A 461373-nucleotide genomic window follows, 5' to 3' on the forward strand; every position below is an offset into this window, starting at 1 on the left:
TTGCATGTTGATTGTTGCCGACTCTGTTCAGAGTAGGCGGTCCCCGGCTGGCGGCCACCAGCCAGGGACCGGATGGACGGGACCGTTGTGCCCTTGGTTTGAGCCGCGGGAGAGCTTGGTCCGTTTGTCCGTGTCGCTGGTCCTGAACAGATGATGGGGAGCAAGTCCCGCATGCAAGGCAAGGTTGAGTCCACGAGCAGCGCAGCGGCAGTTTATGCCGGTATCGACGTGAGTAAAGACTGGCTGGATGTACATGTGCATCCTGGCGGTCAGAGTTGGCGGGTGGCCAACGACCAGGTTGGGTTGCGCCGGCTGCGACGGCACCTGGACGAGCTGGAGCTGCGGCCCGAGCGCGTGGTGCTGGAAGCCACCGGCAAGTATCACCGTCTGGCATTCCGGACGCTGAGTGCCTGGGGCTACGGGGTGGTAGTGGTCAACCCGCTGCGGGCGCGGCTGTTCGCCCAGGCGTGCGGGGTGCTGGCCAAGACCGATCGGATCGATGCGCGGCTGCTGGCAGTTATGGGCCACAGCCTTGCTCCCCAGCCCACTCTGCCGGCGCCCCTGCAGCTCGAGCAGTTGCAGGAACTCGTCAACGCCCACAGTGCCGCCCGCACCGAGGCGGTGGCGCTGGGCAACCGACTGGAGCAGTCAACGATCGCGTTCCTCAAGACCGAACTGAAGCGCCGCCTGACCAGCCTCAAGGGTCATGTGAAGCGCCTCGAGGCCAGGATCGAACAATTGATCAAGGCTGATCCCGGGCTGGCTGCTCGCTACACCATACTGCTGTCCATCCCCAGCATCGGCGCCAGTACCGCTGCCGCGCTACTGGCTGGGTTGAGCGAGTTGGGTCGGTGCACGGCTAAGGCCGTCACCCTGCTCGCGGGCCTGGCGCCCATTGCCGACGACAGCGGTCGAAGGCAGGGCCAACGCCATATCCGCGGTGGTCGCATGCCGGTGCGCAACGCCCTCTACATGGCCGCCCTCAGCGCCGCCCGCTACAACCCTGACCTCAAGACCGTCTACCAGCGCCTGCGCAACGCCGGTAAGCCGGCAAAGCTCGCCCTCACAGCGGTCATGCGAAAGCTCGTCGTGCTCGCAAACACCCTGCTCACGCAGAACCGCCTCTGGGCTCCAAACCAACCCTAAAACCGCTTGACCGCAAACACAGATGCTCTCCCGYTTRCGGGGGAGGGGGGACCACGCGAAAGCGTGGTGNAAGCTCGTCGTGCTCGCAAACACCCTGCTCACGCAGAACCGCCTCTGGGCTCCAAACCAACCCTAAAACCGCTTGACCGCAAACACAGATGCTCTCCCCTTGTGGGAGAAGGTGGCGCGCAGCGCCGGATGAGGGGTCCGTGCAACGAAGTGTAGCGCGCTCGGAGCGCAAGCGACGAGCGACCAGCACGCGGAGAGATACCCCTCATCCGCCCTTCGGGCACCTTCTCCCACAAGGGGAGAAGGCACTCACCGCAAAGCCAGTGCTAGTTGCGCTCTCTCACCAAGTCATTCGACTCGATATTGTGCGCCCCCAGCTGCGTCACGTCGGTCTCGCCCATCAGCCCCAGCGCGCTGTCGGCTTCGGCGCGGATAATGTCGATGACGCGGGTGACGCCGGCTTCGCCGGCGACGCCCAGGCCGTAGAGGGTGGGGCGGCCGATGAAGACGGCGCGGGCGCCGAGGGCCACGGCTTTCAGCATGTCGTGGCCGGAGCGGACGCCGCTATCGAGGTAGATCTCGCAGTTGTCGCCGACCGCGTCGACGATGCGCGGCAGCACACGGATGGTCGAGGGGGCGCCATCGAGCTGGCGGCCGCCATGGTTGGAAACGACGATGGCGTCGGCGCCATGGGCGACCGCGGCGCGGGCGTCGTCGGCGTGGAGGATGCCCTTCACCACCAGCGGCCCGCCGAAGCGGCGCTTGATCCAGCCGAGATCCTGCCAGTTGAGCGTCAGGTCGTCCTGCTGCGACATCCACTGCGTCAGCTCAGCGACACTATTGGCGCCGGGGACGTGGCCGGCGAAGTTGCCGAAACTGCGGCGCGGCGTGCCGAGCATGGCGAGCGACCAGGCCGGCTTCAGCGCCAGCTCGGCAAGGAATTTCGGGGTAAACTTCAAGGGCACGGTGAGCCCGTTGCGCACATCCTTGTGGCGCTGGCCATAGTGCTGGCAATCGACGGTGACGACGAGGGCAGCGCAGTTGGCGGCGCGGGCCCGGTCGATCAGCCGCTCGGTGAAGGCGCGGTCCTTCCGCACATAGAGCTGGAACCAGAACGGGCGATTGGTGGCGGCGGCGACGTCCTCGATCGAGCAGATCGAGACGGTGGAGAGGGTAAAGGGGATGCCGGCCTTTTCGGCGGCGCGGACGGCTTTGATCTCGCCATCGGCCACCTGCATGCCGGCGGCTCCGGTGGGGGCGAGGCCGAGCGGCAGCGACACCGGCTGGCCGAGCATGGTGGTCGCAAGGCTGCGGCGGGAAATGTCGCGGCCGACGCGCTGCTCGAGGCGGATCTTGCTGAAGTCGGAACTGTTCTCGCGGTAGCTCTGCTCGGTGTAAGCGCCCGAGTCGGCATACTGGAAGAACATTTTTGGGACGCGGCGCTCGGCCACGCGTTTGAAGTCGTCGACGGTCAACAACCGATCGAGACGCATGTTTTGTTACTCTCCCGAGACGAACCAGCGCATGTCGTAGCGATGCGTGCTGCGATCGAAGGCGAGGGTATGCGGATCGCAGCGCCAGCGCTCGACCTGGCCATCGGTGCGCGCCACCAGCCAGCAGAAATCCCAGCCGCCCGATGCATAGCGCAGCGGGATGGCCGGCTTGATGCGCACCGCCGGGTGGGTGCCGGTGATGAAGAGTTTCTGCTCGGTGTAGTAGTAGCAGGAGCCGCAGTGGATGAAGGCCTCGTGCTCAGGCGCGGTCTCCCCTGATGGCACCAGCCCGACGCCGAATTTGCTGATCGCCACCTTCACCGGCGAGCCGCGGAGGAACGCCTGGTTGAGCGCCTCGACCGAGCCGGAAACCGGCCGGCCCGTGTGATCGTGCGCCAGCACCTCGCGCCAGCGGTCGTTGACCATGAAGCGGTAGCTGTCGAAATCGTAGACGAAGTTGCTCGAGGGCGCGTTGGTGCCGGCGTCGAAACTGTCGAACTGGTGGTAGCGCGGCATGTCGGCCAGGTCGTCGAGCGGCGCCGGGCCGCGTTGCCCGGTGGGCGGCTGGCCATCGAGATAGGGCCGGGCGATCGCCTGGGTGCCGTCCTGGTTGTAGAGAAAGAACGACATCGAGGGACGCGGGCCAAAGCCCTCCGGCAGCTCCACCGGCATGCGCAGCGTCATGATGCCGGCGGCCCAGCGGTCGTCGAGCAGCCAGGTCTGGCGGAACTCGGCGACCTCCTCGATCAGCTCGTTGCTCGAAGATTTGGTGTCGATGTGTTCGTTGTGGCGGAACGCCGTGCCGATGCGGAGATCCGCACCGCGCCGAATGGCATCCACCAGGTCGGTGGTACTGCCGCTGCGGACCGAGCGGTCGCTGTTCAGCGTCAGCACCGTGCGAAGCGTTCCCCCCATCGCTTCGCTCCCTCAGACTGCGTCGAGGAAGGCGACGCCGCTGAGCTTCCGCTCGTCGCGGAGCCCACGGAACTCGGCCCTGAGTTTGTCATCGGCCGCCTGGTCGATGAAGCCGCCGAGGGGGCTGCGCGCATAGCCGGCGTCGCACCCCATCCAGGCCATGGCGCGTTTGATCGAGGGGATGCCGCCGCGGCTCAGTGAGAAGAAGATCACGGCGTTGCCGATCTCCTGCAGGCGCTTGGCCTCGGCGAGATTGCCGGCGGCGACCGCGTCGCGCAGCGCGATCCAGATCTCGGGCATCGAATTGTAGAACGAGCCGATAATGCCGTCGGCGCCGAAGCTCAGGCCCGACATCGCCATCTCGTCGGCGCCGGAATAGACGATGAAGTCCTGCCCGATCTCCTGTTTGATGCGGATGATGTCGTGATGCGTGGTGGCGGTGTACTTGACCCCGGCGACGCCATCGATCGACGACAGCCGCTTGATCATGTCGAAGCCGAGCGCCGCCATCGGCACGTTGTAGGCGATCATCGGCAGCTTGGTCGAACGGGTGATGTCGGCGTAGTAGCCGTGGATCTGGTCGGCGGAAAAGCCCCAGTAGATCGGCGGCACCGAGGAGATGGCGTCGACGCCGGCCCGTTCGGCGTGCTGCGCCAGGTCGATCGAGTGGAAGGTGCTGATGGCGCCGATATGGGCGATCACCGGGACGCGGCCACGGTTCTCTTCCATCGTCACTTCGACGACGCGCTTCCGCTCCTCGGGCGACATCAGGAAGGACTCGCCGGTCGAGCCGGTGATGTAGAGCCCCTCGACCTGGCGTTCGATCAGGAAGTTGACGACGGCGCGCAGGCGCTTTTCGTCGAGCTTCTCGTTCTCGTCGAACGGGGTCACCATCGCCGGAAGGACGCCGGTGATGGACTTGATGTCGAAGGCGGGCATTTGGGGCTCCGTGGGGGGCTGGCGCCGGGCGATCAGGCCACGGCTTCTTGGGCGTCGATGAGGTGGCAGGCGGCGTAGTGATCGTCACGGCCGTCGATGGAATAGCGCTTCAGCGTCGGCACGGTGGTCTTGCAGACATCCTGGCGGAAGCGGCAGCGCGGGTGGAACGGGCAGCCCGACGGCGGGTTGACCGGGCTCGGCACGTCGCCCTCGAGCACCACGCGATTGCTCTTCCGATCGAGGTCGGCGACCGGGATCGCCGAGAGCAGCGCCTGGGTGTAGGGGTGGAGCTTGCGCTCGAACAGATCCTCGGAGCGGCAGAGCTCGACGATCTTGCCCAGATACATCACCGCGACGCGGTCGCAGATGAACTCGGTAACGCTGAGATCGTGGGTGATGAAGACATAGGTGAGGTTGCGCTCGCGCTTCAGCCGCATCAGCAGCTCCAGCACCTGGGCGCGGATCGACACGTCGAGCGCGCTCACCGCCTCGTCGCAGACGATCAGCTCCGGATTGACGCTCAGCGCCCGGGCGATGCCGATGCGCTGGCGCTGCCCGCCGGAGAACTCGTGCGGGTAGCGATCCATATACTCGCGGCGCATGTTCACCGCCTCGAGCAGGTCGCCGATGATCTTGCGGCGCTCCTCGCGGGTCTTCACCCCGTATTTGGTCAGCGGGTCCTCGAGCGAGCCGAAGATGGTGAAAGCCGGATTGAGCGAGGAATGCGGATCCTGGAAGACGATCTGCAGGCGCTTGCGATAGGCGTAGAGCTCCTTGTCGCTGAGCTTGGTGAGATCGGCGCTCGCTTCGGCGCCGGAATAGGTGATCTCGCCTGCGGTGGCGCGCACCAGCTGCAGGATGGTTTTGCCGAGCGTGGTCTTGCCGCAGCCGCTCTCGCCGACGAGGCCGAGCACTTCGCCGCGATAGATATCGAGGTCGACGCCATCGACCGCCTTCACCTGCGCCACGGTGCGACGCAGCACCCCGGCCTTGACCGGGAAATGCGCCTTGACGCCCTTGAGGCTGAGGATGACGTCGCCCGGTTCGTGCGCTTCAGCTGCGGACGCCATTGGCGAACTCCTCGTGGCGCACGCACATGACGCGATGCGTGGGGGACAGGTGGGTTTCGGCCGGCAGGGCAGTCTCGCAGGCATCGAGCTTGTAAGCGCAGCGATCGGCGAACTGGCAGCCCTTGGGCCGGTTGAACGGATCGGGGGTCGAACCCGGGATGGCGCGGATATCCTGGTTCTTGCCGCGCCCCAGCACCGGCACGGAATCGAGCAGTGCGCGGGTATAGGGATGGCTGGGGCGGCGCAGCACCTCATCGACGGTGCCCGCTTCCACGATGTTGCCCATGTACATGACGGCGACATCGTCAGCCAGTTCGGCCACCACCCCCATGTCGTGGGTGATCAGCATGATGGCGGTGCCGTGCTCGCGCTTCAGCGTCGCCATCAGCTCGAAGATCTGCGCCTGGATGGTGACGTCGAGCGCCGTGGTCGGCTCGTCGGCGATCAGGATTTTCGGGTTGCAGGCCATGGCCATGGCGATCATGGCGCGCTGGCGCATGCCGCCCGAGAACTGGTGCGGGAACTGCTCGACCCGCCGCTCGGGCGCCGGAATGCCCATCGAGCGCAGCAGGTCGATGGCCTTGTCCATCAGCTGCCGGCCGCGCATGGCGGTGTGGTAGCGGAGGTTCTCGGCGATCTGGAAGCCGATGGTGAACACCGGGTTCAGCGCCGTCATCGGATCCTGGAAGATCATGGCGATCTCGGAACCGCGGATCGAACGCATGGCCTTGCCGTTGCGCTCCAGCGTATCGAGCCGGATATCGCCGCGCTCCGAGTGGTAGACGATCTCGCCTTGCTCGATGCGCGACAGCGTCGGCAACAGCTGCATGATAGCGGAGGCGGTGACCGACTTGCCGCAGCCGCTCTCGCCGACGATGCAGAGGGTCTTGCCCTTACGGATCTCGAACGAGACGCCGTTCACCGCCTTGTTGCAGCGCTTGTTGGTGTAAAAGAAGGTCTTCAGATCGCGCACGCTGAGCGCGACATCGTTGACCGGCAGCTGAGTGGTGGTGGTCATGCGGCTAGCCCTGCTGCGTCGGGTCGGTGGCGTCGCGGAGGCCGTCGCCGATGAAATTGACGCTCAGAACGAAGAGCGAAATCGTGGTGCCGACCGGCAGCCAGATCCACCAGTTGTTCTGCAAGACGCCGAGATCCTGCGCGACGTTGAGGATGTTGCCCCAGGTGGCGATATTCATCGGCACGCCCAGCCCGAGGAAGCTGAGGCCCGCCTCGGCGAGAATGAAAGCGGCGGTCGAGAGCGTGATGTTGACCATGATGGGCCCAAGCGCGTTAGGCAGGATGTGCTTGAAGCAGATCAGCGGCACACTGAGCCCGAAGCTCCGCAGCGCCTGCACATACTCTTCTTCGCGCAGCGACAGCATGCTGGCGCGGGCGAGGCGATAAATGCCGCACCAGCCGCCGACGATGAAGATGATCATGATGTTACTGAGCGACTGGCCGAGGATCGAGACCAGCATCAGCACCAGGATCAGCTCCGGGAAGGCCATGATGATCTCGGAGATGCGCATGCAGATGGCATCGAACCAGCCGCCGACATAGCCGGCATAGCAGCCGACGATCACCCCGATAATGGCCGAGACCACGGCGCTGCCGAGCCCGACAAGGATCGAGATGCGGCCGCCATAGAGCACCCGAGCAAACACATCGCGCCCGGTCTTGTCGGTGCCCAGCCAATGTTCCCAGGAGGGCGGCTGCAGCATGGCGCGCAGGTTAATCTTGGTCGGGTCCCACGGCGTCAGCAGCGGCGCAAAGATCGAGGCAAGAATGATGACGCTGAACACCACCAGCCCGACGACGGCGAGCCGGTTGCTGATGAACTTGCGCAGCAGCCGGCTGCCGGTCGGGTGCTTCAGACGGCCGGCCTCCTCGAGTTCGCGGATGCGGTCGAAGCGGCGGTCGAAACGGTTGCGACGGCGCGGAATATCGGCGAGGGCCATGGCTAGTTCCCCAACCGGACGCGTGGATCGATGATGGCGGTGAGGACGTCGATGACGACGCTGACCACCAGCACGGTGACCACCGAGATCAGTGCCACGGCCATCACCACCGGATAGTCCTGGTTACGCACCGAGAGGACGAACAGGCTGCCGACGCCCGGCCACTGGAACACCTGCTCGACGATCACCGAGCCGCCGATCAGCGCCGGCAGGCGGAAGCCGATCAGTACCACCACCGGGGTGAGCGCGACGCGAAAGCCGTGCAGCAGGTTGACCCGCCATTCCGGCAGGCCCTTGGAGCGGGCGGTCTTGATGAAATCCTTGTTGAGCGCGTCGAGCATGGCGGCGCGCGCATAGCGCATGACGCCGGCAGTCATCATGATCGACAGCACCAGTGACGGCATCACCAGATGCGGCAGGCGATCCCAGAAGGTGATGTATTGCGGCATCGAGCGGCCGCCGACCGGCAGCCAGCCGAGGTTCAGCGCAAACACGGTGATGGCGACGAGGCCGAAGAAGAACTCGGGGATGGAAACGCCAACCATCCCAACCACGGTCAGGGTGTTGTCGGTGGCCGAGCCGCGCCGGAGCGCGCTGATGATCCCAAGGATCGAGCCGAACACGGTCGACAGCACCAGCGCCACCGCGGCCAGCTCCAGCGTCGCCGGCAGGCGCCGCGCCAACAGGTCCGAGATCGGCACGCCACCGGTGAGGGTGTAGCCGAAATTGCCCTGCAACAGACCCCAGAGCCAGATGAAGTAGCGGACGAACAGCGGCTGGTTCAGGCCGAGTGCTTCGCGCAGCTCGGCGAGGCGTTCGGGATTGGCGCCCGACATCTGTTCGGGGCTCAGCATAAAGGAGACGGCGTCGCCGGGGGTCGCGTCGAGACCGAGATAGATCAGGAAGCTGATGGCGACAGCCATCGGGATCATGATCAGAACGCGCCTGATGACGTAGGCTAGCACGCGGCTGTTTCCTTACACGGCTGGGACGACGGGAGAGGGATGCCGCGGTCTGGCCGCGGCATCCGGAGCTAACGGGATCGGGCCTTACTTGTCGTAAGTGTTGATCCACATCATGCGGGTGTAGGGGATATCCATCGGCGTCAGCTTCATGTGCGGCATCGCTTCCAATGCCTTCACGTCGCTGGTCACCTTGGTGATGGCGAAGTCGATGCGGTTGGCCGCAGCGTTCTTGACCATGTTGACGTCGCCGTCGGCACTGGCAAAGGCCACCACCTGCTCGATCTTGGGCTTACCGAGGAAGTAGTCGTCGAACGGCAAGAGCGAGGCATAGTCACCGAAGGCGACGGTATCGACCTTGAACGGGCCGGAACCGACGGGCTTCTGCCAGAAGGCGTTCTGCTGCAGCACGGTCGGATCGGTGCCCTCGAAGTACTTCTTGGGCAGCGGCGCGAACTGGCTGAGCGAGATCAGGACGTTCGGGTCGAGCGTCGCGAACTTCAGCGTGATGGTGTTGCCTTCGGTCGAGATGCCCGAGATGTGCTCGGCCTTCTTCGCCACATAGTCGGCGGCGCCCTCGAGTGCGTTGAGGGTCTTGCCCACCACGCCATGCAGGTTCGGCACGAACAGAGCCGCCTCGAAACTCCAGGTGACGTCGTCGACGGTGATCGGCTCGCCATCGTGCCACTTGATGTTATCGCGCAGCGTCAGCGTCACGGTCTTGCCGTCATCGCTGATGGTATAGCTCTCGGCGAGGTCGCCGCCGGCAACGCCCGTCATGGTCGGGTTGGCGAACAGCAGCCGGTCGAAGACGAAGCGGTTGCCGACCCACAGGCCGAGATTGGCCCAGGGATGCTCGAAATAATCGACCGGGGCGCCGTTGGTGTAAAACACCTGCTTGCCGCTGGCGTCGGGTGTGACGGTCCAGTTCTGGATGTCCCAGTTGTAGTTGAACTGCTCGTTGCCGTAAGGGGCGCCGTTGCGGTTCAGCCGGTCGCTCTCCACCGTGAACAGCCGCTGGTAGTAGAGCGGCACGGTGTAGACGTTGTCGTTCATCAGCTTTTCGATGGCGAAGAAGGCTTCCTTCTGCTTCTCCGGATCGGTGCTGGCATTGGTCGCGGCAATGGCCGCGTCCATCTCGGGCGTGCCCGGGAACTGGTCGGAGCTGGCTTTGCCGGTGGCGTAGTCGTTGTAGTATTCCTGCATGACGATGGCGGCGCGGGCGCCATAGCCGAGATCCCAGGAGACCAGCGACTTGTCGGTCGGGTTCGGCGGGATGGCGCCGAGGGTCTTCGCCACGTCGCCGGTCAACAGGCGGGCGTTCATGTTGATGCCGACATCGGCGAAATAGGCCTGCAGCGCCTGCATCAGGTTGGCGGTGATCTGGTCATCGTAGTAGTAGACCATCTCGAGCGTGCGGTTCGAATCCCAGCCGGCTTCCTTCAGCAGCTCGCGTGCCTTGTCCGGGTTGTAATCGTAGGGGTTGAGCTCGGGGTTCTTGAACGGGCCATTGGGCAGCATGCCGACCGCCTTGATGGCGTTGCCATCGAAGATGGTGTCGATGATGGTCTGCATGTCGATGGCGTAGGCCAGGGCCTGGCGGACGCGGACGTCCGAAAGCGGGTTGTTGTTGGTGGCTTGCGCGGCTGCGGTGCCGATCGCCGAGGTCGACATGAGCAGCGCCATGCCAAGTGCCAGCAATTTCTTCATGTGAATGGGTTCCCTGTTTAACTCACGGATAGTGATCCACGCTTTCGTGGACCCCGACGGCGCCGGCCTTCCCTCTCATCCCTCCGAGTTGGAAACGGCCGCACGTGGTTCAGTGCCGACAGGCGATTCAGTGCCGCTAAGGGCCTGGCGCATGTAGGTGGCGTAGTTGCGCGACAGGTGAACGGTCAGCACCCTGACCGCCTCCGGCTCATCGCGGGCGACAAGAGCGGTGACGATGGCGCGATGCTCGTCATTGCTGCGCCGGTTATGGGTGGCGACATCGGCCGGCGCCTCGCGGCGGCGCATCAGGCGATCGACGAAGGCATCGTGCAGCGCAACGAAGATCGGGTTGCCCGGCACTTCGGCCAGCGTGCGATGAAAGCGCAAGTCCATCTCGCGGAACAGCGGGTAGTTGCCGATGGCGCGCTCACACGCCTCAATGGCCGCCAGCATTTTGCCCAGCTGCGCCTGCGTGGCGTATTGGGCGGCATAGCGCACCAGGCTCATTTCGAGAAAGAACCGAGCCTGCTCCAGATGGGCATTGCCCTCGCTGCCGCGAAAGAAGAAGCGCGCCGCCTCGGCGGCCCCGGCCATGGCCTGGGCCAGCGTCGGCGTCACGACGCGCGGACGAAAGCCCTTGCGCTGTTCGATCAGCTTCATGCCCTCGAGCATGGTGATGGCTTCGCGCACCACGGTGCGCCCGACAGCGAAGCGCTCGCAGAGATCGCGTTCCGACGGGATCATCTCTCCGGCCTTGATGACGCCGGAGTGGATGTCTTCGGCCAGCGCCTGCGCGATGTCGGCAGCTTCGGTCGCCATGTCGGTGGTTCCCCAGTCCTCTACGCCTTTAGGGAACCATGTGACGCTATATGGTGTCAAACTTTTATGTTTTGGTCGACCAAACTGCCATGCTCGCTGTGAACAAGTGGGCACCGACGGATGGTGGAAGCGGTTGACGGACGGGCGGAGCGGGGCGCGGCCAGCGCGCATCCGATCGACGATATCGCCCCGCTGAGTCACCAATTTCCCCCTGGTGGCCTGCATATGTCATTAACATAACAACATATCAGTTTGGGGTGGTCAAGCGACGGCTGCGACACCGGCGAATAGGTTCGCCAGACGGAACAAAGTCAGGATTTCCGGGGGTTTTTGGGGAACGGGCTTGGTCGCAGTCGGGCTGGGTGAAACCCACCCCACCGGCCGTCATCCCGGCGAACGCCGGGACCCAGTGCTCCGAAGGTTCCACCGGCGCGGACCCCGCCGACCTTGCCGTGACAGACCGGCACGGTTCATGCCTGCCCAAGCCTCCGAGCAGTGGGTCCCGGCGTTCGCCGGGATGACGGCCGGTGGGAGTGGCGAGATGGAGTAAGATACCTCTCGCCTTCTCCCCTTGTTGTGGGAGAAGGCAGCCGCTGCACGATTGGCGGTTTCGGCCGACTAAACGCTCAACTTGCCGATATCGTAGTTGTCAGCCGAACCCGTCGGCTGCCAGCCGATGACCTGTTTGGCGTGCGAGGTGTCGCGCCAGCGGCGCTTGTTCTCGGAGATGGCGTCGAAGATGTCGAAGCGGACGCTTTCGGGGGCATCGAGGCATTTGTCGACCATCTGCACCGCGTCGGCCTGCGAGAGGTAGCCGGGGTAATGGCGGATCAGTTCGGGCTGGTCGCTCGGCAGCACGGCGCCGAGCCGAATGCAGATCACCGACATGCCGTAGCGATCGGAGAACAGCCGGCCGGTATTCTCGCCGAACAGCTTGCCGACTCCATAGAAGCTGTCGGGGCGCGGCGGATCCGTGTAGTCGAGCAGCTTTTCGCCCGGCGGCAGGGCCTGCAGCTGGTTGGCGGCGAGCTTGCCGTAGGGCGAGCCCTCGTACCACTCATAGCCGCACATGGTGCTGCCGGTGCTCATGAACACCACCCGCTTCACCCCGGCCTCCTGAGCAGCGCGGAACATGTTGAGGGTGCCGCCGATGGTGTTCTGCATCACCTTGTCCCAGTCGTCGTATTCATGCGTCTCGGCGGCGAGGTGCAGCACCATGTCCATGCCCGCGGACGCCTTGCGGATGGCCACCGGGTCGGCGATCTCGGCCTGGGTGTGAACGATCCCCGGCACGACACGCCGGCTCAAGCCGCTGAACTCGTATTTGTCGGAGAGGTCGCGGATGACGAGGCCGCCAATCAGACCGCTGGCGCCGGTCACGAGGACCTTTGGTTTTGTACCCATTCGAATGCATCCCCCTGCATTGATCGGTTAAATATACCGTTAGCATGATAACATGCTTTTCTTGAAGTCAAGTGAGTCAAACAGCGCGTTCGACTGTGGTTCGTCTGGCGGAACGCCGCATCACGGATCATGGTGCGAGCTCAACGGCTTTCGACTTTTTGTGCAGCTGATGACCCTCAGCCGCGATTGACAGCATCAAATATGCCGTTAGCATAACAACATACTTGGTTATCGCGTGAGGGGGCGTCGTCGGTGAAGCGGGTGCTTATCGTGGGGAGCGGCGGCATCGGCCGGCGTCATCTCAAGGGCTACAGCCTGACCGGACGAGCCCAACTGGCGATCGTCGAACCGGACGCCGAGCGGCGCGATGAAGCCAAGGCGCTGTTCGGCATCACCGAGACCTATACCGATATCGGCGAAGCGAATCTCAAAAGTTTCGACCTGGCGGTGATCTGTGCGCCGGCCAACTTTCATGTGGCGCTGATGCGGCGCTGTGCCGAAGCCGGGCTCAACTTCCTCGTCGAAAAACCGCTCTCGGTGACCATGGACGAGGTCGACGAAACGCTGGCGCTGGTCAAATCGAAGAACCTGGTGGCGCGGGTCGGCTATGTGCGGCGGGTCGCCGACGAAGTGGTGACGCTGCGCCAGCAGATCCTCGACGGCAGGATCGGCACGCTGCGGCTCGCCTATCTCAACTCTTCGCAGGAGTTCCCAAAGTACCGGCCGGACTTCCAGCGCACCTATTACGCCCGGCCGGAAATGGGTGGCGGCGCCATCCTCGATGCGGCGAGCCACCTCTTCGACATGCTGATCTGGCTGATGGGTAAGCCCACCGATGTCAGCTGCCTCTATGACCGGCTGGTGCTCGAGGGCACCAATACCGAGGACACCTGCCTCGTTTCCATCCGCTTTCAGAGCGGCGCCATGGCGAACGTCACCATCAACCAGTTCCAGAAGCCCAATATCGCGCGCTTCGAGTTCATCGGCACCAAGGGCAACCTGATGCTCGAGCATTCGACGCTGCAATTCGCCGACGACGACAGCGGCAAATGGCAGGACGAGCGCGACTTCATGCAGGGGCTGGTGCCGACCGAAGCGCATCAGGCGCGCTTCCGCATGCAGGCCGACGCCATGCTCGATGCGATCGAGGGCAAGCCCTGCTGGCTGGCAACGCTCGACGACGCGCGTGACAACCTACGGGTGGCGCTGGCCGCCAAGCAATCCTGGCTCGAAAAGCGGATCGTGAGGCTCTGATGCGTGGTTTTGGTGGCAAGACCATTCTGATGGCTGGCGGCGCGGGCTACCTGGCGCTGCCGGTGAGCAAGCTCCTCGCCGCTGAGGGCGCCAATGTGGTGCTGGCCGATATCAACCCGGAGCGGCTGGCGGCAGCCGAGGCCGAGCTCAAGGGGCTCGGCGGCGGGGTGCTGGCATTGCCGCTCGACATCGGTGACGAGGACTCGATCCTCAAAGCGGTGCGCGGCGCGGCGCAGGAGTTCGGCGCGCTGCATGGGGTGGTGAACGCCACGTTCGGCTCAACCGGCAAGCGCTTCGAAGAGCTGACCGCAGCGGATTTCGACCGCACCAACCGGCTGAACCTCACCGGCAGCTTCCTCCTCGCCCGCGAGGCAGCCAGGCATATGGGCCCTGGCGGCGCGATGGTGTTCTATGCCTCGATGTATGGCGTGGTGGCGCCGAACCCGGCGAACTACCCGGGCGACATGGCGCCCAACCCGATCGAGTACGGCGCCGGCAAGGCCGGGATGATCCAGATGGTGCGCTACATGGCCGGCCATTTCGGCCCGGCCGGTATCCGCGTCAACGCTGTGGCGCCCGGCCCCTACCCGCACCAGGCGACGCAGGACAATGCCGAGTTCATGGGGAACCTGGCGCGCCAGACCATGCTGGGCCGGATCGGTCGGCAGGACGAGATGGCCGGGCCGACGGCGTTCCTGTTGAGCGATGGCGCGAGCTACATCACCGGGCACTGCCTCAATGTCGATGGCGGCTGGACCGCCTGGTAGGGAATTTATCGATGAGCGTTCTGCCGATCACCCGGGATGAAATCCGTCTCGCCATGCTGGGCATGGTGGAGGGCAACGGGCACCCCTATTCCTGGAGCATCATCATCAATGGCAGCTACGACGCCAAGGCGCTCGCGGCCTGCCCCTACCCGGTGATCAAGGACTATATCGCGAAGCAACCGGTGGGGACGCTCGGCATCCCCGGCGCCAAGGTCACGCATGTGTGGACGGACGACCCCGCCGATGCCGTGCAGGTGGCCGCGGTGGCGCATATTCCCAACATCGTAGGCCGAGCCGAGGACGTGATCGGCGAGGTCGATGCGGTGCTGGTCGCCACCGACAAGGGGTTCGAGCATGTCGAGCGGGCCCGGCCGTTCATCGAGGCCGGCATCCCAGTGTTCATCGACAAGCCGCTTTGCGACAACCGGCTCGATCTCGCGACGTTTTCGAAATGGGTGGCCGAGGGCAAGCCGCTGATCAGCTCGTCGGCGATGCGCTTCGCCAAGGAATACGCGCCCTACCACCGCGCCACGCACGCGCTCGGGCAGTTGCGCCATGTCAGCGCCACCATGGCTAAGTCGTGGGAAGCTTACGGCATCCATGCGCTGGAGACGGTCTACCCGATTACCGGACCAGGCTACGTGTCGGTGCAGAATATCGGCGACGCGAATTCCAACATCGTCCACCTGCGTCACCGCGACGGCATCGAGGTGCTGCTGCAGGTGACCAAGGATATGGGCGGCGGCTTCGGCATGGTGACGCTGGCCGGCACCGCCGCCGGGCTGCAGCTCAAGTTCACCGACACCTATCATGCGTTCCGCACCCAGCTCGTCGGCTTCGTCGATTACCTCCGCACCGGCAAGCCGCCGGTGCCGTGGGAGGAGACGCGCGAACTGATGCAACTGGTGATCGCCGGCATCGAAAGCCGCGAACAGGGCGGGCGCCGCGTTTTCCTCAGCGAGATGGACTGAACCATGCAGGTACTGGAAAGCTTCTCGCTCAAAGGCAAGGTCGCCGTGGTCACCGGCGGCGCCGGGCTCTATGGCCGGCAGATCGTCGCGGCCCTGGCTGAGGCCGGAGCGCAGACCTTTATCGCGGCACGCGATCTCGCAAAGCTCGAAGTGGTGGCGGCTGAAGAGCGGGCTCGCGGCTTCGACGTTACGGCGCTGCAGCTCGACCTGTCGTCGGACGCCTCGATCGAAGCGCTGCATCGCGAGGTGATCGCCCGGGCCGGCCGCTGTGACGTTTTGGTCAACAACGCGGTGACCCGCTCGGCACTCGATGGCTGGGCACATGATCTCGATGCGTTCGACAGGAGCCTCCGCGTCAACGCCTCGGCGCTGTTCAAGATCACCGAGCTGTTCGGCCGCAATATGCGGGCGCAGAAATCCGGCTCGATCATCAATATCGGCTCGATGATGGGCATGGTCGGGGTCGAGATGGCCAACTACGAGGGCACCGACATGACGCCCAACCCCTCGCCGATCTACCACTACGAAAAGGGCGGCATGCTCAACTTCACCCGCTGGGCAGCGAGCATCCTCGGCGCCGACAATGTGCGGGTGAACTGCCTGTCGCCGGGCGGCTTCTTCAACAACCAGCCGGCGCCGTTCGTCAAAGCCTATAGCGCCCGCACGCAGCTCGGCCGCATGGCCAACGATACCGATTTGAAAGGCGTCATCGTCTTTCTCGCCTCGGACGCCTCGGCCTATGTCACCGGCACCAACATCCCGATCGATGGCGGCTATACCGCCAAATAACCCCTCCGGAGGAGATCACCTTGTCCCAGACGCAGCCTTACGCCGCGACGCCCCCGACGCGCTTCCGCATGCGGCCGAGCCGCGTGCTGCGCACCATCCGCGAGGGCAAGGTGGCCCGGGTGCTGAAGCTCAACATCGCCGACGCCAAGATCGCCGAGATTTTCGCCGCGGCGCAGCCGGATGCGCTGTGGCTGTGCATGGAGCACACCTCGGCGACGTGGGAGCAGGTGGAAAACCAGATCCGCGCCGCCAAGCTCTATGACGTCGACACGCTGCTGCGCGTGTCGCGCGGCAGCTACAGCGACTATATCCGCGGCTATGAGATGGACGCGACCGGGCTGATCGTGCCGCACGTGATGAATGCCGATGACGCCCGCAAGGTGCGCGACATCACCAAGTTCGCGCCGCTCGGCAAGCGCGCCGTCGATGGCGGCAACAACGATGCGCAGTTCACCCGGGTCGGCTTTCTCGACTACCTCAAGACCGCCAACGAAGAGCGCTTCGCCTGCTACCAGATCGAGGATCCGGAAGCGATGGAGCACCTCGAGGCGATCGCCGAGATGGATGGGGTCGATTGCCTGTTCTTCGGCCCCGGCGACTATTCGGTGGCGAGCGGTATCCCGGGTGAGATCCAGCACGACGAGATCAAGGCGGTGCGCCGGCGCGTCGCCGAAGTGGCGCGCAAATACGGCAAGATCGCCGCGACGGTCACTAACCGCGAGCTGATCGGCGAGTATGTCGACATGGGGTACAACCTGCTGTCGGTCGGCGCCGACGTGATCGCGCTGGCGAACTATGCCGATGAGTCGATGGCGGCGTTTGATAAGGCGCTGGGGTAAGGCCTCGGCTGGTGCGCGCTGACTGAAGCGCCGGTGCGAGCTGACCCCCACCCCTGTCCCCTCCCCGCAAGGGGGAGGGAGACCCTCACACCGGCATCTCAGTTTGCGTCTCCCCAGAAACACTCTACGGGTGAAACGTCGCCGGCATGCTCATCACCTGCTTGCCGGGTTTGCGGTCTTCGAGGTTGGCGTAGATATCGGCCAGCACCTGCTGCATCCAGGCGGCGGAGTCGACGTTGAAGCTCGGGCCGTCATTGTCGAGCGAATAGCGATAGGCCTTGGTCGGCTTGGTCGCCTTGGCGGCGATCACCGGCACCCAGCTATGGTGCATGTAGCCGCAGACGATATCAGGCTTGTAGCTCTTCAATACCGCCTCGAGCTCGGCCGTGTCGTTCTGGCCGGTCTCCTGGTTCACCGAGATGACGCGCAGCTCCTGCTCGGTGGTGGTCGAGGCATTGGCCCGCCTGATGCTGGCGAGGCGCGAGGCCTGCTCGCTCGAGGTGATGGTGGTGTTGAGGTAGAGATACTTCAGCTTTTTGCCGTCGTTTTGCCGGAACATCTCCATGAAGGCCGGCTCGAAATCGATGCGATAGGCGTGGTAGGGCAGCTCCTCGATGACGAGGTCCATGATCGCCACCTGTGCCGAGGTTTCGGGCAACTTGTCGATCTCGGTTTCCGGGGTAATGCCGGCGAGCACCACCACATCGAGCGCGTCCCACACATGGGTAGGCATCGACTTGTGGGTGAAGCTGCCGAGGATGAACTCGTGGCCATCGGAGACCACGGCCTTTTCCAGCGCCACCACCAGCTTGGTGTAGAACTCGTTGTTGAAGATGCCGCCGCCGACGATGTCGCGGTTGTAGAAGAAGCCGATGCGATGATGCGCTTCGGTCCACGGCGTTTCGACGAGGAAGGAGCCCTTGCCCACCTGGCGACGGATGATCCCCTCGGCTTCGAGATCCTTCAGCGTCTTGATCACGGTGATCAGCGAGAATTCGCAGAACTTCACGATCTCGTTCTGCGACTCGATCTTGTCCCCGGCTTTGAGGCCGTTGGTTTTCCAGCGCCGGAACAGCATGTCTCTGAGCTGCAAGTGGCGTGGCGACAGGTCAATACTCAAGCCAGGTCTTCCCGTGACAGGTGATTGCCGAGGTTTGCTTCGGCGACATATAGCACCACGCCCGCCCTGGCGATCACAGAGGCGCTTTGCGGCGCCATGTTTCCCCTTGAATTCGCATGTTAGGTGGTTATCATGACAATATACTACGAGCATGGATTCTGCAAGTGAAGCAAAGATGGCGTAACGCCACGCTGGTGACCCCGGGCGGAGAAATCGGGCAGGATCTGTTGATCGAGAATGGCCGGTTCACCGGCATCGTCAGCCGGGACAGCGCGACCGGCGCCGACTGGCAGGATGTCGACGCCAGCGGCAAGCTGCTGTTCCCCGGCATTATCGACCTGTTGCAGCACGGCATGGACGTCTACCTCTACAACGACACCCTGCCCGGTTGCGTGTCGGACAACTCGACGCTGCTGCTGTCGCGCGGCGTGACCGGGTTCCTGCCGTCGATCAGCTGCCTGCCGCCCGAGAACATGGAACCGACGCTGACGCGCCTCGCGGCCGAGACCGAGAAGGCCACCGGCGCGCGCGCCATCGGCATCCACAGCGAAGGCCCGGTCTTCGCCTCGCCTGGCGCGCACAACCCGCGCAACCTGCAAAAGCCGAGCGTCGAACTGGCCGAGCGGATGCTGGCGGCCAGTAACGGCCGGCTGAAGGCGGTGACGCTGGCGCCGGAACTGCCGGGCGCCGAAGCCTTCATCAAGCGGCTGAAGCAGCATGGGGTCAGCATCCATCTCGGCCACAGCCAGGCTGTGCCTGATGACGTGGCGCGCTATGTGTCCTGGGGCATCGATGCGGTGACCCATATGTATAACGTGATGCGCCAGCCGGAGCCGGGCAATATGGGGCTGCACGTCCTGTCGCTCACCGACGCGCTGCTGGCCGAACCGGGCTTGGCGCTGGGGTTGATTTGCGACGGCATCCACGTCTCGCCCAAGCTGATGAAGATCCTGGCGCAACTGCCGGTCGACCGGGTGTTCCTCGAGACCGATGCCAACAAATATGCCGGCGCCGAGGACATGGAGTTCGAGTTCTACCCGGGGCAATGGGTACGAAGTGCTCGAGGCAAGGCGGTGGTCGATCGCAATGGCGGGCTCTGCGGCTCGTCGCTGACCCCGGACGAGGCGATGCGCAACTACGTGAGGCTGGTCGGGGCTGACCTCGTTCGCACCGCCCACGCCACCAGCCTCGTGCCGGCCAGGGTGCTGGGGATGGAAAAGGATATCGGCTCGATCGAGGTGGGTAAGCTCGCGGACTTCGCTGTGCTGGACCCCGCCACCCTCGAGATCCAAGCGACGGTGGTGGGCGGCGAGATGCTGTTCAGGCGCGCCGCCTAAGCGGGAACGCCCGCGGCTTCGGGGGGAGGCGCAAGTGCAGATCGTCGCATCAGGAATTCTGGGCAAGGCGGAGCCGGGGACGACCCGCGCCAACCTGACCTTTCCGTCGGTCACCGCGCTGGCGGACGGTTCGCTCTTGGCAACGCTCAGGGCCGGCGACGAGAAGGATTCGCCCAAGGAGCGGATCGCCGTCTATCGCTCTGCCGATAACGGGCTCAGCTGGTCGGCGCCGAGTTATCCGTTTGAGCCGCCCGCGGTGCGCGGCATCGGCGGGACGCTGAAGCTTTGCTACATCACCGAACTTGCCCCCAACCGACTGCTGGCCGCAGCGATGTGGGTCGATCGGACGACGTATCCTGGCAAGCCTTTGTTCAATGCCGAGACCGAGGGTTGCCTGCCGATGGTGATCCTCCTCGCCACTTCCAACGATAACGGCGCGAGCTGGACGGCCTGGCGCGAGGTGCCGATGCCCGAGGAGATTGGGCCCGCCAGCCTCACCAGCCCGCTGATGCGGCTTTCCGACGGGCGGCTGGCGATGAGCATCGAGACCAACAAGAGCTATCTCGATCGTTCGAAATGGCTGCAGCGGGCGGTGTTCTTCCATTCCGCCGACGAGGGCCGGAGCTGGAGCGGACCGGTGACGGTGGCCGAGGATCCGTCGGGCCGCATCTTCAACTGGGACCTTCGCTGTGCGGTGGCGCCGGATGGCCGGGTCGGCTCGTTCGCCTGGACCTATGACACCGAGACGGCGAGCTATCTCAATATCCACCGTCGCATCAGCACCGATGGGGGAATGAGCTGGAGTGCGGCCGAAGATCTCGGCTTTGCCGACCAGGCGGCGCGACCGGCAGTCCTCACCGATGGCCGGGTGGTGCTGGCCTGGGTCGATCGCTTCGGGTCGCAGTCGATCCGCGCACGGGTGGCCCAGAGCATCGATGCGCCGTTCGCGGCGGTGAGCGAGGTCGAGGTCTATGCGCATGCCAGGGCGCAGGCGGCGAGCAGCGATACTGGCGACATGCTGGCCAGCATGGATGTGTGGAGTTTTGGCCTGCCCTCGGCGACGGCCCTGCCGGATGGGGATGTGCTGGTGGTGTATTACGCGGGGGAACCCAAGGCGTTGGATGTGCGGTGGGCGAAGCTGCGGGTTTAGCTGCGTCGCTGAAGCGCTGGTGCGGGCTGACCCCCACCCCTGTCCCCTCCCCCTAAGAATGGGGAGGAGACGATAGCCTCGATGTCGGTGTGAGGGTCTCCCTCCCCCTGTTTTAGGGGGAGGGGACAGGGGTGGGGGTCAGCCCGCACCGGCCGCAGGAGCTACCCCGCCAACACCGGCCGCATGGCCAACGCCAGCAAGATCAGCAGCGCGCGGTGCGGTTGCTCGATGTCGCGGGTGCCGTCCATCAGCTTGAGCACGATGCCGGCTTCGGGGTGGCCGCTGCGCTCGATATAGGGGCGGAGGTCCTGCAGGGCGCGGAAGGCGGTGCCGGTGCTGCCCGAGCTCAGCGCCGCGGCGGCCTGCAGCAACAGGCGGGAGTGCTCCGCATTGGAGCGCTTGCGCAGGTCGTCGCTGAGGCGGCCGAACAGGCCCGGCAGGCGGTAGCCGAGGACCTTTTCCTCGTGCCGCCACTCGCGCGAAAAGCTCTCTTCCCAGTCGAGGATCTTGGCCAAGGCCAGGAGCACCACCTTGCTGCGCGGCTCGCCCACCATGCTCACTGCATCGCCGGCCAGTTCGCGATAGACCTGCAGCAGGCCATCGACGCTCTGGCTGTCGCGGAATTTGCCGAGTGCCGAGACCGCCGCCAGCCGGGCGTCGATCTCGGGATCCTCTGCCAGCATCTGGCGAATGCGCGGCAACTGCTTCACATCCCGGATGTCGCCGAGGGTGCGGGCGGCGCGGGCGCGGAGGAGCGGGTTGGGACTGTCGAGGAAGCGGGCGATGGCCTCGCCGCTTTGCGTCGCCTTGATACGGCCGAGCGAGTTGAGGGCCGCATATTGCAGCTCGACCAGCCCGTCATAGGCGAGCATGGATTCGAGCGCCCGCACCACCACGGGACTCGGCGGCAGGTGGCCGAGCGACTGGATCGCTTCATGCCGAACATCGAACGAGGGATCGCTCAACGCGGCGATCAGTTCCTCCTTCACCAGCGCGCTGCGAGTCTTGCCGAAGCCATAGGCGAGGTCGCGGCGGCGCTCCTCGGAGGTCAGCGCGCCATAGCGGTGGATGCCCCAGAGCGCGCTGAGCGGCCGGCCGCGGCCGAACTGGCCGAGGAAATCCCGCACCCCGGTCGCCCCCTCCTCCTTCAGCATGGCGAAGGTGATGGCGGAGACCACCACCATCACGGCGCTGAGCGCGAACAGGGTTTCGAAATTGCCCAGCGTCACGCCTGAGATGACGATGGTGTTGCTGGCGAGCAGCTCGAGCAGCCAGCCGGCAAGGAAGGCGGCGCCGCCGCCGATCAGGCCATCGGTCATATAGGCGAGCGTCATATAGCTCTCCTTTTTGGCCGGCGGCACGTAGTTGAGCATGTAGATGCCGCCCACCGAGATGGCGCTCTGGAACAGCATGCCGAAGACGAAGAAGATCAGCCCGACGATGAAAATCGTGCCGGGCGTATCCTTGGTGACGAACATCAGCCCGATCAGCATCGCCACCTGCAACGCCTGCAGCGTGACACGGATGGCGCGGGTGCCGTAGCGATCGACGAACCAGCCCGAGGCGACACTGCCGAGCGCCGCGCCCACCGGGATGAACGCCGCCATCAGGACGATCTGGCCCGAGGAGATGCCGAGCCGCTCGCGGAAGAACAACAGGATGAAGAGGTTGATGACGGTGTAGACGAGGAACTGCGTGCCCGAGGAGACGAGATAGAGCAGGAAATTGCCATCGCGCAGCGGCACCCGCATGGCGCGGATGGCATCGAAGCCGCGGGCTGAACCGGGGCGCGGCTTGCCGCCGCCGAGCCCGAACAGGGTCGACGCGGCGATGACGCCCAACAGCAACCCGATAGCGAAGACCGGAAAGAAGCGCTCGATGCCCTGCTGGCCATCAAGCCAGAGCTGCACCAGGACCGAACCCACCAGTGCCACCGGCAGGTAGGCGAGTGCGATGCCGCCGGTCAACCGGCCGCGGATGAAGCTTGGCATATACTCCTGCGACCACGGCCAGATCGCTGTTTCGGCGAGGGTACGGAAGATCGAAAAGCCCAGCATGGCCGCGAACAGCACCCAGAACACCATGTCCGGGTTGCCCTGGAACATCGGCGCCACGAGGATCAGCGACAGGCAGAGATAGCGGGTGAGCGAGGCATAACCCGCCACCCGGCGATGGCCGAAGGCCATGACGATGGGCAGGAACACCACCGCGATGACCTGGACGAACGGCATGATGCCGCCGATCAGCCCGATGCGGTCCTTGGGTACGCCCAGCTCGGCGGCGAACAGCGCCAAAGGCGAGGTGACGGTGCAGAGCAGCGCTGCGGCGGTGATGATGTTGAAGGCGTAGAGATAGGGGATGCGCCGGATCTTGTCGAAATCCGACTGCTCCTCATACTCGGCCGCAACTGCGCCGATGCTTTCCGCCCGCGACACGATACCTGTCCTCCCACCGACTCGCGCTGCTTCAGAGCGCGATCCGATAGCCCTTGATCACATACTGGCTCTGCTCGAAACTCCAGCAGGCGGCGTAGATTTCCCCGTTCTGCAAGCGCAGCAGCGAGGGCTGGCCGAACTTCAGGCTGCCGAACTGCTTCTTGATGTCGGCGGAGTCGCTGCCCATCGCAGCATCGGCGAAGAGGTTGAGCTCCTCCTCCACCTTGAAGCCGCCATTGAGGTCGACGCGACGGACGATCAACCCGACCGGCGCTTCGCGGTGCGAGTGGATGGTGAGCGCCTTGCCACCGCCGAGCGATAAGAGGTTCGAGGCCTGGCCGCGGATGTCGGTATCGATCACCGGCGCAAACGTCTCGCCGCCGTCGCTGGAGACCGCGACGTGGTTGGTGAGGTTAGCGCCCGCGGCATTGTCGTAAGCCCAGAAGATCACCGCGACGCGGCCGCCACCGAGATCGGCGATGCGGCTCTCCCAGGTCGAGACGTTGCCGGCCGGCGAACGATAGAACTCGGAGAGCTTGCGCCAGCTCTTGCCGTTGTCGTCGCTGGCGATGATCCAGCCGGCATGGCCATCCTTGCCGAGATGGAACGGCGCGGTGGCGGCGATGATGCGACCCGAGGCGAGCTGGATGGCGGGACCGGAGAGCTCGAGCGGCTGGCCTTCGATGTCGAAATAGGCCGGAACGCTCCAGCTGCGCCCACCATCGCTGGAGGTGCTGGTCTTGTTGCGCAGGGTCAGCAGCTTGAAGGTATCGGGGTCGACCACCGGGGTCAGCGGGGTCGGGCGGACGAACACATAGCCGGTGGCGAGCAGCGAACCATCAGCCAGCAAGAGCGGCTTGAAGCTCTCGGATTCTTCCGGGCGCACCTCATGATCGGTGAGCCGCACCGGGGCGGACCAGGTGCCGCCATTGTCGGCGCTGCGGCTCACATAGGCGCGGGCATCGGCGGCGTCGAAGGCCTGGCCGATGGTGAAGATGGCGACCAGTTCGCCATCGGCCAGCTGCACGATGCCCGGAAAGGTCGCCTGGCGGCTGACCAGCAGCGGGTCGGGGTTGGCGTAGATGGTGATCTCTTCTAGGCGCTGCATCGAAAGCTCCGGGTCAGGCGAAAGGGTTGGACCAGTGGCGATACTGGCCGGGGGTCTTGCCGCGCCGCTTCCTGAACGCCGCGGCGAGCGTGGCTGCATGGCCGTAGCCGACCTCGGCGGCGATGGTGGCCAGCGACTTGTCGGTCGAAACCAAGAGCTCCTCGCTGCGGGTGAGACGCAGTTCCCTGAGGTGCTCTCCCGCGGACGTATGCCGGGCCTTGCGATGCATGGCGCGCAACGCACTCTCGGAGATGCCGAGCAAGGCCGCCACGTCGGCGAGAGTGCGCATGCGATGGAGGTTCTGCCCGGCCTGGGTCCAGGCGATGGTCAGCCGGTCCTCGTCGGCAGTCGGGATGTCGGGTGCGCCGGTGAGTTCGAAGCCGTCGAGCAGGCTCAGCAGCAGGCGTTTGCGCCGCGGCAGCTCGTCGGGGCGGTTGCGGCGGGCGAGATGCATGGCGAGGCGGATGAGGTTCTGCAGGTGCAGCGCCTCGTCCGGGTTGGGCAGCGCATAGCCCGGCCCCACAGGCTTTTCGGGCATCGCGAAGTGGCAGATCGAGGCGGTGGCGAAGGCACCAAGTGTTGCACCCTGAAACTGGGTGCCCGGCAGGATCAGCACGCCTGATGGAGCCACCAGCTCGAGTTTGGCCTCGAGCTCTGGAAACGTAATGGCGACGCGCCCCTCGTGCACCCAGAACAGATCGTGGAACGGCCATTGCACGGGTCCGATCGGCATGCGGCGGTTGATCCGACCGAAGCGGTGGTCGCGCAGCTCGAGCTGATCGGTGTCACAGGACATGGCGCCTCGCCAGTGCTGGGTGACGGCGGCAATCGGATTTCCTAACGTGCTGCCGAACCTCGGCAATGACGGGACGCCGGCGTTGGCCTTTCATCAGGTAAGGCCGCATCGGCCCTGAGGAGAGGAGCCTAGGATGAGTGCTGCAATGAGCATTCCGCACAGCCAGCTGAAGGCAGATTTCGACCGGGACGGCTTCATCGCCTTCCGGCCATTGTTCGATGCCGCGCGCATGGCCGAGATCAACCGCGAGCTCGACCGGTTCCTGATCGAGTGCGTGCCGAAGATGTCGGAGACCGAGGTCTATTACGAGGACAAGGCCAACCGCTCGACGGTCAAGCAGATGATGTACCTCGAAAAGTACGACAGCTACTTCAAGACGCTGCTCTCGGACGGGGTGATCAAGGAGCTGGCCGAGACGGTGCTGGGCGAGGCGGCGGTCGCGCAGAACATGGAGTATTTCAACAAGCCGCCCGGCATCGGCAAGCAGACCCCGCCGCACCAGGACGGCTACTATTTCAAGATCGCGCCGCCCAAGGCGATCACCGGGTGGCTGGCGCTGGAGCCGGTCGACGACGAGAACGGGTGCCTGCAATATGTGCGTGGTTCGCATGCCTTCGAGGGCTGGCGTCCGCATGGGCGCTCCGAGATCCTCGGCTTCTCGCAGGGGATCACCGATTTCGGCACCGAGCACGATGTCGCCAATACCGCAGCGCAGCCGGGGCCGGCCGGGATGCTGTTGATGCACGACTGCAAGACGGTGCACTGGGCCAGCCCCAACCGATCGCCGACCCGCTCGCGCCGGGCGCTGGGCTTTGTGTATTTCGGGGTGAGCGCCAAGACCGACGAAGAAATGAAGCGGGCCTACCAGGCCAAGCTCGACGCCGAACTGAAGGCCGCCAACAAGATCTGACGGCTCGGCCGGATGGTGCGGCTCAAACCGTGCCATCCGCTCCGTCCTGCGCGCCTCGATCGCCAACCTCTGCCCGGTTGTACGCAACCGCCCCTCCGCACCGCATCGGTGCAGAGTATGTTACTATAATAACATGGTTAGATGGTCAAACGTGGTAGATCATGCTGGCCACCGCCAGCCGTCAGCCGAGGTGGCTTCCGTTATCCGGCGCGGCGACGGCGCTTGGCCGTCCTGTGCTCTCGATGTTGCCACCCACACGGAGCGGCACCTCCCCCTCGACGGGGGAGGTCGGGAGGCCCGCGCACCCCCTCCGAGCTGCGCTAGTTCGCTCTCGCTCACAAGCTTCGCTTGCCTCCCCCGTCGAGGGGGAGGTGGGCGCCGGTGCCAGGTGCGAGACTGAGCCAACTCCCACCCGAGCGCATCGTGAAATGCCGCACGCCTCACACGTCGAAGCCCGGCGCGAATTTGAGTTCGCCGCGCGGCGGCGGGCCGGACAGCACGAGCCGCTGCACGAAGCGGCGATCGAGATCGCCATAGGCCAATAGCCCGTCGCTCTCGAAGCCGACGCGTCCGTAGATATCGGGGTTGCCGATCAGCGCCACACCGGCAGCGCCCTGTTGGCGCAACAGCTCGAGCCCGCGAGCGATCAGCGCCTTGCCGATGCCCTGGCGTTGCCGGTCGGCCCGCACAGCAATCGGCCCGAGCCCGAACCAGCCGGCATGCACGCCATCGATGGTAACCGGCGAGAAGGCGATGTGCCCGACAATCAGGCCATTATCTTCTGCCACCAGCGACAGCGTCAGGTCGCCGGCGGCGCGCAGCGCCCGGATGATCGGCGCTTCGGTGCCGCTGCTGAACGGCATCGGCTCGAACGCCAAGCGGGTCAGCTCATGGATCGCCGTGTCGTCGGCAGGGCGTTCGTTCCGGATTTGCACGTTGGCCTCGATGGTTGAAGGGGAGCGATATTTCCCACTGCGCGCAAATCACGCAATCCCCATCCGTTCGGACGGGGTCCCTGCCCCATCCGGCCATGTTACGGATATAGGTCCACCGGTTCGCCGGGGGTTCATTGCTTGAAAGGACAATAAGTGAAGCTCGAATCCATCGCGCTCCATCATGGCTACAAGGCGGAGGAAACCACTAAAGCGGCGGCGGTCCCGATCTATCAGACCACGTCATACGTCTTCGACAACACCCAGCACGGCGCCGACCTGTTCAACCTGGCGGTGCCCGGCAACATCTATACCCGCATCATGAACCCGACGACGGCAGTGCTCGAACAGCGCGTCGCCGAGATGGAAGGCGGCATTGCCGGCCTTTGCGTCGCTTCGGGCATGGCCGCCATCACCTATTCGATCCAGGCGATTGCCGGCGTCGGCGATAACATCGTTTCGATCAGCCAGCTCTATGGCGGCACCTATAACCTGTTCATGCACTCGTTCCCGCGCCAGGGCATCGAGGTGCGGATGGCCGACCAGGCCGATTTCGAAGGGCTGGAAAAGCTCATCGACAGCAAAACCAAGGCAGTGTTCTGCGAGTCGATCGGCAATCCGGCCGGCAACATCGTCGATATCCAGCGGCTGGCAGAGATCGCGCATCGCCACGGTGTGCCAGTCATCGTCGATAACACGGTGGCGACGCCCTATCTCTGCAAGCCGTTCGAGTTCGGCGCCGACATCGTGGTGCACGCGCTCACCAAATATATCGGCGGGCACGGCAACTCGATCGGCGGCATCATCGTCGACTCGGGCAAGTTCGACTGGGTGAAGCACAAGGACCGCTTCGCGATCCTCAACGAGCCCGACCCGTCCTATCACGGCGTGGTCTATACCGAGGCGCTGGGGCCGGCGGCCTATATCGGGCGCTGCCGGGTGGTGCCGCTGCGCAATACCGGCGCGGCTTTGTCGCCGCACAACGCCTTTCTGTTCCTGCAAGGCCTCGAAACGCTCGGGCTTCGGATGGAGCGGCATTGCGAGAATGCCGAAAAGCTCGCCGCCTGGCTGAAGCAGCACCCCAAGATCAACTGGGTGAACTACGCCCAGCTGCCGGACAGCAAGTACAATGCGACGGCCAAGAAGATCACCAAGGGCAAGGCGTCGGGCATTATCAGCTTCGGCATCAAGGGCGGCGCCGTCGCCGGCGGCCAGTTCATCGACGCGCTGCAGATGATCCTTCGGCTGGTGAATATCGGCGATGCCAAGTCGCTGGCCTGTCATCCGGCATCGACCACACACCGCCAGCTCGGCCCCGAGGAACTGGCCAAGGCTGGTGTCTCGGAAGACCTGGTCCGCATCTCGGTCGGCATCGAGCACATCGACGACATCATCGCCGATGTCGAACAGGCGCTCGCAAAGGTCGCCTGAGCTAACTACATAGGTCGCCGGCGCGCACGATGCGCCGGCGGCTCCGAAAGGCCATGACGTGACTGCTCCCGAAGGCCCCCGCCTCCACCCGACCGGCCGCTTGATCCCAGCCGAGCTCGACGACGCCATGGTGACCGCGGTGGTCGAACAGTTTTATGGCCGGGCGCGGCGCGACGAGGTGATCGGGCCGGTGTTCAACCGGGTGATCCCCGAGGCCGAGTGGCCGGCGCATCTCAAAACCATCGCCGATTTCTGGAGCTCGATGCTGCTGGGCAGTGGCCGCTATTACGGCCGCCCGATGCCCAAGCACATTGCCATCCCCGAACTCTCCGACCGGCATTTCGCGCGCTGGCTGAAGCTGTTCCGCGAGACGGCGGAAGAACTCTGTCCGCCCGAGGTCGCGGCGCTGTTCGTCGAGCGGGCCGAGCGTATCGGCTACAACTTTCGACTGCGCATCGCGCAGTTCCGCGGCCAGGACCTCGAAGCGGTGAAACCGATCCGGGCCGGCGACGAGGCACCCGAACAGGCCTGACGCCCGCCGGCTTGTGCAAAAGCCCCGCGCCGTGGCGCGGGGCTCGATGGCTATGACCGATAACGGCTCAGGCGCCGAAGAAGGTCGAGGGCAGCATGCCGATCAGGGTGGCGAAGGAACGGACCACTTCGAGCGGCACGTTGGTGCCCGAGAGGCTGCCGGAGGCCTCCACCTTCATCGGGGTGGTGATCTTTTCGCCATCGACGGTGACGGTGACATTGTTGGAATTCTTCATGATGATCGAACCGGTGATGCCGTCGACCGAGGCGAACAGGTCGGCGTTCTCGTCGGTGGTGGCGAACAGCGCGTCGTCGCCGACCAGTTCGGTGGAGGGCAGCGTCAAGGTCAGGTCGTACTGGGTCTGGCCTTCGACACCGGGCGTATCGGTGAACGGCATGTTGCCCTTCAGCTCATAGACCTTGCCGTTGCAATCGGCCGACAGCGACATGAACCAGGAATAGGTCTGGTAGGCAAAGACCATGTTGCCAGACCAGGTGCAGCCCTTGTCGGACGGCAGGCCGGCCGAGGGGATGAACAAGCGGTTGAGATCGACAGTGTCGACGGCATTGTTGATCGGACCGGTATTGTCACCGGTGATTTTCTTCAGCACCGACTGGGTGAGCCCGGCCGCGCCGCTCGAGGAGAGCTCGGGCTTCAAGTTCAGCGAGCCGCCGAACTGCTTGGTGTCGGGCGCCACCTTGCCGACGGCGAGGTAGTTGATCGACAGCGTCCGCGCGTCGGTGCTGCCGTCGGCGGTGACGGTGTACTGGCCCAGATACTGGGTGCGCGGCAGTGCCTGCTTGTTGGACGGGTTGATGATCGAGCCATTGCCGCCGATGGCGCAGGCCTTGTCGTTGCGCACGATCAAGAGCTCAGTGCGGCCGGCAGTGCAATCGACGGTGATGTTGGTCACCACCTGGGCGTCGGAAAGCGTGACGGCGAAATGATCCTGCTTGGAGGTATCCTTCAGCGTCGGCATGTCGGCAATGGTGGCGAAGCTGACCACTGCCGGAGGCGGCGTCTGCGCGGCTGCGCCGGCGACGAGGCCAAGCAATGCGAAGCCGGCGAGTGCAATTCGTTTCATGGCAATTCTCCCTAGGATTCACCGGGGCTCGGAGCCGAGCGCGAAACCGGCGGAGCCCCAAGCCCGCCGCCCGCGTTGATCATCAACAAGTGCTCAGTAGCACTTGAATGCCCGATGAATGATGCAGTCAGCTGCCGCTTAGCTGGCGCTCAGAAGAACGGCAGCGGGCCTTCGCCCGAGTTGATCGGCACGTGATGAGTGACCACTCCGGGCTCCGCTCGCCAGTGGTGCAGCAGCAGCGCTGGTGGCTCGACGAACGAGGCGGGTTCGGCTCCGGGCGCGAGGCGCAGGGCGATGGCTGTGGTGGTGCTCGGGGCGATCTGCAGCAGGCTGCCGCCGAAGCGCAGCGACATGTGACGGTGAACGTGGCCGCAGAGCACACGTTCCACCGCCGGGTAGCGCGCGACAATGGCCGCCAGCCGCTCGCCGCCAAAGCAGCGATAGGCATCGATGAATCCGATGCCGGTTTCGATGGGCGGCTGGTGCAGCATGATCAGCGTCGGCCGCTCCGGTTCGGCCGCCAGCGCTGCCTCCAGCCACGCAGCTGTCGCCGCGTCGAAATCACCGTGATGCTGGCCCGGCACACTGATATCGAGGCCGATGACACGGACCGGCCCGTGACGGCCGACGGCAAAATGCAGCGGGCCGGTGGCGGGCAGGTAGCCCCGGTCGGCGAAGGCGGCGCGGAAAGCTTCGCGCTCGTCGTGATTGCCCGGGATGGCCAACACGGGCTGCCGGATGCCGGCGAGCAGGCGCCGGGCCAGCTGGTACTCCGCGGCTGCGGCGTGCTCGGTGACGTCGCCGGTCAGCAGCACCAGGTCGGGGGCGGGATCGAGCGTCGCCAGCCGCTCAATGGCAGCCTCGAACATGGCGTTGGAATCGACCAGCCCCTGATAGAGCGTGCCGGGGGCGCAGAGGTGCGGGTCGGAGAGCTGGGCGATCAGCACTGCCGGCTCAGACCTTCACGTAGTCGAACAGCACGCGGCGCAGTTCGGCTTCGTCTTCGGCTTTGAGCGCGGCATCGAGCGCCGTGAGGGCGGGCAACAGGTCGTTGGTCTGGCGGGCGCTCGGTGGCGAGCGGAGGATTTTCGGCTGCGCGGTGCGCAGCGCGTTGGCCGGATCGAAGAACAGCTCTTCGGCCAGCTTCTCGCCCGGCCGCGCGCCGGTCTCGCGGATGGCGATGTCACCGGTGGGGTTGTCGTCGGATTTCACCGACAGGCCGGCCAGCCGGATCATGTTCTCGGCGAGATCGCGGATGCGTACCGGCTCGCCCATCTCGAGCAGGAAGATGTCACCACCCTCGGCCATGGCGCCGGCCTGGACGATCAGCTCGGCCGCCTCGTGGATCGACATGAAGTAGCGGGTCATGCGGCTGTCGGTGAGGGTCACCGGGCCGCCGGCGGCGATCTGCTCGCGGAACAGCGGCACCACCGAGCCGTTGGAGCCGAGCACGTTGCCAAAACGCACCGAGCAGTAGCGCATACCGCTGCCCTTGCCGTAGTGGCGGACGATCAGTTCAGCCCAGCGCTTGGTCGCCCCCATGACGCTCGACGGCCGCACTGCCTTGTCGGACGAAATCAGGACAAAGCGCTGTACCCCCGCCGCGACCGCCGCTTCCACCAGGATGCGGGTGCCCAGAACATTGTTGCGCACGCCCTCCAGCGCGTTGGCCTCGACCAGTGGCACATGCTTGTGCGCTGCGGCATGGAAGATCACTTCGACGCCCTGCCCCTCGAGCGTGCGGCGGAGCAGCGCCGCGTCGGCGATCGAGCCGAGCACCGGGACGATCCCGACCTCAGCCAGGGTGCGCAGGTGCCGGTCGATCTCGTAGAGCGCGAACTCGTTGGCCTCGAGCAACACCAGCTTCCTGGGCGCGTGCTGGACGATGAGCCGGGTGAGCTCCGAGCCGATCGAGCCGCCAGCGCCGGTAACGAGGATCACCCGACCGCCAAGGATTTCGCCCATCAACTCGGGATCGGCGGGCACGGCGGAGCGGCCGAGCAGATCGTCGATATCGATCTCGCGCAGCTGGCTGATCAGGTACTTGCCGGAGACCAGGTCGGCAATCGCCGGCAGCGCGCGGATCTTGACGGGGTGGTGGCTGAGCTCGGTGACAATCTGGGCGCGTCGGGTGGCGTCGGCGGAGGGGATCGAGAGGATCACCTCGCTGACACCGCGGTTGCTGATCAGCTCACCGAGCCTGGTCGGCGGGTCGACGCGGATGCCGGCGACATCGCGACCCCAGAGGCTTTGATCATCGTCGACGAAGGCGACGACGGAGCTGGCGCGATGCGCACGCAGCGCTTCGGCAAGCTGCGTGCCGGCGGAACCGGCGCCATAAATCACCACCCCGCCGCCATGGCGGAGGTTGCGCTCAGGCAGCCAGAGCAGTGCCTTGGCGAGGAAGCGCGAGCCGGCGACAATGACGGTGCCGAAGATGAAGTAGAACAGCGGCACGGTGCGCGGGAAGGTCGCCAGCCGCGTCGCCTCGGCGAGAAACAGCGCGAACACCCAGAGCAGGGTTGCCAGCATCATCGCCTGGATGATGGTCCACAGCGCCCGCTCCGGCAGGTAGCGGATCACGGCGCGATACAGCCCCATCCGGATGAACACCGGCACGGCGAGGATCGGCGCCAGCAGCATCAGCAGGATGTGCGACATGGTGGGCGTGAAGGTGCCGCCCAGGCGGATAGCAAAGCTCAGCCACAGCACGCCGAGCAGCGCGAGCATGTCGAAGCCGATCAGAATGGCTTGCTTCCAGCGACGCGGCAGTCCGCTCAGTCCGTCGCGGACCTTGTTCAACGTCATAAAGTAATCCACCCGCCGCGAGCCGCGTGGCCTGCGGCCGCCCCGGGTTTTGTAACGATGCCGCCCGGTCTTTCCAACGCCTTTATGCTATGGCATCACAGCCCAAATCGCCGAACCAGGATTTCGACATGACGATCAGACTGCATCGGGGCGACCTGCCCGACCTCCAGCGCTATGGCCGGGAGGTGGCGATCGACACCGAAACCATGGGACTCGATCCGCGGCGTGACCGGCTCTGCGTGGTGCAGCTCTCCCCCGGTGACGGCAGCGCCGACGTGGTGCAGATCCCGCAGGATCTGAAGGACGCGCCGAACCTCACGAAGCTGCTGAGTGACCCCGGGGTCACCAAGATCTTCCACTATGCGCGCTTCGACATGGCCGTGCTGAAGCACCGCTTCGGTATCGTCACCGGCCCGGTTTACTGCACCAAGATCGCCAGTAAGCTGGTGCGCACCTACACCGATCGGCACGGCCTCAAGGACCTGGCGCGCGAGCTGTTGAACATCGACATGTCCAAGCAGCAGCAGAGCTCGGACTGGGGCGCCGAAAAGATCTCCGAAGCGCAGCTCGACTATGCCGCATCGGACGTCCTCTACCTCCACGACCTGAAGCGCCACCTCGATCGGATGCTCAGGCGCGAGGGCCGGACCGAACTGGCCCAGGCCTGCTTCGAGTTCCTCAAGCACCGGATCGACCTCGACCTGATGGGCTGGGACGAGACCGACATCTTCGCGCATAGCTGATGGCGTCGCTGGCCACCCCGATCGACGATCGCGCCGCGCTCTACGCGCGACTCAATCGTCGCAACCGGCTGGTCAGCCTGTTGCGCTGGCTGGTGCCAGCCAGCGGCGTGCTGGTGTTCGTGGTGCTCTTGGCGATGATCGTCATCGACAATCTGGGGCAGCGCTTCGGCTACTCCAATATCAGGATCGATCGGGACAACCTGGTGGTGGAAACGCCACGACTCACCTCCACCGGCGATGACGGCACGCTTTACGCGCTGTCGGCGCGGGCGGCGAAGGTGGCACCGACACAGAACGACCTGATCGACATGGAGGACGCAGTGTTCACCATGACCCCGCCGGAGGGCGCGGCGATGCAGGCGGAAGCGGCGGCAGCACAGTTCCAGACCAATGACCAGTTGCTGAACGTGCCGGGGATCGCCCATGTCACCAGTTCGGAGGGGCTCGATGGCACGCTCGAAGCGGTGTTCGCCGACCTGATGAACTGGAAGATGGTGGCGAGCGGCAACGTCGACATCACCATGCCCAGCGGCTCGCACATCGTCTCCGAGGGCATGACCTATGATCGCGAAACCGGTATCTACACCTTCAAGAACGCCAAGGTGACGCTGGTCTCGACCCCGGGGGAAACCGAATGAAGTTTTGTGCTGCCCTCGCTATTGCCTTGACCACCCTGTTGGCCATGGCGCTGCCGGCGGCCGCGGCCGAGCCGGTGAACGTCGCCGCCGACGATTTCACCATTGACCAGAACAACAACAACGCCACCTTCACCGGCAACGTCACGATCACCCGGACCGGATTGAAGCTCTGGGCCGACAAGGTGGTAGTGGTCTATGGCAGCGGTGGGCAAAGCGACATCGACGGCCTCACCGCCACCGGCAATGTGCGGATCAAGACCGACAGCCAGGACGCCACCGGGGCCAAGGCGACATTCGATCCGGACACCCTGATCCTGAGGCTCAGCGGCAATGTCACGGTGGTCAACGCGCAGGGCAAGCTGAACGGGCCGGAGCTGACCATCAACCTCAAGACCAACAGCTCGGTGTTCAAGGGCAATGCCGGAGGCCGGGTGACCGGCGTCTTCACCCCGCAATGAACGAAGCGGCAAAAGTGACGGCCAGGACCCCGGTCGACCAATCCGGCTGGCTGGTGGCGCACGGGCTCAACAAAAGCTTCGGCAAGCGGACGGTGGTCGAGAATGTCAGCCTCGCGGTGCGGCGCGGCGAGGCGGTTGGCCTGCTTGGGCCGAACGGCGCCGGCAAGACCACCGTCTTCACCATGATCATGGGGCTGGTGAAGCCGGACAAGGGCAAGATCCTGGTCGACGGGCGACCGATCACCAACCTGCCGCTGTTCCAGCGCGGGCGGCTCGGCATCGGCTACCTGCCGCAGGAGAGCTCGATCTTTCGCGGCCTCAGCGTCGAGGGCAACATCCTCGCGGTGCTCGAGGGGCACGTGCCAAGGAAAGCCGACCGGCTGGCGCGGCTCAATGAGCTGCTGACCGAATTCGGCATCGCCCATATCGCCAAGTCCAATGCGCTGGCGCTGTCGGGCGGCGAACGACGGCGCGTCGAAATCGCCCGGGCGGTCGCCACCGACCCCCTGTTCATGCTGCTCGACGAGCCGTTCGCCGGCGTCGACCCGATCGCGGTCAGCGAAGTCAAGATGCTGGTCAGGCACCTCACCCGCCGCGGCATCGGGGTGCTGATCACCGACCATTCGGTGCGCGAGACCCTGTCGCTGGTCGACCGCGCCTATGTGATCCACGAGGGCCATGTGATGATCCAGGGCAAGCCCGAGGTGATCGCCGCCGACCCCGAGGCGCGACGGGTGTATCTGGGCGATACGTTCGAGGTCTGACTGGTCAAGCGAGGTTTCGCCCGAAGAAGTCGATCAGGTGCTCGTGGTGTTCGTTCTCAGCGTCGCTACCCGGCAGGTGATCCTGGCCTTCGTACAGATGCACTTCCGGGTTGCGGCCGTGGCGATGCAGACGGTCGGCCAGACGCCGCGTCATCTCCACCGACCATACCCGGTCGGCGGTGCCGTGGCTGAGGAACAGCGGCCCGGGGTAGCGCTCGATCTCGATCGGCGTGGTCGGCAGCAGCCCGTCCGACGAGCCCTTCCAGCTCCAGGCACGGTGGCCCGGATCCCAAGGCTGCCAGCCGGGATCACCGGCGTCGCGCCATGAACGGCTGTCGAAGCTGCCGCAGATCACATCGGGCGGGCTGTGGGCGGCAATGGCGTCGGGCATGCCCCGGTCCCCGTCACGCGCCATCAGCGCGGCAAGCAGCAGGGCGTGCTCGGCACCGCGCGAGACGCCATAGAGGCCAAGCCTCGGCCCGGCCGGAGCGAAGCCGCGCAGCGCCGCCAGTGCCTCGACGGTGCGGTCGAGCGGCACATCGATGATGTTGCCGGCGTTCCAGGCGTTGCCACCCTTCGAGTAGCTGAAGGGGAAGGCAAGGAAGCCATGCGCGGCGAGGATCGCGGCGTTGCGGTGGCTCCAGCCCGACCACAGGCCCTCCGAACCGTGGAGCAGGAGGACAGTCGGAAATGGTCCTTCACCCGGCGGTCCATAGGTCGTGCCCCAATCCGGCAGCAGCCGTCTGACGATCTTGAGTGGCACCGGACTCTCCTTATGGCTCACCATCGACTACCGCCGGCTCGGATACAACCGGAAGGCAGGAAATGCGTTTGGCCACTCTTGGCACGGTTCTTGCTCTTACCTCGCCAATCATGCATGGATGGCGTTGGAAGCCTCTCTTACGTGGAAACACGCGCATGGCCTTGTCGCCACGGCTTGAGGTTCGTCAGAGCCAGGGCCTGACGCTCACGCCGCAACTCATGCAGTCGATCCGGCTGCTGCAACTCAGCCACCTCGAGCTCAACAGCTTCGTCGAGGCGGAGTTGCTGCGCAATCCGCTGCTCGAGCGCGAGGACGGGGCGGAACCGGCCGACGAGGCGGCGGAAGCGCCGGAGCGCCCGGCCGAACTGAACGCTGCCGAGGACACGGTCGACTATTCCGATCGCATCCAGTCGGCGGACTCGATCGCCAATGGCTACGATACCGAAGTCGAGAACGTCTTCCCCGACCAGTCGGCGCCGGAGCGGCTGACCGACTCGACACAGTGGAACGAGCGGAGCGGCGGTGACGGCGAGGCGGCCGATATCGACCAGTTCGTCGCCGCGCGACCGACGCTCTCCGACCACCTTGCCGCGCAGGCCGGGCTGATCACCGCCGATCCGGCGGAACGGCTGATCGCGCAGTTCCTGATCGACAGCCTCAGCGAGGCGGGCTACCTCGCGGTCGAGCTCGAAACCGTCGCCGAGCAGCTCGGCGCCCCCGTCGAAACCATCGAAGCGGTGCTGTTGAAGCTGCAGGGCTGCGACCCGGTTGGGGTGTTCGCCCGGGATGTGCGCGAGTGCCTGGCGCTGCAACTGCGCGAGAAGGACAGGCTCGATCCGCTGATGTTGCGGCTGCTCGACAATCTCGAGCTGGTGGCCCAGCACGACCTCGCCGCCCTCGCCCGCGCCGTGGGCGCCGATCGCGAGGATTTGCTCGACATGCTGGCCGAGCTGCGCCAGCTCGACCCCAGGCCTGGGCGCGCCTTCGAGGCGGGGCCGGTGGAATCGGTGGTGCCGGATGTGTTCGTGCGGCCGGGGCCCGGCGGCGAGTGGCAGATCGAGCTCAATGCCGACGTGCTGCCACGGGTGCTGGTCAACCGCACCTATTATGCCTCGGTGACCAAGAAGACCCGCGACACCACGGAAAAGAGCTTCCTGACCGATTGTCTCGCCACCGCCAACTGGCTGGCCAAAAGCCTCGACCAGCGGGCGCAGACCATCCTCAAGGTCACCGCCGAGATCGTCAAACAGCAGGACGGCTTTCTCGTCCACGGCATCACGCATCTGCGGCCAATGACGCTGAAGGCGGTCGCCGACGCCATCGAGATGCACGAGTCGACGGTAAGCCGGGTCACCTCGAACAAATACGTGTCGACGCCGCGCGGGCTGTTCGAGATGAAGTACTTTTTCACCACGGCGCTCGGCTCATCGACCGGCGAGGGCGACCATTCCGCTGAGGCAGTGCGCCACCGCATCAAGCAGATCATCGATGCCGAGCAGCCGGCCGATATCCTCTCCGACGACACCATCGCCGAGATGCTGCAGAAGGAACGCGGGATCGAAGTGGCGCGCCGTACCGTGGCGAAATACCGCGAGGGGATGAACATCCCCTCCTCGGTGATCCGGCGCCGCCAGAAGCGCGCTTTGGTCGCGGCGGGACGATAGCGCGTCGACACTGCCGCTGTCGACACCTCGCATTTGAACCCAATCGGGTTCCGCGCATTGCCCCTTGGGAGGGGTCGGTCTAGACTCCCCTCACCGGGGTGACCACATCTCATGGTGGCGGCCGCTCCGGCCGGCTACACGAGCATTTCACCGTTTGCTGAAGCGTTGAAATGCTCAGGCCTTTGATTTGGTCGCGCTTTCGAACCGGAAAAGTCTCAGAACTTTTCCTGAAAGCGCTCTAGCGAGAAAGAGGACCTCCATGACACTGCGCGTCTCAGGAAAGAACATGGATGTCGGCGATGCGCTGCGTATCAGGGCGCAGGGCCATTTCGACACGGTGGTGAAGAAGTACTTCGACGGCAACTACACCGGCCACCTCACCCTCGAACCGGAAGGCTCGGGGTTCAACGCCCAGTGCATGGTGCACCTCGATTCCGGCGCCGTGCTGCAGTCGAGTTCGTATGGCGGCGACGCGATGTCGGCCTACCAGGGCATGGCTGACACCATCGAGAAGCGCCTCAGGCGCTACAACCGCAAGCTCAAGGCGCACCGCCGCCATGCCAATGGCACTGACGAGGAGGCGCCATCCTACGTGCTCGCCGCGCCCAGCGAGGATGACGAGCTGCTGGAGGACTACTCGCCGCCGGTGATCGCCGAGGCGACCTCGAGCCTGAGGCAGATGTCTGTGGGCGAAGCGGTGATGCAGCTTGATTTGACCCAGGCGGAAGTGGTCGTATTCCGGCATGCTGGACATGGTGGCCTAAATGTGGTCTACCGCCGCGCCGACGGCAATATTGGCTGGATCGATCCGGCCCTCAGGCCGAACTAGGGCTCCGGAAAAGCTTGCTCTTTCCGCATCCACGATGGGAACTTCTTGATGGAATTGGCTGACATCCTCTCGGAGGAGTCCGTGATTGTTTGCTCTGAGATCAAGACCAAGCTGGACGTGCTGCACAGGCTCTCCGAGCGGGCCGCAGAGATCACCGGGCAGGACGCAGCGACCATCTTCGAAGCGGTGAACGATCGCGAACAGCTGGGCTCGACCGGGCTCGGCAATGGCATCGCCATTCCGCACGGCAAGTTTGCCGGGCTGGGGTCGGTGACCGCCCTGTTCGCCAAGCTGGAACAGCCGGTGGAGTTCGAGTCGGTCGACGACCAACCGGTCGACCTCGTCATGCTGCTGCTCGCGCCGATGGGCGCGGGCGCCGACCATCTCAAGGCACTGGCTCGGGTGGCGCGGATCCTGCGCACCGATTCAGTCGTCGCGCGGCTGCGTCGCGCCGACGATGCCGGCGAACTCTACGGCATCCTGACCCAGCCGCTGGAAGCTACGCGGGCGGCCTGAGTCCGGAGGGCTCCCCGCGCCCCCCTCCCCCTTGAGGCAGGCGACGCATATGGCCGAACCATTGTGCCCTCCAGGCCCCTCTCTGGCAAAATCTAAGGCTTAGCCAAACGGCTAAACCTAAGATTTTGCTTTCTCCCCCGCCAAGGGGGAGATGATCCGTGCCTTCCACTTGCGCCGGAGTATCAGTCGGGACTCTCCCCTTGGCGGGGGAGAAAGCGAAAACTTGGGCTTAGCGCAGCTAAGTCCTTAGTTTTCGGGAAGAGAGGGGGTGCGGGGAGCCACGGGGGTTTTGCAGCATCCCTCATCCGGCGCCTCCCATATGCGATTGCCCTGCCCACAAGGGGTAGGGAGCCCGCCCCGTCACATCAGCTTCACCGAGCACGCCTAGCGTCTCCGTGGTCGCGCCGCCTTAAGTGCGCCAGCCAGGCCGTTCAGGAGAATGTGATGTTTGCCAGATTGTCGCTGGCGGCAACGCTTGTTGTCGCCCTCAATTGTGTTGCCCCTGTCGTTGTTACGCTCAGCCTCGCCGCCGAGCCGGTGGCGATGACCTCGAGCGTGCTCGACAGCTTCGAGATTCCCGAGATCAACCAGGCGATCGGCGTCGACGCCGAGCATTTCTACGCCATCGACAACACCTCGATCGCCAAATACGCCAAGGGCAGCAAGCAGCCGGTGCTCAGCCGCGACTACGAGGATATCGGCGCCATCCATTTCGACAGCGCCACGGTGGTCGACGGCAAGGTCTATGTCGCCCATTCCAACTACCCGGTATGGCCAATGACCTCGTCGCTGGAGATTTTCGACGCGGCGACGCTCGACCACCTCGAGAGCCACAGCTTCGGCATTCAGATCGGCTCGTTTACCTGGGTGGATCGGGCGGCCGACGGCAGCTGGTGGGGCGGCTTTGCCAATTACAACCGGGTGTTCGACAAGAGCCCCGTCGCCTATGGCAACAAATACAATACGCAGGTGGTGCGCTTCACCCCGACTGGCAGGTGGCCGCGGCCTATGTGATTCCGGATGCAGTGGTGGAAAAGTTCGACGACATGTCGAACTCGGGCGGCTCGTGGGGGCCGGACGGTAACCTCTATCTCAGCGGTCACGACCCGGCCGAAGCCTATGTGATGCAACTGCTCAAGATCGGCTCGACGCTCAACTGGATCGGCACGGTGCCGCTCGCCATTGCCGGCCAGGGCATTGCCTGGGACCGCTCCGAGCCCGACGTGCTCTACGGCTTCGTGCGCAAAACCAAAATGGTGAGCGTCAACAAGGTCGACCTCGACAGCCTCGGCGACTAACGGGTTTGGGCGTGGGCGCGGGCTGCGCTCACGCCACCCCCGTTCAGTGCAGCGTGACGATGCCGAACGACTTGTCGCTCAGCCATTCCTCGACCGCTTCCTCGCTGTCGCCGACCATTAACGGCGAGCCGTCGGCCGAGACCACGATGTGGAAGTCGGAGTCCTCGTTGAATTCGCTGTCGGGCAGGATCGGACCCATGTCCGCGCCCTTGACGTGCTTGACGTAGACCACTGCATTGCCGCCGAGCGCCATGAACTGGGCCGGGGTCAGGTTCCGCAGGGGATTGTCGATGGGGTGTTCTCTGTTCTCTTGCACTTCATGTTCCCCTTTCTAGGCAGAACGGATCTCGATACGGCGGGCGATCTTTTCGGCTCTCGGACGAACAACTGCGAGCATCAGCATGCCGTTCCGTAACATCGCGTCTTTGACCACCATGCCGTCGGCGAGGAGGAAGTTTCGCTGGAACTGCCGCGCGGCGATGCCGCGATGCAGGTATTGCCGGCTGGCGTCGTCTTTCTGCCGGCCGCGGATCAGCAGCTGGTTATCCTCCACCGTCACCTCGAGGTCGGCCAGGCCGAACCCCGCGACGGCGATGGAAATCAGAAAGGTCTCCGCGCCCTCGTTATCGAGCGAACGCTCGATATTGTAAGGCGGATAGCCATCGGCGGCTTTGCTCAACCGATCGATGCGTTCCTCGAACGCGTCGAAGCCGAGCAGGAAGGGCGCCGAAAACATGGAGACGCGCGACATCCGTATCGTCCTTGTTCCAAGCAACGGTGTGGAGCGGCCCGAGTTTCAGTGGCGCCGTTCCATGCCCGTGATATGGGTCTGGGACCCTTCCCAATCAAGACCGCCGCCCCGGCGGGGAGCATGACTTTGACCGACAGCACGGTGGCGGTGGTGATCCCCGCCTACAAGGCCGAGAGCCTGATTGAACAGGCGGTTCGCAGCGTCCTCCAGCAGACCCATGCGGACTGGGAAGCCTGGATCGTCACCGATGACGGCGAGGACTACGAAGAGCTGCTCGGCCGTGCCGGTCTCGTCGACGAGCGCTTCCATTTCCTCAGCTCCGGCCGGGTCGGCGCCGGCGCGTCGCGGGCCCGCAACCTGGCGCTCGACCGCATCAGCGCCCCCTATGTGGCCATCCTCGATGCCGACGACCGGCTGAAACCGCGGAAGCTCGAGCTGGCCGTCGCGGCGCTGGCCGAGCACCCGATCGTTGCTTCGGCGCTCGAGGTGATGGATGACGGCTACACGCACCTGCGTTTCGTCGGCGATGGCGAGGATCGGGTGCTGACCCCCGGCGCCTACAAGTTCGTCAACCTGTCGATGGACTCGATGATCGTCTGGGACCGCCGGCGCTGCGACGCGCGCTACGATCTCGAACTCACCAACATGACCGACCTGGAGCTGCTGATGCAGCTCTGGCGCACCGCTGGAACCGTTCACCACCTCGGCACGCCACAGCACGACTACGTCAAGCTCTCGAGCTCGATGAGCAACGGCATCGGCGTCACCGAGAAGATGATCGCCTCGAAGAAAGCGCTGCTGCAACGACTGGAAACCGGCCACTACCGCTTCGCCGCCCCCGGCACGGCGGAAGGCCTGATCGCCTTTCTCGGCCTGTCGCTCGCCGCCGAAGCCGCCTACCCGATGGCGCTCGAGGAAAAGCCGGGGCTGCTGTTCGAGGATCACCTCGAACCGATGCTGCGGGCGTACGAACAGCGAGTGAAGCTGGACTAGAGCATTTCACCGTTTCTTTAAATCGATGAAATGCTCCAGGTCTTTGATTTGGCCGCGCTTTCGAGGAGGAAAAGTCTGCATGCCCCGCCTTCGCGGGACAGGCTTTTTTCCTGAAAGCGCTCTAGCGGCCAGTTGGTGCGGTGGCCCGGCGCCACAGCACGCCCAGCCGCGCCAGGTTCAGCCCGATATAGACGGCCAGGACGGCGCGGCGTGGCAGGTCGAGCCGGCTGTTCCACACCTCGCGCATGCCGGCCTGGCGCAGGGCGCGGCGCTGCGCGGGGCTGAAGGCCCAGTTCCGGCTGAGGCTGGTTTTCTGGAAGTATTTTCGACAGAGCGTTTCGGGCACGCGGACGAAATCGCCGAGCAGCGACAGATGCAGGAGCCAGGTCCAGTCGGCCGAGAACTCACCTTCGGCATTGGGTTTGATCCCACCGGCCCGTGCGAAGGCCCAGGAGCGGAACAGTCCGCGATTAGGCAGCCACCAGTCGGTCACGAGGCCGCCCATCACCAGGCCGCGCGCCAATGGTGTGTGGGCAGCGGCAAGGGCGTCGAACACCTTGATCTCGCCCGACCCATCCGGCTGGAACAGCTGCATATCGGTATAGGCCAGCACCGCGCCGGGGTTGTCGCGCAGCGCCGCGACGAGCTTTTCGACATAGCTCGGCTCGACCGCATCGTCGTGGAAGGCAAAGAACATCAGCTCGCCGGTGGCGTTGGCCATCAGGTCGTTGGCGTTGCGCAGCCAGCCAAGATTTTCGCTGCGCCGCAGGACGCGCACGTTGCCGCGGGTCGCCGCAAAGGCGGTGACGATGTCGAAGGTATTGTCGGTCGAGCAATCCTCGCCGATCAGGATCTCGAGGTTCGGCCAGGTCTGGGCGGCGAGACTATCCAGCGCCCGGGTGACGAAGGCGGCGGAGTTGTAGCAGGGGACCAGCGCGGTCACCTTCGGCTGCCAGGGCGCGACCGGCGGCAAGGATTGGTCCAGCACGGCCGCTAACCTCCCGAAATCTCGGCGGCCAGCTGCTCGGCCATCCACGGTGCAGTCGAGTACTTGCCAGTATCGACGGAATAGTAGCTGCCTTCGCGCTGCACGCCGAAACGGTCGCGCCGATGGATGCTCGCCGCGGGGTCGTCGACCGATCCCCTGGCCTGGGCGAAGACGAAACCGCCCCGGACCTTGATGTCCTCGGCCGCCTCGAAAACCGCCTCGGTCCCTGGGAGCAGGGTTCCCAGCCGAGCTCGCACGGCGTCGACAAATCGTTCCGTGGCCGCCGCGTCCAGCGCTTCGGGTCGCTCGAGGGTGATGCCGCTGCCCTGCCTGACCATGCCGACCGGGTACCAGGACATATAGAAGTCGCGTCCATTGTAGTTTTTGACGTCGCCAAAACCTCCGACGGTGATGAGGGCGCTTCGCAGCGCAACCGGTCGTTTGGTGCGAATGAAGAGGCAATAGCGGAAGCGGTGCGACCATCCCGGCTCGGGCGTGATGCCCGCAGTCAGGTCCACGGCCAGGCGACCTTCCCACAGGGCATTGACCACCACGTCGAACGGCTCCCGCGCCCCATCGTTGGTAGCCACCTGCCATTTCCCATCGACGCCGGCCACGGGCTTTGCCTCGGTGATCGTCGTCTCCAGCCGCAACGTGACGCGGGGTTGGCTGCGCAGCGCCGCGGCCAGGCTCCCGGCGACCCACTGCGTGTTGATCGAGCGTTCGGGAACTTCGTATCCGGCAACCACCTCGTCCGAGGTGCTGATCGCGCCCCATTCGGCCGGCGAGAGCTTCCGGCTCCGTGCCGCCGAGACATCGACCAGGTAGTTCCGCGCTCCCGGGTGCTCGTGCAGCAGGTCGTCGATCCGGCCGAAGGTCCGCTCCAGGGTGGCGGCGTCGACGACCGAGTTGCGATGTACGAGGTAGATGTCATCTCTGGAGGTAGTGTGCGGCCTGAGGTCGGCCTCCAGCAGCTTTGACAGCACGCGCCCGAAGCTGAGGCTGCCGGGGAGGATGTGCCGGGCCGTCCTGAGACTGTCATCTGCCCCATACAGATATCCCAGGTGGATCTTACCTTCGTTCCAGCGGCTGGCGCAGGCGACCGGCTCACTCTCCTTGTCGTACACGGTCACGTCGTGGCCACGGCGGGCGAGCAAAAGCGCCAGGCTGGAGCCGAGAATACCAGCCCCGAGTACGGCGATGCGTTTACGAGGCACTAGACGGGGTCCTCGGAGTAGTCGTCGGGATCGTAGGCGGTGTCGCACAGAACCAGCAGGCTCGCGCGCTCGCCCCGATAGGTCTGACTGGCCCAGACCGGCGGCTCGACAAGAACAGCACGGAGCCTGTCATCGAGGGTCAGCCGCTCGACGGTTCCACCATAGCGGAGCTCGACGTCGATGCTGCCGGACAGCCGCACCAACAGCTGTCGGCCCCGGTGATGTCCGTGGCCGCCCCGGAGGGCCCCATCCGGGGCCTCGACGATGAAGCTCCTGACCGCGGCAAAGCGATGCCGGTCGAACGCCAGGGCGGCGAGAGCGCCGCGCTCGTCGGCATGTATGCTGGGGATCAGTTCAACAACCTTGCCCCCAAGCCAGACCCGCTCCATGCCGCCCTACTTCAGCGCCGCCTCGACGTCGCGCAGGTACGGCACAGACGGCTGGGCGCCCGGCTTCAGCACCGCAAGACTGGCGGCCACGGCGGCGCGGCGCATGGCGGCTTCGAGGTCGAGGCCGCGATCCAGCCCTGCCGCCAGGTAGCCGCAGAAGGTGTCGCCGGCGCCGACGGTGTCGACCGGATCGACCTTCATTGCCGGAACGGCGAAGCTGCCGGTCGGGGTGGCGGCGCGGGCGCCGTCGGGGCCGAGGGTGACGATCACCGTCTGATTCTGCGATTTCGCCCAATCGGTCATCGCGGCATCGAGCCGGTCGACGCCGGCGCCGGTCAGCAGTTCAAACTCGGTTTCGTTGGCGATGACGATCGAGGCCTGTTCGGCCACCGCCTTGGTGGTCTTCAGGAACGGCGCGGTGTTGAGGATCGAGACGACGCCCTGGGCCTTGGCCAGCTCCAGCGCGCGCTCGGTGGCCGCCTGCGGAATCTCCTGCTGCAGCATCAGCACCGAGCCGATGCCCAGCCCCTCGAGCGCTGCATCGGCGTCAGCCCGCCCCATGGTGCCGTTGGCGCCGGGGAGGATGGCGATGACGTTCTCGCCGGCCTCATCGACGAAGATCATGGCGATGCCGGTGGCGCCTTCGACGACGCGCACGTGGGTGAGGTCCACACCGTCGGCGCGCAGCAGCTTCAGCGCTTCATCGGCGAAACTGTCGGTGCCGGCGGCAGCGAACATCCGGACCTCGGCTCCGGCGCGACGGGCGGCCAGCGCCTGGTTGGCGCCCTTGCCGCCGGCCGCCATCGAGAACTGGTCCCCGGGCACGGTCTCGCCGGGCTTGGGGATGCGGCTGACGGTGCCGATCAGGTCGAGATTGGTGGAGCCGAGGACAGTGATCAATTGAGGACCTTGGGGATGGTGTTCCAGTTGCGCATGGTAGCGACCGCGCCCTTCTCCAACTGCCGGTCGAACTTGTCCAGCCCCGGACCGTGCCGACCGTCGGACTGGCGGTAGCCGACGAGATAGATTTCGCGCGCCTCGGCCCGCACCACGTCGTAATTGTCGGGGATGCCGGTATAGCTCGCGCCCGCGGGCAACGGCTTGTCGAACAGCATGACGTAGCGGTGGAAGTTCCCCGCCTCCGGATAGGCCGCGAAGGGTTTTGCCGCCAGCATGGCCTCGATCTCGGGGCCCGAGCGCATCACCGCCTCGGAAAACCAGCCCCAGCGTTTTTCGATCGCCGCTTCCAATTCCGCCTTGGGGTCGTGCCCACACTCGAAGCGCACATTGCCGCTGGCGAGGATGGTCTTGATGCCCGTGTAGCCGAGCTCCGCGCAGAGCGCCTGCAGTTCCGCCATCTTCATCTGGCGCTTGCCGACATTGACGGCGCGCAGGAACGCCACCCAGACGGTCACTTCTGCTTGCCCTGCGGATGGATGGTCTCGCCGCGCTTCAGCATCTCGACAAAGCTCTCGATCTTCTTTTTCCGCCCGGCCTCGGTCTTCATGTTGTGGGTGCGGAAAGCAATGGCGAAGCGGTTCTGCTCGCTGAGCCGGCCGAGCATCTCTTTGGCCGCCGGTTCGGCGTCGATTGCCGCCTGGAGGTCATCGGGGATCTTCATGTCCTTGCCGGCGCCGTAGGCCTTGTCCCAGCGGCCGTCGGCCTTGGCGGCCTCGACATGCTTCATGCCGTGCTCGGTCATCCGGCCGGATTTGACCAGCCGCGCGACATTGTCGACGTTGATCTTGCTCCAGATGCTTTTCCGGCCGCGGCGGGTGTAGCGCTGCAGGAAGCTCTTGTCGTCAAAGCCCTTGCGCACCGCGTCGATCCAGCCCCAGCAGAGGATGGCGTCGATCGCCTCTTTGGCGGTGATCGAGGGCAGGCCAGAGCCGACCTTGTGGATCTTGATCCAGACTTCATCCCAGCTGTCGTGGTGCTGGCTGAGCCAATCGTAGAAGGCCTGCTCGTCCTTGAATTCGAGCACCTTGTCGGGGTCGACATAGACTGGCGCCATCAGTCGGACTCGCGTTCGATGATCTTTTGCAGCGCCAGTTCGAGCCGCTCATCATTGGGCAGCTGCAGACCGAAGGTGCCGGTGAGCAGCTCGCGCAGTTCGGCGGTCGAATTGATCAGCCGGCCCTCGCTCGGCGCGCCGACGGTGTGGATGTTGAGCTTCCTATTGAACAGGGCGACGCGCCGGGCCTTCTCGACCTTGGCGACCAGCAGGTTCTGGGTGAAGAACGGCGACGAGTCGGCTTCATCGTTCAGCCTGGCCAGCTCGTCCATGCTGCGTTCGGTGCGCTCGAAGCTGTAAAGCGCGTGCCACGCACCGGCGATCTCGATCTCCACCTGCCAGGTGCCGTCGGCTTCGAGCAGGCGGTAGGTGTCGAGCGGGGTGGCCTGGGGCGCGTCGGCGCGCAGCCGGAGCGGCGCTGTGGCGGTCTGGCCGCCGAAACCGACATCGGCGAGATAGGTGACACCGGCAACTTCGACTGTCAGCACCAGGTGGCGCAATGGCGGCTCCTCGCCCTCGGCGAGGCCCCACAGCACGCGGGCGCCGTGCATCTTCACCTCGAAGTCGAGCTCCTCGAGCATCGCCTTGAACAGGAGGTTGTGCTCGAAGCAATAGCCACCACGACGATCGAACAGCAGCTTCTGCTGCAGGTTGGCGAGGTCGAGCCGGACCGGCGCGCCCATCAGCGGATCGAGGTTTTCGTAAGGGATGGCCGCCGGATGCAGCTGATGCAATTGGCTCAGCGTCTCCAGCGAGGGAGCGATCGAGCCGGCAAAGCCGATACGCTCGAACCAGGCATCGATATTGGCCTTTGATGCCACGGACATCCCCACCGCTGATTCCGGGAGGGCCATAATGATGAGCGGAACGGGATTTGTCACCCTGTCCTGGAGCGCCCTGCCCGGACGGGTAGGTCGAGCACTTGAGATGCCCCGCTCACGGGGTTGTCCTCGCGAAAGTGCATGGGCGCTAAGTTATGGTCGCGCCCCACCCACCGGCGGTCATCCCTGCGAAAGCAGGGACCCATCTCACCGCCAGCACCAGCTGATAGTTGGGTCCCAGCTTTCGCTGGGATGACACCGAGTTTGGGGGACTTGCACAGCGTCGGTTCGCTTACTCGGTGGCCCAACGCGGCGCGTCGGGAGCAGACCGGTCGATCAGCCGGTGACGATCACCCGGGTGCCGGTGGAGACGCGGCTATAGAGATCGATGATATCCTGGTTGATCAGGCGGATGCAGCCCGACGAAACCGACTGCCCGATGGTGTAGGGCTCGAGCGTGCCATGCAGGCGGAAATGCGTGTCCTTGCCGTTGCGATAGAGATAGAGGGCGCGCGGGCCGAGCGGGTTCTTGAGCCCTGGCTCGAGGCCGGCGGCCACCGGACCGTAACGCTCGGGCTGGGTCTTGATCATGTTGGCGGTGGGGGTCCAGCGCGGCCACTCGGCCTTGCGGGCGATTACCGCCGAACCGCGGAAGTTGAGCCCCTCCTCACGCCCGACGCCGACGCCGTAGCGCATGGCGCGGCCACCTGGCTGCACCAGGTAGAGGAAGCGCTCGGAGGTGTTGACGACGATGGTGCCCGGCTTCTCGTTGCCGGCATAGTCGACTTCCTGGCGCCAGAACTGCTGCGGGATCTTGCGGATATCGATGCCAGGAACCGGGAACGGCTCGTCGGTCTTCATCGAATAGTAGCTGGCCCACGGCTCGTCGACCTGGATCACGTTGGTTCGCGCGGTGAGGTCGCGCTTGCCGGTGGAGGAACAGGCACTGAGCGCCAGGGCGGCGCCCCCGATCAGGAACAGGCGGCGGGTGGTCAAAACGGGTCTCGCAACAAGAGTGGCAATATCAGGGTGTCTACCAGCAAAAAGCGAGGTCACTTGTCGAGTGCATTGGGGTCACACTTCGCATCCAATGCCGATCACGGCGGCGTGTGTTCGGTTCCGCACTGGCCGAACACCTGCCGGATTGGTCTGATACCCTGCTTGACATTGCTGAACTGTCACATAAAGTGAAACCGGTTTCACTCGGCGGGAGGGCACGTGCGGCTCGATCTCACCATTCTCATTCCACATCTCGGCTTTCTGGCCGAGGGGGCGCTATTGACGCTCGAAGCCTGCGCCCTGGCGCTAGTGGGCAGCGTCATCCTCGGCATGCTGGTCGCCATCGCGCGCACCTCGTCGAGCAAGTGGATCAGCCGGCTGGCTTTCCTCTATGTCGACCTGTTCCGCAATATCCCGTTCATCGTGCAGCTGTTCTTCTTCTATTACGGCCTGCCCGAAATCGGCATTTACATCGACGCCTTCACCACCGGTGTGGTGGCGCTGTCGATCGCCGGCGGCGCCTATGCGTCGGACGCGATCCGCGCCGGCATCCTCGCCATCGATAACGGCATCCTCGAAGCAGCCGAGGTCAGCGGGCTTTCGAAGCGAGTCACCTTCACCCGCATCGTGCTGCCGATTGCGCTGCGGACCTCGGTGCGGCCGCTCGGCTCGGTGCTGATCAACATGATCCTCACCTCATCGATCCTCTCGACCATCACGCTCAACGAGCTGACCGGGCAGGCCAAGATCGTCGCCTCCGATACCTTCCGGCCGTTCGAAGTCTATGTCGTGCTGCTGGTGGTCTATGCGGCGCTGACCTACCTGGTGTCGCTGGGGATTACCCTCCTGCACCGCCGCCTCAACCGCGACCTCCAGGAACAGGTGAGCTGATGCGTTTCGCCGAGTTCACCCCCTACGATATCGTGCTGCTGCTGCAGGGCCTCGGGGTCACTGTGGGGCTGTTCCTCGTCACCTCGCTGATCGGGCTCGCGGTCGGCGTGCTGTGGGGCATCGTGCGGTTCTACCGCGTGCCGGTGCTGATGCAGCTCGTCACCTTCGTTTCCGAGATCCTGAAGAACTCGCCGGTGCTGGTGCAGCTGTTCCTGGTGTTCTTCGGCTTTCCGGCGTTCTTCCACGTCAACGTGACGCCGGTGCAGGCGGCGATCGTGACGCTCTCGGCCAATACCGCGGCCTTTGTCTACGTCATCGCGGTGTCGTCGATCGAATCGATCGGGCGCGACCAGGTCGAGGCGGCGCGGGTGTTCGGGCTCAGCCGCTGGCAGGTGCTGCGCCACGTGATCGCGCCGCAGGCCGCCGCCTTCTCGATCGGACCGCTGACGGCGCTCTTGGTCAACCAGCTGCAGGTCACCTCGCTGATCTCGGTGATCGGCGTGCTCGACCTCGCCAAGATCGGCGCCACGCTCAACTTGAGGACGCTGAAGCCGTTCATCGTGTGGACCGCGGTCGGCATCCTCTACTACCTCGCCGCCAAGGCGGTCGCCTCGCTGGGCGCCTGGGCCGAAAAACGTCTGCGGGCGCACAGCGCCTTCCGGGGCCTCTGAAGCATGCTGAAAGTCGAAAACGTCAAGAAGGCCTTTGGCCCGGTCACCGTGCTCGACGGGGTGAACCTCACGGTGAACCCCGGCGAAGTGGTGTCGATCCTTGGGTCATCCGGGTCGGGCAAGTCGACGCTGATCCGCTGCATCAACGGGCTCGAAAAGCTCAATGCCGGCAAGATCACCGTCGACGATTTCGATGTCAGTAAGCCCAAGGAACTGGCCGAGGCGCGGAAGCGCAGCGGCACGGTGTTCCAGCTGTTCAACCTCTACCCGCACATGACGGCGCTGCAGAACATCACGCTGGCGCCGATCGAGGTGCTGAAACGGCCCAAGGCAGAGGCCGAGGCCGAGGGCCGGGCGCTGCTCACCCAGGTGGGCCTCGGCGATCGGGCCGATGCCTATCCGGCGCAGCTCTCGGGCGGGCAGCGGCAGCGCGTCGGCATCTGCCGCGCCCTGGCGATGAAGCCGCGCTACCTCTTGCTCGACGAGGTCACCAGCGCGCTCGACCCCGAGATGACCTCGGAAGTGCTCGACATCCTCGCCAAGCTCGCCCGGGACGGCACCACCATGGTGTTCGTGACGCACGAAATCGAGTTCGCGCGGCAGATCTCGAACCGCATCGTCTTTCTCGAGAAGGGCGTGCTGCTGGTCGACCTGCCGACCGAAAAGTTCTTCGCCAGCGATGGCGGCCTCGCACAGCCGCGCGTCGCGCAGTTTCTCTCCAAGATGCGGAAAGACTGACCACCATGTTGTTCATCGCCAATGCGGAAGGCTGGCCCGGCATCCCGACGACCGTCGAGATGCTGCGCTCGGGCAGCGACAGCCTGACGGCCATGGTCGCCGGCATTTCGAAAGTCGAAGCCGAAACCAAGGTGCGCAGCGTCGGCCATGGCGGCTGGCCCAATATGCTGGGTGTGATGGAGTGCGATGCCGCGGTGATGGACGGCACGACGCGCGAAGTCGGCAGCGTCGGCGCAGTGCCCGACACCATCCCGGTAGCCCGGCTGGCCCACGAGGTGATGAAACAGCTGCCGCATGTCATGCTGACCGGCGCGGGCGCTCGCCGCTTCGCCACTGAAACCGGTTTCTCGGTCGATAATGTGCTGCTCGAGGATTCGAAGCGCGTGTGGTGGGAGCGGCTCGAACAGGAAATGACGCCGGAGCAGAAGGCGGCCTTCCCCAACACGCCACTGGCGCCGCTGCTCAAGACCATCACCGATCCGGAGCGGGTGCGCGATACCACGGTCTATCTCAGCGCCGACCCGGCGCGTGGCATCCATGCCGCGACCTCGACCTCGGGCTGGGCCTGGAAATATCCGGGCCGGCTCGGCGACAGCCCGATCCCCGGCGCCGGCTTTTATGCCGACAGCCGCTACGGGGCCGCGGCCTGTACCCATACCGGCGAGATGACGATGCGCTGCGCCACCAGCCGCACCATCGTCCTCGCCATGAAGCTCGGTTACTCGATCAGCGATGCGGTGAAGCTCGCGGTCGACGAGCTCAGCGAACTCACCGACGGGTTCCTTGGCGGGGTGGTGATCCACGCTGTCGACGCGAAGGGCAACCACGAAGTGTTCAATTTCAGGTGCCAGGGCGAGATCCGCTACTGGCTCTGGGACGACTCGATGCCGGAAGCAGAACTCCGCGCAGCGAAGACTATCTGACAAGGAGAGGAACCAACCCATGAAGCGTATTCTGACTGCTATCGCCGCGCTGGCGCTCGTCGCCACCACGGCCGTCCCGGCCTTTGCCGGCATGCTCGACGACATCCGTGGCCGCAATGTCGTGCGCATCGGCGTATCGCTCGGCGGCGAGCCGATCGGCTTCCGCGACGACCAGAACAACCCGGTCGGCTACGACGTCGACGTCGCCAACATGATCGCCACCAAGCTCGGCGTGCCGGTGGAATTCACCGACGTGTCGGGTGACGCCCGCATCTCGATGCTGGTCTCGGGCCAGCTCGATATCGTGGTCGCCAACACCTCGGCGACGCTCGAGCGCGCCAAGTCGGTGAACTTCACCATCCCCTATAACCGCGCGGGCCTGCGCGTCATCGTCCAGGCCGACTCGGGCATCACTTCGCTCGAAGGCCTCGCCGGCAAGAAGATCGTGGTCGGCCGCGGCACCACCGGCGAGACCTTCATCAAGACCGCCGTGCCGACCGCCGAGCTGGTTTATGTCGACCAGTTCGCGCCCGATGGCGTGCTGCAGTTGCAGCAGAAGCGCGTCGACGCGGCGATCGAAGACTCGTCGCTGCTCGACTACCTCGCCACCAAGAACCCGAGCCTCGTGACCCTTCCGGGTCTCTACTCGAACGACCCGATCGGCATTGCCGTCGCCAAGGGCGATCCGGAATTCGTGCGCTGGCTCGACATGTTCGTGTCCGACTACATCCAGTCGGGCGCCTACGCAGCGAACTACAAGAAGTGGTGGGGCGAGACTGCCAACCCGCCTGAGCTGATCGCGCTCTGGTAAGAACTGGCCGGGGCGGCGCTGTTCTCCCTTTGCCGCTGCTCCAGCCGAATGCCGGGCCGTCCCCCAAGGCGGCCCGGAACATTTTGTGGGGGTGGTGGTGGGCAACCGATATTTCCCCACCACCGGTGAGGATGGAGGTCTACTGCGAGCTTAGCTGGTCTTCCGCGGCACGAACCGCGTCGGGATCAGCACCGGTGGCTGGCCCGGCGTGAACGCCGTGGGGTCGGCGAGGAAGCGCACCATCTGGCGCACGTAGTCGGCCTTGTCGTAGCCGATGGACGAGATCGGGTAGGCATCAAAATCGGTCAGCGACAGGTTGTCGAAGCCGTAGAGCCGGAAACGGGTCGGACGGTTGCCGGGGAAATCCTCGCGGCAGACGTCCAGAATGCCCATCGCCATGGCGTCCGAGGTGCAGAACACGGCATCGGGGCAATCGAAGCCGACAACCGCGGGCGCTGCGGCGTGCCCGCTCTGATAGGAATAATCACCCTGGACGGTCTGGACGAGCTCGATGCCATGCTGACTGAAAGCGCTGAGATAGGACGCGATCCGCGCCTGTTCGACCAGCGAGGAGGCACGGCCGGTGACCAGCGCCGCGGTCTTTACCCCGTGCTGCGCCGCGTCGGCGACGGCCTGGTGGATGCCCATCGCCTCGTCGGGGATCACCGTCGGCGACAGCCGGTCGTGCCGGCCATTGAGCATTACCACGAGATCAGAGCGGAACATCTTCCGCACCGTCTCGGCATCTGCGAAATCAGAGAACACCAGCGCCGCGTCGACATGGTAGGCGACGCCCTGGCGCAGGAACTCCTCGACCTTGTCGACCGAGCCGACGCGGATCAGGATCACCTGCTTGCCGATCGCCTGGGTCTCGGCCAGCAGCCGATCGAACAGGTCGAGGTCCGAGAGGTCGTGGATGTGGTTGACCACCACGGCGATCAGATTGACCGTCTTGGTGGTGAGGCTCTGCGCCAAGAGGTTGACGCGATAGCCGAGCTCGGCCGCCGCCTGCAGCACCCGCTCGCGCTTTTCCGCCGAGACCGGCCGCTTTTCGGACGAGAGCGCGCGCGACGCCACGGCGCGGGACACCCCGGCGAGAGCCGCGACATCGTCGATGGTGGGGGTCGCCTGCTGCCGGGCCTGTTCAACCATTATCCGTCATCGCACCTTCCGCGCGGCCCGAGTCGGCCACGTTCGACGAACGTAGATGCCTGCTCGTTAGAAAGCACTCAACAGTGATGATTATCTGCTTCGATATTGGCGGCTCCGGGATCAAGGCGGCGCTGGCCAAAAACCCCGCCGAGCTGACGCCGCTGGGCCGGGTGACGACGCCGCTCGACGACTTCGGGGCGTTCGTCGCCGCCATCCGTGGCGTCGCCGAGGCGGCCGGCGCACCGGTGGACACGCCGATCGCCATCTCGATCACCGGGGTGGTCGACCCGGCCACCGACATCATCACCTGCGCCAATATCCCCTGCATCGATGGCCGCACGCTCTCGACCGACCTCGCAACGGAGCTCGGCCGGCCGGTATTCATTGCCAACGATGCCGACTGCTTCGCGCTGGCCGAAGCCATCGAGGGTGCCGGTCGCGGGCATCGCATCGTCTTCGGCGCCATCCTCGGCACCGGGGTGGGCGGCGGCATCGTCATCGATGGTCGCGTCGTCAATGGCGCTGGCGGCTTTGCCGGCGAGTGGGGGCACGGTCCCGTGGCCGCCACCTCGGCCGGCAACCCGCCGATCGGTATCCCGCGCATTGCCTGCGGCTGCGGCCAGGTGGGCTGCGTCGACACGATCGGCGCGGCGCGCGGCATGGAGCGGCTGCACAGGCACCTCCACGGTATGGAGCTGCCCAGCACGGCGATCGTCGAAGCGTGGCGGGCCGGCGACGCCAAGGCAGCCCGCACCATCGAGGTGCAGATCGACCTCGTCGCCGGACCTTTAGCACTGGTGGTCAATGTCATCGGCGCCAGCATCGTGCCGGTGGGCGGCGGGCTCGGCAAGGTGCCGGAGTTCATCGCGCTGCTCGACACCGCGGTGCGGCAGCGCATCCTGCGCCGGCTCAGCGAACCGCTGGTGGTGCCCTCGCGACTCACGCTAGAGCCCGGCCTCGTCGGGGCCGCTATCCTCGGTTTTACGGAGAACGCCGCGTGACCAGCCGCCTGCTTGAAGTCTGCGTCGCCGACCCGCAAAGCCTCGCTGCCGCCATTGCCGGCGGCGGCGACCGGATCGAACTCTGCTCGGGGCTCGAACTGGGCGGCCTCACCCCGTCGGCCGGCCTGATGCGGCTCGCCGCGACGGCGCCGATTCCGGTTTACGCCATCGTCCGGCCGCGCAGCGGTGATTTCGTCTGCGACGGCGCCGACCTCGACGCCATGCTCGGCGATATCGACGCTATCCGCGCCGCCGGCCTCGCCGGCGTGGTGCTGGGGGCGTCACGGCCGAATGGCGAACTCGATCTCAAGGTGCTGGCGCGCCTGCAGGAGCAGGCCGAGGGGCTCGGCTCGACCCTCCATCGGGCGATCGACCTGGTACCGGATTTCGCCGAGGCGACGGAAGCGGCGATCGCACTGAAGTTCGAGCGCATCCTCACTTCGGGCGGCGTGCACGTGGCGCTCGATGGGGTCGACAACATCGCCACGGCGCTGACCACGGCGCGTGGGCGGATCAAGATCATGGCCGGCTCGGGGCTGACGCCCGCCAATGTCGGCGCGCTGCTCGCTGCAGTGCCGGTCGACGAGGTGCACAGCTCGTGCGCCTCACCCGGCCCGGCCAGCAGCGCCCCGGCGGTGCGGCTCGGCTTTGCGGCGGAGACGCGCCGGCGCACCGACCCGGCCGTGGTGCGGGCGTTCAAGGCGGCGATGGCGGGGTAGGCTTGCAGCTTACCTAGGATCTGGTGCGGGCTGACCCCCACCCCTGTCCCCTCCCCCTAAGAATGGGGAGGGAGACCCTCACACGGATATCGAGGCTATCGTCTCCCTCCCCCTGTTTGAGGGGGAGGGGACAGGGGTGGGGGTCAGCCCGCACCGGCGGAAGCGTCACTCACCCGAACAGCAAAATCCCCCATAGCCCGATGGCGCCGACGAAGATGCGCCAGTAGGCGAACACGGCGAAGCCGTTCTTCGAAATGAAATCGAGCAAATAGCGCACCACGAAGAAGGCGGTGACGAAGGCGGCGGCGAAGCCGATGATCACCGCGGCGCCGAGTTCGGCGGTGATGAAGTCGCGGCTCTTGTAGAGATCGTAGGCGAACGCCCCGCCCATGATCGGCATGGCGATGAAGAAGGTGAACTCGGCCGCCGAGCGCTTGTCGGTGCCCAAGAGCAGCGCGCCGACAATGGTCGAGCCGGAGCGCGACACGCCGGGGATCAGCGCCAGCACCTGGAACAGCCCGATATAGAGGCAGAGCAGCGGCGGGTAGTTGTAGATATCTGTGTACTTCGGGGTGAGCTTCAACTGGTCGACATAGAGCAGGATGATGCCGCCGACGATCAGCGACACGCAGAACACCACCGGCGTTTCGTAGATCACCGTCTTGATGAAATCGTGCAGCAGCACGCCGGCGATCGCCGCCGGGAAGGAGGCGAGAATGACCCCGAGGATGAAGCGCAGAGCCCCGGGTTTCCTCGCGATCGCGTCCCTGGCGATGCTGAGCAGGCGCTGGAAATACACCACCAGGATGGCGAGGATGGCGCCCAGCTGGATCAGCACCTCGAACACCCGGCCCGGGCTGTTGAAGCCGAGAAAGTGCCCCGCGAGCAGGATGTGGGCGGTCGAGGAGACCGGTAGGAATTCGGTAAGGCCCTCGATAATCCCTAGGATCAGCGGCACAAAAAGACCTTGATCGGCGTTCATCTGATCCCCTAACTCATCCCACCGGAAGGGCGGCAAGCGTCGCATCTAGCGCGATTTGCCCGGGCCCGCCAAGGATCGGCAAGGATCGTTTCACCGCATGCCAAGGTTGCTGCAGCACAGGCTCGACCCCTCCTCCCGCCTCGCCCGTCTGATGTTCGCCGAATATGGCGTCGGCATCGACCTCGAGGACATCAAGCCCTGGCGGCGTGAGCCGGGGCTGCTCGAGATCAATCCGGCGGCGACGGTGCCGATCCTCGCCGAGGACGGCGAGCCGCCGGTGGTGGGAACGCTCGCGGTGATCCACGCCATCGAGGATCGATATGTGCCGGCCGCGGTCGCTGGGCTGTTCCCGTCGCACGCGGCGCTGCGCAACGAGATGTGGCGGCTGCTCGAATGGGTGCTGGTCAAGCTCAATGACGAAGTGACCCGCTATGTGCTCGAGGAAAAGATCGTCAAGCGCGACCAGCGCGGCATGACGCCCGAGCCAGGCGTGCTGCGCGTCGCCAAGGCGAACCTTGCCGAGCACCTGCACTATTTCAACTGGCTGTTCGCCACCCGGCACTGGATTGCCGGCGACACCATGACGCTCGCCGATTTCGCGCTCGCGGCGCACCTCTCCAGCCTCGACTACCTGGGCGACGTGCAGTGGGACACTTCGCCGGAAACCCGGCAATGGTACGCCCGGATCAAGTCCCGTCCGGCCTTCCGCACCCTGCTCAACGACCGCGTTGCCGGGATGCCGGCGGCAGCCGGATATGCGGATCTCGATTTCTGACGCGGCCGCTGGCTGTGCTACACCGCGCGGCGTGACAGACACAAAGCTCCTCGCTGAACTCCGCGACCGCGCCAAAGCCCTGGGCTTTGAGGCGTTCGGCGTGGCGCGGGCCGATGCGCGGCCGGACCTGCCGGAAAAGCTCGGCACCGCCCTCGCCCACGACTGGCATGGCGAGATGGCGTGGATGGCGGAGACCGCGGAGCGGCGCGGTTCGCCCGAGGCGCTGTGGCCCGAGGCCAGATCAGTGATCGTGGTCGGGATGAACTATGGGCCCGACAGCGACCCGATGGCCGACCTCGCGCATCGCTCCTTCGGCAATATCTCGGTCTATGCCCGCAATCGCGACTATCACGACATCATCAAGGGCAAGCTCAAGGAGCTGGCCGGGCTGTTGAACCGCCGCACCGGAGCCGAGGTGAAGGTGTTCGTCGATACGGCCCCGGTGATGGAAAAGCCGCTGGGCGAGGCCGCAGGCATCGGCTGGCAGGGCAAGCACACCGTGCTGGTCAGCCGCGAGTATGGCTCGTGGCTGTTCCTCGGCGCCATCTTCACTTCTGCCGAACTGCCGGCCAACGAAGCGCATGCCGAGAGCTGCGGCAATTGCCGGCGCTGCCTCGATGTCTGCCCCACCAACGCCTTTCCGGCGCCGTTCCAGCTCGATGCGCGGCGCTGCCTCAGCTACCTCAATATCGAGCATCCCGGCCCGATTCCGCTGGAATTCCGCGTGCCGATGGGCAACCGCATCTATGGCTGCGACGATTGCCTCGCCGTCTGCCCCTGGAACAAGTTCGCTTCGGAGACACACGAGCTGAAGCTGCGCGCCCGCGACGAGCTGAAATCCCCGGCGCTGAGCGACCTGGTGCAGCTCGACGATGCCGGCTTCCGCAGCCTGTTCGCCGGCTCGCCGATCAAACGCATCGGCCAGGCGCGGTTCCTGAGGAACGTGCTGATCGCGGTGGGCAATTCCGCTGACGAGACGCTGATCCCCTTGGCCGAAGCCCGGCTTGCCGATCCTGAGCCGCTGATCCGCGGCGCCGCGGTTTGGGCAGTGCGCCGGCTTGTGACGAAAGCGCGCGCGGATGCACTGGCGCTTGCGTTTTTGCCCGATGAAGGCGACATCAGCGTCCAGGCAGAGTGGAGCGCGGTCGTCCAGCCGGCGCGTGCAAACTAGAGTTCTATCTGAGATGCGCCTGTTCTTCTTCGGCATGGGTTATTCCTCGCGCGCCACCGCGCGCGCCCTGCACCTCCTGGCCGACCCGCAAATTCCCGTCGCCGGCACGACGCGCAGCGCCGAAGCCGCCGAATCGGAGGCCGATTCGGCCTACCGCATCCACGTGTTCGATGGCGAAGTGCCGGGCACGACGCTCAGCGAAGACCTCAGGGCAGCGACGCACGTGATCCTGTCGATCCCGCCCGACGAGCGCGGCGATCCGGCGCTGAACCTGCACCGCGCCGATCTCGATGCGGCGCCGAACCTCGAGTGGATCGGCTACTTCTCCACCGTCGGGGTGTATGGCGATTTCGGTGGCGAGTGGATCGATGAAGATGCGCCGACCCGGCCGCTGAACATCCGCTCGAAGCAGCGGGTCGAGGCCGAACAGGCCTGGAGGGATTATGCCAAACAGCGCGGCGTGCCGCTGTTCATCGTGCGGCTGGCCGGCATCTACGGCCCCGGCCGCTCGGCCTTCGACAAGCTGCGCGAGGGAACGGCACGCCGCATCGTCAAGCCGAACCAGGTGTTCAACCGCATCCACGTCGCCGATATCGGCCGGATCACGGCCCGCGCCGCGCTCAGCGATCTCGAGGGGACCTTCAACCTCGCCGATACCGAGCCAGCGCCGCCGCAGGATCTCGTCACCTACGCTGCCCACGTCATGGGGATCGCGCCGCCCGCCGAGGTGCCGTTCGAGACCGCCGAGATGACGCCGATGGCGCGGAGCTTTTACTCGGACAACAAGCGCGTCTCGTCGAAGAAAGTGCTGGCGGCGCTTGGCGCCGACCTGCTCTATCCGACCTATCGCGAAGGTCTCGACGCCATCTGGAAAGGCCGGCAATGAGCGCTCCAAAACCCGCCACCCCGCCGCAGCGCGTGGTGCTCGAGGGCCATTATGTGCGGCTCGAACCGATGAGCATGGCGCACGCGCCGGACCTGTTCGAAGCCTCGAACGTGCCCGATGGCGACGTTCGTTTCGCCTATCTCGGCGACTACGCACCGAAGGCGCAGGCCGATACCGAGGCGTTCATCCAGAGCGTCCTCGGCAAGGCCGACCCGATCCTCTTCGCCGTCATCGACAAATCGACCGGCAAGGCGGGTGGCCGCCAGGCGCTGATGCGCATCGTGCCGGAGCACGGCGTCATCGAGATCGGCTCGATCTACTGGGGCCCGGCCATTTCCCGCACGCCGCGCGCCACCGAGGCGCTGTATTTGTTCGCCCGCCACATCTTCGAGGATCTCGGCTATCGCCGCTTCGAGTGGAAATGCAACGATCGGAACGAACCGAGCAAACGCGCCGCGAGGCGCTTCGGCTTCAGCTATGAGGGCTTGTTCCGCCAGCACATGATCATGAAGGGCGAGAACCGCGATACCGCCTGGTTCTCGATGCTCGACGGCGAATGGCCGGCGAAAAAGGCCGGCTTCGAGCGCTGGCTTGATCCGAACAACTTCGATGGGGATGGGCGGCAGAAGACGCCGCTGCGGTTCGGCTGAACCAATATGGGCCGGTGGCTGTGGACCCCCACCCTTGATCCCTCCCCGCAAGGGGGAGGGAGACGCAGACTGAGATGCTAGTGTAGGGGTCTCCCTCCCCCTTGCGGGGAGGGGACAGGGGTGGGGGGGCAGCCCGCACCAGCGGACCAGTTCGATCCTAAAGCTCCAGCTCCAGCTGCTCGGGCGGCGCGGTGATCTCGCGCTCGACCGCGGCTTTCAGCAGCTCGAGATCCTCGGGGCGACTCAACCGATGGTCGCCATCGGGGATCAGGGTGAAGGTGACGGGGTCGGTGAGCAGGTGCTGCACCAGCCGCATGGCGTGCTCGCGCGGCACATCGGGGTCCTTGCCACCCTGGAGGATCGTCACCGGCGCCCCGACATCGATGCCGCGGCCGAACATCAGGTGATGCTGGTTGCCGTCCTCGATCAGCTTGGCCGTATAGGGATAGGGTTCGTCGGAATATTGCGAGGGCCGCTGCACCACGCCGTCGCGCTTCAGTGCTGCCAGTTGCGCCTTGCTCATCCGCTTGGTCATCAGCTCGGCCGTCGCATCCACGGCGGGAGCGATCAATACCAGCGCCTTCACCCGATCGCCCTCGCCCCGCCGGCGCAACTCGCGCGCCATCAGCAGCGCCAGCCAGCCGCCGAGCGAGGAGCCGACAATGACCTGCGGCCCAGAGGTGGTGGCGAACACCGCGAGCGATTCCTCGAGCCAGCGGCTCACCGTGCCACCAAGGAAATCGCCGCCCGACAGACCGTTGCCGGAGTGATCGAGGCGGGTGACGGCGAGGCCCTGCTCGGCGCCGAAGGCGTCGAGCGCCGAGGCCTTGGTGCCGCCCATGTCGGAACGGTAGCCGTTGAGCCAGAAAATGCCGGGGGACTTGCCGGGGCGGCGCAGCATGGCGATGCGGCGCGCCTCGGCCCCCTCGCCCACCTCGAGATACTCAACCGCAGGTTCCACGCGTCCCCGACTCCATTCTCGTGCTCGGCCTTTTGCCTCGCGTTAGCCTTCGCGGCAACAGTTTGTCATCAAACCGCGCTTGCATGCTGTTTCTTGTCTGTTCCGGTGTTGACTTATGGCCGACGCAGCACGATTTTAGCCGCGATCTCCCGCCGCTCCGGTAACAATCGAAGGATCGCCTCCCATTCGTCGTCCCATGAGACCCGTCGCGCCCCAGAAAGATGGGCCGCAATCTAACGAAGATATCTCCTCCCCCGATGTCCAGCTGATTGATGCCGAAGGCGCCAACCGTGGCGTCGTGCGGACGCGCGAGGCGTTGTCCGAGGCGCAGGAGCAGGGACTCGATCTCGTCATCATTTCCCCGAACTCGGTTCCGCCTGTTGCCAAGATGCTCGATCTCGGCCGCTTCAAATACGCTGCCCAGAAGAAGGCGGCCGAAGCGCGCAAGAAGCAGAAGGTGATCGAGGTCAAGGAAATCCAGCTGCGTCCGAACATCGACACGCACGATTACGAGACCAAGATGAAAGCGGTACACCGCTTCCTCGAGGACGGTGACCGGGTGAAGGTGACGATGCGCTTCCGCGGTCGCGAAATGGCGCACCAGGAACTGGGCATGCAGCTCTTGGTCAAGGTGCAGGCCGAGCTCGAAGCCAAGGCGAAGGTCGAATCCTCGCCGCGCTCCGAAGGCCGCCAGATGGTGATGGTGCTGGCGCCGAAATAAGGGCGACAGCAGTGTGAATTGAACAAGGGCGGCCCGCGGGTCGCCCTTTGTTTTTGGTGCAGTGCGGGCTGCCCCACCCCCTCCCAGCCTCCCCCATCAAGGGGGAGGTGAAGAGTCGAGCTTGTGGCTCGATCGTACCTGACACACCGGCCGGCACCTCCCCCTTAATGGGGGAGGCTGGGAGGCGGTGGGGCAGCAAACTACCGGCCCCGCCACCCCACCGCCCCAGCCAGCGCCACCAGCAGCCAGCCGATGATCCGCCCGCCACCACCGAGCGGCGCGGCCAGCGGGAACAGCGCGCCGCCGAGCAGCGCGCGTGCCGCGAGATCGCCGGCAAACAGCGCCAACCCGACTAGCAGCACGGCGCCTGCCGCCACCGCAACGCGGTTCACTGCCAGCAGGCTCAGCCCGATCAGTACCGGCGCGTGCAGCAGCAGGAAATTCGCGGCGATCCTAAGATTGTCGTCACCTGCATGGCTGGCCCGGGCCGCCGCGGCGACGCCGAGCGCGCCGCAGAGGCCGGCGGCCACCAGCAACAGGCGGGACGCGAGGGTGGGGTACGACATTGGATGCTCCAGGATCACGGCGTCCGGAGACGCTTCCTCGACATCGACGACGAACGCAAGCAGGGCGCCAGATGGCGCCCTGCTTTGTTTCGATCTCGGAGAAAGTGGCGGCTTACGCCGCCAGCTTCAGCCAGGTCGGGGCGATGGCAGTGCCCTGGCCGAGGCCGTAGCCGAAGCGGATGTTCAGCATGCCGACCGGCTCGACCAGGCGGGCGCCATCGAGGCCGCCGACCTTTTCGACCGCGAAGCCCGAGGCGGTGACCAGTTCGGCAACGGCATCGACCGCGGCCGCGTCATTGCCGGCGAGGAAGACCGGGACATTGGCGGTGGCGCTGGCCGGGGTATCGAACAGGCTGGCGAAGATGGTGTTGTAGCCCTTGACCACCTTGGCCGAGGGCGCGGCAGCCTGCAGCTCTTCGGCCGCCGACGTGGTGTGGCCGATGGCGAGGCCGGAGAAATCGGCCTTCACCGGGTTGGAGATGTCGACGACGATCTTGCCGTTGAGCGGCAGCTTGCCGGCGAGCTCAAGGGCCGCGCCATAGGGCAAGGCCAGGACGACGATGTCGGCGGCGAGCACAGCGCTCTTGTAGTCGGTCACGGTGGCGCCGACCGAGGCGGCGAACTCGGTGGCGGCGGCCGGGTTAGAGGCGCCGAGCACCAGCTCAGTCTTGCCCGCGAGACGCTTGGCGAGACCCTTGCCCATGTTGCCGAGGCCGAGAATTGCGGTGGTGGTCATTTTCGAAAGCTCCATCCTGCGATTGCGATGCCCCTATCTACGCGCCGACATGGAGGTATAGAATTGCCGCTGATTGCGCTTCACTATTGCGCTGGAGTATCGAATGGCCGAGATCACCAACCTCGAAACCTTCGTCACGGCGGTCAAAGCCGGCAGCTTTGCCGGGGCGGCGCGGCTGCTCGGCATCTCGCCGGCCATGGTCGGGCGCCGCATCCAGGCGTTGGAGGAGGAGCATGGGGCCCGGCTGATCGAGCGCACGACGCGGGCGCAGCGCCTGACCGAGCTGGGCGAGAGCTTCTTCGCCCAGGCGGAGACGGTGCTCGAGGCGGTGGCCGAACTCGACGATCTCACCCGCACCGAGCCCGGGAAACTCTCGGGCCGCATCCGCGCCACCGGACCGGCGACACTCGGCATCCACCGGCTCGCCGGCATCATCGCGCGGTTCTGCGAGGACAATCCCGCCGTGACGGTGGAGCTCAGCCTCAATGACCGCCGCGCCGACCTGATCGCCGAGGGTTTTGACGTCGCCATCCGGGTGGGCGAGTTGCAGGCCTCGACGATGATCGCGCGCCGGATCGGCACCTACCGCTTTCGCTGCGTCACCTCGCCGGCCTATGCCGACGCCTTCGGGTTGCCGGCGACCCCGGAGGAACTCAGACAGCACCGCTGCATCCTCAATCTCAACATGAGCCCGCGCAACCGCTGGCCGTTCATCGGCCCGGGCGGCGCCTCGGTCATCGCCGAGGTCGAGGGCGGGCTGCAGATCGACAATGGCGAGGCGCAGTTGGCGGCAGCACTGGAGGGCGCGGGCATCGTCTATCTGCCGGTCGATCTGGTCACCGAGCCGTTGCGCAGCGGCCAGCTCATCGAGGTGCTGCCGCACTGGCAGCGCATGACACTGCCTATCCACCTGGTCTATCCGTCGCGCCGCCTGGTGCCGCGCCGGTTGAGCGCCTTCATGGAAGCCATCGCCGGCGGCCTCAAAGACACGGCGGCCTGAGCCAATATTGTTCTCCTCGACAGATTAACTGTCTTCGGTAACCACATCAGCATCTACCCGGGCGGAATACTGGCCGGACCCATGGCATTATCGTAAAATGCGATCATGCAAGTGGCAGTCAGTACCGTGTCGGCGTCCGAATACCTTCGGGACATCCTCGATCGCGAGATGGTCACGCGTGAAGCGATGGCCGAACTGGTACGCGTTGAGAACAAGATCGCCGCGCTGTGCCACGCCTGGGGCAGCCGCGACATTGTCGACGTCACGCCGGGCGGCGGCTTCGAGAAGTCGATGGCCAATCGCAGCGGCATCAGTGTCGATTACGTGGTGTGGATCCACGCTCAATCGGATCGCCGCATCCCCGAACTTTACGAGTCGATGTTCTCGGCGTTCCGGCGTCTCGGCCTCGCGCCGGTCCGCCGCGACGTGACGCTGGCGCTCAACCTTGGCAACATGGTCGTCGACCTGCTGCCGGCCAAACGGCTGTCGATGATCTCGGACATCCACGAGATCTATTCGACCCGCCGGTCCGCAGCGATTACCACGAACCTGCATCAGCACGTGCTCGACAGCCACGACGCCGGCCGGCACGAGGAAGTGCGGATCCTGAAGCTCTGGCGCGACCAGAACGGGCTGGAGTTCCCGTCCTACTACCTGGAGCTCGCCACCCAGGCCGCGTTGCGCCGCCGCCCGGCGGGGGCGCTGGCCGACAATGTCTGGGCGGCGCTCGGCTTTTTCGAGCGCCTCCTGGTGCCGCGCGCCATGCTCGACCCGGCAAACGCCGCCAACATCGTCTCGGACGAGCTGACCGCGGCACAGAGGCGCTCCATTGCACTCGCCGCGGAGGCGGCGCGCAGTGGCCGGCCGTGGTCGGAGATCGTGCGGTGAACAGGCAGGCCGCAGCCCCACCCCACCCAGCTACGCTAGGCCGCTGACGCGGCCAGCTGCGCTACCCTCCCCATCAAGGGGAGGGAGACGATAGAACCGAAGCCGCAGTATGCCTCTCCCTCCCCCTTGTGGGGAGGGATCAAGGGTGGGGGTGGCCCCACGCTCAGGTTCCAGCAATCTCCCCTTAAGTCACAACACGCTATGATGGCCTCTCACCTCTGGGGGAGGAGGCCGTGTTCGACCACAAGGAAACCCTGTTTCACGTTGCGAGCCAACTGGCGCGCCGGCTCGCCAACCATCTGCGCGAGACCCTGGAGCCGTTCGGGCTGCATCCGGCACAGTTTACCGCGCTCAGCGAGATCGCCGAGCGCGAAGGCCTGACGCAGGCTGAGCTGGTCACCCGCCTCGAGCTCGAGCAGCCCGGCGTCGCCCGCACCCTCGGTGGCCTCGAAGCCGAGGGCTGGATCGAGAAGGCGTCGATCGGCAAGGGCCGGGCGCAGGGGCTCTATCTCAGCCCCAAGGCCAAGACCGTGCTGCCCGAAGCTGCGGCCGCCGCGGCACGCGCCGACCGGCAGGCGCTGGCGAGCCTTTCAAAGACCGAGGCCGCGCACCTGATCGATGGCCTCAGCGAGCTCGCCGCCGCCAACCGGGGCTAGCGCTCGGCCGCCAGTTGGGCCGCCGCCGGCTCGGCATCGGCAAAGGGCTTGGGCAGCAGCACCAAGACCGCCAGCGCCGCGAGCCAGATGGCGCCACGCAACTGCGCCTTGCTGGGCCTCGGAAACGGGCGGTTCGCCGGCTTGGGCGCAAACAGATCAGTCATTGAACGCTTCCCGGATCCCGCGCCTGCAGCGCGGCGCTTGCCGGGATCACGGCAGAGCGATATTACGTGCCGATGACAGCGGCGGCGCGCCCTCTTGCGTCTGTGCCGCTTTCCCCCTATACACCCGCCTTCTCGACGGGCCGCCCGGCCAAAAGGCATGCCGTGGCGATCCCGAATGCAGGCTCTAGCGAGCCGCCTCTAACCAGGACAGCAAAATGCCAAAGATGAAGACTAAATCGGGCGCCAAGAAGCGCTTCAAGATGACCGCGACCGGCCGCGTCAAGGCTGGCGTCGCGGGCAAGCGGCACCGTCTCCTTAGCCACGACGCCGACTACATCCGCTCGCATCGGGGGACCAAGATCCTCAAGAAGGGCGATGAAAGTCTGGTCAAGTGGTACATGCCGTATAACCGTTAAGGAGCGCCGATAGATGTCACGCGTTAAAAGAGGCGTTACCGCCCACGCCCGTCACAAGAAGGTTCTTAAGGCCGCTTCCGGTTTTTACGGTCGCCGCAAGAACACCATCCGTACTGCCAAGGCCGCCGTCGACAAGGCCGGCCAGTACGCCTACCGCGATCGCCGGGTCAAGAAGCGCAACTTCCGCGCCCTGTGGATCCAGCGCATCAACGCCGCGGTGCGCGACCACGGCCTGACCTACGGTCGATTTATCGACGGCCTCAGCAAGGCTGAGATTGCCGTCGACCGCAAGGTGCTCTCCGATCTCGCGATCACCGAGCCCGCAGCGTTCGCCGTGCTGGTTGAGCAGGCCAAGAAGGCTCTGGGGTATCTCGGCAAGATCGAGACGACCACCCACGAGCGTATTTCGGCCTAAGCGTCTAGCCCCGGAAAGCATGTCCCCGCGAAAGCGGGGATCCATTTCCGGATCAAGGCTAAGAGCCAGTAAGAATTCTCGCCTTTTCTGAGGCCCTAAGCTAAGCCTTGCGCCGCCCCGTAACCGGGGATGGCGCGGGGCTTTTGTTTTTGGTCTCGACGCCGCCCAGAACACGACGTCACCCCGGCGAAGGCCGGGGCCCATCCCGAGATCTCAAGATGGATACCGACCTTCGCCGCTATGACAGCGAGTGAGCGGCAACGAAGCGAACGATAAATGGAACACCACATGTCTCTCGACGCTCAGATCGCCACCCTTCGCGCCGAAATCGCCGCCGCCACTGCAGCCGCCAGCGATGAGGGCGCCATTGAAGCCGTGCGCGTCGCCGCGCTGGGCAAGAAAGGCTCGGTCTCGGCGCTGCTCGCGACGCTTGGCGGCATCGCCCCGGAAGAGCGCAAATCGGCCGGCGCCGCCATTAACGGGCTGAAGACCGACGTCACTGCGCTGATCGAAGCCCGCGCCGCGGAACTCGGCAAAGCGGCGCTCGACGCCCGCCTTGCATCGGAGCGGGTCGACGTGACCCTGCCGGTCCGCCCCTCGCCCACCGCCGAAGGCCGCGTCCATCCGGTCAGCCAGGTGATCGACGAGATCACCGCAATCTTCTCCGACATGGGCTTTTCGATCGCCGAAGGGCCCGACATCGAGACCGACTGGTACAACTTCACCGCGCTCAATTTCCCCGAGGGGCACCCGGCGCGCGAGATGCACGACACCTTCTTCATGGCGCCGTCGCCGGATGGGGTGAAGCGCGTGCTGCGCACCCACACCTCGCCGGTGCAGATCCGCACTATGCTGAAGGGCAACGAGAAGCCGGCGGCGCCGTACCTGACCCCGGCAATCGATCCGCCGATCCGCGTGGTGATGCCCGGCCGCACCTACCGGCACGACTCGGACCAGACGCACACGCCGATGTTCCACCAGGTCGAGGGCCTCGTCATCGACAAGAGCTCGCATATCGGCCAGCTGCGCTGGGTGCTGGAGGAGTTCCTCAAGGCCTTCTTCGAGGTCGACAACGTGACGCTCAGGTTCCGGCCGAGCTTCTTCCCGTTCACCGAGCCGTCGATGGAAGTCGATGTGCAGTGCGACCGCTCGGGCGCCGAGGTGAAGATCGGCGAAGGCAAGGATTGGCTCGAAATCCTCGGCTGCGGCATGGTGCACCCGAACGTCTTACGCAATTGCGGGCTCGATCCGGATGTCTACCAGGGCTTCGCCTGGGGCATGGGCATCGATCGCATCGCCATGCTCAAATACGGCATGAATGACCTGCGCGCCTTCTTCGATGCAGACAAGCGCTGGCTCGATCACTACGGCTTCCGGCCGCTCGACCTGCCGACGCTGTTCGGGGGGCTCAGCAGCTGATGTCTGCCAACCCCCCGGCATCGTTGCGCGAGCGTGTGGTGCGCATGCTGCACCGCGAGATCGATGCGATCCTCGCTCCCGCCGGCTATGTCCAGGCCGGCGGGCGCTGGAGCCGCACGACCGCGTTCGCCCGCACCTGGGTCGAAATCCAGCGCAGCAGCTCGGGCCTTGCCTGCTACCTCAATCTCGGCCGCTTGCAGCGCCTGCTCAACTGGGAGTGGGTACCGCCCGGCACCTACTTCTCGGGCTGGCGCATCGGCGATTTCGCCGACAGTACGGCCGAGCACAACAGCCTCGACGCACTAGCCTATGATCAACTCGATGGCGACAGCCCGCTGCGGGCCAAAGTCATGGCCTTGCTGAGCGAGCGCGCGCTGCCGTTTCTCAAGGCCAGTCACACGCCATTCGGCTACCGGATGCTACCGCCCCGGCTGGCCGCCCTACGGGAGGCCAGGCCATGACGTGGACAATGCGACTGCTGATCGCCCTCGCGGCGATGACATTCATCTCGTCTGCAATCGCAGAAGAGATGGTCGCCTGCACGCCGGAGCATTACTACAACTCGAGCGAGACCCCACCGCTGATCATCACCATCGACAAGGCGCGCGGCGCCGGGTCGCGGGTGACGCGCATCGACCTCGAGACCGGCGCCTATCGCGAACATTTCATCGGCTCGGACAACGACACCATCGAGGCCGGCAGCCTCAAGGTGATCAATCCGGGTTCGCTGCGCGAGCGCATCGATTTCGTGGCGCTCGACAGCAGCACCGGGTTTCTGCTGCGCATCAGCCTGATCGACCAGGACCTGCCATTCGTCCGCGTCGATACGGAAGGCACTGTCGCCTCGGGCCACTGCACCTATGTATCCGAGGTTCCGCGATGAGCCTCCGCCTGCTGAACTCTTCGCCCCTTCTGACTGTGTCTGCGCTCTGCGACCTCCACGCACTCGGAGTCATTCCCGCGAAAGCGGGAACCTCCGTTTGCGATGCGGGCAAAGAAAACAGAGGTCCCCGCTTTCGCGGGGATGACCCGGTGAAGGAGCGGCCATGCCCGTAGTTGTCCCTTCCCAATACACCGATGCCGTTCGCTTCTCGTTCGGCGACAACCCGGCGCTGGCCGATGAGTTGCTGGCCCTGGTGCTCGCCGGCGCCAAGACGGCTACCTGTGGCGCGGTTCGTGACTACGGCCCGGGCAAGGAAGCCATGCCTGAGGTCGGGCGCCGCGATGTGGTGCTCGATGGCGCCGGCAAGCCCGCCGCCGTGATCGAGACGGTCTCACTCGATGTCCGTCGCTTCGCCGATGTGCCCGAAGCCTTCGCGCTCTGCGAAGGCGAGGGTGACTTCGCCGCCTGGCGAGCGGGCCACGTGGCCTATTTCGAGCGCAATGGCGGCTGGTCGGAGGACCTCGAGCTGGTCTGCGAGCGCTTCAAGCTGGTCGAGGTACTGCCCCGATGAGCCTGCAACCGCCCATCGCGCCGGGTCAGTCGGAGCTTTGCACCTTCGTCGTCACCGACATCGAGTCCGACGGGCATAACCCGCTCGAATCCTCGATGCTGAGCTTTGCCTCGGTGGCGGTGGATATCTCGGGCACGGTGCTCGACGAGTTCGAGGCGGTGCTGACGCCGCGCACCGACAGGCAGCCCGACCCCAACACCATGGCGTGGTGGCAGACGCAACCCGAGGCATGGAAGCACGCCACCGCGAACCCGGAGGATCCGGCATCGGTAATGCCGCGCTATGCCGACTGGGTGGAGGGGCTCCCCGGCTTCCGCGTCTTCGCGGCGGCGCCGATGATCTTCGACGGGTTGTGGATGGATCATTACCTGTCGGTATTCGCCGGCACCCGGGTGATGGGTGGACCGTACAAGAGCCGGCAGATCTTCCGCGGCGGCGGCGTCTGCCTCTACACCATGGCCGGCACCTTACGCGGCGCCGAGTATACCAAGTGGGGCATGCAGCGCGTGCCACCGGCCTGGTACGGCCATATCGAACACACCCACCGCGCCATCGACGATGCGCGCGGCTTTGCCAACGTCCTCGCCAAACTTTTCGAGATCAGCGGGCAGCTGCCCAGGATCGAAGCGACCGAAAGCGTCTACAAATGAAGTTCACCCTCGACTGGCTGAAAGAACATCTCGACACCACCGCTTCGGCCGAGGAGATCGGCAAGGCGCTGACCATGGTCGGGCTCGAGGTCGAAGCGATCGTCGACCCCGCGGAAAAACTCAGGCCGTTCGTCGTCGCCCATGTGGTTGAAGCGAGGCCGCATCCGAACTCGGACCATCTCAACCTCTGCAAGGTCGATGCCGGCACCGGCACGCTGATCGATGTGGTGTGTGGCGCGCCGAACGCCCGCACCGGCATGAAGTCGGTGTTCGCCTTCCCCGACACCTATATCCCGGGCAAGGATTTCACCCTGAAGGCCGGCGTGGTGATCCGCGGCGAGCCGTCGAACGGCATGCTCTGCTCGGCCGCCGAGCTCGAGCTTTCGAACGACCATGACGGCATCATCGAGCTCCCCGCGGATGCCCCGATCGGCATGGCTTATGTCGATTACGCCAAGCTCGGCAACACGGTGATCGACATCTCGATCACCCCCAACCGCGGCGATGCTACCGGCGTCTACGGGGTGGCGCGCGACCTCGCGGCGTTCGGCATCGGCACGCTGAAGCCGACCGACATGTCGCCGGTGCCCTCGAAGGGCCCGAGCCCGATCCCGCCGCTGCCGCACCAGTTCGGTGCCGGCGAGCCCAAGGCGATCCGCAAGTTTGCCGGCCGCTACTTCAAGGGCATCAAGAACGGTCCGTCGCCCGATTGGCTGCAGCAGCGCCTGCGCGCCGTGGGCCTGAGGCCGATCAACGCGGTGGTCGATATCACTAACCTCGTGTCGCTGGGCTGGGGCCGGCCGCTGCACGCCTATGACGCCGACAAGATCGTCGGGCGGCCCGTGCTGCGCAACGCCAGGCCGGGCGAGGCATTCGACGCGCTCGACAACAAAGTCTATGCGCTCGACGAGACCATGACCGTCATTGCCGACGATTCCGGCCCGCTCTGCCTCGGTGGCGTGATGGGCGGCATCCGCTCGGGCACCACCGACGAAACGGTCAACGTGCTGATGGAATGCGCCAGCTGGGACCCCGATCTCATCGCGCAGACCGGCCGCAAGACCGGCATCGTCTCGGATGCCCGCTATCGGCTCGAGCGTTCAGTCGATCCGGCGCTGACCGAACCAGGTCTCGAGCTCGCCACCCGGCTGATGCTGGAGCTGGTGGGTGGCGAAGCGATGGAGCCGGTGATTTCGGGCGAGGACGTGTTTCCCAATACCGTGGTCGAGTTCCCGCTGTCGGAAGTCGAGCGCCTCACCGGCCTCGAGACTTCGGCCAGCGAGATCGAAGCCATTCTCGGCCGCCTCGGCTTCAAGCTCGAAGGCGCCGGTCTCACCCGCAAGGTGCATGTCCCGTCGTGGCGTCCTGATGTCACCATGAAAGCCGACCTCGCCGAGGAAGTGATGCGCATGGTGGGCGTCGACAACGTCCCCATCGATCCACTGCCGCGGCTCAACCATGTGGCGCCGCGCATGCTGACGACGCTGCAGAACCGCCGTCGCCTCGCTCGCCGTACGCTGGCGGCGCGCGGGCTCGACGAGGCGGTGACCTGGTCGTTCATCCCGGAAGCGGAAGCGCAGCGCTTCGGCGGCGGCGCGGCCGAACTGAAGCTCGCCAACCCGATCGCCTCCGAGCTCACCGACATGCGGCCCTCGCTGTTGCCGGGGCTGTTCGGCGCAGCACAGCGCAACACCAATCGCGGGCTGAGCGAACTCAAGCTGTTCGAAGTCGGCCAGGTGTTCCACTCGGTACAGCCGGAAGGCCAGCGCACCTATGCCTCGGGCCTCCGCCTGGGCGGTTCGCGTCACTGGCAATCGGCCAACGGCAAGGTCTCGGTGTTCGACGCCAAATCCGATATCGCGGCGCTGCTCGACGCCATGGGCCATGACATCGACAAGCTGCAGCTGGTGGCCGAACCCGCAGCCTGGAGCCATCCGGGGCGGGGCGGACGCATCCAGCTTGGCCCCAAGCTGACCATCGGCTGGTTCGGTGAAGTGCACCCGAGCGAGCTCGAAAAGTTCGACCTCACGGGCCCGGTGGCGGCATTCGAGCTCGATCTCGACGCGATCCCGGAACCACGCAAGAAGCCGACCCGCTCCAAGCCGGCGCTGAAGCTCAGCGACCTGATGCCGCTGAGCCGCGACTTCGCCTTCCTCGTCGACCGCTCGGTGCCGGCGGCGGCGATCCTGCGCGCCGCCAGGAACGCCGACAAAACGCTGATTACGGAAGTGTCGGTGTTCGATGTGTTCGAAGGCAAGGGCATCGCCGACGACAAGAAATCGGTCGGCATCGCCGTGACGCTGCAACCCAGCGACAAGACGCTGACCGACGAGGAGATCGAAAACGTGGCAACTGTGATCGTTGCCGCGGTCACCAAGGCGACCGGCGGCGTGTTGCGGGGCTGACGGAGAGCACATGCGGATCGGCGACAAGGTCGAGGCAATCAGCCGGGTAGCGCCGGAACTCCTGGCGATCACCGAGCTGCCACTGGCACCGGCGACGCCGCGTTTCGAGACGCTGCTGCGGCGCGCCGTGCTGGTCACCGCCATCGGCCTGTCGTCGATCCTGGGCTACCTCACCGCGCACGCGCTGTTCTTCCTGTTCGGCGCGGTATTCGTCTATTTCATCGTGACACAGCGGGCTGTCCGGCTGCGCTTCGAGCTGCCGGACAAACTGTTCATTGCCGCCTTTACCCTGCTGTTCGTCAGTGCGGTTGCGACGGCGAGGCAGCCGGCCGACCTGGTGCCGGTGCTGGGCTTTTCCACCATGCTGCTCTATGCACCGCTCGCGACGTTGTTCCGCCGCGCCGCGGGGGCCAGCAACTCCCGCAAGGTCGCCGATTTCGCGCTCTTCGGCACCGCCGCCGGGATGCTGCTGGCGGTGTTCTATACCTACGTGCTTGGCGCCGAACGCGCCGGCATGGGCTCGGCGATCACCGATCCGATCCGGCTCTCCAACACAGCACTGATCATCGGCTTTTTCGCCATGATCGGCGCCGCGGCTTCGTCGGGCCGGCAGCGCTTCATCTACCTGTTGGGCCCGCTGATGGCGCTGGTGGTGATCTTTGCTTCCGGCTCACGCGCGGCGCTGGTCGCCTTCCCGATCCTGCTGTTCGTCGGTGCGGTGCTGCTGGTGGAGCACAAGGCCAAGGCGTTGGCGATCAGCCTGTTGCTGCTTGTCGGCTTCGGCATTGTTGCCTATGTCGCCGACCTGGTGGGCGCCCGCTCGTCGTCCGCAATGTTCGACGCGCTGTCGATGCTAGCGGGCGGCGAAGACCCGGCAGATCTGGGCACTGATGTTCGCTTCATCCTCTATCGCGCCGGGGTGGCGGCGTATCTCGACGCGCCGATCTTCGGGCATGGCTGGGGCCAGCTGATGCAATCCATCGTGCCGCATCTTGCACCCGAAAACCTGGTGCACGCCCGCCTGCCGCATCTGCACGACGACGCGCTGAACTTTGGCGTCGCCGCCGGTGTGCTCGGCCTCGCGACCTATCTGGTGCTGCTGGTGCTGCCGATCGTGTCGTGCTTGTTCTCGCCGCGCGATAGCCAGTATCGAACCCGGCTTTATGGCTGCAGCCTGCTGGCGGTGAGCTATTTCGTGCTCGGGTTGCCCGACACGATGCTGAGCTTCCCCATGCACAACGCGCTCTACGTCGTGCTGACGGCGATGCTGCTGAACTACTGCCGGGACGAGCGGGCGTAAGACAAAGCCGATAGAGACGGCCCCCTCCCGGCCTCCCCCATAAAGGGGGAGGTGAAGAGTCGAGCTTTTGGCACCGTCGTGCCGGACGCACCGGCGGGACACCTCCCCCTTCATGGGGGAGGATGGGAGGGGGCCGTCTGTCTCAGTACGCCACTCAGCGCCCCGGCCGGCTGTCGATCAGGCCGCCTTTGGCGGCAGCGTCGATCGCCGCGATCTCCTCGGCCGAGAGCTCGAGGTTGTCGAGCACGCCGAGGCAATCCTTGAGCTGCTCGAGCGTGCGGATGCCGATCAGCGCCGAGGTCACTTCCCGTTTGCGCAGCACCCAGGCGAGCGCCAGCTGGACCATGGTTTGCTTGCGCGCCCGGGCAATCTCGCCGAGCTTGTCGACGGCCTCGAGGATGCGCGGCTCCAGCCGGTTGGCCGAGAGCGAGTAGTTTTCCGAGGCGCGGGTGCCGGAAAGGTCGCCCTTCAGGGTGTTGTACTTGCCCGACAGGATGCCCTGCTGCAGCGGAGAGAAGGCGATGATGCCGACGCCCAGCTCGTCGCAGGCGGCCATGGTGCCGTCTTCCTCGATCCAGCGGTTGAGGATCGAATAGTTGGGCTGGTGGATCAGGCAGGGCACGCCCATGTCCTTCAAAATCCGCACTGCCTCGCGGGTCTGCTTTTCCGGATACATCGAGATGCCGACATAGAGCGCCTTGCCCTGCCGATGCAGCTGCGCCAGCGCCCCCATCGTCTCCTCGAGCGGCGTCTCGGAGTCGTAGCGGTGCGAGTAGAAGATATCGAAATACTCGATCCCCATGCGCTTCAGGCTCTGATCGGCCGAGGCGAGGATGTACTTGCGCGAGCCGCGGTCGCCGTACGGCCCGTCCCACATGGTCCAGCCGGCCTTGGACGAAATGATCATCTCGTCGCGATAGGGGCGGAAATCGCGCGCCATCACGTCGCCGAACAGCTCTTCGGCGGCGCCCGGCGGGGGGCCGTAATTGTTGGCGAGGTCGAAATGGGTGACGCCCTTGTCGAAAGCGTAGCTCAGCATTTCGAAGGCGCTGGGATAGTCGCGAGTGCCACCGAAATTCTGCCACAGCCCCAGGCTGATCACCGGCAGCTTCAGCCCGGAACGCCCGGTGTAGCGATACTGCATGCCGCCGCCATAGCGAGCGTCGCTGGCCCGATAGGTCATTTCATTCCTCCGAATTTGCTTGATTGTCGCGCTTCCGAACCGGAAACTCGCGGGACACTTTTCCTGGAAACGCTCCGGCCGATTTGCTCGTTGCAGCCGCCGGATGCTACACCCGCCGCGATGTCCGAGCTTTTAGAAACCGCCGCCAATCTGTCCGAACGCCTGAACCGTTTCAAGGTGCTGGCGCTCTACAAGTTTGCGGATTTCAAAGATTGTGCTGCGCTGCAGCCGGAGCTGGCGCTGTTCTGCTGCGCCCGCGGGATCCGCGGCACCTTCATCCTGGCGCCGGAGGGGATCAACGGCACGGTTGCCGGCACGCCCACCGCGATCGACGAGCTGATGGCCTGGTTCGAGACGGCGCCGCTCTGGGCCGGCCGCCTCGCCGGCGCCGAGGCCAAATTCTCCAGCGCGACCGAAATGCCGTTCCTCAGGATGAAAGTACGGCTGAAGCCCGAAATCGTGACCCTGCGGGCGCCCGAAGCCGACCCCAGCAAGCTCGTCGGCAACTACGTCGAGGCACGCGACTGGAACCGGCTGATCAGCCGTAACGACGTGACGCTGATCGATACCCGGAACGATTATGAAGTGAAGCTCGGCAGCTTCGCCAATGCCCGCGATCCGGCGACGCAAAGCTTTACCGAGTTCAAGGATTACGTGGCGAAACTGGATCCGGCCCAGCATCCGAAAGTCGCGATGTTCTGCACCGGCGGCATCCGCTGCGAGAAGGCCTCGGCCTACATGCTGTCGCAGGGTTTTAAGGAAGTGTTCCACCTGAAGGGCGGCATCCTCAAGTACCTCGAGACGGTCCCCGAAGCCGAGAACCGCTTCAACGGCGAGTGCTTCGTGTTCGACGAGCGCGTTTCGGTGGTGCACGGGTTGGCTGAGGGAGAAGCGGTGCTGTGTCGCGGCTGCCGCAACCCGATGCGTCCGCACGAAGCCGTCGGCTCGCTGTGCCAGGAATGTGCCGAAACGGCCCCGGCTGGCGCCACTGAGCGCGAGCGGCAGATGGAACTGGCGCGGGCGCGGGGCGAGGCCCATCTGGGGGACGATGCGGCGGCAGCGGCGGCGCGGAACAAGGCGGCGAAGCTGGCGCGGCGGAAGCAGCGATCCGTCGACTGATAGAGACGGCCCCCTCCCATCCTCCCCCCTGAAGGGGGAGGTGCCGCATCCAGTGTTTGGCACGATCGAAGACCGAGCCTCGACTCTTCACCTCCCCCTTTATGGGGGAGGCCGGGAGGGGGCCGTCTGGTTCAGTCAGCATCGTATTGGTCAGCCTTGCTGACATATTTCTGTTGACATTCGCCGATGGCCGTTATCAGCATGTCCAATGCAAAGGCCTCATCCGGGGCCTCAGGGTGCAACCTCAATAAGCGTCGCCTATCATGGACCTCGACCAGATCAGAACCTTCGACCGGATTGCGCAGGATCTGAGCTTCACCAAAGCCGCGGCCAAGCTCAACGTCACGCAGGCGACAGTGTCGATGCGGATGCGGGCGCTCGAGGACCTGTTGGGCGTGCCGCTGTTCCATCGCGGCCGCAATATTGCGCTCACCGACCAGGGCATGACCTTCCTGCCCTACGCGCGCCGCATCCTGCAGGCGGCGCAGGAGGCGAAGGAAGCATTGCGCCGGGTGGAGCGCGGCCGGGTCTCCATCGGCTCGCTGCGTAGCCTCGTGTCGCCGCTGGTCACCGAGTCGCTGCTGCGCTTCCAGCAGAAATATCCGTCGGTCGACGTGGTGATCCACGAGGGCCGGCAGAGCCAGATCGCCGCCATGCTGCGCGAGCGCGATGTCGAACTCGGGATCCTCTGCTGGCCCAACCTCGATCCGCTGGTCACCGACCTGGTGCCGTTGTTGGTGCTGCGCGAGCGGGTGCCGATGGTGACGACGCCGCAGATCGCCGCCGAACTGGGGCTCGAGCCCAAGATCGAGGACGTGCTGAGGCGGGTGCCGCGGCTGATCTCGATCAACTGGTGGCAGGTCTACCCCGATGCGGCGCTGGCGCTGTTCCGGCGCGCACCGGTTTCGGTGGAGCTGCCCACCGGCCCGGCGCGGCGCATCGCCATTCGCGGCGAGGGCGTCGGCTTCTTCGTCTACTCGGCCGTCGCCGACGACATCGCCGCCGGCCGCCTCACCGAGATCACCCCGATCGATGTCGACCCGGTGCATCGCGACATTGCCATGGTGGTGCGCAACGCCGCGGTGCTCGACCGCGAGATGCTGCGCGACTTCGCCACCGAGATCGCCGAGGAGTGCCGGAAGAACGGCACCATCCTCGAAACGACGCTGCTGCCGCCAACGGCGGCGAACGCGGCTTAGTTCAGGGGTGCACAGCCAGGGGATTACTGCCCCACCCCACCCAGCTCCGCTAGGCCGCTGACGCGGCCAGCTGCGCTACCCTCCCCATCAAGGGGAGGGAGACTATGGAACCGAAGCTCGCAGTCAGGTCTCCCTCCCCCTTGTGGGGAGGGATCAAGGGTGGGGGTGGGCCAAGAGCACCGCCGGACGACGCTTGCCCCCATCGCACGGCTCGGCTTTAGTCCGGCGATGAACCAGCCACGCGATCTGCAGCGCGAATTCTACGAGATGCTGATGGAGAGCCAGCACTGGCTCCCCGAAACAATGCTCGAATACCAGCGCAGCCAACTGGCGCAGTTGCTGCGGCACGCCCGGGCCAATGTGCCGTTCTACGAGAGGCGCCTCGATCCGGTGTTCACCGCCAGCGGCGACATCGACTGGGACCGCTGGCACGAGATCCCGATCGTCAAGCGTAGCGACCTGTTCGAGCGGCGGCACGAAATGCTGGCGAAGCGGGTGCCCAAAGGGCACGGCGACGTCAGCACCATATCGAGCTCCGGGTCCACGGGCCTGCCGATTCAAGTCACCAGTAACCGACTCACCACAATCGCTGCCAACGCCAACCGCTGGCGCGCCCATCGCTGGCATGGTCTCGACTGGTCGCGAACCTATACCGCGCGCGACCGCCTCAATCCGGAGGCCGACTGGCCGCATGGCCAGCAGTTGGGGCCCTGGGGGCCGCCGGGAGATGCCGAAGCCGTGGCCGGCCGCTGGTTCCTGCTGTCTCGGCGCGCGACAGCTGAACAGACGCTGGAGTTTCTTGGCCGCACCGGCTCAAGCTACTTCTCCAGCGGTCCCAAGACGCTGCATGCCATGGGGCTCGAAGCTGAGCGCCTAGGTGTCGCCGTCAAGCTCGATTGGGTGATGACCCAGGGCGAGCCCGCCGAGGAGGAAGATCGCAGGGTCATCAAGCGGGCGTTTGGCGCAAATACCCTGGAGCATTACGGCTCCAAGGAAGGCGGACAGATCGCCGCGCCCTGTCCGGATGGCGGCGGAATGCACATCAACGCCGAAAGTATCCTGGTCGAGATCATCGACGCACAGGGCCGTCCCTGTCCGCCCGGCCAGCCTGGACGCGTGATCATCACACCCTTTGTCAGTACCGCGCAGCCGCTGATCCGCTATGACCAGGGCGATATTGCGCGACTGGGCGTTGCGTGTCGGTGTGGGCGCTGCCTGCCGGTGCTCGAGGCGATCGAGGGCCGCGCCATGGCGATGTTCACCCATCCCGACGGCCGGACGGTGGCGCGGCTGTTGACCGACGACGCAAGGGCCGCCCTCAACTGCAGCTTCTGGCAGATCGCCCAGGTGGGCCCGCTCGACTTCGAGGTGCGCTACGTGCTGCGCGACCAGGCGCGCGCAGCCGACGAGCCCGCTGCCGCAAGCATCTTTCGCAGCATCTATTTTTCCGACGCCCGAGTCCGGTTCGTTGTCCGCGACAGCATTCCGCTGACCCCCGCGGGGAAGCACATCGAGTACGTCAACGAGTGGACGACCCGATAGAACAGCTACATCAGGTCTCGAAACGACAGATCGCCGACTCATTGTCCCACCATCCGCCATCGAGCTCGCACTGCTCTTCCGGCGTGAGCTCCGGCTCCGCCGTGAGCAGATCCCCGGCCGCGCTGAACAGGTCCAGCGCGCGGTTCGGCGGGTCGTCCTGGCGGTGGCGGTCGATGAGGCTCTTGTCGGGGTCGCCGCCGAAGTAGCCCTTGATCCCGATCTTGGCGCTCCAGGCACCGGTATCATAAGCGCGGACTTCGCCGACGCCCGACAAGGGGAAGCCGAGGCTGCTGAACTGGTATTCGGTGGCGAGCTTGAGCGACTCGCGCCCGAGAATCGAGGCGGCGCCGAGGCTGAGGCGCCAGTCATCGGTCGGATACCAGGCCACATCGCCGATAGCGAAGAAGCCGTTCTCGTCGGGCATCGCGATGTCGTCATAGTCGATCGCCGCCCAGCCGGCCCAGCCCTCGAGGCTGATCCGGTCGAGATAGAGTTCCGCTTCGGGACCGATCGCGGCGAGCCGCGCGCCATCGGCGACAACCACGCCGGCGGTGACGCCGAGCAGATAGGACGAGGGGTCGCGGGTGAAAGCGTGCAGCGCCCCACCGAACGACCAGCTGTCATCGATATTGCCGATGGCGACGTCACCCTGGACGCCGAAGCGCTCGCCGATCGGCACCGATAGTGAGCCGGCGGCGCGGAAGGTGGCGCTCTCCGGATCGGTGATGCCGCCGAAATCCAGCTCCAGCTTGCCGTTGATCGCAGAAACCGCCGGCAGCACCAGATCGACATACTGGTCTTCGACCGGCTCCGGCGAGGTGAGGATCAGGTCGGCGGCAGATGCCGCAGAACCGAACGGAATCGAAAACACGCTGGCAAGCAGCGCTGCTTTAGTCACGCGCAAAACTGACATGGTCCGCCCTCAACAACTGGGCGAAAGACTTGCACCACAACAGAATTCTGGCAAGCCGAGTCCGCGGTTTATTGAGAGATTTGAACGACCCCGTTGCCGAATTGCTGCAACAGCTCAAGACGATGGCAGCCTATCCAACACTCCGCCGGGCGGCTAAAACGGGCGCGTTGCAAGGGATTCCACATGGCCGAACGGAGCTTCGATTTCATCATCTGCGGCGGCGGCTCGGCGGCGTCGGTGGCGGCGATGCGGCTGGTCAAGGAGTTCGGCTATTCGGTGCTGATCATCGAGCGCGGGCCGCGCTCGACCAACCGGATCATGGCGATGCCGGCCGGGTACATGAAGTACCTGGCGCAGGACACTTTCCTCGAAATGCACAAGACGGTGCCGCAGCCGCAACTGGGCGGCCGGGCGCCGATCGTGCCGGTGGCGAAGGCTTTGGGCGGCGGCAGCGCCGTCAACGCCATGGTCTATATGCGCGGCCAGAAGGAAGACTATGACGGCTGGGCCGCCGGGCTCGGCAATGCCGAAGAGTGGAGCTATGCGGATATGCTGGGGCATTTCCGCGGGCTCGAGCGCAACACCCGCTTCAATGACCAGTTCCACGGCATTTCGGGGAACCTGCGCGTCTCCGATCCCGGCCATATCTCCGATACCACCGAGGATTTCCTGCTCGCGGCGCAGGGGCTCGGCCACCGCTACAACCCCGATTTCAACGGCGAGCGGCAGAACGGGGTGGGCATCATGCAGCACACCTACGGGCAGTGGGGCCGCTACAAGGAACGCTCGGACGGCAAGAAGGCCTTCCTCGACCCGCTGCGGCGCGACCGGCGGCTGACCATCGTCACCGAGGCGCGGGTCGACCGGATCATCATCGAGAACGGCCGCGCCGTCGGCGTCGCCTATACCCGCGATGGCGATCCGCACGAGGCGCGGGCCGGGCGCGAAGTGCTGGTCGGCGCCGGCACCTACAATTCGGCCAAGCTGATGATGCTGAGCGGCATCGGCCCGGCCGACCATCTCGATGATTTCCAGATCCCGGTGATCGTCGACCTGCCCGGTGTCGGCTCGAATTTGCAGGACCACCACGAAGTCCCGGTGATCGCCACCACCAAGGGCAAGTCGGGCTATTTCGGCCAGGACAAGGGCTGGCCGATGTTCCGCAACGGCCTGCAATATCTGCTGTTCAACTCGGGCCCGGTGACCACCACCGGCATCGAGTCCTGCCTGTTCTACGATCCCGATGGCGGCGACCGGCCAACCATCCAGCTCTACTGCGCGCCGATCGTCTACCAGGATCGCGATGTGTCGAAGGCCAAACCCACCTGGGGCGTCACCTTCACCTCGTGTCTGTTGCGCCCCAAGGCGCGCGGCACAGTGCGGCTGCGTTCGGCCGACCCGGCGGCGCAGCCTTTGGTCGACTGCAACTTCTTCGGCGACCCGGAAGATCTGCGGCTCACCCTCGCTTCGATGCGGCATGCGCGCCGGCTGCTCGATACCGAACCGTTCCTATCGAAGATCAAAGAAGAGATCCTGCCGGGCAAGGATGTTACCGATCTCGCCGGCATGACCCGCTTTGCCCAGGAGACGGTGAAGACCAACTATCACCCGTCGGGCTCGCTGAAGATGGGGCGCGACGACGATCCGATGGCGGTAGTCGATGCGCGGCTCAGGGTGCGCGGCGTCGAGGGCCTGCGGGTCATCGACTGCTCGATCATTCCGGCCATTCCGTCGGCCAATACCAATGCCGCCGCCATGGCGATCGGGAGCAAGGCGGCGAGCCTGATCGCTGAGGATTATCGATGATCGAGACCGTCGAACTGCCGGAGATGCACGCCATCGGCGTGCTGGTCGAGGCGCACTGGAACGACTTGCCCAAAGCCATCCCGGCCGCCTGGACCCGGCTGTTCGAGACCGATACCGGCGCCAGCTCGTTTCTCGAGGTATCGATCTCACGCGACAACGGGATCTACCGCGAGCTGGTCGGCTACCTCGCGGCGAAGAAAACCGAGGTGCCCGACGGCATGGTGCGGATCGTCGTCCCGGCGCAGCGCTACCTCAGGATCATCCACGACGGCCCGCTGGTCGAGATCGCCGCCGGCTTCGAGAAGCTCTATGCGCATGCCGCCGTGGCGGGGCTGAAGGCCACCGACTACAAGCTCGATTTCGGCTACCTGCCCGGCCTGCCGGCCGGGCGGCACGAGCTGCACGTGGGGCTCGAACCGGAGCCGCTGCGCCTCGGCTGAAACGCTGTTCAGCCATCGTTCTCTTGTCCGCTGGCGGAAGCCGAGCGCTCCCCTCCCCCACGGGGCGCTACGCGTCCCCTAGGAGGGGAGGGGTTTGGGGTCGCATATGGGCGCTGACAGCAGTTGGATGGCCTTCTCCCCTTGTGGGAGAAGGTGGCCGAAGGCCGGATGAGGGGTCCGCGCAACGAAGTGTAGCGCGGTCGGAGCGAAAGCGACGAGCGACACCGTACGCGGAGAGAACCCCTCATCCGCCCTTCGGGCACCTTCTCCCACAAGGGGAGAAGGCACTCACACAACGGCCGGTGGCTTCCATATGCGATTGCCCTCAAGGGGGAGGGAGGCGAAAACCGAAAGATCCGGATGAGGGTGGAGCTTTCGCTGGGATGACATCGCGAGTGGTTCAGCTTATCGATGAAAACGACCTGGCAATCATCGCAGCACGTTCGAGGCACCAATGTACCAGCCACCAGCCTTCCGCGAGACCGACCTCGAAACGCAGCAGGCGTTCATCGCCGCGCACCCGCTCGGGCTGCTGATCTCGGCCGGCGAGGGGCTGCTGGCCAACCCGATTCCGTTCCTGCTCTACGCCGCGGAAGGCCCGCTGGGGACGCTGCGCTGCCACATGTCGCGGGCCAACCCGCAATGGAAAACGCTGGGCCAGAACCCTGACGTGCTGGTGGTGTTCCAGGGCACCGAGCACTACATCACGCCCAGCTGGTATCCGCAGAAGGCGGTCGACGGCAAAGTCGTGCCGACCTGGAACTATGCCATCGTCCAGGCCCGCGGCACGGCCCGGGTGATCGAGGATGCCGCGTGGCTGCATGCCAATGTCTCGGCGCTGACGGCGCAGCACGAAGGCAGCCGGCAGAAGCCATGGGCGGTATCGGACGCGCCGGACGCCTTCATCGCCAGCCAGCTCAAGGGCATTGTCGGCATCGAGATCGAGATCGCCACCATCGACGCCAAGTTCAAGGCCAGCCAGAACCGCCCGGAGCTTGACCGGGTCGGCGTGGCGCACGGTCTCGCGGCGGAAACCGACGCCGAAGCGCCAGCGATGCGCGAGTTGGTGAAGGCGCGCGGCGGCATCTAGCCTCGATCGTTCGCCGTTAGATTGCACAGTTTGTTCCACCCACTCGGGGTCGGGGGGTGGTGAGGACGGTGGCAACCCATCGGCGGCGGCATCTGGCCGCTCTTGCGGTTTCATGGCTGCGCCTCCATCTACGGCCGTTCGCAACGTGAGCCCTGCCTATGAGCCTTCCCGCGCGCCGTCGGGCGCTGATGCTGGTCAATCCCAATGCCCGGCGCGGTACCGAGAGCCTCGATCCGATTGTTAACCGGCTGGAAGCCGGCGGCATCGACGTCGCGATCGAGCGGTTCAGCTCGCCGGGTGAAGTGGCGGCCGACATCGTCAGGCGCCGGCACGAGGCCGACCTCGCCATCGTCTGCGGTGGCGACGGTACCATCAACGCGGCGGCCAACGGCGTGGTCGCGGCGGGGCTGCCAATGGGCATCCTGCCGATGGGCACGGCCAACGACCTGGCCCGCACCCTCGAGATCCCGACGCAGCTCGACCTCGCTGCCGACATCATCATCGCCGGCAACCAGCGCCGGGTCGACCTCGGCGACGTCAACGGCCACCCGTTCTTCAATGTCGCGACCATCGGGCTCGGCGCCGACCTCGCCATGGGGCTCAGCGCCGAGACCAAGCGGCGCTGGGGTCGGCTCGGCTATGCCATCGGCGCGCTCAAGGTGCTGATGCAGGCGCGGCCGTTCAGCGCCACCATCATCAACCGCGAAGGCACCTCGCACGTCAAAACCTACCAGATCGCGGTGGGCAATGGCCGGCACTATGGCGGCGGCACGGTGATCGAGCAGGATGCCAGCATCGAGGACGGTACGCTCGACCTCTACAGCCTCGAGATCGACAATGTCTGGAAGCTGGCGCTGATGCTCAGCGCCTTCCGTTCCGGCACGCATGGCGCCTGGGAAGAAGTGCGCACCGCCCGCTGCGTCGAGTTCGACATCCGCACCAGGAAGCCGCGCCCGGTCAATCTCGACGGCGACATCGTCACCCAGACCCCGGCACATTTCCGCATCCGCCCGGGTGCGATCACGGTGTTCGCACCGCCGGCGGGGGGCTGATTGCCCACCCGCTGACTTGGCAGTCGGGACGCCCTCTCCCGCTTGCGGGGGAGGGGGAACCGTCCGAAAGGACGGTGGGAGGGGGGAGCCGCAAACGCCGGCTCTGCCCCATCCGCTCACTGCCGGTGAGGGAAGCATGACCCACTTTCAACGCGTGGGGCTCCCCCCTCCCACCACGCTTTCGCGTGGTCCCCCCTCCCCCACAAGCGGGAGAGGAAGCGGGAGAGGGCGGCCGACTGAAGGTCCGGCGCGCTAGTCCACCGCCAGCCGTAGCAGCACCGCAAGGGCATCCCCTGTGGCCGTGGGTGAGGCGTAGCGGTGGGCGGCGTAGTAGCCGAGCAGCGCCAAATACAGCCCCTCGGCCCGGCGCTGCGCCACGTCCGGGGCGTGCCCCGCCAGCTGCAACTCATCGCGAAGATAGTCGACGCGGCGGGCATCGATCAGGCGGACGCGTGCCGCTGTCGCCTCGTCCTGCCCGGCCCAGGCGCGGATGGCGCCTTCGACTGCCGAAACCTCGGCGCCATGCACGTCGAACTGCACGGCTTCCTCGAGCACCGCATCGAGCCGCGCGGCCGGCGTCGGCAGGTGCGCCGCGGCGGCGATGACCTGCTCGGTGCCTTCGTCTTCCCACAGCGTCAGCAGCGCATCGAGCAGGTCGGCGCGATCGCGGAAGTGCCAGTAGAACGAGCCCTTCGAAGTCTTGAGCTGCCGCGCCAGCGCCTCGACCCGCACCCCGTCGACGCCCGTCGCGCCGAGCGCCACGGTGGCGGCGACGGTCCAATCCATGCGGCTGAGGCTCTCGGCTTTGCTCACGTCATTGATCTCCTGCCGCCAAATCTTCTGACCGCGACCTGCCGTCGCATCCATACGCTACCGTATGGACGGGCGTCGAGGATGCCGATACATACGGCACCGTATGGTCGCCTGCAATGCACTGGAGGGATCCAAGATGAGCGCACCTCAAACAGCCAAGGCCGAGGCCCGAGCGGGATGGCGCCTCGCCGTCTGCGGCATCCGCATCGAATGCGGCGCGCTGCGCCTCGCGGCCATCGTCATCGCGGCGCTGCCGCGCTCGAAAGCCTGAGGAGGTTCGGATGCTGAAATGGGCCGGATGGACGATGATCGGGATGAGCGTCTTGCACCTGATCGTGCTCGGCATGGACGCCATCGCGCTGCTGCCGGCATGGCTGTCGGGGCAGCTGTGGACGCTCGAACACTGGCAGCCGGTCATGACGCAAAGCCCCGACATGGCGGCCAATGGCGCGGTGTTCCACGCCACGCTCGGCAGCTTCGCGCTGCCGATGCTGGTGTTTGGCGCGCTGGTGCTGTGGATGGATCGGCGCGGCATCGTGCCGCCGGCCTTTGTCGGCTGGGGCATTGGCGCCTGGGCCTTGCTGGCCGGGCTGGTGATGGCGCCGAGCGGCTATCCGCTCGGGCTCATTCCGGCGGTGCTGCTGGTGCTGGCGGCGCGCTCCGGCGTGAGCAGTTCCGCCTCACGGCGGAGAGTGCTATGATCGCTGAGCCGGCGCCCTCGGCCCCGGCAACGATCACGGGAGGCCGCCTATGCAGGGTATCCGCCACGAAAACGTCGATCACGGACTCGAAACCCAGCACGAACTGCACTTGCTGCCATGGCCATTCCTGGTCGGGCTGTTCGCCGTGCTGGTGCTCGTGGTGTTCTTCGTCGTCGCCAACTGAGCGACGACCATAGCCGGCGGCCCGGGATGAGAGGCTGCCGCGGAATTGGGACGCTCCGCCGTTTCTGGAGGATGGCATGATGCGCGTCGGTTTGCCTTCTTCCCTTGTGGGAGAAGGTGGCGCGCAGCGCCGGATGAGGGGTCCGCGCAACGAAGTGTAGCGCGATCCGAGCGCAAGCGAGGAGCGTCCGAGTACGCGGAGAGATACCCCTCATCCGCCCTTCGGGCACCTTCTCCCACAAGGGGAGAAGGCACCACGTCTGCTGTCAGCGGCTCCCCACGTGCGATTGCATGCAGCCTAAGCGCTGCCAATAATTATCCCCGCGGCAAAGACCAGCGCCCCGCCGACCACCACCTGCAAGGCGGCGCGCCAGAACGGGGTCTGCATGTAGCGGTTCTGGATGAAGGCGATGGCCCAGAGCTCGATCACCACCACGGCGATGGCGACGCCGGTCGCGGTCCAGAAATGCGGGATCAGGTAGGGCATGGCATGGCCCAGGCCACCCAGCGTGGTCATGGCGCCGGTGACGACGCCGCGGGTGATGGGTGAGCCACGGCCGGTAAGCTTGCCGTCATCGGCGGCCGCTTCGGTAAAGCCCATCGAAATGCCGGCGCCCACGGCGGCGGCGAGGCCGACGAGGAAGGTCGACCAGGTATTGCCGGTGGCAAAGGCCGCGGCGAACACCGGCGCCAGTGTCGATACCGAGCCATCCATCAGCCCGGCGAGGCCGGGCTGCACATAGGTCAGAAGGAACTGCCGGTGCTCCTCGCTCTTTTCGGCGGCCCGCTCCTCGACGCCGAGCGCCTGCTCCTCGAGCTTGCCGGCGAGGTTGGCGTGCTCGCGCTCTTCCACGGCGAGATCGCCGAGCAGCTTCCGCACTTCGACATCCGTCGTTCGCCCGGCCGCCTCGGTGTAGAAACGCGACGCCGCCGCCTCCATCTCGAAGGCCAGCTGGCGTACCGCTTCGAGGCTCATGGTTTCCATCAGCCAGACGGGCTTGCGCTCAATGAAACCGCGCACATGCTCGCGCCGGATCGGCACGAGGCGCGAGCCGAACTTTTCCACATAGAGGTCGAGCAGCCGGCGCCGGTGCCCGTCTTCCTCGGCTGCCATGCCCTCGAACACTTTTGCCGTCGCCGGGTAGCGCGAGGCGAAGCGCTCGGCGATTTCGGCGTAGATGGCGCCATCCTCTTCTTCGGCGGCAACCGCCAGGGAGAGGATCTCGCGTTCGTCGAGCGAGAGAAAATCCCGCCGATGCGGGTGGAGAAGTCGTGCAAACATAGCGCTCTAGCCATTCAGTTTAGAATTATTCTAAGCATGAATAACGAGTCCGACAACCCCCGGTCATGCCTTTCGCTGATATCGAGCAAAGGCCGAACCTTGTTCGAGTGCGCATAGGCTCGCGCCGCCGGCACGCCTGCGGAGGCCGGCCAAAATCGATAATCGGAGGAAGACCCATGTTTTTGCGATTGAGCCTCGCCATCGGCCTCGTTGCGGCCACCACCCTTGGCGCCTCAGCTCAGAGCGCCACCGAGAGCTGGCGGCTGGGCGGGCTGAAAATGCCGGAATCGGTGATCTTCGACACAACCAACAACCGGCTGATCGTCACCAACATGGTGACCTTCGGGCCCGATGGCGGCGCCGACGGCTACCTCTCCATCGTCTCGCCCGACGGCAAGCTCGTCACCGAGCAGTGGACCACTGGTCTCACCGACCCCAAGGGCATGGCGATCGTCGGCGACAGCCTGTTCGTCGCCGACAGCAATGGGCTGGTCGAGATCAAGCTGAGCGACGGCTCGATCGTCACCACCCACGCGCTCGAGGGTGCGATGTTCCCCAATGACGTCACCAGCGACGGCGCCGATGTCTATGTCAGCGACCTGATGGGCTCGGCGATCTACAAGCTCGCCGGCGGCACAGTGGAGAAGTGGCTGGCCGACGAGCAGCTCGCCACCCCGAACGGGTTGTTCATCGACGGCAAGACGCTGATCGTCGGCTCGATGGGCACCGGCATGAAGCCCGACTTCACGTTCGACAGCAAAGGCGGGCTGCAGGCAGTGGACCTCGCCACCAAAGCCATCACGCCGCTGACGGGCGCCATGGAAACCGCCCTCACCGACGGCGTCGCCCGGCTCGGCGACAGCCTGGTGTTCGACGACAATCCGGCTGGTACCATCCTCAGCTATGCCGACGACAAGGTGACGACGCTGACCACGCTGGCGCCGGGAGCGGCGGACCTGTGGGTTGAGGGGAAGGTGGTCTATGTGCCGCTGACGCGGACCGGGGAACTGGTGGCGTTGACGGTGGAGTGAGGGCTCGCCCGGCGCAAGCGGCCCCACCCCACCCTTGATCCCTCCCCATCAAGGGGAGGGAGAGATGACTGATAGTCCGGCTGGCTCGATCGTCTCCCTCCCCCTTGTGGGGAGGGTAGCGGAGCTGGGCGAAGCCTGTAGCGAAGCTGGGTGGGGGAGGCCACGCGCGCCGCCCCCCTACCCCTCCCGCCGCTTCACCTGCGCCACATAGCCCTCGGCTGAATCCGGCACCTCGGCGCGCAGCCATTCGCGGAACAGGCGGACCTTTTTCGGCTCGCGGCGGCCTTCGGCGACGATCAGCCAGTAGCCGAGGTCGCTTTCGACCGAGGTGGCGAAGGGGCGGACCAGGCGCCCGTCGCTGACCGCGTCGGCCGCCATCATATCCACCGCCATCAGCACGCCCTGCTCCGAGATCGCGGCGTCGAAGGCCAGAGCCGGGTCGTCGTAGCGCGGGCCGGTGAGTTCGATCGGTTCGGCCCCGACGGCCGCGAACCACGGCTCCCAGGGCAGCATCGAGGAAGTGTCGCGGATCAGCGGCACACGGGCGAGATCGGCAGGCGTGTGCAGCAGTTTCGCCATCGACGGCGCCGCCACCGGGCTGTAGCGCGCCCCGCCGACCAGCTCGGCCTTCAGCCCCGGCCAGTTGCCGCGGCCGAAGCGGATGCCGAAATCGATGTCGGAGTGAACGAGATCGATCATCGTGCCGGTCACCACCAGCCGCACCTCGATTTCGGGGTGCAGCTTGTTGAACTTGGCGATGCGCCAGATCAGCCAGCGCGAGGCAAAGACGCTGCCGACGGTGAGGGTCAGCACCTTCTCGTCGCCCAGCTTGAGATTGCCCACCGCATCGGCCAGCGCGGTGAAACCGCTGGTCAGCTGCGGCAGGATCTGGCGCAAGGCGGCAGTCGGACGCAGGCCCTGCGGGGTGCGCTCGAACAGCTCGAGCCCCAGCCGCTCCTCGGCTCGCCGCAGATGCTGGCTGACGGCGCCCGGCGTCACCCCGAGTTCCTCGGCGGCCGGGGCAAGCGCGCCGCGGCGCGCCACGATCTCGATGGCGCGGATGGCATTGAGCGGAATGGGGAACGGGCTCGGCATATAGTTTTTCTATACCCCTCGCAAATTCTTGTCGATTGGCGCGCGTAGCCTCACAGCACATATTAGGCCGTACACCGCACCCAAGGAGGGCTTCAAAATGTACAACCTGTTCAGTGAACTGCGCCTCTGGCTGGCGCGACTGTTCGAGATCGACGGCGATGAGACGGGCGACGACCCGCTGAGCTGCATGAGCGCGCGTGAGCTGGCGGATTTGCCGGTGTATCACCCGCGGTTTGACGACTGCATCGGGGCTTAAGGGGGGCGCGAAAGCGCTGAAGCGCCGGCGCGGGCTGACCCCCACCCCTGTCCCCTCCCCGCAAGGGGGAGGGAGACCCTCACACCAGCATCTCAGTTTGCGTCTCCCTCCCCCTGGATCAAGGGTGGGGGTCAGCTCGCGCCGGCGACTGGGCATTTCCCACGCCGCCTAAGCCAGCACATCCGTGCGATACAGCGTCACCCGCAGCCCGCCATGCAGCACTGGGGCGCCATTCGGCAGGAACGGCAGTGCGGTGGCCCGGGCGAGGCCGAGTTCGGTGGTGATCAGGCCGACGCGCCAGCCGGAGAAGCGTTCGCGTAGTACGCTGCCGAGGCTGCGGTAGAGCGGGCCGAGCGAGGCGCTTTCGCCGATGCGGGTGCCGAAGGGCGGGTTGACGATCACGAGGCCGGGCGGCCCTGCCGGGCGCTCGAGTTCGCCGACCGGCAGTTGTCGGAATTCGGTCAGCCCGGTGACGCCGGCGCGCTCGGCATTGGCCTTGCTCATCTCGATGGCGCCGGCATCGCGGTCGCTGCCATAGAACCGCACCGTCGGTTCGCGGCGCGCTGTGGTGCGCAGCGCTTCCCACTTGGCGCGGTCGAAACTCGCCAGCTGCTCGAAGGCGAACGTCCGTGAGCGGCCCGCTTGCAATCCGGCGGCGATCTCCGCCGCTTCGATGACGAAGGTGCCCGAGCCGCACATCGGGTCGAGCACCGGCTCGTCGCCGGTGTAACCGCACTGGCTGAGGAACAGGGCCGCCATGGTCTCGCGCATCGGCGCGCGGTTCACCGCTTCCTTGTGGCCGCGCTTGTGCAGCAGCTCGCCGGAAGTGTCGACGCTGATGGTGACGAGATCGTCTTCGATCCGCGCCATGACGGTGAGCGGCGCCTTGTCGACGACAGTGGCGCCCAGTTCCTCGCGGATGGCGGTGGCGACGCGCTGCGCGGCCGCCCCGGCGTGGTAGATTTTCGATTTCCGGCAGCTGGCCTCGACCGCCACTGGCACATCGGGCCTGAGCAGCGCCGCCCAGGGGAGTTTGCGCGCCCGCTTGTCGAGCTGCGCCAGATGCATGGCGCGGAAGCTGGCGAAGCGGGCCAGCACGCGGCTGGCGCCGCGCAGCTCGAGATTGGCGCGCCAGACCTCGGGCCAATGGCCTGACATGGTGACGCCACCTTCCACCTGCCTGGGGTTCGAGAAACCCAAAGCTGCCGCTTCGGCGCGCAAGGCTGCCTCGAGCCCGGGAGTGGCCACGAGGAAAATCTCGAACGGCGCGTTCGGATCGAACTCACGCGGCTTGATATCAGGGAGGTGCGACATGCGGCTGCTGTAGTGCATTTCCGCCTGACAGGCCAGTTCATGGGGCGTTCAGCGGGTGCCGACTAGATCGGCCGCCCATGGCGCTTGGCGCCTTCCCTAGTTGGGAGAAGAAAGATGAAGATGAAAGACCTGTTCTCGAAGCTCCGTAACCGTTCGCCGAAGCCGACGACCCGCGACTGGTCCACCACCTGGACCCCGCGTGACTGGGCCGACCTGCCGACGCACCATCCGCGCCGCGAAGACGACGCGCTCTGAGCCAGCGATGAACGCCGCCGCTCCCATGGTGATCCGCCCGGCCCGGCTGGGTGATGCGCTGGCGATTGCTGCGCTGCACCACGTCGCCGTGCATCAGATGGCAGCGCCGTTCTATCCGCACGAGGTACTGGCGCACTGGAGCCCGGCGGTAACGCTGTCGAGCGCCGAGCGGCGCTATCGCGAGACCCAGGAAGATGGCGGGTTGACGCTGGTCGCTGAACAGCACGGCACACTGGTCGGCTTCGGCGTCGTGGTGCCGGAGGCCGGCGAGATCTCGGCCTGCTACGTGGCGCCGGAAGCAGCGCGCCGCGGCATCGGCCGCGCCCTGCTTGCCGCGATGGAAGCGGCGGTCAGCGCCCACGGCGTGCACGAACTCAACGTCCGCGCCTCGCTCAATGCCAAGAGCTTTTACTCCGCCTTCGGCTACCACGTCAGCGGCCGCGGCGAATACCGCTTCGAGGACGGCACCGTGATGGTGGTCGCCTTCATGCGCAAGGACAACTCGCCGATCGTTTGATCGCTACGGCAGCAGCAGCTGCCCCAGCGTGTGCTCGAGCCAGGCGGCGTACTGCTCCGGCGTAAAACCCTCGATCCGGGTCAGCATCAGAAACAGTTCGGGGCTGGCGAGGCGCCAGATCTGGGCCAGGGCCGCGGCCTCGCTCATGCCGTCGCGCAACGGCCCCTTGCCGGCCAGCGCCTTCGCCACCAGCGCCAGGTTCTCGCGTCGCCCGGCGTGGATCGCGTCATAGACCTTCGCCATTTCGGGGTCGGCTTCAGCCGCGACGCGCAGCACCGCCACGATCTCGGCCACCGACAGGAGCACCTGCACGATATCGCGGGCAAACAGCCTGAGCATCTCGGCCTGGTCGCGGGCAGCTGCCACGGCCCGCGGGCCGGCCTGTTCGACCAGCGGCGTCGCCGGATCGCCGCGCCGCACCGCACTCTGCACCACCCCGAGCAGCAGCGCGGATTTGTTGCCGAACACGGCGTAGACGCTCTCCGCCGATACCCCTGCGGCGCGGGCCACGGCGGCGATGGTCGTCCCCTGCCAGCCATTGGCAATGAACAGCCGGCGCGCCGCCGCGACAATGGCGCCACGCGTGTCGGCCGCCTGCTGCTGGCGCAGGCGGGACTGGTATTTCCGGCGGGGTTCGGGCTGCTCGGTCAATTCGCTATGCCATTACCATATTGACTACAGTGACACTGTATTGTAATTACAGCTCCAGCGTCGAGAGGAGCCCATATCCTATGCCTGGCCTCGGCTATCTATCCACCACCGGACAAGCGCTTTCCCTCCTGCTCGTCGGCCTCTTGGCCGGCAGCATGTATGGAATCTGGTTTGGCTACGACATTACCCGCTATTCGCCCACGAGCTTTGTCGAGGTGCATCAGGGCGCGGTGCGCGGCCTCAACACGCTGCTGCCGCTGATGGGGCTTGCCGCGATCGTCGTGGTGGTGGTGCTCGCCGTGCTGGCTCGGCAGCGGCCGACAGTGCTGATGCTCTATGGCGCCGCGGCGCTCGGCCTCGTCGCCGCCGGGCTGATCACCCGCTTGCTCAACCAGCCGATCAACGATGCGGTGATGGGCTGGTCCGCCGATGCCCTTCCGGCCGATTGGGAAACGCTGCGCAACAGCTGGTGGAGCTGGCATGCGGCGCGGCTCGGGGCCACCATCCTGGCGCTGCTGCTGCTGATCGCGGCAGTGTTCACCGACCGCAGCGCCTGACCCTATTCACACAACCGCGCCGTGCAGGTTTTGCCGTGGCAGCCGAGATCGACATGCAGGTGGTCGTGATGCTCGGCATTGGCCTCGGGGCCGAGCACGGTGGTGAAATGGGCGCAGGCGGAATCGTGAGCGAAGCGCAGCAGCCGCCCCTCGGGTGAGAGCGCATCGGCCCAGCCGCCCTCGACGGTGACGAAGCGGCCGTCTTCGAGCTTGAAGCCGACCACGTCGAGCGCATCGGCGAAGGCGTGGAAGCTGAGGTTGCCGGTGCTGCCATTGTTGACGTTGCGGCACATATAGGAGGTGCCGACCACCACTTCGGCGATCCGCGTATTGTCGCGCGCCAGCAGGTAGCTGTCGATCGATTCGATCCAGGCCGGCAGGGCCGAGGCGATGCCGCAATCGGTCTCGACGCCGCCCGCCACCGGCACCATCCGCCCATTGGCGAGGACACCGGTGACCGAAAGCGGCGATTGGGTGCCGCACTGCTTTTCCTCGATCGGCGGCAGCGCCTTGGCCTCGACCTTGCCGAGCAGCACGGCCGGACAGGCGGTCTGGTAGATGCGCGGCGGGGCCGTCGGTTCTGCCGGCTCGGCAACATGTTCGCCGGGCGGTAGCGGCGGGCCGATCGGGTCGGCCCTCGCCGGCGTTTCGCTGGACTTTCCGGGCGTCTCGGCCGGCTTATCGGGCGTTGCTGCCGGACGATGCCGGGGCAGTTTCACCGCCGGCTCGGACGACAGTTCCGCCGGGCGGGCCTTCGGCAGAGGCACGGTCGTGTCGCCTGCCTGTTGCGCCAGGGCGGCAAAGCTCATGCTGGCGAGAAGGCAGGCGAGGATAAACCGCATGCACCCCGAACGCGGCGACCCCGCATCAGGTTGCGCGGTCGATCCGGAGGGTGAAGCAGTTATTGGTGGCCGAGCGCATGTGGACGTAAGCGACGTCCGCACGCTCGAGGATCGCCTCCGCTGCTGCCTCGATGCCATCGTTCCCCACTACGATCCCGGTGCCGTAGACGATCCTGTCGTCGGCGCCGTAACCGCGCAAGATGCGACCGCTGGTGCCGCGCTGTTCGCGCTCCGGCAGGCCGGCTGCGGGTTCATAGGCCGGGCAGGCCTCGGCGTGCAGGAAGATCGGCCCGAGCTCGGCATAGGGCTGCGGCGCCGGGAACGGGCGATAGGCGAGAACGAGGTAGGGCTCGCCGGCCGCGACGTTCTCGAGGCAGTGCCGGCACGGCACCCCGTCGCCATCGGAGATGCGCCGCTCCGGCGCCTGGCCATTGGCGTCTGGGGCGCCGGCGCGGTAGGCGGCGGCAAGGTCGGAGGGCATTCCGGAATAATGCAGGGTCATGGCGGTCTCCTTTTGCTGGGGAGACATTTGCCGGAGGTGGTGGGGAGAAGCGACCCGGTTTTGGCGGGTTGGGCCACGCTAACTTGGCACGATTGCTCCACCAACTCGATGTCATCCCAGCGAAAGCTGGGACCCATTTCTCCGCTGGTGCGGGCTGCGAGTTGGGTCCCAGCTTTCGCTGGGATGACACCGGTGGGGAGGTGAGATGGAGGCCCGCCCTTTCCCCCGCCCCCTACTCCGGCCGCCGGAACTCCATGATCCAGTTGGTCTCCCAGCTGTCGCCGCCATCGTAGGAAAAGGCCTGGCTCCAGCGCGGGGTTTCGGTGTCGGTGCCGCTCCAGTCGAACAGCACTTTGACCGGCCGGTCGCCATCCATGTCGTCGCCGGCAAAGCTGCCGCGGGCGAATTCGAAGCGGCCGAACACCGGCGGCTCCAGCACGCCTTTCTCCGAGTTGATCCAGTAGATCGCCCACTCGTCGCGCTCGGGGTTGTAGATCCTGAGCGTCATGCCCTTGAAGCCTTTGGTCGGGAAGTCGCTCTCATCCACCGACACCATGCCGCCCAACAGCAGCTGCGCCGTCTCGTAGGAGGTGAACACGTCCCACTCGGCTGAGCCGACGCCGCGGGCCTTGAGCCGCCGGTTGGTGACCACCCAGTCGCCATGGTTGAACGCAAAGCCGCGCCGAGTCTCCGAATCCATCTCATCCCTCCAGTGACGCTGCCGACCGGCCGAATCCGGCACAGCCCAGCGCTCCGGAACCCGTGTAGCGCAGTTACCCTGCCAGCGCGTGTCAGGCTTTTATTCCCTCGCTAGCGCAGGCTGAACGGCGGGTAGACATCGGTGACGAGGAGGAACGCATAGGCCCAGACCCGGGTGGCCCAGCGGCCGACGCCGACGACGAAATCGAACATGCCGCGTGGGTAAGCGCCGGTGAACAGGATGGCGAACCAGGCGACGATCGTCACCAGCAGGGCGGCGATGCCGAGCACTGTCAGCACGACATAGTGCGGGACAGCCAGCAGCCATTTGACCAGCGGCAGCCAGCGGTTGAGCTCAGCCGCCTCGGGATAGGCGACCTCGAGGTGCACGGATTGCGCGTCGACCGTCGAGGGATACTTGTCGGTCAACAGGAACAGATAGGCACTGACCCGGGCACCGAAGCGCGCCAGCTCGACGCCGAAATCGAACCACCAGCGCGGGTAGCGCTGCCGGAACACCAGCATCAGCACGGTGGCAAGGAACAGCCCGGCGGTGATGCCGCCGCCCGCCGATTTCACCGCGTTGCCGGCTGCATCGTAATAATAGTAGCCGCCGGTATCGGAGAGGAGGCCCAGCACGATGAGGATCGGGATCGCCCAGATCAGGCGGAAGAAGGTGGTCAGCCGGTCCATCTGGCCCGGGTAATCGACATCGAAACGCGCTGCGTAGTCGCTGCTGTCTGCCATTTTCCGCCCCCTGCCCGCTCTGATCCAACCCCCGCGCCTCGCGGGGATCAGCGCGTGGCCGGGCTGTCCATCGCGCCGCGCCGGAAGCCTAGCACGCCCGGGCGCGGCGCGGTCACGTCATCGCAGCGCGGGCGTGACTACGCATCTGCTGCTGTTAACCCCCGATAAACCATCTTTGCCCCGTCACCCGGCTCTGGTATCAGCGGCCCATGTCCGTACCGCTCGACCATATTCGCAACTTCTCCATCGTCGCCCATATCGACCATGGCAAATCGACGCTCGCCGATCGGCTGATCCAGCTCACGGGCGGCCTCGAGCTGCGCGAGATGAAGGAGCAGGTGCTCGACTCGATGGATATCGAGCGCGAGCGTGGCATCACCATCAAGGCGCAGACCGTCCGGCTGACCTACAAGCACACCGATGGCGAGACCTATATCCTCAACCTGATCGACACGCCCGGCCATGTCGACTTCGCCTATGAAGTCAGCCGGTCGCTGGCCGCCGTCGAGGGCTCGCTGCTGGTCGTCGATGCCAGCCAGGGCGTCGAGGCGCAGACCCTCGCCAATGTCTACCACGCCATGGATGCCAACCATGAGCTGGTGACGGTGCTCAACAAGATCGACCTGCCCGCAGCGGACATTCCGCGCGTAAAACAGCAGATCGAGGACGTGATTGGCATCGATGCCTCGGACGCGGTGGAGATTTCCGCCAAGTCGGGCCTCAACATCGACAAGGTGCTGGAAGCCATCGTCGAGCGCCTGCCAGCGCCGAAGGGCGATATCAACGCGCCCTTGAAGGCGCTGCTGGTCGACAGCTGGTACGACACCTATCTCGGCGTCGTGGTGCTGATCCGCGTCATCGATGGCACGGTGAAGAAGGGCCAGAAGATCCGGATGATGAATGCCAACGCGGCTTACGAGCTCGACCGCGTCGGCGTGTTCACCCCGAAACTGGTCGATATCGGCGAACTCGGCCCCGGCGAGATCGGCTTTTTCACTGCCTCGATCAAGGAAGTGGCCGATACCAATGTCGGCGACACCATCACCGACGATCGCCGCCCCACCGCCAGCGCGTTCCCCGGCTTCCGCCCGGCGCAGCCGGTGGTGTTCTGCGGCTTGTTCCCGGTCGACGCCTCGGATTTCGAAGAGCTGCGCGCCGCCATGGGCAAGCTGCGGCTCAACGATGCCAGCTTCAGCTACGAGATGGAAACCTCGGCCGCGCTCGGCTTCGGCTTCCGCTGCGGCTTCCTCGGGCTGCTGCACCTCGAAATTATCCAGGAACGGCTGAGCCGCGAGTTCAACCTCGACCTGATCGCCACCGCGCCATCGGTGGTGTACGAGGTGCACCTCACCAATGGCGAGACGCTGATGCTGCACAACCCGGCCGACCTGCCGGACGTGGTGCGCATCGACCACATCAGCGAGCCGTGGATCAAGGCCACCATCCTCACCCCGGACGAGTATCTCGGCTCGATCCTGAAGCTCTGCCAGGATCGGCGCGGCATCCAGCGCAACATGACCTATGTCGGCAACCGCGCCATGGTCGAGTACGATCTCCCCCTGAACGAGGTCGTCTTTGATTTCTATGATCGGCTGAAGTCGATCTCGAAGGGCTATGCCAGCTTCGACTATACGCTCGCCGATTACCGCGAGGGCGACCTGGTGAAGCTGTCGATCCTGGTCAATGCCGAGCCGGTCGACGCGCTTTCGATGCTGGTGCACCGCAATGTCGCCGAAACGCGCGGCCGCATCATGTGCGAAAAGCTCAAGGACCTGATCCCGCCGCACCTGTTCGTGATCCCGATCCAGGCCGCCATCGGCGGCAAGATCATCGCCCGCGAAACCGTCCGCGCCATGCGCAAGGACGTGACGGCGAAGTGCTATGGCGGCGACGCGACCCGTAAGCGCAAGCTGCTCGAGAAGCAGAAGGCGGGCAAGAAAAAGATGCGCCAGTTCGGCAGCGTCGAGATCCCGCAGGAGGCGTTTATCAAGGCGCTGAAGATGGGGGATGAGTGAGCTGTGGCCTGCGGACGCTATGCAGCGTGACTGGTCAAAGCTCCAGCCGCCGATCTGACTACGAAATTCTTTGCAGAATGTAACCGGGAAATATTACCTCGCTGCAATCTATAGCGCTCGTAACCCTGCGAAGAGCCTCTAAATCCTCGCTGGTAGAGAATATGACCTGCTGGCCACGTCCCTTGGACTTTGAGGCTCTCTTGAGCAAATTCTCAAAGCTAACCTTCGATGACGATTGCTGGCGAGGCTCATCGAAGATCAACAAATCCGGATGGTTTGTACGGTGACCTTTGGCCAACTCCAGAAGACTTAGCTGATACGCCCATTTCAATCGGATCGCATCACTCGCGGACGTTTCGAACCCAATTTCGTAGCCCTCCTTCTCGGGGCGGTAGCTATCCTCGGAGACCGAAAGCTCGCTAGGAGAGAAGGTGCTAAACCCAAACTCGGCAGTCTGGCTTTGCAGCAGGTTCGTGAGAGTATCAAACTTCCTTCTGTCCTCTTTGGACAGCTTATCCTTGGGCATCTTGCTCTGCTCAACCAGAAGCCGGGCGTACTCCGCCTGCAAGCCGTCAAGACGCTGAACTGCGTCTTCGAATACGATCTGAATAGCCTCTAGCTCGCGCACCCTGGCCTCGGCTCGAATCCGTTCTTCGATGACGGCGGCTGATGGGTTTGAACCAGGCGCGACAAGCTCGGAGCGAAGGGTGCGCATTTGTGCGTACAAGTCGAGAAGCTCTCGACTGATGCCAGATAGGTTCTGGGCTCCATCCTCATCGGCTGCGACCTCTCGCTCCAGAATACCTTCGAACATCTTCTTCTGGGATCGGATGTACTCGATGTTATCGGCTATCGGCATCACAGCAGATAGTGCTTCCTGTGATAGCAAGGTGTCGACTAGCGCCTGTTCGCAGGTTGGACATCGGTCGGGCGTTAGCGTCGTCACCGCGCCCCCTGCGTATCGCTGTAACTTCTGAACGTCCAAGTTCTTCTGTAGGTCGTCACCCAGCGCGTCAACACGTCGTTGTAGTGACTGGATGTCCGCTGCCTTCAGCTGACGGTGCGCGTGAAGTGCAATTCGCTGAGAGTTTAGGAAGTCGACACGTGCGGTGATTTGTTCCAGTCGATCCGCGACTTTTTCGGCCTGCTCCTCTACTGCAGGTATCGCTGATGCAGCGAGATTGGCGGCCACAGCTCTGTAACGACTAGCAAGCTGTATGAGTGGAACCCACTCGGCACCCTCGGCGATCTCTACGAAGCCACCTGCTAGCGCTTCCTCGTTTGCGACGGGACGTTCGCTCAGCGCTGTCAAGCGGCCACCACTTCGCATAACGAAGCTTGCAAGGTCGTCTCGGATTGTTGTCCATGCCTTGGCATTGTCCGACAGAGCTTCTGTAAGACGCTCCCTCTGGAGTTCAAGACGATAGACGTCCAGGTCCATAATAAACTCGACCGCTCGCTTATGAACCTCTCGGATCCTCATGTAGGTTGGTATCGCCGCGGGGATGGCGGACCAGCCAAACTTTTGCTCGACCCAGAAAAGTGGGAAGACAGTCTCCACGTAGAGCTTCGTCTCGGGAGAATCGTAGCGCCTCACCTGCGGGAGCTTCCAATCCAAGAAGCCTTCCAAAAAGTGATGGAAGCCATCCTCTCGTTGCGCCGCCCCTCCATCAAGAACGAAGAAATTCTGACGGCGTAGACCCGTGGTACTATCCGAAAGAGCCGGGCCGAAGTCGACGGTGATCAGCCTAGGATCTGTTGCGGCCTTAACCGAGCGATGAACCGTGATTACCTGCCCAGCTCCGTTCTCGATCTCAAGTGAGACACCTGACTCCAAGACAGTTATCCGCCGATTGTCATCGGTCTCGAGATAACTAGTCATCGCGTGCGGCAGTGGTATTTCTCTACGCGGGCTCAGCATCTTCTCCAGCCCAAGCGCATACAGCATGCCTTGCATGCACGTTGATTTTCCTTTCGTATTGTCTGCCCAAAGCACCGTCAGACCGTCTGCAAAGGGCACGTCAGCGCCGTATGTCCCTTCGCCGGTCACCGCCCGAAGTCTGAGCTGACGAAAGTGCAGGGTCATATCAGGTCCTCCAAGCGCCAAACTCGTTTCATGAGCTCATCTGTCATTTTCGGCGCTACCTCGCGCAGAAATCGACGTTCCTCCTCGAGAAGGTCGGACGCCTTCTCAAGTTCGTGAGCAACGTCAACACCAGTCGCCGTTAGCGAAATCGACACGCCCCGTTCGATTTTCACCAACCCCAATGCGTGCGCAAAGCTCACCGCACGATTCAGATATGGCTCCACCCTTACGGAGACTTCGACCGGTCTGTATTTCCCCGACAGGAGACCCCGGACCTCCTCCCGTCCCTCCTCGATCCTTACCGCGTGAGCGAGAAATTGGAGCTTCTGGAAATTTGATTTCTTTCCACGGCTATTGAATAGCGCAAGAATCAACATTGCGATCCCCCACGACATCCTGAGATCTCCGGGTACTGGATCGGGTCGCGGGGTGTAGAGAAACTCGGCGCCGAGTATGGCTCGCTGGAGTGCTGTCGGGTCAGACATCAGGAAAGTCCAACGGGCAGCGCATTATCCACTCTGAGATCGCGCCGTATGCAATTTGCTCAGCATTCTCGTTCGACAACGTTGGCGCTACTTTGCGAAGTGTTTCGACCATCGTATCCAACTCGCTTCCCAGAATGACACCAGCTGGCGTGCCTGCCTGCGGCCCGACAAATCCTAACCGCTGAGCGCGACTATTGATCGCCGAAAGAATCCTATCATGAAGATCAGGGGATCCATTGCGCAACGCCTCTAACAGCGCGCTCCCCTGAAGGAAGAACCTCGTCGTATCTGCGACGACCTCTTCGATCTGAACCGAGGTCGCGCGCTTATTGAGCTTGTGGGTGGCATTAGCCAACAACTGAGTCGATCCGGCCTTCCATACAGTCAGCTCATCATCAGTGGGCATCGGCACCGAGAGGCTAACTCTCGCTATGTTGGACAGACCTGCGGCCACTGTTTCGTCAGGGAAATGGGACTGATCGTGTATCCCCACCTCAAACGCTGCATCGAGGGCAGGGCACCCTGCCTTTCTCATATCACCCGTCTTCTTGGAGCAATGAAGGTTGACCTCCTTGCTGTCATGCAAAGGCGCCAACAAGATCCAGCGCCTAATCGATGTTCCCATAAAAAGTTTCTGAATCTCATCCTGATATTTCACGACCTTTGCTAGATCAGTCGTGATTTTCTTCTTTTGCCTGAGCGCTCTCGTCGCGATGTCAATCGGCTCTTCGACGGCGTAACATTGATAGGCAACCGCATCGCTTGGACAGTAATAGTCCAGGCCAAAATCGCCCAGGTGAGACGCTGGTATCTTGTGGATGTTCAGAGCGCCGTGCCGATCTTGAAGCAGGCTCAGGCAAAATGTCTCCCAGTCGTCTGGATTCCAGATTTGGATAGCAACTGCCACCATGCGCCCCCACAATACGTGCCGAAACAACTATCTACACTGGTTTGTTCTTCCTTCAAGTACCGCTGGTCCGCGCGATGATGGCACAGAGTTGCCCCATGCACGCGCATGCACCCGGCCCCCGCCAGCCGCGTGCCGGCGGCGTAGACGAACAACGGTTACCTAGCGTTTTGCTGGAATGCCCCGGTGTGGAGGTCAAAGCCGCTCGGCATGGCTCAATCTTGCAAAGCTCTCGGCGATCGACTCAACGAGCCTTCCTCCCGATAGACTTACCCCACCGCCCCCAGCGCAATCTCCATTGCCGCTCGTGCCGTCGCCTCATCGCACACCAGCGCACTGCCCAGCCCGGAGCGGAGCACGGCGGCAATGGCGTGGGTCTTGTTGGCGCCGCCTGAGGCGAAGACCACGTTGGGGACTTTGCGCAAGGCTTCGAGCGGCAGGGCGATGGCGCGGCGGTTGATCGGGTGGTCGATGGGCTGGCCGGCGGTGTCGACGAACTGCGCCATCACATCGCCCACCGCGCCCGCCGCCACCAGCTCGTCGATGCTGACGTCGCGCGGCAGGCCATAGCGCATCAGCAGCGAGCGCTCGGTCATATCGCCGATGGTCAGGAGGATCAGGTCGTTGCGTCCGATGCGCTCGAACGCCTCCTGGAACACATCCTGGGTCATGATGGCGTCGTGCGATTGCGGGCTGCCGGCATAGATCGGGGCCGCGAGATAGGCGCAATCGGCGCCGAGGTGCCGCGCCAGATCGCCGGCGATGTCGAAGGTGTTGATCTCGATGCCGCGGGTCAGCCCGCCCATCACCGAGTTGACCAGCAGCTCGGGGCGCTTCAGCGACGGCATGTGCCGCACCGTTTCGCGCAGGGTCGTGCCCCAGCCGACGCCGACCCCGGTCATGGTGCCATCGGCCAGCAGCTGGCCGACATAATCGGCGGTCGCCTGCCCCAGCAGCACCGGCACCAGCGCCGGGTCCTCAGGGGTGGGAACGATGATGGCGCGTTTGAGCCCAAAAGCCTTGATCAGCTGCTGCTCGAGCTCGACGCATGAGGCGAGTTTGGAGTTGAGCGTGATGGTGACGAGGCCGGTGCGCCGCGCCTCGCTGATGATGCGGTTGACGCGCAGGCGGTTGGTGGAGAGCGCATCGGCGATCTCGCCCTGCGTCCGCCCTTCCATGAAATAGAGCCAGACGACGCGCACCTGCATCTGTTCGTCCGACATGCCCTGCGGCGCTGGTATTGCCACGCTGTTCTGCCCCGCCCTCAGGTTCGGCTCAGCATGGACATGACTCCCGGGTCGGCTGTCAATCGCATCTCCATGGCAGTGTCATACATTTGTAACAGACGCTTGACATTTGTAAACGGTGACCACTAGCCTTCGTCTCCTCGCCGCCATGAAGCGGGTCACGCCGGAGCAACCGGCCAAGGAAAGACGGCGAGGCTCGAGAGGAGAGAAAAATGACAGGCAACAAACGCGGCCATGGTGCCGTGATCGGCCGGCTGCTGGCCGGCGCTGCCGTGGCGGCGCTGATCCTGCAGGCGGGCGGGGCACTGGCGCAGGAACGCACCAAGATCGAATGGTGGCACGCGCTCGGTGGCCGGCTGGCCGAAATCGTCGACAAGCTGATCGTCGATTTCAACGCCAGCCAGGACAAGTACGAGCTGGTCGGCATCAACAAGGGCAATTACGAAGAGACCATGGCGGCGATGGTGGCCGCCTATCGCGTCGGCCAGCAGCCGACCCTGGTGCAGGCGGCCGAACGCGGCTTTCTCACCATGCTCAATTCCGGCGCCGTGGTGCCGGTGCCCGAGCTGATGCAGAACCAGGGCTATGACATCAAGTGGGATGACTTCGTCGCCCCGGTCGCCGGCTTCTTCCTCGTCGACGGCAAGCCCGCGGCGATGCCGTTCAACAGCTCGACGCCGATCTTCTGGTACAACGCCGACCACTTCAAGGCGGCCGGCTTCGACAAGCCCGGCGAGACCTGGCAGGAGATCGACACCCAGTTGCGCGCCATCAAGGAGAAGGGCGTGTCCGACTGCTCGATGGTGCTGGCCAACGATTTCTTCTGGAGCATGCTGGAGAACTACGCCGCCATCCAGGATCAGCCCTGGGGCACCAAGGCCAACGGTTTTGGCGGACTCGATACCGAGTTCATCTTCAACCAGAGCCCGATGGTGGTGGGCCAGCTCGAACGGCTGCAGAGCTGGATGAACGATGGGGTGCTGCAGCTCGCCGGACAGGGCCTCGCCCCCGACCAGCTGTTCACCTCGGGCCAGTGCTCGACTTTCGTGGCCTCGACCGCGGCGCATGCCGGCGTCGAGTCGACCGCCAAGTTCAACTGGAGCGCCACGTTCCTGCCGCACGAAGAAGGGGTCGAGCCCAAGAACAGCACCATCGGTGGCGGCGCCCTGTGGGTGATGAAGGGCGAGACGGATGCCGAATATGCCGGCGCCGCGGCGTTCCTCGATTTCGTCGCCTCGCCGGCCACCCAAGCCTGGTGGAGTAAGGAAACCGGCTATGTGCCGGTGACGATGACGGCCTATGAGGCGATCAAGGCGGATGGCTATTATGACGAGCACCCCACGCGGGAAATCGCCATCCTGCAGCTGAGCCGCGGCACGCCGACCGACAATTCGCGCGGCTTCCGCTTCGGCAACCACAACCAGTCGATGCAGCTGCTGGTCAAGGAAGTGCAGAGCGTGTGGACCGGCGAGAAGACGGCGCAGCAGGCGCTCGACGCGGCGGTCGAACAGGGCAACCAGATCCTCCGCCAGTATGAGAAGCTCCATGCCGGCGGCTGAGGGCAGCATCGAGATCGGGGGCGGCGCCAGCCGCCGCCCCCGGACCTCCGGTGGGCTGGCGCTCGGCCGGCTGTTCCCGCGCGCCTCAAGCGCCGGGCTGAAGACCGCGCATTTCAAGCAGCCGTGGCTGGCCGCTGGGCTGCTGACGCCGCAGCTGCTGATCCTCGTCTTCTTCTTTTTCATTCCGTCCTACAAGGCGCTGTCGCTGGCCTTCGTGCAGGTCGATCCGTTCGGCGGCATCCAGATCTTCGTCGGGCTCGACAATTTCCTCGCCCTGTTCGCCAGCGCCGATTACCGCGACAGCGCGGTGTTCACGCTGTGGTTTTCGGTGGTGCAGAACGTCCTGACGCTCGGGCTCGCGGGGCTGTTCGCCTTTGCCACCGACTATGTCATCCGCGGCCGCGGCCTCTATCGCAGCATTATCCTGATGCCCTATGCGATCGCGCCGGTAATCTCGGGGGTGATCTGGGCGTTCCTGTTCAACCCGGCGGTCGGGCCGATTGCCGAGATGCTGCAGGCGATCGGCATTCCGTGGGACCCGAACCGGCGGCCGTTCGATGCGCAGCTCCTGGTGATCATCGCCTCGGTCTGGAAGCATGTCTGCTACGACTACATCTTCCTCGTCGCCGCGCTGCTCGCGGTGCCCGCTTCGCTGCTCGAAGCGGCGACGCTCGACGGCGCCGGGCATATCCGCCGGTTCTTCGCCATCTCGGTGCCGCTGATCACCCCGACCATCTTCTTTCTCATCGTCATGAACTTCGTCTACGGGCTGTTCGAGACCTTTGGCGTGATCGACGCGATGACGCGGGGCGGGCCGGCCGGGGCGACCAACAGCCTCGTCTACAAGGTCTACCAGGATGGCTTCGTGCAGCTCGACCTCGGCTCGTCCGCCGCCCAGTCGGTGGTGCTGATGATCGTCGCCGTGGTGTTCACGGTGCTGCAGTTCCGCGCCCTCGAGCGCAAAGTCAATTACGGGGTGTAGCGATGGTAGGCCGTAGCCTGACGCTCTCGATCTTCTGCCATGCCGTGCTGCTGGTTGGCGCCGCGGCGGTCTGCCTGCCGCTCTATTTCGCCCTGGTGGCGGGCTCGCTGACGCTGCAGGAGGTGCAGCAGACGCCGTTCCCGCTGCTGCCGGGCGCGCACCTTGTCGACAACCTCGCCACCGCCTGGAACGAAGGCAATTTTTCGCGCGCCTTCCTCAATTCGATCATCGTGACGCTGGGGATCGTGGTGGGGAAGCTCGTGGTGTCGCTGCTCGCTGCCTTCGCCATCACCTATTTCCGCTTCCCGTTCCGGATGACGGCGTTCTGGCTGATCTTCGTGTCGCTGATGCTGCCGGTCGAAGTGCGGATCATCCCGACCTACGAGGCGGTGGCCGATGCCGGCGGGCCGCTGCGCTGGGTGGTCGGCACGATCGGGCTATCGGGGCTGGTCGAGAGCCTCACCGGCTACCGGCTCGAAGCGGCGCTGCAATGGAACCTCGTCAACTCCTATGCCGGGCTGATCCTGCCGCTGATCGCCTCGGCTTCCGCGACGTTCCTGTTCCGCCAGTTCTTTTTGACCGTGCCGGACGAACTGTGCGAAGCGGCCAAGCTCGACGGGGCGGGGCCGCTGCGCTTTTTCTGGCATGTGCTGCTGCCGCTCTCCCGCGCCAATATCGCGGCGCTCGGCATCATCCTCTTCCTGTTCGGCTGGAACCAGTACCTGTGGCCGCTGCTGTTCACCACCGGCCCGGAGATGCAGACCGCGATCCTGGGGCTGAAGGAGCTGGTTCCGGTCTCCGACGCGGCGCCGGCCTGGAACATCGCGATGAGCGCGGCTCTGTTCGTCATGCTGCCGCCGGCCCTGGTGATCCTCGTCATGCAGCGCTGGTTCACCCGCGGGTTGGTCGATGCGGGGAAGTGAGGTGTACCGGCGCGATCGTGTGCGGTGCGCGGATAGTACGGTGCGCACAGAGTACCCCCCACCCTGTCCCTCCCCCGCAAGGGGGAAGGAGACCAAAACACTGGCGTCGGTGGGAGGGTCTCCCTCCCCCTTGCGGGGAGGGGACAGGGGTGGGGGTCCGTTTCCCGCACCGGCTCGTCAATCCTCTGGGTCGCTCCGCGCTTTAGGCAGCGCGGCCCAACGCGGGCGCCGGCTTTTCACGTCTTCCCCTGAAGGAACTCTACGATGGTAATGATCATCGGCCACCGCGGTGGCCGGAACCTGTGGCCGGAGAACTCGCTCTCCGGCTTTCGAAAGCTCAAGGCAATGCCGGTCGAGGGCGTCGAGTTCGACGTGCACCTCACCACCGCTGGCGAGCTGCTGGTGATCCACGATCCGACGCTCGACCGCACCACCGACCACAGCGGCCCGGTCGCGGCGCTCCCGGCAGGAGAACACCGCAACGTCCGGCTCAAGGACAGTGACGGCGAGGCGATTCCGACACTCGAGGAGGTGCTCGAGATCTTCCGTGATGGCACGATGGAGCTGCATGTGGAGCTGAAGGCCGGCGTCGGACACGCCGCCTATCCGGGGCTCGAAGCGCAAGCTGCGGCATTGATCGACCGGTTCGGGCTGGCCGAGCGCAGCATCCTCACCAGCTTTCACGAGGAGATTCTGGTCGAGATCGGCCGGGTGGCGCCGCATATCCGCCGGCTCTCGTCGTTCGACCGCAACTCGGCCGAGCGGCTGGGGCTCAAGGCGGGGCTCAGCACCATGCTCGAGCTCTCGCACATCGTCGCGGTGGAAAAGAGCCTGCTGCTCGCCGAATGGGACGCCATCACGGCCCAAGTGCCGCTCGAGCGGCTGGGCGCCTGGGTGCCGAACGAAGAGGCGGACCTGAAGTTGTGGCTCGACAAGCCGATCCGCCAGATCACCACCGACCGCCCCGATCGGGCGGTCAGCATCCGGGGCGCAGAGGCGTGATGATTTCCGATTTGAGGCCACCCCGCGCGGCGGCCACGCTCGACCATATCGGGCTGGTGATTTTCGACTGCGACGGTGTGCTGATCGACAGCGAGCCGATCGCCAGCCGCACGCTGGCCGAAGCGCTGGCGGCGGCCGGGGTCGCCATCACGCCGCAGGAGGCGCATCGACGCTTTACCGGCAATTCCGAGCGGGATATCCGCGCCATGTGCGCGCGCGATTATTGGCTCGAGGATCTCGAGGGCCTGTTCAACGGCTGGCACCAACGGCTCTATGCCGAGTTTGCCACGACGCTCACCGCCATGCCGGGAATTGCCGAGGTGGTTGCGGCGCTCGAGCGGCCGAAATGCGTCGCCTCCAACAGCACGCTGGAGCGGCTGGGTGCGAGCCTGGGGCAGCTGCCGCTATGGCAGAGCTTTGCGCCGTTCGTGTTCAGCGCCGAACAGGTGAAGCGGCCGAAGCCGGCGCCCGACCTGCTGCTCTACTGCGCCAAAGAGCTCGCGGTGGATCCGGCGCACTGCGTCATGGTGGATGACAGCCCGCACGGCATCAGTTCGGCGGTCGCCGCCGGCATGGTGCCGATCGGCTTTGTCGACCCAGCCGATCCGCGACCGGGGCGACGCGCCCTGCTCAAGGCGGCGGGGGCCTTCAGTGTCGCCATGGGCGCCGAGGAACTGCCGGCGGCGCTTGCCGCCGCCGACGACGCACTGGCATCAAGGACGCAGCAATCGGGGAAAATGCAATGAGCGCCAACCTCAACGGAAAAGTCGCGGCGATCACCGGCGCCGCCTCGGGGATCGGGCTCGAATGCGCGCGGACGCTGCTTGCCGCCGGGGGGCGCGTCGTGCTGATCGACCGCGCCGCCGACAAGCTGCAGCAGCTCTGCGCAGAACTCGGGCCCAACGCCATGCCGCTGGTGATCGACCTCACCGAGCCCAAAAGCGTGGCGCAGATGCTGCCGGGAATCCTCGAGCAGACGGGACAGCTCGACATTTTCCACGCCAATGCCGGCGCCTATGTCGGGGGCGATTTCGCCAGTGGCGACCCGGACCAGTGGGACCGCATGCTCAACCTCAACATCAATGCGGTGTTCCGCTCGGTGCACGCGGTGCTGCCGCACATGATCGAGCGAAAGACCGGCGACATCATCGTCACCAGCTCAGTGGCCGGCGTGGTGCCGGTGGTCGGCGAGCCGATCTACACCGCCTCCAAGCACGCCATGCAGGCGTTCGTGCACACCCTGCGCCGGCAGGTGAAACAGCACGGCATCCGCGTCGGCGCCGTGCAGCCGGGGCCGGTGGTCACGGCGCTGCTGAGCGACTGGCCCAAGGAGAAGCTCGAGGCGGCATTGGCGGCCGGCGACCTGATGGAGCCGACCGAGGTGGCGGAAGCAGTGCTGTTCATGCTGACCCGATCGCGCAAGGTGACGATCCGCGACCTGGTCATCCTGCCGCAGAGCAATGATCTCTGAGATGGCGCAGCAGCATTTCATCGGCGTCGACGTGGGCACCGGCAGCGCCCGCGCCGGCGTGTTCGACGCAAACGGCCGGCAGCTCGGCGTCGGCAAGCATGACATCGCGTTGTTCCAGGAGGCCGGCGGCATCGCCGAGCAATCGAGCGAGGACATCTGGGCCGCGGTCTGCCGCAGTGTCCGCCAGGCAGTGAACGCCGCCGGCGTGGCGCCCGAGAGCATTGCCGGCATCGGCTTTGATGCGACCTGCTCGCTGGTGGTGCTGGGGGAAGGTGGCAGACCAGTCTCGGTCAGCGCCTCGGGTGAGCGCGAGCGCAATATCGTCGTCTGGATGGATCACCGGGCCCGCGAACAGGCGGCGCGGATCAACCGCGGCGGGCACGCAGTGCTGCGCTATGTCGGCGGTTCCATCTCGCCCGAGATGCAGACGCCGAAGCTGCTCTGGCTCAAGGAGCAGATGCCGAAGAGCTTCGAGAGCGCCTGGCAGTTCTTCGACCTGCCGGATTTCCTCAGCTGGCGCGCCACCGGCAGCCTCGCCCGCTCGATCTGCACCGTGACCTGCAAATGGACCTACCTCGCGCATCAGCAGCGCTGGGACGCCGAGTATTTCCGCGCCATCGGCCTCGGGGTGCTGGCCGATGAAGGCTTTGCCCGCATCGGCACCGAAATCGTCGCGGCAGGCACGCCGCTGGCGGGCGGGCTGCTGGCTGAAGCCGCCGCGGACCTCGGCCTCCCGCCGGGCGTGCCGGTGGCCGCGGGGCTGATCGATGCGCATGCCGGCGGGCTCGGCACGGTCGGCGCGACGGATGGCAGCGGCAGCGTCGAACGGCGCATGGCCTATGTGTTCGGCACCTCGGCCTGCACGATGACTTCGACGGCAGAGCCGGCCTTCGTCGATGGCGTCTGGGGGCCGTACTTCTCGGCCATGGTGCCGGGGTTCTGGCTCAGCGAAGGCGGCCAGTCGGCGGCCGGGGCGGCGATCGACCAATTGGTGCGCTTCCACCCCGCCGCGCCGGAGGCCGAGACGCGAGCCAAAGCCGAGGGCCTCGGGCTGGTCGCCTGGCTGAGCCGGGAGGCAGCGGAGCGGCTGCAGCAGTCCGACGTGCCGGCACTGGTCGGCGGCCTGCACGTGGTGCCCGAATTCCTCGGCAACCGCGCCCCGTTCGCCGATCCGGAGGCTCGGGCTGTTGTCGCCGGGCTCGGCATGGAGCGCGGATTGGACAGCCTCGTCGGGCTCTATGTCGCCGGCGTCGCAAGCCTCGGCTATGGCGTGCGGCAGATCCTTCATGCCTCGCGCCGCCAGGGCATCGCCATCGACGAGATCGTGGTCAGCGGTGGCGCGGCCCAATCGCCGCTGGTGCGGCAACTGCTCGCCGACGCGACCGGGGTCGGAGTGTCCGCACCCGAGGCGGAGGAGCCGGTGCTGCTGGGCTCGGCCATTCTGGGCGCAGTGGCGTCGGCCCGCTATGCCGACGCGGCAGCCGCCATGGCGGCCATGTCGCACATCGCCGAACGCTACCAGCCTTCGGCCGCGACGCGCGCCTGGCATGACAGGCGCTTTGCCGCATTCGAGACCCTGCAGGGCGCCGGCCGCCAGATCCGCTGAGGGCCGGTCGCTTCACTCAATGTCCGGGGTGCATCGCGTCGTTCAGGTACATGCAGGTCAGCATGGTGACACAGAAGGAGCGCGACACCCTCTACGTCGAGCAGCCCGGCGAGCAGGAGAAGGCCGCCGGCTGATGAGCCGGCGCACCACTCCCCGCGACTTTCATCGAGCGTTCACCTAAGCTCCACCAGTCTGCCGCCCCGAACCTGCCGGAATCTGCCGATGTCCACCCTCGCCGCCCTCGCCGTCTCGCTGCCCCTCGAAACGCTCAAGCCAGGTGAGCGGCTCACCACCGAAGGCAGCTATTCGGGGCGGCTCTACCTGCTCGAGGCCGGCCGGCTCACCGTGTCGCGCGACGGCGTCGATATCGCCCGTATCGACGAGCCCTGGGCGATCATCGGCGAGATGGCGGTGCTGCTCGCCACGCCGCACAGCGCCACCGTCACCGCCGAAACCACGGTGCGGGTCCGGGTGATCGAGGAAGCACTCGATGTGCTGTCACAGAACCCGGATTTCGCGCTGCACATCGCCACCCTCGCCTGCGCCCGCCTCAACGCCACCTCCGCCCTGCTCGTCGATCTCCGCCGCGGCGCCGAAGGCAAGAAGCAGGAACAAGCGCTGATGAGTAGGATCCTCACGGCGATGCTGGCGACGCCGAAGGTGACACCGCGCGCGGGCAAGTGGGCGGATCACGAGTAGGGAACCGACCTCAGGCTGTTCACGAACGCCGTGAAGCTCGAAGCGACAAAATGAAACTCTGCGGGTCGGGCCAGGAGATCTGCATACTCCACTGCGGTGGCCCGTCCGTCGTCAAATCTCAGCACGAACAGGTTTCCGGACGAATCCCACGCTATGGGCAATAGGGTGTCATCTGGGAACCGCGCCCGAACCTCCGGCAGTGCCCAACGAATATCAGAGGATTGGGGTTTGGCCCCCCATCCGAGTAAAACTTGAACGTCCACGATTCCGCCCGGGAAGTCGGGTATCGGCACGTAGCAGGGCTCAGGCCGACCGCCATTGTGGGACCGCAAGAACGCGCCGTAGTCGCCGGGAAGGGCATGTCCGAGTGCCCTTTCAAGCCGTTGTGCACCAGCGCCATCAAGCTCGGGGCCAGGGTCGAAGAAGGTCACCATTTGGCGCTAACCTTGGTATCGCCTACATGGCCAGTCTGATTGCACGGCGTTGTTACAGCAAGCTGCATCCCCTTCTCGTCCCCGGTCACGATCGTCCAGCGTCGTCAACTCTCGCTGTCCGGCTCCCTTGACTTACGTTCGGACTCTCCGCTAATACGCATTAGCAGCTAATACGCATTAGCAACGCGAGAGGCGTCGGGGAGGACGGCTTGGCCAAGGCAGGGCGGCTGACACAGCGGGATATTGCGCGCATTGCCGGGGTCAGCCAGGCGACGGTGTCGCTGGTGCTGAACGATGCCAAGGCGGCCGAAGGACGCATTCCGGACGAGACGCGCGAGCGGGTGCAGAAGGCGATCCGCGAGACCGGTTATGTCGCCGACCCGATCGCCCGCCGCATGGCCAAGGGGCTGAACCGCATCCTTGGGGTGTTCACCTACGAGCCGGCCTTCCCCAGCGCCCAGGCGGATTTCTTTGCGCCGTTCCTGTTCGGCATCGAGGAGACGGCGCAGACGCTGGGCTATGACCTGCTGCTGCTCACCGGCGCCCCCGCCAATCGCGGCAAGCGCAAGATTTTTGACGAGAACAACCGGCTGCGGCTGGCCGATGGCTGCGTCATCCTCGGACGCGAGTTCGACCGGGCCGAGCTGAAGCGGCTGGTGGCCGGGGACTATCCGTTCGTTGCCGTCGGCCGTCGTGATCCGATTGGCGGCCCGACCGGCGCGCCGGTGCCCTATGTCGGCGCCGATTATGTGGCGGCGACCGCCGAGATGGTGCGGCGGGCCAAGGCCAAGGGGCATACGCGGCTCGCCTATGTCGGACCGAGCAAGGGCGCTGAATCCTCGGTCGATCGCTGGGCCGGTTTTGCCTCCGCGATCGCCGAGGCGGAGCTGGTGCTGCATATTCCCGAGGTCGGCGGCAAGGCGCTGCCGATGCTCGAGGCGATCCGTGCGTCGGGCGCCAGCGTGGTGTTCTTCACCGAAATGGCCGACGCGGTGATCGTCGATGCCGCGGCGCGTTCGCAGAACCTCGCGGTACCGGGCGACCTCTCCATCGTCGTGCTCGGCAGCCACCTCCGCCCCATGCAGTCGGGCACCCGTTTCACCACTTTTTCGGTGCCGCGCGAAGAAATGGCGCGGCGCGCCACGCAGATGCTGTGCGAGCGGATCGAGGCCGGCTCGGCCGGCGAGCAGGTGGTGCTGCCATGCGAGCCCGTCGAGGGCGACACCCTCGGCGTCATCCACCCGAGCGACAAGGCGACGAGTTGACCGACTTTTCCCACATCGCGACCAACCAGACGGATTTGAAGTGAAAGAATATTCGGCAGATATCGCGATCATCGGTGGTGGCCTCGGCGGCGTGGCGGCGGCGCTCGGCGCGCTGCGCTCGGGCCGCAGCGTGGTGATAACGGAGGAGTTCGACTGGCTGGGCGGGCAGATGACCAGCCAGGCGGTGCCGCCGGACGAGCATAGCTGGGTCGAGCAGTTCGGCATCACCCGCTCCTATCGCGCGCTGCGCAACGGCATCCGGCAATATTATCGCGACCACTATCCGCTGACCGAGCAGAGCCGCGCCTGGGGCGACCTCAACCCCGGTGCCGGGTTCGTATCGCGGCTCTGCCATGAGCCGCGTGTCGGCCTCGCGGTGATGGAAGCGATGCTGATGCCGTATCGCGGCGGCGGTAAGCTGACCGTGCTGCAGCCCTACAAGCCGATCTCCGCCGAGGTCGATGGCGACCGGGTGCGGGCGGTGACACTGAGGCATCGCGACAGCGGCGAGAGCATCGTCGTCACCGGCAAGTACATCATCGAGGCCACCGAGCTCGGCGACCTCTTGCCGATGACCGGTACCGAATATGTCACCGGCTTCGAAAGCCAGCGCGACACCGGCGAGCCTTCCGCTCCGGCCGAGGCGCAGCCGACCAACTCGCAGGCGGTGTCGATCTGCTTTGCCATCGACCATGTCGACGGCAACCAGGTGGGCGACAAACCGCGCAACTACGACAAGTGGCGCGCCTATACCCCGAGCTTCTGGGGCGGGCCGCTGATCGGCTTCGTCGCGCCGCATCCGCGGACGCTCGAAACCACGGTGCGGAGCTTTACCCCCAACCCGGATGATGACCCGACCCTGGTCGATGCCGACCAGCGCAAGAACCCCGGCGACGGGAACCTCTGGACTTTCAGGCGCATCGCGGCGCGGCGCAACTTCGTACGCGGCGCTTACGCCTCCGACATCTGCCTCGTGAACTGGCCGATGCTCGACTATTTCGAGCAGCCGATCATCGACGTGCCCGAGGCGGTCTACAACGAGCGGATGCGCGATGCCGCCGACCTCGCCTATTCGGTGTTTTACTGGCTGCAGACCGAGGCGCCGCGCGAGGATGGCGGCCAGGGGTTCCCGGGCCTGCGGCTGCGCGGTGATATCACCGGCACCAACCATGGCCTCGCCATGGCGCCCTATATCCGCGAAAGCCGCCGCATCAAGGCGGTGACTACCATCGTCGAGCAGGATCTCTCCTACGATGTGCGCGGCGAGCGCGGCGCGGTGAACTATCGCGACAGCGTCGGCATCGGCATGTACCGCATTGACCTGCATCCCTCGACCGGCGGCGACAACTATATCGACGTGGCCTCGTGCCCGTTCGAGATCCCGCTCGGCGCGCTGCTGCCGGAGCGGACCACCAACCTGATCCCGGCCGGCAAGACCATCGGCACCACCCACATCACCAATGGCTGCTACCGGCTGCACCCGGTGGAGTGGAACATCGGCGAGGTCGCGGGCCTGCTTGCCGCCTACTGCCTCAACCAAGGCGTGACGCCGCACCAGGTGCAGGCCGACGACGCGCTGCTGAGCGACTTCCAGGCCCGGCTCTATGCCGAAGGCATCGAGACCCGCTGGCCCGACGTCAGGGGCTACTGACCGCCTGGGCGACCAGGTACGGGCCGCTTCAACCCGCGGGCATCCGGAAAGACAACGACCAGACCATCGACGACCAGAAGACGACGACAAAGGAGGAAACCATGAAACTGTTCGATCTGAGACTGGCGGCTCTCGCAGCCGGCATCGCACTCCCGCTGGCAGCAGTGCCGGCCATCGCCCAGGACATCCGTATGGCGATCTGGAGCGCCAACGAGGCGCACCTGGCGCTGTTCAACGAGATCGCCGCCGCCTACACGGCGCAGCACCCGGAGGTGAAGGTCAGCTTCGACTCGCTGCCCTTCGACGGCTACACCACGACGCTGACCACGCAGATCGCCGGCGGCAATGCGCCTGATCTCGCCTGGATCCTCGAGACCACGGCAGGCGATTTCGTCAGCTCGGGCGCACTGTCGCCGCTGAAGGCAACGTTCGAGGCGGCGGCCGACTATAACCTCGCCGACGTCACCGAGAGTGCGCTGTCGCTGTGGACCGCTGATGGCGAGATCTACGCCTATCCGTTCTCCACTTCGCCGTTCGGCATGTTCGTCAACAACGACGTGATCAAGGCCGCCGGTCAGCAAACGCCGGCCGAGCTGATCGCGGCTGGTGAATGGACCTGGGACAAGGCCGAGGCGATCAACACCGCCGTCGCCGCCGCCGGCAAGCAGGGGCTGATCGTCCGCGATTTCGACTACAAGGTGTGGGACAACCTCGCCTCGATCTGGAACGGCTGGGGCGCCTCGCCGTGGAGCGCCGACGGCAAGACCTGCACGTTTACCGAGCAGCCGATGGTCGATGCGATGAGCTTCATCCACAAGGCGATCTTCACCGACAAGGCAATCCCCGGCCCCGGCGTCACCGCCGATTTCTTCGCCGGCGACGCGGCAATGACCATCACGCAGATTTCCCGCGCCTCGCTCCTCCCCAAGGAGAACCCGTTCAGCTGGGACCTGGTGCCGTTGCCGTCGGGCCCGGCGGGTGAATATGCGGTGATCGGCCAGGCCGGCATCGGCGTCTTCGCCTCGGGCAAGAACCCGGCGGTTGCCGCCGACTTCCTCGCCTTCTTCTCCAACCCGGACAATGCCAGGAAGCTGGCAAAGTTCTTCCCGCCGCCGCGCTCGAGCCTGCTCAACGCCGAAGTGCTTGGCGCCGCCAACCCGCTGCTCTCAGCCGAGCAGATCGAGAACGTGGTGATCAAGGGCATTTCCACCGGCAAGGTGAAGCCCGGCCATGCGGGGTTTGCCGAAATCCAGCAGACGGCCCGCGCCGCGCTCGACGCGCTGTGGGTCGCCGATGCGGATGTGCCGGCGGTGCTGAAGTCGGTGTGCGACCGGATCCAGCCGATGCTGTGACGAATGGGTGGGGCCGCTACGTGTGGCCCCACCCTCATCCGGCCTTCGGCCACCTTCTCCCATCAAGGGAGAAGGCCTGACTGAAACATCTCGGCTCTCTCGCCTTCTCCCACTAGCGTTGCGCTCTGGCGCACGCCAACCGCTAAGGTGGGAGAAGGTGCCGGTGGCGGACGACGGCCAGGCCGTCGCCGCGAGCCGGATGAGGGGGAGCCAAATACACAGGACTCTCAATGCCCACTGCCGCCCTCACCGCTGACCGATCGCGCAAGCGGCCGTTCTGGACCATGGAGCGGCGCGACAGCCTCGCGGGCTACCTGTTCATCGCCCCGCAGCTCTGCGGTATCGTCTTGTTCGTCTTGATCCCGCTCGGGCTGGTAGTCTGGTACTCGCTGCATGAGTGGAACGTGCTGGCCGGGACATTCCGCTTCGTCGGCGATGCGAACTACAAGAAGCTCGCGGCCGACCCGGCGCTGCCGGAAGTGCTCGGCGCGACGGCGATCTTTTCGGCCGGGCTGGTGGTGTTCAACCTCTCCCTCGCGCTGCTGCTCGCCATCCTCGTGAACCAGAAGCTGAGGGGCATTACGGTGTTCCGCACCATCTTCTTTTCGCCGGTGGTGGTGTCGCTGGTTGCCTGGACCATCGTCTGGAACTTCCTGCTGCAGGCCAATGGCGGGATCAACGGGCTGTTGCAGGTGATCGGCATCGAAGGCCCCAACTGGCTGCGCTCACCACCCACCGCCATGGCCTCGGTGATCGTCGTGCAGGTGTTCAAGAATGTCGGGCTCAACATGGTGCTGTTTCTCGCGGCGCTGCAGGGGGTGCCGCGCGAGCTCTACGAGGCGGCGCGGGTCGATGGCGCCAGCCGCTGGACGCAGTTCCATGCGATCACCGTGCCGCTGATCTCGCCGACGATCCTGCTCACCATGATCATCACCATTGTGGGTTCGCTCCAGGTGTTCGCGCAGATCGCGGTGCTGACGCAGGGCGGGCCGGGGATGTCGACTACGGTGCTGGTCTACTACCTCTACCAGCAGGCCTTCCAGTTCCACCGCTTCGGCTATGGCGCCACCATCTCGATCCTCCTCTTCCTGATCGTCGCGGTGCTCACCTTCGCGCAGTGGCAGATGCGCAAACGGATCGTCTTCTATGAAAACTGAGCTCTCTCCCAACGACATCTCGCCGCGCGCCCGGGTCGCGCTCTATGGCCTGCTCTGTGTGCTCGCCATCCCCTTCGTCTTTCCGACCTGGTGGATGGTGACGAGCTCGGTGAAGCCGATCTCGGACATTTTCGCCTTTCCACCCGAGCTGATCCCGTCGCGCTTCGACTGGTCGACTTATGCGGAAGTGTTCAAGCTGCAGCCCTTCGCGCAGCAATACTGGAACTCCTGCTACATCGCGGCGATCGTCACCCTGGGGACGATGGCGGTCTCCTCGATGGCCGGCTATGCCTTCGCGCGGATCAAGTTCCCGGGCGCCAACCTGATCTTCATGGTGGTGCTGCTCGGGCTGTTGATCCCGTCGGAAGTCACCATCGTGCCGCTGTTCCAGATGTTCCTCAAATGGGGGCTGGTGAACACCCACTGGCCGCTGATCCTGGTGCCGATCTTCGGCGCACCCAGCGTCTTCGCCACCTTCGTGATGCGGCAGTTCTTCATCGCGCTGCCGGTGGAGCTCGAAGAGGCGGCGCGGGTCGATGGGCTGAGCCGCTTCGGCATCTTCTGGCAGATCGCCCTGCCCCTGGCGAAGCCGGCGCTGGCGGCGGTCGCCATCTTCACCTTCCTCCATTCGTGGAACCTCTATCTCGAGCCGATCGTCTTCCTCACCACCCCCGGCAATTTCACCCTGCCGCAGGCGCTGACCCAGTATGTCGACGTCTACCAGGGGCCGATGTGGAACACCCAGCTCGCCGCCGCGACGCTCACCGCCCTGCCGGTGCTAGCGGTGTTCATCTTCGCGCAGCGCCAGTTCATCGAGGGGCTTGCGCATACCGGACTCAAGGGTTGACCGATGCGCAAGCGCATCGGGAGCTGGCACACACTGGACTGAAGGGCTGAGACGATGATCGAAGCTGCAATGCGCGCCGGAGAGTTGCCGGTGCTGGTTTCCCTCGGCCGGCATGATCTCGACCTCGCCAAGGCGGCGGTCGATGCCGGGGTGTTCGGGCTGAAGTTCCACCTCAACGCCTATCACCGGGCCAGCGGCACCACGTTCGGCAGTTTCAGCGAGGAACGCGGGTTCATCGAAGCGCTGGCGAAACTGGGCAAACCCATGCTGGTGATGAGCGGGCAGGAAACCCAGCCGAGCCTTGATGAGCTCGAGGCGCTGGCCGATTACGGCGTCGAGGGCTGGAACATCTATCTGCAGCACGTGCAGCCGCATCTGCTGCAATCGCGGCTGAAGCCGATCCTGGCGCTCGACAGCGACAGCGGTGAGGCCGATATCGAGGCCATCCGCGCCATCCCCGGCGCCATGGTCGAAGCCTCGATCGGGCGCTTTGCCGAATATGGCCAGCCGCTGAATGAGGCCGACCTAGCGCGCTTTGCCGAGATCGTCACGATGGCGGGCCGCCCGGTGATTGCGCCGAGCCAGAAGAGATTCACCGCGGCGGATGCGCCGCGGCTGAAGGCAGCGGGAATCGGGGCTATTCTGGTTGGCGCCGTGGTGACCGGGCTGGAGCCGGAAGGGCTGCGGCGGGCAGTTGCGCCGATCGTCGAGGCGGCGCGGAGGGCGTAGAGTTTGCATGCGGCGGTGATCCGGTCACATTGACCTCACACCGTGCGCCCGCGCACGCCCCCGGAGACCTACGCATGGTTGACTATCGCTACCTTGGCCGCAGCGCCCTAAAGGTATCCCCGCTGTCGCTCGGCACGATGATGTTCGGCCAGCAGACCCCCGACCCGGAAGCCTTCCGGATCATCGACAAGGCGCGCGAGCAGGGGATCAATTTCATCGATACCGCCGACGTCTATGGCGACGGGGCGAGCGAGAAAGTCGTCGGGCAAGGCATCAGGGCCAATCGCGACCACTGGGTGCTGGCGACCAAGTTCGTCAACTCGGGCAAGAAGGGCCCGAACCTCGGCGGCTACTCGCGCAAATGGGTGATCGAAACGGTCGAGAATTCGCTGCAGCGGCTCGGCACCGACTATATCGACCTGATCTACTTCCACCGCGCGGTGTTCGATGCGCCGCTCGAGGAGCCGGTGCGCGCCATCGCCGACCTGATCCGGGCCGGGAAGCTCCGCTATTTCGGCGTCTCGAACTTCCGCGGCTGGCGCATCGCCGAGGTGGCGCACCTCGCCGACCAGCTCGGCATCGACCGCCCCATTGCCAGCCAGCCGCTCTACAACATCGTCAACCGCACGGCCGAAGCCGAGCAGTTGCCGGCTGCGCAGCACTACGGCCTCGGCGTCGTCTCCTATTCGCCGCTGGCGCGCGGCGTGCTCACCGGCAAGTACCAGCCCGGCCAGGAACCGGCGGCCGATACCCGCGCCGGGCGCGGCGACAAGCGTATTCTCGAAACCGAGTGGCGACCGGAATCGCTCGCCATCGCCCAGGAGATCGCAGCACATGCGCGGCGCAAGGGGATCGACGCCGCCGACTTCGCGCTGGCCTGGGTGCTCAACAACCGGCTGGTGAGCGCGGCAATCACCGGGCCGCGCACCGAAGCGCACTGGGACAGCTACATCCGCGCCCTCGACGTCAAGCTCGATGCCGAGGACGAGGCGCTGGTCGATCGACTGGTCACCCCGGGCCACGCCTCGACCCACGGCTTCACCGACCCGGGCCACCCGGTCGAGGGCCGCGTGCCGCGGTAGGCGGAGCACGGCAGGGCTGCTGGCTCGACGGCTGCGGGTGATCGTCAGCGAAGCCGATTGGACTTCGATTGGGCCCACCCACCGGCTGTCATCGAGTTTGGGGTGCTGCCTGGTGGCAAGTTCGCCGATCTGCAGTTTCGCTCACTTCGCAGTGGATCAGCTCGCCCGAGGCCCTCTCGCTACAACGCCGTCGCGGCCTGCAGCTTCAGGAAAAAGTCCCTGAGGATCGGGTCGCGGGGGACATGGGTGACGTAGCGCATCGGGTGGCGCGCGCGATCGGTGCTGTAGGTGATCTCGGTGGTGAGGATCGGCGTCGGCACCAGGACGCTCGGGGTCCAGTCCGCATCGAGCAGCCAGGCGACCGCCGCCATGTCCCAGATTTCCTTGGACCAGCCGAGGTGATCCTCAGAATACTCCTTGAACCGCATGGCGAGGAACTTGCCGATATCGCCGCAGGGTTCGACGTACCGCTCGATCTCGGCGACGGTGCTGTGCAGGTGCGAGGTGACGCCCATGCAGGGCACCAGCACCAGCGGCACGCCGCTGTCGAACAGCACCTGGGCGCCGCCGACATCCTGCTTCAGATTGAACTCGCGCTGGTGCGGCCAATCGAGCGCATGCCCGCCGAGCCAGACGACGACGGTGCGATCGATGATGTCGGGCGCCTTGAGCAGCGCCGAGGCGACGTTGCTGATGGCGCCGATGGCGATGACGTAGAGCGGATCATCGATCGAGCCGGCGCGGGCTCGGACAATCAGGTCGTCCACCGCCGCTGCCGGTCGGGCGACTTTGCCGGGGCCGACATAGTCGCTGACGCCGCGATAGACGAAACCCTCGGGCGAGATGTCGAGCCGCTGCAACAACTCCAGAATCTCGCCATGGCTCAATTCCATGCCATGGCCGGGACCATCGGAACGTGAATTGTGGAACGGGGCGGCATCGATCGCCTCGAGGCCGATCCGCTCAGGCGACAGCACTGCCTGGACCAGCGCATACTGGTCGTCGATCTCGTTGTAGGTGTCGGTATCGAGCACCGCCCGCAGCCGGCCGGCGCGCGGGGTCAACAGCATCAGCCGATCGGCATCGGACAGCGACACGTCATGCTCCTCGTTGATTGTCGGACGGCTCAGGCAGGGACGGCGTGAGCCTGGCTTTCGATCCAGCCATAGGTCTTTTCGAGCCCCGCCCGGAGCGGCATGCTGGGGCGCCAGCCGAGGCTGTGCTCGATGAAGCGGTTGTCGGAGGACCGGCCGCGCACCCCGGTGGGGCCGGAGATGTGGCGTTTCGACAGTCGCTTGCCGGCGATCGCCGCCACCATGTCCACCAGCTGGTTGATGCTGACCATCTCGTCCGAGCCGACATTCACCGGGCTCGTGACATCGGAGCGCGCCAGGCGGATGGAGCCCTCGAGACACTCATCGACATAGAGGAACGACCGGGTCTGCTCGCCGTCGCCCCAGACCTCGATCTCGTCGCCGTCGCGGGCCTCCGCCACCTTGCGGCAGATGGCGGCCGGCGCCTTCTCGCGCCCGCCGCGCCAGGCGCCTTCCGGCCCGAACACATTGTGAAAGCGGGCAATCCGCGCCAGCATGCCGTGGTTCCGCGCCTGGGCAAGATAGAGCCGCTCCGAGAACAGCTTTTCCCAACCGTACTCGCTGTCGGGGGCGGCGGGATAGGCCGAGTCCTCGCTGCAATCGGGGTGATCAGGATCGACCTGGTTGCGCGCCGGATAGATGCAGGCGGAAGAGGAATAGAACAGCCGGCCGGCGCGCGTGCGCTCGCAGGCGGCGACGACGTTGAGGTTGATCGCTGCCGAGTTGCGCATGATCTGCGCGTCGTTCTCGCCGGTGAAGATGTAGCCGGCGCCCCCCATATCGGCGGCCAGCTGGTAGACCTCGTCATAGCCCCGGTCGAACACCTCGGCACAGGCCAGCGGATCGCGGAGGTCGGCGATCATGAACCGATAGGCGGCCGAAGCCGAGAACTCGGACCGCTTGAGGTCGGCGCCGTGTACCTCATTGCCTTCGTTCGCCAGCCGGCGAACCAGATGAGCACCGATAAAGCCCCCAGCTCCCAGAACCAGTATCTTTCGCGTCACGATGTCCCCCGCATTGTGAAGATCGGTGCCATCAAGCCATCGATCCGACGGAAGGCGACTATATCGCAATCTGCGCCCGGGTGACGCCGATTGTCGTCTTCCTGATGGTCGACCAGTCGCTGCCAACTCATCGGGATGATCCGGGGACGCGCCCGATCGACAAAGGCCGCGGCAAAGCCGAACTCATCGAGCAGCGCCGCGAGCTCGGCGGTGCGACGCCCGCCCGCCGCCAGGGCCGACGGCGACACCTCGCAGAACAGCACCACGTCATGTGGGTAGCTGGTCAGCAACGTCCGCGCTCCCGTCAGCACATCGATCTCGCTGCCCTGTACGTCGAGCTTGACGATCAGCGGACGCTCGCGGCTCAGCCCGTCGTAGTCGTCGAGCCGCTGCAGCCGCACCAGCGTCGAGCCCGACCTCTCGATGCTCGGCAGCAAGCTGTTGTCGCCGCGGTTGACCGCGTTCAGATAGAGGCGCGCGTCACCATTTCTGTCCGAAAGGGCACAGCTATTGATGGTGACGTTTTCGAGGTGATTGGCGGAGACATTGGCCCGGAGCTTTGCGAGATGGGCGGGGTCGGGCTCGAAGCTGTGAACCTGTCCGCGTCCGCTGAGGGCGTGCGCCGCAACCAGGGTGAACCAGCCGATATTGGCGCCGATATCGATGAAGTCGGCCGGCTGGCCGAGCACCTGCAGCAGCAGCGCGGTGTTGCTGACTTCCCAGCTGCCCCAGTCCTCGATCACCCTTGAGACGAAGATATCGCCTCTGCCATGCGTTACCATCCGGAAGCGCGGCAGGCCGATCAGCTCGACCATGACCGGAGACGCTGCTCCCCGAAACAGTCTACTCATTGGCGTGGATGATCTCGAGGTCCGGCAGGCCCCAGCACTGGATCCCCATATCGGCCGCCATGGCGCCAAGCCCTTCGGTCTCGATCTCGCCCTTGCCCCAGACCGGGTGGCGGCTGCGGATGCGCGCACTGGCAACGCCATAGGGGTAAGACGGAAACACCAGGCCATCCCGGTGCAGGTCGGCCCGGACCAGCAGCATGGTGCCGCCCACCGCATCGAGGCGCATGGCGCCGCTGCCCCGGCGGTCCGACAGCGTCACGGTCCCTTCCGCTGCCCAGTTGTTCTCGTCAAAGGTCTTGCCGCCCGGTCGTTTCACGCAGTTGGGCACCACGATATCGAACCCGGTCGCCAGCAACCGGCGCAGCACGTCAGCCGGGTAGTCGATCACGTCGACATCGATCCACAGCACCCAATCCTCGTCATCGAGGGCCCGAAACAGCAGGTGATTGCGGGCCCGCGCCAGCACGGCGCGCCGCATCAGCTGGAAGGCGGGGGCCCAGCGCGGCACGCCATCGGGGATGTTGAAGCCGAAATCGCGCTGGAACAGCTCGGCCCTGCGAGTCCGCTGGCGCAGTCGTGGCAGCAGCGTCTCGGCGACGGCAAAGGTGCCGTCCTTGCTGTCGCCTTCCAGCAAGGCGACTGAAAGCCGGTCTTTAGGCCAATCCAGCTGCTCGACGAGTTCGGTGTAGCGCGGCAGGTGCCCGGCGGCCCCTTTGACTGGCGTGAGGATGAGAACTTTGGGAAGCATTCGATTCCAGCGCGGACATTATTGCCCCTTGCGGCGCGATAAAATCTAATGAACGCAGAAGGCGCAAGCGGCCGTCGACAGGTAATCCGTGCCAGTTGCAGGGGGACGTCATGACCGATCAAGCAGCAGCTGCGGAGCGCATCCGCCGTCTGGCCGCTGACATCAGAGCGTCGTCGCCGGCCCCGCTTCAGGGGCAGGGACGCGGCCTGGTGATCGTCGCGGGCGGCGCCCGGATCTTCACCAATGCCTATGTGCTGGTTCACATGCTGCGCCACGCGCTGAAATCCGAGCTGCCGGTGGAGCTCTGGTATTTCGGCCAGGCCGAGGTCTCTGCGGCGATGGCGGCGTTGATCGAACCCCTCGGCGTGCGGCTGGTCGACGCCAATCCGGTTATTGCCGCGACCGGGGCCAATATCCGGGACGGCTGGCAGCTCAAATCGTTTGCCTTGCTGCATAGCGGCTTTGCCGAAGCCTTGCTGCTCGATGCCGACCAGGTACCGGTTTCGGACCCGGCGGCCTGTTTCGACTGGCCTGAATATGTCGAGGCCGGTGCGGTGTTCTGGCCCGATATCGTCGATTTGAGGCGCGACAACGCCATATGGCCGCTGCTCGGGCTCGAAGCGCAACGCGCCGTATCGCTCGAGAGTGGGCAGGTGCTGGTCGATCGCCGGCGCCACGCAGCAGCGCTCTGGGCGGCGGTTCGGCTCAATGAGGCCGCCGCAGATCTCTATCGGCTCATCTATGGCGACAAGGATACTTACCTCCTCGCCTGGCAGATGCTGGGCGCGCCCTATGCGCTGGTGCCACATCGCCCCTATACCGACGAGTTCATGCTGGTGCAGCGGGACTTTTCCGGCAACGCCCTGTTCCAGCACCGGACCAATGCGAAATGGCAATATGGCGGTGAGCAGCGGAAGCTGTTCGGCTTCCAGCATGAGGCCGCCTGCCTCGCGGCGATGGCCGAGCTGGAGCGGCGCTGGAGTGGGCACGCGTTCACCGCTCCCGACCGCAGCCTCGGTGCGCGCGCAGTGGAACAGGAGCTGATCGCCGCAGGTGAGTTCGTGCTCGAATCCGCTGACGAGCCGGCGTTCACCATCCGGTTGGGAGAGCATGCCGAGGTCGGCAGCGGCCGCGCGGTCGACCGCCGGCACTGGTGGGTCGAGGATAGCGGAGGCAGCCACAAGCTCGTTCTCACCGGCAGTGGTCGGCCCGGCTATGTGCTTGAACGTGGCGACGATCGGATCTGGCGCGGGCAGCGCCACCGGGTGCCGATCGTCGACGTCAGCCTTTACGGCGTTGCCGGAGCGGAGCCTGCCGCCCTGCCCGCGCCGGGCCTCGTCGATGAGCTGCTGCGCGCCGGCGGCGCGTTCGGCGGCCCGGCCGGCGTGTCGCAACAGCTGGTGGATGCGCTCGGCCTCATCGCTGCGGTGCTGCCCGGGGTCAGGGAGCGGATCGCGACGCTCGCCGGATTGCAGACCGATCCGATTATCGCGAGCCGGTTGCTGGACCTGGCGGAGCGGGTCACACCACCGCCCCCGCTCAGCAGGGTCGATCGAACCCTGAAGTTCGAAACCGGCTATATCCGGGCCGAGATCCCGGAATGAGCGAGCGGCCGCGGGCCCTGCACATCACACCGATCATGCCGGCACGGTCGGGCAACGGCCTCGCCATGCGGCAGGGGATGTTTCTCGAAGCGCTGAGCCGGAGCTTCGAGACGCGTCTCGTCGTCCTGCCGGTGGTCGGGCGGGACGACGCTCCGGCCGCGTTGCCCGATGAGCTTGGCGTCCCCGCCACGGTCATTCCGGTCGCCGGGCGGCAGGATACCCACTTCAGCCTGCTGGCGCGCCTCGCCGATCAGGCGGCGCGCCTCTCGGCCTTCCGTAGTTACGGTCGTAGTTCGCTCGCCAGCCACCTGTCGTCGCCGGTCCTCGCGGAGCTGCGCGCCGCGGTCGGAGCGCAGCGCTATGACCTCGTTCACCTCGGGCGCTCCTATCTGGGCGACGCGCTTCAGGTGCTCGACGCCGCACGAGCGACCGTTGATCTCGATGAGGACGAGTGGACCTCCCACCGTGAGATCGCCGCAACTTTGGAGCCGGGCGATCCGGTCGGTTCGGCCTGGGCAGCGGCGGAGGCCGACGCCATGGCCGCACTCATCGGGCGGCAAGCCCCGCGCTTTGCTGCCCGGTTCATCTCGAGCCGGCTCGATGCAGCTCTGATCGAGCAACGCCACCCGACGACCGCCGGGCTCGAGGTCATCGAGAACGCGGTGAATGTGCCGGCCGAAACCCATCGGCGAGATGATGGCGCGACGCTGCTGTTTCTCGGCTCGTTCGGCTACGCACCGAACGTCGATGCGGCCAACTGGCTCGTTGAGGAGATCTGGCCTCTCATCCAACGCCATACGGCTCGTCCGCTGCGTCTGCTGATCGTAGGGCGCGATGCCGGCCGGGTTGCCCAGCTTGGGCAGCGGGATGGTGTCGCGGTTGAGCCCGATATCGAGGACGTCGCCGACGCCTATGGCCGAGCCACGGTGTTTCTTGCGCCGCTCCGCGCTGGCGCCGGCACGCGGCTGAAACTGCTGGAAGCCGCCGCGCACCGGGTGCCGCTGGTCGCAACCACCCTCGGCGCCAGGGGGCTGCCGTTCGAAAGCGGCAAGCACTTGCTGCTCGCCGACAGTGTCGCCGGGCTCGCCGAGGCGGCGCTCAACACCGTCGTCGATGCCCGCGCCAGCGCCACCCGGGTGGGGGCCGCATTATCACTCGTCCGAGCGCAGTATCAGCGGGCCGCCGTCATCGAACGGCTCGCTTGCCGCCTCTCGGAAATTGCAGCTACATGACCAGCCGGCCACAGGGAGACCAGATGCGATGACTGGGATCGCACCCGATACGAAGTTCAGTTCCGTCGATGGCATCGAGGTCAATCGCGTGCCGGATGGCGCCATGGTCTACCAGAACGAACGCGAGCGCGTGCACTTCCTCAATCCGACCGCGCTGATCGTGTTCGAACTGTGCGGCCTCAACAAGACGGCCGGCGAGATCGAGGCCTTCATCGCCGATGCGTTCGGCCTCGACGTGGCGCCGACCGAGGCAGTCAAGGAGTGCCTCACCTCGCTGCTCGATGAAGGACTGGTGGTTTGCGCCCCATCGTCTGCCGCACCCTGAGGCGAGAGTATCGGCTGCATCCCCCCTCCGACGAGGTCGCTTCGCTGTTGCGCTTCATCGAAGCGGCGCCAGAGTTGCCGGCTCTGCCGCTCGAGGTTCTCGATATTCCGGTGCGCTTCCGCGACGGTTTTCTGGTCGCCACCATGCCCTCAGGTGAACTGGTGGAGGGCACGCCGAACCATCTGGTCAGCGCCATGCACCGGATCGTGCTCGTCGACCTCATCGAGGGCGAGCGGCACACTCCCTTCATCCATGGCGCGACCGTCATGATCGGCAGTCGCCGCATCCTGCTGGTGGGGCACAAGGGCTCGGGCAAGAGTACGCTCGCGCTGCACCTGTCGCTGGCCGGCCATGACGTCGAGGGTGACGAGCATCTGGTGATCCGCGAGAGTGAGGTTGTCGCGCGCCCGCGAACCTTGCGAATCAAGGAGGGAAGCCTGAGGCTGGTGCCTGGCCTGCCGGAACACATCTGGGAGGCGCCATCCATTAACAACTGGGACGGTTCCGTTATCCGATCGATCAGTCCCACGATTGGCGGACGGCCATGGGTGATTCGCCCCGGTAACCTCGATGCCGTGGTGTTGCTCGTCGCCAATCACGGCGGCCGGTCTGTGGCCAGGCCGATCACCGGAAAGGACGCGTTCGGGCGCCTGATGACCGAGGTCTTGCTGCCACAGGGCGGCGTGGCCATTGCCGCGGGTCGCTTGCGGCGTATCGCGATGGAAGTGCCGGCTTACCAACTGTTGCTCGGAGACCTCGCGACAGCAGAATGGCACCTGTCCTCAATAGCATCCCAGTTGACGTAAGCCGCGTTGCAGCGCAACACTTCGTCACCGAGTAGATGATCAGGGGTTGCGATGTCTGAAAAGAGCGAGAGTGCGCGTCTCGAGCAGGCGCTCGAGACTGTTGACCAGGGTCGCCGCGACGCGCTGCGCAAGCTGGTGACCACTTCGGCGTTCGCCGTTCCCGTGGTGGTGTCGTTTGCTATCGACGGCCTGACGGTGAGCCCGGCGCTGGCCGCCATACCGAATTCGACCAGTTCGTGAACTCGAGGCCACGCGCTGGTCTCGGGATCAGCGCGTGCATGATCGTCAAGAACGAGCAGCCGTTTCTCGACGGCTGCTTGAAATCTTTGCAGGGGCTGGTGGACGAGATCGTGATCGTCGACACCGGCTCCACCGATGCCTCCATCGACATCGCCAGGGCGCATGGGGCCCGCATCCTCGAGTATGCGTGGCACGATGATTTTGCGGCCGCCCGCAACTTCGGCCTCGAGGCGGCCGGCTCGGAGTGGATCCTCTACATCGACGCGGACGAACGCCTGGTCGAAACCACGCGCGATGACCTGCGCGTCGGGCTCGATGCCCCCGACGCCTATGCCGCCCGGCTGCTGTTCCGGGTGAGCAGCAACAGCACGCTCTACCGCGAGTTCCGGTTGTTTCGGAACGATCCTCGGCTGCGGTTCAAGGGCGCCATGCACGAGACGATCCTGCCCGACCTGGCTGTTTTGCAGCGCGAAGAGGATGCACGCGTGGTCGATGCATCGGCCAGGCTGATCCACCTCGGCTATGACGGCGACATGATCGCCAAGTACCGCCGCAACCTGCCTTGGCTGCAGGCCTCGGTCGAGCGCGATCCCGATCGCAGCTACTACTGGAAAGACCTGGCCGACACGCTGGCGGGATTGGGACAGATCGGGGAGGCGATCGCGGCCGCTGAGGAGGGCCTCGCCCGTGCGAGAGCATCCGGGCAGGTCAGCCAGGTGATGGCTAGTGCGCTGATCTACACTCAGGCACGGCTGCGGGTGCAACGCGGCGAAGACGCGCGCGACCTGATCGATGCCGGACTGAACCTTCACCCGAAGAACTGGTCGCTGCTGTTCCTGCGATCCCGCGCCCGGATCAACGCCGGAGCTCTGGAAGCCGCCATCGGCGACCTCCGCCTGCTCCTGGCGCAGGACCCGGAAACAATCGTCGACGACGTCGCGCATGACCGGCGGATCTTCGGCGCCTATGCCCACGATCTGATGGGCGTTGCTCTGCTCCGCCTTGGAGATCGCGCCGAGGCCGCCGAAGCGTTTGCTCGCGCCGCCCGGGCTGCCCCGGGGGTTCAGGAATATCGCGTCAAGGCGATGGCGCTGGGCGGCGCCGCAGCGTTGGCATGAGCATCGGCCGCTTGACGAAGGTCAGCGGCATGGTCAGCCGCCAGTAGAACCGGCGCAGGGCGCTGTCGCCGCCGGCTGCCCGGCGCATCCGCTCGGCAGACGTGGCCGCGCGCAGTTCCGGCCCGATCCCCGGTGACGGCGCGTCCGGCGTCGCCCGGCACATGCTGGCCCACCACGCGATCGAATCCGTCGGCAGGTGCAGCGGCACCGCCACCGGCATGCCCAGCAAATCGCTTGCCGCCGCCGTCCAGAGCTCGAGGATCGCAAGCAGGCGCGGATGCCGCGCGGCGCGCTCGGCCAGTTGGCGTCGCCCGCCCTCGTCCATGTCGATGACCGCGGCGGCGAACTCGTAAAGCGCCTTGAGCTCGATGGTGGCGTGCTTCACGGCGCGGTGGCCGACATGGTGGTGGACGATGCCGTGCAGGACATGCAGATGGTCCGGCAGGACCATAGCGCCCGTATTGCCCGGCGAGGGGTCAATGGCTGCGGCCAGCAGCTCGGCAGAGGGAAGGAACTGCTCGACGCGCGAGGGGCCGCCGCGCCGGTGAATTTCGATCCAGCCGGGCATGTCGGCGCGGTACAGCTCGTGCAGATGATGATGGATCAGCCGGGGACGGGGCTCGCCGGCCGGACGATAGCCGAGCGCCAGGACGATCTGCTGGGCGCGCTGCGCCTCAGCCGGCGCGACCAGCAGGTCGAGGTCGCGCAGGTGCCGCCAGTCCGGCGCGCCGGTGACGATCGATCGGCCGCCTTTCAGCGCCAACGGGACGACATCCTCGCGCCGCAGGGCTGCGACGATCTCGTCAAGGCGCTGCCGCATGATGGCGCGACGCGCCAGGTGATCGGTCCAGCGTTGCTGCAGCGCCTTGGTAATGGTCTTGCGTCCATCAGGCAGGGTCAGCGGCGGCACCGGTGGCGCGAGACGGCGACGCATGACTGCCGTGATCAGCACCGAAGCAAGGCGCAGCTCGTCGGCATGGCCGAGCAGCTGCTCCCACCCTGCAGCCGCGATGCGGCCAGCCAGGGCTTGATCGCCCTCGGCGCCATCGAACCGCAGACAGGCGACGAGCAGCTCCTGCAGGTTGACGGGCGGGCGCTCCGTCATTGGAACTGTACCGGCGGTGACTGCCGGCCGCCAAGCCGGCGCAGCAGCCGCGTGGTGCGGGCCGAGAGTGCAGCTCGAAAACCGAAGGGCAGCGCCGCCCGCCCGCTCCGCCGTCCGGTACGGGCGGTATCGACGCGCTCGAGCAGGCGAAGCCAGCACGAGGTCGCCGAGGCCCGAAGCTTCTCCTCGATCCAATCGGGCAGCGGCCGCTGACGCCAGGCAAAATAGGCGGCGTACTCGGCCGGACTCTGCAGCAGGTGGCGCAAATAGTCTGCGAGGCCCTTGGGTCCCCCATAGGCCTCGGCGTCGATATAGGAATGCTCGGGGGCGAACTCGGCGGCGTTGGGGGCGCCGCGATAAACTGGCACGGTCCCAACCAGCAGCGGGTCGAACAGCTTCTCGGTCACATAGTCAGGCGACAACGAATTCTCGAGCGACAGGCAGAAATGATAGCGCGAGATCGTGTCCAGCTTGCTCTGCCGCCCCAGGTCCTCGGCCAGGGTGCGGTTGCGATAGACCCTGCCATAGGAGTCGACGGGGATCCGGCGCATCAGGGCGCCGGAGAAGGCGTTGCGGCCGCAGCCGTCAATGAGTGCTGACTGGAACAGCACGAGCGGCGCCGCCTCCGGCTTGGACGACTGCGGCATCTGCAGGGCGGCTCGCCACTGGGCCATCGGCGGAAGGTACGACGACCAGATATCGGCGGTCCGCTCGTAGGTGACGAGCAGGTCGAAATGGCGGAGAAAGGCCGGATCGACCATGCGCGGGTAGTTCACCGCGCTTTCCATCGACCAGAGCACCCAGAGCTGGCCGGGATATTTCGGCGTATCGTGCAGTTGCGTGGGGCGCCAGTCCGGGATGTGGAACACCACGGCATCGGCTTCCCTGAGCCGCGCCTGATCGGCGGTGAAGTGGTCCCGCAGCGCGTCGGGCACGCCTGCCAGCGGCACCGGGCCGCGAAAATACGGGGTTCGGAACAAGATAAGGGGGCCGGCCACGAAGCTGCTCCTCCTGAGGCGTGCCTGCTGAGGTAACGGGCAAAACGCCAGGCTGCAACCGGCCTCGCTTCCCGCGGGTGATCAGCGCGCCAGCTACCTGCGACTGAACTCGAGCATGCGGATCAGGCCCTGCATGTAACCGATGGCATGGGCGCGGCCGCGGTGGTTCCAGTCGCTGTCGCCATCCATCTTGGGCACGTGATCGTCGAGCAGGAAGCCGTCGAAACCGTTCTCGGCGAGCAGCGCGATCACCTCGGCCGGGTCGTAGTTGCCGTCGCCGATGAAGCACTCGGTAAAGTTCGGGACGGTCCCCTGCACATCGCGGAAGTGGATATAGGCGATGCGGCCCTTGGGGGCGAAGAACTCGATCATCTCGGTGACGTTCTGCTTGCCGCCGATCATTTCCGAGCAGCAGCCGAGGCAGAGATCGAGCGCCCAGCTCGGCGACTGGCCGAACAGCTCATAGGCCTTCTTGAAGTTGTCGGGCTTGTAGAACAGCCGCGCCACGCCGCCCAGCATCGGCACCGGCGGATCGTCGGGATGGAGCGCCAGCCGCAGCCCCTCTTCCTCCGCCACCGGCAGCACGGCGCGCATGAAGTAGCTGTAGTTACTCCACATCTGCGCTTCGGAAACGAAGGGGCCATCCTTGCCGAACAAAGGCATGCCCGAGAGCCTGCCGAGGCCGGTCGGCATGAAGCTGCGCAGCAGTTCCATGTTCTCGCTGTTGGCCTCGACGACCGCCATGTCGAACTTACGCGCCGTGGCGCCGCCGCGGGTCACCCCGACATAGTCGGTGGTCCAGACCGAGTTGGGCATGAAGTGCAGCCCCAGCACCGGGATGCCGGCGCGGGCCACGGCGCGGATCGTCGCCTGGTAGTTCTCGATTTGCTCGTCGCGGCCCTCGAGGCCCAGCATCGCCTTCATGTAGAACTGCGACGGCACGTTCTCGATCGCCTCGAAGGTCAGCCCGGCCTCGCGGACCTTGTCGGCCAGCTCGCGGACATCCTGTTCGGCCCATTTGCCGTCGCCGGGCAGCGCCGGGTTGTTCATCTGCAAGCCGGTGACACCGATCTGTTTGGCGAAGCGCAACCGCTCCTCGGTCAGGTCGTGAAACTGACCCACCGCCGCTCTGATACCCATTCTCTCTTTCTCCAAAATTCGGTCGACGTTCGCCGGCCGCCCCGCGAAAGGCGGAACGTTGAGTTGAAACAGTCATGGTCCGGTGCGCTTGGCGCCCCTCACCCCGACCCTCTCCCCAAAAGGGGCGAGGGGGCGTTGTGGCACTGCCGGTGCAAAGTGCGTCCCCTCGCCCCTTTGGGGAGAGGGCGGCGGATGAGGCCGGAGGCCTCACCGCGGGGTGAGGGGTAGCCAAGCGCGCGGATCGTTCAGGGGTGCCCGCCCACCGGATCAGTACTTGTCGTAAATCGCCTGGGTCGAGGCCTGGCCTTCGGCGATGGCCTTGTCGAAATCCCAACCGTCGACCACCACGCGCTGCGCCAGCTTGGGGATGATGAAGTTGGCCGACATGTCGGCATAGGCGGCGTTGAACACATCCGGATAAGCGGGTGGCGTGCCGGTCTTGGCCAGATCGAGCAGACCATTGAGGATGGTGTTGGAGCCGTCGAAAGCGGGGAGCTTTTCCTGGTCCTTCAGCACCGGCCCCCAGATGGCGTACTGGAAGTACTCGTTCATGAACTCGGAGTTGGCGAGGTGCTCGAGCAGCGATTTGCCCTCTTCGACCAGCGGGCTCTTGGCATTGATGACGCGGCTTTGCGGGCTGACCGGCGAGATGGTGCCGATCGGACCGGCTGGCAAAGCCGAGAAGCCGGTCTGCTCAAACAACTCAGGATCGTCCTTACGGGCCGCCACGGCCACCGAGCCGGTATTGGCGATGAAGCCGACCTGGCCCGAGAGGTAAGCCTGGTTGTCGCCCGAGCCATCCCAGACGGTGCTGCCCGGCGCGAACAGCCCCTTGTCCCAGGCGTCCTTCAGCCAGGTGAGCCAGAGGCGGGTCTCGGGGGAGTCGAGCATCACTTTCTTACCTGCATCGTCAGCGATGCGACCGCCGAAGGACTGCAGCACGCTGGTCTGGAGGTTCCCGTCACCGACATTGGAGAGTGCGAGGCCGAGGCCGGAAAGCGGCGGCTTGTTGATCGCCACAGCCTGGGTCACCAGTTCATCCCAGGTTTTGGGCGGCTCGGTGAAGCCGGCGGGCTCCAGCAGGTCCTTGCGCCGCATCAGCAGGTTGCCGCTGACACCGAACGGAATGGCGGTGCGGCCCCCGGCTACGGCGGTCATGTCGCTGGCCTTGGCCGGACCTTCGAACCAGCCACCATGGGCGTTGCCGATCCGCTCATAGACGTCGTCGACCTTGGCGAAGACATCCTGCCGCGACAGCAGCGTCAGGAGCTCGAGCCCGACATCGAAGACATCAGGGAGCGTGCCGGAGGCGATCGCGGCCGAGACCTTCTGGGTGATCTCGTTGACGTTGATCAAGACGACCTCGGTCTCGACATTGTTGGCCGCGCCCCAGGCGGTCACAGCGTCGATCAGCAGCTTGTGGGCGGTGTCGCTCAGCACCAGACCGCCCCAATAGGTCAGCTTCTTCGACTGCGCGATGGCCGGCATCGGGAATGCTCCGGCGGCCGCGAGGGCCACGCCGCCCGCCGCGCTTGCCAGCACCCGCCGGCGCGTCCAGCCGGCTCGGTTCAAGGTCTCATTCACTGCTTTTCCCTCCCACGTGAACGGTGCTGGCGGCGGCAGGCGAACGCTGTGCGCCAGCGCCGTCCACCCTCCTCTCCACCTCACCAAACTGGTATGACAGGTAACAGCATGATGGCATGACATCAAGTCTTGTGGGCTCATCCGTTTTGGTTATGCTGGCGGCCAACCAAGCTAAGGACACTCGATGAACGAAGGCGATTCCAGCCAAGGTCTCGGACTGGCGCCGATATCCCGCCCCAAGCTGTACGAGGTGGTGGCGGCTCGCCTCGAGGCGGCGATCCGCGATGGACGATTGAAGCCGGGGGACCGCCTGCCCTCGGAACGAGACCTGATGGAAACCTTCGAGACCGGCCGGCCCTCAGTGCGCGAGGCGTTTCTGTTCCTCGAGAAGAAGGGGCTGATCGAAACCGAGAACGGCCGGAGAGCCCGGGTGCGCAAGCCCGATGTCTTCAGCGTGCTGGAATCGCTCGACAGCGTCATTCACCTGTCGCTGCAGGACGGCGAGACGTTCAAGGACCTGTTCGCCGCCCGCTCATTCCTCGAGCAGGCAATGGCGCGCAACGCGGCAAAAAACATCACCGACGCACAGCTGGCGCTGCTGCGCGAGCGGCTCGATGGCAATGGCCGCGCTATCGGCGACCGGCACGAGTTCGTCCGCACCGACGCGCTGTTCCACCGCACCTTGTTCGAGGTCGCAGACAACCGGATCTTCGAGGCGGTGCACGATGCCTTTGCCGGCTGGGTCGAAGAACGGCGCTCGAAGCTGCAGCGAGAGTCGTTCACCGAACAGCACGCGCATCGCCAGCATACCGACATCTTCAACGCCATTGCTGCCCGCGACCCCGATGCGGCGGAGACGGCGATGCGCGACCATCTCAAGGGTTGGTGGGCGGCCTGGGTGACGCAGAAGGAACTGCCGCAGGACGCATATGTGGATCCGCCGACGACCTAGCGCAGCGGTCTGCGCCTCAAGGGGCAGGGCCTATCGCATATGATGGCGATGGGCACCTCTTGCCTTCTCCCCTTGTGGGAGAAGGTGCCCGAAGGGCGGATGAGGGGTCCGCGCAACGAAGTGTAGCGCGGCCGGAGCATAGCGACGGGCGACTGGGTACGCGGAGAGAACCCCTCATCCGGCCTTCGGCCACCTTCTCCCACAAGGGGAGAAGGCCATCCAACTACTGTCAGCGCTCGATAGCCCTGCCTCAGGGAGGAGCCTACCCTACGGCTCGCGGTGGCTGACCCAGGGCATCTGGGTGGCGAACTTGCCGCCCGAGACATCGATCATGGTGCCGGTGATGTAGGAGGCGAGGTCCGACGCGAGGAAACAGATGAGGTTGGCCACATCCTTGGGGCTGCCCCAGCGGCGGAGCGTCAGGGTGTCGAGCAGGCGGCTCTTTTCGGCATCGGTCCGGTCGGCGAAGCGGTTCATTGCCGTCGGGATCATGCCAGGGGCGTAGCAGTTGACGGTGATCTCGTGCGCCCCGAGCTCACCGGCCAGCACCCGGGTGAGGCCCTCGACGCCGGATTTCGAGGCGGCATAGGCGGCGCCGCCCACCGACGGGATGATGGCGGCGAAAGACGAGGCGTTGAGGATGCGGCCCGAGCGCTGACGCTTCATCACCGGGATCACCGCCTGGCACATCAGGAAGGTGCCCTTGAGGTTGACGTCGAGGTTGAGGTTCCAGGTCTCCTCGGAGAGCTCTTCGACCCGGGCGCCGCCGGCGACGCCGGCATTGTTGACGAGGATATCGATGCGGCCGAAGGCCTGCTCGACCGCCGCAACGGCGGCACGATTGTCCTCGGTCTTGCGCACATCGCAGAGCAGCTGCAGGCCGCGCCAGCCATTACGCTGCCACTCCTCGGCGACCTCATCGAGCAGCTCCTGGCGGATATCGGTGACGACGACGATGGCGCCCTCGCCGGCCAGGGTCTTGGCGATTTCGTTGCCGATGCCGCGGCCGGCGCCGGTGACGATGGCCACCTTGTTCTTGAGATCGATCAGCATGTTCAGATCACCGTGTTGGGAGGGGTTCGCCGGCGAGGCCGGCCTCGAGAGGTTGAAGCCGGAGCTCCGGCAGGCCGGGAGCGCTGAGGCGCAGCGAGGTGTTTTCGCCGGCACGGACGAAGACGATGGCCCGCCCGTCGAAGCTGCGCCGCTCGGGCACTGCGTATGGTGTGTTGTCGCTGAGGTCGCCGCTCTCGATGCCGAGCAGAACGCCGCCGTGCACCTCGACCGTCAGCGCCAGGTCGTTGCGCGCCACCCCGCCCTGCGCGTCGCGCAGCGTGCATTCGATCTGGATGATGCCGTCGCCCGGCAAGCCGGCGTCGCCGCACCGGCGGATGGCGTCATCCGGCGCCTGCCACACCACAGCGTCGATCCGCACAGCGTCGCCGCGTGGGCCGAATGTATCCTGCGCCACCAGACCGTTCCGGCGTGTCTCCAGCAGCAGCGACCCGTTCGATGGCAAGGCCGCGGCAACCCAATAGCCGTGCTCGTCGTCGCGGGTCAGCGCGACATCCACGCCCGCGCAGCTCAGCCGCGGTTCGCCGTTGGAGAAGCAGATAACCTCCACATCGCCACCGGCGATGTCGGCCCAGGACCGGGCGATCGGGTGCGACCAGAGGTTCTTCTTTTCATCGCCGCGCTGGCGCGTCGCGATATAGGCCACCGGCTCATCCGACCACCAGCTGCGCCGCAACTGGGCGCTGTGCTTGGCGAACCCGGCCAGCGTCAGCAGCCCGGCGCGCGAGCCGTGATGGGGCCAGCGATCGGTCTCGCCGAGGTAGTCGATGCCGGTCCACAGGTACTGGCCGGAAATGTAGTCGTTGTCGGTGACGGCGCGCCACTCGGCATAGCCGTGGCCGTTCTCGCTGCCGACGATCGGCTGGCTGGGGAATTTCTGGTGATCGGCCGGGTAGAGGTGTTCCTTGTAGTTGTAGCCGACGAGATCGAGCGGCTCGAGAAAGCCGGTGTAACGGGAGAGTTCGGGGAAGGCGGCGCCCACCGTCACCGGCCGGGTCGGATCCTTGGCTTTGACGATGGCAGCGAGGCGCCGCGAGATGGTGGCGAGGCGCCGCGCGTCGGGGCGGTTGGGGTCGTAGGCGCGTTGCTTGGCCGATTTGTTGGCGTCGTTGTTGCCGGTCATCGCCTCGAACATGGCACTGGCATAAGGGTCGTTGGGGTAGTCGATCTCGTTGCCGGTGCTCCAGGCGATGATCGAGGCGTGGTTGCGGTGCGCATCGATCATGTTGACGAGGTCGCGCTCGCCCCATTCATGGAAATCCTGGGCATAGCCCTGATGGCGCGGTGGGTAGACATTGTGCCCCTGCCACCACTTGTTCTTGGGGTTCTCCCATTCGTCGAAGGCTTCGTCGATGACGTAAAAGCCGAGCGCGTCGCAGAGGCGATAAAGCTCTGGCGCATGCGGATTGTGCGCCATGCGCACGCCATTGCAGCCCAGCTGCTTGAGGTTCAGCAGCCGGCGCAGCCACACCTCTGATGGCACCGCCGTGCCGAACGGTCCGGCATCCTCATGCAGGCACACGCCCTTCAGGGTGCGCGGCTCGCCATTGATGAAGAAGCCGCGCTTGGCATCGAATCGGAAGGTGCGGATGCCGACAGTCTCGTCGTAGACGGCGCGCTGATTTGCTCCCCAGCTGAGGGTAGTGGTGAGCCGATAGAGGTTCGGGCTGGTATCGGACCAGAGCTCAGGCTGCGGGACGGTAGCCGTGGCGACGATCTCGGCTGAGCCCCCGGCGGAGAGTTCCGCCGTGGCTTCGAAGATCTCGGTCCGGCCCGACGAGAGCGAGCGCAGCTCGTGTCGCAGCGCGACCGCCAGCGCTGCCGCGGTGTCGTTGACCAGCCGCTGGGTGACGCGGACCGAGGCTGCAGCGGCGTCGGCCGTCAGCGTCTCGAACACCGTGCCGTATTCGGCGACGCGCACCGCCTCATGCAGCTCGAGCGTCACGTGCCGGTTGATGCCCGAGCCGTTGTACCAGCGGCTGTCGGAGATATCGGTGTGCTCGACCCTGACGCTGATCACCAGGTCGTCGCTATTGGCGTAGGAGAGGATTTCGGTGAGATCGAACGAGAACTCGGCATAGCCCGAGGGACGGCCGCCGACATGGTAGCCGTTCACCCAGACCCGGGCGTTCTTGTAGACGCCGCCGAACTTGAGCCGCACGTGCTTGCCGGCGAGATCGCCGACCTCACGCAGCGAAACGTGCGCCCGATACCAGCCGATGCCGCCGGGGAGGTACCCGGTGCCGCTCGAATGGCCCTCGGCGAAATCCTCTGCGATGCTCCAGTCATGCGGCACGGTGACGGCGCGCCATGCGGCGTCGTCGAAGCCCTTGGCCCAGGCCTCCGGCGTGTCCGTGAGGCTGAAGGCCCACTGGCGGATATCGTAGCTATGCATGAGCCTTCGGCCCTTATCTATCAGGTGGATGCCGACGCAGCGGCAGCGATGTATTTGCTGAAGACGCCGGCAAACAGGCGTCCGTTGATGGTGGCGATGCCGGCAAAGCCGACGAAGAACCAGAACAGTCCGTAGCCGGTGAACTGCGGGTAGAAGATGGTGATGATCACCGAGAGGGCGATCAGCCCCAGCGCAGCGAGCCCGGTAAAGGGGTGCTTCCAGGAGAGGAGGCGCGCGTTGCGCAGCACGTCGCGGGTGCGGCCGTCGAAGCTGGCGAGATAGGGGAAGACGAACAGGGCGGCGGCGGCGAAGTTGAAGGCGAGCGCATACCAGACGGCGAGGAGGAGCAGCTCGGCCAGGGGTCCGAAGGTCAGGTTGGTGACGACGACATACCAGGCGGCCAAGACGCCAACCAAGGCCAGCAGCAGCAGCCAGATCACCGTGGCCTGGCGGAAGTTGCGCTGGAACGAGCGGAAATAGTCCGCGCTCACCGAGTTGCACTCCCCGGTTGCAAGCCGCATCGCGGTGAAGTTCAGCGCCGTCAGCGAGGCGCCGAGGGTGAAGAGCGGGATCGAGGTGGCGACGAACAGCAGGTTGAGGACGATCACATCGGCAACGAGGCTCAGGCCGCGCATCAACGCCGAGTCCTGCGAGAACAGAGTTGCCATGCTGGATCCTCCGGAGGGACCGGGCGGTGAAAACACCGCCCGGTCCGGTTCGACAATCAGAGGCCGCGGGCGGCTTTCCAGGCGTCCATGTCGGCCTGGATGGAAGCGCGGGCGTCCTCGTAGCCGACGTCCTTCAGCTTCTGGCGCATTTCGGCGACAGCAGCAGCCGGGTCTTCGAACTTGCCGTATTGCAGCTGCGGGATGTACTCCGACAGCACGCCGGCCATCGCCGCGAGGGTCGAGTCGATGTTCTGCTTGTTCACGATGAGCGTCGAGTACGGGTAGTCCTTGGCCCTCGCATCGAGCGCGGCGATGATCTCGGCCCGGTTCGGGGCCTGCGTGGTGCGCGGCAGCTCGAACTCGTCAGTACGGCCCCACCAGTAGTCGGTGCCCAGCGCCATGGTCGAGGAGTCGTAGCCCTCCGGATAGCCGAGCTTGCCATCAGCAGTGATGACGTAGTCGACATCCTTGATGCCGAAGTTGAACAGGTCGTAGATTTCCTTGTCGTTGCGGATCAGGTCATAGACCTGCAGCGCCTTTTCCGGGTGCTTCGAGTAGGCGCTCACGGCCATGGCGCCGTGGGTGAAGATGTCCTTGAAGAAGTTGCCGTTTTCCTGGCCCCAGTAGAAGAACTTGGGGTCGGAGCCGGGCTGCTTGGTATTCATGTTGTTGACGATGTCGTTGACGAAGGTCTGCGTGTGGTGCTGCTCGACGCCGGAGAGGCCGGCATAGAGCTCCTCACGCGTATCGCCATCGTAGTTCAGCGCATCTTCGCGCCACACACCGATATCGTTCCACTGCTTGGCGAGCTTTGCGGCTTCGACCAGGGCGTCGCCCTCCATGTACCAGGAGGTGACGGTGAAGGGGTTGGCCGCCGTGGTATGGAACGGGATGTAGTTGCCGGCGCTGATCCCCTGCAGGGTCTGGAAGTCGGTATGACCCTGGATGTAGCCGGTGAGCGCCGCCTCGTTGGCGCCCGCCACATCCCACGGATAGGCGTCGGGCTTATTGGCCTTCACCCACTCGAAGTACTTGGTGAAATCCTCGAACTTGGTGATCTCGCCGTTCTCGAAGCCGGCCTCCTTGGCCCAGTCGCCGCGGTAGAAGAAGCCGTGGTTGGTGTACTGGGTGTAGTTGTCCTCGGGGGCGAAATAGATCTTGCCGTCGGCGAGCTTGGTCAGATCCCAGTGGCCGTCGGCCTCGACCTGCGCCCAGGTCTTGGGCGCATTGGCCTGCAGCATTTCCGGCGAGAGCGGCAGGAAGGCGCCCTTCTCGGCGTTCTCCCAGGCGTAGAGCCAGTCGGTGGCCGTGGCGACGAGATCGACATTGTCGTCGCCCGACAGCAGCTGCACGTTGTACTGGGTCTGCCAGTCGGCCCATTCGATGTAGAACAGGTCGAGCTTGGCGTTGACCTTGGCGACCAGCAGCTCATTGAGCTTTTCGAGCATCGCCTCGAGGCGACCGTTGGTGGGCTTGTTGCCCATGGTCAGCATGGTGATCTCGGTCGGCGCATCCTGGGCGAACGCCCCTGCCGTCAGCGCCGGCATGCTGATGCCGATGGCCAGCAGCGCCGCCCCGACCCGCACGAAGTTCCTTCTCTTCATCTCAGACTCCTCCTCTGAATTTTTGACTTCTTCGACTTTCCCGCCGAGATTTCCCTCAACTCGAATGGCTTCGAGGGTGCGGCCGGTCATCGGCGCCGGCCGCGTAGTTGGTTGTTCGCCGCCGCTAGCCTTTCACCGCGCCGATGGTGATGCCGCTGACGAAGTATTTCTGCACGAACGGGTAGAGCAGCAGGATCGGGCCGGTCGCGACGATGGCGCTTGCCATCTTCAGCGTATTGCTCGGCAGCGCCGTGACGCTGACATTGGAGCCGGCCACGGAATTGCGCAGCGCGTTCGCCGTGTTGATGATGTTGTAGAGGTGGTATTGCAGCGGTTTGAACTCGACCGTGCTGCCCAGGTAGAGCGAGCTGAGGTACCACTCGTTCCAGTAGCCGAGCGCCAGGAACAGCCCGATCGTCGCCAGCGCCGGCTTCATCATCGGCAGGCAGAGCTGGGCGAAGATGCGGAAATCGCCGGCGCCGTCGACCTTGCCGGATTCGATGATCTCGTAGGGCACGGTGCGCATGAAGTTCTTCATCAGGATGATGAGCCACGGCGTCATCAGCAGCTGCAGGAACACCGCGAGGTAGTTGCCGCGCAGCCCCAGGTCGCGCGCCACCCACAGGAAGGTCGGGGCGAGGCCGGCCGAGAACAGCGTGGTGAAGTAGATGAGGAACGAGATGTGGTTGCGGAACGGAAAATCCTTCCGGTGCAGCGCGTAGCCGGTCATCGAAATGATGAACAGGCCAATCGCCGTGCCGAACACCGTCATCACGATGGTGACGACATAGGAGCCGATGATCTGCTTGGGCGCCTTGAAGATCCACTCGTAGGCGGCGAGCGAAAAGTCCTTGGGCAGGATGCCGAAGCCCGATTTCATGATCGCCGCTTCGCTCGACAGCGAGGCCGACAGCATCATGACGAAGGGCAAGAGGCAGAACAGCGCGAACAGCGTGATGGTGATGTAGGAAATCGAACGGATGACGACGTCGCTGCCATCGAGCTTGATGGCGCGGGGCTTGGCCGGCCCGAAGCCGACACCTTCCGTCTCGATTGGGCGTGCCAGCTCAGAAGAGTGCATAGTCTTTATTGATCCTGCGCACGATCCAGTTCGCCGTCATGACGAGGGCGAAGCCGAACAGCGACTGGTAAAGGCCGACTGCGGTGGAGGTGGTAAAGTTGTTCTGCGACAGCACCATCCGGTAGACCGAGGTCTCGATGATGTCGGTGGTCTGGAACAGCGCCGCATTGTTGCCGACGAGGTTCCAGAACAGCCCGAAATTGCCGTGCATGATGCCGCCCAGCGCGAACAGCACCAGGATGATGAAGGTCGGCTTGAGGCTCGGCAGGGTGACGAAACGGATGCGCTGCCAGGCCGAAGCGCCGTCCACCGTGGCCGCCTCGTAGAGGCTGCGGTCGATGCCCATGATGGCGGCGAAGTAGACGATCGAGCCGTAGCCGGTCGACTGCCACAGGTGCACCATGATGATGATCAGCGGCCAGGCGCCGGCGCTCGAGTAAATCTTTATCGGGTCGCCGCCGGTCTGCTTGATCAGCGCGTTGAGCGCGCCGGTGTCGTAGTTGAGGAGGTTGAAGGCGATAACCCCAACCAGCACCGAGGAGATGAAGAACGGCAGGAACATCGCGGCCTGGCTGAGCTTCTTGAACCAGGCCAGCCGCACCTCGTTGAGCATGATCGCAATGGCGATCTGCAGGATGTTGCCGAGCACGATGAAGGCGAGATTGTAGAGGATGGTGTTGCGCGTCAGCGTCCACAGCTGGCCGGATTTGATCAGGAACTCGAAGTTCTTGAAGCCGACGAACGGGCTGCCGAAAATCCCGTCGCGGTAGTTGAAATTGGTGAAGGCGATCCACGCGCCCGGCAGCGGCATGTAATTGAAGACGATGAAGAAAATGATCGCTGGGACGCACATCAGCAAGAGGACCTTGCTGTCCGCCAGCTGCCGCCAAATGGACTTAGGTCCCCGGGCCGTATCCGTTCCTGACATCTTCCCCCTCTCTGCCGTCAGCCGCGACGTCCCTCCAGACGCTGCCCCGATGAGCGGCCGACGGATCGGCTCTCATGTGGCTCGCAACCAACCGGGCCCGAGCTTTTTTGCTCTTGGTCGGCTCAGTGCAGTCGTGCGGGGTCTCCCTCCCGCCGGCATAGTGTTAGCCGGGGGATGCGCTCTGCGCAAGATTTTCAGTAAATATTTAGTTCGCGGTCTGCGGCGCCCGGATTCGGGTGCTGCCGCGCCAGCGAATGCTGGTCGCAAGGGTCACCCGCTTGGGCAGTTCGCGCCCGCCCATCCGCTCGAGCAGCAGCTCGACGGCGCCCTCGCCGATCTCCTCCGCGGGAAGGTGCACGGTGGTGAGCGGCGGGTTGAGGAACTGCGCCACCGAGATGTCGTTGAAGCTTGCCACGGCGATGTCGTCGGGGATGCTGAGACCCATTTCATGGATGGCGCGGTAGGCGCCGACGGCCATGTTGTCATTGGCGGTGATCAGCGCGTCGGGCCGGTCGGGCTGCGACAGGATCTGGCGGGTCAGCTTGTAGCCGCTGTCTTCGGTCTTGCCGTCGGTGAGGCAGATGCGCTCGTCGAACACCCCGGCTTCCTTGGCCCACTCGATATAGGCGCGGCAGCGCCGTTCGACCCGGGTCGGCGCCACCCCGTCATAGACATCGACCCAGCCGGCGAAGGCGATCCGCCGATAGCCGGCCTCGCGTAGCGACTGCAGGAGCTTGCGCGTCGCCAGCATCAGGTCCGCCTCGACCGAATCGATCTCGTCGGTCGGCGGGGCGAAATCGGCGAACACCAGGTTGCGGTTATGCCGCTTGAGCCAGGCGATCTCGTTCTCGTCGTGCCGGCCGATGGCGATGATCCCCGAGGCGCCGCGCAGCAGCGAGGCCTCGGGCAGGCTGTCGGTGTGGTAAACCTTGATGGTCTCGATCTTCAGCGCCTGGCAACGGCTCTCGATGCCGAGCCGCAACCCGACATAGTAGGGATCGACGAACTCCTGGTCGGGGCGCAGGTAGTGCACCAGGGCCACCTTGCCGAGCCCCTGCTGATAGGCGCGGTTGCGGGCCCGCGGCGTCTCATACTTCAGCGCCTCGGCGGTTTCGATGATCGCCTGCCGGGTCTTGGGCGTCACCGAAAGCGTCTGGTCGAAGTTGAGCACCCGCGACACCGTCGCGGACGAGACGCCCACTGCCTTGGCGATTTCCTTGATCGTGACCACGACGCTTTCCCCAACCGGGAGACCTGCTTAGGCAAGAAGGCAGGACCTATGCAAGCGGCAATCACACGTGTCTTGGCGTAGCGGCGATGAACGCGTCGAGTTCGGACCGCGTCCCGGCGCCTTCCATCGGCCCCCGAACCGTAACGTTGCGCGCCCCAGCCGCGGAGGCATAGGTGAGGGCCTGTTCGGGCCCCATCCCCAACCGGCGGCAGGCGACATAGGCACCACCGAAGCAATCGCCGGCGCCGGTGGCGTCGAGTTCGGTCACGGCGAATGCCGCGGCATCGATGCGGGATCCGTCGCGGCCGAACCAGCTGGCGCCGGCCGCCCCGCGCTTCAGCACGATCTCGCCGACGCCAAGCTCGAACAGGCGCCGGAGCGCTGCCGCTTCCCCGTCCACTCCGGCGGCGCGCTCGAGCTCGTCACCGCTGGGGAGGAGGAGATCGGCTTTGGCCACCAGCTCGGCGAATTGCCGCTCGATCGGCGCGCTCAGCTGCAACTCCTTGCGCAGATTGGGATCGACCGACAGCGTGCCGCCGCGCGCCTTGATGATCTCGACGGCGTGCGCAATGACCTCGCGAGCGCTCGGCATCGACAGCGCCGTGCCCATGACATGCAGGTGGCCGGCACGACGGACCAGCGCCTCGACCTTGTCGTCCCAGCCGAACCGCGACGCAGCGGAAGTGGCGATGTTGTAGACGAAATCCCTGGCGCCGCTGGCGCGGTAGCGCACAAAGGCGCTGCCGGTCGGGAACTGACGATCGATGGCGACCGCCGACACATCGACACCGTCGGCGCGCAGTCGATCGAGGTTGACCCGGCCAAAGTCGTCGTCACCGACCGCGCCGATCATCGCCGCGCTGCCGCCGAGGCGGCTGCACTGATCGATGAAGATCGCCGGCGCGCCGCTCGGATACGGCCCGACCAGCGGCTGCGGCGAACGGAACCCCTCGCCGGTGGTGGTTGCGACGATCTCGACCAGGATCTCACCGACGCAAATGGTCGGCCCCAGTTCGTCGGGGGACAAAACAGAGCTCGGCATTTCGACGGCGTCCCTGGCACATGCAAGTGGTGGCCAAGCGGTAGCACGTGTCCGCGCTGCAATGCACTCCGGCTTGTCCCCGCTAGCGCGGTGTGCGGCCCTTGCCGAGGTCGGACAGCGTCAGTTCGCGGCGGACGGCTTCGACGCCGAATAGTTCGGCATGCAAGCGATGCAGCGCCTCACCGAGGGCGCCCACCAAGGTGGCGCGGTCGGCCAGCGCGCTGGCCTCGACTTTCGGAGGCTCGCGCATCAGCCGCGGCAGCAGGCCGCGCACCCGTTCGACGATCTCGGGCCTGAGCCCGATGCTGCCGCCGAAGACGATCAGGTCGACATCGATCACCGCATGCACCGCGCCGATCGCCAACGCCAACAAGCGGGCGGTCTCGTCGATGGCGGCGACGGCGGCCGCCTCGCCCTGGCCATAGGCGGCGAGGATCTCGGTCACCGAGAAGCCGGCGGCACCGCCATAGCCCTCGTAGCGCCGCTGCAGCGCATCGACATTGGCCGCCGTCTCGAAGGTGCCCGAGGCGAAGCCGGAGGGATCGAACGGGTTGCCGCCGAGTGGCAGGTAGGCGATTTCGCCGGCCGCCCCGCGCCCGCCACGCAGCAGCTTGCCATCGGCGACGATGCCCATGCCGACGCCGCGCCCGACACCGAAATAGGCGAAGTTGCGCGCCCCGCGGGCGACGCCCTGCCACAGCTCGCCCAGCGCCGAGAGCTTGACGCCGTTCTCGATGGTCAGGGGCACGCCGATCTCGGAGCGCAGCTCCTCGACCACGTTGATGTCGCCGAGGTGCGGAATGGAGGGGGCGATGTCGATATGGCCGGTGACCGGGTCGACCACGCCGGGGCTGCCGACCACCACCAGCTTCACCCGATCGCGCGGCACCCCGAGCGTGTCGGTCAGTTCGCGATAGAGCACGCCGATCTGGCGCACCACATTGGTGCCACCACGCGGGTCGGTGGCGGCGGCGATCTCGCCCACCACCTCGCCGCGGATATTGGCCAGCGCGATCTGCGCGATCTCACCCTCGAGCCGGATGCCCAGCACATAGGCCGACCCGGCGGTGAGCTCGTAGGTCGGGGCGCTGCGGCCGAGCTTGCCCTGCATCTTGCCCGAGACTTCGAGCCAGCCGTCGCGCTCGAGCTCCAGCACCACCTGCGTGGTGGTCTGGCGCGACAGGCCGGTATGTTTCGCCAGCATGGCCCGCGAGGTCGGGCCATTGAGCAGGATCGTTTCCATGATGGCGCGAACCGACAGCTGCCGCGCCACCGGCGGCAGCTGCGCGGGACGAACCGGAGCCTGGTCGCTCTCCGCGCTCACGATACCGGTCAGCGCTCCAACCGCGCGAGGAGGCTCGAGGTGTCCCAGCGCTTGCCACCCATGGCCTGCACTTCGGCATAGAACTGATCGACCAGCGCGGTGAGCGGAAGCTTGGCGCCATTGGCGCGCCCTTCCTCGAGCACGATGCCCAGATCCTTGCGCATCCAGTCGACGGCGAAGCCGAAGTCGAACTTGCCGGCATTCATGGTTTTGTAGCGGTTTTCCATCTGCCAGGATTGGGCGGCGCCCTTCGAAATGACGTCGATCACCGCCTCGATATCCATGCCCGACTGCTTGCCGAAATGGATGGCCTCGGCCAGCCCCTGCACCACCCCGGCGATGCAGATCTGGTTCATCATCTTGGCGAGCTGGCCGGCGCCGGGATCACCCAGCAGCCGAGCCGCTTTGGCAAAGCTCATGATCACCGGCTGGGCGATCTCGAAGGTCGCCTGGTCGCCGCCAACCATTACGGTCAACTGGCCATTCTCGGCGCCGGCCTGCCCGCCCGAGACCGGCGCATCGAGGAAGCCGAAGCCCGCGGCGGTGGCCGCGGCATGGAGCTCGCGCGCAATGCCGGCCGATGCGGTGGTGTGGTCGACGAACACCGCACCGTTTGCCATCGCCTTGAAGGCGCCCTCGGCACCCAGTGTCACCTGACGCAGATCATCGTCATTGCCGACACAGGCGAAGACGATGTCCTGCCCTGCCGCCGCTTCTGCCGGCGTCTTCGCCAGCCGGCCGCCCTGCTCCGACACCCACTTTTCGGCCTTTGCCGTGGTGCGGTTGTAGACGGTGACCTCGTGCCCTTTGGCCTTCAGATGCCGGGCCATCGGGTAGCCCATGACGCCGAGCCCCAGGAAAGCTGCCTTGACCATTTTGTTCCTCTTTCTCTAGAGCGCTTTCAGGAAAAGTTGCAGACTTTTCCGGTTCGAAAGCGCGACAAAATCAATACCTTGGGCATTCAACGAAGCGTAGCGACGCCCAAGGAAGTTTCGGTGTAGCGGGCGCGCTGCTGCATGCGCGGGCGGCGCGGATCGGGATAGGGCACGGCAGAGATCAGTGCCTGCGTATACGGATGGCTGGGCGACGTACAGATGGTCTGCGCGTCGCCGACCTCGACCACCCGGCCGCGCCGCATCACCGCGACCCGGTCGCAGAAATAGCGGATCACGCCGATGTCGTGGCTGATGAAGATGAAGCTCAGCCCCAGCCGCTGCCTGAGTTCGATCAGCAGGTCGAGGATCTGGCTGCGGATCGACACGTCGAGCGCCGAGGTCGGCTCGTCGGCGATCAGTACCTTGGGGTCGAGCGCCAGCGCCCGTGCAATGCCGATGCGCTGGCGCTGGCCGCCGGAAAAGGCGTGCGGGTAGCGATCCATCATCTCGGCATCGAGCCCGACCAGCTCGAGCAGCTGGCTGACCCGGGCGTTGATCTCAGCGGCCGAACCGCGCCGGTTGATCAGCAACGGCTCGCCGACGATCTGGCGCACGGTCATGCGCGGGTTCAGCGAGGCGAACGGATCCTGGAAGATGAAGCGGATCTCGCTGTAGAGGTTGCGCAGCCCCGCCTTATCGAGCGTCCGCACCACAACCGGCGCCGCGCCGGGCGGCGAGTAAACCACCTCGCCATCGGTCGGCTCCACGGTGCGGAGGATCAGCCGCCCCAGGGTGGTCTTGCCCGAGCCGCTTTCCCCCACGATCCCCAGCGTTTCGCCCGCCGCGAGTTCGAGGCTGACGGCGTCAACGGCGCGCAGTGTACCCTTGGCCTTGCCGCCGAAGGCGCCGATGCCGAGCTGATAGGTCTTGCCCAGGTTGCGGAGCGAGAGGATCGGCGACGATACGACCGATAGCGCCGGGCGCGCTGCCGGCTGCTCGAGCTTCAGCGTCGCGGCGAGCAGTCGCTGCGTATAGGGATGGGTGGCGCCGTGGAAGACCTGGTCCACCGGCCCGGCCTCGACCACCTGCCCGCGATACATCACCGCCACGTCATCGACCGTCTCGGCCACCACGCCCATGTCGTGGGTGATGAGGAGCATCGCCATGCCGCGTTCGCGCTGGATGCGGCCGATCAGGTCGAGTACTTCGGCCTGGGTAGTCACATCGAGCGCCGTGGTCGGCTCGTCGGCGATCAGCACACGCGGGTTACAGGCCAGCGCCATGGCGATCATCGCCCGCTGCCGCATGCCGCCCGAGAACTCGTAGGCGTAGCGATCGATCGCCTGTTCGGGGTTGGGAATTTCCACCTGCCCGAGCAGCTCGATAGTGCGGGCCCGCGCCGCCTTGCGGTCGAGCTTTAAATGCAGCTCGAGCACCTCCATCACCTGCGCGCCGATGGTATGCACCGGCGACAGCGAGCTCATCGGCTCCTGGAAAATCATCGAGATATCGGCGCCGCGAATGGCGCGAATGGCTTCGCCGCGCCGCGGCAGTTGCGCGATGTCGATCTCGCCCAGCCGGATCGAACCGCTGGTGATCCGCCCGGGCGGATCGACCAGTTGCATCAGGGCGCGCGCGGTGACGGATTTGCCCGAGCCGCTTTCGCCGACGATGCCCAGCGTGCGGCCGGCGCGCAAATCGAAGCTGACGCCGTCGACGGCGCGGAAGCTGCCCTGACGCTGGGTGAAGTCGACGGTCAGATCTCGGACCGAAAGGACGATGTCGGGTTCAGCTGTCATAGGGATCCGCCGCGTCTCGAAGCCCATCGCCGAGGAAGTTGAAACTCAGCACTGCGATCATCACGAACAAAGCCGGCCAGAACAGCAGCCACGGGGCGCTGGTGATGGCGCGGAGGTTCTGCGCGTCCTGCAGCAGCACGCCCCAGCTTACCACCGGCGGCTTCAGCCCGACGCCGAGGAAGGACAGCGAGGTCTCGGCAATGATCATTGCCGGCACCGCCAGCGTCACCATGGCGAGGATGTGGCTGGTCATCGAGGGCAGCATCTGGCGGAAGATGATCCGCATCTCGCCTGCCCCGTCGAGCCGCGCCGCAGTGACGAAATCCTCGTTGCGCAGCGAGAAGAAGCGACCACGCACTTCGCGCGCCAGGGAGGTCCAGCCGAGCAGCGAGACGATGGCGGTGACGGTGAAATAGACCTCGATCGGCCCCCAGGTCAGCGGGATCGCCGCCGCCAGCCCCATCCACAAGGGGATGGTGGGCATGGCGCTGATCACCTCGATCAGCCGTTGGATGACGCTGTCGAGCCAGCCTCCGTAATAGCCGGAAATGCCGCCGAAAAAGACGCCGAGGACAAGCGAGATCACCACCCCGACCAGCCCGATCGACATCGAGATGCGGGTGCCGTGGATCAGCCGGCTCAGCACATCGCGGCCCAGCCGGTCGCTGCCGAAGAGGTACACTACCTCCTTGGGGTCGGTGGCGCCGATCAAGTGGATGTTGGCGTCGATCAGCCCGAACAGCCGATAGGGCTGGCCCTCGACGAACAGGCCGAGCGGAATGGTTTTGTCGGGGTTGGCGGTAAAGCTCCGGCGCATCGCTTCGGTATCGACGGTGATGTCATAGCCTGAAGCGTGGAAGTTGAAGGCCCAGCCACCATCGGCTGAGGGCGCGAACAGATTGATGCCCTGCGGTGGCGAGTAGGTATATTGCGGCCGGGTGGTCTCAGGGCTGTAGGGCGCGAGGAACTCGGCGAAGATGCCGGTGAGATAGAGCAGCACCACAATGACCAGCGATACCACCGCCAGCTTGTGGCGGCTGAAGCGCCAGGCCATCAGCCGCCACTGACTGGCGGTCGCGGCCGAGTTGCCCGCCCGCGCGATGATCGGCGGCGGCAGGGCCAAATCTTCTTCTGACATCACGCCGCTCATCGCTGGTACCTGACGCGCGGATCGAGCACGGCGAGGAGGATGTCGGAGAGCAGCATGCCGATCAGCGTCAACACGCTCATGATCAGGATGAAGGCGCCGGCGAGATACATGTCCTGGCTGACCAGGGCGCGCAGCAGCAGCGGGCCGGCCATCGGCAGGTTGAGGACGATCGCCGTGATGGTGACGCCCGAGATCAGCGAGGGCAGCACCCAGCCGATGGTCGAGACGAACGGATTGAGCGCGAGGCGCACCGGGTAGCGCATGATCAGGGTGAACTCGGAGAGGCCCTTGGCGCGGGCGGTGACGACATAGGGCTTACTGAGTTCATCGGAGAGATTGGCGCGCATCACCCGGATCAGCGCCGCAGTCGACGAGATGGCGATCACCACCACCGGGATCCACAAATGCTGCAGCAGGTCGATGAACTTGGCGAGGCTCCAGGGCGCCTGCTCGTATTCGGGCGAGAACAGCCCGCCGACATTGAGGCCGAACCAGGTGAAGCTGATGTACATCAGCCCCAGCGCCAGAATGAAGGTCGGCACGGCGAGCCCGACAAAGCCGAGGAAGGTGAAGACATAGTCGCCGATCGAGTAGCGGCGCACCGCCGAGTAGATGCCGATCGGAATGGCCAGCGCCCAGATCAACACCAGGCTCAGGGCCGAGACGAAAATCGTCACCCCCATGCGATCCCAGAGCAGCCGGCTCACCGGCTGGCCCCAGTCGAACGACCAGCCGAAATCGCCGCGGAAGATGATGTTGGAGATCCAGTTCCAGTACTGCACGTAGAACGGCTGATCGAGCCCGTAGAGCGCGGTCAGCCGGTCGATCGAGGCCTGGTCGAGCGACTGCCCGGAATCGGCGATCGCCGAGGTCAGCGAGGTCAGGAAATCACCCGGAGGCAGCTGGATGATCAGGAACGATACCAGCGACATGCCGAACAGCGTCGGGACCATGTAGAGCAGGCGCTTGAGGATATAGAGCAGCATGCCGTCAGGGCCCGAACTCGACGAGCACCACCTCGTTGGTGTGGATCTCGGCCAGATCGACATGCAGCCTGCCACCCTGGAGGCTGGTGGCCGGCACCTGCCCCGAAACCAGCAGCCGCGCCGTCGCCGTCGTAGCGCCAGACGGCAAAGCGACGGATACCGACTGGCCACGCAGCGGAATGGTTTCGCGGATCGGGCCCTTCATCATCATCGGGTTGGTGAGGTTCACGAGGTGCACCGAAATCTGGCCCGCGCCGTCGCGGGTGGCAATGTCGACGAGGCCGGGGCCAGCCGACTGCACGCGCGCCGGGTTACCCAGCGCCCAGCGGAAGGCGTTGTCGAGCAGCCGCGAATGATCGGCATTGGTCACTTCCCAGAAGATCTCGCCGATGTTCCAGGGGAAGTAGACCACCCGGCCCTTGCCGACCTGTCGGGCCAGCACCGCAGGTTCAAGGGCCGGCTCCCGCGCGTAAATTTCCTCCATCGGCAGGTCGGGGAAATGCGGCACGAAACGGAACGGCACTTCGGAGACGCCGTGAACATCGAGGGGAATGCGGCGGGTGCCGCCCATGATGCGCGAGGCGCCGTCGAAGCCGCGGAGGATCGGGTGATCGGCACCGTCGAGCGCGATGTAGGTGTTCTTGACCGGCCCTTCGGTCGGCCCGGCAACGCTGGCGCCGAACAGGCGGGAGAGTCCGAAATCCGGCCGCTGCACCCCGTGCTCGTCATAGAGCGAAGTCTCGAAGCTGGTGACCAGCGCACCGCCGCGTTCGACATAGCGGGTGAGCATGTCGCACTGCGCCTCGGAGAGGAACGCCGCGTTGGCGACGGCGATCAGCCGGTAGCCGTCGAGCGCCGCATCGGTCATCACCAGGTCGGAGAGCAGGTCGAACGGCATCCGGGCTTCGACCAGCGCGTGGTAGAAGCCGAGCTCGTGCCCCTCGGCATTGTCGCGGTCGTCCGAATGCCAGGTCCTGAGCGTGGTGCTGGGGTCGAGCAGGGCGATCTCGGCAGTCGGCGACAGCTTTGACAGCACCGGCTCGAGCTCGGCATGGAGGCGGTAGGTCTCGACGATCGGCGGCAGCCAGCGATTGTCGTGCACCTTGGCGTTGAACTTGGTGAACCAGGGCCTCAGCCCATGCGCCATGCCGTCGATCATCCACATGCGGATTTCCTCGGGCGACTGCACCGAGTCCTTCCAGCGCCACTTTTCCTCGACCGAGGTCGAGGTGACCAGCCCGATCGGCTTGTCGCCCATCACGCCGCGCATGCGCTTGCCGTCGCGGCCGGCCGACCAAATCGGCACCACGCCGGTGCGGCCCTGGTGGTCGACGAACAGGATCGGGCAATAGCGCTTCACCTCGTCGAGGGCGAAGTCGAGCATCGAGGAGTTGCCGATATTGGGAATGAAGCGGCCATGCGGACGCTCGGACGCGACGATGCCGTTCCAGTGCCCGACGAGTTCGGTGAGCACATCGCGCGACCAGCCCAGCCAGGCCTGCCAGGTCGGATCGAACGGGTCGCGCCGGCGCGGCAGCTCGCGCCCGGTCTTCAAGCGGAAATCGGTGCTGCAATGGGCGCAGTAGCAGACGCCGTGACCGGACCAGCGATTGGCGAAGATGGCGTCGATATCGTAGCCGGCGGCGATCTCGCGGATCACCTCGCTCATGAACTCGCGGTTATAGCCGCCCCAGGCGCAGGTGACGTAGGCCTCGGGAAACGACCAGTGTCTGCGGAGCTCGCCTTCGGCGGTCACCGAGATCCATTCGGGATGCGCTGCCGCCACGTCGGCATGCACGGCGTGCGGGTCGACGCGGGCGACGACATGCATGTTGCGCTGCCGCGCCCCGGCCACCAGGTCGCCAAACGGATCGCCGTCGCCGATGTAGCGGCTGACATAGTGCAGCGGGATCTTGCTCGGATAGTAGGCGACATAGCCGCCGGCCGAGAGGCAGGTGGCGTTCGACCGGGTCTCGTCGAACACGCCGAGCCAGAAATCGAGGTCGTAGCTCCCGGGGTCGTCCTCGACCAAAGTGAGCTGCGTCCAGCGCGTCGCGCCTTCATACCAGGTGGGTGACCTGAGGCCGCTCAGGGCCTCGGCTGTGCTGTTCATCGCTAATACCGCTGATGCGTCTGAGAAAAGGACCGGGGAGCTGTCAGGCGTCCCCGGTCAGAGGCCGGGAAGCCCTGGGGGGCTCCCCGGTCAGGCCGGGTCAGGCCTTGAAGTACTGCTCGGGATTGGTCGGCGCCGGAGTGGGGTAGCCGAAGGAGTTCGGCATCTTGTCGGGCACGTTGTGGAAGTCGTTGCGCACGATGCCGTAGGCGTCGTTGGGCACCTTGATGCCGATGCAGTAGAACTGGTCGGCGGCGATCTCGAGGATCTGCTTGAACGCCTCGACGCGCTTCAAATCGTCGACCGTGCTCTTCACCTCGTCATAGAGTTTGAGCGCTTCCTGCACCTGGGCCGGCGGCTCGACGGCATTGGCGGCGGTCTTGTCGTTGTACCAGATCTGCCAGCCCATGGCGTAGAAGGCGTTGCCGCTATAGGGCACGAAGTAGCGCGGATCGAGCATGGCCGCGAGGCCGATGCCGCCGCCGAAGCGGTTGGTGGTGGCGTCGTAATCCATGTTCTGGCGGATGCGCACTTCCCACAGCGAGCGGTCGATCAGCTTGAGCTGGCCGTCAATACCAACCGCCTTCAGCATCGGCATCATCAGTTGCATCATGTCGACCATTTCGAGCCGGTTCTGATCCTGCTCGACGATGATGGTGATGCGGCGGCCGGAGCTGTCGAGGCGATAGCCATCGGCATCCTTATTGGGCGTGGCCTTGTCGAGGAATTCATTGGCCTTGGCGAGATCGAACTCGGTGAATTGCTTCGCCAACCGCTCATTGTAGAGCGGATCGCCCTCGGCGATGGCCGGCTGCGAGGGCGAGCCGATGCCGACGAACACCGAGTCGATCAGCGCCTGCCGGTCGATGGCATGCGACAGCCCGATGCGGAAATCCTTGTTCGAATAGAGCTCTGCCTTGACCTTGTCCGGATGGGTCATGTTGAGGCAGATCGCCATCTCGTTGGGCTGAGTCGAGAGCGTCGTATAGAAGTCGTAGCCGCCACGTTCCTTGCCGTCGAACAGCACCGACTTGTTGGTCGGGGTGCCGATATACTGGTCGAGCAGGTCGATCTCGCCCTGCAGGCACTTGAGCAGCAGCACCTGGGCGTCGGCGACCAGCACGTAGTCGATGCTGTCGAGATAGGGCAGCTGGTTGCCGGCGGTATCGACCTTGAAATAGTAGGGGTTGCGTTCGGCAATGGCATGCTCGGTGCTCTCGCCCGGCGCCACCTTCATCTTCCATGGGTGGAGGACGGGGATTTCGCTGTTGGTGAAGAAGTCGTCCTCGAGCGCCGCGCCGGATTTCTTCTGGAACAGTTGCACCCAGCCCGACAGGCCCTGGTCGGTCGCGAGCTTGTCGGCGTCCGGATTGTACTTGGGCAGGAACTGGCTGAGGTAGTGCTTGGGGAAGCGGGTCGTCTGGTCGCTGTCGGCCCAGGCCAGCAGCAGCAGGAACAGGCCGTTCGAGCTCTTGAAGCTGACCGTGAAGGTGAGCGCGTCGACTTTGGTGAACACCGCCTTGTCCTCACCGACGATCAGGTGGTCCTGGTTGGTGACCTCGATGTCGGGGTTGGAGAACACGTCCTCGTACCAGAACATCACGTCGTCGGTGGTGTAGGGCTGGCCGTCGGACCACTTGTGGCCTTCGCGCAGCTTGAAGGTGAATTCGGTGGCGGCGTCGTTGGCGACGACGGATTCGGCGACGTTGGGGATCACCCCGGTCCATTCCGGGTTGTAGCGCATCAGCGGCTCATAGGCCTGGTAGCGGAACAGCATCGACAGCGAACCGCCGCCAACAATGGTCGAGCGCCAGGTGCCGCCGTACTTGCCCACTTCCCTGAGCGGCGTCACCACCATCGGGTTCTTGGGCAGGCGGTCAGCCAGCGGCGGGAGCGTCCCGGCATCGGCCAACGCCTTCAGCATCGGCGCCTCGCCGATCGCAGCGGCGAGCGCCGGGCCGAGGCCAGTCGCCGCAGCGGCGAGCGTCGCCAAGGACGACGTGACGAACAGTCTCCTGGATAGCTTGATCATCTCACATGTTCCCCTGATTGCTGCGCGTGGAGCCCCTTGCTCCCGCCGCGCACCAGCGTCCCGCCGGCCGCGATTGCCTCAACACCCCCGAGGCAATGCTGAGCTAAACGGTAGCGCCAAAGCCTACTTTGTCAAGGCCCATGACAAATGCACGACGAAAGTTGCATTCTGCTCGTCGATTCCGGCTTATCAGCTCGACCCACATGGGATTATGGTCATGGCCGCTGACAAACGTGACAGATGTGCACGCCCAACATTGCTGACAATCATCTATTTTGCGCTTGACCGGTTGGGGTGGGTGCCGCATCGTGGATAATGTCGACATTATGCAGGCTGGAGGGGTCGGTGGAGCAGGTGACGATCTTTCGCGAACCGGGGAAATTCGCCGGCTGGCCCGCCAATTACGGCATGTGGGCCTGGGGCGATGAACTGGTCGTCGGCTTCACTGTGTCGACCTTCAATGCCAATTCCGGCTTCCATGCCCGCGACCGCTCGCAACCCACCACAACCACCATGGCGCGCAGTCTCGACGGTGGCCGGACCTGGGCCTATGGCCCGTTTCCGGGCCGGCTGCCCGGCGGACGGGCGCTGTCGGCCGATGAGCACATGATTAGGGGGTTGAAGCTCGAAGAGGTGATGGACGGGCCGGAAGGGCCGACCGTGCTCACCGAGAAAATCGACTTCACCCATCCCGACTTCGCCTTCATGGCGGCGCGCACCGGGCTCGAGCCGGGCGTCCAGTCGTTCTTCTACTTCTCCTATGACCGGGCGAAGAGCTGGCAGGGCCCGTTCAAATGGCCGCAATTCGTCTGGGCCGGCGTCGCCGCCCGCACTGACTATGTGGTGGTCAACCAGGATCACCTGATCGTCTTTCTCACTGCCAACAAGTTCGACGGCGAGGAAGGCCGGGTGTTCGCGGCCGAAACGCTGGATGGCGGGCTGAGCTGGAAATTCCTCAGCTGGATCGGCGAGGAGCTCTGGGGCAAGGACCACGGCATCATGCCGGCAAGCCTGATGCTGAAGAACGGCGACATCCTCGTCGTGGTCCGTGCCGGGCACGGCCACGACTACACCATGGAAACCTACCGCTCGAGGGACCTCGGCCGCACCTGGGGGCCGATGCAGGTGGCGGCGGCGTTCAAGGACAATGCCAAGAACCACCTCGGCAACCCCGGCACGCTGAACCAACTGGCCGATGGCCGCGTGGTGATGACCTACGGCAACCGCGACGCCCCCTACAGCATCGACGCCAAGGTCTCATCCGACAATGGCGAGACCTGGGGCCCGACCATCGTGCTGCGCAGCGGCGGCGGCAGCCATGATCTCGGCTATCCGCGCACCGTCGCGGCGGCCGATGGCACCCTGGTCACCGCCTATTATTTCAACGAGGACGCCAGAACCGAGCGCTTCATCGGCGCCACGCGCTGGCGACCATGAGCCTCATCACCCACCCGGCGATCGACACCATGTCCCAACCGATAGAGCCGCTCCGCGGCTCGGCTTGTGCAGCGATTTTATTGCTGACAATATACCCTCAGCAGGGGTCCGCCTCTGGCTCTTTCGGGGACGCGCCGTGGAGCAGGTAACCGTCTACTCAGAACCGGGGCGCTTTGCGGGCTGGCCTGCCAATTACGGCATGTGGGCCTGGGGCGACGAGTTGGTCGTCGGCTTCGTCACCTGCCATTACGAGCGTGACGCCGAGTTCCACGCCCGCGACGAAAACTACCCGGCGCTGACCCATCAGGCCCGTTCGCTCGATGGCGGCCGCAGCTGGAAGGTGATCGGGTTCCCCGGCAAGACCCCCGGCGGCCGCGGCCTGTCGGCCGACGAGCACATGGCGGCGGGCCTGCGTGTCGGCGAGCTGCTCGACGGCCCCGAGGGGCCGAAGCCGCAAGCCGAAGCGGTGGATTTCACCCATCCTGACTTCGCCCTGATGTGCGCTCGCGATGGGCTGGAGCCCGGTTGCCGCAGTTTCTACTACCTGTCGCTCGACCGGGCGAAGAGCTGGCAGGGACCATTCGCCTTTCCGCAATTCGTCTGGGCCGGCGTCGCCGCCCGCACCGATTACCTGGTGCTGGGCAAGAGCCACCTGATCGTCTTTCTCACCGCCAACAAGGCCGATGGGGTCGAAGGCCGGGTGTTCGCGGCCGAGACTCGCGACGGTGGGATCAGCTGGAACTTTCTCAGCTGGATCGGCGAGGAACTGCCCGATCTCGACCACGGCATCATGCCGGCGAGCCTGCGCCTCAAGGACGGCACCATTCTCGTCGCCACCCGCGCCGGACACGGCCAGGACTATACCGTCGAGATCTACCGCTCCACCGACAACGGCAAGAGCTGGGACGGCCCGAGCATTGCCACCGCCTTCCGTGACCGGCATGCCAACCACCTCGGCAACCCGGCGACGCTGAACCTGCTGCCCGATGGCCGGATCGCCCTGACCTACGGCAATCGCGATGCGCCCTACACCATCGATGCGCGCATTTCGGACGATGGCGGCCGGAGCTGGAGTGCCGCCCGGCATTTGCGGCGCAACGGCGGCAACCACGACCTCGGCTATCCGCGCACCGTCGCCAATGCCGCCGGCGAGCTGGTCACCGCCTACTACTTCAACGAGGCGCTCGGCGAGCGCTTCATCGGCGCCACCATCTGGGCGCCCTGACGCGATTACGGGCCTGCCATGGGGCAGGCCGGAAAGGAGATCGGACCGCGCCATTGCCAGAACGGAGCCTGCCGCCGAGGGGGCGGTGAGGCTTTCCGGGACATGGCCAGCCCGAGGGGACTTCGGAAGAAGTCAGGAAAGGGGAAGCGTTATGACACTCAGCACAATCGGGGGATGGAGCCGGCGCCTTGTCGGCACCGCCACCCTCGCGACTTTGTTGCTTTCGACCACGGCCTTCGGGGCGGCCGCATTCCAACAGTCTCCCATGCTCGACGCGGCCGTTGCCGATGGCAGCCTGCCACCGATCGAGCAGCGCCTGCCGCCCGAGCCGCTGGTGGTCACGCCGGTCTCCGAGGTCGGCAGCTATGGCGGCACGGCGCGCGCCATGCGCTCATCGACCGAAGAGTTCGGCGACGCCACCTCAGTGGTGGGCATCGAGTCGCTGACCCGGCTCAACGCCGAAGACGGCGCGACGATCGAGCCGAACCTGGCGCAATCCTGGGAATGGTCGAACGACGACAAGACCCTCACGATGACGCTCCGCAAGGGCCTCAAATGGTCCGATGGCGAGCCCTTCACCACCGCCGATATTGCCTTCTGGTGGGATGACGTCATCAACAATGCCGAGCTGACCCCGACCATGCCGGGCGACTGGATGTCGGCCGGCGAGCCGATGACGGTGACGGTGGTCGACGAGCAGACCTTCAAGCTCGACTTCAAGGCGCCGAACCGGCTGATCGAGCTGTTGATTGCCCGCGACGGTTATCAGGGGCAGATCTTCCTGCCGGCGCATTTCCTGAAACCGTTCCACCCCAAATATGCCGATCCGGCCAAACTCGCCGAGATGGCCAAGGCTGCCGGCTACGCCACCTGGGCCGAGCTGTTCGCGCAGAAGGCGCTGAGCGACGACGTGTTCGGCGTCGCCAATTTCGACAGCCCGGTGATCCGCGCCTTCAAGCCGGCCTCCACCAATGGCAGCCACCTGATCCTCGAGCGCAACCCCTTCTATTTCAAGGTCGACACCGAAGGTAACCAGCTGCCCTATATCGACAAGGTCGATGTCGACCTGGTGCAGAACCCCGAGGTCTACACGCTCAAAGCCTCATCGGGCGAAGCCGACCTGGCGCTCGAGAACACCACCATCACGCAGATGCCGGTGTTCATCGACAATGCCGAAAAGGGCGGCTACCGCGTGCTCGAGTACAGCGCCGGCTTCACCAACATCGCCAACATGATGCTGAACCAGACCGTCGCCGATCCGGACAAGCGCGCCCTGTTCCAGGACATCCGGTTCCGCAAGGCGCTCGAGATCGCCATCAACCGTGACGAGATCAACGAGCTGGTGTTCTTCGGGCTCGGCACGCCCATGCAGAACTCGATCCTGCCGATCGGCGGACGCTGCTGGGATGAAGCGGTTTCGAAGACCAACACCCAGTTCGATCCCGATGGCGCCAAGGCGCTGCTCGACGAGATCGGCATGAAGCTGGATGGCGACTGGCGCACCCTGCCCAACGGCAAGCCGTTCAAGTTCACCCTCACCTACTGGCCCGGCGAAGGCGGCGATGCCAAGCGCAAGATCGTCGAGCTGACCCAGACCTATTTCCGCAATATCGGCCTCAACTTCGACGTGCGCGAGGTGGAGCGCAGCCTCTATTTCGAGTTCACCACCTCCAACCAGCACGATATGGGGCTGTGGCACGCCGACAGCGCCACCGACCCGCTCTGGGTGACCGGCCCGAAGATCATCCCGAGAACGCAGCGGCACGGCGCCTTCGCCACCCTGTGGGCCACCTGGTTCGAAACCCATGGCGAAAAGGGCGAAGAGCCTCCGCAGGACATGAAGGATGCCATGGCGGCCTGGGAAAAGGCCAAGGCTACCGGCACGCCCGAGGCGCTGGTCGAAGGCTGCAAGGCCGTGGTGAAGGCCAATGCCGACGGCGCCTGGACCATCGGCACGGTCGGAGCGTTCCCGCAGCCGCTGATCGTCTCCAACGCCATGCGCAATATCCCGGAACAGGGCATGGCCTCATGGGACTGGGGCTACATGGCGCGCTATCATCCCGAGCAGTTCTATCTCGCTCAGTAGTCTTTCCTGCCAACTAGAAGGGGGGCAGTTGCCCCCCGATTTTCTGCCGGGGCGATGCGATGTGGGGTTTCGTACTGAGACGGCTCGTCTGGATGGTGCCGACGCTGATCGTGATCTCGATCATCTCGTTCATCATCATCCAGTTGCCGCCCGGCGACTATCTGAGCTCCTATATCGCGCGTCTCGAAGCACTCGGCACCACTGTCGACCAGGCGACGATCGACGCGCTGCGCCTGCGCTACGGCCTCAATGACCCGATCTGGGTGCAGTACTTCAAGTGGCTCGGCAATATCGTCTTCGACGGCAATTTCGGCTACTCGTTCGAGTGGCGCCTGCCGGTCAGCCAGCTGATCATCGAGCGGCTGCCCACCACCTTCCTCGTTGCCACCTGCTCGCTACTGTTCGCCTGGAGCGTGGCGCTGCCGATCGGCATCTTCTCGGCGGTGAAGCAGTATTCGCTGGGCGACTACTTCTTCACCATCCTCGGCTTTCTCGGCCTCGGCATTCCCAATTTCATGCTGGCGCTGACCTTCCTCTACATCTCGAACCGCTATTTCGGCCTGTCGATCGGCGGGCTGTTCTCGCCGCAATACCTCAACGCGCCATGGAGCCTGGACAAGTTCATCGACCTCTTGAGTCACCTCTGGATCCCGGTGGTGATCGTCGGCACCGCCGGCACGGCGGGCCTGATCCGCATCACCCGCGCCAACGTGCTCGATGAACTGAGAAAGCCCTATGTCGAGACGGCGCGGTCGAAGGGCCTGCACCCGATGCTGCTGATCCTGAAATACCCGGTGCGCATCGCGCTCAACCCGTTCGTTTCCTCGATGGGCTTCATCCTGCCAGGGATGATCTCGGGCGAGGTGATCGTCTCGATCGTCCTTAACCTGCCGACCACCGGGCCGCTGCTCTATGCAGCGCTGCTCAGCCAGGACACCTATCTTGCCGGTGCGTTCGTGCTGATGCTGGCGGTGCTGACGGTGATTGGCGTGTTGATCTCCGACATCCTCCTCGCCTGGCTCGACCCCAGGATCCGGCTGTCATGAGCGTTACGGCCAAACCCCTGCCTATCGGCGGCGGAAGCGTGCGAGGCGCGCCGGTCGAATCGCCGCTCACCCTGATGTGGTACAAGTTCCGCGCCCACCGGCTGGCGGTCGCGAGCATCTGGGTGATCGCAGCGCTGTACCTGACGGCGATCTTTGCCAACTGGATCGCGCCCTTCGACCCCGAAAGCCGCACCGGCCTGCCGTTCTCGCCACCGAGCTGGCCGACCGTGATGGTCGATGGCGAGTTCGTCTGGCCGCCGGTCGCCTTCGGCGTGTCGCAACAGCTCGACCGCAAGACTTTCAAGCGCGTCTACGCCATCGACACGTCCAAGCGATATCCGGTGCAGCTGTTCATTGCCGGCGACCGGCACAGCTGGTTCGGCCTGTTCCCTACCGACATGCACCTGTTCGGCGTCGACAAGGGCGGCGCCTTCTTCCTGATGGGCACCGATAGCCTCGGGCGCGACGTGTTCTCGCGCATGGTCTATGGCTCGCGCATCTCGCTGTCGATCGGCCTCGTCGGCGTCGCCATCAGCCTGGTGCTGGGCGTCATCCTCGGCGGCATCTCCGGCTATTTCGGTGGCTGGGTCGATCTCGCGGTGCAGCGGCTGATCGAGATCATCCAGTGCTTCCCCTCGATCCCCCTGTGGATGGCGCTGGCGGCGGCGCTGCCGCATGACTGGACCACCATCCAAGTCTATTTCGGTATCACCGTGATCCTGTCGCTGGTCGGCTGGACCGACCTGGCGCGGGTGGTGCGCGGCCGCTTCCTGTCGCTGCGCGAAGAGGATTTCGTCATGGCGGCGCGGCTCGCCGGCGCCAGTGAGGCCCGCATTATCGGCAAGCACCTGCTACCCAGTTTCATGAGCCACATCATCGCCTCGGTGACGCTGTCGATCCCCTCGATGATCCTGGCCGAAACGGCGCTGAGCTTTCTCGGCATCGGCCTCACCCCACCGGCGCTGAGTTGGGGCGTGCTGCTGCAGGATGCGCAGAACGTCAACACGCTGGCCACCGCCCCCTGGCTGCTGCTGCCCGGCGCGCTGGTGATCGTCACCGTGCTCGCCTTCAACTTCCTCGGCGATGGCCTCCGCGATGCGGCCGACCCGTTCTCGCGGGAGAGTTTTAAGTGACCGACGGCCCGATCATTTCCATCCGCGGGCTCGAAGTCGCGGCGCGCAGCCGCCATGGCATGCTGCGGCCCCTGCGCGGCATCGACCTCGACCTCCCCCGCGCCGCCACCACCGGGCTGGTCGGCGAAAGCGGCTGCGGCAAATCGATGACGGCGCGAGCACTGCTCAACATCACACCGTCGCCGATGCGCATCACCGCCGGCTCGATCGTCCTCGACGACCGCAAGACGCCGCCGGTCGACCTCGCCGCACTTGACCCGGACGGAGCCCCGATGCGCGCCATCCGCGGCCGCCGGCTGGCGATGATCTTCCAAGAACCGATGACCGCCTTCTCGCCGGTCCACACCATCGGCAACCAGATCGCCGAGATGTTGCTGATCCACGAGAAGCTCGACAAGCGCGCTGCGAAAGAGCGCTCGATCGAGATGCTCGAGCTGGTCGGCATGCCCAACCCCCGGCAGCACTTCGATGCCCACCCGTTCAAGCTGTCTGGCGGCATGCGGCAACGCGCCATGATCGCCATGGCGCTGGCCTGCAAGCCCGACGTGCTGGTGGCGGACGAGCCGACCACCGCGCTCGACGTCACCATCCAGGCGCAGATACTCGAACTGCTGCAGCGGCTGCAGCAGGAGCTGGGAATGACGGTGCTGCTGATCACCCATGATCTCGGCGTCGTGGCGCGGACCACACGGCGCGTCGCCGTGATGTATCTGGGCGAAGTGGTCGAGGAGACCACCACCGAAGCGCTGTTCGATGCGCCCAGGCACCCCTACACGCAAGGGTTGCTCGGCTCGGTGCCGCGGCTCGGCAGCCGGCGCGGCAAGCGCGAGCGGCTGCCGGCGATGCGCGGTTCGGTGCCCTCGGCGCTCGCCGAACTGCCCGGCTGCGCCTTCCAGCCGCGCTGCCCCAAGGCGGTCGCCGGGCTCTGTGATGTGGTGAAACCGCAGATGGCCGAGGTGGCGCCCGGCCATCGGGCCCGGTGCCTGCTCTACCCTGAAGTGCTGGCGGCTTCGGTCGCGCTGGAGGCCGCATGATCGAGGCACAGACCGCGCCGCTGCTTGAGATCAGGGGACTGAGCAAGCGCTTCCCGATCCATTCCGGCCTGTCGCGCCGCGTCACCGGCGAAGTGCGCGCCATCGACGGCATCGACCTCAACATCATGCGCGGCGAAACGCTTGGGCTGGTCGGCGAAAGCGGCTGCGGCAAATCCACTACCGGCCGCGCCATCCTCCGCGCCATCGAGCCCAGCGCCGGCGAGATCCTGTTTCACGACCGCGATGGCACGGTCGATGTGGCCAAGCTCGGCCGCACCGAGCTGAAGCGCATCCGGCGCAAGATGCAGATGGTGTTCCAGGATCCCTATGCCTCGCTCAACCCGCGGATGAATGTCGAGGAGATCATCGCCGAACCGCTGATCTGCCTCGACCACCTCACGCACAAGCAGCGTCGTGACCGGGTGGTGGAACTGCTCGAGCTGGTCGGGCTCAATGCGAGCTACCTGCTGCGCTACCCGCACACTTTTTCCGGCGGCCAGCGGCAGCGCATCGGCATCGCCCGGGCGCTGGCGCTGGAGCCGGATTTCGTCGTCTGCGACGAGGCGGTGTCGGCCCTCGATGTGTCGGTGCAGGCGCAGGTGCTGAACCTTCTGAGCGACATCCAGGAGCGGCTGGGCACCACCTACCTGTTCATCTCGCACGACCTCGGGGTGATCGAGCACCAGTGCGACCGGGTGGCAGTGATGTATCTGGGCCGGATCGTCGAGTTCGCCGAAACCGAGGCGCTGCTCCGCACCCCGAAAATGCCCTATGTCGAAGCGCTGCTGTCGGCCGTGCCCGAACCCGACCCGCATGTGCGGCGCGAACGCGTGGCGATCCGCGGCGAAGTCGCCGACCCCGCCAACCGGCCGTCGGGTTGTCCGTTCCATCCGCGATGTCCGTATGCGCAGGAGGTGTGCAAAAGCACGGTGCCGCCGCTGCGGCAGGTGGAAGGGGTAACGGGACCGCATCTGGCGGCGTGTCATTTTGCCGAGGCGCTGAGTTTGCGTGGGGTGGCTTAGGGGTTGCACTGCCCCTCACCCCGACCCTCTCCCCAGAGGGGAGAGGGGGCGATGTGGCACCGCCCGTTCAAAGTGCGTCCCCTCTCCCCTCCGGGGAGAGGGTCTGGGTGAGGGGAAGTTCATCAGTGACCTAAACCCGCTTCAGGTCCGCGATCGTCTTCATGATCACCGCCTCAACCCTTGCCCGCTCCTCACCCTCCAGCGGCAGCCGCGGTGGGCGGATGTGTTCGGGGGCGCCGTAGACCAGGTGCTCGGCGAACTTGATGTACTGCACCAGCTTGACGTCGGTATCGAGGTGGAAGGCCGGAGTCATCAGCCGGTAGAGCGGCAGCGCTGCCTTGAAGTTGCCGGCCCGCGCCGCGTTGAACAGTTTTACGCATTCGCTCGGCCAGGCATTGGTCATGCCCGAAACCCAGCCGACGACGCCCAGCGCCAGGCTCTCGAGGATCAGGTCGTCGACGCCGCAGAAGATATCGAAGCGGTCGCCGAAGGCGTTGTAGAGGTCGGTGACGCGGCGGATATCGCCGGTCTCTTCCTTCACCGCGACGATCTCCGGCACCCCAGCCAGGCCCTCGAGCGTCGAGACGTCGACATCGACCTTATAGGCGATGGGGTTGTTGTAGATCATGATCGGCAGCCCGCCGGTGGCCACCGCCTTGTACCAGGCGATAGTCTCGCGCCGGTCGGTGCGGTAGGCGAGGCTGGGGAACACCATCAGCCCCTCGGCCCCGAGCTTGCGGTAGTTTTTCGCCGCGGCAATCGCATCGTCGGTGGAGAGCTCGGCGAGGCCCGAGAGCAGCGGCACCTTGCCGGCCACCACTTCCTTGGCCGCTCGCACCACCTTGTCCTTTTCGGCCTGGGTCAGCGCGGCGTTTTCGCCCAGCATCGGCAAGACGATGACACCGCTGACGCCGCCCTTCACCAGGCGCTCGATGCTCAGCTGCATGGCAGGCAGATCGAGCCCGCCGCTCGCCGTCATCTTGGTGGTGGCTGCAGGGAACACGCCGCTCCAGGTCATCTCTCGCCTCAACTTGTCTTGGGAATGCCGGACCTGTGGTCCGCCGTATGTCGAATGTATACATTCCTCATTTCGACGTTGCAAGGCGGGGCAAGGCTCTGTAACAGCGATTGAGGCCCTGAGGGCCAGCTGGAGAGACGGGACATGGCGACAGGCCTGCTCGACAAGACGACCATCAGCATCCAGGTGGCGCAGGAACTGCGCCGCCGCATCCTCGGCGGCCACTACCCGCAAGGGGTGAAGCTGCAGCAGGAGCAGATCGCGGCGGAACTCGGCGTCAGCCGCAGCCCGGTGCGCGAGGCGCTCGGCCAGCTCGAGGCCGAGGGGCTGGTGGTGCTGACGCCGCAGAAGGGCGCCCAGGTCTCGCCGATCTCGCGCGCCGAAATCGCCGAACTGTTCGAGCTGCGGCTATTGGTCGAGCCGCACCTCATCGCGCTCGCCATCCCCGAAATGACCGAAGCCGACCTCAACAAGGCCACCTCCATCATCTCGGAAATGGCCGATATCAGCCTCGACGGTTGGGGCGACGCCAACTGGCGCCTGCACGAGGTGCTCTACGCCCCGGCGGGCCGGCCAGGCATGCTGAAGCTGTTGCGCCGCACCCACGAAACCATCGGCCGCTACATCCGCATGCAGGTGATGGCCACCAATGGCCGGGCGGACGCGCATCGGGAGCACAAGCTGATCCTCGATGCCTGCCGCAAGCGCGATGTGGCGAAGGCGGTGGGCTTGCTGCGGAAGCATATCGAGGATGCGGGGCGGATGCTGCACGCGGAGGGGTAATCGCTCCTCGCTCCGCTCGGATCGGCGATGCTTTCGAATCGCGTACCCCTCATCCGCCCTTCGGGCACCTTCTCCCTCAAGGGGAGAAGGACGACCACCTCAGGCATCTCAGTCGGGACTCCCTTTTCCCCTTGAGGGAGAAGGTGGCGCGCAGCGCCGGATGAGGGGTACGCGGAGCGAAGCGTAGCGCGCTATGAGCGAAGCGAGGAGCGGTGTCGGCCCAGCCCCACCCTCAGTGCCGGTATTCCGGCTCGCTGCTGTCCAACTGCCGCTTGATGCTTTCGAGGTGCAGGCGCCCGGATTCGGCGTCGCCTTCGCGCATCTGCCGCGCTGCCGCCTCGGCGATTTCCGTCGCTACCGGCTTGATCTCACGGCCGGTCGACATGGCGAGCAACTGCACTTCGCACGCCCGCTCCAGGTAATAGAGATCGTCCCAGGCCTCGGCGATGGTCTTGCCGCAGACCATGACGCCATGGTGCTTCATGAACACGATATCGGCGTCGCCGATGGCGGCGGCGATGCGTTCGCCCTCGCGCTCGTCGAGCGCCAGGCCGTTATAGTCACGGTCGACGGCGGTGCGGCCATAGAACTTCAGCGCTGTCTGGCCGGCGAAGATCAGCGGGTCGCCTTCGGTCATCGACAAGGCCGTGGCATAGGGCATGTGGGTGTGGAACGCGGCCCGGGCGCGCGGCAGCCGGCGATGCACCTGGGCATGGATATAGAAGGCCGTCGCCTCGGGTACCCCGTCGCCGTCGATGACATTGCCCAGATAATCGCAGATCAGCAGCGACGAGGCCGTCACTTCGGCGAAGGCGCGGCCATAGGGGTTGACGAGGAACAACTCGTCATGGCCCGGCACCACCGCCGAGAAGTGGTTGCAGATCCCCTCGTGCATGCCCAGCCGCGCCGCCATGCGGAAGCAGGCGGCAAGATCGACTCGTGCTTCGCGCACGGCCGGACTGTGGAGATCGGGCGCGTTGCTGCGCGGCACGGCAGCAGTGGCAAGTTGCGGCTTGCCGTCGAGCGAGTGGGCCAAATGGACTCTCCTGTCAGGCGCGCTTGAGGTCGACGACATTGGTGGTCGAGGGCACCGCGGCGATGCTGCGCCACGGCTCGGGCAGGCCGGCATCCCAGGCGCGGAAATCGGCGACGATGTGCTGGCGTTCCAGGATGGCGATATCCGGCATTGGCGGGATCACCCTGCGCCACTCGGCATCGTCGAGCCAATCGGCCACCACCGCCTTGGCTGACGGAATGAACGGCCGGCGCGACAGGATGGCGTCGCCGGCAAAGAGCAGCGGCAGCAGGGCCCGGCGATCGAACGCCGTCGGCTCGTCCATCATGCCGCGCATCAGGCGCGGCATGACATTGGCGAGGCCGCAAACGGTGCCCCGCGCGCCCGCCGCGATCAGTTCGGGCAGGTGGATCTCGCTGCCGGTGAAGATCGACAGGTGCGAGAAGCGGCGCACCAGGTCCATGGTGAAATCGAGGTCGCCGCCGGAATCCTTCACACCGGCGATCATCCCCGGATAGCGCTCGTCGAGCCGGCGCACCACTTGCGGGGTGATCGGCACGCCGCAGATATCGGGGAAGTGGTAGAGATAGAGCCGCAGCGCCGAGAGCGCTACCCGGTCGATCACCGCAGCGAAATAGCGGAACGTCGCGTCCTCGGTGATGCCGCCGCGATAGACGCAGGGCGGCATCAGCAGCACGCCGTGCACCCCCTGCCGGGTGGCATGGCTCGCCAGCGCCACCACATCGGGGAGCGACAGCGCGCCGATCGAGACCACCAGCCGGCCGGCGGGAATGCCGGCGGCGATCACCGCCTCGAGCGTTTGCGTGCGGTCCTCGAGAGAGAACTCGGCGCCTTCGCCGGTGGTGCCGAACAGCGTGATGCCGTCGCAGCCAGCCGCCAGCAGCGCCCCCATGCGGGCGACCAGACGCGGCAAATCGGGGTGAAAATCCCTGGTCAGAGGGGTCGCTATGGCGACCGCAAGGCACCGGGTCTTGGGCAGACCATCCACTCTAACCTCTTGAGATAACTGCATTTCGTGGCTCGAATGGCCAGCTTCAGGATGCTCGTCATCATCAAGATTAATTGCCGATTGTCAACATTGTGCTTGACGCATCCTCCGCCCTGTTGAAGCATCGAAACTGCGAAAGGGGCCGCAGAGGGCGCTTCGGCGTGCGGCTCCATGCAGGGAGAATAATCATGACGTTCAACGTTCCGAAATTCGGGCGCCGCACGCTGATATCGGGCGCCGCACTTCTCGTCGTTTCCATCGCCATGGCCGGGCCGGCATTTGCCCAGGCCAAGGCGCTCCGCATTTCCACCCCGGGCGCCGAGAACGAGATCCAGTCCAAGGCGCTGGTGGTGTTCAAGGACGAACTCGAAAAGGCGCTGCCCGGCGGCTTCGATGTGCAGATCCACTATAACGGCACGCTGTTCGCGCAGGGCACCGAGATCGAGGCGATGCAGCGCGGCAATCTCGAAGTGGCGATGATCTCGCCGCAGGATGTGGCGGCGCTGATCCCCGAATATTCGATCTTCACCAATGGCTACCTGATGCGCGACGCCAAGCATCTGGACGCGGTGTATGACGGCGAAGTCGGGGCCGAGTACAAGGCCAAGGTGGGCGCCGATCTCGGGCTCGAGATCGTCCGCAGCCAGTATCTGGGCTCGCGCCAGCTGGTGCTGGTGAAGCCGCGCGAGGTGAAGACCCCGGCCGATCTCGCCGGGCTGAAGCTGCGCATGCCCGGCTCCGAAACCTGGCAGTTCCTCGGCAACGCGCTCGGTGGCAACGCCACACCGCTGGCCTTCGAGGAAATCTACCTGGCGCTGCAGACCGGCACCATCGATGGCTTCGAGAACCCCCTGGCCGACGTGATCGCCAACAAGTTCTACGAAGTGACCAAAGAGGTGGTGCTGACCGACCACATGGTCTCCAACACCTTCTTTGCGGTGGCCAAACCCTATTGGGACGGGCTCAGCGATGCCGAGAAGAAGGCCATCGAAGCCGCCGAGGCCGCAGCCAAGGCGTTCAACGACGATGCCGTGCTGGCGGCCGAAGCCGATGCGGTGAAGTTCCTCGAAGGCCAGGGCCTGACGGTGGTCACCCCGGATGTCGCCTCGTTCCGCGACCAGGTGCAGAAGAAGTTCCTCGAGAGCGAGTTCGCCAAGAGCTGGCCTGCGGGCCTGCTCGACCGCATCAACGCCGCCGGCGCCTGATCCGTGCCCAACCGGCTCCGCAACCTGTGGACGCAGGTGGCCGAGGGCGTGGCGGCACTGAGTTTTGCCGTCATGTTCTTCGCCTTCATCGTCCAGGTCGCCTCGCGTTACATCTTCAACGCGCCGGTGGCCTGGACGCTGGAGCTCTGCGCCATCGCCTATGTCTGGGTGGTGTTCTGGAGCTGCGGAATCCTGGTGCCGGAGCGGCAGCAGATCGTCTTCGACGTGATCTACAACTGGTTCAAGCCGGGGCCGCGGCGCTGGCTGGCCATCTTCAACACCGCCTGCCTCGGCCTCGCCTTCCTCGCGGCGCTACCGGGCGTCATCGACTACATCCTATTCCTCGGCAAGCGCAGCACCATGCTGCTGCATGTGCGGATGGACCTGGTCTACTCATGCTTTGCCATCTTCCTCATCGCGGTGGTGGTCGGCGCGGCGATCCGGATCCGGCGGCTATTGAGCGCCGAGTGGCAGAAATCGCTTTGACTGAGATGCGACACCAAAGAACCCCAGCGTCATGAGCTTTTCCGCCTGGGCGATGTTCGCCTTGTTCTTCCTGTGGTCGTTCCTCGGCATGCCGATCGGCTATGCCATGCTGGCGAGCGGCATCGTCTACCTGCTGCTGACCCAGCAGGATATCGCGCTGGTCGCCACCCAGAGCCTCAACGGCCTCTATGGCAGCTTCGTGCTGCTCTCGGTGCCGCTGTTCATCTTTGCCGCCGAGATCATGAATGCCGGCGGCCTCACCGAGCGGATGTATGGCGTCGCCAATATGCTGGTCGGCCGCTTCAAGGGCGGGCTGGCGCATGTGAACATTCTCGCCTCGGTGATCTTTTCGGGGATGAGCGGCTCGGCGCTGGCTGACGCCGCCGGCCCCGGCAAGCTCGAGGTCGATGCCATGGTGAAGGCCGGCTATAGCCCAGGTTTTGCCGCGGCGCTGAGTTCCACCTCGGCGATCATCGGGCCGATCATCCCGCCCTCGATTCCGATGGTGCTTTACGGCGTCGTCGCCAACACCTCGATCGGCTACCTGTTCATGGGCGGGGTCATTCCCGGGCTGCTGCTGGCCGGGGCGCAATCGGCGATCGTCACGGTGATGGCGCGCTATAAGGATTTTCCGGTCGAACCGGCGCCAAAGCTCCGCGAGGCGGCGCGCACGGTGTTTCACGCCATCCCGGTGCTGTTCCTGCCGGTGATCCTGCTCGGCGGCATCTATTCGGGCGCCGTCACCCCCACCGAGGCCGCTGCCGTAGCGGCGTTCTGCGCCCTGCTGCTCGCCGCCTTCCTCTATCGCTCGCTGACTCTCAAAGCCTTCTACCGGGTGCTGGTCGATTCATCGAAGGCCACCGCCATTGTCGCCATCACCATTGCCGGCGCGCTGGTGATGAACTGGGTGGTGGCGGCCGAGCAGATCCCCGAGGCGATGGGCCAGTGGATGATCAGCCTCGAACTCAGCCCGGTGCTGTTCATGTTCGTGGTGACGTTGCTGTTCCTGATCCTCGGCGCCTTCCTCGATACGCTGCTGATGCTGCTGATCATCATCCCGATCCTGATGCCGACAGTGATCGCGCTCGGTATCGACCCGGTGCATTTCGGCGTCGTCTCGGTGGTGAACCTGATGATCGGCCTCGTCACCCCACCAATGGGCGAGCTGGTGTTCCTGATCGCCGGAGTTTCCGGGATCAAGGTCGCCGATATCACCAAGGAGCTCTGGCCCTTTCTGATCGCGCTGATCGGGCTGCTCTTCGTGCTCGTCTATGTGCCCCAAATCACGCTCTGGCTGCCCGAAATGGCGGGCTACAAAGTCCAGGGCAATTTTATGCGTTGACCACCTGAGGACCCCGCCATGCCCGGCATGAAAGATCTCGTCAAAGGCACCGACCGCTACCGCAACTTCATCGGCGGACAGTGGGTGGACTCGACGCTCAAGGAATGGATCGAGGTGGAGAACCCGGCCACCGGCCAGGTGATCGCTTCGGTGCCGCGCGGCAATGCCGACGATGCCGACCGTGCGGTCACCGCCGCCTACCAGGCCCAGCCCGCCTGGGAAGCGCTGCCGCCGGCGTCGCGCGGCCAGTTGCTGAAGGACCTCGCCCGCGTCGTCCTGGAAAACCGCGAGCGGCTCGCCCGCATGGTGATCGCCGAACAGGGCAAGCCGTTGCAGGAAGCGCGTGGCGAGATCGAAAGCGCCGCGCTTTACCTCAGCTATGCCGCGGAGGAAGCCCGACGCATCACCGGCGACATCATCCCCTCGGACAATCCGGACGAGCAGATCTGGATCCAGAAGGTGGCGCATGGCGTGGTGATCGCGCTCACCGCCTGGAACTACCCGGCCGCGCTGATGTGCCGGAAGATCGGGCCGGCGCTGATCGCCGGCAACACCGTGGTGGTGAAGTCGCACGAGGGGACGCCGACGACGGCGCTGGAGATCGCCCAGCTCGCCGACCAGGTCGGCTTTCCGGCGGGGGTCATCAACATGGTCAGCGGCACCGGCGAAGGGGTCGGCCGGGCACTGGTGACCCACCCGCAGAGCCGGTTGATTACCCTCACCGGCTCGGTGCGGGCCGGCAAGGACATCTTCCGCAACGCCGCCGACGACCTCAAGATCCTTCGGCTCGAGCTCGGCGGCAAGGCGCCCTTCATCGTCGCCGAAGATGCCGATATCGGCGCCGCGGTGCGCGCCGCGGTGCTGTCGCGCTTCGAGAATTGCGGCCAGGTCTGCATCTGCAACGAGCGTATGTATGTGCACGAAAAGATCGCCGACGAGTTCCTCGAGCGTTTCACCGGCGCGGTGAAGCAACTGAAGGTCGGCGACCCCACGACGCTAGTCGATGTCGGGCCGAAATTCTCGCGCCCCGAACTCGACAAGGTCGATCGCATGGTGGAGGCGGCCAAGGCCGCCGGCGCCGAAGTGCTGACCGGCGGACGCCGCCTCACCGAGGGCGAGTTCTCGCGCGGCCACTGGTACGATCCGACGGTGCTGAAGGTGAACGACAACTCCATGCAGATCATGCAGGACGAAGTGTTCGGGCCGGTGGTGCCGGTGATGACCGTCACCGATTTCGACGAAGGCCTGCGGCTCGCCAACGAGAGCCGCTATGGCCTCTCGGCCTATGTGTTCACCAAGGACATGCGCCGCATGATGCGGCTGATCCGCGAGCTGAAATTCGGCGAGATCTACGTCAACAAGCAGGGCGGCGACGTGGTCCAGGCCCACCACGCCGGCATCCGCGATTCCGGCATCGGCGGCGAGGACGGGCGTTATGGGCTGGATGCGTATTTCCAGAAGAAGACGATCTACGTGAACTATGCGTGAGCCTGGGCGACCTGCTCCACCCCACCCAGCTTCGCTAAGCCGCTGACGCGGCCAGCTGCGCTACCCTCCCCATCAAGGGGAGGGAGACGATGGAACCGAGAGCTCGCAGTCAGGTCTCCCTCCCCCTTGTGGGGAGGGTAGCGTCGCCGGGAGTGAAGCGACCTGGCAAAGCTAGGGTGGGGGTGAGCCCCCTACTCCGGTACCGCCGCATAAGCCGTATACGCGCTGGTCGCCAGCCAGCCGGCATCCACCGGCAGGGTCACACCGGTGATCGCCGAGGCGGCGTCGGAGCACAGGAACCAGATCGCCTCGCCGACATCGGCGGGCTGTACGAAGCGGCGGAGGGCGGCTTTTTCGATGATCAGTTTCGGGTCGCGCTGACCCGAATCGATGCGTGCCTGCATGGCCGGGGTCAGCACGTAGCCGGGCGCCACGGCGTTGACCCGCACACCTTTGGGGCCCAGTTCGGCGGCGAGGATTTCGGTCAGCATTTTGATCGAGGTCTTGCCCATGGCATAGGCCGGCTGGCCGGAGGGACGGTAGGTGGTGAGCGAGCCCATGTTGATCAGCACACCCGCGCCGCGCGCCGCCATCGCCGTGCCGAAGGCCCGGTTGACCACCAGGGTGCCGCGGACATTGATGGCGTGGATGCGGTCATACTCGGCCATATCCATTTCGAGCACGCGCACGGCGTTCTGCAGCACGCCGGCCGAGTTGACCACCGCATCGACCGCGCCGCGGCGCGCCAGCACGTCTGTGGCATAGGCCGCCACCGCGTCGTCGTCGGCGACATCCAGCCCGGTATAGGTGGCGCCCAGCTCCGCCGCGATGGCCTCGCCGCGTTCGGCATTGCGGTCGGCGATCTCCACCGCCCAGCCGCCGGCTGCGAAGCGCCGTGCCGTCGCCTCGCCGATGCCGCTGGCGCCGCCGGTGACCACCACGAGTTTGCTCATCGCTTGCTCCCATAATCCTTCGCCGCCGCTTCGGGCGTCACCTTGCCATTGGCGATGTCGGCCTCGATCGCGGGGCGCGCGCGCCGCTGCGGATCGCCCCAGCCGCCACCGCCGGCCTGCTCGTGCCGGATCACTGTGTCCTTGCCGATCTCCAGCGTCACCTTGGCCGGCAGCACCTCGAAGCCGGCACCGCGATCGATCAGGTTGCGCGACGAGGCTGCCGGACCGCCGCCGAACAGGCCATAGGGCGAATGCTCGTGGCGGTCGGCGCGCAACTGCAGCACGGCGCTCTCGGCCAGCAGTCGATACTGCCGCACCAACCCAAGCCCACCACGAAACTCGCCGGCGCCGCCCGAATCCGGCCTCAGCGCATATTCCTCCATCAGCAGCGGATAGCGCGCCTCGATGGTTTCGATGGGGAGGTTCGACATGTTCTGGCTGGGGTTGGTGATGCCCTCGACCCCGTCCTTGTCGGCTCGGCCGCCCCAGGCGCCGTTGATCATATCGACGAAGACGAAGGGTTTTGGCGGCTCACCGTGATAGCCGCCGATCGCCACCACGGTATTGCCGCCCTCGCCGGCCGCCATCAGCTTTTTCGGCGCGATCTGCGCCAGCGCCCCCATTACGGTGTCGACAACGCGATAGCCGGTGAGGGCGCGCGCCGCGACCGGCGCCGGCATGCGCGGGTTGAGGATCGAGCCTTCCGGCGCCGTCACCGTGATGCAGCGATAGACCCCGGCATTGTTGGGCACGTCGTGGTCGAGGGCGCAGCGGATGGTGAGATAGGTTGCGGATTTGACGAAGCTCAGCGTCGCGTTGATGGCGCCTTTCACCTGCGGCGACGAGCCGGTGAAATCCACCCAGAGATGGTCGCCCTTCACGGTGATGCAGCAGACGATCGGGATCGGCGCCAGTGAGAAGCCATCGCCATCGATATAGTCGGTGAAGCGGTATTCCCCATCCGGCCAACTGGCGATCGCCTTGCGTGTCAGCGCCTCGCCATAGTCGATCAGCCGGTCGAAATAGCGCTCCAGCTCGTCGCCGTGACGCTCGAACAACCGCAGCATTTCGCGCTCGCCGATATTGCAGGTGGCATATTGCGCATCGAGATCGCCCAGCACCAGTTCGGGCAGGCGCACGTTCTTTTCGATGATGGTCAGGAGCGTGCGGTTGGGGCGGCCGCGCTCGTAGAGCTTCATCGGGGCGATGCGCAGCCCCTCCTGGAAGATCTCGGTCGAATCCGAAGCGTTCGAACCCGGCACCCGGCCGCCGACATCGCAATGGTGCGCGATCACCACGGAGAAGCCGAGCAGCCGTTCCCCTGCAAAGATCGGCTTGAACATGAAGATGTCAGGCAGGTGCATGCCGCCGTCATAGGGATCGTTGAGGACGATCACGTCGCCGGGGAACAGGTCGCCTGCGAAGCGGCTCCGCACCACCTCGATCGCGTCGGGAACCGCCCCCAGATGCAGTGCCACGGTCTTGGCCTGGCTGAGGATGCGCCCCTCGGCGTCGCAGATGGTCACCGAGTAATCGAGCACGTCGCGGACGATCGGCGAACGGGCAGTGCGCATCACCGCATAGGCCATGTCGTCGACGATGGTATCGAGCCCGGATTTGATGACCGCGAAGGTGATGGGGTCGAGGGCGTTCATCGGACCGGCTCCAGCGTGGCGACGAGGCTGCCGGTGGCATTGGGCGCAACGCGTGCGCCTGATGGAATGACGATGGTGGTATCCGGGCCCTCGATGATCACAGGTCCATCGATGGCGCCGGTCACCGCCGCGCGACGCAGCACCGGCGTCAGTTGCGCTCCACCACGACCGAAATGCACCTCGCGCCGGGCGGCGTTTGCTTCGCCATCGCCGGGGTCGCCGGCCTTGAGGGCGCGGAAATCCAGCGGCTCGGAGTTCTGCGCACGGGCGTGGAGCCGCAGCGCCACTGCCTCGACCGCATCGGTTGGGGTGTAGCCATAGCTGTCGCGATAGGCGGCGATAAAGGCGGGCCGGAGCACCGCCGCATCGAACCGGTCGAACGGGATCGACAGAGCGGCGTCCTGGCCATCGAGCCTGAGGTCGATCTCATAGCTGCAGGCGATGGCCGCGGCAGGGTAACCCTGGGCCGTGAGCTGCGCGACCGCAGCTCGCTGCATCTCGGCCGAGAGCGCCACGACCTCCGCTGCATCGACGCGGTCGAGCCGGCCGGCGAGCGCCCGCAACTCGTGATGCTCCACGGTGCCGGCCAGCATGCCCATGGCAGTGAACACGCCAGGCGAGGGCGGGAACAGCACGCGGGTGATGCCGAGCGTTCGCGCCAGATCCGCCGCATGCACCGGGCCCGAGCCGCCGAAGGCGAGGAGTGTCAGGTCGCGCGGGTCGAGCCCGCGCTCCACCGTCACCGCCCGGATAGCGCGCACCATGTTGGCGTTGGCGATCTCGCGGATGCCATAGGCCGCCGCTTCGATGCTGAGCCCCAGCGGCTGCGCCAGCTGGCGATCGATCGCGGCGCGGGCCGCCGCGATATCGAGCGACAGGCTGCCACCGGCGAGGCGCGGCGGCAGCAGGCCGAGCACCACATTGGCATCGGTGACCGTCGGCTGCGTGCCGCCGCGGCCGTAGCATACCGGCCCGGGCGCCGCTCCGGCCGAGCGCGGCCCGACGGTCAGCAGCCCCGCCGGATCGATGGCGGCGATCGAGCCCGCGCCGTTGCCGACCTCGGCGACATCGACAGTGGGCACCCGCATCATGTAGCCGCCCGCCTTGATGAAGCGCGACGGCACCGACATGCCAGCCCGGAACTCATATTCGTGCGTCCGCGCCAGGATGCCGCGATGGATCAGCGCCGCCGACGCGGTAGTGCCGCCCATGTCGAAGGCAACGAGGTTGGCTTCATCGGTGGCGGCGCCGAGCCGCTGTGCGCCCACCGCCCCGGAGGAGCGGCCCGAGGAAATGAAGAACACCGGCTTTTGCTGCGCCACGCTGGCCGAGGAGAGCCCGCCATTGGAGTTGCCGATCAACAGCGGCGCCGTCACGCCATGGGCGCGGAGCTTCTGCTCCAGCCGGGTGAGGTAACCGCGCAGCGGCGGCAGCACATAGGCATTCACCGCCGTGGTCGAGGTGCGCTCATACTCGCCGGCTTCGGGCAGCACATCCACCGAGGCGGTCACCGCGATATCCGGGAAGGCCGCGGCGAATACAGTCGCTGCCTGCCGCTCGTGCACCGGGTTCTTGTAGGAGTTGAGAAAGCAGATCGCGACCGACTCGATGCCTTCGGCGGCGAAGAACCGTCCCGCCGCCAGCACGTCGTCGAGCCGCAGCGGCGTCATCACCGTGCCGTCGGCCCGCACCCGCTCCGTGGCTTCGAGCCGATAGCGGCGCGCCACCAGCGGCTCCGGCTTATCCCAGGTGAGGTCGAACATGCCGGGGGTGCGCAGCCGGCCGATCTCCAGCACGTCGCGAAAGCCGCGCGTGGTGATCAGCCCGCAGCGGGCGCCCAGTTTCTGCAGCAGCGTGTTGGAGCCGACGGTGGTGCCGTGCAGCACTTCGGTGAGCCCGTCGGGGGCAAGTCCCGCCGCCGCCAGCACCTCGAGCATGCCGGTGACCAGCGCATCTTCCGGCGCCTCGGGGGTGGAACTCACCTTGGCCGAAAAACTGGCGCCATCGCTGCGCAGCAAGACGAGGTCGGTAAAGGTGCCGCCGATATCGACGCTGAGGCGGGCGCTGTGGGTCATCGGCTACTTGTCGGAATTGAGTTTGCCGCCATTGGCCCAGTCATGCGGTTCGATATCGTGGAAGACGATGTCGACGACCTCGGGCCGGCATTTGAGGATGCGGGCGGTCTCGCGCGTCACGATCTCCGCGAACTCGCGCTTCTGTTCGATGCTGCGTCCCTTGAGCAGCTCGACCTTGATCATCGGCATTTGGTGTCTCCTACAGTCGGGTGTTTGGGGGGCGTTTCACGCCTCGGCCGCACCGAGGTGCTTGGACTCAGCGCTCGCCACACCCACCGGCTGTCATCCCAGCGAAAGCTGGGACCCAGCCATCGGCTGGCGCGGGCGGTGAGTTGGGTCCCAGCTTTCGCTGGGATGACATCGAGTGTGGTTCAGTCATCCGTGAACTCTTTTTGACCTGTGTCACGCGCTACAGCCAGGCATTGACGTGCCAGGGGGCGAACTCGTCTTCGCCATAACCCAGCAACTCGCTCTTGGTCGGCTTGCCCGAGGCGGTGGCGATCATTTCGCGGAACACCAGCTCGCCCATCTCGTCGATCGAGGCTTCGTCATCGAGGATGGCGCCGCAATTGATATCCATGTCCTCTTCCATGCGTCGGAACATCGCGGTGTTTGTCGCCAGCTTGATCGAGGGCGATGGCCGGCAGCCGAAGCAGGAGCCGCGTCCGGTGGTGAAGGCGATGAGGTTGGCGCCGCTCGCCACCTGCCCGGTCGCCGACATCGGATCGAACCCCGGTGAATCCATGAAGACCAGGCCTTTGGTGGTGAGCGGCTGGGCGTAGCCGATGACATCGGTGAGGTTGGTGGTGCCACCCTTGGCCACCGCGCCGAGCGATTTTTCGAGGATGGTGGTGAGCCCGCCGGCCTTGTTGCCGGGCGAAGGGTTGTTGTCGAAGCCCTGCGGCTCGTTGCGGGTATAGTCCTCCCACCAGTCGAGGAGGCCGAGCAGCTTCTCGCCCACGTCCTTGGTCACGGCGCGTTCGAGCAGCAGGTTCTCGGCGCCATAAATTTCCGGCGTTTCGGCGAGGATCGCCGTGCCGCCGGAGGCCACCAGCCGGTCGACCGCGGCGCCGAGCGCCGGGTTGGCGGAAATGCCGGAAAAGCTGTCCGAGCCGCCGCATTGCAGCCCGACGATGATCTCGCTCACCGGCACCGGCTCACGTTTCGCCTGGGCAGCACGCTCCAGCATCGCCTCGACCAGCTCGATGCCGCGGCCGATCGAGGTGCGGGTGCCACCGGTCTCCTGCATCACCAGCTTGTTGAGTTCGTCGCCGAGTTCGAGCTGCTCCTCGTCGATCAGCTGGTCGATCTGGTTGTCCTCGCAGCCCAGCCCGACCAGCAGCACGCCGGCGAAATTGGGGTGGCGGGCATAGCCGCCGAGCGTGCGCCGCAGCATCGACATCGACATCGAACCGTCGGCGACGCTGCAGCCGGATTTATGGGTCATCGCCACCACCCCATCGACGCCGGGATAGGGCGCGAGCCGCGCGGGATCGCGGAAATGATCGGCAATCATCCGCGCCACCAGCGACGAGCAGTTCACCGAGGTGAGCACGCCGACATAGTTGCGAGTCGCGACCCGCCCATCGGCGCGCACGATGCCGTCAAAACTCGGGATCTCGGCCTTCGGCCTGAGCGGCGCGTTGGAGAGCCGGGTGCCTATGGCATGGCCGGCCATCGAGGTCTCGAAGCCGAGATTGTGGAGATGGACATGCGCGCCCGCGGCGATCGCCTGACGCGCCAGTCCGATCGGTTGGCCGAACCGGTGCACCGCGGCGCCCGGCCGAAGTTCCACCAGCGCCACCTTGTGCCCGAACGGGATGTCGGTGGCGGCGACGCCGGGAAAGGGCGCCAACGCCTCGCCGGCATGGAGATCACGCAGCGCGATCCCCACCTCGTCCCCGGGCTTCAGCTGCAGCACCGCAGCGACCTGACCAGCCATGACCACCTCTCCTCGAGAAGGAGACAATCACACTAATCGTCGATTGTCAGCAATCAGCAGCGCGAAGACCAGCCGGATTTTCTACCCTGCCGGCTAGCGAAACCATCATCAGGCAACTCAGCGCCCCACCGGCGTCATTCCCGCGAAGGCGGGAACCTAGTGGGATGCCGCTGCATCCGCTGAGGCCGAGATATCCCCACCTTCGCGCATATGCACTAGGTCGCGCCCCACCCACCGGGTCATTCCTGCGAAAGCGGGAACCTCTGTTTTCTTGGCCGTTGCGCGATCGCAAACGGAGGTCCCCGCTTTCGCGGGGGATGACACCGAGTTGGGGGGACTTGCAGCGCCCGGGTTCGCATACCCAGCGTCACCCTATTGCGGCTAACGCAGCGTGCACAGGGCCGGAATCCCTAGCTCAGCACCTCAGGAAGCGGTTACGGTGCGCGGGTTCTCTTCGGTGTGTGCGGCCAGCAGCTTCACCTCGGCCTCGTTGTGGCTCTTGGCCAGCTGTTCGGCGAGATCAGGCTGGCGCTCGATCACTGCGCCGATCAGCGCCGCATGCTCATCAACCAGCGCCGCATAGTCCTTGGGGAAGAACCCCGAATGCACCATGTGGAAGCGCACCTGCTGCATGATGAAGCCATGCTGCTCGGCCAGCCGCCGATGCTTGGCGATCTCGACGATCTCCTGGTGCAGGCGGAAATCGATATCGGTCACATCCTCGAAGCGCTTGTCCTTCACGGCGCGCGTCAGTTCGGCGACGGTGGATTTGAGCCGCTTGTGGTCGGCGGCGACCCCGTGCTCGGCCGCCAGCCGGGCCGCCAGCCCTTCGAGCGCGGCGCGCAGCGTATAGAGCTCCCAGGCATCGCGCGGCGAAGTCTCGGACACCTGCCAGCGGGTGAACGCCACCTGCTGCACCAGCCCTTCACGCGCCAGCTGCGCCAACGCGGCGCGCACCGTGCCGCGGCTGACCTCGAGCTCTTCGGACAGCTGGGTCTCGAGCAAGCGCCCGCCGGCGGGCAGAATGCCCTCGAGAATATGGGTGCGAATCCCATCGGCGGCCTGCCGATCGAGCAGGCGCTTTTCGGACTTCAGGCTAGTCAACTTGGCCATAAGCCCTCCGCGATTGCTGACGATCAACCATCAACCAGCAATTAGCTGATCAGGCCTGATCCGTAAATGGAGGCGCCGCACTGCCCCAGACTCAGCGCCAGCCGCCGAATCCTCGGCGCATGGCCCGCAAAAGTCAAAGGCCGGCGCCAGGCGCCGGCCTTTTTCAGGTCGTCGGTCGGATGCGCTTACAGGACGTCGGCCGAGACCGAAGCGCGGAACGGCGCGGTCGGGCTCGCCAGCGGACGCAGCGCCTCCATGGCGGTGCCCTCGTCGCCGAACGGGATCGAGATCCCGAGCTTCACGGTATGGGTGGTGTTCGACTCGTCGTCCTGGTCGAAGGCGTGCAGGCCTTCATAGGAGGCGACGAGGTTGAGGTTGAGATCGCCCGGCAGCCGATAGGCCGCCTTGACGCCCCAGTTCACATACTCGCCGGGATCGTTGGACACGTCGAAGTTGGCGCTGAAGCCATAGCCGACATTGGCCATCACGGCGAAATCGCTCGACAGGGCATAGGCCGCGCCGATCTCGGCGAACGGCCCGACAAAGCCCTCGTCGTCATTGTCGAAATCGTCATTGGGCGCGAAGGCATAGCCGAGCCGACCAACCAGCTGGGCGTGATCGATATCCACTGCCGCCTGGACGCCCGCGGCATAGCCGACGAACTGATCGACGGTCTCCGCATCGGGATAGGTGGCAAGCGTGCCGAAGCCGCCGAGATACCAGTTGTCCATCCGCATGCCGACCTGCGCGCCGAGCACGCCGAGATTGCCGTTGGTGACGTTCGGATCGCTGTCCTCGATCGCGAGCCACTCGCCATAGCCATCGAGCCCGAGCACCAGCGCATCGTACTGCCCCTCGATGGCGAAGGCGCCATAGACCCCACCAAAACTGCTGAAATCGCCGCCATCCTCCTGCGCCATGCGGCCGAGCCCACCAAGCTCAACCACACCGCGTAGGCCATAGGATTCAACAACGGGCGCCTCATACGCAGTTTCGATAAACAGATCGGCAGCCTCAGCCACCGAGACAAGCGCCAGGGCGCTAACGCCCAACATGAATGAACGGAACACGAATCGACCTCCAAGGTTTATTACTCGGCTATACCAAGTCATATGATGACTTGGTAGGTGGAGGGATGCGGTTCGAGGGACGTTGTTGCGGGTGGGTCACAGGTGGATTGGTGAGGGGCGCCGAGGGAGCACTTCGCGTGACCCACTGACGGCCAGTCTCAGCCTGGCAATGTGGGGCCGAATTCTGCACGAAGTCGTTTGGTCGCAGACTATTCTCTCCTGAGAAGCCCGGCCCCTAGCCGCACCGCGCTTAACACCAGTTCACGCCGTTCTTCGGTAGCTTGGAAGGCTGCGCTTACACTCACATAGTCCAGGCTTCGCAAACGATGACCCGCTGCAGGGTAGACCAGCCGTCCCGAGGCACGGGCGGGGCGAGAATAAATCATACTCTACAGCTGCTGAATGCTGAGCGCCCGAAAGCCTCTAGTGCGCGATCCACCGACGGTACCGCCAAAAACCTCAGACAAAGAAATGCCACGATAGGAACTGCTTATGGCGCGCCAAGGCAGCTGGCGGAGAGAAAGTCCGCTAAGACACCCCAATTTCCAGGCGTCTTGGTAGCTCAGTTTCGAGGCGTATTCAACTCGGCTCACAACGCATAGTTATCGCAAGAATCACGGTAAGATGGCCCGCGTCTGGAACGCGGGGGCATCAATGGACTGGACCATCCTTAAGGACGTTCTGCTTGCACTCTTGGCCGTGTACGGAGCCGTGCTTTCCACCATCAACTGGCGAAATGCGGCCCGTAAGGACCAGCGCCTAGTCAAGGTGAACATGGGAACTGCAATGCTCACGTACACTGATGGGACACTTGGGGCGCCTTTCGCCCAGATTGAGGCCACCAATGTTGGTCATCGTGCCGTGACGATATCGTCTTTGTACATTGGGTTCCCGGACAACAAGAAGATGGTGGTCACCTCGAACGACGCGTTTGGGAAGCCTGACACTCGCCTGCCCGTTGAACTCAAGGATGGCAGCACCGCCGTTCTGTACATGCCGTACGCTGATATCGCAGACACGCTGCACCGCGCCGGGCTGACGGGGAAGGTGGTACTCACGCCAATAGCAGCAGACACGGCGGGTGGCTTGCACAGAGGCGCGCCGTGGACCACCTCCGCGGATGAACTAATGGCCACCGCGCGGGCCTAGCGTGCTCCCCACAGGTAGGGTGCGCGCGAAAGTGCCTTCGGATCGAAAGCTACTACCTGCGCCTCCACACCGGTCGGCATCTGTTTTTGCAGGTTGCCTTGGAGCGCCTTCAAATCGTCCGCGGACTGCTCGCCAGCGGCGACGTATAGAACGTTAGGACGGATGCGCTCAGCGATCATCGTAAGCTTTTCGATTTCGTCCGCGCTGAGGCCTTTCGATCTGGTGGCCTCGATTGCGTACACAAGGCCATCGGCGATGACTATGGCGTCCACCTCCGCGTCCGGCTTCTTGGGTCGCCCTTCCTGCGGATAGGCCTTCCACAGTGTGAGGGACGGTGAAAAATAGAAAGAACTTCGGGCTTGCCGAAATAGGGTCCACATCGCCCAAATGACTGCCTCCACGCCGTGGAAGCGGTAGGCATCGACTAAGAAACCGTTCGCGCGAAAGTCCCACTCGTCGGACACTGGCACCGGCCGGGCCGTGCGGCACACGCTACACTCCATGGACCGGCCAAGCCCCTCAACGCCCGACCAATTCTTGTTGAAGCAAGTTTGGCACGTCCAATGGTAACCCTGAAACAGGACCTGCCGCTCGCATAGGTACTGTATAGCCGGGTCTAGATAGTCGGCTGGGTAGCTAAGCTCCCCGCGCTCGCCATCTGGGTCGTCAGACGGAACTTCCACAACAGCCATTCGGCCCTGAATTTGTGGCGTGCCATCGCGCTTAAGCCACTCCTCAACCGACTGTTTCCAGTCAGCCGCTAGCTCCCCATAACTACGGGCAGGCGTCTCCGCCCTAAGTTCGGCGGCCGCCCGCAGCGCAACTTCACCGAGCCGGGCGAACTCCGTTTCTGTCCGGAGAGTCACCGGTCCAGTTTTTTGCCCAAGACGGTTCCGAATGGTGCTCACGACGCGAGTGGCAAGATCAGGGCGCCTCTCTAAAAGTCCAGCGCCGAGTACCTGAAACTCGTCATGCCAAAAGCCCTCCATAAGGGTGGCAAAGGCGTGCGGCACGTCCTCGAACAGTTGCAGGACGCCTAGGAGGTATCGCCCCTTGTCCGATATCGCCGAGTGCTGGAACCGCTCGCGGCCGTGCTTGGGTGGCTTCCGTTGGCGCTCAAACTCCCGCCACTCAAAGCCATCTTGAATGCCTATGCCGATGGCCGTGAGGTCATCCTCCGGCAACGCAAGCATCGGCGCCCTTTGGGTGAGATTGGTGGCGAATGTGTACATGCCATTGACGTTCGGCCGCACCATTCCGGGCGGGTTGCCGATGCGATCATTGCTATCCATTTCGAGTGTGAAGGCACGCTCGATCCTTATGCGTCGCGGGAGCATCCAAACGTCCCGGACGTTTGAGGATCGGCTGTGGTCCACCTCCCGCTCAAGCATTACGTCAACCATCCAAGCGCCACCGCGCATGGGCTGCGGTGGCATCGCTTCAGATACGTGCCATGGGGGAGCGACCGGTACCGACAAATGCCGACCGCGAAACTCTGTTGATGCCTTGGCCTCCGGCTCCTCCATGAAGCCGCCAGTGCTATATCGCGCGGACGAGCGGCCATCGAAAACCGGGATCACCTCGGAAGGGTCCCCGAGAGGCCGGACCGAGACTGTCAGGAAGTTGCCGGCCTCTCTGAGGCGGTTGCCGAGGTCGACCAACTGTTCGCGATTGAGCGAGCACGATTCGAGACCGATGGCATCATTTCGGTTCGCTGAGCCGTACGCTCCTCGGGTCGCCATGACGCGGCGCAGGGACGCGAGAAACGCGGCATCCTCAAACGAGTCTCTCGAAAGCCGAAGCTGCTGGATTTCGTAGGGACGACTCCTGTCCTTGCGGTGGATGCCGTTCCAAAAGGCCAAACGGTCGGCGGGGGTGTCGCCAACCACAATCGTCAGGCCCTCATAAAGGCGGGTGCTATGTCCAGTGAGGTATGGGGCATACATCTCGGACAAGTTTGAGAGGGTTACGAGCGGCCGCCGCCGTTCGGCTAGCACGTCCATCACCTGTGCCTCCCCAAGCACGTAATTGGCGTGGGGGTTCCTGTGCATGTGCGGATCATCCCTTTGCTCCGCAGAGAGTAAGGTGACCGGCGCCAGAATATCCGAATACCGCATCACTAGGCCGTTGGGGTAGCTGCGACCAAACAGCCCAAAGTTCTCCTCAAGGAACGGAAATAGGGCGTCTCGGGGGTACTCCGAGTCGAGCGTCTGAAGGCGCGCCGTTGGCGGCGAAAACGGGCCGGGCCGACTCAAGAAAGTGGGGATCACAGAGAGGCTGAGCAGCGCCGCACGGGAGGATGGGAGGGGGGAGGAGAGCCCCCATCCTTACCGCACCAGCGCCACCGCAAGGTATCCCCGGAGGCAATACCGGACGGACAGCATCGGGAGGGCTCCCCCGTATGGATTTTGGGGTCTCTCGCGCGAGGTCTCTATTTTACCGCGTGGCGACGCAGAGGTTTCCCCCTGGGGGGCCTCGTGAAACGACAGCGCAGGGCAATTGACCGGGGGCCTCATCATGCGCCCTCCCCCAAGCCAGCGCCGTTGAGCCAGTGCCCCTCAGCCGCTCCGGGAGGGCCGCGCCTTGGCGGAGCTACTGTTTGCCATGTCGCCCAGCCTCGCCGCTCCACGGGCCTCCCGCGCGGCCCGCATCGTGTTGCCCGCTAGTGTTGGACGGGAGAGGGAGGAGGCGCTGTCCAGCACCATCCCATCACCAGCGCCACCAGCACAATTGTCAGGCACAACGTTCGTTGACATTGGACAATTCCTCCGATTAGACTCCTCATCACCCGCCAGAGGAGCCCACCGCCGTGCGCCACTACGTCATCTACACCCGCGTCAGCACCGCCGAGCAGGGCCGCAGCGGCTTGGGCTTGGAGGCGCAAGAGCGCGACATCCAGTTGTTCCTCACGAACTATTCGGAGGTGCCGTGGGAGATCGCCGGGCGGTTCCAAGACGTGCAGTCGGGCGGGGATGACGACCGGCCTCAGCTTCGCGCCGCCTTGGAGCAGTGCCGCCGCACCGGGGCTGAGCTTCTGGTAGCGAAGCTGGACCGCCTCAGCCGCAAGGTGTCGTTCATCGCCCAGCTAATGGATGACCCCAAGGTGCGGCTTCGCGTTGCCACCATGCCGCACGCCGACAAGTTCCAGCTTCACATTTACGCAGCGCTGGCCGAGCAGGAGCGCGACTTCATCTCCGCCCGCACCAAGGCCGCCTTGAAGGCCGCGAAGGCCCGTGGGAAGACGCTGGGCGGGCTTCGCGACAGCACCATGAGGCGCAACGCCGCCATCCAGCAGAAGGCCGCCAGCGAGGCCCAGAAGCTCCTCCAGATCATCGGCCCCATGCGAGACGCCGGGCGGACCCTTGAGGCAATCGCCATCGCGCTGGACCACATGGAAGTTGCGACCTCCCGTGGCGGCAAGTGGACGCCCAAGCAGGTATCTCGGGTGTTAGCTAGGCAGCAGCCGCGGTTAGCCCCAAAGACGGCAATTGTGACTGCATCTCCAGTTGGAAAGGATCGGTTAGCCCCGGCCGGATCGTTGGACCCACAATTCGATCTGCCAACGACTTAAGTGCCGCCGACCGATCTGCTCGCCGCCTCTTATCGGTTGCCTCGTTGCCCAGCGAACGAAAGTGAACCTCAAGGTGGGCCATCTCGCCGTCCTCCAATACCCAGACCACGGAAACCCGATAGTGCTCGAATACCAGTGCGGCCAGCACGTCGTAGAGGATATCGTAGAATCCGAGGTAGACCCGCCTTTTTTCCTGAGGAGGAGGTTCCCCTAGGTCTGCCTCAAGCTTCGCGTTCTGCTTGCTTTCGATGCGAATACCATAAGCGTGCACATCCGCATCGTCGGGCATAATGCACCGGCACACGACGGACATTTTGTAAGTACGATTGGGATTGTCCTTCTCAGCGTCGTCCGCCCTGAAAGTCAGTAACGTCGTCCTGTCGAATGACTTATTCGGAAACGACTGCGGGAAGTGAACGGCTCGGCTGACGCGGTGCCTGTCGTCCATTAGTCCTCCGTCGCGGACGAACGGGCTTGCGAAGACTGAAGCAGTATTGGAATCAAACTCGGCATTGCCTCTGCCCCGTCTTTCACCTCGTGGTAGCACCGTAGCTGACTCGCCTTGTGAAGATCGAGAAGGCTGACCTCCTCACCAGCAATCGTCAGCAACTTGGCTATTCCACCGTCTTCCCACGTCATGACGAGAGCCTCTGCATCCTGAGGGAAGATGTGAGGAGGCGCGAGATCGAACGTGCTTCTCATGAGGCCGACAAGGTTTGTCGCGTACCTGGACGTTACGTCGTCAATGTGAAGTGGGTCCGACGGCGGCAGTTGGGCCAGACGGCCGATCGTCTCGCTCAAGAGCAAGAAATCAAGCGATCTGGGGCTATTCGGCGTCCCACCTGACAGGTCGCCCGTCCACTGCCCCACGCTAGGGGCAACCGGCATTTCACCCGTCGATGTCGAGCCAGAATCGAGATCGTAGGCACCGGTCGACCCTGGAGCGACTTGAGCTTCCGTAGCGTGGCTCCAGCTATAGTACGCTCGCCGCTTATTGCGCATTGTTCACCAGCAGACGGGTTAGGGTTGGTTCTACGGCTAGACGGGCAATCTCGTCCTGCATATCGCTATACATGGCAACTTGCTGTTGAGGATCAAGGAGCCTGCTTGATGGTGCGCTGTTGACGTCCATCCTGACGGAGGCAGCATGGGAAAGCTCAGTGAGAGGGTTGATCGCCCCACTTCCGCCCGACACCTGAAAGCGAAGCACTTGGAAAGTCGCAGTCGCCCATCGCAATAGGCGGTTCATCTGTTCGCCCTTTGCCGACGGGTACGGCATGCGAAGGTTCATCTGCACCGAAAAGTCTGTCAACCCAATGACTGGCTGCGGAAACATTGCGAGCTGCTGCGCGAGGGTAGTCGCTGCTTCCGCGCTCCCCGCGATGCTAACTAGATCAGCCACGATGGCTACGCGGAGCGCTGGCCCGATGCTACATAGGGCCGCTGCCACGGGCCCGATTTCCTGCAACAGCCCAAGAGGCATAGTTGGCGCTAGGTTTTCACCAACGGGCGATAGCACAATGTCCACACGGCCAGGTTGAACCTGTACCTCGCCGCGCTGTCCTGAGGCAATTAGGCCGGATGCAGTGCCCCAAAACGGATTTGTAGGGCCGGGAACGCGGTTACGCTGCACAGTCTCAGCTTCTAAGCCGAAGGCCGCCTTGTATAGTGCGTCAGACTGAACAGCATCAGCTTCGCTCCCGAACCAAACAAGCTGAATTGCTTGGATCGCCCAATCTACCAAGAGTTTTCCCTCGCGCTTTTGCAGAAGCTACATCACCTACGTCACTCAGCCGTCAAGGGGCGCCTGTGTGATTTGCCTAATGCGACGCGAACATCCGCGTATGGCATAGCCCCGTGTGGGGCACCCGCTTGGGGCACCGGCAATCTGTATCGCTTATAAAAACTATTTAATATCAAGGCATTATGCTAACAACAGGGGGATGGCGGAGAGAAAGGGATTCGAACCCTTGAGACGGTTCCCCGCCTACACACTTTCCAGGCGTGCGCCTTCGACCACTCGGCCATCTCTCCGCATGCAGCGGGCCGGGCGGGCCCGGGTCTGCGTGTCCGGGGGCTGAGCCTGCCGGAGCGGGCGCAATATACTCATCGACGTCGTGACCGCAAGGCACATAACGCGCCGATGACGGGGATTGCGGGCAAGGCCCGGCAAAGTTGTCTTGTCCCGCGCGCGGACCGCGTGGCAAAAGGGTTGCCAGCAGCCGGTGGAGCATTGGGACTCCGCACGGCGCATCCCGGACGCGACGGACCTCGATGCGGCTTTTTATCAGGCTTTTGGGCACCTGGCTCCTTGGTGTGGCGCTGATCCTGTTGATCATCGACGGCACGCGCTCGCTCGGCGCCAACCAGCTGATCTTCACCTCGCTTGCCGAGAACTGGACCTGGCTCAATGCCGAGAGCCTCGCCACGGTGCGCGAGTTCCTCGCCGGCCGGTTCTTCGGCATGGTGCTCGAGCCGGTCTCGGAGGCGATCTTCGCCATGCCGGGCTGGGCGGTGCTGGCGGTGCCCGGCGCCCTGTTGGCCTGGGCCGGGCGCTCGCGCAAGACCCGGCTGTTCGTCCGGCACGACCAGATCTGACAGGAACGGCCCTTGCCCCTCCATGACCGCGACGGCTTCACCGCGTTTGTCACCACGCTCCCCGGGGTGACGCTGCACGAGCAATGGGAAGCGCTGGTCGCCAAGGTCGGCGGCAAGGTGTTTTGCCTGCTCGGCGACGCCTCGGGCGATATCGTCTTCAAGGTGGGCGAGATCGCCTTCGATGGGCTGACCGAGCTCGAGGGGATTGCGCAGGCGGCTTACTTCGCCAAGCGCCAGTGGGTGCGGGTTTCGCCGGGCGCGCTCGAGGACGAACTTGCCGAGGGCTATGTCCGCCAATCGCATCGGCTGATCGCCGACAAGCTGACGCGCAAGCTCAAGGCCGAGCTGGGAATCTGAGCAGCACGTTGACGAAGTCGTTCAGGCCTTCTTAACTACCCCGCATAAGCCATGAGGGGGCGAAGATGGTTGCGGGATTGCTTTATGTCATTGGGCTGATTGCGGTGCTGGCGACGCTCGTCGTTGCCGGGTACGGGGCGCCCGGCCTGATCCAGATGGTCAACACGGCGCTCGATACGCCGGGCTCGGACCTCGTTGCCACGCTCATCGACGTGGCGCGGCTGCTGCAATGGGCGGTGCTGCCGTTCGTCGGCGGGCTGGCGCTGATGGGGCTGGGGCGTATCGTCATGCTGCTGGGCGCCATCAACCGGGCGCTGCGCGGCAACGCCTGAGGCCGGTTCTCAGTGAGGGCTTTCCTAGGTCTCCCCTCACCCACGATGTCACCCCGGCAGAGGCTGGGGGCGCCGCGAGCTCCGCAAACGGAGGTTCCCGCTTTCGCGGGAATGACCCGGTGGGTGGGGTGCCATCAGGGCTGAGCGAAGCAACAGCTATCCGAACAACCCATCGTACAGGTCGTCCCAGTGGGGATTGTCCTTTTCGATCAGTTCGATCTTCCAGACCCGCCGCCACTTCTTGATCTGTTTTTCCCGGGTGATGGCGTTGTAAGGGTCGTCGTGCTGTTCGAAGTACACCAGCTTGTGCACGTGGTAGCGGGATGAGAAGCCCGGGATCAGATCCTCACGGTGGATATAGATGCGCACTGGAAGGTCGCCGGTTACGCCGGTGTATAGCGTGCCGTACTTCCGACTGGCGAGGATGTAGACGAAGAACCGCCCGCTCGTGCTCATGCCCTAACGGCTACCACGAAGTCATTCCCGCGAAAGCGGGAACCTCTGTTTTTGTGCCTGCCGCACGATCGCAAACGGAGGTCCCGCTTTCGGGGGACTCCATGGCAATACTGAAACAGAAACGGGCGGCCCTCGTGGACCGCCCGTTCAACATCTCTGACCCTGATCAGGCGCGCGGCTGCGGCACGATGCGGAGGTAGGGCTTCAGCGTCTTCCAGCCTTCCGGGTACTTCTCGCGCGCCGCTTCGTCGGAGACGGCGGGGACGATGATCACGTCTTCGCCCGATTTCCAGTTCACCGGCGTCGCCACCTGGTGCTTGGCGGTGAGTTGCAGGCTGTCGATGACGCGGATGATCTCGTCGAAGTTGCGGCCGGTGGAGGCCGGATACTCGATCTTGAGCTTCACCTTCTTGTCCGGCCCGATGACGAACAGCGAACGCACGGTGAGGCTGTCATTGGCGTTGGGGTGGATCATGTCGAACTTGGTGGCGATCTCGCGATCGACGTCGGAGATCAGCGGGAAGTTGAGCGTGGCGCCCTGCGTCTCGGCGATATCGGCGGCCCAGCCGGCATGGTTCTCGAGCTTATCGACCGACAGGCCCAGCACCTTGACGCCGCGCTTGTCGAACTCGGGCTTCAGCTTGGCAGTGTAGCCGAGCTCGGTGGTGCAGACCGGGGTGAAATTCTTGGGGTGCGAGAACAGCACGGCCCAGCTGCCGTCGATGTAATCGTGGAAGCGGATGCGACCTTCGGTGGTCTCCGCCTCGAAATCGGGGGCGGTATCGCCGATGAGAATTGCCATGATGAACTCCTTGATGCGGGTCGTATGCCATGCCTGGCACTGGAGCAGGATTGCGATCGTTCGATCGCCCTCCAGCTCCACGTCCTTGTTTTGTCGCGAGATCGAACCGGAAAAGTCTCACAACTTTTCCTGATCTCGCTCTAGCGCGCGCCACTATCGAACGCGGGCCAGTCGATTGCGACTGCGCCGCTTGAAATCTTTTTGTGTTTTGCCGTCAAGCGGCAACAACCGCTTCCCCGAGCGCGGGGTCGGCAGCAAAATCAGCGTGCTAGGTCGGTTTCGGCAGCGCGCTACGAGATCGGGACGGGTCAGATCAGGCCGCTGGCGAAGGCATATTGCAGGGCGGCCACGATCGCCAGGGGCGGCGCCAGAGCTAACGCCAAAGCGCGCGGCTGGCTGAGCCGCGCCACCCGGGCGATGAGGAACACGACGACGATAAAAAGCAGCGAGGCGACGATGGACGCCGAACCCTGCGACAGCCAGCTGAACATGATCACGCCTCCCGAAGCCCGCGGGCGGGCATCGCGGTGAGCCTGCGCGCCCACAGCTTGCCTGGGGCTTGCCCGGTTCAGTCGGGGTTGAATCGAGTTTGAACGATGTGGGGGGTGTTTGTAGCTGGCCCGCAACTTGGCACTGCGGGTGGTTTCGCGTCCCCTCGCCCCCTTGGGGAGAGGTTAAGGTGAGGGGCGCAAAGCAAACGGGATGTGCAGCCGTCGCTGCAAGGCCGACCCAGCGCTCGATGCCGGTGCGCTTGGCGCCCCTCACCCCCGCCCTCTCCCCAAGGGGGCGAGGGGGCGTTGTGGCGCGGCCGGCTAAAGCCTAGATACCACCCGCGGCCGGCGCGGGTGCTGCTGCGGCTGCCTCAGGCGAGCCCTTGGGGGCGCCGTTGGTCCAGGTGACGTCGAGGCCGGTGAGCGGCACCACCGACAGCGACATCTTGCCCGAACCCTGCTGCAGCTCGCGCGAGTGGGCGAGGTAAACCAGCGAGTTGTTCTCGGCATCATAGATGCGCGAGACGCGCAGGCTCTTCCAGATCAGCGAGCGCGACTGCTGGAAGATCTCTTCGCCGCCCTTGTTGGTGTTGATGTTGCCGATGGTGACCGGGCCGGCGGCGGCGCAATCGACCGCCGAATAGGACGGATCCTCGAACCAGTTGCCCTGCTGCAGCCGATCGATCAGCGAGCGGTTGAAATAGGCGACATGGCAGACGACGCCCTTGATCTCCGGGTCGGCGACCGCTTCGACATTGATGTCGTTGCCGGTCCAGTCGACCCCGACGCGGCCCACATCGGTGCCGTTATTGTTGCCACATGCGGCGAGCGCGCCAGTGAGAACGAGGGCGAGGCCGAGGAAGGCGAAGCGCTTGAGCATGCTCATGGGGTCCAGGGGTTCGGGGTTGCGGTGTGGCCTGATGTGGGGACCTTGCCGGGTTCACGCAACGGCTGGAGGCCGCGATAGTTGCTGGGGCCGGCGATTGGGCCCAAATCGAGCTGGTGCGGGCTGACCCCCACCCCTGTCCCCTCCCCCTAAACAAGGGGACGCGGTAGTGCCCCGGGGGAGGGAGACGCTCACACTGAAATCGGGCCGGTCAGGAGTGCCCGTGCTTCGCGGCTGGGCCGTGCGGATGGTCGATATGGCCGAGGTCGCGGCCGGGATCGATGCGGTCGCGCACCAGCTGCTTGATCTGCTTGGCATCGGGGAAGCCGCCGTCGCGCTTGCGCTCCCAGATCAGCACGCCATCGAGATGGATCTCGAAAATGCCGCCGCTGCCGGGAACAAGGCTGACCTCGCCCATTTCGAGGCCGAAGGTCGAGAGCACCTCCTGCCCCATCCAGGCGGCGCGCAGCAGCCAGTTGCACTGCGTGCAGTAGGTGATGGCAAGCTTGGGTTTGTCGGTCATATCTGCGGATCCGCCCAGGAGGAGAAGACGTTGGTCGGCAGCACCAGGACGTCGTCCTCCTCGGCCTCCCGGCTCTTCAGCGCCACCAGCTGCGCCGTGGTGGTGTTGACGCGCTGCGCCAGGAGCCGCGCGATCTGCAGCAGCCAGGACGGATGCGCCTCGAGCACGGCAAGGGCGTCGTTGATGACATAGAGCTGCACATCGGTGACGGCGCGCACTGTCGCCGAGTGCGGGCGCTCCAGCAGCACGCTCATTTCGCCGAAGATGGCGCCGGGCTGCTTGATGGTGGAGACGAACTTGCCGTCACGCAGCACCTCGACCTCGCCTTCCTTCAGCACCATGAAGCTGCCGCCGGCCTGCCGGCCCTGCACGATCAGCTCCGTGCCGGCAGGGAAGAAATCGAACTTCAGCCAGCTTTCCGTCTCTGCGTCCGCCACCAGAGCAACTCCCGTTATTCGAGCAGTGCGAAAATCTTGTCGAACATCACCTGGTCCTCGCGGACCTTGGCCTGCCGCCGCATATCGACCAGCAGCGCCGTGGTCTTGTGCAGCCGCGCCGCGAGGAGTTTTGCGATATGCCGGGCCGCGGCCGGATGCGCGTCGAGGAACGCGTCGGCGTCGTCGGCCACATGCACTTCGGCGCCGTTGCGCGTCCGGACGGTCGCCGAATGCGGCAGGTCGAGCAGCGCCGACATATCGCCGATCACCGAACCCGGGTCACCGATCGCCGCCACCGTGCTGCCGTCGCGCACCACTTCGAGATCGCCGGATTTGAGGATGTAGAGCTTGCCGGTGCGCGCGCCCTCATTCACCAGCACCGCCCGCGGCCCCAATACGCTCACCGGCAGCGTCGCCGCCGCCACGAGGATCTGCTCCATTAACCCGCCTTCAAACCCAACCCACCCGAATACATGAGGTGATGGTAGCCGAGCTTTGCGGGGATGCGAAGTCATTCGCGACGCCCGGGCGATTATGCTGGCTCTCGGTGGTGCGCGCGGCGTATGGAGGCCCCCGCGCCGGTCATCGCCGGTGGCAGAACGCAACTCCCGTCCCCGGTCATCCGCCGGGCCCGACCTCAGGAGAAGACCATGGATACGTCCGTCCTCGGCCGCCCGGCCGAGATTCCACTCGACCCGGCCAGCGCCGTGCTCGACCGGGTACCCAACCCCCATCCCGATATCGACTACCTGATCCGCTTCACCGTGCCGGAATTCACCGCGCTCTGCCCGATCACCGGACAGCCGGATTTCGCGCACCTGGTCATCGACTATGTCGCCGACCAGTGGATGATTGAGAGCAAATCGATGAAGCTGTTCATGTTCTCCTACCGCAACCACGGCGCCTTCCACGAAGCGACGACGGTGGAGATCGCCAAGCGCCTGGTCGAGGCGCTGGCGCCGCGCTGGCTCCGCATCGGCGGCTACTGGTACCCACGCGGCGGCATCCCGATCGATGTGTTCTGGCAGACCGGCGCAGCGCCGGCCAACCTGTGGCTGCCCGAACAGGGCGTGCCCGGCTATCGCGGCCGCGGTTAGCACGCTGGCTTTGTGGTGCTTGAGCGCGCGGTGAGCGTTCCACTATGGTCGCCGGAGACGAGCGGGAGTTGCAGCAGGTGAGTCGTGACGTGAGCAGCGGGCAGCGCCCCCGCTACCAGCTGCTCGACCTGCTGCGTGGCGTGGCGATCATCGCCATGGTCATCTTCCACATCGCCTGGGACCTCTATTATTTCGGCTACTCGAACGTCGACGTCACCACGGTCATCGGCTGGGTGATGTTCCAGAAGTCGATCCTTTCGAGCTTCCTGCTGCTGGTCGGCGCCGGGCTGGTGCTGGCGCATGGCAAAGCCATCCGCTGGAACAAGTTCTGGCGCCGCTTCGGTATTGTCGTCGCCTGCGCGCTGCTGGTGACGGCGGGGACCTACGGGATGTTCCCCGATTTCTTCGTGTTCTTCGGCGTGCTGCATGCCATTGCGCTGTTCTCGCTGATGGGCCTCGCCTTCCTCAGGCTGCCGCCTTGGCTGGTCGCTGTCCTCGGCGTCGCCGTCATTGCGGCGAACCTGCTCTACAACGATCCGATATTCTCGAGCCGCGAGCTCGGCTGGATCGGTTTCTGGCCAACCTCGCCGCCGACCAGCGACGTGGTGCCGATCTTCCCGTGGTTCGGCGTGGTGCTGCTCGGCATCGCCGCGATGCGGCTGATCCTCGCCTCGCCGCTGGCTGAGGATCTCGCGCACTTCCACAGCAACGAGCCGCTGGCGCGCGGGCTGGCGTGGATGGGTCGCTGGAGTCTCCCGATCTATGTGGTCCACCAGCCGCTGATCATCGGCGTGCTGTGGGGGCTGACGCAGCTCTCGGCGCCGGTACTGGCGCCGCCGGTGCTGAGCCTCAGCCAGGATTTCGTCAAAAGCTGCAACGCCTCCTGCCTCGGCACCGGCTCCGACCTCGCCCGCTGCGAGCGCTATTGCGGCTGCGCCGTCGAGCAGGTGGAAACCGGCAACCTCTGGGAAGCGGTCGCAGCGACGAACCCGACGCTGGAGCAGAACACGCAGCTCAGGGCCGTTGCGCAGCTTTGTACAGCGATGGCGGATAAGACGCCTTAGGGCATGCTTTCAGCGGTTGCGCTGAGGCTCGCAGCTAGAGCATGTCGTAGACGGTCCGCGCTCTCGCCTCCCCACCGGCTGTCATCCCAGCGAAAGCTGGGACCCATCCATCAGCTGGCACGGGCTGCGAGTTGGGTCCCAGCTTTCGCTGGGATGACACCGAGTGGGTGGAGAAAACTGGGCGCTTTCCTGGCAGAGTCCCCTAGTTCTGTTCCTTATGCCCACCGAACCCGAGCCGCATCGCTGACAGCATTTTCTCGGCGAAGTTGTGCTCCTGCCGGGAGCGGAAGCGGGTGAACAGCGCCGCGGTCAGCACCTCGGCCGGCACCGCTTCCTCGATTGCTGCTTCCACCGTCCAGCGGCCTTCGCCGGAATCGGCGACGTGGCCGGAGAAGGCCTCGAGCTTGGGGTCCTTGGCGAGCGCGATGGCCGAGAGATCGAGCAACCAGGAGGTGACCACCGAGCCGCGGCGCCAGACTTCGGCGATATCGGCGACGTTGAGATCGAAGCGCTCGCCCGGCGGCAGCACTTCGGCGTTCTTGCTCTCGAGGATATTGAAGCCCTCCGCATAGGCCTGCATCATGCCGTATTCGATGCCGTTATGGACCATCTTGACGAAGTGCCCGGCGCCCGCTGGACCGGCGTGGATATAGCCCTGCTCGGCGCGCGGATCGAGGCTGCCGCGGCCGGGCGTTTCCTCGATCTCGCCCTTGCCGGGGGCGAGCGCCGCAAAGATCGGGTCGAGATGGTCGACCGCGGCCTTTTCGCCACCGATCATCAGGCAATAGCCGCGATCGAGACCCCAGACACCGCCGGAGGTGCCGACATCGACATAGCGAATGCCGGTCTTCTGCAACTCGGCGGCGCGGCGGATATCGTCCTTGTAGTAGGAATTGCCGCCGTCGATCAGGATATCGCCGGGCGCGAGGCAGGAGGCGAGGTGCGCGATGGTGCCTTCGGTGATCTTGCCGGCCGGCAGCATCACCCAGATGGCGCGCGGGGCCTCGGTCAGCGAGGCAACCAGCGCCTCGAGCGTCTCGGCGGGCCGGGCGCCGTCATTGCCGAGCGTGGCGCGGGCATTGGCGTCGATATCGTAGACGGCGACATCGTGCCCGGCGCGCATCAGCCGTTTGGCGATATTGCCCCCCATGCGGCCTAACCCGACAATACCGATCTGCATGATGCACACTCCAGTGTAGCGACTGACGCGGGGGGTGTTATACGCGACATCGAGATTACGGGGGCAGCCCCGAATGAGGAGGAACGACTATGCGGGTAGTGATTACCGGGGGCGCCGGAAACCTGGGCAGCAAGCTCAGGGAGCACCTGGAAACGGCCGATTGGGTGGAGGAGATCGTCGCCATCGACGTCGCCCCGTTCACCGCGGGCAAGAAGACCCGGGTAGTGGTTGCCGACCTCGCCGACCCCTATGACGAGCGCTGGCGCAAAGAGGCGCAGGCCGCCGACGGCATCGTCCATTATGCCTCTGCCAACCCGGCGCCCAACTCGAGCTGGGCCGAATCGGCCGCTTCGTTCGACATGACGGCGAACCTGCTCGAGCAGGCGGGCGGCGGCACCAAACCCTGCCGCTTCATCTTCGCTTCGTCCAACCACGCCATGGGCGGCTACAAGGATGCACCGCTGCCGGCCGACGGCAAGCTCAGGATGTCGACGCCGCATATCAGCGGCACGCGCTATTATGCCGACGGCTACAAATGGGGCTCGGCCTATGGCGCCACCAAGGCGCTGGGCGAGCGCGTCTGCGCCGCTCGGGCGGCTGCCACCAATGGCCGGATCACCGCGGTGTCGACCCGCATCGGCTGGTGCCAGCGCGGCGAGAACCTCGCCACCACCATCGCCGGCAGCGGTGGTGGCGACCGCGGCGAAACCGACCAGGCGGTGATCAAGCGCAACGCCCTGTGGTACCGCAACATGTGGCTGTCGAACGGCGACCACAACCGGCTGATGGTGGCGGCTTTGCGCGCCGACGCCAGCAAGTGGCCGGCCCCGGCGATCGTCGTTTCCGGCATGTCGAACAATACCGGCATGGCCTGGGATCTCGAAGAGGCGCGGGAGTGGATCGGCTACGTGCCCGAGGATAATCTCTGGGCCGACCTCAAGGCCGCCGGGATCGACTAAGGCAACATTGCCTTCCATGCCGGAGGCAAGTATGCGGCTGGTATGGTGCGCGCCCGCGGTGCGCACCCACGACATTAGAGGGACAGCATGAGCTTTGCCGATATCTACGCCCGCGTGGTTGCCTGGGTTGGCGCCGGGGCGATCCTGGCGCGCAGCTTCAACGAGCCGAAGCGCAGCCCGCTCTACGGCAGCGCGCCCGATATCCCCGCGGCGCGGCCGCAGGCGATCCCGACGCTGAAGATGCCGACGGCGCGCGGCTGGTCCGGCGACCACAAGCCGACCGCTGCCGCCGGGCTCAAGGTCAATGCCTTCGCCCGCGGACTGAAGCACCCGCGCTGGATGCATGTGCTGCCCAATGGCGACGTGCTGGTGGCCGAGGCGCTGAGCACCCCGGGCGGCGCCATCAAGACGCCGTTCGACTACGCCATTTTCACCACCATGCGGCGCGCTGCCGCCGTCGGGCAGAGCCCCAACCGCATTACGCTGTTGCGTGATGCCGATGGCGATGGCGTCGCCGAACAGCAGCACACACTGCTCGAAGGCCTGAACCAGCCGTTCGGCATGCAGCTGATCGGCGAGACGCTCTATGTCGGCAATACCGATGGCGTCTACGCCTACCCGTTCACGGTCGGCGACACCAAGATCACCGCAAGCGGCAAGAAGCTGATGGCGACCAAGCCGGGCGGCCACTGGACGCGCAGCCTCCTCGCCAGCAAGGACCAGACCAAGCTCTATGTCGGCGTCGGCTCGCAATCCAATATCGGCGATTCCGGCATGGCGGTCGAAGAAGGCCGGGCCTGTATCTTCGAGCTCGACCTCACGACCGGCCGGAGCCGCATCTTCGCCGGGGGCCTCCGCAACCCGGTGGGCCTCGCCTTCGAGCCGACGACGGGTGAGCTCTTCACCGTGGTCAACGAGCGCGACGGCATCGGCGACGAGACGCCGCCCGATTACCTGACCTCGGTGAAGGACGGCGGCTTTTACGGCTGGCCGTATTCGTACTGGGGCAAGATCGTCGACGATCGCGTGCCGCAGGATCCGGCCAAGGTGGCGACCGCCATCGCACCCGACTTCGCGCTCGGTGGCCATACCGCCTCGCTCGGCCTCTGCTGGCTGCCCGAAGGCACCCTCCCGGGCTTTGGCGACGGCATGGCCATCGGCCAGCACGGCTCGTGGAACCGCTCGACGCTCTCGGGCTATAAGCTCGCCTTCGTGTCGTTCGCCAACGGCAAGCCGACGGGCACGCCGCGCGACATCCTCACCGGCTTCCTGTCGCCTGATGAGAAGGATTCTTATGGCCGCCCGGTCGGCGTGGTAATCGCCAAGGATGGCGCCGTGCTGATGGCCGACGACGTCGGCGATGTGATCTGGCGCGTTACTGGGGCCTAGTACGCGACTCTCTGTCCTCAGCGCGTGCCGCGGTGACCACAAAGGCCGGTGCGCACAGAGCACCCCCACCCCTGTCCCCTCCCCGCAAGGGGGAGGGAGACGCCTACACTAGCGACAGTGTTTTGGTCTCCTCCCCCCTTGCGGGGGAGCGACAGGGTGGGGGGTACTCTTCCCGCTCCGAACTACCCACCACGCCAGATGCGAATCTCGTCGAATCCATGACGCCCACATCACGCAGTTACCCGTAGGTTCGCCCGGCGCGAACTGATGGGGGGCCACACCATGCGATTTTCTGCGCTCATGCTGCTTGCCGTTTTCGGCCTCGCGGGCGGAACGGCTGCGGCGGCCGATCTGATCGTCGATGATCCCGAAGCGATCGCCGCGGCGGCGGATTACGATTGGTCCGGCGCCTATGCCGGCCTGTTCGGCGGCGCCGGCAGCAGCGACGTCACGCTGGATGAACCAAGCGGTCTCGCCGACCCGCTTGACCTCGCGGCCGGCGGCTGGCTGGCCGGCGTCCGCGCCGGCTTCAACGCCGAAGCGGGCGTGCTGGTATTCGGCGCCGAGGCGGACCTCGCGAAGAGCTGGATTGGCGGCGGCGGCTCGGCCACCGTCGGCGCCAACAGCTTCGATTACAGCTACGACCTCGATTGGCTCGGCACCGTCACCGGCCGCGTTGGCTATGCCGCCGATACTCTGCTGCTCTATGCCAAGGGCGGGCTCGCCGCCGGCGGGGTGCGCTCGACGCTCACTGCCACCGCGCCACTACCGGCGCCGCCACCGACCTCCGCCGATGCGGTCGCCACTGGCTGGACCGTCGGGCTGGGCACCGAGTTCGCCTTCAGCGAAAATGCCACGGCCGGCATCGAGTATGATTTCGTCGCGCTCGGCGCCGAGCTCGACTATGCCGGCGGCAGCCTCGATGCGCAGCAGGACCTGCACATCGTCAAGCTCGGGGTGAATTACGGGTTCTGAGCCGCTGCCTGATAGGCCGCTTCGAGCTCGGCCAGCACCGAGCGCCCCGGTTTGGGGGCGCCCAGGTGCAGGTGGCGGAGTTCGCCCATGAAGTCGTCCGCCATCTTCGACCCGCCCTGAGCCAGCGCGATGGCGCGAGCCGACAACTGGGGGCTGGCCGGCAGGAACTGCGCGCCCCAGGCGCCCAGTTGCACCATCACCGGCACCAGCGCGATGGCCATTTCGGTCAGGTTGTAGATGGTGCGCTGCTTGTGATTGGGGTCGGCGGCGGCGGTCACCAGCCCCTCCTCCATCAACCGCTTCAGCCGGCTGGCGAGGATGTTGGTGGCGATGCCCTCGAGCGAGTTGCCATGCAGTTCGCCATAGGTGCGGAAGTTGCCGAACATGATGTCGCGCAGCACCACGAGGCTCCAGCGATCGCCGAGCACTTCGACGGAGAGGTTAATGGGGCATCCGGATCGGCGATCCACAGGCACGGCTCCTGGTCATAGACGTGTTCGGCATTCCACTTGCAGTTTACAAGCAGTTTGTAGCTGGGTATACACCTTGCACCATGCAAGTGGTTGTGGCGATGGTGTCGCGGCAGATATTTTGCGTCGCACTGTCGAATGGCGCCGCCGCCGCTCGTCTAAATGGCAGGATATATCCTGAGGGACGGAACAATGAGCAAGCATTATGGCTGGGTCGTCGTCGCGGCAGGCGCGCTGATCACCTGTGTGGCAATGGGGGCGATGTTCGCCCTGCCCGTCTACCTGCAACCGATGGCTGAGGATACCGGCTGGAGCCGCGCCGGCATTTCGGCGGCGATGACCGTCGGCTTCATCGTCATGGGTGTTTCCGGCTTCGGCTGGGGGACGCTGAGCGATCGCATCGGGGCGCGGCCGGTGGTGCTGATGGCGACCGTGCTGCTCGGGGCCGGACTGCTGCTCGGCAGCCGGGCCAGCGACCTCCTGGTGTTCCAGTTCGCCTATGGCGGGCTGGTCGGCGCGGCGGGCGGCGCCTATTTCGCGCCGATCATCTCGACGACGCTGGGCTGGTTCGACAAGAACCGCAGCCTTGCGGTGTCGCTGGTATCGATCGGCGGCGGCATTGCGCCGATGGTGATCACCCCGTTCGCCAGCTACCTGATCGAGGCCACTGGCTGGCGCAGCGCCATGCTGAGCATCGCCATCGGCGCGCTGATCGTCATCGTGCCGGCAGCGCTGTTGATCCGCCGCGCTCCGACGCTGACTGAGCCGGAACCCGCGCCGACCCCGAGCGCCGCGGCCCAGCCCAAGCGGGCCTCGACCGGCTGGTCGGCGCTGCGCACGCCGCAGTTCGTCGTCCTCGCTTCGGTGTTCTTCCTCTGCTGCGCGGCACATTCCGGCCCGATCTTCCACACCGTCAGCTACGCCATGATCTGCGGCGCCTCGGCGCTGGCGGCGGCCAGCATCTACAGCGTCGAGGGCCTTGCCGGGTTGTTCGGCCGGCTGATCTTCGGCGTCCTGGCCGACCGGCTTGGCGTGCGCAAGGTGATCGTCGGCGGCCTCGTGCTGCAGGCCGTCGGCATCTACACCTACATCTATGTCAGCGAGCTGCCCCAGTTCTACGCGCTGGCGGCGGTGCTCGGGCTCGCTTATGGCGGCGTCATGCCACTCTACTCGGTGCTGGCACGCGACTATTTCAGCCCGCGGGTGATGGGCACGGTGCTGGGCGGCATGGTGATGACCTCGAGCATCGGCATGGCCTTTGGCCCGGTCGGTGGCGGCTGGCTCTACGATACGTTCGGCACCTACCACTGGCTCTACATCGCCTCAGCCGGCATCGGCATCGCCGCCGCCGCCCTGGCGCTGGCCTTCCCGGCGAAGAAAAAGGACGTGGACCAGGACCAGGTCCCCGGGCAGCCGGTCGCGGCTTGAGGCTTGGCGGTTGAACCAGTTGGTGGAGGAGGCGGTGAGCGAATGGCCCACTGCCTCGCCTCCTCCACCGGGTCGTCCCCCACCCACCGGGTCATTCCCGCGAAAGCGGGAACCTCTGTTTTCGTGCCCGCCGCACGATCGCAAACGGAGTTCCCCGCTTTCGCGGGGATGACACCGAGTTTGGGGGACTTGCAGAGCCTCGGTTCGCATGCCCAGCGTCGCCCCATTATGACCTGGCCTCACCTCCCCACCAGCGTCATCCCCGCGGAGGCCAGGAGATGGAGGGATATCTCGGCCTCAGCGGATACCGCAGCATCCCACTGGGTTCCCGCCTTCGCGGGAATGACACCGTGTGTGGGGAACGGTCCGAGCATTGGGATAACGCTTACGGCTCGCGCAAAAAGCCGGCTGAGCGCCGCTGCAGCACGCCGACAATGGTGGTGGCGCCGAGGAAGCCGGTGATGACGATGGCGCCGAGATCGACCGCTGCAAGCGTCGTCGCATCGAGGGCGAACTCGACCTCGAGCAGCACCAGGGTGAGAATCCAGGCGAGCCCGATGCCGAGCGGCGTCGCCAGCACGGCGGCGAAAGCCGCCAGCAGCACATAGTGCAGCACCGAAACCGACAGCACGTCGAAGCGCTTGGCGCCGAGCACTTTTGAGATCACCGCGTCGGCCTGCCGCTGCCGGCGTCCGGTGGCAAGACTGCCGATCAGCACCAGCAGCCCATTGCCCACCGCCAACCCGCCGACCAGCGAGGCGGCAAGCGACAGTTGGCTCAGGGCCCGGGTGATCTGCTCGAGCGTCGCACCGATGGCGATGAAGCGGACATCGGGCAGCAAGCTGGCAAGTTCCCGCTCCACAGCCTCTTCGCGTCCCGGCGCCGCGGTCACCGAACCCAACAGCGTCGAGGGGTACTCGTCCAGCACGCCCGGCGAGAAGGTGGCGAGAAAATCGATGCCGCCCTGCCAGGAGTAATCGCGGAAATTGGCGACCTCGGCGGTGATGGTGTCGCCGAAGATGGCGAAGGACAGCTTGTCGCCGAGCTTGATACCGAGGCCGGCGCGAAGGCTCTGGTGCAGCGACACCAAAGGCGGCCCCTGGTGGTCGGCCGACCACCAGTCCCCTGCCACCAGCTTCGAGGTCGCCGGCAGCACCTGCCGAAAGGTCAGCGGGATCTCACCCGAGAGCAGGAACGATGCCTCCGGTCCCCGCGGCTGCAGCTCTGCCGCCGGGGTGTCGTTGATGGCGCTCAGCGCGCCGCGCAGCATCGGAGTTGCGGCAAAGGCGGTGATGTCGCCGCCTTCGTCCTTCAGCTTCTGCAGCGTATCGACCTCGTCGGAGAAGAGATCGGAGGCGACCAGGGTCGGCGCGTCGAACACCGAGGCGCCCAGATACTCGTTCCTGAGGTTCACCTGCAGCACCAGCACCACCACCAGCATGGCGAGCGCCAGCCCGACCGAGATCACCACCGAGGAAGCGTTGGAGCCCGGGCTTGAGATATTGCGCAGCGCGTAGCGCAGCACGCGGTTGGACGGCTCAGGCGACTTCCGCAGCGCCTGCCGGGCGAGAAAGATGCCGAACTGGAACAGCACCACCGACAGCACGCTGACAATGGCGAAGGCCGCGACCAGCATCGAATCGTCGGTCATGATGACGGCGAGCCACAGGAACAGGGCGGCGGCCAGCACCAGGGGGACGATACGCGCCGAAAAGATCAGCCCGGCCCAGTCGATCGGCGGCGCGGCGAGCCCCTTGGAGCGGAACAATGTCACCGGGCTGATGGTCTGGGCCTGCTGCAAGGGCAGGTAGGAGAAGGCAAAGGCGATAAGAAAGCCGACGCCCGCCGCCACCAGCAGCGGCTGGACATGCAGGGTCGGCGCCAGGTCGACACCGACGGCGGCGCCGATGGCCGGCAGCGCCACCAGCGCGGTGCCGGCCCCGACGACGAGGCCGATGCCGACGCCGACGCCCGCGAGCGCCGCGATCTGCGAGAAGAAATGCACGAAGATGCGGGCTCGCCCGGCGCCCATGCTGCGCAGCACGGCGATGACATTGGCGCGCTCGGCGATATAGGCCGAAATGCTGGTCCAGACGCTGACCCCGCCGATGAGCAGCGAGGCGAGACCGACGATCACCAGGAAGCGCATGAACAGGTCGTAGTAGCGCACCATCGGGCCGAGGCCCTCGCGGGCCGAGCGGATGGTCCAGCTCGGATCGGCGAGCGCGGTCTCCAGCGCCGCCTTGCCGCTATCGGCGTCGCCCTCGGTCAGCACCAGCTTGTAGCGAAAAAAGGTGCCAAGCCCCGGGAGCGGCGAGGTGCGGTCGGAGAGCACCGCCAGCGCCTCGGTGGTGATGACGGCGGGGAGGCCCAGCCGGAAGCCGCGTACCGCGGCATCGGGCAGGCCGCCCAGCGCGCCGCGCGCTACGAACTCGGTGCCGGCGATCTCAAGCGTGTCGCCGACCTTGATGCCGAGCTGATCGAGCATCAGCGGACTGACCAGCGCGCCGAACTTGCCGTCGCGGAACGACAGGAAGGCAAACGGCGTCTCGCCCGACGGCAGTTGCGGGCTGTCGACCGCGCCGAGCAGCGGATAGGTATCGCCCACCGAGACCAGATCGACAAAGGCGCTCTGATTGCCGACTTCGGCGCGGACATTGGTGTCGACGACATAGGACACCCGCCCGAAGCGCGAGATCAGCGCCAGCTCGTCGGCGGTGGCCTGCCGGTCGGCGCGCGACAGCTCGACATCGCCGCCCATCAGTACGGCGGCATTCTCTTCCACCGCCTGCCGGATGCTGGCGCCCACCGAGCTGACGCCTGATATCAGCGCCGTGCCGACGGCGAGGCAGATGATCAGGAGGCCGAAGCGCCGCAAGTCGCCGCGCATATCGAGCAGGCCGATGCGGATGGCCGCGAGGACGGCGCGCATCAGGCTTGGACCGATCGGGTTTCGACCAGCTCGCCTGATGTCATGGTGAACACCCGGTCGGCGCGCGCCGCCAGCGATGGATCATGGGTGATCAGCACCACCGCGGTGCCTTGCTGGCGGGCCAGATCGAACATCAGCTCGACCACCACCGCGCCGGTTTCCTGGTCGAGGTTGCCGGTCGGCTCGTCGGCCAGGAGCAGCCGCGGCTTGGCGATCATGGCGCGGGCCAGCCCGACGCGCTGCTGTTCGCCGCCCGACAAAGCCGCCGGCCGATGCTGCAGCCGGCCGCCGAGCCCGACCGCCTCGAGCGCCGCCGCGGCGGCCTCGCGGGTCTGCGCCAGCGACAGGTCGGGCGAGGCGATCTCGAGCGCCAGCCCGACATTGTCGAGCGCGGTCAGCGACGGGATGAGGTGAAAACTCTGGAACACGATGCCCAGCGTATGGCGGCGGAACACCGCCAGATCGTCCTCGCTCAACCCCGAAAGGTCCTGCCCGGCGACCACCACCTTGCCGGACGTGGCGCGTTCCAGTCCGGCCAGCAACATCAGCAGCGAGGTCTTGCCGCTGCCTGAAGGCCCGACGATTGCCGCGACTTCCGAGGCTTCGACCCGGAGCGAGACGTTCCTCAGAATGTGAAGCGGCTGTGAAGCGACCTCCAGAGTGTAATTCACCCCGGACGCATCAACGATCGGCTGCGCCGCCGGGACACGCGGACTGGAGCTGTGGTCTTGACTTAGGGCCATTTGGGACTTGCGGTAGGGGACAAACCAAAAGAATGTGCAGGCCGCTCTTGCTTCTTACTGCCCGCCGCATGATCTCTGGCATCGTCGGGCGGGCAAGTCAAAATGGAAGCGGACCGAATACCCGGCCGCTTACAGATTTCAGCGTTACTGAACGCTAGAACGCCGTTGGAGGGCGTGGGACGAGATGAGACAGCACCTGCATGCCGCTATGGCCGTCACCGCCATGACGCTGGCGGGAATGGCGACGCCGGCGATTTCCGGGCCAGTGGAAGTCCTGGAGTCGTACGTGGGCGACTGGAAGGGAGCGGGTGCACTGGTCGGAGGCCAGAATCCCGAACCGTTCAAATGTCGGCTCGGCATTTCCAAGGGTAACCTGAACAAGATCAACTATGCCGGCCGGTGCAGCCTGATCGACATGAACCTGTCGGTCAGCGGCACCATCGCCTTCGACGACAAGGCGCAGCGCTACCAGGCGGTGATGAGCTCGAATGCCGGCTTCACCGGCGTCGCGGTCGGCCAGATTAAAGGCGACACGATCAATTTCGACCTGCGCGAGAAGCAGCAGGATCGCGGCGGCAATGATGTGCGCATCGGCTCGCGGATTCTGCTCGAGGGCAACGCCATCACCGTCGATTTCGAGGTCGAGTTCAACAATTCCGGCCAGGTGCTGACGGCTTCGGTACCGTTCTCGCGCTGAGGCGCTAACCCGGCAGTTCTGTCCAAGCCACGGAAATCGCGACGCTTTTGATCTGGATCAAGGCGTCGCGTACCGTTGTGCGGTGATCTCTCTGCATCAAGCAGAGAGCACCGATATGCCACCCGAAGCCGCCATCGTCGTTACCGCCGTCCTCGCCGCCTTCAGCCTGCTGATGGGCACGCTCGGCTGGGTGATGTGGTACACGCGAAATACGCCGCGGCCCGCTCCCCGAGACTGAATGCCGCGTGCGACAAACCTCACCATCCGCCACGCCGCAGGACGGTGTAAGGCTCACCCGCGATGGGCGAGCGTCTGGACATCCACAATTCCGAGACCCCCGTGCTGTGCCGCAGCTGCGAAGCGCGTCACCGAGGCATGTGCGGTGCGCTGAAGCCGGATGAGCTGATCGAATTCGCCCGCCACACCCGCAAGGAACGGCACGAGCATGGCGACGAGCTGATCGGCGACAGCATGGCGATCCACGCCTACGCCAATGTGATGCGCGGGGTGATCAAGCTCAGCAAGGTGCTGGAAGACGGCCGCCAGCAATTGGTCGGCCTGCAGTTCGCGCCGGATTTCCTCGGCCGGCTGTTCGGGCGGGAGAGCGTCGTCACCGCCGAGGCGGCTTCGACGGTCGACCTCTGCGTCATCCCGCGGCCGGCGCTCGAACAGATGATCGCCAGCACCCCGGCGCTCGAGCACCGGCTGATGCAGCAAACGCTGCGCGAGCTCGACGAAGCGCGCGACTGGATGGTGACGCTGGGCCGCAAGACCGCGCAGGAAAAGGTCGCAAGCTTCCTCTATCTGATCGCCATGCATGCCGACCCCGCGGCGGAGGCGAGCGACGGCATCAGCTTCGAGCTGCCGCTCAGCCGCTCGGATATCGCCGATTTCCTCGGCCTCACCATCGAGACGGTGTCGCGCCAGCTGACCAAGCTGCGGCAGGCGGGGGTGGTCATGATTACCAATAACCGGACGGTCGAGGTGCCGGACCTCGATGCGTTGCAGGGGCTTTGCGGGTAGGTGAAGGGCTGGTGGCGAGGTCGCCGCGTGCATCGTGGCCAAGTCACACCCCCTCCGAGCTGCGCTAGATCGCTACGCTCCCAAGCTTCGCTTGCCTCCCCCGTCAAGGGGGAGGTGAGCATCGAGTTTGTGGCTGGATACCGACACAAGCACCAGCCGGCACCCTCCCCTTGACGGGGAGGGATGGGGTGGGGTGGGCAACGCGCGCGATGTTCGCGGGAGGCACGCCATTCCCGACCTGATTTTTCTCAAGCGGAGCTGGGCCTTTCAGTGGTGGCGAACCTCCGCTAACCGCCCTGCCCGCAATTCCAGCACCCGGTCAAACGTCTCCGGTACCACCGCGTGGGTAATGACAATGGCCGTGCGGCCGCGGGTCAGCTCCGGCAGTTCGGCGAGAAACGCTGCCTCGGTCTCGGCATCGAGCCCGCTGGTCGGTTCGTCGAAGACGACGATGTCGGCGCGCGACAGCAGGGTGCGCGCCAGGCAGATGCGGCGGGCCTGCCCGGCCGAGAGGGTTCGGCCTGCCTCTCCGACCACGGCGTCGAGCTGCCCGGGCAAGCCGCGAACGAACTCCGCCAGGTGCACCGCCTCGAGCACATGCCACAACGCTCCGTCGTCTGCGTTATCCCTTCCGATGCGAAGGTTGGCGCGAATGGTGTCGAGGAAAACCGGCGCATCCTGGGTCATCAGCGCGACCCGTTGGCGAAGCTCGGGGCCGGCCATCTCGCGGAGATCGCTGCCGTTGAGGCGCACAGTGCCGGCGTCAGGATCGGCCAGCCGCAGCAGCAGCTGCGCGATGGTCGACTTGCCGGCGCCGCTCGGTCCTGTGATGGCGACGCATTCACCGCTCCGGACCGCAAAGCTCAGCCCGTCGAGCACCGGGTGCTGGGGGTCGTAGCCGAAGCGCACCGCTTCGAAGCGCATATCGCCGCCGGCCGGAATCGGCAGCGGAGCGGCCGGTTCGGCGACGGCGGGCGCACTGCTGGCGATGGCCTGTAGCCGGTCGGCAGCGGCGGCGGCTCCGGCGAGCCGCGTGGCGCTGCGCACCAGCATGGCGGAGGCTTCGAAGCTGGCGAGCACCGCCAGCAACAGACCGGCAAGCAGCGGCCCGTCGATCGTACCGGCCTCGAGCGCCGCGAAACCGGCCACCAGGGTGCCGAGCAGGGCACCGCCGGCCAGCAGTTGCACCAGCGCCGAAGCCAGCGCGGCGCGCAGGCCAAGCCGTCGGCGGGCCTGTGCCAGCCGCGCCGATGCGGTTGCAGCGCTCGCCGCAGCCTCGCCTGTAGCGCCGAACAGCACCAGGTCCTGGTGCCCGTCGACGCCATCGAGCACGGCCTGGCGCAGCGCCGCGCCAGCCGCGACGACCTCGCTGCCGACAGCGCGCGAGGCCAGCACCAGCCCGACCGGCACCAGCAGCACCGCGGCAAAGAACAGCAGCGCATAGACCAGGGCCGCGCCGGGCAAGGCAAGCGCCAGCGCCACGGTCATCGCGGCGCCGGCCAGTACCGCGGTGCTGATCGGCCCAAGCGCCACGAGGAACACCGTATCCAGCGCCTCGACATCGGCGAGCAGCCGGCTGACCAGGTCGCCTCGGCCGAAGCGCCGCGCCAGCGGGACCAGCGGAAACAGCCGTGCAAACAGCCAGGCCCTGAGGTCGGACAGCAGCCGCAGCGTCATGTCGTGACCGCTGAGCTTTTCGCCGTAGCGCGCGAGGATACGGATGAATGACAGGCCGCGGACGCCTGCCGAAGGCGCAAAGATGTTGAAGGCCGAGCCGAGCGTGCTCAGCGCCGCTGCGGTGAGGAACCAGCCGGAAAGCCCGAGCAGACCGATGCCGGCGAGCAGCGTCAGCAGCGACAGCAGCACGGTGAGCACAATCGGGCCCTTCAACCGCCCCAGCAGTGGCGCAAAGGCGAAGATGGCTCTCATGCCGCCCCCACGTTGCGATCGGTGATGACCGGCTTCGGCGCCAGCAGCAGCTTGCCGCCGGCGATGCGGAACACTCTGTCCATGCGCGCCGCGACAGCCCGCGCGTGGGTGGCGACGATGAGGGTGCGCCCACCGGCGAATTCGGCGAGGCCATCGAGCACCAGCGCCTCGGTCGCGGCATCGAGGTGCGCCGTCGGCTCGTCGAGCAGGATCAGCCCGGGATCGCGCAGGTAGATGCGGGCCAGCGCGATGCGCTGGACCTCGCCGCCGGAAAGGCCCAGTCCGTCCTCGCCCAACAGCGTCGCCAGCCCCTCAGGCAAGGCGTCGGCGAAGTCGGTGACCCGCGCCAGCTGCGCCGCCTGCCGCACCGCCGCATGATCGGCGTCACGCCGCCCCAACCTGATATTGTCGGCAATGCTGCCGGCGAACAGTCGTGGCCGCTGCCCCAGCATGGCGACGCGCTGCCGCAGCTGCGGTTCAGCGATTTCGGCAAGCGCCTGCCCGTCGATGCGGATCTCGCCGCTGAAGGTCCGCAACCCGGCAATGGCCTCGAGCAGGGTCGACTTGCCGATGCCACTGGCGCCGAGGATAGCGATCCGGGCTCCGGGCTCGAGGGTGAGGTCGGCGGCGGCGAGCACCGGCCGCCCGGTCGGATCGGCCAGCGCAACGGCACGCAGCTCGAGCGTCGCAGCGCCCGTCGCGACGGCAGCCGCGGTGACGGCGACCAAAGGCGTCGCTTCCCCCGGCAGCGCATCGAGTTCGCGCTCGATCTCGGCCACGGCGGCCCTGGCCGAGGCGCGGTCGTGGTAGTGCGCCGCGAGCAGGCGCAGTGGCTGGTACACTTCGGGCGCCATCAGCAGCAGGAACATTCCGGCGGCGAGCGTCAGCTCGGAGCTGTGGACGTTGACGAGGTCGAGGAAAGTCAGCCCGACATAGAGCGCCACGCCGGCGACCCCCAGTGCCGCGAAGAATTCCAGCACTGCCGAGCTGAGGAAGGCGATGCGCATCACCCGCATGGTGCGCACCCGCAACTCCTCGGAGGCGAGCCGCACCCGCGCCGTTTCGGCCGCGTCCTGGCCGAACAGCTTCAGCGTCACCAGCCCGCGCAGCCGGTCGGCGAAGCGGCCGCTCAGCCGGTTCAGCGCGGCGGCCTGCGAGCGGCTCGCGGCTTCGGCGCCCCAGCCGGCCAGCGCCATGAACACCGGGATCAGCGGGGCCGAGATCAGGAACAACAGCCCGACGATCCAATCGACCGAGAAGGCGATGATGGCAAAGCCGATCGGCAGGATCGCCGCCTGCAGCATGGCCGGCAGGTAACGGGTGAAATAGCCATCGAGCGCCTCGACCTGTTCGAGCACGGTGCTCGACAGCGCCCCGGAGCTCTTCGATGCGGTCCAGGTCGGGGCGCGGCGCAGCAGGTCGGCGACCAGCCCGGCGCGCAGCCGCGCCTTGATCGCTTCACCGAAGCGCACAGCCGCCACTTCGCCGAGGCCACCCAGCGCGATGCGAATGACGAGGATGCTCGCCAATAGCGCCAGCTGCGGCAGCAGTGTCGTGAGCCCAGCGCCCTCGACGATGGCGCGATGCAGCAGCCCCGCCAGCACCATGGCCTGCGCCACCAGCAGCGCACCGGCCAGCAGCGGCAGGCCGAGCACCGCAATAAGCAACGGCCGGTCGGCTGCCGCGAGGCGGTTCAGCCAGCGCCCCCCGATTTTCGCCTTATCGTCCATTGACCTACCGTGTGGAGAAGGTCTCCAAATCTGGCTTATAGTCATGCGACATCGCCTTGATCTGGATCAAGGCGATGCGACGCGAATGCATGTACTGCGGCAAGCATGCCGGCCACCTGGTGCAGACTTGTTTGTGCAGACTTGGGCCGGACAACACGAGGCATCCCCATGGTCGATCCCATCGTCGTCGATCTGTCGCGCATCCAGTTCGCTGCGACAGCGATGTACCATTTCCTGTTCGTGCCCCTGACGCTGGGCCTGTCCTTCGTGATGGCCATCATGGAGAGCGTTTACGTGATGACCGGACGCGTCGTCTGGCGCAAGGCGACGCTGTTCTGGGGGGTGCTGTTCGGCATCAACTTCGCCATGGGCGTCGCCACCGGGGTGGTGATGGAATTCCAGTTCGGCATGAACTGGAGCTATTACAGCCACTATGTCGGCGACGTGTTCGGCGCGCCGCTGGCGATGGAAGGGCTGATGGCCTTCTTCCTCGAAGCGACGCTGGTGGGGCTGTTCTTTTTCGGCTGGGATCGGCTGAAGCCGGTGGCGCACCTCGCCGTCACCTGGCTGGTGGCGCTGGGCGCCAATTTCTCGGCGCTGTGGATCCTCATCGCCAATGGCTGGATGCAGAACCCGGTGGGCGCCGCGTTCAACCCCGACACCATGCGCATGGAAGTCACCGACTTCATGGCGGTGCTGTTCAACCCGGTGGCGCAGGCGAAGTTCGTCCACACCGTCTCGGCCGGCTATGTCTGCGGCGCGGTGTTCGTCCTGGCGGTGAGCGCGATGTTCCTGTTGAGCGGCAAGCACCAGGAACTGGCCAAGCGCTCGATCGTCGTCGCCGCCAGCTTCGGCCTCGCCTCGGCGCTCAGCGTCGTCGTCCTCGGTGACGAGTCGGGCTATGTGGCGACCGAGCACCAGAAGATGAAGATCGCCGCGATGGAGGCGATGTATCACACCGAGCCGGCCCCGGCCGCGCTCACCCTGTTCGCTATTCCGGGCAGTGATGGCCGCCCGGCTTTCGAAGTGCAGTTCCCCTGGGTGCTCGGGCTCATCACCACGCGCTCGCTCGATCGCGACCTGCCGGGCATTACCGAGCTCACCGAGCGTGCGGCGCTGCGCGTCGTCAATGGCGTCGAGGCCTACAAGGCGCTCAACGCGCTGCAGGCGAACCGCAATGACGGCGCGGCGCGCGACACCTTCAACGCCGCCAAAGCCGACCTCGGCTATGCGCTGCTGCTGAAGAAGTACCGGCCCGATGTCGAGAACGCCACCGGCGAGGAGATCGCCAAGGCGGCGCTCGATACGGTCCCGGACGTGTGGCCGCTGTTCTGGAGCTTCCGCGTCATGGTCGGCGCCGGCTTCTTCTTCATCGCCTTCTTCGCGCTGTGGTTCTGGAAGGCCTCGACGCACCGGATCGAAAAGCCGCGCTGGCTGCTCTGGGTCGCCGTCGCCGCCTTGCCGCTGCCGTGGATCGCCATCGAAGCGGGCTGGTTCATCGCCGAGTATGGCCGGCAGCCCTGGGTGGTGGAGGGCGTATTGCCCACCTTCTACGCCGCCTCGGGGCTCAACTTCTGGGATCTGGTGATCTCGCTGAGCTTCTTCATGCTGCTCTACACGGCGCTGCTCATCGTCATGGTCTGGCTGATGGTTCGCACCATCAAGCACGGCCCATCCGACAAGCTGAACTTCGATCAGTCGGTCGAGCCGGTCGAAGCCGCCACGATCGCCCCCGCCAAGTAAGGAACAGCCCGATGAGCACCATTCCTCTCGACTATGAAACGCTGCGCATCCTGTGGTGGGCCCTGCTCGGCATCCTGCTGATCGGCTTTGCGGTGATGGGCGGGCGCGACCTCGGCGTCGGTACGCTCCTGCCGTTCGTCGCCAAGACCGATGAGGAGCGGCGCGTGCTGATCAACCTCGTCGGCCCGACCTGGGAAGGCAACCAAGTGTGGCTGATCCTCGGCGGCGGCGCCGTCTTCGCCGCCTGGCCACAGCTTTATGCAGTTAGCTTTTCGGGATTCTACATCGCGATGATCGCCATCCTCCTGGCCCTGATCATCCGGCCGGTGGGCTTCAAGTTCCGCGGCAAGGTCAGCGATCCGCGCTGGCGCGCCACCTGGGATGCGGCATTGTTCATCGGCGGCTTCCTGCCATCGCTGATCTTCGGCGTCGCGGTCGGCAATGTGTTTCTCGGCGCGCCATTCCAGCTCGATGTGACGCAGCGTGTCACCTACACCGGCAACTTCTTCGGCCTCCTGACGCCGTTCGCCCTGCTCTCAGGGCTGGTCAGCCTCACGATGATCGTGACGCAGGGCGCCACGGTGATCGCCGGCCGCACCGATGGCGAGATCGCCGAGCGAGCGCGCGAATATGGCCGCTGGTCGGCGCTGGCGACGATCGTGCTGTTCGTGCTTGGTGGAGTGCTGGCGCTTTACGTGCTCGAAGGCTACCGCCTGGTCGGCCCGCCGATGACCATCGCCCCGTCGAACCCGCTCGGCAAAGAGGTGGTGCGCGAAGTCGGCGCCTGGGGCGGCAATTACGGCGCCATGCCGTGGACGATGGCCCTGCCGATCCTCGCAGTATTCGGCAGCCTCGTTGCCTGGTGGGCGCTCGGCGCCCGGGCCCGACTGGTGGCGCTGCTCGGCTCGAGCCTTGCGATTTTCGGCATCATCGCCACCGCCGGGTTGTCGCTGTTCCCGTTCCTCTTGCCCTCGTCGATCGACCCGCAGTCGAGCCTCACGGTGTGGGACGCCTCGTCGAGCCAGCTGACGCTGTTCGTCATGCTGTGCGCGGCGATCGTCTTCCTGCCGATCATCCTGATCTACACCAGCTGGGTGTTCCGGGTGATGCGCGGGCCGGTAACCACCGCCAGCCTCAACAAGAACCCCAACGCCTACTAAGGAGACAATCGGATGTGGTATTTTTCCTGGATCCTCGGCGTCGGCCTCGCCTGCAGCTTCGGCATCCTCAACGCCATGTGGTTCGAGTTCCGCGAGGATGCGCTGAAGTCGAAGGCCCAGCCCGACGACAGCCGTCCCGCCACCTGACAGCGCGGCGCGGTCTGTGGCATGGTCCCCGCAGTGAGACAGCGGGGCCAAAGTGAGCGCGGACCGGGACGACAGACTGACGGCGTCGGCGATCAGCCGGCGCGCCGTGCTCGGCGGCCTCGTCGCGCTGCCGATCGCCGCCTGTACCTCGATCAGCCCGCAGGCACTCAACAGCCTCGGCAGCAAGGTCGACAAGGCGAAGGTCGATTTTCCGCTCCTGCATCAGATGGCCCGGCGCGCCGACGACTCGCAGCGCAGCGAAGCCGAGATCCGTGGCCGGTGGCCCAATGTGACCAAGGTTGGCCAGATCCCGGCGGTCGGCGTGCGCTACGTGGTCGAGCAGGATCACGGCAATAAGGCGCAGTACCTGTCGATGCCCGGCTCCTTGAACCTCAAGGATTGGCTGGAGGACTTCGACATCTTCCTCAAGCCCGAGGCCCGGCACGGCATCCCGCTGCACCGCGGCTTCGAGGACAGCGCGCTCGCCGTGCGCGCCGAAATCGCGCCGCAGCTGCGCAAGGATTACCGGACTTACGTGAGCGGCTATTCGATGGGCGCCGGCATCGCCGCGGTGCTGTCGCTCTATTTGAGGGATGACGGCTACAGCCTCGCCCGCACCACCACCTTCGGCCAGCCACGGGTGACCAATGCGGTGGGTGCCGGCAAGCTCGCCAGCCTGCCGATCACCCGCGTGGTCAATGTCGACGACTTCGTCTCGATGGTGCCGACCTTCCCGTTCGAGCATTTTGGCGAGGAGGTGATCCTCCATCCGGGCGCCGATTTCGTCTACCTGACGCACCAGGATGCCAATGCCATCTCGATCGGCGAGATCTGGCGCGAGAGCCACGGGCTCAGCATCGCCAACCACGCGTCGGAACTCTACGTGGCGCGGCTGGCGCAGAAGCTGAAGGGCGCGCAAGCCGTGCCGTATTTGGCGCGGCTGACGTAAGCGCTTCGAGCGAGCACCGGCCGTGCCACACCCGTCCCCTCGCCCCTCTGGGGAGAGGGTAAGGGTGAGGGGTAACCAAGCACACTGGCTGAAGGGCTGTGCCCTCTGCGGTACCCTAATTGGATGGTCCTGCGCGCTTGGCGCCCCTCACCCCAACCCTCTCCCCAAAGGGGCGAGGGGGCGGTGTGGCACCGCCGGTGCAAGACGCTACGTTTGCGGTGTCGGCGCATCCCTGCGCAGCAGACCTTCGTGCTTCAGCTCGCCCCACAGGTCCGCCGGAATTTCGACCCGCATGCTCTCGACGTTGCGGCGCGGGTGATCGGGATGGAAGGCGCCGGGGATCACTGAGGCGACGAGCGGATGATGCAGCGTGAACTGCAGAGCGGCGGCTGCCAGCGGCACGCCATGCCCTTCGCACACCGCTTGCATGCGGCCAACTCGAGCGAGCTGCTCCTCGTTGGCGATGGCATAGTTGTAGCGCGCGCCGGGCACCGGCCCGGTGGCGAGGATGCCGGAGGCGAAGACGCCTCCGATGATCACGCCGACGCCGCGCGCTTGGCAAAGCGGGAACTCGGCATCGAGCACCGGCTGCTCGGCCAAAGTGTAGGGCAGCGCCACGAGGAAGAAATCGAGCTCGAAGCGTTCGAGGAAGCGCGGGATGGTGCCCATGCGGTTGACGCCGGCACCGATGGCCTTGATCAGCCCCGCTGCCTTCAGCTCCTCGAGGGCCCGCATGCCGCCACCGGCGTCGAGCGCATCGAGATGCTGGCGCACCAGCTCCTCGCTGCCGAGATTGGCGAGGTCGAGGTCGTGGATCACCAGCACGTCGACGCGATTGCGCCGCAGCCGCTGCAGGCTGTCCTCGTAGCTGCGCATCACCCCGGCATAGCTGTAATCGTGCCGATGCTGGAATTTCAGCCCGTTCGGCCAGCTGCGTTCGCTCGCTTCGAAGGCGGCAACGTCATCGGGCGCAAACAGCACCCGGCCGACCTTGCTCGAGACGATCGCCTCGCCGGGCGAGCGAAGGAAGAGCCCACGTCCGATCCGGTGCTCGCTGAGCCCGCGGCCATACCAGGGCGAGGTATCATAGAAGCGCACCCCGGCGTCCCATGCCGCGTCGAGCGTGGCGTCGGCCTGGGTTTCGGGGATGGTGTTGAAGATGTTGCCGAGGGACGCGCCGCCCAGCCCGAGCCGGGGCAGCTCGAGGCTGGTCCGGCCGAGCCGCCTGAGCGCGAACGGGTCCATCTCAGGCCCCGAAGGCGACCGGGGTCGGAACGACGGTCGCCAGCAGCTCGTCGATCTCGCGCTGGGTGATCGGGTCGACGGCGGTGGTCGGGCTGCGGACCAGGGCGTGGCGGATGATGCCGCGCCGCACCAGCAGCTGCTTGTGGATGGCGTAAAAGATGTCGCCGCCCTGGTTGCCCAGCCGGTTCACTGCCATGATCGTCGCATCGAAGCGCTGGCGCGCCGCGGCTTCATCGCCGCGCTGGAAGGCGTCCCACACCGCAACGAAATCGGCAGGCTGGCTGCAGAACGGCATGGTCCCGTGCGCACCGCGCCGCAGTTCCTCGATGAAATAGCTGCCGCCGGCGCCGCCGAAAATCGTCAACCGGTCGCCCGCTGCACTCGACATCGCATGCACCTTGCCGGTAACCGGCACGGTCTCGACCTTGATGTAGGTGACGTTCGGGCAGGCGTCGGCGATGCGGAGCGCCAGGCCCGGGGAGATCGGCCCCTGCGGTACGTCCTGCAGGATGATCGGGATGCCGACTGCCGCATCGATGGCGCGGTAATAGTCGAAGATCTCCTCCGAACTTACCGGCATGAAGGAGGGCGGGATCACCATCAGCGCATCGGCGCCCGCCGCCTCGGCAGCGCGCGAATAGAACACCGCGAGATCGGTGCCGGCAGCGCCCGAGTTGATGATGACCGGCACGCGGCCGTTGACCGCCTTGATGGTGGCGCGCGTGATCTGGGCGCGCTCGGCCTCGTTGAACTTGAACACTTCGCTGCCCAGCGCCACGCCGAGGCCGTGCACTCCGGCCGCGATGTTGAACTCGATCAGGCGTGCGAGGCTCTCCTCGTCGATGCTGCCATCGGGGTGGAATGGCGTGACGAGAATGGGCACTACGCCCCTGATGGTGGCGGAGGTCATGGACAATGGCTCTCTCAGCGATTTTCGAAGTTGAACATTTCCTCGACCGGGCGTTGCACCGGCGAGAAGTCGGAATTGGTTTCCATGTAGGGCGCCATCATCTCCCACCAGCGCCAGGTCAGGTCGCTGATTGGGGTCGCCGGATCGGGGGCGCTGTCGCGCTCCATGTAGGCGAAGAGGTCGAGCCCGTTGCGGTAGATCGAGAAGCTGCGCACGCCGTCGCGCCGCATGGCATCGAGCATCTCGGGCCAGATCTCGTCGTGCTTTTGCTTATAGATCGCCTCGTTGCCGGGCTTCAGCTTCATCATCCAGGCGATGCGAACCACAGGTCTTCTCCCTAACCGGCGAGGCGGGTTGCCGCAGCGGCGACCGGCGGCCATTCGCCGGCATAGCCGAGCCGGCGGCTCACATGCTCGCAGGCGTCCCACAGCATGGCGACCACCGGCATGACGTTGTCACCACCGGGCTTTTTCACCGACGGGCCGGTGACGCTCATGGCGCCGACCGAGTGGCCGGAACGATCGAGCAGCGGCACGGCGACGCAATAGACGCCCATCACCACTTCCTGGTCGTCGATCGAATAGAAGCGGTCGCGGATGCGGCCGATCTCCTCGCGCAGTTTTTTGGCATCGACGATGGTGTGGCTGGTGAGCGCCGGCAACGGGTGGGTGTAGACCTCCTCCTGCCGGGCCTCGGGCATATAAGACAACATCGCCTTGCCGGCGCCACCACAGTTCAGCGGACCGCGCGAGCCGATGCGCATGTCGAGCTGCATGCCCTCGTTGCCGCGCACCTTGTCGATGCACACCCCGAACATGCCGCTCAGGGCGTTGACGTTCACCGTCTCGCGGGTCGCCTCGGCAATCTGCTCGGCGAACGGCCGGCAGAGCCGCGGCAGGTCGATGCGCTCGAGCTGCAGCCCGGTGATTTCGAGCAGGCGGAAGCTCAGCTCCCACTCGCCGGACGGCGTGCGATCGACCACCCCCTCTTCGGCGAGGTCGAGCAGCATCCGGTGCACCGAGCCGAGCGGCAGCTGCAACTGCTGCGCCACCGCGCGGACCCCCAGCGGACCCTTGCGGGCCAGCAGATCCATGGCCTGGACGGACCGGGTGATGCTCGACATCTAAACTCCTAGGCTTCGCAGTCGGGTCTCCCTCCCCCTTGCGGGGAGGGGACAGGGGTGGGGGGCGAGGAGCCCAGTGCCCATCGGCCCGTCCGCTGGCTCCGCACACCCCACCCCAGCCCTCCCCGTCGAGGGGAGGGAGTTGGCCGGTGGGTGCGGCTGCGCAGCAGACATGATCACCAATGGGTCTTCTTGGTCGTTGCGTTGGGTTCGATCAGGTTGTCGTCGATATAGTCCCACTCGATTTCGTAACCCATGCCGGGGCCTTTGGGCATGTGCACGAAGCCCTCGGAGTCGATCTTATCGACAGTGTTCTTGAGGTAGGGGTGCGGCGCGTCGTAATCGACGCCCGGCGCGAGCAGGCCCTTCTCGTAATACTCGGAGGTATCCTCGGAGGTGGCGCCGATCACCTGCAGGTTGCCCCAGCCGGCCATGTGCATCTCGCAGCGCAGGCCATAGGCTTCGGCGACGATGGCGGTCTTCCTCGCACCCGTGATGCCGCCGCGCACCACGTCGATGCGGCTCATGTCGCCGGCGCCGCGTAGGATCCACTCGGCGCGGGAGAACACACCGCCGGCGATGATCTCGGGGGAGAGGATCGGGATCTGCAGTTCCCGGCTCAACCGCACATAGCTCTCGGTGCGGTATTCCGGCATCGGGTGCTCGTACCAGTAGAAGTTGAGCTTTTCGAGCTCGCGGCCGACCTGGATCGCCTCCTCCATGGTCATGTAGGTGCCCCACGGGTCGAACATCAGCACGTAATCCGGCCCCACCGCCTCGCGCACCAGGTGGCAGGTCTCGATATCGGCCTTGATGTTGGACGGGCGACCGGGAGTCGGCTGACCGGTCTCGGGGTTCCAGAAATAGTGCGGGTGGATCTTGTAGGCGATGTAGCCTTCGTTTTTGCAGGCCAGCGCATGCTCGGCATAGACGTGCGGCTTGCCGATATTGGGGTAGGTCGAGGCGTAGGCCTTCACCTTCTCGCGTCCGGCGCCGCCCATCAGCTTGTAGACCGGCAGGTTGGCGTAGCGACCGGCGAGGTCCCACAGCGCATTGTCGATCACCGAGGCGACGTTTTCCTGGACGTTGGCGACCCACATCCATTTCCAGATCATCTCGCGATCCATCGGGTCCTGGCCAACCAGCAGATCCTTGATGCGCCACAGGATCTGCTGCTGGTCGACGACGTTGAGGCCCTCATTGTCGCCGTGCGAACCGCCGCCGAAATAGTGCCCGACCACGCCTTCGTCGGTGTGGATGGTGAGCACCGTCTGCATCATCTGCGTGTTGGGCAAAGGCAGCGCGTGGCCGACATCCCAGCGGTCGGCATAGGTGCGGAACGTCTTGATGGTGATGTCCGAGATCTTCACGGCACAGAATCCTTAGGTCGGGTGATAACTGGTTATTATTCGTAAGCGTCGCCGCCGCGCAGGCGATCGAGCAGGACTGCGGCGAGCAGCAGCAGGCCGACAATGATGTTTACGTAGTAGGGGCTGATGGCCTTGAGATCGAGGATGTTGCTGACACCAGCGACCGCCAAGAGGCCAAGCGCACCACCGACCGGGTTGCCGACGCCGCCACGCAGGATCGAGTAGCCGCCGATCATCAGCGCCGCATAGACCTGGAACTCGAGCCCGACGCCGGTGGCCCGCGCCGCACTGCCGAGCTGCGCCGCATAGACGATGCCGCCGAGCCCGGCGCCGAACGACGAGAGCAGCAGCGCCGCGACCCGCACCCTCTTCACCGAAATGCCGGCGCGCCCCGCGGCCTTGTCGTCACCGCCCACCGCCTGCACATGCCGACCGACGCGGGTCTTGGTAACGATCAGCGCGGCGATGGCGGTCAAGAGGATGGCGAGGAGGAAGAACAGCGGCAGCCCGAATACCGTGGTGCTGACCAGGTTGAACATGTCGATGTTGAAGGCAAAGATGGCTCCCTGCGAGCCGAGCAGCACCCAGGCGATGCCGCGCAAAGCCACCAGCATGCCGAGCGTCGCAGCGATCGGCTCGGCCCCGAAGCCGACAATGGCGATGGCGTTGATGCCGCCGAAGCAGAGGCAGGCACAGAGCGTCACCGCCGCGGCGCTGGCCGGATCCCAGCCGAGCGAAATCAGCAGCGCGAACACCGCCGAGGAGAAGCCGACCATCGAGCCGATCGACAGGTCGACGACGCCCGAGAGCAGCGCCATGCCGGAGAAGGCGCCGACGATCAGCGGCACGATCAGGAAGGTGCCCATGATCGAGATATTGCCGAACGACAGGAATTTGGGCCCGACCCAGAACCAGCCCACCGCGACCACAGCGATGAAGGTGAAGGTGATCGAGGCGACCGAGCCGGTCAGCAGCTCGCGCCAGGGGTTATGCGGCGCGGGCGGCAGGGTGGAAGCAGCAGTGTCGCTCATGGCGTTCCCTTCCGTGCGCGATAACCGTCGATGGCGACCGCGATGACGAGGATCAGGCCCTGGAAGATCGACTGGGTGTCAGAGCTGAGCCCGAAGAACACCAGCGACGTCGGAATGGTCGACAGAAACCCGACGCTCAACAGCAGCATCCAGAAATTGCCGCGCCCACCGGCGAGCGAAATGCCCGCGAGGATCACCCCGGCGATGATATTGAGCTGCATGGCGTTGCCCGAACCCGGGTTGAACGGTCCGGCGGTCGCCGCGAACAGCACTGCGGCAAAGCCGACGAAGCCGCCGGCAGCCATGAAGATGGCGAACCGCGTCGCCCTGAGCGAGATGCCGCGGGCCTTGGCGGCGGCGCGATTGCCGCCCACGGCGGTGGCGCGGCGGCCGTACTTCGTGCGCGGCAAGAGGAACCCGACCACCAGCACCAGCCCCAGCATCGGCCAGAAGATCGCCGGCAGGCCGAACAGGCTGGCGCGGCCGAAATGATAGATGTCGGAGTTGAGCGGTACTTCGGCGAGCTGGAACACCAGGAACAGAGCGGCGAGGCCGATGAAGTTGGTCGCCAGCGTCACGATCACCGGATTGAGCTTGGCAAAGACGATGATCGCCGCATTGAAGGCCCCCCACGCCATGCCGGTGAGGATGGCGCCGACGATCACCACGGGGAGCGGCATGCCGGCTTCCGAGAGCCGCACCGCGACGAGGCTGGCGGTGATCATGCCGGCCGGCTGGCTCAGATCGATGAAGCCGCCCGAGATGGCGACGAGCCCCTGCCCGATCGCCAACACGCCGACGATCGACATGGTGAAGGCGATGGCCAGCACCGTCTGCTGCGACAGGAAGTCGGGGCGGTAGAGGCCGGTGGCGGCGATCAGCAGCAGCCACACCGCAAGCAGCATGATGCCGGTGCCCCAGCCACCAAAACGGACCCGGAGCGGTACAGCCGGCGGCGCGGTCTCGGTGGCTTGGGTCAGGGACATCGGCGGTGGTTCCGAGGAATTCATTGGCAGTCTAGAAGTCGCAGAGCAGGAAGCGGTGTGCGTCGCCCCACCCCACCCAGGTGGTGAGGACGGTGCTGGTGCCGCTGCCTCTCCCTCCCCCTTGTGGGGAGGGTAGCGTCGCTAAGGGCCAGCGGCCCTGTAGCAAAGCTAGGGTGGGGGTGAGGCACCGCGCACCGTCCTGCCAGTCGGACTCAACCCTTGTTCGGGCAGAACAGCTCGTACTCCGTCGTCCCGGCGGGGGCGGCGAGCAGTTGCTTCACGCGTTCCGGCATGTCGGGCACCGACTTGGCCTGCTCGGCGGTGACCGGGCACGGCTGGACCTTGGAGGCCGGATCGCCGGCATCGGCCTTCAGCGCAGGGGTATTGCCTTCGGCGATCGGCTTGATCACGTCCTTGATGGCATACACGGCGTAGCCCTCGAGGAAGTAGAACACCGAACCGACCAGGTGCGGGTTGACGTTGTCGCCGGTGATGAAGGCGCCGTCCTGGCCCCAGCCGATGACTTCGTCGGCGCGGCCGAGCTGCTCGGCGGCATTGATGAGGGCGAGCACGCCGCCATCGTTCAGGCCGACCACGGCGATCTTCTTGGCGTCGGGATGGGCAGCGAGCAGGTCACGAGCGGCCGGCAGGCCGACAGCCGCGTCACCCTGGCTCTCGAAGCTCACGTACTTTTCTTTCGGAATGTCCGGGCAGACATTGCCCAGGCCGGTGCGCATGCCGCCGGTGCGCCACTCGTTGACGATGCCGGCGCCGGCGCCTTCAGCCGAGATCACCAGATCGGGCTCGCAGTTCCACTTTTCCTTGACGATGGCGCCGAGGCCCTCGCCACCGGCAATGCCCGCACCGAGGTTGTCGATGCCGACGAAATACATGCCGGGATCGGCGATGTCGTAGGTGACGATCGGAATATTGGCCTGCTTGGCGACCGCCGAGATGGCCGGGTTGGAGGCAGCCTGGCCATTGAACTGGATGATCGCATCAACGCCTTCCTGCGCGAAGATCTGCACGTTCTTAAGGGCCGTCGCAGGGTCGTTGTTGTTGGAGAGCTCGACATAGTCCCAGCCCTCCTTCTCGGCGAGGGCGCGGGCAACGTCACCCTGGGCCTTCATCCATTCGCAGCAGGTGTTGCCACCCACCGCCATGCCGAGCTTGAACTTGTCCTGGGCTTCCGCGACACCGGCAATGCCGATGAGCGCAGGAACCGAAAGCGCCATGACGGCGAATGCACGTACTGAGTTGCGCAAGATAGGTCTCCTCCCTTTGCGAAAATAGTCTGATCGGCTCCGAGGCCCTGCCTCAGGCCGCAACCTCCGCGGCGCGCGCTTCGGGCGAGTCGCCCGGAATGGCGCCGGTAATCAAACCGACAATCTCGTTGACCTCGGTATCCTTGACGGTGCGGGTGGCGATCGAGCGGCCCAGCCGCATCACTGTGATGCGATCGGCGACGCTCATCAGCTGCTGCATGTTGTGGCTGACGATGATCACCGAGACGTCGTGCTGGCGCAGGTCGCGGATCACCTCGAGCACCTGGCCGGTCTCGCGTACTCCGAGCGCCGCGGTCGGCTCGTCGAGGATGACGATGCGGCGGCCCCAGAGCAGCGCCCGGGCGATGGCGAGGCACTGGCGCTGGCCGCCCGACATACCCTTCACCGAGACGTTGATCGAGGGGATTTTCACCTTGAGCATGTCCAGCACTTCGCGGGCCCGCTCGCGCATCCGGCGGTCGTCGACGAGGTTGAACAGCCGGGCCAGCGGGTGCTTCGAGAGTTCCTCGCGGCCGAGATAAACGTTCTGGTAAGCCGACATGGTGTCGACCAGCGCCAGGTCCTGGTAGACCGTCTCGATCCCCGCATCCATGGCGTCCTGGGCGCGCTTCAGTACGACCGGCTTGCCGTCGATGACGATGTCGCCGCCCGACGGGGTGACGATGCCGGAGAGGATTTTTAAGAGCGTCGACTTGCCGGCGCCGTTATCGCCCACCAGCCCCACCACCTCGCGCGGTCGCAGCGTCAGCGACGCATCGGCGAGCGCCACCACCGCACCGAAATGGCGCGAAATATTGTGTGCCGCAAGGACAGGCGAGAGCGCCTCGTCACTCATGAGCTTCCCTCCCGATCGCCCGTCGTACGTTCCGTATCTGGAACGGGCGTTTCATATTAGGGACAGCTAATCGCCCGTGACGGTGCTTGTCAACGGGGCGCGGGATTCGACTTGCGACTGAGGCACGAGGGCGGCGGAGTTGTCCAGCCGTCAGGTTGGCGCTAGCATCGAAGTGGGTGAGCGAGTGACCTGGAGTGTAAGATGCCCAGTCCGTCCAATGCGCGCTACGAAGTTACAGCCTACATCATTGCTGCCGTCGTCATCGCCACGCTGGTGGGCGCCCTGGTCGGCGCCGTGTTCGCCGATAACGACGCCGGCCGCGCCTCGGTCGGTATCGTCGCCGCCTTCTGTGCGGTGGCGGCCGAGATCGTCATCCGGCGTTATCTGGGCGAGGCGATGCCGCAATTCTTCCTTTCCAACCGCGAACGCCACGCGCCGCTGTCGGTGTGGGTCGGCGCCTTCGTTACCGCCGTCGCGGCGGGCCTTGCCACCAGCAGCATCGGCCAGCTGATGGGCATCACCGACAGCATGATGATCGGATTGCTGGCCGGTCTGTTCGCCGGGCTGATCGCCTCGGTGCTCGTGGTGCTGCATGATCACGAAGCGAACCTTCGCAGCGGAAGGAAGCCGGCAAGCGACGCGGTTTAGGACACGGTCGCTTCGGCTCCTTCGCCTTCTCCCCTTGCGACGAGCGATGGTGTACGCGGAGAGAACCCCTCATCCGCCCTTCGGGCACCTTCTCCCACAAGGGGAGAAGGCGATCACGGTGAGGCCGCTGCTACGTCGTCAGCACGCGGTGCAGCACGCCCTGCAGGTGCCGGTCGAGCCCGTCGCAGGCGGCCTCGACGTCACCGGCCTTCAGCGCATCGATGATCACCATATGCTCCTCCATCGAGGTCACGGTGTTGGCCGGGCCGACCGCGTTGAGGTTGTGCAGGCGCAACAGGTACATCTTCTGGGTCAGCCGCGCGTAGTTGACCCTGATCTGGTCATTGTCGAAGGCGGCAACGAAGGTATCGTGGAACTTCCGCTCGAGCAGTTTTACCGGCACGCGGTAGCGTTCCATGTCGTTGGTCTGGCGGACGAAATCGATGATCCCGAGATGTTCGGCGCGCATCGCGTCGATCCAGGCGGGGGTCACGGTCTGCGCGAACTTCCTGAGGCCCTCGCGTTCGAGCAGGCCGCGAAACTGGAAGCAATTCCCGACGAACTTCACGTCCGGATAGAAGATGGTGATCCCCACCTTGCGGCGGACGGTGATCAGCCCCTCGGCCTCGAGCAGCGTCGTCGTTTCGCGCATCGGCGACAGCGACAGGCCCAGCACCTTGCACAGTTCCTCTTGTGTCAGGGTCTGGCCGAGCTTCAGCCGGCCGTCGATGAGAGCGTCAAAGAACGCGGCGTAACCGGCATTCTCGATTTCACCCCTCATCCTTTTCTCCTAGCCAATGGCGCATTGACAGTTGTTCGAGCCCCATAATACGCTCTTAATAGCGCTAATAAATATATTTAAAAGCCGGCGCTGCGAGAAAACTGTGAGCGGCCGGGCCGTTTGGGCCACCGCGCTCTAGGCAAATCGGGACCCCGCGGGGAGGCGGCGTGACCCACCGAACGTTGATCGCCCCAGCGATCAGTCCGGCACCGTCGCCGCAATCGCCAAGCCGCACACGAGCTCATCTTGGAGGAGAGCCCATGACCAAATCATTCGACACCCAGAAGCCGACCGGCTGGTCGCGCCGCCGCGTGCTGAAGACCGCCGCAAGCGGCCTGGCGCTGGCCGCCGCCAGCAGCTTCCCGATGCCCGCCCTGGCGCAGGGCAAGAAGCTCACCTACTGGGGTGGCCTGATCTTTTCGGACGATGCCAACAAGCTGCTGACCGACACCATCAATGCCTGGGGCGCCGCCAACGGCGTCGCCACCGAAGTGGTGATGATCAACCAGAACGAGACCACCCAGAAGGTCTCGGCGGCGGTATCGTCCAACACCATGCCGGATGCCCTCGACATGGGTCTCGGCCTCGCCCGGCTGCTCGCCCGGCAGAGCCAGTTCTCCGATGTCGGCGACCTCTACAAGAAGATCGGCGACGCGCAGGGCGGCTGGTTCGCCGGTCCCGATACCGCATCCGACCTGACGGCGGATGGCGGCATTGCCCGCGTCGGCATCCCGTTCGGCGTCAACGGCAACCTGCTGCTGCGGCGCAAGGACCTGCTCGAGCCCGCCGGCTTCACCGAGGCGCCCAAGACCTGGGACGAACTGGTGACGCAGGCCGAAGCCATCAACAAGGCGCCGGTTTCGGGGCTGGGTCTCGCCCTCTCCAATGTCGGCGACGCAAACCTGCAGGTCGCGGTGCTGCAGTCGTTCGGGGGCCGCATCGCCGACGACGCCGGCAAGAAAGTGACGATCGACTCGCCCGAGACGCGGTTGTGGCTCACCTGGCTGAAGAATGCCTGGGACAAGGGCCTGTTCTCGCCCGGCAACACCACCTGGGACGGCGCCGGCGACAACCAGGCTTATCTGTCGGGCCAGGCCGGCTTCATCGCCAATACCGGCTCGGTCGGTATCGCCGCGCGGAAAGACGATCCGGAACTGTTCGAATCCAGCGCCTTCTCGCCGCTGCCCGGCGGCCCCAAGGGCATCATCTCGCCGATCGACGTGCAATTGCGCGCCATCACCAAGGCGAGCCCGGTGCAGGACGAAGCCAAAGCGCTGCTCGAACACCTCTCGTCGCCAGAGTTCATGAACGCCTATTTCAACGTGGCGATCTATGGTCCGGTGCTGACCAACCAGGAGAAGCTCCAGGCGTTCGACGGCACCAACACCATCCTCGTCGGCCTGCTCGGGCTCGCCAAGAACGGCACGGCTCCGGCCTACCCGGATGTCAACAACGCCGCCTTCGCTGATTTCGGCTCCAACTTCCTCATTCCCAAGCTCGCCCAGCGCGTGGTGGTGGATGGCTGGGACTTCGACAAGGCGATCGCCGAAGCGCAGACCCAGGGCCAGGCGATCTACGACAAGTACTGATCCCAAGTTCCTCCCTGCCGCGGATGGTTCCTCCCGGGGCCATCCGCGGATGTTTTGGAAAAGTTACGCATTGCATGGCCTGAGTGCTTGGCTGCCCCTCACCCCCACCCTCTCCCCAAAGGGGCGAGGGGGCGTTGTGGCACTGCCGGCGCAAAGTGCGTCCCCTCGCCCCTCTGGGGAGAGGGTTAGGGTGAGGGTGAGGGTGAGGGTGAGGGGTAGCCAAGCGCACCGATCATGACTGTTTCAACGCAAGACTCCACTCCCCGCCGCCGCTTCGGCGGTGGGTTCAAGCTCAAGCTCTTCGCCTATGCGCTGGTGGCGCCGGTGGTGCTGCTGATCCTCGGGCTGGTCGCCTATCCGTTTTTCTTTGCCATCTGGGTGTCGTTCACCGACATGGTGATCGGCAGCACCGGCAACTTCATCGGCTTCAAGAACTTCGAATACCTGGCGGGGACCGCGACCTTCTGGGCCGCCATCCGCAACACCATTGTCATCGTCCTCGTTTCGGACGTGCTGAAGCTGGTGATCGGGCTGGGCCTGGCACTGCTGGTGCACCAGAACCTGCCGGGGCGAGGTATCTTCCGCTCGTTCCTGATGCTGCCTTGGGCCATGCCGGCTTTCGTCGCCTTCCTCACCTGGCGCGTGCTTTACCAGCCGATCGGCGGCGGCATTAATCTGATCCTCAACCAGACCGGGCTCTACGCCGGCACCGTCGACTGGCTCGGCACCCGCACCACCGCCATGGCTTCGGTGATCATCGCCTCGGTGTGGCGCGGTTTTCCGTTCTGGTTCATCTCAATTCTTGCGGCCCTGCAATCGGTGCCCAAAGAACTTTACGAGGCGGCGATCGTTGACGGCGCCAATACCTGGCAGCGGTTCTGGAACGTCACCATCCCCAGCATTCTGCCGGTGATCATCGTCACCACGCTGCTCTCTTCGATCTGGACCGCCAACGGCTTCGAGCATGTCTGGCTGTTGACCGCCGGCGGCCCGTCGGACGCCACCATGGTGTTCCCGGTGCTGGCCTATTTCGGCATGCAGACCCAGCGCATCGGTGAAGCCGCCGCGGTGTCGGTCTACATGCTGCCGGTGCTGGCCATCCTCGTGATCTTTGCCACTTCGCTGATGATGCGGAGGGAGGAATAATGGCCAGTCTCGCCGAAATCGCCAGTGCGGCGCCGACCAATGCCGGCGCCTCGGCGCGTCGCCGGTTCCTGATCGCCCGGCTGCTGAGCTATGCCGCGTTGATCGTCGCGGTCATCCTCGTGCTGTTCCCGGTTTACTGGATGCTGGCGACGTCGCTCAAACTGCCACGCGACATCCTGCGTGTGCCGTCTCTGTGGCCGTCCCGCTTCAGCCTCGCCAACTTCGAGAAGCTGCTCGCCGACGGGCAGTTCCTGCTGTCGATCCGCAACAGCTTCATTGTCGCCTCGACCGTCACCGTGATCTCGGTGATCATCTCGTCGTTCGCCGCCTATTCGATGGTGCGGTTCCGCTATCGCTTCCGCGGCGTCATCGGCCGGCTGATCCTCTTCGCCTACCTCACCCCCGGCTCGCTGCTGTTCATTCCGCTGTCGATCGTCATGGCGCAGCTGAAGCTCGGCAACTCGCTGCAGGGCCTGATTCTCGTCTACCTCACCTTCTCGCTGCCGCTCTCCACCTGGCTGCTGCAGGGCTATTTCCGCGGCGTACCGCGTGAGCTCGAGGAGCAGGGGATGATCGACGGGCTGACCCGGTTCGGGGCGCTGCTGCGCATCACCCTGCCGCTCTCGGCGCCCGGCCTCGCGGCGGTCGCCATCTTCACCTTCACCGGCGCCTGGAACGAGCTGCTGTTCGCACTGGTGCTCACGACGTCGGAAAGCGTGCGCACCGCGCCGCTGGCGCTCAACTATCTCATCACTTCCGACGTCTTGCCTTGGGGCCCGCTGATGGCCGGCGCAGCGATCTCGTCGGTGCCGCTGATGATCCTCTATTTCGTTGCCCAGCGCTTCATGGTGGCGGGCATGACCGAGGGATCGGTCAAGGGATGACCCATCGAGCCGCTCCCCAGCCACGGTGTCATTCCCGCGAAAGCGGGAAACTCTGTTCGGGGCTTCGGCAACGCAAACGGAGGTTTCCGCTTTCGCGGGAATGACCCGGTGACACACGGACAGCATTTCTAACTGGGAAGACAATTATGGGTATCAGGGTTGCGGTAGGCCAGTTCCACGAACTGAGCGAGGAAAGGCTCCGCTTCGCGGCGCAGATCGGCGCCACCGGGTTGCAGATGAACAACCCGACGCTGCCGGGCGACAATCGCTGGGAGCAGCAGGACGTCAGGGCGCTGGTCGACCAGGTGGAAGCAGCCGGCCTTAAGTTCGAAGCGATCGAGAACGTCCCCACCCATTTCTACCACAAGGCGATGATGGGGCTCGAGGGCCGCGACGAGCAGATCGAGAACTACCAGGCAACGATCCGCGCCGTGGCGCGCGCCGGCATCCCGGTGCTCGGGCTGCACTTCATGCCCAACTCGGTGTGGACCACCAAGCGCGATGCTGCGACCCGCGGCGGCGCCGTCGCCCGCCAGTTCGACATGGCGGTGGTCGAAGCCAATATCGACAATCTCGAGCTGCTCCGCTCGTTCATGCCGACGACGCTCGGACGCGCCTCCTCGATGCCGCTGTTCGGCAAGGACGGCCCGCTGATCACCGAAGACCAGATGTGGAGCAACTACGAGTATTTCATGAAGGCGGTGCTGCCGGTGGCCGAAGAGGAAGGCCTGAAGCTGGCGCTGCACCCCGATGATCCGCCGGTGCCGATGCTGGGCGGCGTGGCGCGGCTGTTCTACAAGCCGGAGAACTTCAAGAAGGCCTATGACCTGGTCGGTCGTTCGGAAGCCTGGTCGCTCGACCTCTGCCTCGGCTGCTGCTCGGAGATGGAAGGCGGCAAGCAGAACGTCACCGAGATGATCGAGTATTTCGCGCCCAAGGGCCGGATCTCCTACATCCACTTCCGCGACGTGAAGGGCTCGGTGCCGAACTTCGTCGAGTGCTTCATCGGCGACGGCAATTTCGACCCGGCCGAAGTCATCGTGCTGCTCGCCAAGAACGGCTTTGACGGCTTCCTGCTCGACGACCACGTGCCCAAGATGGACGGCGACAGCGACTGGAACCACCGCGGCCGCTCGCACGCCATCGGCTACATGCAGGGGTTGATCCGGATGGCGGAATTCCTCGGTAGGGCCTAGGAAAGCCACACAGGTCGTGTCGACGACGGGCTTGATCGGCAACCGTGATCCATGTCCCGACTCAACACGATTGTGCGACCGGGCCTCTGAAAAACCGTCACCCCGACCTATTTTCGTAGCACGACATTAACACCACAATGGTGCAAGATAGGTGCGAATCTTATTGGAGACCCCCTCATGACCAACGCACTTAGCGCGCTAATCGACGCAGCCAAAAAGGTTCACCAGACAGAAAGACAGCAGGAGGAACAGCGTAGGAGCTTTGCCTATGGCAACACTGCGTTTGAGAACTCCGACATCACTCGCTCCATGATCGATGAGCAAGCCGAACGATTGGTCACTCTGCAGACCGCAGAGCTCAAGAGAAGGTAGCTCTCTCAAGCTATGGATGACGCCTCAAATCAGCGCCACAGCAAGGCCCTCGAGGCTGAGCTAATCATCGACCCCATCAAAAAGGCGGAAGCGGAGGCCCTCAACGGCCTCCGCCAGTATGATTTTGGCCGTGAGGTGGTTCAGCAGGCGATAGAGCGGAAGGCGTTCAAGCTGCGCCCGTCTCTGTTGCTGGCGCTTCAGCGCGAGGCGTTGCGCGGCATTAGCGCCTATGCTGGCAACTTCCGCCCTGCTGGCGTCGCTATTCAGGGAAGTAAGCACGAACCGGTCGGAGCTCATTTGGTTCCGGAGCTTGTCGAAGACCTGTGTGACTACGTCAACGACAACTGGGAAACGGCTTCACCTATTCACCTCGCGGCCTATGTGATGTGGCGGCTCAACTGGATACATCCATTCTCTGATGGAAATGGGCGCACATCACGCACCTTGTCCTACGTGGTCATGTGTTGTCGCCTGGATGCTGTCCTCCCCGGCCACCCAACAATTCCCGAGCAGATCGTCAGCAATCGCGACCCGTACTTCGCCGCGTTGGATGCTGCGGACGCCGCGTGCAAAGAGGGACGGTTGGATGTCTCAAAGATGGAAGAGCTGCTGAGCGGCATGCTGGCAGTGCAGCTAAAAGGTGTGTACGATGCCGCGTCGAGCACCTCTAGCATCGACGCGTCGACTTAGACACCGACGGGCCATGTGCTTCAGGTAAGACGTTAGCTGCGATGCAAAGCGGCTGAGGAAAAAGGGCGCCACTTGGGCGCCCTTCTCATTCACGGTAGCCTTGCCTTAGTGGCTGGGGCTCGGCGGCAGGCCTTTGGCCTTGCGCCAGGCCTGGTATTCTTCCTCGGCATCGGGGTGCAGCGGGTAGTAGCGGCGGAGCGATTCACCGGCGGTGAGCTTTTCGCGACTGAACACTTCCCACTCGGCGTGCTTCTTGGAATCCTCGATGACCTTTTCGGCCATCGACTGGGGCAGGACGACGACGCCGTCGTCATCGGCCATGATGATGTCGCCGGGGATCACCATGACGCCGCCGCAGGAGATCGGCACGTTCACTGCCGCCGGCCAGATCGAGACCTGGACGTGGTAGTTCGGGGTCCAGCCGCGCATCCAGATGGCGAGGTCGAGTTTGTCGACGTTGGGCTTGTCGCGCATCACGCCGTCGATGACGATGCCGGCGCCTTTGCGGCCCTTGAAGTAGGTCGACATCATGTCGCCGAAGACGCCCGAGCTCAGGTCGCCGCGCGCGTCGACCACGACCACGTCGTTCTCCTCGACTTCATAGAGGACGTGGCGATGCAGCTGCTTTTCGGGGTCCGAGTATTCACCTTCGCTGAAGAGATCCGGGCGCTGCGGCATGAACTGCAGCGTCAGCGCCGTGCCGACGATGGACTTGCCCTTATACTGGCTGACCGGGCCGACCATGTGCGGGTTGCGGAAGCCGGAATGGCCGAGCGACCCGGCGACGGTGGCGGTGCCGATATCCTTCAGCGCGGCGATGACGTCCTTGCTCGGACGCTTGAACGCCGGGATCGGGCTTTGCATGATGTGGACCATAAGTATCTCCTCCAGATGAGTTTCGGGTCTACCAGTTCGTAACCGAACCGTCGCGGCGCTTTAGGTGGGGCGCCTCCCAGAACTTGAAGCTGTCCTTGTCGAGCAGCTTTTCGTTGATTTCGATGCCGAGCCCCGGTGCGTCCGGCACGCGGAACACCGCACCGTCGAGCAGCGGCATGGTGGGGAACAGCTCCGCGGTGGGCGTGCCCGCATAGAGGTCGGTGGCGTTGGCGCGCACTTCGAGCGCGAAGAAGTTCGGCGTCGCCGCCGAGAAGTGGATGGTCGCCGCAGTGCAGATCGGCCCCAGCGGGTTGTGCGGCATCAGGTCGACATAGTGCGCCTCGGACCAGCCGGCGACCTTCATCGCCTCGGTGAAGCCGCCGACATTGCAGAGGTCGAGCCGGTTGTACTGATGGATGCCGCGTTCGATGTAAGGCAGGAACTGCCACTTGGAGGAGAACTCCTCGCCGATGGCGAAGGGCACGTCGGTGAGTTTGCGGAGGTTTTCGTAGGCCTCCGGGGTCTCGTCGCGGATCGGCTCCTCGAGGAAATCGAGCGTGCCGGATGGCATCTTCTGGCAGAAGCTGGCCGTCTCGGCGACGCTCAGCCGGTGGTGGTAATCGATGCCCAGCACCACGTCTTCGCCCAGCGCTTCGCGCGCCTTCACCAGGAATTTGGCGGTCTTGCCGATCGACTCGCGCGGCTCGAAAATGCCCTGCGCGTCGTTCCATTCGGCGGGGAAGAAACGGATGGTGGACCAGCCGCGCGCCATCAGCTTTTTCGCGTCCTCGATGGTCTCGTCGCCGCTGATCGAACCGGTCGAAGCGAAGGTCGGGATGAAATTGCGGTGTTTGCCGCCGAGCAGCTCATAGACCGGCACGCCGAGCGCCTTGCCCTTGATGTCATAGAGCGCGATGTCGAGCGCCGACTGCGCGGCGGTGAGCACGCGCCCGCCCTCAAAATACTGGCTGCGGTACATTTCCTGCCACAGTGCGCCGATCTGCATCGGGTCGCGGCCGACGAGAAACTGCGCGTAGTGCTCGAGCGCCCCGACGACGGCCTTCTCGCGGCCGCTGAGCCCGCTTTCGCCCCAGCCGAAAATGCCTGCATCGGTCTCGATCTTGACGATCAGCTGGTTGCGATGGCCGACCCAGACCGGGAACGGCTTGATGGCGGTGATCTTCACTGTTGGTTCCTCACCAGCTGGTCATGGCGCCGTCTTCGAGACGGGCGATCGGCAGGTAAGCCTGCTTGTAGGGGTATTTGGCAGCGAGACTTTCGTCGAAATCGACGCCGTGGCCCGGCACCTCGCCCGGCTGCAGATAGCCACGGTCATAGGACCAGGCGCATTTGAACACATCGAACATCTGTTCGGTGTAGCTGGCGAATTCCTGGATGCCGAAGTTCGGGATCGCCACGTCGACATGGATGTTGCAGCCCATGGCGATCGGCGACACGTCCTGTGGGCCGTGGCACGCCGACTTCACGTGGTAGATCGCCGCCAGATCGAAGATCTTCTTGATGCCGGTGACGCCGCCCGCATGAGTGGAGGTGACGCGGGCATAATCGATCAGCTGCTCGGTGATCAGCGTGTGGGTGTCGTAGATCGAGTTGAACACCTCGCCCACCGCGAGGGGCTGCGTGGTGTGCTGGCGGATGATGCGGAAGCCTTCCTGCAGCTCGGCGGGAATGGCATCCTCGAGCCAGAACAGCCGGTAGGGCTCGAGGTCCTTGCCGAGGCGGGCGGCTTCGATCGGGGTCAGGCGGTGATGCACGTCGTGCAGCAGGTGCACGTCGCAGCCCACTGCGTCGCGGACCTTCTCGAACAGTTTTGGCACCAGCGGCAGGTATTTGTGCGTCGCCCAGACTTCCTCGTGCGGCACGATGGCGCCGCGGCCCTTCAGCGCCGCGGTATCGGTGGAATCGCCGGTGCCGTAGATGGGCGGCAGGCCGGGGATGGCAACCTGGGCGCGGATCGCCTCGACGCCGGTTTCCTTGATGGCGAGTACGCCCTCCACCACCTCGGAGATTTCGAGGCCGGAGGCGTGGCGGTAGACCATCACCTTGTCGCGTGAGCGGCCACCGAGCAGCTGGTAGAGCGGCAGGCCGGCGACCTTGGCCTTGATATCCCACAGCGCCATGTCGATGGCCGAGATCGCCGCCATGGTGATGGGGCCGCGACGCCAGTAGGCGCCCTTGTAGAGATACTGCCAGATGTCCTCGGTGCGCAGCGGATCCATGCCGATCAGCGCCGGAGCGACGTGATCCTCGAGATAGCTGGCAACCGACAGCTCGCGGCCGTTCACCGTGCCATCGCCGATGCCGTAGACACCCTCGTCGGTGATCACCTTCACCGTAGTGAAGTTCCGCCCGGGCGAGCAGACGATGACCTTGATTTCCTTGATCTTCATTTGATGCGTCGCTCCACGCTCGCTCGGGACTGGATGTTCCTCAGGACCAGGTGCGGTCCCAGGACATGTCATTGTCCCACCGGTCGGTCGGCTGCCAGATGTCGGTAACACCAGGCTGCAGGTGCTGACGCAGCAGCTCGTCGTTGACGTCGTCGATGCCGAGGCCCGGTTTGTCGCTGAGCTCGATGAAGCCGTTCTTGACGATCGGACCGTCGAAGCCGGTGACGATGTCATCCCACCACGGCACATCGACCGAGTGATATTCGAGCGCCAGGAAGTTCTCGGTGGCGGTGGCGATATGGGCCGCGGCAATCGCGGCGATCGGGCTCTCGGCCATGTGGATGGCCATGGCGATGCCATGGTCCTGCGCCGCATCGCCGATCTTCTTGGTTTCGAGGATGCCGCCGGTGGTGAGGATATCGGGATGGATGACCGAGATGCCGGCGTTGAACAGCGGCTCGAAACCTTCCTTCAGGTAGATATCCTCGCCGGTGCAGATCGGCACCGAGGTCGCTTCCTGCAACCGGCGATAGCTCTCCGCATGCTGCCAGGGGATCACGTCCTCGAGCCAGGCCGGGGTGTATTTCTCGATGCGCTGCGCCAGCCGGATACCGTCCTGCAGCGAGATATGGCCGAGATGGTCGATGGCCAGCGGGATCTCGGGCCCGATCACGTCGCGCACTTCGGCAATGTACTGCTCGAGCAGGTCGAGACCCTTTTCGGAGAAGTGCAGCCCGGTGAACGGGTGCATGACGTTCTGCGCGTCGTAAACGAGGTTACGCGCCTTGCGCTCCTCGTTATTGGTCGCGCGAATGCCGCCGGCGTGCTGCTTGAAGCCCTCGAGTACGCCCGCCGGGCCGACGACGGCGCCGGGGATATGGGCGATCTCCATCAGCCCCAGGTCCATCTTCAGGAAGGTGAACCCCTTGTCCATGCGCTCCTTCAAACGCTTGCCCATCTCCGTGCCGCTCGGGCGATCGGCGTCGGTATCGCAATAGCAGCGCACCTTGTCGCGGAACTTGCCGCCCAGCATCTGGTAGATCGGCGCGCCATAGGCCTTGCCGGCGAGATCCCAGAGCGCGATCTCAATGGCCGAGACGCCGCCACCCTGCCGGCCGTGGCCGCCGAACTGCTTGATGCGACGGAACAGCCGGTCGACATCGCAAGGGTTTTCGCCGAGCAGCCGGCTCTTCAGCATCAGCGCGTAGGTGGCGCTGGCGCCGTCGCGCACTTCGCCCAAGCCCACGATGCCCTGGTTGGTATAGATCTTCAGCAGCGCCGAGCGGAACGGCGCACCGGTGATCTCGGCCACGCGGATATCGGTGATCCTCAAATCAGACGGGCGGGAGCTGGTGTTGACGCGATTAAGCGCGTCTTCGGCAGGGTTCGAAGTCATTGGGGGTTAAGCCTTGGCTGGGGAGCGGTCGCTACCGGGCCGCCCGATGGAAGGACAAATCGATTGGCGGCTTATGCGAGCTTGAGTGCCATTTCGGTTTCGCCGTCGAACAGATGCATGCGGTCCTGATCGAACTCGAGGAACACCGGCTCGTCGGGCCTGAGCTGGAAGGTCGGGGCGACGCTGACATTGACCACGGCGCCGGAGACGAAGACCTGGGCAAAGGTGACGTCGCCGGTCGGCTCGACCGTGTAGACCTTGCCCGGTACCGAGCCCGTTACCTGGGATTTGTGCACCGTGATGGTCGAGTGCCGGCCACCCAGCACCACCTTGCTGGATTTGGCGCCCAGCGCCTTCCGGCCATTGGCGTCGGAGAGCGGCATCTCCCAGCCCTCGGGGCTCTGGAGCACGACCTTCCCATCCTTCGATGCGGCGGTCAGCGGCACGAGGCTCATGGCAGGGGAGCCAACGAAGCTTGCAACGAACATGTTCACCGGGTTGGCGAAAACGTTGGCCGGGCTGTCATATTGCTGCAGGAAGCCGCCATTCATCACCGCCATCTTGTCGGACATGGTGACGGCCTCGAGCTGGTCGTGCGTCACGTAGATGATGGTGGCGTTGAGATCCTGGTGGAAACGCTTGATCTCGGAGCGCATCTGCACGCGCAGCTTGGCGTCGAGGTTTGACAGCGGCTCATCCATCAGGAAGGCGCGCGGCTCGCGCACCAGCGCCCGGCCCAGCGCCACGCGCTGCTGCTGGCCGCCCGACAGTTCGCGCGGCTTGCGCTCCAGCAGATGGACGATATCGAGGGTCTTGGCGGCGGCCTGGACCCGCTTGTCGATCTCTTCCTTAGGCAATTTGCGCATCTGCAGCGGGAAGGCGAGGTTCTTGTAGACCGACTTCTGCGGATAGAGCGCGTAGTTCTGGAACACCATGGCGATGTCCCGGTCCTTGGGGTCGAGGTCGGTGACGTCGCGGTCGCCGATGTTGATGGTGCCGCCCGACATCGGGATCAGCCCGGCGACCAGGTTGAGCGTCGTGGTCTTGCCGCAGCCGGAGGGGCCGACCAGCGCGACGAACTCTCCGTCCTCGACGGTCAGCGACACGTGGTTCACGGCGTAGACATCGCCGTAGTTCTTGACCACGTCCTTGAGGATAACCTGAGCCATGTGGGTTTCCTTGAGCTTTCCGTTAGTGCTTCACGGCGCCCTCGGTCAGGGCGCGCACGAAGTAGCGTTGCAGGACGAGGAACAGCACCACGACGGGGATGCTCATCATGAAGGTGGCGGCCATCAGCCCCGGCCAATCCGTGGCGTTCTCCGAAAAGAAGCGCTGGATGCCGACCGGCAGGGTCATCTGATCGTGCCGGGTGAGGAAGGTGTAGGCGTAAATGTACTCGTTCCAGGCGCCGATGAAGCTGTAGATCGAGGTGGCGATGATGCCCGGCGTCGAGAGCGGCATGACGATCAGCAGGAACGCCTGGAAGCGCGTCGCGCCATCGATGCGGGCCGCCTGTTCGAGCTGCACCGGGATGTTGTCGTAAAACCCCTTGAGCAGCCAGATGGCGAGCGGCAGGCCGAAGGTCAGGTAGGTGAGGATCAGCGAACCGTGGGTGTTCACCAGCCCCAGCGCTTTCATCAGGATGAACAGCGGCACGAGGAACACCACGGCCGGGAACATGTTCCTGAGCAGCACGGCGAAGAACAGGAAGTTGCGGCCGGGGAAGCGGAAGCGCGAGAAGGCGTAGGCGGCCGGCACCGCCACCACCACCGCGAGAATGGTGGTGAGGGTCGAGACCCAGATGCTGTTCCAGAAATACTGGATGAAGTCGCGGCCGACATTGCCCGAGGGGTCGATCAGCCGCCAGTAGTTCTCCAGCGTCGGTTCGGCCGGCCACCATTGCGGCGGATACTGCATCGCCGCAAAGCCGGTCTTCAGCGAGGTGATGAACATCCAGATCATCGGCATCACAGTGAAGCCGATCAGCAGGAGGAGGAAGATCCGCCCGCTCCAGCGCCAGCCACCGGCCCCGCGGCGCTTGGCGGCGCCGGCACTCATTTCCATGGCGGTCATGCTCCGGCCCTCGCGTCGTCGCCCTTGGTCAATGCGCGGACGTAGAAGTAACCGAGCACCATCATCACGAGGAACAGGATCACCGCATAGGCCGAGGCGACGCCCCAGCGCTGCCGCCCGAAGGCGAGCTGGTAGATGTGGGTGATCCAGATGTCCGACGAGCCGGCCGGGCCGCCGCCGGTCATGATCCAGGGGATGATGAAGGAGTTGAAATTCTGCACTGCGAGCAGCAGCAGGGTGACCATCGACACACCCTGGAGGTGCGGGAAGGTGACATGCCAGAAGCGCTGCCAGGGGCTGGCGCCATCGACCTGCGCGGCCCGCAGCAGCGTATCGGGCACGGTCTGCAGACCGGCCATCAGCATGATCATGGCGAAGGAGAATTCCTTCCACACGTTCACGACGATCAGCGCGTAGAGCGAGGTGTTGGTGTTGTCGATGAAGTTGATCGGCTTATCGATCAACCCGACCTGGGTGAGCATGGCGCTGATAGCGCCGAAATCGGAGTGATAGAGCCACTTCCACACATAGGAGGCGGCCACCGCGCTCACCACCCACGGAATCAGCAGCAGTGCACGCAGCACCCCGCGGCCGGCGAACTCGCGATGCAGCGCCAGCGCGGCGCCCAGCCCGATCATGAAGGCGAAGAAGGTGGAAAGGACCGTCCACAGCACCGTCTGCCAGGTGACCTTCCAGAACACCGGGCTGGTCAGGATGGTGACGTAATTGTCGAGGCCGTTGAACTGCTTGGCGCTGAGCGCCAGGCTCGCCGGGGTGTTAAAGAAGCTCAGCTCGATGGTGTAGTAGATCGGATAGCCGATGACGATCAGCATCACGATCAGGGCAGGCGCCACATAAAGATAATCGAAGCGGCTGTTCCACACCTTTTGGCTGAGGCCGATGCGCCTGGGCTCGGGTACGTCGCGAAAGATGGCTTGTCCCGGAACAGTGCTCACAGCGCATAACCCTGGTTGTGAAGAGGAGAGACCGGCGACGGGTGCCGCCGGTCCGAGAGTGCTTCAGCAGGCGATCAGATGCCGCCGCCGCCATCGACGATGGCCTTGACCTTGGTGGCTGCATCCTCGGCCGCTTGGTCGACGGTCATGTTGCCGGTGAGGGCGTTCTGCAGCATGTCCGGAACGATGATGTTCATGATTTCCGGCGCCTGCGGGATCACCGGGAACGGGATACCATTGGGCAGCATCGAGGTGGTGACGTCGAGGAACTTGATGGTGTCGAGACGTTCCTTCATGGCGTCCGTCAGGAAGCCATTGATGTTGCCGGGGTTGGAGCCGACCCAGGCGAGCTTGGTCGACCATTCCGGGCTGTCCCAGAAGCAGATCAGCGCCTTGACGGCCTGCTCGTCCACCTTGCCACCCTGCACGAACTCGGGCTTCACCACATGGATGTTGGAGCCGCCGAACACCACGGCGCGCTTGCCGTCGGGACCGGTGGGGATCAGGCCGTAGCGCATGTTGGCGACCACTTCGTCGGCAACTGCCTTGTCGGTGCCGGTCGCCTTGGACGCGAGATCGTTCATCTTGGCGTATTCGGCCGGGTGGGCAATCATCATGCCGAGCTTGCCGGCGATGAACGGCGCCTGGTTTTCACCCTGCGTGTTGGTCAGCGCCGAAGTCGGGACCGACTTGTCGACGGCGTACATCTGGTAGGCAGCCTGCAGCGCCTGCTTGGAGCCGGCGTTGTTGATCCAGACGTCCTTGTAGCCCGGCTCGGCCGAGGCCTCGTCGAGGGCACCGCCACCATAGGCCCAGAGCTGCGGCATGAAGCGGAACGGGGTATTGCCGGCGTTCTGCTTGGCGACGAGGCCGTAGCCCGGGATGCCCAGCTTCTCGTTGATCTGCTTGGAATAGGCGACGACATCGTCCCAGGTGGCCGGCGGGCTTTCCGGGTCGAGCCCGGCATCCTTGAACACCTTGGCGTTCCAGATCATCGCCATGGTTTCGTTGTTGGTCGGCAGGCCGTAGCTGACACCCTCGTAAGTCACCGACTTCAGCGCGCCGGGCCAGAAGTCCGCGGCGGTGTAGCCGACATCTTCCGGCTTCAGCGGCTGCAGGTAGCCTTTGGCGGCGAACTCGACGCCACCCAGGATCTGCAGGCGGATGACGGCCGGAGCCGAGTTGCCGAGCAGCGAGGTGCGGAACTTGTCGAGCAGTTCGTTATAGGTGATCGACTGGACTTCGGTGGTGATGTTCGGATAGGCGGCCTTGAAGGCCTCCCAGAACGCCTTGTCCTGGTCATGCGCGATCTGCGGATCGGCTTCGAACGGGCCGGTGTACCAGTAGCTGACCGAACCGGTGTAATCGTTCGGCACAACCGCGCCGCAATCCTTGGCAGCGTCGAACTGCTTGGTGCCGGCGATCGACTTGACGTATTCCGGCGACCATTTGCTCAGGTCCACGCTCTGGGCGTAGGACGCGGTCGTCGCCGTCGTCAGCATGGTGGCAGCGCTCAGCACCGCCATCGAAAGGCCAAGCAGACGCCGGCCGGTGTTCATATGCATTGAGAAATCCTCCTCCTCAAATCAGGGCGTTGCCCGGCCCATAGCCGCAGCAAAGCCCTTTACAGCGTGCGCTGTTCTCGCCTCGGGAACCGGGCTTGGCGCCGGCTTTTCCCAACTGGTATGGCAGATTTCCAGCAAAACTGGTGTATGTCAACATCACCAAAGTCGTACATTATTTTGCGCGCTTTGCGTGCGAACGGGGCTTGGCTTGCCCAAAAAAGCTGCATAAACAGAACCAATGAGCGAGGTGACCGTCAAGTCGGACCAGCCCGAGGAAACCCTCGAGCAGCAGGCCTCCGTCTACGAGATGATCCGCGAGGACATCGTTTCGGGACGGTTGGGGCCCAATGAGCGACTGAAGGTCGCGGACCTTGCCGAGCACTACCAGACCTCGACCAATCCGGTGCGTGAAGCGCTGCAGCAGTTGCGTGGCGAAGGCTTCGTCCTGATCGAGCCCAACCGCGGGGCGCGGGTGCGGCCGATCGATGCCGATTTCGTGCGCGACATCATCGAGATCGAGATGCTGATCGAGCCGGCGCTGACCCGCTGGTTCGTGTCGATCGTCTCGGACGCCGACATCCTCGAGCTGGAGCGCATCCAGGCCGAAATCGAAGCGCTGAACTTTGCCGATCCGATGCTGCATGGCCGACTCGACACCCGCTTTCACCAGTTCATCTATGACCGCCATTACAACCGCCACGCCGCCGAACTGTGGTGGAAGCATCGCGAGATCCTGCGCGCCATCAGCCGGCGCTTTCCGACCTCGCTGAGCCGTCGCCAATCGGTGCTGCGCGAGCATCGCGACCTGATCGATCGGATCCGGGCGCAGGACGCCGATGGCGCCGCCGCGGTTGTTGCCCGCCACGTCGAGGGCTCGGGGCGCCACATTATCGAGCAAATGGGCGTCGCCCAGAGGAGCCTGCGCCGATAGGGCGTTGGGGGCCAGCGGAAGGTCCGTCCCCCCGGCCGAAAGTTATTTGAGGGGCCGCCTCCCCGGCGGCCAGATTGGGAGACGCCTGCCGCCCGGCAGGCACGAGGAGTTATCATGAAGATCACCGACCTGCGCGTTGCCGTTATCGGCAAGCATCCGATCGTCCGCATCGTCACCGACGAGGGCATCTACGGCATCGGCGAGGTGGAATACACCAAGACCTACCTGAAGCCGTTCATTCTGCATTTCCGCGACGCGCTGATCGGCGAGGACCCGACCGACGTCGAGCGCTGCATGATGAAAATCCGCCAGCGCGGCAGCTTCAAGCCCTATGGAGCGGCGGTGTCGGTGATCGAGCATGCGTTGTGGGACATTGCCGGCAAGGCAGCGGGTGTCCCTGCCTACAAGCTCTTGGGCGGCAAGGTGCGCGACAAGGTGCGGGTCTATAACGGTTCGGTGCGCCGCAAGCGCTCGGGCGACCGGCCCGAGGATTTCGCCGCCGACGTCAAGTGGATGGCCGAGCAGCCGCAGAACTTCTTCATGGTCAAGCAGGGGCTGAGCTTCCATTCCAGCCAGAAGGACAGCTACCCCGATTTCCACTATGGCCCGATCGGCAAAAAGGCCGGCTACCATGGCGCCATGGACCAGGGGCAGATCTCCGAGCACGGCTTCAACTACCTGCTCGACTGCGTCATCGCGATGAAGGAAGCGCTGGGCGACAAAGTGAGCCTGGCGCTCGACTGCGGCCCCGGCTGGTTCCTCAACGACGCCATCAAGTTCGCCAATGCCGTCGAAAAATACAACATCATGTGGCTCGAGGACATGCTCACCGGCGACTACGTGCCGTGGGTCAACCCGCAGGCCTATCGTGAGCTCACCAACTCCACCACCACGCCGATCCATACCGGCGAGCAGATCTACCTGCGCCACAACTTCAAGGAACTGATCGAGACCCAGGCGGTGCGCGTCGTCGGTCCGGATCCGGCCGATATCGGCGGCATTGCCGAGCTCAAGTGGGTGGCCGAGCACGCCTATATGCACTCGATCATGATGGCGCCGCACGGCACGGCGAATGGCCTGCTCGGTCTCGGCGCGCTGATCAATGTCTGCGCCACGCTGCCGGCCAACTATATCGCCTTCGAGTATCCGTCGGCCTCCGACGAGTTCTGGAACGAGATCGTCACGGGCCTGCCCTCCGGACCGATCGTCGTCGACAGCCATGTCGACCTCTTGCCGGGCCCCGGCCTCGGCCTCGACATCGATGCCAAGGCGGCCAAGCGCTACCTCAAGGAAGAGGACGCCGGCTTCTTCGACTGATCGTCGGCGGTATTGAGTGCGGGCCGGGCGGATGGTCTCCGCCCGGCCCGTTCATTTTCTGCTGTTTGAGTGCGGCTTTCCCCAGTGACCGGTGTCATCCGGCGCAGGCCGCGAGCAGGCACCCCAGCTCACGGCTCCAGCGGATGCTGCATCCAGACGTTGGGTTCCTCATACAGCCCGGTTCCGGCAGAGCAGTCGACGACGAGTGGCGCCAGGCCACCCGGCAGGTGGAAGCGGCCCGAGACCGGAAAGCGGAGACCGGTCCAGTCCGTCCATTGTGACAGCGGTGCCGCCACGGTCATCGAGCGGGGCGCGACCTTGACGATGCGGGCCCCCAGTTGCCAGTGCTTGCGCACCCAGGGATCGAACGGAGCGCCGCTGTCGGTCGTCCAGCCCAGATAGTCGGCGAACGAGGTCAGCGGGTAGCTCGGCTTCCGTGTCGGACGGACCGGCGCCACCAGCGCCTGCAAGCCGTCCTTTGTGGCGCGGGCCTTCATGTTGCGCAGCAGACGCTCGGCCAAGTCGGAGCCGCGAAGCTCGGGCGCCACGACGATCGACAGCGCCGAGAGCGCGTTGACGGGCCGGCCGGCGACAAAGGCCTCCACGCCGGCGCTGAGCACCGCATCCCAGCCGTCATCGGACAGGGACGCATCGTCCTCGGGCTGCGCCCAGGCGAAGGGAATGCTGTTGGAGCTGGCCACGACCTGTTCAGCTCCGCGGGGCCCGGTGCGCAACACGACGAACTGGAAGCGGGACAGGCCGGCATCGAACAGGCGATCCCAACACTCGATGATCGCCCGGTCGCCGTCGATGAAGGCCGGCCAGACCGGCGCTGCAAGCTCGGCGAATGCCGGGATCAGGTCCGGCCGCTGCTCGGCCGAAACGAGGGTGAACTGATCATCGGTAGACATGCTGATCTCTCGGGCGTCCGCTGGTCAGACCCGATCGCTATACCCGCATCTTGGCCCGGGCATAAGCGCTGGGCAGGTCATCGAACACCGTGCGGCCGCCATATTCGGGAGACCGGCGCCGCTCCTCGGCAATGAACTCGTTAAAGCTCGGGCCGGTGGCGCCGGCCTCGAGCTGGCGCGATTGCCGGTCGAGCCGCTTGATCGCGTCGAGTTCCTCGTCACGGCCGAGCCTCGCCTTGCCGACCGCCGATTTCAGCACCCGGATGGTCTCGTCATAGACTTTCAGCGGTACCGGGAACGGATGGCTGTCCTTGCCGCCATGCGCCATGGCGAAACGGGCCGGGTCGGCGAAGCGGTGTGGTGCGCCGTGCACCACCTCGGCCACCTGGGCCAGCGCCCGCACGGTGCGCGCGCCAACGCCGGGCACCAGCAACAGCTCGGTGAAATCGGCGGGCGCCCGATCGGCCGCCGCGGCGAGGCTGCCGTGCAGGCGGCGCAGCATCACGTCCTTGGGGCGGATATCGTGGTGCTCCGGCATCACCAGATGCGGCAGCATGAGCTGATCGTCTTCCACCGGCGTCGGTTCGGCGATCCCCTCGATCCGACCGACCTCGCGCACGATGGCATCCGGTCCCATGCCGCCCAAGATATCGACCTGCGAACTGCGCGAGCGCGCCGCCCGAACATCGGTCAGGTTGACGATCGTCCCCTGCCCCGCTCCTTCGATCGCCGCATGCGGCTGCTCGACGAAACTGCGCAGCCCCGCGGAGCGCCAGTGGTAGCGCCGCGCAGTTTTCGTATCGCCCTTCATGCCCTGCTGCACCACCACCCAATGACCGTCATCGGCGACGATGAAACCGTGGAGGTAGAGTTCGAACCCGTCCTGCACCGCGGCGCTGTCGACCTTGGCGACCAGCCGGCTGGCCTTGGCCAGAGCGGCCCCATCGAAGCCGACGCGGTTGCCGATCGCCACCAGTTCGTCCGGGGTTTTGCGCGAGTGCCGGCCGCGTCCGCCGCAGACATGCAGGCCCAGTTCGCGCTCCAGCGGCCGGAGGCCGCCCTTCAGCGCGCCGATCACGCTGGTGGTGATGCCGGAGGAGTGCCAATCCATCCCCATCACCGCACCGAACGACTGGAACCAGAACGGATGGGCCAGCCGGCTCAGCAGCTCGTCGCGGCCATATTCCATGACGATGGCCTGGCAGATCACCGCGCCGAGCCGTGCCATGCGTTCGCTCAGCCATTTCGGCACCCGCCCGCCATGCAAGGGCAGATCGGCGCTCCCGCCTCGATTGGCCATGGGGTGTTTTCCTTGTTCGCCCACGATTGTAGCATGGGAACAAAAGAGAAACAAACTGACTGCGAGCCGGAGCTATGCTCAGCCTCCCCTCCCCACCGGATGTCATCCCGGCGAAAGCTGGGACCCATCCTTCCGCTGGCGCAGGCTGTGAGTTGGGTCCCAGCTTTCGCTGGGATGACATCGAGTAGGTGGAACGTACTGGGGGCAGCCCGCACCGACCCTGGGGCCGCGTCTCAGAACCTCCCCGACAGCGTGAGCTTCACCGCCTGGGCCGATTGCGCGCTGCCGAACTGGCCCTGGTAGCCGAGATCGAGGCTCACGCCCGGCGCCAGCTCGGTGCCGAGCCCGGCTTCGAGCAGCAATGCGGTGTCATCCGGCTTGACCCCGCTCACCGTGAATGGCGTGCCGCCGGCAAAACCGTGCGTGGCGGTCGGCTGGTCGCCGGTGGTGCGCTGCAGCGCGATGCTGCCGCGAGCGGCGACCACCAGGCCATCACCGAGCACGAAGCGGCGCGCCGCCTTGAGACCGGCGGTCAGCACTGCCGCCCCGATGTCTTCTGAAGCGCCGCTCAGGGCCGCGTTGCCGCCGCTCTCGCCGTAACGCCCGCCCGACTGGCCGATCAGCGCGGCGCGGACAAACGGCGTCAGCGTCACCTCACCGAGTTCGAACGCATAGCCGAGTTCGCCGAACAGTTGCGCCGTCGTCGTAGCGTAGTCCGTCGTGACCGTCTCGCTGAAGCCGGTGAAGCTCGGGGTGCGGGTCACCGACACCTGGTTCGAAGCCAAACCGGCGCCGAATGCCAGCCGTACTTCGCCCAGCGCCGCGCCGCCATAGAGGCCAAGCTGGTAGGTGGTCGCTTCGGCCCGCGAGTCCCGCTCGGGCAGGTCGACCGCGACCCCACCGATCCCCGCCAATACGCCGAGGAACACCTCACGGCTCACCAAGCCGTCAGCGCCGAGCAGCAAGCCGCCGGCACCGAAGTCGAAGCCGGCGGCGTTGCCGTCGCCATCCACCGTGCCGGCGCCGCCGTAGCCGCGGGCCCAGACGTTGCGCGCGCCGACCTGGCTTTCGGCAAGCGCGGCGAATGCGGCATCGACCCGGTCCAGGCCTACGTCACGCGGGTGTCGGCTGGCATCGGCCAGGGCCCGCAACAGTGAGGCATGCACCTCGCCCGAGAGATCGTCGAAGGCCTCGAGCGCATCGGCGGTGTTCAGCGGCACCACGACATCGAACAGCGGGCTCGATGGCAGCGCCTGTAGCGCGGTGGCGGTGGCGAGTTGGTTTGGCGTCTCGGCGATCGCAGGGAGGTTGGCGATCGCCGAAACGCGCAGCCACACCTCGCCGGGTGTGTCGTAGTCGAGCACGAACTGCAGGAACGCCGAGTCGTCGACGAGGCCGGTGAACGCGCCGTTGACGCTCGAGGCGGTGAGGATCTGATAGGCGCTGCCCAGCGCATAGGAGCCGCTCGCGGCCGTGACGCTGACCGTGCCGCCGGCCAGCATGGCGACGCCCGAGACGGCGAGATGCCCGGCGGCCGCCGCGGGCGTAACGCCGACCCTGAAGGTGCCGCCCGCCTCGTTGGCATAGCTGCCGCTGACGTTCAGCGTGCCGGCCGAGACGTCGACGGTGCCGGCATTGTTCACCGCGCCCGCCAGCGTGCCGGTGCCCTTGACCGTGCCGAGCGCCCGGATCTCGATCGTCGGACTGGTGAGCGTGCCCAGAATGCTCAGCACGCCGGCCTGCACCTCGGCACTGGTCGAAAAGCTGCCGGCGTCGTTCAGCGTCCAGGCGCTGCCCTGCATGGACAGGGTATCGAAGTTGAGGAACTTGGCGACGCTTTCGCTGCCGGTTCCGAGAAGGATCAGGTTGTCGGTGCCGGTGCCGCCCTTTACCAGCCCGTTGAGCACCGAGCCGGTATCGAGCTTCAGGGTGCGGGTGCTGCTGCCGTTGAAGTTGATGGCGTTGACGGCGCCGGTGATGGTGCCAGAGTTGGTCACCGTGCCGGCGGCGTTGAGGTAGAGCCCGTCGCCCGCTGCCGACCTGATGGTGCCGGAGTTGAGGAAAGTGCCGCCGCCGGTCGCCTCCACTGCCTTGGAACTGGCGCTGCTGCCGGTCGATTCGACGGTGCCGGCATTACTGAACGTCAGCACCCCGGTGGCGCTGGCATAGACGCCATTATAGCCGCCCTTGATCACGGCGCCGGCGTTGTTGGTGATGATGCTCGGCCCACCCTGCACGAACACGCCGGTGGAGAAGCCGGTCAGCCGCGTGTTGATGATCGAGCCCGAGTTGATCACCGTGCGCTCGCTGCCCTGGCCGATCGATACGGCGTTGCCGGAACTGTTGCCGGTGATCACGCCGGTGGCGGTGTTGGTCACTGAGCCGCCGAACTGCAGCAGCACCAGGTCGCCGCCGGCGACGACCTGGGTGATGGTGCCGGAATTGACGACGACGCCCGGGCCGACGCCGGGGTTCCCGCCGCTGGGGAACTTGCCGATGCTGATACCGCTGCTGGTGGCGTTAATGGTCGCGCCCAGCTCGTTGACCACGGTGCCGCCGCCGAGCAGCGTGATGGCATTGCCGCCGGTAACGAGGCCAGAATTGGTGACCATGGAGCCGGCGCCGTCGAGCTTGATCTGCCCGGTGACGCTGCCGTGGTTGCCAAGCGTCCAGGTGCCGGTGCCGCTTACCGTCGGCCCGCCCAGGGTGTTGCTGACCGCGACGCCCGAGAGGATGTCGACCGTGGTACCGGCATAGAGGTTGAGGTTCACCCCGGTGGTGGTGCTGGTGGAAATGTCGACATCGGCCGCCCGTGCCGGCGCCAGCATCATGGCGAGCGACAGCTCGACTGCCAGCGTTGCGGCGAACAGGCGCCGCCAACCCCCCGAAGACCCCATTGCCCCACTGCCCGAACCCGACCAAGTGGATCGAGCCTAGAAGGGCTGCCGCGGCCGGCGTAGCTGGTCACTCGGGGCAGGCCGGGGCAACTCGGGGCGATGCCCTCAGATGGCCCGCGCCGACGCGCCAACGATGTGCCTCAGCGGTAACGGCAGCCGAGGCCGGCGCTGGTCCCGGCCAGCGGGCGGTATTCGCAGCCGACCCAGCCGTCACAGCCGAGCTCGCGGAGCACGAAGCTGTAGTTGATCAATTTCGCCACAGCATGGGTCTCGCTGCAGCGGCGGACCCAATCATGCTTTGCGGATGGGGGCAAAGGCTAATGCACGTCCGGCGCGGGCTGACCCCCACCATTGATCCCTCCCCCTAAACATGGGGAGGGAGACGCTCTCACGAATGCCAGTGTTTTGGTCTCCCTCCCCCTGTTTGGGGGAGGGGACAGGGGTGGGGGTCAGCCCGCACCGGTGCTTGACGGACGACGGCCGGGGCCGCCGTGCGGCAGGCCTCAGACCTTCACGCGGATCATCTGGTAGGAGTGGGGCTGGAGCTTCACACTCAGCACCTTGCCGTCGACCTTGGCGCCCGAACCCTTGGACGGGGCGACATTGGTCTGCTCGGTGGCAGTGTTGACGGCGCGCAGGTTCGCGTGGGTCATCACCTGGTGGTCGATCACCGTTGCAGCGCCAAAGCCTTCGAGGCTCAGGTCGACATCGATCGCTTCGGTGGCGTGACGGTTCACTGCGAAGAAGCTGATGGTGCCATCTTCCTGGTTGTGGACACCCGAGACGTCGACATAGCCGATATTGTCGCCGTGCTCCGCGTCATAGCCGGGGGTGTTGATCGCCAGCTGCAGCGCCGTGCCGCGGCCATAGACCGAGGCGAAATAGTACGGGTAGTAGATGGTCTGCCGCCAGGCCTGCCCCTTGGGGTCGGTCATGATCGGCGCGATGACGTTCACCAGCTGGGCGATACAGGCGAGCTTCACCACGTCGGAGCGGCGGATGAAGGTGTTGAGGATCAGGCCGACCTGCAGCACATCCTCGAAGTTGTAGATGTCTTCGAGCAGGCGCGGCGCATGCGGCCAGCCGTCATTGCCATCGAGGATCTTACGATCCTGCTTGTTGGAGTGGTACCAGACGTTCCACTCGTCGAAGCTGATATAAACGTCGTGCTTACTGCGCTTCTTCGACTTCACGAAGCTGATGGTCGAGGCCACCGTGGCGATGTAGCGGTCGAGCTTTTCGTTGAGCGCCAGGTAGTTGGCAGTGTTCTTGGCCAGCACCTCAGCGGTGCCGCCTTCGGCCAGGGCACGCTCGTTCTCGCGGTTGGCGAAGTACATGTGCAATGAGATGTGGTCGACATTGTCGTAGGTGTGCTCGAGCACCTCGCGTTCCCAATCGGGATAGGTCGGCATGTTCGCATGCGACGAACCGCAGACGATCAGCTCGAGCTTCTTGTCGAAGGCACGCATGGTCTTGGCGACTTCGTTGGCGAGGCGGCCATATTCGTGGGCGGTCTTGTGACCGACCTGCCAGGGGCCGTCCATCTCGTTGCCGAGGCACCAGAGCTTGACGTTGAACGGATCGGCGCGACCGTTCTTCTTTCTGAGGTCGCCCCAGTACGAACCGGTCGGGCCGTTGACGTATTCGAGGAAGTTGCGGGCATCGTCGAGGCCGCGCGAACCGAGGTTGATGGCGAGCATCATCTCGGTGTCGACCAGCTCACACCAGTCGGCGAATTCGTGAACGCCCACGGCGTTGCTGTCGGAGGTGTGCCAGGCGAGGTCGAGCCGGGTCGGGCGTTGCTCGCGCGGCCCCACGCCATCTTCCCAGTTATAGGCCGACACGAAGTTGCCGCCGGGATAGCGGACCATCGGCACCTTGAGGTCGCGCACCAGTTGGGCGACGTCGCCGCGCATGCCGTTCTTGTCGGCGGTGGCGTGGCCGGGCTCGTAGATGCCGGTATAGATGGCGCGGCCGAGATGTTCGAGGAAAGCCCCGTACACCCGGTCGTCGATCTTCGAGATGGTATAGTCCTTGTGCGCCGTTACCGTCGCCCGCATACGCTCCTCCATGTCACCAGCTTTGGTGATCTATATCGCCTAGCTTGATATGGAACAGGTCGCGGCGCGTCAAGGGGCGGGTGGCGAGTCGTGCGCGGCGAATGGCATGTCGCGCGAAACAGGCTCCCTGCCTGCTCGCCATCGCCACCCGCTATGCGCCTCTGCTCACTCCGTCTCGATCCGGAGCACGATGTCCTGATCGTAATTGCCGAAGCCGCGCCCGAAAATGTTGATGCCGCCGGGGTGCTTGGCATCTTCCTTCACCCCGACCCGGAGCCGGATCGAGTGGTGGGTGTCGAGATCGAGGTCCTTCAGCGAGACCGGCGAGATCTTCATGCCGTCGACATAGGTCCCCGTCCCGTTGACGCGGAAACTCTTGAGCTTGCCGTACTGACTGCCCTTCAGCTTCCACCAATCCGGGGTGTAGACGCCGCGCTTGTCGCCGAAATCGCCGGGCGAGGTCCAGGTGCCGATGTCCTGGCCATTGACGCCGACGGTGATGTCGCTTGGCCAATCGGCGCTGGTGCCGGGCACTTCCGAGCTCAGCTCGAAGCTGAACTCCATCGAGGTGATCTTCTGCTGCGCCAGCCGGGCATTGTTGGGGAACTGGTATTCGACATAGCCGCGGGTGAACCAGATCAGCCCGGTCTTCATGCGGTCAGGATCGAGGAAGGTATCGGGCACGTCGAGCAGCCCGATGATCCCCTCGGTGGAGCAGAGCCCGCACGGCGCCGAGACTTCGCAGCTGGTATAGAGCCCGAGCGGCATCGCCACTTCGATGGCATTGGCCTTCAAGGGGCGGATGTCCTCCTTGAACATCACCAGCACTTCGTCGAACAGGCTGTGGCAGATCTTCTGGTTGCCCTTGCGCGCCTTCTGCGTCTCGGTGCGCACCAGCCCGGCTTCCACCAAGGTCTGCATATTCGAGCTGACCGTCGATTGCGGCTGGCCAAGCTTGGCCGCGATATCGTTGACGTTCATCGCGCCCTGCACGTGCAGCAGCTTGAGGATGGCGACGCGCACTTCGGAGGCGAGCGCCTTCAATACCTCCGGCCTCTCCTCAGGGTCGATGAGCAGGAAGTTGCGGCTCATGAATCGTGACGCTCCCAAACGCTGAAGGGCGTTTGTATCAGGAAGTTCGGTACAGTCAAACGAAGCTCAGGCGAGTTGCCCCAGCAACTCGTGCGGCACCCGGTAGAGCAGCGGCTCGCCGCGAACGAAGCGCTCGACCTCGTCGACGACGAGCGTGCCGAGCCGTTCGCGCTCGCCGCCGATGGCGCCGGCGATGTGCGGGGTCAGCAGCACGTTGGGCAGATCGTAAAGCGGCGACTCCGCCGGCAGCACCTCAGGCTCGGTGACATCGATCACCGCATTGAGACGCCCGGCGACCAGCTCACTGAGCAGCGCATCCTGGTCGACGATGCTGCCGCGGGCGGTATTGATGAAGGTCGCCCCGTCGCGCAGCAGCGCCAGCCGCCTGGCGTCTATCATGTGCCGGGTGGAGGGCAGCGCCGGGGCATGCAGCGAGGCGACGTCGGAACGAGCCAGGAGGTCGTCGAGTTCGACCAGTTCCACCCCAAGCGCCGCCGCCTGCTCCGGCGTGGTGCTGGTCGAGGTCAGCAGCAGCTCGAAATCGTAGGGGGCCAGCAACTCGATGGTTTTGAGCCCGATGCGTGAAGCGCCGACAATGCCGACGGTCTTTCGGTAGTTGCCGAGCCCTGAGGCCATCAGCGGGTGCGAACGCAGGTGCCGCCGTTCGCGCCGGTAGATGTCGCGGAACTGCAGCACGCCCTTGTTGGCAAAGAGGATCGCCGCGACGGTGAACTCCGCCACCGGCACCGCATTGGCGGTTACCGCCGAGGTCACGGCGACACGCTCCACCACCTCGGGCGCGATGAAGTACTTTATCGAGCCGGCCGAGTGGGCGATCAGCCGGAGTTTCGGCGCCAACGCGAGGGTGCTTGCATCGAGCTGCGGCGGCCCCCAGCCGGTGATGAGGATCTCGGTCTCCGCCAGTATGGCTTTCGCATCAGGCGAGGTGAGCTCGAGCAGCGGCTCATGCCGCAGGATGTCGCAGAGGCCCGCCAGCCGCTGCAATTGCTCGGCGGCGAAGACGTGCTCGGTGAATTGGGGATCGTAGGCGAAGGCGAGCCTGGGCTGCATCGGTTCACTCAATCGGTGTGGAACACCTCGTCGATCGAGGCCCACCATTCGCCATCCTTGCGGGTCTCGAGCGGCGACTGCATCGGCATGCAGACCGACCACCATTCCTGCGTCACCGGATCGGCCGCCATCGCCGCCATATCGGCGGCGTAGTCGGTGCCGACATACTCGAAATAGGAGAACAGCAGGTTCTCCGGCTGCTTCAAAAAGATCGAGTAGTTGCGGATGTTGGAGTTCTTGATCTGCTTCAGCACATCCGGCCACACCGCGGCATGCACCCGCACATAATCCGCCACCGCCTCGGGCTTCAGCCCCAGCACCGCCCCATAACGCTTCATTGTCTCGTCTCTCCCTTGCAACTCATTTGTCAGGCGGGCGGCCTCTCCCACCCACCGGTGTCATCCCAGCGAAAGCTGGGACCCATTTCTCCGCTGTCGCGGGCTGCGAGTTGGATCCCTGCTTTCGCAGGGATGACATCGAGTGTGGACGATATTCTCGGCCAACTCGCGCCAGACGCTCAGCTCCGCCGCTGCGAAATTTCCTGGCCGCAGGCGATCAGCAGCTGCAAGGCCGCATCGCACCCCGGCGCGGTCTTGACGTCCAGCCGCTCCGAATAGGGGCAGGTGAACACTGCCAGCACCCGGCCCATCGGCCCGAGGATCGGCACGGAGAGATTGTTCACCCCGGCGATCTGCAGGCTCTGCATGTTCTCAAAACCCTGCTGGCGCACCCGGGTCAGCCGCTCTTCCAGCGCCGGCGTCAGCTGCTCGGGCTGATCCTGCTCCTCGAGCATCAGCCGGCGCTCGTCGGCCGCGGCGAAGGCGAGCAGCACATGGCCGGAACCGGTGTTGATCAGGCTGATGCGCGAGCCCACCCGCACCGAGACGTTCCAGTAGCCGGGGCCATCGACCTGCGCCGCCACCACCAGGTTGCCGCGGTCATAGATGGCGAGATGGCAGGCCTGCTGCGCATCCCTCGCGAAGCGCCGCATCACCGGCATGGCCTGGCTCAACAGCCGCTGCAGTGGCGGGCGGGCATGCGCCAGCTCGAACAGCTTCAGCGTCACCTCATACCGATCCGCGGACGTGCGGCGCACGAAGCCCCGGCGCACCAGCCGGTCGAGCATGCGATAGATTTCGTTGGGCGAGCGGTCGAGCGCCTTGGCGATCTCGGCCTGGCTGAGGCTCTCCTCGGTCGCCGCCAGCAACTCGAGGATATCCAGCCCCTTATCGAGGGCCGGGGCGCGGTACTTCTCCAGATCCTCGAGGGGAACCACGCGCCTTCCTCCCTTCGGCGCAATTGACGCCGCAAACCTCACGTGCTTACTCACGAATAGTCTTTTCACATATGCACAACAAGCCGGATTCAGCCGGTGTGCGCATCGCCTCGGGGAGGAAGCCATGGCGCGGATCGCGCGGGTCGAAGTGCTGATGGTCGACCTCAAACCCAAGGTGAAGCGGGTCGACGCCATCCAGTCCTTCGTGTCGCAGGAGACCCCGATTGTCCGCATCACCGATGCGGATGGCGTCACCGGCACCGGCTACAGCTACACCATCGGCACCGGCGGTCACTCGGTGATCGAGCTCTTAAAGCGCACGCTGGTTCCCGCCATTATCGGCCGCGAAGCCAACGAGATCGAAAAGCTCTGGCGCGAGCTGCTGTTCCTCACCCACGCCACCACCACCGGCGCCATCACCTCGATCGCGCTGGCCGCCATCGACACGGCGTTGTGGGACCTCCAGGCGCGCAAGCTCGGGCTGCCGCTGCATCTCCTCGCCGGCGGCGCGCAGGACGCCATTCCGCTCTACACCACCGAAGGCGGCTGGCTGCATCTCGAGGAAGCCGCGCTGATCGAAGATGCGCTGCGCGCCAAAGCCGACGGCTTCGGCGGCTGCAAGCTGAAGGTCGGCCGGCCGATCCACGAGGATGTGCGCCGCATTTCGGCGGTGCGCGAGGCGGTCGGCCCCGGCTTCGAAATCTTCACCGACGCCAACCAGCGCTTCAATGTCGACGAGGCGATCCGCCGGGCCCGCGCCTACGAACCGCTCGATATCGGCTGGTTCGAGGAGCCGCTGACCGCCGAGGATATTTCCGGCCACACCCGGCTCTCGGAACACACCTCGATCCCCATTGCCATCGGCGAGAGCCTCTATTCGGCGATGCATTTCCGCGAGTATCTGGAGCGCCATGCGTGCTCGATCATCCAGGTCGATGTCGGCCGGGTCGGCGGCATCACCCCCTGGCTGAAGGTCGCGCACATGGCCGAAGCCTTCAACATCGCGGTCTGCCCGCATTTCCTGATGGAGCTGCATGTCGGGCTCTGCGCCGCCATTCCGAATGGCCGCTGGGTCGAATACATCCCGCAGCTAGACCAATTGACGACTGAACGGATGACCATCCGGGATGGTAAGGCCATCCCGTCATCGAAGCCGGGGCTGGGCATCGCCTGGGATTTCGATGCCATCGAGCGGATGACCGTCGAAGGCTCGCATTCGATCCACCTTTAGGAGCGCCATCGTGCCGATCGTCGCCAGCGAACCAGCCAGTCTGGAGCGGAGCTTCGGCAGGGAAGCGTTCGGCGCCGATCCGGCGAACTATCATCCCGCCCGGCCGCCCTATCCGCAGGCGACCTGGGATGCGCTGGTGCAGCGGGCCGGTCTTCGCGCCGGCATCGACATCCTCGAGATTGGGGCGGGCACCGGCCTCGCGACGATTCCGCTGCTGACGCACGATCCGGCGCGGCTGGTCGCGATCGAGCCTGATACGCGGCTTGCAGCATTCCTCGCCAAGACCGCAGCCGACCCGCGCCTCACGGTGGTCGGCGAAACCTTCGAGGATGCCGAACTGCGGCCCACGTCTTTCGACCTGGTGGTCAGCGCGACAGCCTTCCACTGGCTTGATGCGGTTCCAGCCCTCAAGCGCATCGGCGGCCTGCTGCGAGATAACGGCTCGGTGGCGTTGATCTGGAACGACTTTGGTGACGCCGGACGTCCCGATCCGTTCCATGAGGCCACGGCACACCTGTTCGAAGGACACCGTGTCAGCACCGGTCGTGGTTCGGGCAGACTTTCGTTCGCCAGCGATGCCGACGCTCGTCTCGCAGATTTTGACGCTGCAGGGTTCGTGTCAGACGAGCCGCAGTTCCTGCGCTGGACGCTCGCCCTCGACCCCCGAGGGGTACGCGCACTCTACTCCACCTATTCCAACGTGACTGCGCTGCCTCCGCTTGAGCGGACGCGCCTGCTCGACGGGCTTTTCGACATCGCAGGCATGCAATTCGGCGGTCGCGTCGAGCGCAACATGACCACCGCCATCTACACCGCGAGGCGCGCGCCCGACGCGCATCTCGCTGCCTGAGACACCAAGCAAGAACTGGAGACTTCCCATGGCCGATATCAGCGGCAAGATCGTTCTCATTACCGCCGCGGCGCAGGGTATCGGCCTTGCCTCGGTGCATGCCTTCGTCAAGGCCGGCGCCAAGGTGATCGCCACCGACGTCAATGCGGCAAAGCTCAAAGAGCTGGACGGCACTCCCGGTGTCACCACCCGGGTTCTCAACGTGCTGAGCACCGAAGAAGTGAACAAGGCGGTGGCCGAGATCGGCCGCATCGATATCCTGTTCAACTGCGCCGGCGTGGTGCAGTCGGGTACCGTGCTCGAAATGCCCGACAAGGACCTCGAATTCGCCTTCGACCTCAACGTCTGGGCGCAGATCCGCGCCATCAAGGCGGTGCTGCCGCAGATGCTGGAGCGTAAGGATGGCTGCATCATCAACATGGCGACTGTCGCCTCGTCGGTGACCGCGGTGCCGAACCGCGCCGCCTACACCATTTCGAAGGCCGCCGTGGTCGGGCTCACCAAGTCGATGGCCGCCGACTATACCGACAAGGGCATCCGGGTGAACGCCATCTGCCCGGGCACCGTCGAATCGCCGTCGCTGCACGAACGCTGGCACGCCACGGGCGATTTCGAAGCGGCGAAGAAAGCCTTCATCGCCCGCCAGCCGATTGGCCGCATCGGCCAGCCGGAAGAGGTCGCCGACCTCGCCGTCTATCTCGCCGGCGCCACCTACACCACCGGCCAGGTGCAGATCATCGACGGCGGCTGGACGGCTTAACGGCACGGCTAGCTATCCATTGCCGCTGGTGGCTGTGGACCCCCACCCTTGATCCCTCCCCGCAAGGGGGAGGGAGACGCAAACTGCGATGTCAGTGTGAGGGTCTCCCTCCCCCTTGCGGGGAGGGGACAGGGGTGGGGGTCAGCCCGCACCGGCGTGAATCGGGTCGAATTGCCTCTCAGCTCAGTCCGCAAACCCCTGCGCCACCGGGGCCTTGCATACCCCTGCCGTTTCCAGCTGGTGGGCGATCCTCAAGCACACATCCTCGCGCCACGGCGCGGCGATCACCTGGACGCCGAGCGGCAGGTCCTCGCCATACTGCCACACCGGCACCGTCACCACCGGCAGGCCGACGAACGAGATCGGCTGGGTGAAGATCCCCAGATTGGGCCGTACTGGCAGCTCGACGCCGCCGAACATCGCGGTCTTCTGGCCGAGCAGCGGCGCCTTCATCGGCGTTGCCGGGGCGAGGATGGCGTCGACGCCGTCGAACAGCTTCAGCACCCGATCGCGGAACACCCGGCGTAGTTTTTGCGCCCGCTCCACCCAGACAGCAGGCAGCATGGTCCCGGCGAGCAGCCGGTCGCGCACCTCGGGGTCGAAATCGTCGGGGCGTTGCCTGAGCCGATCGAGATGCAACGCCGCGCCCTCGGCCATGGTGATGAGGAAGGCTGCGGCGCGGGCTGCCTGCGCATCGGGCAGGGTGACGGTCTTGGTCACCTCGAGGGCCTTCGCCACCTTCTGTACCTGCGCCTGCACTTCCGGCGCGCCGAGGAAATACTCGCCGGCGACGGCGATGCGCAGCCCGGGGATCGGATGCTTCAGCCGCGCGAAGGTCGGCTCGTTCACCCGCTTGGTCTGCGCCGGATCGGCCTCGTCAAAACCCTGCAGCGTGTCATAGGCCAAAGCCAGGTCGCGGGTCGAGCGGGCGAGCGGACCGAGGTGATCGAGACTGGAGACAAAGGGGAAGCTGTGGGCTCGGCTCAGCCGGCCATAGGTCGGCTTCAGCCCGAACAAGCCGCAGAACGAGGCCGGCACGCGGATCGAGCCGTTGGTGTCGGAGCCGAGGCTCAACGGCACCAGCCCGCCAGCCACCGCAGCAGCCGGGCCGGCTGAGGAGCCGCCGGTCATCCGGTCGAGGGCGTGTGGGTTACGCGACGGGCCGTCATGGGCGTTCTCGCCGGTGAAGCCGTAGGCGTATTCGTCCATGTTGAGGCCGCCGAGCAGCACGGCGCCCGCGGCTTCGAGACGGCTCACCAGCGTTGCATCGCGCGCTGCCGGCGGGTTGTCGCGGTTGATCTTCGAGCCGGCGCGGGTCGCGATGCCCTTGATGTCGTAGAGGTTCTTGACCGCGAACGGCACGCCGGCGAGCGGGCCGGGATCCATGGCGTTGCGGATCTTGCTGTCGACCAGTTCGGCCTGCTCGAGCGCCCGGGCCGCCGTCACGTCGGTGAAGGCGCCCAGCATCGGGTTGTGCCGTTCGATGCGCTTGAGCGCCGCCTCGGTCACGGCGCGTGCCGTTACCTGGCCGCCTTTGACGGCTTCGGCGATCTCGACGGCGTCGGCGGTCGCCTTCATGCGCGATAGACCGGCGCCGGCTCGGCGTCATCGTCGAGCTTGATCTGCTCGACCAGCGCCGCCATCTTCGAGGCGGTCTTCAGGTTGAGCTTGATGCCGGCCCGGTGCTCGGGTGCGACGCGCAGCTGCAGCAGCGGCGCGGCAGCGTCGATCAGCGCATCGGCATCGAAGGGTTTGTAGGCCATGGCGCGTCATGCCTCGCATCGGCCAGCCGAGTGCAGCCCCCTGCTCTCGTGCCACCAGCCGTAAATAACCCTCACACGACAGCGCCTTGCGCGGCAATCATCTTGATGGTCGCGGCGCATCGACACGGCAGCGACTGGTTTCATCGGAACTAACATGTTAGCCGTTGTTGCGAGGAAACGGCCGGGGAAACCGGCAGCGAGGGAACAAACGTGAATCAGATCGATCTCAACGGGCAGGTGGCAGTGGTCACCGGCGGCGCCTCGGGCTTCGGCCTGGCCTGTGCCAAGCGCTTCATCGCCTCGGGCGCCAAAGTCAGCCTCTGGGACCGCGACGCCGAGGCCTTGAAGCTGGCAACGGGGCTGCTCGGCGCAGAGGCATCGAGCCAGACGGTCGATATCACCGATTATGACGGGCTGGCCGCGGCGCATGCTACGGTGGAAAAGGAGGTCGGCCCGGTCTCGATCCTCCTCAACTCGGCCGGCATTGCCGGCAAGAACGCGCCGCTCGACGAGTATGGGCTCGACGAATGGCGGCGCGTCATCGAGATCAACCTCAACGGCACGTTCTACGTCAACCGCGTGGTGATCCCCTCGATGAAGGCGCGCAACTATGGCCGGATCGTCAACATCTCGTCGGTCGCCGGCAAGGAGGGCAACCCCAATGCCGCCGCTTATGCCGCCTCAAAATCCGGCGTGCTCGGGCTGGTGAAGGCGCTGGGCAAGGAAGTCGCCAAGTACGATATCGCGGTCAACGCCATCACCCCGGCGGTGGCCAATACCGCCATCCTAAAGGAAGTCACCAAGGAGTTCATCGAGTACATGCTGAGCCGCATCCCGCGCGGCCGCTTCCTCGAGGTGGATGAGCTCGCCAACATGGTCGCCTGGCTGGTGTCGAAGGAAAACAGTTTTACCACCGCCTCGGTGTTCGATCTCTCGGGCGGCAGGACCACCTACTGATGACCATCCGGCACTGCGTGTTCCTGAAATTCCGCGACGATGTCCCCCTGAGCGAGATACAGTCGATCTACGACCAGCTCGCAGCACTCGGCGTGCATCTTGCGATCGATCACATGAGCTATGGGCCGAACGTCTCGCCCGAGGGCCTGCACCAGGGCTTTGTCGACGGTTTTACCATGGACTTTCCGGACGCCGCGGCGCGCGACGCGTACCTCGCCGATGGCAAGCACCAGGAGGCGGGCAAGCGGCTGGTTGCGGCGCTCGAGGGTGGGGTGAAGGGTTTGCTGGTGTTCGATATCGAGGTTTGAGGGGCGGGGGCTCGAGGGATTTCGCCGTTGGGTTGCACGGTTTCTCCACCCACTCGATGTCATCCCAGCGAAAGCTGGGACCCAACTCTCCCTCCGCGCGGGCTGTGAAATGGGTCCCAGCTTTCGCTGGGATGACACCCGGTGGGGAGGCGAGGTGGGGGCCATCCCCCCGCTCGGCCGCCTCCCGTGACTACCGGTTCAGAACCCCTACCCCCGCGACGCCGCAATCGTCTCCGCCAGCAACCCGCCCATGCGGCTCTCGGGCCGGCCGAGGTCGCGGACGATGGTCATGTGGTCGAGATCGGGCAACGTGATCCGCTCGTAGTTGAGGCCGCGCCGTTCGGCGGCGAAGCAGAGGTCCTGCGCCTGCAGGTGAAACGGCTCGGTCTCGTTGTGGCCGACCGCCACCACCACCTCGGGGCCGGCCAGCTGCTCGGCGCCGAGCGGGGAGAAGTTGGCCACCTCCTCGTCGGTCAGCAGCAGGTCAGGCTGCAGGTAGCTCTGGGTGATCGGCCGCAGGTCATAGAGCCCGGACACCAGCAGCAGCGACTTCACCGGGATATTGGGCGCATGCGCCTCGTGCGGGGCGCGCGCCGCGACATAGCTCGCGAGGTGCCCCCCGGCCGAGTGCCCCGAGGCCGAAAACGCATTGGGGTCGCCGCCGAAGCTTGCCGCATTTCCGATCAGCCAGCGGGCCGCCTGCCGCACTTCGTCGACCAGCTGCGCCATGCGGGAATTGGGGATCAGCGTGTATTCGACGATCGCCGCGATCGCGCCGCTGCGGGTGATGGTCTCGGCGGGAAAGGCGAACATTTCCTTGTCGTTCAAGAACCAGTAGCCGCCGTGGATGAACATGTGGATCGGCAGCGGCCCCGTGGCGTTCTCGGGAAAGAACAGGTCGAGCCGCTGCCGCGCTCCGTCGCCGTAGCTGAGGTCGAACCGGCTCCTCAGTGTGGCGCGGGTGCGGGCGCTGGCGGCGAGGTTGCCATTCTTCACCGCCTCGAAGTCCGGCACCAGGTTGGGAATGTCGAACGGGTCGATGGCGGTCACGGCGTACTCCTCAAGTAGAGGTCAACCCGAGCCCGACCCCAACGGCCAAGTCAAGCACCCCAAACGGCGCAGCCGCCGCCCCCAGGGAACTTGCCGACGAGCAAAGTTCTCATTTTGTCCCACGACCGATTCGATTAGTGTGGCGCGCCTCAGAGTATGGGAACCACGATGTCCGATTACGTTATCGCGCCGCCGCCGCAGCCTGCCGTCCCCGTTGCCGGCGGAGGACTGTTCCCGGTTCGCCGCATCTATTGCGTGGGCCGCAACTATGCCGAGCACGCGCGCGAGATGGGGCACGATCCCAATGCCGAGCCGCCGTTCTTCTTCGCCAAACCCGCCGATGCGCTGGTGATCGAGGGCGCCGATTCGCCTTACCCGTCCGAGACGCAGAACCACCACCACGAGATCGAGCTGGTCGCCGCCATCGGCGCCGGCGGCAGGAACATCGCCGTCGCCGAGGCGATGAACCACGTCTGGGGCTATGCGGTCGGCATTGACCTGACGCGCCGCGACCTGCAGGCCTGGGCCAAGAAGGGCGCCAAGCCCTGGGAAGTGGCCAAAGGGTTCGACCATTCCGCGCCGATCGGCACACTGGTCCCGGCCGCGAGCATTCCAACCCCGCTCAGGGGCGCCATCGAGCTCCGCGTCAATGGCGAGACCCGCCAGTCGGCCGATATCGCCGACATGACCTGGGACCTGCCGCATGTGATCGCCGAGTTGTCGAAGTATTTCGAGCTATTCCCCGGCGACCTGATCTTCACCGGTACGCCGGCCGGGGTCTCTGCTGTGGTCAAAGGCGACCTGCTCGAAGGCTCGATATCAGGCATCGGAACCGTCACGGTGCGCATCGGCTGATGGAGTGGTCGCCGCAACAGGATGAAGCGCTGCAGTCGGTATCGCGCTGGCTGAAGGACAAGGACGGCAAGCAGGTGTTCCGGCTGTTCGGCTGGGCCGGCACCGGCAAATCGACGCTCGCCCGCCATCTCGCCCAGGGGGTGAAGTCGGTGAAATATGCCGCCTTCACCGGCAAGGCGGCGATGGTGATGCGGAAATACGGGGCGCGCGGCGCCTCGACCATCCACTCGCTGATCTACGCGCTGGTGTCGGAGAAAGATGGCGAGCCGAAATTCGCGCTCGACCCGGAAAGCGAGGCGCTGACTGCCGACCTGATCGTCATCGACGAGGTCTCGATGGTCGACGAGCAGCTCGGCCGGGACCTGCTCAGCTTCGGCACCAAGGTGCTGGTGCTGGGCGATCCGTTCCAGCTGCCGCCGGTGCAGGGCGCTGGTTTCTTCACCGCCGACGAGCCCGACTATATGCTGACCGAGATCCACCGCCAGGCGGCGGACAACCCGATCATCCGCATGTCGATGGAAATCCGCGAGGGCGGCTATCTCGAGCATGGCCGCTATGGCGAGAGCCTCGTCATTCCGCGCGCCGATGTCGACCGCGACGCGGTGATGGAAGCTGACCAGGTGCTGGCCGGCCGCAACAAGACGCGGGTGGCCTATAATGACCGCATCCGCGAGATCAAGAACCTGCCCCGGCACGAGCCGGTGGCCGGCGATCGCCTGGTGTGCCTCAGGAACAACCCGGTCAAGAAGCTGCTCAATGGCCAGATCTGGACGGCTGCCGAGGTCAAGAAGCGCTCCAACGCCCGCTACTCGATGACGCTCGACCCGGACGAAGTCACCGGCGCCAAGGCGACGCAGGCCAAAGTGGTGACGCACGCGGCGTTCTTTTCGGGCGAAGAAGACCAGCTGAGCTGGCCCGAGCGCCGCCAGTACGACGAGTTCACTTTCGGCTATTGCCTCACCGTGCACAAAGCCCAGGGCAGCCAGTGGGACAACGTCTACCTGTTCGACGAAAGCTATGTCTTCCGCGAGGATCGGCAGCGCTGGCTCTACACCGGGGTCACCCGCGCCAGCGAGAAAATTACCGTGGTCTCCTGACCAGCCAAACGGTTAACGCGCCGATAACGCGGCATTGCGCACGCTGGTGTCCTCGTAACAGGATCGGCGCACGCAACAGATGATGCAGCCCCTCCGATTTCTCGTCTCCCCGAACCAAGGTCGCTGGACCCTGAGCGTCGGCCCTACCGTCCTCGCGAACCACTCAACGCTGGATCGGGCGGTCCGCGCCGCGGTCGACATGGCCCGGCGGACCCGAGGCGATAACCGGGTCTTTCTTGAAAGCGAGGATGGGCGGGTGCAGCAGCACTGGCCGGCCTGATGACGGGCGCCGCGTCGTCTCGGTCAGCCGTTCGATCCGCCAGGTCGGGAACATCTGCCCCATGATGGCAGCCATCTGCGTGTGGGCTCGCATCAGCCGCACGGCGTAACCGGGCTCGATGCTGACGATGCTGGGAATCTCCTCGGACTGCACCACGATGCTGCTGAACATGCCGAAGCGCCTGATGTCGCCCCTTGGCAATTGCACGATGTAAGCGATCACCTCCACCACCTCCGAGCCGTAGAGTAAGGCGGTCGTGCTGACCGTTGCCTGACGACCCGGGTAGCGGTTCGTTAACTCACGCAAAGCGGGTTGCGAGATCAGCCCCTGGAAGGCTCTTCTGCCGGTCTCTGTCCCCGCTTCCGGCGGCCGGCGCTCCGTCGTGCCTTTGGACACTCCCCATTGTCATCGCGCTGGTTTAGGGTCCGCGCCGACATTTCCTGGAGGGTAGCATGGACTATCGATTGCTCGGCCGTTCCGGCCTCAAGGTCTCGTCGCTGTCGATCGGCACGGCGACGTTCGGCGGCGATGGGTTGTGGGGCGATACCAACGTCAAGGAGGCGCAGCGCCAGATCGACCTCTGCCTCGACCATGGCGTCAACCTGATCGACACCGCCAACGTCTATTCGGGGAGCGTCTCGGAAACGATCATCGGCGAGGCGCTGACCGACGGGCGGCGTGATCGGCTGCTGATCGCCACCAAGGTGCGCTTCCCACGCGGCAAGGGGCCCAATGATCGCGGCCTCAGCCGCTGGCACATCATCCGCGAGGCGGAAGCGTCGCTCAAACGGATGAAGACCGACGTCATCGACCTCTACCAGGTGCATGAGTGGGACGGGCAGACGCCGCTCGAGGAAACGCTGGAGGCGCTCGATACGCTCGTCCGCTCGGGCAAGGTCCGCTATATCGGCTGCTCGAACTATTCGGCCTGGCACCTGATGAAGGCGCTCGCCACCTCGAACGAGCGCAACTACCAGCGCTTCGTCTCCCAGCAGATCCACTACACGCTGCATTCGCGTGAGGCCGAGTTCGAGCTGATCCCGGCCGGGCTCGACCAGGGCGTTTCGGTGCTGGTGTGGTCGCCGCTGGCCGGCGGGTGGCTGTCGGGCAAGTACACCCGCAACTCGAAGCCGAGCGATGGCCGGCAGGTGCGCGGCTTCAAGGAGCCGCCGATCTATGATCCGGAGCACCTGTGGAAGATCGTCGATGTGGTCAACGAAGTGGCCAGCGCGCATGGCGTCTCCGGCGCGCAGGTGTCGCTGGCCTGGCTGTTGAGTAAGCCGATCGTTGCCTCGGTGATCGTCGGCGGCCGCAATATCGAGCAGTTCGAGGACAACCTGAAAGCCGCCGAGCTGCAGCTCACCGCCGAGGAACTGGGCAGACTCGACGCGGTCAGCCAGCCGAACCTCCCCTACCCCTACTGGCACCAGAACTTTACCGCGCAGGATCGCCTCAGCGAGCCTGACCTGGCGCTGCACCGGCCCTATCTCGACAAATGATGCGATGTGCGGGCGGGCCGATCTCCCCCGCCCGCACAATCCTGAACGCAGGCGTCATGTTTTCTTGACTAAGTTTAGAACCGTTATAAACTGTGGGCGGTTCCAGACCCCATCCAGCCGCAGAGATTGCCCGGTATCCGGGGCTTTGCGTGGGGAAGCAGCAAGAAGTCGGCGTGACGCGCCGAATCGGAGATTCGATGAGACTGACTCGCCAGTCCAACTACGCCATCCGCACTCTGATCTATTGTGCGGTCAATGCGCCCGGCCTCAGCCGGGTCGCCGACATCGCCAAGGCACATGCGATTTCGGAACTGTTCCTGTTCAAGCTGATCAAGCCGCTGGTTGAAAACGGCCTGATCGAGACGGTGCGCGGCCGCCGCGGCGGCATCAAGCTCGGCCGTCCGGCCGAAGAGATCACCCTGCTCGACACCGTCCGCCTCACCGAAGAGAGCTTCTCGATGGCCGAGTGCTTCGAGGATGGCGACGTGACATGCCCCTTGGCCGACAGCTGCGACGTCAATGCGGCGTTGCGCGAGGCACTGGGCGCGTTCTTCAATGTGCTCGAGAGCTACACTATCGCCGACCTCGCTTCGAAGCGGCGCTCGCTGCGCGATCGGCTTGGCCTCAAGTTCGAAGATATGGAGCCGGTGCTGATCCGCGAAGCGGCGCACTGAACCCTCTGACTTAGCGGCGGATGCCGGACCGACTCCAACCGTCCGGCATCCGCCCTTTCGCCACACGCGCCCGACCCGAAGGGCGTTGATCGTGCGGCGGAACCCAGTCTCTCTCTGGGGTTGCCGGCAGACGGACAAAGGCCCAAACCCATGGCCCTCGCTCACCTGCCCGACCTGCCCGAAGCCCGAGGCCGGGCGCTTTTGCCAAGTGGCAGTTGAACGGCTTGTGACTCTGGCCGTCAGGCTCGGTTCATTCATCTTTGGCAGCAACAGCAGTTCGCCGCGGCAGAAGCGCCGAAGTGCTTCAAGTCTTTGATTTGGCGCGTCTCCGAACCGGTAACGTCTGCAATCCCCGCCTTCGCGAGGACAGGCATTTTCTTGAAAGCGCTCCAGCGCGCCCCCCCCGCGTTGATCTCGCGGCGGCCCCATGCTCTATGCCCCCGAACCTATTGAACTGGACTAGCCGATGGCCGCCGCGCCCATATTGTTCCTGCAGCAAATCCGCCTGCGTCTGGGCTCCAGCGAGCTGCTGGAGGGCGCCGAACTGTCGCTGCTGCCGGGCGAGAAGGTGGCGCTGGTCGGCCGCAACGGCTCCGGCAAATCGACGCTGCTGAAGATCGCCGCCGGCGAAATCGAGCCCGATGGCGGCCGTCGCTTCCTGCAGCCGGGCGCCACCATCCGCTATCTTCCGCAGGAACCGGATCTGTCGGGCTATCCCAACGTGCTCGCCTATGTCGAAGCCGGCATGCAGGCGGGCGACGATCATTACCGCGCCACCTACCTGCTCAACGCGCTCGGCCTCACCGGCAACGAGGAGCCACATCGACTCTCCGGCGGCGAGGCGCGCCGCGCCGCCCTGGCCCGGGTGCTGGCCCCCGAACCGGACATTATCCTGCTCGATGAGCCGACCAACCACCTCGACCTGCCGGCCATCGAGTGGCTGGAGAACGAGCTTTCCAGCATCCGCTCGGCGCTGGTGATCATCAGCCACGACCGGCGCTTTCTCGCCGACCTCACCCGCTCGACCGTCTGGCTCGACCGCGGCGTCACCCGCCGCCTCGACAAGGGGTTCGGCGGCTTCGAGGAATGGCGCGACCAGGTGCTGGAGGAGGAGGAAACCGCCCGGCACAAGCTCGACCGGCAGATCGTCCGCGAAGAACACTGGCTGACTTATGGCGTCACCGCCCGGCGCAAGCGCAACGTGCGCCGGCTCGACGGGCTGCTCGCGCTGCGCCAGGAACGGCGCGACCTGAAGCGCGGCGTCGGCGAGGTGAAGATCTCGGTCGCCGAGGGCGAGACCTCGGGCAAGATGGTGATGGAGGCCAAGGATATCTCGAAGGCCTTTGGCGAGCGGGTCATCGTCAAGGATTTCACCACAAGGGTGATCCGGGGCGACCGGCTGGGGATCATCGGCGCCAATGGCGCGGGCAAGACCACCCTGATCAAGCTGTTGACCGGCGAGCTGCCGCCCGACAGCGGCACGGTGCGGCTCGGCGCCAACCTCGAACTCGCCAGCCTCGACCAGCGCCGCGCCACGCTCAGCGCCGACATGACGCTCAAGGAGGCAGTGACCGGCGGCGGCTCGGATACCCTCGTCATCAACGGCCAGCCCAAGCACTTCATGGGCTATCTGAAGGACTTCCTGTTCGGCCCCGAGCAGGCCGGCACCGCGGTCAGCAAGCTGTCAGGCGGCGAGCGTGGCCGGCTGGTGCTGGCGCGGGTGCTGTCGCTGCCCTCGAACGTGCTGGTGCTGGACGAACCGACCAACGACCTCGACCTCGAAACGCTCGACCTCTTACAGGAAATGCTGGCCGACTACCCGGGTACAGTGATCGTCGTCAGCCACGACCGCGATTTCCTCGACCGCGTCGCCACCTCAGTGGTGGTGTCGGACGGCGGCGGGCAATGGACCGAGTACCCGGGCGGCTATTCCGACATGGTGAGCCAGCGCGGCTATGGCGTCACGGCGCCCGCCAGCGCCCCGAAGCCGAAGGGTGGACGGCAGGCGGCACTGCCGCAGACCAGCTCGCATCCCGCCGCCAAGCAGAAGCTCAGCTTCAAGCAGAAGCATGCGCTCGAGACCCTGCCCAAGGAGATCGCCAGGCTCGAAGCCGAGATCGCCAAGCTCAATGCGGTGCTGGCCGATGGCAACCTCTATGCCCGCGACCCGCAGAAGTTCACCGACACCGGCAAGGTGCTGGAAAAGGCCCAGGCAGCGCTCGGCAAGGCCGAGGACGAATGGCTGGAACTGGAAGCCCTGCGCGAGGAAATCGAGGGGTAGCGCCAAGGCATCCAGTTGCTGTCGGCCGCCGGCCGTTATGCCAATCCAATAAGCAAGGCGATGTGCGTTGCTCAGAATTGGAGCAGCGTGGATGCATCGACCCGCATAATTCCATAGTTTCTGGCCGTTCCCGCCTGGCACGGAGCTTGCTTCACTAGCTGAGAGTTGGTGGCTAGGGTTCCGGCGCTTCGGCGCGGCTGGTCCGAGAGCTGCCACTGGCCGGGAGAGACATCCCGCCAGGTGCACGGCGGGACAAAAGCCCGGGAGACCTCGTTAGCCAAGGGATTGGCGAGCGTAGCGTCTCGTCATCCCTCAACGTGAGGGAGCGATGACTCTTCCAGCGACCGAACCCGAAGCCCCTGTTCTTTCCATCCGCGGCCTCCACGTCCGCCTCAGCCGCGATGGCCGCGCCAGCACTGTGCTCGACGGCATCGACTTCGATCTCGCCCCGGGCGAGGTCGTCGCGCTCGTCGGCGAGAGCGGCTCCGGCAAGTCCACCATCGGCCTGACGCTGCAGGGGCTCCTCCCAGCCGAAGCGCAGCCCGAGATATCTGGCAGCATCCGCCTCGCCGGGCGCGAGATCGTCGGCGCCAAGCCGCGTGAGTTGCGCGACCTCCGACTTAGCCTCGTCCGCGCTGTCCCACAGGATCCGATGGGCGCGCTCAACCCCACGATGAGCATCGGCGCGCAGTTGCGTGAGAGCGGGCTCAGCGCCGACGAAGTGCTCGAGTGGCTCGCCCGCACCGGCCTGCCCAACCCCAGGCGCATCGCCGCAGACATGCCGCACCGCCTGTCGGGCGGCCAGCGCCAGCGCGTGCTGATCGCGATGAGCATGGCGGCAAAGCCGCGCGTGCTGATCGCCGACGAGCCGACGACTGCACTCGATGTCACGGTGCAGGCGCAGATCCTGACCCTGCTCCGCGATCTCGCCCGTGAGCACAACACCGCCACGCTCTTCATCACGCACGACCTCGCTGTCGCCGCCGAACTCGCCGACCGGGTGATGGTGCTTTATGGCGGGCGCGTTGCCGAAGTCGGGCACACCCGCGCGCTGATCGCCGCGCCGTCGCACCCTTACTCGGCGGGCCTCCTCGCCGCCCGCTTCGATCTCGATTCCGACCGCAGCCGCCAGCTTGGGACGCTCGCCTCCGAGCAGCTGCGGGCGCGGCCGAGCGGCGCGCACTGCAACTACGTCACCCGCTGCCCCCTTGCCGAAGCCGAGTGCTCCGAGCGCAAGCCGGACCTGGTGCGCCGGCAGGATGGGCGACAGGTCGCGTGCTTCCAATCCAATCGGGTGCCGGACCTGCTCGCCCGCGCTCGCGAAGCTCCGAGCTGGCCCGAGGCATCGGCGAGCGAAGCCAATGCGCTCGAGCTCTACCGCATCGAGAAGAGCTTCGGCCCGAAGCGCGGGATCCTACGGCCTGCCCGCCAGACCCAGGTCCTCGCCGGCATCGACCTGCGGATCCAGCAAGGCGAGTGCGTCGCGCTCGTCGGTGAAAGTGGCTCGGGCAAATCCACCCTGCTCCGCATCGCGGCGGGCCTCCTCGCCCCCGACGAGGGCGACGTATCATGGTTCGGCGGCATCCCGCCGCAAGTGGTGTTTCAGGATGCCGTCGCGGCGCTTACACCCTGGCTCACCGTCGGCGAACAGATCCGCGACCGCCTCCGTCCGCTGGGGCTTAGCCGGCGTGAACAGGACAATAAGGTCGCCGAAGCGCTGAAGCTCGTTGGCGTCGATCCGGCGCTGCAGCACGCCCTGCCGAGCGAACTTTCTGGCGGCCAGTGCCAGCGCATTACCGTCGCCCGGGCCGTGGTCGTGCCGCCAAAGCTGCTGCTCTGCGACGAGCCGATCAGCGCCATGGACGTTTCCCTCGCGGCGCAGACGCTCAACCTCCTCGGGAGCCTCCGCCGCTCCATGGGCATGGCCATGCTGTTCGTCACTCACGATCTCGCCGCCGCCCGGCTTATCGCCGACCGCATCGCGGTGCTGGAGAAAGGCCATCTCATCGAAGTCGGCGAGGCTGATCAGGTCATTTCCGCCCCGCAGGCGCCCTACACGAAAATGCTGGTCGGCGCCGTGCCGCGCTTGGAGGGCTCTCAGGAAAAGTTGCAGACTTTTCCACCTCGAGAGCGCGACCAATCAGATGCTCTAGCCAGCTGACCGAGACCGACAATGGCCCTCGCAACCGAACTCTCCGCCCCCACCGCACCCCCCGCCTTCGCGTGGCTCCGCCGCGTCGGCTGGCTCGAACGCATCGGCCTTGCCGGTGTGTTCGTCATCACGCTCCTCGCCATCTTTGGCCCGTTTTTCGTACCCTACGACCCGATGCTGCGCGTCGCCGCCGCGTACCTGCCGCCCGACGCCGCGCACTGGTTCGGTACCGACGAAATCGGCCGCGACCTGTTCTCGCGCGTCGTCCTCGGTGTCCGCTACACCTGGCTCCCAGGCCTCGCCGTCATCGGCATCGCCTTGCTCATCGGCACGGTGATCGGCGTCTTCGCCGGCATGGTCGGCGGCTGGGTCGATACGCTGCTGCAGCGGGTGGTGGAGCTGTTCCTCGTGCTCCCCTCGACGCTGATCGCCCTCGCTGTCGTCGCGGCGCTCGGGCCCGGCCTCATCAACACCATGATCGCCATCACCATCTTCTGGTGGCCGTGGTATGCCCGCATGGCCCGCGACGAAGTCCGCCGCATCCGGGCCCGGCCGCATGTCGAGGCAGCCCGCATCGCCGGGGTGAAGGGCCCGCGCCTGATGTTGCGCTACCTCTTGCCGGGGGCGGTGCCGGCGCTGGCGGTGGCGGCGACGCTCGATGTCGCCAACATCATCCTGACCCTGTCGGTGATCTCCTTCCTCGGCCTCGGCCTCCCCGCCCCGGCCCCCGAACTCGGCGCCATGACCTCACGCTCGGTCGACAGCCTCACCGTCTATTGGTGGCTGCCCATCATCCCGGCGCTGGTGATCTTCTTGATGTCGATCCTCGCCAACCTCGCCGGCGACGGCATCCGTTCCGCCCTTCGAGGTGCATGACATGCTGGCATATCTCGCCAAACGCCTCGGCGGCCTCGTCCTCGTCCTCGTGGTGATGAGCTTCATCGTCTTCTGCCTCCAGGCGATCATTCCGGCTGACCCGGCCCGCGCCCTTGCCGGTCCCTCGGCGCCGGTCGAAACGATCGAGCGCATCCGCGCCGAACTCGGCCTCGACCAGCCGCTGCTGGTGCAATACGGGCAGTTCATGAGCCGCCTCGCTCAGGGCGATCTCGGCACCTCGATCCGCACCCGGCAGCCGATCGCAGCCGATGTGCTGAAATACGGTCCGGCCTCGCTCGAGCTGATCGTTTTCGCCATGCTGCTGGGCACCAGCTTCGCGTTCCTCCTCGCCTTTGCGCAGACGACGATGACCCGCTCGGGCGGTGTACGGCTCGGCATGCTGGCGGCAGGCTCGTTCCCGATCTTCCTGACCGCGCTGCTGCTCGCCTATTTCCTCTGGTTCAAGCTCGGCTGGTTCCCCGGCAGCGGTCGCCTCGACATCCGCCGCTTCACCGGACCGACCGGCTTCTTCGTCCTCGACGGGCTGCTGCTGGGACGTCCCGACATCGCCCTCAACGCCATCTGGCACCTCTTCCTGCCGGCACTGGCCCTGTCGGTCCCGATCGCCATTTCGGTGGGTCGCTCGCTCAACTCGGCACTCGTCGATGTGATGCGCCAACCCTATATCCGCACCGCGCGCGGCAAGGGCCTCAGCGGTGGCCGCATCTTCTTCCGCCACGGGCTGCGCAACGCCGCCTCGGCCCCGCTCGCCATGCTCGGGCTGCAGGTCGGCCTGCTGTACGGGAACCTCCTGATCGTCGAGCGCATCTTCTCGTGGCCGGGACTCGGTCTTTACACCGTGCAGTCGTTCGGGAGTTCCGACCTGCCGGCGGTGCTCGGCATCGCCATGGTGTTCGGGGCGTTCTACATCCTCGTCACGATGCTGGTGGAAGTGCTGCAGTCGGTGGCGGACCCGCGGATCGCGCTTTAGTAAGCCTCGGTCTCTCGGTGATCCGCCCCGCTGCGCAGGGGAGGACCACTGCACCATCCCGTCATACAACGAGCCACATCACGCCTTACAATTGTGCAGATTTGTTCCATCGCATATTTTTTGGTCATATCTAACCGCTGATGTCGCCCATCGCGGTCGCAATCATCAGCAATTCCAACCCCTTACCTATTCCACACCACTGGCATGACCCTTGCATCGTCATGCCTGAGACTGGTGGCTAGGGTTCCGGCGCTTTTTGCGTGTCTGGTCCGAGAGCTGCCACCGGCGGGCGCCACAGTCCGCCGGACGCACGGCGGGACAAAAGCCCGGGAGACCTCGTAAGCCAAGGGATTGGCGACGATGGTCCGTCGATCCCTGTTCAAGGGAGCGACTCATGTCGTCAACAATGAAACCATTCAGCCACGTCACGGGCCGGCTGCTTGCCGGCGCCGCACTTCTCGCCATCCTGTCCGCCGGCGCTGTCCAGGCCCAGGAAACCCTGCGCCTGCCGATCGCCACCGATTTCGACTCGTTCGATCCGGACAATGCCTTCGAAATGGACGGCCTCGCGGCCATCAACAATGTCTACGAGGGTCTCGTCGAATACGTGCCGGGCAGCGCCGAAATCCGCGGCCTCCTCGCCAAGGACTGGACCATCTCGGACGATGGCCTCACCTACACGTTCAATCTCGTCGAGGGCGCGAGTTTCCATGACGGCACCCCATTCAACGCCGCAGCGGTCAAGACCTCGTTCGAGCGTCGCCGCGACAGCGAGCTGATCCTCAGCTACTTCCTGTGGAACGTGAAGGACATCGCCGCACCGGACGACAAGACCGTCGTCATCACGCTCGGCATGCCGCAGCCCTCGCTGCTCGACAGTTTCGCGAGCCCCTGGGGCCCCAAGGTCATCAGCCCTAAGGCGCTCGCCCACAATGGCGGTGGCAAGGCGGCTGGCGCGTGGCTCGACAGCAACGCCGACGGCACCGGGCCGTTCAAGCTCACGAGCTTCGAGCGCGGCCAGGGCTACACGCTCGAGCGCAATGACAGCTACTACGGCAAGGCGCCGTTCTTCTCGACCATCGAGCTGCCACTGGTGCCCGATATCGGCCAGCAGGTGCTGAACCTGCAGGCGCAGGAAACCGACGCGGTTCCCGCCAACTACCCGTGGGCCCAGCTCGCCTCGCTCCCGCCCGATCTCCAAGCAACTGCGGCGCCCAGCACATCGGAAATCATCGGCTTCGTGAAGCCGACCGGGCCGCTTGCCGACCCTGAAGTCCTCAAGGCCTTCCTCACCGCCATCAACCCGGCGACCTGGGTGGCGGACGCCTTCGGCGCCTATGGCCATCCGGCCAAGTCGGTCTATCCCGAGGCCATGCTCGACCCGGTAACCCCGGTCGTGTTCCCTGCTGATCTCGAAGCCGCCAAGGCCACGGTCACAGCCAAGGGGCCGGTCACCCTTACCATCGGCATCAGCACCGAAGAGTCGAACGCGCTCGGCCGGGTCGGTGACCTGCTGGTCGCGCAGCTCGCCAGCATCGGCATCAACGCCACTGTCACCATCCTGCCGCAGGGCGCCGCATTCGGGCTCAAGGACAACCCGGATGGCCCCGACTTCTACATCGGCAAGCTGACCCCGGATGCGCTCCATCCCGAGAACCAGTCAGGCATCTTCTTTGCCTCAGGCGCGCCGATCAACTTCTACGGCCGCGGGCTGCCCGAGGCCGATGCGCTGCTGCAGGAAGCCGGTACGCTGACCGATATCACGGCGCGCAACGCGCTCTACGAGAAGGCAGGGCATCTGTATTTCGACAATGGCCTGTTCATCCCGCTGGTCGGCGTCGACGACGTGGTGGTCGCCCCCAAGGGCCTCGTCGATCTCGACCTCCGCGCCGCCTATGCGCCGGGCAATATCGACTACGGCTCGGTGCGCTGGGCCGAGTGACCATCCGGGCGGTCGTCGCGGAGTGCTTTCAGGAAAGGTTGCAGATTTTTCCGCCTCGAAAGCACGACCAGGAAGATGACCGCCCCTATCTCATTGAGTGACCGGAGGCATCATGCCGAGCAAGACGGACATCGTCCGCGAACCCTTCGTGCCGAAGCTGCGCGTTTCGCACATCAACGACTACCTGATCTGCTTCTACGATGGCCGCGACATCGCCGACTATCCAGAGTGGATAAAGGGCAACATCGACATGAAGCTCGGTGTCTGCAACTACGTGCTGCACCGCGGCGACAGCGCCATCGTCTTCGACACCATGGTCTATGGCGAGCAGATGGAAGCCATCGACGCCTATATCCGCGAGATGGGGATCAAGCATGTCTCGGTGATCAACTCGCACTGGGACTGCGACCACATCGCCGGCAACTACCTCTATAAGAACGCCGATATCATCGCGACCAATCGCACCCGCTGGAAGCTGCAGGCCTATGCACCGCAGATGCTGAGCGGCGAGATCTGGGGCGCGGGCGATCCGAACTATCCCGGCGTCAAGGAAGTCGTGCTGCCGAACCGCACGTTCGATGGGCGGATGACGGTGTGGCTCAAGGACCTGCAGATCGAGCTGATCGAGACCTTCGTGCACCAGCTCGGCCACCTCGTCGCCTACCTGCCCAAGGACAAGATCCTGCTCGCCGCTGATGCGGTGGAGGACACGGTGACGTTCAACACGCCGGCCATGACCAGCGAAATCGCGGCGCAGATCATGACCTATCGCTCGCTGCTGGCGATGGACGCCAGATCCATCTACCCCTGCCACGGCCGGTTCGAGGTCATCGACAATGGCGGCTATACGCAGGAGTTCACCGAGGCGATCCTCGACTACAATGTCCAGTTGCTGAAGCGGAAGGACGAGCCGGACTACCTGACCGCCCCGCTCGAAAGCTTCATCCAGCCCTGGATCGATCGCGGCGTTCTCGCCATGCACGAGCCCTATCGCTGGCTGCACGGCAACAACGTCTCCCTGATCGACAAGTCCTATGGCGGCCGTTCGACCCCGGCAATCCCAGAGTGACGGTCAAGCCAGGCTGCCCGCTCCTCGGGAACACAAGGCAGTCGGGCGGGTCGCGGCTCTGCGCTATCGGCTGAGCCGCGGCCAGCCTGATGGCCACCCACCCTTCGATAGTTCGACTCGACCATGACAGCCGCACCGACTATGAAGTCGCTTGAAGCGATTCAATCGATCGAGGGAAATCATGCAGTATCGTAAGCTCGGCAATAGCGGCGCCATCGTCTCATCACAGACCTTGGGCACCATGACGTTCGGGGCCGAGGCGGATGAGGCGACGTCGTTCCAGCTGATGGACGACTATGTGGCGGCGGGCGGCAATTTCCTCGACACCGCCGACGTCTATTCGGCCGGCACATCGGAAGAGATAGTCGGGCGCTGGCTGAAGGCCCGGCCGGAGGCGGCCAAACAGGTGCTGGTCACCACCAAGGCGCGCTTCCCGATGGGCGACGGGCCGAACGATCTGGGGCTGTCGCGCCGTCATCTCAACCAGGCGCTCGACGCCTCGCTGAGCCGGCTCGGGGTTGAACATATCGACCTCTACCAGATGCACGCCTTCGATGCGCTGACCCCGCTGGAGGAGACGCTGAGGTTCCTCGACGACGCCATCCGCAACGGCAAGATCGGCTATTACGGCTTTTCCAACTTCATCGGCTGGCAGCTGACCAAGGCGTCGTGGATCGCCAAGGCCGGCGGTCTCGCGCCGCCGATCACGCTGCAGCCGCACTACAACCTCCTGGTCCGCGATATCGAGCACGAGATCGTACCGGCGGCGCTCGACGCCAATATCGGGCTCCTGCCCTGGTCGCCGCTCGGCGGCGGCTGGCTCACCGGCAAGTACAAGCGCGACCAGATGCCGACGGGTTCAACACGGCTGGGGGAAAACCCCAACCGCGGGCAGGAATCGTATGGACCGCGCAATGAGCAGGAACGGACCTGGCGCGTCATCGCTGCCGTCGAAGCGGTGGCAAAATCGCTCGGTGTCCCGATGGCGCGGGTGGCGCTCGCCTGGCTCGCCGATCGCCCGGCCGTCACTTCGGTGATCCTCGGCGCCCGCACCCGCGAACAGCTCGCCGACAACCTGGCGGCCGCGGGTCTCAAGCTCGATGCCGAGCACACTCAGCAGCTCACCGACGCCAGTGCGCCGGAGGTTGCCGATTATCCGTACGGCAAGGGCGGGGTGAACCAGCGGCACCGGAAGATCGAGGGTGGGCGGTAGGCGCCGGCTAAACCCTGAGCGTGGTGCTACCCCCACCCAGCGACGCTAGTTCGCTTCGCTCACAAGCCTTGCTGCCCTCCCCACAAGGGGGAGGGAGACGCAGGAACCGAGAGCTTGCAGTCGGATCTCCCTCCCCTCAGGGCGCTACCGCGTCCCCTTGTGGGGAGGGATCAAGGGTGGGGGTGGCCACACGCGCTACAGCCAGTCGACGTCCGCTAAAACCAGATCTCCGGCTCATGCAGGATCTGCAATTGCTCGGCCGGTTCGCCATTGATGCGGCGGAGCAGCAGTTCGCCCATCTGCTTGCCGGCCAGCGCCGTGTCCTCGAAGATGGCGTCGACCTTGGGCCGCACCTGGCTGAAGATGCCGGAGGTCTGCTTCACCACCATCTGCACGTCCTTGCCGATCTCGAAGCCGGCATCGGTGATTCCGGCCATGATCGACAGAGCCGCGGCATCGCCGGTGCAGATGAAGCCGTCCGGCGCATCCGGTTCGGCGATCCGCCGCATGGTGGCAAGGCGGATCTGGTCGGCGGTGTTATCGAGCGTCGCGCCATCGATGATTTCGTAGTCGAGCCCAGTCTCGCGGATCGCCGCCATGAAGCCATCGCGCAGGTGGTGGCCGAAGCTGAAGCGGTCGGGCGGCAGGATGATCGTCACCTTGCGGCAGCCCTTGGCCTTGAGCCGCATCACCGCATGGTGGGCGAAGGCATAGTTGTCGTAGTCGACATAGGGGTGGGCCGAGGGGAGAGCCGTGCGGCCATGCGAGACGAAGGGGAAGTTCTCTTCCATCAACAGCTTCGCCCGGTCGTCGTCCGGCTGGGTGCGCGAGAAGATCACTCCGTCCGCTGCCTTGTTACGCAGGATATAGCGGATCGGGTCGATCGGCGCGCCGCCGGTGAACATCGGGGTGATGACCAGATGATAGGGCGTGCCGCGCAACGCCTCGGTCAGCCCCGACACCATCGACTGGCCGAAGCCGAGGATTTCATCATGCGGGTCGAGAATCAGGCTGACCACATGGGTGCGCCCGGTCTTCAGCCTCAGGGCCGTGCGGTCGGGCACATAGCCGACCTCGGCTGCGATCTTCTGCACCCGGACGCGGGTTTCCTCGGACAGCTCCGGGGCGTTGTTGAGGGCCCGCGAAATCGTGGTGATGGCGAGCCCGGTCATTTCGGCAATGGTGCGCAGGGTCGGTTTGCCGCCCGGCTTGCCGGCGGCGCGACGCGGCTGGCGAGCCTTGGCGCGCTTGTTGTCGCGCGTCTCCGTATCGGCCAACGATGTCCTCCCTCGAACGGATGGTGCCTACTCGCGAGGCATTTTGGGTGAGCGGCGATGCTCCCCCAGGATCCGCTCAGGCGTAGCTCAACATGTTATGCAATCGATTTCAAGGCGGGAAGCCCACGCCCCTTATCCGGTTGGCATACTTTCGTAGCAACCGTTGCGTCGAGTGAAACTCCGGGTAGAGTTCGGCCCATGCTGTTCCGCACCAAAGACCTCGAAGCCATTTTTGGCGGCCAGTGCACGCTGGCCTTCCGCCGCTGGAAGAAGCCGACGGTGAAGCCCGGCGGTACGGTACGGACGGCGCTCGGCATGGTCGGCATCGATTCGGTCGAAGCGATCGAGCCGGGCGAAGTCACCGAGGACGAGGCGCGCGCTGCCGGCTACAAGGACCGGGCTGGCGTCATCGCCATGTTCGAGGCGCAGCAGGGCACCTGCTACCGTATTCGCCTCCACCCCGCCGGACCCGACCCGCGCGAGGCGCTGCGCGAAGCCGAACCAGATGCTCTCGAGTTGGAGACGCTGGCAGTCAGGTTGCTGAAGCTCGACAAGGCGGCGCCGGCGCCGTGGACGAAACAGGCACTGCAACTGATCGCCGACCATCCCGGCATCGTCTCCACCACGCTCGCCGAAAGCGCCGGCATAGAGCGAGCCGAGTTCAAGCTCAACATCCGCAAGCTCAAGGCGCTCGGGCTAACCATCAGCCTCGAAGTCGGCTACCGGCTGTCGCCGCGCGGGGAGGCGCTGCTCGCCACGCTCTGAAGTTTTCGTCCGATCGAATCTGCCGGGCAGGAAATTTCGCTTTCATGCTAGCTATTTGGAACGGCTGGGGCTGGCGAAACCGCCGAGGCTCACCTATCTTTCCGCCAGCGTCGACGAAAGCCGGATAGACCTCGGGGCCTCGACGCCGTACAAGTACCCGATGGCGGACTCAGCTTCGCCACACAAAAGCTGCGGGCGACGAGCTAGTCTCGTCCGCATTGGAATCACCCAGGCCATCGGCCGCCGGAAGGAGACGAACATGCACTTCGCTATTCGCACCACTCTCCAAACCGGGCTTATTGGTAAATGGGTAGATCGCTCCAACGGGTGTTACCGACCCAAACGAATGTGACCTCTGTCACCCATTCGTCTCACAGTTCAGGTAACACCCCGGCCGTCCCCAGAGACGTGCCGATGGAGGTCATTCCATGCAGCATGCCCACTTCGAAAAGCCACATAGCGCCAAGCCCATAGCTGTCGATATCGACGGTGAACCAAAGGGCGTCCTGGTCGCGCACGATGCCGGTTTCCGCTTCCTCGCCGTCAAGCTCGACGCGTTCGGAGTGGATGGCCAGGTGTTTGCATCGATCGAAGCCGCCGAGGCGGCCGTCCGCGACGCACTGCGTCCGGAAGCGTGATCCGTGAAGCGCTCGCCGCAGGTGTTGCACCGGCAGTGCCACCGCGCCCCCTCGCCCCTCTGGGGAGAGGGCTGGGGTGAAGGGCGCCAAGCGCACCGGACCATGCGTGAGCAATTGAAGCGCTAACCACTCTTCGGAGTGCTTGGCTACCCCTCACCCTAACCCTCTCCCCAGAGGGGAGAGGGGACGCTAGCCCACCAGCTTTCGCCACGCCGCCGCATACGCGGCCGCCGTAGCATCCCCCTCGACCAGCACCGGCGCATGTCCGTCGGGCCGCGGCCGATCCATTCGCGCCAGCAGCGCCGCGCCGATCGAGGTGCCAGTGGCGCTGCGCTTTACCGGCTCCACCGGCCGCCCGGTCGCCGCCGCCAGCATCCGCAGATAGAGCGCGTTGCCGGCGAATGGTCCCTCGACCACCGTGTGGTTCTCGGCGCCGGTCAGCCTGAGGCATTCGGCTGTCATCATCGCCAGGTAGAACGAGGTCACGACATAGACCTCGTCATCGCCGAGCGTTTCGCGTGGCTGGCTCCACTGTGCCTCTCGCCCGGGGAACGGGCCCGAACCCTGCACCACCGACGGGGTCAGGAGGATCGCCTTGTTCAGTACCCGCTCGATGGTCTCGGCCGAGGGCTCGCGCGGCGTGGTCAGCATCTCGAATTCGCGTCCGCCCATGAAGCGCGCCGACGGCACCGGACGGCCCAGCGCATCGATATTGGCGAGGCAGTCGCGCTTGAGGTCGAGATTGTCGATGTCGCCGCCGGGCGAAGCGACGATCACCCAGGTGCCGGTCGAGACCAGCCCGAATGGCGGATCGCGCTCGAGGATGTGCGGCAGCAGCGAAGCGTTGGAATCGTGGATGCCAGAATAGACCGGCAGCGGGCGTTTGAGCCCCAGTGCCGCCGTCACTTCGGGCAAGGTCACGCCGAGCACGTCGGAGGCCGGCCGCACCTCGGCGAACTTTTCGAGCCACCCCTGTTTCATCACCAGCGACGAATAGAGGTTGGTGGTGAAATCCCACAGGTCAGTGTGGCAGCCGAGCGAGGTGATCTCCTCGGCGGCGACGCCGGTCAGCCGGAACGACCAGTATTGCGGATAGGTCAGGATCCAGCGGGTGCGGGCGAACTCGGCGGGGAAGGCCCGCGCCTGCCAGAACAGCTGCGCTCCGACATTGAGCCCGCCGGGCAGCCGCGGGGTGAAGCTCTCGGAGAAATCCGGACGGGCCCGGTCGTACTCACCCCAGAACTGGTCGGGACCGGCGAACTCGTAATCGAGCACCGGCAGCGACAGTTCGCCATCGGCGTCGAGCAGCGCCGCCGAGGCGCCATGGGTGGTGACGCTGATGGCGTCGAGCGGGAACTCGGCGTTGAGCTCGCGCAGCGCGCCCATGACGAAGTCCCAGAGGCCGTCGATGTCGAAATGCGGATACTTGCCGTCGCGCAGCACAGTATTCGGCCGCTTGCGCACAGCGATCTCGGTGCGGCTGTCGAGATCGACGACCGCCACTTTCGCATTGGACTTGCCAATGTCGATGACCCCGACGGTGCTGACGGTCACTTGCGAACCATCCGGTAGACGATGGGCAGGGCGATCACCACGATGAGCAACAGTCCGATAAAGATCGACATGACGATACCTGGGACATTCAAGAGCCCGAGGCCGAAGGTGACAAGCCCCATGATGAAGGCGGCGATCACCACGCCGACGATCGAACCGGCGCCGCCAAGGATGGAGACGCCACCCAGTACAACCATGGTGATGACCTCGAGTTCCCAGCCCTGGGCGATCGACGGACGGGTGGAGCCGAGGCGGCTGGTCAGCAGCACCGAGGCGATGCCGGCCATCAGCCCGGTCAGACAGAACAGCACGAACTTGACGCGCTCGACGCGGACGCCGGAGAACTGGGCGGCGGTCGCATTGTTGCCGATGACGAAGATGCGGCGGCCGAAGCTCGTCCGGTGCAGCGCCACGTAGTAGATGGCGGCCGCTGCGATAAAGAGCACGAACTCGAACGACACCACCCACCAGACATAGCCCTGGCCGAAAAAGGCGAAGCTTTCGGGGTAGCCCTTGAAGGCCTGGTCGCCCAGGACGATGAAGCTGATGCCGCGGAACAGGCTCATCGTGCCGATGGTGACGACGATCGAAGGCAACCCCAGCCGGGTGACGAGGAAGCCGTTAAAGGCACCGCAGGCGAGCCCCGTGCCGATGCCGATGGCGACAAGCCCCGGCGTATCGATGCCGAACTGCAGCGCAAAGCCCATCGCCGTCGAGGCCAGTGCGATGATTGCCGCGACCGACAGATCGATCTCGCCCGAGATGATCAGCAGCGCCATGGCGAGCGCGATCAGCGCCTTCTCGGTGAAGTTGAAGGTCGCATCGCTGAGCGACCAGGGCGACAGGAAATAGGGCGAAGCCAGCGAGTTGACGATAAAGATCGCCACCGCGACGACGAGCAGCAGACTGGGCCAGCTGAACAGCGCCGAGCGCAGCGGATTGTCGAGCCGATCCGGAACGTGGCGGGTGGTGGGGGTCTGGTCGTTCATTTCAGGAAATCCAAGGGGCCAGCCCCAAACGCGGTGTCATTCCCGCGAAAGCGGGAAACTCTGTTTTCGCGCGCGCCGAGGGTCCGGTAAACGGAGGTTCCCGCTTTCGCGGGAATGACCCGGTGGGTGGCAAGCGAGCAGTGCATCATGCTGCGCCTCCCTCCGCCCGCTTCAGAATGATGCGGCCGGTCTTCTTGCCGGCGCGGGCGTTGAGGATGACGGCGAGGATGATCGCGGCGCCCGAAATGGCCATCTGCCAGAACGGTGAGACACCGATCACCGGCAAAGCCGAGCTGATGACGCCGAGGAACAGCGCCCCGAGCAGTGCACTGCCGACCGTACCGACGCCACCGGCGATCGAGACGCCGCCGATAACGCAGGCGGCGATCACCTGCAGCTCATAGCCCACTGCCGTTTCGGAGGAGGCGATGACGTAACGCGACACCCAGAGGTAGCCGCAGAGCCCGGCGACGAGCCCCGAGATACAGAAGGCGATGAACTTGGTGCGCCCCACATTGATGCCGGCATAGACCGAAGCGGTCGGGTTGACGCCAATGGCGTAGATCGAGCGGCCGATCGGTGTGCGGGTCATCAGCACATAGAATGCGGCGGCAATGAGCACCGCGGACCAGCTGAGCAGCGGCAGGCCGAGCAGTTCAAGGCGGGTGATGGAAATGAAGTCAGGCGTCATCTCGGCGGCGTTCACCCACTGCCCGCCAGCGACCAGAAAGGTGGTGCCGCGATAGATGGTGAGGGTGCCCAGCGTTACGACGATCGCCGGGATATCGAGCTTCCAGACGAGGAAGCCGTTGATGGCGCCGAGCGCCAGCCCGAGCAGCGGCGCCGCGACGATCAGCAGCGGCACCGGGATCCACGGCATGGTGGAATTGAGCAGGGCGATGACCATGCCCGAGAGCGCCACGTTGGCGGCAATCGACAGGTCGATCGAGCGGGTCAGGATCACCACCATCTGGCCGAGCGCCAGGATCATCAGGATGGCGGTGTTGTTGAAGATATCGGCGAGATTGGCCGGAGCGGCAAAGCTCGGGGCGCGGGTGGCGATGGCGCCGATCATCACGGCGATGCCGATGGCGAGCCAGAACTCGCGAAGACGCAGCACGCGCGGCGCGAGCGCAAAGATGTTGCGCATCATGCCGCCACCTCATGGGCGCCGATGGCGCGCTTGACCAGGCCGTCGGCGGTCAGGTCCCGGTTGTCGAGCACGGCGTCGATGCGGCCGGCGCGCATCACCACGACGCGGTCGGACATGCCCATCACTTCGGGCAGTTCGGACGAGACCATGATCACCGCCAGCCCCTCGGCCACCAGTTCCGCCATGAAGGCGTGGACGGCGGCCTTGGAGCCGATATCGATGCCCTTGGTCGGCTCGTCGAGGATGATCACCTTGGGTTGCGTCGCCAGCCACTTGGCGATCACCACCTTCTGCTGGTTGCCGCCCGACAGCGTGCCGGCGTTCTGGCTCAGCGAGGCGGCGCGCAGGTCGAGCCGCTCGGTATACTTTCGGGTCAGCGCAAACTCCTCGGCCATCCGCAGAAAGCCCTGGCGCGACGTCTTCTTGAGCGAGGGCAGCGAGACGTTCTGGACGATCGGCAGGTCGACCACGACGCCCTGCTTGCCGCGCTCCTCGGGCACATAGACGATGCCCGCTGCGATGGCGTCGGCGGGCGAGCCCGGCTGGAACGGCGTGCCGTCGAGCGTCATCGCGCCACGCGAGGTCCGCGTCAGCCCGAAGATCGCCTGCATCACCTCCGATCGGCCGGCGCCGACGAGGCCGTAAAAGCCGAGGATCTCGCCGCGCCTGAGCTCGAAGCCGATATCGTCGAACTCGGTGGGGTGGCTCAGGCCATCGAGCTTCAGCACCGTGTCGCCGATGGCCGGAGCCCGCTGGGGGAAGATGTGATCGACCGAGCGGCCGACCATCATGCGGATAATGTCGTTCTGCGGCGTCTCGCCGATCAGGCCCTTGCCGACCATCTCGCCGTCGCGGAACACGGTGAAGCGGTCGGCGATGCGGTAGATCTCGTCGAACTTGTGGCTGATGAACAGCACGGCCTTGCCGTCCTCCTTCAGCAGCTCGATGAGCACGAACAGGTCCTCGATCTCCTTGTGGGAGAGCGCCGCAGTCGGCTCGTCCATGATCACCACTTCGGCGTCGATCGACATGGCGCGGGCGACCGCGACGAGGTGCTTGTTGGCGATCGACAGGTCGCGCAACCGGGCCTCGGCATCGATGTGGCCGGCGCCCATGTCGGAGAGCACGCGGCGGGCATTGCTGCGCATCAGCGTCCAGTCGATGGTGCCGAAGCGGGTTTTTGGCGCATGGCCCAGGTAGATGTTCTCGGCAACGCTCAGATCGTCGAACAGCACGGTTTCCTGGTGGATGGCGGTGATGCCGAGCTCGAACGCCTTGTGGGCGGAGTTGAGGCTTACCGGCTTGCCGTCGAGCACGATCTCGCCGGCATCGGGCTGGTAGATGCCGGTGAGGACTTTCACCAGCGTCGACTTGCCGGCGCCGTTCTCGCCGATCAGCGCGGTCACCTCTCCCGGATAGAGCTCGAGGCTCACCTCATGCAGCGCCCGCACCCCGGGAAAGGACTTGGTGACGCCGGAAAGGGTGAGCTTGGGTTGGGACATGCTTGTCATTCTACTTGGAAAGGCACCACGTGGCGCCACCACACCAGCTGTCATCCCTGCGAAAGCAGGGACCCAACTCCGCGGCGAGGGCCTTGCCCTCGTCCGCCAGCTGGGTGCGGGCGGTGACATGGGTCCCTGCTTTCGCAGGGATGACAGCCCGTGGGCTGGGTGAGACCGGTGGCCCCAATGTAGAAGCCCGGCGACCAGAGCCGCCGGGCCTATTCATCCTCGGATCAATAGATCTTCGAGAACTCTTCAATGTTCGACTTGTCGAACTGGAACGGCGCGGCCATGGCGGCCGAGTTGGTGTCGTCGAGGGTGATCGAGCCGACGCGGCCGATCGAGATGGTGGCGCCGGGCTTGGCTTCGGCCTTCTTGGTCGCGAGCTGGTAGGCGATCTGCACGGCCGAGTAGCCGAGGTCGATCGGGTTCCACAGCGCCACGGCCTGCGAAGCGCCATTGTCGATGAACTGCTTGAACTCGGACGGGAGCGCCAGGCCAGTGACGTTGATCTTGCCGATCAGGTTGTCATCGGTCACCACCTGCGCGGCGGCAACGACGCCGACGGTGGTCGGGGCGATGATCGCCTTGAGGTTCGGGTAGGAGGCGATCAGGCCCTTGGCTTCGTTGGTGGATTTCACCGAGTCGTCGTCGCCGTAGACGGTGGCGACGAGGTTGATCTTGGGGAACTTCTCGGGCAGCACTTTCTTGGCCGCTTCGATCCAGGCGTTCTGGTTGGTCGCGGTGGAGGAGGCCGACAGGATCGCCACATCGCCGCCATCCGGCAGATAGTCGGCGGCCAGCTTGATGATGGTCTCGCCGATCAGGTTGGTGTCGGACGGGTTAAGGTGCACCGAACGGCCCTCAGGCGCGACGCCCGAATCCCAGCTGATCACGGTGATGCCGCGTTCCATCGCCTTCTTCAGCGCCGGAACCAGTGCATCCGGATCGTTGGCCGAAATCGCGATGGCGTTGACGTTCTGGGCGATCAGCGAGTTGATGATCTCGATCTGGCCTTCGGCGGTCGCCGTGGTCGGGCCGGTATAGATCACCTCGACATCGCCGAGTTCCTTGGCAGCTTCCTGGGCGCCCTTGTTGGCGGCATCGAAAAAGCCGTTGCCGAGCGACTTCACGACGAGCGCGATCTTGGTCTGGGCCATGGCGGCCGGAGCACTCAGCAGCACGGCGGTCAGCGCCGTGGCAGCTGCCAGTTTCTTCAACAGGCTCATTGTATTTCCTCCCTGAGTGGTTCGTGGTCGTTTAGTTGGCGCTCTCGAACCGGAAAGGTCCTGCGACCTTCCTGACAGCGCTTCTATTGCCAGCCGGTCACGCGACCGACTGGGACTTCTGCTCTGCGGCCTCCACCACGGTGAGCATGACGCCCGCCTTTTCCAGCATAGCGCGATCCTCGTCGCGGATGCCGTTATCGGTGATGACTGAGTGGATGCGATCGAGTCCGCACAGAATGAGGCTCGAGCGGCCGGAGAATTTCGAGCTGTCGGCGAGGACGATCAGTTCCTCGGCCTGGTTGATCAGCGCCAGTTCGGACTGCACCACCATCGGATCGGCCTCCATCAGGCCGTGCGCGCCCAGACCCTGGCAGCCGATGAACATGCGCTTGGCATAAAAGTGCGAGGCGACCACGCCGCCGAACGGCGACAGGATGACGTTCTGCTCGCGATAGATGGTGCCGCCGGGGATGACCACCGAATTGCGAGAATTGTGGATCAGGAACTCGGCAATGCCAAAGCTGTTGGTGAACACCGAAAGCCGGCGGCCGGTCAGGTAGTGCACCATCTGGTAGGTGGTGGTGCCGCCATTGATGATGATCGGCTCACCATCCTTGCAGAGCTCGGCGGCGGCGCGGGCGATGGCACGCTTCTGGGCGATATTGATGGTTTCGTTGACCGAGAACGGCCGACCCATCAGCCCGCCCTGCTCGGGCGGATTGATCGCCTCGGCGCCGCCGCGCACCCGGCGCAGGCGGCCTTCGACATGCAGCGCGGCGATATCGCGGCGGATCGTCGCCTCGGACGTGCCGGTGATCTCGACCAGCTCGGCGACAGTCGCCAGCGGCCGCGCCTGGACAGCGGCAAGGATCACCCTGTGGCGTTCGGTTTCGTGCATTTGCTCTCCCTGGATCGACTCATTTTCACCAAAATCTGTCAGTGTCAATCAGATCATGCAACTTTCGTGGCGATGCTGACGGTTTCTGATGGTTTCTGATTGACAGCGGCAAGCTACGGGAGCTAGTCCCGTGCTCAATAACTGCCATACATCTCTACGGGAGGGGTCCAATGTCCAGCACCGCGCCAGCGCGCCTTCAAAACCTTTGGGACGACGCCAAGGCGGCCGGCATGAACGAGCCCGAACGGCTGGTCTACCGCTCCAATATCCTCGGCTCGGACAAGCGCGTTACCAACTATGGCGGCGGCAATACCTCGTCGAAGATCTTCCAGAAGGACCCGCTGAGCGGGCAAGACGTCGAAGTGCTGTGGGTGAAGGGCTCGGGCGGCGACTCGGCCTCGATCAAGCTCGACGGTTTCGCCACGCTCTATATGGATAAGCTGCGCGCGTTGAAGGGCCTCTATCGCGGCCTCGCGCATGAAGACGAGATGGTCGGCTACCTGCCGCACGCGACGTTCAACCTCAACCCGCGCGCCGCCTCGATCGATACGCCGCTGCACGCCTATGTGCCGCACGCCTTCGTCGACCACATGCATCCTGACGCCATCATCGCCATTGCGGCGAGCAGGGATTCGAAGGCGCTGACCCAGGAAATCTTCGGCGACGAGATCGGCTGGCTGCCGTGGAAGCGGCCGGGGTTCGAACTCGGGCTGTGGCTGGAAAAGTTCTGCCTCGACAACCCCGGGGCCAAGGGCGTGATCCTCGAGAGCCACGGGCTCTTCACCTGGGGCGACACCCCCCGGGAGTGCTACGAGCAGACCATCAACACCATCAACAAGGCGATCGCCTGGTTTGAGGTGAAGACCGCCGGCAAGCCGGCCTTTGGCGGGCAGGCGGTGGCGCCGCTGCCGGCCGAGGAGCGCCGGGCCATCGCGGCGCGGCTGATGCCGAAAATCCGCGGGTTGATCTCCAACGAATTCAAGATGCTCGGGCATTTCGACGACAGCGCCGCGGTGCTGGAGTTCGTCGGATCGCGCGACTTGCGGCCGCTGGCGGCATTGGGCACCTCCTGCCCCGACCATTTCCTGCGCACCAAGATCCGGCCGCTGGTGATCGATTTCGATCCGACCAAGCCCGATATCAACGCCGTGGTTGCCGGCCTCGAACAGGCGACGGCGGATTACCGCGCCGACTACGCGGGCTACTACAACCGGTGCAAGCACCCGGACAGCCCCGCCATCCGCGACGCCAATGCGGTGGTCTACCTGATGCCGGGCGTCGGCATGTTCACCTTCGCCAAGGACAAGGCGACCGCCCGCATTTCGGGTGAGTTCTACGTCAACGCCATCAACGTGATGCGTGGCTCGTCGGCGGTCTCCATCTACCAGGGCCTCCCGGAGCAGGAGGCCTTCGACATCGAGTACTGGCTGCTCGAGGAAGCCAAGCTCCTGCGCATGCCGAAGCCGAAATCACTGGCCGGCCACATCGCGCTGGTCACCGGCGGGGCCGGCGGCATCGGCAAGGCCACGGCAGTGCGGCTGTTGCGCGAAGGTGCCTGTGTCGTGCTCGCCGACATCGACGAAGCGGCGCTCGCCTCGGCCAATGAGGAACTGGGCAAGGCGTTCGGCAAGGACGTGGTCCGGCCGGTCAACCTCAACGTCACCAGCGAAGCGGCGGTCATTTCGGGCTTCGCCGAAACCGCGGTGGAGTTTGGCGGCATCGATATCCTCGTTTCCAATGCCGGGCTCGCCAGTTCCGCACCGATCGAGGAGACGACGCTCGAGCTCTGGAACAAGAACATGGACATCCTGTCGACGGGCTATTTCCTCGTCAGCCGGGAAGCCTTCCGGATGTTCCGCGCGCAGAAGATCGGCGGCAACGTGGTGTTCGTGGCATCGAAGAACGGCCTCGCCGCTTCGCCCAACGCCGCGGCCTACTGCACCGCCAAGGCCGCCGAAATCCACCTCGCCCGCTGCCTGGCGCTGGAAGGCGCGGCCGAGCAGATCCGCGTCAACGTGGTGAACCCGGATGCAGTGCTGCGCGGCTCGAAGATCTGGGCCGGCGAGTGGCTGGAACAGCGCGCCTCGACTTACAAGACCGACAAGGAGGGGCTCGAGGAAATGTATCGCCAGCGCTCCATGCTGAAGCTGAGCGTCTTCCCCGAGGACATCGCCGAGGCGATCTACTTCTTCGCCTCCGACATGTCGGCCAAATCCACCGGCAACATCATCAACGTCGACGCGGGCAACGCGCAGTCGTTCACACGGTAACAGCCTAGCGGGGGGCGCCCCTCACCCCGACCCTCTCCCCAGAGGGGCGAGGGGGCGATGGGGCCGCGCGTTCGACGGCTGAAGTAACGAAGGCCGGCGCCACATGGTCCCCTCGCCCCTCTGGGGAGAGGGACAGGGTGAGGGGCGCCAAGGGAGGAGAACTCGAATGACCGACCAACTCATCGACCAGTCCGTGGTCGACCAGACCAACGAGGCCAACCGCAAGGCGTTGGATGCCGACTACGCGCATCTGGGCGAGCAACTCAGCCGGCGCGGCATCGACATCGACGCCATCCTGAAGAAAGTTTCGGCCTATACCGTTGCCGTCCCCTCCTGGGGTGTCGGCACCGGCGGGACGCGCTTTGCGAAGTTCCCCGGTACCGGCGAGCCGCGCGACATCTTCGACAAGCTCGAGGATTGCTCGGTGATCAACCAGTTGACCCGCGCCACGCCGAACGTGTCGCTGCATATTCCGTGGGACAAGGCCGATCCGAACCGGCTGAAGCAGGCGGCGAGCCGCTTCGGGCTGGGGTTCGATGCGATGAACTCCAACACCTTCTCGGACGCGCCGGGCCAGCAGCACTCCTACCGTTTCGGCTCGCTCGCCAACTACGCCAAAGAGACGCGCCAGCAGGCGATCGAGCACAATCTCGAATGCATCGAGATCGGCCAGACCATCGGCTCGAAAGCGCTGACCGTGTGGATCGGCGACGGCTCGAACTTCCCCGGCCAGGTCAATTTCACCAAGGTGTTCGAGTACTACCTCGATGCGATGAAGGCGATCTATGCCGACCTTCCCGCCGACTGGAAGCTCTTCACCGAGCACAAGATGTATGAGCCGGCGTTCTATTCGACGGTGGTGCAGGACTGGGGCACCAACTACCTGATCGCCACCGAACTCGGTGACAAGGCGCAGTGCCTCGTCGACCTCGGGCACCATGCGCCCAACGTCAATATCGAGATGATCGTCGCCCGGCTGATCCAGTTCAAGAAGCTGGGCGGCTTCCATTTCAACGACAGCAAATATGGCGACGACGACCTCGATACCGGCTCGATCGACCCGTACCGGCTGTTCCTGGTGTTCAACGAGCTGGTCGATGCCGAGCTCCGCAAGGCCGACGGGTTCGAGCCGGCCCATATGCTGGACCAGAGCCACAACGTCACCGACCCGATCGAGTCGCTGATCCGCTCGGCCAATGAGGTGCGGCGCGCCTATGCGCTGGCGCTGCTGGTCGACCGCAAGGCGCTCGAGGGCTACCAGCAGTCGGACGACGCACTGATGGCGTCGGAAACGCTGAAGCTGGCGTTCCGCACCGATGTGGAACCGATCCTCGCCAAGGCCCGGCTCGACGCCAACGGCGCCATCGACCCGATCGCCGCCTACCGCAAGGCCGGCTACCGCCAGCGCGTCGCGGCGGTGCGTCCGGCTGTGGCGGCGGGTGGTGGCGGGATCGTCTAGCTGACATCTCCGGGCCGGCGCGAGCTGACCCCCACCCCTGTCCTCTCCCCCTAAACAAGGGGAGGGAGACGCTCTCACCAGCGCCAGTGTTTTGGTCTCCCTCCCCCTGTTTGAGGGGGAGGGGACAGGGGTGGGGGTCAGCCCGCACCGGCCAGGAGATTGCGCGACTAAGCAGGCACCTCCCGCAACGCCAGCGCCTCGATCGCGGCGTGCTGCTCCGGCTCGAGCGGGCCCGCGCGCTCGGCATCCAGCGCATCCGACAGTTCGTCGCGGTTCTTCACGCCCAGCACCAGCGTCTCGACGCCGGCCATCCCCAACGCGTAGCGATAGGCGATGATTGCCGGGTCCTCGCCCCATTTGGCGCAGAGGGCGCGGTACGGCGCGGCGAGCCGGAAATCCTCGGTGTCGCGATCATGCAGCGACTTACGGTCGAAGTTGCGGGTCAGCGCCCCGGCCTGCACCGCACGGATCGCCATCACCCCGACGCCGTTGAGATGCGCCGCGGCGATGATTTCGCGGGCTCGAGAGGGCGTCGAGAAGCTGATCAGCCCACCCGGACTGTCGAGCAGGTTCGCCACTGCCTGCACGGCGTGCGGGCGCGGCGCCAGGGTCAGCGCGTCGAGAATGGTCGCCGGCACGCTCACCCCGGTTATCCCCCAGCCGCCGATCAGCCCGTCGCGCTGCAATTGCTGGAACGCCGGCACCACCGCATCGCGATAGCTCGACCAGGTGCTGGCGATTTCGCTGCGCCGCTCGTTCTCCAAGGGATAAACGAAATCATCGGGGCAGATCTGGTTGTGGAGGAAGAACAGGTCGACCTGTTCGAGCCGCATCGCCCTGAGGCTCTGTTCCAGCGAGGCGCGGAGGCGGCGGCAGACCTGCTCGTCGGGCAGCGTGCCGATGCCGCATTTGGTGGTGACCTTGACGCCGCTGGGCAGGCGCCCCGCGAAGGCTTCGCCAATCAGCGCCTCGCACACCTTGTAGCCGGGCGCCGCGTCGATCACGTCGATGCCTTGCTCGACCGCCATGTGCAACGTGGCGATGCCCTCGTCGCGGCTGGTCTCGCCCCAGACCTGGCCGATGCCACCACCGCCGAGCGTCAGGCAACTGACCTCGCCGACGCTACCGAACTGTCGCTTTTCCATCTGCAGCCTCCTCTCAGGCAAGTTCACGCGCCAGCAGCGCGTCGATTTCGGCCATCGCGGCCATGGGAAGCGGGCCCTTGTCGAGTGCGCCCAGATTATCGCGGATCTGCGCCTCGGTTTTGAAGCCGGGGATCGGGATGGTCTGCGGCGAGCGGGCCAGCACCCAGCCGAGCGCGCCCTGCGCCACACTCCTCCCGCCGCTGGTCAGCACGTCGCGGATGGCGTCGAGCTTTTTGAGCGACTCCGCCGAGGGACGCCCATCCTTGAAGTCACGCACCCAGCTGTGGCCGGCGCCGCGCACGTCGTCGGTCGAGACCTGCGACTCCCGCGTGAACTTGCCGGTCAAGAACCCCATGGCGAGGGGCGAGCGGATCAGGTTGGGCAGACGGTAGCGATCGCAGAGCGCCACCATTTCAGGCCCGTCGCGGAACACATCGAGGCCCTGCTGCACGGCCTTGAAGTGCGGGTAATGCAGCACGCGGGACACCGCCGCGGCATCGTCGGTGCTCCAGCCCCAGGCGGCGATGTCGCCCGCGTCGGCGCGGCGCTCGAGCGCCGGCGCCAGCCGGTCCATGGCGTCGGCAGAGGCGTCGCCGACATGCAGCTGGTAGAGGTCGATACGACCGCGTCTGAGCCGCTTGAACGAGGCGGTCAGTGCCTCGTCCATATAGGCGGGCGTGACATTGGTGCCCGTCAGTTCGCGCTTCGTCCTGTCGTAAGTGAAGCCGAACTTGGTGGCGATCACCACGTCGGCGCGGTTGCCGAAGGCCTCGCCCAGCACCTCCTCGCTATGGCCGGTGCCATAGGCATCGGCAGTATCGAACAGGCGGGCGCCGAGTTCATGGGCAAGGGCCAACGCCTTGAGCGACTGCGCATCGTCGATCTCACCCCAGCCATCCTGCCGGCCGTCCATCTTGAACGGCCCGCCGATGGCCCAGCAGCCGATACCGACGCGGGGAACCTCCTGCCCGTCCCACAGGCGTAGCGTCACGCTCATTTCTCACCTGTGCGGGCGCTGTGGGTGATGCATTGGCGCTCGATGCCGAGATCAGCCAACAGGTGATCGTCGAGCTGCTTCAGCCGCTGGATGTCGCGGCGGAGGCGCGACCATTCGGTGAGGCGTCGGGTCAGGGTTCTGAACATTTTCGGTCTCCTTTCAACAACGCAAAGCGACATCGGCTCCGCTCCAGCTAAGAAGCGGACATTCCCTGCGATGGCGCTGTGCTTGATGGAGCGGCGCGGCGGCCAAGTCGTTGACCAGAAAGCGTGCTCCGAACGACCCATACTTGCCCACTCGAGGCTTGAAGCGATACAAGCAAGTCCGCAACGTGCTTTGCAGGAATGAAAGATGAGCGTCGGCGACACCATCTCCTGGGATGACCTGCGGCTGTTCCTCGACGTGGCGCGGCTTGGCGGCCTCAGCGCCGCGACCAGCACCACGGGGCTCAGCGCCGCGACGCTGGGCCGACGGGTCACGGCACTCGAACAGCAGATCGGCGAGCCGTTGTTCATCCGGCGGCAGACCGGCTACCAGCTCACTCCGGCCGGGGAAGAACTGCTGGCCCGAGCCGAGGATGTCGAGGCGGCGATGCGGGCGCTGACCCGCTGGCGCGACGGCTCGGTGGGCGAGCAGATCGTCCGCATCTCGGCCGGCACCTGGACCTCGGCCTTCCTCGCCCGGCACATCGGCGAGCTCTGGCACGTCGACGACAATATCCGGATCGAGTTCGCCACCGCTTATGCCAAGCTCGATATCGGCCGGCGGGCCGCCGATATCGGGGTGCGCTCGGAGCGGCCGCTCGACCCCAACCTCGCCGGCCGGCAGATCGGCCGGGTGGCGCATGCGCTCTATTCCGGCCTCAACCTGATCAACGGCATTGCGGCCGGATTGTTCGTCGGGGTGACCGGCGAGGCCGCCAATGTCGCCTCGGCCCGCTGGCTGATGGCACATCACGGCGATCGCATTAGCGTGCGCGGCAACGATGTGCAGAGCGTGCGCGAACTGGTGGCGGCCGGCGCCGGGCTCGGGGTGTTTCCCTGCTTTGCCGGCGACAGCGACGCCCGGCTGGTGCGGGTGGCGATGCCGATCACCGAACTCGAAACCGAGCAATGGCTGGTGACGCACCATGAGGACCGCCACCGCCCGGAGGTCCGGCTGGTCGCGGACCGCATCGCCACCTTGATGCGCGAGCACGGGCCGCTGTTCCGCGGCGAGCGCCGCCGGCCGCCCTCTTAACCTCGTCGCAAGCGCTCCCCGGCGATACTGCAGCCGGGAATGCAATCGTCTGGAGTGCCTTGAATGCGGGCCTGCGCCTATGTGGTCGGCCGCCCGGATGGTCCGGGGGCAGCGCTGACGGATCTGGCGCGCGGGTTGGGCTTCCCGATCGTCCAGAATTATGCCGGCATCGCCAGCGCCGAAACCCAGGCGCAGCAGACGCCGCTGCTGTTCTTCCTGTTCGCCGCCGTCGACGAGGTGAGCGGGCTCAAAACCGTCGCCGATGCGATCCGCTTCTCGCCCAGCCGGCGCATCCGCTTCTCGCCAATGGTCTACTTCTCCGAGAGCCCCCTGGTCGAAGCGATCAAGACCTGCGTCGAGATGGGGTTCGACGACGTGCTGACGCTGCCGTTCACCCAGCAGCGCGTGGCGAGCCGGCTGGAGCGACTGGTCGACCACACCCAGGTCTACTTCGAGACCGCCACCTATCTCGGCCCCGATCGCGGCGCGCAGCAGACGCATGGCCGCTCCGGCATGCAATATCGCCGCCTGGAGATCATCCGCTCGCCGGCACGCGGGGTGAGCGTGATGCGCGACGAGATGCAGGTGGCGGTGTAGTCGCTGGAAAATCCCACGGCCACCGGCGTCATTCCCGCGAAGGCGGGAACCTAGTGGGATGTCAATCATCGCACTACGTCCCGTCCGTGTTTGACACCCGGCAGCGCCCGAAACTCGGTGTCATCCCAGCGAAAGCTGGGACCCAACTCACAGCCCGCGCAAGTGGATGGATGGGTCCCAGCTTTCGCTGGGATGACAGCCGGTGGGTGGGCACGATCGTAACTTATCGCCTTTGCGCCTGCGGGGGATGACGCCGGCGAGTTGGCTGCGTATCCAGCCCCACCAATGCTCCCCATAACAAACCCCGCCTTGCCCCTTTGAACCGATTTTACTAGGGTCGCGGCGTTTCCTACCCGCGAGTTCCCCCAAGATGAGATTCGGTATCGAGTTGCCGCCGCAGCAGCGGGTGTATGGCGGCTTCTTCATCTATTCGTTCTGCATGGGGAGCCTGCCGCCGCGCCTGCCTGATATCCAGCACGCCATGGGGATCGAGGAAGGGGCGCTCGGCCTCGGGCTGATCGGGGCGGCATTGGGCACGCTGATCTCGCTGAGCTTTGCCGGGGCGCTGCTCGACCGCTTCGGCTATCGCCGCGCCATCCTGACGCTGATCCCGTTGCTGGCGCTGGGCTATGCGCTCGCCTCGTTCGCCACCGGGCCGCTGGCCTTCTTCCTCCTCCTCGTGCCGGTCGGCCTGGTCATCGGCGGCATCGAGATCATCCTCAACCTCGAGGCGGATCGGACCGAGCACATGATCGGGCGCCGCATCATGAACCGCTCGCATGCCTTCTGGAGTTTTGGCTTCTTTTCGGCCGGCATCGTCAGCGCCGGGATCGCGCAGACCGGGCTCAGCGTGCAGCTGCATCTCTTACTGATGATCCCCGTCGTCATCCTCGGGGTGGCGCTGCTGCTCGGCCGCTTCACCCCTGCGCCGCACCGCACCGGCGCCTCGACCGAGGAAGCGCCGCGCTTTGCCGCGCCGACCCTTGCCATAATGGTGCTGGTGGCGGTGACGCTCTCGGCCATGATCATGGAAGGCGCCGGCATCGACTGGTCGGCGATTTACATGCGGGACGAGTTCCAGGTGTCGCCGTTCCTTGCCGGGTTCGCGGTGGCGCTCGGCGCCTTCACCCAGGCGGTGACGCGGTTCTTCGCCGATCCGTTCGTCGAGCGCTACAGCCCGACGCTGGTGTCGCGCGTGCTGCTCAGCGTGCTCGGGGTCGGCGCGGTGATCGTGTTCTTCTCGCCCGTCGACTGGCTGTCGCTGGTCGGCTTCGGGCTGATGGGGGTGGGCACCTCGGTGATCTTCCCGCTCGCCATGTCGGCGGCGGCGCAGCGCACCGATCGCCCGGCGGCGACCAATGTGGCCTCCTTGGCGCAGATTTCGTTCGTTGCCTTCCTCCTCGGGCCGCCGCTTCTGGGTTATGTTGCCGAACATTTCGGCATCCGCTGGTCGTTCGGTATCGGCATCCCGCTGGTTATTTTGAGCCTGGTTTTCGCCGGGGCGCTGGGCGCCAAGCCGATCCGGCATGAGGTTGATTGATGTTTAGTCTGAAGCCGCATCAGCGGGTCTATGGCATTTTCTTCATCTTCGCGCTGTCGATGGGGGCGCTGTTAAGCCGCCTGCCGGACCTGCAGCGCTCGCTCAACCTCACCGAAAGCCAGCTCGGCCTGACGCTGATCGCCATGTCGATCGGCGCCTTGTTCGGCCTCACCTTCTCGAGCCCCTTGATCGAGAAGTACGGCGCCCGCACCACGGCGTTCGTCACGGTGTTCGGCGCTTCAATCATGTACGCGATCGTGCCGTGGATCCCCTCGGCGATCCTCTTACTGCCGGTGTTCTTCATCGCCGGATTGTTCGCCGGGGCGCTCGAGATCAACGTCAACCTCGAGACCGACCGGCACGAGGCCCAACTCGGCACCCGGATCATGAGCCGGGCGCACGGCATGTGGAGCCTCGGCTTCTTCGTCACTGCGTTCATCGCGGCCGGCGTGCGGCAGGCCGGCATCTCGGTGCACATGCACACCTTCGTCGCCCTGGTGGTGGTAGTGATCGCCGGCACCTTCGTCTTCTCCAAGATCGAGAACGCTCCAGCGCGCGCCGACAGCCACGAGGGCAAGATGCCGCTCGTCGCTTTCCCCACCATCGGGCTGTTGCCGCTCTGCCTGATCGGCGCCGCGCCGCTCCTCGTCGAAGGCGCCGGCATCGACTGGTCGGCGATCTATATGCGCGACGTGTTCGACGTGGCGCCGTTCATCGGCGGGCTGTCGATCACCATCTTCTCGCTGTTCATGGCGCTGGCCCGGCTGTTCATGGACCCGGTGGTGGAGCGCTACAGCCCGCGCGTCGTCGCCGGCGCGCTGCTCGGCATCGCCGCGCTGGGGTTGATCATCGTCGGCTTTGCACCGCACCCCTATGTGGCTTTGTTCGGCTTCATGCTGATGGGGCTCGGCTGTTCGTCGGTCTATCCGCTGGCCGTCTCGGCAGCGGCACAGCGCACCGATCGGCCGGCTTCGGTCAATGTCGCCTCGCTCGGGCAGATGACGTTCGTCGTGTTCTTCCTCGGGCCGCCGCTGCTCGGCTTCGTCGCCCAGAGCTATGGCATTCGCATGTCGTATTTCGTCTGCGTGCCGCTGATCATCGCGGCGCTGCTGGTGATCCGGGCGCTGTCGGCCAAGCCGACTCCGCTCATCACCGAGCCGGAGCCCGCCACGCCCCATGGCTGAGCTGCCGCCGATCGTCGATCTCCGGCAATCGCCGACGGCGCTACGGGTGCAACGCGGGGTGATGCGGTTCCTGCGCAACGCCCATGATTTCTGCTGCTACGCCGAAGTGCCGCTCAGCAATGGCCGGCGCGCCGACGTGCTGGCGGTGGGGCCGAAGGGCGAGATCTGGATCGTCGAGATCAAGTCCTCGCTGGTCGACTTCCAGGTCGACCGCAAGTGGCCGAACTACAAGGAATTCTGCGACCGTTTCTTTTTCGCCAAGCCGCCCGAGCTCGACCCCGACATCTTCCCCCAAAGCGAGGGGCTGATGGTCGGCGACGGACACGATGCGGCGATCCTCCGGATGGCGGAGGAGACGCTGCTGCCGCCGGCGCGACGCAAGGCCATGCTGCTGAAACTCACCCGCCTCGGCGCCGATCGCATCCATGTGCTGATGGATCCCAATGACCTCTAGGCGGGCCGAACGCAGCCATCCTGCCATCGCGAGTACCCGCCTCAAGTGAAGCTCCCGCCGCCGATCGTCATCGTGTTCTTCCTCCATGCGCTGGCGCAGGGCGGCATGTTCAGCCGGATCCCCGACATGCAGCTGGCGCTCGGGCTGAACGAGGCGCAGCTCGGCATCGCGCTGCTTGGCCAGCCGGCCGGCGCCATCGTCTCGTTCCTGTTTGCCAGCCAGATGGTCGAGCGGTTCGGCACCCGAGTGATCATCCTTACGACGATTCCGCTCCTCGGGCTGGTGCTGGTCGGCATCGCTTTGGCGCCGAGCCTCGTCGTCATGTGGTTCGGTTTCGCGGTGTTCGGCGTGGTCTTTGCGCTCAGCAACGTCTCGATCAATGTCGAGGCGGACCGGGTGGAAGCCGCGTCGGGCCGGCGGCTGATGAACACCTGCCACGGCATCTGGAGCATCGGGCTACTTACGGCCTCGCTGATCGGCACGGCAATGCGCGGCGCCAATATCGCGCCGCCGCTGCACTTCGCCTTGGTGCTCGTACCGGTGCTGGTTGGGATGGCGCTGTTCGCCTGGCCGATGCAGGCGGCAACGGCGCGTCCGCACAACGCCACGGCCAAGGGCTTCCGCATCACCCTGCCGACGTCGATGACGCTGCTGCTGCTCGGTTATGCCATTGGCGCCTCGCTGCTCGAAGGGGGCCTCCGCAACTGGTCGGTGATCTTCATGCGCGACAGTTTCGTCGCCCCCGACTGGGTCGATACGCTGACGCTGCCGGCCTTCATGACAGCGCAGTCGGTCGGCCGGCTGCTGGCCGACCGCGCCGTGCACCGCTGGGGCCCGGTGGCGCTGGCGCGCGGGCTGACGGTGGTGGCCCTGGTCGGGCTGCTGCTGGTGGTGTTTTCGCCCCACCTGATCGTGGCGCTCTGCGGCTTCACGCTGATCGGCTTCGGGGTCTGCGTGTCGTTCCCGCTCTCGGCCTCGGCGGCGGCGCGGCTCGGCGATCGGCCGGCCTCGGAGAATGTCGCGGCGCTGACCATGAGCCAGCAATTGCTGCTGCTCGGCGCCCCGGCGCTGCTCGGCTGGATCGCCGAGGTGGCGTCGATCCGCATCACCTTCGCCGTGCTGCTACCGCCGCTGCTGCTGGCGTTCTACCTGGCGCGGTATCTGGCGCCGCGGAAGGGGTGAGCCCCTTCTAGCCTGACAACCCGCTCGGGCGTTGCGAGTGGAACGCTGCCGCCTACTCGCCGCTCGGCTCGCCGTGCAGCACCGGGGCGCTGCCGGCCTGCGTCTTCATCGGCAGCGGCGGGGTCACCGGGCCGGTGCCGGCCAGCGTCGCTTTCAGCGAGTCCATCACCGCGACGCGCCAGGCATCGTTGGGCGCATCCTGAAGCTGGTGGCTCAGATCGATGATGAAGCTGGCATAGGCATTGTGCCAGTCGGCCGTAACCTGCGTCATGTCGATGCGTCGCTCGACCGGTTTCTCCACCCCGCCAATACCCTCGGCCCTCAGCTCGAAGGCATCATCGAGCAGCGGCATCAGCACCTGATCGCCGGCGAGGCCATCATCGTGCATCAGCGCGGCGCGCAGGGCCTTGCGCTCCTCGTCCTCGCCATGGGTCAGGAACACCGCGCCATGTGCCGGCAGGCGCCTGGTGACCCAGGCGACGAGCTCGGAGTGGTCGGCATGCGCCGAGTAGTTGCCAAGCGAGCGCACGTGCGCTCGCACCGGCACCAGCTCGGAATGGATACGCACTTCCCTGGCGCCTGACTGGATGATCTGGCCGAGCGTGCCCGGCGCCTGGTAGCCGACGAACAGCACGGTGGCATTGGCGCGCGGCAGGTTGTTCCTCAGATGGTGCTTGATGCGGCCGGCATCGGCCATGCCGGAGGCCGACATGATGATGGCGCCGCCGCGAATAGAGTTGATCGCCTTGCTCTCATCGACGCTCTCGACGATGCGGAAGCGGGAATCGTTGAACAGCTCGTCGGCGCTCAGCTCGACGTCATCGAACATCGAAGCGTATTTGCGATAGACGCCGGTGACTTTGGAGGCGAGCGGGCTATCGAGGAAGACGAGGCTGGGGCTGATCTCACCGGTCTTGATCAGATAGCCGATGTCATGCAGCAGCTCCTGGCTGCGCTCGACGGCGAAGGTCGGGATCACCAGGTTGCCGCCGCGGGCGAGCGCGGCGTTGATCTCGGTCTTCAGCGCTTCCTGGCGCTGCTTGAGGGTATAGTCCTCGCGCTCGCGGCCGCCATAGGTCGATTCCGACAGGATGTAGTCGTAGCCGGCCGGCGCATCGGGCGCCTCCCAGAACACTTTTACGTCCGGGCCGAGATCGCCGGAGAACAGGATGCGGATGGGCTTGCCGTTGCTGTCCTCGACCTCGACTTCGATCGAAGCCGAGCCGAGGATGTGGCCGGCGTTCCAGTAGCGGGCGCGCACGCCGGGGCCGGGGTTAATCCATTCCTCGTATTTGAGGCCCTTGGTGAGCTTCAGCGCTTCGTTGGCGTCTTCCATGACATAGAGCGGCTGGAACGGCTCCTCGGCGCGGCGGCTGCGCTTCTTGGTCTCGCGGTCGGCCTCGCTCTCCTGGATGCCGGCGGCATCGGGGAGCAGGTATTCGAGCAGCCCGTTGGTCGGCTCGGTGGCCCAGATGGGCTTGCGATAGCCCAGATGGGTCAGCCGCGGCAGCAGGCCGGCATGGTCGATGTGCGCATGCGTCAAGAGCAGGAAATCGATCGCCTTGGGATCGAACGGGAACGGCTTGTAGTTGAGATCGCGGACGGTCTTGTTGCCCTGGAACATGCCGCAATCGACGAGGAACTGCCCCTTGGGGTGCACCACGCGATAGCACGAGCCGGTCACGGTGCCCGACGCCCCGTGAAAGTGTAGCGTGACGGTCATCATGGCCTCCCGGGCGGACTATCTGATCTCAGTGTGACAGGCTTATTTCGGCGCGCGCTTGGCGAGAATGCGCTGCAGCGTGCGGCGATGCATGTTGAGCCGGCGCGCCGTCTCCGAGACATTGCGGTCGCAGAGCTCATAGACCCGCTGGATGTGCTCCCAGCGCACCCGGTCGGCCGACATCGGGTTTTCCGGCGGCTCGGGTGGCTTGTTGCCGGTGGCGAGCAGCGCGTTGATCACGTCCTCGGCGTCGGCCGGCTTACTCAGGTAATCCACCGCGCCGAGCTTCACCGCGGTCACCGCGGTGGCGATATTGCCGTAGCCGGTGAGGACCACCGCACGGGCATCGCCGCGCTTCTGATGCAGCGCCGCGACCACGTCGAGGCCGTTGCCATCCTCGAGCCGCAGGTCGACCACGGCATAAGCGGGGGGCGCTTCGGAGACGGCGGCGAGGCCGCCGGCCACGGTGTCGGCAATGCGGACATCGAAGCCGCGTTTCTGCATGGCCCGCTCGAGGCGGGTCAGGAAGGTCTTGTCGTCATCGACCAGAAGCAGGGTACGGTCGGCCGCAAGGAGTTCATCGACTGTGCTCATCGCCGCCTCATGTAGGGTCTTTTGGGCAAAAGGTCAAAATATGGGCAGGGTGGAACGACGTTCGCCCACCCACAGACGGTGTGGGGTGCAGACCAAGTGGTACCTCACACCTGCTCGATGGCGGCCCGCGGCCAGATCAAACGCACCCGGGCATGGCCATCGGCCGCCTCGTTCTCGAAGCTGAGCTTGGCGCCGGTGCGCTCCAGCAGGGTTTTGGAGATGAAGATGCCAAGCCCCAGCCCGCCCGGCTCGCCATCGTCGGCGTTGCGCGGCCTGGTGGTGAGATAGGGTTCGCCCAGCCGGGTGATGAGATCGGTGGGAAAGCCCGGACCATCGTCGGTGATCGTGACGGTCAGCGCCTGCTTATCCCAGCTGGCCTCGACCAGCACGGCGCGCTGGGCAAACTGCGCGGCGTTGTCGATGAGATTGCCGAGGCCGTAGAGCAGCCCGGCATTGCGGCGGATCACCGGCTCGCTGCCGTTGCCTGCGCCGGTCCGCACCGAGATCACCTTGCCGCCGCCTTCGAGGGGCTTGACCACCTCGGCGAGCAGCGCTGAAACCGGCACGGCGGCGAACGGGTCGCCCGGCGTATCGCGCAGGCTCCTCAGTTTACCGAGGATTTCGCGGCAGCGCGCCGCCTGCGACATGATCAGCTCGATATCCTCGCGCACCGGCCCTTCCGGCACCTCATCGCGAATCTCGCGTGCCGCCAGCGCAATGGTCGAAAGGGGGGTGCCGAGCTCATGCGCCGCTGCTGCCGCGAGGCCATCGAGCGCGCTCAGCTGCTCATGCCGCGACAGCGCCAGTTCGGTGGCGGCCAGCGCATCGGCGAGCTGGCGCGCCTCGTGCGCCACCCGGTTGGTATAGGCAGCGATGAAAATCGTGCCGCAAAGGATCGAGACCCAGATGCCGATGACATAGACGCGGTCGAAGACGATGCGGGCATCGGGGTCCCATGGCAGGTCCATATGATAGACCGAGAGCAGCGAGGCGAGCGCGATGGCGAGCGTTGCGAGGATCACCGTCGAGCGCTGCGGCAGGGTCGTCGCCGACACCGAGACCGGCGCCAGGACCAGCAGCGAGAACGGGTTCTGCAACCCGCCGGTCAGCGCCAGCAGCGCCGCCAGCTGGCAGAGATCGAAACTCAGGTGCACCGTCGCGACCCTGGCGGTGGTGCGATAGCCCTCGCCGAGCCGGAAGATCACCCACAGGTTGAGCAGCACCGACAGGCCGATGAGCATCAGGCACTCGGTCAAGGGCAGCGGAAAGTTGAGCCCGAACTGCACGAACAGCACACCGACGGTCTGCCCGACGATCGCCAGCCAGCGCAGCCCGACCAGCGTCGCCAGCCTGAGGGGCCGCCAATTGCCCGGCAGGATTGCCGAGGTGTCCGCCAATGCCATGGAATCATCCTTTCCGGGCACGTGATTTCGGCCCGCATGGGAAGTCTAGCATGGCATTTCAAGGGCAAAAAAGCGTGAGCGAAACGCTTGACCCCCAGTCTGGTGGGACCACATCGGAGCTGTTCGTGACTGGGAGAAAGTCCAATGCACACTGCGATTATCAAACCGCAATGGGGCCCGCTGACCATCGCTTTGATGGTCCTGGGCTTCGTCCTCTGGTGGCCGATCGGCCTCGCCATTCTCGCCTACATCCTCTGGGGCGAAATGTTCGGCGGCTCGGCGGAAAAGGCTCAGGGGTTCGTCAACCGATCCCGCAGCTGGGCCGAAAACTGCGGTCCCCGCGGCAACGGGTTCCGTCACCACGGCTTCCGCAACTCGAGCGGCAATGCCGCCTTCGACGACTACCGCGCCGAGCAGCTCAAGCGCCTCGAAGAGGAACGCCGCCGGCTCGATGAAGAGATCAACGCCTTCCATGAGTACATGCGCAACCTCCGCATGGCCAAGGATCGCGAAGAGTTCGACCGCTTCATGCGCGACAAGAATGGCAGCCGCCCGAACTATGGCGGCGACCAGAATAACGGGACCAACGTCTGACTTCGATGTGGACGTGACCGACCCCCGCAAGGCTGTCGCAAGCCTTGCCGGTCACACTCCGGTTCCTATGACCTCCTCCTGACGACTGCGCCCCTTTCGAGGGGCGTTTTTTTGTCGTCAGCGTTTCACCTCGAATCGGTGATGATCAGCCGTATGAACTTCCTGTTCCCCGCCAAGGCGCCGAAAGTGCCGGCCGCGACCAGCCTTGTCATCGACGGCGAGCCGGTCGAGATCACGGTGAAGGTGAGCCCGCGGGCCAAGAGCTACCGGCTGACCGTGCCGCATCACGGCAACCCGGTGCTGACCCTGCCGCGAACCGGCCGCTGGCCGGAGGCCGAAGGCTTCCTCAACCGGCATCGCGGCTGGCTGGCGGCGCGGCTGAAGCGCAGCGCCCCGCGCACCGCCTTCGCCGATGGCGAAGTGCTGCCGCTGCGCGGCGTGCCGCATCGCATCCATGCGACGGGCCGGCTGCGCGGCCGGGTCGAGGTGTCGGAGATCGATGGCGAACTGTCGCTGCTGGTGCCCGGTGAAGCCGCGCATATCCCGCGCCGGCTAACCGAGTGGCTGAAGGCCGAGGCGCAGCGCGACCTCGCCGAACGTTCGGACATCCATGCGGCGACGCTGGGCGTCGAAGTGAAATCGGTATCGATGCGCAGCCAGGCGACCCGCTGGGGCTCGTGCTCGTCGTCGGGGCGGCTCAACTACAACTGGCGGCTGATCCTCGCCCCGCCCTTCGTGCTGGACTATGTGGCGGCGCACGAAGTGGCGCACCTCGTCCACATGAACCACTCGCCGAACTTCTGGAAGGCGGTCGAGAGAGCCCTGCCCGACATGACCAGAGGCAAGGCCTGGCTCAAGGCGCATGGCAAGGTGCTGATGGGGTATGGGTTGGAGTAGGGGTGGGACACACGCCCGCAAGCCCGGTGGCTGTGGACCCCCACCATTGATCCCTCCCCGCAAGGTGTTCAGTCCGGAGAGATAGCTGACACCTGTTCGGAGACATGACTGACAGTTTCGGTCTGGGTCAAGTTGATGTCGGCGACGTGGTGGCTGGCGAAGCAGACGTGGTAGTGGCCGTCGGCGTCGGCCGGCCTGACCGCCAGTTGTTCACCGCAGAAGGCTTTAGGCACCTTCCAGCGGCGGCCCTTGAAGGCGATGTAGGGTTTGGTTGGGGGGACGTGGCGGACGATTTCGCCCGCCTCGTAGCTGGGTTCGGCCAGCTTTGTGGGCAGCGGCCTGAGGCTGGGGCGGTAACGATCTGCCGGGACCTTCTGGTCAAGGGCTTCGTGCGGTCGCTCGAAGTTGTAGACCTCGCGCCAACGGTCGAAGGCGTTCTGCGCCTGACCGAGGTCACCGATCCGGTTGAGGGCGAAGACCTCGGTGGCGAGAGTGCGATGGAAGCGCTCGTTCTTGCCGCGGCTCTGCGGATGATAAGGTCGGCTGTGGATCAGGCCGATGCCGAGCTTGAGCAGCCAGACCTCGAACCTGGTCCAGCGCTCCCCGGACGAATCTCCCCAAGGCGGACCGTTATCGACGAAGAAGGCATCGGGCAGGCCATAGAGGCGGAAGGTGGTCTCGAGCCGCTGGCGAACGGTGGCGCCGGTCTGGTTGCCGCAGGCGGACAGGCACACGGCGAAGCGAGCATGATCGTCGATCACCGTCAGCGGATGGCAGCGGGTGCCATCGCCCAGTTCGACCCAGCCCTTGAAGTCCATCTGCCACAGCAGGTTCGGCGCCTCCTTCTCGAAGCGCAATCGAGCTGGGGCTCCTCCTAGCCGATCCCGGACGCGACCGTGGCGGCGCAGGATCTCGTGGATCGTTGACACTGCCGGCGGAGTCATCCCCTGCCGTTCCAGCAGCCGCCCGATCTTCCTCGCCCCCCAGACCGGATGCGCATCTCGAACCTGGAGCACTGCCGCCTCAAGCCCATCACCGATCCGGGATGGGCCCGCATGCGGGCGTCGCGACCGATCCACCAACTCGGTGTCGCCCGCGCCCCACCGCGCCAGCCACTTGCAACCAACGTCCGCACTGATCCCGAACCGTCGACACAACTCCCGCCGGTTCGCACCTTCCTGCAAAGCCAGCCTGACGAACTCCCGACGCTCCTGCATCGCTGACACCTCCAGCCACGGCATCGATCGCCCTCCAAAATGGAACGACCAAGCCTGCCCAAACCTGTCAGCTATGTCTCCGAACACCTGTAAGCGATGTATCCGGACTGAACAGCAGGGGGGAGGGAGACCCTTACACCGACATCGCAGTTCTTCGTCTCCCTCCCCCTTGCGGGGAGGGGACAGGGGTGGGGGGCAGCCCGCACCGGCGTGACGAATTAACCTCGATCAAATATGAATCGCGCCGTCGCCGCACATCAGGGCGGCTTCCTTCACCGCTTCCGACAGGGTCGGATGCGCGTGGGTGGTGCGGCCGAGGTCTTCGGCGGAGCCGGAGAATTCCATCAGGACGACGATCTCGTGGATCATCTCGCCGGCGTTCTTGGCGATGATCTGGGCGCCGAGCACCCGGTCGGTGGCGACATCGGCGAGGATCTTCACATAGCCCTGCGTCGCTAGCATCGCCTTGGCGCGGCCATTGGCGGTGAAGGGGAACTTGCCGGCCTTGTACTCGATGCCGGCCGCCTTCAGCTCGTCCTCGGACTTGCCGACCCAGGCGACTTCCGGGCTGGTGTACATCACCGAGGGAATGGTGCCGTAGTTCACGTGCGGCTGCTGGCCGGCAATGATCTCGGCCACCGCGTGCCCCTCATCCATCGCCTTATGCGCCAGCATGGCGCCGGCCACCACATCGCCGATGGCATAGATGCCCGGCACGTTGGTCTTGAACTGCGCATCGGTGCGGACGCGGCCGCGCTCATCGAGCGCCACGCCGGCGCCCTCGAGCCCGAGCCCTTCGGTGAAGGGCTTGCGGCCCACCGCCACCAGCACTGCGTCGGCTTCGGCGAAGCTCGCCTCGCCACCGCCTGCCGGCTCGAGCCGGGCGCGGACCGAACCGTCACCCTGCTTCTCGATCGCCGTCACCTTGGTCGAGAGCTTGAACTCCATGCCCTGCTTCTGGAGGTTCCGCTGGGTCTGGCGTGCCGCCTCGCTGTCGAGGCCGGGGAGGATCCGGTCGAGGAACTCGACCACCTGCACCTTGGAACCAAGCCGGCCCCAGACCGAGCCGAGCTCCAGCCCGATGATGCCGCCGCCGATCACCAGCAGGCGCTTGGGCACTTCCTGGAACGCCAGCGCGCCGGTCGAGGACACCACCTTGTTCTCGTCGATCTCGATGCCCGGCAGGCTGATCGGCACCGAGCCGGTGGCGATCAGGATGTTCTTGGTTTCGATGGTGGTGGGCGCGCCGCTTTCCGGCGTCACCAGCACCTTGCCCTCGGCCGGGATCGAGCCGGTGCCGCGGAAGGTGGTGATCTTGTTCTTCTTGAACAGGAACTCGATGCCCGAGACGTTGGCGGTGACGGTGTCGTCCTTGTGCGCCAGCATCTGCTTGAGGTTCAGTTGCGGCGTCACGTCGATGCCGAACTGGCGGAACTGGTGGCCGGCTTCCTCGAACAGCTCCGAAGCATGCAGCAGCGCTTTACTTGGAATGCAGCCGATGTTGAGGCAGGTACCGCCGAAGGTCGGCCACTTCTCGACCACCGCGACCTTCATGCCGAGCTGGGCCGCCCGGATTGCCGCGACGTATCCACCCGGGCCGGAGCCGATTACGGTGAGGTCGAAAGTGTCCGCCATGATGTCTCCGAGAGGCTCAAACGGCGCCTGAGGAGTGGCGCCCGCGCTGCCGATATAGGACTGCCAAACGGGTTAAACTACCCGCCGTTAGGAGGGAACCCCTGTCGCGAGAGAGCCATGCGAAATGCGCATGATTCCGACGCTACTTGGCGCAGGCGGCGAGGGTGAAGGTATCGAGCACATTGCGCTCGTCTGCGAAGGCGTCCTGCCTGAGCAGTGAGTACCAGACGTTGACGGCGAACTGCGGCAAGAGCACCTGGCGCGGCGCCATTTGCGCCGCGAGCCCGATCTCGGCGTCATGCGGATATTCCTCGATACCGTCGCCGCCGAGCGCGTAGACCACACCTTCCCAGAAGCCGCATTGCTCGCCGTCGGCACCGGTGCAGTCGAGCCCTACCACGCCATTCGGCTGGCCGAAGCCGTTGGGCAGGTAGATGGCGCCGTCGAACTTCGCCGTAACGCCGTCGATGGCGATGCTGAAGGCGGCGATCTGGTTGACCGCCGCGTCCTCCGGCAGCGCCGTGAAGCGCAGGCTGACGTCGCCTCCGGGCTGCTCGTAAATGGCGTGGGTGATCGGACACTCGATGGCGAGCGCCGGTGCGGCAGAGAAAGCTACGACGAGTACCGCGGAAAGTCGTTTCAGCATTCGCTGCCCCCATTGCTCGACCTGAGACGCCCGCGGCGTGCCGATCCTTGGGTCAGGGCGCTGCTGCCCGTCCGCCGGTTACCGCGAGGGTCGTGCCGGTGACATAGGCCGCATCGTCGGAGAGCAGCCACAGGATGGCGCTCGCCACCTCCTCGGCGGTACCGACGCGGCCGAGCGGCACGCTGGGCGCCAGCTGCTGCGCCCGGTCGGGCACGCCGCCAGTGGCGTGGAATTCGGTGTCGATCACTCCGGGCCGGACACCGTTGACGCGGATGCCCTCCGCCGCCACTTCGAGGGCGAGGCCGACGGTGAAAGTATCGATGGCGCCTTTACTCGCCGCATAGTCGACATAAACACCAGGCGCCCCGAGCTTGGCGGCGGCCGAGCTGACATTGACGATGCCGCCGCCTTTGCCGCCGTGCCTGGTGGACATCCGCCTGACCGCGGCGCCGGCGCAGAGGATCGAGCCGGTGACGTTGACCGCGAAGATGCGGGCGATCCGTTCGGCATCCATCGCATCGACGCGTGAGGAGGTGGCGATGGTGCCGGCATTGTTCACCAGACCAGCGACGGGGCCCAGGCGGTCGGCGGCGCGGAAGATGTGCTCGACATCCTCGGCGATGCTGACATCGCCGCGCACCGCCACCGCTTCGCCGCCGCGCGAATGGATCTGGGCGCACACCGCCTCGGCGGCCGCGACATTGCCGGCATAGTTCACCACCACGCCATAGCCGCGCGCGGCGGCCAGCAGGCATACGGCCGCCCCGATGCCGCGGCTGCCGCCGGTGACGACAAGTACTTTATCGGACATGAGGTCCCTCCCTTGGGAGGCGACTGTACGGCGCGGGCCGCGAATGCAAAAGGCGGAACCTCATGTCCCGCCTTGCAACTTTGAGTAGATGTCGTCCGGGTCAGTTGCCGCCGAAGATGTCGCCGAGCAGGTCGACCAGGGTCCGGCGCGGGCGCTCGGCCTGCGGCTGTTCCATCGGCTGCAGCGGTTGCTGCTCGAGCCCAGGCTGGGTCATGGCGCCCGGCAGTTCGGCCACCGGAATGCCTTCGTGGGCCTTGGTCATGAACTGGCTCCAGATCTCGACCGGCACGTTGCCGCCGGAGAGCTTGGTGCCGACGTCGTCGTCGTTGCCGAGCCAGACCCCCGCCACCATGCGCGAGGTATAGCCAACGAACAGCGCGTCGCGGGCCTTCTGGCTGGTGCCGGTCTTGCCGGCCATCGGCCAGCCATTGAGCTGGGCCCGCTTGCCGGTGCCGATCTCGACTGCGGCATGCAGCATGTCGTTCATCTCGGCGACGATATTGGGCTCGATCACCCGGCCCGGACCGGCGGCCACCGCATCGTAGAGCACCTTGCCGTCGGCGGTTTCGATGCGGGTGATGACATTGGCGATGACGCCGATGCCGCCATTGGCGAACGGCGCATAGGCCGCGGTCAACTCGAGCAGCGAGACTTCCTGGGTGCCGAGGGCGATCGAAGGCACCGCCTGCAACGGCGAGGAAATGCCCATGCGCATCGCCGCTTCCACCACCTTGTCGGGGCCGACATCGTTGGCGAGCAGCGCCGAGACGGTGTTGCGCGACAGCGCCAGCGCCTGGCGCAGCGTCATGTCGCCGCCATACTTGCCGTCGGCGTTGGAGGGCTGCCAGCCATTGATATCGATCGGGCCGTCGGTGGCGATGGTATCGGGGGTATAGCCCTTCTCCATGCCGGCAAGATAGACGAACGGCTTGAAGGTCGAGCCGGGCTGGCGGCGCGCCGTGACGGCGCGGTTGTACTGGCTCGCCTGGTAATCGACGCCTCCGACCAGCGCCCGCACCGAGCCATCGACATCCATGGCGACGAGGGCGCCCTGGGTGAAGGCCTTGTCCTTGCCGTACTTGGCGACGGCTTCCTTGACCACGAACTCGGCCTCCTTCTGGAGATCCCAGTTGATGGTGGTGTGGACGATCACATCCTGCTTCACTTCGCCCAGATAGGCGGTCATCAGGCTTTCGACCCAGTCGGCGACATAGGATTCGCCGCCCACCACCTTGGTGCGCACCGTCTGGTTGGGGTCGATCGCTGCAGCCTTGCTCTCAGCCGGGGTGATGTAGCCTTCCTTGGCCATGGCGGCGAGCACCAGGCCCTGGCGGGTCTTCACCGCATCGGCATTGCCCTTGGGGTTGAGCCGCGAGGGTGCCTGCAGCGAACCGGCGAGCATCGCCGCTTCACCGAGCGACAGGTTGCGCGCCGATTTGCCGAAATAGCGCTGCGACGCAGCCTCGATGCCGTAGGACTCGTGGCCGAAGAACATGCGGTTGAGGTAGAGGTCGAGGATATCGTCCTTGGAATAGTTCTGCTCCAGCCACACGGCGAGCAAAGCCTCCTGCACCTTACGGCCGAGCGTCTGGTCGGGGGTGAGGAAGAGGTTCTTGGCCACCTGCTGGGTGATGGTCGAGGCGCCGCGGGTCACTTCACCCGCCTGCACGCTTTCGAGCGCCACCGAGACGAGGCCAACCACGTCGATGCCGAAATGGTCGTAAAAGCGCCGGTCTTCGATGGCGACGAAGGCAGCCGGTACATAATAGGGCAGTTCGCGCAGCGACACGGCCTCGCCGCCGGTCTTGCCGCGGTTGGAAATCAGCTGCCCATTGGCGGCGACGATGCGGATATTGGCGGCCCGGTCGGGCACCTTCCAGGTGTCGGCCGAAGGCAGCTGCACGGCGTAGTAGACCACCACCGCACCGGCGGCGAGGGCGCCCCAGATGCCGAGGATGAACAGCCACGAGATCAGCTTCCAGATGATCCCGAACAGCGTCAGCGGGCGGCGTTCACGCCGGCCGCGGGTCTTTTTCTGTTTGGGAGCACGGCCGCGTGGCGCCTTGCCCTTGGGCGCGCGTCCACCGCGTTCGCTGCGCTCGTCGTCGACATGGATGTCGCCGTCCGAAAAGCCCGGCTCGATCCGGGCGCCGCGCGCCAGCTTCTTGGCCGGCGCCGATCGCTCCGAACGCGTGCCCTTTTTGGGCGTGGCGCCGACGCGATCATCAGGCGAGACGTGAAAATCCATAAACAGGGCCCCGGCATTCTTCTTGCGCATGGCGTATGTCCGGCAGCCGGTTCCCTAACGAGGGGCGGTATGCAGACGCCATCGGGCATCCGACCGTCTCGCCAAGCCCAAGCCAACCCGAAAACCCGGGCCTTCGACCAGCGCGGTCCCCATCGCTATCCAAGTTAAATGTGGCCGGTTTATGTGGACTTAAGCGGGCTGACGAAGTGGTGTTGCCGCGTAGTTACAGCGTCCGGCTCAGCCGGCCGACAGCAGGTCGCCGGCTTTCAACCGAGCCACGTCCCGCAACGGCGGGGCACCGAAGGTGCGGGCGTATTCGCGGCTGAACTGGCTGGGGCTGTCATAGCCGACGCGGTGTCCGGCGGTCGCTGCGTCGAGTGCCTCGGACAGCATCAGCCGGCGGGCTTCCTGCAGGCGCAACTGCTTTTGGTATTGCAGCGGGCTCATCGCCGTCACCGCCTTGAAGTGGAGGTGCAGCGCCGAGGCGCTCATCCGCGCTTCGGCCGCTACCGTCTCGATGGCGAAGGCGTCGCGATAGTTCAGCTTGATCCAGCCGATGGCGCGGTTGACCTGCTGCAGCCGGCTCTCGGCCAGCGCGATCTGCTGGAGCTTGATCGCCTGGTCGGAGCGCAGCAGCCGGTAGAGGATTTCGCGCTTCACCATCGGGCCGAGCACCGCGAGATCCTCGGGCCGCTCCAGGAGCTTCACCAGCCGGATCGCCGCGTCGAGCAGGTCGGGCATGATCGGGCTCACCGTGACGCTCGGCTCGGCTTCGGCCGCCGCCGCCGCGGTGACGCCGCCGACCTCGATCAGCAGCGCGCCGATCTCGGCCGCATCGAGTTCGAGCTTCATGCAGAGATAGGGCGCCTCGGGCGTTGCCTCGACCACCTGGCCGATGACCGGCGTATCCACCGAGACGACGAGGAAGTTCGCCGCGTCATAGTTGAGCACGCGGTCGCCGGCGATCACCCGCTTCCTGCCCTGCGCCACGACGCAGAGCGCCGGGTGGTGTACGGCATGCATCGGCTCGGACGGATGCGAGATCCGCACCAGCGACAGGCCCTCGATCGGCGTTGCCTGAATACCATCGGTGGTCGCGAACTGTGCAATCAGGCCTTTGAGCTCATCCATGCGATCCATGGCCAATTCCTTCGTTCTCTTGTGCCGCCTACATAGCAGTTCGTGCGGGCGAGTCACGTCCGATCACGGAGTTTTGGAGGATTGTGCAATCACTCTGGAGGATCTGTCTACCGCCTCCACGGTGCTGTGCGCGATATAGCTGTCACCGCCAGACGCCACAAAGTCGGCGGCAGAAAGCGAGGACCCAAATGAACATCGATCTTTCCAACATCGCCCGGCGCCTGCAGCCCGCGGCCATCCTCGCCATCACCAGCAAGCTCTTGAAGCCGGTGAACACCCAGCCGCGCCGGCAGCGCCGCGAGCGGCGGAGCATGAATGGCTAAGCGGGGCATAATCGCGATGCTGGCCGGCCTGGCGCTGGTCGCCGCGCTCGCCTTCGTCGCCGCCACCACGCTCGGCCTGCGCTAGCGCTTTCGGGACTTTTTCCGTCCGAAAGCTAAAGCAAGCCGACCCACCTCCTCCAGCATGGAGATACACCAATGGGTACCAGACACGATTACACCGGCCTCTGGGTCACCGAAGACGGCGAGATCCGCCAGGCCCTCCTGCCCAACGGCCGTTACATCGAGGCGCGCGGCCACCTCGACGTTGCCTACCAGGGCAACTACCAGATCGTCGGCAACCACATCGAATACCAGGACGACACCGGCCTTGTGGCCGACGGCGATTTCATTGCCGGGGTGCTGCATCACGCCGGCATGGTGATGTACGCCCGCGACTGAACCTGCTGGCGGGGCCTTTGACGGCTCCGCCGGCCTCGACTAGGCTATGGCGCATGTACATGAACCGGCCAGCTTCGAGCACCTCTACCACCACCGCATCGCGGTGGTCGGTTGGCGCATGAACTAGCCCGTTCATCTGACTGCGCAGACCAACCCCGCCCGGATACGAGCGGGGTTTTTCTTTGTCCCGGCGTATCCCGACCCAAGGAGACACCGCCGTGAACGAGCAGAACAACATCGCCAGCCACGCACTCGCCGCAGCCGAGGCGGCTCTGGCCAGCCGATTCGCCGGAGCCGCCTGCGCCTTCGTCGCCGGATCGATCATGCGGGGCGAAGGCACCATCGGCTCCGACATCGACCTTGTCGTGCTGTTCCCGCGCCTCGAGCGGGCCTGGCGGGAATCGTTTGTCGCCGACGATTTTCCGATCGAGGCGTTCGTCCACGATCCCGAGACCCTTGCCTATTACCTCGACAAGGATATCGAGAGCGGCCGTCCGATCATGCTCGACATGGTGACCTCAGGCGTGGTCATCGGACCGCAGCGCCCGCTGGCCGAGCCGATCCGGGCCGCTGCGGCACGAGCTCTCGCCGCGGGGCCGCGCCCGCTGGATGGGCCCGCCTACGACACGATGCGCTACATGGCCAGCGACCTGATCGATGACCTGAGGGGGCGGCGGCCGCCAGCGGAAGTCGCGGCCATTGCCGCGCAGCTTCATCCGCGGCTGATCGATCTGATGCTGCTTGGGCGAGGCGCATGGACGGGCGCGGGCAAATGGGGTCCACGGCTGCTGCGGCGGCTCGACGGCCAGCTCGCGGACCGTTTCGATGCGGCGTTCCGGACTGCGGCTCTTGGGGATGGCGCTGCGCTGGTGGCGCTGGCCGAGGCAGAACTCGGCCGGCACGGTGGTCATTGCTTCGATGGCTACAAACAGCAGGCGCCGCTGGACGCGCGCATCCCGAGCGGCGCGCGAGACCCGTGAACCCTATTTCTGGTCCCAGCCGACGATCACGCCGTCTTCCAGCGTGACCTTGTCGCGGTAACGGTTGGCGGCCACCGGCCGGTATTTGAAGACCTGCTTGATCTTGGTCTTCATCACCTTTTCCTCGATCGAGGCCGGTTCGCCCCAGCTGTCGCGCAGCTGCTCGGCGGTCATCCCTTGCCAGATGGTTTTGCTCATCAGCGCATCGACCAGCTTCTCGTCGCCGCCGTATTTCTGCAGCAGCCGGCTGTAGCGGCTGCGTTTGGCCAGCGCGAAGGCGGCGAAACCCAGCACGGCAACGGCCACGACGATCAGGATGCCCGCGACGACCCATTCCATCGCAAGTTTCCTACGGGAGCGTGATCAGGACAGGAGGGCGATGCAACGCAGCGTCCTCCCTTACACGTCGAGATTGGCGACGCTCAGCGCGTTGTCCTGGATGAAGTCGCGACGCGGTTCGACCAGGTCGCCCATCAGGTTGGAGAACAGCCGGTCGTGATCGTCGCTTTCCTTGATCTGCACCTGCAGCAGGGTGCGGACGTTCGGATCGAGCGTCGTCTCCCACAGCTGGCCGGGGTTCATTTCGCCCAGGCCCTTATAGCGCTGCAGCGAGATGCCCTTGCGGCCGACGGTGTTGATGGCGCCGAACAGCGAGGACGGGCCGTAGATGTCAAAGCTCTGATCCTTGCGGGTGAGCTTGGCGACACCGCCATAGAGGTCGGACAGCTTGTCGACCGTGGCGCGGACCTTGCGGGCATCGGCACTGGCGAGCAGTTGGGCATCGATGGCGTGGCTTTCGGTGACGCCACGGATGGTGCGGGTGAACATCAGCCCGCCCTGGCCATCGGACACACCGCTCCAGCCGCGCTCGACCTCGTCGGCGAGCCGGTCGAGCCGGCGCACCACGCGTTCGATCACCGTCGCGGTACGGGCCGGATCGAGCAGCGCCTCGGCATCGAGGCCACCGACGATCGCCGCCTGTTCAATCAGCGAGCGGTTGTAGCGGGTGTTCACCCCCTCGATGGCGTGCACGATTTCGCGCGCCTGGCGGACGATCGAGAGCAGGTCCTCGCCGGCATGCTCGACCCCGTCCCGGGTCTTCAGCACGGCGTCGTCGGTGCCGGTGCCGATCAGGTAATCCTCGAGCGCCCGTTCGTCCTTGAGGTACTGCTCGGATGAGCCGCGCTTGATCTTATAGAGCGGCGGCTGGGCGATGTAGATGTGGCCGCGGTCGATCAGCTCGCGCATCTGCCGGTAGAAGAAGGTCAGCAGCAGGGTGCGGATATGGGCGCCGTCGACGTCGGCGTCCGTCATGATGATGATCTTGTGGTAGCGCAGCTTGTCCGGGTTGAACTCTTCGCGCCCGATCGAGGTGCCGAGCGCCATCACCAGGTTGCCGATCTGCTCGGAGCCCAGCATGCGGTCGAAGCGAGCCCGCTCGACGTTGAGGATCTTGCCGCGCAGCGGCAGCACGGCCTGGGTGTAGCGGTCGCGACCCTGCGAGGCGGAGCCACCGGCGGAATCACCCTCGACGAGGAAGATTTCCGACTTGGCGGGATCCTTCTCCGAGCAATCCTTGAGCTTGCCGGCGAGGAAGTTGACGTCGAGCGCCGACTTGCGACGGGTGAGTTCGCGCGCCTTGCGGGCGGCCTCGCGCGCCGCGGCGGCTTCCGCCACCTTGCCGACCACCGACTTGGCCTCGCCCGGGTGTTCTTCCAGCCACTGCTGCAGCTTGTCGTTGACGCCGTTCTCGACCACCGGACGGACTTCGGACGAGACCAGCTTGTCCTTGGTCTGGCTCGAGAATTTCGGATCCGGCACCTTTACCGAGAGCACGCAGGTCAGCCCTTCGCGGATGTCGTCACCCGAGACCTCGACCTTCTCGCGCTTCAGGATGCCGCTCTCCTCGGCATATTTGGTGACCTGCCGGGTCAGCGCCGCACGCAGGCCCGCCAGGTGCGTGCCGCCATCGCGCTGCGGGATGTTGTTGGTGAAGCACAGCACGTTCTCGTGGTAGCTGTCGTTCCACCACATCGCCACTTCAACGGTGATGCCGTCCCGCTCCGACGCCAGCATGATCGGCGCACTGATCAGCGGGGTCTTGGCGTTATCGAGATAGCGCACGAAGGCCTCGAGACCGCCTTCATAGTGGAGCTCGATCTCCACCGGCTCGGGATGGCGCAGGTCCTTGAGGATGATGCGGACGCCGGAATTAAGGAAGGCGAGCTCGCGCAGCCGGTGCTCCAGCGTCTTGAAGTCGAACTCCACCATGGTGAAGGTTTCGGTCGAGGGCAGGAAGGTGACCAGCGTGCCCGAACGGCCTTCATAGGTGCCCGGCTGGTGGTTGGGCACATAGGTGCCGACCTGCTGCAGCGGCGCCACCGCGTTGCCGTGCGAGAACTCCATCTCGTGGATCTCGCCGTCGCGACGGATATTGAGCTTCAGCGACACCGACAGCGCGTTGACCACCGAAACGCCGACGCCGTGCAGGCCACCCGACACCTTGTAGGAATTCTGGTCGAACTTCCCGCCGGCATGCAGCTGGGTCATGATGACCTCGGCGGCCGAGACGCCCTCTTCGGCGTGGATACCGGTGGGGATGCCGCGGCCATTATCGTTAACCGAGACCGAGCCTTCGGCATTGAGCGTCACGGTCACGAGGTCGGCATGGCCTGCCAGCGCCTCGTCGATGGCGTTATCGACCACCTCATAGACCATGTGATGCAGGCCCGAGCCGTCATCGGTGTCACCGATATACATGCCAGGGCGTTTGCGCACCGCATCGAGGCCCTTCAGGACCTTGATGGAATCGGCGCCATATTCGTTCGGATCGGAGGGGGTCTCGGAGGTGCTCAAGGGGGTCCCGAATCAGGTCAGCAGGTCCGCTGGAATCGGTCTAGCGGATCGGGTGCTCATACCCAAGGGAAATGGCTATTTTTAGCCCGTTTTACAAGGCTTAGGGCTGGGTTGTGGATGGGTTCGGTGGGCAGGCCGCCTGGTTAGGCCGGCGGCTGTGGACCCCCACCGGCCCGTCGACAGTCACGGCTCCCGACTGAGGCGTCCGTCCTTGACGATCACCCGCTGTGCGCCATCGGCCAGCGCCTCGAACAGCATGGGGTCGGTGCCGGTCATGAAGCACTGGGTGCCGAGGCCGTCGAGCGCGGCGAACAGGGCGGCGCGGCGGCCGGGGTCAAGATGCGCCGCCACCTCGTCGAGCAGCAGGAACGGCGCAATGCCGGCCGAGCGCTTGACCAGCCGGGCATGGGCGAGGATCAGCCCGATCAGCAGCGCCTTCTGCTCGCCCGTGGAGCCGAGCGCCGCGGGCATAGCCTTTTGCGCGTGGCGCACTTCGAGGTCGATGCGATGCGGGCCAACCAGGGTGCGTCCCGCGGCGCGATCGAGGTTGCGGTTCGAACGCCACAGTGCCCGCAGGTCCGCTTCGAGCGAGGCCGATGACTGGGCCTCGTGCCGGTCCTCGAACAGCGGCGTCAGCGCCAGCTGGGCCGCGGGAAAGTTGGCCTCGTCGACCCCCGCCGCGATCAGCGCCTGCAACTCGCCGAGGCTGTCGGTGCGCGCGAAATGCACGGCCGCCGCCGCAGCCGCCATCTGCGCTTCGACGGCATCGATCCAGATCGGGTCGGCATCCTCGTCGAGCAGCCGGTTGCGCTGCCGCATGGTCTTTTCGAAGTCCGACACCTCAGCCGAGTGGCCAGGGATGAGCGTCGTCACCAGCCGGTCGAGGAAGCGCCGGCGCTCGCTGGCCGGGCCGGTGAACAGCCCATCCATCGCCGGGGTCAGCCAAAGCACGCGCAGGTAGGCGCTCATCTCCTCGATGGTGCGGGCGTTGGCGCCATTGATGCGCACCCGTCGGCCGCCTTCCGGGCCACCGGCACCGGTGCCGATATCGACCGGCCCTTGCGGCGTTTCGACCGTCGCCGCCACCGCCCAGAGCCCATCCGAGCCCTGCGCCGCCACCTCTTCAAATGGCGCGCCACGCAGGCCGCGACCGGGCGACAGCAGCGAAACGGCTTCCATGAGGTTGGTCTTGCCCGCGCCGTTCGAGCCGACCAGCACCAGGTGCCGGCCGTCGAGATCGAGCGCCGCCGACGCATAGTTGCGGAAGTGGGAGAGGCGAAGCCGGGAGATGTGGCGGGAGGGGTGCATCAGCGAATAGTGAGTAGCGAATAGCGAACAGGGAAAGAACCCCTTATTCGCTACTCGTTATTGGCTGTTCGCTCGGCGCGCCGCCTACACCCGCATCGGCATCAGCACATAGAGCGCCTTGGCGTCGCCGTCCTCGCGCACCAGGGTGGGCGAGCCGGCGTCGTTGAAGAGGAACACGGCGTTTTCCGAGCGGATCTGGCTGATGATGTCGAGCAGGTAGCGGGCGTTGAAGCCGATTTCGAAGCTCTCGGGCTCGAACTCGACGGCCAGCTCTTCGCTCGCCGTGCCATGGTCTGGGTTGGTGACGGATAGCTCGAGCTGGCCTTCCTTCATCGACAGCTTCACCGCCTTGCCACCGCGATCGGACGCGATGGTCGAGACGCGATCCACCGCCGTGGCGAAGGTCTGCTTGTCGACGTTCATCTGCTTGTCGTTGTTCTTGGGCGTCACCCGGTCGTAGTCGGGGAAGGTGCCCTCGATCAGCTTCGAAAGCAGCACCACGCCGCCGAGGGTAAAGCGGATCTTGGTATCGGAGAGTTCGACCTCGACCTCGCCTTCGGCGCCTTCGAGGAGCTTTTGCACTTCCGACACGGTCTTTTTCGGCACGATGATGCCCGGCATGCCCTTGGCGCCATCAGGCGCATCGGACTCGGCGCGCGCCATGCGGTGGCCGTCGGTGGCGACGGCGCGCAGCGTCGGGGTGCCGCCGACATCCAGCATGTGCATGTAGATGCCGTTGAGATAGTAGCGCGTCTCCTCGTTGGAGATGGCGAACTGGGTGCGTTCGATCAGTTCGCGCAGGATCGGCGCGGCAACCGGGAAGGTATGGGTGAAGGTGCCGGACTTCAGGTCCGGGAAGCTGTCGGGCGACAGGCACGCCAGGTGGAAGCGCGAGCGGCCGGAGGTCACCAGCAGCTGCTCCGTGCCCTCGTTCTCGAGCCGCACTTCGGCGCCGTCCGAGAGCTTCCTGACAATTTCATAGAGGGTGTGTGCGGGCACCGTGGTGGTGCCGGCCTGGCCGACCATCGCCGGCACGCTCTCGGTGACCTCGATGTCGAGGTCGGTGGCGCGCAGGTCGAGCTTGCCGTCGGAGGCCTTGAGCAGCACGTTGGCGAGGATGGGGTAAGTATTGCGGCGCTCCACCACCCGGTGGACGTGCCCCAGCGACTTGAGCAGATGGTTGCGCTCGAGAGTGACTTTCATAAACCCAAAACCCCTACCCCAGACAGTCCGTGCCCGGCCAAAATCCGGTCAAAACCATGCGGAAACCGGGCTGCGACATTACAATTCAAGGGACAAAAGGCAAGGGACAGGCCGAAGCGTGGTGTCGCGTTCCACGGAAATCCCGTCCGGCCGGTCGAAGTGATGGCCCACGGCGCCACGAGAAGCTATCAGAACCCTCAAGAAACGGCAGGAACCCAAATGACTGGTGACCACAAGGGAGCGCTGATCAAGCCCCGCCGGCTCGGGGCCGGAGACCGGATCGCGGCGGTCAGTCCGTCCTGGGGTGGTCCCGGAGCCGTTCCCGCGCGCTATGCGGCCGGCAAACGCCAGTTCGAACAAAGCTTCGGCATCGAGCTGGTTGAGATGGCGCACACGCTGGCGCCGGCCGACTGGGTGCGGGCCAACCCGAAGGCCCGGGCCGAGGACCTGATGGCGGCCTTCGCCGATCCTGATATTGCGGGGATCGTCGCCAGCATCGGCGGCGACGACGCCATCCGGCTGGTCCCCTATCTCGACCTCGAGGTGATCCGTCGCAACCCCAAGGTGTTCATCGGCTTTTCCGATACCACGAGCCTCCACCTCGCCTGCTATGCCGCCGGCGTCACCTCGTTCTACGGCCCCAGCCTGATGGCAGGCTTTGCCGAGAATGGCGGCATGCACCGCTTCACTGCCGAGGGGGTGCGGAAGGCGCTGTTCGAAGTCGAGCCGATCGGCCTCGTCACCCCGAATGAAGAGGGCTGGAGCGCCGAACGGACCGACTGGAACGACCCGGCCGTGCAGGCGCAACCTCGCCGACTGCACCCGGCCGACCCGCCACGCCTGCTGCAGGGCAGCGGCATCGCATCGGGCCGGCTGCTCGGCGGCTGCGCGGAAGTGCTGGAGATGGCGAAGGGCACCGCCTGGTGGCCGCCGCTCGGCGCCTGGGATGGGGCGATCCTGTTTTATGAAACGTCCGAGGATGCACCTGACCCCGGCTTCATCCGCTACTGGCTGCGTAACTTCGCGGCGCAGGGCATCCTGGGGCGGCTCAGCGGCATGCTGCTGGCGCGCCCCGACCCCGGCAATGACGCGACCTATGGCGCCCGGCTCGAAGCCGCGGTCATCGAGACGCTGGCTGAGGAAGGGCTCGCTGAGTTGCCGGTGCTGTCGGGCCTCGATTTCGGCCACACCCAGCCGATGCTGACCTTGCCCTACGGCGCCATGGCCCAGATCGACTGCGCGGCCGCAACGCTCACGATCAGCGAATCCGCTGTCACGCCGTAGGGTGGGGTGGTGCTCACCGATCGCCGTTGAGGGCCCGTTCCATGGCCTCAAGGCGCCGTTCGGCGTCTTCGGCATCGAGGCGCACCAGCATCTCGTGCCAGGCCCGGTCAGGCGGCAGCGGCTGGGGTTCAGGACGCGCCCCGAGATCGAGGCGCTTCAGACCTTTTCTGATCCGCAGCAACAGCCGCGGAGTTCTACGCGATGTCGGCAACGCTACTAACCTACTAAGAGACCCTACTGGGTCGAAACTCAAATAACCGCCGGATGGTTCAGCCGGCGGCGCCCTCTCCCGCAGGAGAGGGCCTCAAATCTCATTCTTCGAGCATGCGCTTCAACAGTTCGATCTCCTGCGCCAGCTCGCCGTCGTCCTTGATCATCTGCTCGACCTTGCGGACCGAGTGCAGCACGGTGGTGTGGTCGCGACCGCCGAAGCGCCGGCCGATTTCCGGCAGCGAGCGCGAGGTCAGGGCCTTGGCCAGATACATGGCGATCTGGCGCGGGCGGACCACGTCGCGCGAACGGCGCGAGGAGAGCAGGTCGTTGCGCGGCACCTTGTAGTGGCGCGACACGATGCGAAGGATATCCTCGATGCGGACGCGGCGAGCATCGCGCTGGCGCACCAGGTCGGCCAGCGTGCGCTCGGCCAGCGCCACGGTGATCGGCTCCTTGGTCAGCTGGTTGGCGGCCAGGAGGCGGTTTACCGCCCCGTCGAGGTCGCGGCCGTGGCTCACCACGACGCGCGCCACATAGTCCAGTACCGCCGGGGCGAAATGCGCATCGGAGAAGCGGGAGACCGCCTGCTCGGCGCGCCGGGTGACGATGGCGCGGCGGAGGTCGAGGTCGAACGAATTGATCGGCACCACCAGCCCGCCCGAGAGGCGCGAGCGGACGCGCTCGTCGAGCATTTCGAGGTCGCGTGGTGGCGCGTCGCCGGCCACCACCACCTGCTTGGCGCCAGTCAGGAGCGTCCCCAGCGTATGGCCGAACTCGGTGGCGGATTTGCCCTGCAGGAACTGCATGTCGTCGATTAGCAGCAGGTCGACGCGGCGGAGCCACTCCTTGAAGCCGAGCGCCGACTGGCGCTGCACGGCAGTGATGAAGTGGTACATGAAATGGTCGGCCGTCAGGTAGACGATGTTCCGACCCGGCTCGGCCGCCCCGGCGGCCCAGGCGATGGCGTTGAGCAGGTGGGATTTGCCCAGGCCCACGCTCGAATGGATGTAGATCGGGTTGAAGCTGACGGTGTTGTTGGCAGCTGCATGCGCCACCTGTTTGGCCACCTGCAGCGCCATCTCGTTGGCGGAGCCGACAACGAAGCTGTCGAAGGTCATCTTGGGATCGAGCGCCGAGCCCGAGAGCGCGTCGCCGCGCGGCGACGGCACAGCCGCCACCGGCTCACGCACGGTGCGCGGGGTCGCCGGAATGGCGGGCACCTCGGTCTCGACAGCCTCAGTCGCCGCCTCGGCCTGATGCAGGCGCGGCCGGGCCTGGCCGTTGACGCGCACGGTGAAATGCAGACGGGCGAGGCCGGCGGCCTCGGAGCGGAACGCCTCGAGAATCTTCTCGGCGTAGTTGGATTGGACCCAGGACGACAGGAACCGGGTGGGGACGCTCAGATGGGCAAGATCGTCGACGATCTCTTCGAGCTCCAGCCGGGCGAACCAGGAATTGAACACATCCTCGCCGACGGCGGCCTTGAGCCGGGCGCGGACCCGCTGGAACAGTTCGTTCGAACCGAGTGGCTGGCCGTCCTTGCCCATCATTACTATTCCCCCCTTATCGCCGCCCTGCCCCTTTCCGTTACCTCTATCCGATACCCAATCGGCACGACCCGCCGCCGCGTTCATCGCCATCGTGTGTGACCCCAAATCCTGTTCTATGCTGCCCCGTATGGGCACAGCGCCGCCAACCTAGCTGCCCGTTTTTCGGACAGACCTGTCCTGCCCGCGAACTTCGCCGCGGTTCAGTCTAACCAAACTTTCAATTGAGCCGAGCCGCTGATCGCGCCCGGGCTACCGCAACGTCTTACGATCCCGCAAGACCAGAACTAATACTAATCAAACCAGACTACGAATGGAGTTTCCCCAAGACTGCCGGCTGCGTCCATACCGCCTCAGCCACGATCTCAAAGTTCAGCATTCCTGCCAGTCATGTCGTCTCATTACTCGGTTCTGGCGCCGGGTGTTCCTGAGCGACGAGAGGCATCTTAGAGGGGCGGAATTTTCCAATCAACGGGGGTTTTTCACCAAGAGGGGGTTGACTCTCACCCTTTGCAAAAACCTTTCCGCGGCACTTTGTCCGGGTCGAAATCCAAGGCGCTGTGACTCAAGGGGGAATCGGGGTTTCGTGAGATTTTCGGCGCTTCCGCACTAAGTGGTTGCACCACCTCAATTGCGGCAATTCATTCCTGACAGGCAGATGAAATTCTGATGACGGACCTCGGCAAAGTCCCGGAAACGCAGGGCTTTCCAAAGGGGAAAACTCTTCACCCAGGTGTCGCAAAGCTGTCACACTGGGCGCGCCCATTCCCGGGACGTCCCGAGGAAGCCATCAAAACAGAAAAGCTCCCCGGAGGGAGCCCTTCACATTCACAAAGCTGTCGTCAAACCATCTTGACGATGGTTCGAACTCGGCGGCCGATCAGGCCTGCAGAGCCTTCACGCGGGAGTTGAGGCGGCTCACCTTGCGGGCGGCCACGTTGGCGTGGACGATGCCCTTCTGCGAGGCGCGGACGATCTCGGGCTCGGCGGCCTTGAGAGCGGCGACGGCAACCGCGTGGTCACCGGCAGTGATGGCTTCCTCGACCTTACGGACGAAGGTGCGCATGCGCGAGCGGCGCGACTTGTTCACTTCGGTGCGGGCCGCGATCTTGCGCGTGGCCTTCTTGGCGGAAGCAGTATTGGCCATCAATTCCTCTTTGGCGCTCAACCCGCTGGCCCAGCCGAGGCCGGTTTTCCAGGGGCGATGAAATGAAATCGGCGGCATCTCGGGCCGCCAAGTTGGGCGCTGTATAGTCGCGACGACCGGGGACGTCAACTGGAATCCCCGGCAGCCGGGCTAGTGCTGGCATACCGGGCAGAAGAAGGTCGAGCGACCCGACTGCACGATGCGCTTGATCACCCCGCGACAGCCCGGCGTCGGGCATGGCTCGTTCTCGCGATCATAGACGGCGAAGCGGTGCTGGAAATAGCCCGAATTGCCATCGGCATTGCGAAAGTCCCTGAGCGTCGAGCCGCCGGCATCGATCGCCTCGATCAACACGGTGCGCACGCCATCCGCCAGGTCTTCGAGGCGCTTGCTCGGTTTTCCCGATTTCAGCACCAGCGTCCGCGCCTCGATGTCGGGCCGGATATGGGCGCGGTGCAACGCCTCGCTGACATAGATGTTGCCCAGGCCCGCGACGACGCGCTGGTCGAGCAGCGCCGCCTTCATCGGGGCTTTCTTGCCGGCAAAGCGCTCCGCCATCTCGGCGGCGTTGAAGGCATTGGACAGCGGCTCGGGCCCCAGCCCCTCGAGATAGGGGCTATCGGCTTCGTGCTCATAGAGGTCGACGAAGCCGAAGCGGCGGGCGTCGTTGTAGATGAGCTTCATCGTGCCGTGCTCGGGATGGGTGAGCTCCAGCACCAGGTGGTCGTGCTTCCGGTCCTCGTCGGGCTCATAATAGCGCGACGGTTCCTTGAACTTGAAATCCTCGAAGCGATAGGCGCCGGTCATGCCCAGGTGGCTGAGCCAGGTTTTGCCGTTCGACAGCCGGAACAGCAAGTACTTGGCCCGCCGCCCGGTGCTCTCGATAGTGGCGCCTTCGAGCGCTCCCTTGAACCCCTCGGGGAACGGAAAGCGCAGGTCCTTGCGGTTGAGCGTCACCTTGTCGATATGCGCGCCGGTCACATAGGGCTCGAGCCCGCGGCGGACGGTTTCGACCTCTGGCAATTCGGGCATCAGGGGATTCCTTTCGAGCGCAGTATGTGGCCGCCCTGAATAACCGAAACAAGCGTCACCTGATGTCAGTGTTCGCTTTGACCCGGCAATCTTCACAGGGGCCCGCGCAACCATGCGCACGTTTCCCGCATGGCAAGCCTCCGCCCCATCCGCTATAACGCCGGCAATCCGGAGACAGAGCATGGGCGAGACCACGCATTTCGGCGAACAGACGGTCGCCCTCGACGACAAGCAGGGCCTCGTCAACGAGGTGTTCCACCGCGTCGCCGATCGCTACGACCTGATGAACGACCTGATGAGCGGCGGCGTGCACCGCGTCTGGAAAGACGCCATGGTGGCGCGACTGGCGCCGCCCAAGCAGGGCAGCGTGCCCTACCGCGTGCTCGATATGGCCGGCGGCACCGGCGACATTGCCGAGCGCATCGTCAACGCCTCGGTCGGCTATGCCGAGGTCACGGTTTCCGACATCAATGCCGACATGCTCAGGGTCGGCGAGGAGCGTTCGCACAAGTGGCGCTTCCCGGCCCAGGTGAAGTTCGTCGAAGCCAATGCCGAAGACCTGCCGTTCGAAGACGAGAGCTTCGACGCCTATACCATCGCCTTCGGCATCCGGAACGTGCCGCGCATCGCCCTGGCGCTGAAGGAAGCGCAGCGCGTCTTGAAGCGCGGCGGGCGGTTCCTCTGCCTCGAGTTCAGCCAGGTCGATACCCCGGTGCTGTCGGAGGTCTACAAGGCGTTTTCCGACCGGGTGATCCCGCCGATCGGCCGGGCGGTGACCGGCGACGCGCAGCCCTACCAGTACCTGGTGGAATCGATCCGCAAGTTCCCCACCCCCGAGCATTTTTCGAAGATGATTGCCGATGCCGGGTTCAGGCGCGTCACCCACACGCCGTTCACCGGCAATATTGCGGCGCTGCACGCGGCCTGGAAGCTCTGACACCATGGGGCTCGCTGCCTATCTCCGCCTGGCCCGGGCCGGCTTCGTGTTGGCGCGCGAAGGCGCGCTGTCGATCTTCGATAACGATGCGCTGCCGCCGGTGATGCAGGCCGGGGTGCGCTTTGGCCGGCTGTTCGAACGCGGCGAGGTGAAGCGCTCCGGCCGGGTCGAGCGGCTGACCCGCGCGCTCAACCGGCTCGGCCCCACCTATGTAAAGCTCGGCCAGACGCTCGCCACCCGCCCCGATATCGTCGGCGCGGAGGTCGCCGCCGATCTCGCGGTGCTGCAGGACAAGATGGACCCGTTCGACGACAAGCTCGTCCCGGGGCTGCTCGCGGAAGCCCTGGGCGCACGGGCCGAAGAGTTCACCGATTTCTCGGCGCCGGTCGCCGCCGCTTCCATTGCCCAGGTGCACAAGGCCACCCTCACCGATGAGGACGGCCGGCGCACCGTGGCCGTGAAGATCCTCCGACCCGGCATCCGCGAGCGCTTCCGCGCCGACATCGAGAGCCAGTATGCCGGCGCAAAACTCGCCGAGACGCTGGTGCCCAAGCTAAAGCGGCTGCGGCCGGTCGACGTGGTGGCGACGCTCGACCGCTCGGCCCGGATCGAACTCGACCTTCGGCTCGAGGCGGCGGCGATCTCGGAGTTCTACGAGAACATCAAGGACGATACCGGCTTCGTCATCCCCAAGGTGATGTGGGATTTTACCTCCGATACCGTGCTCACCACCACCTGGGTCGACGGCATCCCGATCCGCGACAACGCGGCGCTCGATGCGGCGGGTGTCGATCGCCAGGCGCTGGCGAAGAACCTCCTGCAATCCTTCCTCCGCCACACCGTGCGCGACGGCTTCTTTCACGCCGACCTGCACCCGGGGAACCTGTTCGCCGACCCCAAAACGCAGAACATCGTTGCCGTCGATTTCGGCATCATGGGCCGCATCACCCGGCGCGAGCGGCGCTTTCTCGCCGACATCCTCTACGGTTTCATCACCCGCAATTACCGGCTGATCGCCGAGCGGCATTTCGAGATCGGCTATGTGCCGCGCAGCCAGTCGATCGACGAGTTCGCGCTGGCGCTGCGCGCCATCGGCGAGCCGCAGCATGGCCGGCGCGTTTCCGACATCTCGATGGCGAAGGTGCTGGGGCAGCTGTTCGCCACCACCGAGCTGTTCGAGATGCAGACGCGCCCGGAGCTGATCCTCCTCCAAAAATCCATGGTGCTGGTCGAAGGCGTGGCGCGGGCGCTCGACCCCGAGCTCGATATCTGGACCATCTCGGAGCCGATCGTCGGCGACTGGGTGCGCCGCTCGGCAGGGCCGCTCGGCCGGCTCGAGGAACTGAAGGATCACTTCGACACCGTGGTGACTATGCTCGGGCGCCTGCCTGACATCGCCAGCAAGGCCGAGACCGCGCTTGACGACTATGAACGTGACAAGAATTCGCCCGATCGGAAGTTCAATCGCTTCATGCTGGTCAGCGGATTCTGGCTCGCGGCGGCGGTCCTCCTGGTCGCCTTGTGGCGGCTGCTCGGGCTGTGATTTCACCTCGCCCTGCCGGGATGCGGTAGCGCCCCATGGGGGTAGACGGCCGGTGAACGACGGTTCATCAAGCGTTCATCACTGGGGCAATACCGAGGCGGCATGAGCTTGCGGCGCTTGGGACCGGCTCCTACAACGGGGGCGATGCGGCGGGCGATGTTGAGGAGAATTTCATGACCCTGAAGACCATTTCCCGGCTGGCCGGCATCGTGCTGCTGAGCGCCGGGCTTGCCGGTTGCATGGACGTTACGGCCGAAATCGACGTGCTGAGCGAGACTACCGGCAAGACCACCACCGTCATGACGGTGGGCTCCGAGTTCTATCCAATGATCAAGCAGATGGCCGAGGCCGGCGGCGAGAAGGCCGATTCGTCCGATGCGTTCTGCAAGGAAGAAGGCGACGTGCTGACCGAGAATGCGGATGGCAGCGGCACCTGTACCTCGATCAAGGAAGGCGACCTCACCACGCTGACCGCCGATAGTGACGGCCCGAACTCCGACACCAGCATCACCGTGGTGAGCCCGGGCGTGGTGCGCGTGGCCTTCAAGACCAACGAGATGACCAGCCAGATCAGTGAAGGCGCCGGTGGTGAACAGGATGCCCAGACCAAGGCGATGATGAAGACCTATTTCGAGGGTCACACCGCCACCATCCGCATCAAGGGCAAGCGCATCACCGAGACCAACATGACCAAGGTCGGCGACAACACCGCCGAGATGGTGCTGAACTTCACCGAACTGCTCGACGGCAACGCCAACCTGCCCGAAGAGCTGTTCGCGATCGTCGATACCCGCTGACCATGACGGATCGGGTCACAGTCGATTTCATCTGGCTCGATCACGGCCGGGGCCTCGAAGCCCCGCGGCAACAGAGCACGGGCGCGGCAGGAGTGGATCTCCTCGCCGCGCTCGGCGCTTCCGAGACCGTCATCATCGAGGCAGGCAAACGGGCGCTGGTGCCAACGGGCATGGCGATCGCGCTGCCGGCCGGCTACGAGGCGCAGGTGCGGCCGCGCTCAGGCCTCGCCGCCAAGCACGGCGTCACCGTGCTCAATACGCCCGGCACGATCGATGCCGACTATCGCGGCGAGATCAAAGTCATCCTGATCAATCACGGCGACGCCCCATTCACCATCCAGCGTGGCGACCGCATCGCCCAGATGGTGGTGGCGCCGGTTTCGGGCATAGACTTCCAACTCAGGGAGAATCTCGATGCGACTGAGCGTGGTGCAGGCGGCTTCGGTTCGACTGGTCGCTAGCCTTCTGGCACTGGCGGCCGCTCCGGCGTTTGCCGGTGACGCCGCCGATTTCGCCGCACTCGGCTTTTCCGCTGATGGCCGCTACCTCGCCTATGAGGAATTCGGCGTCCAGGACGGCTCGGGCTTTCCCTATTCCAACATCTTCATCCTCGACGTCGCCGAGGACAAATGGGCCGGCGGCTCGCCGTTCCGGGTGATGCTCGAGGAAGAGCAGCCCGGTCTTGCCGGGGTGCGCGCCAAGTCGGCCGCTGCCGCCGCCGCAGCACTGGCCAAGCTCGAGATCACCGAGCCGGCGGTGTTCGCCGCGCTGCATGCCGACGCGGAGCCGGTCGAGGATCGCAAGGTCATCAGGTTCGGGACGCCCGGCTTCGGGCTCTCGGAACCGGACGATACCGCGACGCTCAGCCTCACGACCTTCCCCTCGACCTCCACGGTTCGCTGCGTCGAGGATTTCGGCTTCGAGCCGCCGGTGGGCTTTGCCCTGACGTTCGAGCCCTCCGACCGCATGGCGACGCAGATGTATCGTGACGAATCCGTCCCCGCGTCGCGCAACTGCACTATCGACTACCAGCTGAGCGCCGTGGTCGCGCCGGTCAACTGGGCGTGGCGAAACCTGACGCCGGTCGCCATCGTCTCGGTGTTCTCGCGTGGCTTCGAGGGTCCCGACCGGCGCTTCATTGCCGTGCCGATCGTGAACCGTCCATGACGGACGCTGCCGCGGCTGCGCTCAGCCCCGAGGAAATCAAGCGCTATGCGCGCCACATCGTGCTGCGCGGGGTCGGCGGCGATGGCCAGCAGAAGCTGAAAGCGGCCCGCGTGCTGGTGATCGGCGCCGGTGGGCTGGGGAGCCCACTGATCGCCTACCTGGCGGCGGCGGGGGTGGGGACGCTCGGGGTGGTCGACCATGACACGGTGTCGCTCTCCAACCTGCAGCGCCAGATGATCCATCAGAGCATCGGCATCGGCACGCCCAAGGCCGAGAGCGCCGGGACATTCGTTGCCGGGCTCAATGCGCATGTCGAATACATCCCGCATATCGAGCGCATCAACTCGGAGAACGCGGCGCGGCTGCTCGCCGGCTACGACATGGTGATCGACGGCACCGACAATTTCGGCACCCGCCAGACCGTCGCCGAAGCCGCCGAGGCGGCGAAGCTCCCGCTGGTCTCGGGGGCCGTCTCGATGTTCGACGGCCAGGTCACGGTGTTCATGCCGCAGGGCAAGCAGTTCCGCGACCTCTACCCCGATACGCCTGATGAAGCCGACCTCCCCTCGTGCGAAGTGGTCGGCGTCATCGGCGCCGTCACCGGCGTCATCGGCACGCTGATGGCGATGGAAGCGATCAAGCTGATCACCGGCGTGGGCGAGCCGCTGGTCGGGCGGTTGCTGCTCTATGATGGACGGGCCGCTAGGTTCACTGAGCTGAACTATTAAGGCCCCACGCTCGATGCTCATCCCCCTGCAGCGGAGATGGGGGCGGCACTTCCTTCACCCCGCACGCGCAGCGCCTCCACCACCACCGAAAATGCCGGCGAGTTCTGGCGGCGGCTGGGGTAATAAAGGTAGTAGCCGGGGAACATTGGCGACCAGTCGTCGAGCACCTGGACCAGCCGGCCCGAGGCGATGTGCGCCTCGACCAGGTTTTCCGGCAGGTAAGCGATGCCGTAGCCGCCGATCGCCGCATCGATCTGCGCGTAAGACGTGTTGAAGATGAGCTGTCCGTCCACCCGGACCCGCAGCTCGCGGCCGTCTCGCGCGAATTCCCAGGCATAGAGCCCGCCCGAGCGGATCTGCCGCTGGTTGATGCAGATGTGGTTGACCAGCTCCTGCGGATGCTGCGGCGCCGGCCGCCGCGCGAAATAATCCGGCGAGCCGACGGCGACGAGCCGCCAATCCGGTCCGATGCGCACCGCGATCATATCCTTGTCGAGACTTTCACCCAGCCGCACGCCCGCATCGAACCGCTCCTCGACGATATTGCGAAAGCCGTTATCGCTGTTGAGCTCGAGCCGGATATCCGGATAGTCACGCATCAGCTGCCTGAGCTTAGGCCACACCACACTTTCCAGCGCGTGGTCGGAGAGGGTGATCCGTATCGTCCCGGACGGCTTGTCGCGGATCGCCATCAAGGCGTCGATATCGGTTTCCAGCCCCTCGATGCGTGGCGCCAGCGCTTCAAGCAGCCGCTCGCCGGCTTCGGTGGGGGCGACGGAGCGGGTGGTGCGAGTCAGGAGGCGAAGGCCCAGCCGCGCCTCGAGCTGCTTGATCGCCTGACTCAGCGTCGGCTGCGAGGTGCCGAGCCGGGCTGCTGCCCGGGTGAAACTCCGCTCCTCGGCCACCGCCAGGAACCACAGCATGTCGGTCAGGTCGCGCCGTTGCATCGGATCATCTCCGCTCGATTGATATCAAGAGCCGATAAGTCCAAGACAATTACAGCGAATAATCGGCGAAGTCAGCGGGGACTATGTTCCCTGCATGCCGAAACCCGATCACCAACCGATGACCCGCGAAGCGTTCTGGGAACGCGCCTTGACCGGCGGGGTCGGCGCCCAGTTCGACTGGCTGGCCGCGGCCACGGTGCTCGCCCCGATCAAGAGCTCACCCATGCCAGCGCCAACGGACGACCTTACCCTGCCCCGCTCCCGCACGTCCTGGGGGGCGGTGGTTTGCATGTCGCTGCTCACCTTCGTGCTCATCGCTTCGGAATTCATGCCGGTGAGCCTGCTCACCCCGATCGCTGCGGACCTCCTGATCACCGAAGGGCAGGCTGGCCAGGCCATCGCCGTCTCCGGCTTCTTTGCGGTGCTGACCAGCCTGTTCGGTAACAGCCTGTTGTCGCGGCTCGATCGCCGGACGGTAGTGCTCGGCTACACCGTGGTGCTGATCGCCTCCGGGCTGGCAGTGACCTTCGCGCCCGATTACCTGGTGTTCATGCTCGGGCGCGCTTTGGTCGGGGTGGCCATCGGCGGCTTCTGGTCGCTCTCGACGGCCATCCTCGCCCGGCTGTCGATGCCCGCTGACCTGCCCAAGGCGCTCGCCATGCTGCAGGGCGGCACCGCCTTCGCCGCGGTCATCGCCGCCCCACTCGGCAGCTTTCTCGGTGGGCTGGTGGGCTGGCGCGGCGCCTTCGCCATTGTCGTGCCGATCGGGCTTTTGGGCCTTATCTGGCAGTGGCTGGTGCTGCCGCGCCTCGCCCCCGACCGGCAAGTTTCGCCACGGCGCATGCTCGGCCTGCTCCGCACCCCAGTCGTCGCGGTCGGCATGGCCGCCACGGCGCTGGCCTTCATGGGCCAGTTCGCGCTCTCCACTTACTTGCGGCCTTTCCTCGAACTGGTGACCGGCCTCGACGTCAACGCGCTGTCGCTGGTGCTGCTCGGCCTCGGCCTCGGCGGCCTCCTCGGCACGGCGCTTGCCGGCTACCTGATGCGCACGCACCTGAAGCTGGTGCTCGTCGCAGTGCCGGGTCTCCTTGCCGTGTTGGCCGTGCTGTTGATCCCGCTGGGGCATATCGCGGGGCTCACCGCGGCGTTGCTCGTTCTCTGGGGCGTCCTGACCACCCCGATCCCCGTCGCCTGGGGGACCTGGATGACCCGGGTCATGCCGCACGAGCTCGAGGCCGGCGGCGGCTTGCAGGTGGCGCTGGTCCAGGTGGCCATTACGCTCGGAGCGTTTGGTGGCGGCCTGCTGTTCGACACCGAGGGATGGTGGGCGCCCTTCGTCCTCGCGGCGGTGCTGTTGGCCGCTGCGACGGCGCTGGCGGCGCGGGCCGCGTCCAATCCACAACTCGCCGGCGAGGTGGCATGATGCGGCGGCGCGAAGTGCTTCGAGGACTGATGCTCGGTGCGGCGTTGCCGGGCGTCAGCCAGGGGCAGGAAGGTGGGGCGATGAGAATTCATATTGCATTCGGCGACCAGCGCTTCACCGCGAGCCTCGAGGACAACGCCTCGGCCCGCGAATTCGCCGCCATGTTGCCGCTCGACCTGACGATGTCGGATTTCGGCGGCAACGAGAAGATCGCCTACCTGCCGGAGAAACTCACCGCGCTGGTGCGCGGCCCGGTCCCGGACGCCGCCCCAGGAGACCTTTGCTACTACGTGCCCTGGGGCAACCTGGCGTTCTTCCACGGTAGATACGAAAGCACCCGCGACCTGGTCCGGCTTGGCCGGTTGGACGGAGGCGTGGGGCCACTGCTGGTGCGCGGGGAGTTTGCGGTACGGATCGAGGGGGTGTGAGCGGGCACGGTGGCTCCGCACGCCCCCGCTCGCTGGCGAAAACTAAGGACTTAGCTGCGCTAAGCCCAAGTTTTCGCTTGAGGGCATCGCGCTTCGGCGCGCCGCCTACTTCACCCCACGCAAAGCCAGCGCGCGCTGGGCCCGGATCGAGAACAGCACCAGTGCGGCGATGGTCACGACGAACGGGATCATGCGGATGAGCTCGGCCGGGATGTCGTTGAAGAGGCCCGGCATCACCACCGCCAGCGCCTCGAAGGCGCCGAACAGCAGCGCGGCGAGCAGCGCTCCGACCGGGTGGCGGGCGCCGAGCAGCACCGCGCCGAGCGCGATGAAGCCGCGGCCGGCGGTCATGTCGCGGGTGAAGCCGACATAGTTGAACATGGCGAGTTGCGCACCGCCGAGGCCGGCCAGCGCGCCCGAGACGATGAGGCTCCAGGTGCGGATCTTGTTGACCGGGATGCCGGCCGCTTCCGGCGCCGCCGGATACTCACCGACGCCGCGCAGCCACAGGCCCCAGGGCGTGCGGTAGAGGAAGTACCAGACCGCAAAGACCAGGAAGGCCGCGAGCCAGCTCAGCACCGAGTGGCCGGAGAGGAACGACTTGAGCACCGGGCCGATGCCGGGGATGGCGCTGAGGAAGCTGAGGTCGACCGCCGGAACGGCCTTGCTCTGGAGATTGATCGAGGTGCCCTTGTCGCCACCGGTAGCGATGGCCAGTGCGAACACCGTGCCGCCGGCCGCGAGGATGTTGATGGCGAAGCCGACAAGGATGATGTCGGCCTTCAGGCGGAAGGCGAAGAACGCCATGATCAGCCCGAGCAGCGCCCCGGCGCCGAGCCCGGCGGCGACCGCGACGTACCACGGGGCATAGACCGAGACGATCACCGCGGTGAGGCAGCCGATCAGCATCATGCCCTCGAGCGCCACGTTCAGCGCCCCGCCGAGATCGGCGATGAGGCCGCCCAGCGTCGCCAGCAGCAAAGGCGTCGTGGTGCGGATGATGGTGACGAAGAAGGTGGCCGAAAAGACAGTGATGAGCAGTTCCATCATTTGGCGGCACCCCCGACGGCAGCAGGCGCAACTGATGGCGACGGGCTGCGCTTGAACAGCCTGGTGATGAAGTTGAGCGAGAAGGACGACGAGACCAAGAGGATGATGATCGCGGTGACGACGCCAATCACCTCCGCCGGCACGTCGGTGCGGATGTTCATCAATTGCGCGCCTTGCCTGAGATAACCGTAGAACAGCGCGACAACCGGCACCGCCAACGGCCGGCTGCGGGCGACGATGGCGACGAGGATGCCCTCGAAGGCGAGGCCGCCTTCGAACAGCACCGTCAGCTTGCCATAGCCCTGACCCTGCACGAACATCGAGCCGAGCAGGCCGCCCAGCGCGCCGGACGCGGTCATCGCCGAGACCATGATGAAGGTCGCCTTGATGCCCGAGTATTCTGCGAAGCGTGCGTTATGGCCGACCAGCCGGAGCTTCAGGCCCCAGCTGGTGCGATAGAGCGCGAACCACACCACCAGCACCGCGACCAGCGCGAAGACGAGGCCGAGATCAAGCCGGGGGACGTTGAGCCCCTCGAGCTTGATCAGTTGCGGGAACACGGCGCTGTCAGGGAAATCGTTGGTGGTCAGCACCCCCGCCTGCGGCTTGGGCAGGCTGGTGCGGACGAGGAAATTGCACACCTCGATGGCGATGTAGTTCAGCATCAGCGAGGAGACGATCTCGTTGGCGCCGAGCTTGGCCTTGGCGATGCCGGGCAGGAACCCGTAGATGGCGCCGGCCAGCATGGCGGCGGTGATGCCCAGGGGAATGCCGGCCCAGCTGGCGCCGAGCGGCGACAGCGCCACGTAGCTGGCGGCCAGGGCGCCGATATAGACCTGCCCCTGCACCCCCATGGCGAACTGCCGGGCCTGGAACACCAGCGAGAAAGCCAGCCCGGTGATAGTGAGCTTGGCGACATCGTCGAGCCACAGCCCGATAGTGCGCGGCTTCGAGGCCGGGGCGGTGAGCAGCTGGGTGATAGCGTCAAGCGGCGCCTTGGAGGTAAGCAGCACGACGATGAAGGTGACGAGCAGCGCAATCGCCAGGGCGCCGACGGCGCGGCCGACTTCGCGGCGGATGGTCTTGAAACGGGAGTTGCGGTCGATGGCGGGAATGTTGCTCATTTGAGGGCCGCCTGCATTTCGTCTGCCGTCTGGGTCGAAAGCCCGAGCATGTAAGTGCCGAGCGTTTCGGGGGTGAGGTCCGGAGTATTGAGGAAGGCGGCAACGATCTTGCCGCGATAGAGCACCAGCAGCCGGTCGCTGAGCGCCAGCAATTCGCTGAGGTCGGCCGAGCTCAACAGCACCGCGGCGCCCTTGTCGCGGGCATCGGTGATGGTGCGCCAGATGAACTGCGTGGCGCCGAGGTCAACGCCGCGGGTGGGCTGGTTGACGAGGAGCAGTTTCGGCTGCTCGCTCAGTTCGCGCGCCACCACCACCTTCTGCATGTTGCCGCCCGAGAGCGTGCCCACGGCCGAGCCGGGCCCGCCGACGCGGATCGAGAACTGCTCGATCAGCCGCAGCGCGTTGGCCTTGATCGCCTTGAGGTCGAGCAGGCCACCACGGACATAACGGGAATCGTTGAGCCGGGTGGCGACGAGGTTCTCGGCCACGGTCGAGCCGGTGGAGAGCCCCTCGGCGATGCGATCCTCGGGAATCGAAGCGAGGCCGAGGCCGCGCCGTTGCAGTACGGTCAGCGGGCCGGCGTTCTGGTTGGCGACGACGATGTCGCCGGCCGCCACATGCCGCAGCCCGGCGATGGCCTCGAGCGTCTCGGCCTGCCCGTTCCCTTCGACGCCCACCAGCCCGACGATCTCGCCGGCATAGACGTTGAGGTCGAGCCCAGCGACCACTTCAGTGCCGCGCGCATTGACGATGCGGAGGCCACTGACCGACGCGACCCGCTCGGTCTGCTCGGTCGGCTTGCGCTCGACCCGGAGGCTCACTTCGCGCCCCACCATCATGGCGGCGAGGCTTTTCTCGGTGACCTCTTTGGTCTTAACCTGTCCGACCGTCTTGCCCTGCCGCATCACGGTGATGGAGTTCGAGATCTCCAGCACTTCGGGCAGTTTGTGGGCGATGAAGATCACCGTCTTGCCCTGCGCCACCAGCGAGCGGATGGCGACGAACAGCTCCTGCACTTCCTGCGGCGCCAGCACGGCCGTGGGCTCGTCGAGGATCAGGATGCGGGCATTGCGGTAGAGCGCCTTGAGGATCTCGACACGCTGCTGCTGGCCGACGGGGAGCGAGCCCACCGGCGGCAGCGGATCGACCTTCAGGCGGAACTTGTCGCTGAGCGCCTGCACCTCGGCGATCGCCTTGTTGCGATCGAGCCGGATGCCGGTCCGGGGCTCGGAACCGAGCACCACGTTCTCGTAGACGGAAAAACTCGGAACCAGCGAAAAGTGCTGGAACACCATGCCGATGCCGGCATCGATGGCTTCGCGCGGCTTCGAAAAATGCACCTGCTTGCTGTCGAGCAGGAGCGTACCGGCATTGGGCTGTTCGATGCCGAACAGGATCTTCATCAGGGTGGATTTGCCCGCGCCGTTCTCGCCGACCACGGCGTGAACCTCGCCCGGCTCGATGACCAGGTTCACCCCGTCATTGGCCACAACCCCGCCGGGATAGGTCTTGCCGATCCCGATTGCTTCCAGAAGCGCCATGCTGCCCCGCTCTGCGCACCGTCAAAACAAAGTGGGCCCCGCGTTTTGCCGCGGGGCCCGTCAGATTACTTCATATCGGTGGCGACTTCGATCTCGCCAGCGATGATCTTGGCTTCGATGGCGTCGACTTCGGCGCGCACGTCAGCCGGCACGAGCTTCTCGTACCAGGCGTTCTTGGCGATGCCGACGGCGCCGTCCTTGATGCCGAGCAGCTGGCGCGAGCCATAGGGGGCGGAGCCATCGATGGTCTGGCCGAGCGCCAGGTACAGCGAGTGGCCGACTTTCTTCAGCACCGAGGTGAAGATCACATCGGCCTGGGCCGGGTCGGAGGTGGCAAAGATGGTGGCCTGGTCGCTGTCGACGCCGACGGCGAGCTTGCCCGAATCCTTGACCGCCTGGAGCGAGCCGATACCGGTGCCGCCGGCGATCGGGAACACCACGTCAGCGCCCTGGTTGATCTGGGCGAGCGCGATTTCCTTGCCCTTGGCAGGGTCGTTGAACGAACCGGCCACGGCGTTGAGGATGTTGATCGAGGGATTGGCCGCCTTGGCGCCCTGGTCGAAACCAGTCTTGAAGTCGGTGACGGTCGGGAATTCCATGCCGATTATGGTGCCCAGCGTTGCCGACTTCGAGATCTTGGCGGCGGCGTAGCCGGCGAGATAACCCGCGGCGGCCGTGGTGTACTGCACGCCGAGCACGTTCTTGCACTCGCAGGCGCTGTAATCGGGCGAATCGTCGAAATCGATGAACTTCACGTCCGGATATTCCGGCGACAGCTCGGCGATGTAGCCGGTCATGTCGAAGGTGCCGGCGATGATCACGTCGTAGCCCGAGTCAGCGGCATCGGCGAGGCCGGCCTGCCACTTGGAACGGTCATAGCCCAGCTCGATGATCTTAACGGTCACCGGCAGCTCGGCCTCGGCCGTCTTCATGCCCTCGGCGGCGTCATCGAAGAAGCTCTTGTCACCGAGCGTGCCGTGCAGCACCAGCGCGACTTTGAGCGGGTTGTCCTTGGTGTATTCCTGGGCGGCGGCGGGGATCGCCGTCGACATCATCATCGAGGCGGCGAGCAGAGTACCTGCTGCGGCCTTGGCCAAAGTCGAGATCAGAGACATGCGCACTCCTGTTTGCGTTTGTTCTAATGCTTGGGGGAATAGGCGGCGGATACGGCGTAGAGCGCGTCGACCTTTGCGACGTCGACCTCCTCGACGAACGTAATCTTGGGGGTGCCGAGGCGCCCGGACGGATCGACCAGCGTCATGCCGCGGGTGATCCCCGGGGCGAGCGCCACGCTCGACGATGCCTCGATCGACTTGGTGACCATCGAGGGATCGAGCACCACGGCGGCCGCCAGCGGGTCGACATAGAGGAAGCGATCGGGCAGGCCACGGCGGATACCGTTCTCGCGGGCATGCTTCTGCAGCGCCTCGTTGAAAGTCTTGAGCGGCGAGGCCGGGATCCCGGCAAACAACGCGTCGATCTTCTCGCCCACCATGAAGTGGGTGAGGCACGGCTCCCAGGGGATCACCACCGTCTCGATGCCGGCTGTCAGCACCACATGGGCGCCCTCGGGGTCGGCATAGATGTTGAACTCGGCGGCCGGCGTGGTGTTGCCGCGGCCATAGACATTGCCACCCATGATGGTGAGCGTGCCGATACCGTCGACGATCGAGGGGTCGAGGCGAAGCGCCAGCGCCAGATTGGTCAGGGGGCCGATCATCAGGATGTCGGCCTTCTCGCCCTTGGCTTTGGCCGCGTTGAAGGTGCGGATCAGGACGCCGATCCCATCGTCGGAGGCATGGGTTTCCTGGCTCAGGGGACGCGGCGCGCCGCCGAGGCCATCGTCGCCATGCACGTATTTGGCATCGATGACCGGCTGGGTCAGCGGGCGATCGGCGCCACGATGTACCGGAATCGAAACACCGAGCTGGGCGCAGGTGGCGAGGAGATTGGTGGTTGCCTGGTCACGGCCGACATTGCCGAACACCGTGGTGATCAGGTCTGGCACCTTGCCGTTGGCAACCAGCAGAATGAGCGCCTGGGCGTCGTCAACGCCGCCGTCGCTGTCAAAAATGAAAGTACGTTTGGTCAAGCTACTGCTTTCTTGTTCTTGGCGTCCGTCTTGGCTTGCTGGACGCGGTTCCAGAACTCGGCGTAAGTCGCCGAGTAAGCCTGTCGGATGTCGGCAAAGGGCCGGCGCGTCAAGCTGCGGTTCTGCACCAATTGCTCTCCACCCACCCAAAGGTGGCGCAGATCGCGCCCGCTGCCCGAATAGACCAGCAGGGTTTCGGGATCCGGCGTCTCGGAATAACCAGCGCCGCTGAGGTCGAACGCTGCAATGTCGGCGGCCTTGCCGACTTCGAGGCTGCCGATCTCGTGCTCGAGACCGAGCGCCTTCGCCCCTTCGATGGTCGCCATGCGCACGAGGTCGCGGCTCGACAGCGGCTGCGCCACGCCTTCGCGATGGCTGGCAACCAGGCCCGCGACGCGCATCTCGGAGACCATGTCGTAGGAATTGTTGGCCGCGACATTGTCAGTGCCGAGCGCCACGGTGACCCCGGCGGCCCTCAGATCCACCGCCGGGCAGATGCCTGCGCGGCCCGACCGCAGCCCGGCCGAGGCGTTGTAGGACACCGAGGCGTGCGGGGCGCGGGCGAACACCGCGATATCCTCATCGCTGAGGTCGATGCAGTGCGCCGCATGGATGCGGCCTTTGAAGAAGCCGAGCTGCTCGAGCGCCACCGCCGCCGTGGTGCCGTAGCGACGCTCAGTCTCCTCGTTGTCCTCCGGACCGCAGGCCATATGGAGGTGGAGGCCGACGCCGTATTTGTTGGCGACCGCCACTTCCTCGACCAAGAGGGCCTCGGTGTTATCGACATAAGGGGCGTGCGGGCCGAACCATGGGATGATGCGGCCATCGGCCGAGCGCTGCTGCTCGAGGAAGGCGGTGGCTTTCGCCAGCTCCTCCGCGCCGCGCCGCTCGTCGCCCAGCTGCACGATGCCGTAGGCGATGACGGCGCGCAGCCCTGCGTCTTTCACCGCGTCGGCGATCTCCTCGGCGAAGAAATACTGGTCGCAGAAAGTGGTGGTGCCCGAAAGCGCCATCTCGGCGCAGCTCAGCGTCACCGCAGGCCCGACATCGGAGGCGACGAGCGATAGTTCAGGCTCGCGGATCGAGTTGTACCAGCCCGCCATGGTGAGCAGGCTCTGGCCTTCCGAGCGGCCGCGGAACAGCACCATTACCGAGTGGGTATGGGCATTCACCAGGCCCGGCATGACGAGGTGTCCGGTCAGGTCGAACACCTCGTCGAAGCCGGACGGGTTGGGAGTGCCGTCGCGAGGTCCTACACCGCTGATCCGACCGTCGCGGATGGCGACGAAGCCACCCTCGAACACCCGATTTTCAGCGTCCACGGAAAGAACCGTCGCCCCGTGGATAAGCGTTGAACCCATTTGACCCCCGTCCGGTAAACCGGTTTACATGACGATCTAACGACACTCAAAAGCCGCTTGTCAAATGCAATCGCGGCAGGACACAGGCACCTGAAGTGAGCCTCAATCCGTTCCAGGCGGACCCCGATATGGCCGCCCGCTTTGACCGCCAGAGTGCTGAAATCGGCGACAGGCTCAGCGCAGAAATCACGAGGCTGGTGGCAGCAAAAGCCCGCCGACCGGAAGATAATCTGGGCAGCATCGTGCTCGCCGCCGAAGTGACGATACTGCGCCAAAGCTTCGGGCTCGGCAGCGTCGAGGAGTTGATGCTTCTGGCGCTGGCCCCGGCACGGGGGATCGCAAGGCCGCCGATTTCAAACTTCTTCGTCGGTGCAGTGGGGCTGGAACGCGAGACCGGCAACCTGATCCTGGGCGGTAATGTCGAATTCCCCGGCACGCATCTGGGCTTCACCATCCACGGCGAGGGGTTCGTGTTCACCCGCGCCGCCTCGCGCGGCACCACGGTCGAAACCATCGCCATCGGGGAAGCGCATCCCTGCGCCCACTGCCGGCAGTACATTTCGGAGTTTGCCGGCAGCCGCGAGCTGACACTGATCGACCCGCTCGGGCATCGGCTGAGCATGGCGCAGCTCTATCCGTGGCCGTTCGACCCGGACTATCTGGGCGAGCGCGGAGCGATCGCCGGCGCCTACGACGCGACGCTCAACCTCGCCGCCAATGACTGGCCCACGACCATCGCCGACCGGCTGCTCGATGCCGGCCGCCGCGCCCATGCGCCCTACAGCAAATGCCCGGGCGCCGTGGTGCTGGCGCTCAATGACGGGCAAATTATCTCGGGCTTCTCGGTGGAGAGCGTTGCGTTCAATCCGACCATGGGCCCCTTGCAGGCGGCGATCATCAACCTTATCGCCCACGGCTACGAGGCATCCGACATCGCCGAGGCGGCGCTGGGGACACGCCTCGGTGGCAATGTCGACTATGCGCTTGGTGTGACGGAGCTCTTCGGCAAGCTTGCTCCTCGTGCGCCGTTGTCAATCGTAGGGTGGGCTTGATGCTCGATACTCAAAGCGCCAGTTGGGAAGACGTCTCCGCCGCCATTGCCCGGGGGCTGATCGCCGTGCTGCCGGTGGGCGCAGTGGAGCAGCATGGCGCGCACCTGCCGCTCCTCACCGACACGGTGCTGGCGAGCGGCGTCGCCCAGCGCATCGCCGAGGGTTTTGGCGGGCTGCTGCTACCGGCCATCGCCTATGGCGATGCCTGGACGGCGGAAGACTGGGCCGGAACGCTGTCGCTGTCGCCCGAAACGCTGCGCGCCACGATCACCGATATCGGCCGCGGACTGCAGCGCATGGGGGTGAAAGGGCTGATCACCGTCAACGGGCATTTCGGCAACCGCGAACCGATCAATCTCGCGGCGCGGGCGTTGAGCGAAGCGGGTTTTCCGGTGCTGCATCTCGACTATCCCAGGCTCGAAGCGCTGGCCGCCGAGCTGATGGAGAGCGAGCCGGCCGGGCCGGGCTTTTACCACGCCGACGAGGTGGAGACCTCGATGATGCTGGCGCTGGCGCCCGAGACCGTGCGCATGGAGCGCGCCGCACCGGAATATCCAGAGTTCCCGGAGCTGTTCGGCGCCGAGCCGATGAAACTCTCGGCCTTCAACAGATCGGGCGTCTTCGGCGACCCGCGACCGGCTACGGCGCAGAAGGGTGAAGAGCTGATCGCGGGGATCGCGGCGGAGTCGCTGCGATTGATCGGGATCTGGAAGAAGAAGTACGGAATTTGAGCCCAACTGAAGCAGACGGCCCCCTCCCTCGCCATTCGAGCATGGCTCTCATGGCCTTCTCGCCTCAAATCGCTCCACTGGAGCGATTTGCCCTACGGGACGGCTCGAAGTCCGCCATGAAGGGGGAGGTGAAGAGTCGAGGCTGCGGCTCGATCGTGCCAAACACGCTGGCGGGGCACCTCCCCCTTCATGGGGGAGGATGGGAGGGGGCCGTCTCTATCAATAGGATATCTCTATGACCTCCCTCCCCGACGACCTCCTCATCACCGCCGCCGACGAAGTCAAAATCCGGCAGGACCTGCTGCTGGTGGCGTTGGGCAAGCGCCCGGCCGACCGCTCGGTGCGGGTCGGCAAGCTCCTCGACGTCCATTCGCGCACCTGGATGCACGACCAGGAGATCGTCATGCGCGGCAAGCGCATCGCCTGGGTCGGGCCGACGGGCGAGTACCAGGGGCAGGTCAAGGAGCGTTTCCACGAGCCGAAGCTCGCCGCAGTGCCCGGCTTCGGCGAGGTGCACAAGCATATCGAGAGCTCGCACCTGACGCCGGAATGGGAAGCGGCCTTGGTGATGCCGCGCGGCAATACCTGGACCTGCGAGGCGAGCCACGAATTCTCCAATGTCGATGGCCCGCACAACCTCGAATTCTGGCTGACGGCGCGGCAAGCGGGCTCGCCGCTGAAGGTTTTCCCGCAGCCCGGCTCGGCCGTGCCGCCCACAGCGTACGAGTGGGGCGGTGGGTATTTCGGCCATGACGAGCAGGCAAAGTTTATGGCCGCCAGCCCGATGGTCACCGGGCTCGACGAGGTGATGGACTGGCCGGCGGTGTGGAACCCGGAAAACCCCTCGCACCAACGGCTATGGGGGATGATCGAGGCGACTTTCGCGGCGCGTGGCGTGGTCGAAGGCCACGGCGCGGGCCTCCGCACGCTCGGCGAAATCAACGCCTTCGCCGCGGCCGGCCTCGCCTCCGACCATGAGATGATGACGGCCGACGAGGCCTGGGACAAGCTCAGGCACGGCCTGTTCATCGAGATCCGCATCCACTCGATGACCGAGATCGTCACCGGGCTGCTGCAGAAGGGGCTGGTCGACTGGAGCCAGGTCGCCTTCGCCACCGACGATCGCAGCGCCACACTGACGCTCGAGACCGGCGCCACCGACCACAATATCCGCACCGCCATCGCCGCGGGCCTGCCGGCCGAGATCGCCATCCAGTGCGCGACGATCAACCCGGCGCGGCACATGCGACTCACGCCCTGGGTCGGCTCGATCTCGCCTGGGCGGTTCGCCGATCTGGTGCTGCTCGACGATGTCTCGTCGCTGAAAATCGCCAAGGTCTGGGCCGATGGGGCGCAGATTTCGGAAGGCACGAAGTTCATCGGCAAGGTGCCGGATATCGCCTGGCCGGAATGGGCAACGCGAACCATCAATATCCAGCGCGAGATCACCGCCGGGGACTTTGCCATCAAGGCGGCGCCGGGGCGGAAGACCATGCAATCGGCAGTGATCCGGCCGTTCCACTGGCACCCGGAGTTCTGCACCATGGAGCTGCCGGTCGAGGACGGCGAAGTGCAGCGGCTCGAAAGCGAGAACCTCACCAAGTTCGCCATCGTCGATCGCTTCTCGGGCGAGGGGAAGGTGGCGAAGATGTTCTGGCGCGGCTGCGGCCCCCGCGATCCGGACACCGCCGTCGCCTGCTCGGTGGCGCACGACAAACACAATATCTGGACCTGTGGTTCATCGGACGCCGCCATGGCGCTGGCGGTCAACACGCTGCGGGAGACACAGGGCGGCTGGGCGCTGGTGCACAAGGGCAAGGTCACGGCGACGGTGCGCTTCGAGATCGGCGGGCTGATGAGTAAGCGCCCGGCAGCAGAGCTCGACGCCGACATGCAGGCTCTCTACCGCGCCGCAGAAGCGGTCGACTGGATGTACGAGCCGACCTTCCGGCCGCGCTGGAACCCGGGCTTTCCGGAGCGGCTGATGTTCGCGACGCTCACCTGCGCGCCGTGGACCTGGGTGCTGGTGGCGCCCTCGCCGCTGGCGCCGGACGGCTTCGTCAACGTCTCGACCGGCGAGGTGCATCCGGTGGTTTGGTAGTACGGCGTCCACCGGCCGCGAGCTCCCCTCCCCCTTGAGGGGAGTGGTGGGGGTGGGGGTCCATCGGTGATCACCGCACCACCCCCCCCCCCCCGGACGCGTAGCGCCGCGGGGGGAGGGAGGCGATCACATCGTCCTTCGGCGAAAGCGGAGATGGCGGAGGACAACAAACGCAGGGAATCCGGTTACGAAACCGCTTTACTAAAGCGTTTGCATCGATCTAGCTTACCTGTGCGAGTGGGGGTGCAATGGCAACAATCCATGATGTGGCGCAGGATGCCGGGGTGTCGCCGACAACGGTGTCCCGGTACTTGAACAATCGTATCGAGTTGCCGCCCTCGACGGCGGGGCGGATCGATGCGGCGATCGCCAAGCTCGACTACCGGCCGAACCTCCTCGCCAAACGCCTCTCCACCGGCAAGACCGAGGCGGTCGGCCTGGTGACGCCGGAAATCCGTGAGCCGTTCTTCGCCGAGCTCGCCTCGGCCTTCGAGGACGAGGCGGACCGGCACGGCTACACCGTGTTCATGAGCTCGACCCGCTCGGACCGCGACCGCGAGATCGCCTCGCTGGAGCGGCTGCACGACCGCCATATCGATGGCCTGGTGATGATGACCAACACCCCCGATGATGGGACGCTCGCCAACCTGATCGGCAAGCGGAAGAACGTCGTCATCGTCGACGAGGACATCCCGGGCGTCAGCGTGCCGCGGCTGTTCGTCGAGAACACCGAGGGGGCGCATACGGCGACCCGCCACCTGATCGAAGCCGGCCACCGGCGCATCGCCTATCTCGGCGGCCCGCATGGCCTGTTGACGGTGACCGAGCGGCGCGAGGGGTTTCTGCTGGCGATGAACGAGGCCGGCATCGCGGTGCGGCCGGAATATGTCGCGATGGGCAGCTTCGCACCGGAACTGGCGCGCGCCGCGACGCGAAAATTCCTCGAGCTGCCGCTGCCGCCGACCGCCATTTTCGCTTCATCCGATTATCTCGCCATCGGCGCCGTGATGGGGCTCAAGGAGGCCGGGGTGAGCGTCCCCGACGACATCTCGCTGATCGGCTTCGACGACATGCCGTTCGGCGCGCTGCTGACGCCGCCGCTGACCGCCATCCGCCAGCCGGTCGAGCAACTCGGCCGCCAGGGCTTTTTGACGTTGCTGGCGTTGCTCAACGGCGAGGCGCCGCCGCTGCTGACGCGGCTGCCAGTCGAACTCATTGTGCGCCAGTCGGTCGGCGCACCCACTCAGAAGGACTTTACAGCGTGAGCAAGCGCGTACTGATTGCCGGGGAATCCTGGGTCACCCACTCGATCCACACCAAGGGTTTCGACAGCTTCACCACCACCGAATACAACGAGGGCGTCCGCTGGCTGAAGGCGGCGCTCGAGGGCGGCGGTTGGGAGGTGACGTTCCTCCCCAACCACCTCGCCGCCCGCGATTTCCCCCAAACCGCCGAGGCGCTTGCCGCCTATGACGTGGTGATGCTCTCCGATATCGGCGCCAATACGCTGCTGCTCCACCCGGACACGTTCGTGCGCTCGGTGCCGCTGCCCAACCGGCTGACCGCCATCAAGGACTATGTGCTCAATGGCGGGGGCCTGGTGATGATCGGCGGCTACCTGACCTTCCAGGGCATCGACGCCAAGGGGCAATATGCCGGCACGGCGATCGAAGATGTGCTGCCGGTAACGCTCTCTCGCCATGACGATCGGCAGGAAAACCCGCAGGGCGTCGTCGCCCATGTCGGCGACCCCGGCCACCCGATCACCAAGGGGATCACCGGCGAGTGGCCGGCGCTGCTCGGCTATAACGAAGTGGCGGCCAAGCCCGATGCCGAAGTGCTGGTGCGGGTCGGCGGCGATCCGCTGATCGCCGTGGCCGAGTTCGGCAAGGGCCGCTCCGCCGTGTTCACCTCCGATTGCGGGCCGCACTGGGCCCCGCCGCCCTTCGTTGACTGGGCCGGCTATGCGCCCTTGTGGAACAACATCGCCAACTGGGTGAGCGGCAAATGAGCGAGGACGGCATCAAGGTCAAGCAGGCGCCCGACCCGTGGCAGCGCACCACCACTGAGAACGGCTTTCCCGCCGACGAGGTGATCTCGGCACTGCAGAAATCCATCCGCCGCGGCCTCACTGAGAATGCCGTGCTGCTCGGCTGGGAGATGTACCTCACCAGCCCCGAGCTCGAGCAGAAGCTGTGGGATCGGCTGGCGGTGATCTCCGTCGAAGATGTCGGCTTCGGCAACCTCGATGCGCCGGTGCTGGTCGATACGCTCTATCGCACCCACCAGCGCTTCGACCGGCCGACGCATGACCGGTTCCTGTTCGCGGCGCACGCCATCCGCGTGCTCGCCTCGGGCAAGAAGGACCGCACCACCGACGACATGGTCAACTGGGCCAAGCACGCCATGGCCTTCGGCGAACGCCTGCCGGAGATTCCGGATTTCGCCGTCGACATGCATACCGGCCGCGGCGAGGCCATGGGGCGGGACTACCTTTACTTCATGACCGAAGCCAGCAAGGTTTCCCCAGAGATCGAAAACAAGGACCAGACCTATCGCGACTGGATCCTGGCGGCATTGAAGGCGGGCAAGCTCAGCTAAGGCAACATGCTCGGTGTCATTCCCGCGAAAGCGGGAACCTCCGTTTGCGATGCCGGCAAAGAAAACAGAGGTCCCCGCTTTCGCGGGGATGACGCCGGTGGCTGACCACTGCGTCCCATGGATGTCGCAAGGGGGCGGGACAGCACCCGACGAAACGAGGAGGAGATGAGATGGCGCGCGCACCTGTTGCAGTGCTCGGGATTTTCGTGGCGGATCTGGCGTTCCGGGCGCCGCGGCTGCCGCTGATGGGCGAGACCATTCTCGGCCAGGGGTTCAAGGACGGGCCGGGCGGCAAGGGCTCGAACCAGGCGATCGCCGCGGCGCGGGCCGGTGGCGACGCGCGGATGATCACCCGGATCGGCCGCGACACCTTTGGCGACATGGCGCAGAAGGCCTGGGCGGCCGACGGCATCGACACCTCGGCCGTCGCGATCGATGACCACCTGCCCACTGGCGCGGCGTTCATCTTCGTTTCCACCGAGACCGGCAATAACGCCATCATCGTCGAGAGCGGCGCGGCGGCAAAGCTGTCGCCGGCCGACGTGGCGGCGGCCGAGAGCGTGATCCGCGGCAGCAAGGTGCTGATCACCCAGTTCGAGCAGCCGGTCGAAACGGCGATCGCCGGGCTGGCGCTGGCCCGCCAGCACGGGGTGATCACCATCCTCAACCCAGCCCCGGCGCTGCCGGTCGACGACGCGATCTACGCGCTCTGCGACTATGTCACGCCGAACGAAACCGAGGCGGCAACGCTGACCGGATTGCGGGTCGAGACCGAAGCCGATGCGCTGGCCGCTGCCAGGGAGTTCGTCCGCCGCGGCGCGAAGAATGCGCTGATCACCCTGGGCGAGAAGGGCGCACTGCTCCATGGCGAAGCCGGCACGCACATGGTGCCGGCCTTCAAGGTGGAGAAGGTGGTCGAGACCACCGGTGCCGGCGACGCCTTCAATGGCGGCTTCGCCGTGGCGCTGGCCGAGGGCCAATCGCCGGTCGATGCCATCCGCTTCGGCTGCGCCACCGCCGGCCTCTCGGTGCAGAAACCCGGCACCGCACCGTCGATGCCTGTTCGAGCCGAGATCGAGGCGATGCTGGCAGGCGCGGGCTCCTGAAATCGGGCAAATGCTTTCGGGTTCGCCCGGTCGGCGGTGGCGACGCTTGACGTCGCAGCCGGCTGGGGGTTGGCGTCGCGGTCTCAGTAACTGGATCGACGCCAACCATGACCATTCTCGCCCCGACCCCGCCGATGGGCTGGAACAGCTGGAACAGCTTTGCCACCACGATCACCGAGGCGCAGGCCCTCGAGACCGCAGCGATCATGGCCGAAAAGCTGCTGCCCTTCGGCTATGACGTCTTCACCGTCGACATCCAGTGGTACGAGCCGGAAGCCAGGAGCTACAACTACAACACCAAGCCGGTGCCGACGATGGACGGGTTTGGGCGGGTCACGCCGGCGCTGAACCGCTTCCCCTCGGCTGCCAACGGGGTTGGCTTCGCCGAGCTGGCGCGGCAGGTGCATGGGCTGGGACTGCAATTCGGCATCCACATCATGCGCGGCATCCCGCGGCTGGCGGTCGAGCAGAACCTGCCCGTCCTCGGCACAACGGTGCGAGCCGCCGATATCGCCGACACCTCCAGCATCTGCAGCTGGAACCCCGACATGTACGGCGTCGATATGCAGAAGCCCGGGGCGCAGGCCTATTATGACAGCATATTTGCGCTCTACGCCGAGTGGGGCGTCGACTTCATCAAGATGGACGACATGAGCCGTCCCTACGATGCGCACGCTGCCGAGATCGAGGCGGCGCACGATGCCATCGTGAAGACCGGCCGGCCGATGGTGCTATCGCTATCGCCGGGCGAGACGCCGGTGATCCGGGCCGAACATGTGCGCGAGTACGCGCAGCTGTGGCGGATCAGTGATGATTTCTGGGACGAGTGGGCGATGCTCGAGGCGCAGTTCGTGCGGCTCGAGAACTGGAACCCGTGGCGCCGCCCCGGCGCCTGGCCGGATGCCGATATGCTGCCGCTCGGCCGGCTGGCGCTCGGCGACCGCGACACGCGCTTCACCCCCGCAGAGCAGCGGACGGTGATGACGCTCTGGGCCATTGCCCGCTCGCCGCTGATCATGGGCGGCGACCTGCGCCACCTCGATGCCCCAACCCTGGCGTTGCTGACCAACCGCGAGGTGCTGGCGGTCAACCAGTCGAGCACCGACAACCAGCCGCATTTCGTCATGGACGGTACCCGGGTGTGGACGGCGCGGGCTACGAACGGCGATGCCTATCTGGCGCTGTTCAACACCGGCAAGACGGAGCGCGAGGTCGGCTTCAAACTTGCGCCACTTGGCATCGACAGCGCCGAGGTAACGGACCTGTGGACGGGGCGGCCGCTCGGCCGGCACGCCGGCAGCTTCGTCGCGACGTTGCCGAGCCATGGCGCCGGGTTGTATCGGCTGAGGGCATCCTAGGCTGTCACAGGTGCTTCCTGGGGATTGCCGCTGCTTTGATGCAGGCCCTTCGGCGAACTTGCCACCAAACAGCGCCCCGAACTCGGTGTCATCCCTGCGAAAGCAGGAACCCAACTCGCCACAGCGCAAGCGGATAGATGGGTCCCAGCTTTCGCTGGGATGACAGCCGGTGGGTGGGCACGACCATAACTACAACAGTAACCTGGCGCGTATGGGCCTGCGCCGGGATGACATCGAAACCTTGGGTGCCGCTGGTGGCAGACACTCACCGCTTGATGCCGCGCTCCAGCACCTGATTGAGCAGCACGGCGGCGAGGATGGTGGCGCCCGAAACGACGAGGCGCCAATACTCGGAGACGTTCATCAGCACCATGCCGTTGTTGATGCAGCCGAGGAACAGCACGCCGAGCAGGGTGCCCCAGATGCGGCCCTTGCCGCCGAAGAGGCTGGTGCCACCGATGATCACTGCGGCGATGACGTTGAGCTCCATGCCGGTGGCGGCAGTGCCGTTGCCCGAGCCGATCTGGCTGGCGATCAGCATGCCGCTGAGCGCGGTGAGCCCGCCGGTGATGGCGAGGGCCAGCGTCTTGGTGCCGTAGACGTCGATGCCCGATAGCCGCGAGGCCTCGGCATTGCCGCCGACGGCGTAAACGGCGCGGCCGAAGCTCGTGTATTTCATCAGCACATGCATGGCGGCGAACACCGCGAGGAAGAAGAATACGGGCGTCGGCACGCCGCCGACATTGCCGGCGCCGAGGAAGTTGAAGCCCTTGGGAAAGCTGGTGATAGGAAAGCCGCCCGAGATCAGGTTGGCGATGCCGCGCAGGCCCGCCAGCATCGCCAGCGTGGTGATGAAGCTCGGCACGTTGAACCATTGCCGCATCTTGCCGGTGAACACCCCGCAGCCGATGCCGACGGCGATGGCGGCCAGCGCGCCGATAGCGACGGCCGGCCAGGGGCCGATGCTGTCGGTGAGCGCGCCGCAGGTCCAGCCGAGGATGCAGCCGGCCAGCGCCGCACCGGCGCCGACCGAGAGGTCGATCTCGCCGGCGATGATCACCGCCGTCATACCGAAGGCAATGATCCCCAGCATGGAAACGGCGCGCAGCACATTGAGCAGGTTGGGCAGGCTGGCAAAGCCCGGCGCGGCGACGACCAGCACGAGGATCAGGGCGACGAGGATCAGCTCCATGACGAAGTAGCGCAGCATGGTGAGGCTGAGGCCGCCTCGCGGCGTGGTACGTTCGGCGTCGGCGCTCATCAGGGATGTCCCTCCATGCAGAGCTGGTAGAGTTCGGTGAGGTTGGTGGTCTCCGGCGTCACTTCGGCGACGAGGCGACCGTGATGCAGCACGAGGATGCGGTCTGCGACATCGAGCAGTTCCTCGAGTTCGCTGGACACGAAGATCGAGGAAAGTCCGGCTTCGGCCTCAGCCCACATGATCTCGAAGATCTGCTGCTTGGCCTGGAGATCGACGCCGCGGCTTGGCTCATCGAAGAACATCACTTTCGGCGCTGTGTTGAGCCAGTTGCCGATCACCACCTTCTGCTGGTTACCGCCCGAAAGGGTCGACACCGGCAGCCGCGGATCGGCCACCTTGATGCCGAGGTCGCGGATCTGGCGGGTGACCGACGGGGTTTCGCGGGCGCGATTGGTGAAACCGGCGCGGGCGATGCGATCGAGGCTGGCGAGGATCAGGTTGTCGTGGATGGCGGCCATCTGCACCAGCCCGACCTCCTTGCGGTTCTCGGGGGTGTAGCCGAGCCCCAGCGCCTTCATGCGCTTAGGGGTCGGCCGCTCGACACGCTGGCCGGCAAAGCTGATCTCGCCGCCCTCGAGCGGATCGGCGCCGAAGATGGCGCGCAGCACCTCGGTGCGACCGGCGCCGAGCAGGCCGGCCATCCCCAGCACTTCGCCGGGATAGAGCTCGAACGAGATGTCGGTGAAAGCCGGAGCTCGCGTCAGCTGGCGAACCGACAGCACCGGGTTGCTGCGGTTGACCGCCCGGCGGGCGGGGCGCGAGGCTTTCGCCACGTCGCCGAACATCATCTCGACGATCTTGGCTGGCGTCGCATCTGATATTTCGATGGTGCCGACATAGTGGCCGTCGCGGACCACGGTGCAGGTATCGGCCAGCTCGAACAGCTCGTTCATCCGGTGGGTGATGTAGATCACCGTCACGCCGCGCGCCTTGAGCCGGCGCACCAGATCGAACAGGTGCTGGACCTCGCGCGCCGCCAGCGCCGAGGTCGGCTCGTCGAGGATCAACACTGATGGGGCAAAGCTCATCGCCTTGACGATTTCGACCATCTGCTGCTGGCCCAGGCTCAGCGTCTCGACCAGCCGGCGCGGCTCGATCTCGAGCTCCATTTCGGTGAGCAGCGCGGCGGCCTGCCGGTGTAGTTCGCTCCAGTCGACAAAGCGGCCACGCCTCGGCAGCCGGCCGAGAAAGATGTTCTCGCCCACCGACAGAGAGGGCACCAGTGACAGCTCCTGGTGCACGGTGACGATGCCGACGGCAAAGGCCTCAGAGGGTGTCGCGAAGCTCACCTCGTGGCCATTCACCGACAGCGTGCCGGAGGTCGGCTGCACGGCGCCGGCGAGGATCTTGATGGCGGTGGATTTGCCGGAACCGTTGCGCCCCATCAGGGCGTGCACGCGGCCGGGCGCAAAGGCATGCGAGAAATGCGACAGCGCCAGCGTGCCATCATAGGCCTTGCTGACATCGCGGAATTCGATGGCGCCGCGCATCTGAAGCTACCGGAAAGAGCCGCCGGCGCCGAAGCACCGGCGGCGACGTCTTACTGCTTCACGCTCGCCGCATAGGCTTTGACCGCCTCGAGGTCGTAGCGGGAAAGCGCCAGCGGCGGGATGTCGTAGGCCTTTTCGGTGGCCTCGCCCTTGGCGGCGGCGAGCGCCACGTCGGTGGCTTTCTTGCCCATCTCGAAGGGCTGCTGCGCCGTGGTGGCGATCAGCACATTGTCCTCGTCGAGCAGGAACCCGGCCAGCTGTTCCGAGCCATCGGTGCCGAACACGAACACCTTGCCCTGCAGCCCCGCGGCGCGCACCGCCTGCACCGCGCCGACGGTGCCGCCTTCGTTGGCGGCATAGATCACCTGCAGCCCGGGATTGGCGGTGAGGATGTCGGTGGCGACGGTCACGGCATTCTCGGCGAGCCAGGCATCCTGCGTCGCGACGATGTCGAGTTCGGCGCCGGCCTTGGCCTTTTCGAGGAAGCCATTGGTGCGGTCGTCACTCATCTGCTGCAGCTGCGAGCGGAAGCCGAGCAGCGCCACCTTGGCCTTGCCGTCGAAAGTCTCGGTGATGAAGCGGGCCGCCGCCTCGCCGGTGAAGCGGCCGATATCGAGCTGGCTGGTGCCGATATCGGCGACCTGGAAATCGGAATTGATCGAGGTGCCGTAGAGCACCACTTTGACGCCGGCGTCACGGGCGCGCTCCAGCGCCGGGATCGAGGCATCGCCATTGAGCGGGGCGAGGACGATCGCCTTGGCGCCGCGGGCGATGAAGGTGTCGACCAGCTCGGCTTCCTTTTCGAGCTTGTTCTCGGAATTGCCCTGCAACAGCGTCGCGCCGCCATCCTTGGCGCTCTGCTCCATGCCGAGCTGGATGCCGCGGAAGAACTGATCCTGCTGGAAGATCATGCCGCCGATCACCGTCTCCTGCGCCAAGGCGCCGCCAAGGCCAGCGCCGGACAAAAGGGTAGCGAGGCCGGCCGAGGCCAGCACCAAACGTGCGAACTTCATCGAAACTCTCCTCCGGCGTCCGGGGGAACGCCATGTCACGGCCGGCAAGGCGGCCGCCTCCCTCGTCGCTTCCTCCAGCGACGGCAACACTCTTGCAAATCGCTGCGACGAGAGTCAATGCATATTGCATGCAGAGTGCGTCACGATAGAATGGTGCGCGCGAAGCAATGCAGCGCGCTGCCCAAAGCGCGATGGTGGGCGGGGATCGGCGACTTATGGATATCGCAAGCAGTTGCCGGAAATATGCGATCTTCAGCGCCGACTGACAGAGGGGCACCCAAATGGTAGAACGACGCCCGATGTCGCCCAAGCCCGAAGCGCCGCTGTACCAGACCATCTATACGGTGCTCCGTGAGCACCTCGAAGCGGGGGCGTTTCCGGCCGGGCTGGTGCTCGGCGAGGCCAATGTGGCGCGGGCCTTCAAGGCGAGCCGCATCCCGGCCGCCGCCGCGCTGAAGCGGCTGAGCGACGAAGGGCTGATCGGCAGTTTTGCCGGACGCGGCTTCATTGCCCGCGGCGGCGAGACGGCGCCAAAACCGCTGCGGCTCGAGCTCAGCGAAGCGGGCCTGGTGCTGCCGGCGGCGCTGGAGGCCGACGGCTCGCCGCGTAATATCGGGCTGAAGATTTATCCCGAGGTCGAGCACGCCGTAGCCGCCAGCCTCGCCTATGGTCGGTTCATGCTGAACGAATCGGCGCTGGCCGAGCATTACGGGGTCAGCCGGACCATCGCGCACGAAGTGCTGACCCGGCTGGCCCGCACCGGCATTATCGTCCAGGAGGCCAACCAGCGCTGGTATGCCGGGCCGCTGACCGCCGAATCGATCCGCGAGCATTACGAGATGCGCTGGATCCTCGAGCCTGTAGCGCTGCGCCAGGCGTTTCCGAAATTCACCGAGGCGGAGCTGACCGCCCGCCGCGACCGGGTGATGCGGGCGCAGGGCGGCGATCGCGGCATCATGGAGCTCGAGGGGATCGAGCAGGACCTGCACATCGACACCGTAGCCCGCTGCAATAACCGGCAGCTGCTGCAGGCGGTGCAGCGCAGCCAGCTGCTGCTGATCGCCACGCACGCCACCTTCCGCAGCCACCGCACCGGCACCGAAATCTCCACCATGCTGGAGGAGCACCGGAGCATCTACGACCTGCTGCTCGACGGCGATCTCGACAGCGCCTGCCGCATGCTGGAGACGCATCTGCACCGCTCGATGCACCCCAATATCGAGATGATCGCCCGGCTCGGCCCGATGCCGGAGGCAGCGCGGCTGCCCTACCTGACGCCGGTGGACCGCGGCGCAAGCTGAGGCAAGCCGCATTGGATGTATCGTCAAGTAACGGATGACGCGGTAAGCGGCCCGACGCCCCCCGGACATTTGCCCCCAGCATCGTGGACAGAATCAGCGACTGCTGGTCCACATCTGGCACAATAGTACCGCCCGGACGCCTCGCCTTCGATGATCAACCAACAGGTATACATCTACGACCGGAGCCTCAGGGGGACCTCGAGTCGAGTCACGCCCGACCGCCTGATTGCCACCACGGGCAGCACGACGGGGCCGCTGGTTTCATGCCTTATGGTAACGCGGGGCGATGTTGCCCGGGTCCGCGCCTCGATCGGCTATTTCAGCAGGCAGACTTATCGTAACAAAGAGCTGATCGTCGTCTGCGGCACGACGACTGCCGCGCTGCAGCATCTCGTCGAGCAGAGCGGAGCCGACGTGCGTCTCGTCCCCGCCGACCGGCAACTATCGCTCGGGCTGCTCAGAAACGTCAGCGTAGATCAGGCGCGGGGCGAGATCGTCTGCGTGTGGGACGATGACGATATCTATGGTGTCCATCGCCTTGAGCGTGGCGTCGGGGCGCTGCTGCAGGCCAGGGCCGATGCCGTCTTCCTGCGGCAACTATGCCTGTGGTCGCCCCACGAGAGGCTGCTGAGACTGTCGAATACACGCGTCTGGGAAGGCTCGATGATCGCCTTCAAGAACGTGCTGCCCCGCTATCCGGATGCTGCCCGGGGTGAAGATACGGCGCTGGTCGAGGCAATGCTCCAGGCGCGTTCATTGGCGCTGATGGATGACCCGCTATCCTACTGTTACTGCATCCACGGCCAGAACACCTCCGGCGCGCCACTCTTCCAGGGCATTTTCAACGATGCGAGTCTCAAGTTCAGCTATGGCAGGGCGCTCGCGGCGTTTTCGGCGCTCCTCGCGTTTGACGAGCACCCGGCTTTCGGCGAGCCGGACCGCAAGCTGCTCGCCGAGAACGCCGGCGATGTCGGCCAGTTGCGGCGACTGGAGACCTATGTGGGCGTCAACCAGTTCCTGCGGCGCCTGCGCTACCGCTTCAAACGCCGTGCGGCATAGCGGCCGGTCCGTGCTCGTGGGCCAATGAAACCGCCTCACCGCAGCGCTAGGCTGACGCGTCGGTCGGCATCGAGGCGCCGCGGAAGCGGGAGAGCAGCAGCACCGTCCCGGTCCCCAGCATCGTCGCTCCGGCAATGGCCAGCGCCGTGCGGTCGCCGAACTGCAGGGCCAACCAGCCGCCGAACGGGGCGGCCAGCGCGATGAGGCCCCAGTTGATCGAACGGATGGTGGTGTTCATTCGCCCCCGCAACCGCGAGGGCGTCACGGCGTTGCGGAAACTCATCTCGAGCGGGCCGCGCAAGCCGAAGCCGACGCCGTAAACGAGCTGCGCCGCGATGAGCGCATAGAGCGCGAGCCCCGATTGTGGCGCTGCCGCCACCAGCAGCCACCCCGCCCCGGTCAGGTAATCGCAGAAGAGGATGGCCTTGCCAGTCCCGAGCACCCTCGCCGCCCACTCCGCCAATCCGGCCCCCAGCATGCCGGCCAACCCCGCCACTCCCAGGGTCAATCCGACGGCACCGGCATCGAGCCCGAGCTTGGTCGCATGGAAGATGTAGACCGTGCCGGCGATCGCATTGGCGATGAACCAGGCATGGAGGCAAATCGCATAGGGCGCGAGGAAGGTGTGCCGGTAGACCCAGGCAATCCCCTCCCTGAGATCGGCGCCGACCGAAGCTGGCGCCCGCCGCTCGGATGGCTGCGGATCCGGAACGCCGGCGAGCAGCACTGCCGAGGCGGCGTAGGTGAAAGCGTTGATCAGCATGGTGACCGGGGCCCCGACTACGCCGGCCAGCAGGCCGGCGAGCAAAGGCCCCAGCGTCTGCGCGGCGGTGTAGGTCTGGGTCATGACCACGCTCCCCGAGGCCAGGAGGTTCGGCGGCAGCAGGTCGGCGGTGAACGATTGATGCGCTCCGCCCTGCAGCACCGCCGCACAGCCGAGCAGGAACACCAGCACCGCCAGCCCCAGCGGCGAGAGCACCCCCAGGATGCCGAGCCCGGCAATGGCGAGCAGCAGCAGGCAACTGGCAATATCGGTGGCGATCAGCAGCTTCCTGCGCCGCACCCGATCGACGACCACCCCCGCCACCAGGCCGAACAGCAGCGAGGGCAGCCACTGCGCCGACCGGACCCAGCCGATCTCCAGCTGGTCGGCATCGAGGGTATGGATCAGCAACAGTTGCAGCGACAGGCCGAAAATGAACGTCCCGAACGTCGACAACCCGTCCGCAAGCCACAGGCGTACGAAGCCGGGATGGTGCAGCAACTGACCAAATGCGGACCGCTCAACCATAGGTGCCCATCTCACACACTGCCGGTCAGCGTGTCGGATTCGTAATGGTCGCCGCAAGGGGCATCCGAGGGTGCATGCTGCCTTGTCGCGAGGGGCTTTTGATGGGTGAAACGCGGCAGCCTCAACTTGGCCCCGGCAGGTCGCAGCGCCGTAACGCTCGCCTCACGGCCTGCGACTTAGCCTGAAACTCGGCCAGGACCCCTGTTGCGCCGGGCCTGCAGCCGGCCGCTTGAAGCCACCCGAGCGCCGGCTGCGTCACTTCGGCGGAAACGCGTGTTATCGCGATGGCGCCGGAACGGCACTCGGCGTTGCGACCGATCCATCGTGATAGAGCAGCACGCGCTCTTCATCGCCGTCGGGGTTGAGGTATGAAACTTCCGCGAGGATGTTTTTCGGCTCACCTAACAGATAGGGCCTGGTCCGCATGACCCTTTCGGCCGCCGCGATGGGGTGGGCGGCGATGGCCCGCACCGGTTTGGCGAAAGCAACCCCGCCACTTCCACCGATATAGCGCGCCACCTGGAAGGCGAACTGAACGTCACCCATTGACGCCTCCCCACGAACGCCCCTGACGGGTGCGCAGGATTGCTGTGCCATAGCGCTCGCATGCATAGGCGGCGAGAATGAAACTCATGGTGCCTACCTCCTTCCGTCGCGACAATTCGGCCAGGGACGATGAGGCAGATCCGCTGCTAGGCGCATGCGCCACACCGTTGCCGAGGCCTGGAAAGACCTCGACAAGCCGGGATGATCACGTCGCGAGCTGTGGCCCGCCAGCGGCGCAAGCAATTGCAGATGCCACTCTTCAGGCTGCACGCCAGAACGGCATCGGGCATTAAAGATATGGCGCAGACGTAATGGCCACGTGATCCCGGCATGCGAGCAACGTGATTTGCCCGTGAATTTCTGTCTGCTACGGTTCACTTCTTCGATCGAGCAGTGAGCGAAACGGCCTGTGACCTCGCCCCATCTGTATCTCAATCTCCTGGGCCCGTTCGAAGCTCGGTCTCAAGATGGACGCGTGATCGAGCTCAGGCTCAAGACGGCGCGTCTTGTGCTGGCTTGGCTGGCGCTCCGCCCACGGCAAAGCGGCAGTCGCGAAGAGATTGCGGCCCTGCTGTGGAGCGAACGGAGCGAGGCCCAGGCCTACCAGAGCCTGCGCCAGACCCTGGCCGTGCTTCGGCGGTCCCTCAATGCAGAGGCCAGCGAGGTGCTTGAGGTCGATCGTGAAAAGCTGAGCTTTGCCTCGGGCATGGTGCAGTCGGACGTCGCATTGCTTGAGGTCGAGGTCGACAGCACCGTTGAGGTGCTGGAGCGGGCGGTGGCGCAATACAAGGGAGAATTCCTCGAGGGCTTGAGCATTCGCGATCCGCTTGGCCAGCAATGGCTCGAGGCCCGGCGCGCCGAACTCCGGGGGATCGCGACCAAACGCTTCGAATGGCTGCTTACGGCCTACGAGCGGGCGGCACGCCATAAGGATGCCGAACCGATCGCGGCCCGCCTGGTCGAGATCGACCCGCTTGCCGAACCAGGGCATCGGGCCTTGATGCGGGCGCACCTGGCCGCAGGTGAGCGGGCCCTCGCCGTGCGGCAATACCAGCGTTGTCGCGATATCCTGTTGCGCGAACTGTCGGTCGAGCCGGCGGCCGAGACCAAGGCATTGCTGCGGCTGGCGGCCGACCCGGCGCCATATCATCTGGATGCCGCGCCTGCGGTGCGCGACCAGTCCCTCGGCCGGACGCCGCAAGCGCACAACCTGCCGCGGCAGATGACCTCGCTGGTCGGTCGCGACGAGGAGGTGGAGGAGGTTCTCGCCCGCCTCCGCCGCTACCGGCTGGTAACGCTTACCGGCCCCGGTGGCGCGGGCAAGACCCGCATGGCCGTTGAAACCGGCTTCCGGCTCGCCGGGGGATATGCGGATGGGGTCTGGCTGGTCGAACTGGCCGCGATTGCCGACCCACAACTGGTTGGGGAAGCGTTGTGCGGTGCCTTGGGGGTGCCCGTGGCTGGCGATCGGCCGGCCATCGAGAGCGCCATCGCCCACTTGCATCAGCGGGACGTGCTGCTCATCCTCGACAATTGCGAGCACCTGATCGCAGCCTCGGCGCGGCTCGTCGAGATGCTGCTGGGCGCCTGCCCATCGGTTTCGATCCTGGTGACCAGCCGCGAGAGTCTGTCGGTACCCGGCGAGAGCCAGTATCGGGTGCCGAGCCTCGCCTATCCAGCCCGCCCGGAGGCAATAAGCCCGACGGTCGCGGTCGCGCACAGCGCCGTGCAGTTATTCGTCGATCGTGCCGCCGCGATAGTCGATGGGTTCGTGCTCGATGAGGGCAATGCGCCCGCTATCGCCAGCATCTGCAAGCAGGTCGACGGCATCCCCCTGGCCATCGAGCTGGCGGTTGGGCGGCTCAAAATGATGGGGCCCGATTGGCTGGCCAGCAATCTCAGCGCGTCGTTCATGACGCTGCGCCGGTCGACCAGGGCCGGCCCCCGACATCACCAGACCCTGCGCGCCATGCTCGACTGGAGCTACGATCTGCTGCCCACCGAAGAACAGGCGCTGCTGCGCCGGCTTGCGGTGTTCGCCGGCGGCTGCTCGCTGGCATCGGCGATGCGGGTCGCCAGCGGCGCGCCGATTGCAGAGGATGAAGTGTTCGACCTGTTATCCTCGCTGGTGGAAAAGTCGCTGGTCGCAGTGGACCTGACGGAAGCCGAGCCGCGTTACCGCCTGCTCGAGACGACGCGCAGATATGCCCTGGACAAGCAGGGCGATATTGGCGAGCCGGGTCGGCAGCGCGAGCTCGCGGCCTACCTGATTGATCGGTTCACCGAGGGCCGGGAGACCTGGCCCAGGACGCCAACCGCCACCTGGCTGGGTCGGTATGAGCCGGAACTCGACAATGTGCGTGCCTCACTGGAATGGGCCTTTGGAGCTGAAGGCGAGGCAAAGCTCGGCGTTCAGCTTGCCACGCTGAGCCTCCGGCTCTGGGATGAGCTCTCGCTGTTCCGTGAACGCGAGCGCTGGAGCGAAGTGGCGATGCTCCAGATCGACCAGGGTACGCCGCCCGACATCGCAGGGCGGCTCTATCTGTCGAAGACCTCCAACAGCGCGCATGGCGATCACTCTGGCTTTGCCTTTGCCGATCAGGCGGTGCAGCTGTTCCGCTCCGCCGGCCGCGATCTCGATCTCGGCGAAGCCCTGGCCCGCGCCGGGGCCGCGCTGCTGACCATGGAGACAATCGGAAAAGCGCTGCCGTATCTCGAAGACGCCCTGAAGGTGCTTGAGCCGCTCGGTCCGACCAAACCGCTGGCGAGTTGCCTCCGCTCCAAGGGTGTGGCGGCGTATCTGGGTGGCGACGTCGCGGCGGCGCGAACCTTGATCGGACGATCCATGGCCGTGTGCAGGAGCGTCGGCGATTCCCGGGGTGTGGCGAGCGCGCAAATCGCGCTGGCAGAAATGGACTTCATCGCCGGCGAGGTCGCGAGTGCCATCACTGGGATCCAACGTATGCTCGGCGGCCCGGACCATAACCGCCGACAGGCCACCTTGGGCCTCAGCAACCTCGCCTCATACCTGCTTTCGGATGGCAAGCTGGAACCGGCGCGCCAATCCGCAATCGAGAGCTTGCGAGAGGCGAGAGCCCTCGGCTGGCCAGCAGCAATCGTGCGTGCCGCGGAACACCTGGCCCTGGTGGCCGCCCTCGAAGGAGAAGCCGAGCTCGCCGCCCGGCTGCTCGGGTTTACCGAGGCGTTCTACGCCAAAGGCAACGCCAGCCGGGAATGGACCGAGCAGGTCACCCACCAACGCCTGGTGGCCGAACTGTCCCAGCGGCTGTCGCCACCACGCCTGAGCGCTGCCATGCAGGACGGCGCTGGCTGGAGCGAGCAGCAGGCGATCGAGGCGGCAATGGTCGTCGGCCAGGGGTCGCGCGTGGCGGAGGTTTAGGGCGCGCCGGAAACGAGTCCGGCATCGGCGGCTGTGAGGCAGTGCTCAGTGTCTGTCCAACGCCCATGCCGCCGAAGAAAAACCCCGACCTCTTGCGAGGCCGGGGTTGATTGGTCGGAGTAGAGTGATTCGAACACTCGACCCCCTGCTCCCGAAGCAGGTGCGCTACCAGGCTGCGCTATACTCCGTCAGATTGCCCTCTGGACCCTTGGTGCCGAACTCCGGGATGGTTCGGCGGGTGGCCAGCGGCTAACGAGGCGCGTTATAGACTCGCTCCCGAGGCAACTCAAGCGCCTAACTGCGGCGATTTCCGATTGGTTGCGTCGGTATTGTGAAGCGTGTAGGAACGCGCGCGTTGGGGCGTCGCCAAGTGGTAAGGCAGCGGTTTTTGGTACCGCCATTCCTAGGTTCGAATCCTAGCGCCCCAGCCAGTCCAACGGATGTGAGCAAGATGAGGCTTGACCCTGGTTTTGCGTTCCTCAGTTCGTCGATGGTTTGAAACGCTCTGACACCAGGTCGCGAAGCTCCCGCGGCGGTCGCCCGGCCAGCTTCTCGATGTCCCCCGTGACGATGTCGAGGGCGCCATCGGCGAAGATGCTCTGGATGCTGACTACGGCGTTGGCGACGAAATCGGGAAGGCCAGCCTCGATCATTCCGGCGCGAAGCGTCTCGGCCGGGACCGTGATGTAGCCGAGGGGCTTGCCCATCACCTCCGAGATGAGGGCAGCCCGCTCAGCCCCGGTATAGCTGCGTGAACCCGTGGCGTTGTAGATGGCGCCGGCGTGGCCGTCGCCTATGAGGATGCCGGCTGCCGCTGCCGCGATGTCGTCGCGCGAGACGAATGCAACGCGATTCTCGGCGATGCCGGCGAGGGCGCCCTGCGCTGCCGACGTCTGCACTTCGTCGAGGAGGCTTTCCGCGTAATAGTTCATCCGCAGCACGGTCCACTTCGGCGCCGTCTTGATCAGCTCCTGCTCACCCCGCCAGTAGGATGCTCCAATGGCGGGCTCCTCCTCCTCGCGCGTCCCCGCGGCGGACATCAGCACGATGTGCTTCACTCCGGCTGCGACCGCCCCGCGGATGCCGGCGATATTCTGGTCGCCCCGCATGCCCGGACGCATATCGCTGGTCGGGATGAGCAGCAGACGGTCGAGGCCTGCATAGGCCTTGGCCAGAGTCTCCGGCCGGTCGTAGTCGCCCAGCCGGCCTTCCACCCCTGCCGGCGCCTGCTCGGGCGTCCGCGATATGGCGATGAGCCTGTGTGCCGGAGCGCGGGCCTGTAGCTCGCGCAGAACTGCCTGGCCGAGCTTGCCGCTCGCGCCGCCTACACCGATATTCATGCTGGAACCTTCCGTTACGAACCTTTAGTGCGTAGCGATATGATGGTAACCGGAACATCGCGCAAGAACGGTCAGAACTGATCGTCACGATCACGGGTGACCGTACCTGGCGGCCAAGGAGAGCCAAATGTCCAAGCCGAACCTGCAGCCGGTCGAGATCGACTACGCGGCCGAAGGCGCGGCCAACTGCAAGGCCCTGGGACAAATCCTGGACCGGGTCGGAGACAAGTGGACGATCATGGTGGTGGGCGTACTGTCCGGCGGCACCATGCGGTTCAATGCCCTGCAGCGGGCGATACCGGGTGTCTCCCATCGAATGCTGGCGATGACACTTCGCGGGCTGGAACGCGACGGACTGGTCAAACGCACTTCGTTTGCGACCATTCCGCCGCGCGTCGACTACGAACTGACAGAGCGCGGCCACTCGCTGCACGTGCCACTGTTGACCCTGGCAGCCTGGGCAAGGTCGCAGCAGAGCGGCATAGCCGCATCCCGGCAGCAATACGACGTGCAGGCAGAGCAAGCCGATTGAGGACGGGGCGGAGCGTCCACTCACGCCATGGTCGGCATCTGATACTGCGCGCCGTTGCGGATGCCGGAGGGCCAGCGGGCGGTGACCGTCTTGGTGCGGGTCCAGAAGCGGATCGAATCGGTGCCGTGCTGGTTGAGATCGCCGAAGGATGAGGCCTTCCAGCCGCCGAACGAGTGGTAGGCGAGCGGCACCGGGACCGGCACATTGATGCCGACCATGCCGATATTGATGCGCGAGGCGAAGTCGCGGGCGGTGTCGCCGTCGCGGGTGAAGATGGCGACGCCGTTGCCATAGGCGTGGCGCATGGGCAGGCCGAGGGCTTGCTCGTAATTGTCGGCGCGGACCACCGAGAGCACCGGGCCGAAGATTTCTTCGCGGTAGATATCCATCTCCTCGGTGACGTGGTCGAACAGCGTCGGGCCGACGAAAAAGCCGTCCTCGTAGCCCTGCAGACGGAAGCCGCGGCCATCGACCGCCAACTCGGCGCCCTGCGCGATGCCGCTTTCGATGTAGCCGAGGACGCGCTGCTGCGCTTCGCGGGTGACGAGCGGTCCCATCTCGGAGGCCGGGTCGCTGGCTGGACCAACGCGCAGCGCTTCGATCCGTGGCTTCAGCGCGGCGACCAGGCGGTCGCCGGTGTCGCGGCCGACCGGGACGGCGACGGATACGGCCATGCAGCGCTCGCCGGCTGAACCATAGCCGGCCCCCATCAGGGCGTCGGCGGCCTTGTCCATGTCGGCGTCGGGCATGACGATCATGTGGTTCTTGGCGCCGCCAAAGGCCTGCACCCGCTTGCCGCCGGCGGCCGCCTGCGTATAGACGTAACGAGCGATCGGGGTCGAGCCGACAAAGCTGACGCCCGCGATATCGGGATGCGCGAGCACCGCATCGACCGCCGCCTTGCCGCCGTTGACGACATTGAGAACGCCCGGAGGCAGACCGGCTTCGAGCAGCAGCTCGGCGAGCCGCAACGGTACCGACGGGGCACGCTCGGAGGGCTTGAGGATGAAGGCGTTGCCGGCGGCGATGGCCGGGGCGAACATCCAGAGCGGGATCATGGCGGGGAAGTTGAACGGGGTGATGCCGGCGCCCACTCCAAGCGGCTGGCGCATCGAGTACATGTCGATGCCCGGGCCCGCGCCTTCGGTGAACTCGCCCTTCAGCAGGTGAGGCACGCCGGCGACGAACTCGGCGACCTCCATGCCGCGGAGAATGTCGCCCCTCGCGTCCTCGATGGTCTTGCCGTGCTCGAACGACAGCAGTTCGGCAAGGGCATGCATCTCACGGTTGAGCAGCGCCACGTAGTTGAAGAACACCCGCGCCCGGCGCTGCGGGTTGGTCGCCGCCCATATCGGTTGTGCCGCCACGGCGCTGGCGACCGCAGCGTCGATTTCGGCGGCTCCGGCCAGCGCGACACGCGCCGTGATCTCACCGGTGGCCGGATTGAAGACCTCGGTGAACGCCGCCGCGCGGCCTGGGACGTGGTTGCCGGCGATGAAATGACCGATGGTGCGCATGGATCCTCCTTGTTGCCAGGCGGTCATCGCTCTACGCTTGGTGCGCAGCAACCTCCAAGATTCCACATCCGTTGTGCAAGGACTCACCTTCGATGAACTGGGACGACGTCCGGGTGTTTCTCGCCGTGGTGCGCAACGGGCAGCTGCTTGGGGCGGCGCGGGCGCTCGGGATCAACCACGCCACGGCGGCGCGCCGGATCGATGCGCTGGAGGCAGCGCTGTCCACCACGCTGCTGGTGCGGCGGACCAACGGCACCAGCCTCTCGGCCGAAGGCGAAAAATTCCTGCCCTTCGCGGAGCGCATGGAAAGCGAGATGCTGGGAGCCCAGGAGGCGGTGGCGGCGCGTGACCTGGCGCTGAGCGGCACCGTCCGCATCGGCGCGCCGGATGGCTTCGGCGTCGGCTACCTGGCGCCACGGCTCGGGGCGCTGGCAGAGAAGCACCGGGGACTGCGGCTCGAGCTGGTGCCGGTGCCGCGCACCTTCTCGCTGTCGCGCCGGGAGGCCGACATCGCGGTGACGCTGGAGCTGCCGCGTGAAGGCCGGCTCAAGGCACGAAAGCTGGTGGACTATACCCTCGGGCTCTATGCCTCGGCGGCTTACCTCGCCAACCGCCCGGCCCCGGCAACGGCGGAGGAGCTGGGCCAGCATCGGCTGGTCGGCTATGTCGACGACCTGATCTTTTCGCCGGCGCTCGACTATACCACCGAGGTGCTGAAGGGCTGGACTTCGGACCTTTCAGTGTCGTCGGCCCTCGGCCAGTTCGAGGCGGTACGCGCCGGCGCGGGCATCGGCATCCTCCACAGCTTCATGGCGCGACGCGACGCCACGCTCCACCGCGTGCTGCCGGAGATCGTGCTGCAGCGCGCCTATTGGCTGGTGGTGCATGAAGACCTCAGGGCGCTCAGGCGGGTGGCGGTGGTGGCCGATTACCTCGCCGGGATCGTTGCCGCGGACCGGGCGATTTTCAGCTGATCCGCCGATCATTCTTGCAATAAATTTCAATCACTGAATTATCTTGACGGTCAATCGAGGCCTGCGCAATGGTCGCGACGCCACGGGTTCGGAGGAGCCCCGGCTTCCAGTTATCGACCACCGGCCAGCGGGCCGGCGGCACCAAACCGTTGGAGCTGGCTTCGGCCAGAGGGAGGAAACTTGCGCAAAATTCTGAGCACGCTCGCGATCGCAGCGGCTGCCCCGGTCCTGATGGCCGGGTACGCCACTGCCGAAACCGCCAACCCGTTCAAGTGCGAGCCGGGTGAGAAATACGTGATGAACGTCATGGTCTCGGGGGTCGAGTACTGGTTCCCGGTCTACGAGATGTTCAAGCAGGCCGGCCAGCAGTTCGGCTGCGAGACCGCCTATACCGGGACGCCCGAATACGACGTCAACAAGCAGATCGCCAGCTTCGACCAGGCGCTGGCGCAGAACCCGGCCGGCATCCTGGTGCACCCGATGAACTCCGACCCGTTCATCGAGCCGATCAACCGCGCCGTGGACCAGGGCACGGCAGTCGTGACCTTCGCGGCGGATTCGCCGAACTCGAAGCGCGTCAGCTTCATCACCTCCGACAACCTCGCCGAGGGGACCTATGCGGCTGACGCGGTGGCCGAGGCCATGGGTGGCAAGGGCGAATACGCCGTGCTCGAGAATCCCGGCCAGGACAATCACGACAAGCGCGTCGCGGCGTTCATCGCTCGCATGGAAGCCAAGTGGCCCGATATGAAGCTGGTCGGCCGCGCCGCATCCAACCAGGATCCGACCAAGGCGTACCAGGCGGTGCTGAGCCTGATCCAGGCCAACCCGGAACTCGGCGCGGTGTTCATGCCGGAAGCCAATTCGGCGATCGGCGCGGCGCAGGCCAGCAAGGAGAATGGCAGCAAGGTCCGCGTCATGCTGGCCGACGTCAACGCCAACATCCTCGACATGATCAAGGCTGGCGAGATCTTCGGCTCGGTGAACCCCAACCAGGGCATGCAGGGCTATATGGGCTTCATGCTGCTGTGGCTGGCCAACCACCCCGACCTGATCGACCCGATGAACGATACCGCCCGCTCGGGCAAGAACGGCATGGCCGTGCCGTTCGTCGACAATGGCTTCTCGATCGTCACCGCCGAAAACGCCGACGACTTCTATTGGGACAAGTACCTGAAGCGCCGCGGCACCAAGGGCATCGAAGAATAACAGGCGACACCCGGGGCGCCTGCGGGCGCCCCGGCACCATCCCAAGGAGGACGATATGAGTGGCGGCAACGTCCTCGAAATCCGCAAGATTTCCAAGCATTTCGGCGCCGTGCAGGCGCTGGCCGAAGTCGACTTCACGCTCGAGCGCGGCGAGATCCACGCGCTCTGCGGCGAGAATGGCGCCGGCAAATCGACGCTGATGAACATTGTCGCCGGCATCCTCGCCCCGTCGAGCGGCGAAATCCGGCTCGAGGGCCTGCCGGTCCACATCGGCTCGCCGGCTGAGGCGCAGCGCCTCGGCATCGGGCTGGTGCACCAGGAGATCGCGCTCTGTAAGGACGCGACGGTGGCCGAGAACATCCTGATGGCGGCGACCAACGCCCGCCGCGCCCCGCTGATGAACTTCGCCGAGCTCAACCGCACCGCCCAGAAGGTAATGAACCGGCTGGCGCCGATCCCGGTGACGCGGCGGGTTGGCGCACTGTCCATTTCCAATCAGCAACTGGTCGAGATCGCCAAGGCGCTGACGCTCGATTGCCGGGTGCTGATCTTCGACGAGCCGACCGCCGCGCTGACCGAAGCCGAGACGCAGGCGCTGTTCGGCATTATCCGCGGGCTCAAACAGCGCGGCATCTCGATCATCTACATCTCGCACCGCATGGCCGAAATCTTCGCGCTGTGCGATCGGGTCACGGTCTTCCGCGACGGGCGGTACGTCTCGACCGACCGCATCGCCGAGGTGACGCCGGACCACGTGGTGCGCCGCATGGTCGGCCGCGAGATTACCCAGCTCTATCCCAATAAGCTCGCCGGGGAGCCCGGCGCACCGCTGCTCGAAGTCGAGCGGCTCAGCGATGGTGCGCAGTTCAACGACGTGTCCTTCACGCTCAGGCGCGGCGAAATCCTTGGGCTCGGCGGCCTGATCGGCGCCGGTCGGACGGAGATTGCGCTCGGCGTCTGCGGGCTCGCACCGACCACCCAGGGCAGCATCCGCGTCGACGGCAAGGCGGTCGCCATTGCCGACTACACCGACGCGATCCGAGCGGGCATCGTCTACCTGTCGGAAGACCGCAAGCACTCGGGCGTGTTCCTCGACCTGTCGATCGCCGCGAACGTCTCGGCGCTCGACTTGAGGAAGCTGACGCGGAACGGGCTGGTCGATCGGCGGCTCGAGCTGACGCAGGCGATTACCCTCTGCACCCGCTTGGGGGTGAAGATGGGCGCCATCGGCGACCCGGTTTCATCGCTCTCGGGCGGCAACCAGCAGAAGGTGGCGATCGCCAAACAGCTGTCGGTGAAGCCGCGGGTGATCATCATGGACGAGCCCACACGCGGCATCGACGTGGGCGCCAAATCCGAGATCCACAAGCTGCTGCGCGAGCTGGCGGCGGATGGGGTCGGCATCATCGTCATCTCGTCGGAGCTGCCCGAACTGCTCGGCATCAGCGACCGGGTGATCGTCATCCGCGGCGGCCGGATTGCCGGCGAAGTCACTGGAGCAATGACCGAGGAAGCGGTGATCCGCCTCGCCTCGGGTGTAGGAGGGAATTTCGCCGATGTCGCTTAGCAAACAGGAAGAGCTGGTGGTTCCCGCGGTGCGGTCCGGGCTGTCGCTGGGGCGGTTCGGCGCGATGCGCGAGGCCGGCCTCATCGTCATCATCCTCGCGCTCTGCGTGGCGATGAGCTTTGCCTCACCGCACTTCGCCACGTGGGGAAACCTCCGCGCTATGCTGATGAGCTTTTCGATCGAGGGCATCGTCGTGGTCGGCATGACGGTACTGCTGATCGTGGGCGGCATCGATCTCGCGGTCGGCTCGGTGGTCTGCTTCGCCATGGTGGTCGGCGGCTCGATGTTCCTGATGGGGCTCGACCCCTGGACGGCGAGCCTCATCGCCATCGCCGCCAGCGCCCTGGTCGGCGCCGGCATGGGCTTTTTCGTTACCGTCGTCGGGCTCAACCACTTCATCACCTCGCTCGCTGCGATGGTGATCGTCCGCGGCCTCTGCCTCGTCATCACCAAGGGCACGCCGCTGTCGCTGTTCACCCTGCCGCCCGAGTTCAAGGCGATCGGCCAGGGCGAGTTCCAGGGCGTGCCCTACGTGATCATCATCTTCGTCGCGATCGTCGTGCTGTTCGATTTCCTGCTGCGCCGCGCCACGGCATTCCGCAAGGTGTTCTACACCGGCTCGAACGAGAAGGCGGCCGAGTATTCCGGCATCCGCACCCGCCAGGTGAAGTTCTGGGTGACGGTGCTGTGCTCGACGCTCGCCGGCCTCGCCGGGGTCATCTACATGAGCCGGTTCGGCGCGGCGACGCCGACCTTCGGCGTCGGCATGGAGCTCAACATCATCGCCGCGGCGGTGATCGGGGGCGCCTCGCTGACCGGCGGCGCCGGCACCATCTTCGGCGCCATCCTTGGCATCGCACTGCTCTCGGTGGTGACCTCGTCGCTGATCCTGCTCGATGTGTCGGTCTATTGGCAGGACATGATCAAGGGCTGCATCCTGTTGGCTGCCGTCTCGATCGATCATTTCCTCAACCGCCGGAAATCCTGACCTCCCGGCGAGAGAAAGCACTCCCATGGCCCCCAGTTCCACCCGCGACGACATCGCCGCAGCCCGGCAGATGCACCAGGCGCTTGTCATGCACTTCGTCGAAGGCCAGACCCAGGCGGAGATCGCGACAGTGCTTGGCATCAGCCATGCCACCGTCAACCGGCTGATCAAGCGTGGCCGGGCGCTCGGGCTGGTCGAGATCAAGATCAAATCGCCGATCGAGCACCTGGTCGGCATCGAAGAGCAGCTCTGCGCCATCGGCGGCATCAGCCGGGCCCTCGTCGCGCCGACAGTGTCGGACAATCCGCAGACGACGCTGCAGAGCGTCGGCACGGTGGCGGCGAACCTGGTGCTCGACCTGATCAAGGATGGCGACCGGCTCTGCGTCACCGGCGGCAAGGGGCTGAGCGCGCTGATTGCCGGGATCAAGCCACCCCGCCGCTACGATGTCGAGGTGGTGCCGGCGACCGGGCTGGTGCAGGGCAAGCACTATACCGACGTCAACCACATCGCGACGACGCTGGCCGACAAGCTGGGCGGCCGCGCCTACCAGATGCACGCGCCGCTGTTTGCCGACAGCGAGGCGGAACGCAGCATGGTGATGAGCATGCGCTCGGTGGGCGAGGTGCTGCGCCGGGCCCGCGAGGCGGACCTCGCGATCGTCGGCATCGGCTCGATCCTCAGCGACGATTCCAGCTATTACGACCTGCTCCCCACCTCGTCGGACGACCGGCGGGATATCGAGCGCTCGGGTGCGGCGGGCGAGTTGCTGGCCCACCTGATCGACGGCGAGGGACGGCTCGCCGACTACGCGCCCAACCGCAACCTCGTGGCGCTGACGCTCGAAGAGCTGGCCGGCATCCCGCACGCCATCGGCGTCGCCAGCGGCCCCAACAAGGCCGCGCCGATCCTCGCCGCCATGCGCGGCAACCATCTCGACACGCTGGTGACCGACGAGGCCACCGCCCGCAGCGTCATTGCACTTTCCGAGGCCCATTCGTGACTCAGCTTACTCGCCTGATCGGCCGCTCCGGCATTTCCGCATCGGCCGTCGGCCTTGGCACCTGGGCCATCGGGGGCTGGATGTGGGGCGGCACCGACGAAGCCGCCGCCATCAAGGCGATCGAAGCCTCGATCGATGCCGGCATCTCGCTGATCGACACCGCCCCGGCTTACGGCCTCGGCCGCAGCGAAGAGCTGGTCGGCGCGGCGATCCGCGGCAAGCGCGACCAGGTGGTGATCGCCACCAAATGCGGGCTCAACTGGCAGCACGGCAAGGGCAACCACTTCTTCGACGAAGCCGGCAAGCCGGTGCACCGCTATCTGGGCGCCGACGGCATTGCCTGGGAGGTCGAGCAGAGCCTGAAGCGCCTCGGCACCGACCATATCGATCTCTACATCACCCATTGGCAGGACCCGACCACGCCGGTCGTCGAGACGATGGCGGCGCTGCTCGAGCTGAAGCAGGCCGGCAAGATCCGGGCGATCGGGGCGAGCAATCTCGATGCCACGGAGCTTTCGAGTTACGTGGCCGCCGGGCAGCTCGATGCGATAGAGGAGCGATACTCGATGCTCGATCGCGGCATCGAGCAGACGCTGTTGCCGATCGCGACACGGCATGAGGTCGCGACGCTCAGCTATTCCTCGCTGGCGCTGGGGCTGCTCACCGGCACGGTGTCGGCAGAGCGCCAGTTCACCGGCGACGACCAGCGGCGCGACGACCCGCGCTTTTCGGTCGAGAACCGGTGCCATGCGCAGGCCTTCGCGGCAGAGATCGCGCCGCTCGCGGCAGCGAGGGGTGCCAGCGTGGCGCAGCTGGTGATCGCCTGGACGCTGCAGCAGCCCGGCATTAGCTTTGCGCTCTGCGGGGCGCGCAACCCGGCGCAGGCGATCGACAATGCGCGCGCCGGTGAACTGGTGCTTGGCAGCGACGAGCTGGCGGTGATCGACCGGGCGGCAACAGCACACCTCGTGGCCATCGCATGAACCGGGCGGACAGCATCGCGCGGCTCAAGGCCCGCCCCGCCATGTCGGTGCTGGTGATCGGCGGCGGCATCAACGGCATCTCGGTCTATCGCGAACTCGCCCTCAACGGCGTCGACGTGGTGCTGGCCGAAAAATCCGACTTCTGCTCGGGAGCGAGCGCCGCGCTGTCGCGCATGGTGCATGGCGGGCTGCGCTATCTCGAGAATGGCGAGTTCAAGCTGGTGCGCGAGAGCCTCCTGGAGCGCGACCGGCTGCTGCAGAACGCGCCGCATTTCGTCGCGCCGCTGCCGACCACGGTGCCGATCTTCGATACGTTCTCGGGGCTGCTCAATGGCGCCTTCCGCTTCCTCGGGCTGACCCGGCAACCGGCAAGGCGCGGCGCGGTGGTGATCAAAGCCGGGCTGACGCTCTATGACCTGTTCACCGGCGGCCGGCGCGCCCTGCCCGCGCATGAGTTCCGCTCGCGCGGCGCGACGCTGAAGCGCTGGCCGGCGCTCAACCCGGCGGTCACGGCATCAGCCACCTATTTCGACGCCTGGGTCAGCCGGCCGGAGCGGCTCGGCATCGAGATGCTGCGCGATGCGGCGGGTGACAACGCCATCGCATTGAACCACGCGGAAATTGCCCGCGAGGCTGGCGGGCTCGTCTTGCGCGACCGCATCGACGGCACCACCGTACCGATCGCGCCGCAGCTGATCGTCAACGCCACCGGCGGCTGGATCGACCTCACCAATGCCGCCATCGGCGCCAGCAATGCCCCGATGCTGGGCGGCACCAAGGGTTCGCACCTGGTGGTCGCCAATGCCGAGCTCACCCGGGCGCTCGACGGGCATATGGTCTATTACGAGAACGAGGACGGCCGGATCTGCATCGTCTTTCCCTATCTGGGCAATGTGCTGGTTGGCTCGACCGACATCCGCGTCGACGATCCGGACAGCGTGCGCTGCGACGATGACGAGCGCGACTACATCCTCGCCTCGCTGGCGCAGGTGTTCCCGACCATCCGCGTCGCGCATGACGAGATCGTCTTCCGCTTTGCCGGCGTGCGTCCGCTGCCGGCCAGCGCCGACAGCATTACCGGGCGCATCCCGCGCGATCATTTCTGCCAGATGGTCGAGGGCGCGATCCCGACGCTCTGCATGATCGGCGGCAAGTGGACCACCTTCCGCTCGTTCGGCGCGCTGGCCGCCGATATGGTGCTCGAGCGCCTGGAGCTGGTCCGCACTGCCGATACCGAGGACCTGCCGATCGGTGGTGGTCGCGACTTTCCGGCCGATCCCGGCGCGTGGTCGGCGAAGGTGGCCGCTGACACCGGCGTTGCACCGGGGCGCGTCGCCGAACTGCTGGAACGCTATGGCACCGGGGCAAAGCCGGTGGCCATCGAGATTGGCAGCGGGAGCGACCAGCCCATCCCGGGCACCAGCTATTCGCGCCGCGAAATCGACCACCTGATCCGTACCGAACATGTGGAGACGCTCTGTGACCTGCTGCTGCGCCGCACCACCATCGCCATTACCGGCGCGCTGTCGATGGCCGCCATCGACGCGACGCTGGCGCAGCTGGGCCAGCTGAAGGGCTGGGACGCCGCCCGGCGCGCAGCAGCCCGCGCCGCATGTCTCAGCGAGCTCGCCGATCGGCATGGGCTCGACGAAGCCACCCTCATTTCTCGCAATCCGGGGACCGCCGAATGGCAAACCACAAAGTCCGCATGAACCGCCTGTTCGGCCAGGGCCGCTGCCTCGATGTCGCCATCGACCATGGGGTGTGCAACGAGCCGAGCTTCCTCGACGGCCTCGAGAATATGCCAGCCGTTGTCTCCGCGCTGGTCGCGGCAGGGCCGGACGCCATCCAGATGAATTACGGCCAGGCCGACCTGCTGCAGGAGATGCCGGGCAAAGAGAAGCCGGCGCTGGTGATGCGGCTCGACATGGGCAACCCCTACAACAAGCAGCGGCACCGCTCGATGTGGGCGCTGTTGCAGAACGAGGCCGAACCGTTGATCGGTGCGCTGCAGCTGGACGCCGCGTGCGTCGTGGTGAATCTCTTCATGCTGCCCGACGAGCCGGACCTGTTCCGCCAGTGCGTCGCCAACATTTCGCGGGTGCGGGCCGAGTGCGAGAGGTACGGCATGCCGCTGATGATCGAGCCGCTGGTGATGCAGGGCAATTCCGAGCGCGGCGGCTATATGGTGGATGGGGACGCCGAAAAGATCGTGACGCTGACCCGGCTGGCCCGCGAAATGGGCGCCGACATCATCAAGGCCGACCCGACCAACAATGCCGAGGATTTCCACTGGGTGGTCGAGGCGGCGCGCTGCCCGGTGCTGGTGCGTGGCGGCGGCAAGGAGGACCTTCGCGCCGTGTTCGACAAGTCGGCGGCGCTGATGCGGCAGGGGGCTCTCGGCATGGTCTATGGCCGCAACATCTACCAGCACGCCAACCCGGCCGCCGTAGTGCGCGGGCTGATGGCCATCATCCACGACAACGCCAGCGGCGGCGACGCCTGGGCGCGCTACCAGCAGGGCTGACCATGACCGACTATCTCCTCGGCCTCGATGCCGGCAACACCGTCATCAAGGCGATCCTGTTCGATACCACCGGACGCGAGCTCGCCGTCGCGGCGCTCGACGGCCAATCCTCGATGCCGGCGCCGGGCCAGGTCGAACGCGACCTCGACGAACTCTGGCGCAACGCCATCACGGTGATCCGGAGCTGCATCGAGAAGTCAGGCGTCGATGCGCGGGATATCCGCGCCATCGGCTGCGCCGGGCACGGTAACGGGCTCTATGCGCTCGATCGCGCCGGCAAGCCGCTGCTCGGCATCCAGTCGCTCGACACCCGCGCCGCCGGCCTCGCCGGCGAGTGGCACGCTGCCGGGGTCGGCGACCGCGTCCTGCCGATTGCCCGGCAGAAGCCGTGGGGGGCGCAGACCCCGACACTGCTCGCCTGGATCAAGCGGCATCGTCCTGACCTCTATGCCGAGATCGGCACGGTGCTGCTGTGCAAGGATTTCGTCGTCGGCCGGCTGACCGGCGCCCGCGTCACCGACACCACCGATATGAGCGGCTGCGGGCTCTTGGCCATTCCATCGCGCCGTTACTCGGTCGAGCTGTTGGCGGCTTATGGGCTCGAGGACGCCATGCCACTACTGCCCGACGTGCTGGAGAGCAGCGACATCGCGGGCCACGTCACCGAGGACGTTGCGGCCCTCACCGGCCTTGCTGCCGGCACGCCGGTGGTCGCCGGGCTGTTCGACGTGGTGGCGAGCGCCGTGGGGTCGGGGGTGACCGCCACGGGCGCCGCCTCGATCATCGCCGGCACCTGGAGCATCAACCAGGTGATCTGCGATGCGCCGGTCGACGATGACAGGGTGTTCATGCAGTCGAGCTTCGATCGCAGCCGCTGGCTCGCCATCGAATCGAGCGCCACTTCCGCCGCCAACCTCGAATGGATCGTGCACCAGTTCATGCACAACGAAGACAAGCCGTTCGACAGGGCGGGCGAGCTGGTGGCGTCGGTCGACGCGGCGGCCGATGTGCCGATCTATCACCCCTACCTCTATGGCGCGCCGTGGGACGGCAACGCTCGCGCCGGCTTCTATGGCATCGCCGGCTGGCACAGCAAGGCGCACCTGATGCGCGCACTGTTCGAAGGCGTGGCCTTCGGCCATCGCGGCCATGTCGAGGTGCTGCAGCGGGCCGGGATCGGCATCCGCGATGTGACGCTGTCGGGTGGCGGCTCGCGCAGCGCGGTGTGGCCGCAGATGTTCGCCGATATCCTCGAGTTGCCGGTGACGGTGGCGCGCGGACGCGAGACCGGAGCGCTTGGCGCGGCGATCGCGGCGGCGACCGGGGTGGGCCTGTTCCACGACTATGCGGAGGGCGCCCGGGCGATGACTGCGCCGGCGAGGCAGTTTGCGCCCGACCGGGAAAGCGGCTCGCATTATGCCCGCCGTTATGGCCTCTATGAGCAGCTGGCGCGCGCGATGCAGCCGGTCTGGGCGGAAATGGGCCGGCAGTAGTGACTGAGAGTTTTGGGACCTTCGACTATATCATCGTCGGCGCGGGTTCGGCGGGGTGCGTGCTGGCCAACCGGCTGAGCGCCGATCCTCGTAACCGGGTGCTGCTGCTCGAGGCGGGTGGCAGCGACCGCTACCACTGGGTCGATATCCCGATCGGCTACCTCTACACGATGGGCAACCCGCGCACCGACTGGATGATGCGGACCGAGCCGGAGCCTGGGCTCAACGGCCGCTCGCTCAACTATCCGCGCGGCAAGCTGCTGGGCGGCTGCTCATCGATCAACGGCATGATCTATATGCGCGGCCAGGCCGCCGACTATGACGGCTGGCGACAGCTGGGCAATTCCGGCTGGGGCTGGGACGATGTGCTGCCCTACTTCCTGAAATCCGAGGACCACCATGGTGGCAGCTCGGCGCAGCATGGTGGCGGCGGCGAATGGCGGGTGGAGCAGCAGCGGCTGAGCTGGCCGATCCTCGATGCGTTCCAGGCGGCGGCCGAGGAGCTCGGCATTCCGCGGGTCACCGACTTTAATGCCGGCGACAATTTCGGCTCGGGCTATTTCGAGGTGAACCAGCGCGCCGGCGTGCGCTGGAATACTTCGAAGGCCTTCCTGCGCCCGGCGCTGAAACGGCCCAATCTTCAGGTGCTGACCGGCGCCGAGACCGAGGCCATCCTGCTCAACGGCAGCAAGGCCACCGGCGTGCGCTTCCGCCACCGCGGACGGCTGGTCGAGGCGACGGCCGGGCGCGAGGTGATCCTGTCAGCCGGGGCGATCAACTCGCCCAAGCTGCTCGAGCTCTCCGGCATTGGCCGGCCCGAGGTGCTGGGGCGGCTCGGCATCGCCGTGCGCCACCAGCTCAATGGGGTGGGCGAGAACCTGCAGGACCACCTGCAGATCCGCACCGTGTTCAAGGTGAAGCACGCGAAGACGCTGAACGGGCGCTACCATAACCTCGTCAGCCGCGCCGGCATGGGGCTCGAATATGCGCTGAGGCGCTCGGGTCCCCTGTCGATGGCGCCGAGCCAGCTCGGCATCTTCGCGCGCTCGAACCCGCGCCTGGCGACCCCCGACCTCGAGTATCACGTGCAGCCGCTGTCGACCGACCGGCTGGGCGAGCCGCTGCACCGCTTCGAGGCGGTGACGGTGTCGGTCTGCAACCTCCGCCCCGAGAGCCGCGGCACCGTCCACATGGAAAGCCCGGACCCAGCGGCTGCGGCGAAGATCCGGCCCAACTACCTTGCCACCGAGAATGACCGGCTGGTCGCTGCCAACTCGATCCGGCATGCGCGGACGCTGATGCGGACCCGGGCCGTCGCTCAGTTCGAGCCGGAAGAATTCCTCCCCGGCCCCGGGTTCGAGGACGATGCCGACCTCGCGAGGAAAGCCGGCGACATCGCGACGACGATCTTCCACCCGGTCGGCACCTGCCGGATGGGCGACGACGCCATGGCGGTGGTCGACAGCCAGTTGCGGGTCCGCGGCCTTGCGGGGTTGCGGGTCGTCGATGCCTCGATCATGCCGACGATCGTCTCGGGCAATACCAACTCACCGGTGATCATGATCGCCGAGAAGGCCGCCGACAGCATCCTCGGCCGGAACTGATCAGGGCGACAACGTTGTTGCGCCGGGCTCAGCCGTCCCCAAGATCCAGCCGGCAGCGTTGCCCGCCGGGGATGGTGCTGCCGGGGTTGGGCAGTTCGACGCGGACACCGAAAGTGTTGGATGCCGTGTCGAAGACCGAGTCGACGACGATGATCCGGCCCTTGAGCTTGACCGGTTCCGGACGGTCGATCTCCACCGCGACGTCGGCGCCGAGCTTGGTGCTCGCCCACAATTCGGTGGGCAGATAGGCATCGACCAGCAGCGGATCGGTCTGGACGATGGTGGCGATGATCGAGTCCTGGCGGACGAACTCGCCGACCTGGGTATCGATCGAGGTGACGACGCCAGCGATCGGCGCGTGAATGGTCATCCGATCCAGCATGGCCCGCTGCCGCACCAGTTCCTGCGCGGCCAGTTCGGCCTTGCGCTCTTCCCCGGCGAGATCGAGCCGGGTGATCTCCACTGCCGCCTCGAGCTCATCGATCCGCGAGCGGGTGACCGAGCCGGACTCGAGCAGGGCGCGGGAACGCTCCAGCGTTGCCAGCGCCACGTCGAGCCGCTGACGTTGCGCCGCGATCGCCTCGCCGGCGTCGGCTTCGGTTTCGGCAAGGCGGACATTGGCCTCCTCGACGGAGGATTCGAGCCGCGCTACCGGCTGGCCGGCTTCCACCGGGTCGCCGCGCCGCACCTTCATCTCGGCGAGGAGCCCGGTGACCGGGCTGCCGAGCTTGACCGTCCGCGCCGGGCTCGCCACGCAATCGAAGAGCCCCGTGGTGCTGTCCTGCGCCACGACCGGGGCCGCGAGGGTGAAACCGAGCAACAGGCAGAGAGCGGCGAGCCGCATGCTTATTCTCCACGTCCTGAGAAGGCGAGGGTCTTGGCCTGTTGCGCGTCGCTGCGCAAGAGCGACCGCCGCATGCCGGCATGGGTGCGCTCGAGACGCAGCTGGGCCAGGTTGATGCAGAACGCCGCGCCGCGCGAACCGAGCACCGCCAAAACGCCGCGCGCCATGCCGGCCAGCCACTTGCCGCCGCCATCGACGAGGATCGGATCCTCGACCGACAGGATCGGCTCGAACCGGCCACGTTGCCCCTGGCGGCCGCTGCGCCCGGCCAACTGCCGGTCGATGCGGCGCGCTTCGTGCCGCTCGATCATCACCACATGCAGGCCGCCCAATTCCTCGACGCCGGGGCCGAGCTTGATGTCGGTCCCCCGCCCCGCCATGTTGGTGGCGATGGTGATGGCGCCGCGATTGCCGGCCCCAGCGATGATCTCGGCTTCGGTTGCATCCTGCCGGGCGTTGAGCACCTGATGCGGCAGGCCGGCCTCGCCGAGGCGCTTGCCGGCTTCGATCGAAGAGGCGACCGACCGCGTGCCGATCAGCACCGGGGCGCCGCGCTCATGCAGTTGGCGAACCCGCTCGATGACGGCCTGCCAGTGGCGCTCGGCCGAACCATGGACGCTGGCGGGCACCGTCACCCGCTGGAGCTTGCGGTGGGTGGGGATGGGGACGACGTCGAGACCATAGACCAGCTTCAGTTCGCCGGCGACCTGGCTTGCCGTGCCGGTGAGCCCGCCCAGATACTGGTAGCGGCGGAAGAAGCGCTGGTAGGTCATGCGGGCGAGCGTCCGCCGCGCTGCGCTCGGCTCCAGCCCTTCCTTGATCTCGACCAGCTGGTGCAGACCGTCGCTCCAGCTGCGGTCGGGCATGGCGCGGCCGGTATGCTCGTCGATGATCACCACCTTCTTCTCGCGCACCATGTAGTGGTGGTCGCGATGGAACAGCCGGATGGCCGAGATGGCCTGGCGGATCAGCTCTTCGCGCCGGATCACGCCGCGCCACTGCTCACCGCGCCCCTGGGCGAAATCGGCAATGGTCTCGCGGCCGGAGGGCGTCAGGCCGACGCGATGCTCGAGCGCCACCACCTCGTAATCGCGCCCCTGCTGCAGCAGCTCGGCCAGCCTGAGCGCTTCCTGGGCCGCGGCAAGGTCGAATGGCAGTGGGGCACTTTCCGAGATGATCAACGGGGTGCGCGCTTCGTCGACCAGCACGCTGTCCGCCTCGTCGACAATGGCAGCGACGAGGCCGCGCATCCGGAGCTTCTTCTGCCGGGTGTCTTCGCCTCGCAACGCCTCGAAGCGCAGCCGCGTGTCGCCGTCGTCATCGCCGAGCACCAGCCGGTCGCGCAGCGCGTCGAAGGTCAGTTCCTTGTTGGTGCAGTAGACGATGTCGGAGGCATAGGCGGCCTGCCGCTCGGCCAGCTGCTGGCCGGAAACGACGATCCCGAGCGTAAAGCCGAGCCGGCTGAACAATGGCTGGCCGAGTTCGGCATCGCGCTCAGCGAGATAATCGTTGACGGTGACCACATGCACGGGCCGCCCGGCAAGGGCGGTGAGGGCCGCGGCCATCGCCGCGGTCATGGTCTTGCCCTCGCCGGTGGCCATTTCGGCGATGTGCCCGGCCATCAGCGTCGCCGCCCCGAGGAGCTGCACGTCATAGGCGCGATTGCCGAGGGTGCGTTGCGTCACCTCGCGGATCAGCGCCAGCGCTTCGGCGCGCAGCGGCATCTTCTCGACGCCATGGCGCCGGAGGCGCATCGACACATCGCGGGCCGCCCGGTCGAGGGCCGCGTCATCGAGACCGGCGAACTGCGGCTCCAGCCTGCCGGCCACCCGCACGGCATGCTGCAGCGCCAGCAGGTGGCGGCGCGCGAAGGGCAGGCTGAGGCGCGCGAGCAGCGCATGGGCGTGCTTATCGAGCCCCTTGCGCTCCGGCGGCAGCACCACCGGATAGGGCTTCAGCGCCGGCAGCGCGAAGCTCGAGGCGGGCGCGTCAGGCACCGAACACCCGCAACAGCGTCTGCCGTACGGCACGCTGCAGCCTCTGGTAGACCGGCTCGGCGCCATGGTCGAAGCGCACATAGGCGCGCGCCCCATAGGCGAGGAGCCCCTCGGGGCGCTTGGTCGTCACGTCGATCACGAACAGCCGCTCGAGCGCCACGGGCGTGCCGTCGGCGCTGTGGGTGACGGCGATATCGCCGCCGGCCCGCGCCGCGAGGGCGAGGCTGGGCAGGTCGTTCTGCCCGGTCGGCACTTCGCGGGTGACGCTGCCCGGCAAGGCGGTGCCCGGATCAAAGGAATAGCGCACCTCGACGCCGTCGGTGCGGGCCCGCACCAGATCGACCTCGGATTGCGGAATTACCACCCGGATGATCGGGTCTTCCGAACTCACCACATAGCCCAGCAGTTCGCCCTGGCGGACGTAGCGGCCGACGAGGTTGGGACCAACGGCGATGAACCGCCCGCCGGCCCGGGCGGCAACCAGCAGCGCCGCCTCGCGCGTGTCGAGATCGCGGCGCTGCGCCTCGACGTGGTCGCGTTGCTGCAGCGTCTCGGCTGCCTGCACACGATCGGTGAACTGCAGGGCCTCGTAGCGCAGGCTGAGCTCGGCGAGACGCGCATCGATGACCGCGCGCCGGGCCGCGATGCCGGCATCCTCGAGTTGCAGCAGCGGCGCGCCGGCGGCAACGCTCGCCCCATCGGCGGCCATGAACTCGGTGACGATGCCGGCCGTGCCGGCCCGCACCTCATCCTCGCCCGGCAGCCAGACAACGCCCTGCGCCACCGTTGCATAGGGCAGCGGCAACAGCCCGACGAGGATCACGCACAGCGCCAGCGCCGCGCCGCTCACCGTCAGGGCGCGCCGCCGCTTGTTGTGCAGGGCCGGCGACGAGAACAGGTAGCCCAGCATCTTGGCCGCCGGGATCACGAATGTGGTGGAGAGCGTGAGGATCGCCAGCAGCACGCCGATGAAGAACAGCTGGGTGGCGATGAGCAGCGCAATGCCGAGGCTCAAGACGATGCGGTAGATGAAGGCAAGGATGGCATAAAAGAACAGCCAGACCCGTTCCGAAGGCTCATGCGAGGGGTTCTCGGTCTGGGTCAGCCCGAAGGCATAACGCTGCACCAGGTAGCCGACATAGCGATTGGCCCGGGTGGCGAGATTGGGGATCTCCAGCCAATCCATGAACACGTAATAGCCGTCGAAGCGGAGCAGCGGGTTGCCGTTGAACAACAGCGTCGAGACGCCGCCGATCAGCATGACACTGAAGGCGATTTCGCGCGCCAGCCCGGGCTCGGCGCTGGCCCAGAAGATCGCCGCGAGCGCGGCGAGGCCGAACTCGACCATGATGCCGGCGCCGCTGACCACGATACGCTGCCACTTGCTGGCGAAGGCCGTGGCGGCCGTGGCATCGACATAGGGCGCCGGCACGAGGATCAGCAGCATCAGGCCGAATTCGTGCACATGGCCACCGAACACCTTGGCGGCATAGGCGTGCCCGGCTTCGTGCAGCGCCTTCACCACCGGGTAGGCGAGGGCGATCATCGCCAGGTTCCCGGCGCTCATCAGCTGACCGCCGGCGGCGGCCTGCAGCGCGCCCCAGTTGAGCGCGACGACGACGAGGCCTGAAATCACCAGTGCTATCCAGGCGAGGAGGCCGTAGACGGTGAAGATCGGCCGCACCAGCCAGGCCGTGGCTTCGAGGAAGCGGTCCGGATCCCATAGCGGCATGCGCAACGCCAAGGGGTTCTTCAGCCGCGACATGACGTTGCTGCGCGCGGTCTTGGCGGAACGCTCCGCCAGCTCGGTGAAATCCGGCGGCAGTTCGGTCTGCAGCAGGTCGGCGGCGTGCAGCTGCGAGAGCAGCAGGATCATCTCATCCTGGGTCGGTGGGTCGTCGCCGGCCTTCTGGCCCACCATGTCCCAGATCTGTTCCATGCTGCGCCGGCCATCCATCAGCGCCACAGCCAGGTTGGCCGCGGACGACAGCCGATGGAACTTGCCGTTCTGCTGGTCCTCGAGCACGTACCAGATGCGGCGCCGGAAGCGCTGCCGGTGGATGCGCGCCTGGCCGCGCAGCCGCGGCTGCAAGCCACTGACGCGATACCACGAGGAGCTGAACAGCGACTGGGCCATGGCGCGCCTACGGCACCAGCCGCCACCAGACGAGGCCCATCCAGTCGAGGAAGGGCCTGAGCCAGATGGCGATCACCGGCCGGCGATCGATCGCCACCCGGGCCACGCCGGTCATGCCGGGGCGGAGCCGGGAAAGATCGCCCGATATGGTGGCCTCGACCCGGAAGCCGACGCCGCCGGCGTGTTCCAGCGCCACCGGGGTGATCCGATCGATGACGATCGGGATGGGTTCTTCGGGCAGCGAGGCAAACACCGCCTCGCCGGGCTGGCCGACCGTGAGCTCACCGATATCGCGTTCGCCGACGGTCACCACGACGCGATATCCCGAGAGCGGCGAGAGTTCGAACAGCGTTTCGCCGCGCCCGACCGAGGCGCCGATCCGCTGGCTGAGGTCCCCGCGCACCACCAGCCCATCGAACGGCGCGATCAGCCGGGTGCGGGCGATCTGCTCGTCGATCAGGCGGATCTGCGCGTCGGCCTGCTCGATCTGGGTTTTGACGATGTTGATATTGGCCGGCTGCCGTGAGGCCAGCGCCCGGTCATATTCGAACTGATGCTGCTGGCGCTCGGTGACCCAGCGGAGCCGTTCGAGGCTGAGCTCGCGATCCTCGAGGCTGGCGAGTTCCTGCCCGGCCTTGACCAGGTCGCCGGCGCGGGCGGATGCGGTCTGCACGTAGCCATCATAGGCGGAGACCACGGCGCGCCGTTCGGCCGGCTCGAGCTGCGCGTCGGCGACGACATGGAACGTATCGGTCCAGAACGACAGCACCGCCACCACGATGAGCGCTAGGAGCGCCACCACTTTGCGGCCCAGGTGCCCGGGGCCGAGCAGCCTCTGCAGTTGCTGGGTCAGGCTGTCCCAGGCTTTGACCACCAGCCAGCGGTCATTGCGGCGCTTCTCGGTCAGCACCGGGCCGAGGGCGGCCGCCACGACGCTGAGCAGGCGCACCGTCTCCTCGTCGAACGGCTGCTCGACCGGACGCTCGAAGCAGATCGCGCCGGCAAAGCTGTCGACCACCAGCAGCGGCACGGTGAGGATGTTGCCGCCCTTGTGCGCGGCGGCGAGCGCGGCATGCGCCGTGGTGAACACCACATCCTCGGGGGCCGGCGGGTAGCGCAGGATCGACTTCTGGTCGATGGCTTCGTCCATCGCGCCGCTGATCTGCTGCACCAGCTGGATCCGGGTGGAGAAGGTCGAGGTGTGCGAGATGGCGGCGACGTGGGTGCGGCCCCAGCGCACAAAGCCGAGGCTGACGCGCGAGCAGCCGAAGCGCAGCGCCATTTCGGTGACCGCGGCCAGCGCCGCGGTGCGGAAATCGCCCCGATCGACCACGGTGGCGAGCAGCTCGAGCGTAGCGCGCGACCGGTCGCGCTCCCCGCGCAGGTCCGCATCGCCGCCGCGCTGGAAATACTCGCGCAGCCAGGCGATGCTCCATTGCAGCTGGCGCATCTGCCGCGCCGGCGCCTCGGCATCGTCATCATCGACGCTCAGCGCCACCACGGCGACGGCAACGGGCTTGCCGCCGGCCTCCACCGGCTGGGCAATGACCCGGCGCGATCGCGCGCCGCGACCAGCCTGGCGCAATACCGGACGCTGCTCGGTAACCGCCAGGGCGGCGAGGCTTTCGAGATCGGCAATCGCCGCGTTGGCTGGCCACATCGCCAGTGGCTTCAGACCGCCGGCCGCGATCTCGAACACGGCGCTCGAGCGCACGCCAGCCAGTTGCTGCGCCTGCAGGGCCAGGAAGGCGGCGGCGAAGCCCTGCGGCTCGTCCGAGCCCAGCAGCTGCCGCCAGAGCGCGCCGTCAGAGGAACCGGCAGGCCGCGTGATGATTTCGGCCTCGTCCCGATCCTCCAGCGCCTGGCGTCTGTCGCTCATGACATGTCGTGCTTATTCGACCTCGAGCGTGCCGTAGCGGCGCTCGTGCTCGCGCAGGACATTGGCGAGAATGGTCGAGAGGCGCTTGGCGGCAAGCGGGGTGAGGATGATGCGGTTGGACAGCTCCACCGTGACCTGCCCACCGGACTCGGCGTTCCAGGTGCGGTTGGTGCCGAAGAAGATATCCACCTGCTCGCGGGTGCCCTGCACGTTCACCACGTTGGCGAACTGCGTCTGCATGGCGTCTTCGCGCCACACCACCCCAGCCTTGGCCGCATCAGCCGGAGCTGCCTCAGGGGTCGGCTTCCTTGCCATGTCTCGTCCTCCACGCGCAAAGTGCCGGAGGCTAACATCTCGCAACGAAGCCGTCTTGTCCCGGCGATGTCAAAGGGTTACCGGCGGCGTACCGCCGGTCAGAAGTGGTACTTCAGCGTCACCTTGCCGGTCAGCAGGGTGGGCCACAGGTCGACCTGTTCAGGCTGCGAGTTATTGACGACGAGAGGGCTGGTCGCCGCGGTGTAGTTACCCTCGACACCGAGCGTCACCTGGTCGGCGATCGCGGTTTCGACGCCGAGGCCGAGCTGGACTGCCGGCAACAGCGCGCTGCCGCCGCCGTCCAGGGCAAAGAACTCTTCGTTGGCGTGGGTGTTGATACCGGCGATGGCGAGCTTGCCATAGACCAGCGTCGACGGATTGGTCTTGAAGCCCAGGCGCGCGCCGGCGCTGATCACCGTGTCCACTGTTGCGAACTTGGTGGGGGCGTCCACGTCGGGTGAGTTGCCCGCCGCGTCGTCGAACACCAGCGGGGTGTAGTCGAGGTTGGCAGTCGCGCCGATCACCCAGCCATTGCCGATGTCGAAATCGTAGCCAAGGCCGATACCGACGCCGACGCCTTCGCTCCAGAACGGGCCGGTGTCGGCGCCCGGGACCAGGATATCGCGCTCCATGCTGGCGGCGACCGCCAGGGCGGAGACCGAAACGTTCGGGCCGGTGAAGTCGAAATCGATCTGGGTGGGATCCTCGACCATGTGGCCGAGTCCGTCGTCGAAGCGGAACTTGAGGCCGGCCGTGACCGCGAGGTAGCGCGGCAGGAATGACGTATCGTTCGAGACGAGATATTCATCGAACGCGCTGAAGTAGCGCACGTCCACCGTTGCGCTGAGCAGGTCGGTCAGTCGTGTCTCGGCGCCCACGCCGACAACGAGCCCAGATGCGCGTCCTGTTTCATCGTCGAGGCCGGCGAAGGCCGAGAAGCCCGCCGAGCCGAAGCCGAGTACGCCATAGACCTGTGTCCCAGGCGCGACGAGGTAGCCGAGTTTGCCGGTCAGCGAGAGTGTGTCCTGGAAGCGGTACAGATCGGCCCCAAGCGCATCCTCGTAGGGCGAGAATGCTGCGTTGAACAGGTCGTAGCGTAGCTCAATGCCACCGACCAGGTTGGAACCGAGCATGGTGTCCCAACCAAATGCGATGCCCGCCGTCAGACTGGGTTTCGAAAACTGGTAAAGCTCGGGCGGATCGACATCCGGATCGTAATCCACGCCGATGATGGTCGGCCCGAGATGGGCGCCGACATAGAAGCCGGTAGACGAACCCACCACCGGGAGCACCGCGATCGGCGTTTCCTCGATGATCAGGTCGGCGGCAAAGGCCGGCAATGCGGTCGTCGAGAGCAGCGCGCCAAGTAAAGTTCCAGTCAATATCCGCATAGTATCGCCCCCAACACCCGCAATGGCGGCGATCATCGCAGCATGACGCCGGACTCAGCAAGCCCCGATACAGTCATATTCACCTGAACGGGCCGGACCTTGGTCGGCGTGGCACAGCTGCAACACCCCACCCGGAGTTCCCCGGGTGGGGCCCGGAGCGCCTTCCGGAAAAGCTGCAGACTTTCCGGTTCGAAGGCGCGACCAAATCAAAGACCTGGAGTATTTCACCGATTCAACGAAACGGTGAAATACTCTAGTCGTCGAGCGGGATGAAGCCGCCGGTTTCGTCATCGAACACCAGCGCCCCGGACCGCCCCAGCACCGGCGGCAACAGATCGAAATCACCGGTCAGGATGTTGTAGAGCCAGTGATCGAGATCACTCCGCTCGTCCAGATCGTCCTCGTCATTGGCTTCAATCACGATGTTGCTGGTCTTCAGCAGCGTGATCAGATCAGCCGGGAGCGGCCGGGCCGAGTGGTACTTGGCATCGACGGCGCGGGTCGCGAGGTTGATCGGCTCGAACGCCGGCGCCGTGACGTTGGGCACGAAGACGAACGGCTCGCGCACCGGCGGACGGACCTTGGCTTCGATGGTCTTCTGCACGGCGCCGCCGGCCAGCGTGGGGGTGGTGACCGCGGCGGCATTGTTGCCGAACAGCAGACCGGTGGCGGCCGCCCGGTTCACGTCCTTGGCGAGGCCATCGAACATCGGCGAAAGCCAGCTGCGTCCGAGGATCGTGCTGTTGGCGCTGGCGTCGACCGTCTGCTTGATCGCGTCCCTGGCTCCGGCGGTCTGCACAACCTTGTCGCGGGAACGGTCGTATCCCAGCGTATTGTTGCCGGCACCGCCGCCAACCGTGTCATAGCCATTGCCGCCCGACACCGTGTCATCGCCAAGACCACCATCGACGGTGTCGTCGCCCTGCAGCCCGAACAGCACGTCGTTGCCGGCATCGCCGTAAATCGTGTCGGTGTCGATGTTGTAGATCGACTTGAGGTTGACGTCGGCGACGCCGGTGCGGTGCAGCTTGCCCAAAATCCCCCAATCATAGCTGTAACGCAGGGTGGAGGACTGGCTGGCGCCCGGCTCGCCGATCGGCAGCACGCGGATGGCGCTACCGACGCCGGCAGCGCCGGCCCCGTTGACCACCGGCATGACGTAGGAATTGTCGCCGATGACGATGTCGTTGCCATCGTTGCCGTTGATGAGGTCGGCGTTGAGCCGGATGTGATCCATCGCCGGCTTCTTGCCCTGGCGCGGGTCGGCCAGGTCGGTCAGCCAGCTGTGGATCGAGCCGTTCGACGACCAATCGGTCTGCTTGCCGCGGCTGAGCGTCGTCTGCACGCCGAAGGCGTTGGCGAGCGCCGTGGCGCTGCCGATATTGCCCATATAGAGGGCGTCGATGGTCTTGAGGAACGAGTCCTGGATCTTGTCGGCGATCGATTTGGCCTGGGTCGCCGTGTAACCCTGGAACACCGAGGGCACTTCGAGCAGGCCGGTATCGCCGATGATCACGTCGTCCTCGGTGCCACCGCGCATCTCATCGTTACCGATGCGCAGCTTGTAGACGGTCTGGTTGCCGTAGAGCCACGCAGCCCCTGAGTTGGCCGAGGCATTGATGGTGTGGTCGACACGCAGGTGCGCATCGAGCGCAGTGGTCAGGGTCTGGTCCTGCGTCTTCAGCGCTGCATCGATCGCCGCCTTGGCCGCCGCCGTATAGGTCTTGGTCGGGGTCGGGCGGGTCAGCATGATCGACGGGATGGTGGTGACGCCGTGGTCGCCGACCAGCATGTCGATGCCGGCGCCACCATCGATGAGGTCGTTGCCGATCTCGAGCGTGTGGGTGGCCGGGCGGAGCACCGCGTTCTTGGAGTTGTAGTTGCCCTGGATACCGTTTTTGGTCACGTAATCGGCGATCACCTTGGTGCCTGCGGCATGCACCACATAGGACAGGTCGGCGAACGCCCGCTGCAGGCGGAACACCTGGGCGTTCATGGCGAGCACCGCCGCCTGGTCATTGGCGCCATCGAGCACCAGCATGCGGGCCGGCACCACCACGGTGCCGCTATCGCCGAACACCGTGTCGTTGCCGCCGTCGCCGTAGATCTCGTCCTTGCCGATGGTGACCACGGTGTGGGTGCCGCCGACATTGGCGTTCTCGGCGAAGGCGAGCGAAGACAGGTTGGTCAACAGGTTCTGCATCGTCACCGACAGACCTGCGAGGTTCTCGTCGATGGTTGCAAAGCCGGTGCCCTGGTCGGCACGGATGCGCCCATCGTCGCCGAAGATCGTATCGGCGCCGTCGCCGCCATGGATGATGTCATCACCATAGATGTCGGACGCGCCGGTGGCGTCGCCCTGCACCGCGGCAAGGATCGAGAAGGCTGCGTTGCCGGAGCCCACCTTGAGCTTGTTGCGGCCCGCCATGTCGCCGGCAAAGCCGTCGGCATAGGGGTAGACGTCGAGCTGCGGCTGGTACGGCGTAAGCTCGCTCGGCAGCAGGTTCACCGCCGGGACGACCACTTCGCCGAACAGCGGCAGCGCCAGGCCGAGCGCGGCGTCGGCCGCGATCACCCGGTAGGCGTTGACGATGCCCGGCAGGTCGGTGGCGAAGGCGGCGTTGTTGCTGGCGCGATCGCCGAAGATGACGTCGTTGCCGGCATCACCGTTGAGCGTATCGTTGCCGCGCTGGCCGAACAGGATGTCGTCGCCGTCATTGCCGTTGATGGTGTCATTATAGGCCGGCTCGAGCGTCACCCCGATGGCGACGGTCTGCCAGGCGCCGTTGGTGGTCACATCGACCCCGTCAGCGGTACGCCCGCCGACCAGCAGCGCATCGTAGCCCAAGAGCTTACCAGCCGTCGTGGCGTCGATGCCAGCGAGGTTCGAGCGCAGCTCGAACAGCCCGGCGACAACAGCCACCTCCTCTAGCACCACGTCGCGATGCCAGGTGCCGTTGGAGTTGAGCACGGCCGAGCCATCGGCGTTGAGGGCCCGCAGGATCTGGCCCTCGTCGCCGAGGATCAGGTCATTGTCGGCACCGCCCTGGATAGTGTCGGCGCCGAGACCGCCGACGATCTCGTCGACTCCGGCCTCGCCGTAGATGAAGTCGTTGCCGCGCTGGCCGTTGATGCGGTCCTCGCCGTCACCGCCATAGAGCGTGTCGTTGCCGCCGATCTTGTCGGCATGGTCGAACAGCACGAACTCGCGCATGAGCGCCGGCGTCCGGCCGGTGATGGGCGGGTTGAGCTTGAAGGTGAAATCCTTCCACGTGCCGCCGGTCGCCAGATTGGTGATCGTCCGCCCGATAACGCCGTTGTCGCCGAGGATGACGTCTTCGCCAGCCCCGCCGAGGATCGTGTCGTTGCCGTCGCTGCCGGCGGTTGCGACGCCGCCTTCGATCTTACCGACCACGTTGTGGCCGCCAACAAGGTCATCGTCGCCGTCGCCACCCTCGATGGTGTCGTCGCCCTGCTGGCCGAAGACGATGTCGTTACCGGCTTCGGCCCAAATCTTGTCCGCGCCACCGCCATCGGCAGCACCGGAGTAGATGGAAATCACCAGCTGGTTGGCCGGGTTGGTGATGTCGAACAGTGCGTGATCACCGAACACCCGGTCATCGCCGTCGCCTGACTTGATCTCGTCGTCATCGGTGCCGCCGATGACGATATCGTTCGACGCCCCGGTGTCGATCTTGTCCTTACCACCGGCGGTGGGCGCGATGGAGAAGGCGCGCACCAGCGTCAATTCCCCTGCCAGGAGCCCCGTGCCAACCTGGCCGAACTCGACATAGGCGTTGTCACCGAAGACGATGTCGTTGCCGCCCTTGGTGGTGATGGTGTCGCCTTTGGCGCCGCCGATCGACAGGTGGTCGCCGTCACCGGTTTCGATGGTGTCGGAACCGCCGATTTCAGGATTGATGACGTAGGCGATGGTCACGGTCCCGTTCACGAACTTGGCATAGCCGTTATCGCCGAAGAGGACCGAGCCGAGCAGGTCGGACTGACTTGTGCCGACCTTGAGTTGATCGTCGGCGGCGCCGCCGAAGACGACGTTGTTGCCCGACCCGGCAACGATTATGTCCTTGCCGCCGACGTCGGGCGCAATCGAGTATGCCTCGGTCACCACCCCACCGGTGAACTCGGCATGGCCGCTGTCGCCGAACAGCGTGCTGTCGCCATTGCGGTTTTCGATGTTGTCGTCGTCGGCCCCGCCGAAGATCACCGCATCGCCGTCGCGGGCGCGGATCATATCCTTGCCGCCGACGCCGGGCGCGATCGAGTAGGCGACCGTCACCACACCATCGACGAACTCGGCATGGCCACTGTCGCCGAACAAGGTGCTGTTGCCGTCGACGATGGCGATATCATCGTCGTTCGCGCCGCCGAAGATCACCGCATCGCCGTTGCCGGCGCGGATCTTGTCGTTGCCGCCCAATTCGGGCTGCAGCGAGAAGGCCATCGTCGCCTTGTTATTGAGGAACTTGGCGTAGCCACTGTCACCGAAGACGACGCTGTTGCCGTCCTTGACGTCGATGTCGTCGCCAGCGCCGCCACCGATCACGGTGTTGAAGCCGTTGCCGACCTTGATGATGTCGACACCGTCGTATTCGGGGATGACGTTGTGTTCGTCTTCGTCGTCGAAGGTGTTCTCGCTGACCAGCGCCACCAGCTTGCCGCCCTCGAAATTGGCGACACCATTGTCGCCGACGACGACGTTATTGCCATCTCCGGCGGTGATCGTGTCGTGGCCAGAGCCGCCGATGAGGATGTGGTTGCCGTTGACGATGGTGATGGTGTCATCACCATAATGCTCAGCCGCGATGGTCTGCACCACCTGCGGCTCGCCCTGGAACAGGGCCGAGCTCGAGAACAGCGCGAGGCCGTTGTCGCCGAGGATGACGCTGCTGCCATCGCCCGCGTCGATGGTGTCGTTGTCCACCCCGCCCATGACGATGTTCTTGCCAGCGCCGGCCTTGATGGTGTCCCTGCCACCCTTGTTGGTCGAGGTGGTCTCGACGCGCAGGGCAATACCCGCGGCAAAGAAGGCCGCACCGTTATCGCCCAGGATCACATCGGCTTCGTCGCCGGAGGTGATCGAGTCGCCGGCTGCGCCGCCGATGACGATATTGCGGCCGGCGCTGGTGGTGATGGTGTCCGCGCCGCCGTCGTCGACCGACGTCGAGACGATGGACTTCACCTGCGCCTCTGCGTCGAAGACGATCCAGCCATTGTCACCGAGGATGACGTCGCCGGCCTTGCCCGGATCGACCGTGCCGGTGCCCGGCTCGACCTTGATGATGTCGCCAGCAGAGCCGCCGACCACGACGTTGCGGAGGTTCCCGACCACTGCCGCGCCGATATAGGTGGTGATGGTGTCGACGCCGCCCTTGTCGGTGAATGTGCTCTCGATTTCAGTCGGAACGATTTCCGTCGGACTGAGGCGAGCAAACCTCGCGACGCCATTGTCGCCGAACAGGATGTCCGTGCCGCCGAGCCCGGTGACAATGTCGTTGCCCGAGCCGCCAAGGACGATGTTCTTGCCGGTCTTGGCATCGATGGTGTCGTTGCCGCCATAGTCGGCGTTGGTGCTGCGCACCTGCACGACGTCGTGGTGGCTCATCATGTTGAGCGTGCCTTCGGCCAGATCGACGTTCGTGCCGTCGATCACGCCGGCCTGGTCGATCAGGCCGTGGTCGCCCAGGATGACGTCGTCATTGTCGCCGCCGGTGATGGTGTCGTCGCCCGCGGCGGTTGCATCGTCGTCGATGATGACGGTGCGCTTGAGGTAGTCGACGTCAAAGGCGCTGTCGCCGATGATCCAGTTCTTGCCGGTTCCGCCGGTGATCTGATCGTTGCCGATGCCGCCGGCCATGAAGCTGGTCTTCTTGCCGCCCTTGAGCGTATCGACGCCGGCGCCGCCATCGACCACCACGATGCCGTTGGCGTTCGCAGCATCGATGAAGTCGTCGCCGTACTCGGTGAAGGCATAGGCGGTACCATCCGGATCGCCCGGCAACGCGCCGTAGCGCAGGCCATTGGCCGAGGTATCGCCAAACAGCACCAGCGGACCAGTGCTGTCATGCACGATCAGGTTGTCGGACTTGCCGCCGCCATGGATGACGGTGAGCGTCTCCGCATCGGTGCTGTCGACATGGAACGTGTCCATGCCGTTGCCGAGCAGCACCTCGACGACGTGTACGTTCTCGTAGGTGATGCCGCGGGCGAATCTGTCGGTCGTGCCGTCGCCCTTGTCGATGACGAGATCGGCCGCCGGCATGTTGAGACCGGTAATCGTATTGGCGCTGAGCCGCCCGGTCTGGTTGGCCTCTACGGTGTCAGCGAACACCACCAGTTGGTCGACGTCAGGCACGTCGTCCACGGTAATATTGCGAACCACCGCGTCGTTGACTTCGCCCGGCAGCGCCACGGCGCGGGTGATCGACCGCGGGGTCGAGCCGACCCCACCTTCGATGAAGAGCGGGCCCTGGACGGCCACAAGGTCATGCGGCTGCGGCGTGAACGTCTTGTGGTCTTCCGTGCTGTCGGTCCCCAGCGGATCGTAGACGAGCCCGATGGTGACCGGCTGGTCCCAATTACCCGTGCCAAACTCGACGTAATAGTCCTCGGTATCGATGTCGTACTTCACTCGGGCGTCGAGCTGCGGCTTCGCCTTGCCGGTGACCTCGACAATGACCCGCACGGTGGCGGTCGGCGGCGTGGTGAGCACCATCTGATAGCTGTCGGTCTGGCCGAGCTCAGAAACCGAGGTCGAGCCATCGGTCTCGATGATCTCGACGCCGGCAGTATTGCTGTCGACGACATCGACGCGGACTCGGCCCACATCGACCTCGGCAAAAACGCCGCCGCCGCCGAGGCTGCTGGTCACAGTGTGGACAATGTCGGCAAGGTAGCGGTTGGCGATGCCGTCATTGGTCACCGTCACCTTGACCGTCTGCGCCTCGTCCCAGGCGACAATGCCTGCGGCCGAGTTGGCGACGAGGCCGAACTTCAGCACCGGGGCCGAGAGCGTGAGGCCGGCAGGCGCGGACAGTGTAACCGTCACCACCTCGCCGAGTGCCGGCGGCTTGCTGAGCTTGACCTTGTAGCTGTCGCCGTCCGCGTTGCCCTCGAACACCTGAGTGTTGCCGTCGAGCTCGGTGATCAGCAGGTCGGCGCGATCGTCGTCCTGCACCCGGACGGTGACGTTCGGAATGTCGAAGTCGACGTAGTTTGGATCGGTACTGATCACCGAGTGCGAGATCACCACCGTGCTCTCACCCTCTTCGGCGCCATCAGATTCGGCTTTGACGTAGATGGTCGCCGTCGGCGTCGCGTCGCCTGCGATGAACTCGACCGTCACGGATTCCGAGAAGTTCACGTTGTCGAGCGAAACCAGGACCGTCTTGCCCGGGCCGCCGGGTCGCGCCGCGATCATCGCTGAAGCCTGCGCCGCCGAGATGGTGACGAAGACCGACGCCACAGGCGTGTTCGGCAAGGTCAGAGTATAGCTGTCGACCGCCGCGGTCCCGCCATCTTCAAGGACGCTGAGACCATCCCCGGTGTCGAGCGCCACCGTGTTGGTGGTGGAGCCAGTCGCCGAGAAGTCGAGGCCACGTACGAACAACCCGTTATAGCGCGGGTCGGCACTGGTGACCGTATGGCTGATCGCACCCAGGTCGCCGTCGTTGTCGGCGACCACCGTCTTGGTGACGTCGCCTGCGACGTTGAACGTATCCGAGCCAAGGCCGCCGATCAGGGTGGTGACGACATCGGCCGGTGTAGACAGCACGTAGAACGTGTCGTCACCCTCGAGGCCGTCGACCTCCATCGCCTCGGCATTGGCGTAGCGAACGGTCAGGCCAGCGCCATAGACGCCGTCCTTGGTGATGACGAAGTTGTCGGCAAATTCAGTGCCCAGCACGACGATCGTGTCGAAGCCGGCGCCGCCGTCGATATCGACCGGAGCGTTGACGTTGTACTGGATGATATCGTCGCCGGTGCCGCCGTTGAGCTTGACGTTCGCCGCGCCGGCGAGCGCAAAGGCGCGGATGATGAACTCGTCGTTGCCGTCCTCGCCCTCGAGCCGCAGATCGGCCTTGTTGGAATAGACCACGAACTGGTCGTTGCCGACGCCGCCATAGAGCACTGCCGGCAGGCTGATGCCCTTGGACAGATAGGCATCGAAGCTGAGCTTTACGGTCTCGAAGCGGTCCTCGACCGATTCGATCGCTGCCGCATCGCGCGGCGTAGCGAACACCTGGCCAACCTGGAAGCGGTCGTTGCCGACGCCGCCGTCGACGGTCATGATCGCCGAGGTGTCGTCGAAGTAGAACTCGTCGTCGCCGTTGTTGCCGTTGAGGATGACCCGGCCGTTGATGTCGGCGGTGTAGTTGATCCGCTCGAACGCGTCGGCGTAGGTGTCGACGCCGGTGCGGTGCATATTGGCGATCATGTTCCTGCGCATCAGGAACACATCGGCCACAGCCGTGCCCTCGACGCGCAGCACATCGCCGGCATCAAGCTTGCTGCCGGTATCGACCACGTTGATGACGTAGTCCGAGGTCGTGCCCTGAACGTTGACGACCGTGAGGTCACTGCCGTCCTGGCCGTCGATGGTCAGCTCGTCGCGCAGTTCGCGGCCCGTGCCGTCCTTGCCGAAGACGCCGTCGGCATCGACAACGCCCTGGTAGGTGGTCATCGACGGCAGCTGGTCGACGGTGACGGTGTCGTTGCCGGCGCCGCCGAAAACGAAGGTGTTGCCGTTGAGCGCCTCGAGGTCGAACAGGACGGAATCGTCCTGGGCACCGCCGGTGATCGTGATGGTCGGAGCGGTGAAAATGCCCTTGAGGTCGGCCGTGCCGCCTTCCGCATCAGGGTCGGAGCCAGAGACCTGGTAGTCGACCTTGATGACGATCTGTGTCGCCGCCTTGATGACGGCGGCGGGCTTGGCGAGCAGCGGATCGGCTGAAACAACCGGCCCCTCGACCAGGAGGTCGTCGCCGGCCAGCAGGCGGACTTCGCTGGTGGTGGATTGCACCGTCACACCGGCCTTGACGGTGATGTCGTCCGGGAGGGCGTCGTGGGCGTCACCGCTCAGCTCGTTATCGTCCTCGGCCCAGACCAGAACGTCGCTGCTCCCGGTGATGTTCTCCGTGATGATGACCGGGCTCGAGGTCTTGATGTAGACCGCGCCCTTGAGGGCATTGACGCCACTGTTGTTGACGTTGACGTCACCGACGGTCAGCGCGCCGAGATTTTCGACATAGGTGCTGCCGTTGAGGGCCGCACCCTCGAGATTGCCGACCTCGGTGACGATCGCCTTGCTGGCGCTGCCGATGCTCTGGTTGGCGGACATGAAGGTGCGGCGCGAGACGATATTGCGCTTGTCCGTCGCGGTGTCGGAGCGGGCATTGAGAATGCTGCCGGTCATCGCCACGAGGAAGGCTAGCGGCTTGGTATCCCCGAGGTCCGCGGTGGGCGTCCCGACCTGGTCGAGGTTGAGGTCGCCCGTCGTCTCGGCGAGGTAGATGCTCTCGAGCTCGGTGAAGGCGCTGACCTTGCCGGCGGCCTGGTTCGAGCTGTCGATTTCGAGCTCGTTGCCGGCCTGGCCGATGGCGATCCGAGCCGACAGGCTCACCGAATTACCGATGATGTCGGCGCCGAGCTGGGTGCCCTGCGGGTTGTACTCGGCATCGAGGATCGAGCCGAGCTCGGCGCCGAGATACACGTTGCCGGCGGTCGAGGTGATCTTGCGCACGTTGAAGTTGCGCTCGACCGCATTGAGCGAGATGTCGCCCGCTGCGGTGGCGATCACCGTGCCGGTGGTGTCTGCGTTGGTGGCGACGCCGCTGTAGGCGCCGGTCACCACGATCTCGACGGCGTCGGTGGCGGTGCCGATGCTGCCGCCGGCGGTGAGCGAGATATGGTTGGCTCGGATCTTCTCGCCGTCCGTACCGAGCGCATCGAGGATCGAGCCGAGCGTGGTGGTGAGGTAGACATCGCCCGAACGCGAGTAGATCGCTTCGACATACATGTTGGAGGTCGGCGCGGTGATGCGCACGTCCTCGGTGGCACGGGCGATGAGGCTGCCGCCCGCCGACATCTCGACGGTCACGGCATTGCTCTCGCCAATGCCGCCATCGCCGGCTTCGAGCACGATATCGAGGGCCTTGAAGTTCACTCCGCTGCCGCTCAGTGCGTTGACGATCGAGGCACTGGATTTCAGCCGGATCGTGCCGGCGGCGCCGGCCTCGATCTTGTCGACCTTCACCTGCTGCTCGGAGCCCAGGTAGATCGAGCCGCCGGCCCTGGCGTTGATCACGCCATCGATCGCCACATCGACGTCGTCACGCTGCGCGACGATGACATGGGTGATGACGCCACTGGCCGCCGCGAGCGGATCGAGCACCGCGTTGGCGATGGTAACAGTCCGGTTGGCCTCGACGCCAAGCTGCGGCTTGGCTTCCGCGACCCCAGCAGCGGCTTTGCCCACCAGGGTGATCGTCGCGCCGTCGATCGCCGCGATCTTGTAGTAGCCGCCCTTGGTGGTGGCGTTGGTGGTCTCGCCGCCGACATAGATGTAGTCGTTGACGCTATAGCCGGTCCAGGCACCGGAAAGGCGCGTGATCGTGCCCTTGCCGAGTGCGTTGTTGCTGAAGCTGACAGCAAGTCCCTGCTCGACCTTTTTGGCAAACACGATGTCCTGCCGCTCGGCCGAGGCGATGGCGACGCGCTCATCCTCGGTCAGCGAGGCCGGCGTGGCACCGAGAGTGATCACCAGCGCGTCGGCGACCTTGCCAATATTCTTGTTGGCGTCGATGGTCAGGTTGCCGGCAGTATCGACATTGTTGGCCTCGATCACCGTTTCGGTGTCGGTGACCGGCTTGAAGATACCCGAGCCAAAGGCGAACAGCAGTTCGTCCTCGGTCCAGACTTTCACACCAGCGGTCAGGTCGGCCTTCACCGTGCCAACGGCGAACAGGTACTTGTAGTTCGGCCCGGTCTTGTCCCAGGTCTGCGCCGTTTCCCCGAGCCTGCCGAACATCTTGTGCAGGTCGTGGTAGTCGTTGGTCTGCCGCAGCTGTTCCGCCCCGACGCCGGTCGCGATGAACGCGGTGACATAAGCGTCGAGGGCCGCATCCTCCAGCGGAGTGGCAAGGTTGGCATTCTTGAACAGCGCTTCGGTCCGCAGCTGGTTCTGCAGGGCGGTCAGCGCGGCGCCGGTGATGGTTATCGACCCGGCGGTGTTGGGCTGTGCCGTCCGGTAGGCCCAATACTGCTGATAGGCCGCATCGATATCGGTGCGCTGAGTATCGCCGTAGCCTTCGTAGACAACCTTAAGCGCCAGATATTGCTGGGTACGCGATGCCTCAAGGGTGGCGATCTGGCTGGCTGCGTCCGTCGGATTGGGGTAGAGGCCCTGGAAATAGGCGACCTCGAGCGCGGTCAGCTTGACGGAGGTGCCGTTGAACTGACCCTTCATCTGCCAATAGGCCTGATACTCCTGCCGCTTCCAGCTCTCATAGCCGGTTAGCGTGTCAGAGATCTTCTCGTTGACGCCGGTGCCGACGGTGAGCTGCAGGTCCTTCCACATGCCGGCGAGCAGCTGCTCGCGGCTGCGCAGGTCTTTCTGCACGGTGAAATCGGCGTCGGTCAGCGAGCCGGCATCCACCTTGATGTAGACGTTGCCCTGGGTCTCGGCGGCGATCAGGCGAAGGTCGCCGGCGGTCTCGCGCACCGCGACGTCGCCCACCGCCTTGATGGTGACGCGGTGTTCGGCGAGCGCTCCGGAGTTGATCTGCAGCGGCCGTGCCGCACCGTTGCCGATGCCGCCGACGGCGCCGTCCGGCAGGCCCTGGTCCTGCGAGACATAGCGGTCGGCAATCAGGTCGATCGAATTGCCGGTGACGAGGCCGTTAGCGAACACCCCGGCTGCGGTTTCGGCGGCGACGATACCCGCCTGCGCCACCAGCACCACGTCGCCCTGCGACGCGGTCACCGAGACCACCGACATGTCGCCCGAGATTTCGTTGAGGTAGACGCCGCCGGTCCGCGACGTGGCGGTCAGCTGCGCAAAGGTATCGGTCTTGAAATAGCCCGGGGGGTACTTGTCGACCAGATCGATGTTGATCGGCTTGATGTTGGTGAGCGTGCCGCCGGTTTCCCCGACATTGGCCATGCTGTCGGCGCCGATATCGTTCTTGGCGTCGAGTTCAATGCGCACGCCCTGCACCACGGATTGTGCGTGCGAGGTGTCGATGCTGCCCTCGGAGGTGATCTTGGTGAGGCCGGTCTCGTTGAGGATGCCGCCTTCGATGATCACATTGCCGGTGCCGTTCGAGTCGATCTCGACCCGCGCCTCTTCATAACCGGTGAAGCGGATGGTGACCGGACGGTCGGCTTCGATGGTGTGCCGGCCGTTGGTCTGGTCGGTCGACAGGATATCTTCCTGCTTGCGATAGTCCTTGGTGCCGTACCAGTGGCTGATCGTCGGCAGGTCCTTGTAGAACCGCTTTTCGTCCAGGTTGAACTCGTCGGACTCATAGGTGTGGACGGCGTCCGCATCGGTGGCGCTCGCGGCGTCGACGGTGTCACGGTAAAAGAAGATCGAGTTGTCGATCAGCGAGGGGCCCTCGATGACGGTGATGACCGACGGCAACGCGTCGAAGGCGTCCGGGGAGAACGCATCGATGCCCAGCCACTTCGAGGTGGTGTAGACGCTGGTGTCCTTGGTCTCGACGACCTTGCCGACCGTCCAGCCGAAGCGCCAGCCTTCCTGCGGCTTGTAGGTGAAAGTCTCGCGATAGGGTCCATCCACACCCGCCACATGGTTGGTGGTGGCCACGCTGGCGGCGATCTCTTCATACGCGCGCTTGCCGGGAGCAGCGGCGGTGGAGCCCGGAGTGGTCTCCAGCTTGAACTGGCTCTCGCGCACCGTGACGGTGCCGTTATCGTTCACCTGATACCAGGTCTGCTTGTAGCCGTCGGCATTGGTCGCCTTGGCCTTGTCGTTGAGCCGGATGGTACCGGCGCCGCGATCGCGCACGTCGAGCTGCCTGATCACCACATCGTAATTGGTGTCGTTGACCACCTTGACGTGGACGTAGCCGCCCAGCGCCTCGATGATGCCGTTGCCGGTGTTGAGCAGGTTGCCGGTGATGGTAATCGAGCCACCCGGAACACGGAACTCCTCGATGACGATCTTCTTGGTCTCGACGTCCCAGTAGGCGTTGAACGCGCCGGTGCTGGCGGTCTTCAGCAGCACCTGCTTGGTGGTCGGCTTGCCTTTCTCGATCAGGGCGATCTCGTTGATCGTCGCCTGGTTGAGGTTGAGGACATAATCCTCCTTGCCGCTGGTGATCACCCCGTTGAGGTCGATGAACTCGGCGGTGATCGACACCCGGTTAGCGGTGATGCCCGGCTTGGGCGGCTGCGCCACAAGGTTGGTGCCGGCGGCCGGCGAGGTAATGTCACCGACGCCACCATCGGTGGAGATGGCCTTCCAGTCCTCGTAGGGGTTGCCGCCCGAGTGGTAGACGCTGCCCGGCGGCAGGTCGATCAGCACATAGCCCTGCGTCCTGAGGTCGACGGAATTGGCGTCGATCTCGGCATTGATGGTGATGTCGCCCGAGCCGATCGAGTTGTCGATGATCACATCGCTGGTGATCGCGTCGATGGCGCCCGACACGGTAATCCCCGGCCAGGGCTGGTCGGTGCTGCTGCGCTGCCAGCTGTTCTTGATCAGAATGCTGGCATCGGTGCGGATGCCGGGCGTGAGCGTGATGTCGAAATTGGCGTCGCCGGCGACCCAAGTGTGGTCGAAGCCGGTGTCGTCCTTGTTGTTCTTGGTCGCGACGTTGCTGGCGTTGGCCGTGTCGATCTTGCCGTTGGCCACGGCTTCGCTGGTCGAGGCCGAGATCTCGTTCTGCAGGCCGTTGAGGAACACGCCGCCATTGTTCTCGGGGATGGTGATCCCCTTGATGTCGAGGAAGGCCTGGGTCTTGTTCTCGATGCTGACCGACACGTCGCCGGGCGCATCGAGCGTACCATCGCCCTGCAGGACATCGGCCATGACGTGAATCCGGCCGGCCGAAGCGAAGATCGGGTCGACGACAATCGTCAGCACTTCGCGAAGCACCGGGATGACGACCTGCTGGTTGGTGACCGGGTCGATCGCGACGATGACATTGCCGTTATCGTCCCGCGGCGGTTCGGCGAGACCGAGGAAGATGAGTTCGCGGGTCAGGCGCTTGATCTCACCCTGCCAGAAGGCGCGCACCACGGCGTCGTCGCGATACTTGTCGTATTCAACACGCGCCTTGACCAGCTCGTCGACGTAGTTGGAGGTGAGCTGCTTCTTGACCAGCTTCACCGTGACGGTGTCGATCGCCGAGCCGTCCGCACCCTTTGCCGTGATCACCGCCGTGGGGTTGGCCTGCGTGCCGCCGACCGACTCGATCACCACGTTGACGACGCGGTTGAGCCCAGTGCGGATGGTGCCGTCCACGTTGACGACGGAATCCACCTCCGAGCCGCCATTGCTGGTGAAGGTCTCGGCGCCGCCCAGCGCGCTGTTGATGCCGTCACTGACGGCGGTGGCCCAGTTCCGGCTCTTGCCCTGCGAGATGATATTGGCGAGCGCGAAGGTGTCGGCCAGGACGTCGACATTGCCACCCGACAGCACCGTCGCACCGTCCATTACGTCGATGCGGTTGGTGATGAACAGCAGGCTGTCGTTGCGCACCTTGTCGAGCGGAATGACGCTGCCGGCCAGCGTGTCGGCATAGGTCGCGAGCTTGTAGCTGTCGCGGGTGAAGCTCTCGTCCATGCCGGTCAGCATGCGGACGTGGCGCAGCGCCTTGATCTCGGCGCCCCCGCCGATGGTGATGTTGTGGACCGGATTGATCTCGAGCACGCTCTGCGCCGCCGAGGCGGTGAGGAAGCCGTAGTTGTCGACGCTCACCTTGATGGTGGCGTCGACTTCACTGTTCGAGGCGAGGCGAACGTCGCCGGTCGAGCGGATCTTGATGTTTGAGTTGCTGGTCGTTGCCGGGTTGGTGCCGATCTGCACCGTCCCGACGACACCGTTGCCGTTGTCGCTGGAGTCGTTGGCATCGTCTTCGGTGTCGAGCGTGCTGGAGGCACCGATGCCGGAGATCACGCCACCGCCCTTATAGGCGACGGTGTCGGCATAGAAGATATCGTTGAAGGTCGAGAGCGAGATACCGCCGGCGTCGGGCGAAGCGTTCTGCACCGTCAGCGTGACGTTGTCTTCGACGATGGTCAGCGTCCTGAGCGACAGGTCGGTGCGGATCTCGGAGCCGGCGATGCTGATGGCGCCGGCCGAGATGCCGTCGACATTGGTGCCGATATCGGCCTTGGTGAAGTGATTGGCAGCGGAGGCCGAGATGCTGGCGGCGATGATATCGGCGCTGTTGGCGAAGCGCGCCGTGCTGTTGGCGTTGACGTCGTTGGTGGCCGAGGTGCCGTTGCCCGAGATCACGCCATACGAGCTGGTCTTAATCTCGTTATTGGCGAGGGTGTTCTGGTCGGAGGCGAGCCGCAGCGCACCGGTGGCGCCGGTCGTGGCATTGGCCAGCAGGGTGATCTGCGCGTTGCCGCCGATCTTGGCTTCCGAAGCGACATTCGCCACGGTGTCAGCCTCGCCCGAGGCGATACCGACGAGGCCGCCGGCGCCGGGACTGGCCGACGAGGCGTTGTCGTCATTGCCGTTGGCGCGCACCACCAGATCACCAGCGGTGATGCTGACGTTGGCAGCAACCTCTGCCTTGGTGTTCGAGGTGGAGGTTGCCGTGGCCTTGGTGGCGCCGGCGGCGACGAGGCCGAAGGCGGCGCTGTCGGAGGCGGCGCGCTGCCGGTTGTCGCCGCGCGCCGTGGCGGCCACAGTGCCCCAAGCGACGATCGAGGTGCCGGTGCCGAGCAGCGCCGAGATGGCGCCGATATGGTCGGCGTTGGTGACGGTGGCATCGGCGCCGATCAGCGCCCCGACAATGCCCTGCGACGAGGCATGGGCCGTATTGGCCGTGGCGGAGGCGCGCGCCTCCTCGGCCTGCAATGTCAGGTCACGAACGGCGAAACTGGTATTGGTCGTCTCGGTCTTCGAGAGCACATCGACATCGACGTCGGCCTTCGAAACGCCGACGGCGAGGACACCGCCGGTGGCCGCCTCGGTCTCCGCACTGGCGGATGGCGTCGCGGTGGCGCGCAGCGTTACATCACGAGCGTCAATGCTTGAGGTGCCGAACGTGCGGGCAGTGTTGTCGATATCGATATCGGTATCGGCATCGAGGCCCGAGACCGCAAGGCTGAACAGCCCGGCGGCCACGGTGAGCGCACGATTGACCGCGGTCGTGGTGACATCGGTGTCGGCGGTGATTTCGATATCGCCGTTCACATTGAGGGTGCTGTGGTTGATATAGGCGTCGGTGACCGCGACCACGTTGTTGGTGGTCTTGGCGCCGCCGCCGGCCAAGGTCGGGCCGATGCTGAGGTTGACCGCCACCGAAGCGAGTTCGGCCGTGGCATCGAGCGTAATATCGCTGGTTGCACCGATCTCGACCTTACCGGTCGCGAGCTGGAACTGCAGCGGGTCGGGCGTCGCCACCACCCCGTCCTTGAGACGATTGAAATAGCCCAGGGCGTCCTTGGCCACCGTGCCGGTGACCACCACGGCGCCAGCGTCCGCAATATAGGCCTTTACCGTCGACTTGCTGAAGTTCTCGGCCACGGTCACAGCGATCGATGCCGCGCCGCCATAGACGCCGGCCGCGCCAGCGATCGACGCGGCGCCCGCATAGGCTTCCATGTCGATGGTGTCGTCGGCGGCGATGCTGAGGTCACCGGCAGTGATGCCGGCGCCATCGCCGGAGATATAGGCCGAGGTTTCCACCCCGACGTGGTTGCTGGTTTCCGAGCCGGCGCCGGCCGCCGCGACGCCAACGCCGCCGGCGGCGATCGCCACAGAGCCAGAGATCACCTTGGCATCAATGGTTTCGCTGGAGGTGGCATCGAGCGAGAGCTCGCCGAAGGTCTCGACCTCGGTGTCCTCGAGATACGCCTTGACGACGATCGGATCATAAGTCGGAGCGAGGTCGGCGCCGTTGGTGACGTAGCCGATATTGTTACGGGCAATGCCGACGCCGATCGAGGCCGCAACGCCGACGCCGCCAAAGGCCGCCGATCCCGCAACCGCGAGGACCTGGGCGTCGATGTCGGAGGTACTGTCGGCTGTGACGTCGATATCGCCACCCGCATCGAGCACGCTGTCTGCCGCATAGGCCGTGGCGCTGCCGAGCACGGTATTGAGCGCCACCGCGCCGCCACCGGAAACCGAGACGCCGACGGCGCCACCGCTGATGGCGACAGCCGCCGCAGCGGAGGTGGCTTCGATGGTGTTGTCGAGCGTGGCCGAGATCTGGATCGTCCCAGGCGTCGCTGCGGCGGGCGGATTGGAGCCGCTCGGCCGGTCGACGATGTCGGTCACCGAGATATCGGCGTCGGTCGCATAGGCGCTGACGCCACCGTCGATGGTGTTCTTGGCGATGGCGATACCGACGCTGACCCCGACGCCGGTGGCGCCAATGCCGACGGCAAGTGAAGCTGCGCCGGCCAGCGCCTCGATATCGGAGGTGTTTTCGGCGGTAATGCTGACACTGGCCGCATCGATCTCCGCCTTGGTGGCGGCGGTATTGCCGACTGCAGCCTTGCCCGAGATATAGGCGCTAGTTTCGACGGCGATGAGGTTCTCGACGTAAACGCCCGCAGCGGAGACACCCACGCCAACCGAGCCGCCGGCCAGGGCGCCGGCCGCGGCGACCACCGTCGCATCGATGGTCTGGTCGGAGATGGCGCTCACATCGACCGCGCCGGTCGCGGTGACCTTGGACTGGTCGATGAAAGCCTTGACCTCGGCCGTGCTGGTGAGCTCCGCGGTGGTCAGCGGATCTTCGGTGTCGATGAGTTCCTGGTAGGTGAGTCCGCCATCGTCCCAATCGCCGATGGTGTTGAGGGCGACCGAAATGCCGATGCCGACGCCGACACCGGTAGCGCCGGCGGCGACCGAAACGGCAACCGCGGCGATCTCCGCATCGATCTTGGAGGTGGAATCGGCCTCGACCAGCACGCTGCCGGTGACGTCGACGCTGGCCACGCTGGCGATCGAGGCGACCACGTCGCCACCGATCTTGTTCTGCGCCGCGGCACCCGCGCCGCTGACGGCGACGCCGACGCTGCCGAAGCCGGCACCGAAGGATGCCGCATAGGCCTTGGCGTTGATCTTCGCATCTCGCTTGGCGTTGACCGACAGGTTCCCCGAATTGGTCTTGAGCTGCGCCACGCCGGCCGCCGAAGCGGTGACGCCGGCACTGATCTCGTTGAGCGCCACGGCGATGCCGAGCGCGATGCCGGCACCGGTCGAGCCGACCGCCAGCGCCACCGAGGCGGCGCCGGTCAGCACGTCGATATCGGACTTGTCCTCGGCGGAAACCTTGATCGAGTCGCCGATGATGTCGGAGGTCGCGCCGTCGATCAGCGCCGAGGTCGCGACGGTGATGGCATTGTGAGTGCCCGCGCCGGCGCCGCCGAGCGCCACGCCCACCGAGCCGCCGATACCGATGGCCATCGAGGCCGCAACAACGGTGGCGTCGATCTTGCCTTCGGAAAGCGCGGTGACTTCGACCGCCCCACCCGAGGTGACATCGCTGCTGCTGATATGAGCCTTGACCTGCGCCTGTGTTGCCGCGGCGCCGGTGATCAGGTTCTCGGCGACCGAGACACCGAAGCCGACCGCAACGCCGTTGGAACCGCCGATGCCTACCGCGAACGCCGCGGCAATGATCGTGGCGTCGATATCTTGCTTCGAATGCGCATCAACCAGCACGCCGCCATCGACGGTGATGGTCGAGGTCAGAATGGTGGCGAGCACATCGGTGGCGATGACGTTGCTGGCCCCGGCGCCGCCGCCGCTGACCGACACGCCGTTGCTCGGGCTGCCGCTGAGGGTGAATGCCGCCGCCGCCGCAGTCGCGGAGATTTTGGAAAGGTCCTCGGCCTTGACCGAGACCCCTCCGGTGCCGGTGACCGTGGTATCCTCGACATGGGCCTTGGTGGTGCCTTTGATGTCGTTGAGCGCCACGCCGGCTGCAATCGACACCGCGACCGAGCTGCCGCCCGAAAGCGCTGCGGTGACGCTGCCGGCCGCCGCGATCGTAGTGATCGTGTTGTTGCTGACGGCGCCGACCTCGAGGCCGTCAGTGCCGAGCGTGATGGTCGAAGCGCCGGTGGCGCCGCCATCGACGGTGGCCGTGGTGTCGGCGGCGATTCGGTTCTCGACGATCGCACCGGCGATGCCGAACTGCTTGGCGTTGGACGAAGAGGCGCCGATCGCCACGGCCGCAGCGGCGACGGTGGCATCGATCTGCGCGATCGAGCTGCTGTCGACCTTGACCTTCTTGCCCGAGACGGTTGAGTTGCGGACACTGGCTTCGGTCTTCAGCGGCGTCGCGGTGCCGACCTGGGTGATCGAGCCGGTATAGCCGATATAGTTGAACGCCAGCGCCGCGCCGATGGCGACGCCGTTCGAGGCGCCACCGAAGCTGCCGGACACCGCTACGGCGGCCGCCAGCACTTTGGCGTCGATATCGGCCGAGTTCCCGGAATGCACTTGCACCATGCCCGTCGGAGCGGAAACGTCGGAATCGAGGATCGTCGCTTCGGCGCTGCCGAGCAGTGCGTTATTCGAAATGGCGGCGCCGCCGCTGACACTGGTCGTGGCGCCGCTGAGCGCCACTGCGCCGGCGACCGCCGCCGCAGCGGCCATGCTCTCGATCTTGCTCGCCTGGTCGGCGCTGACCGTCACCGAGCCGGCATCGAAATCGTCGACGTCGTCGATCGCGGCGTCGATATCGGCGCGAATGATGTTGCGCGACACCACGAGGCTGATGGCGAAGCTCTTGGTGCCACCGCCGGTGAACAAGTCAGCCGCCAGCGCGATCACCGGCTGCACCACCTCGGAGGTGATGTTGGCCGCGTTGTCGGCATCGACCACCACATCTCCGTCGGCATAGACCTGGCTGGAGTTGCTGATGGTGGCGTTGACCGTCGAGGTGACCCGGTTCAGCGCGATGACAGCGCCGACGCTGATGGCGTTGCCGCCACCACCGCGCAGGGTGCGCACGAAGTTCGAAATTTCAGCATTGATGGTCTGGTCGCCATGGGCCTCGACATTGAGGTCACCGCTGGCATCGATCGTGGTGCTGTCGATGAGCGCGGTGGTGGCGACTGGCGGAGCGCCCTGGATAGTATCGACGAGGTCGGTGCCGACCAGCGCATCGACGGTGTTGAACAGGAAGTTCTGGTTTTGCACGCCCACCGAATTGAAGGCGAGCGTCACCCCGACCGAAGTCTGCTTGGAGATGGTGTCGGCGTCGAGCGTGGCGTCGATGGTCGAGGTGTTGTTGGCGATGACCGAGACGTTGTCAGCGGAGGTGACGGTGCTGCCTAGCAGCTTGGCGCTGGTGGTGCCGAGCACGTTGTTGGTCGAGATCACGGCATTGATCGCCACCGAGCTCGACTGGGCGTTGGTGCCGCCGGTCACTTCGACGCGCGCCGTCAGATCGGCGTCAATCAGGCCGGTCTTGTTGGACTCGATGTCGAGGTCGCCGGTCAGCGTCAGCTTGGTGCCGGTGACCAACGCATCGGCGTTACCCTCGACTAGGTTGAGGATGGCCATGGCGCCGACGCCGGTGGCCTTGCCGCCGGCGAGGTTGGAGGTCAGGGTATTGATGAGCTCGACGCCCTTCGAAACGCTGAACTCGGAGAAGGCGGCGTTGCTCGTGATGTTGCCGCCGAGGTCGACCGCGACGCCGTCAGGGCCGGAATATTTGTAGATTTTGCCCTGGGAACCGACATAGACCAGATCGCCGTTGTTGAGCGTCTGCGTGCCCGACTTGGTGGTGTATTTGTAGCTCTCGATCAACGACTGGATGACGTTGGTGGCGATGCTGATGCCGTAGTCGTTGCTGATCTTGGCGATGGCCTTGATGTTGCCAACCGAGAGAATCTCGCCGTCGTCGCTGGCCTTCACCGTGACGTCGTCGGCCTCAATGACCGCCGTCGGAGCCGCGCTGTTGTCGATGGTCGCGGTCGCGCCGCCTGCCACCTTGTTGCTGGCGATGATGAAGCCCAGCGCCTTGCCGTCGGTGCCGGCAATCGAGGTGGTCGAAGAGGTCGCCTCGTTGCTGACTTCGGCGTCGATGATGGCGGTGTTGTCGGCGGTGACGCTGAGATCGCCCGAGATGTCGATGGTGCTCGAGGTGATCTTGGCCTCGGCGATCGCCGGATTCTTGCCGTTGAACGCGTCGGCGGCGAGGAAATCATCGCCGAGGATCGCGTCGATACCGTTGAACAGGACGTTCTGGGTGTTCCAGCCGACCGAGTTGAACGCCATCACCACGCCAGCGGTGTTGCCACCGCTGGTCGAGGCCGCGGCAAGGGTCTTGGCGTTGATCTGGGCGTCGTTCACCGCTTTGACAGTGGCATTGCCCTGGCCGGTGACCGTCGAATTGACGATCTCGGCGACGGCGCTGGACTGCACGAGGTTGGTCGCCAGCGTGCCGTTGATCGCCAGCACGGTGTCCTTGGCCGGCTTGGTCGTGCCGTCCTTGCCCGGCTTGGGGTTGGGCGCAAATGAAACGTTGGAGGGCAGCGAGCTGCCACCGATCGCCGCAATGGCGCTGTCGGCGATCGCGCGCAGGGTCGCTGTCTCTTCGGCGCTGACGGTCACACTGCCAGCGCCGCCTTCGACCTCGGCATTGTTGATGCTGGCGCTGGCCCCACCGCGTACGTCGTTGAGCACGACCAGCGCGCCGATCGACTTGGCTGGCGCGGCCGAGAGGTTGAGGTCGTGCAGCAGGATCTCGGTGACCGGATCCTTCTTCCAGTAGTTGAGGTCGGTGAAATCGAGCGTCGTCAGGTCGGTATTCTGGCCGCTCGCAGCGGTGCCCATATAGGTGTAGATGGCGCCGGCGTCGCCGCCGATCAGCTTGAAGTTGGAGGACGTGGCGAAGTTGAAGGTGTCAACGTTCGGGATGGTGAACGGCGCGGCGCCGACATAGAGGTACTTGAGACCGGTAGCAGCGCCGGCCGCCGGCTTGAGCTGGATGACCTCGCCGGGATTGATCGCCACATTGGTCGGTGGGATGCCGAACCCCATGTCGATCGTCGGATCGCCATAGGCGTCATCGAGGCGGATGCGGTCGCCGTACTTGAGGCCGCGGATCTTGGTGCCAGCCGGATCGGGCTGGGTGTCGTAGTCCGCCCCCATCACATCGTTGAGGGTCTCCTGGATGATGCCGACGCCGGCGTCATTGGTGACCGAGGTTTCCGCCACCAGCTTGGTATTGGAATAGATGCCGCTCTGGTCCTTCGCCGTGACGGCGACACCCTGGCCCGCGGTGATGTCCTTACCGCTCGCGGTCTTGGCGTTCTTGATCGTCGCGGTCGCCTTGCCGCTGACCTTGTTGCCCGACAGCACGACGCCATAGGCAGCGCCCGACGCGCCATAGAGCGCCGAGGTGGTGGTCTGCGCGGTGTTGGAGACGGTCGAGTTGATCTGCGCCGTATTGACGGCGGCGACAGTGATCTTGCCGTCGGCATTGACCGTGCCGCCATCGATGGTCGCCGTCGCGTCGGCACCGATATTGCCGCCGAAGCCGAGGTCGGAAATATAGTTGGCGCCGACCAGCGTATCGATGGTGTTGAACAGGATGTTCTGCGGGGCCCAGCCCACCGAGTTGAAGGCGAGCGTGACGCCCACCGCGGTCGCACCGGAAGCGGCGGAGGCGTAATTCCGCGCGTCGATCGCCGCGTTGTTGGTGGCGAGTACGTCGACATCGCCGGCAGCGGTGATGGTCGAGGCCTCGAGCGAGGCCGCGGCCTTGCCGAGCACGACATTGGTGACGATCTGGCCGGAAGCCCCGAGCACCTTGCCCGAGCCGTCGATGCCACTGCCGCCCGAGGCGGAGACCGTGTTGGTGGAATAGGCCCAGATCTGCGAGGTGTTGGTCGCCTCGACGACCACGTCGCCGGGATCCGCCCCGAAGCCATCGGCATCGACTACGGCGTTGACGATCTTGGCGGTCGCGTCGCCCTTGACTTCGTTATAGGCGACTGACAGCCCGATCGCCTTGGCATTGGTGGCAACGATGTTGCCGATTTCAGGGAAGAAGATGTCTTCGTAGTCGGCGGTGCGCAGCTGCTTCCAGAGCAAGGCGTCGCCATAGTTGATCAGCGCCAGGTCGGTCGGCGCCAGGTCGGGCTCACCGATATACTCGTAGATTTCGCCGGCATTCACGTCGAGCTTCAGCCACAGCGCGGTGTTGGTGAGAACGATGCCGGTATTCTCGGTGATCGGCGTGGTGCCGAGATAGCGGTAGATCTCCCCGCCTTTCTCGACGATGTCGCCCTGGATCAAGTTGACGGCGGCGCCAGCGCCCAGCGTATCGAGATCGACCTCGCCATTGAGATAGGCCAGCGAGACGCGAACCTTGTCGCCCTTCTCGATGGTCTGGGTGCCCGACTGGCTGGTGTAATCATAGTCGCCGGCGCCGAGGCGGCCGGCGACGCCGGTCACCAGCTGCTGCACGGCTGCCAGGGTGTTCGACGGCAGCGCCGACGCGACCACCTTGATGTTGGCCGAAATGCTGGCTTCGTTGTCGGCGGCAACGCGAACCGACTCGTCCGCCTCGACCTGCTTGTTGACGGCACCGGTGTTGTCGATGATCGCATCGGCGCCGGCACTGATCTTGTTCATGGCGAGCAGTGCGCCCACCGCCAGGCCCTTGGCGCCCTGCTTGGCAACGACGCCGAACGGGTTCGACCATTCTTGCTTGGCTTCGTTGCCGGTGACCGCAGTGATGCGGGCCGAGTTCTCGGCGGTAACGCTGATCGAGCCCGCGACGTCGATGTCCGAATTGACGATCGAGGAGGTGGTCGAGAACGCCTGCTCGTTACCGAGCGCCGTCGCCACCGTCGGTGAGCCGATGATCAGATCGACCGCGTCGAGGAACAGGTTCTGCGGTTTCCAGCCGACCGAGTTGAAGGCGATCACCGCGTTGACCACCTTGCCGCCGGCGCTCATCTCGCTGAGCGCGGTGGATTCGATGGTCGCCGCGTTGGTGCCGCGGACGGTCAGATCGTTGCCGACGCCCGTCCCCTTGCTGATGGTCGAGCCGTTGACCGTCGCGAGGGTGGCGCCCAGGATGCTGTTGGACACCGAGACCGCGCCGAACGCCTTGGAGGCGTTGCCGTCGGTGACGTTCTCGGAACTGATGACGCTGATATCGGTCGCCTTGATCGTCGCGATCTGGTCGGCGGTGACGTCGATCTTGCCGGTCGAGGCAATGGTCGAGCTTTCGATTGCCGCCGTCACATAGGCGTCGACCTGGTTGCGCGCGAAAATGCCGCCCTTGGCAGCGCTACCGGTCTTCAGCGGGTCCTTGAATTCCTTGCCCTTGGCCTTGCTGGTCGCCTTGGCCTGCCCCATCTTGGCGCTGACCAGGGTCTGGGCGAAGGCCGGCGAGATTATGTCGTCGGTGGTCAGCTGCTTCCACAGGCCGAAATCGGTGAAGTCGGCCTCGGCCAGATCGATCTGATCGGTGGCCGTGCCCATATACTGGTAGACGTCGCCAGCCTTGCCGGTGGTTACCTTCCAGCGGCCCGTGTTGCTGAAGGTCTCAGTCTGCAGGGCACCCAGCGAGGTGATGGTGTCGAGGCCGGCGTATTCGTAGACGACGCCGCCCTTCTGGACCCGGTCGCCGGCCTTGATTTCGATAGTGTTGGGCTGCAGCAGCTCATCGAGATTGATCTCGGCGTGGACCAGTACCTTATCGCCGAAGGTCAGCTTTTCCGCCGAACCGTAGAACCCCGGCCTGCCGGATTTGGTGGTGTACTTGTAGTCGTCGACCACAGCGCTGACGACATCGCTGAGCACGTCGGCGCCATAGGTCGTCGCCGTGGTGTTGTCCGCACCGACATTGGTCAGCGTGTCGATAATGGCGGAATTAACCGCCCGCACCGTGACCGTCGCGCCGGCAACGGTGGAGGCCGCGTTGATCCTGGCGGTGGCGCTGTTGGAGATCTTGTTGCCGGCGATAGCCAGGGCCAGCGACGACGACTTGGTCTGGGCGATCGCCTGGAACGCGGCCGATGCGCGGTTATCCAGCACCGCGGTGATGAGACCCGACGACAATGCCTCGACCAGCACGTCGGCCGAAGACTGCACGTTCGAGTTGGTGATGCGCGCCTCGACGTCGTAGACGGTTTGCTGGCGCAGGGCCACGGTCTGGCCCGTGTCGGCGTCATCAACAAAGTCGCCCAGCAAGGTCTCGACGGAATTGAACAGCAGGTTGCCGCGCGCCCAGCCGATGGTGTTGTTGGCGATTTGCAGCGCCTGCATCTTGGAGGCGCCCTCACCGGTCGAGACCGCCGAGTTCTCCGCCGTGATGGTGGCGGAGTTATCCGCCCGCACCGACACCGAGCCGATCTTGGCGTTTGCGGCGCCCAGCTGTGCATCGACGATCTGCGCCGAGGTGGCGCCCTGGATCAGGTTGGTCGAGATGATGGCGCTCTGCGCGCCGGTCTTGCCGCCCTTCAGCAGCTTCTTGAGGATGGTGCCCTTGACGCCCTTGGGCGCGAACTTCTTGAGCAGCGAATCCTCGTTGAACGTGCCGCCGCCCTGCACCTCGTTATAGACATCGGCATTGGCGGTGATCTCACCGATCGACTTGGCGTCGACCGAGACGGTATTGGCGTTGACCACGGCGTTGGTGAGCAGCGCCGTGGCGCCGCCACGCAGGTCGTTGAGCACGATGACCTGGCCGGTGGCCTTAGCGCCGACCGAGCGAATGTTGTACTGGTCGGTGAAGATCGAGTAGTCGAGGTCGGGTTTCCACAGGCCCTTGTCGGTGAAATCGACCATGGAGAGGTCGAGCACCAGCTGATCGGCACCCAGATAGGTGTAGGTGTCGCCGGCCTCGCCCTTGATCGCCTGCCAGGTGTTCACATCGCCGAAATTCGGCCCGCCGGATTTCCAGTTGGTGACGGTGAGCGGATCGGAGCCGATATACTTGTAGAGCTTGCCGGAGTTGCCGACCTCGGAAACCAGCAGGATCTGGTCCTTGGTGATCGTCAGCGGCGTCTTCTTGGAGGTGACCAGGTCGTAATCGAGGCCGACGGTCGTGCCGTAGGCAACCGGAGCAGTGGTGATACCGTCGGTCAGCACGCGGTCGGCATCGAGCGTGATGCCGCGGTTGTTCAGCGACGTGCCGGTGACCGCTTCCTCGATGGTATCGGCGAGCCCGTACTCGAAGAAGCGCTCGAGCGCATGCAGCCCGCCATCGGTACTGGAGATCGCGGTGCCGGTCAGCTTGACGTTGGAATTGATCCGCGTCTCGTCGTCGGCATTGACGATCAGAGCCCCGCCGGCGGTGATCGCCTTGTCGGTGGCCCCGCCATCAATTACCGCGGCAGCGAGCCGGTTGATCTGGTTGTTGGCCAGCGCAACGCCAAGAACCTTGGCGTTGGCCTTCAGAACGCCGACATCGTTGGTCTGCTTGGACGAACTGGAAACCGTGGTGTTGGCGGTGCCCTTCGAGAGCGCGACCGCCGAAATGGCGCCTGCAGCCGAGACCACCGCGTCGGTGATCGACGCCTTGACCTGGACCTCGGTGGGAGATTGGAAGAACTCGGTGCCGAGGATCGCGTCGAGCGTTGCCTTCTGGAAGGCCAGCGTGTTGCCGGAGAGGGTCGGTCCCTGACCGATATCCCAGCCGACGATGTTCATCGCCTCCATGCGCGCCGCTGACGCAGCGCCGCCCTTCAGCATCTTCAACAGCTTGGCGCCCGAGATGCCACGGCCTTCCATGTTCAGGTAGATGGAGGCATCGAGGAAACTGTCGTCGGTCGCCTTGACCAGCACATCGCTGCCGGCGCCGGTGGTGGTGAGCGTGCCGCCGCTGATCGTCGCCGTGGTCGAGCCGTTCACCACGTTGGCGACGAGAATGCCGGCCATCACCTTCTTGGCGGTGATCGCATCCAGCGGGTCGACCTCGGGCGCTTCCTCCATCGGGATCGATTCGGAGAAGGCGGTGATGGTGGTGATGTTCAACGCCTCGACGGTGACGTCGCCGGCCGACACGATGGTCGAGGCGTTGATCGCCGCGGTCGTGTCTTTCTGAATCTGGTTGATGATCGCCACGCGGGCGATGTGCTTCTTGATCGCCGGGTCGGGTGCGTCACCATTGGCGTCGAGAGGCGGCAGGAAGGGCATGGCGAGCGCCGTGACCGATGAGCGATCGATGGCCGAAACGCTGACGCCGCCGCTGCCGGCGCGTACGTCGCTGGCATCGAGCCTGGCCGAGGTCGTGCCGAACACCTCGTTGTCGGAATCGAGGCTGGTGGCCGAGTAGCCGGTGTTGCTGGTGGACGAGAGCGACAGCCTGCCGACGGCGGTGGCGGGCGAGCCGCCATCGATCTTGATGCCGCGGAGCGTCGCGGTGGTAACTTCGGTCGCCTCGTTGGTGACCGAACCCATCTGGTTGGAAACGATCTCGTTGCGCACGTCGCCGGCGCTGTTGGCGCTGACGGCTATGGCGTTGGTGGCCCGCAGGGCGTTGGGCAGCACCCCGGGTACCGCCGTAGGCGCAGGCGTGCCGACCATCACCGTGGTATTGCGGTTGATCAAGGTGTCGGAGTCGATCGCCGAGAACACCACGATGGTCGCGAGCTTGGGCTTGAAGGCGTCGATCTCGGTCTGGATGATGTCGCGAACGATGGTCTGGTCATCGGCCGCGATGCCAATGGTGCCCGCGCCGCTGGTCGCCGTCACCACCGCGCTCGCGGCAACCGTGACGGTGGTGATGTTGGTGACATTGACGTCGGCATCGACATTGTTGGTGTCGATGATCCCGGCACCACCAGTGTTGTAGGCGGTGGCGATTTGGGTGGCGAAGCTATCCATCATCATTTGGATATCTTCCAGCGCCACCAGGCCCGCCTCGATCGCGCTGGTGAAGGCAGCATCGAACGAAGAAATGGTCGGGCGCGGCACCGGATTGGTGGCGAGCTGGTCGTCCGATTCATTGTACAGCTGCCCGTCCTCGCCCCGGTACAGGTCGGGATAGAGAATGGCGTCAATCATGCCGGCCGGCAGAACGATCTTTCCGGCCGCCGGTGTTGGCGAGAAGATGGTGGTCGGGAACGTGATTTCGGCCAGGCCGAGCATGTTCGGGATCGGCACCTCGGTCAGCATGATATCGATGTCGACGTTGGTATCGGCGCCGATGTCGACGACCTGTCCACCGATGGTGCCGTTGATCGTCACCGTAGAGGTGTTGTTGAGCGTCGTCGAAATGGTCTTCAGCGTCGAGGCTGCCTGGCCATGCGCCCGCACCGTGTTGGCCGCAATTGACGCCACGATCACCGAATCGGCAGTGATGCTGCCATTGACCAGCACTGTCGCCAGCGTGGTGCGGGTGACGCTCAAGGTCGCGGCGTTGCCGTCGCCATCGGCGTTGGAGTTTGCCGCATCGAGCGAGACGCGCGACCAGTCGACGGCCTTGATGGTGACGACCTCGGCGACGACATCCACACCCGCCTGGATGGTGACGTTCTCGGCGCTCAGCCCGAGCGAATGGCCAGATGTGACGTCGCCGGCGACGACGATCTGCTCGCCCGCGTCAACCATCAGCGAGAACAAGGCGCTACTAGTTGGGAGAGAACTGATGGTCGTAACGTTGGCCAGGTCGCCCAGGTAGAGCCAGACGGGGCCGCTGTCTGAGGCGTCGTAGCCGATCCCGTCGATCACCGCCCGCACCACAGTGATGCCGTGCTCAATGATCGAGACGTCCTTGTTGGAGGCACCGGAAATGGCGCTCCTGAGGTCGAGGACAGTGACGCCACCGCCGACGTCGAACGGCTCCATGTTCTCGAAGGTCAGCGTCGAGTTGTTGCTGAGCCCGACTGAGCCCGAGCCATTGGCGCCGAGCGTCGCGATGCCGGTGGCGCTGACACCGGAATAGATAACGCGATCATTGCCGCCATAGCCGCCATCAACGACGCCGCTGATCTTGCCACCGACGTTGAAGGTGAAGGTGTCGGCATTGCCGTCGGAGCCCTTGAGGTTCTCGACCCCGACAAAGGTCAGGTCGACCGCCTGGCCGTCGACCGAGCCCGACTTGTCGCCGGTAATCGACCAGGCGACCGCATCGGAGGTGTCGTAGATCAGCCGGTCCGCCCCGCCACCACCGGTGAAGGTGATCGACTGAGCCAGCATATTGGAGCCGAACGAGTCCTCATCGATGCGCAGCGTATCGTTGCCGGAGCCGCCAATGATGTTGATGCTGCCGCCCGCGTTGATCTCATCGAGATCACCGAAGGCCAGCACCCTGCCGCCGCTCTTCTGGTCGAGGATCTCGACCCGGCGCACGGTAACTGTGCCCGCGTCGACGACCTTCTGTTCCTCGATCAGCCGGACCAGCAGGTCATGGTCCTGGGCGACCGGGTCGCTGGCAAAACTGACGCTGAGGTCGGCATTCAGCAGCAGGCGCGGTTCGAGCGAATCAAAAACCAGGCGGACGCGCTCGGCGAGCTGCCGATCCGACCTGCTCCGACGCAACAGTCGCGCCAGCCTATCCTGCAGCGCACTGGCCAGTTTCACGCGACGCTGCGAAGTGGGACGCCCGAAGAGACCTTCGGATCTGAAAGGATAGGCCATCATGACTCCTGTCCGGCACGCCATGGCGCACCGACGGATGTTGCAATGCTAGTTACGCACTACGTCACCAGGATTTCCGCCAACGCGCGGGCATCCTTGCCGTCGCCTATCCGAGCCACAAACGGAACTCGGCCGTCCCGCGGAGCCCCCGCGAGGTTTAGTTCGCTACGGCGCGACCGGTTCCGGGGCGGTCGCTGCGCTCGGTTCGGCCGGCGCCACGCCGAGCCGCCCGGCGGTTGCCTGCAAGTTTCGCAGCGATTGCAGGTGGAGGTAGATGACTTCCAGGTCGTCGGAACCGAACAGCACTGCGAGCTGCTCGGACGAAATCGCCTTGAGCCGGTCGCGGCTCACGACTTCGAAGCCCGACAGCATCATGCTGCGGCCATCGGGAAGGGTGAACTGCGCCTGCATCGGTTCGAGCAGGTTGAACTGGCGCAGGCGCGCACACAGGTCCTTGGTGCGCTGGAACTGCACCTGGTAGGCCTGGAGGAAGCCGAGCACGCTCTTCAGATACTGGGTCTGCTCGCCATCGGCGTCGAACAGCCGCTCACCGCGCCCCTCATTGTTGGCGCCTTCGAACGACTCATCGATGCACAGGGTGAAGTTCTGCCCCTCATCGCTCGAGGAGAACACGAAGGGGTAACGCCGCAGGAAGGCCGGGACGTACTTGCCCAGCCACTTGCCTTTGTCGTCGATGAAAAGGTTCTCGTTCTCACGTATCCCAAGCAGCACCGCCGGGATGACGTCTTCGCCGCTGCCGGCAAATACGATCGCCATCTCGTTGGCGACCTGCGAAAACTCGGCCACCATCAGCGGCACCGAGTTCACGTTCGCCGCGAAACTGAAATCGTTCCCGGTCTTGACCGCCAAACTCGCGTGACGGCTTCGATTGACCGGCGTAGCGGTCTCGTAAATCAATAACTGTTTGGCCAAGTATGCGCCCCCTCGGCGTTGGCCAAAACGTTCCGGTTCCCTCCGGGCCGACCAACCCGCAATGCCTAGCAACGCGCAATGACATATTCAACTGTCGCTGACGAACTAGTGTAAATAATACGGGGCGCCGTGATAAATGCGCACCGCGGTAAAATTAACGGGTGGTTAATTCGCCGAGGCGTAGGGGGCGAGGTCACCCGCCATGTCGCCAAAACGCGCGATATAGGCCTCTGTCAGCCCCAGGCAGGCCTTGGATGCGCAACGTTCCCGGTGCGGGCAGCGGTAGAAGCCGTTCTTGTCGAACTCGATCCAGAAGTCGGGATCGATCAGCAGCGCCGCCTGGCCATTGTCCAGCCGCCAGTCGTCCTGGCCCAGGAGGCATTGCGGGACGTTCTTGATCTCCACGGCGATGCCGCGCGCGTCGGCCCGCTCGCAAGCCTGCCTGAGGTAGGGCACGATCAACCGATAGTCGGCCAGCAGCAGCTTGTCGTCGGTCCGGCTCATCGGGAAGTAGTGCCAGAATTCCATCTGGCTGAGCGCCCCGATGCCCTGGAGCGCATCGACCACGTCGGGGAGCAGGCGGTAACTGCGCTCGGTGACCACCGTGTTGGTGATGATCGCCGTGCCGGGGAAGCTCGAGACGATCTCCATCCCCCGAATCATCTTGTCGAACGAGCCCTTGATCGTGGTGATGCCGTCATGGGTCGCCGCATCGCTGCCAGCGACCGAGACGAAGAACTCGTTGACCCCCGCCTCGATCAGCTGTTCGGCGTAGCCGGGGCGGCTCAGATGCATGCCATGCGTCTGGATGCGGATGTGCTCGAAGCCGGCGGCCCGGGCGCGCCGCGCCAGATCGGGAAGATCGCGCCGTAGGGTGATCTCCGAGCCGGTCATGACGAGGCCGCTATATTGCCGGGTCTCCTCGTTGCGACGCAGCACGTGATCGAAGGCGTCGTCCGAGACCGGCTGCAGCCGGTCCATCGTCCCCTCAATCATGCAGTGGACGCAACGCAGATTGCACCGGAACTCCAGTGTCGCCGACACGTAGCTGGCGTTGTCGTAGCGTCCCATGCCGTTTCACGCCCTTCAGGCGAAGCCATAGACCGCGGTCTTTGCGACCTCCAGCCTGCCATCCACCATCGCATAGTCGACGCCCAGATCGAAATAGAGATGCGCAAAACGGTTGAGATGCGCTCGCACGAAGCTCACCAGAGGCGACGGATAGCCGTGTTCGACAACAAAATCCGCCATCTGCGACGCCCGGACACGCGAATAGTAGACGCCATCGGAATGCCGCTTGTTGGCGATTACCGTGACCACCCCGAGCTTGTGCGGATCGAGCAGCAGGTCGGCGACGCCCTCGGCAGCATCGAGGCGCGCCGAGGTGACGAGTTTGCGGCGCAGGGCGGCCGCATCGTCGCGCGTGTGGAAGAAGTGGTAGAGGTTGGCGAACTCCAGCCCCGCGGCAGTCAGCCGATAGGAGAGGCCGGATGAGAGATCGGTGCTTGGGTTGCCGAAATAAAGATTGACCTCGTCGATCGGCCGGCGAGCCTCCAGCCCTTGCGGCTCGATGTCGATCGAGAACATGAAATAGGGGCGCTCGTCCGGGATCGACAGCCGGCTCGGCGCGAATGGCGCGAGGCAAGCAAGCACCCGCTGCAGCGACATTCGCCGCTCGGCCCGCGAATAGTCGTAGAAGTAGAGCTCATAGCTCAGCCGCCCGCCGGCCTGCTTGATGCCCCAGACGATCTGGCCCCGGCCAAGCTCGTGCTGCAAGGCACGGATCACCGCGAGCAGCCTTCCCCCCGCGGGATCCAGTTGCGCCGCGGCCCACAGCACGGCTTCGCTGCGCAGCCCTCTCGCGGTCGGCGCCAGCGGCTCGTAGGGCCAGAGGCAGAAATCGGCCAGCTGGTCGCCGGCCTCGGCCGCGAGCGAGGTGGGGAGGGGCTCAGCGATGGTCATGCTTGCTGGCTGCGTAGTAGAGCGTGACGAACTCGGCCCCGGTCGCGTCGCGCCCGATGGCAATGTGCCCAAGCATGGTCCCTGCCCCGTCAGCGAGGATCTGCGGCGCTGCGGCTGGAAGGTCAAAGGCCTCGCACAGCGCCTCCAATGCCCGGCGGTGGCGCGCCAATGGCGTATCGACCCGATAGAGATTGATGTCGAACGACCGGCGCGGCGTGTCCTCGTCCTCGACCAGCATCACATCGACGCGCCCCCGGGGGGTGATCAGTTCCGACAGCACCCGATCGGTGAACGCCGCCGAGATTTCCCCGACATCCCTGGCGAAGCTCTTGCGCAGGGCCTCACGCGCCTCGACCCCGTTGGTGGGGTAAGCGAGGTGCCGATAGCGCGAGAAATGGGTCTCGCGCCCCGGTCGCCATTTCGCCGACAGAAAGATCGTATCGTCCGGGATGTCCAAGCGTTCGGAGCGCCCCAGCTCGTACTCGACATAGAGTTTGAACAGCGGCGGATCGATCCCATCGCAGCCAAGGTGCACGGTGATGACCCGGTCCCACGACGCCAGCAGGCGCTCGGTCGCTGCCGGATCGCACTCGAGCGCCAGGGCGATGTCGCGAAAGCGGCGGCGCGGATCGGGCCCCAGCACCTCCGGCTGGCAGGTCACGAGGAAGCGGTCGGCCGATTGCCGCCCCGGCCAGAGTTTCGTCGAGCGCTCGGTAACACGCGGACCGCGGAGCGCCTCGACGAAGCGCCGCATATCAGCGGCAGTCGGCCGGCGGTCCAGCAATGCGACACCCTCAGCCATCGTTTCCCCGATCAGACCGCCGGCTTGCGCGCGGCAATCACCTGGAACGGCATGTCCAGCACCACGTTGCGCACCGTCTCGACGATGAAGCCCTGCGCTTCGAGCAGCTTGGCATATGCCGAGGCGGGCCGGAAGAAGGGCAGGAACACCAGGTTGGCCAGCATCGAGAAGGGCATCGCCTGGTCCAGCGTCAACTCGGGGGCGCGCTCGACGATCAGCAGCCGCCCGCCGGGATAGAGCGCCTCACGCGCGGCGCCGATGAAGCGCGCCGCCATGTCTTCGGGCCAATCATGCAGCACCGACTTGAACACGACGGTGTCGACCGGCCCGGGGAGCCGCCCGGCGCGAATATCGCGCGGCGCGAACGTCACCCGCTCGGCGCCCTGCCGATTGGCAATATTGAGCGCTCCGAGCTGGCAGACCGCCGGCAGGTCGACCACCGTGGCGCTCAGTTGCGGGTGGATTGCCACGAGGTGCAGGGCGAACTCGCCGCTATTGCCACCGACGTCGAGCAGCTGTCGCGCGGTATCGAGCCCCAGCATCGGGCTGAGGAGCGGGCCCTCGTACCTGGTCAGCGCAGTGGTGTAGCTGACCCAGCGCGCGGTTGCCGCCAGATGCTCTGGCGACGTCGTCAGCGCCTGGGAATAGTCAAACAGACGAAACACTTCGGCCTGCTGGACGAACGCCCCCGGGTCGGCAAGCAGCAGCGCAAAGCGCTCGTGCACATCCTTGGCGATCGCCAGGAGGAACCAGAGCCGCGCTTCGAGGAGGTCGCGCGCCTCAAGCACCTGTCGGAAGCGCGCGGTCAGGCCGATGGAACTCGCCCCTTCGACCACCCCGCTCGCTTTGAGCTGTCCCAGGAGCAGCGCCAATCCCGTCGGGGTCAGCTCGCCGGCACTCGGTAAGGCGCGAGGCTCCAGCACGCGATCGGCAAGCAGGTCGATCCAGCCGAGCGCCAAGGCGCGCTCCAGAGCCCGCGCCCCCAGTTCGGATGCCAGGATCGCATCGATACCCCGAAAGGGTTCGGCCGCCTCGCCCATGTCTCCCCCACTCCCCCGCGCGCCGCAACCTACTGCAGAGACAGCCTGTCATTCACGACATTCTTGATGGCGATCCGCTAGCCGAAAACGAGTTCCGGTACGACCACCTCCCACTCGTCGCGGCGCAGATAGCCGTGAAAATCCTGGTCGCTGTCGGCCTTGCGCCAGCGGACAACAGCGCCGATCTCGCCACCAAGGAAGCTGCGGCCGTTCGGGGGAGACCAGCTCTTTGCCATCCGGCCCAGCGAGCGGCCCTGTTTGTCCAGCACGATCCATGCCTGCTCCTGGTGGATAATGGTGACCGTGTCGCCGACCTTGGCTGCTGCGATAGCGTCAAGCGATGCATGACCGGCGCCAAGTCGCCCCGCCCAGGAAAGGTCAACGGTCTTCAAATCGGGCACCTGGTAGATGACGCTTGAAGCGCCAGCGCTTGCCGCAACTGGTGGCGCCGTGCGTCGCAGCACATGCTGATTGCCGGGCGGCACAAACGGATGCTGGTTGTCGGCCATGATGGTGAGACTGCGTCGGGCCCGGGTCATGGCGACATAGAACAGGCGTCGCGGCGCATCGGTGTCCTCGCCCTTTGATGGCCGGTCCCAGCCGCCATTGAGGATGACGACGTCTTCGAACTCCAGCCCCTTGGCGCGGTGCGCCGTCAGCAGCAGCAGCGACCGCTGCTCGCTACGCACGTCGCGCGCCCATTCGGCAAACCATTCCACCAGGTCGGGCACCGGCATGGCTTTAGTGTTGAGCTCATGTGCAAGCGCAGCAATGCCTTCGGCAATCAGGTCGGTCCAGCGATTGGCGGAAATGGCATTCTTCATCTCCACCAGGTCGTGGATGCCCAGCAGATGCGTCGGCTCCCGGCGCATGGCGGCAACGAACTGTTGCATTTCCCGCAGTCGCCAGATGCTGGGCAAGGTCTCGTTGGCCAGCTCGACGGGGATCCCCATCGCCTCGGCCTGCGCCCGGACCGGGGCCAATCGTCGCCAGTCTCGCGCGATGACCGCGGTTCGCGCCCAGCTCCACTCGGGGTCGAGGCGCGAGAGCCGCAGCAGTTCATCCAGTGCCGCCTTGGCCTGCACGACGTCGTCGAGGGGGCAATCGAGCACCTGGACGCGTCCCTGGGCGACCGGATCGAGGGCCGCCATTTCCCCGCCGGGGCGTTCCTTGGCACGCTTGCGGTTGATGGCGATGTCGTGGCCGTTCTTCATGCGCGACGCGGCCGGCGCGATGACGGCATTGGCCGCGGCAATGATGTGCGCGGTCGAGCGATAGTTCTCGATCAGGTACTCGGGCCTGGCGCGATAGTCGGCCTCAAACCGGCGGATGAAGTCGATCGAGGCGCCAGCAAAGGCGTAGATATTCTGGTCATCGTCGCCGACGGCGAAAAGACTGAGGCGCAGTTCCGCGTCCTCAAGCGAACGACCAGCGACAGCTGAGATCAGCGCATACTCCTCCGGCCCGATGTCCTGGTACTCGTCGACCAGGATCCATCGGTAACCCTGGATCAGCGTCTCGCGTTGTGCCTCGGCTTCCGTTTTGCTCAGACCTTCGCCGTTCAGCTGTCTTACGGCCTCCAGTACGATGCCATCGAAATCGTACTTGTCGCTGTCGGATCCGGCAAAGCTCGCGCCGACCAGTCGCATCGCCAGAGCGTGGCAGGTCGAGACTGTCACCGCGCTGGCATCGTCGCCCACCAGATGCCGCAGGCGCGCGCGGATCTCGGCAGCGGCATGGCGGTTGTAGGTGAGAACAAGGATGTCTCGCGGATCCTCGCGTCGCACACGGATCAGGTAGGCGATGCGATGCACCAGCACCCGCGTCTTGCCCGAGCCGGGACCGGCCAGCACCAGCACGTTGGTTTGCTCGCGGTCGTCAACGACGATCTTCTGCTGTACGGGATTGTCGAGGGCCTCGACGATGGCTTTCCATGACGTGCCGGTGGTCTGGCGCCGCATTTCCATGCCTTTGCCGGGCAGCCAGCGGCGCAGGAACGCGTCGCGGTCGAGCACGAAGTAGTCCTCTGAAAGCCGCACCGCCTCATCCATGGCGATCAGCCCGCGCTCGGCATAGGCGGCCATCACGTGGGTCTGCGCCGTCTGCTCGGCGTAGTGCTCCTCAAGCGGGATGAAATCCTTATGGGTGAACTGGCCACCTGCCGGATTGAGGTGCACCGTCATGGCCTGCCGGAAGATGGTCAGTCCTTTGCCCAGGCTCGCTACCTCCTGCTCGTGCAGCCAGAGCAGGGCGCGCTCCATCAGCTTGGTCATGTCGCGGACGCCGCTCGAGCGCAGCAGAACATCGCCGTTCAGCACCCCGAGCAGGTCGCCCAATGTGGCCTCGATCTGGATGTCCTTGCCGCGGATACCCTTGGAAACCTTACCCACGAGATGCGCAAGCAGCCGCTCGGCGGCCTGGCGACGGATGGCCGCCGTCTGTTCCAGCACCTGCCAAGAACGCTGCAACACCACCGCCAGCGTGTTGTTCGACACCTTACGCAGGCGCACGTTACCGCGGCTGCCATCCTGATCGCGCCCGTCGCGGGCCATGCCGCGCACCAGACGCTCGACGAGATCGGGACGAACGCCGGCGTGCCCGCTGTCGCGCAATGCCTGGCAGGCGAGCTGAAGATTGAGCGGCAGGCCGGTCTCGACCTCGGCGTCGGGTGCGCCCTCGCGCATCAGCGCGATCAAATCGGTTTCAAGCCGAGAGGCCAGTTCGAACCGGTTTCGCGAGCTATCCTCAATGCCGGCATGCACGAACACCGTCGCCGCAATGTCGTTGCGCGCAATGCGCAGCGTCTCGAGGTCGGCCAAGGCCTTGTTGAGCGCGCCCGCCCCCAGGCCACTCACTCCGGTAAGCTCGTCCGTGCTGACGCCCTGGTCGACCGGTGCATTCATTAGGAGCCGGACGATGTTAGCCAGCTGCTGGCGGCGATCCTCAGTGATGCTGGCTGCGGCGATGATCGCCTCGGCCTGGTCCATAGTGCGGACCAACAGCGATGACGGAAAGACCTGCACGCGATTTTCTTCGCGCGACAGCAGCGCTGCCTCTTCGAGCCAGGAGACGGCCGTTTTCACCCGCGTATCATCAGTGGCGCTCTCTCGCATGAACTCCCGATCGAGCTCGGCGCGTACGATCTCTCCCGACGTCGCCGCCACGATGCCGGTCTTTTTGGTGCGCTCATCGACCCGACGCAGCGCCTTGAGAATGGCGGCAATCTCATGCCGGGCCAACCGCGACCGAGCCGACAGCGAGAACTGCCGCTCCACATCATCGGCCGCGAACAACAACACGCAGTTGGCGTGCTGACGGTCACGGCCGGCACGACCGGCCTCCTGCAGATAGTTCTCAAGCGAGCCGGGGATGTCGCCATGCACCACCAGACGGATGTCCGGTTTGTCGATCCCCATGCCAAAGGCATTGGTGGCAGCGATAATGCGCAGCTCTCCGACCCGGAAGCGCTCCTGGATGCTCCGCTTTGCCTCGGGCGGCAGGCCGGCGTGGAAATGCTCTGCCGACAGGCCTTGCTGCTTGAGGAAAGACGCTACCCGCTCCGTGGCGTTACGCGTGGCGCAGTAGACGATCGCGCCAGATGCTCCTTCGAGCGGCAGGTTGATCTCGATCACGTCGAGGATGTCGGCCAGTTTCGTTCCGCGATTGGTCTCGCGGACCGAAAAGCTCAGATTGGTGCGCACCGCGCCGCCATCGAGCAGCAGCAGGTTGACCCCTAGCCGCGACTGAAAGTGCTCTCGAATATCGCGCACCACTTCGGGCTTGGCGGTGGCCGTGAGGCAGAGGACCGGCGCCGGCGGCTCGTCTCCCGCACCCTCCTTGATGAAGCGACCGATATAGCGGTAGTCGGGCCGGAAATCGTGACCCCACTTCGAAACACAATGCGCCTCATCCAGCACCCACAGCCCGACTTCGCGCTGCTTGAGGACTGAGCGCACGGAGGTGCTGCGCAGTTGCTCGGGTGAAATCAACAGCATCGACGCATCGCCCATCCGTACCTTGTCGAGCGCATCCTGCCGCTCAGGCATCGAGAGCATACCGTTGATGGTGACCGCCGACGAGATGCCTGCCCGCGCCATCCCCTGCACCTGGTCGGCCATCAGGGCCACCAGGGGTGAAATGACGACGGTCAGTGCTCCGGTCTTGTCGAACTTCGACAGGGCCGGGATCTGGTAACAGACCGACTTTCCTGTTCCCGTCGGCAGGATGCCGAGGACGCTTGCACCCCGCATCGCCTCATCGACGATGCGCTCCTGCAGCGGCCGCCCGATCTCGTCCACCGGCTGCGGCCGGAAGCCATCGAAACCGAACCAGCGCGTCAGCGCCCTGACCGGATCACTCTGCTCGCGACACCAGGTGCAATCGGGACGATCACAGGCCGTATCGCGCAACTGCTTCACGATCCGCGCCGCATCGGGAAACTGCAGCCGCACCCAGGGCGGCATCACGGAGTCGCCGCCGGCGACTAGTATCCAGGACAGGGCGTAGGCGGTGGGCCAACCCTGGTGCGGGTTGGCGAGCCGGTCGAGAACTCCATGCAGACCTTGCCTGCACGCCCGCCCGATCAGCAGCCGCTCTACGGCGCTACGCGCGGCCTGTGGAGCGGGGACGGTGGCACCACGAACTTCGCTAAATACGGCATCGAAGCCGCCTGCACGCTCCGTCCTGGTCGCGAGGTAGTGAAAGGCCGCTACAGCGTCAGGCTGCGCCGCATTCTGCTCGCGTAAGGCGGCAAGCTGATTACCCAACACATCGAACACCAGCCGCGCATCGCGCTCCGGATCATTGACGTGACCCGCCTGCAGCCGCCCATCGTGATAGTGCTTGACCAGGTGGTGATAGGGGTTGCGCGGAAATGCCAGCGGATTGAGCCACAGCGTATCGATTGGCGACCCGAAAACCTGGGCCAACCTTGGCCGCAACGCCACCAGATGCGGCAGGTCGTGTCGGATGACGTTGTGGCCGAGAACATGGGCGGCCCCTGCCAGCCCCGCCTCGAGCCGATCGAGGCCAGCTTCGATGTTACCCGTTCTGGCACGGATCGCTGTGCTGGTATCGTGGCGCACTGCTGCAAAGGCGAAGACAGTTGCCGTGGCAGGATCGACTTCAAGGTCTAGCGAGACGCAGCGCTGCAACAAGGGCTCAACAGACGCAGTCATGCTTGCGCAGCACCGGCAGTCGAATGGTCAAACATGGATGGCGGTGACCTGAACGGCGAAGGCATTCACCTGCTGTTGGGTAGTCCGTTCCATCGTACTCCTGGCTGACTCCAAGACATGCACCAACCACAGTGCAAGTGCCTGAGAGTTCCATTCCAGTGCACCATGCGCAAGGCGTCTGGCGAGTTGCTGAATACGACTTCGTGCTCAAGCCCATTACCCATTGTGCGGTAACGTACCGTTAAGCCTGATTGGCGGCGCATGGCGCACATTTACCAAGCGTAATCCCTGCTGCGCCTAGCGTTGCCCCACAGATCAGGTCCGCAGAAGCGGGCCTCTCGATGGGGGCATTGAGAAATGAACGGGATCGGCGGGTTGTTTCGCCATGGGCTGCTAGCTGCAGCCATCGTAGCGCTGCCGCTCAGCGGCTGCAGCTCGGCGGGAATGAGCGCCTTCGGCAGCAACAAGCTCGCCGTCGCCGAGATCTCCAATATCGAGACCTATACCGCCGAAGGCGCGCTGACCGAGGCCCGGGCGCATTTCCGCAACGACAATTTCGGCTACTCGGCGGCGTTCTACAAACGCGCGGTCGAACTGGCGCCCAACAAGGCCGAAGGCTATGTCGGGCTCAGCGCCTCGTATGACCGCCTCGGCCGGTTCGACCTGTCGGACCGGGTTTACGCTTCGCTCTACCAGATGACCGGCGGCACGGCGCAGTACTACAACAATGTTGGCTATTCCTACCTGCTGCGCGGCAGCCTCAGCGAGGCGCTGATGAGCTTCCGCAAGGCGCAGAAGATCGAACCCGACAACCTGGTGGTCGCCAACAATATCCAGATCCTGGAGCGCGCCGCGGCGGACTCCCGCGCCTGATCCGACGCACGGCGAAAAGCAAAAGGGCGGTGGTCTGTTCGACCCCGCCCTTGGCGTTTCATGCGTCTGGAGTTGCCGCTACTCTTCGACCGGCGCCACGATGACCGAGCCGTTCTTGCCCAACCCCTTGGTGGAATACATCGAAGCCTTGGTCGGGTTGGTGGTTTCACGGGCCAGGTTGGCCTTTACCGCGTCGCCGGCGGCGTAGCCGACCCGATCGGTACGCTGCCGGTAGTCATAGGCGCAGCCGACCAGCGCCGAACACACGGCAAGCATGGCCACGGCCCGCACCGCGTTGAGGGGCAGCGGGGTCAACTGCCGCTCCTGAGGTCGATGATGTAGCCGTAGGGGCCAACCACGCCGTTGCCGGTCTGAAAGCTCTTCAGCATCTTGGGCGTCACTTCCATCTGGCCGAGGGCGAAGAACTCGAGGTCATTGGCGGGCTGGGTGGCATCGAGCGGCGTCGCGGCGATCTGGCCGGGAACGCTCGGCTGCACCAGGCGCGGCGTGACGATCACCACCAGCTCGGTATCGTGCTTCTGGAAGCTCGACGACTTGAACAGCGAGCCCAGGATCGGCACGTCGCCGAGCCAGGGCAGCTGGTTCTGGTTGAGGTTGGTATTGCTCTGCAGCAGCCCTGCCACCGAGAAGCTCTGCCCATCGCGCAGTTCCACCGTGGCATCGAGGTTGCGGGTGTTGAACACCGGATCGCCGGCCGAGGTGAAGCCGTTGATGCCGCTGACTTCCGGGGTCAGGTGGATCTGGATGCGGTCGCCGTCCAGCACCACCGGCTGGAACACCAGGCGCACGCCGAAATCGCGGTAGGTGATCGCCGCATTGCCGTTCTGATCTGGTGTCCGGATCGGAACCTGGCCGCCGGCAAGGAAACTCGCATTGACGCCGGAGAGCGTCGTCAGGTTCGGCTCCGCCAGGGTCCGCACCAGGTGTTTGCTCTCGAGTGCCTTGATGGTGGCACTGAGATTGATGCCGCCGCCGGTCGAGATGATGTTGGTGACGAAACTGGCGAAGGAGTTGGTGACCGGGTCGTTCGGGCCGCCCTTGATGCTGGTCGAGACGCCACCGATGCCGCCGCTCCACTGGATCCCGAGTTCGCGCCCGGCGTCGCGCTGGGCCTCGATGATGCGGACTTCGAGATTGACCTGCTGGCCACCGCTGATCGTCATGGTGTTGATGATCGCCGGGCTGCCGTACTGGGCGACGATATCGAGCACTTTCTGCATGGTGACCGCGTCGGTGACCGAGCCGCCGAGCCGGACGCGGCCGTTGACCGAGCTGACCTTGACGTTGGAGCTGGGAATGGCGTCGCGGATGGAGCGGGCGATATCGGAGGTATCGACGCCGACTTCGACCGCCAGCAATCCGACCGGCGCGCCATCGGCTGAGAACAGGTTGACGGTGGTGGTGCCGAAGCCCTTGCCGACGAGGTAAAGCGATTTGTCGGTGATCGGCTGCGCGTCGGCGATGGCGGGGTCGGCGGAGACGATCTTGCCCACGGCGTCGGAGATGACGACGGTCACCGCCTGCGAGGCCGGCAGCTTGATGCGCATCACCGAGGTGGTCTTGAGGTCGTAGTTGACCGTCTGGGCCAGCGCCGGAAACAGCCCCGCGCAGAGCGCCGCAAGCAGCACCACCGCGCCAAGTGCTGCCCTAAGTGACTGGGACAGCAGCGTTCTGCCAAAGCCCCGGTATGCCGTCATGGTGTACATCTGTGCTAACGTTCTCAAGCAACCGGGAAGTTCTAGCAGGGCCGGGTCAACGGCGATTTAACGGGAGTGTCGATCGGGCCGCGGAGCGGGCGCCTGCCGATCGTCATCTGGTCCAGAACGGGCTCGAAACGCGGATCGCCTGGTTGGCGCTGCGGTCTTCGGGCTTGGCCGCTTCGGAGCTGTCGACATAGGGGCGCAGCACCAGGGCCAGGCGGCCCGAGCTCGAGGCGTTGATGATCACCTCGGACTGGCCGGGATCGAGCTGCAGGGTGGCGATGGCCTCGTCGGCGAAGATCTCGGCCCGTGGATTCTCGGGGTCGGCTGCCGCGCCGGTGGTGCCGGTTTCGCCCAGCCGGGTGTTGATCGCCAGCACCCGCACGTTGCGGAGGATGGTGTCCGAAATCTGCGGGCCCGCCTCGCCCATGCTGCGAGTCAGCACCACGTCGACCCGGTCGTTCGGGACGATGAAGCCACCGGAGGCCGAGGAGGCGGATACCATGACCGACACGCCGCGCGTGCCGCTGTCGAGCACCGCCGACAGGTAGCCGTCGCTTTCGAGCGCCAGCTTGTCGGCGCGGATCGGCTCGCCGGGGAAGAACTCGAAGCGCGCCATGGCGCCGCTCATCTCGGTAACGGCGTCGGGCATGGCTTCGGTGGTGATGTACTCGGGCCGCACCGCGCCTGCAGGCCAATCCACCCACTCAACCGATTCCGGGGTCAGCCGCTGGCCGAGACCGAGGCCGGTCTTGGCAGCGAGGACGCGCACCCGCGCTTCCTGCACCACCTCTGTCACCGCCTCGGCGACCGGCTGGGCCACCGGCTGGTTGGTCTGGGTGGTCAGATAGGCGGCGAGGCCGCCGGCGATCAGCGCCACGGCCAGCAGAGCGATGCGGGAGGGGGGAACCTTCCAGCGCCAGCCGGTGCTCGGCGGCGGCGCCACGGGCTTGCGGCGATCACCGCCCTTGCGGCGATCGGTATTGGTAACGACGGTCTGCAGCGCTTCGGAGCGCCAGGCGTCGAGGTTGCGACGCTCCGCCTGGGTCGGCGGCGGCGTCCAGGTCACCTCGGCGAGCACCTTGTCCAACACGGCCGGATCCGCCTTCTGCGCCGCGGTACGCGGCAGTTCGGGGCGCAAGGCCTCCTGGATTTCGCCATCATCCTTGAAAGCGACCGTTTGCGTACGCCGTAGCACGAGTTCCTCGCTGAGCGGCCAGAGCCTGGCAAAAGCCGGCATTCGGCCGGCCCGTATTGATCTACGCGAAAAGGCTCACGGCTTCGTTCCAAAGCGCACAGACTTCGAAGGAGGTTGGAAATGCTGGGTTAACTCTGACCGCCGATGCGGGCTGACCCCCACCCCTGTACACCGAATTCGCAGTTTGTCGTCTCCCTCCCCCTTGCGGGGAGGGATTAAGGGTGGGGGTCCACAGCCACCGGCGGTGGCGATCGGCGCTCTAAGCCAGCGGCAGCCGGACCGTTGCGGCGAGGCCGCCTTCGGCGGCGCGGGCGAAATGCACCGTGCCGGCGTTGAGCGCCACCACTTCCAGCGCGATGGCCAGCCCGAGGCCCGAACCGCGCCGGCTTTCATCATGGCGCTGGCCGCGCACGCCGAGCCGGGCGATCTGCTCCTCGGTGAGGCCGGGCCCATCGTCGGCGATGGTAAGCTCGGCAACATCACCATCGCGCCGGCCCTCGACGCGCACCCGCGACTTGCCCCATTTGGCGGCATTCTCAAGGATCACGCCCACCAGCTCCATCAGGTCGTGCCGATCGATATCGACCTTGAGCTCGGAGGAGAGTTGCACCTGCCAGTCGAGCTCCTCGCCCTCCTGGGTGCGGCTCAGCACGGCGATGGTCCGATCGACCGCCTCGTTCAGCGACGCGCTGAGCTGATGGGCCCGGGTACGCATCCTCAGCCGCGACAGGCGCAGCTGATATTCGACGCGATCGTCCATCTCGCCGACGATTTCATCGACCTGTGCGCCGGCCTCGGCATGGCCGGTGGTCTGCATATGGGCGGCGAGGTTGCGCAGCACCGACAGCGGGGTCTTCAGCCCGTGCGCCAGGTCCGCGGCGCGGGCGCGGGCGAACTCCATGGATTTCTGCTGCTGGCTCAGCAACTCGTTCACTTCGCCGACCAGCGGCAGGACTTCCGCAGGGTAGCGCGGCGGCAGCTTCTGCGCCTCGCCGCGCCGCACCGCCCCGATGCCTTCACGCAGGTGTTCGAGTGGTTTCAAACCGAGCTGCACCTGCAGCCAGGCGGCGAGGATCAGCGCCACGCCAAGCACCGCCAGCGCCAGCATCAGGTCGCCACCGAAGCGGCGGATCGACTCGTCGAGCAAGGCTCGGTCCTCGGCCAGGGTGACGCGGAAAACTCTCGGCCCGGCGTCGGTCGAGAAACTGACCTCGCGCACCATGGCGGACAGCGATTGCGCGCCCGGTCCGGCAAGGGTGCCGAAGCGCTCGGCGCCATCCGGTGCTGCCGCCCCCCGGGTTTCCAGCACGTGGTCGCCCAGCGACCGGGAACGCCAGGAATCCTCGGATCCCGAGGTTTCGACCTGCCAGTAGATGCCGGAGAGCGGCGTACCATAACGCGGATCGGGCAGCGCATCGCCGGGCACCGGCTCCTCGGCCAGCGGGTCGATCTGGGCCACCAGCCGGTTGAGGCTGGCGGTCAGCCCGTCGCGCATCGAGCGCTCGACATTGGCAGTGAACATCCAGCCGATGGCGAAACCGGCGACCAGCAGTGCGAGGATGATCCACAGCGCCGCGCCGCCCAGCAGGCGCAGGCGCAGCGAGCGCGGATTCATTCCTCGAGGGTCCCCATATAGTAGCCAAAACCGCGACGGGTCTTGATGATCTCGGTGCCGAGCCGGCGCCGCACCCGACCGACCAGCACTTCGATCGAGTTGGACTCGCGCTCGAAATCCTGCGCGTAGAGGTGCTCGGTGATCTCCATTTGCGACACCACCCGGCCGCGCTGATGCGCCAGATAGGCGAACAGCCGGTATTCCTGCGGGCTCAGGCTGATCGGGATGCCGTCGCGGGTCACCTGCATGGCGCGGGTATCGAGCACCAGATCGTCGATCTCCACCCGCGATGAGGCAAAGCCGCCGGAGCGACGGACGATGGCGCGGATGCGCGCCACCACTTCCTCGATGCGGAAGGGTTTGACCACATAGTCGTCGGCGCCGGCCTCGATGCCTTCGACCCGTTCCTCCCAATGCCCGCGCGCCGTAAGGATCAGCACGGGGCCGCTGCGGCCGGCCTTGCGCCAGCGTTTCAGGATGGTGAGGCCGTCCAGCGTCGGCAGCCCCAGGTCGAGGATGATGGCGTCGAACTCTTCGGTGTCGCCGCGATACCAGGCCTCCTCGCCGTCGGATTCGACCTCGGCAACAAAGCCGGCCGCCTGCAGGGCGGCAGCAAGGGCCTCGGCGATGCGCCGATCGTCTTCGGCAACCAGTACGCGCATGTGACGCTCAGTTCAGATCGAGATATTCACCCGTCTGGGCCAGGAAATACAGCTCGCTCACGTCGCCGGATTTACCCAGCGCCTTGATTTCATACAGCAGTACATCTTGCAGCGACACTAACTGCGCATCGATGATCTCGCCGTCGGTGAGGAGCTGGGCACGCAGCATGATGTCTTCCATCGGCAGGGCCCTGCCGCTGCGAACCGCCTGCAGCGCCGCCTTCTGTCCGAGCGGTTGGCCGGCGGTCTCGAGATCGAGGCCCAGCCCGCTCCCCCCCGAGCCGCCAAGGTTGAGGTCGACGCCGAGCCCGCTGTCGTCGCCGCCGAGGTCGACGTCCACGCCCAGCCCCTCATCGCCGCCGACGCCGACATCGACACTGCCGAGGCCCCCCAGGTCGAGCCCAAGGTCGATCTGCGCCCACGCGGCCGATGGGAGCAACAGGCCCGCAAGACAGACGAGCGCGGGCAACAGGCGATGATTCGACCGGATAGGGAGCATGCTCGGTACAATACGTTCTCGACCCTGACCATTGCCTGACAACGATCTCATGAACGTGTCAGGGCGAATCCCTGAAGCTCCTCGACGCACTAACTGCAACGGAGCCAACACCATGAAAACTCAAACCCTTGCCGCAGCTCTTGCCTGCCTCTGCGTCCTCAGCGCGCCCGCCCTGGCGCTCGACATCGGTGTCGGCGTCTCGCTCGGCGGCAACGCTTCGGCTGGCGAAAGCGGCCTGTCGCTCGGAGTCGCGACCGATATCGACGCTACGGCCAGTCTCGGACTTGACGGCCTCGGGACTGAAGATAGCACGGCTGGCAGCCTCACCGCCAATGCCTCCGCGGCTGCGTCCTTAACGGCCGGTGATGAGCTGGGTGTGGTGATCTCGCTGATCGAGAGCAGCCAGTGGACCGAAACCAGCCTCGCCGGCCTCACCGATATCGACGCCACCACCTACGATATCAGTGGCTGGATCAATGCCGAGAACGCCGCTGCGCTGGACCTCGCGCTCAGCGGCAATGCCGACGAGATCGACGACCTGCAGCTGGCGCTCAGTTCCAACGTGGCGCTCGACGCCTGGCTCGAGGCCAACAACACCTCGGCCGAGGAAGTGATCGCCATCGGCGTGGCGGCTGACGGGTCGCTGGCGGTGTTCACCAACTAAATAACTTTGATTTGGTCGCGCTTTCGAACCGGAAAAGTCTACAACTTTTCCTGAAAGCGCTCAGGCGCTACGGGGCACTGACAAAGAGCAAGGGCCGGTCAACTGACCGGCCCTTTTTCCAATTTCTCGCGAGGCGTTCAGGCCTTTTTGGGCAGCAGCTTCCAGATCCCGACGACGCTGACCGCCGCGAAGGCCATCTTCAGCACGTCCCACAGGATGAACGGAGCCACGGCGCCGTTCCAGGCGGTACCGATGAGGTTGGTGGCATCGAGCCAGCCGGGCAGCGTGGCGCCGGACTGGACGATCACATTGGCGACGACCAGAAGCCAGGTGAAGCCGAAAGCGAACAGCACCGCGTCGGCGAGGAGCATCGCGCCGAACAGCAGCACGATGCGACCGGAAGCGCCCAGATCCGCGGCACGGCCGATGATGTAGGCCATCGGCAGGTAGCCGAGGATGAAGCCGAAGGACGGGCGCATGATGTAGTCGAGGCCGCCGCCGGTGGCAAAGACGGGCAGGCCCGAGAGGCCCTGGACGATGTAGAGCGCCACGGTGGCGACGCCGATGCGCCAGCCGAAGCCGGCAGCGAGGGCGGCGACCGCCATGGTCTGCAGCGTCACCGGGATCGGCATCACCGGCACCGAGATCTTGGCCGACAGCGCCAGCACCAGCGAGCCAAGCACCACGGTGACGAGGTTTGCCACGAGGCGAGCCGACTGCGACTTGGGCGAAAGCACGCCGAGAACCGTGTTCGGCGTGGTGAGCGTCAAGGCCATTGCCAATCCTTCATCAACAGGAGCATTTCTAGCGCCGATTACTAGTCGCTCGCCTGGGAGAGCGCAATGGCTGGCCAGCCGCCGGCGCTGAGCTTCAACACGACGTTCGACGCAGCGACCGGCCACCCCGTGACGGTGGCTCCGGGCCTCGTCCGCATCACCGCTCCCAATGCCGGCCCCTACACCTTCAAGGGCACCAACAGCTTCATCGTCGGCCATGACCGGGTGGCGGTGATCGACCCCGGCCCGGATGACGACGCGCACCTGATGGCGCTGACCAGCACCATCGCCGGTCGCCCGGTGGAGGCGATCATCCTCACCCACACCCATATCGACCATTCGGCGCTGGTCCCGAAGCTGAAAGCGGCTACCGGCGCCCCGGTCTGGTCCGGCGGCAAGCATCGGCTCAGCCGGCCGCGGCGGTTGTTCGAGGTCAATGCGGTCGGCGGCGAAAGCGACTGGGGCCTCGTGCCGGATCGGGTGCTGCAGGATGGCGAACACGTCGCGATCGACGGCATCACCCTCGAGGTGATCGCCACCCCCGGCCATTGCGCCAACCACCTCGCCCTCGGGATCGCCGGCACGCCCTGGCTGCTGACCGGCGATCACATCATGGGCTGGAACTCGACCCTCGTTTCCGTGCCCGACGGCTCGATGGCCGACTACCTGCACTCGCTCGAAAAGGTGATCGGCCTCGGCTATGGGCACTACGCGCCGGCCCATGGCGGCAGCATCGAGGATGGGCCCGACTATGCCCGGGCGCTGCTGGCACACCGGCAGGAGCGCAATCGGCAGGTGGTCGCGGCGGTGAACGGCGGAGCCCGCAAGATTCGCGACCTGCTGGCGCCGATCTATCCACAGCTGGCCCTGCCGCTGCATGGGGCGGCGTTGATGACGCTGAAGGCGCATGTCGAGTATCTGGTCGATCGCGGCCTGATCGGCGCCACCTACGGCCCGTTCGGCACGACGCTGTTTCCGTCGCGCGCGTAAGCAAGGGCGTCATCGTTGCGGTGAACGACCGCCAAACTTCCCACCTCCCCGGTGAGTTTGGTCGAGCTGCGGTGGCAAAATTGCGCAGCCCGCCAGCGCGTTCGATGATCTGTTGTACTCGGCCAGCCTACTCGGCGTCATCATCCGGCTCGCCTTCGGGCGGCGGCGGGGTTTCGGTGTCGGGCGCTGCCGGCGCCTGCGGCGCATCGCGCAGCGTCAGGGTGATCTTCTGGTCGAGCGCGAGGAGGAATTCCTCGATCCGCTTGCCGTTCTCGCCGAAATCGTGGAAGCCGCCGAGCGGCACCGAGCGCATGTCGATGACCGAGCCCTGCGCCGTACCGGTCACCCGGATCGCCACCTCGTCGCGCCAGCCGAACAGCGTCACCGCAATGGCGTTGATCTGGCCGATATCGAGCGCCGTCGGCGGGGCGCGGCGGGTGCGCACATCCCAGCCGCGGGCCTCGACCAGATCGTCGACAATGGCGAACATCTCGGTGGCATCGATGGGGTAGGTACGGGCCTGGACGTTGGGGAAGGTGGCGGCGATCTCGGCCCGCAGCGGCGCGCTGGTGGGCGCGACGCGCACCGGCGAGAGCAGCGGCAGCGGGTCGGCGATATCGGTCGTCACCTCGTTGACCATCGGGTAGCGCATCGCCTCATAGCCGAGATAGGCGAAGGGCAAGAGGCAGACGATGCCGAAGAACAGGCCCCAGCCGGCCTTGCTCCAACCCTGGTCGCCGGTCATCCACAGCCGTCCGAAAGCGCCCAGCGCCAGGAAGATGGCCAGCGCCGCTACTCCCGCCGCTACCGCTTCGATGACGGCGAAGTCGGAACTGGTGATCAGCTGTTCGCGGTGCAGCAGCACCGGGATGATGGTCAGCGGCAGCGCCAGGCTGCCGAAGCGCCGGGCCCAGATTGCCCATTTCGAGGTGCGGATGAGAATGCGCATCGTGCCGGCCGGTACTGCAACAGAGCTAAGGGATAAGCACGGCGCGGCGCTTCGTGCAAAGCCTCGCAGAAGAAAGTTGTTGAGGGCCGCGGCCTGGAGCATCTCACCGCTTCGTTGAAATCGGTGAGATGCCAGAGCGTTTCAAAGAAACGCTCGAGGTCTTTGACTTGGTCGCGCTTTCGAGGTGGAAAAGTCCGCAATCCCCGCCTTCGCGGGGACAGGCTCTTCTTGAAGCTCTAGCACATCGCCTTGATCGCCTGCCATTCGGCCTCGGAGAAGGCCGGGCGGGTGGTGGTGGGCGCAACCTCGAACGCTTCGAGCGCAGCCCGCCGCTCGTCGGTCAAGGGATGGGTGTTGAGCAAAGCCAGCGTGCGGCTCATCGTGTTATCTGCCGCGATCCGCTCGAGCAGGGTCGCCAGCGCCAGCGGCGAAAAGCCGAGGCGGTTGCCGGCAGCGCCGGCAAAGGCGTCGGCCTCATGTTCCGCCTCGCGCGAGAAGCGGCTGTCGATCAGCGTCGCGCCGGCAGCCGCAGCAACCGACAGGTTGGTCATGTCGCCGAGCACGAAGCCGACCAGCAGGCCCGTCGCCGAGCTCTCGATCAGCATCTCCATGCCGTGCCGGTGGACCACGTGACCCAGCTCATGCGCCAGGACGCCGGCGAACTCATCGGCGGTTTCGGTCCGCTCGAGCAGGCCGGAGAAATAGTACACCTGGCCGCCGGGCAACGCGAAGGCGTTGGTCAGCGGCGAGCGGACCACCGTCACCCTGGGGGTGAAGGGCGAACCGGTTTCCGCCATCACACTGGCAGCGAAGCGGTCGATGGCCCGGTTCGCCTGACTGAACTCCGAACCGCAAGCCTGGAAACCGACGCCGTTGCTCAGCATGCCCTCGATCTGCATCCGAGCCCCCTCGCCGAGCCGGGTCTCCCAGGTCGGCGGCACCAGCGGGGTGACACTGTCAGCCAGCACGGGGACCCCGAACACGTAGGCGGCGATCACCGAGGCAAGCGCCGCCACCGCGATCCCGAGGACGCGCCGCTGTTGCCCACGCTCGAGCTGCGCGCGCCGGCCGAGGCCGGGGATGGCTTCGCGCAACGCCGTGTTCCACTCGCCGGCCGGTACACGCAGGCGTGCGCCATAGGGTCGGCCGGTGGCACCGAGCCGCAATTCATCGCCGAGCCCGGTCACCTCGAACAGCGCGTCGACCGGCCAGCGGTCGATCTCTTCGCGGGTGTCGCGATCGGCAATGATGAGCTCTGCCGGCGCGGCATCGCGGGTCAACGCGAAGGTGACGTAGCGGCGGGCCGCCACAAGCCCGTCATAGTAGCGTCCGACCGGCTCCATCTCCATCAGAACGACCCCACGTTGAGCGCATCGGCGAGGCCCTCGCCGGCCAGCGCCTTGTCTTCGTCGCCGGCCCGGACGGTGCTGAGGCTCTCGAGGCCGGTGATGGTGGCGCCGCGAGCCACCAGCATCCAGTAGCCGCAATCGAGATACACCTCGGCCATCAGGCCCAGCGTCGCGAGGCTCACCAGATAGCCGCCAAGCGCCAGCGCCACGCCGATCCACCCAGCCCGGGCGATGCCGGCGAGCGAGGTGAAATCGAACTGGCCCTGTATCACCAGGGTGACGAGGAAGCCGACGAGGCCGATGATGACGAATGCCACCACCAGCATGCCGGAATAGGCCGCGAACTGCAGCGCCAGGGCGCGCGCCTTGATCTCGACGCGGAGGCGCGCTGCGCCCAGATGCACCTCGGAGAACATCCGGCTGCTCTCGCGGGCACGATAGTAAAAGAAACAGGCAAAACCGACGGGAATCGCCAGCAGCAACAGGATCGCCGTCTCCGGGCCTGAGGCCACAAACCGGATCGCCACGGCGACAGCGCTTACTGCGGCGACCGCATAGGCGCGGTAGAACGGGCCGGCAATGGTGCGCCAGCTGCCGGTGAAGCTGAACTGCCGATCACCGTACCAGGTGTTGCTGTAGCGGTAGCGCCAGAGGTCGGCGGACATGAACGGGTAGGCGAGCCCGGCGGTGACGACGACCAGCAGCGACCACAGGAATTGCCGCGTCGCATAGACCCAGGCATTGCCCTTCTGGTCGAAGCGGATGCCGCGCCACAGCGTGCGCGACAGCCGGAAGTCGCGCCCGCGATAGCTGGCATAGCCGAACAGGAACCAGAACAACGTCGCGACGATGCCATAGCCGACCATCACTACAGCCCCGACCTGGGTCGAGAGGTAGAAGAAGACGATGTAGAGCGGCAGGAAGACCGCCAGCGCGATCAGAAAGCCGATCAGCAGCTGCAACGGCGTGCCGGTGTATTCGAGAGCATCGCCGTCGATGCTGGTGTTGTGCCAGTAGAACTGGCGCTTCACGGTGGTGACCCAGAAGCGATAGAGGCCGAGGGTCGGGAACATCAGGAGGTAGCCGCGGACCAGCCGCCAGAACAGTTCGGCGCGCGTACCGGTGAACTTGGCCGGGACGCGACTGATCCTCGCATCACCAAACATTGTTGTAATACTGGCCACGCCACCCCCCCAACGCGCCCGGCATGTTGCGATAATCGTGGCGTTATTGGCAAGCACCGGGCAATTGCCGGCGCTCAGTATTTACGGGTAGAGCCGCTGCCGGCTCCAGGCGCCATCCGGCAGGGCGCGGGTGAAGCGCACCCGATCGTGCAGGCGGTTGGCGCCATCCTGCCAGAATTCCATCACCTGCGGGATGACCCGGAAGCCCGACCAGTAGGTCGGCCGATTCACTGGCTCGTCTTCGCGAAAACTCTTCTTCAGGGTCTCGACCCGCTCGAGCAGGGCATAGCGGTTGGCGAGCGGCCGTGACTGCTTGGACGCATGGGCGCCGATCTGGCTGACCCGGGCACGCGTCGCGAAATAGGCGTCGGCCTCCTTGTCGGCGACCACTTCCACCGGCCCACGCACCCGGATCTGCCGGCGCAGCGTCTTCCAGTGCATGACGAAGGCGGCCTTCGGATGCGCCAGCAGCTCGCGGCCCTTGTCGCTCTCGAAATTGGTGAAAAAACAGAAGCCTCTGCTATCGCGCTGGTTGAGCAGCACCATGCGCACATCCGGCAGACCGTCGGCATCGACGCTCGCCAGCGCCATGGCGTGCGGATCGTTGGGTTCGCTTTCCTGAGCCGCGGCGAACCACTCCTCGAACAGCGAGCAGGGATCGATCGGCGCAGTATCGGAATCGTCGAACAGCCGCTCGGTAAGTGTCGTTGCCGGCATGGTTTTACCCTCGTAACGCGCCAGTCTGGACAAGCCCGGAGCGCATGGCCATATAGGATGGCGCGGGCCGCGAAAGCAAATCCCAACCCGCCCCGAATTGAAGGAACCCATGCGCGACCCGTATACCGTGCTCGGGGTGCCGAGGTCCGTCACCGAAAAAGACCTCAAGTCCGCCTATCGCAAGCTCGCCAAGGCGCATCACCCCGACCAGAACCAGGACGACCCGAAGGCCCACGCGAAGTTCGCCGAGGTCTCGTCGGCCTATGATTTTCTCAGCGACAAGGACAAGCGCGCCAGCTACGACCGCGGCGAGATCGACGCCGACGGCAACCCCCGCTTTGCCGGCTTCAGCCGTGGCGCGGGCGGCGGCGCACGCCCCGGTGCAGGGGCCGGCGCAGGCGGCTTTTCGGCCGAGGACATCCTCAAGGAATTCATGTCCGGCTTCGGCGGCCAGCAGCGCGGGCCGACGCGCGGCGCCGGCGGCAGCCAGAGCTGGGATCCGTTCACCGGTGCATCGAGCGGCGGCTTCCAGGGCGGCCGCACCACTGGGATGGGCGGCGAAGACATCAACGCCACCGTCACGGTGACGCTCGAGGAAGCGCAGGCCGCCGGCAGCGTGCCGCTGCGCATGCCGACCGGCAAGGTGCTGAACGTCAAGCTTCCCGAAAAGGTCGAGGAAGGCCAGCAGATCCGGCTCAAGGGCCAGGGCCACCCATCGCCGTATGGCGGCGCGCCGGGCGATGCCATCGTCACGGTGAAGTTCGAACGCCACAAGCAGTTCCGCCGCGATGGTGCGGACCTGCGCGTCGATGTGCCGATCACGCTCTATGAGGCGGTGCTGGGCGGCAAGGTGCGCGTCCCCACTCTCGATGGCTCAGCCGAACTGAACCTGCCGCCCTCGGTCAACACGGCCAAGGCGCTGCGGCTCAAGGGCAAGGGCCTGCACGGCGCTGGCGACCTCTATGCCACGCTCAGGGTGGTGCTGCCCGAACAGGGCGACCCCGACCTCGAAAGCCTGATGCGCTTCTGGCGCGACCAGAAGCCATACAAGGTGCGGGACAACTAGAGGCACTTCGCGGACGGACGAGATGATCCGCCGTCTCGCTTACTTCACCGGGTCATTCCCGCGAAAGCGGGAACCTCTGTTTTCTTGGCCGTGGCACCATCGCAAACGGAGGTCCCCGCTTTCGCGGGGATGACTCAGTGGGTGGGGCACCTCCACAGACACAACTTGAGTGACGCGTCAGCCTCGCGGCGCCGCGGCCCGTTTCAGCCGATCGTTGATCGCTTCGCCGAGCCCCCTGCGTGGGATTGGCGCCACGGCGATGCGGGTGGCGCCTTCATCGAGCTGGTGCAGCATGGCAAACAGGTTGCGGGCGGCCTCGCGCAGGTCGCCGCTCGGCGACAGGTTGGCGCCATCAGGACCGGGTCCGAAGCCGAGCCAGGTCTCCCCCGCCTCCGCCCGCTCGGCATCGAGGCGCAGGGTGGCGTTTGGCGCGTAGTGGCTCGCCAGCATGCCGGGCGCGGCAATTGCCGCATCGTGTCTCGCCACCGCCACCGGCCGGCCGATTGCCGCCTCGACCTCGTCGCGCGGCAGGGCGCCGGCGCGCAGCTGCGTCACCACGTCACCCTCCACCGCCAGGATGGTCGACTCCACCCCGGCCTGTGAGGCGCCACCTTCGAGCACTGGCACGGCGCCGTTGAAGGAACGCTCGACCTGCGCGGCGGTGGTCGGCGACAGCTTGCCGGAGCGATTGGCAGAGGGTGCGGCCAGTGGCCGGCCGGCAGCGCGGATCAGCTCCAGAGCCAGCGGATGGTTCGGGATGCGGATGCCAACAGTATCGAGACCCGCGGTGACCAGGTCGGAAAGCCCGGCTTCCGGGCGCTTCGGCAGTACCAGGGTGAGCGGACCGGGCCAGAATTCCGCGAGCTTGTGGGCCATCGGGCTGAAGCTCACGAAGCGCTCGGCCATGGCGAGATCGGCGACGTGGACGATCAGCGGATTGAAGCGCGGCCGCCCCTTGGTCTCATAAATCTTCAGCACCGCATCGGAATTGGTCGCGTCGGCGCCCAGCCCATAGACCGTCTCAGTAGGGAAGGCGACGAGGTCGCCGGCGCGCAGTCGCGCTGCGAGCTCGGGCAGATCGGAGTGGGAATGAACGGCGCTGGCCATGGCGCGAGGTTTGACAAGCTGGTGAGCACAACGTCAAGCTATTGGCGCAGCGACAGTTCCCGAGCCCATGGCCACTCTTCTCGTCTCCCAGCCCAATTTCGAAAGCCACGCCACCCCAACCGGGCACCCCGAACGGCCCGATCGCATCCGGGCGGTCGAGGAGGCGCTGAGCGCCGACCGCTTCGCGCGGCTGGTCCGCCGCGAGGCGCCGTCGGGCGACCTGACGCTGGCCGAGCTGGTGCATGACGCCAACTACCTGAGCATCCTCACCCGGGCCAGGCCGGCCGAAGGGATCGGCCAGATCGACGAGGACACCTTCATCTCGTCGCGCTCGCTCGAGGCGGCGTCGACGGCGCTCGGCGGCGGGCTCGCGGCGCTCGAAGCGGTGGCGCTGGGCGAAGTGCGTAACGCCTTCTGCGCCGTCCGCCCGCCCGGACACCACGCCGAGATCGACCGGCCGATGGGCTTCTGCCTGATCAACTCGATCGGCGTGGTGGCGCGCGAGGCGCAGCGCAAGTTCGGGGCCGAGCGGGTGGCGATCGTCGATTTCGACGTCCACCACGGCAATGGCACCGAGGACATCTTCAAGGCCGATCCGACGGTATTTTACGCCTCGAGCCACCAGATGCCGCTCTATCCCGGTACCGGCTCGCCGAGCTTTACCGGCGTCGGCAATATCTGCAATGCCGCGCTTCAGGCGGGCAGCGGCGGGGCGGAGATGCGCGCCGCGTATACCGAGCGGATCCTGCCGGCGCTGGAGGCGTTCCGGCCGGATTTCCTGCTGGTCTCCGCCGGCTTCGACGCCGACTATCGCGATCCGCTGGCCGGACTCAACTGGCACCCCGAGGATTTTGCCTGGGTCACCGAGCGGCTGGTGGATGTGGCCGAGCGGCTGTGCGAGGGACGGCTGGTTTCCATGCTGGAAGGTGGCTACGACCGACACGGGCTCGCCACCGGCGCCGCCGCGCATGTTGAAATGTTGATGGCCACCAGCTAGCAACGAGGCCCATCGAAGGAACTGCCATGTCCGATTCCCCCGCCACCGCCGACGATATCAAGCTGATGAGCTTCGAGGCGGCGTTGCGCGAACTCGAGGGCATTGTCGGCAAGCTCGAAAGCGGCCAGGCGCCGCTGGCCGAGTCGATCGCCATCTATGAGCGCGGCGAGGCGTTGAAGGCGCATTGCGAGGCACTGCTGAAGCAGGCCGAGATGCGGATCGAAAAGATCACCCTGCGCAACGGCCAGCCCACCGGTACCGAGCCGCTCGACCCGCAATAAGCCTTCACGCCTCGGTGAGTGCGCGACAATGACACGCGCCAAGCTGTGCCGGCTGGCGCTATAAGGCGCCAACTCATCTGGGCAGGAACCATGGCCGACACTTCCTCACCGGCGCTGGCGCGCTTCCGCATCATCCTCTGGACGCTGGTCGTAGTGGCCGCGCTCGGCGCCACGGCTTTGTTCATCTTCCGGCCGCCCTCGGCGCCGCTCGGGGTGACCGGCAAGCCGTTCACCATGGAATCGACGCTTGGCGGCGCCTTCACCGAGGCGAGCCTCAAGGGCACGCCGAGCCTGGTGTTCTTCGGCTATACGCACTGTCCCGATGTCTGCCCGACCACGCTGGCGGAATCGACAGTCTGGAAGCAGGAGCTGGGGCTCGGCAACGAGCAGCTCCGCACCATCTTCGTCACGGTCGATCCCAAGCGCGACACCAAACAGGTGTTGGCCGACTATCTGAGCCCGTTCCCCGGCACCATCGGCCTTGTCGGCTCCGACGAGCAGACGACGGCGGTCAAGGCGTCGTTCGGCGCGGCTTCCGAGACCACCGAACCTGACGCGGATGGCTTCTACCTGGTCAATCACACTGCCTCGGTGTTCCTGATCAACAAGGACGGCAATTTCGAAGGCACTATCGCCTATGGCGAGGGCAAGGAAGCCGCTATCGCCAAGATCAAGAAGCTCATCGCCTCGTGAGCGATCGCATCCGCCTCGACCAGGCGCTCGAGGCTCGGGGACTGTTGCCCAGCCGGGCTCGGGCGCGTGACGCGATCCTGCGTGGCACGGTGACGGTCAACGGCGTCGTCGCCAGCAAACCCAACCAGCAGGTCGCGGCAGATGACAGCATCACGCTCGACGACCCCGCGGCGCGCTATGTGTCGCGCGCGGCGCTGAAGCTGGTGGCCGGCCTCGAGGTCGGCGGCATCGAGCCGGCCGGACGCGTCTGCCTCGATCTCGGCGCCTCGACCGGCGGTTTCACCCAGGTGCTGCTGGAGCGCGGGGCGGCGAGAGTCTACGCCGTCGATGTCGGGCACGACCAGCTGCATGAGCGGGTGAAAGCGGACCCGCGGGTCGTCTCGCTCGAGGGCGTCAACGGCCGCGACCTGACGGTCGAGCTGATCCGCGAGCCGATCGGGCTCTTGGTCTGCGACATCAGCTTCGTCTCGGTGCTGAAAGTGCTGGAGGTGCCGCTGTCCCTCTGCGCCGCCAAGGCCGAGGCCGTCATCCTGATCAAGCCACAGTTCGAGGTGGGTCGCGACAATGTCGGAAAGGGCGGCATCGTCACCGACGAGGGCGCCATTGTCGGCTCGATCGCAGACGTCGTGGCGTTCCTCATCGCGCGCGGCTGGACCCACCTCGTTTCGGTGCCTTCGCCGATAGCCGGTGGCGACGGCAACCACGAAACGGTAGCGGTATTTCAGCTCAGCCGCGCTTGAACGCGGCGCTGAACCAGCGCCGAAACGGATAGGTCAGCTGCCCTCGTACGCCTTGCCCCATGTCGGCTTCGAGCCCGAGGGGCACATCGCATGGACCGGGCAGCGAGAAGGTGCCGAACGCCACGTCAATGGCCGAGAACACCGTGGCAAAGTTGGTCCCGGCATATTTGTACTCCCTGGCGTGATGCCAGCGATGCATCGCCGGGGAGACGAAGATCCTGCCCAGCGGACCATAGGTCCAGGGCAGGTCGGCATGAATGAAATAGCCGTAGTAGTGCCGCACCAAGCCGTTGGCGACGGCCGCCCAGGCCGGGAAACCCAGCGCCAGCAGGAATGTCGAATCGATCAGCGTGGTGGTCAGCCGATTTATCGGGTGAAAGCGCAACAGCGTAGACCAGCTCATCTCGGTGTCGCTGTGGTGTACTGCGTGGCTCGGCCAAAGCAGGTTGGTATGCTCGAGACGGTGTCGCCAGTAACCGATGAAATCGCCGGCAAAGACCACGATGAACAGGGTTGGATAGAGGCCCAGCGTTTCCCAGAACGCCGCCGGCACGAGGATCAAGCCGGCGCCCTGCATCGCCGCCTGGGCGAACCCCGTGACGAGACCAAGGATCGGCAGCATCATCAGCGTATCGAACAGATAAAGGCCCAGGTTGATCCGGATCTCGCCGGCGGCGCGCCGCAACGCGGCCAGGGCTTCGCGCTTCTTGACCAGCACCGCCAATACCGCAAAGAACAGTGCTGGCAGGATGAGTGCCGCGCCTCCGTCCCATAGCGCCGAGCCACCTTGTCTGACCACATCGCCAAGCCAGTCCATCGGCCGCCCCCAAATGTCAGGTCAGGCACATTAGCCTGGGGGTGCTTGTCGATTTGTTAACCGTTCCGGAGGCCTGGAGTTGGCGCGTCTAGAACGCGTGCTGTCCAAACAGCTTGGCCATGAAATGCGTATGCGGCGCCGCCCGCGCCTTGAAGCGGTGGCCGCGGACCTCGCGATCCAGCACCCTGACGCCGCGCCGTGGATCGCGTTCGAGCACCAACCTGGTGTGCGGCGAGATGCCGAGCCGCAGTTCCGCGCCGCGGTCGAACCGGCGCCGGTCAGGGCCGAGGTAATCCTTGGTCTCGATATAGACCTGCTCGTGCAACTGATCGGCAAGGCGCTCGGCCAGCTCGTCGCGCCGCGCCGGCAGGCTGATGACATCGTCGAAACCGAAGCGGACGTAGCGCACCACCGTCTCCGCCGCCCGGTCGGTGGTGAACAGGATGATCGGCGAGTAGCAAAGCCGCGAGGTCCGCTCCGCACGGATGGCAGAGATGCAGTCGACCAGTTCCTCGTCCCGCATGCGGTAATCGAGGAAGAAATAGGTGATCGACGTTGCCGAGCGGCCGGCATATGCGGGGTTGCCGAGGCCGCAGACCACCTCGCCGAAGCCGAGCTGATGCGCCACGGTTTCGAGCGCCAGACTATCACGCAGATTAGCGGCCATGACGTAAGCGCGGCAGGACTCGAACATCTGATAACCCTCAGCTGTGTCAGTGCGACCGCTTAGTCATCTCGCGCTTACCCGTAGAAATAGTCCAGCAAGAGCAATGGCTTACGGCCTATGCTCACAGCAAGCGCCTTGCCGCCGAGGCGGTCAATGCGCACTAGCGCGTGTTCCGGGCCGACAATTTTCTCGATTCTAAGGGTCGGCCCGCGGCACCCTGCCAGCCAGTCCCGACGAGCTCAGTGTGAATTGTCGCGCTTTCGAACCGGAAAAGTCTGCAACTTTTCCTGAAAGCGCTCTAGTAGCCGATGCCGCCCTCGCGGCCGGTCTGGCCCCGATGGCGCAGGAAATGATCGGCCAGCACCACCGCCATCATCGCTTCGCCGATCGGCACAGCGCGGATGCCGACGCAGGGATCGTGCCGGCCCTTGGTGATGACCTCGGTGTTTTCGTTATGCGTCGTTACCGTCTGGCGCGGTGTGATGATCGAGGAGGTCGGCTTCACCGCGAAGCGGCAGACGATCGGATCGCCGTTGGAAATGCCGCCCAGAATGCCGCCCGCCTTGTTCGAGGTGAAGTACGGCCCCGCATTGCCGGCTCGCATCTCGTCGGCATTCTCGATGCCGGTGAGCTCGGCCGCTTCGAAGCCAGCGCCGATCTCGACGGCCTTGACCGCGTTGATCGACATCATCGCCGAGGCGAGGTCGGCACTGAGCTTGCCGTAGATCGGGGCGCCCCAGCCGGGCGGCACGCCTTCGGCCACCACTTCGATCACCGCACCGACCGAGTTGCCGGCCTTGCGAATGCCATCGAGGTAGACTTCCCACTCCTTGGCGGCGACCGGGTCGGCGCAGAAGAACGGGTTGTTGTCCACCTCGGCCCAGTCGAAGCGCGCATAGTCGATCTTGTGCGGGCCGATCTGCACGAGGCTGGCGCGTACCGTGACATTGGGGATCACCAGCCGGGCCACCGCGCCGGCGGCGACGCGCGCCGCGGTTTCGCGCGCCGAGGCACGGCCCGAGCCCTTGTAGTCGCGGATGCCGTATTTCTGGTGATAGGTGAAATCAGCGTGGCCGGGACGGTATTTGTCCTTGATCTCGGAATAGTCCTTGGAGCGCTGGTCGGTGTTCTCGATCATGAGCGAGATCGGCGTGCCGGTGGTTTTCAGCTGGCCGTCGCGCTCGTCCTCGAAGGCGCCGGAGAGGATCCGCACCTGATCGTCCTCGCGCCGCTGCGTGGTGAAGCGCGACTGGCCGGGCTTGCGCCGATCGAGATCGCGCTGAATCACCTCGGCCGAGATCGGCAGCCCCGGCGGGCAGCCATCGACCACCACGCCCAGCGCCGGCCCATGGCTTTCGCCCCAGGTGGTGAAACGGAACAGGTGGCCGAAGGTATTGAAGCTCATGAGAATGCCCCGAAGACTGCCGCGGTTCTAGGGGCACGCGGCGAGACGGTCAATCGAGCCAGTTCTCGACCGGGTCATTCGAGCGGGGTGCGGGGGTCTGGCGGCAGCGAACTGTCATCGACATCCGGGAACTCGCGAAAGGCTTCCCACTCGCTGAACAGCTCGGCCAACGTCCTGGGTGGCGCCGTTACCGGGCGAACTCGACAGGGATGCGCACGACCTGATTGCGACAGTTGCGGAAAATGCTGGCGGTACGAAGCTGCTGCTGTGTCACGGCCACCCCTTTGGCATATGCCAAGACATCCGCTCAGGACTTCAACCGGAACCGAGACTCCCTTCAGTCGCCCTGCCTGCCGACAAGCGTCTTGCTCAGCACAACACTGCGATAGTTGGTGTGTTGCCACTGGGTGCGCTCGATGAAGCGGTAGCCGAAGCGCGTGTACCACTCGACGAGGTGCACTGCCGGTTCCGCTGTATCGAGCGCCAGTTCCCGGGCGCCGGAAGCAGCGGCGCGGTCTTCGACATCGGCAATGAGCCGGCGTCCGAGGCCTTGGCTCTGGAGCTCGGGCTCGACCGCGAACTGGCCGAACGAGGCGACGTCGGATCGATCGTACCAGGGGCTGCCATTGGTGCGGGAAGCATCGCGGAAGAGGATGGTGCCGCAGATCACCCCATCGGCGACGGCGACGAAGCACTCGCCCGATGCGATACGCTTCTCGGTGACCTCGGCACTCTGATGCGTCGCCCAGAAGCGCAGCCCCATCGCGGCGAGGCGCGCATAGGCGCGGTGCAGCAGCTCGGTCAGCTCAGCCGCCGAGTCGGTGTCGAGCCAGGGCCGGATCGCGATGGCGGCCAGGGGTGGCGGATCGTTCCCGGTGCTCTTCAACGTGGCCTCCCAAGCTCGTCCGCTCAGTCGTCCCAGCTGTGACCAGCCGGATAGACGACGCTCTTGCCGTCGATGAAATGCACCACCGAATCTTGCGGCGGGAACCAGTTCACTGCGCGCTCGGCCGGAAAATCCTCGATCAGGCGGCGCAAAATCCTGAGGATCCCGCCATGCGCCACGATGATCGCCGGCGCTTTGAGCGTGTCGGTGGCAAAGCTCAAGATGCGCTGCGCCACATCCTCATAGCTCTCGCCCGAGGGCGGGCGGAAATTCCAGAAGCTGGCGTCGCGCTCGCCGGCGATCGCCATCTCGCCGGAACTGAGCTCGGTGTGGAGCCGGCCTTCGTAAATGCCGAACGATACCTCGACCAGCCGCTGGTCGAAGACCACCTCGGGCAGCGGCACAGAGAAGGCCGAACGGACGCGGGCCATGGTCTCGCGAGTGCGGCCGAGCGGCGAAGCGTGCCAGGTGAAATCGGCCGGGCTGCGACCGGCCCGCTCGAGGATCTGCACCAAGAGCTTACCGTTGAGATCGGCCTGGCCGCGGCCGATATCGTTGAGCGGGATGTCCTTGGACCCCTGGTAGCGCCCCTCGGCGTTCCAGTCGGTTTCGCCGTGACGGATGAAATAGAGTTCAGGCCAGGTGATGGACATATCGACGCTCGGAAACGAAAGGGGCCGCCTTGCGGCAGCCCCAGGATAAATCAGGCGGTGGGCGCAGCGGCGTCGGCTTCATCGTCGACATGCATGCCGATGATGTTGAAGCCGCAATCGACATACTGCACCTGGCCGGTGACGCCGGAGGCGAGATCGCTGAGCAGGTAGAGCGCGGCCGAGCCGACTTCTTCCTGGGTGACGTTGCGCTTCAGCGGCGCCGCCTTCTCCTGGAAGTGCAGCATGGTGCGGAGCCCCGAGATGCCGGAGGCCGCCAGGGTTTTGATGGCGCCGGCCGAGATGGCGTTGACGCGGATGTTCTGCGGGCCGAGGTCATGCGCTAGGTAGCGCACCGAGGCCTCGAGTGCGGCCTTGGCGACGCCCATGACATTGTAGTTCGGCACGTATTTTTCGGCGCCGTAATAGGTCAGCGTCAGCAGCGAGCTACCGGGGTTCAGCATCGCCTCGGCGCGCTTGGCGACGGCGGTGAACGAATAGACCGAGATGTTCATGGTGAGCGCGAAGTTCTCGGCGCTGGTGTTGATGTAGCGGCCCTCGAGCTCATCCTTGTTGGAAAAGCCGATGGCGTGGACGAGGAAATCCATCGTCCCCCACTTGTCCTTGAGCACCCGGAAGGTCTCGTCCATCGCCGCGTCGTTCGACACGTCGCACTCGACCAGCGTGGTGACGCCGATCTCGGCGGCGAGCGGCTCGACGCGCTTCTTCAGCGCCTCGCCCTGGTAGGAGAAGGCGATCTCGGCGCCCTGGTCGGCGAGGGCCTTGGCGATGCCCCAGGCGATCGAGCGGTTGTTCGCCACGCCCATGATCAGGCCCTTTTTGCCGGCCATCAGCCCCTGCGCCATCGTCGTGCTCCGTCTTCATTGTCTCGTTGGCGCCGCTTGTCGCATAGCGACCGGTAGCGGGCAAGTTCGCCCTTGCGCCAACCCCGCTCAGGTCTATCTTCCCCCGCCATGACCACGCTCACTGCCAAAGATATCGTCCGCGCCCTGAAGCCGCTGGTCGGCGATGGCGGCGCGCTGCTCGCCGATCCCGCGGAGATGACGAGTTACCTGACTGAGCCGCGCAAGCGCTTCCACGTGCCGGCAGTGGCGGTAGCGCTGCCGGGGAGCGTCGCGGCGCTACAGGCGATCTGCCGCTGGGCCAACCAGCATCGGGTGCCGCTGGTGCCACAGAGCGGCAATACCGGTCTGGTCGGCGGCCAGGTGCCGCTCAGCGGCAATGAGGTGATCGTCAACCTCTCCCGCATCAACCGGGTGCGCGAAGTCAATGCCGCAGCCGGGCACATGACGGTGGAAGCCGGGCTGATCCTCGAAGAGGCGCATAAGGTGGCGGAGGCCGCGGGGGCGATTTTCCCGCTGTGGCTGGCGTCGCAGGGCTCGGCCCGTATCGGTGGCGTGCTCAGCTCCAATGCCGGCGGCGTGCAGGTGCTGGCCTATGGCAATGCGCGCGAGCTGACGCTGGGGGTCGAGGCGGTGCTGGCCGACGGGCGGCTCTACAACGGGCTCAACGCGCTGAAGAAGGACAATACCGGCTACGACCTCAAGGACCTGCTGGTAGGGGCCGAAGGCACGCTCGGCTTCATTACCGCGGCGACAGTAAAGCTGTTCCCGATCCCCGAGGCACAGGAAACGGCGCTGATCAACGTGGCCGATCCCGGCGTGGCGCTGCAGTTGTTCTACCTCTTGCGCGAGCGGGCCGGCTCGCGCCTCACCGCGTTCGAGCTGATGAACCGGTTCGGCATCGACCTGCAGCTGAAATATGGCCTGTTGCCGCGCGACCCGACCGCCAGCCTGTCGCCCTGGTATGTGCTGGCCGAAGTGAACCGGATGAAAGGCGGTGCGCCCGGCGCATTGCAGGCGGCGCTCGAACAAGCGCTCGGCAGCGGCCTCGTCGCCGATGCGGTGGTCGCCGAGTCGGAGGCCGATCGCACCTTGATGTGGGCGGCACGCGAGCAGATGAGCGAGGTGCAATCGAAGGAAGGCGCCTCGATCAAACACGATGTCTCGGTGCCGATCGGCGCCGTGCCGCAGCTGATCGCCGAGGGCAGCGCCGCAGTGGAGCGCGCTATCCCCGGCGTGCGGCCCTGCCCGTTCGGCCACATGGGCGACGGCAATATCCATTTCAACTTCAGCCAGCCCGCCGGCGCCGACTCCAAGGCTTTCATGGCGCGCGAGGCCGACGCCAACGCGGCCGTCTATGAAGTGGTGCGCAAGCTCGGCGGTTCGGTGTCGGCCGAGCACGGCATCGGGCAGCTGAAATCCGCCCTGCTGCGGCAGGTGAAGGACCCGGTGGCGCTCGAGATGATGCAGGCGATCAAGGCGGCGCTCGACCCCAACGGAATCCTCAACCCGGGCAAGGTGCTTTAGCTAGCTGGAGCGACGGAGCGAAGCCATCGACGGCGAGCTCCCCTCCCTCAATCCCCCCTCCTGGCAGACGCGGTAGCGCTGCGGCGGAGGGAAGCGACGACTGCCAGCAAGGTCGAGCTGGCACGCCTCAAGGCCAGCGATGCAAAAGAGGTGCCCTGCCCCCCACGTCGGGCGAGGGCACCGAGTAGCGGCTAGTTGGTGGGGAGTGTATTCTTGTAGATCTTGCCGTCCTTCATGATCACCACGAAGTTCGCCGGGTTGGCCACGAGGTTGATGTTGGCGATCGGATCGCCCTCGACCAGCAGCAGGTCAGCGAGTGCCCCTTCCTCGACAACGCCGAGTTTGCCCGGATAGGGGTTGCGTAACCCGGTCAGCTGCAGCAATTCGCCGTTGGTGCCGGTCGCCATGGCCAGGGCCTCGGCCGGCGTATACCAGCGCGTCAGCAGCGTGAGCATATGTCCCTGCAATTGCGCCATCGCCGGAGAGAACAGGATGTCCGTGCCGAAGGCGGTCTTGATACCGTACTGCTTGGCCCAGCCATAGATGCGGTCGGTGCCGGTGATCACCTGCCGCAGCCGCGCGCGGCTGTCCTCAGGAAGCGTGACGCCCTCCTCGAAGCTCTCGTCGAACGGCTGGGTCGAAAGCCAAATGCCCTTCTCGGCCATCGCCTTGGCGTCCGCCTCGTTCATCAGATGGCCGTGCTCAATCACCTTCACCCCCACCGACAGCGCTCGCTCGATCGCTTCGGGGGTATAGGCGTGCACGGTGACGTAGGTGCCCCAGTTGCTCGCCGCCTCAACCGCGGCCGTCAGTTCGTCGGCCGTGAAGGTCGATGCATCGAGCGGGCTGAACGGCGACGCGACACCGCCGCCTGCCGTCAGCTTGACCTGCGAAGCGCCCAGCATCAACTGCTCGCGCGCCCGCATGCGCACCTCGTCCGGACTGTCGGCGATCATCGCCACGCCCAGTTCTTCCATGCGGGTCAGCTCACCCGGCCGGCGCGGCAGCTCCCACTGGTGACGGAAATCGCCATGGCCGCTGGTAACGCTGATGATAGCGCCCGATGGATAGATCCGGGGGCCATCGATGAGCCCCTCGTCGATCGCCCGCTTCAGGGAGAAGACCGGACCGCCCACGTCGCGTACGGTAGTGAAGCCACGCATCAGGGTGGCCTTGGCCTCGTCCGCCGCCAGCAGCGTGGTGTAGCCTGCATCGTTGTTGAGGCCCTCCTCGGGGGTCGAGCGGATGAGCATGGCGTGCCAATGCGCATCGATCAGCCCGGGCATCAGCGTGCGACCAGCACCCTCGATCACACTGGCGCCATTCGCGTCGATCGGAGCGGCGGAGATGGCAGCGATCTTGCCTTCCTCGACCAGCACGTTGGTCGGCTCCGTCAGTGCATCAGCCTTGCCGTCGAAAACCCTTACATTCTCGAACAGCACGCTGCTGCTCGCCGCGTCCTGCGCGAAGGCGGTGCCCAAGCCAAGAACGAGGGTGACAAACAGACCAGCTCCTGCCAGCGGCGCTCGCAGTTTCGCGCTCGTCCGGGGCTGGAACGGCTTCCGAGCCGTGAGGCTTGGGGGGGTATTTGACGCTCTGGACACTTGCATCTCTCCGTCGTGTTGGTTCCGGCACTTCAGGCGGGCATGGAGCCCGTAGGCTCCGTGCCCGCCGATGGTCAGTTGCGAGTGGCGGTGAAGGTGCGAGGTCTCTCGCCGCGCACCGTCGGGTGATAGGTGCAACGCAGGGTACGGATGCGCGGCGACTGGCCGACGATGACGCGTCCGATGGTCCCCAGCAGGCCGCCATAGTTCCGGCAATCCATCGAAGCCCGTTCCCAGGCGCGCCCGCGATTGCAGGAGGCGCGCTGCAGGTCGACGATGATGTCACGCCCAGAGGTACGCCAGGTCAGGCGGCCGTCGCAGCTCACGCCGCCGCCGCGGACTTGATAGGTTCCGCGCCGTTCCAGGCAGAACGTCAGCCGGTACGGGCCATAGAGGTTCTGGTTGGCACGGAAGCAGCCGCTTACGGGAACACCCACCGGATGATCGGGGACCATCACCAGCGGTGCAACGTCCTGGGCGAGCACGGCCGGCGACTGCAACGCTGCAAGCACCAGGACGGCGCTGAGCAGCAATTTCATGAAGCGATACATTGTCTTGTTCCTCCTTGTTGAGCACCTTCACGGTCGTCTGACGGCGCGCTCAGGTGCGAGCGAGTGACTGGATGCTGCCATTCTGGTCGATGACGCAAAGTGCCTGCCCGGTTGGCAGCTTGACCTCCACTTCAAACGCCGTTCCGGTGGCGCTCGGCCGCGACGCGGTCGGCAGGACGCCATCGGCCGGAACGCCGAAACGGCTGGCTGCCTCGCTGGCGCACAGCAGTTGCAGATCAGCCGGCGCCGTCAGCGCGCTGGAGCGGATGGTGGCGGCCGGCGGCGTGGTCGAGGCGCAGGCCGCGGCGGCAAGCAGCAGCGCCGGAATGCCGATACCCCTGAACAGGAATGCAAATGCTGCCATGTGACCTCCTAGACGCCGCGATAGAGGGCCGCGCCGGACATGAGAACGACAACCTTCGCCCCCACGGCGACCCGGGAGTAGAGATCGGTCACGTCGTCGTTGTTGAGCCGGATGCAGCCGGACGAGATGTTGAGCCCGATAGACCAGGGTTCGGCTGTCCCGTGGATGCGGTAAATGGTGTCCTTGCCGCCCTCGTAGAGGTACATGGCGCGGGCACCCAGCGGGTTGTCAGGGCCGCCCGGCATGCCATTGGCCCACTGTGCAGACTTCGGATCACGCGCAATCATCTCAGGGGGCGGCGTCCAGGTCGGCCACTCGACCATCCGGCCTATGGCGACGATGCCGGCCCAGCCGAAACCGTCGCGTCCCACCCCGATGCCGTAGCGGATCGCCTGAAACTCCGGCTGCACCAGGTAGAGGAAGTGCCGGTCCCCATCGATGATGACGGTGCCAGGTTTCTCGGCGGTCCTGAACGGAACCAGCTGTCGCTTGAATTCCTCCGGCACTGAGCCATAAGCCGCATAGTATTGCTGGGCCCGGCGCGGATCATAATCGATCCACTTCTTCCGCTTCGCATCGTAGATTTGCGAGTAGATGGCCTGTGCCTGCGCCGGCGCACCAATCAAGCCCGCCGCCAGACCTGCCAGGCCGAGTTCGAGCAACCGGCGCCGTGACGGGCCAACACTCATTCGAACCACCCGTCTATTCGGGCGCGGTGCTCGGCGAGCCACTCATGCGCGGCAGCCTCCGGCGACTTGCGTTCGACCTGCAAGACGTAGCTCATCCCGGCTATGTCCTCGGCTTCGAACTGGATCCTGCCGAGGATGTCGGCCACTGCCGGGAGCTCGGTTTTAAGTCTGGTCGCGAAGGCGATCGACAACGAGGACACATCCCAAGCCGTCTCGGCCCGCGAGTGTTCCAGCCAGTCGGGGTCGCCGGCCGGCGCGACAAGCTGCCATGCCGCAGCGTCGAACGCCGGTTCCGCCAGCATGACCACATCGTGCAGGACGAACACGTGGTGCGGCGAATAGCAGTAGAACACCAGCGGTTGCGCCAGGGCGACGCTTGCGTCGACCGCCGCCATTGCCATGTCTTCCGGCGCTTGCAGCAGTTGCATGGTCTGGTCATAGCCGGCACTTCTGGCCCTGACCCGCTCCACCTGGGTCGAGAACCAGGAGGCATCGCCGATCCAGAGTTCGCCCCTGCCGTCGTCGTCGCTATCGAAGGCGGCGGCGATATCGGGGTTGGTGAGGTCCGAGACGGCCTTGATGCCGGTTTGATCTATGGCCGCCCGCGTGGCGCAAATGCCTTGCTTGCCGGTGACTGAGCGTGTGCTGACGGTCACGGCAGCCCCAGCCCGACTGACAGCGGCATCGAGGTTTGGCGACCATAATTCGGGGTAGACGTCTATGTCGCCCCGGGCGATCGAGGTCAGCAGGCCGACGGAGCCCCGTTCGACATAGACAGGCGTGACCCCGGTCCGCTCGGCCAGTACTTGACCGATGACATAGGCGCTGACCTTGGCGGAGGGCCAGGCGGTGATGCCGACCACGATCTCCTGGGCGGCAGCCACCCCGGTCGAGCAGGTGATGAGCGCCATCAGCACAAGAGCGCCCATGCGCCCTCCGACCGATGATCGCAGGCACCGGTGCGGTTGGTCCGCGTTGCTCATGGCGGCCCCGCTTCGGGGGCGACGGCCTATCGAAATGCACACCGACAACTGCCCACCCGCCCAACGCTAGCCACACGACAGGCGCCACCGCGACCTTGGCCTGGGAAAGGTGGAAGCAGCGCCGCATCCTTCGTCGAACGCTACTGTCCGTTGCGAGCGGAAGAGAATAGCCCTCCGTCCCAATCCTGTGCTGTCGGTCCAAGGCGTGAGTCAGCATCGGCAAGCTCCCCCTGCCGCAGGCGTAGTTCGGCCAGATCCGCACCCATGAGACAAAGCGCACACGCGGCCGAGAGCGGCCCAATGCTGCGACGTCAGGGCCGTGAGATCGTCGCGTGTCAGGCTAGCGCGGCCAAGATTTCGGCCAGGCTGGAGATAGCGCCCGCCGATGCCTTGTGCGGGCTGAGCGCGGGAACCCGCTCGGAGCGGGCCTCGGTGGGGCTGTAGCCAAACTGATGTTTGAACGCCCGGCTGAACTCGGAAGGGTCGTCGAAGCCCAGCTCGCGTGCAATGGCGTAGACTGGCCGGGTATCGCCTGGCGTCGACAATGCCCGGTGCGCATCGAGCAGCCGGGCCGAGCGGATGTATCGCGCCACTCCGTGGCTCGGGCAGATCCCTGGCGCATCCCGATCGGGTTGCCGACGGCCCTAGGAAACGGCTCTGATGACTTCGGCCAGATTGGATGCCGCACCGGCCTGCGCCTTGTGCGGGTGCGGCGCCGGAACCCACTCGGAGCGCGCTTCGGAGGGGCTGTACCCGAACTGGTGCTTGAAGGCCCGGCTGAACTCGGAAGGGTCATCGAAGCCCCGCTCGCGCGCGATCGCGTAGACCGGCCGGGTATCGCTCGCCGTTGACAGCGCGCGGTGCGCATCCAGCAGCCGCGCCGATCGAATATATCGCGCCACCCCACCCAGAGGTTCAAACAGGCGGTACAGCGAGCTTCGCGACATCCCCAGATAGCGGCAGAGTTCCCTCGTATCGAGGCGCGGCTGAAGCAGGTTGTCACGGATGAACTGCTTTGCCCGCTCTATTTGCGTCGCCTGGATGGCGGGCATGGCCTGCTCCATCGCACTTCGGCTGGGAGCCGCACAGGCGACGATCATATTGCGAGTGGCGTCGACCAACATGGGCAGTTGGTCCACATCCAGCAGTGGCAACTGCCGGTACAGCGATCGCAGATAATCTACCAGCAACCTGCCAGGACCAGCCGGAAGGTTGGTTCCATGCAACCGATCGAGTTCTGATGCGTGGGGATGGCAGAGGTCGCGCGGAACGACGAGAAACAAGACATCGATATCGCTATTGGAGCCGCGGTCATCCCGGTGCAGCGCCCGAACCTGACAACCACCGGCTCCCGCCACGGCGGCCCCTCCATCAGCAACGATGGTGCCGCTCGAGGGCGCGCATAAGGTCCAATGATCGAACCCATCGGCCCGAAGCAAACGATCATCGCGCGCGAAAATACTCGCCTGCGTCGTCGCGCGGGCCAGCACCAGGGAGCCCAGGTTCCAGGCGGTGATCCGACCCAGAAAACCCAGTTCTCGCGGGCGTCGAGGCTCAATCGACAGAAATGGCACAATCGATTGCCACGCTTCCGCCTGCAGGTTCGACGCAATATCCGCCGTCGTAAAGGCGTGCCGCGGAACATGCGCCGTGAGATTCGTGATCGCCTGGTTCATTGCTGCACTCTTGCCGCACAAGTAGTATTCAGCGATTGCAGAATGCACGAGCGGCGAGCCGGCGGCAAGTGAGCGCGTGTTCGCCGGCTTTATCTACATTTTCGAATGTACACTTTCGCACAATCGCATTTGATTTATTTAACTGTTGTGGTTCGTTCGCCGTGCAACGGAACGATCTAGCATTATCGAGAACCGCGAGCGCCCGGATGTGCATGGAATCCCGCCTGTTGACGGTGGATCCCATTCTTCGTTCGTTTCCCGGAGCCGCGGTGGCTGTTACCGGACTAGTTGAGCGGGTCGGTCCCGTTGCTTGGGGCCGGAGGTTGCTGCCTGGTGTTCAGAGCGGGCCTCACGCCGATAGCCCCAGTTTGGTCGCCACCAAACGTTCGCAAGCGTCTGGGCGCCGCTCGCGCCGACGGTTCGCACGGCAGCCGGCAAGCAACTCGCGTCAGTAGTCGACTGCATCGCGGATGATCGGACAGGTCATGCAGTGGCCGCCGCCACGCCCGCGGCCCAGTTCGGCGCCGGCGATGGTGATCACCTCGATGCCGGCCTTGCGCAGCAGCGTGTTGGCATAGGTGTTGCGGTCGTAGGCGAAAACGACGCCCGGCGAGACGCAGACGAGGTTGGCCCCTGAGTCCCACTGCGTGCGCTCGCGGGTGTAGTCATTGCCGCCGGTCTCCACGACGCGAAGCTCCCTGAGGCCGAGGGACTCGCGCACCGTCTCGACGAGCCCCTTGTCCTTGCTGAGCTCGATACCGCCCTTGCCGTCCGGTCGGTAGGAGAAGCATTCGATCTTGTCGACGATATCGGGGTAAATCAGCACGCAGTCGCGGTCGGCGAAGGTGAAGACCGTGTCGAGGTGCATGGCGGCGCGGAGCTTGGGCATGGCGGCGATGATCACGCGCTCGACAGCACCCTGATCGAACAGCGCCTGAGCCAACTGGGCGATGGCTTGCCGCGAAGTGCGCTCGCTCATGCCGATCAGCACGTTGCCCTTGCCGATGGGCATGACGTCGCCGCCTTCGAGCGTCGACAGGCCCCAATCCTTGGTCGGATCGCCCCACCACACATTGACCTGGCCGGCGAAATCGGGATGGAAACGATAAATCGACGAGGTGAGGATCGTCTCTTCCTTGCGGGCCGGCCAGTAGAGCGGGTTCAGCGTCACCCCGCCATAGATCCAGCAGGTGGTGTCGCGCGTGTAGAGCGTGTTGGGGAGCGGCGGCAGCAGGTATTCGTTGACGCCAGCGGCATCGCGGACCAGCTCCATCATGCCGCCGCCATGGGTGTCGGGGAACTCATAAGTGGAGAGGCCGCCGATCAACGTCTCGGCCAACTGCCGGCTCGAGAGGCCCTCGAGATAGGAACGGACCTCGTCGACAAGGTCGGGGCCAACCTGATTGGCCGTGACCTGGTTGTCGAGAATCCATTTCCTCGCGTCTGGAAGCGCCACTGTCTCTTCGAGCAGATTGTGCATCTCGACCACATCGACACCACGATCGCGCAGCTTGTTGATGAAATCGAAGTGGTCGCGCTTGGCGACATCGACCCAGAGCACGTCGTCGAACAGCAGGTCATCGCAGTTGGAGGGCGTCAATCTCTGGTGCGCCTTGCCGGGTGCGCAAACCATGACTTTGCGCAACTGGCCGACTTCGGAATGCACGCCGAAGGAGGTTTGCATGATTGAAGTTCCTCGATCTCAGGGGGTGATGATGCCGGTGACCAGGCCGTAGATCCCGATGGCAGCAGCCACAACGGTGACCCCGAACACACCCAGTTCAACCGGCGTGAACAGCCGGGCCTGCTGTTCGCGGCGGGCCCAGATGTAGAGAATGATGGTGCCGGGAACGAACAGCACGGCCACCAGCAGGACGTACTTGAGCCCCGCGGCCACGAACATGAACAGCGTGTAGAGCACGGCCAGCCAGGCAATGACCTGATCCCGCAGCCGCTCGCGCGACCCGGCCTCGTAGCCCTCGCCACGCCGGGCGATCAGTACGCCGTAGCCGGCGACGAGCAGGTAGGGCAGCAGCGCGGTAACGCTCGTCATGTCGAGCATGAAGTTGAATGCATCGCGCGAGAAGTAGGTCGAGACGACGAACAGCGAGACGACGATGTTGGTCAGCCACAAGGCATTGGCAGGAACGCCGTTGGCGTTCTGCGCCGCAAACAGTTTGGGCATGTCCTTCGACTTGGCAGCGGCGAACATCACCTCGGCGCAAATCAGCGACCAGGCGAGGTAGGCGCCAAGCACCGAGATCAGCACGCCGATGGAAATGAACACCGCCCCCCACTGTCCGACGACGAGCTCGAGCGCACCGGCCAACGATGGATTGGCGACGCCGGCGATGGCGGCCCGGGGAGCCGTGGCGTAGGGAAACAACGTCACGGCGACCATCAGCCCGGTCACCGCCACAAAGCCCAGGATGGTTGCCGTTCCGACGTCGGCGCGCTTTTTGGCGAAGCGCGAGTAGACGCTTGCGCCTTCGATTCCGAGAAACACGAAGATGGTGATGAGCATGGTGTCACGCACCTGCGCGACAAGGCTCTTTTCAGGCATACCGACACCGCCGAAGAAATTCTCGGCGAACTGGTCGAAGTTGAAGAAGACGATGAACAGCAGGATCGCCACGATGATCGGCACGATCTTGGCGATGGTGACGATGGTGTTGATGAAGGTCGCCTGCTCGACACCGCGCAGGATCATGAAGTGGAACGACCAGATGCCGATCAACGAGACGACGATCGCAATGACGCTGCTGCCGTCACCAAAGATCTCGGGAAAGAAGCGGCCAAGCGTCGAGCCGATCAGCACCCAGTAGAAGACGTTGCCGAGGCAGCTGCCGAGCCAGTAACCGAAGGCCGAGAGGAACCCCATATAGTCGCCGAAGCCCGAATACGCCGGAATCGATGTCGGGGCGCTTCTCGGCAAGCGCCTGGAAAACCCGGGCGAGCATGTACATGCCGGTGCCGGCGATAAGCCAGGCGATGATGGCGCCGAAGGGCCCCGTGGCGGTGGCAAATCGTCCAGGCAGGTTGAATATCCCCGCCCCCACCATCGACCCGACGACCATCGCCGTGAGTGCCGCGAGCGACAGCTTGCCCTTGTTGACGTCGGCCAATGGTACCCCCTGGAGCCGCGGTGCGGCGCAAACGGAGTTGCGCTCGACCTATCGAGGCTTGGACAATACCGCCGCGCAGCAGCGCGAGAATGGGCCCGCGTCCCAACGCTGATCGTTTCGTCCCAAGATCGTCGGTTCGCGTCGCGCCAGCTGACCGCCCGGCCCGGGGTCTCCTCGAGTTCACATCGAGCGGTGCAAGCCGAGCGAAGTTCGAGACGCCATCGCAAGGAATGGGACGCCACCCCAATTACTCGGCGACACCGTTGGCGCTAGGGATGTTCTGCTGTCGATTTTGGAACCCCGACGCTGGAGCAGGCTAGTCGCGCCATCCCTGCGATCGCCCTGTTCGGAGGCCATCATGTTGAGAAATCCAGCCATCGCGGCGATCAGTATCCTGATGATTGCAAGTCTCGAGCAGTCGGCGTCGGGCGCGTCGATCGGCGTGGGCAACCCTTACCCTGTCAGCACCTACACCTGCGAGGACGGGACGCGCCTGGCGGTCCGCCTCCTGGGTGATCGCGCCTCGGTATCGGTAGACGATGCGGCCGAGGTGGAACTGCCCGCCATGGGGCTGGACGGCACGACCTATTCGAACGGCAGGCTGACGCTGACCATCATCCAGGGGCGGCTGATGTGGGGCGTCGGCAGGGCCGCGCCGTCGGCGTGCACGGGTGGCTGAGCATCGCACCAACGCCCAGCGTCCTATCGCGCCGCGCGTTGCTCGCCGACGGCGTGACACCGTCAGGATCGACCACAACCATCTCTAGCTATCGGGTGAACAAATGGCAGCACGACAAGGCGGTTACGCCTCGATCTACATTATCTGTGCAGTCGTGATCGGGGTACTGGTCGGCCTGCTCTTCGGTGCGCTGTTCGACACGGTTATTGCCGAGCGGCGCAGCCTCGCCGTGCTCGCGGCACTGGCTGCCATCGCGGTCGAACTGTGGGCGCGCCGCTACGTTGCCAAGGTGTTCCCGCAGGTGGCGGTGCCCGCCGGTTCGCCCTCACTGATCTTCATATCGGTGGTGATCGCCCTCGCCGGTGGGCTGGCGACGCACGACCTGGGGCTGATCTGGAACGTGCTGAATGGCCCCGTGCTCGGGTTCTTCTCGGGCCTGTTCGCCGCGCTGATGGCGTCGGTCCTGACGGTCCTGAAGGCTGCCGAGCAGCAGCCGGCGCCGCTCGGAGACCTTGATCCGGCCGGTTGACCAAGCGATCCCTCGTCGCGTCGAGCCTGGCCGCAGCACAGCGGACGTGCCAAGGCCACCCGAATCGCCAGGACTGAGGCGCTTCTCCCCGGTTGCGGGTGGCGATATGCTGGGCGAGTTGGGATGCCGAAAAGGCAGCTTGCGCTGAGCAGCCTGTCCTGTCGGGTTTCTCCCACGCGGGGTGACACTTGTGGGGCCACGAATGTTGGAGGCGCCGAACTGGTACGCGCGCAAGTACAACTCCGTCGTGGCGCGCTCCCGCGAAACCGACCCCGATGCCGAGTTCCATATTCAGCAGATCGGAGCGCGAACGCATGCATCGCGCATGGCGACAATCGACTATGCCGATGCCTTCGTACTCGACCTGCGAGACAAGGGCGGCATTGCAATGTCAGGAGCGATCGGTGACGACGCGCTGACGGCGGTGTTCATCTGGGGGGAAGGCACGACCTTCAACGGGCAGCCAAGCCAAATCCCCCAACTGCGGATCCTGGGTCCGGGCACAGAATTCAAGCTCGAGATGCCCGGCAGCTATCGCCTCATGCGGATCGGTCTGCGCGGCGCGACGCTCGATGCGCTGTGCGCCGGGTCGCCCGAACGGCATCGTCCAGGCTGGTTGATGCCCGGGGTGCGTGAGCAACCTTTCGCTCCGGCCGCCGAACTTGAGCTTCAGCACAAGTTGCTGCGAACGGCAGGATACGCGGAAGTTGCCGCGCAGCGCGGCTATGACCTCAGCGCCGGCTTGGCGGTCGCGGCCAGCGAGGCAGGTGCCGCGCTCGCGCTCATGCTCTCCCACGCGGAGCACCCGCTCACGCGCCCGCTCAACTCAAACGAACGGCGCGCTGTCGTTGACGCAACCCTCGCCATCCTGGAGGCCAGGCCGCACCTTCCGGTTTCGATCAGTACGGTGTGCACAGTGCTGGGCGTTGGCGAACGAATGCTCGAGCGCGCATTTCAGGATCACCTGGGGCTCAGCCCTCGCGCCTACGAGCGGCAGAGGCGGTTGCGGGCCGCGCACGGCCTCATCCTGACCGACGGCGATCGCCTCTCGATCACCGAAATCGCCATGAGTTTCGGTTTCTGGCACCTTGGCCGTTTTGCCGGAGCTTACGCCGCACTGTTCGGATGCTCGCCCAGTGAAACACGGCGACGCTTCTGGGCGAGAATGCCTGATTGATCGACCCCGACCCATGAGCGGCTCAGGCACGACGCGGCGGTGCGCGCCCTGATCAGCAACAACGTGCCGCGCGTCGGCTCCTTCGGGACTGCCAACCCAAACTCGTCCTGCGCCTCGATGGCGCGGATGGTGGTCATTCCACGTGTCGGAAAGCGGATAGAGATTGGTCGGCGCGTGGAGGACTCTGGCGACGCGACCTCATTGACGCCGCTCGTTGCGAGGCAACCCAGCCCCCAGGCGTCCATGAGATCTGTAAGCAAGCGGCAGGCGACCAGGCGGTGGTGAACTATCGCTCGGCCTGCCAACAGAGGACGGCCTTGTTGTTCGATCTCGCTCCAGTTGCTGCGCTGCCTTCAACCAACAGACCGCTCGAGAGCGATCGGCTACCGTGCTCCATCGAGATGGACACAGCTGCCGCGCCCCCCGCCGAGCAGTTCGAGCTCTTCCGCAGCTGGTACGCCGGCTTAGCCGAGGTCAAGCCAGCCCAACTCGCTCCCCGGCCATTTCTGGCGCGCCAAAGGGCGTGGAGCTTTGGGCGATCGACCTTGATTTACCTAAGCACGCCCGAGGTCTCGTTTGCCTGGCAGAACTTGCGGCGCCCAACGATAGACAGTTGGTGCCTGCACCTGACGCTGCCACGCACCCGGCACCGGAGCGGCTCGAGCATTGATGCTTTGAGCTTGCACTCGCTCGCAGACCCGTTCGCGGGACGATCAGAAACGAGCGACCACCTTGCCCTGTTCGTGCCGCGCAACCTGCAAACCATCCAATCCTCTCGCGTCGTGCTTCGAGATCAGGCCAAACGTTTTCTGATGGAATATTTGACTCTGCTGTTTCGTTCGCTTCCCGGTCTGAGGAGTACCGACGTGGCGCATATCGGCGAAGCGAGCACCAGCCTGCTCGCCGCATGCCTGGCGCCTACACGGGATCATGCCGCCGAGGCGCAGCGCCCGATCGAGGCCGCAATAATGAGTCGAGCTTGTCGGATCATCAAGGAGCACCTGGCAAATCCGGCGTTGACGCCAAGCTTGATCTGCCGCGAGATCGGTGTTTCCCGCTCCAGGTTGTACCGGATTTTCGAACCAATCGGGGGCGTTTCGACGCATATCCGGCGCGAGCGTCTGCGAAAGACGCGCGATGCGTTGGAGAATAGTTCCGATCGACGACCGATCTCCATCATTGCCGAGCAGTGGGGCTTTTGGGACGCTTCCGCGTACAGCCGCATGTTCAAGAAAGAGTTCGGCGTTTCGCCCAGCGAGGCGCGTGCTGGTGGCTTGCGCGGTGTCGTGTCGGCGCGACCGACTGACGCGTCGACCCTGCGCGAGCTTCTATTCAGCAACTACTAGTTGTCCAGGGCAAGCCTGAGGTCGGATGAGGCCGAGACTCACGAGCGGTGCCAAGCCAGCCCGCATAGTCGCTGCCGGGTGCCGGCGGATGTGCCGAGAGTCCAAGAAGTTGTCCGTCCGTCTCCAAATGCAGACGGGCAGGTCGAAGGGCTTTCGGAGCTTCGGTGCTTCGCTCTAAATGCGTCGGACTTTGCGTGATCTTTGTAAGAGAAGGATCGGAACTATGACCAACAGGCGCAATGACGAGATTGATCGGCGCGACTTCATGCTCGCATCGGTGGGCGCACTTGGCGCGGCGGCGCTGATCGCGGGAACGGCCCAGGCGCAGGACGCAGGCGCCAAGCCGGAGACCTCCGGCGCAGCTGGCACCGCGTTCACCGGCGATATCATCGATGGCAAGCAGGTGATCACGGCGCTCGATATTTCCGATCTCGAGCCCGGCAAGCACAGCTTCTATTTCCGCGGCGCGCAGATGCCCACGGGGCAGCACTGGTACGTCTCGGTGATGGTGGCCAAGGGTGCGGCACCAGGGAAGCGGCTTGGTTTGATCAGTGGTGTCCACGGCGATGAAATGAGCCCGATACACACCCTGCAGACGGTGATGAACCAGCTCGACCCGGCACAGATGTCCGGCTCGGTGATCGCCGTGTTCGACCTGTCGCGTCCGGCGGTGGAGGCAATGTCGCGGCGCTGGCACAGTTCGGGCCGTGGCATGGACCTTATCGACATCAACCGGGCGTTTCCGGGCAACGAGAATGCTCCGGAGGCCTCGACCCGGCACGCGGGCCTGGTGTTCAACCGGCTGTTGCGGCCGAACCTCGACTATGGACTGGATTTCCACACTGCCGCGACCGCGATGGACGCCACGGCCTTCCACCTGGCGCGGATGGATCAGCCCGATGTCCGAGCGATGGCGGAACTGTTCCCGATCGACCAGATCTTCGACAATTTCGGTGAGGTCGGCCTGCTCGCCAATGCGCTGATCGACGCCGGCATTCCGGCCCTCACCCCGGAGATCGGCAAGCCCAGGATATTCGACCATGCGATGATCGAGCTGTTCGTCGAAGGCACGCTGAACGTGCTCAAGCACCACGGCATCATCACCGGGCCAATGGGGCGGACCGGGGCGGATTCCGGCGTTTTCATCGCCGACGGCATGCTGCCGATCCTGACCACACATGGCGGCTTTGTCGAACTGCTGGTGGAACTCAACGAGGTGGTGGTCGAAGGGCAGAAAGTCGCGATCCAGCGCAACACTTTCGGGGAGGTCGTTGCCGAGTACACCACGCCGCGTGGCGGCGAAGTCGGAGCACGCCGCACCGACGCGACGGCGGAAGAAGGCACCCCGATCGTCTTCATTGTGTTCGACAGCGCCACCCCGGTCGGCGGCGATGCCATCGTCGAGTAACCGTCCGCCCCGTCTTCAACGCCTCGACAGGCAGAGAGACTCGGGCTGGGCCCGGCCTGCGCTCATACGCGGTAAGTTACGATCGTGCCCACCCACCGGCTGTCATCCCTGCGAAAGCAGGGATGACACCGAGTTTGGGGCACTGCCGGGCGGCAAGTTCGCCGATAGGCGCTGCATGAGGGCAGTAGGTATCCTCTAACTTAGCGGATATGGGCCCGCGCCGGGGTGACACCTTATGACGGGCTGTTTCCTGAGGCACTTTTGGGTGCCTTGTTGACGGCTCATGCCAGGCGTCCCATCTGACGGCCATGCTGCTCGATATCGGATTTCTCGACGACGCCACCCGGCCCGCGCCCATCAGGCTCAAAGGCCTGACCGAGGCGCAGCGCGCGCCCGGACTGCACCTCAAGGAGGTGCACGATCACCTGCGCGACAACATGAAGACGCTGGCGGTGCTGATCGAGCGTGCCGCCGCGGGCGAGGTTGGCGCCAAAACCGCGACCGACGAGGCGGCCGACCTCGCCATGGTCGCCAACTACCGCCGCTTCGGCAACCTCTGCGGTCAGCACTGCAACATCGTCAATGTTCACCACTCGATCGAGGACGAGGCGGTGTTCCCGGCCATTGCCGCGCAGGGCGCCGGCTTCAAGGCGATCGCCGACCGGCTACGGGCCGAGCACGTGGTGGTGCACCAGTTGCTGGTGCGGCTGATCGATACGCTTGGCGAACTCGCTGCCGCCCCCGGTCCAGGCCGCTTCGCCGATACGCTCGAGATCTACCGGGCCCTCGAGCGGGTGCTGCTCAGCCATCTCGGCTACGAGGAAGAGGCGATCGGCGACGCACTGGGCTATTTCGAGCTGTTCTAGAACAGGTCGAGCTGCCCGCTGCCGCCGGCGGCGACTTTCTTCTTGGGCTTTGCTGCCGCTGCCGCTTCGGCCTCCGCCTCTTCGGGGCTGATCGGGCGGATCAGCTCGGGGCCGTCGGCGTCGGCGCGGCCGACCGCCTTGCCCACCGGATGGTATTTCAGCGATCCCGGCGGCAACGGCAAAGCCAGCTGGCGGGCGGCGGCGATATCGAAATCGCGGGTATTGAGCCACATGTCGACGGCGTCGCCGGTCAGCATCGCCGGCATCCGGTCATAGACCGAGCTGATCTCGAGATTGGGCTCGACGGTGACGATGCAGGCGGTATCGATCTCCTCGCCGTTCGGGCCCGCCCAGTTCGAATAGAGCCCGGCGAAGATCATGGGGGAATCGTCCTCCATGGTGATGTAGTAGGGCTGACGCTTGCCATCCGGCCCCTTCATCCATTCATAGTAGCCCGAGGCCGGCACGATGCAGCGCGAGTGGCGCACCGCGTCGCGGAAGGACGGCTTTTCCGCCATGGTTTCGGCCCGGGCGTTGATCAACAGCGAGAACTCGCGCGGATCCTTCACCCAGTTCGGCACGAACCCCCAGCGCACCAGCTGGATGGTACGGCGCCCCGACTGCTCCCAGACTACGGCGATCGGCTGGGTCGGGGTGATGTTGTAGCGCGGCGGAAAATCGATCTGGTTGAGCAGGTTGAACAGCTCGACCAGCATCTCTGGCGGCAGGGTGGTGGCGTAACGACCGCACATTGAGGGCTCTCCTTCACCGCTTAGTTAGTTACTTGCCGCGGCGAGGACAAACCACAATCATCGGGTTATGCCCGAGTCCCGACAGCCTCCCAATGCCGCCAGCGTCGCCCTGATCGATCGCGACAAGGTGCTGCTGATCCAGCGCGCCAGAAAGCCGTATTTCGGCATGTGGAGCCTGCCGGGCGGACGGCTCGAGGCGGGCGAAACACCCGAGCAGGCGGCCGAGCGCGAGATCTTGGAAGAGGTAGGTCTCAGCGTCTGGCGGCTGCACCCGATCAAGCGGATGTTGCTCAGCGAGGGACGCTTCGTGCTGCAGGTCTATGCCACCGAGGCGTTCGAGGGCGAGATCGTCGCCTCCGACGAAGTCAGCGCCTGGCGCTGGGTGCGGCTCGACGAGATCGGCGGCATGCACACGACGCCCGACCTCGGCGAGGTGGTGGCCGGCGCGTTCCGGGTCTTCGATCGCAGTTGAGGCAGCCCGGCGTTTCACATAAAGGTCAAGCCATGCGCCTCCGCCCGCTTTGCTTTGCTC

At 65.5% G+C, this 461373-nt stretch carries 408 protein-coding genes, 3 tRNA genes, 3 pseudogenes and 2 riboswitches (1 of these 416 only partly in view); of the genes and pseudogenes, 203 read left to right on the top strand and 211 right to left on the bottom strand.

Annotation, left to right across the window (positions count from 1 at the left end; translation table 11 throughout):
• Positions 1-171: 171 nt before the first annotated feature.
• A complete protein-coding gene (locus ASC68_RS00005) occupies positions 172-1146 on the top strand; it encodes an IS110 family transposase (protein WP_055872859.1) in 975 nt (324 codons plus the stop codon).
• Positions 1147-1481: 335 nt separating this feature from the next.
• Here ASC68_RS00005 and ASC68_RS00010 read toward each other — a convergent pair whose 3' ends face one another.
• The 10 genes from ASC68_RS00010 to ASC68_RS00055 form a co-directional block, all read right to left on the bottom strand.
• Positions 1482-2648 carry an alpha-hydroxy acid oxidase gene (locus tag ASC68_RS00010; protein WP_055872862.1) on the bottom strand — a complete coding sequence of 389 codons (1167 nt, stop codon included), beginning with the start codon at positions 2646-2648 and terminating at the stop codon, positions 1482-1484.
• A gap of 6 nt (positions 2649-2654) precedes the next feature.
• A complete protein-coding gene (locus ASC68_RS00015; protein ID WP_055872865.1) occupies positions 2655-3563 on the bottom strand; it encodes a hypothetical protein in 909 nt (302 codons plus the stop codon).
• Positions 3564-3575: 12 nt separating this feature from the next.
• Positions 3576-4502: a dihydrodipicolinate synthase family protein gene (locus tag ASC68_RS00020; protein ID WP_055872868.1), complete on the bottom strand. Its 927-nt coding sequence runs from the start codon at positions 4500-4502 to the stop codon at positions 3576-3578.
• A 32-nt stretch (positions 4503-4534) separates the two neighbouring features.
• Complete coding sequence (locus ASC68_RS00025; RefSeq protein ID WP_055872871.1) at positions 4535-5572, bottom strand: ABC transporter ATP-binding protein; 1038 nt, start codon at positions 5570-5572, stop codon at positions 4535-4537.
• Positions 5556-6590 carry an ABC transporter ATP-binding protein gene (locus tag ASC68_RS00030; RefSeq protein WP_055872876.1) on the bottom strand — a complete coding sequence of 345 codons (1035 nt, stop codon included), beginning with the start codon at positions 6588-6590 and terminating at the stop codon, positions 5556-5558. The genes ASC68_RS00025 and ASC68_RS00030 overlap by 17 nt, the downstream gene beginning before the upstream one ends.
• 4 nt (positions 6591-6594) lie before the next feature.
• The gene (locus tag ASC68_RS00035) at positions 6595-7530 is read right to left on the bottom strand and encodes an ABC transporter permease (protein WP_055872881.1); all 936 of its coding nucleotides are present in this window, start codon (positions 7528-7530) and stop codon (positions 6595-6597) included.
• A gap of 2 nt (positions 7531-7532) precedes the next feature.
• A complete protein-coding gene (locus ASC68_RS00040) occupies positions 7533-8495 on the bottom strand; it encodes an ABC transporter permease (RefSeq protein ID WP_055872882.1) in 963 nt (320 codons plus the stop codon).
• An 84-nt stretch (positions 8496-8579) separates the two neighbouring features.
• The gene (locus tag ASC68_RS00045) at positions 8580-10202 is read right to left on the bottom strand and encodes an ABC transporter substrate-binding protein (protein ID WP_055872887.1); all 1623 of its coding nucleotides are present in this window, start codon (positions 10200-10202) and stop codon (positions 8580-8582) included.
• A 75-nt stretch (positions 10203-10277) separates the two neighbouring features.
• Positions 10278-11021 carry an FCD domain-containing protein gene (locus tag ASC68_RS00050; RefSeq protein WP_055872889.1) on the bottom strand — a complete coding sequence of 248 codons (744 nt, stop codon included), beginning with the start codon at positions 11019-11021 and terminating at the stop codon, positions 10278-10280.
• 618 nt (positions 11022-11639) lie between these two features.
• Positions 11640-12425 (bottom strand): NAD(P)-dependent oxidoreductase, encoded by a 786-nt coding sequence (locus ASC68_RS00055; protein ID WP_055872892.1) that lies wholly within the window; start codon positions 12423-12425, stop codon positions 11640-11642.
• Between the two features lie 252 nt (positions 12426-12677).
• Here ASC68_RS00055 and ASC68_RS00060 point away from each other — a divergent pair, with 252 nt between their 5' ends.
• From ASC68_RS00060 to ASC68_RS00080, 5 genes are read left to right on the top strand one after another with little or no spacing between them, the layout of a single operon-like run.
• Complete coding sequence (locus ASC68_RS00060) at positions 12678-13679, top strand: Gfo/Idh/MocA family oxidoreductase (protein ID WP_055872895.1); 1002 nt, start codon at positions 12678-12680, stop codon at positions 13677-13679.
• Positions 13679-14446 carry an SDR family oxidoreductase gene (locus ASC68_RS00065; protein ID WP_055872897.1) on the top strand — a complete coding sequence of 256 codons (768 nt, stop codon included), beginning with the start codon at positions 13679-13681 and terminating at the stop codon, positions 14444-14446. Before ASC68_RS00060 ends, ASC68_RS00065 begins: the two co-directional genes overlap by 1 nt.
• A gap of 11 nt (positions 14447-14457) precedes the next feature.
• The gene (locus tag ASC68_RS00070; protein ID WP_055872900.1) at positions 14458-15417 is read left to right on the top strand and encodes a Gfo/Idh/MocA family oxidoreductase; all 960 of its coding nucleotides are present in this window, start codon (positions 14458-14460) and stop codon (positions 15415-15417) included.
• Positions 15418-15420: 3 nt separating this feature from the next.
• Positions 15421-16206: an SDR family oxidoreductase gene (locus ASC68_RS00075; RefSeq protein WP_055872905.1), complete on the top strand. Its 786-nt coding sequence runs from the start codon at positions 15421-15423 to the stop codon at positions 16204-16206.
• A gap of 20 nt (positions 16207-16226) precedes the next feature.
• Positions 16227-17045, top strand: a complete 819-nt coding sequence (locus ASC68_RS00080) for an aldolase/citrate lyase family protein (RefSeq protein WP_197420980.1) — start codon at positions 16227-16229, stop codon at positions 17043-17045.
• A gap of 124 nt (positions 17046-17169) precedes the next feature.
• Here ASC68_RS00080 and ASC68_RS00085 read toward each other — a convergent pair whose 3' ends face one another.
• A complete protein-coding gene (locus ASC68_RS00085) occupies positions 17170-18165 on the bottom strand; it encodes a GntR family transcriptional regulator (RefSeq protein ID WP_055872908.1) in 996 nt (331 codons plus the stop codon).
• Between the two features lie 164 nt (positions 18166-18329).
• Between ASC68_RS00085 and ASC68_RS00090 the strand changes: the two genes are divergently transcribed.
• Both ASC68_RS00090 and ASC68_RS00095 read left to right on the top strand, forming a co-directional pair.
• On the top strand, positions 18330-19502 hold the full coding sequence (locus tag ASC68_RS00090) for an amidohydrolase family protein (RefSeq protein ID WP_248310464.1): 1173 nt from the start codon (positions 18330-18332) through the stop codon (positions 19500-19502).
• A gap of 34 nt (positions 19503-19536) precedes the next feature.
• Complete coding sequence (locus ASC68_RS00095; RefSeq protein WP_055872911.1) at positions 19537-20652, top strand: sialidase family protein; 1116 nt, start codon at positions 19537-19539, stop codon at positions 20650-20652.
• A gap of 161 nt (positions 20653-20813) precedes the next feature.
• Here ASC68_RS00095 and ASC68_RS00100 read toward each other — a convergent pair whose 3' ends face one another.
• Genes ASC68_RS00100 through ASC68_RS00110 form a run of 3 tightly spaced genes read right to left on the bottom strand, consistent with a single transcriptional unit; the run spans position 20814 to position 24991 of the window.
• Complete coding sequence (locus ASC68_RS00100; RefSeq protein WP_055872914.1) at positions 20814-23087, bottom strand: MFS transporter; 2274 nt, start codon at positions 23085-23087, stop codon at positions 20814-20816.
• A gap of 31 nt (positions 23088-23118) precedes the next feature.
• Complete coding sequence (locus tag ASC68_RS00105; protein ID WP_055872917.1) at positions 23119-24195, bottom strand: sialidase family protein; 1077 nt, start codon at positions 24193-24195, stop codon at positions 23119-23121.
• 13 nt (positions 24196-24208) lie between these two features.
• Positions 24209-24991: a helix-turn-helix transcriptional regulator gene (locus ASC68_RS00110; RefSeq protein ID WP_055872920.1), complete on the bottom strand. Its 783-nt coding sequence runs from the start codon at positions 24989-24991 to the stop codon at positions 24209-24211.
• Between the two features lie 145 nt (positions 24992-25136).
• On the opposite strand from ASC68_RS00110, the gene ASC68_RS00115 reads away from it, so the two are divergent.
• Positions 25137-25901, top strand: a complete 765-nt coding sequence (locus tag ASC68_RS00115) for a phytanoyl-CoA dioxygenase family protein (RefSeq protein WP_055872923.1) — start codon at positions 25137-25139, stop codon at positions 25899-25901.
• Positions 25902-26341: 440 nt separating this feature from the next.
• On the opposite strand, the gene ASC68_RS00120 is transcribed toward ASC68_RS00115, so the two are convergent.
• Positions 26342-26836 (bottom strand): N-acetyltransferase, encoded by a 495-nt coding sequence (locus ASC68_RS00120; RefSeq protein WP_055872926.1) that lies wholly within the window; start codon positions 26834-26836, stop codon positions 26342-26344.
• A 153-nt stretch (positions 26837-26989) separates the two neighbouring features.
• Here ASC68_RS00120 and ASC68_RS00125 point away from each other — a divergent pair, with 153 nt between their 5' ends.
• Both ASC68_RS00125 and ASC68_RS00130 read left to right on the top strand, forming a co-directional pair.
• On the top strand, positions 26990-28264 hold the full coding sequence (locus ASC68_RS00125; RefSeq protein WP_055872929.1) for an aminotransferase class I/II-fold pyridoxal phosphate-dependent enzyme: 1275 nt from the start codon (positions 26990-26992) through the stop codon (positions 28262-28264).
• A 58-nt stretch (positions 28265-28322) separates the two neighbouring features.
• Positions 28323-28796: a group III truncated hemoglobin gene (locus ASC68_RS00130; RefSeq protein ID WP_055872932.1), complete on the top strand. Its 474-nt coding sequence runs from the start codon at positions 28323-28325 to the stop codon at positions 28794-28796.
• Between the two features lie 67 nt (positions 28797-28863).
• Here ASC68_RS00130 and ASC68_RS00135 read toward each other — a convergent pair whose 3' ends face one another.
• The 3 genes from ASC68_RS00135 to ASC68_RS00145 all read right to left on the bottom strand — a co-directional run bounded on the left by ASC68_RS00135 (position 28864) and on the right by ASC68_RS00145 (position 32688).
• On the bottom strand, positions 28864-29880 hold the full coding sequence (locus tag ASC68_RS00135) for a hypothetical protein (RefSeq protein WP_055872936.1): 1017 nt from the start codon (positions 29878-29880) through the stop codon (positions 28864-28866).
• Between the two features lie 149 nt (positions 29881-30029).
• Positions 30030-30827 carry a phosphodiesterase gene (locus ASC68_RS00140; protein ID WP_055872940.1) on the bottom strand — a complete coding sequence of 266 codons (798 nt, stop codon included), beginning with the start codon at positions 30825-30827 and terminating at the stop codon, positions 30030-30032.
• A 7-nt stretch (positions 30828-30834) separates the two neighbouring features.
• Entirely contained in the window at positions 30835-32688 is a 1854-nt protein-coding gene (locus ASC68_RS00145) for a nucleoside-diphosphate sugar epimerase/dehydratase (RefSeq protein WP_055872943.1), read from the bottom strand.
• Positions 32689-32816: 128 nt separating this feature from the next.
• Between ASC68_RS00145 and ASC68_RS00150 the strand changes: the two genes are divergently transcribed.
• The 4 genes and pseudogenes from ASC68_RS00150 to lptB all read left to right on the top strand — a co-directional run.
• The gene (locus ASC68_RS00150) at positions 32817-33431 is read left to right on the top strand and encodes a ribonuclease H-like domain-containing protein (protein WP_055875847.1); all 615 of its coding nucleotides are present in this window, start codon (positions 32817-32819) and stop codon (positions 33429-33431) included.
• Positions 33431-34069 carry an LPS export ABC transporter periplasmic protein LptC gene (lptC, locus tag ASC68_RS00155; RefSeq protein WP_055872946.1) on the top strand — a complete coding sequence of 213 codons (639 nt, stop codon included), beginning with the start codon at positions 33431-33433 and terminating at the stop codon, positions 34067-34069. Before ASC68_RS00150 ends, lptC begins: the two co-directional genes overlap by 1 nt.
• On the top strand, positions 34066-34527 hold the full coding sequence (gene lptA / locus ASC68_RS00160; RefSeq protein WP_055872949.1) for a lipopolysaccharide transport periplasmic protein LptA: 462 nt from the start codon (positions 34066-34068) through the stop codon (positions 34525-34527). Before lptC ends, lptA begins: the two co-directional genes overlap by 4 nt.
• A gap of 44 nt (positions 34528-34571) precedes the next feature.
• Positions 34572-35291, top strand: a pseudogene (lptB, locus tag ASC68_RS00165) (LPS export ABC transporter ATP-binding protein); the annotation flags it as partial.
• A 4-nt stretch (positions 35292-35295) separates the two neighbouring features.
• Here lptB and ASC68_RS00170 read toward each other — a convergent pair.
• On the bottom strand, positions 35296-36054 hold the full coding sequence (locus tag ASC68_RS00170) for an acyl-CoA thioester hydrolase/BAAT C-terminal domain-containing protein (protein ID WP_055875849.1): 759 nt from the start codon (positions 36052-36054) through the stop codon (positions 35296-35298).
• A 155-nt stretch (positions 36055-36209) separates the two neighbouring features.
• Between ASC68_RS00170 and rpoN the strand changes: the two genes are divergently transcribed.
• The 5 genes from rpoN to ASC68_RS00195 all read left to right on the top strand — a co-directional run bounded on the left by rpoN (position 36210) and on the right by ASC68_RS00195 (position 40361).
• Positions 36210-37718, top strand: a complete 1509-nt coding sequence (gene rpoN / locus ASC68_RS00175) for an RNA polymerase factor sigma-54 (RefSeq protein ID WP_055872955.1) — start codon at positions 36210-36212, stop codon at positions 37716-37718.
• Positions 37719-37977: 259 nt separating this feature from the next.
• Positions 37978-38547 carry an HPF/RaiA family ribosome-associated protein gene (locus ASC68_RS00180; protein WP_082527780.1) on the top strand — a complete coding sequence of 190 codons (570 nt, stop codon included), beginning with the start codon at positions 37978-37980 and terminating at the stop codon, positions 38545-38547.
• 48 nt (positions 38548-38595) lie between these two features.
• Complete coding sequence (locus ASC68_RS00185) at positions 38596-39063, top strand: PTS sugar transporter subunit IIA (protein WP_055872961.1); 468 nt, start codon at positions 38596-38598, stop codon at positions 39061-39063.
• 444 nt (positions 39064-39507) lie between these two features.
• Entirely contained in the window at positions 39508-40077 is a 570-nt protein-coding gene (locus tag ASC68_RS00190) for a hypothetical protein (protein WP_055872964.1), read from the top strand.
• Between the two features lie 14 nt (positions 40078-40091).
• On the top strand, positions 40092-40361 hold the full coding sequence (locus ASC68_RS00195) for a hypothetical protein (protein ID WP_156387199.1): 270 nt from the start codon (positions 40092-40094) through the stop codon (positions 40359-40361).
• Positions 40362-40404: 43 nt separating this feature from the next.
• Here ASC68_RS00195 and ASC68_RS00200 read toward each other — a convergent pair whose 3' ends face one another.
• Together ASC68_RS00200 and ASC68_RS00205 are read right to left on the bottom strand one after the other, a co-directional pair.
• Complete coding sequence (locus tag ASC68_RS00200; RefSeq protein ID WP_055872969.1) at positions 40405-40677, bottom strand: DUF1150 family protein; 273 nt, start codon at positions 40675-40677, stop codon at positions 40405-40407.
• Positions 40678-40692: 15 nt separating this feature from the next.
• A complete protein-coding gene (locus tag ASC68_RS00205; protein WP_055872972.1) occupies positions 40693-41112 on the bottom strand; it encodes an Hsp20 family protein in 420 nt (139 codons plus the stop codon).
• 120 nt (positions 41113-41232) lie between these two features.
• Here ASC68_RS00205 and ASC68_RS00210 point away from each other — a divergent pair, with 120 nt between their 5' ends.
• Complete coding sequence (locus tag ASC68_RS00210; RefSeq protein ID WP_197420982.1) at positions 41233-42105, top strand: glycosyltransferase family A protein; 873 nt, start codon at positions 41233-41235, stop codon at positions 42103-42105.
• Between the two features lie 121 nt (positions 42106-42226).
• Here the strand turns inward: ASC68_RS00210 and ASC68_RS28890 are convergent, their stop codons facing one another.
• The 8 genes from ASC68_RS28890 to ASC68_RS00250 form a co-directional block, all read right to left on the bottom strand.
• Positions 42227-43093, bottom strand: a complete 867-nt coding sequence (locus ASC68_RS28890) for a glycosyltransferase family 2 protein (protein ID WP_197420984.1) — start codon at positions 43091-43093, stop codon at positions 42227-42229.
• Positions 43094-43098: 5 nt separating this feature from the next.
• Positions 43099-44310: an FAD-dependent oxidoreductase gene (locus tag ASC68_RS00220; RefSeq protein ID WP_055872980.1), complete on the bottom strand. Its 1212-nt coding sequence runs from the start codon at positions 44308-44310 to the stop codon at positions 43099-43101.
• On the bottom strand, positions 44310-44699 hold the full coding sequence (locus ASC68_RS00225; RefSeq protein ID WP_055872983.1) for an FdtA/QdtA family cupin domain-containing protein: 390 nt from the start codon (positions 44697-44699) through the stop codon (positions 44310-44312). Before ASC68_RS00225 ends, ASC68_RS00220 begins: the two co-directional genes overlap by 1 nt.
• Positions 44700-44705: 6 nt before the next feature.
• Positions 44706-45599, bottom strand: a complete 894-nt coding sequence (locus tag ASC68_RS00230; RefSeq protein ID WP_055872986.1) for a ribokinase — start codon at positions 45597-45599, stop codon at positions 44706-44708.
• Positions 45596-46114 carry a DUF1697 domain-containing protein gene (locus ASC68_RS00235; RefSeq protein ID WP_055872988.1) on the bottom strand — a complete coding sequence of 173 codons (519 nt, stop codon included), beginning with the start codon at positions 46112-46114 and terminating at the stop codon, positions 45596-45598. The genes ASC68_RS00230 and ASC68_RS00235 overlap by 4 nt, the downstream gene beginning before the upstream one ends.
• Positions 46111-46713: a YdeI/OmpD-associated family protein gene (locus ASC68_RS00240; RefSeq protein ID WP_055872991.1), complete on the bottom strand. Its 603-nt coding sequence runs from the start codon at positions 46711-46713 to the stop codon at positions 46111-46113. The genes ASC68_RS00235 and ASC68_RS00240 overlap by 4 nt, the downstream gene beginning before the upstream one ends.
• Positions 46713-47540, bottom strand: a complete 828-nt coding sequence (locus tag ASC68_RS00245; protein ID WP_055872994.1) for an arylamine N-acetyltransferase — start codon at positions 47538-47540, stop codon at positions 46713-46715. Before ASC68_RS00245 ends, ASC68_RS00240 begins: the two co-directional genes overlap by 1 nt.
• Positions 47541-47870: 330 nt before the next feature.
• A complete protein-coding gene (locus ASC68_RS00250; protein ID WP_156387248.1) occupies positions 47871-48395 on the bottom strand; it encodes a L,D-transpeptidase in 525 nt (174 codons plus the stop codon).
• 357 nt (positions 48396-48752) lie between these two features.
• On the opposite strand from ASC68_RS00250, the gene ASC68_RS00255 reads away from it, so the two are divergent.
• The 5 genes from ASC68_RS00255 to ASC68_RS00275 are packed head-to-tail and all read left to right on the top strand — an operon-like array spanning position 48753 to position 52567.
• On the top strand, positions 48753-49424 hold the full coding sequence (locus ASC68_RS00255; RefSeq protein ID WP_055872996.1) for an amino acid ABC transporter permease: 672 nt from the start codon (positions 48753-48755) through the stop codon (positions 49422-49424).
• Complete coding sequence (locus tag ASC68_RS00260; RefSeq protein ID WP_055873000.1) at positions 49424-50095, top strand: amino acid ABC transporter permease; 672 nt, start codon at positions 49424-49426, stop codon at positions 50093-50095. The genes ASC68_RS00255 and ASC68_RS00260 overlap by 1 nt, the downstream gene beginning before the upstream one ends.
• 3 nt (positions 50096-50098) lie before the next feature.
• Positions 50099-50833, top strand: coding sequence for an amino acid ABC transporter ATP-binding protein (locus tag ASC68_RS00265; RefSeq protein ID WP_055873003.1), 735 nt, complete (start codon positions 50099-50101; stop codon positions 50831-50833).
• A 5-nt stretch (positions 50834-50838) separates the two neighbouring features.
• Positions 50839-51756 carry an isoaspartyl peptidase/L-asparaginase gene (locus ASC68_RS00270; protein ID WP_055873007.1) on the top strand — a complete coding sequence of 306 codons (918 nt, stop codon included), beginning with the start codon at positions 50839-50841 and terminating at the stop codon, positions 51754-51756.
• A gap of 19 nt (positions 51757-51775) precedes the next feature.
• Positions 51776-52567 (top strand): transporter substrate-binding domain-containing protein, encoded by a 792-nt coding sequence (locus tag ASC68_RS00275; RefSeq protein WP_055873010.1) that lies wholly within the window; start codon positions 51776-51778, stop codon positions 52565-52567.
• A gap of 150 nt (positions 52568-52717) precedes the next feature.
• Here the strand turns inward: ASC68_RS00275 and ASC68_RS00280 are convergent, their stop codons facing one another.
• Entirely contained in the window at positions 52718-53719 is a 1002-nt protein-coding gene (locus tag ASC68_RS00280; protein WP_055873013.1) for a LacI family DNA-binding transcriptional regulator, read from the bottom strand.
• A gap of 86 nt (positions 53720-53805) precedes the next feature.
• Here ASC68_RS00280 and ASC68_RS00285 point away from each other — a divergent pair, with 86 nt between their 5' ends.
• The gene (locus tag ASC68_RS00285; protein ID WP_055873016.1) at positions 53806-54720 is read left to right on the top strand and encodes an ROK family protein; all 915 of its coding nucleotides are present in this window, start codon (positions 53806-53808) and stop codon (positions 54718-54720) included.
• A complete protein-coding gene (locus ASC68_RS00290) occupies positions 54717-55439 on the top strand; it encodes a copper homeostasis protein CutC (protein WP_055873019.1) in 723 nt (240 codons plus the stop codon). The genes ASC68_RS00285 and ASC68_RS00290 overlap by 4 nt, the downstream gene beginning before the upstream one ends.
• Before the next feature lie 169 nt (positions 55440-55608).
• Here ASC68_RS00290 and ASC68_RS00295 read toward each other — a convergent pair whose 3' ends face one another.
• The gene (locus tag ASC68_RS00295; RefSeq protein WP_055873022.1) at positions 55609-56421 is read right to left on the bottom strand and encodes an undecaprenyl-diphosphate phosphatase; all 813 of its coding nucleotides are present in this window, start codon (positions 56419-56421) and stop codon (positions 55609-55611) included.
• A 97-nt stretch (positions 56422-56518) separates the two neighbouring features.
• Here ASC68_RS00295 and ASC68_RS00300 point away from each other — a divergent pair, with 97 nt between their 5' ends.
• The 4 genes from ASC68_RS00300 to ASC68_RS00315 are packed head-to-tail and all read left to right on the top strand — an operon-like array spanning position 56519 to position 59903.
• On the top strand, positions 56519-57196 hold the full coding sequence (locus ASC68_RS00300; RefSeq protein ID WP_082527785.1) for a glutathione S-transferase family protein: 678 nt from the start codon (positions 56519-56521) through the stop codon (positions 57194-57196).
• A gap of 31 nt (positions 57197-57227) precedes the next feature.
• Entirely contained in the window at positions 57228-58367 is a 1140-nt protein-coding gene (gene queG / locus ASC68_RS00305; protein ID WP_055873029.1) for a tRNA epoxyqueuosine(34) reductase QueG, read from the top strand.
• Positions 58368-58380: 13 nt separating this feature from the next.
• Entirely contained in the window at positions 58381-59253 is an 873-nt protein-coding gene (locus ASC68_RS00310; RefSeq protein WP_055873031.1) for an SDR family oxidoreductase, read from the top strand.
• Positions 59250-59903, top strand: coding sequence for a GNAT family protein (locus ASC68_RS00315; RefSeq protein ID WP_055873034.1), 654 nt, complete (start codon positions 59250-59252; stop codon positions 59901-59903). Before ASC68_RS00310 ends, ASC68_RS00315 begins: the two co-directional genes overlap by 4 nt.
• Before the next feature lie 157 nt (positions 59904-60060).
• Here ASC68_RS00315 and ASC68_RS00320 read toward each other — a convergent pair whose 3' ends face one another.
• Positions 60061-60804 carry an alpha/beta hydrolase gene (locus ASC68_RS00320; RefSeq protein ID WP_082527907.1) on the bottom strand — a complete coding sequence of 248 codons (744 nt, stop codon included), beginning with the start codon at positions 60802-60804 and terminating at the stop codon, positions 60061-60063.
• Positions 60805-61048: 244 nt separating this feature from the next.
• Here ASC68_RS00320 and infC point away from each other — a divergent pair, with 244 nt between their 5' ends.
• Entirely contained in the window at positions 61049-61585 is a 537-nt protein-coding gene (gene infC, locus ASC68_RS00325) for a translation initiation factor IF-3 (RefSeq protein WP_197421053.1), read from the top strand.
• A 200-nt stretch (positions 61586-61785) separates the two neighbouring features.
• Here the strand turns inward: infC and ASC68_RS00330 are convergent, their stop codons facing one another.
• Positions 61786-62151, bottom strand: coding sequence for a DUF423 domain-containing protein (locus tag ASC68_RS00330; RefSeq protein WP_055873044.1), 366 nt, complete (start codon positions 62149-62151; stop codon positions 61786-61788).
• A gap of 112 nt (positions 62152-62263) precedes the next feature.
• A complete protein-coding gene (locus ASC68_RS00335; RefSeq protein WP_055873046.1) occupies positions 62264-62887 on the bottom strand; it encodes an NAD(P)-binding domain-containing protein in 624 nt (207 codons plus the stop codon).
• A gap of 103 nt (positions 62888-62990) precedes the next feature.
• Between ASC68_RS00335 and ASC68_RS00340 the strand changes: the two genes are divergently transcribed.
• The 3 genes from ASC68_RS00340 to ASC68_RS00350 all read left to right on the top strand — a co-directional run bounded on the left by ASC68_RS00340 (position 62991) and on the right by ASC68_RS00350 (position 65431).
• Entirely contained in the window at positions 62991-63887 is an 897-nt protein-coding gene (locus tag ASC68_RS00340) for a LysR family transcriptional regulator (RefSeq protein WP_055873049.1), read from the top strand.
• 111 nt (positions 63888-63998) lie between these two features.
• Positions 63999-64775: a hypothetical protein gene (locus ASC68_RS00345; RefSeq protein WP_055873053.1), complete on the top strand. Its 777-nt coding sequence runs from the start codon at positions 63999-64001 to the stop codon at positions 64773-64775.
• A gap of 233 nt (positions 64776-65008) precedes the next feature.
• Entirely contained in the window at positions 65009-65431 is a 423-nt protein-coding gene (locus tag ASC68_RS00350; RefSeq protein ID WP_055873055.1) for a MarR family transcriptional regulator, read from the top strand.
• Here the strand turns inward: ASC68_RS00350 and ASC68_RS28505 are convergent.
• Positions 65428-65595: a hypothetical protein gene (locus ASC68_RS28505; RefSeq protein ID WP_156387201.1), complete on the bottom strand. Its 168-nt coding sequence runs from the start codon at positions 65593-65595 to the stop codon at positions 65428-65430. The genes ASC68_RS00350 and ASC68_RS28505 overlap by 4 nt on opposite strands.
• A gap of 215 nt (positions 65596-65810) precedes the next feature.
• Here ASC68_RS28505 and rpmI point away from each other — a divergent pair, with 215 nt between their 5' ends.
• From rpmI to ASC68_RS00395, 9 genes are all read left to right on the top strand, one after another.
• A complete protein-coding gene (gene rpmI, locus ASC68_RS00355) occupies positions 65811-66011 on the top strand; it encodes a 50S ribosomal protein L35 (protein ID WP_055047457.1) in 201 nt (66 codons plus the stop codon).
• Positions 66012-66024: 13 nt separating this feature from the next.
• Positions 66025-66426: a 50S ribosomal protein L20 gene (rplT, locus tag ASC68_RS00360; RefSeq protein WP_055873058.1), complete on the top strand. Its 402-nt coding sequence runs from the start codon at positions 66025-66027 to the stop codon at positions 66424-66426.
• A gap of 288 nt (positions 66427-66714) precedes the next feature.
• Positions 66715-67845 carry a phenylalanine--tRNA ligase subunit alpha gene (pheS, locus tag ASC68_RS00365; protein ID WP_055873062.1) on the top strand — a complete coding sequence of 377 codons (1131 nt, stop codon included), beginning with the start codon at positions 66715-66717 and terminating at the stop codon, positions 67843-67845.
• Positions 67845-68306: a hypothetical protein gene (locus tag ASC68_RS00370; protein WP_055873067.1), complete on the top strand. Its 462-nt coding sequence runs from the start codon at positions 67845-67847 to the stop codon at positions 68304-68306. Before pheS ends, ASC68_RS00370 begins: the two co-directional genes overlap by 1 nt.
• Complete coding sequence (locus ASC68_RS00375; RefSeq protein WP_156387202.1) at positions 68303-68728, top strand: hypothetical protein; 426 nt, start codon at positions 68303-68305, stop codon at positions 68726-68728. The genes ASC68_RS00370 and ASC68_RS00375 overlap by 4 nt, the downstream gene beginning before the upstream one ends.
• A 163-nt stretch (positions 68729-68891) precedes the next feature.
• On the top strand, positions 68892-69299 hold the full coding sequence (locus ASC68_RS00380; protein ID WP_055873073.1) for an ASCH domain-containing protein: 408 nt from the start codon (positions 68892-68894) through the stop codon (positions 69297-69299).
• Positions 69296-69949 (top strand): 3'-5' exoribonuclease, encoded by a 654-nt coding sequence (locus ASC68_RS00385; protein ID WP_055873077.1) that lies wholly within the window; start codon positions 69296-69298, stop codon positions 69947-69949. The genes ASC68_RS00380 and ASC68_RS00385 overlap by 4 nt, the downstream gene beginning before the upstream one ends.
• A complete protein-coding gene (gene pheT, locus ASC68_RS00390; protein WP_055873080.1) occupies positions 69946-72354 on the top strand; it encodes a phenylalanine--tRNA ligase subunit beta in 2409 nt (802 codons plus the stop codon). Before ASC68_RS00385 ends, pheT begins: the two co-directional genes overlap by 4 nt.
• A gap of 10 nt (positions 72355-72364) precedes the next feature.
• Positions 72365-73654, top strand: coding sequence for an O-antigen ligase family protein (locus tag ASC68_RS00395; protein ID WP_055873083.1), 1290 nt, complete (start codon positions 72365-72367; stop codon positions 73652-73654).
• A gap of 154 nt (positions 73655-73808) precedes the next feature.
• On the opposite strand, the gene ASC68_RS00400 is transcribed toward ASC68_RS00395, so the two are convergent.
• Positions 73809-74837, bottom strand: a complete 1029-nt coding sequence (locus ASC68_RS00400) for an aldo/keto reductase (protein WP_055873087.1) — start codon at positions 74835-74837, stop codon at positions 73809-73811.
• 120 nt (positions 74838-74957) lie between these two features.
• Between ASC68_RS00400 and ASC68_RS00405 the strand changes: the two genes are divergently transcribed.
• From ASC68_RS00405 to ASC68_RS00415, 3 genes are all read left to right on the top strand, one after another.
• A complete protein-coding gene (locus ASC68_RS00405; protein WP_055873089.1) occupies positions 74958-75956 on the top strand; it encodes a rhodanese-related sulfurtransferase in 999 nt (332 codons plus the stop codon).
• 263 nt (positions 75957-76219) lie between these two features.
• Entirely contained in the window at positions 76220-77155 is a 936-nt protein-coding gene (locus ASC68_RS00410; RefSeq protein WP_055873093.1) for a LysR family transcriptional regulator, read from the top strand.
• Positions 77156-77383: 228 nt separating this feature from the next.
• A complete protein-coding gene (locus tag ASC68_RS00415; protein ID WP_055873096.1) occupies positions 77384-78697 on the top strand; it encodes a hypothetical protein in 1314 nt (437 codons plus the stop codon).
• A 10-nt stretch (positions 78698-78707) separates the two neighbouring features.
• Here ASC68_RS00415 and ASC68_RS00420 read toward each other — a convergent pair whose 3' ends face one another.
• Positions 78708-79610 carry a hypothetical protein gene (locus tag ASC68_RS00420; RefSeq protein ID WP_055873099.1) on the bottom strand — a complete coding sequence of 301 codons (903 nt, stop codon included), beginning with the start codon at positions 79608-79610 and terminating at the stop codon, positions 78708-78710.
• A gap of 183 nt (positions 79611-79793) precedes the next feature.
• On the opposite strand from ASC68_RS00420, the gene ASC68_RS00425 reads away from it, so the two are divergent.
• The 4 genes from ASC68_RS00425 (at position 79794) to ASC68_RS00440 (ending at position 83998) form a co-directional block, all read left to right on the top strand.
• Positions 79794-81416: a GMC family oxidoreductase gene (locus tag ASC68_RS00425; protein WP_055873102.1), complete on the top strand. Its 1623-nt coding sequence runs from the start codon at positions 79794-79796 to the stop codon at positions 81414-81416.
• Positions 81413-81856, top strand: coding sequence for an effector binding domain-containing protein (locus ASC68_RS00430; protein WP_055873105.1), 444 nt, complete (start codon positions 81413-81415; stop codon positions 81854-81856). Before ASC68_RS00425 ends, ASC68_RS00430 begins: the two co-directional genes overlap by 4 nt.
• Positions 81857-82310: 454 nt before the next feature.
• Positions 82311-82946 (top strand): FMN-binding negative transcriptional regulator, encoded by a 636-nt coding sequence (locus ASC68_RS00435; RefSeq protein WP_055873108.1) that lies wholly within the window; start codon positions 82311-82313, stop codon positions 82944-82946.
• 158 nt (positions 82947-83104) lie between these two features.
• Positions 83105-83998: a lipid kinase gene (locus ASC68_RS00440; protein WP_055873111.1), complete on the top strand. Its 894-nt coding sequence runs from the start codon at positions 83105-83107 to the stop codon at positions 83996-83998.
• Positions 83999-84250: 252 nt separating this feature from the next.
• On the opposite strand, the gene ASC68_RS00445 is transcribed toward ASC68_RS00440, so the two are convergent.
• The gene (locus tag ASC68_RS00445; RefSeq protein WP_197420986.1) at positions 84251-84811 is read right to left on the bottom strand and encodes a TetR/AcrR family transcriptional regulator; all 561 of its coding nucleotides are present in this window, start codon (positions 84809-84811) and stop codon (positions 84251-84253) included.
• A gap of 136 nt (positions 84812-84947) precedes the next feature.
• Between ASC68_RS00445 and ASC68_RS29290 the strand changes: the two genes are divergently transcribed.
• From ASC68_RS29290 to ASC68_RS29295, 3 genes are read left to right on the top strand one after another with little or no spacing between them, the layout of a single operon-like run.
• Positions 84948-85082 (top strand): hypothetical protein, encoded by a 135-nt coding sequence (locus ASC68_RS29290; protein ID WP_274532708.1) that lies wholly within the window; start codon positions 84948-84950, stop codon positions 85080-85082.
• A 10-nt stretch (positions 85083-85092) separates the two neighbouring features.
• Positions 85093-85512, top strand: coding sequence for a hypothetical protein (locus tag ASC68_RS00450; protein ID WP_055873118.1), 420 nt, complete (start codon positions 85093-85095; stop codon positions 85510-85512).
• Positions 85513-85561: 49 nt separating this feature from the next.
• Positions 85562-85696, top strand: a complete 135-nt coding sequence (locus ASC68_RS29295) for a hypothetical protein (RefSeq protein ID WP_257720954.1) — start codon at positions 85562-85564, stop codon at positions 85694-85696.
• Between the two features lie 297 nt (positions 85697-85993).
• Here the strand turns inward: ASC68_RS29295 and mbfA are convergent, their stop codons facing one another.
• Entirely contained in the window at positions 85994-86977 is a 984-nt protein-coding gene (gene mbfA / locus ASC68_RS00455; RefSeq protein ID WP_055873121.1) for an iron exporter MbfA, read from the bottom strand.
• A 176-nt stretch (positions 86978-87153) separates the two neighbouring features.
• Here mbfA and ASC68_RS00460 point away from each other — a divergent pair, with 176 nt between their 5' ends.
• The gene (locus ASC68_RS00460; RefSeq protein WP_055873124.1) at positions 87154-88008 is read left to right on the top strand and encodes a PQQ-binding-like beta-propeller repeat protein; all 855 of its coding nucleotides are present in this window, start codon (positions 87154-87156) and stop codon (positions 88006-88008) included.
• Positions 88009-88185: 177 nt separating this feature from the next.
• Here the strand turns inward: ASC68_RS00460 and ASC68_RS00465 are convergent, their stop codons facing one another.
• Positions 88186-89103 (bottom strand): LysR substrate-binding domain-containing protein, encoded by a 918-nt coding sequence (locus ASC68_RS00465; protein ID WP_055873126.1) that lies wholly within the window; start codon positions 89101-89103, stop codon positions 88186-88188.
• A 97-nt stretch (positions 89104-89200) separates the two neighbouring features.
• Here ASC68_RS00465 and ASC68_RS28510 point away from each other — a divergent pair, with 97 nt between their 5' ends.
• Positions 89201-89359, top strand: a complete 159-nt coding sequence (locus ASC68_RS28510) for a hypothetical protein (protein ID WP_156384604.1) — start codon at positions 89201-89203, stop codon at positions 89357-89359.
• A gap of 168 nt (positions 89360-89527) precedes the next feature.
• On the opposite strand, the gene ASC68_RS00470 is transcribed toward ASC68_RS28510, so the two are convergent.
• Positions 89528-90691, bottom strand: coding sequence for a class I SAM-dependent RNA methyltransferase (locus tag ASC68_RS00470; RefSeq protein WP_248310465.1), 1164 nt, complete (start codon positions 90689-90691; stop codon positions 89528-89530).
• A 96-nt stretch (positions 90692-90787) separates the two neighbouring features.
• On the opposite strand from ASC68_RS00470, the gene ASC68_RS28515 reads away from it, so the two are divergent.
• Positions 90788-90928, top strand: coding sequence for a hypothetical protein (locus tag ASC68_RS28515; protein WP_156387204.1), 141 nt, complete (start codon positions 90788-90790; stop codon positions 90926-90928).
• A 7-nt stretch (positions 90929-90935) separates the two neighbouring features.
• Positions 90936-91445: a GNAT family N-acetyltransferase gene (locus tag ASC68_RS00475; RefSeq protein WP_055873128.1), complete on the top strand. Its 510-nt coding sequence runs from the start codon at positions 90936-90938 to the stop codon at positions 91443-91445.
• Positions 91446-91448: 3 nt separating this feature from the next.
• Here the strand turns inward: ASC68_RS00475 and ASC68_RS00480 are convergent, their stop codons facing one another.
• On the bottom strand, positions 91449-92096 hold the full coding sequence (locus ASC68_RS00480; protein ID WP_055873131.1) for a TetR/AcrR family transcriptional regulator: 648 nt from the start codon (positions 92094-92096) through the stop codon (positions 91449-91451).
• 80 nt (positions 92097-92176) lie between these two features.
• On the opposite strand from ASC68_RS00480, the gene ASC68_RS00485 reads away from it, so the two are divergent.
• Positions 92177-92653, top strand: coding sequence for an anthrone oxygenase family protein (locus ASC68_RS00485; protein WP_055873134.1), 477 nt, complete (start codon positions 92177-92179; stop codon positions 92651-92653).
• 2 nt (positions 92654-92655) lie between these two features.
• Here the strand turns inward: ASC68_RS00485 and ASC68_RS00490 are convergent, their stop codons facing one another.
• From ASC68_RS00490 to ASC68_RS00505, 4 genes are all read right to left on the bottom strand, one after another.
• Positions 92656-93495, bottom strand: coding sequence for an extensin family protein (locus ASC68_RS00490; RefSeq protein WP_055873137.1), 840 nt, complete (start codon positions 93493-93495; stop codon positions 92656-92658).
• Positions 93496-93520: 25 nt separating this feature from the next.
• The gene (locus ASC68_RS00495) at positions 93521-93997 is read right to left on the bottom strand and encodes a DUF1203 domain-containing protein (RefSeq protein ID WP_055873142.1); all 477 of its coding nucleotides are present in this window, start codon (positions 93995-93997) and stop codon (positions 93521-93523) included.
• Between the two features lie 232 nt (positions 93998-94229).
• A complete protein-coding gene (locus ASC68_RS00500) occupies positions 94230-94697 on the bottom strand; it encodes a hypothetical protein (RefSeq protein ID WP_055873145.1) in 468 nt (155 codons plus the stop codon).
• Between the two features lie 110 nt (positions 94698-94807).
• On the bottom strand, positions 94808-95443 hold the full coding sequence (locus ASC68_RS00505) for a DUF4389 domain-containing protein (RefSeq protein WP_055873148.1): 636 nt from the start codon (positions 95441-95443) through the stop codon (positions 94808-94810).
• Between the two features lie 209 nt (positions 95444-95652).
• Between ASC68_RS00505 and lepA the strand changes: the two genes are divergently transcribed.
• Complete coding sequence (gene lepA / locus ASC68_RS00510) at positions 95653-97458, top strand: translation elongation factor 4 (RefSeq protein ID WP_055873151.1); 1806 nt, start codon at positions 95653-95655, stop codon at positions 97456-97458.
• Between the two features lie 58 nt (positions 97459-97516).
• Here lepA and ASC68_RS00515 read toward each other — a convergent pair whose 3' ends face one another.
• From ASC68_RS00515 to ASC68_RS00530, 4 genes are all read right to left on the bottom strand, one after another.
• On the bottom strand, positions 97517-99544 hold the full coding sequence (locus ASC68_RS00515; RefSeq protein ID WP_055873154.1) for a hypothetical protein: 2028 nt from the start codon (positions 99542-99544) through the stop codon (positions 97517-97519).
• Positions 99541-100029, bottom strand: a complete 489-nt coding sequence (locus tag ASC68_RS00520; protein WP_055873158.1) for a hypothetical protein — start codon at positions 100027-100029, stop codon at positions 99541-99543. Before ASC68_RS00520 ends, ASC68_RS00515 begins: the two co-directional genes overlap by 4 nt.
• Positions 100022-100939 (bottom strand): hypothetical protein, encoded by a 918-nt coding sequence (locus ASC68_RS00525; protein ID WP_055875856.1) that lies wholly within the window; start codon positions 100937-100939, stop codon positions 100022-100024. The genes ASC68_RS00520 and ASC68_RS00525 overlap by 8 nt, the downstream gene beginning before the upstream one ends.
• 266 nt (positions 100940-101205) lie before the next feature.
• The gene (locus tag ASC68_RS00530; protein ID WP_055873162.1) at positions 101206-102159 is read right to left on the bottom strand and encodes a sugar-binding transcriptional regulator; all 954 of its coding nucleotides are present in this window, start codon (positions 102157-102159) and stop codon (positions 101206-101208) included.
• A gap of 236 nt (positions 102160-102395) precedes the next feature.
• Here ASC68_RS00530 and ASC68_RS00535 point away from each other — a divergent pair, with 236 nt between their 5' ends.
• The 15 genes from ASC68_RS00535 (at position 102396) to ASC68_RS00610 (ending at position 118942) form a co-directional block, all read left to right on the top strand.
• Complete coding sequence (locus tag ASC68_RS00535) at positions 102396-103742, top strand: extracellular solute-binding protein (RefSeq protein ID WP_055873166.1); 1347 nt, start codon at positions 102396-102398, stop codon at positions 103740-103742.
• Complete coding sequence (locus ASC68_RS00540; protein WP_055873169.1) at positions 103729-104724, top strand: ABC transporter permease subunit; 996 nt, start codon at positions 103729-103731, stop codon at positions 104722-104724. Before ASC68_RS00535 ends, ASC68_RS00540 begins: the two co-directional genes overlap by 14 nt.
• 2 nt (positions 104725-104726) lie before the next feature.
• A complete protein-coding gene (locus tag ASC68_RS00545; RefSeq protein ID WP_055873171.1) occupies positions 104727-105647 on the top strand; it encodes an ABC transporter permease subunit in 921 nt (306 codons plus the stop codon).
• A gap of 264 nt (positions 105648-105911) precedes the next feature.
• Entirely contained in the window at positions 105912-106649 is a 738-nt protein-coding gene (locus ASC68_RS00550) for a glycerophosphodiester phosphodiesterase family protein (RefSeq protein ID WP_055873173.1), read from the top strand.
• A complete protein-coding gene (locus tag ASC68_RS00555) occupies positions 106649-107395 on the top strand; it encodes an HAD-IA family hydrolase (protein ID WP_055873176.1) in 747 nt (248 codons plus the stop codon). The genes ASC68_RS00550 and ASC68_RS00555 overlap by 1 nt, the downstream gene beginning before the upstream one ends.
• Complete coding sequence (locus ASC68_RS00560; RefSeq protein ID WP_055873179.1) at positions 107392-108120, top strand: SDR family oxidoreductase; 729 nt, start codon at positions 107392-107394, stop codon at positions 108118-108120. The genes ASC68_RS00555 and ASC68_RS00560 overlap by 4 nt, the downstream gene beginning before the upstream one ends.
• Position 108121: 1 nt before the next feature.
• On the top strand, positions 108122-109726 hold the full coding sequence (locus ASC68_RS00565; protein ID WP_055873180.1) for an FGGY-family carbohydrate kinase: 1605 nt from the start codon (positions 108122-108124) through the stop codon (positions 109724-109726).
• 222 nt (positions 109727-109948) lie between these two features.
• Positions 109949-110425, top strand: coding sequence for a cyclic nucleotide-binding domain-containing protein (locus tag ASC68_RS00570; RefSeq protein WP_055873183.1), 477 nt, complete (start codon positions 109949-109951; stop codon positions 110423-110425).
• 643 nt (positions 110426-111068) lie between these two features.
• Entirely contained in the window at positions 111069-112124 is a 1056-nt protein-coding gene (locus ASC68_RS00580) for a LacI family DNA-binding transcriptional regulator (RefSeq protein WP_055873189.1), read from the top strand.
• A 40-nt stretch (positions 112125-112164) separates the two neighbouring features.
• Complete coding sequence (locus ASC68_RS00585; RefSeq protein WP_055873191.1) at positions 112165-113775, top strand: FAD-dependent oxidoreductase; 1611 nt, start codon at positions 112165-112167, stop codon at positions 113773-113775.
• A gap of 101 nt (positions 113776-113876) precedes the next feature.
• The gene (locus ASC68_RS00590) at positions 113877-115127 is read left to right on the top strand and encodes a sugar ABC transporter substrate-binding protein (RefSeq protein ID WP_055873194.1); all 1251 of its coding nucleotides are present in this window, start codon (positions 113877-113879) and stop codon (positions 115125-115127) included.
• A gap of 230 nt (positions 115128-115357) precedes the next feature.
• Positions 115358-116284 carry a sugar ABC transporter permease gene (locus ASC68_RS00595; RefSeq protein WP_055873197.1) on the top strand — a complete coding sequence of 309 codons (927 nt, stop codon included), beginning with the start codon at positions 115358-115360 and terminating at the stop codon, positions 116282-116284.
• A complete protein-coding gene (locus ASC68_RS00600) occupies positions 116274-117131 on the top strand; it encodes a carbohydrate ABC transporter permease (RefSeq protein WP_055873200.1) in 858 nt (285 codons plus the stop codon). Before ASC68_RS00595 ends, ASC68_RS00600 begins: the two co-directional genes overlap by 11 nt.
• A 54-nt stretch (positions 117132-117185) precedes the next feature.
• Entirely contained in the window at positions 117186-117860 is a 675-nt protein-coding gene (locus tag ASC68_RS00605) for a hypothetical protein (RefSeq protein ID WP_055873203.1), read from the top strand.
• 74 nt (positions 117861-117934) lie between these two features.
• The gene (locus ASC68_RS00610) at positions 117935-118942 is read left to right on the top strand and encodes an aldo/keto reductase (RefSeq protein WP_055873206.1); all 1008 of its coding nucleotides are present in this window, start codon (positions 117935-117937) and stop codon (positions 118940-118942) included.
• Between the two features lie 179 nt (positions 118943-119121).
• Here ASC68_RS00610 and ASC68_RS00615 read toward each other — a convergent pair whose 3' ends face one another.
• The 4 genes from ASC68_RS00615 to ASC68_RS00630 are packed head-to-tail and all read right to left on the bottom strand — an operon-like array spanning position 119122 to position 122639.
• Entirely contained in the window at positions 119122-120039 is a 918-nt protein-coding gene (locus tag ASC68_RS00615) for a nucleoside hydrolase (RefSeq protein ID WP_055873209.1), read from the bottom strand.
• A gap of 29 nt (positions 120040-120068) precedes the next feature.
• Positions 120069-121040, bottom strand: a complete 972-nt coding sequence (locus ASC68_RS00620; protein WP_055873212.1) for an NAD-dependent epimerase/dehydratase family protein — start codon at positions 121038-121040, stop codon at positions 120069-120071.
• Entirely contained in the window at positions 121037-121855 is an 819-nt protein-coding gene (locus ASC68_RS00625; RefSeq protein ID WP_055873215.1) for an FkbM family methyltransferase, read from the bottom strand. The genes ASC68_RS00620 and ASC68_RS00625 overlap by 4 nt, the downstream gene beginning before the upstream one ends.
• Before the next feature lie 28 nt (positions 121856-121883).
• The gene (locus ASC68_RS00630; protein WP_055873217.1) at positions 121884-122639 is read right to left on the bottom strand and encodes a hypothetical protein; all 756 of its coding nucleotides are present in this window, start codon (positions 122637-122639) and stop codon (positions 121884-121886) included.
• A 110-nt stretch (positions 122640-122749) separates the two neighbouring features.
• Here ASC68_RS00630 and ASC68_RS00635 point away from each other — a divergent pair, with 110 nt between their 5' ends.
• From ASC68_RS00635 to ASC68_RS00660, 6 genes are read left to right on the top strand one after another with little or no spacing between them, the layout of a single operon-like run.
• Positions 122750-124243: a hypothetical protein gene (locus ASC68_RS00635; protein ID WP_055873219.1), complete on the top strand. Its 1494-nt coding sequence runs from the start codon at positions 122750-122752 to the stop codon at positions 124241-124243.
• Positions 124240-125475, top strand: a complete 1236-nt coding sequence (locus ASC68_RS00640; protein ID WP_055873222.1) for a glycosyltransferase family 4 protein — start codon at positions 124240-124242, stop codon at positions 125473-125475. The genes ASC68_RS00635 and ASC68_RS00640 overlap by 4 nt, the downstream gene beginning before the upstream one ends.
• Before the next feature lie 28 nt (positions 125476-125503).
• On the top strand, positions 125504-125800 hold the full coding sequence (locus ASC68_RS00645) for a PqqD family protein (protein WP_055873225.1): 297 nt from the start codon (positions 125504-125506) through the stop codon (positions 125798-125800).
• Positions 125773-126606, top strand: a complete 834-nt coding sequence (locus ASC68_RS00650; RefSeq protein WP_197420989.1) for a hypothetical protein — start codon at positions 125773-125775, stop codon at positions 126604-126606. Before ASC68_RS00645 ends, ASC68_RS00650 begins: the two co-directional genes overlap by 28 nt.
• Before the next feature lie 51 nt (positions 126607-126657).
• Positions 126658-126846, top strand: coding sequence for a hypothetical protein (locus tag ASC68_RS00655; RefSeq protein WP_055873231.1), 189 nt, complete (start codon positions 126658-126660; stop codon positions 126844-126846).
• Between the two features lie 38 nt (positions 126847-126884).
• Positions 126885-127964 carry a glycosyltransferase family 2 protein gene (locus ASC68_RS00660; RefSeq protein WP_055873234.1) on the top strand — a complete coding sequence of 360 codons (1080 nt, stop codon included), beginning with the start codon at positions 126885-126887 and terminating at the stop codon, positions 127962-127964.
• Here the strand turns inward: ASC68_RS00660 and ASC68_RS00665 are convergent.
• From ASC68_RS00665 to ASC68_RS00680, 4 genes are all read right to left on the bottom strand, one after another.
• Positions 127924-129069: a nucleotidyltransferase family protein gene (locus ASC68_RS00665; protein WP_055873237.1), complete on the bottom strand. Its 1146-nt coding sequence runs from the start codon at positions 129067-129069 to the stop codon at positions 127924-127926. The genes ASC68_RS00660 and ASC68_RS00665 overlap by 41 nt on opposite strands.
• Positions 129066-130067: a glycosyltransferase family 10 fucosyltransferase gene (locus ASC68_RS00670; RefSeq protein WP_082527793.1), complete on the bottom strand. Its 1002-nt coding sequence runs from the start codon at positions 130065-130067 to the stop codon at positions 129066-129068. Before ASC68_RS00670 ends, ASC68_RS00665 begins: the two co-directional genes overlap by 4 nt.
• Before the next feature lie 93 nt (positions 130068-130160).
• Positions 130161-131207: a mannonate dehydratase gene (locus ASC68_RS00675; protein ID WP_055873242.1), complete on the bottom strand. Its 1047-nt coding sequence runs from the start codon at positions 131205-131207 to the stop codon at positions 130161-130163.
• A gap of 267 nt (positions 131208-131474) precedes the next feature.
• A complete protein-coding gene (locus tag ASC68_RS00680) occupies positions 131475-132791 on the bottom strand; it encodes an extracellular solute-binding protein (RefSeq protein ID WP_055873245.1) in 1317 nt (438 codons plus the stop codon).
• 184 nt (positions 132792-132975) lie between these two features.
• On the opposite strand from ASC68_RS00680, the gene ASC68_RS00685 reads away from it, so the two are divergent.
• The gene (locus tag ASC68_RS00685) at positions 132976-133743 is read left to right on the top strand and encodes an FCD domain-containing protein (protein ID WP_082527795.1); all 768 of its coding nucleotides are present in this window, start codon (positions 132976-132978) and stop codon (positions 133741-133743) included.
• Positions 133744-134010: 267 nt separating this feature from the next.
• On the opposite strand, the gene ASC68_RS00690 is transcribed toward ASC68_RS00685, so the two are convergent.
• The 15 genes from ASC68_RS00690 to ASC68_RS00760 form a co-directional block, all read right to left on the bottom strand.
• Positions 134011-134796 (bottom strand): SDR family NAD(P)-dependent oxidoreductase, encoded by a 786-nt coding sequence (locus tag ASC68_RS00690; protein ID WP_055873251.1) that lies wholly within the window; start codon positions 134794-134796, stop codon positions 134011-134013.
• Between the two features lie 7 nt (positions 134797-134803).
• Positions 134804-137209, bottom strand: a complete 2406-nt coding sequence (locus ASC68_RS00695; protein ID WP_055873254.1) for a glycoside hydrolase family 2 — start codon at positions 137207-137209, stop codon at positions 134804-134806.
• Positions 137210-137229: 20 nt separating this feature from the next.
• Positions 137230-137877 (bottom strand): DUF624 domain-containing protein, encoded by a 648-nt coding sequence (locus tag ASC68_RS00700; RefSeq protein WP_055873257.1) that lies wholly within the window; start codon positions 137875-137877, stop codon positions 137230-137232.
• Positions 137878-137933: 56 nt separating this feature from the next.
• On the bottom strand, positions 137934-139481 hold the full coding sequence (locus tag ASC68_RS00705) for a DUF3502 domain-containing protein (RefSeq protein WP_055873261.1): 1548 nt from the start codon (positions 139479-139481) through the stop codon (positions 137934-137936).
• 124 nt (positions 139482-139605) lie between these two features.
• The gene (locus ASC68_RS00710) at positions 139606-140562 is read right to left on the bottom strand and encodes a carbohydrate ABC transporter permease (RefSeq protein ID WP_082527797.1); all 957 of its coding nucleotides are present in this window, start codon (positions 140560-140562) and stop codon (positions 139606-139608) included.
• The gene (locus ASC68_RS00715) at positions 140549-141415 is read right to left on the bottom strand and encodes an ABC transporter permease subunit (protein ID WP_197420991.1); all 867 of its coding nucleotides are present in this window, start codon (positions 141413-141415) and stop codon (positions 140549-140551) included. Before ASC68_RS00715 ends, ASC68_RS00710 begins: the two co-directional genes overlap by 14 nt.
• Before the next feature lie 280 nt (positions 141416-141695).
• Positions 141696-142721: a LacI family DNA-binding transcriptional regulator gene (locus ASC68_RS00720; protein WP_055873266.1), complete on the bottom strand. Its 1026-nt coding sequence runs from the start codon at positions 142719-142721 to the stop codon at positions 141696-141698.
• A gap of 61 nt (positions 142722-142782) precedes the next feature.
• A complete protein-coding gene (locus tag ASC68_RS00725; protein ID WP_055873268.1) occupies positions 142783-143763 on the bottom strand; it encodes a sugar kinase in 981 nt (326 codons plus the stop codon).
• Positions 143764-143845: 82 nt separating this feature from the next.
• Positions 143846-145087 (bottom strand): ROK family transcriptional regulator, encoded by a 1242-nt coding sequence (locus ASC68_RS00730; protein ID WP_248310466.1) that lies wholly within the window; start codon positions 145085-145087, stop codon positions 143846-143848.
• Between the two features lie 8 nt (positions 145088-145095).
• The gene (locus ASC68_RS00735; RefSeq protein WP_055873271.1) at positions 145096-145962 is read right to left on the bottom strand and encodes an NAD(P)-dependent oxidoreductase; all 867 of its coding nucleotides are present in this window, start codon (positions 145960-145962) and stop codon (positions 145096-145098) included.
• Between the two features lie 86 nt (positions 145963-146048).
• Positions 146049-147761 (bottom strand): ABC transporter ATP-binding protein, encoded by a 1713-nt coding sequence (locus tag ASC68_RS00740; RefSeq protein ID WP_055873276.1) that lies wholly within the window; start codon positions 147759-147761, stop codon positions 146049-146051.
• Positions 147751-148899 carry an ABC transporter permease gene (locus ASC68_RS00745; RefSeq protein ID WP_055875866.1) on the bottom strand — a complete coding sequence of 383 codons (1149 nt, stop codon included), beginning with the start codon at positions 148897-148899 and terminating at the stop codon, positions 147751-147753. Before ASC68_RS00745 ends, ASC68_RS00740 begins: the two co-directional genes overlap by 11 nt.
• Positions 148900-148907: 8 nt before the next feature.
• Positions 148908-149897: an ABC transporter permease gene (locus ASC68_RS00750; RefSeq protein WP_055873285.1), complete on the bottom strand. Its 990-nt coding sequence runs from the start codon at positions 149895-149897 to the stop codon at positions 148908-148910.
• A 4-nt stretch (positions 149898-149901) separates the two neighbouring features.
• Positions 149902-152010 carry a beta-galactosidase trimerization domain-containing protein gene (locus tag ASC68_RS00755; RefSeq protein WP_055873288.1) on the bottom strand — a complete coding sequence of 703 codons (2109 nt, stop codon included), beginning with the start codon at positions 152008-152010 and terminating at the stop codon, positions 149902-149904.
• Between the two features lie 100 nt (positions 152011-152110).
• The gene (locus tag ASC68_RS00760) at positions 152111-154042 is read right to left on the bottom strand and encodes an ABC transporter substrate-binding protein (RefSeq protein WP_055873291.1); all 1932 of its coding nucleotides are present in this window, start codon (positions 154040-154042) and stop codon (positions 152111-152113) included.
• A gap of 345 nt (positions 154043-154387) precedes the next feature.
• Here ASC68_RS00760 and ASC68_RS00765 point away from each other — a divergent pair, with 345 nt between their 5' ends.
• From ASC68_RS00765 to ASC68_RS00795, 7 genes are all read left to right on the top strand, one after another.
• Positions 154388-155479: a sialidase family protein gene (locus ASC68_RS00765; RefSeq protein ID WP_055873293.1), complete on the top strand. Its 1092-nt coding sequence runs from the start codon at positions 154388-154390 to the stop codon at positions 155477-155479.
• A gap of 136 nt (positions 155480-155615) precedes the next feature.
• Positions 155616-156704: a sialidase family protein gene (locus ASC68_RS00770; protein ID WP_055873295.1), complete on the top strand. Its 1089-nt coding sequence runs from the start codon at positions 155616-155618 to the stop codon at positions 156702-156704.
• Between the two features lie 151 nt (positions 156705-156855).
• A complete protein-coding gene (locus tag ASC68_RS00775; RefSeq protein ID WP_162247939.1) occupies positions 156856-158790 on the top strand; it encodes an ABC transporter substrate-binding protein in 1935 nt (644 codons plus the stop codon).
• Positions 158791-158849: 59 nt separating this feature from the next.
• Positions 158850-159836: an ABC transporter permease gene (locus ASC68_RS00780; protein WP_055873302.1), complete on the top strand. Its 987-nt coding sequence runs from the start codon at positions 158850-158852 to the stop codon at positions 159834-159836.
• A complete protein-coding gene (locus tag ASC68_RS00785) occupies positions 159833-160969 on the top strand; it encodes an ABC transporter permease (RefSeq protein ID WP_082533337.1) in 1137 nt (378 codons plus the stop codon). Before ASC68_RS00780 ends, ASC68_RS00785 begins: the two co-directional genes overlap by 4 nt.
• The gene (locus ASC68_RS00790; RefSeq protein WP_055873304.1) at positions 160966-162003 is read left to right on the top strand and encodes an ABC transporter ATP-binding protein; all 1038 of its coding nucleotides are present in this window, start codon (positions 160966-160968) and stop codon (positions 162001-162003) included. Before ASC68_RS00785 ends, ASC68_RS00790 begins: the two co-directional genes overlap by 4 nt.
• Positions 162000-163025 (top strand): oligopeptide/dipeptide ABC transporter ATP-binding protein, encoded by a 1026-nt coding sequence (locus ASC68_RS00795; protein WP_055873307.1) that lies wholly within the window; start codon positions 162000-162002, stop codon positions 163023-163025. The genes ASC68_RS00790 and ASC68_RS00795 overlap by 4 nt, the downstream gene beginning before the upstream one ends.
• A gap of 130 nt (positions 163026-163155) precedes the next feature.
• Here the strand turns inward: ASC68_RS00795 and ASC68_RS00800 are convergent, their stop codons facing one another.
• Positions 163156-164043 (bottom strand): dihydrodipicolinate synthase family protein, encoded by an 888-nt coding sequence (locus tag ASC68_RS00800; RefSeq protein WP_055873308.1) that lies wholly within the window; start codon positions 164041-164043, stop codon positions 163156-163158.
• 144 nt (positions 164044-164187) lie between these two features.
• Here ASC68_RS00800 and ASC68_RS00805 point away from each other — a divergent pair, with 144 nt between their 5' ends.
• Positions 164188-164826 carry a GntR family transcriptional regulator gene (locus ASC68_RS00805; RefSeq protein WP_055873313.1) on the top strand — a complete coding sequence of 213 codons (639 nt, stop codon included), beginning with the start codon at positions 164188-164190 and terminating at the stop codon, positions 164824-164826.
• A gap of 232 nt (positions 164827-165058) precedes the next feature.
• Here ASC68_RS00805 and ASC68_RS00810 read toward each other — a convergent pair whose 3' ends face one another.
• Both ASC68_RS00810 and ASC68_RS00815 read right to left on the bottom strand, forming a co-directional pair.
• On the bottom strand, positions 165059-165817 hold the full coding sequence (locus ASC68_RS00810; RefSeq protein ID WP_248310491.1) for an aldolase: 759 nt from the start codon (positions 165815-165817) through the stop codon (positions 165059-165061).
• 58 nt (positions 165818-165875) lie between these two features.
• A complete protein-coding gene (locus ASC68_RS00815) occupies positions 165876-166874 on the bottom strand; it encodes a dihydrodipicolinate synthase family protein (RefSeq protein ID WP_082527801.1) in 999 nt (332 codons plus the stop codon).
• Between the two features lie 164 nt (positions 166875-167038).
• On the opposite strand from ASC68_RS00815, the gene dctP reads away from it, so the two are divergent.
• Genes dctP through aldA form a run of 4 tightly spaced genes read left to right on the top strand, consistent with a single transcriptional unit; the run spans position 167039 to position 171371 of the window.
• A complete protein-coding gene (dctP, locus tag ASC68_RS00820) occupies positions 167039-168055 on the top strand; it encodes a TRAP transporter substrate-binding protein DctP (RefSeq protein ID WP_055873323.1) in 1017 nt (338 codons plus the stop codon).
• A 3-nt stretch (positions 168056-168058) separates the two neighbouring features.
• The gene (locus ASC68_RS00825) at positions 168059-168541 is read left to right on the top strand and encodes a TRAP transporter small permease subunit (RefSeq protein ID WP_055873325.1); all 483 of its coding nucleotides are present in this window, start codon (positions 168059-168061) and stop codon (positions 168539-168541) included.
• 31 nt (positions 168542-168572) lie between these two features.
• On the top strand, positions 168573-169883 hold the full coding sequence (locus ASC68_RS00830) for a TRAP transporter large permease (RefSeq protein ID WP_055873327.1): 1311 nt from the start codon (positions 168573-168575) through the stop codon (positions 169881-169883).
• Between the two features lie 18 nt (positions 169884-169901).
• Positions 169902-171371, top strand: a complete 1470-nt coding sequence (aldA, locus tag ASC68_RS00835; RefSeq protein ID WP_197420994.1) for an aldehyde dehydrogenase — start codon at positions 169902-169904, stop codon at positions 171369-171371.
• Positions 171372-171562: 191 nt separating this feature from the next.
• Here aldA and ASC68_RS00840 read toward each other — a convergent pair whose 3' ends face one another.
• From ASC68_RS00840 to ASC68_RS00870, 7 genes are all read right to left on the bottom strand, one after another.
• Complete coding sequence (locus tag ASC68_RS00840; protein ID WP_055873330.1) at positions 171563-172324, bottom strand: SDR family oxidoreductase; 762 nt, start codon at positions 172322-172324, stop codon at positions 171563-171565.
• Positions 172321-173979: a hydantoinase B/oxoprolinase family protein gene (locus ASC68_RS00845; protein WP_055873332.1), complete on the bottom strand. Its 1659-nt coding sequence runs from the start codon at positions 173977-173979 to the stop codon at positions 172321-172323. The genes ASC68_RS00840 and ASC68_RS00845 overlap by 4 nt, the downstream gene beginning before the upstream one ends.
• Complete coding sequence (locus ASC68_RS00850) at positions 173976-176054, bottom strand: hydantoinase/oxoprolinase family protein (protein WP_055873334.1); 2079 nt, start codon at positions 176052-176054, stop codon at positions 173976-173978. The genes ASC68_RS00845 and ASC68_RS00850 overlap by 4 nt, the downstream gene beginning before the upstream one ends.
• A gap of 3 nt (positions 176055-176057) precedes the next feature.
• The gene (locus ASC68_RS00855) at positions 176058-176243 is read right to left on the bottom strand and encodes a 4-oxalocrotonate tautomerase (RefSeq protein ID WP_055873337.1); all 186 of its coding nucleotides are present in this window, start codon (positions 176241-176243) and stop codon (positions 176058-176060) included.
• Between the two features lie 220 nt (positions 176244-176463).
• The gene (locus ASC68_RS00860; protein WP_055873341.1) at positions 176464-177996 is read right to left on the bottom strand and encodes an altronate dehydratase family protein; all 1533 of its coding nucleotides are present in this window, start codon (positions 177994-177996) and stop codon (positions 176464-176466) included.
• Positions 177997-178419: 423 nt separating this feature from the next.
• Positions 178420-179109: a GntR family transcriptional regulator gene (locus ASC68_RS00865; protein WP_055873344.1), complete on the bottom strand. Its 690-nt coding sequence runs from the start codon at positions 179107-179109 to the stop codon at positions 178420-178422.
• 185 nt (positions 179110-179294) lie between these two features.
• Positions 179295-180179 (bottom strand): hypothetical protein, encoded by an 885-nt coding sequence (locus tag ASC68_RS00870; protein WP_156387207.1) that lies wholly within the window; start codon positions 180177-180179, stop codon positions 179295-179297.
• Positions 180180-180833: 654 nt separating this feature from the next.
• On the opposite strand from ASC68_RS00870, the gene ASC68_RS00875 reads away from it, so the two are divergent.
• Positions 180834-181328, top strand: a complete 495-nt coding sequence (locus ASC68_RS00875; protein ID WP_055873350.1) for a hypothetical protein — start codon at positions 180834-180836, stop codon at positions 181326-181328.
• Here ASC68_RS00875 and ASC68_RS00880 read toward each other — a convergent pair.
• On the bottom strand, positions 181325-183331 hold the full coding sequence (locus ASC68_RS00880) for a hypothetical protein (RefSeq protein ID WP_156387208.1): 2007 nt from the start codon (positions 183329-183331) through the stop codon (positions 181325-181327). The two genes, ASC68_RS00875 and ASC68_RS00880, sit on opposite strands and share 4 nt — an antisense overlap.
• Positions 183332-184137: 806 nt before the next feature.
• On the opposite strand from ASC68_RS00880, the gene ASC68_RS00885 reads away from it, so the two are divergent.
• Positions 184138-184899 carry a recombinase family protein gene (locus ASC68_RS00885; RefSeq protein WP_082527802.1) on the top strand — a complete coding sequence of 254 codons (762 nt, stop codon included), beginning with the start codon at positions 184138-184140 and terminating at the stop codon, positions 184897-184899.
• Positions 184900-185463: 564 nt separating this feature from the next.
• A complete protein-coding gene (locus ASC68_RS28520; protein WP_156387209.1) occupies positions 185464-185745 on the top strand; it encodes a hypothetical protein in 282 nt (93 codons plus the stop codon).
• 1098 nt (positions 185746-186843) lie between these two features.
• On the opposite strand, the gene ASC68_RS00900 is transcribed toward ASC68_RS28520, so the two are convergent.
• Positions 186844-186933: transfer RNA gene (locus tag ASC68_RS00900), tRNA-Ser, on the bottom strand.
• 240 nt (positions 186934-187173) lie between these two features.
• Between ASC68_RS00900 and ASC68_RS00905 the strand changes: the two genes are divergently transcribed.
• The 3 genes from ASC68_RS00905 to ASC68_RS00915 all read left to right on the top strand — a co-directional run bounded on the left by ASC68_RS00905 (position 187174) and on the right by ASC68_RS00915 (position 188186).
• Positions 187174-187497, top strand: coding sequence for a hypothetical protein (locus ASC68_RS00905; RefSeq protein WP_156384598.1), 324 nt, complete (start codon positions 187174-187176; stop codon positions 187495-187497).
• A 12-nt stretch (positions 187498-187509) separates the two neighbouring features.
• Positions 187510-187854, top strand: coding sequence for an MmcQ/YjbR family DNA-binding protein (locus tag ASC68_RS00910; protein WP_055873366.1), 345 nt, complete (start codon positions 187510-187512; stop codon positions 187852-187854).
• Between the two features lie 65 nt (positions 187855-187919).
• Complete coding sequence (locus tag ASC68_RS00915; protein ID WP_055873369.1) at positions 187920-188186, top strand: hypothetical protein; 267 nt, start codon at positions 187920-187922, stop codon at positions 188184-188186.
• Positions 188187-188342: 156 nt separating this feature from the next.
• On the opposite strand, the gene ASC68_RS00920 is transcribed toward ASC68_RS00915, so the two are convergent.
• From ASC68_RS00920 to ASC68_RS28895, 7 genes are all read right to left on the bottom strand, one after another.
• Positions 188343-188642: a GIY-YIG nuclease family protein gene (locus ASC68_RS00920; protein ID WP_055873372.1), complete on the bottom strand. Its 300-nt coding sequence runs from the start codon at positions 188640-188642 to the stop codon at positions 188343-188345.
• 166 nt (positions 188643-188808) lie between these two features.
• Entirely contained in the window at positions 188809-189444 is a 636-nt protein-coding gene (locus tag ASC68_RS00925; RefSeq protein ID WP_055875875.1) for a peroxiredoxin, read from the bottom strand.
• Between the two features lie 308 nt (positions 189445-189752).
• Positions 189753-189935, bottom strand: coding sequence for a hypothetical protein (locus ASC68_RS00930; RefSeq protein ID WP_055873375.1), 183 nt, complete (start codon positions 189933-189935; stop codon positions 189753-189755).
• Positions 189936-190263: 328 nt separating this feature from the next.
• The gene (locus ASC68_RS00935; protein WP_055873378.1) at positions 190264-190821 is read right to left on the bottom strand and encodes a CreA family protein; all 558 of its coding nucleotides are present in this window, start codon (positions 190819-190821) and stop codon (positions 190264-190266) included.
• A 211-nt stretch (positions 190822-191032) separates the two neighbouring features.
• Positions 191033-191344 (bottom strand): SelT/SelW/SelH family protein, encoded by a 312-nt coding sequence (locus ASC68_RS00940; RefSeq protein ID WP_055873381.1) that lies wholly within the window; start codon positions 191342-191344, stop codon positions 191033-191035.
• Positions 191341-191781 carry a cyclic nucleotide-binding domain-containing protein gene (locus tag ASC68_RS00945; RefSeq protein ID WP_055873384.1) on the bottom strand — a complete coding sequence of 147 codons (441 nt, stop codon included), beginning with the start codon at positions 191779-191781 and terminating at the stop codon, positions 191341-191343. Before ASC68_RS00945 ends, ASC68_RS00940 begins: the two co-directional genes overlap by 4 nt.
• Positions 191782-191795: 14 nt before the next feature.
• Positions 191796-192221 carry a cyclic nucleotide-binding domain-containing protein gene (locus ASC68_RS28895; protein ID WP_055873390.1) on the bottom strand — a complete coding sequence of 142 codons (426 nt, stop codon included), beginning with the start codon at positions 192219-192221 and terminating at the stop codon, positions 191796-191798.
• 210 nt (positions 192222-192431) lie between these two features.
• Here ASC68_RS28895 and queF point away from each other — a divergent pair, with 210 nt between their 5' ends.
• Complete coding sequence (queF, locus tag ASC68_RS00955) at positions 192432-192878, top strand: preQ(1) synthase (protein WP_055873392.1); 447 nt, start codon at positions 192432-192434, stop codon at positions 192876-192878.
• A 77-nt stretch (positions 192879-192955) separates the two neighbouring features.
• On the top strand, positions 192956-193942 hold the full coding sequence (locus tag ASC68_RS00960; protein WP_197420997.1) for a heparan-alpha-glucosaminide N-acetyltransferase: 987 nt from the start codon (positions 192956-192958) through the stop codon (positions 193940-193942).
• A gap of 202 nt (positions 193943-194144) precedes the next feature.
• On the opposite strand, the gene gnd is transcribed toward ASC68_RS00960, so the two are convergent.
• Positions 194145-195122 carry a phosphogluconate dehydrogenase (NAD(+)-dependent, decarboxylating) gene (gnd, locus tag ASC68_RS00965; protein ID WP_055873400.1) on the bottom strand — a complete coding sequence of 326 codons (978 nt, stop codon included), beginning with the start codon at positions 195120-195122 and terminating at the stop codon, positions 194145-194147.
• An 89-nt stretch (positions 195123-195211) separates the two neighbouring features.
• Between gnd and ASC68_RS00970 the strand changes: the two genes are divergently transcribed.
• The 3 genes from ASC68_RS00970 to ASC68_RS00980 all read left to right on the top strand — a co-directional run bounded on the left by ASC68_RS00970 (position 195212) and on the right by ASC68_RS00980 (position 198445).
• Positions 195212-196081, top strand: coding sequence for an NAD(P)-dependent oxidoreductase (locus ASC68_RS00970; RefSeq protein WP_055873403.1), 870 nt, complete (start codon positions 195212-195214; stop codon positions 196079-196081).
• An 87-nt stretch (positions 196082-196168) separates the two neighbouring features.
• Entirely contained in the window at positions 196169-197470 is a 1302-nt protein-coding gene (locus ASC68_RS00975; RefSeq protein WP_055873406.1) for a sorbosone dehydrogenase family protein, read from the top strand.
• 282 nt (positions 197471-197752) lie between these two features.
• A complete protein-coding gene (locus ASC68_RS00980) occupies positions 197753-198445 on the top strand; it encodes an outer membrane beta-barrel protein (RefSeq protein WP_197420999.1) in 693 nt (230 codons plus the stop codon).
• Here ASC68_RS00980 and ASC68_RS00985 read toward each other — a convergent pair.
• Entirely contained in the window at positions 198433-198921 is a 489-nt protein-coding gene (locus tag ASC68_RS00985; protein WP_055873411.1) for a helix-turn-helix domain-containing protein, read from the bottom strand. The two genes, ASC68_RS00980 and ASC68_RS00985, sit on opposite strands and share 13 nt — an antisense overlap.
• 186 nt (positions 198922-199107) lie before the next feature.
• Here ASC68_RS00985 and ASC68_RS00990 point away from each other — a divergent pair, with 186 nt between their 5' ends.
• Positions 199108-200343, top strand: a complete 1236-nt coding sequence (locus ASC68_RS00990; protein WP_055873414.1) for an MFS transporter — start codon at positions 199108-199110, stop codon at positions 200341-200343.
• Between the two features lie 385 nt (positions 200344-200728).
• Here ASC68_RS00990 and ASC68_RS00995 read toward each other — a convergent pair whose 3' ends face one another.
• Entirely contained in the window at positions 200729-203275 is a 2547-nt protein-coding gene (locus tag ASC68_RS00995; protein WP_055873417.1) for an FtsX-like permease family protein, read from the bottom strand.
• Positions 203275-203946 (bottom strand): ABC transporter ATP-binding protein, encoded by a 672-nt coding sequence (locus ASC68_RS01000; protein WP_244488392.1) that lies wholly within the window; start codon positions 203944-203946, stop codon positions 203275-203277. The genes ASC68_RS00995 and ASC68_RS01000 overlap by 1 nt, the downstream gene beginning before the upstream one ends.
• A 256-nt stretch (positions 203947-204202) precedes the next feature.
• Here ASC68_RS01000 and ASC68_RS01005 point away from each other — a divergent pair, with 256 nt between their 5' ends.
• The 3 genes from ASC68_RS01005 to ASC68_RS01010 all read left to right on the top strand — a co-directional run bounded on the left by ASC68_RS01005 (position 204203) and on the right by ASC68_RS01010 (position 205738).
• Complete coding sequence (locus ASC68_RS01005) at positions 204203-204715, top strand: heme-binding beta-barrel domain-containing protein (protein ID WP_156384488.1); 513 nt, start codon at positions 204203-204205, stop codon at positions 204713-204715.
• A gap of 115 nt (positions 204716-204830) precedes the next feature.
• Positions 204831-204953: a hypothetical protein gene (locus ASC68_RS29300; protein ID WP_282569852.1), complete on the top strand. Its 123-nt coding sequence runs from the start codon at positions 204831-204833 to the stop codon at positions 204951-204953.
• A 62-nt stretch (positions 204954-205015) separates the two neighbouring features.
• On the top strand, positions 205016-205738 hold the full coding sequence (locus ASC68_RS01010; protein WP_055873424.1) for a Crp/Fnr family transcriptional regulator: 723 nt from the start codon (positions 205016-205018) through the stop codon (positions 205736-205738).
• 267 nt (positions 205739-206005) lie between these two features.
• On the opposite strand, the gene cydC is transcribed toward ASC68_RS01010, so the two are convergent.
• Positions 206006-207667 carry a thiol reductant ABC exporter subunit CydC gene (gene cydC, locus ASC68_RS01015; RefSeq protein ID WP_055873427.1) on the bottom strand — a complete coding sequence of 554 codons (1662 nt, stop codon included), beginning with the start codon at positions 207665-207667 and terminating at the stop codon, positions 206006-206008.
• Positions 207664-209397, bottom strand: a complete 1734-nt coding sequence (gene cydD, locus ASC68_RS01020; RefSeq protein WP_055873430.1) for a thiol reductant ABC exporter subunit CydD — start codon at positions 209395-209397, stop codon at positions 207664-207666. Before cydD ends, cydC begins: the two co-directional genes overlap by 4 nt.
• A gap of 168 nt (positions 209398-209565) precedes the next feature.
• Between cydD and ASC68_RS01025 the strand changes: the two genes are divergently transcribed.
• From ASC68_RS01025 to ASC68_RS01035, 4 genes are read left to right on the top strand one after another with little or no spacing between them, the layout of a single operon-like run.
• Entirely contained in the window at positions 209566-211140 is a 1575-nt protein-coding gene (locus ASC68_RS01025; protein WP_055873433.1) for a cytochrome ubiquinol oxidase subunit I, read from the top strand.
• 11 nt (positions 211141-211151) lie between these two features.
• A complete protein-coding gene (gene cydB / locus ASC68_RS01030) occupies positions 211152-212300 on the top strand; it encodes a cytochrome d ubiquinol oxidase subunit II (protein WP_055873436.1) in 1149 nt (382 codons plus the stop codon).
• Between the two features lie 12 nt (positions 212301-212312).
• Entirely contained in the window at positions 212313-212447 is a 135-nt protein-coding gene (gene cydX, locus ASC68_RS28165) for a cytochrome bd-I oxidase subunit CydX (RefSeq protein WP_082527805.1), read from the top strand.
• Between the two features lie 52 nt (positions 212448-212499).
• Positions 212500-213396 carry a lipase family protein gene (locus tag ASC68_RS01035; RefSeq protein ID WP_055873439.1) on the top strand — a complete coding sequence of 299 codons (897 nt, stop codon included), beginning with the start codon at positions 212500-212502 and terminating at the stop codon, positions 213394-213396.
• Between the two features lie 207 nt (positions 213397-213603).
• Here the strand turns inward: ASC68_RS01035 and ASC68_RS01040 are convergent, their stop codons facing one another.
• The 9 genes from ASC68_RS01040 to ASC68_RS01080 all read right to left on the bottom strand — a co-directional run bounded on the left by ASC68_RS01040 (position 213604) and on the right by ASC68_RS01080 (position 222182).
• On the bottom strand, positions 213604-214641 hold the full coding sequence (locus ASC68_RS01040) for an aldo/keto reductase (protein WP_055873444.1): 1038 nt from the start codon (positions 214639-214641) through the stop codon (positions 213604-213606).
• A gap of 1 nt (position 214642) precedes the next feature.
• On the bottom strand, positions 214643-215551 hold the full coding sequence (locus ASC68_RS01045; RefSeq protein ID WP_055873447.1) for a dihydrodipicolinate synthase family protein: 909 nt from the start codon (positions 215549-215551) through the stop codon (positions 214643-214645).
• A 14-nt stretch (positions 215552-215565) separates the two neighbouring features.
• Complete coding sequence (locus tag ASC68_RS01050) at positions 215566-215877, bottom strand: L-rhamnose mutarotase (RefSeq protein ID WP_055873450.1); 312 nt, start codon at positions 215875-215877, stop codon at positions 215566-215568.
• Between the two features lie 11 nt (positions 215878-215888).
• On the bottom strand, positions 215889-216674 hold the full coding sequence (locus ASC68_RS01055; protein WP_055873453.1) for an IclR family transcriptional regulator: 786 nt from the start codon (positions 216672-216674) through the stop codon (positions 215889-215891).
• Positions 216675-216850: 176 nt separating this feature from the next.
• On the bottom strand, positions 216851-218044 hold the full coding sequence (locus ASC68_RS01060) for an enolase C-terminal domain-like protein (protein WP_055873456.1): 1194 nt from the start codon (positions 218042-218044) through the stop codon (positions 216851-216853).
• Positions 218045-218079: 35 nt separating this feature from the next.
• Entirely contained in the window at positions 218080-219075 is a 996-nt protein-coding gene (locus ASC68_RS01065) for an ABC transporter permease (protein ID WP_055873458.1), read from the bottom strand.
• On the bottom strand, positions 219072-220061 hold the full coding sequence (locus ASC68_RS01070) for an ABC transporter permease (protein WP_055873461.1): 990 nt from the start codon (positions 220059-220061) through the stop codon (positions 219072-219074). The genes ASC68_RS01065 and ASC68_RS01070 overlap by 4 nt, the downstream gene beginning before the upstream one ends.
• Positions 220062-220273: 212 nt before the next feature.
• The gene (locus tag ASC68_RS01075) at positions 220274-221326 is read right to left on the bottom strand and encodes a substrate-binding domain-containing protein (RefSeq protein WP_055873464.1); all 1053 of its coding nucleotides are present in this window, start codon (positions 221324-221326) and stop codon (positions 220274-220276) included.
• A gap of 52 nt (positions 221327-221378) precedes the next feature.
• Positions 221379-222182 carry an ATP-binding cassette domain-containing protein gene (locus tag ASC68_RS01080; protein ID WP_055873467.1) on the bottom strand — a complete coding sequence of 268 codons (804 nt, stop codon included), beginning with the start codon at positions 222180-222182 and terminating at the stop codon, positions 221379-221381.
• 201 nt (positions 222183-222383) lie between these two features.
• On the opposite strand from ASC68_RS01080, the gene ASC68_RS01085 reads away from it, so the two are divergent.
• Positions 222384-222830 (top strand): hypothetical protein, encoded by a 447-nt coding sequence (locus ASC68_RS01085; protein WP_055873470.1) that lies wholly within the window; start codon positions 222384-222386, stop codon positions 222828-222830.
• Between the two features lie 130 nt (positions 222831-222960).
• On the opposite strand, the gene ASC68_RS01090 is transcribed toward ASC68_RS01085, so the two are convergent.
• Positions 222961-223611, bottom strand: a complete 651-nt coding sequence (locus ASC68_RS01090) for a GntR family transcriptional regulator (protein WP_055873473.1) — start codon at positions 223609-223611, stop codon at positions 222961-222963.
• 260 nt (positions 223612-223871) lie between these two features.
• On the opposite strand from ASC68_RS01090, the gene ASC68_RS01095 reads away from it, so the two are divergent.
• From ASC68_RS01095 to ASC68_RS01120, 6 genes are all read left to right on the top strand, one after another.
• Positions 223872-225200, top strand: coding sequence for an extracellular solute-binding protein (locus tag ASC68_RS01095; RefSeq protein WP_055873476.1), 1329 nt, complete (start codon positions 223872-223874; stop codon positions 225198-225200).
• A gap of 234 nt (positions 225201-225434) precedes the next feature.
• Positions 225435-226346 carry a sugar ABC transporter permease gene (locus ASC68_RS01100; protein WP_055873478.1) on the top strand — a complete coding sequence of 304 codons (912 nt, stop codon included), beginning with the start codon at positions 225435-225437 and terminating at the stop codon, positions 226344-226346.
• Positions 226346-227230, top strand: coding sequence for a carbohydrate ABC transporter permease (locus ASC68_RS01105; RefSeq protein ID WP_055873481.1), 885 nt, complete (start codon positions 226346-226348; stop codon positions 227228-227230). The genes ASC68_RS01100 and ASC68_RS01105 overlap by 1 nt, the downstream gene beginning before the upstream one ends.
• A gap of 146 nt (positions 227231-227376) precedes the next feature.
• Positions 227377-228426: a mannonate dehydratase gene (locus tag ASC68_RS01110; protein WP_055873484.1), complete on the top strand. Its 1050-nt coding sequence runs from the start codon at positions 227377-227379 to the stop codon at positions 228424-228426.
• 177 nt (positions 228427-228603) lie between these two features.
• Entirely contained in the window at positions 228604-228798 is a 195-nt protein-coding gene (locus tag ASC68_RS01115; protein ID WP_055873487.1) for a hypothetical protein, read from the top strand.
• A 12-nt stretch (positions 228799-228810) separates the two neighbouring features.
• Positions 228811-229488, top strand: a complete 678-nt coding sequence (locus tag ASC68_RS01120) for a Fic family protein (protein ID WP_055873490.1) — start codon at positions 228811-228813, stop codon at positions 229486-229488.
• A 105-nt stretch (positions 229489-229593) separates the two neighbouring features.
• On the opposite strand, the gene ASC68_RS01125 is transcribed toward ASC68_RS01120, so the two are convergent.
• From ASC68_RS01125 to ASC68_RS01160, 8 genes are all read right to left on the bottom strand, one after another.
• Positions 229594-230364 carry a ribonuclease activity regulator RraA gene (locus ASC68_RS01125; RefSeq protein WP_244488391.1) on the bottom strand — a complete coding sequence of 257 codons (771 nt, stop codon included), beginning with the start codon at positions 230362-230364 and terminating at the stop codon, positions 229594-229596.
• 28 nt (positions 230365-230392) lie between these two features.
• Positions 230393-231550, bottom strand: a complete 1158-nt coding sequence (locus ASC68_RS01130; protein WP_055873495.1) for a mandelate racemase/muconate lactonizing enzyme family protein — start codon at positions 231548-231550, stop codon at positions 230393-230395.
• A gap of 10 nt (positions 231551-231560) precedes the next feature.
• A complete protein-coding gene (gene manD, locus ASC68_RS01135) occupies positions 231561-232775 on the bottom strand; it encodes a D-mannonate dehydratase ManD (protein ID WP_055873499.1) in 1215 nt (404 codons plus the stop codon).
• Between the two features lie 40 nt (positions 232776-232815).
• Entirely contained in the window at positions 232816-234171 is a 1356-nt protein-coding gene (locus ASC68_RS01140; RefSeq protein WP_055873501.1) for a mandelate racemase/muconate lactonizing enzyme family protein, read from the bottom strand.
• 71 nt (positions 234172-234242) lie between these two features.
• Positions 234243-235340: an ABC transporter ATP-binding protein gene (locus ASC68_RS01145; RefSeq protein ID WP_055873505.1), complete on the bottom strand. Its 1098-nt coding sequence runs from the start codon at positions 235338-235340 to the stop codon at positions 234243-234245.
• Between the two features lie 22 nt (positions 235341-235362).
• Positions 235363-236244: a carbohydrate ABC transporter permease gene (locus ASC68_RS01150; protein ID WP_055873507.1), complete on the bottom strand. Its 882-nt coding sequence runs from the start codon at positions 236242-236244 to the stop codon at positions 235363-235365.
• Entirely contained in the window at positions 236241-237200 is a 960-nt protein-coding gene (locus tag ASC68_RS01155) for a sugar ABC transporter permease (protein WP_082527808.1), read from the bottom strand. The genes ASC68_RS01150 and ASC68_RS01155 overlap by 4 nt, the downstream gene beginning before the upstream one ends.
• 74 nt (positions 237201-237274) lie before the next feature.
• The gene (locus tag ASC68_RS01160; protein ID WP_055875883.1) at positions 237275-238702 is read right to left on the bottom strand and encodes an extracellular solute-binding protein; all 1428 of its coding nucleotides are present in this window, start codon (positions 238700-238702) and stop codon (positions 237275-237277) included.
• Positions 238703-239003: 301 nt separating this feature from the next.
• On the opposite strand from ASC68_RS01160, the gene ASC68_RS01165 reads away from it, so the two are divergent.
• Both ASC68_RS01165 and ASC68_RS01170 read left to right on the top strand, forming a co-directional pair.
• On the top strand, positions 239004-239696 hold the full coding sequence (locus tag ASC68_RS01165) for a GntR family transcriptional regulator (RefSeq protein WP_055873509.1): 693 nt from the start codon (positions 239004-239006) through the stop codon (positions 239694-239696).
• A 114-nt stretch (positions 239697-239810) separates the two neighbouring features.
• Positions 239811-241013, top strand: coding sequence for a mandelate racemase/muconate lactonizing enzyme family protein (locus tag ASC68_RS01170; RefSeq protein WP_055873511.1), 1203 nt, complete (start codon positions 239811-239813; stop codon positions 241011-241013).
• Between the two features lie 128 nt (positions 241014-241141).
• Here the strand turns inward: ASC68_RS01170 and ASC68_RS01175 are convergent, their stop codons facing one another.
• The 8 genes from ASC68_RS01175 to ASC68_RS01210 form a co-directional block, all read right to left on the bottom strand.
• Positions 241142-241924 carry a hypothetical protein gene (locus ASC68_RS01175; RefSeq protein WP_055873512.1) on the bottom strand — a complete coding sequence of 261 codons (783 nt, stop codon included), beginning with the start codon at positions 241922-241924 and terminating at the stop codon, positions 241142-241144.
• A gap of 37 nt (positions 241925-241961) precedes the next feature.
• Positions 241962-243224 carry a DUF763 domain-containing protein gene (locus ASC68_RS01180; RefSeq protein WP_055873515.1) on the bottom strand — a complete coding sequence of 421 codons (1263 nt, stop codon included), beginning with the start codon at positions 243222-243224 and terminating at the stop codon, positions 241962-241964.
• Between the two features lie 233 nt (positions 243225-243457).
• Positions 243458-246121, bottom strand: a complete 2664-nt coding sequence (locus ASC68_RS01185) for an autotransporter domain-containing protein (protein WP_055873518.1) — start codon at positions 246119-246121, stop codon at positions 243458-243460.
• Positions 246122-246624: 503 nt separating this feature from the next.
• Positions 246625-248181 carry an alpha-N-arabinofuranosidase gene (locus ASC68_RS01190; protein WP_055873521.1) on the bottom strand — a complete coding sequence of 519 codons (1557 nt, stop codon included), beginning with the start codon at positions 248179-248181 and terminating at the stop codon, positions 246625-246627.
• A 165-nt stretch (positions 248182-248346) separates the two neighbouring features.
• The gene (locus tag ASC68_RS01195; RefSeq protein ID WP_055873525.1) at positions 248347-249273 is read right to left on the bottom strand and encodes a metalloregulator ArsR/SmtB family transcription factor; all 927 of its coding nucleotides are present in this window, start codon (positions 249271-249273) and stop codon (positions 248347-248349) included.
• Positions 249274-249339: 66 nt separating this feature from the next.
• The gene (locus ASC68_RS01200; RefSeq protein ID WP_055873528.1) at positions 249340-250344 is read right to left on the bottom strand and encodes a hydroxyacid dehydrogenase; all 1005 of its coding nucleotides are present in this window, start codon (positions 250342-250344) and stop codon (positions 249340-249342) included.
• Between the two features lie 8 nt (positions 250345-250352).
• On the bottom strand, positions 250353-250682 hold the full coding sequence (locus ASC68_RS01205; RefSeq protein WP_055873531.1) for an L-rhamnose mutarotase: 330 nt from the start codon (positions 250680-250682) through the stop codon (positions 250353-250355).
• 179 nt (positions 250683-250861) lie between these two features.
• Positions 250862-251620 carry an IclR family transcriptional regulator gene (locus ASC68_RS01210; RefSeq protein WP_055873534.1) on the bottom strand — a complete coding sequence of 253 codons (759 nt, stop codon included), beginning with the start codon at positions 251618-251620 and terminating at the stop codon, positions 250862-250864.
• A 124-nt stretch (positions 251621-251744) separates the two neighbouring features.
• Here ASC68_RS01210 and ASC68_RS01215 point away from each other — a divergent pair, with 124 nt between their 5' ends.
• The 3 genes from ASC68_RS01215 to ASC68_RS01225 are packed head-to-tail and all read left to right on the top strand — an operon-like array spanning position 251745 to position 254461.
• Complete coding sequence (locus tag ASC68_RS01215; RefSeq protein ID WP_055873537.1) at positions 251745-252851, top strand: mandelate racemase/muconate lactonizing enzyme family protein; 1107 nt, start codon at positions 251745-251747, stop codon at positions 252849-252851.
• Between the two features lie 10 nt (positions 252852-252861).
• Complete coding sequence (locus ASC68_RS01220; protein ID WP_248310468.1) at positions 252862-253701, top strand: class I SAM-dependent methyltransferase; 840 nt, start codon at positions 252862-252864, stop codon at positions 253699-253701.
• 28 nt (positions 253702-253729) lie between these two features.
• Positions 253730-254461 carry an SDR family oxidoreductase gene (locus ASC68_RS01225; RefSeq protein WP_055873541.1) on the top strand — a complete coding sequence of 244 codons (732 nt, stop codon included), beginning with the start codon at positions 253730-253732 and terminating at the stop codon, positions 254459-254461.
• 183 nt (positions 254462-254644) lie between these two features.
• Here the strand turns inward: ASC68_RS01225 and ASC68_RS01230 are convergent, their stop codons facing one another.
• A complete protein-coding gene (locus tag ASC68_RS01230; protein WP_055873544.1) occupies positions 254645-256039 on the bottom strand; it encodes an AtzE family amidohydrolase in 1395 nt (464 codons plus the stop codon).
• Positions 256036-256224, bottom strand: a complete 189-nt coding sequence (locus ASC68_RS01235) for a DUF4089 domain-containing protein (protein WP_055873549.1) — start codon at positions 256222-256224, stop codon at positions 256036-256038. Before ASC68_RS01235 ends, ASC68_RS01230 begins: the two co-directional genes overlap by 4 nt.
• Before the next feature lie 210 nt (positions 256225-256434).
• On the opposite strand from ASC68_RS01235, the gene ASC68_RS01240 reads away from it, so the two are divergent.
• Together ASC68_RS01240 and ASC68_RS01245 are read left to right on the top strand one after the other, a co-directional pair.
• A complete protein-coding gene (locus tag ASC68_RS01240; RefSeq protein WP_055873552.1) occupies positions 256435-257181 on the top strand; it encodes an SDR family NAD(P)-dependent oxidoreductase in 747 nt (248 codons plus the stop codon).
• Positions 257181-257489: a Dabb family protein gene (locus tag ASC68_RS01245; protein WP_055873554.1), complete on the top strand. Its 309-nt coding sequence runs from the start codon at positions 257181-257183 to the stop codon at positions 257487-257489. The genes ASC68_RS01240 and ASC68_RS01245 overlap by 1 nt, the downstream gene beginning before the upstream one ends.
• 207 nt (positions 257490-257696) lie before the next feature.
• Here the strand turns inward: ASC68_RS01245 and ASC68_RS01250 are convergent, their stop codons facing one another.
• Positions 257697-258539 (bottom strand): alpha/beta hydrolase, encoded by an 843-nt coding sequence (locus tag ASC68_RS01250; protein ID WP_055873557.1) that lies wholly within the window; start codon positions 258537-258539, stop codon positions 257697-257699.
• 168 nt (positions 258540-258707) lie between these two features.
• Between ASC68_RS01250 and ASC68_RS01255 the strand changes: the two genes are divergently transcribed.
• Complete coding sequence (locus tag ASC68_RS01255; protein WP_055873560.1) at positions 258708-259394, top strand: fumarylacetoacetate hydrolase family protein; 687 nt, start codon at positions 258708-258710, stop codon at positions 259392-259394.
• Complete coding sequence (locus ASC68_RS01260; RefSeq protein WP_055873563.1) at positions 259394-260491, top strand: AAA family ATPase; 1098 nt, start codon at positions 259394-259396, stop codon at positions 260489-260491. Before ASC68_RS01255 ends, ASC68_RS01260 begins: the two co-directional genes overlap by 1 nt.
• Positions 260492-260654: 163 nt before the next feature.
• Here ASC68_RS01260 and ASC68_RS29085 read toward each other — a convergent pair whose 3' ends face one another.
• The gene (locus ASC68_RS29085) at positions 260655-261167 is read right to left on the bottom strand and encodes a hypothetical protein (protein ID WP_248310469.1); all 513 of its coding nucleotides are present in this window, start codon (positions 261165-261167) and stop codon (positions 260655-260657) included.
• Between the two features lie 56 nt (positions 261168-261223).
• On the opposite strand from ASC68_RS29085, the gene ASC68_RS01270 reads away from it, so the two are divergent.
• The 9 genes from ASC68_RS01270 to ASC68_RS01310 all read left to right on the top strand — a co-directional run bounded on the left by ASC68_RS01270 (position 261224) and on the right by ASC68_RS01310 (position 273468).
• The gene (locus ASC68_RS01270; protein WP_055873569.1) at positions 261224-262270 is read left to right on the top strand and encodes an aldo/keto reductase; all 1047 of its coding nucleotides are present in this window, start codon (positions 261224-261226) and stop codon (positions 262268-262270) included.
• A gap of 197 nt (positions 262271-262467) precedes the next feature.
• Entirely contained in the window at positions 262468-262944 is a 477-nt protein-coding gene (gene rirA / locus ASC68_RS01275; RefSeq protein WP_055873572.1) for an iron-responsive transcriptional regulator RirA, read from the top strand.
• Between the two features lie 466 nt (positions 262945-263410).
• Positions 263411-265225, top strand: a complete 1815-nt coding sequence (locus ASC68_RS01280; protein WP_055873575.1) for an ATP-binding cassette domain-containing protein — start codon at positions 263411-263413, stop codon at positions 265223-265225.
• Between the two features lie 161 nt (positions 265226-265386).
• Positions 265387-265494, top strand: a riboswitch (guanidine-I (ykkC/yxkD leader).
• Between the two features lie 59 nt (positions 265495-265553).
• Positions 265554-267386, top strand: coding sequence for an ABC transporter ATP-binding protein (locus ASC68_RS01285; protein WP_082527812.1), 1833 nt, complete (start codon positions 265554-265556; stop codon positions 267384-267386).
• A gap of 12 nt (positions 267387-267398) precedes the next feature.
• A complete protein-coding gene (locus tag ASC68_RS01290) occupies positions 267399-268253 on the top strand; it encodes an ABC transporter permease (protein WP_055873578.1) in 855 nt (284 codons plus the stop codon).
• A 1-nt stretch (position 268254) separates the two neighbouring features.
• Positions 268255-269244 (top strand): ABC transporter permease, encoded by a 990-nt coding sequence (locus ASC68_RS01295; protein ID WP_055873581.1) that lies wholly within the window; start codon positions 268255-268257, stop codon positions 269242-269244.
• Between the two features lie 227 nt (positions 269245-269471).
• Positions 269472-269579, top strand: a riboswitch (guanidine-I (ykkC/yxkD leader).
• 59 nt (positions 269580-269638) lie between these two features.
• The gene (locus tag ASC68_RS01300; RefSeq protein WP_082527813.1) at positions 269639-271186 is read left to right on the top strand and encodes an ABC transporter substrate-binding protein; all 1548 of its coding nucleotides are present in this window, start codon (positions 269639-269641) and stop codon (positions 271184-271186) included.
• 112 nt (positions 271187-271298) lie between these two features.
• A complete protein-coding gene (locus tag ASC68_RS01305; RefSeq protein ID WP_055873587.1) occupies positions 271299-272255 on the top strand; it encodes an MBL fold metallo-hydrolase in 957 nt (318 codons plus the stop codon).
• 181 nt (positions 272256-272436) lie between these two features.
• A complete protein-coding gene (locus ASC68_RS01310) occupies positions 272437-273468 on the top strand; it encodes an aldo/keto reductase (protein ID WP_055873590.1) in 1032 nt (343 codons plus the stop codon).
• A 215-nt stretch (positions 273469-273683) separates the two neighbouring features.
• On the opposite strand, the gene ASC68_RS01315 is transcribed toward ASC68_RS01310, so the two are convergent.
• Complete coding sequence (locus ASC68_RS01315) at positions 273684-274745, bottom strand: LacI family transcriptional regulator (protein ID WP_055873593.1); 1062 nt, start codon at positions 274743-274745, stop codon at positions 273684-273686.
• 198 nt (positions 274746-274943) lie between these two features.
• On the opposite strand from ASC68_RS01315, the gene ASC68_RS01320 reads away from it, so the two are divergent.
• The gene (locus tag ASC68_RS01320; protein WP_055873596.1) at positions 274944-275510 is read left to right on the top strand and encodes an ASCH domain-containing protein; all 567 of its coding nucleotides are present in this window, start codon (positions 274944-274946) and stop codon (positions 275508-275510) included.
• A gap of 428 nt (positions 275511-275938) precedes the next feature.
• Positions 275939-276148, top strand: coding sequence for a hypothetical protein (locus tag ASC68_RS01325; RefSeq protein ID WP_055873599.1), 210 nt, complete (start codon positions 275939-275941; stop codon positions 276146-276148).
• A gap of 189 nt (positions 276149-276337) precedes the next feature.
• Here ASC68_RS01325 and ASC68_RS01330 read toward each other — a convergent pair whose 3' ends face one another.
• The 6 genes from ASC68_RS01330 to ASC68_RS01355 form a co-directional block, all read right to left on the bottom strand.
• Positions 276338-277702, bottom strand: a complete 1365-nt coding sequence (locus ASC68_RS01330; protein ID WP_055873604.1) for an FGGY-family carbohydrate kinase — start codon at positions 277700-277702, stop codon at positions 276338-276340.
• Complete coding sequence (locus ASC68_RS01335) at positions 277699-278691, bottom strand: ABC transporter permease (RefSeq protein WP_055873606.1); 993 nt, start codon at positions 278689-278691, stop codon at positions 277699-277701. Before ASC68_RS01335 ends, ASC68_RS01330 begins: the two co-directional genes overlap by 4 nt.
• A gap of 145 nt (positions 278692-278836) precedes the next feature.
• Entirely contained in the window at positions 278837-279844 is a 1008-nt protein-coding gene (locus ASC68_RS01340; protein ID WP_244488388.1) for an ABC transporter permease, read from the bottom strand.
• Complete coding sequence (locus ASC68_RS01345) at positions 279841-281355, bottom strand: sugar ABC transporter ATP-binding protein (protein ID WP_055873609.1); 1515 nt, start codon at positions 281353-281355, stop codon at positions 279841-279843. Before ASC68_RS01345 ends, ASC68_RS01340 begins: the two co-directional genes overlap by 4 nt.
• 224 nt (positions 281356-281579) lie before the next feature.
• Positions 281580-282575 (bottom strand): rhamnose ABC transporter substrate-binding protein, encoded by a 996-nt coding sequence (gene rhaS, locus ASC68_RS01350; protein WP_055873612.1) that lies wholly within the window; start codon positions 282573-282575, stop codon positions 281580-281582.
• 97 nt (positions 282576-282672) lie between these two features.
• The gene (locus tag ASC68_RS01355) at positions 282673-283473 is read right to left on the bottom strand and encodes a DeoR/GlpR family DNA-binding transcription regulator (RefSeq protein WP_055873616.1); all 801 of its coding nucleotides are present in this window, start codon (positions 283471-283473) and stop codon (positions 282673-282675) included.
• A 170-nt stretch (positions 283474-283643) separates the two neighbouring features.
• Here ASC68_RS01355 and ASC68_RS01360 point away from each other — a divergent pair, with 170 nt between their 5' ends.
• Together ASC68_RS01360 and rhaI are read left to right on the top strand one after the other, a co-directional pair.
• A complete protein-coding gene (locus ASC68_RS01360; RefSeq protein WP_055873619.1) occupies positions 283644-285743 on the top strand; it encodes a bifunctional rhamnulose-1-phosphate aldolase/short-chain dehydrogenase in 2100 nt (699 codons plus the stop codon).
• Positions 285744-285909: 166 nt separating this feature from the next.
• On the top strand, positions 285910-287202 hold the full coding sequence (gene rhaI / locus ASC68_RS01365; protein ID WP_055873622.1) for an L-rhamnose catabolism isomerase: 1293 nt from the start codon (positions 285910-285912) through the stop codon (positions 287200-287202).
• Positions 287203-287369: 167 nt separating this feature from the next.
• On the opposite strand, the gene ASC68_RS01370 is transcribed toward rhaI, so the two are convergent.
• Genes ASC68_RS01370 through ASC68_RS28900 form a run of 3 tightly spaced genes read right to left on the bottom strand, consistent with a single transcriptional unit; the run spans position 287370 to position 289490 of the window.
• Complete coding sequence (locus ASC68_RS01370) at positions 287370-288347, bottom strand: aldo/keto reductase (protein WP_055873624.1); 978 nt, start codon at positions 288345-288347, stop codon at positions 287370-287372.
• Between the two features lie 13 nt (positions 288348-288360).
• Positions 288361-289338 carry an aldo/keto reductase gene (locus ASC68_RS01375; RefSeq protein WP_248310470.1) on the bottom strand — a complete coding sequence of 326 codons (978 nt, stop codon included), beginning with the start codon at positions 289336-289338 and terminating at the stop codon, positions 288361-288363.
• Between the two features lie 2 nt (positions 289339-289340).
• Positions 289341-289490, bottom strand: a complete 150-nt coding sequence (locus ASC68_RS28900; protein WP_162247897.1) for a DUF1127 domain-containing protein — start codon at positions 289488-289490, stop codon at positions 289341-289343.
• A gap of 205 nt (positions 289491-289695) precedes the next feature.
• Here ASC68_RS28900 and ASC68_RS01380 point away from each other — a divergent pair, with 205 nt between their 5' ends.
• From ASC68_RS01380 to ASC68_RS01405, 6 genes are all read left to right on the top strand, one after another.
• Positions 289696-290583, top strand: coding sequence for a LysR family transcriptional regulator (locus tag ASC68_RS01380; protein WP_055873626.1), 888 nt, complete (start codon positions 289696-289698; stop codon positions 290581-290583).
• 63 nt (positions 290584-290646) lie between these two features.
• Positions 290647-291180, top strand: a complete 534-nt coding sequence (locus ASC68_RS01385) for a hypothetical protein (protein WP_055873629.1) — start codon at positions 290647-290649, stop codon at positions 291178-291180.
• 370 nt (positions 291181-291550) lie between these two features.
• A complete protein-coding gene (locus ASC68_RS01390) occupies positions 291551-292720 on the top strand; it encodes an MFS transporter (protein ID WP_055873632.1) in 1170 nt (389 codons plus the stop codon).
• An 8-nt stretch (positions 292721-292728) separates the two neighbouring features.
• Positions 292729-293904 (top strand): MFS transporter, encoded by a 1176-nt coding sequence (locus ASC68_RS01395; protein WP_055875892.1) that lies wholly within the window; start codon positions 292729-292731, stop codon positions 293902-293904.
• Positions 293897-294358 carry an MmcB family DNA repair protein gene (locus ASC68_RS01400; protein WP_055873635.1) on the top strand — a complete coding sequence of 154 codons (462 nt, stop codon included), beginning with the start codon at positions 293897-293899 and terminating at the stop codon, positions 294356-294358. The genes ASC68_RS01395 and ASC68_RS01400 overlap by 8 nt, the downstream gene beginning before the upstream one ends.
• A gap of 45 nt (positions 294359-294403) precedes the next feature.
• A complete protein-coding gene (locus ASC68_RS01405; protein WP_055873638.1) occupies positions 294404-295540 on the top strand; it encodes an MFS transporter in 1137 nt (378 codons plus the stop codon).
• 52 nt (positions 295541-295592) lie between these two features.
• Here ASC68_RS01405 and ASC68_RS01410 read toward each other — a convergent pair whose 3' ends face one another.
• From ASC68_RS01410 to ASC68_RS01420, 3 genes are all read right to left on the bottom strand, one after another.
• On the bottom strand, positions 295593-297263 hold the full coding sequence (locus ASC68_RS01410; RefSeq protein WP_082527816.1) for an MBL fold metallo-hydrolase: 1671 nt from the start codon (positions 297261-297263) through the stop codon (positions 295593-295595).
• A 42-nt stretch (positions 297264-297305) separates the two neighbouring features.
• Positions 297306-297857: an ActR/PrrA/RegA family redox response regulator transcription factor gene (locus ASC68_RS01415; RefSeq protein ID WP_055873645.1), complete on the bottom strand. Its 552-nt coding sequence runs from the start codon at positions 297855-297857 to the stop codon at positions 297306-297308.
• A 104-nt stretch (positions 297858-297961) separates the two neighbouring features.
• The gene (locus ASC68_RS01420) at positions 297962-299260 is read right to left on the bottom strand and encodes an ActS/PrrB/RegB family redox-sensitive histidine kinase (protein WP_055873648.1); all 1299 of its coding nucleotides are present in this window, start codon (positions 299258-299260) and stop codon (positions 297962-297964) included.
• 144 nt (positions 299261-299404) lie between these two features.
• Between ASC68_RS01420 and ASC68_RS01425 the strand changes: the two genes are divergently transcribed.
• Together ASC68_RS01425 and ASC68_RS01430 are read left to right on the top strand one after the other, a co-directional pair.
• Entirely contained in the window at positions 299405-299854 is a 450-nt protein-coding gene (locus ASC68_RS01425; protein ID WP_055873652.1) for a DUF2852 domain-containing protein, read from the top strand.
• Positions 299855-299995: 141 nt separating this feature from the next.
• The gene (locus ASC68_RS01430; RefSeq protein ID WP_156387212.1) at positions 299996-300751 is read left to right on the top strand and encodes a SprT family zinc-dependent metalloprotease; all 756 of its coding nucleotides are present in this window, start codon (positions 299996-299998) and stop codon (positions 300749-300751) included.
• A 68-nt stretch (positions 300752-300819) separates the two neighbouring features.
• On the opposite strand, the gene ASC68_RS01435 is transcribed toward ASC68_RS01430, so the two are convergent.
• The 6 genes from ASC68_RS01435 to ASC68_RS01460 all read right to left on the bottom strand — a co-directional run bounded on the left by ASC68_RS01435 (position 300820) and on the right by ASC68_RS01460 (position 308448).
• Positions 300820-301992, bottom strand: coding sequence for an IS481 family transposase (locus ASC68_RS01435; RefSeq protein ID WP_055873657.1), 1173 nt, complete (start codon positions 301990-301992; stop codon positions 300820-300822).
• A 204-nt stretch (positions 301993-302196) separates the two neighbouring features.
• On the bottom strand, positions 302197-303603 hold the full coding sequence (gene lpdA, locus ASC68_RS01440) for a dihydrolipoyl dehydrogenase (RefSeq protein WP_055873660.1): 1407 nt from the start codon (positions 303601-303603) through the stop codon (positions 302197-302199).
• A 142-nt stretch (positions 303604-303745) separates the two neighbouring features.
• The gene (locus tag ASC68_RS01445) at positions 303746-304249 is read right to left on the bottom strand and encodes a hypothetical protein (RefSeq protein ID WP_055873664.1); all 504 of its coding nucleotides are present in this window, start codon (positions 304247-304249) and stop codon (positions 303746-303748) included.
• A gap of 52 nt (positions 304250-304301) precedes the next feature.
• Positions 304302-305060, bottom strand: a complete 759-nt coding sequence (locus ASC68_RS01450; protein WP_055873667.1) for an SDR family oxidoreductase — start codon at positions 305058-305060, stop codon at positions 304302-304304.
• A gap of 100 nt (positions 305061-305160) precedes the next feature.
• Entirely contained in the window at positions 305161-307338 is a 2178-nt protein-coding gene (locus ASC68_RS01455) for a PBP1A family penicillin-binding protein (protein ID WP_055873670.1), read from the bottom strand.
• A gap of 207 nt (positions 307339-307545) precedes the next feature.
• Positions 307546-308448, bottom strand: a complete 903-nt coding sequence (locus tag ASC68_RS01460) for an AraC family transcriptional regulator (RefSeq protein WP_055873681.1) — start codon at positions 308446-308448, stop codon at positions 307546-307548.
• A gap of 188 nt (positions 308449-308636) precedes the next feature.
• Here ASC68_RS01460 and ASC68_RS29305 point away from each other — a divergent pair, with 188 nt between their 5' ends.
• The 3 genes and pseudogenes from ASC68_RS29305 to ASC68_RS01470 all read left to right on the top strand — a co-directional run bounded on the left by ASC68_RS29305 (position 308637) and on the right by ASC68_RS01470 (position 310150).
• The gene (locus ASC68_RS29305) at positions 308637-308771 is read left to right on the top strand and encodes a hypothetical protein (RefSeq protein ID WP_282569862.1); all 135 of its coding nucleotides are present in this window, start codon (positions 308637-308639) and stop codon (positions 308769-308771) included.
• Positions 308772-308939: 168 nt separating this feature from the next.
• A pseudogene (locus ASC68_RS01465) lies at positions 308940-309170 on the top strand (Atu4866 domain-containing protein); the annotation flags it as partial.
• 218 nt (positions 309171-309388) lie between these two features.
• Positions 309389-310150 carry a nucleotidyltransferase domain-containing protein gene (locus ASC68_RS01470; RefSeq protein WP_055873687.1) on the top strand — a complete coding sequence of 254 codons (762 nt, stop codon included), beginning with the start codon at positions 309389-309391 and terminating at the stop codon, positions 310148-310150.
• A gap of 3 nt (positions 310151-310153) precedes the next feature.
• On the opposite strand, the gene ASC68_RS01475 is transcribed toward ASC68_RS01470, so the two are convergent.
• The 4 genes from ASC68_RS01475 to dnaN all read right to left on the bottom strand — a co-directional run bounded on the left by ASC68_RS01475 (position 310154) and on the right by dnaN (position 315517).
• On the bottom strand, positions 310154-310489 hold the full coding sequence (locus tag ASC68_RS01475; RefSeq protein WP_055873690.1) for a hypothetical protein: 336 nt from the start codon (positions 310487-310489) through the stop codon (positions 310154-310156).
• 60 nt (positions 310490-310549) lie between these two features.
• A complete protein-coding gene (gyrB, locus tag ASC68_RS01480) occupies positions 310550-313006 on the bottom strand; it encodes a DNA topoisomerase (ATP-hydrolyzing) subunit B (protein WP_055873693.1) in 2457 nt (818 codons plus the stop codon).
• 183 nt (positions 313007-313189) lie between these two features.
• A complete protein-coding gene (recF, locus tag ASC68_RS01485; RefSeq protein ID WP_055873694.1) occupies positions 313190-314314 on the bottom strand; it encodes a DNA replication/repair protein RecF in 1125 nt (374 codons plus the stop codon).
• Positions 314315-314398: 84 nt separating this feature from the next.
• A complete protein-coding gene (gene dnaN / locus ASC68_RS01490) occupies positions 314399-315517 on the bottom strand; it encodes a DNA polymerase III subunit beta (RefSeq protein ID WP_055873696.1) in 1119 nt (372 codons plus the stop codon).
• 219 nt (positions 315518-315736) lie between these two features.
• Between dnaN and ASC68_RS01495 the strand changes: the two genes are divergently transcribed.
• Positions 315737-316801, top strand: a complete 1065-nt coding sequence (locus ASC68_RS01495; RefSeq protein ID WP_055873700.1) for a S66 peptidase family protein — start codon at positions 315737-315739, stop codon at positions 316799-316801.
• Positions 316802-316814: 13 nt separating this feature from the next.
• On the opposite strand, the gene ASC68_RS28535 is transcribed toward ASC68_RS01495, so the two are convergent.
• The 4 genes from ASC68_RS28535 to mutM all read right to left on the bottom strand — a co-directional run bounded on the left by ASC68_RS28535 (position 316815) and on the right by mutM (position 320740).
• Positions 316815-316982, bottom strand: a complete 168-nt coding sequence (locus ASC68_RS28535) for a hypothetical protein (RefSeq protein WP_156384483.1) — start codon at positions 316980-316982, stop codon at positions 316815-316817.
• A 130-nt stretch (positions 316983-317112) separates the two neighbouring features.
• Positions 317113-318564 (bottom strand): chromosomal replication initiator protein DnaA, encoded by a 1452-nt coding sequence (gene dnaA / locus ASC68_RS01500; RefSeq protein WP_197421002.1) that lies wholly within the window; start codon positions 318562-318564, stop codon positions 317113-317115.
• A gap of 877 nt (positions 318565-319441) precedes the next feature.
• Complete coding sequence (gene rpsT / locus ASC68_RS01505) at positions 319442-319708, bottom strand: 30S ribosomal protein S20 (RefSeq protein ID WP_055047341.1); 267 nt, start codon at positions 319706-319708, stop codon at positions 319442-319444.
• Between the two features lie 150 nt (positions 319709-319858).
• On the bottom strand, positions 319859-320740 hold the full coding sequence (gene mutM / locus ASC68_RS01510) for a bifunctional DNA-formamidopyrimidine glycosylase/DNA-(apurinic or apyrimidinic site) lyase (RefSeq protein ID WP_055873705.1): 882 nt from the start codon (positions 320738-320740) through the stop codon (positions 319859-319861).
• A 181-nt stretch (positions 320741-320921) separates the two neighbouring features.
• On the opposite strand from mutM, the gene ubiE reads away from it, so the two are divergent.
• The 6 genes from ubiE to moeB all read left to right on the top strand — a co-directional run bounded on the left by ubiE (position 320922) and on the right by moeB (position 325912).
• The gene (gene ubiE, locus ASC68_RS01515) at positions 320922-321677 is read left to right on the top strand and encodes a bifunctional demethylmenaquinone methyltransferase/2-methoxy-6-polyprenyl-1,4-benzoquinol methylase UbiE (protein ID WP_055873708.1); all 756 of its coding nucleotides are present in this window, start codon (positions 320922-320924) and stop codon (positions 321675-321677) included.
• Positions 321678-321681: 4 nt separating this feature from the next.
• Positions 321682-323220: a 2-polyprenylphenol 6-hydroxylase gene (ubiB, locus tag ASC68_RS01520; RefSeq protein WP_055873711.1), complete on the top strand. Its 1539-nt coding sequence runs from the start codon at positions 321682-321684 to the stop codon at positions 323218-323220.
• Between the two features lie 173 nt (positions 323221-323393).
• Entirely contained in the window at positions 323394-324017 is a 624-nt protein-coding gene (locus tag ASC68_RS01525; protein ID WP_055873714.1) for a hypothetical protein, read from the top strand.
• Between the two features lie 2 nt (positions 324018-324019).
• Positions 324020-324478, top strand: coding sequence for a dUTP diphosphatase (dut, locus tag ASC68_RS01530; protein ID WP_055873717.1), 459 nt, complete (start codon positions 324020-324022; stop codon positions 324476-324478).
• On the top strand, positions 324432-325184 hold the full coding sequence (locus tag ASC68_RS01535; RefSeq protein WP_055873721.1) for a DUF2259 domain-containing protein: 753 nt from the start codon (positions 324432-324434) through the stop codon (positions 325182-325184). Before dut ends, ASC68_RS01535 begins: the two co-directional genes overlap by 47 nt.
• Entirely contained in the window at positions 325181-325912 is a 732-nt protein-coding gene (gene moeB, locus ASC68_RS01540) for a molybdopterin-synthase adenylyltransferase MoeB (RefSeq protein ID WP_055873724.1), read from the top strand. Before ASC68_RS01535 ends, moeB begins: the two co-directional genes overlap by 4 nt.
• Before the next feature lie 17 nt (positions 325913-325929).
• Here the strand turns inward: moeB and ASC68_RS01545 are convergent, their stop codons facing one another.
• A complete protein-coding gene (locus tag ASC68_RS01545) occupies positions 325930-326859 on the bottom strand; it encodes a LysR family transcriptional regulator (RefSeq protein WP_055873727.1) in 930 nt (309 codons plus the stop codon).
• Between the two features lie 223 nt (positions 326860-327082).
• On the opposite strand from ASC68_RS01545, the gene ASC68_RS01550 reads away from it, so the two are divergent.
• Together ASC68_RS01550 and ASC68_RS01555 are read left to right on the top strand one after the other, a co-directional pair.
• Complete coding sequence (locus ASC68_RS01550; protein WP_055875895.1) at positions 327083-328282, top strand: MFS transporter; 1200 nt, start codon at positions 327083-327085, stop codon at positions 328280-328282.
• 80 nt (positions 328283-328362) lie between these two features.
• Positions 328363-328710 carry a cyclophilin-like fold protein gene (locus ASC68_RS01555; protein WP_055875898.1) on the top strand — a complete coding sequence of 116 codons (348 nt, stop codon included), beginning with the start codon at positions 328363-328365 and terminating at the stop codon, positions 328708-328710.
• Between the two features lie 105 nt (positions 328711-328815).
• Here the strand turns inward: ASC68_RS01555 and ASC68_RS01560 are convergent, their stop codons facing one another.
• From ASC68_RS01560 to ASC68_RS01585, 6 genes are all read right to left on the bottom strand, one after another.
• Positions 328816-329760 (bottom strand): ABC transporter permease, encoded by a 945-nt coding sequence (locus ASC68_RS01560; protein ID WP_055873729.1) that lies wholly within the window; start codon positions 329758-329760, stop codon positions 328816-328818.
• Positions 329757-330884 (bottom strand): ABC transporter permease, encoded by a 1128-nt coding sequence (locus ASC68_RS01565; protein WP_055873732.1) that lies wholly within the window; start codon positions 330882-330884, stop codon positions 329757-329759. The genes ASC68_RS01560 and ASC68_RS01565 overlap by 4 nt, the downstream gene beginning before the upstream one ends.
• Positions 330881-332425, bottom strand: a complete 1545-nt coding sequence (locus tag ASC68_RS01570) for an ABC transporter ATP-binding protein (RefSeq protein WP_055873735.1) — start codon at positions 332423-332425, stop codon at positions 330881-330883. Before ASC68_RS01570 ends, ASC68_RS01565 begins: the two co-directional genes overlap by 4 nt.
• A 65-nt stretch (positions 332426-332490) precedes the next feature.
• Positions 332491-333540, bottom strand: a complete 1050-nt coding sequence (locus ASC68_RS01575) for a BMP family ABC transporter substrate-binding protein (protein WP_055873738.1) — start codon at positions 333538-333540, stop codon at positions 332491-332493.
• 23 nt (positions 333541-333563) lie between these two features.
• A complete protein-coding gene (locus ASC68_RS01580; RefSeq protein ID WP_156384482.1) occupies positions 333564-334517 on the bottom strand; it encodes a nucleoside hydrolase in 954 nt (317 codons plus the stop codon).
• Complete coding sequence (locus tag ASC68_RS01585; protein ID WP_197421004.1) at positions 334514-335839, bottom strand: amidohydrolase; 1326 nt, start codon at positions 335837-335839, stop codon at positions 334514-334516. Before ASC68_RS01585 ends, ASC68_RS01580 begins: the two co-directional genes overlap by 4 nt.
• 134 nt (positions 335840-335973) lie before the next feature.
• Between ASC68_RS01585 and ASC68_RS01590 the strand changes: the two genes are divergently transcribed.
• From ASC68_RS01590 to ASC68_RS01625, 8 genes are all read left to right on the top strand, one after another.
• Positions 335974-336930, top strand: coding sequence for a cytidine deaminase (locus ASC68_RS01590; RefSeq protein WP_055873744.1), 957 nt, complete (start codon positions 335974-335976; stop codon positions 336928-336930).
• Positions 336930-337661: a creatininase family protein gene (locus ASC68_RS01595; RefSeq protein ID WP_055873747.1), complete on the top strand. Its 732-nt coding sequence runs from the start codon at positions 336930-336932 to the stop codon at positions 337659-337661. Before ASC68_RS01590 ends, ASC68_RS01595 begins: the two co-directional genes overlap by 1 nt.
• Positions 337662-337896: 235 nt before the next feature.
• Positions 337897-339762, top strand: coding sequence for an adenine deaminase C-terminal domain-containing protein (locus tag ASC68_RS01600; RefSeq protein ID WP_055873750.1), 1866 nt, complete (start codon positions 337897-337899; stop codon positions 339760-339762).
• A 248-nt stretch (positions 339763-340010) separates the two neighbouring features.
• Positions 340011-341027, top strand: a complete 1017-nt coding sequence (locus tag ASC68_RS01605; protein ID WP_082527818.1) for a LacI family DNA-binding transcriptional regulator — start codon at positions 340011-340013, stop codon at positions 341025-341027.
• Positions 341024-341773: a glutamine amidotransferase gene (locus tag ASC68_RS01610; RefSeq protein WP_055873758.1), complete on the top strand. Its 750-nt coding sequence runs from the start codon at positions 341024-341026 to the stop codon at positions 341771-341773. Before ASC68_RS01605 ends, ASC68_RS01610 begins: the two co-directional genes overlap by 4 nt.
• Positions 341770-342363, top strand: coding sequence for an AAA family ATPase (locus ASC68_RS01615; RefSeq protein ID WP_055873761.1), 594 nt, complete (start codon positions 341770-341772; stop codon positions 342361-342363). The genes ASC68_RS01610 and ASC68_RS01615 overlap by 4 nt, the downstream gene beginning before the upstream one ends.
• A gap of 170 nt (positions 342364-342533) precedes the next feature.
• Positions 342534-343469, top strand: a complete 936-nt coding sequence (rbsK, locus tag ASC68_RS01620) for a ribokinase (protein WP_055873764.1) — start codon at positions 342534-342536, stop codon at positions 343467-343469.
• Between the two features lie 107 nt (positions 343470-343576).
• Positions 343577-344827, top strand: a complete 1251-nt coding sequence (locus tag ASC68_RS01625) for a glycoside hydrolase family 27 protein (RefSeq protein WP_082527819.1) — start codon at positions 343577-343579, stop codon at positions 344825-344827.
• 265 nt (positions 344828-345092) lie between these two features.
• Here ASC68_RS01625 and ASC68_RS01630 read toward each other — a convergent pair whose 3' ends face one another.
• From ASC68_RS01630 to ASC68_RS01640, 3 genes are read right to left on the bottom strand one after another with little or no spacing between them, the layout of a single operon-like run.
• Positions 345093-346088, bottom strand: coding sequence for an ABC transporter permease (locus ASC68_RS01630; RefSeq protein ID WP_055873768.1), 996 nt, complete (start codon positions 346086-346088; stop codon positions 345093-345095).
• Positions 346088-347578: a sugar ABC transporter ATP-binding protein gene (locus ASC68_RS01635; protein ID WP_055873770.1), complete on the bottom strand. Its 1491-nt coding sequence runs from the start codon at positions 347576-347578 to the stop codon at positions 346088-346090. The genes ASC68_RS01630 and ASC68_RS01635 overlap by 1 nt, the downstream gene beginning before the upstream one ends.
• A 50-nt stretch (positions 347579-347628) precedes the next feature.
• Complete coding sequence (locus ASC68_RS01640) at positions 347629-348591, bottom strand: substrate-binding domain-containing protein (protein WP_055873773.1); 963 nt, start codon at positions 348589-348591, stop codon at positions 347629-347631.
• A 281-nt stretch (positions 348592-348872) separates the two neighbouring features.
• On the opposite strand from ASC68_RS01640, the gene ASC68_RS01645 reads away from it, so the two are divergent.
• Positions 348873-349892, top strand: coding sequence for a GntR family transcriptional regulator (locus tag ASC68_RS01645; protein WP_055873776.1), 1020 nt, complete (start codon positions 348873-348875; stop codon positions 349890-349892).
• 150 nt (positions 349893-350042) lie between these two features.
• On the top strand, positions 350043-350951 hold the full coding sequence (locus tag ASC68_RS01650; RefSeq protein ID WP_082527820.1) for a glycosyltransferase family A protein: 909 nt from the start codon (positions 350043-350045) through the stop codon (positions 350949-350951).
• Between the two features lie 46 nt (positions 350952-350997).
• Here the strand turns inward: ASC68_RS01650 and ASC68_RS01655 are convergent, their stop codons facing one another.
• Positions 350998-352242 carry an MFS transporter gene (locus ASC68_RS01655; protein ID WP_055873782.1) on the bottom strand — a complete coding sequence of 415 codons (1245 nt, stop codon included), beginning with the start codon at positions 352240-352242 and terminating at the stop codon, positions 350998-351000.
• Between the two features lie 276 nt (positions 352243-352518).
• Positions 352519-352788 (bottom strand): hypothetical protein, encoded by a 270-nt coding sequence (locus ASC68_RS01660; RefSeq protein ID WP_055873784.1) that lies wholly within the window; start codon positions 352786-352788, stop codon positions 352519-352521.
• A 475-nt stretch (positions 352789-353263) separates the two neighbouring features.
• Between ASC68_RS01660 and ASC68_RS01665 the strand changes: the two genes are divergently transcribed.
• The gene (locus ASC68_RS01665) at positions 353264-356188 is read left to right on the top strand and encodes a BTAD domain-containing putative transcriptional regulator (protein ID WP_055873787.1); all 2925 of its coding nucleotides are present in this window, start codon (positions 353264-353266) and stop codon (positions 356186-356188) included.
• A gap of 111 nt (positions 356189-356299) precedes the next feature.
• Here the strand turns inward: ASC68_RS01665 and ASC68_RS01670 are convergent.
• Positions 356300-356376, bottom strand: a tRNA-Pro gene (locus ASC68_RS01670).
• 168 nt (positions 356377-356544) lie between these two features.
• Here ASC68_RS01670 and ASC68_RS01675 point away from each other — a divergent pair.
• A tRNA-Gln gene (locus ASC68_RS01675) sits at positions 356545-356619 on the top strand.
• A 48-nt stretch (positions 356620-356667) separates the two neighbouring features.
• On the opposite strand, the gene ASC68_RS01680 is transcribed toward ASC68_RS01675, so the two are convergent.
• Positions 356668-357528 carry an SDR family oxidoreductase gene (locus ASC68_RS01680; protein ID WP_055873789.1) on the bottom strand — a complete coding sequence of 287 codons (861 nt, stop codon included), beginning with the start codon at positions 357526-357528 and terminating at the stop codon, positions 356668-356670.
• 127 nt (positions 357529-357655) lie between these two features.
• On the opposite strand from ASC68_RS01680, the gene ASC68_RS01685 reads away from it, so the two are divergent.
• Positions 357656-358060 carry a helix-turn-helix domain-containing protein gene (locus ASC68_RS01685; RefSeq protein WP_055873792.1) on the top strand — a complete coding sequence of 135 codons (405 nt, stop codon included), beginning with the start codon at positions 357656-357658 and terminating at the stop codon, positions 358058-358060.
• A gap of 20 nt (positions 358061-358080) precedes the next feature.
• Here ASC68_RS01685 and ASC68_RS01690 read toward each other — a convergent pair whose 3' ends face one another.
• The gene (locus tag ASC68_RS01690; protein WP_055873794.1) at positions 358081-359577 is read right to left on the bottom strand and encodes a CoA-acylating methylmalonate-semialdehyde dehydrogenase; all 1497 of its coding nucleotides are present in this window, start codon (positions 359575-359577) and stop codon (positions 358081-358083) included.
• 92 nt (positions 359578-359669) lie between these two features.
• Here ASC68_RS01690 and ASC68_RS01695 point away from each other — a divergent pair, with 92 nt between their 5' ends.
• The 10 genes from ASC68_RS01695 (at position 359670) to ASC68_RS01740 (ending at position 371925) form a co-directional block, all read left to right on the top strand.
• The gene (locus tag ASC68_RS01695; protein WP_055873796.1) at positions 359670-360551 is read left to right on the top strand and encodes a LysR family transcriptional regulator; all 882 of its coding nucleotides are present in this window, start codon (positions 359670-359672) and stop codon (positions 360549-360551) included.
• A 180-nt stretch (positions 360552-360731) separates the two neighbouring features.
• Positions 360732-361760, top strand: coding sequence for a substrate-binding domain-containing protein (locus ASC68_RS01700; protein WP_055873799.1), 1029 nt, complete (start codon positions 360732-360734; stop codon positions 361758-361760).
• 55 nt (positions 361761-361815) lie between these two features.
• Positions 361816-363327, top strand: a complete 1512-nt coding sequence (locus tag ASC68_RS01705) for a sugar ABC transporter ATP-binding protein (protein ID WP_055873802.1) — start codon at positions 361816-361818, stop codon at positions 363325-363327.
• 64 nt (positions 363328-363391) lie between these two features.
• The gene (locus ASC68_RS01710) at positions 363392-364315 is read left to right on the top strand and encodes an ABC transporter permease (protein WP_197421061.1); all 924 of its coding nucleotides are present in this window, start codon (positions 363392-363394) and stop codon (positions 364313-364315) included.
• 25 nt (positions 364316-364340) lie between these two features.
• A complete protein-coding gene (locus tag ASC68_RS01715; protein ID WP_055873810.1) occupies positions 364341-365318 on the top strand; it encodes a sugar-binding transcriptional regulator in 978 nt (325 codons plus the stop codon).
• Positions 365315-366301: an aldo/keto reductase gene (locus ASC68_RS01720; RefSeq protein ID WP_055873813.1), complete on the top strand. Its 987-nt coding sequence runs from the start codon at positions 365315-365317 to the stop codon at positions 366299-366301. The genes ASC68_RS01715 and ASC68_RS01720 overlap by 4 nt, the downstream gene beginning before the upstream one ends.
• Positions 366298-368013, top strand: coding sequence for a glycerol-3-phosphate dehydrogenase/oxidase (locus ASC68_RS01725; RefSeq protein ID WP_055873816.1), 1716 nt, complete (start codon positions 366298-366300; stop codon positions 368011-368013). The genes ASC68_RS01720 and ASC68_RS01725 overlap by 4 nt, the downstream gene beginning before the upstream one ends.
• Positions 368010-368828: an aldolase gene (locus ASC68_RS01730; RefSeq protein ID WP_055873819.1), complete on the top strand. Its 819-nt coding sequence runs from the start codon at positions 368010-368012 to the stop codon at positions 368826-368828. Before ASC68_RS01725 ends, ASC68_RS01730 begins: the two co-directional genes overlap by 4 nt.
• A gap of 2 nt (positions 368829-368830) precedes the next feature.
• A complete protein-coding gene (locus ASC68_RS01735) occupies positions 368831-370321 on the top strand; it encodes an FGGY-family carbohydrate kinase (protein ID WP_055873822.1) in 1491 nt (496 codons plus the stop codon).
• The gene (locus tag ASC68_RS01740) at positions 370321-371925 is read left to right on the top strand and encodes a GMC family oxidoreductase N-terminal domain-containing protein (protein ID WP_055873826.1); all 1605 of its coding nucleotides are present in this window, start codon (positions 370321-370323) and stop codon (positions 371923-371925) included. The genes ASC68_RS01735 and ASC68_RS01740 overlap by 1 nt, the downstream gene beginning before the upstream one ends.
• A 28-nt stretch (positions 371926-371953) precedes the next feature.
• On the opposite strand, the gene ASC68_RS01745 is transcribed toward ASC68_RS01740, so the two are convergent.
• The 13 genes from ASC68_RS01745 to ASC68_RS01805 form a co-directional block, all read right to left on the bottom strand.
• Positions 371954-372769, bottom strand: coding sequence for an efflux RND transporter periplasmic adaptor subunit (locus ASC68_RS01745; RefSeq protein ID WP_082527821.1), 816 nt, complete (start codon positions 372767-372769; stop codon positions 371954-371956).
• Between the two features lie 2 nt (positions 372770-372771).
• Positions 372772-374766, bottom strand: coding sequence for a hypothetical protein (locus tag ASC68_RS01750; protein ID WP_055873829.1), 1995 nt, complete (start codon positions 374764-374766; stop codon positions 372772-372774).
• The gene (locus tag ASC68_RS01755; RefSeq protein WP_055873832.1) at positions 374759-376903 is read right to left on the bottom strand and encodes a peptidase M50; all 2145 of its coding nucleotides are present in this window, start codon (positions 376901-376903) and stop codon (positions 374759-374761) included. The genes ASC68_RS01750 and ASC68_RS01755 overlap by 8 nt, the downstream gene beginning before the upstream one ends.
• Positions 376904-376910: 7 nt before the next feature.
• A complete protein-coding gene (locus ASC68_RS01760; protein ID WP_055873836.1) occupies positions 376911-378782 on the bottom strand; it encodes an efflux RND transporter periplasmic adaptor subunit in 1872 nt (623 codons plus the stop codon).
• 12 nt (positions 378783-378794) lie between these two features.
• Complete coding sequence (locus ASC68_RS01765; RefSeq protein WP_055873839.1) at positions 378795-379097, bottom strand: DUF3467 domain-containing protein; 303 nt, start codon at positions 379095-379097, stop codon at positions 378795-378797.
• Between the two features lie 98 nt (positions 379098-379195).
• Positions 379196-380488 carry an outer membrane beta-barrel protein gene (locus ASC68_RS01770; protein ID WP_197421006.1) on the bottom strand — a complete coding sequence of 431 codons (1293 nt, stop codon included), beginning with the start codon at positions 380486-380488 and terminating at the stop codon, positions 379196-379198.
• Between the two features lie 253 nt (positions 380489-380741).
• Positions 380742-410225, bottom strand: coding sequence for an LEPR-XLL domain-containing protein (locus tag ASC68_RS01775; protein ID WP_197421008.1), 29484 nt, complete (start codon positions 410223-410225; stop codon positions 380742-380744).
• A gap of 222 nt (positions 410226-410447) precedes the next feature.
• Entirely contained in the window at positions 410448-411215 is a 768-nt protein-coding gene (locus ASC68_RS01780; protein ID WP_055873847.1) for a SapC family protein, read from the bottom strand.
• Between the two features lie 165 nt (positions 411216-411380).
• The gene (locus ASC68_RS01785) at positions 411381-412286 is read right to left on the bottom strand and encodes a radical SAM protein (RefSeq protein ID WP_055873852.1); all 906 of its coding nucleotides are present in this window, start codon (positions 412284-412286) and stop codon (positions 411381-411383) included.
• A 15-nt stretch (positions 412287-412301) separates the two neighbouring features.
• Positions 412302-413177: a hypothetical protein gene (locus tag ASC68_RS01790; protein ID WP_055873855.1), complete on the bottom strand. Its 876-nt coding sequence runs from the start codon at positions 413175-413177 to the stop codon at positions 412302-412304.
• A complete protein-coding gene (locus ASC68_RS01795) occupies positions 413164-413979 on the bottom strand; it encodes a hypothetical protein (RefSeq protein WP_156387214.1) in 816 nt (271 codons plus the stop codon). The genes ASC68_RS01790 and ASC68_RS01795 overlap by 14 nt, the downstream gene beginning before the upstream one ends.
• Before the next feature lie 11 nt (positions 413980-413990).
• Positions 413991-415019, bottom strand: coding sequence for a methyltransferase (locus ASC68_RS01800; RefSeq protein ID WP_055873860.1), 1029 nt, complete (start codon positions 415017-415019; stop codon positions 413991-413993).
• A 77-nt stretch (positions 415020-415096) separates the two neighbouring features.
• Positions 415097-420196: a RecQ family ATP-dependent DNA helicase gene (locus ASC68_RS01805; protein ID WP_055873863.1), complete on the bottom strand. Its 5100-nt coding sequence runs from the start codon at positions 420194-420196 to the stop codon at positions 415097-415099.
• A 357-nt stretch (positions 420197-420553) separates the two neighbouring features.
• Between ASC68_RS01805 and ASC68_RS01810 the strand changes: the two genes are divergently transcribed.
• Positions 420554-421069, top strand: a complete 516-nt coding sequence (locus ASC68_RS01810) for a hypothetical protein (protein ID WP_055873866.1) — start codon at positions 420554-420556, stop codon at positions 421067-421069.
• Between the two features lie 78 nt (positions 421070-421147).
• Here ASC68_RS01810 and ASC68_RS01815 read toward each other — a convergent pair whose 3' ends face one another.
• The 6 genes from ASC68_RS01815 to ASC68_RS01840 form a co-directional block, all read right to left on the bottom strand.
• A complete protein-coding gene (locus ASC68_RS01815) occupies positions 421148-421384 on the bottom strand; it encodes a hypothetical protein (protein WP_055873870.1) in 237 nt (78 codons plus the stop codon).
• Positions 421381-422787 (bottom strand): type II and III secretion system protein family protein, encoded by a 1407-nt coding sequence (locus tag ASC68_RS01820; protein WP_055875903.1) that lies wholly within the window; start codon positions 422785-422787, stop codon positions 421381-421383. The genes ASC68_RS01815 and ASC68_RS01820 overlap by 4 nt, the downstream gene beginning before the upstream one ends.
• A gap of 112 nt (positions 422788-422899) precedes the next feature.
• Positions 422900-424030 (bottom strand): Flp pilus assembly protein CpaB, encoded by a 1131-nt coding sequence (gene cpaB / locus ASC68_RS01825; RefSeq protein ID WP_055873873.1) that lies wholly within the window; start codon positions 424028-424030, stop codon positions 422900-422902.
• 217 nt (positions 424031-424247) lie between these two features.
• Positions 424248-425603 carry a HAMP domain-containing sensor histidine kinase gene (locus tag ASC68_RS01830; RefSeq protein ID WP_055873876.1) on the bottom strand — a complete coding sequence of 452 codons (1356 nt, stop codon included), beginning with the start codon at positions 425601-425603 and terminating at the stop codon, positions 424248-424250.
• On the bottom strand, positions 425600-426265 hold the full coding sequence (locus ASC68_RS01835; protein WP_055873879.1) for a response regulator transcription factor: 666 nt from the start codon (positions 426263-426265) through the stop codon (positions 425600-425602). The genes ASC68_RS01830 and ASC68_RS01835 overlap by 4 nt, the downstream gene beginning before the upstream one ends.
• A gap of 7 nt (positions 426266-426272) precedes the next feature.
• Complete coding sequence (locus ASC68_RS01840; RefSeq protein WP_156384479.1) at positions 426273-426734, bottom strand: hypothetical protein; 462 nt, start codon at positions 426732-426734, stop codon at positions 426273-426275.
• 142 nt (positions 426735-426876) lie between these two features.
• On the opposite strand from ASC68_RS01840, the gene ASC68_RS01845 reads away from it, so the two are divergent.
• On the top strand, positions 426877-427428 hold the full coding sequence (locus tag ASC68_RS01845; protein ID WP_055873885.1) for a hypothetical protein: 552 nt from the start codon (positions 426877-426879) through the stop codon (positions 427426-427428).
• A gap of 137 nt (positions 427429-427565) precedes the next feature.
• Here ASC68_RS01845 and ASC68_RS01850 read toward each other — a convergent pair whose 3' ends face one another.
• Complete coding sequence (locus ASC68_RS01850) at positions 427566-428204, bottom strand: biotin transporter BioY (protein WP_055873888.1); 639 nt, start codon at positions 428202-428204, stop codon at positions 427566-427568.
• A 66-nt stretch (positions 428205-428270) separates the two neighbouring features.
• On the opposite strand from ASC68_RS01850, the gene ASC68_RS01855 reads away from it, so the two are divergent.
• Positions 428271-429194 (top strand): MBL fold metallo-hydrolase, encoded by a 924-nt coding sequence (locus tag ASC68_RS01855; RefSeq protein WP_055873891.1) that lies wholly within the window; start codon positions 428271-428273, stop codon positions 429192-429194.
• A gap of 127 nt (positions 429195-429321) precedes the next feature.
• Here ASC68_RS01855 and ASC68_RS01860 read toward each other — a convergent pair whose 3' ends face one another.
• The 4 genes from ASC68_RS01860 to pdxH form a co-directional block, all read right to left on the bottom strand.
• Positions 429322-430143: a DUF1499 domain-containing protein gene (locus ASC68_RS01860; protein ID WP_055873894.1), complete on the bottom strand. Its 822-nt coding sequence runs from the start codon at positions 430141-430143 to the stop codon at positions 429322-429324.
• A 236-nt stretch (positions 430144-430379) separates the two neighbouring features.
• Complete coding sequence (locus ASC68_RS01865) at positions 430380-431492, bottom strand: M48 family metallopeptidase (protein WP_055873895.1); 1113 nt, start codon at positions 431490-431492, stop codon at positions 430380-430382.
• A complete protein-coding gene (locus ASC68_RS01870) occupies positions 431492-432676 on the bottom strand; it encodes a DUF898 family protein (protein WP_156384478.1) in 1185 nt (394 codons plus the stop codon). Before ASC68_RS01870 ends, ASC68_RS01865 begins: the two co-directional genes overlap by 1 nt.
• 81 nt (positions 432677-432757) lie before the next feature.
• Positions 432758-433393 (bottom strand): pyridoxamine 5'-phosphate oxidase, encoded by a 636-nt coding sequence (gene pdxH / locus ASC68_RS01875; protein WP_055873901.1) that lies wholly within the window; start codon positions 433391-433393, stop codon positions 432758-432760.
• Positions 433394-433502: 109 nt separating this feature from the next.
• On the opposite strand from pdxH, the gene ASC68_RS01880 reads away from it, so the two are divergent.
• On the top strand, positions 433503-434459 hold the full coding sequence (locus ASC68_RS01880; protein ID WP_055873904.1) for a J domain-containing protein: 957 nt from the start codon (positions 433503-433505) through the stop codon (positions 434457-434459).
• Positions 434460-434636: 177 nt separating this feature from the next.
• Here ASC68_RS01880 and ASC68_RS01885 read toward each other — a convergent pair whose 3' ends face one another.
• Positions 434637-435566, bottom strand: a complete 930-nt coding sequence (locus ASC68_RS01885; protein ID WP_055873906.1) for an L-threonylcarbamoyladenylate synthase — start codon at positions 435564-435566, stop codon at positions 434637-434639.
• Positions 435567-435633: 67 nt separating this feature from the next.
• On the opposite strand from ASC68_RS01885, the gene ASC68_RS01890 reads away from it, so the two are divergent.
• From ASC68_RS01890 to ASC68_RS01905, 4 genes are all read left to right on the top strand, one after another.
• Complete coding sequence (locus ASC68_RS01890; RefSeq protein ID WP_055873909.1) at positions 435634-436563, top strand: histone deacetylase family protein; 930 nt, start codon at positions 435634-435636, stop codon at positions 436561-436563.
• Between the two features lie 26 nt (positions 436564-436589).
• Entirely contained in the window at positions 436590-436844 is a 255-nt protein-coding gene (locus tag ASC68_RS01895; RefSeq protein ID WP_055873912.1) for an exodeoxyribonuclease VII small subunit, read from the top strand.
• Positions 436845-436934: 90 nt separating this feature from the next.
• Positions 436935-437537, top strand: coding sequence for an SCO family protein (locus ASC68_RS01900; protein ID WP_055873916.1), 603 nt, complete (start codon positions 436935-436937; stop codon positions 437535-437537).
• Positions 437534-438277: a TlyA family RNA methyltransferase gene (locus ASC68_RS01905; protein ID WP_055873919.1), complete on the top strand. Its 744-nt coding sequence runs from the start codon at positions 437534-437536 to the stop codon at positions 438275-438277. The genes ASC68_RS01900 and ASC68_RS01905 overlap by 4 nt, the downstream gene beginning before the upstream one ends.
• Here ASC68_RS01905 and ASC68_RS01910 read toward each other — a convergent pair.
• The 6 genes from ASC68_RS01910 to ASC68_RS01935 all read right to left on the bottom strand — a co-directional run bounded on the left by ASC68_RS01910 (position 438264) and on the right by ASC68_RS01935 (position 443568).
• Complete coding sequence (locus tag ASC68_RS01910) at positions 438264-439094, bottom strand: sterol desaturase family protein (RefSeq protein WP_055873921.1); 831 nt, start codon at positions 439092-439094, stop codon at positions 438264-438266. The two genes, ASC68_RS01905 and ASC68_RS01910, sit on opposite strands and share 14 nt — an antisense overlap.
• Before the next feature lie 88 nt (positions 439095-439182).
• Positions 439183-439788, bottom strand: a complete 606-nt coding sequence (locus ASC68_RS01915) for a hypothetical protein (RefSeq protein WP_055873925.1) — start codon at positions 439786-439788, stop codon at positions 439183-439185.
• Positions 439789-440059: 271 nt separating this feature from the next.
• Entirely contained in the window at positions 440060-441166 is a 1107-nt protein-coding gene (aroC, locus tag ASC68_RS01920) for a chorismate synthase (protein ID WP_055873928.1), read from the bottom strand.
• 337 nt (positions 441167-441503) lie between these two features.
• Positions 441504-442052: a GNAT family N-acetyltransferase gene (locus ASC68_RS01925; RefSeq protein ID WP_244488386.1), complete on the bottom strand. Its 549-nt coding sequence runs from the start codon at positions 442050-442052 to the stop codon at positions 441504-441506.
• 23 nt (positions 442053-442075) lie between these two features.
• Positions 442076-442705: a histidine phosphatase family protein gene (locus tag ASC68_RS01930; RefSeq protein WP_055873932.1), complete on the bottom strand. Its 630-nt coding sequence runs from the start codon at positions 442703-442705 to the stop codon at positions 442076-442078.
• 50 nt (positions 442706-442755) lie between these two features.
• Positions 442756-443568 carry an SDR family oxidoreductase gene (locus ASC68_RS01935; protein WP_055873935.1) on the bottom strand — a complete coding sequence of 271 codons (813 nt, stop codon included), beginning with the start codon at positions 443566-443568 and terminating at the stop codon, positions 442756-442758.
• A gap of 108 nt (positions 443569-443676) precedes the next feature.
• Between ASC68_RS01935 and ASC68_RS01940 the strand changes: the two genes are divergently transcribed.
• The gene (locus tag ASC68_RS01940) at positions 443677-445092 is read left to right on the top strand and encodes an FAD-binding oxidoreductase (protein WP_055873938.1); all 1416 of its coding nucleotides are present in this window, start codon (positions 443677-443679) and stop codon (positions 445090-445092) included.
• A gap of 191 nt (positions 445093-445283) precedes the next feature.
• Here ASC68_RS01940 and ASC68_RS01945 read toward each other — a convergent pair whose 3' ends face one another.
• From ASC68_RS01945 to ASC68_RS01985, 9 genes and pseudogenes are all read right to left on the bottom strand, one after another.
• A complete protein-coding gene (locus tag ASC68_RS01945) occupies positions 445284-446573 on the bottom strand; it encodes an amidohydrolase family protein (RefSeq protein WP_244488385.1) in 1290 nt (429 codons plus the stop codon).
• A 197-nt stretch (positions 446574-446770) separates the two neighbouring features.
• Positions 446771-447247, bottom strand: coding sequence for a hypothetical protein (locus tag ASC68_RS01950; RefSeq protein ID WP_055873941.1), 477 nt, complete (start codon positions 447245-447247; stop codon positions 446771-446773).
• A 49-nt stretch (positions 447248-447296) separates the two neighbouring features.
• On the bottom strand, positions 447297-447611 hold the full coding sequence (locus ASC68_RS01955) for a hypothetical protein (protein ID WP_055873942.1): 315 nt from the start codon (positions 447609-447611) through the stop codon (positions 447297-447299).
• Between the two features lie 8 nt (positions 447612-447619).
• Complete coding sequence (locus ASC68_RS01960; protein ID WP_055873945.1) at positions 447620-448300, bottom strand: L,D-transpeptidase; 681 nt, start codon at positions 448298-448300, stop codon at positions 447620-447622.
• The gene (locus ASC68_RS01965; protein ID WP_055873948.1) at positions 448297-449229 is read right to left on the bottom strand and encodes a glycine betaine ABC transporter substrate-binding protein; all 933 of its coding nucleotides are present in this window, start codon (positions 449227-449229) and stop codon (positions 448297-448299) included. Before ASC68_RS01965 ends, ASC68_RS01960 begins: the two co-directional genes overlap by 4 nt.
• Before the next feature lie 389 nt (positions 449230-449618).
• Complete coding sequence (locus ASC68_RS01970) at positions 449619-449876, bottom strand: helix-turn-helix domain-containing protein (RefSeq protein WP_055873951.1); 258 nt, start codon at positions 449874-449876, stop codon at positions 449619-449621.
• Between the two features lie 51 nt (positions 449877-449927).
• Positions 449928-450959, bottom strand: a complete 1032-nt coding sequence (locus ASC68_RS01975; protein WP_055873954.1) for a helix-turn-helix domain-containing protein — start codon at positions 450957-450959, stop codon at positions 449928-449930.
• 448 nt (positions 450960-451407) lie between these two features.
• A complete protein-coding gene (arcA, locus tag ASC68_RS01980; RefSeq protein WP_055873957.1) occupies positions 451408-452643 on the bottom strand; it encodes an arginine deiminase in 1236 nt (411 codons plus the stop codon).
• A gap of 18 nt (positions 452644-452661) precedes the next feature.
• A pseudogene (locus tag ASC68_RS01985) lies at positions 452662-454036 on the bottom strand (basic amino acid/polyamine antiporter).
• A gap of 406 nt (positions 454037-454442) precedes the next feature.
• Here ASC68_RS01985 and ASC68_RS01990 point away from each other — a divergent pair.
• From ASC68_RS01990 to ASC68_RS02015, 6 genes are all read left to right on the top strand, one after another.
• A complete protein-coding gene (locus ASC68_RS01990) occupies positions 454443-454763 on the top strand; it encodes a hypothetical protein (protein WP_055873961.1) in 321 nt (106 codons plus the stop codon).
• Positions 454764-454866: 103 nt separating this feature from the next.
• Positions 454867-455292 carry a hypothetical protein gene (locus tag ASC68_RS01995; protein ID WP_055873964.1) on the top strand — a complete coding sequence of 142 codons (426 nt, stop codon included), beginning with the start codon at positions 454867-454869 and terminating at the stop codon, positions 455290-455292.
• Between the two features lie 202 nt (positions 455293-455494).
• On the top strand, positions 455495-456469 hold the full coding sequence (locus tag ASC68_RS02000; RefSeq protein ID WP_055873967.1) for an AraC family transcriptional regulator: 975 nt from the start codon (positions 455495-455497) through the stop codon (positions 456467-456469).
• Positions 456470-456789: 320 nt separating this feature from the next.
• Positions 456790-457815 (top strand): helix-turn-helix domain-containing protein, encoded by a 1026-nt coding sequence (locus ASC68_RS02005; RefSeq protein WP_156387215.1) that lies wholly within the window; start codon positions 456790-456792, stop codon positions 457813-457815.
• A 223-nt stretch (positions 457816-458038) separates the two neighbouring features.
• Entirely contained in the window at positions 458039-459223 is a 1185-nt protein-coding gene (locus ASC68_RS02010) for a succinylglutamate desuccinylase/aspartoacylase family protein (RefSeq protein WP_055873974.1), read from the top strand.
• 308 nt (positions 459224-459531) lie between these two features.
• Complete coding sequence (locus tag ASC68_RS02015) at positions 459532-460089, top strand: hemerythrin domain-containing protein (protein ID WP_055873976.1); 558 nt, start codon at positions 459532-459534, stop codon at positions 460087-460089.
• Here ASC68_RS02015 and ASC68_RS02020 read toward each other — a convergent pair.
• A complete protein-coding gene (locus tag ASC68_RS02020; protein WP_055873979.1) occupies positions 460086-460841 on the bottom strand; it encodes an SOS response-associated peptidase in 756 nt (251 codons plus the stop codon). The two genes, ASC68_RS02015 and ASC68_RS02020, sit on opposite strands and share 4 nt — an antisense overlap.
• A gap of 67 nt (positions 460842-460908) precedes the next feature.
• On the opposite strand from ASC68_RS02020, the gene ASC68_RS02025 reads away from it, so the two are divergent.
• Positions 460909-461313 carry an NUDIX domain-containing protein gene (locus tag ASC68_RS02025; protein ID WP_055873983.1) on the top strand — a complete coding sequence of 135 codons (405 nt, stop codon included), beginning with the start codon at positions 460909-460911 and terminating at the stop codon, positions 461311-461313.
• 32 nt (positions 461314-461345) lie between these two features.
• Positions 461346-461373, top strand: the 5' portion of a protein-coding gene (locus ASC68_RS02030) for a TIGR02301 family protein (RefSeq protein ID WP_055873986.1). It continues 344 nt past the right edge of the window; only the first 28 of its 372 coding nucleotides appear in the window; it begins with the start codon at positions 461346-461348; its stop codon lies beyond the right edge, outside the window.

It is taken from the genome of Devosia sp. Root105 (assembly GCF_001424865.1).
GTDB lineage: Bacteria > Pseudomonadota > Alphaproteobacteria > Rhizobiales > Devosiaceae > Devosia_A.

Coding starts and splice junctions, on each gene's coding strand:
- rpsT (WP_055047341.1), bottom strand. CDS start 319,708: ATGGCCAATACTGCTTCCGCCAAGAAGGCCACGCGCAAGATCGCGGCC.
- rplT (WP_055873058.1), top strand. CDS start 66,025: ATGTCACGCGTTAAAAGAGGCGTTACCGCCCACGCCCGTCACAAGAAG.
- ASC68_RS00150 (WP_055875847.1), top strand. CDS start 32,817: ATGACGATCAGACTGCATCGGGGCGACCTGCCCGACCTCCAGCGCTAT.
- moeB (WP_055873724.1), top strand. CDS start 325,181: ATGACGGACGCTGCCGCGGCTGCGCTCAGCCCCGAGGAAATCAAGCGC.
- ASC68_RS01120 (WP_055873490.1), top strand. CDS start 228,811: ATGGATGACGCCTCAAATCAGCGCCACAGCAAGGCCCTCGAGGCTGAG.
- ASC68_RS01045 (WP_055873447.1), bottom strand. CDS start 215,551: ATGACCTCCGCCACCATCAGGGGCGTAGTGCCCATTCTCGTCACGCCA.
- ASC68_RS01205 (WP_055873531.1), bottom strand. CDS start 250,682: ATGAAGCGTTATGGGGCGGTGCTGGGGCTGAAGCCCGAGGCGGTGGCG.
- ASC68_RS00635 (WP_055873219.1), top strand. CDS start 122,750: ATGACCGATCAAGCAGCAGCTGCGGAGCGCATCCGCCGTCTGGCCGCT.
- ASC68_RS01710 (WP_197421061.1), top strand. CDS start 363,392: ATGCGCGAGGCCGGCCTCATCGTCATCATCCTCGCGCTCTGCGTGGCG.
- ASC68_RS01225 (WP_055873541.1), top strand. CDS start 253,730: ATGGCCGATATCAGCGGCAAGATCGTTCTCATTACCGCCGCGGCGCAG.
- ASC68_RS01170 (WP_055873511.1), top strand. CDS start 239,811: ATGAAGATCACCGACCTGCGCGTTGCCGTTATCGGCAAGCATCCGATC.
- ASC68_RS00020 (WP_055872868.1), bottom strand. CDS start 4,502: ATGCCCGCCTTCGACATCAAGTCCATCACCGGCGTCCTTCCGGCGATG.
- ASC68_RS01745 (WP_082527821.1), bottom strand. CDS start 372,769: ATGCGGCTCGCCGCTCTCTGCCTGTTGCTCGGTTTCACCCTCGCGGCC.
- ASC68_RS02010 (WP_055873974.1), top strand. CDS start 458,039: ATGACCAACAGGCGCAATGACGAGATTGATCGGCGCGACTTCATGCTC.
- lptA (WP_055872949.1), top strand. CDS start 34,066: ATGAAGTTTTGTGCTGCCCTCGCTATTGCCTTGACCACCCTGTTGGCC.
- ASC68_RS01860 (WP_055873894.1), bottom strand. CDS start 430,143: ATGCGCATTCTCATCCGCACCTCGAAATGGGCAATCTGGGCCCGGCGC.
- lepA (WP_055873151.1), top strand. CDS start 95,653: ATGTCCGTACCGCTCGACCATATTCGCAACTTCTCCATCGTCGCCCAT.
- ASC68_RS00050 (WP_055872889.1), bottom strand. CDS start 11,021: ATGGCGACCGAAGCTGCCGACATCGCGCAGGCGCTGGCCGAAGACATC.
- ASC68_RS00685 (WP_082527795.1), top strand. CDS start 132,976: ATGAACGAAGGCGATTCCAGCCAAGGTCTCGGACTGGCGCCGATATCC.
- lpdA (WP_055873660.1), bottom strand. CDS start 303,603: ATGGCGGACACTTTCGACCTCACCGTAATCGGCTCCGGCCCGGGTGGA.
- ASC68_RS01445 (WP_055873664.1), bottom strand. CDS start 304,249: ATGCTGAAACGACTTTCCGCGGTACTCGTCGTAGCTTTCTCTGCCGCA.
- ASC68_RS01285 (WP_082527812.1), top strand. CDS start 265,554: ATGACTCTTCCAGCGACCGAACCCGAAGCCCCTGTTCTTTCCATCCGC.
- ASC68_RS28895 (WP_055873390.1), bottom strand. CDS start 192,221: ATGGAGCAGATCCTCGTGGCGGCGGCGACGCTGCCGGTGAGCGTATTG.
- ASC68_RS01310 (WP_055873590.1), top strand. CDS start 272,437: ATGCAGTATCGTAAGCTCGGCAATAGCGGCGCCATCGTCTCATCACAG.
- ASC68_RS00145 (WP_055872943.1), bottom strand. CDS start 32,688: ATGACGTTGAACAAGGTCCGCGACGGACTGAGCGGACTGCCGCGTCGC.
- ASC68_RS00370 (WP_055873067.1), top strand. CDS start 67,845: ATGTCTGCCAACCCCCCGGCATCGTTGCGCGAGCGTGTGGTGCGCATG.
- ASC68_RS00710 (WP_082527797.1), bottom strand. CDS start 140,562: ATGCACTCTTCTGAGCTGGCACGCCCAATCGAGACGGAAGGTGTCGGC.
- ASC68_RS01270 (WP_055873569.1), top strand. CDS start 261,224: ATGGACTATCGATTGCTCGGCCGTTCCGGCCTCAAGGTCTCGTCGCTG.
- ASC68_RS00970 (WP_055873403.1), top strand. CDS start 195,212: ATGCGGGTAGTGATTACCGGGGGCGCCGGAAACCTGGGCAGCAAGCTC.
- ASC68_RS00245 (WP_055872994.1), bottom strand. CDS start 47,540: ATGTCCGTGGCATCAAAGGCCAATATCGATGCCTGGTTCGAGCGTATC.
- ASC68_RS00665 (WP_055873237.1), bottom strand. CDS start 129,069: ATGACGGAGCGCCCGCCCGTCAACCTGCAGGAGCTGCTCGTCGCCTGT.
- ASC68_RS00135 (WP_055872936.1), bottom strand. CDS start 29,880: ATGAAACGAATTGCACTCGCCGGCTTCGCATTGCTTGGCCTCGTCGCC.
- ASC68_RS01755 (WP_055873832.1), bottom strand. CDS start 376,903: ATGGCCCAGTCGCTGTTCAGCTCCTCGTGGTATCGCGTCAGTGGCTTG.
- ASC68_RS00780 (WP_055873302.1), top strand. CDS start 158,850: ATGTGGGGTTTCGTACTGAGACGGCTCGTCTGGATGGTGCCGACGCTG.
- ASC68_RS29300 (WP_282569852.1), top strand. CDS start 204,831: ATGCCACCCGAAGCCGCCATCGTCGTTACCGCCGTCCTCGCCGCCTTC.
- ASC68_RS01185 (WP_055873518.1), bottom strand. CDS start 246,121: ATGGGGTCTTCGGGGGGTTGGCGGCGCCTGTTCGCCGCAACGCTGGCA.
- ASC68_RS00420 (WP_055873099.1), bottom strand. CDS start 79,610: ATGTCAGTTTTGCGCGTGACTAAAGCAGCGCTGCTTGCCAGCGTGTTT.
- rirA (WP_055873572.1), top strand. CDS start 262,468: ATGAGACTGACTCGCCAGTCCAACTACGCCATCCGCACTCTGATCTAT.
- ASC68_RS01065 (WP_055873458.1), bottom strand. CDS start 219,075: ATGAGCGACACTGCTGCTTCCACCCTGCCGCCCGCGCCGCATAACCCC.
- ASC68_RS01845 (WP_055873885.1), top strand. CDS start 426,877: ATGAAAACTCAAACCCTTGCCGCAGCTCTTGCCTGCCTCTGCGTCCTC.
- ASC68_RS02015 (WP_055873976.1), top strand. CDS start 459,532: ATGCTGCTCGATATCGGATTTCTCGACGACGCCACCCGGCCCGCGCCC.
- ASC68_RS01765 (WP_055873839.1), bottom strand. CDS start 379,097: ATGGCAAGGAAGCCGACCCCTGAGGCAGCTCCGGCTGATGCGGCCAAG.
- ASC68_RS01690 (WP_055873794.1), bottom strand. CDS start 359,577: ATGCGCACCATCGGTCATTTCATCGCCGGCAACCACGTCCCAGGCCGC.
- ASC68_RS01425 (WP_055873652.1), top strand. CDS start 299,405: ATGCACACTGCGATTATCAAACCGCAATGGGGCCCGCTGACCATCGCT.
- ASC68_RS00460 (WP_055873124.1), top strand. CDS start 87,154: ATGTTTTTGCGATTGAGCCTCGCCATCGGCCTCGTTGCGGCCACCACC.
- ASC68_RS01010 (WP_055873424.1), top strand. CDS start 205,016: ATGGGCGAGCGTCTGGACATCCACAATTCCGAGACCCCCGTGCTGTGC.
- ASC68_RS00310 (WP_055873031.1), top strand. CDS start 58,381: ATGCGCCTGTTCTTCTTCGGCATGGGTTATTCCTCGCGCGCCACCGCG.
- ASC68_RS00110 (WP_055872920.1), bottom strand. CDS start 24,991: ATGTCCTGTGACACCGATCAGCTCGAGCTGCGCGACCACCGCTTCGGT.
- ASC68_RS01325 (WP_055873599.1), top strand. CDS start 275,939: ATGCAGCATGCCCACTTCGAAAAGCCACATAGCGCCAAGCCCATAGCT.
- ASC68_RS00105 (WP_055872917.1), bottom strand. CDS start 24,195: ATGCAGCGCCTAGAAGAGATCACCATCTACGCCAACCCCGACCCGCTG.
- ASC68_RS01650 (WP_082527820.1), top strand. CDS start 350,043: ATGATCAACCAACAGGTATACATCTACGACCGGAGCCTCAGGGGGACC.
- ASC68_RS00185 (WP_055872961.1), top strand. CDS start 38,596: ATGGAATTGGCTGACATCCTCTCGGAGGAGTCCGTGATTGTTTGCTCT.
- ASC68_RS00530 (WP_055873162.1), bottom strand. CDS start 102,159: ATGTCGGACGAACAGATGCAGGTGCGCGTCGTCTGGCTCTATTTCATG.
- ASC68_RS00535 (WP_055873166.1), top strand. CDS start 102,396: ATGACAGGCAACAAACGCGGCCATGGTGCCGTGATCGGCCGGCTGCTG.
- ASC68_RS00875 (WP_055873350.1), top strand. CDS start 180,834: ATGGACTGGACCATCCTTAAGGACGTTCTGCTTGCACTCTTGGCCGTG.
- ASC68_RS01855 (WP_055873891.1), top strand. CDS start 428,271: ATGGCTGGCCAGCCGCCGGCGCTGAGCTTCAACACGACGTTCGACGCA.
- ASC68_RS00735 (WP_055873271.1), bottom strand. CDS start 145,962: ATGGTCAAGGCAGCTTTCCTGGGGCTCGGCGTCATGGGCTACCCGATG.
- ASC68_RS01635 (WP_055873770.1), bottom strand. CDS start 347,578: ATGCGCGGCGCCATCGAATTCCGCGATGTCAGCAAGGCCTATGATGGC.
- ASC68_RS00340 (WP_055873049.1), top strand. CDS start 62,991: ATGGCCGAGATCACCAACCTCGAAACCTTCGTCACGGCGGTCAAAGCC.
- pheS (WP_055873062.1), top strand. CDS start 66,715: ATGTCTCTCGACGCTCAGATCGCCACCCTTCGCGCCGAAATCGCCGCC.
- ASC68_RS00745 (WP_055875866.1), bottom strand. CDS start 148,899: ATGTCAGAAGAAGATTTGGCCCTGCCGCCGCCGATCATCGCGCGGGCG.
- ASC68_RS01995 (WP_055873964.1), top strand. CDS start 454,867: ATGGCAGCACGACAAGGCGGTTACGCCTCGATCTACATTATCTGTGCA.
- rbsK (WP_055873764.1), top strand. CDS start 342,534: ATGGCGCGCGCACCTGTTGCAGTGCTCGGGATTTTCGTGGCGGATCTG.
- ASC68_RS01140 (WP_055873501.1), bottom strand. CDS start 234,171: ATGACTTCGAACCCTGCCGAAGACGCGCTTAATCGCGTCAACACCAGC.
- ASC68_RS29295 (WP_257720954.1), top strand. CDS start 85,562: ATGCAGGGTATCCGCCACGAAAACGTCGATCACGGACTCGAAACCCAG.
- ASC68_RS01145 (WP_055873505.1), bottom strand. CDS start 235,340: ATGGCTCAGGTTATCCTCAAGGACGTGGTCAAGAACTACGGCGATGTC.
- ASC68_RS00525 (WP_055875856.1), bottom strand. CDS start 100,939: ATGGTGGCAGTTGCTATCCAAATCTGGAATCCAGACGACTGGGAGACA.
- ASC68_RS01340 (WP_244488388.1), bottom strand. CDS start 279,844: ATGATGCGCAACATCTTTGCGCTCGCGCCGCGCGTGCTGCGTCTTCGC.
- rpoN (WP_055872955.1), top strand. CDS start 36,210: ATGGCCTTGTCGCCACGGCTTGAGGTTCGTCAGAGCCAGGGCCTGACG.
- ASC68_RS01420 (WP_055873648.1), bottom strand. CDS start 299,260: ATGGCATTGGCGGACACCTCGGCAATCCTGCCGGGCAATTGGCGGCCC.
- ASC68_RS00905 (WP_156384598.1), top strand. CDS start 187,174: ATGCGGCTTTTTATCAGGCTTTTGGGCACCTGGCTCCTTGGTGTGGCG.
- ASC68_RS00240 (WP_055872991.1), bottom strand. CDS start 46,713: ATGGCGCCAGTCTATGTCGACCCCGACAAGGTGCTCGAATTCAAGGAC.
- ASC68_RS00495 (WP_055873142.1), bottom strand. CDS start 93,997: ATGACCCTGCATTATTCCGGAATGCCCTCCGACCTTGCCGCCGCCTAC.
- ASC68_RS00980 (WP_197420999.1), top strand. CDS start 197,753: ATGCGATTTTCTGCGCTCATGCTGCTTGCCGTTTTCGGCCTCGCGGGC.
- ASC68_RS00300 (WP_082527785.1), top strand. CDS start 56,519: ATGCCAAGGTTGCTGCAGCACAGGCTCGACCCCTCCTCCCGCCTCGCC.
- ubiE (WP_055873708.1), top strand. CDS start 320,922: ATGGGCGAGACCACGCATTTCGGCGAACAGACGGTCGCCCTCGACGAC.
- ASC68_RS00740 (WP_055873276.1), bottom strand. CDS start 147,761: ATGACAGCTGAACCCGACATCGTCCTTTCGGTCCGAGATCTGACCGTC.
- ASC68_RS01525 (WP_055873714.1), top strand. CDS start 323,394: ATGACCCTGAAGACCATTTCCCGGCTGGCCGGCATCGTGCTGCTGAGC.
- ASC68_RS00210 (WP_197420982.1), top strand. CDS start 41,233: ATGACTTTGACCGACAGCACGGTGGCGGTGGTGATCCCCGCCTACAAG.
- ASC68_RS00475 (WP_055873128.1), top strand. CDS start 90,936: ATGAACGCCGCCGCTCCCATGGTGATCCGCCCGGCCCGGCTGGGTGAT.
- ASC68_RS00695 (WP_055873254.1), bottom strand. CDS start 137,209: ATGCATAGCTACGATATCCGCCAGTGGGCCTTCAGCCTCACGGACACG.
- ASC68_RS01175 (WP_055873512.1), bottom strand. CDS start 241,924: ATGTCTACCGATGATCAGTTCACCCTCGTTTCGGCCGAGCAGCGGCCG.
- ASC68_RS00075 (WP_055872905.1), top strand. CDS start 15,421: ATGCAGGTACTGGAAAGCTTCTCGCTCAAAGGCAAGGTCGCCGTGGTC.
- ASC68_RS28515 (WP_156387204.1), top strand. CDS start 90,788: ATGAAGATGAAAGACCTGTTCTCGAAGCTCCGTAACCGTTCGCCGAAG.
- ASC68_RS01560 (WP_055873729.1), bottom strand. CDS start 329,760: ATGATGGAACTGCTCATCACTGTCTTTTCGGCCACCTTCTTCGTCACC.
- cydD (WP_055873430.1), bottom strand. CDS start 209,397: ATGGACGATAAGGCGAAAATCGGGGGGCGCTGGCTGAACCGCCTCGCG.
- ASC68_RS00335 (WP_055873046.1), bottom strand. CDS start 62,887: ATGACCACCACCGCAATTCTCGGCCTCGGCAACATGGGCAAGGGTCTC.
- ASC68_RS00840 (WP_055873330.1), bottom strand. CDS start 172,324: ATGAGCAAACTCGTGGTGGTCACCGGCGGCGCCAGCGGCATCGGCGAG.
- ASC68_RS00925 (WP_055875875.1), bottom strand. CDS start 189,444: ATGGCAATTCTCATCGGCGATACCGCCCCCGATTTCGAGGCGGAGACC.
- ASC68_RS01305 (WP_055873587.1), top strand. CDS start 271,299: ATGCCGAGCAAGACGGACATCGTCCGCGAACCCTTCGTGCCGAAGCTG.
- ASC68_RS01850 (WP_055873888.1), bottom strand. CDS start 428,204: ATGGCCTTGACGCTCACCACGCCGAACACGGTTCTCGGCGTGCTTTCG.
- ASC68_RS01975 (WP_055873954.1), bottom strand. CDS start 450,959: ATGAACCAGGCGATCACGAATCTCACGGCGCATGTTCCGCGGCACGCC.
- ASC68_RS02000 (WP_055873967.1), top strand. CDS start 455,495: ATGTTGGAGGCGCCGAACTGGTACGCGCGCAAGTACAACTCCGTCGTG.
- ASC68_RS01100 (WP_055873478.1), top strand. CDS start 225,435: ATGACTGTTTCAACGCAAGACTCCACTCCCCGCCGCCGCTTCGGCGGT.
- cydB (WP_055873436.1), top strand. CDS start 211,152: ATGAGCACCATTCCTCTCGACTATGAAACGCTGCGCATCCTGTGGTGG.
- ASC68_RS00270 (WP_055873007.1), top strand. CDS start 50,839: ATGTTGTTCATCGCCAATGCGGAAGGCTGGCCCGGCATCCCGACGACC.
- ASC68_RS00560 (WP_055873179.1), top strand. CDS start 107,392: ATGAGCGCCAACCTCAACGGAAAAGTCGCGGCGATCACCGGCGCCGCC.
- ASC68_RS01575 (WP_055873738.1), bottom strand. CDS start 333,540: ATGTCTCTGATCTCGACTTTGGCCAAGGCCGCAGCAGGTACTCTGCTC.
- ASC68_RS01390 (WP_055873632.1), top strand. CDS start 291,551: ATGAGATTCGGTATCGAGTTGCCGCCGCAGCAGCGGGTGTATGGCGGC.
- ASC68_RS00180 (WP_082527780.1), top strand. CDS start 37,978: ATGACACTGCGCGTCTCAGGAAAGAACATGGATGTCGGCGATGCGCTG.
- ASC68_RS01160 (WP_055875883.1), bottom strand. CDS start 238,702: ATGCTGACGACGGCGACGACCGCGTCCTACGCCCAGAGCGTGGACCTG.
- ASC68_RS00990 (WP_055873414.1), top strand. CDS start 199,108: ATGAGCAAGCATTATGGCTGGGTCGTCGTCGCGGCAGGCGCGCTGATC.
- ASC68_RS00655 (WP_055873231.1), top strand. CDS start 126,658: ATGTCTGAAAAGAGCGAGAGTGCGCGTCTCGAGCAGGCGCTCGAGACT.
- ASC68_RS00505 (WP_055873148.1), bottom strand. CDS start 95,443: ATGGCAGACAGCAGCGACTACGCAGCGCGTTTCGATGTCGATTACCCG.
- ASC68_RS01105 (WP_055873481.1), top strand. CDS start 226,346: ATGGCCAGTCTCGCCGAAATCGCCAGTGCGGCGCCGACCAATGCCGGC.
- ASC68_RS01830 (WP_055873876.1), bottom strand. CDS start 425,603: ATGAATCCGCGCTCGCTGCGCCTGCGCCTGCTGGGCGGCGCGGCGCTG.
- ASC68_RS00940 (WP_055873381.1), bottom strand. CDS start 191,344: ATGACCGACAAACCCAAGCTTGCCATCACCTACTGCACGCAGTGCAAC.
- rhaS (WP_055873612.1), bottom strand. CDS start 282,575: ATGAGCCTGTTGAAGAAACTGGCAGCTGCCACGGCGCTGACCGCCGTG.
- ASC68_RS00515 (WP_055873154.1), bottom strand. CDS start 99,544: ATGACCCTGCACTTTCGTCAGCTCAGACTTCGGGCGGTGACCGGCGAA.
- ASC68_RS01080 (WP_055873467.1), bottom strand. CDS start 222,182: ATGAGTGACGAGGCGCTCTCGCCTGTCCTTGCGGCACACAATATTTCG.
- ASC68_RS00400 (WP_055873087.1), bottom strand. CDS start 74,837: ATGACCTATCGGGCCAGCGACGCTCGCTATGGCGGCGGCATGCAGTAT.
- ASC68_RS01835 (WP_055873879.1), bottom strand. CDS start 426,265: ATGCGCGTACTGGTTGCCGAAGACGATCGGCGCATCGCCGAGGCCCTT.
- ASC68_RS01895 (WP_055873912.1), top strand. CDS start 436,590: ATGTCCGATTCCCCCGCCACCGCCGACGATATCAAGCTGATGAGCTTC.
- ASC68_RS01960 (WP_055873945.1), bottom strand. CDS start 448,300: ATGAGTGTTGGCCCGTCACGGCGCCGGTTGCTCGAACTCGGCCTGGCA.
- ASC68_RS00700 (WP_055873257.1), bottom strand. CDS start 137,877: ATGGCAACTCTGTTCTCGCAGGACTCGGCGTTGATGCGCGGCCTGAGC.
- ASC68_RS01795 (WP_156387214.1), bottom strand. CDS start 413,979: ATGGCTGAGGGTGTCGCATTGCTGGACCGCCGGCCGACTGCCGCTGAT.
- ASC68_RS29290 (WP_274532708.1), top strand. CDS start 84,948: ATGAGCGCACCTCAAACAGCCAAGGCCGAGGCCCGAGCGGGATGGCGC.
- ASC68_RS01235 (WP_055873549.1), bottom strand. CDS start 256,224: ATGGCCTACAAACCCTTCGATGCCGATGCGCTGATCGACGCTGCCGCG.
- ASC68_RS00375 (WP_156387202.1), top strand. CDS start 68,303: ATGACGTGGACAATGCGACTGCTGATCGCCCTCGCGGCGATGACATTC.
- ASC68_RS01040 (WP_055873444.1), bottom strand. CDS start 214,641: ATGGACCCGTTCGCGCTCAGGCGGCTCGGCCGGACCAGCCTCGAGCTG.
- ASC68_RS00545 (WP_055873171.1), top strand. CDS start 104,727: ATGGTAGGCCGTAGCCTGACGCTCTCGATCTTCTGCCATGCCGTGCTG.
- ASC68_RS02025 (WP_055873983.1), top strand. CDS start 460,909: ATGCCCGAGTCCCGACAGCCTCCCAATGCCGCCAGCGTCGCCCTGATC.
- ASC68_RS00115 (WP_055872923.1), top strand. CDS start 25,137: ATGAGCATTCCGCACAGCCAGCTGAAGGCAGATTTCGACCGGGACGGC.
- ASC68_RS01110 (WP_055873484.1), top strand. CDS start 227,377: ATGGGTATCAGGGTTGCGGTAGGCCAGTTCCACGAACTGAGCGAGGAA.
- ASC68_RS01625 (WP_082527819.1), top strand. CDS start 343,577: ATGACCATTCTCGCCCCGACCCCGCCGATGGGCTGGAACAGCTGGAAC.
- ASC68_RS01785 (WP_055873852.1), bottom strand. CDS start 412,286: ATGGGACGCTACGACAACGCCAGCTACGTGTCGGCGACACTGGAGTTC.
- ASC68_RS00430 (WP_055873105.1), top strand. CDS start 81,413: ATGATCGAGACCGTCGAACTGCCGGAGATGCACGCCATCGGCGTGCTG.
- ASC68_RS00920 (WP_055873372.1), bottom strand. CDS start 188,642: ATGAGCACGAGCGGGCGGTTCTTCGTCTACATCCTCGCCAGTCGGAAG.
- ASC68_RS00385 (WP_055873077.1), top strand. CDS start 69,296: ATGAGCCTGCAACCGCCCATCGCGCCGGGTCAGTCGGAGCTTTGCACC.
- ASC68_RS01370 (WP_055873624.1), bottom strand. CDS start 288,347: ATGGAAAAGCGACAGTTCGGTAGCGTCGGCGAGGTCAGTTGCCTGACG.
- pdxH (WP_055873901.1), bottom strand. CDS start 433,393: ATGCCGGCAACGACACTTACCGAGCGGCTGTTCGACGATTCCGATACT.
- ASC68_RS01555 (WP_055875898.1), top strand. CDS start 328,363: ATGAGAATTCATATTGCATTCGGCGACCAGCGCTTCACCGCGAGCCTC.
- ASC68_RS00785 (WP_082533337.1), top strand. CDS start 159,833: ATGAGCGTTACGGCCAAACCCCTGCCTATCGGCGGCGGAAGCGTGCGA.
- ASC68_RS00830 (WP_055873327.1), top strand. CDS start 168,573: ATGAGCTTTTCCGCCTGGGCGATGTTCGCCTTGTTCTTCCTGTGGTCG.
- arcA (WP_055873957.1), bottom strand. CDS start 452,643: ATGCAAACCTCCTTCGGCGTGCATTCCGAAGTCGGCCAGTTGCGCAAA.
- ASC68_RS01605 (WP_082527818.1), top strand. CDS start 340,011: ATGGCAACAATCCATGATGTGGCGCAGGATGCCGGGGTGTCGCCGACA.
- ASC68_RS01280 (WP_055873575.1), top strand. CDS start 263,411: ATGGCCGCCGCGCCCATATTGTTCCTGCAGCAAATCCGCCTGCGTCTG.
- ASC68_RS01450 (WP_055873667.1), bottom strand. CDS start 305,060: ATGTCCGATAAAGTACTTGTCGTCACCGGCGGCAGCCGCGGCATCGGG.
- ASC68_RS00675 (WP_055873242.1), bottom strand. CDS start 131,207: ATGGGTATCAGAGCGGCGGTGGGTCAGTTTCACGACCTGACCGAGGAG.
- ASC68_RS00865 (WP_055873344.1), bottom strand. CDS start 179,109: ATGGCCAAGTTGACTAGCCTGAAGTCCGAAAAGCGCCTGCTCGATCGG.
- ASC68_RS00435 (WP_055873108.1), top strand. CDS start 82,311: ATGTACCAGCCACCAGCCTTCCGCGAGACCGACCTCGAAACGCAGCAG.
- ASC68_RS01320 (WP_055873596.1), top strand. CDS start 274,944: ATGCTGTTCCGCACCAAAGACCTCGAAGCCATTTTTGGCGGCCAGTGC.
- ASC68_RS01900 (WP_055873916.1), top strand. CDS start 436,935: ATGGCCGACACTTCCTCACCGGCGCTGGCGCGCTTCCGCATCATCCTC.
- ASC68_RS00795 (WP_055873307.1), top strand. CDS start 162,000: ATGATCGAGGCACAGACCGCGCCGCTGCTTGAGATCAGGGGACTGAGC.
- ASC68_RS00995 (WP_055873417.1), bottom strand. CDS start 203,275: ATGCGCGCCGTCCTCGCGGCCATCCGCATCGGCCTGCTCGATATGCGC.
- ASC68_RS00935 (WP_055873378.1), bottom strand. CDS start 190,821: ATGAGCATGCTCAAGCGCTTCGCCTTCCTCGGCCTCGCCCTCGTTCTC.
- ASC68_RS00845 (WP_055873332.1), bottom strand. CDS start 173,979: ATGAACGCCCTCGACCCCATCACCTTCGCGGTCATCAAATCCGGGCTC.
- ASC68_RS00070 (WP_055872900.1), top strand. CDS start 14,458: ATGAGCGTTCTGCCGATCACCCGGGATGAAATCCGTCTCGCCATGCTG.
- ASC68_RS00500 (WP_055873145.1), bottom strand. CDS start 94,697: ATGGATTCGGAGACTCGGCGCGGCTTTGCGTTCAACCATGGCGACTGG.
- ASC68_RS00760 (WP_055873291.1), bottom strand. CDS start 154,042: ATGATCAAGCTATCCAGGAGACTGTTCGTCACGTCGTCCTTGGCGACG.
- ASC68_RS01705 (WP_055873802.1), top strand. CDS start 361,816: ATGAGTGGCGGCAACGTCCTCGAAATCCGCAAGATTTCCAAGCATTTC.
- ASC68_RS01890 (WP_055873909.1), top strand. CDS start 435,634: ATGGCCACTCTTCTCGTCTCCCAGCCCAATTTCGAAAGCCACGCCACC.
- ASC68_RS01415 (WP_055873645.1), bottom strand. CDS start 297,857: ATGAGCACAGTCGATGAACTCCTTGCGGCCGACCGTACCCTGCTTCTG.
- ASC68_RS01725 (WP_055873816.1), top strand. CDS start 366,298: ATGAACCGGGCGGACAGCATCGCGCGGCTCAAGGCCCGCCCCGCCATG.
- ASC68_RS00590 (WP_055873194.1), top strand. CDS start 113,877: ATGAAACTGTTCGATCTGAGACTGGCGGCTCTCGCAGCCGGCATCGCA.
- ASC68_RS01640 (WP_055873773.1), bottom strand. CDS start 348,591: ATGAAGTTCGCACGTTTGGTGCTGGCCTCGGCCGGCCTCGCTACCCTT.
- ASC68_RS01910 (WP_055873921.1), bottom strand. CDS start 439,094: ATGGACTGGCTTGGCGATGTGGTCAGACAAGGTGGCTCGGCGCTATGG.
- ASC68_RS00805 (WP_055873313.1), top strand. CDS start 164,188: ATGGCGACAGGCCTGCTCGACAAGACGACCATCAGCATCCAGGTGGCG.
- ASC68_RS01550 (WP_055875895.1), top strand. CDS start 327,083: ATGCCAGCGCCAACGGACGACCTTACCCTGCCCCGCTCCCGCACGTCC.
- ASC68_RS00755 (WP_055873288.1), bottom strand. CDS start 152,010: ATGAACAGCACAGCCGAGGCCCTGAGCGGCCTCAGGTCACCCACCTGG.
- cpaB (WP_055873873.1), bottom strand. CDS start 424,030: ATGCCGGCTTTTGCCAGGCTCTGGCCGCTCAGCGAGGAACTCGTGCTA.
- ASC68_RS00025 (WP_055872871.1), bottom strand. CDS start 5,572: ATGGCGTCCGCAGCTGAAGCGCACGAACCGGGCGACGTCATCCTCAGC.
- ASC68_RS01290 (WP_055873578.1), top strand. CDS start 267,399: ATGGCCCTCGCAACCGAACTCTCCGCCCCCACCGCACCCCCCGCCTTC.
- ASC68_RS00930 (WP_055873375.1), bottom strand. CDS start 189,935: ATGTTCAGCTGGCTGTCGCAGGGTTCGGCGTCCATCGTCGCCTCGCTG.
- pheT (WP_055873080.1), top strand. CDS start 69,946: ATGAAGTTCACCCTCGACTGGCTGAAAGAACATCTCGACACCACCGCT.
- ASC68_RS00280 (WP_055873013.1), bottom strand. CDS start 53,719: ATGGTTGAACAGGCCCGGCAGCAGGCGACCCCCACCATCGACGATGTC.
- ASC68_RS01495 (WP_055873700.1), top strand. CDS start 315,737: ATGACTGGTGACCACAAGGGAGCGCTGATCAAGCCCCGCCGGCTCGGG.
- ASC68_RS02020 (WP_055873979.1), bottom strand. CDS start 460,841: ATGTGCGGTCGTTACGCCACCACCCTGCCGCCAGAGATGCTGGTCGAG.
- ASC68_RS00465 (WP_055873126.1), bottom strand. CDS start 89,103: ATGCCGAGCCCGTTCCCCATTCCGCTCAATGCCATCCGCGCCATCGAG.
- ASC68_RS00855 (WP_055873337.1), bottom strand. CDS start 176,243: ATGCCGATGATCAAGGTCGAGCTGCTCAAGGGACGCAGCATCGAACAG.
- ASC68_RS00330 (WP_055873044.1), bottom strand. CDS start 62,151: ATGTCGTACCCCACCCTCGCGTCCCGCCTGTTGCTGGTGGCCGCCGGC.
- ASC68_RS01955 (WP_055873942.1), bottom strand. CDS start 447,611: ATGGCAGCATTTGCATTCCTGTTCAGGGGTATCGGCATTCCGGCGCTG.
- ASC68_RS01430 (WP_156387212.1), top strand. CDS start 299,996: ATGATCAGCCGTATGAACTTCCTGTTCCCCGCCAAGGCGCCGAAAGTG.
- ASC68_RS00250 (WP_156387248.1), bottom strand. CDS start 48,395: ATGAAGACCGACGAGCCGTTCCCGGTTCCTGGCATCGATATCCGCAAG.
- ASC68_RS00550 (WP_055873173.1), top strand. CDS start 105,912: ATGGTAATGATCATCGGCCACCGCGGTGGCCGGAACCTGTGGCCGGAG.
- ASC68_RS00410 (WP_055873093.1), top strand. CDS start 76,220: ATGGACCTCGACCAGATCAGAACCTTCGACCGGATTGCGCAGGATCTG.
- ASC68_RS00565 (WP_055873180.1), top strand. CDS start 108,122: ATGGCGCAGCAGCATTTCATCGGCGTCGACGTGGGCACCGGCAGCGCC.
- ASC68_RS01805 (WP_055873863.1), bottom strand. CDS start 420,196: ATGACTGCGTCTGTTGAGCCCTTGTTGCAGCGCTGCGTCTCGCTAGAC.
- ASC68_RS01295 (WP_055873581.1), top strand. CDS start 268,255: ATGCTGGCATATCTCGCCAAACGCCTCGGCGGCCTCGTCCTCGTCCTC.
- ASC68_RS00775 (WP_162247939.1), top strand. CDS start 156,856: ATGACACTCAGCACAATCGGGGGATGGAGCCGGCGCCTTGTCGGCACC.
- ASC68_RS28900 (WP_162247897.1), bottom strand. CDS start 289,490: ATGTTCAGAACCCTGACCCGACGCCTCACCGAATGGTCGCGCCTCCGC.
- aldA (WP_197420994.1), top strand. CDS start 169,902: ATGCCCGGCATGAAAGATCTCGTCAAAGGCACCGACCGCTACCGCAAC.
- ASC68_RS01965 (WP_055873948.1), bottom strand. CDS start 449,229: ATGGGCGCTCTTGTGCTGATGGCGCTCATCACCTGCTCGACCGGGGTG.
- ASC68_RS01115 (WP_055873487.1), top strand. CDS start 228,604: ATGACCAACGCACTTAGCGCGCTAATCGACGCAGCCAAAAAGGTTCAC.
- dnaN (WP_055873696.1), bottom strand. CDS start 315,517: ATGAAAGTCACTCTCGAGCGCAACCATCTGCTCAAGTCGCTGGGGCAC.
- ASC68_RS00320 (WP_082527907.1), bottom strand. CDS start 60,804: ATGCTGCGCCGCCCCGGCAAGTCCCCCGGCATTTTCTGGCTCAACGGC.
- ASC68_RS00600 (WP_055873200.1), top strand. CDS start 116,274: ATGAAAACTGAGCTCTCTCCCAACGACATCTCGCCGCGCGCCCGGGTC.
- ASC68_RS00630 (WP_055873217.1), bottom strand. CDS start 122,639: ATGCTTCCCAAAGTTCTCATCCTCACGCCAGTCAAAGGGGCCGCCGGG.
- ASC68_RS00005 (WP_055872859.1), top strand. CDS start 172: ATGCAAGGCAAGGTTGAGTCCACGAGCAGCGCAGCGGCAGTTTATGCC.
- ASC68_RS00715 (WP_197420991.1), bottom strand. CDS start 141,415: ATGTGCGTCCCAGCGATCATTTTCTTCATCGTCTTCAATTACATGCCG.
- ASC68_RS01245 (WP_055873554.1), top strand. CDS start 257,181: ATGACCATCCGGCACTGCGTGTTCCTGAAATTCCGCGACGATGTCCCC.
- ASC68_RS00485 (WP_055873134.1), top strand. CDS start 92,177: ATGCCTGGCCTCGGCTATCTATCCACCACCGGACAAGCGCTTTCCCTC.
- ASC68_RS01435 (WP_055873657.1), bottom strand. CDS start 301,992: ATGCCGTGGCTGGAGGTGTCAGCGATGCAGGAGCGTCGGGAGTTCGTC.
- ASC68_RS00850 (WP_055873334.1), bottom strand. CDS start 176,054: ATGACCCACAGCGCCCGCCTCAGCGTCGATATCGGCGGCACCTTTACC.
- ASC68_RS00055 (WP_055872892.1), bottom strand. CDS start 12,425: ATGGGTACAAAACCAAAGGTCCTCGTGACCGGCGCCAGCGGTCTGATT.
- ASC68_RS01715 (WP_055873810.1), top strand. CDS start 364,341: ATGGCCCCCAGTTCCACCCGCGACGACATCGCCGCAGCCCGGCAGATG.
- mbfA (WP_055873121.1), bottom strand. CDS start 86,977: ATGTTTGCACGACTTCTCCACCCGCATCGGCGGGATTTTCTCTCGCTC.
- ASC68_RS00470 (WP_248310465.1), bottom strand. CDS start 90,691: ATGCACTACAGCAGCCGCATGTCGCACCTCCCTGATATCAAGCCGCGT.
- ASC68_RS00540 (WP_055873169.1), top strand. CDS start 103,729: ATGCCGGCGGCTGAGGGCAGCATCGAGATCGGGGGCGGCGCCAGCCGC.
- ASC68_RS01070 (WP_055873461.1), bottom strand. CDS start 220,061: ATGTCCCTGACCCAAGCCACCGAGACCGCGCCGCCGGCTGTACCGCTC.
- ASC68_RS00440 (WP_055873111.1), top strand. CDS start 83,105: ATGAGCCTTCCCGCGCGCCGTCGGGCGCTGATGCTGGTCAATCCCAAT.
- ASC68_RS01345 (WP_055873609.1), bottom strand. CDS start 281,355: ATGACAAGCATGTCCCAACCCAAGCTCACCCTTTCCGGCGTCACCAAG.
- ASC68_RS01810 (WP_055873866.1), top strand. CDS start 420,554: ATGAACGGGATCGGCGGGTTGTTTCGCCATGGGCTGCTAGCTGCAGCC.
- ASC68_RS00490 (WP_055873137.1), bottom strand. CDS start 93,495: ATGCGGTTTATCCTCGCCTGCCTTCTCGCCAGCATGAGCTTTGCCGCC.
- ASC68_RS00625 (WP_055873215.1), bottom strand. CDS start 121,855: ATGGTCGAGCTGATCGGCCTGCCGCGCTTCCGGATGGTAACGCATGGC.
- ASC68_RS01360 (WP_055873619.1), top strand. CDS start 283,644: ATGTCCAGCACCGCGCCAGCGCGCCTTCAAAACCTTTGGGACGACGCC.
- ASC68_RS01820 (WP_055875903.1), bottom strand. CDS start 422,787: ATGACGGCATACCGGGGCTTTGGCAGAACGCTGCTGTCCCAGTCACTT.
- cydC (WP_055873427.1), bottom strand. CDS start 207,667: ATGAGAGCCATCTTCGCCTTTGCGCCACTGCTGGGGCGGTTGAAGGGC.
- ASC68_RS00205 (WP_055872972.1), bottom strand. CDS start 41,112: ATGTCGCGCGTCTCCATGTTTTCGGCGCCCTTCCTGCTCGGCTTCGAC.
- ASC68_RS01460 (WP_055873681.1), bottom strand. CDS start 308,448: ATGGATCGCATGGATGAGCTCAAAGGCCTGATTGCACAGTTCGCGACC.
- ASC68_RS01535 (WP_055873721.1), top strand. CDS start 324,432: ATGCGACTGAGCGTGGTGCAGGCGGCTTCGGTTCGACTGGTCGCTAGC.
- cydX (WP_082527805.1), top strand. CDS start 212,313: ATGTGGTATTTTTCCTGGATCCTCGGCGTCGGCCTCGCCTGCAGCTTC.
- ASC68_RS00555 (WP_055873176.1), top strand. CDS start 106,649: ATGATTTCCGATTTGAGGCCACCCCGCGCGGCGGCCACGCTCGACCAT.
- ASC68_RS01685 (WP_055873792.1), top strand. CDS start 357,656: ATGTCCAAGCCGAACCTGCAGCCGGTCGAGATCGACTACGCGGCCGAA.
- ubiB (WP_055873711.1), top strand. CDS start 321,682: ATGGGGCTCGCTGCCTATCTCCGCCTGGCCCGGGCCGGCTTCGTGTTG.
- ASC68_RS00605 (WP_055873203.1), top strand. CDS start 117,186: ATGATCGAAGCTGCAATGCGCGCCGGAGAGTTGCCGGTGCTGGTTTCC.
- ASC68_RS01055 (WP_055873453.1), bottom strand. CDS start 216,674: ATGTCGAGCATCACCCGGTCCGTCCAGGCCATGGATCTGCTGGCCCGC.
- ASC68_RS28510 (WP_156384604.1), top strand. CDS start 89,201: ATGTACAACCTGTTCAGTGAACTGCGCCTCTGGCTGGCGCGACTGTTC.
- ASC68_RS01950 (WP_055873941.1), bottom strand. CDS start 447,247: ATGTATCGCTTCATGAAATTGCTGCTCAGCGCCGTCCTGGTGCTTGCA.
- ASC68_RS01730 (WP_055873819.1), top strand. CDS start 368,010: ATGAACCGCCTGTTCGGCCAGGGCCGCTGCCTCGATGTCGCCATCGAC.
- ASC68_RS01335 (WP_055873606.1), bottom strand. CDS start 278,691: ATGAACGACCAGACCCCCACCACCCGCCACGTTCCGGATCGGCTCGAC.
- ASC68_RS00380 (WP_055873073.1), top strand. CDS start 68,892: ATGCCCGTAGTTGTCCCTTCCCAATACACCGATGCCGTTCGCTTCTCG.
- ASC68_RS01865 (WP_055873895.1), bottom strand. CDS start 431,492: ATGGAGATGGAGCCGGTCGGACGCTACTATGACGGGCTTGTGGCGGCC.
- dctP (WP_055873323.1), top strand. CDS start 167,039: ATGACGTTCAACGTTCCGAAATTCGGGCGCCGCACGCTGATATCGGGC.
- dnaA (WP_197421002.1), bottom strand. CDS start 318,564: ATGATGGGCAAGGACGGCCAGCCACTCGGTTCGAACGAACTGTTCCAG.
- ASC68_RS00800 (WP_055873308.1), bottom strand. CDS start 164,043: ATGACCTGGAGCGGCGTGTTCCCTGCAGCCACCACCAAGATGACGGCG.
- ASC68_RS01680 (WP_055873789.1), bottom strand. CDS start 357,528: ATGAATATCGGTGTAGGCGGCGCGAGCGGCAAGCTCGGCCAGGCAGTT.
- ASC68_RS00030 (WP_055872876.1), bottom strand. CDS start 6,590: ATGACCACCACCACTCAGCTGCCGGTCAACGATGTCGCGCTCAGCGTG.
- ASC68_RS00570 (WP_055873183.1), top strand. CDS start 109,949: ATGTCCACCCTCGCCGCCCTCGCCGTCTCGCTGCCCCTCGAAACGCTC.
- rpmI (WP_055047457.1), top strand. CDS start 65,811: ATGCCAAAGATGAAGACTAAATCGGGCGCCAAGAAGCGCTTCAAGATG.
- ASC68_RS01165 (WP_055873509.1), top strand. CDS start 239,004: ATGAGCGAGGTGACCGTCAAGTCGGACCAGCCCGAGGAAACCCTCGAG.
- ASC68_RS00275 (WP_055873010.1), top strand. CDS start 51,776: ATGAAGCGTATTCTGACTGCTATCGCCGCGCTGGCGCTCGTCGCCACC.
- ASC68_RS28505 (WP_156387201.1), bottom strand. CDS start 65,595: ATGACTGATCTGTTTGCGCCCAAGCCGGCGAACCGCCCGTTTCCGAGG.
- ASC68_RS01760 (WP_055873836.1), bottom strand. CDS start 378,782: ATGAGCGACAGACGCCAGGCGCTGGAGGATCGGGACGAGGCCGAAATC.
- ASC68_RS01380 (WP_055873626.1), top strand. CDS start 289,696: ATGAGCGTCGGCGACACCATCTCCTGGGATGACCTGCGGCTGTTCCTC.
- ASC68_RS00705 (WP_055873261.1), bottom strand. CDS start 139,481: ATGAAGAGAAGGAACTTCGTGCGGGTCGGGGCGGCGCTGCTGGCCATC.
- ASC68_RS00640 (WP_055873222.1), top strand. CDS start 124,240: ATGAGCGAGCGGCCGCGGGCCCTGCACATCACACCGATCATGCCGGCA.
- ASC68_RS01990 (WP_055873961.1), top strand. CDS start 454,443: ATGTTGAGAAATCCAGCCATCGCGGCGATCAGTATCCTGATGATTGCA.
- ASC68_RS01935 (WP_055873935.1), bottom strand. CDS start 443,568: ATGGCGCAGGGGCTGATGGCCGGCAAAAAGGGCCTGATCATGGGCGTG.
- ASC68_RS01915 (WP_055873925.1), bottom strand. CDS start 439,788: ATGTTCGAGTCCTGCCGCGCTTACGTCATGGCCGCTAATCTGCGTGAT.
- ASC68_RS00405 (WP_055873089.1), top strand. CDS start 74,958: ATGTCCGAGCTTTTAGAAACCGCCGCCAATCTGTCCGAACGCCTGAAC.
- ASC68_RS00690 (WP_055873251.1), bottom strand. CDS start 134,796: ATGCTGATCGATCTCAAGAACAAGGTGGCCATCGTCACCGGCGCCGGC.
- ASC68_RS00860 (WP_055873341.1), bottom strand. CDS start 177,996: ATGGCTGGTCAGGTCGCTGCGGTGCTGCAGCTGAAGCCCGGGGACGAG.
- ASC68_RS01025 (WP_055873433.1), top strand. CDS start 209,566: ATGGTCGATCCCATCGTCGTCGATCTGTCGCGCATCCAGTTCGCTGCG.
- ASC68_RS00520 (WP_055873158.1), bottom strand. CDS start 100,029: ATGTCTGACCCGACAGCACTCCAGCGAGCCATACTCGGCGCCGAGTTT.
- recF (WP_055873694.1), bottom strand. CDS start 314,314: ATGCACCCCTCCCGCCACATCTCCCGGCTTCGCCTCTCCCACTTCCGC.
- ASC68_RS00035 (WP_055872881.1), bottom strand. CDS start 7,530: ATGGCCCTCGCCGATATTCCGCGCCGTCGCAACCGTTTCGACCGCCGC.
- ASC68_RS01260 (WP_055873563.1), top strand. CDS start 259,394: ATGGAGTGGTCGCCGCAACAGGATGAAGCGCTGCAGTCGGTATCGCGC.
- ASC68_RS01475 (WP_055873690.1), bottom strand. CDS start 310,489: ATGGAATGGGTCGTCGCGGGCATCCTGATCGTCGTGGCCGTTGCCGTG.
- queF (WP_055873392.1), top strand. CDS start 192,432: ATGGATACGTCCGTCCTCGGCCGCCCGGCCGAGATTCCACTCGACCCG.
- lptC (WP_055872946.1), top strand. CDS start 33,431: ATGGCGTCGCTGGCCACCCCGATCGACGATCGCGCCGCGCTCTACGCG.
- ASC68_RS00645 (WP_055873225.1), top strand. CDS start 125,504: ATGACTGGGATCGCACCCGATACGAAGTTCAGTTCCGTCGATGGCATC.
- ASC68_RS01455 (WP_055873670.1), bottom strand. CDS start 307,338: ATGCGCAAGAAGAATGCCGGGGCCCTGTTTATGGATTTTCACGTCTCG.
- ASC68_RS01645 (WP_055873776.1), top strand. CDS start 348,873: ATGGTAGAACGACGCCCGATGTCGCCCAAGCCCGAAGCGCCGCTGTAC.
- ASC68_RS00425 (WP_055873102.1), top strand. CDS start 79,794: ATGGCCGAACGGAGCTTCGATTTCATCATCTGCGGCGGCGGCTCGGCG.
- dut (WP_055873717.1), top strand. CDS start 324,020: ATGACGGATCGGGTCACAGTCGATTTCATCTGGCTCGATCACGGCCGG.
- ASC68_RS00975 (WP_055873406.1), top strand. CDS start 196,169: ATGAGCTTTGCCGATATCTACGCCCGCGTGGTTGCCTGGGTTGGCGCC.
- ASC68_RS00285 (WP_055873016.1), top strand. CDS start 53,806: ATGATTATCTGCTTCGATATTGGCGGCTCCGGGATCAAGGCGGCGCTG.
- ASC68_RS00295 (WP_055873022.1), bottom strand. CDS start 56,421: ATGAACGCCGATCAAGGTCTTTTTGTGCCGCTGATCCTAGGGATTATC.
- ASC68_RS00395 (WP_055873083.1), top strand. CDS start 72,365: ATGCGGATCGGCGACAAGGTCGAGGCAATCAGCCGGGTAGCGCCGGAA.
- ASC68_RS01565 (WP_055873732.1), bottom strand. CDS start 330,884: ATGAGCAACATTCCCGCCATCGACCGCAACTCCCGTTTCAAGACCATC.
- ASC68_RS01150 (WP_055873507.1), bottom strand. CDS start 236,244: ATGACCGCCATGGAAATGAGTGCCGGCGCCGCCAAGCGCCGCGGGGCC.
- ASC68_RS00045 (WP_055872887.1), bottom strand. CDS start 10,202: ATGAAGAAATTGCTGGCACTTGGCATGGCGCTGCTCATGTCGACCTCG.
- gnd (WP_055873400.1), bottom strand. CDS start 195,122: ATGCAGATCGGTATTGTCGGGTTAGGCCGCATGGGGGGCAATATCGCC.
- ASC68_RS01385 (WP_055873629.1), top strand. CDS start 290,647: ATGCGGGCCTGCGCCTATGTGGTCGGCCGCCCGGATGGTCCGGGGGCA.
- ASC68_RS01085 (WP_055873470.1), top strand. CDS start 222,384: ATGCCCAGTCCGTCCAATGCGCGCTACGAAGTTACAGCCTACATCATT.
- ASC68_RS29305 (WP_282569862.1), top strand. CDS start 308,637: ATGAACATCGATCTTTCCAACATCGCCCGGCGCCTGCAGCCCGCGGCC.
- ASC68_RS00190 (WP_055872964.1), top strand. CDS start 39,508: ATGTTTGCCAGATTGTCGCTGGCGGCAACGCTTGTTGTCGCCCTCAAT.
- ASC68_RS01545 (WP_055873727.1), bottom strand. CDS start 326,859: ATGCAACGGCGCGACCTGACCGACATGCTGTGGTTCCTGGCGGTGGCC.
- ASC68_RS00725 (WP_055873268.1), bottom strand. CDS start 143,763: ATGCCGAGCTCTGTTTTGTCCCCCGACGAACTGGGGCCGACCATTTGC.
- ASC68_RS01125 (WP_244488391.1), bottom strand. CDS start 230,364: ATGGTCCACATCATGCAAAGCCCGATCCCGGCGTTCAAGCGTCCGAGC.
- ASC68_RS01880 (WP_055873904.1), top strand. CDS start 433,503: ATGCGCGACCCGTATACCGTGCTCGGGGTGCCGAGGTCCGTCACCGAA.
- aroC (WP_055873928.1), bottom strand. CDS start 441,166: ATGAGCTTCAATACCTTCGGCCACCTGTTCCGTTTCACCACCTGGGGC.
- ASC68_RS00010 (WP_055872862.1), bottom strand. CDS start 2,648: ATGCGTCTCGATCGGTTGTTGACCGTCGACGACTTCAAACGCGTGGCC.
- ASC68_RS01255 (WP_055873560.1), top strand. CDS start 258,708: ATGTCCGATTACGTTATCGCGCCGCCGCCGCAGCCTGCCGTCCCCGTT.
- ASC68_RS00660 (WP_055873234.1), top strand. CDS start 126,885: ATGATCGTCAAGAACGAGCAGCCGTTTCTCGACGGCTGCTTGAAATCT.
- ASC68_RS01940 (WP_055873938.1), top strand. CDS start 443,677: ATGACCACGCTCACTGCCAAAGATATCGTCCGCGCCCTGAAGCCGCTG.
- ASC68_RS01930 (WP_055873932.1), bottom strand. CDS start 442,705: ATGTCCATCACCTGGCCTGAACTCTATTTCATCCGTCACGGCGAAACC.
- ASC68_RS00450 (WP_055873118.1), top strand. CDS start 85,093: ATGCTGAAATGGGCCGGATGGACGATGATCGGGATGAGCGTCTTGCAC.
- ASC68_RS00015 (WP_055872865.1), bottom strand. CDS start 3,563: ATGGGGGGAACGCTTCGCACGGTGCTGACGCTGAACAGCGACCGCTCG.
- ASC68_RS01595 (WP_055873747.1), top strand. CDS start 336,930: ATGCTCGATACTCAAAGCGCCAGTTGGGAAGACGTCTCCGCCGCCATT.
- ASC68_RS01630 (WP_055873768.1), bottom strand. CDS start 346,088: ATGAGCGCCGACGCCGAACGTACCACGCCGCGAGGCGGCCTCAGCCTC.
- ASC68_RS00315 (WP_055873034.1), top strand. CDS start 59,250: ATGAGCGCTCCAAAACCCGCCACCCCGCCGCAGCGCGTGGTGCTCGAG.
- ASC68_RS01005 (WP_156384488.1), top strand. CDS start 204,203: ATGAGACAGCACCTGCATGCCGCTATGGCCGTCACCGCCATGACGCTG.
- ASC68_RS01215 (WP_055873537.1), top strand. CDS start 251,745: ATGGCGCGGATCGCGCGGGTCGAAGTGCTGATGGTCGACCTCAAACCC.
- ASC68_RS00065 (WP_055872897.1), top strand. CDS start 13,679: ATGCGTGGTTTTGGTGGCAAGACCATTCTGATGGCTGGCGGCGCGGGC.
- ASC68_RS01230 (WP_055873544.1), bottom strand. CDS start 256,039: ATGAAGGCGACCGCCGACGCCGTCGAGATCGCCGAAGCCGTCAAAGGC.
- ASC68_RS01410 (WP_082527816.1), bottom strand. CDS start 297,263: ATGACCGTCACGCTACACTTTCACGGGGCGTCGGGCACCGTGACCGGC.
- ASC68_RS01885 (WP_055873906.1), bottom strand. CDS start 435,566: ATGGCCAGCGCCGTTCATTCCCACTCCGATCTGCCCGAGCTCGCAGCG.
- ASC68_RS00880 (WP_156387208.1), bottom strand. CDS start 183,331: ATGGACGTGCTAGCCGAACGGCGGCGGCCGCTCGTAACCCTCTCAAAC.
- ASC68_RS01770 (WP_197421006.1), bottom strand. CDS start 380,488: ATGCGGATATTGACTGGAACTTTACTTGGCGCGCTGCTCTCGACGACC.
- ASC68_RS00915 (WP_055873369.1), top strand. CDS start 187,920: ATGGTTGCGGGATTGCTTTATGTCATTGGGCTGATTGCGGTGCTGGCG.
- ASC68_RS01400 (WP_055873635.1), top strand. CDS start 293,897: ATGGCTGAGCTGCCGCCGATCGTCGATCTCCGGCAATCGCCGACGGCG.
- ASC68_RS00260 (WP_055873000.1), top strand. CDS start 49,424: ATGCGTTTCGCCGAGTTCACCCCCTACGATATCGTGCTGCTGCTGCAG.
- ASC68_RS01600 (WP_055873750.1), top strand. CDS start 337,897: ATGACCTCCCTCCCCGACGACCTCCTCATCACCGCCGCCGACGAAGTC.
- ASC68_RS00750 (WP_055873285.1), bottom strand. CDS start 149,897: ATGCTGCTCTATATCCTCAAGCGCCTGCTCTACATGGTCCCGACGCTG.
- rhaI (WP_055873622.1), top strand. CDS start 285,910: ATGACCGACCAACTCATCGACCAGTCCGTGGTCGACCAGACCAACGAG.
- ASC68_RS01655 (WP_055873782.1), bottom strand. CDS start 352,242: ATGGTTGAGCGGTCCGCATTTGGTCAGTTGCTGCACCATCCCGGCTTC.
- manD (WP_055873499.1), bottom strand. CDS start 232,775: ATGAAGATCAAGGAAATCAAGGTCATCGTCTGCTCGCCCGGGCGGAAC.
- ASC68_RS01570 (WP_055873735.1), bottom strand. CDS start 332,425: ATGGCGCTTCTGGAAGCAATCGGGATCGGCAAGACCTATCCCGGCGGG.
- ASC68_RS01735 (WP_055873822.1), top strand. CDS start 368,831: ATGACCGACTATCTCCTCGGCCTCGATGCCGGCAACACCGTCATCAAG.
- ASC68_RS01095 (WP_055873476.1), top strand. CDS start 223,872: ATGACCAAATCATTCGACACCCAGAAGCCGACCGGCTGGTCGCGCCGC.
- ASC68_RS01615 (WP_055873761.1), top strand. CDS start 341,770: ATGAGCGAGGACGGCATCAAGGTCAAGCAGGCGCCCGACCCGTGGCAG.
- ASC68_RS01695 (WP_055873796.1), top strand. CDS start 359,670: ATGAACTGGGACGACGTCCGGGTGTTTCTCGCCGTGGTGCGCAACGGG.
- ASC68_RS01195 (WP_055873525.1), bottom strand. CDS start 249,273: ATGAGCCGCAACTTCCTGCTCATCGACCCTGAGGAGAGGCCGGAGGTA.
- ASC68_RS00225 (WP_055872983.1), bottom strand. CDS start 44,699: ATGGAGCGGGTCTGGCTTGGGGGCAAGGTTGTTGAACTGATCCCCAGC.
- ASC68_RS01790 (WP_055873855.1), bottom strand. CDS start 413,177: ATGACCATCGCTGAGCCCCTCCCCACCTCGCTCGCGGCCGAGGCCGGC.
- ASC68_RS00415 (WP_055873096.1), top strand. CDS start 77,384: ATGAACCAGCCACGCGATCTGCAGCGCGAATTCTACGAGATGCTGATG.
- ASC68_RS01300 (WP_082527813.1), top strand. CDS start 269,639: ATGTCGTCAACAATGAAACCATTCAGCCACGTCACGGGCCGGCTGCTT.
- ASC68_RS00815 (WP_082527801.1), bottom strand. CDS start 166,874: ATGCAGTTATCTCAAGAGGTTAGAGTGGATGGTCTGCCCAAGACCCGG.
- ASC68_RS00610 (WP_055873206.1), top strand. CDS start 117,935: ATGGTTGACTATCGCTACCTTGGCCGCAGCGCCCTAAAGGTATCCCCG.
- ASC68_RS01180 (WP_055873515.1), bottom strand. CDS start 243,224: ATGGCCAATCGAGGCGGGAGCGCCGATCTGCCCTTGCATGGCGGGCGG.
- ASC68_RS01660 (WP_055873784.1), bottom strand. CDS start 352,788: ATGGGTGACGTTCAGTTCGCCTTCCAGGTGGCGCGCTATATCGGTGGA.
- ASC68_RS01200 (WP_055873528.1), bottom strand. CDS start 250,344: ATGCAGCCCAGGCTCGCCTTCGCCTACGATCCCCAATTCACCGAGCAC.
- ASC68_RS01090 (WP_055873473.1), bottom strand. CDS start 223,611: ATGAGGGGTGAAATCGAGAATGCCGGTTACGCCGCGTTCTTTGACGCT.
- ASC68_RS00595 (WP_055873197.1), top strand. CDS start 115,358: ATGCCCACTGCCGCCCTCACCGCTGACCGATCGCGCAAGCGGCCGTTC.
- ASC68_RS01355 (WP_055873616.1), bottom strand. CDS start 283,473: ATGCACGAAACCGAACGCCACAGGGTGATCCTTGCCGCTGTCCAGGCG.
- ASC68_RS01800 (WP_055873860.1), bottom strand. CDS start 415,019: ATGGGCGAGGCGGCCGAACCCTTTCGGGGTATCGATGCGATCCTGGCA.
- ASC68_RS00265 (WP_055873003.1), top strand. CDS start 50,099: ATGCTGAAAGTCGAAAACGTCAAGAAGGCCTTTGGCCCGGTCACCGTG.
- mutM (WP_055873705.1), bottom strand. CDS start 320,740: ATGCCCGAATTGCCAGAGGTCGAAACCGTCCGCCGCGGGCTCGAGCCC.
- ASC68_RS01190 (WP_055873521.1), bottom strand. CDS start 248,181: ATGCGGGCGACGGTAACGGCGCACAAGGACTATACCATCTCGAAGATC.